This window comes from Chryseobacterium sp. SORGH_AS_0447 (assembly GCF_030818695.1).
Lineage (GTDB): Bacteria > Bacteroidota > Bacteroidia > Flavobacteriales > Weeksellaceae > Chryseobacterium.
The window spans coordinates 2,996,346-3,457,718 of the sequence record NZ_JAUTAR010000001.1; the positions used below are offsets into that span (position 1 = coordinate 2,996,346).

The following is a 461,373-nucleotide window of genomic DNA, read 5'->3' on the forward strand; positions in this document are numbered from 1 at the left end:
AGCATTTGATACTAAAGTCTGATCCGTCGCCGATAAAACAACAGCGCTTTTTGTTCCACCCATCGTTCCAGCAGCGGTAGAAGGCTTGATGGTCAAAACATTTACAGGGATTACGTTAGTTCCGTTCATGAAATTGGCACCTCCTGCTTTTACTTTTACATTAAAGTTCTTTGTTGAAGTCACTTTTAAAGAGTTGGCTTTGGTAACGGTCTGATCCGAGTTATAATCTGCTGCCGTAGCATAGTTGAAGTCAACCGTATTACCGATGGCCGTACTTCCCGCATCAATAGAGATGACATCGTTCAGGGTAATATTTACCGTTGTTGTTGCGGTTGTATTTTGAGCCTGGGCATTGTTGGTTCCTAAGATGAAGGCTCCGATAGTTAAGGCGACGATTAAAATTTGTTTTTTCATTATAGTAGTATTTATTTTTTATTCTTGATTAATTGTCCTCTTTTGAACATTACAAATCTACGGCAGCGATAAAAGTTTCTTTGTAGTGGAAAATGGAAGTTCATGTAGTAAAATAACTACATGTATCAGTTAATGGAAAAACCCCCAACATTAAGTGTTGAGGGCTTATAAATTGCTGTTATTTCTATTATAAAACAGTCGTCATATAAATTACCGTTTGCGTATAATTTTTCTTTAGGTTTTTACAAAAAAATTTATAAGTCGTAAATGGGTTATCATCGGTTTATGAAATTTAGATTGTCCTACAAAGGTTTGCTGATTGCTGTTAACAGATCTTATTACTTCTTATTTAATTTTTCCAATTCGGGTAATTCACTTTTATACTTTTCAACATCCCAAACTAAATTCCAATTTTTAATATATTCAGCAATTGGACCTAAGCCAACTTCTGCTCTTCTTTTATCTACATTGTCAGGATCAATTAAAGGTAACACATATAATATTTTATTATAAGGATTGCTTCCTATCTGACTTCCGTATATTTGTTTTCTACCTTCCCGAATTTCTATTCTGTCGATTAACAAAGCTAAAGAACCCGGACTGGCATTTCCTTTTATTACAGCTTCTTTCATCATAGGCAGATATTTTTTCTGCGTTTCCAGATCTGCATGTTGAATAACAAGAAATAACGCGCTATTGGCTTGTGCACCTACTTTGTCTTTACCTACCCAACCTTTTTCATCTAATATTTTTTTTATTTTTAATAAGTTAATTGAATCTTTCTGACTGGTAATTTTCCAAAGATCCTGCATTTCTTTAGATTCCGGACCGAATTTTTTTTGAGTTTCATTCATTTGAATTCGATATTTCTGGTCTTCGTCATAAATTGCCAATAATTCAACCTGCAATGGTTTGTCATAATTTGCTTCCACTAACTGCAACTTTTTTTCTAACTTTCCAATTGTTTTACCCCATTCTTTTTTTGAATGCAAATTTTCCAAATCGGTATCAGAACTTAAGTGCTTTAGGTTTGTCCAACCGTTATCTATAGATAAATTCAGCCATTTAAAAGCTTTTTTTGCATCTCCTGCTAAAGATGACGCGCACGCAGCATTATATAAGTCACTTGGATTGTTGTTTTGAATTTTAAAAGCTTTATTATACAAATCAGCAGACATTTTATAATCTTTTGTTTCATATAATTTATCGGCTTCACTTATTAATTTTGAATATTCCTGAGCATGAAAGCTTGTGAATAAAAATAATAATAGCAAAGTATAAAAACTGTTTTTCATTTTGTTTTGGATTTTTATTGTTTTGTGAGATTGTCTATATAGTCTAGCCACTGCTGATTTTTGTTAAAGAGGTTTTAATAATTTGTATATTGAATTTCCAAAAGCCCTGTAATCGAAACTGTGATTAAATCTGCACTTCTTTAATATCGATGGCCTTCTTACCTCTGATAAACAGTACGATCGCAGAGGCAATTACAACAGTTTCACATACTAATGTGAAGAAAAGTCCATTTATATCTGATGCAGCGAATTCGATGTTAAACAACCCGTTTCCCGCTCCATCAAAACCTACAGTATGCAACAGAATGTTTATCGTTATATGAAGTACGACAGCTGTCCATATTGATTCTGTGTAATAAATAACGGCAATAAAAAGCAATGACATTGTAAAAGTTGTAATAACCATACTAAGTCCTTGCATCGTCAGTCCGAGCCCAGGTAAATGGAAAAGTCCAAATAATAATGAAATTAGAAAAATTGCACCTGTTTTTCCAAAGAGCCTTACAGCCGAAAGAAACAAAAAGCCTCTAAATAGTAACTCTTCAAGAGTATTGCCCAAACTGTAAGAAATAATGTCAATACCAAGAATAACTTTTGGATTGTGATTTCTTACTATCTCAAAGGGGTAAATCAGATACAAAATTCCCCACATGACTGCTATCAACAAGAAACCAAGAACACATCCATTCAAATAGTGTTTTAGGTATTTTAATTTAAATTTCAGAATATCATTTTCCAGGCTAGTCTTTTTACTAAACTTATTATTTAAATAATACGATATTGTCACAAGACCGATTAAGATTACCGAACGATTAAAAAATGATAAAAAATTATATCCGGAGAAACGGAGCTGCCCCAAAAGATTAATAGTCCATATAAGCCCTCCCGATACTATGTATAAAGCAAAATGAAATATTAAAACTTTATTTGATTTTGTGATATTCAATTTACAGAAGGTATCTAATTGTTACTAAATTTAAATCTATGTACTCCGTAAATATAATATTTATTAATTGTTAAAACATTTTATCTACCAATAAAATTTACATTTTAAGTTTTAACAGGGTTATCGTTTAATATTTTAGTTTTTATTATATTTAATGCCGGGGAGTTGTACGAAAAAAATATTCAATTTATGAAACTGCCAACGGATATAGAAGATCAGTACCTAAAAGAAGTTCTTGCCAACCAATCTTTGGAAAATCTCCCGGATGAAGAATGGAAATTTATCGACGGGTTTGAAAACTATGCCATTTCCAATTATGGACGGGTGAAAAGTCTGGAGCGCATGGTTCCACTTCCCTTCGTTGGAGAACAAAAGATATTGGATCGGATTATCAAGCCGCAATTCTTCAGGTATTTCAACAAGCATTTAAAGTCCCATTTTTATAATGTAAGATGCAATATCAGCCTAGACGGAAAAGTATATGGAAAATCACCTGCCAGGCTGGTCTATTATCATTTTGTTGAAAAAATTTGATATGGACGATCTTTCATTGCGCATATCCTTTAAAGATGAAAATCGTTTCAATATACATTTCAGTAATCTAGAAAAGATAACAGCTATAGCACTTAGTAATAAAGTATTTGATGCCGGCAGAGGGAAAAGGGGAAATTACCGGCAGGCCGTGAGCCAATATACTGTTAACGGCAGTTTTATTGCCAGTTATACGGATATTTACGAGGCAAGTAAGACTTTGGGAGTTCACCATACCCATATCATTGCGGTTATCAATAAAAAGAGGACTACTGCAGGATCATTCAGATGGTTTCCAAAAGATTATATAACCACTAGAAAAGATTTTATACCGGATACTAAAATTCAAGCCAAAGAAATATTCAATATAAACCTGTGGAAAAAGATCGGCGAACCCCCTGTTGATCAAGACAACCCTCCTGCCTGCCTGAATTTATCGCTGGAGGATCTACCCGGCGAAATATGGAAACCGATTCCCAATCTTGAAGGATATTTTGCCATATCCAGTAAAGGGAGGATCAAACGGCTGGATACCTGGACTGAGAATAAAAATAAAACCTTTTTCAGAGAAAACATTATTTCTCTTTTTCTGGACAGCTCCTTTAATAGAAGGGGTGATCTTTACGTAAATTTAAGTCATAAATGCAAACGGGTTCAGATAAGACTTAACAAATACCTCTATTATTGCTTTGTGGAAAAGTTTGATCTTAAAGACCGGACAAAAGTGGTTATCAATCAAAATACTCCTTTCTGGAATATTGATCTGGCTAAACTTTCATTAGGGCATATTTCTTCGTATCTCAACAAAAAGAAAACAGAATAAACAAGTTGTTTTTACCCATGCTTTTTCTGTAGGCTATCTTTTTCGAATGAGAAAAATTAATCCCAATCAAAATCCGGAAGCTGTAAAGTTGAGCAGATTCCGGTAGATAACATTATAAACCCCACCGGGTTTCAAAGCTTGTGGGATTATCTGTGCCTTCTAAAGTCAAATATAAAATTTGGGGCGGGACGATTATGCAGGTTCTTTTTTCCGGTACAGCATTGATTTATTCAGGCCACTTAAAGAAAACACCAGGGTAATTATATTAAGCTGTAGCCATTACTATTTTACAGATGATAAAATAGATCCGTATTTTATCTTTCAGGATAGTGGACCGCTTTATCTATTTCGATAGGATTATTATTTTCTCTGATATATCGTTGCCGTGATTCAGTCAATTCTTTAAACTGATTGATGCTTTTTATATCAACACCATTAATGCTAAACGTTGTATTCGGATTTTTTTTGAACTCTTCACGAGTTTCGTGATACGGATCTTTATATTTGTCCATTAACATCTTATTGATGTTTTCACGGGTTGTTTTTATCGGTTTTTGTCCGTAAAAACTTTCGATGAACGGAGTTTTATAGGTGTTTTTTAATTTAAAACTTTTTACTAAAGTAAAATCAAAGTTATTTTTATCATCATACAATTGAAAAATCATCCCCGGTAATCCCCGAAATTTATAGGGACCTTCAGAAATATTAATATCCTTTGCAAACCAGGCAGTCCAGTTTCTTCCGCCAAAATTTGCTGTTGCTTTTTGCAAAGTATAATTTTCAAATTTTTTAGTATCGTTTTCGAGCTTCCAATTAATTTCATCTTCAGTATCGAAAACAAATACATCGTTGATGAGAAGATAATTGCTGTAGATGTTTGAATTTTTAGACCGAAGTAAAACCGGAGTAGAAGTATCCCAAAGCTGACTATTCTGCCCTTTTGTAATATTGGTTGAATCTATGGTAACGTAGTGGTAATTATAAAATTTTACATTGTCTGGATTTATATCCAGCGTCATGTTTTCTTTTTTAAATTCGGCTTGCTTTGGATTTTGCTTAAATTTAAATTCATAAATAAAGCGATGCGTCTGGGCATTGACTAATCCAAAAATCAGGGTAAAAATAAATATTTTCATGTTACATTTTTTAATATTGGTGGGTTTATAACTGTCTTCTATCGGCAAAATTAAAATATTCCGCTTATATTTTGGCAAGTTTGAAATTATAACGGCTTCAAAATAATGAGCTTGCAGATAGTTACATAAAGATAAAAAGGGTAAGAAATCACTACCAATGGATTCAGACAAGTATTTCATGATTCCTTTTCTCTTTTACCAAGCTTAATTCACCAAAAGCTGCTATATTCCAGACAATCATTATTATCGAAAATGCATATAATCCCATAGTAAAGCCAATAAATAAGTGCATGGATATCATAGCCGCCAAAGTAATTTTTCTTGTTTTTTTGAGACGGACTAAAATTGGATAAGACAATTCGAGCAGAACTGTTAAAATACCGCCGACAATATAAATGATGGGTATAGGATAATAATTGCTGTCGATTGATACGAGAGCATTCCAGACCGATTTACCGTCCCACCAGCCGGAATCCAGGGCCTTTGCCAAGCCCGAGAAGAAATAGGCAATAGACAAATGTATCTGTAGTACAGTCTGATAATTAAAATATATTTCAATATTTTTCTTCTTAAAAATCAGACGATCACAGGAATAATATTTTCCAACGGGAAATATAAAACAATAAAATAACGACATGGTCACAAACTGATCATATCCGTAATTAAATTGGGAAAAACTCTTAAAAATAAGCAGTTGTAAAATCAGCGCGAAAAGTGCCGAAAAACGGGTTAAAAATCCAATGACCAGAAATAATAAAGAACCGAGATAGGCAGATAAAACAAATTGGTAGAAAAAATCCAATAATCCGTTGTCTTTGAGAAATAAACTCATCGGATACAAATATCTGAAAACACCTGTTTCCATATACATGAGCTCTTGTGGCATCAACGTATCAGCTGAAGAAAACAATAAAAATAAATCTCCTTTTAAAGATAATATTTCAATGATCGCTACCAAGCCTATCATAATCCTGAAAAACAGTAAAAAAGAAGCTTCTGAATATTCCCGTTTGAAATAATCAGATATTCTATTTGGCATGGTATAAATTGCTCTGTAGTGCATATAATTTTATTTTTTTGTTGATATCTTTATAATAATCAGGAACTACGGTAAGAAGTTCCACCCTGTATGAACTGCAATTTGGAATTGAATATGCCTTTTTCTTTCCTAACCATTTCATTGATTTTGTAATATATTCTCTTCTGAATTTAACTAAATCGGATAAACTGTCTTCCTGTATTAATTTTTTTGTATCGGATATGTAGTTTGCCATATAAGAAGAATATCCTCCTAACCGTTGAATTCCGTTTACACTGTTTAATCCAAAATATCTATCGGTTGATATAACATTATTTTTCTCGTCATAATAACTAATTTTAAAATATTTCTTTGAGGATGTTTTTATACCGTAAAAACCGTATCCGGTGTTGATGCCTGTTAAAATATAATACCATTCATTATTTTCATTTTGTATGAAAAGTCTTGGAAAATCAGGTTTTGATTTATAATGAAAACTCCAGAAATTATCTACTGTAGTATTTATTCCCTGGAAAAAAATTAAAACCAGATGTACGATGAAAAACACCGTTATTAAAAACTGTTTTGATTTTTCCATGCTATTTAACTTTTATGGTTCTTAAAATCTATTATATCTTTGGAAGTATTGATTGGTCTGTAATTATAAATTTCTGATGTCGCAATTCATAAATATTTAAATAAAAATAGAGGTCATATTCAAGCTCATACCAAATCTATTTTCAACATAGGTTTTGAGCAATTTGAAAATACAATAGTATTTCCTGCTGAAGGCACCTAGACAAAGTTGATCATAAACAACTGAGTATTAAAAACCCTGATAAGCATGAAGTTGAAATATGACCTCTCAATCAGAAATAGTGAATAGAAATGTCCTTCTTTTCAAAAGGACATTCTTTCTTTTCTACCGGATTATAAACTTGAAAGAGCAGTACTTTGAGTTTTTACAGGTGTCGTTGGCGATTCTGTCCATCGGGTATCACATTTGCTAAACGTCTGATTTGTTTCAAACTTAGCGTCACATGCTCCTGCTGCTACCTTTAATACAGAAGCAACCTCTGCTTTGTTAATAGCACTGTTGTTCTTCTTAGCGGGAGCAAAAGAAAAAACTACAAAAGTAGCGGCTATAGCTGCTGTTGAAAAAATTATTTTTTTCATAATAATAATTGCTGTTCCCAAGTTGGTTTGAATAAGTAAAGTCGGGAACTTTTTCTTTACTTACATGGTTTAGAAGTTTTCACTTTATTTATAATCCGTTTCTTTTGCATTGCGCACTACAAAATATCCGGATGATAAATCGTTCTTATGGTTTCCAGTGTCCACCATCCTTAATCGGAGGTCTTATCCCACCTTCCAGGTGATATCCTGTGCTGTCTTTTAGCATTTCAGTACTGTCTTTCCCACCAGTTGTCTTTTCAACGGATTCGACTTTTTTGTCAAAAATATTTTCTGCCAGATCATTTGCATCGTTTCTACAAGAAATCAATACCAATAGGATTACAGAGAGGATAAACATCTTTTTCATATTTTACAATTTGATGATTAAATGGTTTATCCGGTACCGGAAATTTATATAAGCTTAATGAAACGAAATTAGAAATTAAAATTTCCAAATATTTAAGAAACTTTGATTCTATTTATAAATCATACCATTTGATTTATAAATTATCACAAAAATAATGCACTGATTAACAAATGATTAAAATTAAACAAAAGCATTTAAGGCAGACTTTGAATTTTCAGATTATTTTAATTAATTTTGATAGATAAAACTATACTTTGAAACTCCTTACACACCATATTACTTTTCTATTTTTATTTTCTGCGGTAATTTATATACACGGGCAGAATTTAAAAATTACTGATAATTCTACTTTTGGGGATATTCGTAAGTATTATGAAGATTTACCTGAGAATGACAAACAGGCATTACCTTATGTAAATGTTTATCTGAAAAAAGCCAAAAAAGAAAATGATTATATTGAAATACTCCAAGGCTATCAGGATGCGATCTATTTTTCCAGGAATAAATTTCAAAAACTAAAATATGCAGACCGCTGTGTAAGCTATATACTGAAATCAAAAGATCAAAAGCTTATCAGTAAAGCTTATCTTGAAAAAGGTGTTATTTATTACTTTTTTTATAAACAATATCAACCTGCATTAAATGAATACCTTAAAGCTTATGAACATTCTGAAAATATTGATGATGAATTTTTAAGATATCGGATTATCTATCATCTGGGTGTAGTTAAAAGCTATCTGGGATACTACAACGAAGCTTTAAAACTGTTTAAAAAATGCTCAGCGTATTTTGAACCGCTTACAAAATCCAGAATTCATCCTAATCTTATTTTTAATAACAGAAAAGGATATCTGAACAGTCTGCATCAACAGATTATCTGCTACAGGCATCTGAAAAACTATTCAAAAAGTGATTCATTAATTCGACATGGCTTATCATTGTTACAATCATCTGATGGGTTTGATCTAGAGAAAGCATATTTTATCAAATGCCTTGGTATTTCCTGTTTTGAAAGACAGAAGTATCAAAAAGCTATTCAAAACCTTGACCTTGCACTGCCGGAACTGAGAAAGATTGATGATTTCACAGGAACTTCCCTCAGCTATTATTACATTGGCAAATCTTATGAAAAAATGCATAAGGATAATCTGGCAGTTGATTTTTTCATCAAAGTAGATTCTGTTTTTCAAAAAGAAAAATTTATTATCCCTGAAGTAAGAGGTAATTACGAAAGCCTTATTAATTATTATCATAAAGTAAATATCCCGGAAAAAGAATTATACTATACCAAGCAATTACTAAAGGCAGATAGCATCATAAATAAAGATTTTCGGCACCTCTCTGATAAAATCCATAAAGAATATGATACAAAATCTTTACTGGGAAGACAAAAGGAATTGGAGAGCAAAAACTCTATCGGTTTCATTGTTTTAATGATTTCTTCCGCACTTATTATTATTTTAATTACTGTTCTATTACATAGAAAAAAGAAAGAGAAGGAAATTCAGCACAAATATACTGAACTGGAAAAAAGAATTATTCACCAAAATCGGTCACCTGAAAAAACATCCGTACTATCCTGTTCCGTTAAAGAAAATAAAACCGGAGTTCCCAACGCTGTAATTAATGATATTCTAGAAAAGCTTAACGATTTTGAAAAAAGAAAAGGTTTCATAAAAAAAGGACTTACCCAACAAGAACTGGCTAAGAGCTTTAACACAAATACAAGTTACCTTTCGCAAGTGATCAATGAATCAAAAGGCAGAAATTTTAATAGATATATCAATAAATTACGGATAAAATATATTACTCAGGAATTATATCACAATCCTAAATATCTGGATTATACTATAGAAGGATTAACTCAAAAATGCGGTATTTCTTCCCGTAAAAGTTTCTCCGATCTCTTTCATGAGATCAATGGTATCCGTCCTACAGATTTTATAAAACAAAGGAAAAAGGAACTAGAGGAAAAAACAAATATATAATAATTAAGATTTATCAGACAATTAGGGGATTTGAACAAATATCCTAATTGAATATTATTTGCAGGAACTTTCCGGATCTATCTTTGGTCATTTTTTTATTCATAATATATCGACCTTAAGTTTAATCTACTTCTGAAATTTAGATTGTTTACTTTGTTTTTGTGCAGTCATCAAAAACTTCATTGCCCTACGGAAACCCGTAAAAACGCCTCTTAAAATATTCCTACCTTTAAAAAACTAAAAACAATTAACAGAAAACGATATTACAATATGGGATTTAGTTACAGAAAAAGGGTAAAACTGATGCCGGGTGTTCATCTGAACATCAGCCAAAAAGGAGTAAATACGACCATCGGCAGACGGGGCGCCAGTGTAAATTTCAGCTCAAAGGGAACACGGGTCAATAATTCCTGGGTTTCGCTGTTCAAAAAACTGTTTTAATTTTATTTGATTTGGAAAATAAAAGGCCGCCTCAAACCTGGGAACGGCCTTTTATGATAATATTGCTTTCCACACTATTTAATTATAACAAAGCAATCTCATACCTTTAAATTTCAGGAATTTCAATTTCGGATAATGCCTGCATGTTTTCTTTTAACTGTTGATTCCCATTGGCTAAAAACTCAGAAAATTCAGTTTTCGGGAACAGCTCTTCATAATACTCAATCCCTTTAAAGAGGTTTTCTCTGAACGTCTTCCATTTTTTAACCTGCGCATTGGTCAGGGCTCCTGAAAAGCCGGTGATTTCTTTTCGAAGATGATCAATGTACATTTTTAGTTCGTTGATGAACATATTCGGACGGTCGGCGGTGCCAAGAACATTGTCATTTCCGTAAATATGCTTCACCATTCTCGAAAGGGAAATTTCTTTATCGAAATAGGCAAGATTCGGTCCAGGGCAGATGACCACGCCCTGCTTCTCCCCTTTTGTTTCCAGATTATTTTCCAGATAGGCGGCATTCACCAGCCCGACACAGAGGCAGGCTTTTTCAATAATATCGTCTTTTTTCTTCTGATAAAGCGTTGAAGAAATTTGATCTTTCTCCTGTTCCAGTTCCGCAAATTTGAGGTCCTGGTATTTCTTTGAAGCCGTACAAATCCCTTCTGATGAATATTCCTTGCTTAAAGCCAGCAATTTTTTTGGACATGAGCTTCCGAAGCGGTTGTCTTTTTGTTTTTCCTGTCGGAGGCGTTCATTCGAAGTTCCTCTTACCGTATTAAAAGGCACGCCCAACGGCGAAAGATTGCTCAGGTAAAAATCCTTTTCTCTGGATACTGCCAACAGTTTTCTCGTTTCCTCATCTACGGAAGTAGCTTCCGGAACCAGCAGGAACGGCGATCCCCAGCCGACACTTTCAACATTGTAATGTTTCAGGAGAAAGATATGTTCTTGGGCAGTCCCTACTCCGCCCTGTACGGTAATGCTCATTTTAAGAGGCTGTACAACGGGATTTTTCCCTTTTTCTTCCAAAGATCTCACCATCAAAGAATGGGCAGATTCGATAAGCTCCGATTTTCTCTGCTTAAATTCTTCCATGATGGGTCCCAGTAGCAGGCCTTCCGTGGCAAAAGCATGTCCGCCACAGTTCAGTCCGGATTCTACCCTGTATTCCGAGACCCAGAGCCCTTTTTTGGCCAGGAAATTTCCCTGGATCATTGCTGAACGGAAATCGCTCACTTTCAGGATGATTTTCTTCTTTAAATTGCCTTGTTCATCAGGATAAAAATCATCGAATTCCTCCAGGTAACTGTATAAACGCGGATTCATTCCTGCGGAAAGCACTACGGACGACGACAATTTACTGTTGGCAAAACCGCGTAAAGAGGCATGGGCATCGTTATAAATAACAGGGAGCGGCTTATGGTGACGGAAGTTTTCCTTATCCACTTTCGTCATGATGTTCACATCAATACTTCCTCTCTGAAAATGGTGATCGATGAAATGTTTAAGGGATGAAGAGATGCGTTCTTTACAGTTCAGGAATTGCTGTAGGCCCTCTTTTAGTTCAGAAGTACTGGGAAGCATCTCCATAAAGCTCTGCAAAGCTGTTCTGTTCCTGGAAACCTCTTCTTTGAAAGCTTCAAACTTTTCATTTACAATATCATCCATCATGTTCAGATACTCCGTAATTCTCCGGGCCCGGTAATCATCGGTCTTCGTTGAAATACGAGGGTAATTCAGGTTGAATTTTTTACTGTAAAAATTTTTCATTTTTTCTATAATCTCATCATCGATAATAGAAACTACGGATGAAATACCGTACTGCGCTACACGGATAGGACTGTCTATCGTATAAGCCAATCCCATTACGGGAATATGGAAATTGTGTAAAGGTTTGTTGTTCATTATTATATGAATTAAATAAGTACATACCTCTAAATTCCCATCAACTGATTCACTGACGCAAAAATACCGGTTTCAAAGCAATTATGCATCAAATAATAAATGATTTCACGAAATATGTTTAAAATCATCTATCAGAGCGGTTATTATTTGTTGAGTTTTTAGAACACCTTAAAATCCATTTGAATCGGATAGAGATAATTACAATTTATCTTTTTCATAAAAGCTTTTACTACTGTATAAATTATTTTAGATTAAATGAATTTAAGGATCAATCTATTTAATCATATGTAATTAATAATTTAAAACTTCTCAAAAAATAACACCATTTTTTAGAAAACAATTATTTTAAAATATTTTATTATGCAAATCTTTATTAATTTTACTTAAATTCTAATAAAAAATACAATTTAAAATTTATAATCAGTACATTTACGTTAAAATTCACTTAAACTGACTGAAATTAAAGTATACATGACAAGTAAAATCACCGGCACAGGTAATTACATACCCAATGAAACCATTACCAATCTTTTTTTCAACAACCATATTTTTCTGGACGAACAAGGTGCCCTTTTAAAAGACGATAACGCTTCCATCACCAGCAAACTTCAGAAAATTACAGGCATCGAAGAAAGAAGATATGCAGGCAGTGACCAGGTAACTTCGGATCTGGGACTCATTGCGGCGGCTGCCGCCATCGAAGACGCTGGGATAGATCCTGAAACTCTTGATTACATTATCTTTGCCCATAATTTCGGTGACGTACGTTTCGGTACGGTACAGTCTGATGCCGTTCCCAGTCTTGCTGCGAGAGTAAAGCATTTCCTGAAAATAAAAAATAACTTCTGTGTAGCCTACGATGTACTTTTCGGATGCCCGGGATGGATCGAAGGAATGATCCAGGCCAATGCATTTATTAAATCCGGGATTGCCAAAAAATGCCTCGTGATCGGTGCAGAAACCCTTTCAAGGGTGGTCGATATTCACGACAGGGACAGCATGATTTATGCAGACGGAGCCGGAGCGGTAATTTTGGAAAGCAGTGAGGACGGATCGGGAATTTTATCCCATCTTTCCGCTTCGCATACTTTTAAAGAAAAGGATTATTTGTATTTCGGGAAGTCGTATAACAACGAAAGCTGCCCGGATACCCGGTACATAAAAATGGACGGAAGGAAGATCTACGAATTTGCTTTGGTTAATGTCCCGGAAGCCATGAAAGAATGTCTGGATAAAAGCGGATATTCGATCGATCAGTTAAATAAAATCATCATCCACCAGGCGAATGAAAAGATGGATGAAGCCATCGTCAACCGGTTTTACCAGCTTTACGGCAAAACAGCTCCAGCTGATATTATGCCGATGGTCATCAGCAAGCTTGGCAACAGCAGTGTAGCCACCATTCCTTCCCTGCTGACAATGATCCTAAAAGAAGAGCTCGAAAATCACGAGATTAAAGAAGGGGATATTGTCCTTTTTGCATCAGTAGGTGCCGGCATGAATATCAATGCGATCGTATATAAATTTTAAAAACAAAACCCGGGATCCGTTAAATAATGGTCCCGGGTTATATTCTATCTTTCAGAATTTAGAACTCCTACAATTTTCTAGTAAAAAATTCTCTTTAGCTTATCTGACTTTTTCCTGAGGATCTGCCTTTTAAAAACATATAGGTTAATCCCAATCCAAGTCCGGTAAGTAAGGCAATTTTTGTTTTCCTGGACGGAACCGGAAGAATGGTTTCCCCGTAGATCCGGTGAGGCTGCGGCGAAGGCTGCATGACGTTTCCGGAATCCGAAGGCGCATTTTTCAGCTTCATCATCAGCCTCATTCCCGCAGAAGCGGTATTGATTACCGGTTTCGGAAAGAATTTATACATTCCGGTAAGTAGTCTTGACATCACATCCGGGAACATTTCTTTTCTCGGGTTCTTTGCCAGTTCCACCATTTTTGCAGCAGTATCTCTCGGGTCAGCCGCAAAAGGCGGAATTTTAAAATCCAGTCCGGAATATTTTGCCGAATGCATATTTCCCGTAGAACGCTGAATCTGAGGATAGATATTGCAGATATACACTTCCGGGAAATCTGAAATTTCCCCATGAAGGCATTCCATCATCCCGCGGATCCCGAATTTCGTTGCAGAGTATACCGCACTGTACGGCGCCGGCATAAATCCGCCGATGGATATATTATTGATTAAAATTCCTTCGTTCTGTTTTTTGAAAACCGGCAGCACACTGTAAGCTCCGTGCATATAGCCGAAAAGATTGGTTTTGATCACCTGTTCGTTCAGATCCATCGGGATGTCCTCAAATTTACCGCTGGCCATAACGCCCGCATTGTTGATCCAGATATCGATTCTCCCGTTAAACTGCAAAGCCTTATTGGCGAGGTTCTGTACTTCACTTGCAACAGAAACGTCCGTCGGAACAGCCATTGCGGAGACTTCAAGGTCGCGGCATAAAGCTACCGTTTCTTCCAGAGCTTCTTTTCCCCGGGCTGCGACTACAATATTACAGCCTTCGAGGGCAAACGCTTCGGCCGCCGCTCTTCCTACGCCGCTGCTTCCTCCGGTGATAACCACCGTTTTTCCCCTGAGGCTTTGCTCTAATTGATCTTTTGATTTCATTTTGTGATGGGTCTTTTTGATTAATTACCTAAAAGCCACCTATTTTTATGCCAATAAGAGACTTTCACGATTATATTTTCTCTTGTAGATTACACAGATATTCAAAGATAATAGCATATATTTTGCGCCGTACATAGATTCTATAGCATTTACATTTATTTACACGCTTAAACACCCTGTTTGTCATTCCGGAGGAATCCAATCATAGTATTAGCGATAAGCATTAAAGTTTAACTCATATTAGTACGGAAAAAAGAAAGAATCTCCCACAGATCTGCTCAGATTTTCACAGATGATAGCGCATAATTTGTGTTGTATACATATTCTATTGCGTTTACATTTATGTACAAAGTCAAACACCCTATTTGTCATTCCGGAGGAATCCAATCATAGTATTAGCGATAAGCATTAAAGTTTAACTTCGATTTGTACGAAGGAAGGAAGGAAGGAAGGAAGAATCTCCCACAGATGGCAAAGGTTTTCATAGATAATAGCGCATAATTCTTCCTGTATATGGATTCTATAGCTATTATATTTATGTATAAACTCAAACACCCTGTTTGTCATTCCGGAGGAATCCAATCATAGTATTAGCGATAAGCATTAAAGTTTAACTTCGATTTGTACGAAGGAAGGAAGAATCTCCCACAGATTGCAAAGGTTTTCATAGATAATAGCGCATAATTCTTCCTGCATATGGATTCTATAGCTATTATATTTATGTATAAACTCAAACACCCTGTTTGTCATTCCGGAGGAATCTAAACATAGTATTAGCAATAAGTATGAGCTTCGCCCAGATTTATATGGACGAAGAAAAACCTCCCACGCATGTACAGATTTTCATAGATGATAGAGTAATCTAAAACTCCACTCAGCACCAGAATTATTGCTGCTTAATAGTATAAAAATCAAAGATTTACCTCATTTTTTTTATATTAACTAAAGGAATTCGCGAACCTCTCCGAGGTTCTTAAAAACTTTTGAGTGCTTTCTTATCATACACAATTCAGCTTTATTATACATTACAACCATCTTTTGTGACTTTTGTGGTAAAAAAAAATTTCTGCGGACTAATCAAATTTTCACGGATGATGGCATAACTACGATAAATAAAAAAGCTGCTTCCAGTAGGAAACAGCTTTGATAATTATAAAAATTAAAGACTTAGTGTCCGGATTTGGCATCGGCCTCCTGCTTTACGTGGCCCAGATATTTGGTACAGTAAGCACCGAAAATCAAGATAACCACATAGCAGAACACCGGAATAATAAAGGAATGCTGCACCCCGAAATGATCGGCCAGGAAACCCTGGAAAATCGGAACGATCGCACCGCCCAGAATGGCCATAACCACCAGTGATGAACCCTGACTGGTATATTTCCCCAGTCCTGAAATGGCTAATGTATAAATATTAGAAAACATGATCGAGTTGAAAATCCCGATTCCTAAAATACTATACATCGCTAACGCCCCATGATTCAGCATGGCAGAAATCAACAGCAATACATTCACCGCGGCAAAAATAGAAAGGGTTCTTGCCGGAGCCGATTTCCCGATGAAGAAGGCGATAAAATTTAAAGCAATGAATACAAGGAAAAAGCTGATCTGCGAAAAGGTAAGATCCACAATGCTGAAGATCACCAAAAAAACCGCAGCCGCAGCGCCCAGCATATACAGTGCTTTCTTCCCCTGGCTGATGGAATGGTTAAGTGAAATGGCTCCCAGGAAACGGCCGATCATCGCGCCGCCCCAATACAGGGAAAGATAATTTTTGCTTACCACTTCAGAAAGATTCATGACCTGAGGCTGCTCCAGGAAACTGATGATAAAGCTTCCTACCGCCACTTCCCCGCCTACATAGCAGAACATGGCCAGCACCCCGAATTTCAGGTGATTATGCTGCAAAGCGCCGAAACCCTTTACCACTTCTTCTCCCGCTACTTTAAAGTCCGGAAGCTTAACCCTTGAAATAATCAGAGCAACCAGCAATAAGATGCCCGCAAAGATCAGGTAAGGAATCTTGGTGGCAGCGGCTGAAAAAGATCCGTCCGGTGCAGAAAAAAGCTCAAAAATCAGGTGACCGCCCAAAACAGGCGCAATCGTCGTTCCGAAAGCATTAAAAGCCTGCGTCATATTCAGACGGCTTGAGGCAGAATCTTCAGGTCCCAAAAGGGAAACATAAGCATTCGCCGTGATCTGCAGTACCGTAAATCCAAGCCCCAAAATAAACAGCGCTCCTAAAAACAAAGGATAGGAAACCAGGCTTGCCGCCGGATAAAAGAGCACGCAGCCCAGTGCCGCCAGAAAAATCCCGAAAAGAATTCCTTTCTTGTATCCCACTTTATCGATCGGATCGCCGCTGGTGGTCGAGATTAAAAAATAAATCAGGGAGCCGATAAAATAAGCTCCGAAAAAACAGAACTGTACCAGCATCGATTCAAAGAACGTCAGGCTGAACAGCTGTTTGAGGTAAGGAATGAGGATGTCATTCATACACGTGATGAATCCCCACATAAAAAATAAAAGCGTAATGGTAATCAGCGGAACGGTATAGCTCCGGCCTTTGGTCTTCACTTCATTGATCATAACAGTTATTTTTTTAAAGGCGTTAAAGATAGTCTGTTTTACCGATAAAAACTCAATTTGAGATATTAAATTTCGTCAGGCTTATCATATTTTTTAAGTAAATAAAACTTTCAAAACCGACCGTCTCAAAACAAGCATCTCTACAAACTAAAATGTCTTCATTAAAAACAAGCCCCGCAGGTTTTACAGATTAGCAGACTTTATCATCAATTTGCAAAACATCTATCCTGTAGGGCATGAATTTAAGGTTTCAGATCTTCAAATTTCTCATCTGCCGGAAGTATGGGCCGTACTCTTTCTGCGGTTAGCTCTTTAGGTACGGAGAATCCTGCAGTTTGCCTGATGTCCAGCGAAGAAGCACCGACCAGGATTTTATAATTTCCAGCTTCCACTACCCAGGCCGACTTTGCCGTTTCAAATGAAGCCAGATCTTTCGGGGATAAGGTCATGGTAACGGTTTCAGTCTCTCCCGGCTTCAGTTCTTTGGTTTTAGCATACGCTTTCAGTTCGGATACGGGTTTATCCAACGTTTTTCCCGGTGCGGAAAGGTAGAGCTCCACGACTTCTTTGCCCGAAACGTTTCCTGTGTTTTTAACATCTACCTTCACTTCCAATGCATTGCTAAAAGTATTTGAATTTGTTTTGATATTTGAATATGTGAAATCCGTATACGACTTGCCATAACCGAATTCAAAAGAAGGCTTCACCTTAAAAGTACTGAAATAACGGTATCCTACATAAACGCCTTCCTGATAGGTAACGTCTTTCGGATTATCTGCCGGAACTCCAGGAAAATTTTTGGACGAAGCATGATCCGAATAATTTACCGGGAATGTCATCGTCAGTTTTCCAGAAGGATTTACTTTTCCGGAGATCACATCCGCCACGGAATGTCCGCCCTCCTGCCCCGGCTGCCAGGCCAGCAGAATGGCATCTACTTTATCTTTCCAGGAAGCCGTTTCAATAACACCGCCGATGTTGAGGATAACCACCACCTTTTTTCCTTTGGCATGGAAAGCCTTGGAAATTTTATCCAGCATTTCGATTTCTTCGGTGGCTAAATTGAAGTCGTTTTCCACCACACGGTCACCGCCTTCTCCTGAATTCCTTCCTAACGTGACAAAGGCAATGGCTGAAGTTTCGGCTTTTTCAGCAATAAATGCATCATCCATTTTCATTTCGGGAAGCCTTTCAGGCAGCGCCAGGATCCCTCTTTTCTTCCGTTTCTCTTTTTCGGCAGCCGCTTCTTTTTCCGCGTAAGGCTTATAGAGACCTACCAGTTCTTGATCGAGCTGATAGCCTGCGGAGGTAAGGCCTTCCAACAGGGAAACAGTATGCTTGTTGTTGACACTGCCGCTTCCTGTTCCGCCCGTGATCCAGGCATAAGACGTTACCCCGAATAAAGAAACTTTCTTTTGTTTTTCAGCAAAAGGCAAAGCATTTTTCTCGTTTTTCAACAATACCATTCCTTCGGCGGCGGCATTTCTCGTTATCTCCGCATTACGGCTGAGAAGCGGTTTGTTGCTGTACTGATACTGGGCAAATGTGGGCGTTTTAAAAATATATTCAAGGATTCTTTTTACATTGAGATCAGCCGTTTCCCGCGATACCTTTCCTGAATTCAGCGCTTCCAGCAAAACCTTTTTCTGGGCAGGAATTCCGGGCATTAGTAGATCGTTGCCGGCATTCATCTGTTTTACAACATCAGAAATTCCTCCTGTCCTGATGGATTCAAATCCCGGGAAACCGCCGAACCAGTCGGTCATCACGATTCCTTTGAAGCCCCATTCATTTCTTAATACCTCGGTCAGCAGATCTTTGGAATCGGAAGTATAAACACCGTTCACCTTATTGTAAGAAGACATCACTGTCCATGGCTGGGATTCCTTAACAGCAATTTCGAAATTTCTGAGATACAGCTCCCGCATCGCCCTTTCGGAGACGTGGGCGTTGATGGTAAGACGATTGGTTTCCTCGTTATTGGCTGCAAAATGCTTGATGGACGTTCCGACTCCCTGAGACTGGATTCCGTTCACTATGGCAGCAGCCGTTTTTCCCGAGATCAGCGGATCTTCGGAATAATACTCAAAATTCCTCCCGTTAAGCGGGTTTCTCTGGATGTTTAAGGCAGGGGCAAGAAGGACGTCGACGCCATACTCCTTTACTTCATTCCCCATCGCCTTTCCTACTTCTTTCAGCAGTGCCGTGTTCCATGTGGAAGCCAGTGCCGTTCCTACGGGAAATGCGGTAGCATAATAGGTCTGGGAATCATTCGTACGGGTTGGGGCAATCCTCAGTCCGGCAGGTCCGTCCGCCACGACCGTAGCAGGAATTCCGAATCTTTCCAGAGAAGCGGTTCCGCCGGCTGCACCAGGAACCAGCCCTTGTTTTGAATCTCCTACCGGACCGGTGAGCACTTCAATTCCCGGCATCCCGGTTCCGATCAGAAGCTCCGCTTTTTCAGCATTAGTCATCTGCCGGATGATCGCATCGATTCGTTTATCTACCGCAAGCCTGGTATCTTCCCAAACATCCAGCTTACCGTTTTTATTCAGGTCCTTAAATATTTTTCCGTCAACAGTAACCGTCGGATTATTCTGTGCTTTTACAAAAGGCGATGCCGCCACCAAAGCAAGAAACAGCCCCGAGTACTTTGCTTTCCGGGAAAACTGCAATAAGGTTAATCTATTCTTCTTCATGTTGTTCTCCTATAAAAATTTATGAAACTTTAGCCAGTCCAGATATACATCAGACCATTGGTCTACAGGAAGATTCTGTTTACCCATTCCGAAACCGTGGCCTCCTTTTTCATAAATATGAAGCTCTGCGGGCTGTCCGGCTTCCTGCCACTTGCTGTACAGCAAAACCGATTTCGGCGCCAGCTTCAGCTGGTCATCGCTTGCCGCACAGATAAACAGGGGAAGCGGGGATGTTGGAATGGCCGTATCCAGGATTTCACGGCTTGGACCTCCGTAAATGGATGCTGCAAAATTGGGGATCGTGGAAGCGTCCTTGCTGTGAAAAACACTTTCCAGAATAACACTGGCTCCGGCCGAAAAACCGATCACACCCAGTTTTTCAGGATTGATCTTCAGCTCTCCGGCATGAGTTCTGATGTAGGAAATCGCCGTTCTGATATCATTTCCTGCCATTTCTTTGATGGGCGCTGTCCGGGTATCGAAATCAACCCTGTTCTTAATGTTGTCCATCATTTCCTTTGCCGGGTCGTTGGATTTGGTTTCCAACAGCCTGTATTTTAAAACCACAGCCGTAATTCCGTTTTCAGCCAGCTTTTTGGCCATCTCGATTCCTTCGCGGTTGATGGATAAACTCTGGAATCCGCCGCCGGGAGCAATCACGATCACGGTTCCGTTGGCTTTGGATTTATCAGCCTCAAAAAGAAGCATGGACGGTTGCGTAACATTATAAACAACTTCGGTTTTAAAAGGCTGGCTGAATTGCTGCGCTTCTTTCTGTGTCCAGTTTTCTGTTCCGGGTGCTTTTCCCTGGTACAATGGAATGGTCTTCTGGGCATGCACTGCCAGACCGGCAAAAAATAATCCTGCTATGATGAATTTTTTCATTTTTAAATATTTTGTTTTACGTTCTGATTTTTTTTAATCTTAAATTATTTAACTCTAATTATAACCAACCGATTGGTTCATTGTTAAAAGTCACAAAAGATGCCGGGATTGATGCTCACGATATAATTAACTTTTGTGACTTTCATAATTAAATTTAAATGAGTTTAGTCAAGCTCCTCCTAAATGCATAATCTGCAGAAGGCTACTTTTTGTACTTTTCTGTTCTGGCATCTTTAATGACACCGGACCAGTTCATTCCGTATCCGAAATCATACGAATGACCTTCGGAATCTTTATGCACTTCCACGTCGTAAGGTACATCTTCTTTCTGTTTTTCCACGGTGGCCATATCAGCCGGCATCTGAAGCGGAAGCAGCCCGGAAGGTTCATACTTCCCGGTAACAATGTCTACTACGGCCTGATTGGAAACATTGAAGTTCATGAGAATCGCATCGGCATGTTTTTCAAATTCATTGAAAATCATCGGTTTTGAAGCGGTAACAGAAACAACCACAGGTTTTCCGTTCATGGCTTTGTAGGTATTTTCAATCGTTAAAAGGTCTGTAAAGTTGGCAGCTGTAGACGTTTTATTTTTAAATGAGCGGTCATGCACGTTCGGCGCTACTACAGGGTCTCCTGCTGCAATACTTTTTTCCCTGGCTTCGGTGGCCGTGTAGGTTTTGTACTGAAGGGAAATCGGAAGATAACCGTTTCCGCCTTCTGCCGCATCAATATCGCTGTAACCGCCTTCTTCGCTGTGCGGACTTTTCACAAAAACCAATGCGAAATCTGCTTTGGAAGGATCTTCCGTTACGTTATAATGTTTCTTGATTTTTTCGATATCTACAGGATATTCCAGTGAAGGAGCCGTGTAAACACCCCACCAGTTGAATGTTGCCGGAGAATATCTTTTGGGGATGTACACTGTTTTCCTTTCTTTTACAGGCAGCACTCTACCTTTGTTCTTCAGCATTACAATCGATTTTACCTGGGCTTCGTAACCGGCTTTCATAAACTCCGGATTACCCACAGTCTTCACCGTTTCTTCTACATTTACATACGGATTTTCAAACAGCCCCGTTCTGAAAAAATTTCTCAGCAAACGGACTGCAGACTGTTCGAAACGGTTTCGCATATATTGTTCTCCGTGCTCTTTCACACCCATTTTGTACGCTTCCAGCACCGGACCTTTATCATTATTTCCTCCGAATTGGTCAACCCCCGCTTCCAGGACTTTGTAGTGGCGTTCTGCAATGGATAATTTTTCAGCCCCCCAAGGTTTTCCGGCAAAGCCTCCCGGTGTTTTCGGTTCGTCTGCGGTTATCAGCCAGTCGGTACAAACCACCCCGTCGTATTTATATTTTCCGCGGAGCAGATCAGTGATCAGGTATTTGCTGTATCCGTTTCCTACGTTTTCACCGTTTTTCGTATCCTGGTTAAAACTGATCGTATAATAAGGCATCACAGCCGATGCTTCTTTGGTTCCTCCGCTTAATTTGAAAGCGCCTTCCGTGAAAGGCTTTACATGATTCTGGAAATTATTGCCCGGATAGACTGCAAATTTACCCATTGCCCAGTGGCCGTCGCGGCCGCCTTCTTCAGGTCCTCCGCCCGGCCAGTGCTTGACCATCGCATTTACACTTTTGTTTCCCCAGCCGTTTTTGCTGCCGGATGTGGTTTGGAAACCATCGATATAACCTCTTGCCATATCTGCCGTAAGATCAGGACTTTCGCTGAAAACATAAGCGATCCTGTACCAACGGGGTTCAGTACCCAAGTCGATCTGCGGCGACAGTGCTGTTGAAATTCCTAAAGCTCTGTATTCCTGAGCGGCGATATGCCCGAACTTTTTCACCAGTTCCGGATCGAAGGTAGCGCCCATAGCCAGCCCGTCCGGCCAGAGGGAAATCTGCCCTCCTGCGCCTTCGTTGAACTCTGCGGTTACCGTTGCAGAATGCCTTGGATCCGTACTGTTGTTGGCAGGAATTCCCAATCCGAGACCTTCGATGTAAGCCTGGATATTGTTGCTCCATCGGGCGGCAACTTCAGGAGATTCTACCGTAGTTACCAAAACGTGGCGAAGATGGTCTTCCTTTAAAAACTTCTTCTGCTGATCCGTTAAGTCATACGCTTTGGCACCACTTTCCTTATACAGCATCCCGTTGTATTTTCCTGCTCTGATACCCTCTGCAGCTGCAGGAACCGACTGGTGCCCGCTATACAGCATGAGCCCGGCAATCTGTTCTACCGACATTTTTGATGCAAGATCTTTTGCCCGTTCATCCACCGGAAGCCTCCAGTCTTCATATCTATCGAGCTTACCGTTTCGGTTTAAATCCTTAAATTTTTTCCCGCCTACCGTCAGAATTTGTACTCCGGATTCAGGAGAATATCCTAACGTTGGTCCTTTTGCATTGGTCACCGTTGTGAAATTCTGGGAAAATGCGGTGATTCCTAAGAATAAGGTGGCAATATTATATACTGATTTTTTCATTTTTTACTTTTTAAAAATTAAAGCTTACGGAAAACTGACCTGTTAATGGCATAATGTATGTTCCGGTCAACAGTTTGCCGTAGTACGGGCTTGCATCGGTAATGAGCTCTGCACCGTTGATGGTTCCACTGGCTCCTCGCTGGTTAAGGAAGTTGATGACCGTTGCACCAATGTTGATATTTTTATTAACCGTATAACTCACGCCACCGAAAGTTTCCCATCTCGGAGCAAAATAAAGCGCGTTTGTTAGGTTCGCGTACTGCTTGGAAAAGTATCTGAAACTTGCCCAGAATCTCCATTTATCAACGGTATAGCTTGGATCGATTTCCATCAACACTTTAGCAACACCTAACACGTTGTTGTCACTGTAATCGTAATCTTTTCCGAACGCATTGAAATTAAATTTCTTATAAACCGGATTTTGGAATGTCACCAGATAATGTAAATTGAATCCTTTGAAAGGTTTTACCACGAAATCGGTTGTCCAACCTAACGTCTGAATATCGTAATAAACGGTTGCAACCTGTGCCTGGGAGCTGTTAGCAGGATTTACAAGGTTGTATCTGTTTAGGTTATTATTTTTTTTCAGATAGGTCGCCTGTGAAATAAGCTGGATCCAGTTGGTGTTCCAGAAAACTCCGAATGCGCCAAGCGGACTTTTGATTTTATTGGTGTTTGGTTCAAAAGCCTGAGAATAACTTTCAAGCCTTCTGTTTTCTTCGGTATACAGGAAGTTCGCTAAAACCCCGAAATTCTTCGTGATGTTGTACGTCGCATTCAGACTTCCGGCAATCTGGAAGAAGCTTTTATTGATCTGATCAAACTGATTGGCATTGGTAAAGCTGAAACCGACAGTTCTCGGCGTCAACGAATATTCGCCGTCAAGGACGTGGTTTCTTAAATGCAGACCGTAGCTCAAATTAAAGTTGTCCGTTACTTTCCATTCATCGGTACCGTAAACCGAAAGCTTGTTTTCTGTTCCGCTATGATATTCTCCGCCTGCATTGTAGTTATAGAAACCGTCGGCATCCGTATTCGGCCCAATTAATCGCTGCGGCTGCGGTTCCACACTCTGGAAGAAGAAAGCACGGTTGGATGTGAATTGGTCTACGTGGTAAAACTGTTCCAACACGCCGAATGTTACGTTATGATCTCCCAACTGTTTGTTTAGAGAAAAACGTCCTGCAATGTTGGTAATCGGAGTTTCCGGCGTATACATACCAAGAATTGTTCCTACAGGTCCGGAATAAGCCTGACCGTTGGAAGCCAACGTATATCCTGCTGCAGAATCAGCGTTGAAGATGCTCAAAGGAATCATATTGGACATTTTTGCCTTAGCAAAATGAGCTCTTGTCGAAAACTTAAAATTCCAGCCATTGTTTAACAGATAGTTACCAAAAACATCAATGTTGTGCGAGGTGGTCCTGTTATCATTTCCGCTCATCGATCTCCAGGAATATTCTCCTGTAAGGATATCTTTGATTTTCATCTGGCCGTCTCTCACGACGTAAGAATCCCGTCCGATTTTGAAATTGTCAAGCTCTGTCACTTTTCCTTCAGGCCCGTACTGGAAAACGGCATAATTGGTGATGCTGTACGAATCCGCGTATTTGTATAAAACCGAAATTTTACCCTTGTCATTATTAAAATACTTGGTTACGCCAGCGCGGAATATCTTGGTTTCATCGGCATTTCTTGCAAAGCCTAATTTGTAGGTACTCGGATCAAAATTGGCAAAAGCACCTACCGTGTAAGTCCATCCGTTTTTAGAAACCGGTCCCGAAGCATTGACATCGCACTGCAGCCAGCCGAAAGTACTCGTCGTCAATTTACCTTTCAGCTTAAAATCTTTGGTCCCTGTTTGTGAATAGGAATTCACGGCAAAACCGAGGTCGCCCATGGTATTGGCCAGCTGATCCATTTTCAATAATCCTGTTTTCTCCAGACCGACACTTTGTCTCCATGTTTTATTCGGAAGCTCGGGCCAGAAGAAATAAACGGCCGGAAGGTCGTTTTCCAGAATGGTGATTCCGCCTACGGTTGAAGGCAAACCGATATTCACATCCCGCGGACTTGTATTGTTGGCCGCGTTCAGCATTACGTTTCTGTTGTTATCCTCTTTTGAAGATGTTGTCACGGTTTTAACACCCTCTTCCTGTTTAACTACAGCATTCACTGCATTTTTAACAGCCAGCGTATCGGTCTTTTCCTGACCGAAAGCCACAGCAAAGGAAAACATCATTCCCAATGCTGAAATTTTTAAAGTTAATTTTCTCATCGTACAGTTAGAATAATTCTTCTTTATATTTTATATAGATTCGTTTATTTAATCACTTTTTGCTGCTTTAGCTAAAGGCACAACAATTTCTGCATCCGAAAAATAACCGGATGGTTCTTTATGTACATTACCGGAGCATCTACTACCACCGGTTTAACCGCCAACATTTAATTTATTCAAGTATCATAAAAGGTATTTTACATGATACTTTTAAGGTTAGAAAATGGTCATTTTCTAACCGGATTTATACTCCGGGAAAGGAATATTTTCAGAAGTAATTTTATTTACTGTGTGCTTTATTTCAATGCTTCTATATGAAACATTACAATACTACATTCTTTCCGCCGATTTACCAAAAGAAATGTTAATTAAATGTAATATTAAATACAATCTATTCATTTTCAATTATTTATTTTTATTTTATAAAACAAAAATTCATTGATTCATATAGAAACAATAACAAATAACCGCCTAAATTTTCCCCAAAAAGTACCTCAATTGCCATTTTTTGCCCCGGTGCCGAATTTTTATCTGTACATTTGTATATCCAAGATTTTTAGCTTTTAGATGGATTCCAAGCAACATATTATTAATAAATCGAATGAGGCAAAAGATATTTTTCTTCCTCATCTGTCGGCAGATTCCGTGATTTTCGGTTTCGATCAGAATGAACTTAAAGTTTTGCTGTTGAAAATGAACTACCGTAAGCAGTGGCTTCTTCCGGGTGGCTATGTGCGAAAAGATGAAGACCTTGATGAAGCGGTGGTTAGAATTCTGAAAGACCGTGTAGGGGTAGCAGGCGTTTACCTTCAGGAGTTTGGGGTTTTCGGGAAAAAAAACAGAAGCGAGCTGTATTTCGAGGATTTTGATGAAACACTTTTCCATAAGCAGCGATTTGTATCCGTAGGATATTATGCCCTGTTCAATCCGGATAAGGTAAGCCTGATTCCCGACGAGTTCAGTGAGACCTGCGAATGGATTTACCTCAGCAAGCTCCCTGAAATAGAACTTGCCATGGACCACCGTGAAATCATTGAAAAAGCATTGCTTACTTTAAGGGAAACCATCTCGCATAAACCCATCGGCTATAATCTTTTACCGGAAAAGTTTACGCTTTCCGAATTGCAGAAACTGTATGAAATCATTCTGGGAAAAGAGCTTAACCGGGGAAATTTTTACCGGAAGATGAAAAATCTCGGTATTCTCACCAAACTGGATGAGAGAAGAAAAGGCGGTGCCCACAAAGCACCGGATCTGTATTCTTTCGATGAGGAAAATTATCTACAGGCATTGGAAAACGGACTCAACAGCTGGTAATATGAAAACAAGTGCCGGAATTTTACTGTTTAAAAGGAAAAACGAAAAATTTTTCTACTTCCTGGTTCATCCGGGCGGCCCATTTTGGAAAAATAAGGATTTGGGTGCATGGTCGATTCCGAAAGGCGAAGCATCAGAGGGCGAAAGTCTTATGGAGCGTGCGGTTACCGAATTTTACGAAGAAACAGGTAAGAAGATCAGTGGCGATTTTATCGAATTGCAACCCGTCAGGCAAAAAGCCGGAAAGAGCGTCTATGCCTGGGCCCTGGAAAGCGATCTTGAAATGACCGGCCTTCAAAGCAATACCATTTCAATCAACTGGCCGCCAAGATCCGGCAAAACCATCGAAATCCCGGAAGTAGACCGCTGGGAATGGTTTGAATCTGAAGAGGCCATATTAAAAATCAACTCCGCTCAGTCTGAACTAATTCTACAGCTGGAAAAACTCCTGAAATCAAACAGCAGTAATCTAACCTGAATCAGATACCATACTACTTTATTTACATTGATTCAGAATGTTAGCGGTGATTTCTTAACCGAAAAAACTTCCAGCATCCAGTCTCCCTCTTCCAGCCCATCAGCATAACCTTTCAGCCGCACCCAAGTAGGATATAATTGTACAACCGGAAGAAACTCCTGAAATCCAAACAGCAGTAATCTAACCAGAATCAGATACCATACTATTTTATTTACATTGATTCAGAATGTTAGCGGTGATTTCTTAACGGAAAAAACTTCCAGCATCCAGCCTCCCTCTTCCAGCCCATCAGCATAACCTTTCAGCCGCACCCGAGTAGGATATAATTTTACAACCGGAAGAAACTCCTGAAATCCAAACAGCAGTAATCTAACCTGAATCAGATATCATACTATTTTATTTACAATGATTCAGAATGTTAGCGGTGATTTCTTAACGGAAAAAACTTCCAGCATCCAGCCTCCCTCTTCCAGCCCATCAGCATAACCTTTCGACCGCACCCGAGTAGGATATAATTGTACAACCGGAAGAAACTCCTGAAATCCAAACAGCAGTTATCTAACCTGAATCAGATACCATACTATTTTATTTACATTGATTCAGAATGTTAGCGGTGATTTCTTAACCGAAAAAACTTCCCGCATCCAGCCTCCCTCTTCCAGCCTACTATCACAATTCTGCTTAATATTTAACGCTCCTCCGTTTCCTTTTTAAAGCTTACCACTTCGTAATCATCGTCCGAACTGTATTTCTTGCAGCTTTCATCATCAAAACTTTCGGGAGATTTCAGGAAATCTTCAATAAATTTTGCGCTTTCGTCGGTGTTGGACGGCGTGATTACAATGTGGAAAAGTTTGGCTACGGATTCATCTGCATTCTGTTCGGATTCCTTTTTGTGTTTCAAAGCTTCTTTATAGTTCATCGGTTTATTTTATAGTAAACTGGCAAATGAATAAACTGTGCCACCGGTCTGTTTTTCTTCTAAAAAACCGCATCTGTGGTATCTGTACGGTTGCATTACTGCTGTGATGGCTTGATTTTAGATGGGTGTAGTGTACTTATTCCCCAAATTACATGATCATGGAACGGCTAAAAAAAATACTACTGAAAGTTCTGAAATGGGCAGGAATTTCGATCGCATCGCTTCTTTTTCTGATGTTTATTATTCCGATCCTATTTCCGGGAACCATTTCCGCACAGGTAAAAATATTTGCCAATAAACATCTTGCAGGAAAGCTCGATTACCGGAAAACGCATCTCACTTTTTTCAGGCACTTCCCTTCTCTCACGGTTACGGTGGATGATTTTTTACTGAAAGGCTCAAAACCTTTTGAAAATGATACGCTGCTTGCTGCAAGGGAAGTTTCGGTGGGTATCAACCTAAAAAACCTGATCTTTGACCGACAGGTAAAAATCGACGAAATCTATGTAACGGATGCATACGGAAACGTTTTTGTAAACAGTAAAGGTGAGGCCAACTATAATGTATATGTTTCCAAACCCTCCAATAAGCCGAAAGATACGGCCAGTAGCGGAGCTTCCATAAAGCTGGACCTGATCAAATTAAAAAACTGGAATATCGTTTACCGGACCATTCGGCCAGGGTGCTTGTTGATGCCAAAGGGCTGAACTATACCGGAAAAGGCGGCCTAAGTGAAGATATTTTTGACCTTGAGACCGATCTGGATATCAATAAGCTGGATTTCAGTCTGAACCGCATCTATTATGCTAAACAAAAGTCTTTGCATGCCGATTTAATTACGAGAATCAACACCAATGCCCTGACTTTCGTTTTAAGAAAAAATGAATTGAGAATCAATGATCTTCCTCTGAAATTCAGTGGCTTTTTAAGTATTCTGAAAGACGGATATAACCTGAACATCAATGCGGCTTCAGAAAAAACAACCATTCGGGATATGATTTCCGTATTGCCGCCGCAATATCTGGACTGGGCAAAAGATACCAGGATCGAAGGAAACAGCGATCTGTTTTTCAGCCTTAAAGGAAGATTCAGCGAACCTAAAAACCTGAAACCCCGGCTGCAGGCAAGGCTTTTCATCAAAGACGGCTTTGTTTCTAACGGTAAGGCCCCGGTTCCGATGAACAATTTTAATATGGATCTGAATGTAGATCTCCCGGATCTGAATACGGAACAATTGGGACTTGATCTTAAAAACCTAAGTTTTGACCTCGGACCGAATAATAGTTTCAGAGCAGTTGTAAAAACCAAAGGGCTGAATGAAATGCAGATCAATGCAGATGTAAAAGGTGCTGTAGACCTGCAGACGCTCGATCAGGCTTTAGGACTGAAAGATATTGATGCGAGAGGTCTTCTGAATACGAATATCAAAGCAAGCGGAATTTTTAGTCTGGATAAAAAGCTGTTTCCTAAAACCAACGGCTACCTTAACCTGAAAAACGGCTGGCTGAAAACGAAATATTATCCGAATCCGATCCAGAATATTACTATTGCTGCAAATATTGTAAATACCGACGGCACTTTTAAGAGTTTGGGCGTGAAGCTGGATCCTTTTAAGTTTGATTTCGAAGGCAATCCGGTTTTTGTAAATGCAGACCTGCAGAATTTTGAAGATGTACTGTATAAAGTCCGTGCAAAAGGTGTTCTGAATGTAGGAAGAATATACAAGGTGTTTGCTAAAAAAGGGTTTGATGTAAGCGGACTGATCATGGCCGACCTTTCCCTGAACGGACGGCAGAGCTATGCAACGACAGGCCAGTACAGCAAGCTGGACAATAAGGGAAATTTAATTTTAAAAAATATCAAAGCCACCACGGAGTTTCTTCCCAAATCATTTTATATAAAAGAAGGAAACTTCCGGTTTGAAAATGAAAAAATGTGGTTCCAGAAGTTTTTTGCGACGTATGGAAAATCAGATTTTGCCTTAAACGGTTATCTTCTGAATACCATTAATTATTTTATCGAAAGAAAAGGGACTCTTCACGGAAAATTCGGACTGAACTCGAATTACATCCTGATCGATGAATTCATGGCATTAAAAAACGGAGATAATACCGATAAATCCATTGAAGTGGAATATGCCAAGGTAGAAAATCCGAAAAGCAGCGGCGTGGTTATCATTCCAAAGAATTTGGATGTAGCTTTGGGGGTTAATGTAAGAAAAGTTGAGTTTAAAGGATTGGATCTGAACCATGTAAAAGGAACAGCCTCCGTTGAAAAAGGACAGGTATATCTTAAAAATACGTCGTTTGATGTGGTGGGAAGCCGGATGAGCATTGACGCCCGTTACCAGGATGAGTCTCCGCTGACGGCAAATTATGACGTAGCTCTGAAAGTACTGGATTTTGATGTTCAAAGAGCGTATAAAGAGATTGATATGGTCCGGGAAATGGCCACGGCCGCTAAGAATGTAAAAGGAATCGTTTCCCTGGATTACAAGCTGAAAGGCGATATGGATAAGAACATGAAGCCGATCTACCCTTCCCTGGAAGGCGGAGGAATCGTTAATCTCCGGGATGTAGAGGTTAAAAATTTAAAAATGCTTTCGGCAGTCGGCGATAATATTGGGGCTAAAGCTTTTAATGATCCGGACATGAAAGGGGTAAATATTGAAACCCATATCAAAAATAATTTGATCCACGTAGATAAATTTACGTTTAAAGTTTCTATCTTGAGGCCCACAGTAAGCGGTACCACGAGCTTCAACGGTCTGCTCGATCTGAGGATCCGGGTGGGTATCCTGCCGGGCGGTATTATCGGCTTTCCGGTGGTGGTAACGGGAACGCATGAAAAACCGAAAGTAAAAATTTTCAGCAAAACCGGCCAGGGAATTATTGATGCGCTGTACAATAAAAAAACCAATAAAGTGATCCGCCAGGAGCGGCGTGCCGAGAAAAAGACCAGACGGCAGCAGCGCAGGGAAAAAAGAGCGCAGGAAGAAAGGGCAAAAAATGCCGAAAAACAAATTAATAAAGATCTTAAAGAAAAATAATTCAGGCAAATAGTGAGTCAGTTAAGTTTATTTGATGCAGATGAATATTACCGGTTTCCGGAAGAATTGCTGGAGTATACAGGAAATTTTCTGTCGGAAGACGCGGCTTCCAGGCTTGAAGAAAAGCTGCTGCATGAAACGCCGTGGAAGCAGCATACCCAGAAAATGTACAGCAAGACCGTGGTAACGCCGCGTTTAACCGCCTGGTACGGTGATGAAAGCAAGAATTACCATTTGGGAGGCAACGAATTCGGGGTGAATCAATGGTCGCCGGAACTGCTGAACCTGAAACTTAAAATTGAAAAGTTTTCCGGGTATAAATTCAATTCTGTACTGTTAAACCTTTACCGGGATGGCAATGATTCGGTAGCGTGGCATCGGGATAAGGACAGCGAACTAGGAGAACGTCCGGTAATTGCTTCCGTAAGTCTCGGACAGGTCCGGAATTTTGATTTCCGCAATGTCGAAAACCATCAGCAGAAACACAGCCTTGCTTTAAAACACGGTTCGCTGCTCATCATGAAAGGAGATCTTCAGGTACATTGGGAACACCGTATCGCGAAATCCACCCGCCTGATGAGGCCCAGAATCAATCTCACTTTCAGACTGATTCGTGAATTATCATCGGTGTCCTGAGAATTTATATATTAATTTTCAGCATAATTAAAAAATAATATAAAATTTAACAAAATTTGGCAAAGAAATTGTGTATATGATTTTGAAACGATTAAAAAACAGCAGCTATGAACATTTCATATTACGATTTTAAAAATATGCCGAACCAGGAGCAATGCAGTTTTGTAATGAACGAAGGACGTGTCATGAATGAAAGAATGATCAATACAACAAAATACATTCTTTACGAAGTTTCGCATTTTTCTGTTGAGGTAATTTACAACACCGTGAACAACAAAATTGAAGGCATTAATGTTTACCAGAACAGAGGTGCATACGCTATATAGTTAATCACTACTTTCGTATAAATTGAGGAACAGCTTTATGAGCTGTTTCTTTTTTTATGCAGGTAGAATATTTAATATTAGAATGCTTATCAAGCTATTGATCTCCGAATCTTAAACAGGTTTAACCGAAAGGATCCCTGGAAAATCTAACCGTATTTATTATTTCCAAGTGCTTCGCTTTACACAGACTTTTTACAAATAAAAAATCCTCAGAAAGAATCTGAGGATAAAAACTAATAACCATGAAAACTCAAATTAAACATGAGTTACTTAACTACATTAAAATATTATGCCATTATTATTTCGGCAGTTTAAATTTTAAACATTTTTAAGACTTTTTAAGAAAAAATAATAAAATTTTCTTTGGCACGGTTTATTCTATATGATGATTAACATTAAAAAATAAATCATGGCCCATAAAATTTTTAGAAAAGAAGATTTCAGAAAGGATGAAACGGGAATATATATTCTTGAAGTCCCGAAAGGAAGTGTAGGAATCGGTGCGGATCTTATTATTGAAAGACAGACCGCTGACGGAGAATACGAAATCGTACAGGCTGATCTCCACCGTCACAACGACAGCATCCTCATCAAGTGGAGCGAACCATTTGACGGAAGACTGCTTTTTGATGAATAAAAAAAAGAAAGACTGTCTCAAGAGACAGTCTTTTTTAATAGGTATTATTCAATCCTCCATCCAGCGGAATGCTGGTCCCGGTAAGATATGCAGCATAATCGGAAGCCAGAAAAGCGGCGAGGTGGCCATATTCTTCAGGTTTCCCCAACCGTTTCATCGGGATCTTCTCTTCTTTCTTCTTTCTGATCTCCTCAACTGAAGCACCGGTCTCTTGGGCTTCATGCTCAATAAGATCTTTGATTCTTTTCGTATCAAATGACCCGGTAAGAATATTGTTGATGGTGATATTATGTTTTGCCACTTCGATAGACAATGTTTTCGACCAGGCAATTACCGCAGAACGGATGGAATTGGAAAGCGCCAGATTCGGGATCGGTTCTTTCACTGATAATGAAGATACATTGATGATGCGGCCTCTCCCCTTTTTGATCATGTAAGGAAGCGCAAGGTTGGTGGTTTCACAAACAGTTTTAAAAAGCAGATCAAAGGCCGACTGGTAATCCTGTGTATTTTTTTCTGATGCAAGGCCGGGCTTTGGGCCGTTCGTGTTATTCACGAGAATATCAATGTCGTGATTCTGAAAATATTCCGTTATTATATTCCGGAAGCTTTCAAAATCTGAAAAGTCAGCAACAAGATATTCGTGTTGCTGTTCGTCGCTCACGATGGGGAGCGAGCGTACGAAATCCTTTAGTTTTTCTTCATTACGCGCCATGACGGTAACATTGGCTCCGCATTTGGCAAGCTCTGTGGCGACCCCCGCTCCTATTCCCTGTGTAGCCGCTCCTACCAGGGCATTTTTTGAATTTAAGTGGATGTTCATGTGTTTGGTATTTATTATATAAAAATAGGATTAATAAGAGAATTAACAGGATAAAAATGGGTGGAGATTATTTTAATTTTCAATTTCCACAGTTATCTAAAATATTCTTATTCAGTATATTTTAATCACTCTGAATTTTTGTGGGGCTGTAGCCGAAACGTTTTTTGAAAGCGTAGGAAAAATGGGAAAGGTCTTCAAAACCGAGATCGGTGTAAATGCCGGAAGGGGCCTGTTTATTTTCCCGGATAAGAAAATGTGCCTCATCCAGCCGTTTCTGAAGGAGCCAACGATGCGGTGAAGTATGGAATATCTTCTCAAAATCACGCTTAAAAGTTGCCAGGCTTCTTCCGGTAAGGTAAGCAAAGCGTTCCAGATTAACATTATAACGGTAATTCTGATTCATAAATCGCTCAAGATCTATTTTGTGCGGTTGGGAAAAATCAAAAAGAACCTGCTGAAGTTCAGGCTGTGACGACTGCAGCAAAATCATCAGCAGTTCCTTTATTTTAAGATCGATGAGGGAGTTGTTCTGTATGCCGGTTTTGATAAGGGTCTGAAGAGAAATAATATAATTTTTAAGCAGGTCATTCTGCTCAATCCGGTGCATTGGTTTTACAACTGCAGGATGTTGTGCAGAACAGCCATATTCCTGAGCAAAGTTTCTGAGGTTGTCTTCACTCAAATAAATATTCATGCTTTCAAAAGTACCTATTTCCGGCGGGTACTTTATAAACTTTACCAACTGGTTTTTCCTGATCAGATGGAAATCCCCTTCCTGTGCTTCATACTTCTGCTTTCCTTCCAGCAGGGTGAAACTTCCTGCAATCTGATAGGAAAGCGTGTGCTGAGGAACAAAATTTTCCCCTTTCCTGCTCATCTCATGATAACATGAGTATACAATATCCTGCTTTTCGGTCATGATGATTATTAAAAAAATACCGCTTCCTATAGCCGTGGTTTCAAATGTACAAATTATTATTTCAGAATGGCTTTCGCTTCAAGATAATGCTGCAAGCCGAACTCGCCGTATTCCCTTCCTATTCCCGACTGTTTGAACCCTCCGAAAGGAACCATCGGATCATGGCTGAAACCGTTGATGCAGATTCTTCCGGCATCAATCTTTGAGGCAATATCCATTGCCCGTTCGGGATCCGACGAACTGATATACGCTGCGAGACCATACGGAGTATCATTGGCTATGGCAATGGCCTCTTCTTCATTTTTATAAGAGATGATCGACAGGACGGGACCGAAGATTTCTTCCCGGGCAATCTTCATGTCATTTTTAACACCGGTAAAGATCGTCGGCTTTACAAAATTTCCGGCTTCCAGCCCCTGCGGTTTACCCGGCCCGCCGGCAAGTAACAAAGCCCCTTCTTCAAGGCCCGCTTCAATAAAAGACTGAACCCTTTCATACTGCCGTACACTTACCATAGGCCCTATCTGGGTTTTTTCGTCCTGAGGCAATCCCACAACCATCTGTTCGGCGGTCATCTTTGCAATCCTGTTTACCTGATCGAGTTTATGTTCCGGAACCAGCAGCCTTGTTGGTGCAATACACGCCTGTCCGCTGTTCATATAAGCTCCGTACACCGCCATCGGAATTACCTGGTCCAGGTCTGCATCGTCAAGGATGATATTAGGAGATTTGCCTCCAAGTTCCAGGGTTACGCGCTTCATGGTACACGCCGCATTTCCGGCAATCATTTTTCCGACGGCAGTAGAACCTGTAAAGGAAATCTTAGCAACATCAGGATTCCGGATCAGTTCGGTTCCAACGACATTTCCAAGGCCCGTCACAAAATTTACGGCTCCTTCCGGAAGCCCTGCTTCATGAAAAGCTTCCATCAGTACCATTGTCTGCAGGCTGCTCATTTCACTGGCCTTGATTACGCTGGTACAGCCCGCAGCAATGGCAGTGGCTACCTTGCTGGCAATCGAACTGCTGCTTGCATTCCAGGGAGTGATCATCCCTACAACGCCGACCGGCTGTAATTTCACCAGGGAAGAATTTATCATTTTCCCGAATTTAAAATTTTTAAGAACTTCGGCCATACTGTCGAACCAGCTTCCGGTGTAGCGGCTGCTTATGGTGGAAAACTGGCGTGTTCCCCCGTATTCCTCAATCATTATTTCCGTAAGCTCATCCTGTTTTTTTTCTACGGCTTCTTTCAGTTTTTCAAGATACAGTACCCGCTCTTCTACGGTAGTCTGTGAAAATGTTTTAAAAGCTTCCTTTGCGGTGACAACCGCATTCCGTACATCTGTCTCGTCTGCAAGTATTGCTTCTCCGATCTTTTTGTTGTCGGAAGGATTGATGATTTCAAGAATTTCCGTTCCATGCGGATTTACAAATTTGCCATTGATGTAGATTTTATTTACTTGTTTCATTTTGATTGTTTTATAAGAGCAAAGGTAAACCGCTTCGCTGACAACAATTTTGTAAAACAGCTCAATTATACTTTGTAAAACAGCTCATTTCAAAAATCCTGTTTGTTCATGCATAAAAAAAGCTGCATGAAAAGCAGCTTAATTTGTATAAGTATGATTTGTTTTTACGGCTGGCCGCTTCCTCCTGCTGCTCCGTAAATATGTCCTGTGGTAAAGCTGGCATTGTTATCAGCAAGCTGTACGAATATGGAAGCCAGCTCGGCAGGCTGCCCCGGTCTTCCCAGTGGCGTTTCTTCACCGAATTTTTCAATATTTTCCTGGGTCTGTCCGCCGCTTACTTCAAGTGCCGTCCAAACCGGTCCCGGCGCAACGCCGTTTACCCTGATTCCTTTCGGTCCCAGCTGTTTGGCCAGTGATTTTACATAACTTGTCGTTGCCGCTTTGGTCTGCGCGTAATCGTAAAGATTTTCTGATGGATCATAAGCCTGTACGGAAGACAGACCGATAATGGATGAACCCGGCTTCAGATGAGGTAAGGCTGCTTTTGTAATCCAGAACGGTGCGTAAATATTGGTTTTCATCGTTCTCTCAAACTCTTCCGTGCTGATATCAAGAATCGATTCGTGGGTTTTCTGGTGCCCTGCATTGTTTACCAGGATATCAAGGCCTCCAAGTTCCTGAACTGCCTGGGCAACCAGTTTTTTGCAAAAGTCTTCCGTACGGATGTCTCCGGGGATGGCTACCGCTTTACGCCCAGCCTGGCGGATGAGTGCCACTACTTCTTTTGCATCCGGTTCTTCTTCCGGCAGATAGTTGATCGCTACATCAGCCCCTTCTCTCGCATAAGCGATGGCAGCCGCACGTCCGATCCCGGAATCTCCCCCTGTAATCAGCGCTTTTCTTCCCATCAGCCTTCCGGATCCTACGTATGTTTTTTCACCATGATCCGGAACGGGATCCATTTTGCTTGCCAATCCGGGGAATGGCTGAAACTGTCTTTTAAAAGGCGGTCGGGGGTATTTTGTAGTAGGATCTGTCAGATCCGGCCCCATTGCAGGATTTGTTTTTTTGTTCTGAGACTGGGCAAAGGTTCCCGGTGCTACGGCAGCCACTGCAATAGTGGTTGCAATTTTTCCAATGGCATTTCTTCTTGTGATTTGCTTTTCCATTATATAATATTTTGGTGTGATTGATCTTAGAATAAATTTCTGCCCTGCGGCAATAATAACGGTAATATTTCTACAAGTATGAGACCATAGACGAAAAAAATCTGCCGGATGTTAAAAATGTGGTATGCAAATTTCAATATGTGCAATTGAATAATCAGACTTCTCTCTGATATTCAGATATTTTTATATTGTTTTTATAATAACAAACTTATAATATTTTCATAGGTTGATTTGGTTTTGATTCAGACTAAGCTAATCTATATTAAATATGATTAAATTTATTCCTATTGAATTAATAATGTTAAGATTGAATTTGAATTGATTAAGTCTGAATTTTTAACTAACATATTTTAAGGGCCTCCCATTTTAATGAGATTTATCTGAATTAGATTTAAATCAGAAAATTTTTATTTTAAAAGCATACCACACCGATGAAAGAAGGTTTCTGTTGGCAGATTATTTGTTTTGGTAACGGAAAATTGTTGTTATGAATAATAAAATAAAAGTAGCATTAGGCTTAATCGCCGGTGGATCGCTGATCTATTTCGGATTGAAAAAGAAAAACGGGAAGGTAAAAACATTTACGGCTCCTGACGGAAATACTTATGGTGAAAATCAACTTTACCGTACATTCGATAACAAGCTGTTTAAAAACGGAAAGGAAGTTCATTTCAATACTCCGGAATCGGAAGGCAAAGGCACTTCTTCCAGCCAGTACGAAGCGAATAATGAGAAATTAACGAAAAACTATCAGGCAGGAAATCAAAATGTCAATTACCATCAGAAAGGGGTTAGACATCACTGATCGTTATTTAATTTAATAAAAATCTCCGTTTACACAACTGATGTAAACGGAGATTTTTATTGATATTCTCTTTATTTTAGGGGTTTTACGGACACTGCAAAACCGCCGCTCCTCGCCATATTAAAATCAATTTTAGATTTGCTTGTGATAATCTTTTTGTAAATGGTATAGCTTTGAGGATTATCGATATAGTCGGCCTTTTTCCCGTCTTCATAAACGGTAGCCTCATATTTTCTTCCTTTCTCAAGAAACGAAAAATCGAGCCGGTAAGACCTTTTATTTTCGTCGGTAATTCCGCCGACAAACCAGTTTTCTGTCCCCTTTGCTTTTCTGGCCGTAATGATGTAGTCTCCTGGTTCTGCTGATAAAATTTTAGTATCGTCCCAGTCGGCAGCCACATCTTTAATAAACTGGAAGGCATCCATATGCTTCTTATAATTTTCCGGCAAATCCGCAGCCATCTGGACCGGCATGTACATTACCACATACAGCGCCAACTGCTTGGCCAGGGTGGTTTGTACGAAACGTTTATCACCCGGGAAATAATAATCCAGTTTTGTCTGGAAGATACCCGGTGTATAATCCATTGATCCTCCCATCCACCGCGTAAACGGAAGAATGGTCTGGTGATCGGGGTTGTTTCCAAGAAATGCCTCATGCTCCGTGCCACGCGCCGATTCTGCAGATACCCAATTCGGATACGTTCTGCTTTCGCCTCCCGGCCGTACGGATTCGTGGGAATTAACCATGATTTTATATTCATTTGCCTTTTCGGCAATCCGGTAAAAATGATTGATCATCCACTGCGAAAAATGATGTTCGCTTCTTGGGATAATATCGCCTACATAGCCCGTTTTTACAGCATCATAACCATACTGGTTCATCAGCCGGAAGGCTTTGTCGGCCCATCGTTCATAGTTGGTGGCAGATCCGGAAGTTTCGTGATGCATGATCAGTTTAATTCCTTTGGAATGGGCGTACTGATTCAGCATTTCAATATCAAAATCCGGATACGGCGTAATAAAATCGAAAACAAATTCTTTTGAATGCCCGATCCAGTCTTCCCAGCCGATGTTCCATCCTTCTACCAATAAACCGTTAAAGCCGTTTTCCGATGCGAAATCAATGTATTCTTTTACCTTCGTATTATTAGCACCATGCTTTCCGTTTGGGGTTAGCTTTGAAAAATCGGTATCGCTGATATGAACATTGGTTTTGGGCTGCCCGTAGGCCCACTGGGATTTCCCGATGATCATTTCCCACCAGACGCCCATGTATTTGGTAGGATGGATGTAGGAAGTGTCTTTATATTTGGTGGGTTCATTCAGGTTAAAAAGCATCTTTGAATCCAATACGACTTCTGCTTTCGGCGAAACGATGATGGTTCTCCAGGGGGTGACGGATGAAGTCTGAATATAACCTTTGGCTCCGTTTTTATCCGGAGTAAGATGGGTTTTCAATTTAAAATTTTTGACATCAACTTCGAGATTTGATGCCGGATAATTTAATACGGCAGCTTCGGCAATATTCATATATAAAGGATCGCGGCCTTCTTTCTTAAGCATTAGCGGGGACTGTACGGCGTCCTTGACTAAGGTCTGGGAAGAATGCTTATCTACGCCCTGGCTCCATCTCGCCGGGATTTCTGAAATTTTCGTCGTTTGGGAAGGATATTCCTGGGAGTCGTAATCGGCAACGATCCACCAGGCTTTCATATCGGTAGGAAGATCGAATTCGGTATCTTCTTCTTTAATAATAAAATAATTCAGGTTTTTCTGTTGGGGAAATTCGTATCTGAAACCGAGCCCGTCATCAAACAGTCTGAACCGGACAACAATATTCCGGTCTGTAGAGGCCTGATTAAGGGTAACGGCTAGTTCATTATAATGGTTGATATAATTTTTCTTTTCACCCAGCACCGGCTGCCAGGTCTCATTTTTGGCATCCCGCTTTTCATCCGTTTTTGAAAATCCGTTATTCAGATCATTACTTCCCTCTTCTTTCTTATTGATTTCCGAAGCAAATTTTACAGTATTGTTTTTAAATAACCGTAATCCCAGCCTAGAATCCTCAATCACTGGGATTCCGTTGCAGGTAAGATTATAATAAGGAACTCCCTGCTTCAGTTGAAAATTCATCATCAATTTTCCGTCAGGTGATTTAAGGGATTGTGCATTGATACATGCGCAGAATATTGGGAACAAGACGGTTCCCAGGATACGGTTTTTCATATGGACGATTTGGTTTACTAAAAATAATGAAAGTTTACCGAACCGCCATGTTATGAGGGATATAAGTTCTCAGAAAATTTTATTCTGCAGCGAGGGAAGCTTTGCCAGGCTTTTTCCTGGGAAGCGTAAACCAGAAGGTGCTTCCTTCTCCTATTTTGCTATCAACTCCTATTTTTCCGGAATGCTTTTTTATGATTTCCGAGCAGATGTACAATCCTAACCCAAGTCCAGAATACGATTTTCCTGCATGTTCCGCTCTGTAATACCGGTCAAAAAGATGAGGAATGACGGCTTCTGAAATCCCTTGCCCGAAATCGCGGACGGATATTTTTACGTATTCCGGTTCGGCTTCCGTGAAAATCTGGATTTCTCTCGATCCTTTTGCATATTTTACCGCATTGTTTACGAGGTTAATGACCACCTGCTCGATCCGGTGCTCGTCGGCATGGATTTCCAGCAATTCGTCACCTCTGAGGATGAGTTTATGCTTACCTTCCAGTCTTACATGGTGGCAGCTTTTGCTGAGCATTTCATGCAGGTTGAACGTCTGATATTCCAGCATCAGCTGATCCTGCCCCAGCCGGCTCATATTCAGCAGATCGTCGATCAGCATACACATTTTCTCGATGCCTTTATCAGACTGCTCGATCAGCCGTATATGCATTGGGGAATATGGTTTTTCTTTGATCCGGTTCAGCAGTTGTATGGATGCTCTTACAGCAGTAAGCGGCGTTTTCAGCTCGTGGCTGGCTACACTTAAGAAATCGTCCTTCCGCTGTTCGGCCAGCTTTTTATCGGTAATGTCGGCGTTCATTCCCACCATTCGGTCAGCGATCCCTTCATCATTAAATCTTGGCAGTCCATGTGCCTGAATCCAGTGGATAGAACCATCTTTCCATTGTACCGGATATTCTGCCTTGTAAATCTGATTGGTTTTGATGGATTCTTTTACCAAGTCTTTGATCCGTCTTCTATGCTCCGGTAAAATCGACTGATAGAGATCCAGATAGGTAAATTTGTCTTCCGCATGATAGCCGTAATTGTATTTAAACTGATTGGTACTGTCCATCATTCCGGTAGAAAGATTGATTTCCGTAGAGCCCAGGCGGCTTGCATCCAGCGCAATTTCAAGACGGTTTTTAATTTCAACGACTGATTCCCTTGCCTGTACCTGCTCCGTAACATCAGTAGCTACCACAAGAATTGAAACGGCTGCATTATTTTCATCAAAAATAGGCTGGTAAACAAAATTGAGATAACACTCGATGAGTTCACCGTTCTTTTCAAGCATTGCCTTCAGTTCTTTACCGAAGTAAGGTTTTCCACTGGTGTACACTTCTTTGAGGATATCAATAAAAGGTTGATCTTCCAGTTCCGGAAGTGCCTCAGCCAAAGGCAGACCCACTACGGACCGGTCTTTATTCCAGATATCCAGCACCTTATCGTTTACAATTTCTACTTGAAAATTTTCTCCGCGCAGAGAAGCCATGGCAACAGGAGATTTTTCAACCAGATTCTTAAATCGTTTTTCATTTTCTTCTAGTGCGTGGTTTGCCGTCAGCAACTCTTTTTTTATTTTAAGAAGTTCACTGTTTGCATTAAAAAGTTCCTCGTGTTTGGAAACCAGATCTTCATTGGTTGCAAGATATTCTTCATTAAGTGCAGAAAGATCATCAATCAGTTTTTGTTCCGATTTTGACTTTTCATCTACCATCTGCATCGCTTTCTGTCTTTCCGTGACTTCGGATGCGGTATTCAGGATGTATGCTGTTTTGCCGTCCGGGCCTAAAATCGCTTTATATTCAAAGTCGAAATAGAATTTTTCCGGATATCCGTTGGTAAGCAATACCGCAGGATAATCTTTTGCCATAAAGGTTTCCCCGGAATTCCATACATTAATTAAAATATCGTAAAAAGGCTGGTCGTGCAACTCAGGAAGTGCAATTTTAAATTTTTCTCCTATTACGCCTTTATCTTTTCCCCAGAATTTCAGCATCGCCTGATTAGCGCTTAGGATCGTAATATCATCATCTTTATATGCATAAACTGCGGTAGCACTCGGAGAATGAAATAATACCGACAGGAGCTCTTCGGCCTGGATCTGATTGGGGGCGTTCATAATTTATTAAAAAGTTAATCAAATATAACTATAAAAATATCATACCACATTTAACCCGATCATAGATTTTAAGTCATTTTTTAATTTATTAAATCTCTTGCATCTCGTGCAGGAATTACTAGCAAAAAAATAATGACAACCCGGCTTACTCTACTGACACGCCCTTGTCACAAAGCCGGGCTATTTTTGCTGTATTATTAAAATAAGAAAAAATGAAACTAGCATCCTTGCGTATTATTACTACCGACACCGAAATTCTCACCGACTTCTACGAAAAGATAACCGGTATACAGGCAATACGCTATACTCCGGATTTTTCAGAAATAAAAACACCTGTTGCCACTCTGGCTATCGGCAGTACCCGTACCCTCCAGTTTTTCGGCGGTGAAACTACGGCAAGACCTGCAGAAAACCGTACCGCGATCGTGGAATTTTTAGTGGATGACGTCGATGCAGAATTCGAACGGCTAAAAAAAGATCTCACCCTGGATCTTGTTCAGGAGCCCACCGTAATGCCGTGGGGAAACAAATCACTCCTCTTCCGTGATCCTGAAGGCAATCTGGTCAATTTCTTTACCCCTGTTTCGAAGGAAGCATTGGAAAAATTTAAGGCTGAATAAAACTTGTTTAAATGTCTGACAAAATAGGGCTGCTTATTTTATTATAAGCAGCCCTGTTTTTATTTTATTTGTTCTTATAATGCACTAAAGAAAGACCTTTCAGGATTTCCGCGCTCTGTTCGGGTGTGATGTCCCGCTGCGGTTCGGCCAGCATTTCGTAGCCGACCATAAACTTTTTAACCTCAGCATTCCTCAACAGGGGCGGATAAAAATGCATGTGAAAATGCCATTCCGGATGCAGCTGCCCGTCCGTTGGCGACTGGTGAATCCCGGCTGAATAAGGAAAAGAAATTTCAAAAAGATTATCGTATTTGGTCGTTAGATCTTTAATCATGGAGGCTAAAGATCGTTTTTCAGCTTCAGAAAATTGAAGAAGATTTTCTATTTTCCGTTTGCTGACAATCATGGTTTCGTACGGCCAGACCGCCCAGAAAGGAACAATGGCCACGAAATCTTCGTTTTCCAGAATAATTCTCTCGTTGATCTCGAGTTCTTTCTTAATGTAATCTTCCAAGAGTGAGGTTCCGTTTGTATCAAAATATTTTTTCAGGTTTTCCTGTGTTTTTGATACGATGGAAGGAATGGAAGACTGCGCCCAGATCTGCCCGTGCGGATGCGGGTTGCTGCAGCCCATGATCTGCCCTTTGTTCTCAAAAATCTGGACATGATTGATATATTCCAAGTTTCCCAGCTCCTCATATTGTTTTTGCCATACATCCACAACATTTTTAATGTCGTCTGTTTCCATTTCCGGTAACGTCAGGCTATGATTTTCCGAAAAGCAGATCACCCGGTTGATTCCCCGCTCCGGCTTTAGCGTAAAGAAACCGGACGATTCAATAGAAGTTTCAACCTCATCTTTCATCAGAGAGCCAAAATCGTTAGCAAAAACATAAACGCCTCTGTATTCAGGGTTTCTTTCGCCGTTGACGCGAAGGTTTCCCGAACAGAGATAGCAGTACTCATCATGAGCCGGAAGTTCTTCTTCCGTTCTCTTTTCAGTCTGTCCCTGCCAGGGCCGGTTGGCTCTTTGCGGAGACACGAGAATCCACTCGTCCAAAAGCGGATTGTATCTTCTATGCGGATGCTGTTTCTGATTAAATGACGAATTCATTTCTTTTGTATTCATTTATTCCGTCCGATATTTTTACCCGGTATACTTTCATTTCAATGCCAAATGCAGCCTTGTATTCAGCCGTTATATTTTCAATGACTTCCGCTACATTTTCATTTCTAATAAGATTGATACTGCACCCGCCGAAACCGCCGCCCATCATTCTCGCTCCCAATACTCCGTTCTGCTTCAACGTTTCCTCTACCATAAAATCCAACTCCTCACAGCTCACTTCAAATTCAGTTGAAAGTCCGGCATGCGTTTCAACAAGAAGTTTACCCAGATACTCTGCATTGCCGGCCGATAAAGCCTTAGCGGCCTCTTCCACCCGCTTGATTTCCTTAAGGAGGTATTTACATCTTTTATAGGAAGTCTCTCCCATTTCCGCTTTTACCTCATCCAACATTTCTAAGGTGAAATCCCTGAATTTTTGTACCTCGGGAAATTTTTTCCACAATATATTTTTTCCATGCTCAACATCTTTCCGTCGGTCATTATAGCCGGAAGTGAGATGGGTATGTTTTACGCAGCTGTCGAAAAGAACCAGGCTGTAGCCATCCAGATTGGCTTCAAAATACTGGTGCTCCAGAGAATTGCAATCCAGCATGATCACCTGATGTTCTTTTCCGAAAACAGAAGAAAACTGGTCCATGATCCCGCACTTTACCCCGACAAAGGTATGTTCTGATTTCTGACCGATCAAAGCCAGATCTTTTTTGGTTAAATGTAAATTAAAAAGCTCATTCAGAATGTAGGCAAACCCGCATTCCAAAGCTGCTGAAGAAGAAAGCCCCGAACCCATCGGAATGGTGCTGCTGAAAGCAATCTGCAAGCCTCCTATTTCCTTGCCCGATTCCTGGATGGCATTGAAAACGCCCAATAAATAATTGACCCAGGTCTGTGAAACAGGAGACTGTTTTTCGTTTACATTAAAGCTGAAAGACTCGTTAAAATCTTTTGCGAAAAAAGTGCAGGTTTCGGAATCGTCCGTTTTTTTTACGGCAAAACAAATATGCTTGTCGATAGCGGCCGGCAATACAAAACCATCGCTGTAATCCACATGCTCACCAATAATGTTGATTCTTCCCGGAGCAAGAAAGATGCGTTCCGGTTCCGACTGAAATACCGATCGGAATGCCTCCGAAGTATCGTTAATTAATTGTTCCTGCATAGCAGCTGCAATTTATGATTTTTTACGTTTTGGCTAAAGCCAATTTTCATTAATAATTCTAAAAAACGGGCTAAAGCCCGTTCCTGTTGATATTCGAATTGTATTTAATCGTAGTTCAATATGTTCCCAAAATGATTTTGGAAAATTAATAGAAAATAAGTGACTACTTTCTGCTGATTACTTTTTTAGCAGCTTCCACAATATCATTTGCGGTCAGTCCATATTTTTCCATCAGCTGGTCGGGTGTTCCGCTTTCCCCAAAGCTGTCGTTTACCGCAACATATTCCTGCGGCGCCAGATGTTCCGTGATGAGAAGCTGGGCTACGCTGTCGCCCAATCCGCCTAACCGGTTGTGCTCTTCGGCTGTTACTACGCAGCCTGTTTTTTTAACGGAATTAAGAATCGCTTCCGTATCCAGCGGCTTGATCGTATGGATGTTGATGATTTCCGCATCAATCCCCTGCTCTTCCAGCATTTCTCCGGCTTTTATGGCTTCCCAGACCAAATGTCCTGTGGCAACAATCGTTACATCTTTTCCTTCGTTTACCATCCAGGCTTTCCCGATCTCAAATTTTTGATTTTCATCGGTGAAAACAGGAATTACGGGACGTCCGAAACGCAGGTAAACCGGGCCTTCGTAATCTGCAATGGCAATGGTGGCTGCTTTGGTCTGGTTATAATCGCAGGTGTTGATCACCGTCATTCCCGGCAGCATCTTCATCAGCCCGATGTCTTCCAGGATCTGGTGGGTCGCACCGTCTTCTCCAAGGGTAAGCCCGGCGTGGGAAGCGCAGATTTTTACATTCTTCCCGGAATAAGCCACCGACTGACGGATCTGGTCGTAAACTCTTCCTGTAGAGAAGTTGGCAAATGTTCCGGTAAAAGGAATCTTTCCTTCTATGGCCAGCCCGGCTGCAATGCCGATCATATTGGCTTCAGCAATTCCGATCTGGAAAAAACGTTCGGGTGCTTTCTCGATGAACTTTTCCATTTTCAGGGAGCCGATAAGGTCGGCGCAAAGAGCTACGACTTCAGGATTTTTGTCTGCCAGTTCCGCAAGACCGGCTCCGAAACCGCTTCGGGTATCTTTTTTTTCTGTGTAGATATATTCTTTCATGTGTAAATCTGTTGATGGTTGTCAGTTGATGGTCGTCAGAAGTTGAAGAGAGGTATACATTAATTGTTTTCTATCAACGAAAAACGATCAACCGACAACGAATTAATAATCGCCCAAAGTTTCTTCCAGCTGATCCAGTGCTTTTGCCAGCTGCTCGTCATTCGGTGCTTTTCCGTGCCATGCGTGGCTGCCCATCATATAATCTACTCCGTAGCCCATTCCTGTTTTTAATAGAATACAGATCGGCTGTCCTTTTCCGGCTAATGATTTGGCTTCATCCAGAACTTTTAGAATTTCTTCCATATCGTTTCCGTTTTCCACTTCCAGCACTTTCCAGTCAAAGGCTTCAAACTTAGCTTTAAGATTGCTTAAAGAAAGTACTTTAGAAGTCGGTCCGTCAATCTGCTGCCCGTTATAATCGATGGTTGCAATCAGATTATCCACTTTGTTGTGAGAAGCATACATGATGGCTTCCCAGTTTTGTCCTTCCTGCAATTCGCCGTCACCGTGTAGGCTGAAAACAAGATGCTGGTCTTTGTTCAGTTTTTTTCCTGCTGCGTGACCAATAGCCACCGACATCCCCTGCCCGAGAGAACCCGATGCAATGCGGACTCCGGGAAGATGTTCGTGTGTTGTAGGATGGCCCTGAAGCCTGGAATTCAGTTTTCTGAAGGTTGCCAGTTCGGATTTGTCGAAATAACCCGCGTGTGCCAGAACGCTGTAAAAAACCGGGGAAATGTGGCCGTTGGAAAGATAAAATACATCTTCGCCTTTTCCCGTCATATCGAAACCATCTTTTCTGTCCATTGCATCGAAATACAAAGCGACCAAAAAATCGGTACAGCCTAATGAACCACCGGGATGTCCCGACTGGCAGGCATGAACCATTCTTACAATATCTCTCCGAACCTGCGAAGCGATGCTTTTTAATTTTGAAATATCGTGCATACCGTTACTGCATTTTTTGTGAATCTTTGATGAACTGCTCCAGGCCATTGTCTGTTAAAGGATGTTTAAGCAGCGACAAAATCGGAGGCAGCGGGCAGGTTACCACATCAGCACCGATTTTAGCACAGTTGATGATGTGCATGCTGTGGCGTACGGAAGCAGCAAGAATTTCAGTTTCAAATCCGAAATTATCGAAAATAGTACGGATCTCCTGGATCAGATGAAGACCGTCGGTAGAAACATCATCCAGCCTCCCCAGAAACGGAGAAACATAAGTTGCTCCTGCTTTGGCTGCCAGAAGTGCCTGTCCTGAAGAGAAAATCAGAGTACAGTTGGTCCGGATCCCTTTTTCTGAAAAATACTTGATGGCTTTGATGCCGTCTTTTGTTATGGGAACCTTCACTACAATCTGCGGGTGAAGCGCGGCCAGCTCCTCTCCTTCGGCGATCATTTCTTCGTAAGTGATTCCTAATACTTCCGCACTTACATCACCGTCTACGATTTCACAAATTTCAAGATAGTGATTCAGAATGTTATGCTTTCCGGAAACGCCTTCTTTTGCCATCAGCGAAGGATTGGTCGTAACGCCGTCTAAAATTCCCAAAGCGTTCGCCTCTTCTATCATCGCCAGATTGGCTGTGTCGATAAAAAATTTCATTTAAAATAAAGTTAGTTTTATATAAGTGTTAAATTTACACTTAATTTAATAAGCAGACAAATTTCTGTCTTTAAAAAGATCATTCATATTATCCGGTTACAATTTGTGTAAAAAATTATTTCAAAAATCCAGTTTAGCTTTTGGTATTTAAACCACAAAAGCTATTCATGACTTTTGTGGTTTAAATGGTATATGAAATCAAATTAATTGTGATGTCCCATATTCAGCTTGATTTTCTTCAGATCCTCCAGTTCGTTTACCGGGCGCTCGATATCGTAAGGAATCGGCTGTTTTGAGAACGTCTGGAAATAGAGCAGGCAGGCATCCTTCCACCACACGGCATCTTTTGCATGGATTTTCAATTTTGACTGAACTTCTGAAAACCGCTGTTCATCGATGTAAGGCTGCATCCGATCCCAAGTTTTCTGGTATTCTCTCACCTGATGAACTCCTGAATCGTATTTGTAGCACAGCTCGTCCCAAAGGGTTTTGCCGTCTTTCATTTTATAATCCCAAGGCACATGATGGAACCAAAGAAGAAGATCATCCGGGCAGGTTTCGATGTTTCCGTAGATTTCGTTCAATGGCGGAAAATACTGGGAAACGGCATTGCTTCCGGTTCTGGTTCTGTCGAAGCCGATTCCTTTTGCATCTGCCTGATGGTAATACACCGGCGACCAGTCCGGTCTTCCGCCTTTATAGTCACCCCAGGGTTCCGGGCCATAATGGTGGTTTCCGGCGAAAATATGATGTAAGCCTAACGGCATCATATAATCCACCACGGTTTCGCGGGAAGTGAGCATGATCTGTTTCACCGGATTTAAAAATTCCGGCTTGTCGGTAAAGGTCATTTTAATCCATTCATCGGCGATCTGTTCGGAGGTCAGTTCATGGTTCCAGGCCAGTCTTCCGAAGGCGTACCAGTTGGATTGGGCAAACTGATGGCCGGTCCAGTCCGTATCTTCCCCGATGTTGGCTACTCCGGATATCGCTGTTATTTTGCCCGGTCTTAAAGTCCCGTCCGTAATCTTTGCAATGGTAGATCCTTTGCCGTCCGCATAGGTGTCGCTTTCAAGGGTTTCCTTGAACAATGGCGACAGAAATACCAGGTGATTGGCCTGTCCCAGATATTCCTGGGTAATCTGGAATTCCACCATTTCCGGGGTTTTTCTCAATGCTCCGAAAAGGGGATTGAAAGCTTCTCTCGGCTGAAAATCGATCGGCCCGTTTTTGATCTGGATGATTACATTATCCCTGAATTTTCCGTCCAGCGGAACAAATTCCAGATAGGCCTGCTTGGCCCGGTCTTCTTTGCTCGGACTGTACACAAACGCCCGCCACATCACGATTCCACCGTAAGGCTTCAGCACATCGGCCATCATATTGGCACCGTCAGCGTGAGTTCTTCCGTAATCCTGCGGCCCCGGCTGCCCTTCTGAATTGGCTTTCACCAGAAACCCTCCGAAGTCCGGAATCAATTTGTAAATTTCAGCCGCCTTGTCTTTCCACCATTTCTGTACGTCTTTATTCAACGGATCTGAATTTTCCGTTTTTCCCAACACTTTAGGAGAGGAAAAGTTCACGGAAAGGTAAACTTTAATCCCGTAAGGTCTGAAAATGTCTGCCAGGATTTTTACTTTTTTAAGATAGTCCTCCCGAAGCATATTCGGCGAAGCATTTACGTTGTTCAGTACGGTGGCGTTGATACCGATGGAAGCATTGGCTCTTGCATACGCTTCATATCTCGGCGAAACGGTATTGGGCAGGTCTTCCCATTTCCAAAGCGAATGGCCTGCATACCCGCGTTCAATGCTGCCGTCCAGATTGTCCCAATGGTTGAGAACCCGTACATCAAACGAAGGTTTTTCGGTGATGTTGAGGTTTGTCGTTGAAGCATGGGTCTGCTGAAGCCTCAGAATATGATACACACCATACAGCAATCCGGTTTCTTTCCCCGCAGAAATTACAATTTTGTTCTGAACGGATTTGATAGTGTATCCGTCTTTCAGGTTTTTCAATGATTTTTCTGTGCGGAGTTCCACGGTCTGTCCCTGCCAGTGGCTGCTCAGTTCTTTGCGGGCAATGTTCAGCGTCGGGCTGTTTCCTCTGGAAATGATTTTATCTGATGAAATACCGTTCTTCGCCGGAAACCGTAGCCAGAGCTGACTGCCGTCTTCTGCAAAAACCGTTAACGGAATCATGAATAATAAGACCAGGTACATTCTGAAATTATGCATCGGGATTTACTTTAATTTTGATTTGAATTGAACAGGGTTTGCCTGTTGTATTTTTTCCCATAGGTTTCACCTATGGCTGTTGGAACCATGTCAGGGTTTAGAACCCTGACATGGTTGATCCAAGATTACTGATTTTCTTCCAGCCCTTCAATGGTTTTAATCTTGCCATCGTTATCATATTCGATTTCAACGACCTTCATGCTTCTCAGCCACGTTCTTCCCCCGCTTGGAACGGAATCATGGAAGAACAGATACCACTTCCCTTCAAATTCCACAATGCTGTGGTGCGTGGTCCATCCTACCACTGGTGTCAGGATCTCTCCCTGGAAGGTAAACGGACCATAAGGATTATCACCGGTTGCATAGCAGATCAGGTGCGTATCTCCCGTGGAATAAGAGAAATAATATTTATCATTGTACTTATGCATCCACGAAGCTTCGAAAAAGTGGTGCTTGTCGCCATGAAGCAGCGGATTTTCGTTTTCATCAAGAATAAGAACGTCTTTTGGCTCTTCGCCAAATTCCAACATATTGTCACTCAACATCACTACTTTTGATGGAATGGCAGGCTCGTCGTTATTCGGGATCACCGCAGATTCCAAAGCTTTGTTGTTGCGGTACCGCTGCAATTGCCCGCCCCAGATTCCTCCGAAGTACATATAATGCTTTCCGTTGTCTTCAAAAAGGCAGGGATCGATGCTGTAACTGCCCATCATCGGATGTTTTTCCGGAACAAACGGCCCGTATGGTTTATCACTCACCGCGACTCCAATTCTGAAAATGTCGTTTTTGTCCTTTAGCGGAAAATACATATAATATTTACCGTCTTTATGGGCTACATCGCAATCCCACAACTGTCTTCCCGACCATGGAATATCCTCTACCGAAAGCACTACGCCGTGGTCTGTAATGTCACCGTTTTCCACGTTATCAAGGGAAAAAACGTGGTAATCATTCATATCGAAATGGTCGCCGTTGTCATTTTCTTCAATGCCGCTTTCACGGTCGTGGGACGGATAGATATACAGTTTGCCTTCAAAAACGTGTACAGAAGGATCAGCCATATAGTCTTTCGGGAAAAGGTATTTTGCTTTGTTCATTTTTTATAGTTTAGACTTTTAGATAATTGATTTTGTTTTCAACCACAAAAGTCACAAAAAATTTCATTCTGCTTCAAGCTATTCAAAAGTTCAGAAAAGAATTATCATATCGCTTTTTTGTTCTATTGAACCGCTCTATTTTCAAGCATTTCTTTTGTGTCTTTTGCGGTTTATTAATTTTACTTTGTTAATTCAATAATTTTCTCTACTACCGGTTTTGCCTGGTAATTACGGTCGAAAAGAAGCGGATAATCGGTTCTGCCTTTTACCGGAAAATCGTTTTTCCAAGACTGATTGTCGGTAACGCCCCATAAAGTAACCCTCCGGATTTCATTTTTATGCTTCAGGAACAATCTGAAGAAATCCAGATAACGGGTTTCCCATTCTTTCTGAACATTTTCAGGAAGCCCTTTGGTGTAAGGATTCATTTTCGCTTCGTACTCCACTTTGTCGGAAACGTTGGCCGAAGTTCCCCACGGCGAAGGAAGCGCACTGATTTCCATTTCGGTAACATTTACTTTTACGCCGGCCGCGGCATAATCCGTTAAGGCTTTCTCGTATTCTTCCAGTTTCGGATTGTCCAGTCCTACGTGGGTTTGCATTCCTACTCCATCGATCCGGATTCCTCTTGATCTTAAATCCTTAACGATTCTGGTAACGGTCTTTACTTTTTCCGGAAACCATTCGTTGTAATCGTTGTAATACAGTTCGGCATTAGGATCTGCTTCCTGTGCGTATTGGAAAGCAAGCGGAATAAATTCTTCACCAAGGATTTCGTAAAACTTAGACTTTCTGTAAGTTCCGTCTTCCATAATGGCTTCGTTTACGACATCCCAGCCTTTTACCCGGCCTTTATACCTGCCGACCAACGTGGAAATGTGAGTTTTCATCCTTTGTTTAAGAACTTCCGGTGAAACGTCTTTCCCGTCCTTGCCTACAAAAAACCATTTTGGCAGCTGCGAATGCCAAACTAGGGTATGACCGATAATGAACATCTTGTTTTTCTCTCCGAAAGCTACAAACTTATCGGCATCACCAAAGAAAAACTTCCCTTCCTGAGGCTGGATGAACATGGATTTCATACAGTTCTCCGCAACGATGGAACTGAACTGCTTTCTGATGATGTCATCCGATTTTACATCGGTCCCATCAATCTGCGGAAGGCTCATTGCGGTTCCGATATAGAATTTATTTTTGAATGCATTTTTCAGGGAGTCGCCGGAAGATGCGGTCTGTGCTGTTTTACACGAAACCGTAAGGGCTAAAATTCCTAATAATGCGGCTGCTTTCTTCATAATCAATTTTTTATAATTTATCCGTCTATTAACAGGTACTCCTATGGAGCTCTCCATTTTCTAAGAGGCTTATCTGATAATCTTTTTGTTTATCTGATTGAGCCTTATTTGTTGAAATTTAATCTTCTTTTTTCTTCTTTCTTTAAGATCCTGCTCGATCTGCACTTCCATTTTTTTGTTGATCTCATAGAACATCAGGAGTCCGCAGGCTGCAAAAAACGGAATGGCCGGGAAAATACTCACCAGCATTTTTGCACCGCTGGCCACCGTTTCCGGCTGGATGACATTTTCCGTTCCTTCGGATGAAATGTAACCGTAATGTCCGATAATGGAAGAAACCAATGAGCTTCCGATACTTAATCCCACTTTTAATCCGACCATCATGGCTGAGAAAATAATCGCTGTAGCGCGTCGGTTGTTTTTCCACTCGGAATAGTCGGCTACATCGGCAATCATCGCCCAAAGCAGCGGCGTGCTGATCCCATAGAAAAAGCCGTGGAGGATCTGGGAAAGGAACATTAATCCTACCGATTTCGGCGGATAGAATATAAAAGCAACAATGAATAAGGTAGAAATAAAAAGGGAAGCAATAAATGCATCTCTTTTACCGTATTTATCGGCAAATCTTTTAGAGAAGGTAATCCCCACAATCATCATGATGATCCCTCCGGCATTGAACAGTCCGAAACCTGCTGATCTCGGATCTTCCCCGAAGAAATTCATCCCGATGGAATTAAAAAAGTTTGTAATCGGTGAAATGAATGAAGCTAAAGCCGGCTCGTCTACATAATTGTTGAAGTAATAGACGTATGAACCTCCCTTCATCGCCAGGGTGATAAAAATAAGAGCGGTTACGGTAAGCATAATTATCCACGGCTTATTTTTGGAAAGGTCTTTCAGATCTTCTTTCAAACTTGATTTCTGTTCGGAAGTCGGAATAATCCTTTCTTTCGTCGTAAAAAAAGTAATCAGCAGCATCACCGAGCCGATAACAGCTAACCACGTCATTACCGTTTCAATACCGGCTGCTTTGTCGCCATGTCCTACGGACAAAATGATGGGAAGCATGAATACCTGAACAAAGAACTGGGCAAACATTACCGCTACAAAACGGTAGGAAGAAATGCTGTTCCGCTCTCCCATATCACCCGTAATTACTCCGCTTAGTGCGGCATACGGCAGATTATTGGCCGCATACAGTAATAAAAGTATGGAATACGTAATGGCTGCGTAGATCATTTTTCCTTTATAGGAAAAGCCGGGTGTGCTGAAGGCCAGAAACGCCGCAATTCCCAACGGAACGGCTGTAAATAAGATCCACGGACGGAATTTCCCCCATTTGGTTTTGGTACGGTCTGCCAGAGCACCGATCACCGGATTGAATCCGAAACCTGCGATAAGACCGACAATAAGAGTAATAATGGAAGCATCTTCCGGCTTGAGTCCGTAAATATCGGTATAAAAATAAGCGAGGTACGTAACCAGGGTCTGAAAAACGAGGTTGGCCGCAAGGTCACCTAAGCTGTAGCCTATTTTTTCGGATACTGATATTTTCTGTGGATGATTATTCATTTTTAGATATGAGGATTAAATTAATTTTTTTCTGTTGTAAAAGGTGAAGCAGGAAGCCCGGCTGTGTTTTTGAGATTGCCGTCCGGATTGTCGGCCCAGTCGTAGCGTACGGCTACCGGATTTTTAACCGCTTCATTCCAGACGATAACTTTCTTACCTTCCGTTTTTGCCTTCGCCCAGGCCCAGCTTCCGTCTGAATTTTTGATGGCAAAGCCTTTCAATTCGGCTACTCTTGCAAGATCATCTGTCCCGGTTTTGAAAGAAAGTATGATTTTATTTCCTTCCGTCTTCATCGACTGATAGACCGGTCCGTCTGCCACGATCTTCTTTTTATCGGCTATTTTCAAAGCCTGGAAAGCCAACCGGTCTCCGACTGCTTTTTTATTCAGCGGGTGGATGTCATTCCACTCTCCTACGTCGATGGTTACGGCCAGTCCGGTATTCGGAATGGTCTGGGAAACTAAGCGCTGCTGATCCCTCAGTTCTGCCCAGTTGCTTTCGATCGGCTGGCTTTTGGTCTCCATGAAGTTGGCCAGCTGCACAATCAGGAATGGCGCGTTTTGCTCATTCCATTTATTGCGCCAGTCATTGATCATGGTCGTCAGCAGGTCGCCGTATTCTTTCGGTTTTCCGGTATTGCTTTCGCCTTGGTACCAGAGGAATCCTTTTACTTTATAATTGGTGAGCGGATTGATCATTGAATTGTACAATCCAGTAGGTTTCCAGCGGATAAAGGTTTGTCCGGGAGCCACTCTCGACATTTTTGCGCCGACTTTATATTTCCAATTTCCGGTAAGATCTATTTTCTGACCTCCGACTTCCAGGTAGTATGGTTTGTCCGCAATGAACTGCCCTCTTCCGCTTCCGTTGGTGATGCGGACCGTAATGATGTTCTTTCCATCCTTCAGTACACCTGCCGGAATGTCGTACCAGCGTGGCGGATATTCATAGGTTACATTTCCGACCTTAACGCCATTGATGTAAGTAACATCAGCATCCCTTATTCTTCCTAAATTTAAAAATGCCGGTTTACCGGATGATCCGGCCGGTACATTGATTTCTTTTCTCAGCCAAACCGTTCCGTCAAAAGATCCTTCCTGATCTTCCCATGATCCCGGAACTTTTAGGGTTTTCCATCCGGAGTCATCGACATCCGCTTTTTCCCAATGCTGTGCCAATCCGGGATCGTTCTGGTCAAGTTCGGTATACCAGGCTCTGCTGGCTGCCTGCTCACCCGATTCCGTGGATTTAATCAGGTCATCGTTCTGCCATTTTTTAGCTTCATCAAGATATTCAGGATATTTTTTCAGGGAATTCGTATCCATCCAGGCCTGAACCGGAGATCCTCCGAGGCTGGTATGAATGATTCCCACCGGAACTTTATCTTCGGCATTGATTTCTTTGGCAAAAAAATACGCTACCCCTGAAAAATCAAGAATGGTCTGCGGATCGGTGGATTGCCATTTCCCACCGTCCAGCTCCGTTTGTGGAGTTTTGAAATTGTATTTTTGCGGTACCGTGAAGAACCGGATGTTTTTATTGTTGGCATTTTTAATTTCGTTACTGTACAATGGTGTCAGCCTCCGCATCGGAAGCTCCATGTTGGATTGTCCGGAAGCTACCCACACATCACCGATCAGGATGTCTTTCAGGGTAATTTCGTTGATGGTCATTACATAAGGTCCGCCGGCTTTCAGTTCGGGAAGCATGATGTTCCAGTTCCCGCTTTTATCGGCGCTGGTGGTGTAGGTTTTATTTAAAAATTTTACATTCACCTTTTCTCCTGCATCGGCCGACCCCCAGATTTTAAGCGGCATATTTCTCTGCAGGATCATCCCGTCCGAAACCAGGGCAGGAAGCTTTACTTTGGCTTCCATCATGGAAATACTGAAAATGCTGACAAGCAGAAAAGAGGCCGTTTTGGACTTATATATATTCATGGAATGATCTGTTATTTAAATTACTTGATGGATTTTTCATAGTTTTGGGTGAGAAGCCGGACTTCAATAATCCTCGAGGTCATGGCCTGGTCCTCCGCAAAGAATTTTACGGTGAGGCTTTCTTTGCTTTTTTCCGAATCCGGTACCGGCAGAAGCAGATACTGAGGCGAATTTCCGGCTTTGCCTTCGAGTTTTTTAGCGAAGACTTTCTTACCGTTGATTTCAGCATTCAGCATACGCCCGGCATTATTATCGAAGTACAGTACATACAGGAAAGTTGCGTTTTTACCGGGATTTTTCATACGGTAGCTGAACCAGCCTTTGGCATCACGGAAATGCCGGTCTTCCATATATCCCGTGTTGGAATCTTTACTTTCAAAGAAATGATCGGATTCCGGCTGCTGTTCTCCCAGCTGGATCTTATCGATGGTAATCTGGTCGAGCTTACGGGTTTCTGCTTCTTCCAGCGCTCTTTGTTTCTGTACGGCTTGTATCTTGTCCCGGTCTGCCTGCGGCCAGTACAGGATATACCGTTCTTCCTGAATGGTATAAAACGGAACCAGCTGAAGCCCTTTGGTGTATTTTTCAGAAGGATATAACCCGTTGATGCTGAACGAAAGGTTTTTGCCGCTTACCGGCTGTACATGGTTCAGGACTTCCGAGGCATTTCCTTCAATGACAGGAATTTCATTTAAAGGAATCTGCGGACCATGCGCGATATGCCCGCCGCGGCTGTCATCCGCCAGAAGCCCCTGCTGGTTTTCCTTTCCATAAGGAGCAGCAAGAACAACAGGACCATATTTAAAGGCATAATAATCCGACTGATCCGGCAGCTGTTCTGCCGTAAGGTGCATCGGCAGTTTCATTTCCACCGTATCTCCTTTTTTCCATTTTTTCGTCAGAGTATAATAGCCGTCTGCATCAGGCTGTACGCTTTGCAGCTTGCCGTTAATCAGGATTTTCACTTCCGAAGGCGTTGCCCATTCCGGAGACCGGAGTTTAAGATTCAGTACCGAATTCCCGGTAAGATCAAAAACCAGTTTTGTTTCCGGATTTTCAGGAAAATTATTGATCTGACGCAACATTACTTTTTTTTCTGCCCATTGTAAGGTAGACGGAATAAATAAATTCACATACAGGTCCTGATCAGAATGTGCATAAATCATTTCGCCGTATTTGGCGTGGTTTTCCATTCCCGATCCTACACAGCACCAGAAGCTGGTCTGCGGCTGCGAATATACCCGGTAATGACCGGGACGCATCGGCGTGAAATAGACAAAACCGCCTTTTTCATGATTCTCTGTGGAAAGGATATGATTGTACAATGCCCGCTCGTAATAATCCATATAATAGGATTTGGGCAAAGTGGCGAAAAGCTGTTTCGTAAGCTTCAGCATATTATAGGTATTGCAGGTCTCAGGGCCTTCAATACTTTTGATCATGCTGCTGAAATCGTTTACCGGATTGAAATGCTCGCTCACGCTGTTCCCTCCGATAGCCGAAGACCTTTTTTCGGTTACGTTATGCCAGAAAAAATCGGCAGCGGCATTCCATGAGGTATTATCTTCAAGATCGGCAATTCTTTTGTAGCCGATCACTTTCGGGATCTGTGTATTGGCATGGATTCCCGTAAGTTTATCTTCACCGTTCAGCAATGGGTTCAGGATCGCCTGATGGGAAAACCGGTGTGCCAGCTGAAGGTATTTTTTATTTTTGGTTATATCATAAACATCGGCAAAAACTTCATTGAGCCCGCCGTGCTCGCTGCGGAGCATTTCCTGGATCTGTTCATCAGAAAGTTTTGATACTTCATTGGCCATCCAATCCGTTAACCGAATAAGCATATCTTTTGCCTTTTCACTTCCCGCATACCAATAGGCATCCCGCAGTCCGGAATAGGTTTTATGGATATTATACAAAGGAACCCAACGGTCATTCAGTCCGAAACCGGAAGCACGGATGTTTCCATCTGCAATTTCGTTCCAGATTTTTTTACCGTTCGGAATTCCTGACATATAGCCGTTCCCGGAAGCTTTCTGGCAACGTTCCAGCTCGTCCAGCATATAGTCCAGCCGTTGTTTTACTTTTGCATCTTTTGTAGAAGCGTAAAGCAAGGACAGTGCTGAAAGATAATGCCCGCCGACATGTCCGTCCAGCCCGGTATTTTCCCAATTGGGATAATTAGCAGCTTTAGCAGGAAGGCCAACCTCTTTCAGATAAGGAGCCAAGAGCCGGTCCGGTTCCATGGCCATCACATAGCTTTTGTCGGCCTGCATCGCTTTGCTGAAGACACTTTCTGACAACTGCACGGTATTCAGCGGGAAATACCGGATGCTTTTCTTCACCTGAGCAAAGGTAACTGTAGCAAAACCCAGCAATAATAAAGACAGTTTTTCTGTTCATTAATAAATGTTATTTCAACATTTCTAAAATAACGGAAAGAATCAATATACAAAACAATTTGTGAAAACCGGGAAACAACCCATGAACAAATTATATCCCTACGGGCATTCAAAAACCGTGAAACGGCCCTACCTTATCATAAAAAATAAGATTATATACGATCAGGAAAATCAGATTAATAACCTGAAACCAGCACTATTTAAAACAGATATAAAGAAATTGTATGGAATTGTTAATTATCTTCCGAATTACTTATCGTATTTTTAAGATTAAGCCCGAAAAATCAATTCTCTAATTCCGAATTTAAAGATTATCAAATTTTAACACAATTTTAACATTGCATTCATATAGATTTAATGTGTTTTGCATCGTTTTTTCAGATTTCAGCCACGGTTGTAACTCCCAAAAATTGTTGCCGGAAGCAATAATTTACTCAATAAGAAATGATTTTTCGCAAAAGTGTAAAAAACACATTTGTTTCCGGCCTACCCGCTGGAAAAGCTTTATCTTTGTATAAAATAATACAATGGAACAGGATTATTCACAGTATCCCAGACATTTGGTTGCGGTAGACTGCATTATCTTCGGATTTGACGGGGAGCATCTTAAAATCCTCCTGGTGAAAAGGAATTTCGAGCCTCAGCTGGGTGAATGGTCCCTGATGGGAGGTTTTGTCGGCAATGAGGAAACGGCTGATGAAGCAGCCAAAAGGGTGCTCCAAAACCTTACCGGCCTTGAAAATATTTATCTGGAACAGCTCAACTCTTATACTGAAATCCACCGGGAACCTACGGCCAGGATTATTTCAATTTCCTACTACGCCCTGATCCATATCGAAAAAAACCTTCAGATCAATGAAAATTACAGTTTCCAATGGTTCGATCTCCAAAGTGCCCCGAAGCTTATTTTCGACCATAATGAAATGGTGAAAGATGCCGTCCTGAGACTGAGAAGGCGGGCATCGACACGGCCCATCGGATTCGAGCTGCTGCCGGAAAAATTTACCATGAAGGATCTTCAGAATCTGTACGAAGCCATTTTCAGTGAAACCTTCGACAAACGGAATTTTACCAGCAAGATCAACGGAATGGACATCTTGGTGAAAACAGATGAAAAAGATATGACGTCATCTAAAAAAGGATCTTTCCTCTACCGTTTCGATGAAAAAAAATACAATAAGAAGATTTCCCAGGGATTTATGTTTAAAATGTAGATTTTTTTAACCGCAAAAGTCACAAAAGATCTTAAGAATTCATAATAAGTTGAATGCCGGGATACTAAAAAGTCCGCAAAAGTTTTTAAAAAACTGGAAGAGGTTTGCAAATTCCTTTAATTAATATAAAAAACAGTGAGCAAATCTTTGATTTTTTAAATTGCTTAATCTGTTTCATTATTAAATAGATTTTATGCCTTTCAAACTTCATTTGGATTGGACTTTAAAGGCTTCCAATAAAAAACCTTTCAGCGCTTCAACACTGAAAGGTTTTTTATTTATAATGCAAATTCGACTGTATTTTATTTATTTTGCGTTGATTTTTGAAATGATACTTTTAAAAATAATATTGACAGGATAAACTTCCGGCATCCAGCTTCCAACCTGTTAATCCGGCTCCTCTTTGGATTCACGTTATTTATAATCTCTCCATCAGCATTTTTCTCGGTCCCATATTCACTTCCTGTTTCAGGAGTTCGCGGGTTTTGCTGTCGATGTAATAGGTGCTTGCAGCTTTTTTCTGGGAGATGTCATCCGTTACCGAAACCATCCATACCGGTTTGTTTTTGTAAGTCCCTTTTTTTGTTCCGGTTACATAAGCTTTCATGATGCCTTTTCCCAAAGACGGGTTGTAATCGAAGATGGCCATTTCCGTGGTATAGCCTTCTTTCAGCGGAAGCCAACGGATGAGCTGGGTGTATAAATTGCTGTCGAAGAATTTTCCGGCAGTGGTTTCACTGATCTCCGTCCTGCTGTTTTTGGTTTTATCCAGATAATATCCGGTCACGGTATCGGGTTTCTCAAAATCCAGCAGCATATCCCGCTGAACATTGAAAGAGGTGTGTTTTACCGGAGCAAAGTCCGGGAGTCCGGCTATGGTTTCGTCTTTCCAGTCCGGCAAATCTTTCATTTTAACCGTTGAATTTACCGTGATGCGGTTGCCCGATTTCAGGATCTGGGTATCCACCTTACCGATTTCCACTTTTGCCGTATCCTTCAGTGCATACCAAACCATTGAATACGTTTCATTTTTGATTAATGAACGGTCTACCTGATTTTTCTCGGGGGTCTGAACATTCTGTTGGGCATTCGCAAAGGCCGGCTGCAAAAACAGCAATACGGGAAGAAGTTGTAACAATTTCATTGGTTTATTTTTGATAATTAGTGAATAAAGACTGCTGAATTGTTACAGGAGATGAAATTTAATATTGCAGTATTTTAATGAAGATAGATCGTAATATTCTGCAAAATAAAACGGTGTTCAATCCATGCGGGAGCGTGATGCCGCCTTTTCAGGGCTGATTTGATTACGATTCTTGTTGTCATCGGGCTGCACCCGATGCTGATTTATGTCGCCCCCTTCAGGGCTTGTTTGATTACGACTATTGCTGTCATCGGGCTGCACCTGATGCTGATATAAGTCGTCCTTTCAGGACTTTATGCTGTATTTCTATTTCTATTTTTATAGTAACAACCAACAGAAAAAGGTTAACCGTCAAATAACGTAAATTAAGACAGGCTTCCGGTAAATTTCATCCGGATGCCCTGCTGGAAGTTGCTGATGGTTTTAAAAATTTCAGTCAGTGTCACCCGTTCAATTTTAGTGAGACGGCTGATCTCGATATAATTGTCCGGCATTTTCTTTTCGATATTGATCTGGTGAACCTGGTTTTTCAGGCGTAAGGCCATCAGGTAATAATACGAATGGTGAAGTTCCTGGTACTGTTCTTTGCTGAAGACGCCGGCTGCCTGGAGCTTTTTCATCCGTTCTCCGGTATTTTCATTATTGATACCGTTTTTCAACGCATATACCCTGAGCAGGTCGACAATCGGACTCATCGCCGTCTTGATGTCGAAGACTTCCGCTTTACCGATCGTCTGGGTTTTAATCCTTTTAAAAAAGGTTAAAGGGGCTTCATATTGAAGGGCGTTTTTTGCGATAAAGGTAAAGAAACGCTCATTCGGAACGCGAAGCTGGTCCTGAATAAAATCTTTCAGTTCGTTGATGATCGCTTCTTCTCCATAGATATAACGGCAGTCGAAAAGGGTAGAAAACTTCATGGCATTTTCAGGAACGGTTTCATTGATCCATTCTTCATAGTTCCGTTTCCAGTGGGACAACGAATGCGTCCATTTCGGATTGCTGGCCATAAATTCGCCTTTGCAGTAAACAAAACCGATGGTATTGAGATCGTCGGAAACCCTTTTGGCAAAATCAAGAAAGTATTCACGCACCATTTCGCGCTGTTCATTGGCTTTGTCTTCATAGGTGATGCCGTTATCCTGATCGGTGCTTAAGGTCTGCTCTTTCCGTCCTTCACTTCCGGTGACCATGAAAACAAATTTCGCCGGCGGTTTCCCGATCTGGCGGATCACATTTTCAATTACTTTTATGGTGATGGTATCGGCAATGGTAGTAATGATCTGGCTGGCAATTTCCCCGTGAACGCCGCGGCCCAGCAGCTGGTTGATCATATCCGGTACCTGCAGCCACTTTTTACGGAGTTCCGCTGTTGTACCGGCCTGCTTTACCGACTGTATGAAAACCAGCGGCGACTGTGCCTGCTCGCTCAACAGCCGGTTCCTGCTGAGAAATCCTGCCATTTCACCCTCTTTTTCTACCAACAAATACCGGGTTTTGGTTTTAAACATCATCAGCACCGCCTCATAAAGATAGGCATCGCTGGAAATGGAAACAATGGGGTTATCCATTACTTCTTGTACCACTTTCTGCGGATCTATGCATTGGGCAATAACGTTGTCACGCAGGGTAATATCCGTTACGTAACCTACGATATTTTGATCCTGCTCATTCCGGATGAATAAACAGCTTACCTTGTTTTTCGCCATGATCCGCGCGGCTTCAAAAATCGGGGTGCTTCCGGTACACGAAACGATATCTTTAAAAGCAATGCTTTCTATTTTCCTTGAATACAACTGGTCTGCCGCAAAATAACTTTCCTCAAAAGATGCCGGTGTTTTTACAAAATGCGCGAACTCTTCATCCAGCATTTTCTTCCCGAAATCGGCAGTGAAATAATGAAAAAAATCTTCATAAGCATTACAGAGCTCGGTAAATTCTTTTTTAGGAAGCGTGTACACGACGGTTCCTTTTTTCGCCATTACAGATTTTAAAGCCCGGACCCTGTTCAGCACCACGGAGATTCCCCCGAAACAGTACGGTGAATGGTGAATTTCGATACACCTTTTATTTTGGGAGGCATCAAAGAAAAACGTTTCGTACTCTCCTTCCATAATGACATCCACGCCCTGCATTTCGGTAACTTCCTGGCGATAAGCCAGTGTTTCTTTAGGAAATGTTTTCTTCTGCATGCTTTCGGAAACTTCCTGCAGCACGCTTTCCGGCAAAAGGCTGAAAGGCGGTGTTTTCTGTAAAAGCGGGATCAGATGTTCCATAGGTTGATTATCATTTTAAAACGGGAAAGTGTAATTTTTCTGTGATCAGATCGTGTTTTTCTTCAAGATCATTTTGGGATAACTGGTTCTGCCGGCGGATTTCAAAAAAGCAACGGGCCGTCATTTCTGCATCGATGATCGCATTATGGGAAGGTTCTGATTTATCATTTAAAAGGAGCCGATAGAGCTGCGGCAGACGCATGCCCGTTTCTGAAGCTCCGGACCTGTACTGCCTGCTTTTCAGCATCGTACAGTACAACCGGCTGTTTTGGAAAGGATTCGGCAGCCCCGCCCTGAAGTAATCTGCAGACAAAGTATGAAGGTCGAATTCGAGGAAATGACCTACGATCAAAGGATGATATTTTACGATGTCTTCAGTAAGACGGGTCAATACTTCCCTCCTGCTTTTACCACGGGATCTCAGGAATTCTTCGGTAATGCCATGAATCCTGAAGGATCCTTCGCTGATCACCAGATCCTCTTCAAAAATGTATTGGTCTTCCTTTTTGATCTCCGTTCCGTCTTCCGAACAGATGATCCAGGAAACCTGAACCGCTGAGGGCCAGTTTCCGGTGTCGGAATACGGGAGATCCCACCGTTTGGGAACTGCCGTGGTTTCCGTATCGATAAATAGGAGGTAAGGATTCACAGAAATGGTTTTGATACAAATGTAGTGATATTGATCTTTTTACCAGTATGTTGATTCGCTATAATTTCACATTTTTTAATACATTTTAAACTTTAATCTTAAATATGCATTAGTGGATTTAGCAGACTTTTGAACCATCTTGAAACAGTAAAATAATTGCTCCGGAGAAACAGTATCTGTGCAGTATTTTTATTGGTTGAAGTCATCGGAACTCCGGCGGAGTTCTATCTTTTTACAGTATGCCGTTTACTTAGCAAGCGTTTCTTAGATAGCACACCTATGGCGTGCTCAATATATGCTTCTGGTAATATGCTACACAGATAATTTTCCTACGGAATAATTTTTAAATACCGGAATGGAATTTTTTCTTTCTATGCATGTCTGATTTCCAGAACAATCTATGTTATAAATCCGTTATAATATGCATGATTCAACTTCAATTCATCAGCAATAACCCCACAACCGGTATATCAGCAGAAAAATAAAAAAACAGAATACCATCGGCATCCTGTTTTTTATTGATATTATCATTAAATATTACCAGAATCTTACATAAATAGCGGTAAGCAGCAATAGAGTAATGACAATTAAAACCATTGTTCTTGAGTCTACCTTAAACATTTTGCTGTCGATGGCAAAAGCTTTCGGGTTGACTTTCGGTCCTGCAAGGCTGATCAGAACCATCACCACGATGGTAATAAAGAATGACCATCCCATGTTGATGAGGAACGGGATTTCGGTGATGGTGTGTACCACGCCGTTTTCCAGTTTTTCATAGGTGAATGCCGTATACAGCCAGGTTTCTTTTCCGAAGATGCCGATGGCAAAGCTGTTGAAGAAGATCGCCAGTACGAACCCTAAGATTACCCCTACCAAAGCTGCAGTCCCGGTAGTTCTCTTCCAGAACATTCCCAATAAGAACATGGCAAAAACCCCGGGGCTGATAAATCCGGTGTATTTCTGGATGAACGTAAATCCTCCTTCCCCACCGATGCCCAGAACGTCGGTCCAGGTAAAGGCAAGCGCAACCATCATCGCAATGATAATGACCCATCTTCCCGTTCTTACCATCTGGATTTCGGTAGCATCCGTTTTCAGGTATTTTTTATAGATATCCAGGGTGAAGATCGTTGAAATACTGTTTACTTTTCCGGCCAGGGAAGCTACGATGGCTGCGGTTAACGCTGCTACCGCCAGACCTTTCAATCCGGAAGGCAGGAAGGTTAGAATGGCAGAATAGGCACCATCCTTCACTCCGTTGAATCCCGGAAGCTGTCCTTTGGTGTACAGCACGTAAGCTGCAATCCCCGGAAGCATTACGATGATCGGCATAAACAGTTTCAGGAATCCGGCAAACAGGATCCCGGTTCTTGCCGTTTTCAGGTCAGCTCCCAGCGCACGTTGGGTGATGTACTGGTTACAGCCCCAATAGTTCAGGTTAACGATCCACTGTCCGGCAAAATACATCGCCAATCCCGGTAACACCACGTATTTCTGAACGTCCATATTCTGAGGCATCCCTAAAGTAGTGGTTGTCGTTGTCGGTTTATCAAGCATCAGTTTGAAGTGACCCGGCGCTTCGTTCATCAAAGTATTAAATCCGGCGAACGCATTTCCTACTGCTGCACCGTTGATTCTCTGGTCAACGATCTGCAGCGCCATGTATACGGTAGCAAAACCTCCAATGATCAGTACCGCTACCTGGATTACGTCGGTGTACCCGATTACTTTCATTCCTCCCAAACCGATCAGCAAAGCCATCAGCAGAAGAACGATCATAATGATGTGAAGGTGTTCGCCGCCCAGTAAAGTATCGATGGCCAATGCACCGAGATACAGGATGGAAGTCAGGTTGACAATCACATACAAAAACAGCCAGAATACGGCCATGATCAGGGAAACCGATTTGTTGTAACGGGTTTCTAGAAACTGCGGCATGGTGTAGATCTTATTTTTGAGGTAGATCGGGATAAACCATACGGCGATGATGATCAGGGCAACAGCGGCAATCCATTCGTAGGCGGCAACGGCCACTCCCACGAAAAACCCTTCACCGCTCATCCCGATGAACTGCTCCGCCGAAATGTTGGAAGCGATCAAGCTGGCGCCGATGGCCCACCAAGTGAGCGATCCTTCGGCAAGGAAATAATCTTTACTGCCCGTAGACTCGGATTTTTTCTTTTTGTAAATCCAGAGCCCGTAGGATGCTACCACCACAAAATATATTAAGAAGATGATGATATCAATGGTTGCTAGTTTTCCCATACTTATTTTTTAACAGAAAATTTATAAATGGTTTTAGTCTGGTAATTTTGTCCCGGCTTCAGCTCCGTGGAAGGGAAAGCAGGCTGGTTCGGAGAATCCGGATAGTGCTGGGTTTCCAGGCAGAATCCGCTTCTTTTTTCATATTTGCCACCGGTTTTGGTATCGAATTTTCCGTCCAGGAAATTTCCGGAGTAAAACTGTACGCCCGGCTGGTCGGTCATTACTTCCATGACCCTTCCGCTTGCAGGGTGGTACACCGTAGCGATGGTTCTCATTCCGGTTCCTTTCAGGATCCAGTTGTGATCGTATCCGCCACCTAATTTCAGCTGCTCGTCTTCTGCATTGATGTCTTTGCCGATCGCTTTGGCAGCCGTAAAATCAAACGGGGTTCCCTTTACGCTTTTTTCTTCTCCCAAAGGAATAAGCGTTTTGTTTACCGGTAAGAATTTATCTCCGTTGATCTGAAGTTCATGATCCGTAATCAGATTGGAATAATTTCCGGAAAGATTGAAATACGAATGCTGCGTAAGGTTTACGACAGTCGGTTTATCGGTTTCTGCTTCGTAGGAAATTTCCAGGGCATTGTCTTCGGTAAGGGTATAAAGAACTGTAGTTGTTAGCTTTCCCGGATATCCTTCTTCACCGTCAGCGCTTACATAGGTTAATTTTAAAGTTGGTAATTTGGCATCTTTCACCTGTTCTACCGTCCATATTTTGGTATGGAAGCCTTCTTTTCCTCCGTGAAGGCTGTTTGGACCGTCGTTTTTGTCGATGTCATACGTTTTGCCATCCAAGGTCAATTTGGCATTGGCAATCCTGTTTCCGTATCTTCCGATCAAAGCGCCGAAATAATACGGATTCCCGTTGAAATAATCTTCAGGTTTGGTGAATCCTAAAACCACGTCCTGGTATTTCCCGTCTTTATCGGGAGCGGTAAGCGAAGTGATGATCCCACCATAATTGATGACCTCCACTTTCATCCCGTTCCTGTTGCTTAACGTATATTTTTTAATGGAATCTCCTTTTGCGGTAACTCCGTAATCTGAAACCTGTACATTTTCCATGGTATGTGAGTTCGTTTTATTGTTGTTTTCCTTTTTATTGCAGCCGAAAATACATAAAACTGCTAATAAAATGAATAAACTGCCTCCTATTTTTTTCATAATACATGATATTTGTTGAAGAATTAACGGTAATAGATTTCATTCCATCGAAGGGTGTTCTTAAAATCACGGATTTTCGTGTCTTCGTCAATCACCAGCGATTCGATTCCCGCCATTTCTGCGAAATCCTCCAGCTGATCCACCGTCAGGTTTTCACTGTAGCAGGTATGGTGCGCACCACCGGCCAGGATCCATGCTTCAGCAGCCGTATAAAGATCCGGAAGCGGTTTCCAGAGCACCCTTGCTACCGGAAGTTTCGGAAGCTCTTCGGTAATGTCCAGCGATTTTGTTTTGTTGATCAGCAATCTGAAATGGTTTCCGAAATCCATCAGTGCCGCAACCAGCGAATCGGTATTGCCTCTTGAATTGAAGACCAGTCTTACAGGGTCGGCCTTTCCTCCGATTCCCAGCGGGTGGATTTCACATGACGGCTTATCAGCAGCCAGTACCGGATCTACTTCAAGCATGTGGGAACCTAAAATAGATGGGTTGGAAGGATTTAAATGATAAGTATAATCTTCCATGAATGCGTTTCCGCCTTCCAATCCCTGTCCCATGGTTTTCATCGCTCTCACCAGGGCTGCCGTTTTCCAGTCGCCTTCGCCGGCAAAACCGTATCCTTTTTCCATCAGTCGCTGTACGGCGATTCCCGGAAGCTGTTCCATCCCGTGAAGGTCTTCGAAAGTATCGGAAAATCCTTTGAAATTTCCGTCTTTCAGGAATTTTTCAAGACCAAGCTCAATTCTGGCAGCCGTTTCTAATGATTTTCTATTGGCACCGCCGGAAAGCAGGGATTCTGCCATTCTGTAGGAAGCTTCATATTCTTCGATCAAAGTTTTCACTTCGCCCTCCCCGATTCCGTTGATCACGCTTACCAGATCACCGATTCCCCAGGTATTAACGGAGAATCCGAATTTGGTTTCCGCTTCCACTTTATCACCGTCGGTTACGGCCACATACCGCATATTATCTCCGAAACGGGCGAACTTAGCACCCTGCCAGTCGTCCCAGCCGGCAGCCACACGGCTCCAGTCGCCGATCTGCTTCTGTACCCTTTCCTCTGCCCAGTGTCCTACTACTACTTTTCTGTTTTTGCGGAGGCGGCTCACCATAAATCCGAATTCACGGTCGCCATGCGCCGCCTGGTTCAGGTTCATAAAATCCATATCCATCGTTGACCATGGAATATCCTGGTTGAACTGGGTATGAAGGTGCAGCAAAGGTTTCTGCAAAGCCGTAAGTCCACGGATCCACATTTTAGCCGGTGAAAAGGTATGCATCCAGGTTACCACCCCGATACAGTCGGCAGTATGATTGGCGGCTACCAGGGTTTCGAAAATTTCTTCCGTTGTTTTTACAGTAGGCTTTAAAACCACTTTTACAGGAATCTGTGACGAAGCATTGAACGCTTCCACGATTTTCGCTGAATGTTCGGCTACCTGTGCTAATGTTTCAGGGCCGTATAAATGCTGGCTTCCGGTAATGAACCAGATTTCTTTCGTATTGAGAGGTGTTAACATAGTTTATAAATGATGATTGATAATTGATGATTGATTTTTAATGCTGTTTCTTATAAAACCTAACGGGTTTTTGGAAACCCGTTAGGTTTAGATTATTTTATGTTGAACCTTTTGGATTCGTTTCTCATGAAACCTCATAGGTTTTTAAAACCTATGAGGTTTATATTTTAAAAGCAGCCAGAAGCTAAAAGCCAACAGCCAGCCGCCTGTTACTGTCCGTAATAAGCATCCTTCCCGTGCTTCCTTTCGTAATGTTTTTTAATTAACGAATCTTTTAAACGAAGCGCGTCCGGATTGATCTGTCTTGTAAGATAAGCCATTTCAGCAATGGTTTCCAGGACTTTGCTGTTATACACCGCTTTTTCTGCATTTTTGCCCCAGGTAAACGGACCATGATTCCCGATCAGGACCATTTCCACTTCCTGCGGTGAGAGATTTTTCTCTCTGAAACAGTCGAGGATCTGGATGCCGGTGTTGTATTCGTAGTTGCCTTCGATCAGGCTGTCGTCCATCGGAGGGGCACATGGAATATCGGAAGTCAGGTGATCCGCATGGGTGGTCCCGAAAATCGGGATGTCCATCTGCGCCTGTGCCCATGCCACGGAATAGATGGCATGCGTATGGGAAATCCCGCCGATGTTTTCCCAGTTTTTATACAGGTACGCATGGGTCTTGGTATCGGAAGACGGTCTCAGCTTTCCTTCTATGACATTCGCATCGTAATCCAGGATCACCATATCTTTCGGCTTTAAATCGGCATAGGGAACGCCGCTCGGTTTGATGGCGAAAATGCCTTCGTTGCGGTCAACAGCGCTTACGTTTCCAAAGGTATACACCACCAGCTTCAATGCATCGAGCTGCATATTGGCTTCGTAGCATTCCCGTTGAAGTTCTTTATATTTTTTCATGTTGTTTGTTTTTTGGTGTTTAAGCCCTGTTAAGGTTGAGAACCTTAACAGGGCTCTTAATTACGCTTTCCGTAAAGTCGGCAAGCTGCTGGTATTGCTCCATCAGCCGGTCGTACTCCTGCACCTGTTCCGGCTGCGGATGGTATTCCGCTTCAAAATCGGAACCCATGTGACAGCTGGCTTCCTGAACATCAGGATAAACACCTGCGGCCACGGCGGCGTATATGGCGGCACCCAATGCCGGTGCCTGGTCTGAAGCTGCAACAATGATCGGCATATCCAGTACATTGGCCAATGTCTGCATAATGAACGGAGATTTTCTGGCCACACCTCCGATTCCGATCACTTTATGAATAGGAATTCCCTCTTCCTCGAAACGGTCTACGATTTTCTTGGCTCCGAAGCAGATGGCATTTACCAGTGCTTTGAAAATATGCGGTGCTTTGGTTCCCAGGGAAAGGTGGCTGATGGCCGCTTTCAGTTCCTGATTGGCATCAGGAGTCCTTCTTCCGTTCACCCAATCCAAGGCTACCGGAATGGCTTCACCAACAGGAATTTTTTCTGCTTCCAGGGTTAAATTTTTGATCAGGTTATTTTCAAATTCTTCTTTAAGCTGTGCTTTCTGTTCCGGTGAAATGATCTCGGAATGCTGCAGCATGTTGTTTACCGGCCACATCAGAATGTCGCGGAACCAGGCCAGTACGTCTCCGAAAGCAGATTGTCCTGCTTCCAGCCCGGCCATTCCCGGGATCACGGATCCGTCTACCTGGCCGCAGATTCCTTTTACGGTTTTGTCGGCGATGATTTCGTTCGGGGCTACCATGATGTCGCAGGTAGAGGTTCCCATAATCCTGATCAGGGTGTTCTCTTCCACTTTAGCACCTATGGCACCGGAGTGGGCATCAAAAGTTCCGACAGCAATCACTGTTGCGGTGGTTAATCCTAATTTTGCCGCCCATTCTTCATTAAGATGGCCGGCAACCTCATCAGAAGTATAGGTTTTATCGTATAATCGGTCTCTGAGCTGCCCTAAAGACGGGTCGAGCCTGTTGAGAAAATCTTCGGAAGGCAGTCCGCCCCAGCTTTCGTGCCACATGGCTTTATGCCCGGCTGCGCAGCGGCTTCTTTTAAATGTTTCGAGATCCTGGTGATCTGACAACAGGAAAGTGATGTAATCGCAATGTTCCATCCAGCTGTGTGCTGCATTTTTCACTTCTTCATCCACGCGATTGATGTGCAGGATTTTCGCCCAAAACCATTCGGAGGAATAGATCCCGCCTTCAAAACGCGTATAATCCTCACCGCCCCATGTTCTGGCAAGGGTATTGATTTCTTCAGCTTCACGGATCGATGTGTGATCTTTCCACAATACCATCATGGCATTCGGGTTTTCTTCAAAACCGGGTGTCAGGGAAAGGGCTATTCCCTCCTGATTTACAGGAAGAGGCGAGGATCCGGTGGTATCGATGCAGATGCTGACGATTTCTTCCGGCTGTACACCGCTTTGTCTAACCACTTCGGTGATGGTTTTTTCCAGTCCTTCGATATGGTCTGAAGGATGCTGCCTGAACCTGTTTTTTTCAGGGCTGCAGAAACGGCCTTCTTTCCAGCGTTGGTAATAGCTTACCGAGGAAGCCAGCTCCGCTCCGTTTTCGGTATCGATGAGTACTGCCCGAACGGAATCGGTCCCGTAATCTAATCCTATAACATATTTTTTCATGAATGGGAATACTTGATTTCTTTTTTGATCTGTTTAAATTTTATACTTCACTTAATGACTCATACACTCTCGCAGATCAGCAGATTCAGCAGATTTTTCGAGATTAAACCTGCGTGACCACCGTGATCTGCCAGAAATTATAATGTTATAAAATCATTATTTATTCATTTCAGAGATTCAAACAAATATAAGATTCTTTTTAATTAAATGTAATAAATACACTTAATTTTTATAATTTACTGATTATTAAATATTTAAATTTAATTAATCTTTAAAATTACCAATGATTGGGCAGGAATATCCACCATTAATTTCCCCTTTTTCAGGTTCAGGGTTTCTTCTTTAGGCTGAATGGGTTCATTTTCAAAGCTGTTCTCGGTAGAAAGTTGCGGGGCTGTCAGGGTAATTTTTGTCAGCCTGTTCCCTAATTGTAAGCTTTCCGGATTGATGGTTACAGATTTACCTTCGGCATCCGTATTCACGATCTTGATAATGGTTTCTTTGGTCTTTGCATCTTTTACGGCCGTAGCATACAGCTGATCCTGCCCCGTTACCGGTTTTCCGTTACCGGTAATTTTCAGGACCTCCGTTCCTTTGTTGTTGGAAAAAAGTTTCTGGACATAATAATTGGGCGTTGCGTAAGATTTTAAGTTATTGAACCAGATCAGGTCCGGCGTCCACTGCCATCCTTCTGCGTGGGCGAAAAGCGGTGCATAAGATGTCATCGTCACTACATCGGCATTTCTTTCTAGCCCTGTCATGAAAGCGGCTTCAGAAAGTGCGGTAAGCCAACTGTTCTTATTGTCAGGCTTTACAACACCAACCGATTGCGCTGCATATTCCCCGGCAAAAACTTTAGGTCCGGAACGGTTGTATTTATCATATCTCCCGGCATTTTTCATAAACCATTCCGGGGAATTGTAGTAATGCTCGTCGACGATCTGGGCATTAAGTTTTTTCAGCTCTTTCCATCCGTAATCAAAGAAATCGCCGTCGGGAGAAGGCCCGCTCCCGGAAACGATCTTAATATCCGGATATTTGGAATGGATGGCCTTTTCAAAAACTTTATAGCGTTCGATATAATCTGCTCCCCATTGTTCGTTTCCAACCCCGATGAATTTCATATTAAAAGGTTGCGGATGTCCCATTTCAGCACGGATTTTTCCCCATTTCGTATGGGAATCGCCGTTGGCAAATTCAATCAGGTCCAAAGCGTCCTGAACATACGGATCCAGATCTTCCATTTTTACGAGTTCGGCGGTATTAAACTGGCAAGCCATTCCACAGCTTAAGATTGGAAGCGGTTCGGCATTCAGGTCCTCTGCTAGCTGGAAATATTCAAAAAAGCCAAGACCGAAAGACTGCCAGTAATCAGGGGTAAGGCGATGCGCAAATCCGTTGTTCCATTTATTGATCAGGTTTTCCCTGTCTTCCACTTTACCAATTGTTTTTTTCCACTGGTACCGTTCTGCCAATGTCCTTCCTTCTACGATACAGCCCCCCGGAAAACGTAAAAATCCCGGATGTAAATCATATAATTTCTGCACCAGATCTTTTCGTAAACCGCCTTTTCTTCCTTTCCAGGTATCCTGAGGAAACAGTGAGATCATATCCATATTCACAATGCCTTTTCCGGTAAATGTGATTTGGAGCTTTGCTTTTTCAATCGTTTTGGAAGGATTGAAAACTGCATTGTATTTTTGCCAGCCCCCGCTTTTTATGATGTTGGAAACTGAAGAAACCACCGTTCCTTTTTCATCGACAAGACTGATGTTGATGGCAGAAATGTTTCCTGAAACGTTTTCCAAATTAAAACTTAAGTCATATTTTTCACCCTGATGCAGCCCGATTCCTCTGAATCCTTCATTTTCCAGGAGATAGTTTTTGTCGTTCCCCACCGTGATTCTTGCGTAATTTCTATTAGGTTTAGACTTATCGGTTATGATGGTTAAAAACCCGGAATCCAGGTTTGGAGAAAGTGTTTTCGTGTTGGGTTGCTTCCATCCCGTCAACGGTTCGTCGAACTCGAAGCTGCGGTTTTTGATGAGTTCAGCGTACAATCCGCCGTCTGCTGCAAAATTGATATCCTCAAAAAAAATCCCGTACATCGTTGGCTGGATTTTAATTCCGGTAGACGCACCGTTCAGATCAAGGCTGAAGCTTGATTTTTGAGACTGAGCGGAAAAGAAAGTGGCCGTCAGGAAAAGTGCGGCGGCACAAATTGTATTTTTTGTTTTCATGAAGTCTGCTTATCAAACCTCATAGGTTTTAAAAACCTATGAGGTTTTGTGAGGTTTTGTAAGTTTAATTATTATTTTACCTTGAGCGGAAGGCTTTTTAATCCTGAATCGGCAGAAGTTCCGCCGTACAGGATGGTATAATCGCCGGGTTTGGACACCAGGTCATCTGCTTTTTCGTCATAGAACATAAAAGAATCCGGCGACAGGGTGAGCTGGACAGTTTTAGAGTTTTTGGACGGAACGGATACCCTTTGGAAGGCCCTGAGTGTTTTTACAGGAGCCAACGGATCATTGTTCCGCTTGATGTAGACCTCAACGACTTCTTCGCCGTTTTTTCCGGAAGTATTGCTTACCGGAACTGAAAGAGTTACATTTTCATTCGTACCGATGCTGTTTTTGCTGAGGGTCGCATTTCCGTAAGAAAAGGATGAATAGCTCAGCCCGTGACCAAACGGATACAACGGTTTTTCTTTCATATAACGGTAGGTTCGTCCCTGCATGTCGTAATTTTCAAACCCCTCATGCTTGCCGGTTTTGGACAGGGCATTATCCAGCTGTGCAATATTTTTATAGAAGGTAACCGGAAGCTTTCCGGATGGGTTGTAATCTCCGAACAATACATCGGCTACGGCTGTTCCGCCGGATTGTCCGCCGTACCAGGCGTTTACCAAGGCATCGTAATTTTTTTCGTCCTGCTCCAATCCGAGGGCACTTCCGGTACACAGTACAAAAACAACCGGTTTTCCTGTTTTTCTTAATTCAGCCAAAAGCTCACGCTGAACTTTCGGCAGTTCGATATTGGTTTTATCACCTCCTTTGAAACCTTCGGCATTCACCAGCATTTCCTCTCCTTCAAGGCTTGGGGAAAGTCCGCCGGCAAATACGATCACGTCGGCGTCTTTTACTTTTTCTTTTACCTCGGCAAAATTCACCGGATCTTTACGGTACACTTCAAAACCGATGCTCACGTATTTACCTTTCTGGCTGTGACGGAGTTCCACCTGATATTCTTTTCCTTTCTGCATCTGCACCGGGAATTCCGACGGATGTCTTGCGTCCGGGCCTTTGCGGGTAGCGATTTCCTTTCCATCGATCAGTAAGGTGTACACATCGGAGGTAAATGCGGAGAATACCACTTCGCCGGTGTAGCTGCTGGTAAAGGTACCGGAAATCCTGGCAGAAGTATTTTCACGGTTAACGCCCGGAGCGAGCTGGGTTCCGCCGAAGCTGCTGTAATTAATAACGGAATTGTTTACTGAGGTATTCACCGGAGTTCCTTGCCAATCGGGATTGTTGAAGAATTCTACCTTCATGCCCGGCGCTCCGTTTTTCTGACTTTTGAAATTTCTGGCCAGTGAGGTTCTTGCGGAAGGATCTGCAATTTCACATCCTTTTTCATAGATGATTTCCGTACCGGGAAGCTTGGCTTTAATACCGTCCAAGATGGTAACCGTAGAAGAAGGGGTTCCGTTGTAGTTGCCCAGCTGCATGATTCCGTCATCGGCATTAGGTCCTACAATTGCGATTTTCTTTATGTTTTTGTTTAAAGGCAAAACATTTTTCTCATTTTTCATCAGTACGATCGACTTCCGGGCCATTTTCAGTGCCTGTTGCTTATGCTCTTCGGAATCGACGACCGTATACGGGATGCTGTTCCAGCGTACGGCTGATTTCGGATCGAGCATACCGAGTTCAAACCAGCCTTTCAGGATCCTGCGCATAGATGCATCAATGTCTTTTTCAGTGATCAGGCCGCTGGCGAGGGATTTATTGAGGTTGTTGTAGGTATCTCCGCATTCAAGGTCGGTAGAATGTTTCAGCGCATCGGCTGCCGTGGATTTTTCATCCGGATGGGTTCCGTGGTATTTTTTCTGGTAGAAGTCGGCGAGTGCCCAACAATCGGACACCACCATGCCATCGTATTTCCATTTTCCTCTCAGGATATCACTTACCAGAAAATCATTGGCACAGCATGGCTGACCGTCGAATGCGTTGTAGGCACACATCACTTCCCTTACATTTCCTTCGATCACCAAAGCCTTAAAAGCCGGCAGATAGGTTTCATAAAGGTCGCGATGAGAAATTTCAGCGTTATAGGAGTGCCGGTTCCATTCCGGGCCGCTGTGTACAGCGAAGTGCTTGGCACAGGCGTGCGTTTTGAAGTAGTCGGGATCATTTCCCTGCAATCCTTTTACGGCTGCTACGCCCAGGCTTGCCGTCAGGAACGGATCTTCTCCATAGGTTTCCTGCCCTCTTCCCCATCTCGGATCACGGAAGATGTTGATGTTGGGTGTCCAGAACGTGAGTCCTTCATATCGTCCGGTTTTTCCTGCTTCGTCAAAAGACCGGTTGTATTTGGCTCTGGCTTCGTCAGAAATCATTTCAAAAGTTTTCAGGTGTTCCGGGACATCCCAGCTTGCCGCCAACCCGATGGCCTGTGGAAAAACCGTAGCGGTTCCCGCCCTTGCCACACCGTGCAGTGCCTCGTTCCACCAGCCGTATGCGGGAATACCCAGCCGGGGAACGGCTTTGGAATTATCCATCATCATTCCTATTTTTTCATCTACCGTCAGCAGCCCGAGGAGGTTTTCAATCCGCTGTTCTACGGGTAATTTAGTATTTCTGAACGGTTCTGTATCGGCGGTCTGTGCAGATAGTCCCGATGCCGTGCTGATGAGGAGGCTGATGCCTAAAGTTATCTTTTTCATATATGAATATCAATGGTCACATGTTGTTTATGCTTTTCATCATTTAAAATTCATCAATGGTTTCTGGTAATCTTTGTGAGAAGCACAAATATAGGATTCTCTTTTAAATAAATGTGTAATTAACACTTAATTTTTGAAAATAATGCGGATGTTCCCGATTTTTAAAAATACTTACTGTGGCAAATTGATGATGAAAAAGGTGTAACAGGATTTTTTTACGCGAAGATCTATTTTCTTTATGCATACGATTAAGGAAGCAAAGCTAGATCGGCAAGCTGATCTGATGAAGCGGTGGTTTTAATTTAACCGTAAAAATTACAAAAGATAGGCTTGCTGATTACCAGGTCTGCTCCATAGGAGCAGTATGTGTGTAGGATGAATAAAAAAAACAACCGAACTCCGGAGAAGTTCGATCGTTTTCAACTATTGATAAGATGGCACTCCTACAGAGTGCTGTTTCCATTAAAATTTCCCCCTGCTACACAGATGGTATTCCTACGGAATACTGCTTTTCTGAATGATCAGGTCTGATGTTTTATGATACATAACAGAAAGCAGCCCCGATTCCTGATTTTTATCTGCTGATGGAGACCTAAACTGAACTTATCATTTAATCTTTATAAATGTTGATCTGCTTAAAAGGTCATGTTTCAACCGCTCCTGTAAACAATAAAAAAATAAATGATCGCAGTTTCATAAAATACAGCTAATTTAAGCCCATGAAAATTGTCAGCAATATTCATGAATACCAAAAGCCAAATCCAACTATGAAATCCATTATCCTGATCTTATCTTTAATCACCTCTACCCTTTCTGCCCAGCTGAGTACCTTTTCTGACCGTGACCTTTATGAAATGGGAAAAGTCTGGGGATTGATCAAATATTATCATCCTGCCGTTTCCCAGGGAAAAACAGATTGGGATGCCGTTTTATTGACAAGTTTCCGCCAAGATTCAAAAGCAGGAACCGATCGGCTCATAAAAAACTGGCTGAATACCGCGGACGAACAGAAGTTTGATAAAATTCCTAAGCAGGAGAGCGAATGTGACAGCATTACTCTCCGGAATTTTAATGCTTCATGGATCGAAAAATTAAGAAAAGTGAGCCCTGAGAATAAAAACCGTCTCCTCCATCTGGTTAATACACCCGAAAATGTCGGCAGCTTTTATTCCAATACAGCTAAAAGCGGCATCTATTTCAGCAGTGCCAATGAAAAAGTGTACGGTACTTTTTCAAAAGACGTTAAAATGCTGGATTTATTCAGGATCTGGAATGTGGTTGAATACTTTTATCCTTATAAATATCTCCTTGACCATAACTGGGATGATATCCTGAAAAAATACATTCCTTTATTTAAAAAGATCAACAATGAGAAAGATTATGAATCGGCAGTGATGCAGCTGGCTGCTGAGCTGCAGGATACCCATGTCGGAATTGAAAAGACCTATCAGTATAATGTAGTGGGAAAGCTTTCTTCGCCTTTCATTTTTCAGATGGTTAACAATGCCGTGCTCATTACAGGAAGTAAGGATGACGCCAAAATGAAGAAAGCTGGTCTGGAAACCGGCGACCTGATTACTAAAATTAACGGTAAATCTATTCTAAAAAGCATAAAGGAAAAGTCGAAATATTTTGCCTTTTCCAATACATCCGTTGAACTGCGTGAGGCATACAGTTACCTTTTCAGCGGGGATGAGGAAACCTTCGTAGTGGAAGGAGTTCACAAGAACGGGGAAAACTTCCGGACCACCGTGGAACGGATGAACCGCATTTTTAACAATGAATGGGATAAAGACGGAATCCCGGATCTTCACCTGGTGTACAAAGGAAAAACCTATAACTATTTAACTTATAATGAGAAAGAAAGCCGCCTGAACCCAAGCTTCCCCATCGATGATAAAGTGTATTTCGAATTTGCATCATTGAAGGGAGCAGAAATTCCTGCCCTGATGGAACAATACAAAAATACCAAAGGGATGGTTTTTGACCTGCGCGGCTACAATGACAATGGTTCCCTGCTTAAAGTGTTTGATTATTTACTCAGCAAGCCTGTTGTTTACGGAATAAAAACCCAGCCCAATTTCACTCAACCGGGTAGATTTTGTTTTGTAGACAATATCGTGAATAAAGAGTATAAGTTTGCAGGAAAAGAGAATCCTGATCCATACAAGGGACAGGTGGTCGTCCTTATCAATGAACATACCGTAAGTGCGGAGGAAATGTGGGCCATGGTTTTCAAGAAAGTCCCCAATGTTATTTTTGTAGGCAGCCAGACCGCAGGAGCCGACGGCAATAAAACATCTATAAAACTGACTGACGGCAATAAGATCATTTTTTCTGGACTGGGTATTTATTATCCGGACGGAGGGGAAACCCAGCGTATTGGTATAAAACCGGATGTCGTAGTACGTCCCACGATCCAGAGCACCCGCAACAAGGAAGATCTTCTTCTTTTAAAAGCACTGGAACTGATTGATCAGAAAAAATAAATCAGCACCTGGTAAATCGGACTTCCATTGAACCTTATTAATGAACTATAATGTTTGATAAAGCTAAAAAAACCTCACAGGTTTTAAAAACCTGTGAGGTTTGAGTACCAATAAACAAAGCCACCGGTTATGGTGGCTTTGAAGTATAAAAAATAATCCTGATTTAAATTTACTGTTTAATAAACTTTTTCTGAACGGATTTATTTCCGGATTGGGAAATTTCCACCAGATACATTCCTGCAGGAAGATGGCCGATATCGATACGGTTTTTACCGGAACGTAACGTCGTTTCTCTGATTACCAGACTGCCTTTGGCCTCGAATACGGAAGCTGCGCCCGAAGTTTTCAGGTCGATGAAAATTTCATTCCTTGCCGGACTTGGATAGAGGCTTGGTTCGTTCTTATCGGCAAGAAGATTTTCGGTAGCCAGTGTCGTAAAGCTTAACGGAAGGACTGATGCCGTGTAGGTATTTTCCTCGGTAAGATACGCTCTGAAAGGATTGATCATCGGTTCGCTTCCTGCTGCTACTTTAGAGAATTGCGGTGTTCCGTTGACGGTCTGTAAAACATAGCTGTTGGCCGGAACTTTAATGGTGTTGTATACCCCGTTCATCTGGTTGACGGTGATGGCTTTCGGCGTGGAAACATTTCCGGTTCCCTGGAAAGTAATGGCTCCGGTAGCATTCACCAATACCGGTGTATTCGCCGGAATGATTCCGGTGGTAATCGCGGAACAGCTGATTCCGGTAGCACTTGGCATCAGCTGATAAACGCTCACGCCGGACGGAATTGTAGCCGTGAAAGGCAGAAGCAGCATTTCAAATCCGTTAAACGTACGGGAATACGACGCTGCCGCAGACGTAAAGGTAAACGGAACCTGGAAATCTTTACCCTGATCTGAAAGAACGAGATTAGAGGCAGCGGTTCCGGAGATCACATTGTTGTTTGAAGAAGTTACCGAAGCCGGTACATAATAAATGCTGTTGGAATTGGCACTTATCGGCTGCCAGTTATTGGCAGAGGTTGTTCCTGTCGTATTCCTGAAATCCACCGAAGTGTAATAGCCGTTTTCGAGGGCATCCATCAGGTTGCTGTCGCCATCGGAATAAGAGCCTGCAAATTTGGAAGCCACTTCGTTGCCTACATTGAAATAGACGTCGCCTAAGTTCAGCGTCAGCACGGAACTGTAATTGGAATTGCGGATTCCCAGAATGCCTTTACAGCCGTCGGTCAACACCTGTCTTGAAATATCCAGCGTAATATCGAAATTGCCGCCTGCCGGGAAGGTGATCTTTCCGTAATTGTAAGATTTTGTAAGCCCCTGGCTGTTGATGTAATACAGCGTGGTATTATCGGAATAACTCTGCCCTGCCGTAGTGAAACTGTTTACATGCAGCACCATTTTGTTGTAGCGGTCGTTAAGCTGCAAATAGCCGTTGGCTGCCGTCATGTTGTTGCTGATCAGCGGGCTGGCGTTGGAGAAGGTAGCCGTTGTATTGCTGATGTTGTACCCTGTTCCGAAAGACGAATTGGTCGTCGTCATGGTTTCGATCTTGTTGTACCGGATATCGCTTCCGGTCATCTGGGAAACCGGTCGGTCGGCACTTTTGTTGAAAACGAAAGTCATCACACTGGAAGCATTGATGGTAACGCCCGGACGGAACGTCTGAGCCATTGTGATAGGCGTGGTGGCCATATTATTCTGCGCATCGGTCAGCACTTTGGTTCCGGAAGTGGAATAAAACGGAAGATCCACTTTCAGGTTATAGGCATTGGCTGATGGATTAATGACCATCAGCACGACCTGGTTCCCATCCAGGGAAATATAGGAAGATCCCTGCAGGGTGCCGGTATTATCGCCCCAGGTAGCCGCGATCCTTGTTTTCCCGGTGGTATATTTGGCATAATGGGAAAGAATGTAGCCTCTTTTTGTCATTACGCCGGTGGTGGTTCCGTTGCTTCCGTCGCCCATTAGCGCATAATACCGTTTGGCAGCGTAATGGATCCAGGCATTCACGTTTCCGAGCATGGCATTGTTGATGCTGGAAGCGAAATTAAAAGCATCCAGGTTCCAGCTGAAATCGCGCGGGGTCGCGTTGGAAGGATTCCAGTTGATCAGGTATTCGGTCTGCCAGATTTCTTTGTTGTTGTTCTGAAACTGCTTGTAAGCAGACTGCATCAGGCCGTACTGGTGCCCGCCATAGACTTCAAAATTATCCATGGTCGCCTGGTTGAGCATGGCATTGGCGAAATTGTCTGTAAAACCTACGCTTTCAGGAGCAATCACTTTACAGTTGATCAGCTGGCCGTAGTCCCGTACGAAATTGGCAATCTGCGCCGGTGTCCAGATGCATCCTTGGTATTGCGCCATTTCGTCAGGCTCGTTCTGGATGGAAATATAATCCAGGTTTACGCCATTGTTCTGCAGGTAGGTAACAAAACTGTTGAGATACAGGGCATAATCCTGATAATTGGCCGTTTTAAGATAACCGATCTGCTGTACGCCGTTAGCGTCGGTATATACCGCGTTCACATGGTTATTGGTTTTCCAGGCTGCCGGCATGGTCCACGGACTGGCGAAAATCGTTAAGCCCATCGACTTGGCGAGCTGCGCTGTTGCCAGTACCGAACTCCAGTTGTTGCTGTCTTCCGGGATGTAGAGTCTCATAATGTTGTAGCCGGCCTGGCTGTTGGCGCCCCAAAGGGTCTGGATTTCCGAAGTCGTCATGTGGTTGTACCCGAACTGCGGGCTGCAGACAAATCCGCCGAAGCCCGTAACTTTCTGGTAAGTAGTGTTTTTGTTGATTCTTACCGTGGTAAGCTGTCCGAACGCGTTAATTCCTGTAAGCAGGGAAACTGCCGTGAGGACGATCCGCTGAGCAAGTTTTTTCATATTCTTATTGTTTTAGGTTAAAGCTTCAGCAAGCTGCCGAAGAATAGTTCATTTTTAATCCGAAATGACAAACCGTTAAGTGCTGTCACTAAGAAAACTTCCTGGCTGTCAAAAGCCAGGCTGAAATCGTTCAATAAAGTTGTGGGAAATGTTCCTTCCGTATCTTATTAGGATGCGTTTAAACCGTATTTAGATACGGAAGGCAGAGAAGAGTCATGTATCCATAGTATTCTGTTTGTCTGGTTCGTGTTTGTATATTATTTTCAGTGAAGTCATTGTATTTCAGAAAAGCTTTATTGGATGGACCCCTACATTATCAGAACAATCACCATGGTAATGAATCATAGGTGAAGAAAAACATGCCCTGCATCAAAAAAATTCAATAAGCCTGAAATGATATTCTGTTATGAATAAAATTTCATATTCCGTTTAAAACAAATATAACATTCTATTTGAAATAAATGTATAAATTACACTTTATTTTTTAAAACCTTTATAGCCTGATATTTAACCTGTTAAGATTAAAATGTATATATCTGAAAATCAAAATTATAAATATCATAAGTATAATGATTTAAATTTCATACATTCTGCTTTTGAAACCACATTACAGGTCATTTTCACCACCAAAAGTCTTATTTTAATGAAAAAAAATTAACCAAAAACAGGGTCTGTCTCCATAAATCAGGCAAGACCTGAAATACTTTGTCGGATTAAGAATGGATGTACAGGATGAGCATTAAGCGGGATTATCTGTCCGGGATTTTATTATTCATTTAATGAAAAGCAATCATCAAAAAAAACTTCCATCAAATGACTTTAATAGAAGCTCGTTTTAGTTAAATTTAAGATCTGCTGAAATTGGTAGTTACAGCTTAATTCTAAGCGGTCTTTTCCTGAAACGGATCGACGCTTATTTCAATCATCAATTGTTCAAAGTAAAAATAAAACCCGAATGTATTCCTGATTTTCCTGGGTTCGGCTTCCAGTTTCAGACTTTCTTCCTCTTTGAGTTTGTTGTACAGTTCCCAAACCGCTTCTTCATCCGGCTGATAAAATCCGATATGGAAATTCTCCGGATATTCCGGCACTTCTTCTTTCTTATTCAGGACCTGTCCCCAAATAACCAGGGCGAAGTTATGGTCGTTTTCCAGTACGGCCATTTTGCTGCTGCGGTTGACAATCAGGCGAAACCCTAAACAGTGGGTAAACAGATGCACGGCCTGATCTACCTCTTTCACGACCAGATTGATATGATTTAAATTCATAATTTCTTTGGTTTGATTAACAAGACAAAATTAGCCCTTAGGCATCATGCTCAATTGGATAAATCGGTCGTTTTCGTTTTTGTTTAAGATGGTGGGCCTTACGCCTGTGAATTTTTTGACTTCCCGGATAAAATGGGACTGGTCCCCGTAATTCAGTTCCGGGTAAAAATCACCTTTTTTCAGCTGTTTCAGGGAATTTGAAAAACGGATCATGTTGAGGTATGATTTTAAGGAAACCCCCAGCCAATGATTGAAATACCGGTTGATCTGCCGGCTGCTCCAGCCTGCCTGTTCGGATAATTCCTTTACGGTAGTCGCTCCTTTCGAGGAATAAATCAATTCAAACAGTTTGCGTTTGCGGGGATCCACTTCTTTTGTCAATTGCAATTCAATACGGTTGCACGCTTTTTCGTAAAAGTGTTTAAAATCCGAAAGATCTTCTGTACAGAATCCCCAGTAATCGCCGGAAAGCTTCTGCCTGTTGTTTTTTAAATCTGCAAAGGACCGTTGAAAAATATATTCAGCGGCTATCGGGTGAAAACTTATTACCCCCATGGTCGATTTCGGAAAAGGCGGCTTGATCACCGGACCGGTAAAGATGCCGGATATGAATATCTCAAAACTTCCGTCCTCCATGGCTAAGAATGCTACATCTATTTTTCCGTCCGGCAAAATCATGCTTCCATCCGTTTCCTCCTCATGATATTTCATCATCCAGATGCTTTCCACGAGGTCTTTCAGTACGCCATCAGGTTTCAGTGAGGCATATTCCAGTTGATTTTTTGTTGAGTGTATCATAATCAGGATGTTTTTAAGGACGATGAATAATTTATTTTAACCCGTTTTGTTTTTGGCCCAAATTAATTGCTCTTTTTCGCTTTGTCTTTTAAAGACTGAAGGTGTTTTTCAGCATCAAAATCTTTTGCGGTTCCACTGTCGATTCCTTTCTGAATTGCATCTTTGAGGATTTGAATTTTGTTTTCTGCGCTTTGTTTCATTTATTTATTTTTAATAGGTTTGGTGTAGGATATTATCAATAGAAATGGGCTTTAGCCCATTTACCCTACGATGTATCATAATCGGCTTTAGCCAAAACCTATCATAATTTGGCTAAAGCCGGATTTTAACAACATTCTTCACATCGGGCTAAAGCCCAATGTCATTAAGTTAAGGTCTTATAGATTTTTTTTATAGTTTTTAGTGACCTTTGGTTTCGCTCTGACTCTGTATTTTAAAATATTCCTTTTAAAGGATCTTTTGGGCCTGACGGGGATCATATGAGAAGCAAAAAGAATTTTAAGCTCTGCCACCATATCCTCTTTTTTTACATTGCTAAAGAGCAGATTCAAAATTCTGTTTTTCATCAAGCTGTAAGAAAGGGAAGTATTGACTTTGTATCGGTACTTCTTTTTCGTATCAACTTCATTAAGCTCCTGTTCGAGTTCTCTGACAATAAGGGTCTGTATATTGCTTACAAGCAAAGTAGAATAAAAATCCTGTAAGATGCTGTTGTTTGAGTAACCGGAAAATTCCTCCAGGTGAAGCTTGTTTTTGATTTCATCAAAATAGGTTTCTATGCCCCAGCGTTCAAAATATAGGGCTTTGAAAATCTCCGAAGGATAACAAACCTCATCTAAAAGAGAGGTTGCAAGAACTTCGATGGTGCCATTATCCAGTACGACACGCAACAATCTTACCTTAAAAGTATAGTCTCTACCATAATCTTTTCCTGACAGATCTACGTTGGGAGAAGGCTTAAAGTCTGTTATCATACAGGATATTCCGCTTTTGACGAAATCTTTTATGGTTTGATTCAAACCTACTTTTACGCGCATAAGGTAGTTAAGATTTCTTTTGTGATGCTGATAAAAGAAATCAAATGAAGCAAAACCACGGTCATATAGCAGCAGATCATTATGGCAACAATGAGCCAACAGCTCAAGAGCCTGTAAACGCTCATCAGTATCTATAGAAGAAAGTACTCCTTTTAAACAGATTTTATTGATCGTATCATACAGTACGCAGGCTTTGGCCTGTACGCAGGTATGAGAAGTCTGGTTTTTGGATACACCATAAATCTCTTCCAGCTCTGGGGTTTGGGGTAGATTAATTCTCGAACCATCAATAGCCAACAGACGAAGACCATTGAATTTGGTCTGTACTGCAGAATTATCTGTATAGAATTCTTCCACAAGCCGCTTGTTCAGATGAATAAAAACCTCGGGCTTTATCTTTTTTCTGTTCTGTACGTATGCACTTTTTGTAAAAGTATTCTGTGTCTGGCCCAAAGATCTTATATAGTGAATGAAATTTACAATCTCACAGGACAGGCTTTTGGTAATGAAGTTGAGCATAAACAAAAGCGTATTTGAAAAGCTTAACTTCCTTTTGCGGGTGAAATCTCTGCTACTCATCCTGTATTCATTACAAATAGCCACGCTGTGGATTTCCTCCTCCAATGATAATAAAATATCTGAAACATTTTTTTTGCATAATAAGAAAATGAAAGATTAAATCTCAAATTTAGCAAAAACATAACACTAAAAAATACTAACTTAATGACATTGGGCTTTAGCCCGACGCTATTGATAATACATTTAGCACATTGGTAGTTAAATATTTTAAAGTTACCGAATTTTCCGGTTGAATTAAATTGCATATTAAAATTACCAAAAGAAAAACCACCGGAAAAATTCCGATGGTTTTACATTTTATAACATTATTTTCCGGTGTAATCGCTTTCCGGGGCACCGAGATAGCTTGGTTTCAGTCCGCCGGTATCGATCAGGATTTTCTCCAGTACGATTCCCGGTTCCAGCACCCTGAACCGCAGCGTATGCTTTCCGGGCTGTGCAATCTGGTGTTTGGTGATCGATCGGATGATGTGTTCCGACTGCCATCTTCCCAATTCTCCTTTATAATGGCCGTTGAAATTCACCACCTGCGGAGCTTGCCCATCGAATGAGATTTCGTAGCGTAATCCTTTATTGTGATTGAAATTCAAGGTTGGAGCCAGCAAGAGTTGTACTTCAAATTCACCTTTGGACTCGAAATTCATATCGTATTCCAGATACACATTTTCGTCAGCTTTCGGATAAGCATTTTGCGGAAAAGTCGTTACGCCGGATTTGGTTTTTCCGAAATCGGGAATGACTTCCCAATGGATACGATCCGAATTATGCATCCGGGCAAAATCTTCCGCTTCTATCGAAACATAGCCGTTCTTCTCCTGAAAAATCTTCTCTTTTGGAATATCCGCCTCGGAAATGTAAGTTACTTCAGGCATGATATTTTCCTTTCCGTCGGCCCAGGTTTTGTAACCGATCCGCATCTGATCCATCATGTGCTGCCATTTTCCGCCGGCCATCACATTGTTGTAATAGTTGTCCAGCTCAGCATTTCTTTCAAAACACTGTTTTACCTGATTGGCATATTGATTGGCTTCGGGATTTTTTTTAGCAGCCAGTTCCCTGTTTTTGGCAACGGCGTAATACATTTCGTACAGGTTGCTGCAAGCGTCAATCGGATACAATACCAGCTGGTAATAGGCATCCTGATATTCCGCCGGAATGTCCTGTTTCAAACGCAATGCTTTTAATGCCAAAGCGCGGTAATCATTGAGAACCGTTTCAAACTCGTTGTAATTCTCGAGGCTGTAGGTTTTCCAGTTCAGGGTTTCAGGTGTTACCCGGCGGTTGTATTTTGCGTAAGTATTGATCATTTCCGCAATTTCTTTCGCGTGTTTTTCACCGAACTGCTGAGCCGACCATTTTTCGGTATACTGGAACAGGTTATTGGCATTGAACTGTTTCGGGTTCCAGGCCATGTCCAGGAAAAAGCTGATCGGGAATTCCATCGGTTTCAGGTCACCGACATTCACGACCCAGACCTTATCCACTTTATGCTCGTAAGAAAGGTTCATCTGCTCCCAGACGCGCTGGATCGGACTGATGTTGATCCATTTGGAGTTTCTCGGTCCGCCCACATAATCGAAGTGGTAGTACATTCCGTAACCGCCTTTGTGCAGTGGTTTGGAAAGGTCCGGAAGTTTTCTCACGTTGCCCCAGTTATCGTCGCAGAACAGCAGAATCACATCGTCAGGAACGCGCATTCCTTTGTCGTAATAATCCTGAACTTCTTTGTACAACGCCCAGACCTGCGGTGTTCTTTCCGGTTTTTTCCCGGTGACATCGGAAATGATCTTCCGTTGGTCTTTCACGATTTTCTCAAGTAATGAAATATTGGTACCCTCTCCCATCGCTTCATCACCGTCGCCCCGCATGCCTACCGTTACCAGCTTTTCCCAATTCCTGCTTCTTTCCAATCCGGATTTCCAGAATTTTTGCAGGACCTCAGCATTTTTGGAATAATCCCAGACATTCGGCAGGTTGTTTCTCTTGATGTACCGGTGCCAGTCGGTCTGCGCCAGGGCCATCGGTTCATGGTGGGAAGTTCCCATCACGATGCCCATTTCATTGGCCAATGGTCCGCTCAAAGCATCATCGTCATAAAACGCTTTCCCCCACATTGCCGGCCAGATGTAGTTGCCTTTCATCCGCAGGATCAGTTCAAAAACTTTCTCGTAAAATTTGGAGTTGATGCCGCCGAAAGTGGCTCTGGCCCAGCTTCCTAATGAAGGTTCTTCATCGTTTAAGAAAATCCCGCGGTATTCAACGGCAGGCTCTCCGTCGGTATAGATCCCTTTTTTAAAGTATAGATTTTCCTTTTTCGCAACCGGAACATCCGCCCAGTAATACCAGGGCGAAACGCCGATCTGCTGCGACATTTCATAGATGCCATAAATCGTTCCCCGTTTGTCGCTTCCCGCAATCACAATCGCTTCGGAAACACCGGGAAACGGATTGCTTATGTTTTGAATGATAAATTTCTCATTTTTTCCCATCAGGGATTTTCCGTCAATCTTCTTTTGCTTAATTAAAGCATCGATGGTCTTGCTCTTACCAGCCTCGCCGATGATGATCAGCATCCCGTTGACCCCGGAATTCTGGGAAATGAGATGAGGCTGAATGCCGGTGACTTTCTGGAAATCGGACTGAAGGTTCGCCACTGCACGGAGAATCCCTTTATCCGTATCGCTATCCGAAAACAGCGTCAGTCCTGAACTGCCTTCTTTTAACACCATCGAATTTTCCGTCTTCACAAAAGAAATAAACGGGTCGGCGGCTTTTACCATGGTCGTCAAAACCAAAGTGACCAAAAGAGAAAAATAGTTGAATATCGTCTTCATAATCGTTATTTATTGCGTATTTATTTAATAGATCGTTTAAACTTTTTATGTAATCACAAAGTCACAAAAGCTTTTTTGCACATAAGTCACATGAGATGAAGGTTAAAATATTACGGATATTTTAGACCACCTGAGAATAAAAATCTTTGATTTTTATTCTTTTGAGAACTTTCCATATTCTCATCATTGCGGTATTGTCCTTTGTAACTTTTGTGGTTAATTTTTGAAATTAGTTTAAATAGATTAAGTAATCAAACTTACCAGTCATCGGTTCTAAAGGGTGATGCCAGCAGACCTTCTGCATTTTCCAGATTCGCCTCTTCGGGATTGTTGCTCCATGCATACCGCACCGCTACCGGGTTTTTGATTTCCTTGCTGCTGACCACAACGGTATTGCCTTTGATTTTGGCTTCGGCCCAGACAAACTTTTTATCGCTTCCGGCAATGGCAAAATGTTTCAGCGCTCCATTTCTGCTTTTCAATCCTTTTCCTACGTTGTCGAATGAGAGGATTACCGTTGAATTGTCTACCTTCATCGACTTAAAAACAGGACCGCTGCTGACCAGCTTCTCATCGTACACCAGTTTCCGGGCAGCCAGGAATAGGCGCTTTGCCATATCCTTTTTATTGAGCGGATGAATGTCATTCCATTCCCCGAGATCATAATTCACGCTCATTGCCGTGTACGGAACGGCTTGTGAAGTTTTAAACTGAGCTTCACGGATTCCCGCCCATCCGCTAGGTGCGTTGGGATCGTTTGTTTTTTCCATAAAGTTGGGAAGCTGAACGAGTAAAAACGGCATCTGCTCCCATTGAAATACTTCCCGCCAGTTTTCAATCAGATTTTTCAGTAAACCTGCATAGTTTTCAGACTGACCGGCGTTGCTTTCCCCCTGGTACCAGATGGCTCCCCTGACTTTGTAGTCGCGGACCGGGTAAATCATCCCGTTGTACAATCCGGAAGGCGTATTCCGCAGGTTTTTCAGCTTTGATTTATAGTCTTCATCCTTACTCATATCCCGGCCGATGTTGTATTTCCACTCGCCTGTTAGATCAACCACAACACCGTCTCCTACGATCTTATAAGGCTTATCGGCAACGAATTCACCGTTCCCGAAGTTGGACGTCAGCTGGATGGCAATGGTATTTTTCCCCTGTTTCAATATTCCGCCGGGAATATCATATTTCCTTGGCGGATATGTGTATGAGGTGGCGCCTACGAATTTTCCGTTGACGAAAACCGAGTCACTGTCGACCATGACACCCAGGTACAGCCGGGCAAACTTACCGTTCATAGAAGCCGGAAGTTCAAAATTTTTCCTGAACCAGACGGTACCTTTCGCCTGGATGCCGTTGTCTTTCCATTTTCCGGGAACTTTTGCTTTCTGCCAGTCTGCATCGTTAAATTCCTTCTGATTCCAAAGATTCCTTCCTTTGTCGAGTTTTGAGGAATTGAGTGCGGACAATGCCTGCTTGTCAATCAGGTCATTGGGAAAATCCTTCAGATGCTCCTGGCTGACCCAACTCTGAATGGCCGAACCGCCCAAACTGGAAACCAGCATTCCCTGCGGAATTTTGGTATGTTCATACGCTTCAAGCGCGTAAAAATAAGCAAAAGCGGTCCAGTTCATCACTTCCGAAGCCGTTCCGGTGAACCATTTTCCACCGGGTGCAATGTTCTCCTGAACGGATTCCACATTGTTCTGAGTAGGGACTTTGAAGTACCTGATTTTATTGAAATCCGAAACATTGATTTCCGGGAAACGGTCGGTTAGCCGGGCAATAGGCGTTTCCATATTGGATTGTCCCGAAGCGAGCCAGACATCGCCCACCAGGATATCCCGAATCGTAATTTCATTGATTTCCATCACGAACGGACCACCTGCTTTCTGCGGTTTCAACTGTACAGACCATTTCCCGGTCTTGTCCGGCGAAGTATTGTAGGTTTCATTGCGGAACCTGATGGTAATGTTTTCGCCCTGATCCGCCCAGCCCCAGATTTTTAGCTCTACATCACGCTGCAGCACCATTTTATCACTGACCATATCCGGGAGTTTTATTTTCCCGAACACCAGCTGATGACTGAAAAAAATCAGAAAGAACATGTTAAAAGTCAGGAACGGTCTGAAATATCCGGTTTTCATTTTTAAGATTTATTTTAAATTGTAAATCAGGATTAATGAATAACAAATCCGCCTTTGGACTGGATTTCTATTTTTAATTCCCCGTTTTTATTGATGGTCACGGATTTCTCTGAAGTCATTCCTTTTGAGTCATCATTGATGAGTTTTACCGTCTTTCCGGCCAGCATCGGAAGTTTCAGCGTTAATTTCCGAGCGTTGTTTTCAGCATTTACGCCGGCAACATACCATTGGTCCTGATGTCTTCTGGCAATAACGGAATATTTCCCGGGATAGCCGTCGATGAAAACCGTTTCGTCCCACAAGGTCGGGATTTCCTTCATAAAATCAAGCTCGAATTTCGGAGCGTCCTCCAGGTTGTTCGGCATTACCGCAAATATCTGAACCGGGTTCTGGAATAATACCGCCGTAGCCAATTGGAAGCCGTCTGTCGTGTAACGTTTGTTTTTTTCTTTATTGGATTTGGTTAAATACTTGTTCAGGAAAGTTCCGCCGAATTCCATACTTCCGACCGTGTTCCGGATGAATGGGTGGAGTGACGCAAAAAAGGCTTCCTGCTTACGAACATCTTCTGAAAAATACAGCATTTCGGAAGCCAGAACGGCTTCACTTCCGGCATAATTCGGGTACATGACTTCCCAGCCTCTCGGTAAAGTGGCCCCGTGGAAAATGATGGTAATACCAAAATCGTTGGCATCGGAAAGAATGTCTTCATACAGGCGCATCGTTTCCTGTTTATCACCACCGAAGAAATCCACTTTCAGTCCTTTGATGCCGATTTCTTTCAGCCATTTCATTTCTTTTTTACGTTCGATAGCAGAGCTCATTTTATTCCTCGGACCCATCGGTGCATCATTCGCCGCTCCGTTGGAATTATACCAAAGCATAACGCCTACATTTCTAGATCGTGCATACTGAACGAGTTCCCTCATCCGTTCTTTACCGATATTTTTATCCCAAAGCGCATCCATCAGGATGAACTGGTAGTTCATGGCCGCGGCCAGGTCGATGAATTTCTTCTGGTCGTCGTAATTCATGCTGTTGTCCTGCCACAGGATCCAGCTCCAGGTCGATTTTCCGAAACCGTATTTTTGCGAAGGCGCATACATCGGCTCCACAACATCGAAAGGAACGGTGGTTTCTACAACCGGTTTCAAGGACTCACCGATAGTAATGGTTCTCCACGGTGTTGTTCCCGGCAGTGAAATGGCAGCACCGGTACTTCCGAAACCGTTGTTTTCCGCCATATTCGGGTACGCCACCTGGTAGAGATTCTTTTCGGATGTCGTATCGAGATGGGACGCACAGTACAGGCTGTTCACACCGGTTTCAGACAGTAAAATCCAGCCGTCGTTCCCGATATGGAACAGTCCCGGGAAAACGTAACCGTAATCCGCTTTTGTTCCCAGTTCCGCATCTGCTTTATAGCCGCTTTCATAGCTTGGAGCGGTTCTTGCGAAACCGGTCATCGGCTTCATCATCGGAGAAAGGAACGTCGTGGTTTGCGAAGGAAAACGGTATCCCGTTATTTCCGACTGTACCACGGCGCTTAAACGGTCTTTCATCGGCTGGAGATCATACCGGAAAGCGATGTTGTTGTTGCTCACCTGAAAATCTATACCAAGCTGGTATTGGTCGGCATTGGTAAAATGAATGGCCAGGGTATTGGCGTTGTAAGCCACCTGAGATTTTTTGATTTTTTCGTTGGTGTAGGTTTTTGAGACCCGGTCTGTTTTGCTGTCGGCAAATTTCAGGTTTTGGGAAAAATCCGATTCGTTGGTTACAAGGCCCAACGGGGATTTTTCCAGCATGGCTTTTCCCTGGAAGGTTACGTTGTACAGCGCCTTCCCGTTCTCCGAATAGACGCTCAGTTTCAGTTTTCCGTCAGGGCTCGAGACTTCGGCAACCTGCGCCTTCACGGTGTTCATCAGGAGAATACCCAGCGTAAATGATAGTTTTAAAAAAAGTTTATTCATAATCAGTTATTTTCAAGAAAAGTCCAGTAATCGAAAAATATCACATCCTTTGCTGCTTTCCCATTGAATATAAAATACAGGTCGTGAACCCCGGTTATTTTTTCTTTCAATTGGGTTTTCACGGTTTCCCAACGGTCGTCACCTCCGGTGAGCGGTACTTTTACCGTAGCAATCACCGGCCCGGTAAGGCTGTCCAGGCGGACATCCATCGTTACATCGCTGTTATGCGTAGTTCCTACCCTTGCGGTAAAACCCGCTGCTCCTTTTTTGCCGAAATCTACATTTTTTACCCGGGTGTAAGCGCCGCTTTTTTTAGCCTTGACAAACACACCGGCTTCTTTGTTCTGATAGGATTTTACGTTTTCCGACCAGGCGATGGTCTCAGCCTGGTTGAAGCGGTACGGATTCACGGAGGCAATGGCTTTGGTAATTCCATTCGTCATTTTGATAGGCGAAATAGAACCGTCTTTATTAAAATTAAGTTCTTCTATGCTTACCGACCTTGTAAACCCGCTTCCGCCGGGCAAGGCGCCGTTGTGATAGAAAAAGTAGGTTTTACCTTTGAAATCAATCACTCCGGGATGGTTGGTAAAGGATTTCCCTTCGGTGGGCATCACGATTCCGCCGTATTTCCACGGTCCCTGCGCGCTTTTGCTGGTGGAATAACCAATGAATTCAGGGAGCGGACCGCCCGGCCAGAAGAGATAGTACAGGTCTTTCCTTTTGTAAAGCCACGGTCCTTCCTCGTATTTGGTCGGTCTTTCCTGATTTTCTTTTCCGTCCCTCTTCCCAAAGGATTCAGCGGTCATCGGAACCTCCACAATATCGCCGGAATAGGAAATCATATCCTGATTGAGTTTTACATATTTCAGCTTCGGGTTCCCCCAGTACATGTGGGCCTGACCGTCATCGTCCACAAAAATGGTCGGATCGATGTCGCCCCATTCGCTCTGTACCAACGGTTTTCCCAGCGGGTCATGAAACGGCCCGAACGGACTGTCGCCCACTGCTACGCCGATCGCGCCTTTGTTATTGGTTTTGGACCACATCGGCACGTACATAAAGAATTTGCCGTTTCTTTCCACACATTGTGCCGCCCAGGCATCCCGCTTGGCCCAATCGAAATCGTTATAGGAAAGAATGGTTCCATGATCGGTCCAGTTCACCATATCGTCGGTGGAATATACTTTCCAGTCATTCATCGTAAACCACGTGGAATCGTCTTCATCGTGGGTCGTATAAACATACAGCCTGCCGTTATAGACCATCGGTGCCGGATCGGCAGTATAGTTGGTCTGGATGATGGGATTCTGGGCAAATGCATCCGCTGAATATCCGATCAGGAAGAGGCAGAGTATGGATTGTAGAGTCTTTTTCATATTTTCTATTTCATTGTTTATTGATTGAATACTGAATGTCTATTTATAACCACAAAAGTCACAAAAGCTTTTAATATATGAGACGCATTATATTTTTTAGTTTTAATTATTACGTATATTTTAGACCACATAAGATTAAAAAAATCTTTGATTTTTAAAAAACTTTGTGAGCTTATTTGAAGTATCATATTTAACTTTAACATACAGTCTGAATATCTTTTGTCACTTTGTGGTTAATATTCTGGTTTGTAAACCACCCCGTCAAAAATTCTTTGAATTTTCGCCGCCCCTTCAAGGGAGGGGAATTTTTACTCCGTTGATATTTAACATTTTACATTTCATTTTTTAATGTTCAACACATAAGTCACATAAGATTTAGTCTTAAGTATTGCATATATTTTTAGAACACATCAGATTAAAAATCTTTGATTTTTAAAAACTTTGTGAGCTTGTTTAACATATGAAATACATCTTTAATAATTGGCGTCACTATCTTTTGTAGCTTTTGTGGTTAAGATTTTTCTTTAATGGTTCAAGTCATCTTTTGGCTGCATTACTGAAAATCTTTGATTTTCTTCTTCTATGATCTAAAATACTCGCAACGCATAAAAATCTAATCTCATGTGTCTTATGTGTTAAAACTTTTGGTGATCAAATTCAGACGTTTCATTTATTTTTTCTGAAAGCTCCAGGAATCGAAGTTGAACAGCTTTCTTCCGGCGGTGATGTTTTTTCCCTGGAAGACAAAATAGACATCATGGATACCGGAAACCTGTTCTGATAAGTTTGCGGTTAAGGTTTTGAAGTCTTCCCAGCCGCCTGTTCTCGGGATTTCGATCTGGGCGATCTTGATTCCCTTTACATCATCCAGATGAACTTCCAGGATTCCGCCGTCGATTCCTGCGGCCACCGAAGCTGAAAATTCGGCAGGCCCATTGGTTCCGAAATCCACCGCCCTGACTTTGATGTAGCCTCCGGTCCGGATATCGGAAACATAGACCCCGGTTTTCTTATTTTCGGAAGTGCTGCATTTTTCCGACCAGGCCATGGTTTCGGCTTCGTTTTTCTGATATGGATTTAAGGTTCCTACAGGATTTACTCCTTCTTTGGTGATGGTGATTCTTGGGATGCTGCCATCGGCATTGTATTTAAATTCTTCGATGGCTGTTGCCCGCCCATAACTTCCACCGTTCGGCAATAAAGCATTGTGGTAAAACAGGTAGGATTTTCCTTTGTAATCGATGATTCCACCGTGGTTGGTAAAGCTGTTAGTCGGCTGATCGGTCATGATTTTTCCACGGTATTTCCATGGTCCGGTGGGCGAAGCACTGGTTGCGTACGACAGACATTCGGTTCTGTTGGTCATTCCTGCGTACATCATATAATACTGTTTGTTCCGTTTGTAAAACCACGGACCTTCCACATAAACATCTTCGAATTTTTCCTGTTTCTGCAAAACTTCATCGCTTTTTCCGGGCCGCCTGAGTCCGCCGAAAGCTTCCACCGACTGTGGAACTTCCGTGATGGGTCCGTTATAGGTGGTCATGTCTTTGTTCAGTTTAACGTAAAACAATTTGCTGTTTCCCCAATAGAGATAGGCCTGCCCGTCGTCATCCACAAAAGCCGTCGGATCGATATTGTCCCAGGTTCCGGTGGTTACCAATGGCTTCCCCAGCGCATCTTTGAATGGGCCGGTCGGGCTGTCTGAAACGGCTACCCCAATCGCCATATTGTTATCTACCGTCTGTGCGCAGATGTACCAGTAGAATTTGCCATTGCGCTCTACACATTGTGCCGCCCACGCCCGGTCTCTTGCCCAAGTGAACGATTCGAGCGAAATAGGAGACCCATGGTCGGTCCAGTTCACCATATCATCCGATGAATAGACATGCCACTTGGTCATCGTATAAAAATCGAATCCCGGCTGGTCGTCTCCCGTGTACAGATACATTTTACCTTTGTAAATCATCGGTGCAGGATCGGGTGTGAAATGCGTCTGGATCACCGGGTTCTGTGCAGAAACCACAGATCCCAGACTGCAGGCTATCAGGGCTAGTATTGTTTTTATATTATTCATTACCTATTATTTTAATTTTCTGACTTTTAAGCCAATTATATTTTACATTTTCAGGGTATTTAAAAATTCGTTCGCCGATTTAGCAGATTCAGCAGATTTTTATTATCATCAGATCTGCGTAATCACCGCAATCTGCGTGAGACCAGATTTTTTATTGATTCAGACCTATTCTTAATTATTTACATTAATTTGCTGCATTTACAAGGGTGAAATTACGGCAGCAAAACCGCCTCTCCTCAGTTCTTTCACGGTAACGGAATCTGCACTTCCGATGACCAGATCATCGGTCACCAGCTGCTTGTCGTGCTTTCCGTCTTTTATTATCCTTAGCTTGTACTTTTTATTCTTTTCTAAAAAATCAAATGTAATCAGGACATTTTTCTCGACATTTTCGCCGTTGATTCCGCCGATGTACCAATCCGTATTTTTTCTCCGGGCCATCACGACTTCTTTTCCGGGAAATCCCTGCAATAGTTTCGTTTCATCCCAGGCGGTCGGAACTTCTTTTAAAAATTGCTTCGGCGCATCCGGCAAGTCGGAGTAGCCTTCCGGCCGGTCCGCAAAGTGCTGCAGTGCAGATTCAAACAGAACGCTTAACGCCAGCTCATGGCCGTAGGAAGTAAGGTGCGGAAACTGTGAATTGGTAAAGGTGACCGGCGTGTAATCCATGGAGCCGACTACATTTCTGGTAAAAGGCAAAATGGTATTGTGAACCGGCGCGGTGGCGGTAAATTCAGGTCCGTTGTTGTACCATTCGGCACCACGGACGGCTTCGTAGGTCATGAGATTCGGGTAGGTTCTGGCCCAGCCTCTCGGAACCAGGCATCCGTGGAAATAGACCATCATTTCAAACTTCGCCGCATCTTCCAGAATATCCAGATAATACTGAATCATTTCCTGTTTTTCACTTTCGAAAAAATCAACTTTTACCCCGGCAACGCCCAGCTTTTTAAGTTTGGAAAATTCTTCTATCCTATTTTCATGATTGAGCATCCGGTCTTTCGGAGTGGACGCAACCCAAGTATGGTCGCCGCCGGAATTGTACCACATCAACGGTTTGACGCCTCTAGAATGAATATATTGTAACGCATCTTCCAGATTTCCGCCGTTGCCCATCGAATCCCATTCCCAGTCCAACAAAGTGTACGGCCAGTCCATGGCAACAGCCAGATCGGCAAATTCGCAGACCGTTTTGAAGTCTCTGGTCCCGTGGTTATCCGACCAGTAGTTCCAGGAAACCGCTCCCGGTTTTATCCAGTCTGTATTTTTGATGACAGAAGGCGGTGCCACGTCATCAACCAATGTGGAAGCGACCATATCATTGAGACTCCCGATAATGATCACTCGCCAGGGCGATTTCCAGGGAAAGGTAATTTTGGGTAATGATTCTCCTTTTCCGCGGCCGTCTTTCGGATCCAGAAAGGTTATTTTATATGTATTTTTATCAGCTCTGTTGCTCAGTTTAGAACCACAGTAATTTCCATCAACAGCCGATTCGTGCAATAAAAACCAGCAGTTCTTCTCTTTGGCCTGGAACAGAGCCGGATACCCCCATTCTTCCTGCTGCGTTTTATCGCCGGCCATCGCAGAATACAGGCCCTCATTGGCGGGATTCCATTTTTCGGTCCAGCGTGCGGTATCGTTGCCAACGGTGTAGGAAGTCAATTCCTCCAGCACGGTATAATTTCCTTTTTCGGAAAGCGAATACCTAAAAGCAATGCCGTCATTGTAAGCACGAAGAATAAGATTTAGCTTTTTCTTTTCTTTATTTTCAAAAGTAAACACCACTTCATTTCCTTCATTGTGCCTCTGAGAAGATTTCCCGTGAGGCATCGAATAATTTTCCTTTATTAAAAGCGGTTTCGACGTTTTTAATAATTTCATTTCACCAAAAGAATTGCCTTCCCAAAGAATCAATCCCAAATCAATTTTTGAAATAGCTTCTGTAATTTTTCCATTATTATTAAACTTCACATTCAAAAACCAATTTCCATTTCCGGTATTATTTGAATTGAAAACATTGACGATAATTTTATCATTCGGAGATTTTACCACCCAATTATTCGCTGAAAACCAACTGGAAAAACCCAGCAAAAGCATCATCAGAATTGCTTTTGAGAAAATGTTTTTTTCGATATGAGCTTTAATGCAATCCATTTTTTGATTTGGAATTTTAACTGAATTATTTTGAAATGAATTTGTAATAAGAAACGCCGTGCGCCGGAATATCTAAAGCCAGATTTTCCTTATCCACATTGATTTTCGAAATATCTTTCTGTCTCCAAATATCTCTCACCACCTGATTTCCTGAAATTCCCAATTTTTTAAAATCTTTGTAAGACATTTTCACTTTTTCCCTTCCGAAATTGGCAAAAGCCACCGCTTTTCCGCCGTCTTCAAGGTCTTTAACATAGATTTTCAGTTCGCCAACGGTGTCCAGGCACACACCCTGTTTTCCCAAAGCGTCCTGATTGACGGCAATTACCTCATCGTTGGTTAAAAGATTTAAAGTAAAATCATCCAGCTTTTCAAGGTCACAGCCGATCAGCAACGGTGCGGAGAAAATGCTCCAAAGGCTGATGTGGAGATACTGCTCATCGGGTTTCAGCTTGCTCTGGTGCGGATTTCCCCAGCCGACCACTCCTACGACCAGCATATCCGGATCATTCCGGTTGCCGGGTTTTGCGTACGGAGCGGCTTTGTCCTGCGCAAGCGCAATACTTTTCACGCTGGCCCAGGTATCGGTAATATCGTTGGTGGTACGCCAGGACTGGGCATGGGTTTCATCGCCCCATTTCCAGACATCGCCCATCCCGTACTGGCAGAGGTTGTAGACAATATCCCTCGGCTGTCCGTAGAGCAGGTCGCCCATCAGTTTAAATGGTTTTACCCCTTTATCCAGATCGCCGCCGCCGTTGAATGCCAGTGAAGGAACTTTGCTTGGGTCGTTATCCGGCAGACCGTCGATCACGCCGCCGTAGCTGCACCAGTCGTATTTCAGGTAATCGACGCCCCATCTGGCGTAGCTTTCGGCATCCTGTTTTTCGTATCCGTAGCTTCCGGCACATCCGCCGCAGGTCCAGGGTCCCGGAGAGGAATAGATCCCCATTTTCAATCCGTTGGCATGAATGTAATCGCCCAGGTTTTTCATATCCGGAAATTTGGAGTTGGTTAAAATATAACCGTCCTTATCCCGGAACTGCCCTTTGAAAGACGGGTCTTTCCCGTCGCGGTTGTATTGCCAGGAATCATCGACATTGATGTAATTCCAGCCGTGGTTAACCAGCCCGGTTCTCACTAACGCATCCGCTGCCCTTTTTACTTTGTCGGCAGATACTTCGTGCCCGAAACAGTTCCAGCTGTTCCAGCCCATGGTCGGTGTTAAAGCTATTTTGTCACCGCTTACTATTCTTAATTTTTTTGAAACTGAGCCTTTAGCATTTTTAGCTGATAAAAGGACTTCGTAGGTTCCTTTCGTATCTATTTTTCCGGTAATGATTCCGGTTTGAGAATCTATTGTTAAACCTTTAGGAAGGTTTTTCGCTGCAAAAGCCATCGGACGTTCTCCTGTTGCCGGAATCCTGAACAAAAAGGGTGAACCAGGGCGGACGCCGTAGATCGCTGCGGAATTGATCTTCGGTACAGCCGAAGGTTTAGGGGTTAAAATATAGGGTTTCGAGGCAATCGGGTTGAAGGTTTCCAACGTAGAAACGCCGGTGGTTTCAAACCGGGCATCCACCCAGTCGGCGTGGTCGTAATACGGGCCATTTCCGCCGTCTGCAACGACCAGTTCCAGCTGTTTGATTCCTTTTAACGATACCGAAACGGGTTTGGCTTTGTCGCCCAGATGCATAATGCCGCTTGACCAGAGTTTTTTGTTGTCGCCGTAAATTTCAAATTCCACTGCGGGCTCGTGGCCTTTCATTTCATCATCGATCCCGACCCATGCTGAAAATTTTGTGACTTTTCCGTTTAATCTAATCAGCAAAGAACTTTCGGCGTGGGTTCCGAAACCCCGGTCAAACATTTTGCCGGCAATCGTCAGTTTTTTACCGTCCACAGACGTATTGATTCCGGGTTTCCCGTTTCCCTGCGTGGCAACGCTCAGGTCCAATTGGTCTAACCAGATGGTTGTTTGTGCATTTAAACAGCATCCGGCAATGAGAAAGCTGAGAACAAAAAGTTTAAATCTGAACATTTTTAAAATTTTTACCAATGATTAATACAACTCATAACAATATGTTTTGGCTAAAGCCCTACGCGTTATTCTCTGTGTTAAATGGGCTAAAGCCCATTTCTATTGATATTCCTGAATTCAACATTAATTTTTATTAAATTTCCACCAATCGAAATAGAAAAGGTCTTTTTCTCCTTTAAAAACAAAATAGAGATCGTGGACGCCCTTGATGTTTTTAACCGGTGTTTTGATTGTTTTAAAAAAATCGCCTTCTGCTTTTCCGGTTACCCGGACGGTTCCTAAGAGCGGTCCGTCAACAGCATCGGTATGGATTTCTATACTGCCGCCGTACAAAGCAGCTGCGGAGACTTCCACAGATTGGGTTCCTTTGGAAAAATCCACGCCCTGCACTTTGAGGTAATCGCCATTATTGACGGATGAAATTACGATCCGGTCGGTAATTTTCTTGCCGGTATCATAGGGATTGTTCCTTTCCCATTCGGTCATCTGCTCTGTTTTCAGGCCTTCGCTGAAGGCAATGGTTTCGGCCTCTACCCTGTTGTACGGATTGAGGGTTGCTATTCTTTTTACGCCTTCAGGATTCCAGAACGGCAGCTTTTGGATGGTGCCGTCGGCATTGTATTTCATTTCACTTACGCAGACCGAACGGCGTTCGTAATGTTTGCTCATGGTCTGTTTTCCGATGTTGTAATTGAATCCGAAAACATAGGTTTTGCCTTTGTAATCGATGATTCCCGGATGGTTTCCGTTGGAACGTTTATCGCTGTCCATGATCATTCCTTTGAATTCCCAAGGTCCGGTCGCCGATTTTCCCATCGCATAACCGATTCCTTCGGGACAACAGGTTGAGGCATACGCCATATAATATTTCCCGTTTCTTTTCCATGCCCACGGCCCTTCCTGGTAATGAAATGGATCAGCTGCCCCTTTTACTTTCGCAATGGACGGATCTTTCACGACATCGCCTTTTACCGAAATCATATCTTCATTCAGCTTAACGTACCAAAGGTTGGGATTTCCCCAATAGAGATAGGCCTGTCCGTCATCATCGATCAGCACCGTCGGATCAATATCATCGGAGGAATTTTTAACCAGCGGCTTTCCGATCGGATCTTTGAAAGGACCGTACGGACTGTCCGCCACCAACACGCCGATTCCGCGTTGTCCCGGCATCGGGCAATACATATAGAATTTTCCGTTTCTTTCAATGACTTGGGGAGCCCAGGCTCCGTTTTCGGGATCGGTCCATTTAAAATCTTTCAGGGAAGCCACAACGCCGTGATCGGTCCAGTTGACCATATCCGTAGATGTGTACAGCAGCCAGTTTTTCATTTTGAATCCGAAAGCATCGTCTTCATCGTGGCTGGTATAAAGGAAAACCGTGTCTTTGTAAACCATCGGCGCAGGGTCGGCAGTGAATTTGGTCTGGATGATGGGATTCTGGGCAAATGCGGCCTGGAAGCATCCGAACATTATGGTTAAACTTAAAAATTTCATTGTCATACTTTAAGATTATTTAAAACTTATGTTGATCTTTTTCCCGGAATAACTCACGGTTTTCTGCTGACCGTCCGGAAGAAGTAAACTGAAATTTCTTTTTTCAATCATCCCGTTAAATTTGCCTTTCCTGGCTTCAACGGTAAGTGTTTTTGATTTTTCGTTCCAGTGAAAAGGGATTTCAGTAAAGGCTCCTTTTTCGTAATTGTAATTATCAAATTCGTCTTCGTACAAAACAAAATCGGCATCGGCTCCGGAATAGATATTTACGGTAAGCTGATCCCATTTTTTCTCCGTTGCATATTGTACATCAGGACCGAACGGAATAATGCTTCCTGCTTTCACGTATAATGGAATGCTCTGGAGGGTAACGGATTTTTCAATCTTCTGACCGCCGCTGTGCTTCTGATTCGTCCAGAAGTCGAACCAATCGGCTCCAGCCGGAAGATAGACCTGCACGGTTTTGTTTTGGGTGAAATCCATCCCGGAATCCTGATTTTCTTTCTTTGTAGTGTTATCTTTATTCCAACCCTGGTTTTCATCGGTGGTTATGATTTTTTCCGGGGTGTACTGCGCATAGAGAACAGGTGCTACCAGCAATGACTTCCCGAAAAGATATTCATTATTGATATCCCAGGTGTTTTTGTCTGATGAAAAATCCATTGACAATGCACGGAGAAAACTCGAATTGTTTTTGGAAACGTCATGGGAAACGGAATAAATATACGGCAGCATGCTGTAGCGCAGCCTGATGAATTTTTCTATTGCATCGTACACGACATCACCTTTTTTTCCAAACTGATAAATTTCTCTGGGAACATCGGTTCCGTGGGAACGCATCATCGGAGTGAAAGTTCCGTACTGGAGCCAGCGAACATACAATTCCTGGAACACCGGGCTCTTCGCACCGCCATTCCTTCGGTAAACACCGGCAAAGAAACCGCCGATATCGGAATTGAAATTCGGGTTTCCCGTCAGGCTGAAATTTAACCCTGCCGGCACCTGATTGCGCAACATTTCCCAGGAAGAATTAACATCACCCGACCAGGTGTTGGCTGCGTATCTTTGCTGTCCTGCAAACGCTGATCTGGTGAGAATAAAAACCCTTTTATCGCCTGTGGTTTCGCGCTGATGATCATAAACACCGCCTACCGTCATTAACGGATAGGCATTTCTCACTTTTCTGAATGATCCTAAATACGTTTTGGTATCGAGGTCTTCCGGTTTCTGGCTGAGGTGGTCGGGTTCCGTAGAATCCATCCACCAGGAATCTACTCCTAAGCTGAAAAGGCCCTTATTTAAATATTTCCAATACATATTCCTGGCTTCGGGGTTGTATGCATCGTAGACACGCACCCCGGAAGGATAGTTCATATCCGGCGGCCATACATCACGTCCCGATTCCGGCCACGTTTTAAAGTTGAACAGCATTCCTTTCTGATCCATTTCCCGGTACGGATTCGTCATCGGCCCAAAGGATGACCAGATGGAAACAGAAAGATGTGCGTTCCTATCATGAATATCCTGAATCATTTTTTTGGCATCGGGAAAATCAGGGCTGATGAAATCCATCGCATTCCACTGGTAATTATTTTCCCAATACTGCCAATCCTGGATGATTCCGTCAAGAGGAACTTTTAATTCCCTGTATTTTTTCACTACATCTAACAGTTCATCCTGACTTTTGTAGCGTTCTTTGCTCTGCCAGTAGCCGTACGTCCAGAGCGGGAGCATCGGCACATTCCCGGTCAGGTTCCGCATTCCTGCTACTACGCCGTCGGCATTTTTCCCATAAATAAAATAATAATCAATGCCCTCGCCCACCTCGGAAGAGAAAGACGTCTGCTGCGGCGTATCGGTAAATTGGGTCGGCGATTCGTTATCCCAGAAAACGCCATATCCTTTCACCGACTGAAAGAACGGAATAAAATCCCAGGTGTTGTTCTGAATCATTTTAACATCGGTATTCCGCTGAGACATTTTCCCGTTCTGCAGAATTCCCAGGCCATAGATCGGCTCTTCTATCTCCAGCTGAAAAGACTGTGAAACAGAAAAGGTTTGATTCCCGGCATCGTTGAATGGCTTGAAATTACTTCCGGTTTCTTTCAAAAGTTCCTGTCCTGACGATGACCGGTAACTTATTTTTCCGGTCTTAACATCAATGGAAAGCTGGAGCTGATCCGATTTTAATAAAATAGCATCATTGTTTTCGGAAACCGAAAAACGGGTCTGCTGTTCCTTTCGGATGACTGCCAGGCTGTTTTTCACCCATGATTTTCCAACCGGATATTTCATTACCCTAACCGTATTACCGCCATACCATTTTACCTCAATAGCCAGAGTTCCCGCAGAAAGACTCAATCCGGAATTCGTCTTTTTATAGGATTGCGCATCAATATTTCCGGAGAGCATGACCACCGTAAGGACAAATATTCTGGTTTTTACTGTGTTAAAATTCATTTTTTGTGATTTGGATAAGACTGAATGCTACAGACTTAAAGTTTATTTACCTTACCGGATTTTTCTTAACGCAAGGTTAAGTTTTCCTGGTGTATCATGTAAGCAGGCAAAGAAATGTTCGGCAGGCTGATCTAATGAAGTGTGCACATCATCGATCTGCTTCATCACCGACACTCTCGCTCCCAATTGCTCCCTTAAAAATGGACGCTGGTCTCCGGATTTATTTGAAAAGCAGCTGCGCAAAGTTGTACAGATTGTTCCTCCATACCGGCCAGGTGTGACCGCCCGGATATTCGGAATAGGTATATTTAATGCCCAGATTATCCAGTTTTTTCATCATCACCTGGCAGTTTTTGTAAGCGATGTCTTCTTTTCCACCCATCGAAATCCAGAAGTTTTTGATGTTGGAATTGATCTGCGATTGGTTATCGGTCATAAACTTATATTCTTTGTCCGCTACTTCCTGAAGTGAAGGCAGGATCCATCCTGAACTGAAAACACCCAGCGAGGAAAACATATTGTAATTCTGAACACCGGTGTGCAGCGTGTAGATTCCGCCCATTGAAAGTCCGGCCAATGCCCTGTTGGCCGCATCTTTTTTAATCCTGAAGTTCGCTTCGGCAAACGGGATTACCGATTCTTTCAGTTCCTTGTCAAACATCTGAAGATTACGGTCTCCGAAGCTTCCGAATCCCGCAGGTCCGATGTTGGCATCCGGCATCACGACGATCATCGGTTTGGCTTTGCCTTCGGCAATCAGGTTGTCCATAATCAGGTTGGTTTTTCCCTGCATCGCCCATCCGCTTTCGTCCTCGCCGCCGCCGTGCAGGATATACAGCACCGGATACGATTCAGCAGTATTTTTATCATAGCCCGGCGGAGTATAAATAAACACCCTCCTCCAGGAATTGGTTACTTTCGAGAAAAGATTCTGAATCCTGATGTCTCCGTGCGGGACGTCTTTCATCGCGTAATAGCCATCGCCTGCAAAAGGCACTTCGATTCCGCTGGCGTATCTTCCCATTCCGTAAAAGGTTTTGCTGGAAGGGTCTGCCACCGATACATTGTCGATCACCATTGAATAGTAATGGAATCCTTCGCTTAAAGAATCGGTCGTTGTTTTCCAGACGCCGTCTGAATCTTTGGTCAAGTCGTATTTTTTTCCAAGATCGATCTGGACTTTCTGTGCTTCCGGCGCTTTTACCCTGAAAATGGCCTTTCCGTTGGGCATGATCTGCGGGTACTGTGCATTCCTGATGTTGGATTCTGCAGGAAGACCCAATACGGTAAAATCGGAAAAGGTGCTTTTGTCAACAGGCTTGAAAATCAGCTGTGAGAAAATATACAGATCGTTTTTCCATACTTTGAAATCGTGGCCACCCGGTTCGATGTAGAAAATATGCGGAATTTTATTCTGCGCCAGGTAATCGTGGGTCCTTTTGCTGAACGGCATCAGTCCGTCTGCATCACCGCATGAAATCCAGAGCAGTTTTAAATTCTTTGCTTTAGCGGGATCCGGAAGCAGCTTCTGCGGTTCTTTTGTATTCGGAGCAGATGAGAACCCTCCTACCCAGGCAAATTTGTCGATGTTTCCAAGCCCGAAGTTCAGGGTTTGTCCGCCACCCATCGAAAGTCCGGCAATCGCTCTGTTGTCACGGTCTTTTTTAACCGGAAATTTATTTTCTATATACGGAATGAGATCGTTCAGTAAATCTTTTTCAAAAGTAGCAAATGCTTCCACTTTGTCTTTGGCCATGATGTTGCCGGTTGCGCGGTCGTCTTTCATCGCTCTCCCGTTTGGCAGCACGATAATCATCGGCGTCAGTTTACCCTGCGCATACAGGTTATCGAGAATAATCTGCGGTGTCCCGTTTTTATACCATTCTTTTTCGTCCCCGCCTATCCCGTGAAGCAGGTACAGGACCGGATATTTATTCCCCTTTTTGAAGCCCGGCGGCGTATAGATTAGCGCTTTTCGGGTTACGCCTACGGTCTTTGAGGGATATTGAATCGAGTCGATTTTACCATGAGGAATTCCGATATTGGCCACATCAAATCCTGCAGGAGCCTGTCTATGTGTATTCTGGGCTGTTAACGGCACCACGATTAAGGATGCGCTTATGATAAGTAGAGATGTAATCTTCATTGTTTTTTATTTGTAATTTTTACACTTATTAATTTAGATAAAAAAATAATACCGGCAAGGGTTTATTTTTTTACTGTTAATTTATTGAATTTTCCTTTGGCTTTTTAATGATGCCGCCCCTTCAGGGCTTGGTTTTTCCGTTGTGCTTTTTTGTCATAGGGCTAACACCCTATGCTGTTGATTTCGCCCTTTCAGGGCTTTGAAATTCTGTCTGGTTATTAATCTTATCTATTTTTTCGTAGATTTCATAGGGCTGCACCCTATGCTGATGATTTCGCCCTTTCAGGGCTTTGAAATTCTGCCTGGTTACTCATCCTATCTGTTTTTTCGTAGATTTCATAGGGCTGCTGCACCCTATGCTGATGATTTCGCCCTTTCAGGGCTTTGAAATTCTGTCTGGTTACTCATCCTATCTGTTTTTCGTAGATTTCATAGGGCTGCTGCACCCTATGCTGATGATTTCGCCCTTTCAGGGCTTTGAAATTCTGTCTGGTTACTCATCCTATCTTTTTTTCGTAGATTTCATAGGGCTGCACCCTATGCTGTTGATTTCGCCATTTCATGGCTTATGTGTTTTTTGCCAATGTAACTTTAATATCTAAAATTTTCCAGATTATTCAGTTTTTATTTTACATCTGTTTTAACCCTAAAAAAATCAACATCCACAAAACCGCCCGGATCTTTAGTGGCATAATTGAAGATCGCAAATTTGGAACCCATGAAAAATCTCCGGTAATCGAAAATCATTTTGTAATCTTTTGCCATTTCAGTCCAGTTTTTCTGGTCGGTGCTGTAATAAAAATCTGCCAGATCTTTTCCAAGGTTGAAATCGGCATCGATTTTAAAGTAAACTTTGTTAGCGTTCAAAGGAATCCGTTTTTTCTCTTCTTTTTTAACATCCGTTACCGCTTTGGTTTTATTGTCCAGACTCACTTCGTTGGTTGAAAATACCACATATTTTTTCCCGCCTTCCATGACAACAGACAAAATTCCCGAATCCCCGTTAAATGCACTGAAACCGGCAACATCACCATCTTTCATTCCTTTTACATCCAGGGCTACGGTGCCACTGGATTTTGGGCCTTCCATTCTTTGGGTAAGCGTATTCGGAGCAAGGTAAATATTGTCTACTACTCTACTCGTTTTCAGTCTTAAAAATCCTTTTCTTTCAGATAATGACCAGGCTGAATTCAGGGGATTGTGGTTCCACTGCCACTGGATTTTCATTTTTTGATCTGAGAATTCGTCGCTTTCCACCAGATGGTTGTTCGGTTTGAAAGGCGGAAGCGGAATCTGCCCCGTTAATGGCACTTTTCCATTATCGCCCAACACCGGCCAGCCGTTCTCCCATTTCACCGGAAGTAAAACAGGGACCCTTCCTACCCCGTTTCTGTCCTGAAAAATCAGGGAATACCAATTTCCGTTCTTATCGTCAATCAACGCACCCTGTCCGGCATAGGAAAACCCCAGGAAGTTATCTTCAAGAATAACTTTCTTTTCGTAAGGTCCGTTGACTTTATCGGCCCTGTACACTTCCTGCCGGCGTTTTCCACCTCTCGGCCAGGAAATCATCATCATGTAGTACTTTCCGTCTTTCTTGATGATCTGGTTACCTTCCAGCAATCCGGTTTCGGAGGCATCTTTCTGAAAAACTTCTGTTCCGTCCTGATTTCCGATGATGGTTTTAAAATCCGGGCTCAGCTCGAAAACTTTATTGGAAGTAAACACATACACACGGTCGTCATCGTCAAACAACAAAGACGCATCGTGAAAATGTCTTGTTCTCGTCAACAGCTTCCAGTTTCCTCTTTCAGGATTGTCGGTGACATAAAAATAGGATTTAAACGGTTCGTCGTTCGGGGAAAACAAAACATAATATTTTCCTTTGTGATACCGGATGGAAGAGGCCCACTGCCCGCGCCCGTAGACGGTTCCGTTCAGCAGGTCGTATTTTGAATTATCATTCAACGTGTTGAAAACATAGCTTGCCATTTCCCAATGCACCAGGTCTCTGGAATGCATCACAGGGGCACCCGGCATCAGGTGCATCGTAGTACTGATGAGGTAAAAATCGTCACCGTTCCGGGTAATGGATAAATCCGGGGCATCGGCCCAGATGATGGGATTGGTAAATGCCGTGGTTGCCTTCTGAGAAGGATTTACCTGGGCTGAAAGTGAATTCAGCCCGATAAATCCCAAAAAAGAAACTATATAAAATGATTTTTTAATATTCACGGTTGGTGGTTTAGGAGTTCGGTAAGTTTTGGCTAAAGCCGAATGCATTGTTCTTTTTGAAAACGGGCTAAAGCCCGTTCCTATTGATGTCCAATAACAAATTCACTATTAATTCGGTACAATATCGTTAGACGATGTGCTGTACAAACCGATTAAGCTTCCGGTGAAACCACCTGCCACATCGGTTGATAAAATGTCTCCGGAAACCGGTCCGCCCAGGTTTTTAAAGCTTTTCCCGTCCACGGTATAGTTGAAACTGAGGTTGTCATTCTCACCCACCACTTGTAATTTGATGTTTTTGGACCATGAAATTTTCTCGCTGGCAATCAATTTGGATGCTCCTTTTTCGGTTCTTTCCAGAACGATATAATAGTCTTTGTCTTTTTTCGTAATCCCAAACACATAGTTGAACCTTTCGCTTTGGTAGCAGGTGATTCCAGCCAGTTCCTTTTCGGACTTCGGCTTGAAATCCAGGGTTACGGAAGTTTCAAAATCTTCATGCTGCAGCCTGTGGAACAAAGCGGATACCGGAGCCAGTGCTTTAATATTCGTTTCCATCGGATTTACTTTTATTCCGTTTTTCGTGGATGTGATGAAGTTTTCACGCGGACCGCGCATGGCGATCCAACGGTAATCCAGGTTTTTATCAGTAAGTTTATCGTTGTACGTAAAGTTTCCGTTCGGGAAAAATCCGTTTTGTCCGGTCTGGTTTTGAGCACCTTCCGGTAATTTCAATTTCGGCTTCATCGGGACCAGCCCGTTCTGGAAAACCGGATACGTTCCGCTCCAGTCTACCGGTAATACGAAGGTTTCACGGCCTTTGTTCACCCGGTTGTTGACGTTCGGCCTGATAGCCAGGAATACGCCATACCATTGTCCGTTCGGTCCTTCCACCAAATCGGCGTGGCCTGCCCAGTCCACTTTTTCCTTCCGGTCTTTCGGGAAATACCGCTGCGTCAGAATCGGGTTGTTCTTCGCCGGAACGAAAGGTCCTTTCGGAGAGTCAGCCATGAAGATCACTTCGCTGTGCCATCCGCCTGTTCCGCCTTCCGCGCACATCAGGTAATATTTTCCTTTGTATTTGTATAAATGCGGCCCTTCAATCCAAATCGGTTTCTGGGTAATATCCACCCCGGCGTTCACGATAATTCTGTCTGATCCTGTTACCACCTGGTCTTTCTCAAGATCGTAATCCCACATTTTGATCACACGATGACCCTGATACTGCTCGGTTCCCTTTGGCGGCGCATCGTTGTGAACGATATAGGCTTTTCCGTCATCGTCAAAGAAGATCGCAGGATCGATGCCGTCGAAATTCAGCTTCTGCACTTCGCTCCAGCCTTTGGCCGGGTCTTTGGTTTTCACGACCATGTTTCCTACTCCGCCAGCAATCTGCGTGGTGATCATATAGAACGTGTCGTTGTATTTATTATACTTGATGTCCGGTGCATAAATTCCTTGGGAAACCCCTCCTTTTTCTACTTTTAACTGAGACGGGCGATCCAGTACGTGGCCGATTTGTTTCCAGTTGACCATATCTTTCGATGTGAAGATCGGAACTCCCGGAAACATGGAAAATGAAGAATTCACCAGGTAATAATCATCCCCTTTTTTGGTGATGCTCGGATCCGGGTAACAGCCCTGAAGGATCGGCGAATAGAACTCGTCCGGTTTCAGTGGATTGTCATTGTATATTTTATCGTTTCCACGGTAGCTGAAATCGGAAAAGGTCTGAGCAGAAATATTGCTCACGCTTAAGAACGCTGCTGCCGTCAGCAGAGTGAATTTGTTCTTTAAAAAATTCGGATTCATGGGTCTCTTTTTCATATGTAAATTTCTTAATTTTTATTTTATTAATTCCCACGGGTTGCGCGTGTGGTTTTACTTATTTGTTATTTATTCTACAGGTTTCACCTGTGGCTATTGTTGTTGAACCTTTCGGTTCTTGTTATTAACAGGTCGCCCCTACTAGGCTTGTATTGCAATTAACTTTTTTTCTATTATCAGGTCACTCCTGCGGAGTTTTTGTAAATTTTTCTTGTGACTAACATGTTTCAAACCTTTCTACCATAATTATCCGTTGAATCACTCGCAGCCCGGCTTGAGCGGAAATCCTTTTTTGCTTGTAATAAAATTCTTTTTAGTCTGAATCGTCTGCAAAAAAGATTGGGAGCGGAAGACGGATAAAGCTGCCCAAACCTAACAAAGGAGTTCTACATAGTCAAATTATTATCTATTTCATTTTTAAAATATATGTTTTTCCCGCTTCAGTCGAGAAATCGTACACCAAACCGTTTTTAATTTCAATCGAATTCAATTTAGCTTTGCTAGAAATCATTGGTTCCTTAATGTCAGGTGTCTCAAAAAAGAGATTCGTATTTTTGCCTTCCGCTTTTTTGAGTTTTGCATTTCCGGTGAGCTGCATTTCATTAGGTATTCTCAGCCGGCAGTTACCGCCCAGTTTTGATTTGATGGTAATTTCTTTGGCTTTATTATTTTCCCAAATAATGCTTACTTCAAATCCGCCATAGGTTTTCAGTCCGGAGATATCGCCGTTTTTCCATTCGTCGGGAAGTGCCGGAAGAATGTCAATGAAACCGTTCTGCGTCTGCAGCAGCATTTCGGTGATTCCCGAGGTACAGCCGAAGTTTCCGTCGATCTGGAACGGCGGATGGGCATCGAATAGATTTGGGTACGTTCCGCCTTTGCTTCCCCAGCCGTCCTTTTCTACCAGGGTCAGTTGGTCTTTGATCAATTTATTGGCATGGTTTCCATCCAGCAATTTGGCCCAGAGATTGACTTTCCAGCCCATCGACCAGCCTGTGGAAACATCGCCTCGATGAAGGAGAACGTTTTTGGCTGCGTCTGTCAGTTCCGGTGCGGTGAAGGGATTAATCTGGTTGGAAGGAAACAAACCATACAGATGCGACACATGCCTATGGTTGTCTGCCGGGTTATCCCAATCGCCCATCCATTCCTGCAGTTGTCCGTATCTTCCGATCTGCATCGGCGGTAATTTTGAAATGATGGTGTTCCAAACCGGAATTTTATCTGAGTCAAGATTAAGAATTTCTGCTGCTTTTTTGGTCTTGGTGAACAGATCAAACATTAACTGGTTATCCATGGTATTGCCTGCAGCTAAAGCACTGCCCTGATGTCCCTGCGGAATATTTTCAGGAGACATCGATGGGCTCACGACCAACCAATGGTGCGTAGGTTCTTCTATCAGAAAATCTTCATAGAATTGAGCGGCAGATTTCAGAACCGGATAGACCGATCTGAGGTAATTCAGATCCCCGCTGTACAGGTATTTGTCCCACAGGTGCTGGGAAAGCCAGGCTCCGCCCATCGGCCACATGCCGGCATTGGCAAAGTCTACTACCCCGGTGATCCTCCAGATATCGGTGTTGTGGTGAGCGACCCAGCCACGGCTGTTGTACATTAGTTTTGCGGTTTCTTTTCCGGATTCACTCAGATCTTTTACCATCCGGATCAGCGGTTCATGCATTTCCGATAAACCGGTTTTTTCGGCCGGCCAGTAATTCATTTCCGTGTTGATGTTGATGGTGTATTTGCTGTCCCAGGCCGGTTTGTTGGAATTGTTCCAGATGCCTTGGAGATTGGCAGGCTGACCGCCTGGCTGTGACGAGGAAATCAGGAGATAGCGTCCGAATTGGTAATATAATGAAATGAGCTCCGGATCGTTGGTGGTTGCAAAGTTTTTAACCCTGATATCGGTCGGATTTTTTGCTGCCTCCGAAGTGCCTACATTGAAATCTACTCTTTTGAAATATTTCTGATAGGCCGCCAGGTGATTTTTAAATAAGCTTGTAAAAGATTTATTTTGTGCGGCTTCGATGTATTTTTTACTTTTTGAAACTTCGTCTGCCTGTAAGGTTTTGTAATCTGTAAAATTGGTGGCGATCGAAATGAGGACCAATACTTCATCTGCATCAGTTACTGAAATTCCGTTTCCTAAAACCTGCGTTTTTCCGCCTTTGTTGATGAATTTTGCCAGTGCATTGAATTTCACCTGACCCTGAACACCATCCAATGTAGATGATAAACCATCCATCTGTAAAGTATTGGCATCAATGGCCTTTACGTTTTTTTTAAGTTCACCATTGAAGTGAGCGGTAAAATTGAGTGCTTTTTTTCGGTCTGAACTCAGTTTGATAACAATAACATGATCCGGAATGGAAGCGAAAACTTCTCTTTTAAATGTAATTCCGTTTGAAGTAAATATTGTAGTGGCAACGGCTTTTTCGATATCTAATTCCCGATAATAATTTTTAACCTCTTTAAAGTCATTAAAATCAAGGGTAAGATCGCCGATATTCTGATAGGCTGAACCATGAAGGCTTTTCGCCGTTAGTCCCTGGTCTGCAAGAATTTGTGCCCGTTTGTAATTTCCGTTGAATAAATAATACCGGATAGAATCCAGGACTTTCGGCCCGTCCGGGTTATCGTTCCGGGAAGGACCGCCGGACCAGAAAGTGCTCTCATTGAGCTGAAACTTTTCTTTGGAAAGATCGCCGTAAACCATTGCCGCAAGCCTTCCGTTTCCGACAGGCAATGCTTCCACCCACTGCTTGGCAGGCTTGTCATACCAAAGTTTGTTTTTCCCTCCTTTCTGGGCAGGGGAAAATACGCTTATGAATAGACAGAAGGTAAGTATGCAATAGGTTGGTTTCACTAATTTTTTATTTTGTCTGTTATGCTTAAACAGGATATTTTTTCATCATCATCTGTGGATATCAAACAAAATTTTAAAATGAGACCTCAACGTATGATAGTCAAGGTCTCTCTAACTATATATGAAGAAAATTAACAAACTTGTTAAACGCCGCTGAAGGCACTGAAACCTCCGTCTACCGGTAATAAAGCCCCGGTAATAAAACTTGCGGCTTCCGAGCAGAGGAACTGTACAGCTCCGTTTAGCTCTTCCACTTCTCCAAAACGCTGCATCGGGGTTTTGGCGATTACTTTTTTACTTCTGTCGGTTAATGAACCATCCGGGTTCAGAAGAATGGCACGGTTCTGATCACCGATGAAAAATCCCGGTGCTACTGCATTCACACGGATTTTATCACCGAATTTTAAGGCTACATCGGATGCCAGCCACTGCGTAAAGTTGGTGATCGCCGATTTTGCCGCCGAATATCCGGCTACTCTTGTGATCGCTGAATATGCTGCCATTGATGAAATATTAACGATGCTTCCGCTTCCCTGCTCAGCCATTGCTTTTCCGAAAACAAAGCTTGGGTAAACGGTTCCGTTGATGTTAAGATCGGTTACCTCATTCCAGCCTTTCATGTTCATATCAAAAAAAGACTGATCGGGAGATAAGGTTGCTGCAGGGATATTTCCGCCTGCAATATTTAACAGAATATCGATTCTGCCGTATTTTTCGGTAATTTTTTTTGAAGCCGCTTCAAGACTTTCGAGGTCCATCACATTGGCTTCAACGGCATAGGCATCACCGCCCAGATCCGTCCATTCTTTAACGCAGGCATCCAGTTTTTCCTGGTTTCTGCCTAACGCTACGACTTTCGCTCCTGCTTTAAGGAAACTCTTGGCCAGGCTTCCGCCCAAAACGCCGGAAGCTCCTGTAATAACGGCTACTTTATCTTTTATGCTAAATATTTCGTTCATTTTTATGATTGATAATTGAAGATTGATAATTGATGAAAAGCAAGTACTGATTTTATCTCGCCATTTCGTTTTGTACAGCGGCCATTACGCCTTCGATCTGTCCCAAAGCCAACATTCTGCCCAGGAATGAGTAGCCGGGATTATACCCTTTATCTACATCTTCCGTCAGAAGCCTTCCGTGATCGATCCGCATTGGTAGATCCGGGTTTTCTTTTTCGAATACGCGGATGACATCAATTAATTTTCCTCTTCCGCCTAAATGATGGGCTTCAATAAAATCTCCATTCTCGAAAACATTGGTGCTTCTGAGGTGGACAAATTTTGTGCGGTGTGCAAATTTCTGAGCCAGCTTCGGTACATCATTCTGAAAATTGGCACTTAGTGATCCTGCACAGAACGTCAGTCCATTATGAGGATTATCTACTGTATTTAAGAACCAGTCGATGTCTTCTTCATTGGTTACGATTCTTGGTAAACCTAACAAAGCGAAAGGCGGATCGTCGGGATGTACACACATCTGGATGCCCCATTTTTCGCAAACCGGCATTATTTTTTCAAGAAAATATTTAAGGTTTTGGCGAAGCTGGTCTTTATCAATTCCGTCATACAGCGCCAGTAAATTGTTGAATTTTTCAACCGGATTCAGGTCGCCTTCTTTAATATTTCCGTTGACGAATCCCTGGGTTTTTACAATTACGGAATCAATAAGATCATTGTTGTCCTCTTCGGTCAACGTATTTTTCAGTTCTTCTACTTTCTGAAGAATTTCCTGCGTATAGTCGTTTTCTGCTCCTTTTCTTTTTAAAATATAAATTTCAAAATAAGCAAATTTGGCTTTATCAAAATACAAAGATGACGAACCGTCTTCCCATGCGTGAAAAAGATCTGTTCTTGCCCAATCCAATACCGGCATAAAGTTGTAACAAACGGTTGTTACACCTGCTTTGCCCAGATTTTCAAGACTGGTGATGTAGTTTTCTATCAAAAAGTCGCGGTCTTCACCTCCGTATTTGATGGCTTCGCTTACCGGAAGGCTTTCTACCACAGACCAGCGAAGACCGTAACTTTCAATATAATTTTTATAATCATTCACCGCCTCCAAACTCCAGACCTGCCCGTTCGGGATATCGTGAAGTGCAGAAACAATTCCTTCGACACCGATCTGACGCAGCGTCTCCAATGTTATTTTATCTTTTTTGCCAAACCAACGCCAGGTTTTTTCCATAAGTTTTGAATTTTTCTTCATAGTAAACAAAATAGGTGCTTTTCAACACCTATTTTGCTGCTAATATGAATGTAGAATAAAATTTAATTAGTATCCAGGATTCTGGTATTTCGCTTTAATGTCAGAAGAAACCTCCATCGCATTTAACTGTCCCTGAGGAATTGGTCTCAGATAATGGAATGCCTGTATATTTCTTGTAACGGTTTGTGGAGTATGGTTTCCATAAGAAGCTCCTCCAATCTGATATGTTGCTGCATAATCTCCCCACTTCTGTGTACGTACCAGATCATACCATCTGTAGAATTCTCCGTAGTATTCACGGGATCTTTCTGCAAGGATATAATCAATCGTGATAGCTGCCGGTGTAGCTGCAATCATAGCTGCACTATTATCTGCAATATATGTAGTGTTTTGAGCATTATTAAATTTCCATTTACCTGCTCTTGCACGGATTACATTAATTAAATCTCTCGCTGTCATGGAGCCAGATGCTCCTTTTACTGCTGCTTCTGCTGCGATAAAATAGAACTCAGAGAATTTAGCTACGTTGAAAGGACGAGTAAGACCTGCATTAGGATATCCTAGTCCATTTGGATCATCGGTACGATATGTTCCGATTTTCCATAATCCAGGGTAAACAATTCTGCTGATTCCGTTCGGTGCAACAATCCAATCTGCTCTTCCAGGTAAAGTTCCTGCTCCAACACCGTTATTACCAGATCCAGACGGATAAGTAGGTGTTTGTGAATCGTCCTGTAAGAAGCTTAAAATAGCACCTCCCGGCTGTACTGGAAGATTGTTTGCATTATATAATACAGGTACCGTCGTTAAACCTGTTCCGTTCTTATTCCAGTTTCCTCTGTAAGTAGTAACGAAAGTTCCATCGTATCTGGAGTCATTGGTTTTATCTGCAAAAGTGTTTTTAATAACACCAATTGTAGGACACATACGAACCCAAGGACGCCCTAAAGGTTGAGCAGCCTCCCGCTGTACAGAACTAACCCCTGTAAATGTAGTTGCAGAAGTACTACTTTTAATAGCTGTGTAATTCCACGTCTGCATCCAAGCTGCGAAGTTATCCGGAGCCCATCCTGAACCGAATCCTACAGGATCACTTTCATTATAATAAGAGCTGGATTGAGTATGGTCTGCATAAAGCATACATTCTGTATTTCTATCTTTAGAGCCTTCGTTTACATCGTAGAATGTAGGTTGAAGTGCATATTGACCCGGATTTGTAATTCCTGCCATTGCTATATCATATGCCTGCTGAAAATACCATTGAGCATTATGTCCGTCCGGATCCGTTCTGGCAGCATCAGGGTATGTAGGAATATTATTCGGGTTTTGAAGCCACCAGCCGTAAGTAAGATATGCTTTCGCCAAAAATAATCTTGCTACATTTTTAGTAACTCCTCCTGTAATCCTCGGGTTTGCAGGTAAGTTATCAACCGCTTTCTTCAGATCAGGAAAAACAGCCTTCGTATATACTTCAGGTACTGTATTTCTTGCAGAAGTTGTTACTGGAGTAATGTTGAATTTTAATTCTCCTGAGCCTAAATCCAATGGTACCCCTCCATAAGTCTGTACCAGCATGAAATAATCAAATGCTCTAAAGAATCGGGCTTCAGAAATCAAGGATTCCGGAACTGAAAAGCCAGGGCCTTTTTCAATAATTCCATTTGCCGTATTGATATTCGGGAAAGCGGCACTCCATACCATACTGGTAGGAAAAGTATTGGAATTTACATTTCCATTACCGGACATATCAAGTTCTCTGAAATTTCCGTCAGCACTCTGTGCAAAGGTAGATTCATCCGTCCCGTTCTGACAGTTACTCATAAAGTATCCGTTTCCGTATAATAATCTTAGATGTCTGTATAATGAAGGTATACTCTGGTTAATTCCGTCAGCAGAACTGAAGTAATCAACAGTGTAGATTGATCTAGGCTGTTCATCCAGGATTTCATTACATCCTGTAAATGTTAATGATAAAAAGATTGCTCCTAATACCAACTTTTTGTTCAAATGTATCATGATGCAAAATATTAAAAAGTTAAGTTAAGTCCCATTAAGTAATTTCTTGTAGATGGGTTATTGGTACCAATAACCAACTGACGCGGCTGATAGCCGTTAACAGCCTGATTCTGATCTCCCGTAGAGTTTGGTTCTGGATCCATTCCTGAGAATTTGTGATACGGAGAGAACAACACTACCGGGTTTGTTACGGTAAAATAAATTCTCAGGGCACTTATTTTCAGATCGTCCAACAGGTTTTTGTTGAAATTATATCCAAGAGTGATGGTTCTTAATTTCACGTACGAAGCATCAAACATGGCTAATGTAGAAGAATATTTAGGATTATCTCCGCTTAAATGTCTACCAGGACGTGGGAAATAAGCATCAGTATTATCTTCTGTCCAGTAATCTACATCTACGTTATTCCCTCTACCGGTTAATCTGTTAAGATAACTTGCAGATCCATATAATGTACTTACAAGAATTCCTCCGTGCTGAAAAGCTCCTACTGTACTCAGGTCGAAATTTTTATAAGAAAATCTCATATTAAAACCACCTTGATATTTAGGCGCTGTATTGAATACCTGCATATCATCAGGACCGATAGCTCTCATAGGAGTTCCATCTGGATTATATCCTCCGGTATATAAAACTTTAATCGAACCTACTACATCTGCTGCAGATCCTGGCTCTAAGATACTTTGGTAAGCATCACCTGCCTGCCATAAACCAATATATTTATAATCATATAAAGCATTGATGTTGTATCCAACGAACCAAAGGTTATTCAAATCACGAGTTGCCCCTGAAGCAAGTGATAAAATTCTGTTTTTGTTGGTATAAAAGTTAACCCCAGCTTCCCAAGAGAATCCTTCAGGATTATTTACAATGATACCGTTTAATGAAAATTCAACCCCTTTATTTTCTGTTTCAGCAACATTTTCAAGAACATTTGATAAACCGGAAGATATTGGTAAATTCTTTCTTGTTAAAAGGTCAAAAGTATGGGTTTTATAATATTCTACGCTACCTGTAAGCCTATTATTAAACAATCCAAAGTCTACCCCATAGTTTTGTGTTTTAGAATATTCCCAGCCCAATGATGCATTTGGCGCCTGCGATACATATACACCTGTTGTATTGGTATTTCCGAAATTGTAAGGCGTTACGGTTAATCTTCCTAAGGTAGAATATTCAGGTACTGCCTGATTTGAAGTTTGTCCCCAACCTGCTCTCAACTTAAGTAAATTAATCGCTTTTACATTTTGCATAAAAGATTCATTGGTAATGTTCCAACCCAATGATAATGCAGGATAAGTATGCCACTTATTCCCCGGAGCCAATCTGGAAGATCCGTCCGCTCTTAATGTAGCAGTCAACATGTACTTATTGTCAAAAGTATACATTACCCTACCCATTGCCGATAACAATCCCCATTGTGCGTAACTCTGATTGTTAGGATCTACTGTTATGTCAGCCTGAGGAGATTGTCCTAAATTATAATACTGAAAGAAATCGGCAGGTACATTTCTTGCACTCATGTAGGTACCTATAGATCTGTTTCCTTCAGCTGAATAAAGACCAACTGCATTAATCTTATGTTTACCAAAAGTTCGGTCATAAGTTAATAAATTTTCCAATGCCCAGTGGTAAGTCTGGCTGTTTCCTCTTCCTGCAGACGATGATGTTGCCGGATTAAAACTGAAAACGCCTACGCCAGCATAATTTCCACTATTTGATGTCCGATAATCCAAACCTACATTTAGTCTGTATTTCAATCCGTTAATTGGCAGCGTTACTTCACCATACATGTTGTTGTATGAAGCAAAAGATTTGGTTTCATCAACATATTTCTGGCCTAATGCTTCAATATTTTGCCTTGAAAAAATCCAAATCTGATCTGCTCCTCCACCTGTAGTCATTGTTTTTTTAGGACTTCCGTCTGCATTATAAGGATTAGCAAGAGGAGAATAGCCTAAAATAGCACCTGGATTCAGACCATTAGCTTCAGATTTAGAATAGTTGGTATTGGTTGTGAAACCTACCCGAAAACGCTTTCCTAATTGTTGATCGACAGCCATTCTTAAAGCAAATCTCTCATAATTTTGTAAAGGTATGAGCGCATCCTGCTTGAAATAAGATAAACCTACACTGTAGTTACCGCCCTCAGTACCACCAGATACCCCGATATCGTGGCTGGTAATCATTGCCGGCTTATAATATAGGCTTTGCCAATCAGTATTTGTAGTTAAGCTCTCGTCACCATTAGTCTGGTACAGAGGTGTTGTAGAAGTCTGGCCAGCTGATGGCGCTGGTGTAGCATAATTACGAAGTTTTGCAAAAGCAGGGCCGTCCATCATTGGATATCTTGAGAATAAAGTCTGAACTCCATTGAAGGTATTATATGTAAATCTGGCTTTTTGCCCTTTTGACCCTCTGTTTGTTGTAACTAATATTACCCCGTTTGCACCTCTTGAACCATAGATTGCGGTTGCAGAAGCATCTTTAAGAATATCTATACTTTTAATATCGCTTGAACTGATATCTCCTAATGATCCGACGAATGGAATACCATCAAGAACAATAAGCGGATTATTATCCCCTGTTAATGATCGCGTTCCACGGATACGAATCTGTAAAGCAGCTCCAGGCTTAGTAGAATTCTGAGAGATATCCACCCCTGCCGCTCTTCCCTGCAATGCCTGCGTTATGTTGGCAGAAGGTACCTCACGAAGTGCATCCCCTTTTACAGAAGCTACGGATCCCGTTACAGCTTCTTTTTCTTTGGGTACCATATCCGATGACAACTACTTCCTCTATCTTTTTCTCCTTGGGCACCGTATCTTTTTTTACCTGAGCATACGCCATGCCGGCAGGTAATAAGGCCATGGCAAAAAAGAGGGCCGCCTTATTGGTTTTTGAAAAATAAAATCGGTTCATAATTATTATTTTTAAATATTAGGGTTGAAATAAAAAGGCTGGTAATAATTATAGTTTTTAATAATCCTTAGTGTTTAGCAGCCTTTTCATTTATTTTTAGATATACATGTTCACAATAGCTTCAAACAATTCCTGTTTTCCGCTTTTTGGCTGAGGTTCCCCAATTTCATGTGCGATTCTCTGAAGATCCTCTAAGGTAAGAGATCCTTCTTCAAATGCCTTTCCGTGCCCGTTGTCAAAAGAAGCATAGCGGTCTGTTCTTAATTTGTTATAATCCGAATTTTCAAGAATGTCGGCAGCAGCCAAAAGTCCTTTGGCAAATACATCCATTCCTGAAATATGAGAGATGAATAAATCTTCAGGATCGATAGAGTTTCTTCTGATTTTAGCGTCGAAGTTTACTCCTCCTTTTCCTAGACCTCCTGCCGGTAGCAACACCAACCATGCCTGAACCATTTCCAGATAATCTACCGGGAACTGATCGGTATCCCATCCGTTCTGGTAATCTCCTCTGTTCGCGTCGATGCTTCCTAGCATTCCTGCATCTACTGCTGCCTGAAGTTCGTGCTCGAAAGTATGCCCTGCCAGTGTAGCGTGGTTTACTTCGATATTTAATTTAAAATCTTTATCTAATCCGTAATGTCTTAAGAATCCGATCACCGTTTCAGAATCGTAATCATATTGGTGCTTGGTAGGCTCCATCGGCTTAGGCTCGATCAAGAAATTTCCCTGGAAACCTTGCTGACGGGCATAATCTCTGGACATTGTTAAGAAACGTGCCAAATGATCTTTCTCACGCTTCATATCCGTGTTCAAAAGACTCATGTATCCTTCTCTTCCACCCCAGAATACATAGTTTTCTCCTCCAAGTGCGATAGTTGCATCAATAGAGTTTTTCACCTGAGTTCCGGCACATGCCAATACATCAAAATTCGGGTTGGTAGAAGCTCCGTTCATGTATCTTTCGTGGGTGAAAACGTTTGCCGTTCCCCAAAGAAGCTTAATTCCCGTTTCTGCCTGCTTTTGCTTGGCATATTCTACAACCGCCTGAAGGTTCTTTTCATAATCTTTCCAGTTGTCTGCAGGATCTACCAAGTCGATGTCGTGGAAACAGTAGAAATTGAAGCCCATTTTAGACATAAATTCAAAACCTGCATCCAGTTTATGCATCGCTCTTGTAACAGCGTCGTTTCCGATATCCCAAGGATGGTGAATGGTTGCTCCACCGAATGGATCGCTACCGTTGGCACATAAGGTATGCCACCAAGCCATTGCAAAACGCGTCCAGTCTTTCATGGGTTTTCCCATCACGATTTTCTCTGCATCATAGTAACGGAACGCCATCGGATTTCTGCTTTCCTTCCCTTCAAACTTAATCTTTTCAATCCCGGTGAAATACTCTTTTGTACCTGTTAAAGTGTTCATATTGATCTTATTTATTTTTTAATTAATTTTAAAATTTTGCGTGAAAATCCCCTGCTCACTGATGGTAAAGGCTCAGCAAGTACAATGGAAATTTCCGTTGTAGCTCTTTAGATGATTTCGTTAAGATGATTTGTCCATCTCGTGTAGGCTTCTAAATATTGTTCGCGTTTTTCGTGTTCCGGTTCTATGACAGCGATTTTTTCAAGTGATGAAAATGCTTCTTTAGAATCTGCATAAAACCCGATTCCCATTCCTGCAGCCCGGGCAGCTCCTACTGCACCGTCGGTATCGTACAATTCGATCACCGCATTGCTGACACTGGCCAGCGACTGGCGGAAAATCGAACTTAAAAACATATTGGCATTTCCTGCACGGATCACCTGAATATCCATCCCGATGTTTCGCATGATGTTCATCCCATATTCGTAGGAAAACACAATTCCTTCCTGCGCGGCTCGCAGAATATCTCCCTTTGAATGAATATTAAAGTTGATCCCGTGGATCGAACAGCTGGTATCCTTGTTCTCCAACACCCTTTCCGCTCCGTTTCCGAAAGGGATGATGCTCAGTCCTTTGGAACCGATCGGCGAAAGCGAAGCCATATCGTTCATATCTCCGTAAGAAGAAAGTGAAGTGGCAAAATTATGCTTCAGCCATGAATTCAGAATCCCGGTTCCGTTGATGCAAAGCAAAACGCCTAATCTTGTCTGCTCCGGTGTATAATTTACGTGGGCAAAAGTATTTACTCTGGAAAGCTTATCGTAGTCCAATTCATCAAGTACCCCGTACACTACTCCTGAAGTCCCTGCCGTTGAAGCAATTTCTCCCGGATTGAAAACATTCAGTGATAACGCGTTATTCGGCTGGTCTCCTGCTCTGTAGGAAATTGGGGTTCCTTCTTTCAGACCTAATTCCTGAGCTGCAGCAGCAGAAACGGTGGCCTGAATACCGAATGTCGGTACGATTTCAGGAAAAAAGCTTTTCGGGATTCCGTAATAATTGATAACGTCTTCCGAAATGCAGTTGTTTTTGAAATCCCAGAAAATCCCTTCGGATAATCCTTCTATCGTGATACCGATCTGCCCGGAGAGTCTCATCGCAATATAGTCTCCCGGAAGCATGATCTTATCTATTTTTTCAAAAATCTCAGGTTCGTGTTCTTTTACCCATGCTAATTTGGATGCGGTAAAATTTCCCGGTGAATTCAGTAAGTGCGATAAGCATTTTTCTTCACCGATGGTTTTGAAAGCCTTTTCACCATATGGAACAGCGCGGCTGTCGCACCAGATGATCGAAGGTCTCAGCAGGTTCTGGTCTTTATCTACGAGAATCAGCCCGTGCATCTGCCAGGTGATCCCGATTCCTTTAATATCCTCCGCCTGTACGCCGGATTCGTGCATTACGGCTTCATGGGCAAGCTTAAGATTGGTCCACCAGTCCCCAGGATTCTGCTCTGCCCAGCCCGGGTGGATTGCAGTGATTTTCATTTCCTTTTTCGGGGAAAATTCTGAAGCAATCACTTTTCCGCTGGATGCCTCGATGAGACATACTTTCACAGAAGAACTGCCAATGTCATAGCCTAGTAAGTACATAGTATAAAGAAGGGTATTATTTTATTAGTTTAGTATTGTTTTTCTTAAAGACCTTGGCATCAAACTTATAATATCTGGCGGCACGGTGCGATACGTTCTTTTCGATCTCATCCAGGGGAACAATATAGTTGAAGGATGATATTTTTTTATGAAAATTTTTAATATCTATATATTTTTCGCTCAATGCGCTATATAGCTGGTACAGTTGCCTGATCGTAAATCTTTTCGGCAGAAGCTCGAAAATAATCGAGAAATCCGACTCGATCCACTTTCTGATCTCGATCAGCGATTCGCTGATGATCTTGTTGTGATCGAAAGGCAGTGAAGGAACCTGATCGATCGGAAACCAGTCTACCGTGCTGTATTTGGTACTGTTGATCTTATGATCGATTTTGCAGAGCGAAAGGTAAGCCACGGTGATAATCCTGTCGATGTGATGCTTATACTCCTCTCCCATCCAGTTGATATCCTTTTCATTGTTTGCCCTCATCGGGTCTGCAAAGCACTTAAATTGCTTCAATACCATTTTCCTGATCCCTGTAAGCTCGTGAAGAACTCTCTCTGCCGCGTCGTCTACATCTTCATCACTAAAAATAAGACTTCCCGGAAGCTTAATCTGCTTTTCCGCATCAAGATGTCTTTCTACGAGTAAAATATTCAGTCTGTTTTCATGGTCAAATCCAAAAACAACACAATCAACAGAAACATAAGTATGTATAAATTCAGGGCTCATTAAAGTGTTAACATTTATGTAACATGACAAATATAAAAATTCAGACGAATAAAAAAAATATTTTTATTGCTAACACTTAAATATCAGCAATTTACATATCGATTTTTTATGATAACAATTGTATATAAATAATGATAAGGTTATCATATAATTAACACTTACATTTATTGTAAGAGATCATTTTACAAGCATTTATGTTAAAAAAATACATTAAAAATTTCTTAAAATTTATGTTAAAATAATATGATAAGAATTGTTAAAAAATATTTTTAAAAAAATTATAAACAAGTGTAAAAAAAACACTTTTACAGCCTAAAAAGCATTAAAAAAACATTAATTTTTTTACCATTTTTGTAGGTGAGGTCGCCTAAAATTATAAAAAACGGAATTTGGGTAAATGATTGCAATCGCAGGATCCACTTTTACATTTATTCTATTTAATATCTACACCAGATAATAATGGAGGTGAAAAGTGGAGATAAATTATTGCAGATGATTTCTATCGCTCACATACAGCTATTTTCACAGTGATAAAAGGATCTTTAACAATACCTTGAAAAAATTAAACGTACAACTAGATATAGGAAAGATTATCAACAGCTGGATCACCAATTACACTATTAACATATAAAATAACAAACCCGAATCTAAAGACAGAATTTATGATTCACGTAACTTGCGGCATCTCTAAAATAATTTTAAAAGTTAAAATCTTATTAAAAAAATAAACCCACTGCAAAAGTGGGTTTAATGCGGTTAAAAAAATACAATTCGAGACAGTCGATTCTCTTCGTAAATCCGTATTTTGCCATTCTTTTTCCATGAAACCAGTCAAAGACAGCAACCATTCATCAGGTAAATAAAATAAGCTTATGACGTTAACCGAAATTTCTTACGAGGATGAGTTTGAAAGAGCCATCTCTCCGGCTCAGGCGGCTACCCTGGATAGGTACATCAAAGTATTTTCCGTAAACGGCATGGCCAAAAAAAAAGAAGAATACCGGAAAGGGGAACGAATCCATTTAATATATTACAGGGATCCTGATGACCCGGTTGAAGCGATCCTGGCAGACTACAAGTTGTTTCCGACCATCGAAATCCGCGAAAGGCACAGGGCGGGAAACTACATACGGGTCGATGACTTTGAGTATGCGGACGGAATTCTGTGGGCCAAGGGGATTTCGGTATTTGACCATAAGGGCAATGAAATTTACAGCAGTCCGATCGATGCCGTAACCAACCGGCATGATTATGACGAAACTAATAAATATTTCTATAACGACCACAATAAAAAATTATATGTTTTCTGGTACGGAACGAATGGCCAGTTCAGTTGTATGATGAGCTATAATCCCAATCATAACCCCTATTTAAACGAATTCAAGCAGGACTTCCGGCTGGAGGATCTTCCGGGCCTGCCCGATTTCAACTGGCCGGAAATGGAATATTATCACCATGCGGAACCGGTGGTTCCGGCTGACTCCGGATTTCATGAATAAACAGAGGTTAAAGTAAAAATAAAGAATATGTCATATCATTATTATATATCAGTAACGGCTCATATAAATAATAGAGGTGTTGATGCCACGATAAGCACCCCGACAATGGAAGAGGCATCAGAGCTTTCATTGATGGGTATCGACGAGATCACACAGGTTATCAACAACTTACATACTGTCGTATCCGGACAGCTGGACTATCTGAATTGGGGCACGGACCTGCTCAATGTAACTTCTGAAGGTGATGTAACCCAATACGGACGTTATGATAAAGCAATGGAAATCCAAGTGACCACCCAGAGCCTGATCAGTTTTTTAACAGAGCTAAAAAGGTTTAAAGAACACTGTATGGAAAGAGATTATTATAAAAGCATTATCAGCCGTGCGTTCACCAATGTGAGGGCTAATCCTTCCCGTTACAGGCGCTGGCCTTCTTCAGATCTGTATTATCTTATTACCATAGACCGGATCACCGTTACACTGTCCATAGAAACTGAAGATTTTCATTTGTCAGCTGAAGAATATACCGCTCAGCTGAAAAGATATTTTTAATGACTTTTTAAAATTATCTTTTTATTTTTACAGCAGATATTATGAGTATTTACACGAGTCTGATTAAATATCACTCCTTTACCGCTCTCTTTACAATCAGATAAGCAGCATCCAGTATTTTAACAAGATGAATATACGACCCGATCATCCTTCTCTCCTCTTCGCATCGGGAATCTGAAAGAGAAAAATAAACAGCCGATGAAAGAAACTCTTCGTATTCTTTCCTGCGGTAAGCTTTAAAAGCCTTTCGGAGCACCCGCACCGAATCCCGGTATTTTTCGGCTGATAGGCTTCCCATTATCAAGGATGCGCTTTTCTCAGGAGATTCCTCATCGTCCATTTGTTTCTTTTATTTCTGATGAGAAAACATGCGCGAACAAAAGATCTCAGCGCCAGGTAGAAATGAAAGGCCTCCGCCGCATCCTGAGCCGGTACGGATTTCTTTTTTACAGCGGAGATCATAATCTTATTAAGCATTCCCCGGGCGGTCGCCGGATCGTTGAACTGGAAAAAGGTTTCCAAAAGTCTTATCCCCGAATGCACTTTACTGCCGGACCAAAACCGGGCTTCCAGATTTAAATTTTTCTTTTTCATCATTTTGTTTTGTTAGGTTTCTTTATAATCAGGTACACAAAATTTTCATATTATCAAATTGCTGTACTGCGACTTCAATTACAAATGTAATGATAATTTTTATTTATTACCGAATTCGGTAACGATATTTTTTTAATTAAATATCAAATTGCATGAAACGTGCAATTATGAATGAATTTAAGACGAAAGAAATCAAAAGGTTAATCGCTGAAAAAATTAAAACAGCAAAAGGTGACATTCCTTACTCAAAAATTGCCGAAAAATGCAATGTCACCTCAGCCAGAATCAGCGATGTAGCCAACAATAAAATTGATTGTCAGCTGAGTACTTTACTTGAAATTGCTACCGGTCTGAGAATTCATCCTAAAGAACTTTTTGATATTGCTTTTGATTTTGAAGAATATTATTCTGAACTTGATAAATAAAATAATCCTGACGAGCGTCGGGATTTTTTTGTTTTACGGAAACCCGTAAGGCGATGATCTGGAAGCTGCTTATCTTTACTTTATTAACCAACAAAATTATTTATTATGAGTGACGATTTAAATAAAAGAAGACCGCAGGATGCAAGTAAAATTAATGTGCATGAAGACTGGGAATTAGAATATTGGTCAAAAGAGCTTGGTGTTTCTAAGGAAAAAATAAGAGAGGCCGTCAAAGCTGTTGGGACTTCTGTGGCTGCAGTGAGAAGGTACCTTGGAAAATAATTTAAGTTCAATGATAAATCCTAACGAGAGTTGGGATTTATTTTTTGAGGACACAATTATAATTCATGAGAAATTCCGTGAAAATACGGATAGGGAATTTTGTGGTAGTTTTTATTTTTGTTGTTTCTGAAGCTACATGAAGATTAAATAAATTTACGGCAGTTATATCAAATAACTATTAACCCTAAACTAAACAATGACTTATACTTTTAAAAATACTGAAATTAATAATGAAAAAGCATCAGTCTTTGAGACAAAATCCTTATTATATTTAATTGGAAAAAGTGATAGTAAAAATGATATTGAATATATCACTTTTGACTGTTTCAATGATGTAAGTGGAATAGATAAGCATGGAAAAAATATTTGGGATATCCAATCTAAAAATGAAGGAAATCTTAATCCTAAAAAAATTGGACAATATTTCTTCACTCTTTTTGACAATTCAATATCAAAACTAAATTTTAAAGAATTTATATTTTTCACCAGACAACTTAAAGACGAGTATAAAATAGACAAATTGATAAGAGCTTACAGTTTTAATAATTTTGAAATAAAGACAAAACAAAGAATTAAAAATGGGCTAAGCAAAGAGATAGAGAGGGTGAAAGGCAAAGTTATTAACTATGATAATGAAATTGATTCATTTTTAGAGAATGTTCTAATAGTAGAAGACGATAGAACTGAACAAGAATACCTAAAACTTATAACTAAATTTAAAAATAAATCTCTCAAGACAGATAATTTTTACTCAACTGTTTTTAAGGAATTAAGAGATCTTCAATCTTCCAAAAAAAATTCATTAATTGAAAATCAAATGATTTCTAATATTTTAGATGTGATAAATTTCAATCGCCATTTAAAAATTCTCGAAATCGATACGTTTCTTATTTGTCGAATAATTGGCGTAGAAATTTTTAAATATAAAAGTATACCTTTAGATTTTTTTGATTATGTTAAAGATTTATCACGTGATGATAGAGAAGATTTAATTCAGGAATGTAATTCTAACTTATCCAGATGTTTATTCAATAAAACAAGTAATAAAGAATTTTGGAAAATTTGTGAAAAAATTATAAATTATTTAGATAAAAATTTCACAAATAGTACTGAGGATATTTATAAAGCACATTTTAATTCTTATATTCCAAAATATAATTATCTCAAAGAAATGACTATAAAATATATAATCGCTTTAATTATAGAAGGCTTCAAATGATTATAAAAAAAATTGCAATCGGAAATAATTCTGAAGCTTTTATTGAAGAAAGATTCCAGAATAAGACAAACATAATCTTTAGTGATGATAACAATAAAGGTAAAACAATACTAATGCAAAGTATCGTTTATTCTATTGGCTATGAATCAATTTGGCCTGTAGGATTTAACCCTAGAAATTATTATTTTTATTCAAAAATATCATTTGAAAATATTGATTATGAATTCCTTAGACATAATAATTCTATTCTAGTTATTGGAAACAATCAAAATTACATATTTAATAGTATAACTGAATTTAAGTATTTCTTAGCTAAAGAGATTATTCCAATACCTAATATTCCAAAAGATGGACAATTAAAAATCTCAGATTTAAGCTTATTTTATGAATTATTCTTTTTGGGTCAAGATAGAAGAAATACATCAAATCTAATTGTAAAGTCTTTTAATAATAAGACTGATTTTTTAAATATGGTATTTTCTTATCAAGGGCTATTGAATGTTTTTTTTAATGATAATTCAGATGTTGAAGAATTAAAAATAAGAAAAGGAGAGTTAGAAGAAAAAATAAAAATTGAAAAAAAGAAAATTCAAATTTTAAAAAAAAATCCTAAAATAGCTAACTATGTAAGTAGTTTAGCTAATAATGAAGATTTTGAACGCATCAAAAAGAGGTTACGAGATTTGCATAATTCTATAACCGAATTACGAAAAAACAGAAATAGAGAAGAAAATAGAAAAATTAAGTTAGACTATCTTATTATTGAATTAAACTCACTAAATAGAAACTTAACAGCGGGAAAGGTTAAATGTTCTGACTGTGGTAGTTCTAAGGTCATTTTTTCAAATGATGATTTCGAATTTGATGTAAGTAATCAATATATCCGTAATAGTATAATTGAATCAATTAGGGAGAATATAAAACTGAAAGAAGAAGTTATTATGGAATTAGATGGAATTATTGAAAAAGAACAGATTGAAATAAATAAACTTTTAAAAACACCTAATCCTGAATTTAGCAATTACATTCTATTTGAAGCAGAAATTAGAGATTCTATAGAGATAGATAGTTCTGTTACGGTTTTAAGAAATGAATTGAATGAAATAGAAAATAATATAAAAAATATTAGCAATAGTATCGAATATAACAAACTTCAACAAGAAGAATTATTAGAAAAAATAATTAGCGAGATCATTAGATTATATAGACTAATTGATCCGAAAGGAACAATGTTAATTAATGGACTTTTTACAAAGACAAATGAAACATTTTCGGGAAGCGAAGAGCAAGAATTTTATTTCTGCAAAATTGTTGCATTAAATAATATTCTCGAACATAAATATCCAATTATAATTGATTCATTTAGGGAGGGAGAACTTTCCACAGCAAAAGAAGAAAAAATGATTGAAGAATTTGTTAAACTAAATAAGCAAGTAATTTTAACTTCAACGCTAAAAAGAGAAGAGTATTCTGCTGATAAATACTTGTCATTTCAAGATGTTAATACACTTGATTATTCTAAATTAGAAGATAGTAAACTTTTACAAAAAGAACATTTAGAAAAATTTTTAAAAATAATAGAAAAGTTTCCGATAAAACTTAAATAACATTTTTGCTACTTCTTTTAAAATCAAATATTAATTTATCCGTAATCTATATAATTTACCCGTACCAATAAAATTTCGCATATAAACCCTCAATGGCAACAAAATTGCTGCTGCTTAGTATTGTTGAATTTTATGATAACTGCAGACCGTTCATTCGAAAACAATTTTACTTCCGACTTACTGATTCAGGCCCTCGCCTGCTCTCCCGCACCCACCGCCCTTTATTCCGGCGAAGACATTATCATCCGTTTTGCGAACCAGGGAATGCTGGAACTTTGGGGGAAGGACGCTTCCGTGATTGGGAAACCACTGATGGAGGCACTTCCGGAACTGGAAGGACAGCCTTTTTTGGGACTTTTGCAGCAGGTCTGGCGTTCGGGGAAAACCTATGCGGTATCGGAAGCGCCGGCTAAGCTGATTAAGAACGGAGTTGAAACGCTGGATTATTTTGATTACGAATATCGTGCCCTTTTGGATGAAAACCAAAAAACCTGGTGCATCCTGAACACGGCACTGAACGTTACCTCTCGCCGCGAATTCCTGGAACAGCTTCGGGTGAAAGAAGAAAGGGAACAAGCCCTGAATGAAGAAATGGCCACTACCCTCGAGGAACTGACCTACAGCAATGAAGAACTCGGCAATTCCATTCAGCAGCTTGCCCATAGCAAAGAATATATCCGTGCCATCATCGAACAGGCCCCCGTGGGAATCGCGATGCTGAAAGGACCGGAGCATCTTATTGAGATTGCCAATCCGGCGATCCTACAGATCTGGGGACGTACGGAAGATGAAGTCGTGGGTTATCCGCATGAACAGGTACGACCTGAACTGCGCGGCCAGCCTGTGAACGGATGGCTCCGTGAAGTATACGAAAGCGGTGTCCCGAAAATAAACAACGAATTTCTGGTAAAACTTCATCATAAAGACGGATTGCGGGAAGCGATCGTCAACTCCATTTACCAGCCTATCTTTTCAGAACACGGAGAAATTTCAGGGGTCCTGATCATCCTTGAAGAAATTACCCAGCAGGTATTGGAACGGCGCAAAAATGAAAACGACCAGCATATGCTGGCGATGGCCATCGATGCGGGGGAACTCGCTACTTTCTATTATCAGCCTGAAACCAATCTGTTTTCCGGCAATACGCTTCTCAAGAACTGGTTTGGTCTTTCTTCGAGTGAAAATTTAGATCTGTCCATCGCATTGGAGGTGATTATTCCGGAAGACCGGGAACGTGTTGCTTCTGCCATCGTTCAGACTTTAAGCAAGAATTCCAACGGCCATTATTTCGTGGAATACCGGATCCAAAATAAATCAGACTATAGAGTCCGGTTGCTTCAGGCCCGCGGACGGGTTTTCTACGATACACAGGGGAATGCTCTGAGCCTTAACGGCACTTTAAGAGACATCACCGAACAAAAGAAAGAGGAAGAACGGAAAGACGATTTTATGGGAATCGTAAGCCACGAGCTGAAAACCCCGATCACTTCGCTAAAAGCTTATCTTCAGGTGTTGCAGCGGATGGCGGTAAAAGCAGAACATCAGCTGCAGCAGAGTACCCTGGAAAAATCCCTCAAGCAGGTGGATAATATGGCTGCGATGATCAATGGTTTCCTGAATGTCTCCAGGTTAGATTCCGGGCAGATGCACATCGAAAAGACAACCTTCGATTTCCAGCTGCTATTCTCAGAAATTGAGGATGAGGTTTTATCCGTTATTCATACCCATCAGTTTATTTTCCAAGCAGCCGGGCCTTTGCAAGTATCGGCGGACCGCGAGAAAATTTCGCAGGTCATCCACAACCTCATCGGAAACGCGGTAAAATATTCACCGATGGGAACGGTGGTTACGGTGGAATATGCAAAAACGGAAGATAACCGCTTACAAATTAAGGTTCAGGATCAGGGCAAAGGAATATCAGCAGATGATCAGCAGCGGATATTTGAACGGTACTACCGGGTACAGGATAATCAAAACACCTCTATAACAGGCTTTGGGATCGGACTTTACCTCTGCAAAGAAATTATCGAGCTTCACGAAGGCAGCATTGAGGTTGAGAGCTCACAGGATGAAGGTTCGGTTTTCTCATTTGTTTTGCCGCTTAAAGGATAAACTATTTATTCACTTAAGAAAACAATTTAAATATCGCTTGTTTTCAAATCTGCAATATTTAAACTTAAGTCAATAAAAAAATAAAACACCGAAGAAATAGTCTCCGGTGTTTTTTATAGCTTGTCTATGTAGATTTTACATAAATGGTATCTTAAGCTGCGGTATATTCTCCCTCCTGGTCCTTATGCCAAAACGTTACCCGCTCTGCGCTGACTTTTATTAAACAGATTCCCGGGGTATCGATGCCTTCCGGAAACCACTGTTCCAGGCCATCCACCCATTTTTCTTCAAGGGTTTCCTTATCCTTGACTATCGATGCCTTACCGTAGCAATCGATAAACAACATATCATCGGTTTGGTAAATGAGATTCACCTTGTTGTCATTTTCAATCTGTTGAACTTTATTGCTGTCCTCGTATGTGAAAAACCACGAGTCTCCGTCATATTCTACTTTGCCGTTGTTGCTCATCGGCCTGGAATGCGGAACCTGTTTTTCGTCGCGTGTGGTCATCATGCAGAAGTCTAAATCTTTCATTTTTTCTGCAATGGTCTGTAATGATGCTTTTTCCATTTTAATTTTTTTTGTGAAGTTTTGGTGTGTACGAATTATTTTCTTTTCCTTTACTCATTGTCATATCAAATAACTGAAATAAAGGAGATAACTGCTTTATATTCCAAGTATAACCAAAAGATATACCGATTATCTAAAAGACGGGACAACTCTGTTTTCCTGAAAGAGAAAACCTGAATTTAACTTTGTCTTTTATACAATAGGATAACTACTTTGGGATTGGCATGCATTTGGTTCAGGATGGGAAAAATAATTCGTATGATCAAAAAAATCTTTACCCTGATGTTTTCGTTATCTTTAGTAAGCTGTATTACTCTGGTAAGCTGTATCGATGACCTTGAAATTCCTATACCCTTTGATGTTCCCGTAACGGTGGAACAGAATCTTCCTTTTGCTACGGTATCTACCAATTCATACCTTCGCTATCCGGAGATTACCCTGAACCTGGATGTAGATGCTGCGATTAAGGAAAAAAATTCAAAACTGTCTATCAACAATCTGAAAAGCGCAAAGCTTACCGGTTTTTCCATCGAGTATATCAGTTCTCAGCTGGGAAACAAGCTTGATGTTATCAGCGGTGCCAAAATTTATATCAAGGCTCCTAATTTACCGGAAGTGCTGATCGGTACGGTTGAAAATAACACCAATCCGAATCAGGTGGTGTTTAATACTGTAGATACGGAACTTATCGAGTATTTTAAATCCAAACAGAATTCATTGATTTTAGAAGTAAAAGGCTCAAAATCCAGCCTGGATGAACTGAAAGTGAATCTGAAACCTGTTTTCAAGATTACATTGGGATTGTAAAAACCATTTACCAGAACATAAAAAAATGCAGGATTTCTATCCTGCATTTTTCATGTAAAAATATTGTAAAACAAGCAGGCATTGCCTGAACTTTTTAAGGAATTATCTTTTCCGCTCTCAGCTTCTCAAACAAACGGATAAAAGAATCCTCTGTGCTTTCAAAAGCGGTAAAGCCGAGTTTCCTGCTTTTAGACATATCGGTCATCACCTCCAGCGGCCTTCCCAGGTCCAGATCGGTGTGCCAGGCTGAACTCAGGCGGTTAAGGTCTTTTTCTTTCAGATCATATTTCTCTGCGATTTCGCTCCAGGCTTCCTGTTTGGTTTCCATTTCTTTTTCGAGAGGCCTGATGGCACCATTGTAACCGTCTGCCTCGATGCCGAAATAGTCTGTTATTCTTTTCCACAACCACTTCCACCGGAAAACATCCCCGTTGGTAACATTAAAGGCCTGATTTTTTGCTTCTTCTATGGTTGATGCCCAGATTAGCTGCTTTGCCAGGATTTTTGCGTCGGTAACATCTGATAATCCGTTCCATTGCGCTTCAGAACCGGGCCACACAAATTTCGCCCCCGTTTCTTTGCATATACTCGCATAAACAGCCAGTGTGATTCCCATATTCATCAGGTTGCCGATAGCATAACCTATCACGGTATGAGGCCGGTGAATGCTCCAGGAAAAGTGATCCCTTTCTGCCGCTTCGTACACTGCATCTTCCTGGGCATAATAGAAATTGGGATATTCTAGTCTGGGATGCTCTTCCCGCACCGGCGTTTCAGGTAAAGTTCCCGCATTTACGTACGCTTCAAACGGGCCCAGATAATGTTTCAACCCTGTAACCAATGCCACATGACGGACCGATTTTTTCGGCGATAAAACATTAAGCAGATTTTGAACCATTACCCTGTTAACGGTAATATTTTCCTGCTCATTCTCTTTTCGCATCCAGGTGGTAAAAAAAACGTGGGTGGGAGTAATATCTTTAAGAGCTTCCGACAAGCTTTCTTCGTCCAGCAGATCTGCCTTAACCGGCTGTAAACCCGCTACAGTCGATAGGTGATTTCGTGCGAGACCATAAGTGGTCCAGTTCTGGGAAATTAATTCTTCAGCAAGATTGCTTCCTGTAATTCCGGTTGCGCCAACAACCAATGCTCTATTTTTCATAAGAATATTTTTGTTACACTTGTTTAAGCCTAACAAAAATAGGAACAGAATGGTCTTAAAAAACTTGACAGAGATCAAGAGTTTAAGAAGAAAGAACTAAAATTATTGAAACAGCAGTTTCTTTCTGATCCTGCTTACCGTTTCCGGACTTAGCCCCAAATACGAAGCAATTAATGTATGCGGTATTCTTTTGGCGATTTCAGGATTGGTCTGTACCAGTGATATATATTTCTCTTCGGCGGTCGATTTATTGGAAATCATCAGTCGGTGGTCTTTGGTCACCAGGCTGTTTTGGTATAAAATCCTAAAATACCGGTCCATTACCGGAATCTGGAGCATTAACCGTTCGTAATTATCAAAACTGATGAGAAGCACTTCAGAATCTTCAATGGCATCGATGTTCAGCAGTGCTTTTTCACGATTGATAAAACTATTGAAATCCGAAATCCACCAGCCTTCAAAGGCAAAAAGACTGATCCGATCCTGCCCTTTTTCATCGCTCATAAAGGACTTTAAAATTCCGCAGCTTACGAATGTCAGGTAATTGCAGATTTCCCCTTCCCGCAACAAATACTGTTTCTTTCCGAGACGTTTCTGTACGAAAAAGGATTTCAGCAGAACGATATCCTGCTCACTCAAATCAACCTTCTCTCGGATGTGTTTGGTTAAGACCCTGAACATAATGTGTTATATATAATCAAATAATCGAATGTAAATACGGACTATGCGAATACGGGCATGACCAACATGTGCATAATTCCAGGTAAAGGTAAGGTAAATCCAAATCCGATCAATACTCCTGGCTGATTATTCATTGATAAAGAGTACATTTCAGATGCATCAGAAATCCGAATGAATACCTCACGTCCGATTGAATTACCTAATTATTGGGAATAATCAAATTCAAAGCCAACACTTATTGCCGACTTCCTTAATTTTCGAATATCTAAAATTGGCAGTCTTTTCTATTGACAAAATATTTTACTTTCAGTCCGAGGTGTTTGAAGTATTCATTCTATGAATCAGCGATGGGACTTTCAGTATTGAGGCTTAAGCCACCTTCATTTTAAAAAGGTAATGAGATACTTTGTAATTGATGACGTCTCCGGATAAACGGTTGACGTACAGTCTTTTCTCATACAATCCTAAGAAATAACGGGAAAGGGTATAGATAAGCTGGTTCTGTTTCGGACAATCCGGCAGTTTAATATTGTAAAACGCTTCGATTTCAGCTTTAATGAGATCCGAAAGATTGTCTTCTGAGGTAAACATAGCAATTATTTATCAATAGTGAGTAAGTAATCCATAAAATGAAATTCAGGTTCTGAAATGAAAGCATCGTTTCTTTGATCCTTCTGTTGCATTTTATCGTCTACAGCAAAAGTACATTAAAAAAATGTAAAACATAATTAAAATAAAATTAAAATATCTGCCATAAATATTTTCAAGATCTTAAATTTCAATTCCTTATACCTGTCTATTTTCCAGCACCAAAGAATCATTTTTTTGATTCTGCAACATCAATCGGCTTTGAATATTCTCCGGAAACAGGCATACATAATAAAAAATATTAGCTTATTTCATCATCATTATTCATAGAAAAAAGACCGTAAATACGGCCTTTTTTATTTATTGAAAATTATTAAATACAATATGCTTTGCTTAAGCCGGATTGTTTCTTTCCGCTTCCAATTCCCAGACTCTGTGATTGGCAACTGCTTTTATGAAGGCATCATCGGCATTCTGATCATCTGAGCTGATAATACCCGGATCTTCATGTTTTTTGCTGCTCACATTACTCATTTTCAGGATCTCTTCGGTTTCCTTTCCGAAATAGATCGCTTTGCAATGCTTATATGCTTCATTTACAAAAAGGATTGTTCCTGGCTTATTATCTTCATTCAGGAGATTCTCAACCGATTTTTTGCCGCTGGCGATATACAATGCATCAAAGCATACACTGGCGGTGCTGGTTAATGAATGCTTCGGCGTAAAGCTTGTACCGTCATCTGCAGTCACCGGCGAAAGACTTCCCGCAATGATCTGAACCATGGCTCCTTTTCCTTCTAGTTTTGACTGTAACGCATTTACATCAGCTGCATGTACGCCGTCTTCCATAATGAAACCGATGATCCGGCTCTCAATGGAATCTTTAACGGTGTTTTTCATGCTCAATGCTTCAGAAGTTTTTGTCGACGGTTCTCGTTCCTCGCTTTGAAGCGTTTTCGGATCTGCATCCGCAGGAATGCTTCCGTTCGGCTGTTCCAGTTTGGTAACCTGTACACCTACTTTCTTTGCAACCGTAGCGGCCAGGTCTTTATCGATAAATGCCAGCTGCCCCACTACCCTTTCACGAATGGCAGGAATGGTTACTTTCGACAATTCGAAGATCAAAGCATTCTGAAGATGTTTCTTTTCCGGTGCCGATTGGCTGTTGTAGAATAATTTAGCCTGAGAATAATGATCCACAAAACTTTTACTTCTTGCCCGGATCTTTTTCCCGTCGACTCTTTCTTCCTGTGTCGCAAAACCGCCATCTTTCATCATCGCCTGGAAAGGACATCCGCCACCCATAGAATTCGGTTCATAACTTACTTTTCCTTTTACGATCTGCTGTCTCATGTGACCGTCACGCTGGTTGTTGTGCACGGTATTGATGGATCGGTTAATTGGAATTTCATGGAAATTTGGCGAACCTAATCTGGATAACTGGGTATCGGTATAAGAGAACAATCTCCCCTGCAATAACGGATCATTAGAGAAATCGATGCCCGGCACCAAATGTCCCGGGTGGAAAGCAATCTGCTCGGTTTCCGCAAAGAAATTATCCGGGTTTCTGTTAAGGGTCAGCGTTCCTACCAATTCTACCGGAACTTCTTCTTCAGGAATCAGTTTGGTAGGATCCAGCAGATCGAAATCAAATTTATGCTCGTCTTCTTCTGGAATGATCTGCACGCCGAAATCCCATTCCGGGAACGCGCCGTTTTCAATCGCTTCCCAAAGGTCCCTCCTGTGGAAATCCGGATCTTTACCCGAAATCTTTGTCGCCTCATCCCAGGCTACGGAATGGACTCCCAATTTCGGCTTGAAATGGAACTTCACGAAGTGCATCTTTCCTTCCTCATTAACGAATTTAAAAGTGTGAACCCCGAAGCCTTCCATCATTCTCAAGCTTCTCGGGATGGCCCGGTCGCTCATCGCCCACATGATCATATGCATGCTTTCCGGCATCAGGGAGATAAAATCCCAGAACGTATCGTGTGCAGAAGCTGCCTGCGGAATCTGGTTATCCGGCTCCGGTTTTACAGCATGAATGAGATCCGGAAATTTGATGGCATCCTGTATAAAAAATACCGGAATATTGTTTCCTACCAGGTCGTAATTGCCTTCTTCCGTATAAAATTTAACGGCAAACCCTCTTACATCCCTTGCGAGATCGGTACTGCCCGCACTTCCTGCTACAGTAGAGAACCGCACGAAAACAGGAGTTTCCTTCCCTTCTTCCGATAGGAATTTAGCTTTTGTATATTTGGCTAAGCTTTTATTGAGCTTAAAAGTTCCGTGTGCACCCGAACCGCGTGCGTGAACAATCCTTTCCGGGATTCTTTCGTGATCGAAATGGGTAATTTTTTCTCTTAAAATAAAATCCTCCAGCAAACTCGGTCCTCTTTCGCCCGATTTCAGGGAATCCTGATTGTTGTTAATCTTTAAACCCTGATTGGTTGTCAGCGCCGCACCGGAATTATCGGTGGTATGGTCCTGAAGCTGATTTAATTTTCCGTCGGAAAAATCTTTGTTTTTCATATGATAATAATTTTTGTGATTAGAGCTACGCGATGATGGAACAACAATTGTACCCCTTAGGGCACAGGCTGCTAATTAATAACAGTTATAAATAATTATCCCGTAAAATCCCCGTCACAAATGGTTGTTATTGCTGTTTATTTTTATTTTCAATAAGTAAAAAGGCTTCTCTCCAATTTGCTGTTCCAAAATACAACCAATAAAAACCATAGAATTATTCATTATTTGAAGATAAACTCATCTATATGGCATTTGTCTTGTAGGCCATTAGTAGATTAATTTAATTTCTATGAAAAAACTAATTTTAACAGCAGTATGCCTTATTGGACTGTCAGCCTGCAATAAACCTTCAAAAACCACTGAGAATACCGTTACCGCCGAAAAGAAAGCAGTAGGTGCGGATAAAGATGATCATGGATGCATCGGTTCTGCAGGACAGACCTGGAGCGAACTGAAGCAGAATTGCATCCAGGTTTTCAACGAAGGGTTCCGGCTGAATCCTATTGCTCGTGAAAAAGATGCCGCCGTGATCAGTGCCTTTGTTTTATGGAGCCAGGATAAGAGTAAAATCGAACTTTTTTTGCCGGATGATGTAAAACAAGAGAGTATTATTCTGAATAAGACAGAGAACGATCTGTATCAGAATGACCAATATAAATACGATGCAAACAAATCCATTCTTTATGTGGATGGCGTAGAGAAATATAAAGGCAATGTAGAATAGGAATTGTTTTCTATGGTTGTTTTTGAAAAATCCTCAGGTTGAGCCTGGGGATTTTTCTTTGTAATTACTTTTATTCTGGGCTGAGTAGATGTATTCAAGATCATTGATTTTCGTCGGAGTAGTATTGCCGCTTTCAAGACCGAATTTCTGAAAAGACTGGTCATATTTCCGTTCAAATCATATTCTAAAGATTCTGTGTTTTCTCCAAGGTCTAAGTTGCTGCTAATTTTTCTTCTGCAAGAAAGCAGCTATGCAAAATATTTTGAAGGATTAATTTTAAAAGTCAACTAAATACTAATACCGTTGAAACTCTTTACCTTATTTTGCATATTTCAGAGGTGACGCTACCTTCTCCCTTAACGCTGGTTTCTACTATCGAGCAGTTATCTTCAATGTCATTTATTGTGCACTTATATCCTCCTACAGAATTCACATAAAGGTCAATTTCATTATATTGACTTTTTGTTGTATCAAGAATCAAAGTATATTGATTATCATCTTTCCAAAATATTTTATAGTACCTATCTTTTTTTAGTTTTTTGCCGGTGTCAAGATCAAATGTTTGTTCAATTTGAAAGTCCGCAGTTCGTTGCAAGAGATATTTTCTGTTAGAATTCTTATTAATTAGTTGAAATTTTCCAATTTTGAAATCTGTAGATTGCATATCCTTCTTAGTTTCTGTTTTTTTGCAGTTAAGAAGAATAAAAGTAGTTGAAAGAATAGTGATTATTTTCATAGATATTTAATGTTTTAAATCTAAATTTTTAATATTTCTTGAAAAACAACACTCCACTTGAAGCAGAGTGTTATAATTTAGTTATAAAAAATTTATGAATTACTGTTAAAAGCTGTAAGGGCGAGTAATTCTATATCAAATAATGTATTTTAAATAGCAGATATTCTATTAATATCAAATATATCTATATCTTTTTCCTGAAAAATATCCTCTAAGGCAGATTTACCATTTTCCATTTTATATTCTAGTTCTTTGTCTGAAATTGGAACTCCCAAAAGCCAATGTACAGTTTTATTAGGAAGTTTCAACGGTTCTAGTTTATCCTCCCATAAGAAAGGTGATATAAACATAATATGCTCCATTTCAGAGGTTTCATAATACATTTCAATAATTCTCATAAATACTGCCCCTGATTGACACTGCCATTTCATATTAATAATATATGAACTTTATTAAAATTAATTTTTCAAATGATTTTGCAAATAATCAACAAGCAATTGTTCCAAATCTTCATCAAGATCATAATACTCATCATCTAATTTCTCTAATGAATCAAAAATTTCATCATCAAATTCAGTAATTTTTTCTAATTTTCTACTGAAAATTCTTGTTCTAAATTCTTCAATGTCGTAATGTTCACTGTTGACAATTTCTACTGCTTTCTCTAAAATTTTTGATGCTTCAAATGCTTTTATAAGCTTTAAATTTTCAATGGTTAAATAAGCAAATTGTCCATATGAATTAAAAAAGTATTGATGTAAACCACCATTAAATACCTGTTCATGATAAATAATTATCGTATAGGTGACCTGTAAATTTTGAGGCAAATCATTAATATAATCATACCACAAATCCTTATCATTTAATATTTTATCATTTAAACCTTTAACCGAATTTGCATAATATTTGCTGGATATTTCTTCATTTTTCATAATAATATTTGATTTATATCGCTTTGACTGCTCTTGCCAAAAGAATCCTGTGACAGAAAAAGGGGCAGATTTAATTATGTAATTCTACCCCTTGAGTTTAAAGTGACATCTGCTCAAAATTTAATTTGGCAATTGTTTTATTAAATGGGTTTATAACATACTTTCATATATCTTTATTCTTCCTCTATTAATTCTAAAAATAAACTTTGCAAGTCTTCATTTAGTTTCTCCTTGGTATCTTCTGTTGTCAAAATAAACTCATTATCGATACCTTCTGCATAAGTTGAGCCGTCTAATATTCCTAATACGTGAGATAATGTATTGATCTCAACAATTTTTAAAAAATTTAAAAATGTCTCTTTCTCAATTTTTGAAAAATTGATATACATCGGCAGTATACCTTTCCAAATAGGATCTGTGGCCTGCGTAGTGTTTTCCAATAAGTCTTTATATAAACTTAAATTTTCTTCAATAACTTCCTTATTAAGGATTTTTACTAATTCTTCCGGTTTCATTTAAAAGGTAGTTTTTTTAAATAGTCTGCTAATAAATCTTCTACATTTTCGTCTTCAATATTATAATATATATCATCTAATTTTCTTAAGGGCTCATCTAAGATATCCTCTCTGAAAAGTCTTTTAAGATTTTTATTTAATAGTTGTTTCCGAAATTCTTCATCGCTCAAATTATCATCTTTTACTAGATTGAAAGCATTTTCTAATAAATTTGATTTTTTAAATGCTCCTATTTCAATTAAAGCGTCTATCGTTTCCTTTGCAAATTGCCCATAACCGTTTACAAAATATTGGTCAAATCCCCCATTAAATACCTGGCTTTCCACTAGCACTGTAAGATATGTTGCTTGAAGATGTTTAGGAAGATTTACAATGTGACTATACCAATATGGCATATCACTATCAAACCAGTCATCTTTAAGATCCTTGGTCGATTGTAGATAGTATTTTTCAATTAGTGTTCTGTTGCTCAACATATAATTACATTATTCATAATTTTAATGAACTTTATTAAAATTAATTTTTCAAATGATTTTTCAAATAATCAACAAGCAATTGTTCCAAATCTTCATCAAGATCATAATACTCATCATCTAATTTCTCTAATGAATCAAAAAGTTCATCATCGAAATCAGTAATTTTATCTAATCTTCTATTGAAAATTCTTGTTCTGAATTCATCAATGTCATATTGTTCGATATTGACAAGTTCTAAAGCTTTCTTTAAAATTTTCGCTGCTTTAGAAGCTTTTATTAGCTTTAAATTTTCAATGGTTAAATAAGCAAATTGTCCATATGAATTAAAAAAATATTGATGCAAACCTCCATTGAAGACCTGTTCATGAAAAATAATTATTGTATATGTTACTTGTAGATTTTGAGGTAAGTCAATAACATATTTATACCATAAATCCTTATCATTTATTATTTTCGTGTTTAAGCCTTTAACCGAATCTGCATAATATTTGCAGGTTATTTCTTCATTTTTCATACTTAAATTTTATTTTTTAGCTTTTATAAATGCACCCTCGTACATTGTTTTATTGAGTTGTATTAATTCTTGTAAAGCTTCATTTGGAATACCTTGACTACCATAAACACGCCTTAATTCAAAAATATCTCTTGCAACAACATCTCGAGCGCTTGTAAGACCTTTTGTGTTTCGAGATACAACTCCTTTTCCTATTGTGTGACCTTCTTTTGGAACCAGAATTGAAGGAGCTGTTTTTGGGTCATAATCTGCAATAAGTCTCTTCATTATAGCTTTTTGACCCACATGATGCGCATCTAGTCCCTCTTCTATACCCTGCATTACTTTGTATTTTCCAACTTTCCACAAATTTGGACTTGGCGGTGTTGCAGGCGGAGTTTCTCTTAACGTTCCAGTTACAAATAATCCAACTGAGGCTAACGTCATTAAAAATTGTGCATCACGTTCTCCAACATGGTCTTCTAATTTATCTTGTACTAACATTCCGGCAACATCAGTCGGTCCCATAAAAGCTATCCCACCATCATAGTAATGTGCTGGTAATATGACCTCTCTCCTTGGTTGCGGCAAATTACCAATAGTGAATCCTACACTTCCATAGCAAACACTACAATTATTTGGCAGAGTGGTTGCTGGATTTGATGCTATTGCTCTTAGCGGCGCGTTAATGACAACCTCTTCAATTGGAGCTGGATTATTATCTCCCCCAATCGCATTAGGTGATAGCTTAGGTACCGGATCACCAAACAATCCCGATGGATCGGAAAACATTACGGGATTGTTATAGGCATAACCGTAAGCGTCGAGAGTTGCATTACTTAATGGATCATGAGTGCCAAAGCGACCTACATCCGCCATATAGAAACGAGCATTCATATCATATAATCCCGTTTCCTGTAATTCCTGGCCTAAAAACTTGTATTTTTTATAACTTCCGCCTCCAAAATATGCACTACCTGTTTTCAGGTGATTCATCCCGAACGGGTAGAAATCATTGTTATCGACAATCTCAAGAGCTCCTGTGCTGCTTTTTCCATAGGAAACCCTTACATTTCCCTGTAAATCTTTATATTGGTAAATATATTGATTTTTTACATAATCGTAGAAGCCTTCTCCTGTAGCGAAAAACTGTAAATCCGGAGTTTTTATAATCAATGGCGTACCAGGATCTCTAAAATCAATTGGGGTAAAAGCCTGCGGTTCATAAGCTCTCGAAGCCATCATCATTTCTGAACTTCCGCCACCGCCTGTGTTTTCACCTGTTGTACTGAAATACTGGAACCCGTCCAGATAATCCGTTGTTTCTTTGGTTGTGGTTGTCCCTGAAATTCCTACCGAGGTTTTTGCTGTTTCTTTTCTTATTTTGCTGCCATCTGCCCGGTATTTTGTGACAATATCTGTGGTAAGCTGTCCCAGGTTAATGGTTAATGAGTTGGGTAGATTCATATAATTATAACCGATGCTGGTGATGCTTTTATCGATCATATTTTTCATGTTCCCATTCACATCATACGCGATAGTATTTCCTGCCGTCCCTTCATATCCGGTAGCATTTCCACTTAGATCCTGAATTTTAGTGGCCCTGTTTCCGGTGTAGTCATAGGTAAGATTATCAATTACCGTAGCCGTACTGCTTCCGTTTTCCATTACGGAAGTCCTATAAATATTAGAAATATTACCGTTCAGATCATAAGCCAAAGACTCCGTATTTTCCTTGCTATAAGGATTCTGGGGATTCTGGTAAAATCCCGCCGTTAATCTGTCTAACCTGTCATAAGCATATCCGTATCTTTTCGGGGTAATTGACGGATTTGTTCCAATAGCCTCTACTGCTCTCCAATCGATCTCCGCAATATTCCCATTGTACTTCGGTATCACGTTCTTTCCCGGGAACTGTGAAGAATCCGGATTCTGGATACCGTCTCGATTAGCGTACTTTATCTTATAAGAAAATAGTTTTCCGCCAAGATCAGCAGCAGCCATCTGGTTTTTATTAATATCCGTTAGCCAGCCCCTAACATTGTAATCATAATCGATAGTCTGTAAAGGTGCAGAACCAGAGGTAGAGCCTACTTTTTTATTGACGAGCTGGGACAGATCGTTATAGGTATTCTCTGCGAGTAATTCCTCCGGATTGCTGTCTACCTGATGAAAATGCTTTATAAGCCTGTTTTGATCATCGTAAACAAATCTTTCCATCACTGTCACACCGGTTTCGCCCTGCTTTCTGAGGTGAAAGATATTTATTCTTAAAGGAACTCCTAAAAAATCCACCTCTGTCTCGGTATTAGTATACCCTCCGAGATAGTTTGTTCTTTTGGAGGCAATCGCCCTTCCAAAAGAATCGTAATAATTATAAGTTTTCGTCCAGTTATTATCTTCAATATTTTTTACGTAAGAAGCGGTCAGAAATCCGTTGGTAGAAGCGTCATTATTGGCATCCACAGTCTGCGGCAGGACATACTGTCCTAAAACAGTCTGCGGAACCGCAGGTGCTTCAGGAGGGTAGGTATCATAATAATTTACCGAAAGCAGCGTCATGCTTCCCGTAGGAAACGCCTGTTTGCTATAATACACATCAAGTCCCTGCAAATTAAAGGAAGTCGATGTTCTTTTTTCGTTGTTGTAAGCATTTGCCGACATGCTGTTCAATGCATTTTGCATGGCCTGTCTTGTGGCGGTATTGGCAAAAAAGCCGGTATAAACTACTCTTCCGGATTCATCATACTTGGTGAAAAGCCAGCCTTTAGCATTAAAATTATTATTTATAGTTCTTAAAACTCCATCCTGAGCCAAGACGACCCTATCTTGTTTATCATATGCTAAAAATTCCCATTCTTTTCCAGGTAATCTTTTCTCTACAAGTCTATCCCTTCCGTCATATCTGTACTGGTAACAGAGTTCGTTTAATACAGCATCAGTAATGACATTGTTGTTCTGCTCGATCTGCTGTACCGCTTTAGGGGTAATGATGAAAGCCTGTTGGTTATATTCATTATAAACATAGTAGGTATCTATGTTTTGCGAACCGTCGTTCTTCCGGATTAAAACCGTCTGTCCTCTTCCGTTCTGAAACTGGATGACCGCGTTTCCATCTTCGTCGGTTATTGTATTTTTATACAGGGTTCCCGCAGGATAAAACCCTGAATTAGCCGAAGAAAGTGATACTGTAGAAACCGTATTGGAAACACCGCTTACCGTATTGGTTGAAGTACTGGTAACAAAAGCCTTTACTTCGTTTCCGGTATTGGCTTCGTATTTATATTTTTTCGTTTTCCCGGAACTCATTTTCCATTCCTCTCCCGGATTTGCTTCCTGCAAAACCCTGTCTAAAGGGGAATTTTCAATTTCCTTTTCCGTAAAAGCATTGGAAACACCATAATAGGCGTTGGCTGCTGTTTCGTTGGTAATTCCGGTGTGGATTGATGAGTTCTGAGAAGTTACAGGTACGGGCAATATATTTTTTGTCTGCCTTCCGAATCCGTCATACGTTACTGGCATAACCAGATCTTTCCCGGTCGGACTGGCTTTGACATTGATGATCTGTTTGGGCCTTCCCAACCCGTCAAAATAGGTAATGGATTCTGATTTTTTGCTACAATCCTGATTCAGACAGTCTATAGACTGCACATAATTTTCATTGGATTGTGCAAAAGACATCCCTGCGAGCAATAAGCTTAACAAGGACAATCCTTTTAATATTAAATATTTTTTCATACTGTGATTATTGTTTGTAATGATAATTGTTTTGTTTAACCGTCTTAATAAGTTCAGCTCCTGCAGCATTTTTCCCTCTCACATTTCCGTTCTTCAGTCTTCCTGCAGCATCATACCCAAATATCTCCCTGATTCCTGAAGCTGGCGTAATGCTGGTCACTCCAATTAACGGATCATAGGTATAGGTTGTCATTTTCTTTCCTGAAAGAGCGGATAATTTTCTGAAATCATTCAGGGCATTTAGAAGCAAGCCCTCTTTGCTTGGATCAGCAGCAGCATCATTGGACGCGGAGACAATTGCGTTGGTTGAAACAGTAGCCGTAAGCTGGTCGTAGGTAATTCCTTCAATAATAGCTATTGCTTGCGTTTGATTATAACCCCAGACAACAGTCACCGGAGTGCCGTCTTTTTCCGTATACTGAACGATATTTCCCTTATCATCATATTTATCATAGGTTACATCTGTAGATGCTGCGTTATTTAGTTTATCATATGATTTCTCAGACAATGGCAGTACCAGGTTTCCGGTCTGTGTGGTCGGAAGTGAAGTTGGATAAACGGTTTCTGACCTGTCAAGGGTTTTGGTAACGCCGCCAACGGTTTGGGTCGTCGTGGTTTCCAATGGAATGGCGATCATGTTTTTACTGATCATTAATTGATTGCCTTTTTCGTGAGCGTAGAAATAGTTGGTTTCTGTGATAATACTATTTGAAGAAACAACTTTTTCAGAAATAATATTAATAGGTTTTAAGATGTTTTCTAATGAAAAGGTCTTATTTATTATTGTTTCAATTGTACCTGTATTCAGATAATCTTTTGTTACAACTTCTTCAAGTAAAAACTTCCCTGATTGTATAGGAAAAGAATTTAAAACCCTTGTAGAATAAAAAGAACCAAACGCGGTACTGTGCTCATATATACCAATTTTAGCAGAAGGTATTAACATGCTTACATTGCTATATGAATTTGATGAAAGTATATTTTTTGAGAATGTAGGAGTATACTTATAGTTGATCTCTCTAACAGGATTGGTCGAATTATCATTATACATTTTTTCATTTAGAATATTTTTATTTCTAAATTGGTAAGGATTAAACCCATTTCCGGATATAATACTGATATCCAATTGGTTTTCTTCTTTTTCAAATTGATATACTCTCTTTCCTTTACCAGCTGTATATTCTGTTATAAATTCATAATTTACAACATCTTTTCCTAAAAGACTTGAATTAATAGATTGATCAGCATTTAATGCATACATATTGCACAAAACAGGAACGGAACCAGAATTAGGTATTATCTTGGGCACTATTTCAAGAAAACTTAGAGGAGAAGCAAAATAGGCTGATGAATGTTCACCTGCTATAGTTGGATTATGATAGCTAAATGTTCGCTTTAGGTAATTCGAAGTGCCGTCAAAATCTTCAATACTCTTTATTCTTAGTCCCCCTACAATGTTATTTTCATCATTGTTTTTTATATATTTTATCTTGGATATTTTTAAACTAATAAAGCAATTACCTTTTCTCTCTGTCCTTATTCTTTTCTTTACATTAGGATTCGTAAAAAAGATATCTTCAGTAAGTTTGCCTGTTCTATCAGCACCATTAAATACAGCAATAATTTCCCAATGATTATTTATAAATTCTTCTAAATATGCAGCTCCTGTACTCTCACTATTTTCTGGTATTTGATTAGGAACTTGGTTTGAACAGCTATTATGGAACTCTGCCCAAAGCTCTTCCCCTTCCAATCGATTTACATCAATATAAAAATATTCTGTAGGTGACGTTGAAACTGTAATAGTATTGAGATCACTTTGGGTATTATTATATGCGTTATTTATTAATCCGTAAACACTTTCAACTTTTTGGGGAATAAGTAATTTTCCCCAAACGGTATTATTTTCATAAGAAAATAGAGAAAAACCACCTGTAGGATAAAATACTTTTTTTAAAATGTATGCCTGTGAAGTATTAGGATCTACACTCCGGTTACTTCCCTCAACATAATTATTATTAAAATAGTGCAAATTAGGAATCATGGTAGAATTATACACCTGACCATTATAATATCCCCACAAATCTTGGGCAAAGCTTCCTAATTCTGGATTTAAAAGGTCATTATATTCAAAAGAATATTTGCTATTTTCCAATCTATCATTGATACTGATCAATTTCAATCGATGTTTTTTGTATTCATCAACAATATTTATATTTGAATGAAAGTAGTCATGAATAAGTGCGAAGTCTTTTATAATAGTATTACTCTTATTATTTATTACTTGTATATTATCCAACGCAAAAGTATTTTCAGGATTATCAGAATAAATATCTTTTCGTCCTAAAATTCCATTTATAATATTTTTATAATTAAATTTTACTGTTTGATTATTGTAGATTATCTCTGTTAAAAGATTGTCTGAATATTTATTCAATGTTGTTGTATGTTGATCTTCCTGCCCCATAATACAGGGATCTCCAGCTCCTGAAGGAATTGGGTAGTAAAAATCAGTAAAAGAATTACTGATATTCTGATAAGACATTTTTTTTTGGTATTTAAAAGTAATTTCTTCATCATTTGGAAGTGTTATTTTGTATAGGAGTAATGATGATGTAAATGATGAAGATCCTGATTGAGAACTTGTGAAAAGATTGCTTCCAACTCCCAAACTATAAACAATGCCTTTATCGTCAGTTATTGTAAACACTTTATCTGTGTCAGAATAAGAAATTTTGATATTCTCATATGGAATGGTGTGAAAATTCCCATTACTGTCTCGAACAAATGACCCTGAAACAGTTGGCAAATTATAATGATATATATCTGGTTCTGTGTCTAATGTATTATCTTTTAATCCATATAATTTGAGTCTTGTCTCTAAAGGGAAGGATTCTATATCAATTCCGTTATATTGATAATCATAGGCATTTGAGGGATACCATGATGCTGAAATATTCTGCAAATCATCTTTTCCATGAGTTTCTACAGAGATATTATTAGGTATTGATAAGTTCCATCCCAAGCCTGCTATACTAGACGTTTCATCAACTTTAATTCCCCCTGTATTATAAGTTAAAGCAATAGGAATTGAAACTCCGAATTTTGCTAAAATAGTATATAAAGGTATTGAAACGTTAAGCTTGCCTGTTCTATAATCAACAGGAAATTCTCCAGCTTTAAACATACTGTAGGTGGATGGAGAAACCGGTATTATTTTATTGTATTCTCTTTGGTTGGGACTAATTTGTCCTTTATACTGTATACCTATAAGTAGAAAATAAATTAGCAATCTTATATTTTCTTTATTCATCATAATAATTACTTTTTAATCAGTTTCGTACTCGCCGTTTTCCCTGAATCCGTTCTTACCGATACCAGGTAAGCCCCCTGAATCAGCGGCTGCGTGTTGAGTTTGGTTACTTTGTTTTTTGTTCTGATGCTCTGAAGCTGTCTTCCGCCCATATCATACACCGTAATCTCCGCTCCGAACGCTCCTTCTCTCAGACCCTCAAACCCAAGCTCCACATACGCATAATCACTTACCGGGTTCGGGTAAATCTTAATATCCTGCTTCTCGATCAATTGGTCAATCTGTTTATCTCCAAGCTTTATGATCTTCCAGTTCTCTTTACCCAACTCTTCGGCGCTGGTTCCGGCCAAAATGATCGAACCGTCACGGTTCAGCTTAATATCCGAAAGCCGCTCCTCCCTTTTGCTGGATTCTCCTTTTATATGCTTTCTCCACTGCTCATGGCCGTTCTGATCCAGGTACAGCATCCAGAACTTTTCATCATCCGTTTCAATCCTTCCTTCTGCCTGGGTATAGCCGCCCAATAAAATTCCTTTCGTATTTTTATCATCGGAAGCATGCAGAACACTCATGCCCATCAGAACATCACGGTTTTTAAAATTGTAGGATTTCTGCCGGATTTCTTCACCTTTTGCGTTTACGGAAATGAGCCAAAGGTCTGTTCCTTCTTCGATGCCTACGGTTTTATTCCCGGATCTTTCCGATCTGGATTCCCCTCCGATCAGATATCCGGTGGAAGTCATGGCCAAAGTCCTTAAATGATCGTCACCTGTTCCACCGAAGTTATTTTCCCATTCTACTTTGCCGTCTTTACTAAGCTTAACGATCCAGTAGTCGCCTTCACCGTAATTGGAGGTGGTTTTTGGTTGATGGTTCATAGCATTGCTACTTCCAGCCACCGCTCCGCTTCTGGAGTAGATCCCTAATAAAGCTCCGCCATCCAACGTTGGGATCATTTTTTCCACTTCGTCCAATCCTTTTCCGCCTAAAACAAGCTGGGAAATTTCCTTTCCGTTTTTATCCAGCTTCACAACTAACACATCTTTAGAGCCGTACCCCTTTTCAGCATTCTGAATATTCCCGGCTACAAAAAATCCGAAATCCGTCGTCTGGATCACCGCTCTCGCTTCTTCATCCGAAGCAGTGCCAATGGTTTTCTGCCACAATTCATCACCGAATTCGTTCAGTCGAATTAACCATACGTCCGATCCACCTTTCGATTCGTCTTTCTTATCCAGGCCTTTCCCGCTGTAGGAAGTTCCTGCAAGCAAAAATCCGCCTTCTTGGGTATTAACAGTAGCGGATAAAAAATCATGGTTTTTCCCGGAAAAATATTTTTCCCAGACTTCTTCTCCCCGAGAATTTAATTTTACCAGATGAAAATCGTAGCCGTTGTTTTGCTTACTGTCTGAAGAAATTTTATTGGATTGGATACTGCTTCCCGAAATCAGATATTGTCCGTCGATGGTTATTGTAACCTGGCTTAAGAAATCCTGGGTCGAGGATCGGATGTCCTTCTGCCAGACCACTTCCTGGGCCGAAACACCCAGAACCGTACACACAGCAAGTGCGCTCATGTAGAGTTTTTTCATGTCCTTCGAGTTAATTATTAATTTTTTATAATTCCTGCAAAAATATAATTTTTACCTGATCAGCAAAGGATTTATTAAAGAAATTTAATATCCTGCTGATCATTCTTCTGCAAAGCTATAACCGCGATGCGACAAAACGTGACGCATTATTTTAAAATAGAAAAATTAAGCTCACAGGAAATTTTTAAATCTCTTACTATACAAATATATAAAAAAATAGCAATTTATTATTGTCAATATATTTATAAAAGCAATAATTACTTGTTTTATATGATTAATCACTTTTAATTTCTTCCACAATTCTTCGGGTGTTCTTCGGTAATCCTTCGGAAAAAAGATGTTTTTTCCGAAGCAGACCCGAAGGTGATCCGAAGAAGTCCCGAAGAAAAGGATAAGAATACCGGTCAAAGCCGGTCAAAAGTAGTCAAAACAGGTCATTACTTTCATAAATAAATTTAATACCTTTAAAACCTCTGAAATATCACTAATGAATAAAAAGATAAATCCTCTTCCCAAAGACAAATATTTACCTTTCATAAAACCGATTTTAAACTAAGATTTCTCTGATAATTTCTTACTTTGCAGGAAGACCCAATATTATCTTTATGAAAAAGTCACAGGAAACCAGGCTCCACATTCTTCAAACCGCCTTTCAGCTGATTTATGGCAAAGGATACCAGACGACAAGTGTGGATGAGATCATTGCCCAAACGAAAGTGACCAAAGGGGCTTTTTACTATCATTTCAAGACAAAAGATGAAATGGGCCTTGCCATTCTTAATGAGCTGCTGAGACCTACTTTTACTGATCATTTTATCAGTCCTCTCGAAAATTCAGAAAATGCATTGGAAAGCATCTATGACCTGCTTTACAAAATTCTGATGGAAGATTCTTTTATGACGGTGGAAAACGGCTGTCCGGCTTCCAACTTTACGCAGGAAATGGCTCCCTGGAATGCGGAATTTACCCAAACACTGAATGAACTCTCCAAAGATTGGGAACTAGCCATGATTCAGGCCATTGAAAAAAGTAAGGAAAAAGGGTTGGTGAGAACCGAAGTCAATGCCGAAGAGGTTGCCGTATTTGTATTGTCAGGCTATTGGGGCGTCAGGAATCTGGGAAAACTGGAAAATTCCAAAGGGGTATATAAGGTTTTTCTAAAAGGACTCACGTCTTATTTTAACAGCTTGGGCTAACTTTTTTTCAAAAACATACCAATTAGTATGTTTTTTATTTTACCTTTGTCACATTGTTAAAAGTTTAATGATGTATCAGACACTGACCTTTCTTCATTCTATTTTCCGATGGCTGGTTCTCCTAAGCCTTGTCTTCTCGATATTCAGGGCTTATAACGGCTATTTTGCTCGTCAGAAATTTTCCGGAACCGACGATTCCCTACGGCATTGGACCGCAACGATTGCCCACATCCAGCTGGTGTTGGGGATTGCTCTGTATTCACAAAGTCCGATGGTAACCTATTTCTGGAAAAATTTTGATCAGGCTAAAGAATCTTTTGACCTTATCTTTTTCGGGGTGATTCATATTGGGCTTATGCTTACTGCTATAATCCTTATCACGATCGGATCCTCCATGACCAAACGGAAAAAAGATGATACAGAAAAATTCAGAACCATGCTGATCTATTATAGCATTGCCCTTGTTATTATATTCCTGGCTATTCCCTGGCCGTTTTCTCCACTCGCCAACAGACCTTATTTAAGATAATATGATCCATTTATTCAAAACAAAAATCGGAAGATTAAGGATGATCGCCATCCTTGAAGGAATCTCCCTGTTAGTGCTTGTCTTTATTGCTGTTCCGCTGAAATACGGATTCGATAATCCTTCACTGGTAAAAATGATGGGCCCGGTACACGGTTCGTTGTTCCTGCTGTTTTTATTCACTACCTTAAGTGTCGGCGTTGAACAGGGGTGGAAGTTTAAAGAAATAACCTGGAAAGTCCTGTTGGCCTGTGTAATTCCGTTCGGAACCTTTTATATTGACCACAAAATCTTACGCCGGTTATGAAAAGTCTCATTGTATGCTGCGGAATCGTTCTTGCCCTTTATATCACCTACAGGATTTACAAATACCAGACACTGGACGACGGACTGGAACAGCTGATCAAAAAAGGAGCAGTGATTCTTGATGTGAGGACGGAAAGTGAATATAAGACCGGCCACATTCCCGGATCTGAAAATATCTCGCTGGGTACCATCAGGGAGCGGTATACCGAACTTGATCCGTCCAAAACCTATATCACCGTCTGCTCGCATGGACTGAGAAGCGTAAAGGCAGAACATATTTTAAAAGAAAAAGGGTTCAAACATGTTTATAACGGAGGTGCCTGGATCGACCTGCAGAATCATCTCGGTTTAGACAGAACCCGTTAAAAAATCAGTGTCTCTCCCCTAAATATTGCTTTTCTTTGACATAAGATTTGTTTCTTTATTGTTGTTTAAACAGATCATTTTGCTCAAATCAATTGCAGTCATGTCTCAGATTGCTCAGGGAAAAAGTTTAGTTCAAATATAATTCACTTCAAAATCAATCCTTTTCTCTGAACTGTACCGGTGTAAGCTGCACCTTTTTCCTAAAGAAATTGTTAAAGTGTGTAGCTTCTTTAAAACCCAGTGAATAAGCAATTTCCGAAACGTTCCATTCGGTATGCTTCAGTAAAATTTTTGCTTCCTGCAACAGGCGTTCGGCAATAATTTCAGAAGTTGTTTTTTCGGTAACCTCTTTTACAGCCCGGTTAAGATGGTTAACGTGGACGGAAAGCTGTCCGGCAAATTCCGAAGGCGAGCGAAACCTGATCCGCTGCCTCACTTCTTCGATCGGAAACTGGCGTTCCAAAAGTTCCAGAAACAGATGGGTAATCCGGTGAGAGGCATTGGCTTTTTGTTTTTCATATTTTGAAGCCGGCTGCATTTTCAGGGTGTAATGCAATAGATCAAACACCAGATTTCGGAGCAGATCATATTTGTGCACATAATCGGAAACCATTTCAGCCTGCATTTTTCTGAAAACAGTGGTTATATCTTCCAGCTGTTGATCGTTCAGCTCAAAAACCGGTATCACGTTGGGCTGAAAAACTTCATAGTCGTTCAAATTTCCGAAATGATGAAAAAAGGCAGGCGTAAAAACACAAAAAATCCCGGATTTATAATCGTCAATCCATTCGAATTTGTAAGGGATCTGAGGATTGGTGAAAAACAAGGCCTGCTTCTGAATATCAATAACTTTATCGGCGTAATGAATCCGGTTTCTGCCGATAATCAGCGTAATTTTAAAATAATCTTTCCGGCTGTACACAACCGGCTGATGATCTTTTCCTATATATTCGTCTACGGTAAAAACGTTGAAATGCCCCACTCCGTTCCGGATATTTTCCGGAATACTGTTAAATTTTGACTGATAAAACTCTTCAAGTGACTGCATTTTTTCCATCTGATAAATTTACAAAAATCAAACAAAAAAGAGTGTTGCCTATTGTTGTGGCAACACCCTTTATTCTTCTTACCTCTTTACTTAAAATCAGTAGAAAAAGAAATGTTTTTATTGCTTTCCAATTCTTCTGACAACACCTTTATTTTTTCCGTAGCCCGATGGTAGGCATCACTTCCGAGATACAGCCGGACCGGTGGATTCGGTTGTTCTGCCAAACCGATTAAAATTTCAGCCAGCTTTTCAGGGTCACCGGGCTGTGTTCCGTTCATTTCAGAATATTTTCCGTGGGAAGCTCTTATGGATTGATATTCATCAATTTTCTTTTCGGCAAAGACAAGTGAGCTTTCTTCCAGGAACTCCGTTCGGAATGCACCTGGCGCCACTACTGTCACTTTTATCCCCAGTTCTTTTACGTCCTCCGCCATGACTTCGGAAAGTCCCATTACCGCATATTTTGTGGCTGCATACATGGCCCAGCCAATTCCCGGCGCAAATCCCGCAATGGAAGAAATGTTGATGATGTTTCCGGATCTCTGCGCTCTGAAATAAGGCATTACGGATTGCATGGTTGTGATGACGGCAAATACATTAATATCAAAACTGTTTTTGATTTCCTGCTGATTCAATTCTTCCACTGCACCACCGATTCCATATCCTGCATTGTTTACCAGGACATCAATTTTGCCGAAATGCGCAACCGCTTTTCTCACAGCTTCGCTGATGGAAATTTCACTGGTTAAGTCAACATCCAACGGTAAAAACTGCTTCTCATCAAAAGTTCCGACCTCATCCGTCAGATCTTTAGGCTTCCTGCTTGTCGCTGCCACCTGATGGCCGTCTGCAATTAATTTTTTCACCAAAGAAAGTCCTAATCCTTTAGAAGCGCCTGTTACCAGCCATACTTTTTTTGTCTCCATATTCTTTAAATTGTTATGATACAAAAGTAGCCTGATATCCGGCTGTGCTTCTAACGAAATAGAAACAATAGATTACAAAAAACAAACATTTTCAACCGGTTGATTTAGCCTTTTACAAATCTTTTTTGCTGCAAAAAATTCAATAGTAAAATGGATTGTTGAAATTTGCTATTAATAATTGGGATTTTCAGCATCTATCGGAAAATCTTCTGGGAAAACTGGTATAAACATCGTCGCCAGGTAAGCCATTCGTGATAAGTATCGGGTGACTGGTACTCGACGTAAGGATATTTATTCTGATCAAGATAAGTCGTCAGGATCTTATTGAAATCCTGGAACCGCTCGCTTTCTTTGGTCCCGATTCCGATAAATAAAAAAGGTTTCTTATCCGTTTTCAACAGATTACCGATCGGAAGCTCTTTAAAAGGCTGAAGCGATGTTCCTTCGTAGATAACAGGACTGAAAGCGCCGATGGCCGAAAACAGATCAGGGTGTCGCGTACCGATAAGCAACGCCTGGTAACTTCCTCTCGAAAGCCCGGCCACCGCTCTGTTGCCATTGGTTTTATACTTTTTTTCAATATAAGGAATCAGTTCCTGAACCATGATTCGGTCTATATTTTTCGAAGACACTACTGTTCTCGGATAATCGTCCGGTCTCTTTTCCTCTTCCGGATTCAGGGCTACGCCGTAATCCATCACCACGATCATTTCTTTGGCCTTTTTCTCTGCAAAGAGATTGTCGAGAATATCGTTCAGATGACCTTGTTTTTCCCAGCCGGTAATGTCCTCACCGGTTCCATGATACAGGTATAAAACCGGAAATTTTTGGGTTCCGTAATTTGGAGGCAGATAGACCTTGAAATTTCGCCGGCCTCCGGTAATTGCAGAAAACAGGCTGTCATCGATAATCTTCCCATGTTTTACCTTCTTTTCGATAAAGAAATCTTCACCTGAACTGATTTCGATCCCGCTGGTGGGCTGACCGTAGCCGAAATAAAGCTCCGTATTGGGATCATTGGTCCGTTTGCCGTCTACATTAAACCAATAATAGTGGAACCCGATCTCCAGCGGTGAGGTGGATACTGTCCAGAAACCTTCTTTATCTTTCGTGGTGGTTGATTTTATATTCTGCATGCCGTCTCCGCCTTCAAGGATTACGGATTTTGCATCAGGGAAATAGACTTTGAATTCTGCCTTCCCATCGGCATCTACTTTCGGAAATTCTTTTCCTTCTTTGGCAGTAACCGATGTTCTGAAATTTTGTGAAAAGATCAGGGAAGAGCACAGCGCAAAAGCAGCTGACAGTATGGTGATTTTTTGCATGGGTTTCAATTTTAAAGCTTAATTAGGCGGTAATTTAGGCATTATTTTACACCTATAGACCAAATCAGAAAATGTCCGGTCGGTAAGACCTTCATTCTAAGCTTTTTTCCTTTTTGTTCTTTCTGTATCAAAGATATTTACTGTAAAATTTATTTTTAAGCGGAGTTTTTGTTTCGTATCTTGTTTAATATTAAATTTAAAAATACCTTCGGATTTTATAAAGCTTATCTGATGTTCTACAGATCATATGAGGATGACTACAATGATATTCGGTATTTGATTCTCAGTTTCAATCATGGGTAAACCTTTATATTTCTTTTTGTGCTGTTCCGCTGCTTCGGCAACGATGCTGGTGAATGCACAAAGCAGGTCCGAAAACGGAAAAACGAAAAGCAACGACAGCCTAAGGATTCATTCGGTAGAGGAAGTGGTGGTTTCTGCTTCCAGAACTTCAGAAAATATTCTTACCAGTCCGGTAACGGTAGAATCGCTTAGCCATGCCTTTCTTCAGAATACCGCTGCCCTCTCTTTTTTCGACGGTCTGGAAAATGTAAAGGGCGTACAGATGCTCACGCCAAGCTTAGGGTTTAAGATCATCAATACCCGCGGCTTCGCCAATACGACCAATGTAAGATTCAGCCAACTGGTGGATGGCTTTGACAATCAGGCACCTCATATCGGGGCTCCGATCGGCAATGCTTTAGGTCCGAACGATATGGATATCGAACGCGTCGAAATTATTCCCGGTACTTCTTCGGCGCTGTACGGTCTGAATGCCGTTAATGGTCTGGCCAATTTTATAACAAAGAATCCGTTTACGACAACCGGAATCTCTTTCCAGCAAAAAACCGGGGTCAATCATGTTGGGGAATCTTCTGATAAGGCCACCTTATTTACCGAGTACAGCTTCCGCATTGCCAAAAAACTCTCTAACCGATTTGCTTTTAAGCTGAACGGGACTTTTACCAAAGGAACCGACTGGAAAGCGGATAATATGGACGACCTTAACCCCAACGCAAATCTGGCATTGGGTATTTCCGGCGGAATAAATAATCCGGCCTATGATCCCGTGAACGGATACGGTAACGAATCGTCCAACCGCCGGACGCTAACCCTTAACGGCAAACGTTATGTGGTTGCCAGAACCGGATACCGCGAGCAGGAAGTCACCGATTATAACATTCAGAATCTGAAAGCGGATATCGGGTTATCGTATCAGTTCGATCCTAAGACAACAATCACCTATACCTACCGGTTTGCCGATCTGGATAATGTGTATCAACGGGCCAACCGGTTTGCACTGAAAGATTACCTGTTGCAGCAGCATGCACTGGAGGTTAAAAATGATTTTTTCCTTTTCAGGACTTTTATAACGGCTGAAAATACGGGCAAGTCCTATAATCTCAGATCAGCGGCTGAAAATCTGGACCGCCGGTTTAAATCGGATGATCAGTGGTACGCTGATTACACCACGGCGTTCAACAATGCATTATCTTCGGGACCGGACGTATTGCAGGCGCTCCATCAGGCACGCGCCATGGCCGATCAGGGAAGACTGCAGCCGGGCACTCCAGAATTTAAAAATGTTTTAAAGGAGCTTGCCAATATCAACAATTGGGATCAGGGCGCAGCCCTGCGGGTCAGGGATAAACTGGTTCACGCCGAAGCACAGTCCGACCTTTCAAAACTTTTAGGAAGTAAGTTTAAAGAAAATACCGGCCTGAATCTGCTTGCCGGAATAGATTACCTGTCTTATATTATTGAGCCGGACGGTAATTATTTTGTGAATCCGGCAGCCGGTAAAACATCCGATACTTTCAGCTATGGAAAAACAGGCGGATTTCTGCAAGCCGGTAAAGATTTGTTTCATGGAATTTTAAAAGTTTCAGCGACCCTCAGGATCGATAAGAACGATTATTTTGAGGTAAAATACAATCCCCGTCTGACGGCCGTCATTGTGCCTTTCAGTAATCAAAGCCTACGGATGTCTTTCCAGAGCGGTTCCCGGTTTCCAAGTATTTTTGAAGCCTTTTCCAATGTCAACAGTGGCGGCGTGAAAAGAATCGGCGGATTAAAAGTAATGTCCGACGGGATTTTCGAGAATGCGTATCTGCGCAGTTCCATCGACCGTTTTCAGGCGGCTGTTACCGCAGACTTCAATAATGGAATGACCGTAGCGGATGCCATAGAAAAAGAAAAAGGACTATTGGTAAAAAACTATTACACTTACCTGAAACCGGAGCACCTCACTTCTTTTGAAGCAGGTTACAAAGCTTTTTTCCTGAAAAAAAGCCTGCAGTTGGATGCCGATTTCTACTTTAACAGGTATAACGATTTTATCGCACAGGTTGAAATGAATGTGCCCAATACAACTGTGCAGGAACAAATCCCCACTTTTTTAAACAACAGGAACCAGCAGAGCCGCTACCGGATGTATACCAATTCCCGAAGTGTCGTTTATAATTTTGGAGGAAGCCTCGGGGCCAGTTATTTCCTGGGACGGCATTACCAGATAGCCGGAAACGTATCGTACGCCAAGTTAAGCAGGACCGATTATAATGACGGTTTTGAAGACGGCTTTAATACTCCCGAGTGGATCACTAACCTTTCTTTCAGCGGAACAAATATTGTTAACCGTCTCGGATTCAACGTTACCTACCGAAGGCAGAGCGGTTTTTACTGGCGTTCATTTTTAGTCAATGGCGAGGTTGAAGCCTACGGAACCGTCGATGCCCAGGTAAACTATGATTTTTTTAAGGAAAAGCTGGGGATAAAGATTGGAGCGACAAACTTATTTAACCGGCATTATTATTCATTTTTGGGAGGGCCCAGCATCGGGGGTTTGTATTACACGACATTGACGTATAGCCTATAAATCATCTCTAGTCTATATGAATGCCTTTAAAATCTACCAAGTTCGAATTAAAATGTATTGATAAAATAGAATGGCCGGAAATCGTCATTATTCCGTAACTTTATGGTAAATCCAAATTACATCATGATTCCAGCCAATATTTATATAGACGAATTCGGAAATGCTCATCCTGATCTTTCTAAGAAAGGAGACTTTTCTCATTTTATATACACTTCTGCAATTATCAAAGATCCCGATACGGAAAAGGCCCGCAAGATCCTTCAGGAAATCTGCATGAAATATAAATTGGGCGAAAACCTGGAATCACGGAATATCAAAAATAAAAATTTCAGGAAGAGAAAGGACATCTTACTTGAGCTGATGGAAAAACTGGATTTTGTAGTGGATGTTATGGTAATCGACAAGTCGAAACTCTCCGGTGATGGGCTGAAGACTAAAAAGGTTTTCCATAAATATTTCCAGTCCCTGTTTGTGGAAAAGTACAACCACCGCTATGAAAGCTACTCTATCCATGCCTACCGCGTCGGGGAAACCTTTACCGATGAGCTCCGGGATTACGTCGTCCGCAAAAGCGTCAACCGTGATCTGTTCCACCAGGATAGGAATTTTGAAATCGCTGACGATAAAGATGAAAAGCTTATCCAATTGGCAGACTTTATCTCCGGATGCCTGGGCAAAGTTTTTTGTACCAGCCATTTCGACAGGCAATACATCGAACTGTTCAACCTTCTGCATGCCAGGACTTCTATTACCTACTTCCCTTTCGAGAGTTATCTTACCCGTGAAATCGAGGAAAAACCCGAACTGGACCGCCAGATCATGAAGATGAATTATCAGCTAATCGAAAAGTTCTTCGATTCGGCCAAAGCAGAAAAAGCCCGGGAAAAAGCCCGGCTGCTGGAATATCTGCGGTTCCAGTCCGAACTGAATCCCAACCGACTAGTATCGACTACGGAACTGCTGGTTTATCTCAATAATTTTTTTCCCGCCATCAAAAGCGAACGGATCAGGATCCTGATCCGCGATCTGCGGTACGAAGGCCTCTTTATCGTAAGCCATTCCGGAAAGCCCGGCTATAAGCTGGCCACCCGGTATTCTGATATTTCAGAGCACTTCAACCATTTCCTGAAATACGTTGTGCCAATGCTCCAGAAAGTCAAAATTCTGAATGAAACTCTTTCCCAGCATTCATTCAACGACATTAATCCTATAGAGAAAGATCCCAATATGCAGAAGCTGAAGGAACTGGTTGCAGGAATTTAAGTATCATCGCGTTTATTTTTCAGTATGGAAATATGTATTTAATTTATTTGAAATACGAGTTTCGTGTTGTTTATTTTATTAAATTTGGTTAATAACCATTTGAAATTGAACTCAAAATAAACAATCTAAATTCATAATTCTAAGTCATACAATTTAAATAACTTCGAAAGACTTATCAGCGACGATTATAACTGCTAACTGAATTCAGAGGATTAAAAGAAATTGCGTTTACGAATGTATTTCGGATCATGATGAATACCTTATTGATCGATTAAACCATTCTTAAGCGTGTGGATTGTTTTGAGCAAAAATAATGGAAGAAAACGGACAGTGAAAGAAATCGGAAGTGAGATATCCATGGAAATTTTTATCTATCCTATTTCATCAACCCATTATGACATCCATTTAATAAATAATCTCTTGAAATATGCCACAAAACTTCTCTACTCCCGGAGTATATATTAATGAAGTAAATGCTTTTCCGGATTCAGTGATCCCCGTGAATACTGCGGTCCCTGCTTTTATAGGATATACTCCAAAAGCAACCTATAAAGGAAGATCATATACCAATATTCCGGTAAAAATCACTTCCTTTTCAGATTTTTTATCGATCTACGGTTATCCTGATCCAACTGAATCTGGCAACCCTCGTAAACCATACTGTCCTGAATTTTTTCTTATTCCTCAAAAAGCTACAGTTAATGATGCTGACAGCCTAAGGATTGGCGATCAATCCTATCTTGTATTACCTGATCCCAATACCATCTATTATCTTTATAATAGCATCAGGCTGTTTTATGATAACGGTGGCGAGGAAGCTTACATCGTTTCGGTAGGTACTTACGGTACACCTTCCGGAAAACCTGCTGATCAGGAGACAGGACTGATAAATCCTAATATAAAGCTTGAAGATCTGCTGGCGGGCCTCGCACTTTTGCAGAATGAACAGGAGCCTACCCTCTACGTCTGCCCCGATGCTGTCTTGCTTTCTGATTCAGCTAACGCTTCTTTTTGGAAAACTGCGTTACTGCAATGCAGCCAGATGCAAACCGCTATTGCCCTGATCGATGTGAAAGGCGGCAGGAAGCCTGATGCTGTTTCATATAGTACATCTATACAAAACTTCAGAAATAATATTGGTATTACAGGACTTAATTACGGTGCAGCCTACTACCCTTTCATCGGTACGGCAATCATGCCAGACAACAGTATCGATTATACAAACCTGTTCGGAGGCGATATCAAGCCATTGGAAAAAATCCTGAATCTTTCAGAAAACAATGCAGGTGCTGCAAAAATATTGGCTGATATGCTCCAGCCTTCAGGTAATCTTCTTACGACATCATCATATGATCAGGCCCTTCGAGCTGCCAGCACAGAATACACTGCTATGATGAAGAAAGTCTTAGCATACGCCAATACCTTGCCGCCGAGCGGTGCCGTAGCAGGAATCATTACAGCAACTGATCAGAATACCGGCCCTTGGAAAGCTCCTGCCAATATTGTTATACAGGAAGCTGTATCACTTCCTATTTTATTATCGGATAGCCAGCAAGGCCCTCTGAATATCGATCCTGTTTCAGGTAAATCAATCAATGTTATCCGGTATTTTAATAATTTCGGTATTGTGGTTTGGGGCGCACGTACATTGGACGGAAACAGTCAGGACTGGAGATATATCTCGGTACGAAGAACCATTATTTTTATTGAACAATCCTGTAAACTTGCGGCGCAGGCTTATATATTCAAACCAAATAATTCCAATACCTGGGAATCGGTCAAATCTATGATCAACAGTTTCTTAACCTCTGTCTGGAAACAGGGCGGATTGATGGGTTCCTCTCCCAATGACGCCTTCTCGGTTGATTGTGGCCTGGGAAATACAATGACAAGCGATGATGTATTACATGGAATTATGATCGTAACCATTAAAGTTGCTGTTGCACGGCCTGCAGAATTTATCGTGATTACTTTTCAGCAGCAGATGCAAGCCGCGGATTAACCACTAACAAATATTTGGAACCGGAGCTATGAACAGATAATCTTGTAATTTCTAATTTTATTGGCTTTTTGTAAAGAAAAAAATGAGGCTGCCTCACTTTGGAGGCAACCTCGTTTAATCTTCTGTTCTATCAATTTTGCTACGATACATCAAAACTTACAGCAGCCATCCCGTTCGTTATAACGGTAATTTATTTATCAAAAATACGGTGTCGTATTCTTGATGAAATATTTCCGCACCCAATTCCAGACGCCTTTTATATTCGCCATTTGCAGCAGCACCGACCATATAGCGCAACTGATTTTTACCGTCAGTTGCTGCTTCATAAATCACTTCTGAAACAGTTTCCGGAGGTTCAAGGCCGTTGATCACATCATCGCTGAAAAACATTTTTTTGAATTTATCAAAAAACTCATCATACGCAGGATGTTCCGGTACCACCAAAGAGCGTCCTACAAAATCTGTTTTGGTAGGGCCAGGCTGCACCGTTTTAACCTGGATGCCAAGCTGGTTTAATTCAAAGGCCAAGCTTTCCGTCCACCCTTCGATCGCCCATTTGGTTGCGTGATACAATGAAAAGAATGGATACGCAACCAATCCGCCAATAGAGGAAACGGTGATAAAAACCCCTTTATTTTCCCGAAAATGCGGAATAAATTCTTTTGTCAGTCGGATAACGCCTAAAAGATTCGTATTAATCACCTGCTGGATTTCCTGATCTGTCGTGCCCTCCAAAGCGCCTACCGTACCATAACCCGCATTATTCAATACTACGTCAATCGTATTTTTTGACGTAGCTTCTTTAACTGCAGATTGAATCTGTTCAAAATTGGTAACATCCAAGGGTAAAAGGGTCACATTTTCCAGCTGATTTAGTTCGGTCTCTTTTTCAGGATTTCTCATTGTTGCTATCACATTCCAGTCTTTTTCCTGGAAGAATTTTGCAGTGGCTTTCCCAATTCCTGACGAAGCGCCTGTAATAAAAATTGTTTTTGTCATTGTTCTAAAGAATTTTACTGAAGCAAAAATAGGACAGCCACAAAGCCAGGCGGTAATATAAATCAATCACATCTATACGAAAATCAATCCACCCGGAATTGGCTTGGTGTTATTCTAGTATGCTTTTTGAAAAAATTATGAAAATGAGTCGCTTCTTTAAAACCTAATGCAAATGCGATTTCGGATATATCTTTATTGGTGTATTTTAGCAATATTTTAGATTCAACCAAAATGCGCTCTTGTATGGTAGCAGAGGTAGATTTATTCAGTACTTCCTGTAACGCCTTGTTCAAATGATTGACATGAACAGATAATTTCTCAGCAAAATCGGATGCAGAACGCAAGTTCAGTGTTCCGACATCTTCAACAGGAAACTGACGTTCAAGCAATTCCAGAAATTGAGTCGTAATCTTTTGAGAAGCATTGGTAGCACTCTTCTGAACATTCGCAGCAGGTATTAACTTTTCCGTATTATACAAAAGTTAAAAAACAGACACGCGCATTTTGTCGTATTTGTGCTTGTAATCGGATGTCCATTCGGTAAGCATTTCACGGAACAATTGTGTTGCCCATTCGGCCTGTGTGTCGGTCAGTTCAATAATTGGCAGACCATTCGCCTGAAACACCGAATAGTTTTTCGGATTGCCGAAATGATGAAAAAAGCTCTCCGTAAAAACACAGGAAAATCCGCTTTGGTTGTTGTCAATTTGCTCCCAATTGTAAGGAATCTGCGGATTTGCAAACAGCAAAGCCTGCTTTTTAATTTCTATGGTTTTATCTGAAAAATGCACTTTATTCCTTCCCTGGATAAAGCTTATTTTGTAATAGCCCCTGCGGCTGTATGGGATCGGTTTTATGCTGCAGCCCACCAGGTCATTAAATTTGAACACATTGAAATGTCCAATTTCGCTTTTTAAACTTGTTGGAACTACCTTAAAACGTTCAGCATAAAAATCTTCTAATGTCTCAGCAATCTTCATGGCCCAAAGGTACGAAATTCAAATAATTTAATATTTTAACACACTATATTTCACTTTCACTCAGGATCAGTTGAAATGAAAGGAAAATAACAAGGAAAGATGTTATTGAAATTTACTTTTTTTTGGTTGAAAATAACCATTGACTTTATCTTGTCGATTGCTGTACATTTGCTTCCGTCATCAAGCGATTGGTCTTCAGAGTTTTTATATGATGTAAAAATGGGGTCACCAGACAGACCCGAATCAGAAGACTTTTTCTTTTCAGACCAATGTTCAATACCTAAAGACCCTTAACTGTATGTTCTATAAACTCCAACAATATAAATCAGTTCAATGGATGATTATCCATATCAGATATCTCATTGCGTTGGCCTTTGTGCCTTCCGGATTTACAAAACTGATTGGCGAAAGATTTACCCAGCTGCCAAAATCTGCAGCTGTCGGCCAGTTCTTTGAAGCCATTTACCAAGCAAGTTTATATTACCATTTTTTGGGGTTGGCGCAGATCATTACAGCAATACTTCTGATGACCCAGCGGTTTGCTCTGTTAGGTACATTTTTATTTTTAGCGATCACCAGCAATATCTGGGTGATCACCATTTCTCTGCCTTTCAAAGGAACCTGGATCATTACGAGCCTGATGATGTTTGCCGGCTGTATTTTATTGTATTGGGACAAGAACAGAATAGCCGCACTCTATTCTGACCGTGATATGCCAAATAAAAAATATGCACCTAAGGCATCAAAACTGTGGATCAACGCCGGCATTATTTATATCATCGCCCTTCTCACGCTTTGCTATGCAGGTCCAAAAACAGATGTAGTCTCAAAAGGCATTGCCATCGTCACAGACTTCGTTTTGGGAACTACATTCCTCTATACCAATTTTGTTTTCTGGAAAAAAATCAAATAGGGTCATCATAACAGAATGTCCTGTAGATGAATCCCTCTCTGCATTTGATAATAATCAATCTATAAATTGTTCTTATGAAATTTTTCTTTTTTCGCCTTGCTGTAGTTTTTTCAATCGCTTATTCCGTCCAGAGCAAAGCCTGCTCCGCTTTTTTACTGACCGGAAAAGAGCATAATGTCGTAGGTTTCAATGAAAACTGGAAAACAATGCCGGGAATGATTGTCATCAACAAACGCGATATTTTAAAAAGGAATATCAGCTGGCAGAATCTGACTACTGATCAGCTACGGCCTGACACACAATGGACCTCAAAATTCGGTTCCGTTACCTTTAATCTTTTAGGATATGATTTTCCCTGCTACGGGGTCAATGAAAAAGGTCTTTTTTTAGTTGAATTATATCTGGAAGAAACCACTAAAGTATATAATGCAAAACAGCCCAATCTGTTCTGGGCACAATGGATCCAGTATCAGCTGGATAATTACCAATCGGTTAAAGAAGTGGTGGATCATCTGAATGACGGGCCAAATATAGACTGGTGGCCCAATGCAGCGGGAAGTCATTTTTTCCTGACTGATGCAAAAGGAAACTTTGCTACGATTGCCTTACTGAACGGTAAATATACCGTACTGACAAATAAGGAAATGCCCATGCCTTTGCTATGCAATAACCAATACTCGAAGGATCTGGCAGCTGCTAAAAAGTTTGATTTTCTTGGCGGAAATGAAAAGTTTGATCCGGATCAAAATAAAAATTAGGAAGACCGTTATAACCGTGCCTATTACATGCTGAAGAACTATAAGTACGATAAAAAACCGGTTGATTACGCCTGGAATATTTTAAATTCGATACACCCCGGTGAATGGCAGACCGTTATTGATACGAAGAAAATGAATCTGTACTTCAGATCCGACCTTAGAAAAGAGGTGAAAACCATTGCGATCAGCAAGCTGGATTTTTCTAAAAATGCGGCTGTAAAATACCTGGATATTCACACTGATGAAAAAGGAACCGTTAACCGCTGTTTTCAAAATCTGACCTTGGTAAAAAATAACCAGTATGTTGAGAAAGGATTTCCGATTGGGTATGACAATAAAGAGTTTGGAACCTCCCTTATCTTTGAGAAACTGAAAAAAAATATAGTAAAATTCTTCGAGAACATCCTGCCTGAATCTTAAACATTAATAATTTTCAATATGGGTTATCTTATGCTCCAAAAATAAGAAAGTCCTGATACGAATTATAGGCATATTGTGAATCAGCAACTATTAATAAAAAGAATAATGCGAAGTTTATTAATTAAATCATGTGCGTCATATTAATTGCATGTTGTATACCACAATCACCACTTAATATAAAAATAAAATCCTCAACTAAAAAGCCAGGGATTTTATTTTAAGCGTCTGATGAAATTTGTTTCCGATACGGTCGCAATACATGTCCAAAGATCCACGCAGGCAAACAGCCTAATCTAAGCCGTATGATTATTGCAGAAATAAACCCGAAAACGTATTCCGGGTTTATGAGATCATATTTGTTAAATATTCTTTTTTTTCGGCCTTGCCCCGTATTTGTTGATGAGGAAGTAAGTGATCACCACCAGCATTATGCTTAAGGTAAGCTGCGATTGTTCAGGGCTTACGATTTCCTGATAGAAGTGATATCCAAAAAATACAGATACGGTGGCAATGATCAGTTGTTGAGCAAACGAATAGTTGTTTTCAAGAATGGTTTTCATAATGATATTTTTATTGTTATTTATAGAGTAAGTATAATCGGTTGAAATATGTTACAGAAAAAATTAAATTTTAAACACCCTTATCAATAACTAACTGATTATCAAATACAAAAATCACATCAATGGTGATTAACTAAAACATTAAAATACAGAAACTTTTAATATCATGATTCTATTTGCAAATCAGACAGTGGATTCACAGACACGATTTAAAAGTTGAGGGAAAAATTATTAGATATTACCCAAAACAAAGCCCGCAATTTTAAAATTGCAGGCTTAATAAGTTTTCGCGGAAAGTAAGGAATTTTTATCTGGTCTTTTTCAATATCCGATAAGCATCGTTTTTTAATTTTCGGAATCAAGTGCTACGATTTGCCATGATCACATCAGAGAAATTTTTTGTTCCTTCATGTTTCGTGAATTGATGATTATCTACCTTGCGCATAGCCTCCAAATCCGGATCAAAAATCCGGAAAATAGGGTATACTAAATAGATAGATCAGGCTATGAGATATTTACGTATATTTAGATAACCGGAAATAGCTGGATATATTAAACAAACTAATACAAACCTCTCATGAAAAACCTGACAAAACTATCAAAAAAGCTCACCAAAAAAAATCTGAAAACAATTGTTGCAGGGAATGATCCTGATTTATCACATCCTTTGTGTACACCTACGCAGTGTGAGACTTTGGATGCCAACTGTGATTATCATAGCTGTCCTACTGTATTTCCTGATCCGGAATAGAAAGTGATAATAGAATCCCGTAGGTAAATCGATTCTTAAAATTGTGATGTTAAACGTTTTAGGCTCAAAAATATCGGAGAAAGATTCACTTAAAAAATCTGATAAATTCATCAGGAATTGAAAGTTTATTTTGAATTCTTAACTAGCGTCAGCTTTTCTCTCAATCAGATCCCATAAATTACCGTATAAATCACTAAATACGGCTACGGTTCCATAGGATTCAACCACTGGCTCACGAACAAATGAAATCCCGTTCTCGAGCATGGATTGATATGATCGATCAAAGTGATCCGTTTCGAGGAACAGAAAAACTCTGCCCCCGCTTTGATTGCCCACGGCTGACAGTTGTTGCTCATTTGCAGCCTTAGCCAACAGAAGACAGCATCCGGAGGAACCGGGAGGCTTAATCAGTACCCAGCGTTTGGTTTCTGAAAGACGGGTATCTTCCACAAGATCAAATCCTAATTTTTGGATGTAAAAATCAAGGGCTTCATCGTAGTCTTTAACCAGAAGTGAAATATGAATGATGGATTGTTTCATTCTTTGTAATATGTATTACTTTTTTAAATACTTTATTGAGATGCCCAGCTGGCCCATATGGTATAAATCGTGATGGATAAGCCCCTGCAGGAAATACCGGAAGTCTTTCCCATAATCGGCTGAGATGGTATTGAGATAGGTATCATTTTTATCGTTTAAGATGTCGATAAGCTCCTGCTTGCTTTGGTACAGTTCTTTTTTTAGCGCTTCCCATCCGGCGGGACGCAATTCATCATTGGTTTTCCAATTGGAAGGATCATCAAGTTCCAGCCGAACCGCTGCACCCTTCAGCCGGCCCATAACTGCCCTGCGCCAGACAATAAGATGTGAAATCAATTCCGCAGGACTATGCAGATCAGGCAGCGGCCGGGTGAACGCCTCCGTTTCATTAATCTGTTCAAATTTCTTTGTAAAAGTTTCATCCAGCCATACGTCGCCATCATGCAGATCATTGAATTGCTTTATTATATCTTCGATCAGGATTGTTGCCATAATTTTCTTGTTATCAATTTTAAATTACGAATAATTTATGGATATCCCGTCAAATGATTAACGATAAAGCAGGTAAGAATATAGGAAATTACAATAATTTTAGGGTCTAAAGAATGTTCTCCCCTGCTTTTTACTAATCCCCAATTTCTGTTTTAGAGCCTACATGATAAACGTTTTTGTAAATTTCAGCAGATATTTTAGTAAAAAAAGCCTGCGATTTAAAAATCGCAGGCTTTTTTGTTTTTGGCGGAGAGTGAGGGATTCGAACCCCCGGACCTGTTACAGTCAACAGTTTTCAAGACTGCCGCAATCGACCACTCTGCCAACTCTCCCTGAACTCCGGTTGTACCGTCGTTTTCAGTGGTGCAAATATAAAACGTTTTTCTATTTTGGCAAAACAATTTTAAAACAAATTTTAACAAATCGTAATAATCGGCTAAAAATCAGCCTTTTTATTTTTCGGTTTTAAATAAAAAAGCGTGTCCTAGTAAAGGAACACGCTTTTTCAATATTGATTCTATTCTGAATTAACGTAATTCAGCAAGATATTTTTCTGCATCCATAGCCGCCATACAGCCGCTACCAGCAGCCGTAATCGCCTGTCTGTAGATATGATCCTGCACGTCTCCGGCTGCGAAAACGCCCGGAAGGTTTGTTTTTGCAGTCCCCTTTTCGGTAGCAATGTATCCGTTTTCATCCAGATCGATCTGCCCAACGAAAATTTCCGTATTCGGCTTATGCCCGATGGCGATAAAAATACCGTGTACGTCGATCGTTGATGTTTCCTGAGTCTGATTGTTAATGACCACTGCTCTTTCAACCAGGTTATTTTCTCCTTCGATCCCGATCAGCTCATGGTGGAACTTCACTTCGATGTTCGGGGTATTGTTTACCCGGTGGATCATTGCTTTGGATGCCCTGAATTCATCTTTTCTTACCAGCATCGTTACTTTGTTTACCAATTTTGCAAGATACGTTGCTTCTTCGGCAGCAGTATCTCCGGCGCCTACCACCACAACATCTTTTCCTCTGTAGAAAAATCCGTCGCAGGTTGCACAGGCCGAAACACCTCCCCCATTATATTTTTTCTCGTCATCCAGACCCAGATATTTGGCCGTGGCTCCGGTAGAAATAATCACGGTTCTCGCAAAGATCTCTTTATTTCCAGCATACAATTTGTGAATACCGCCGACCTCTTTGGAAAATTCAACTTTGGTGATCATTTCATAATGCACCTTGGTATCGAAGCGTTCCGCTTGTTTCTGCAAATCCATCATCATTTCAGGACCTGTAATTCCTGTCGGATATCCCGGGAAGTTGTCTACTTCCGTGGTGGTGGTTAATTGTCCGCCCGGCTCCAAACCTGTATACAATTCAGGCTTCAAATCTGCTCTTGCCGCATAAATAGCTGCTGTAAAGCCGGAAGGTCCGGATCCAACGATCACACAATCTAAAATGTTTTGCTCCATAATTTGCTTTTCAAAAGGATTTTAAAATTTACGTCCGCTAAGTTCGTAATTTTTAATATGTATTTAAAGTTATTTTAATGATACTTGTCAATATCTGATATGTTAAATGTCAATGAAAAATTGGATAGTCAATTGTGGATGGTTAATTGTGAATTTTCTATACTGCTGAAATTCACCAGCGAAGCGGATTGACCATTCACCATTCACTTTCTAAAAAACCACTCCGTCAAAAATTCTTTCTGAATTTTTGCCACCCTTGCGGAGGAGGGGAATTTTCGGTTAAGGTTTTGGCAGTTTGTCAATAACGGAGAATTTTCACCTTTTTAAATTGACCAGCGAAGCGGATTGACCATTCACCATTCACTCTTCACACTTTCATCTTAATTTTATCGACATTGATGATTTTATACACCAGTTCTTTGATCAGTTCCGCTTCACTCATGTTGACGGCGCCCAAGCCTTTCCCTTTCATATCGAATTCCCTGAGAATGGAGATGACCCTCGTTGCATGTTTCAAAGGATACAATCTTGCCGATTCCGCATAGTCTTTGATGAAATAAGGATTGACGCCCATCTGGGAAGCGATAGCCTGTGGAGACTGACCCGCCATGGTGTTGTAAATTATCACGTTGGAAAAATAATTATACAAGCTCGCCAGCATCATTACGAAAGGATTGTTCTTCGGGTTTTTCCCCATGAAATGAGCGATTTTAAAAGCTGCGTTGGCATTTTTTGTTCCTAATGCTTTCTGCAATTCAAAAACGTTGTATTCTTTGCTGATCCCGATGTGGTCTTCGACGATCTTACCGTCTAATATTTCGCCGGGCTTCAGGATGATTTTAAGCTTATTCAGTTCATTAGCGATCCTTGAAAGGTCGTTTCCTAAATATTCTGCCAAGAGGTGGGAAATGTTCGGGGCTGTTTTTATGCTTAGCCTGATGCATTCATCGGCAATCCACTTCGGAAGGTGCGCTTCTTTGATGGATTCACTCAAAAATAAAGTTCCTGTTTTTTCCAAAGATTTGGTGACCTTTTTCCGGCTGTCGAGTTTTTTATGCTTGTGCGCAAAGACCAAAACAGTAGACGGTACCGGATTCTGAACATACGCTTCCAAAGCATTGCTTTCGCTTTCAGCCATCCTCAAATCCTGGGCTTCCTTTACAATAATCACCTGCTTGTCCCCCATCATCGGGAACTGCCTGGCCAATGAAAGGATTTCGTGATACGAGGTATCTTTGCCGTAGACGACGGTTTGGTTGAATGCTTTTTCATCTTCCGTTAAAAAGTCGTGTTCAAGGGCTTTTAATGCAAGATCGATAAAGTAGGGTTCTTCTCCGTGGAAAAAATAAATGGGTAAAACTTCTTTATTTTTAATATTTTTGAGGATTAAATCTAATTCTTTCATCTTATAAATGGAACTTCCAAAACTGAATTTTCAGGAAACTTTTGATTTTAAATTCAAGAAAGACAAAGATAAGTTTTTTATTTATGATCTTGTTCGTAAAACCTATCTTTTGCTTACGCCTGAGGAATGGGTTCGGCAGCATTGGGTCCATTATTATCTGACGGTAAAATCCTACTCTGTTTCTGCCCTGATTACGGAAAAAAAGATCGTTTTAAACGGATTGACGAAAAGAATCGACCTTTTGATCACCGAAAAAACCCAGCCCAAAATTTTAATCGAATGCAAGGCGCCGCAGATTAAACTGACGGAGAAAACCTTTGAACAGACCGCCCGGTACAATTCGATTATCGGCGCAAAGGAGATTGTGTTGACGAACGGGCTGCAGCATATTCACGCGTTTTTTGAAAATGGGGAATACCTGTTTTACAGGCCGTGATCATTTTACCTTTCTTGTCATTGGGTTGTACCCGATTCTGATTTAAGCCACGCCGTTGGAGCTTGGTTTTGCGCTGCTTTTATTTCGGGTAAATCTTGCTGCGTTGTCATAAGGCTTTGCCCTGTGCTGGTTTTAGTCGCCAAGTTGGGGCTTGATGCGTATGTTTAATTTTGAAATTTTTGTTTGGATAAAAGAGGTTCAAAATGACGGATTAACCTCATGAAATTTATATTCCTGTGATTTGTATTGAAGCACGATTTTTGTACTGATGACCACTGTCCTAGCCCCGATTGCAGTGAAAATCCTTTTTTGAAAAAAAAGATTGCAGCGGAAAGCGGGAAAAAGCTCCTAAAAAACAAAATTTATGACAACATCTATCTTATTGAGTGCGGCTTTGTTTGCCTCCGCGTCCTTATTCAGCCAAAATCTTAAACCTGTTGCTTATCAGGACGGTTCCCAGAAACTGAACGGTCTCGTAACGTCCAACGCCGGAAAGAAGCTTCCGGGAGTGCTTGTTTTACCTGCATGGAAAGGCATTGACGATGAAGCGAAAAATGCCGCCGCCGATCTTGAAAAGCAGGGTTACATCGCTTTTGTAGCCGACATTTACGGAGAAGGAAATATTCCTGCCGATAATACAGCAGCAGCAAAGACTTCCGGTTATTACAAAAAAAATTATGAAGCTTACCAAAAGAGAATAACACTTGCCCTGGAACAGCTGAAGAAAAACGGAGCGATTCCGGAACGTATTGCCGTGATCGGTTACTGCTTCGGGGGAACAGGTGCCCTTGAATCGGCGAGAGGAAAGCTGCCGGTCGTAGGCGTTGTTTCGATCCACGGAAGCATTGGAAAAGACCAGTCGAGACCCAACAGACCTATTTCAACAAAAATTCTGGTGGAAAACCCGGCAGACGACCAGAGCGTAACACCGGAAGATTACAATAACCTGATCAAGGAATTGAATGATGGAAATGCCGACTGGCAGATCATTACCTATGCGCATTCCAAACATACATTCACCGATCCGAAGTCACCGGATTACAATCCCGTAATGGCAAAGAGAGCGTGGAATCATACGCTGATGTTTCTGAAGGAAATTCTGAAATAATACAACTATATAACAGTGTAGCAATGTAACAAGTAAAATGTTATTGCATTGCTACACTGTTCAATTATCAGATTGGTAGATTTTACTATTTTGCTTCCAGTTCTACCTTATAATCTTTAGGTGAATATTTGGTAAGAGAACCGGTAGCAGCATCGATTCCTACACCGATAGCTCCGCCCAAAAGAATATTAACCAAAGTAACAGGATTGAACGTTTTGGTAAGCTTCACTTCTTTAGTGTTAAACCCCTCTTTTTCAAAAGTCACCATTTGCTTGCTTAAAGATCTTGGGATCTCAGCGGTACAAGGTGTCGTGCATTTTTCGATCCCTTTATGGATTACTTTAGCACCTTCGGGAGTGGAATTAAATGTGATTTTGTCCTTGGTTCCGGTAAGGATGGTTGCGCATGAAGTCATGGACAAAGTAACGCCCAGTAAAAAGGCTGCTGAAAATTTGTTTTTCATAGTTTAAGTTTTTCTAATCTTAAAAATTTTCGCGAACATACGAAATTTGAAACAATGAAACAATGTGCTTTTAATAATGTAACAATATAACGGTACAGCAATGTATCAATGTTGAGATATTACACTGTTAACCGTTAAATTATCAGATGATTATATTACCTTAAATATTGAAATAAAAAAACAGTGCGACAATTACCGGAATAAGTAATTGTTGCACTTTTACCTTATTAAATGGTTACATTGCATTAATCAACCCCTTCTACTTCCCGGTGTACCGATTCCATGGAAAAGGCGGGAAGACAGACGGAAAGGTACTCACATTCTTCCGGAAACGGATTGCTGTACCGGATTCTTGCCCCTTTTTCGATCATAATGCTCTGCCCTTTTTCCAGGACGACAGTTTCACCATCGATTTCAAACTGTTTTTTCCCTGAAATGATGTAAGTAAATTCATCAAACTCAGGGGTCTGGTGCGGTTCGCTCCATCCTGCCGGGGCGATCATATGGGCAATGGAAACGTCTGAGGTTCCGCTGGAGTTTCCCCAATGTTCTTCGATCAGTTTTCCGTCGGTGGTTGGAACAATAAACGGATTCTGTTGGATTTTAAATTTTTTCATAAACTATTTATTTTTGGATCTGGTATAAGATATTGATTCGGGAAGGTTCTCCGAAATAAGCCACTTCATGTTCACCGAGGTTTTTGGCACCCAATCTTTCCATTGCGGTCCGCGAACGGATGTTGTCTTTTCCGACATGGAAATATACGGTTTCCACAAACTGAAAGATATAATCCAGCATCAGTTTCTTGATCTGCGGATTGATCTTTTTTCCCCACGATTTTGTCCCATAAAAGGTGTAGCCGATAAAGATGCTGTTGTTTTCTTCATCATAATCGTAAAAACGGGTGCTGCCCAGCATTTCTCCGGTCAATCTGTCAACTATTTTAAAAGCGCCCCGGCTTTCGATAGCGCCTTTAAAAAAGTTTTCGAAGACTTTTCTCTGATAGCGGTCTCTGTTGGGATGCTGTTCCCAGACCCGAGGATCGGAAGCCACTTCGTATAAAGACTCAAAATCCCCTTGCTGTAAGGGGATTAACTGATATTTTTCGTTTTCTAAAAGGGTCTGAACAGAAAACTTCATTTTTTAGCTTTTTGTTTTTGCCGCGTCGGATTCAATTTTTTTGATCTCTTTCAGCTTTTCTGCGATTTTCGTCACGGCATCCGGTTTTGAAGGCTTTAAAGGAACCTCAGCCTGCGCATAGTCCCATTTCAACACCAGGTTGGCCGAATTTTCGTCGGTCGGGTTCAACGTGATCTCAAACCACTCCTGCTTGTCGGCAAGCTTGTTTACCGGAACGGTAATGTCTACCACATCCTGCTTAGGATCATACGTAAAAGCCCCCCACTGCTGGAAATCTTTATTTAAAATGACCTTCCACTCTTTTTCAGTTGGAACGATGAACAATCCATAGGTTCCGGCCTGAACGATTTTACCGCCGAAATTTACCGACTGCCCGAACGTAATTTTCGTCGAGGAGTTGGCGCCTGCTCTCCAAATCTGCCCGTAAGGTACCAGTTCGCCGAAAATTTTTCTTCCTTTCACTCCCGGTCTTCCATAGTCTATGGTAATTTTAGACATGGAAAACTGCTGCTCCACTTTCTGACGCGGACTCGCCGCCGGTACCGAATACTCCTGTGCAAAACTGAAAACCGAAGCCGAAAGGCACACGGCAAATAATAACTTTTTCACTTTTTTAAATTTTGTTTAAAAATACGAAATTGAATACAGAAATGATTTTCCGGGCCTGATAAATTTTGTTAAATTAAACCGGAACGTTGTCTTGACTTAAAATTATTTTTGTCTGCTTAATATGGCTCAGGTCATAATGGTTTGTTTTTGCTGAGCGACGAATTACTTTAGAGTATTTTAAATTTCTTTCCCGTTATTCTTTGGTTCGGATAAAAACTAATTTTATTTTTACATCCGATAAAATCATCAAATGAACAAAATAACCGCGCTTCTACTCCTTCTATTTTCTTTCTCCACCATAAACGCACAGGAAATTATTCCGTTCAGAATGACGAAATACAATAACCTGATTGTTAAAACCCAGGTAAACAATAAAGATTCCTTAGACCTGATGTTCCAGATTGCCATGGAAGAAGCTTCTGTTTCTCCGGAACGTAAAAGAAGTGCCAACCATATCATTTTTAAAGACGGAATAAGTGACGGCAATACCATAACCACAGGAAAAAACACTTATCGGGATGTCCGGTTATTTGATAATGAGCTTACCGGTCACGAGGCCGACGGAAAGATTGGGACAGGAATTTTTAAAGGAAGAATTTTTAAGATCGACTATGATAACCACCGGTTTTTAGTTTATGAAACCATGCCTGACCTGAAAGGTTATCAAACGGTTACATTGGTGTACAGAAACGGTCAGCTTTTTATTCAGGCAGAGAATGTCATTGACGGGAAAACCATAACCGGTGATTTTCTTCTGCAATCCGGATATTCCGGCGGGATTATTTACAGCAACGCCTTTGCTGATGGAAAAGACCTCGACCAAAAGCTGAAATCACTGGTGAAAAAACACTAAGAAACTCAGCCGGAAAAAGCATTGTTACCAAAAACGGAATTCTGCCCCTGCTCAACATCGGAGGCTTTACACTGAAAAATGTTTCGGCAGGATTTTTTACAGGCGACCTTAAAACCCAGAAAGCAAGCTATCTCGGAGCCGATGTCCTGAAAAGGTTCAACTGGATTTTCGATGCGGAACGGAAAACCGTTTATATCAGGCCCAGCAAATATTTTACGGAAGCTTATTTTAAAATGAATTAAGCCTATTTCCGGAGCACTTCGATCCTGGTGTACCGGAATACTTTTCCGGCTTCGTTTTCTGCTCAGAATGATTCTCTGTTTAAACAGGCAACATCGATATCCGCTAAAATTTCAAAGCCACACTTCCGACGACCTGCCTCGGCATCTGCGGGTATACCGTGGTATAACCGGTCCAGATATTCTCATTGGTTAAATTATTGATCCTTAACGCAAAAGAATAAGAAGGTCTGTCATAAGAAATTTTCGCATTCACTAATGTATAAGCCGGTGAAATAAGGGCCCCGTCCGGATACTGATTCATCACATAGGTTTCCCCTACATAATTGGCGCCTGCTCCGACACTGAAATTTTTAATGAAATTATTTGTATCAAAGTGATAATGAACCCAGATATTAGCCTGGTTTTTTGCTCCTGCGGAAACAGGACGCAGACCATTCACCGAAGAATCGGCTTTCTCGTAAACACTGTCATTGTAAGCATAGCCCAGCATTACATTCAGGTTTTTTGTAACGTTTCCTAAAACCTCCGCTTCAAATCCTGAGCTTTTCTGAGATCCGTCCTGAATATTGAATAAGACATTATTGGGATTCTGCCGTACTTTATCCTCAACGGTTATATTGTAATAGCTGAGAGTGCCGGTGAAGTTCCCATTGAAAAATGCATATTTCACTCCGGTTTCAAACTGATAGGAATGTTCCGGCCTGAAAACATTTCCGATTTCATCAGTACCGCCTACATTGGAAAATCCGGTCTGGTAATTTCCGAATATGGCAATTTTATTCAATACCGGCTGGTAAACGATCCCAAATCTCGGTGAAAATGCACTTTGGTTGTAACCGTCTTTGTATTTATTTGTAGTACCGTCAAAAATTCCTTTTGCATTAAAACGGTCAAATCTTAATCCGGCATTTACCAAAAGATGATCGGTAATATTGAGAACGTCATTAATATACGTACTGTAGATATTGGTAATTCCGCCGAAATCCGTTGTGCCCACCTGTGATGTCTGATATAGCCCGTCGAGCCTGTTTTTTTCAAAGTTGTAATAATTGGCGTTCGGCTCTTTAATATTTACGGTGTCAAAAATATTCTGGAAAGCATAACCGAACAGCGAACCGTATTTGTTGCTCTGGAAGTTTCGCCATGACGACTTAATATTCTGATGGTAATAATCGAGCCCGATCACAATTCTGTTTCTCATGTCCCCAATTTTGAAATCCCCGTTGATATTCTGCTGGATCTGGTGGGAATCGAAGGTATCTTCAAATTTTCTGGACATTCTTGCCATGTAATCAGCACCCGGAGTTCCATAATCAATCCCGGCCAGGTTCCCCGACAGTAATCCTGCAACAACCCCTTTTACCACATTGGGAAGAAGAATCATCCTCGTTTCATACCCGTCATCACTGCCCTGTGTAAATTTAATAGAGGTGATCGATTTCCATTGATTGGAAATTTTGTATTCTACATTTCCATTCAGGTTTAAGATCGAAGCCCGGGAAACCAGGTTTTTATCGTAGTATGAAATTTTTCTGTTTAAATTGAAATCCGCAACATTATTGGTCCCAAAGCCTTCCTGAATAGTAGTGGGCATTTTTGAAACTACCGCACTGATGTAAGCAGGAGAAACACCACCGTTCTTCAGGAGTTCTCCCACATATTGCTTCAGGACTGCCGGCGTAAGTGTAAACATCACATTGGATCCCATTCCCGAAACTTTCTGGGCATTGAATTCAGTATTCAGGTCAATTTTAATTCTGTCGTTCAGCTGATACGAAAAAGAAGGAGCCACAAAAATATTTTGAGTGTAGCCGCCATTATCGGTAAACGTACCCTGGTTGTTGTAGGCGATATTGGTTCTGGAAAGTAAGGTTTTATCTTTGTTCACCGGCAGATTGGCATCAATACCTACCCTTCCAAAATTGAAACCTCCGGCACTCATATCCACAGAAAGGCTTTGTTCTTCATAAGGCTTTTTGGTGACGCGGTTGATGAGTCCGCCATAAGACGTAATGATACTTCCGAACAAGGTGGCTGACGGGCCCTTAATGACTTCGATCTTGGAAACATTCTGAATATCACTTACTGCGGCAATATTATTCGCCAGTCCGTTCAGCACTTTAACCTGAGTCGGGAAACCGCGGCTTGTATATTCTGTTCCGCCATAAATGGTATTCCCGGCCCAGCCTTCGGTTCCTTTGCTGATCCCCGGAGCATTTCTCACCACATCATCCAGATTGTAAATTTTTTGCTGAGTAATCAACCGGCTGGTAATACCTGTGTATACCTGAGAATTTTCCAGGTTTTTAAGAGGAAGCCTACCGACCGTTTCACTTTTATCGGCAATTACAGATTTTGTCCCGATGATTTCCACCTCGTCAATATTTGCGGATTTTATAGAATCAGAGGTTTTCTCTTGTCCGTAACACAACCCGGAAAGCCATACGCAGGGAATCAAAATTTTCTTCATACTTTAGAATTTCCGCAAATATCATTATTTTTATTTTTTCTAAATAAGAATAGTTAATGATATTTGTCATGTCATTTTAAATACGGCTCTGAGTAGATAATATTTGATTTAAATAAAAAAAAACCGTTCAATAACAGTGTTTTAAGTATAAAAAAACCTGACAGATATTACATCTGTCAGGTTTTAATTTATGGTAAAATGAGATTACATCGTCTCCATTTTAAAGCTCATGCTTTCAATTACTTTCAGGATGGCTTCTACCGTATCCATGGAAGTAAGACAAGGAACACCGTTCTCTACAGACATTCTTCTGATCTGGAATCCGTCTCTTTCAGACTGTTTTCCTTTCGTCATGGTGTTGACCACATACTGTACTTTTCCTTTCTGGATCAGATCGATAAGATTTACACTTTCCTCTCCTATTTTGTAGCCTATTTTGCAAGGAATCCCTTTCTCTTCAAAGAATTTCGCCGTTCCTTCCGTTGCCCAGATCCTGAAGCCCACTTCATGGAATCTTGCTGCCAGATCCGCTGCTTCCTGCTTGTGCTTATCGGCTACGGTAAAGAGGATAGAACCGTGCATCGGCACTTTTCTTCCTGCGGCAACCAGTCCTTTGTAAAGGGCTTTTTCCAGCGTAGTATCTTTACCCATTACCTCTCCGGTGGATTTCATTTCAGGGCCTAAGGAGATGTCCACTTTCGTCAGTTTGGAGAAAGAGAATACCGGTACTTTTACAAAGACGCCTTCTTTGTTTGGAACCAATCCGCTTTCATAGCCCAAATCTTTCAGTTTCTGACCTAAGATCGCTTTGGTAGCCAGGTTAGCCATCGGAACATCGGTAATTTTAGACAGGAAAGGAACCGTTCTTGATGAACGCGGGTTCACCTCGATCACATATACATTGCCTTCGAAAAGAACGTACTGGATATTCATTAATCCCACTACATTCAGTCCTTTGGCCAATCTTTTCGTATAATCTACCAATGTATCGATTTCGCTTTGTGAAATGTTCTGTGGCGGATACACCGCGATCGAGTCTCCAGAGTGAACCCCTGCTCTTTCGATATGCTCCATAATTCCCGGAATTACTACGGTCTCACCGTCGCAGATGGCATCTACCTCAACTTCTTTTCCGACCATGTATTTGTCGACCAATACCGGGTGTTCAGGGCTGGCTTCCACTGCATTTTCCATATAGTGTGCCAGTTCTTTTTCCGTATATACGATTTCCATGGCACGTCCTCCCAACACGTAGCTTGGACGAACCAATACCGGGTAACCAATTTCGTTGGCAATTTCGATGGCTTCTTCTTTTGAAACAGAGGTTTTTCCCAACGGCTGAGGAATCTTCATTTCCTGCAGCGCTTTTTCAAATTTATCTCTGTTTTCTGCACGGTCTAAGTCTTCCAGCGTAGTTCCTAAAATCTGAACGCCATGGGAAGCTAATTTATCGGCTAAGTTGATCGCAGTTTGTCCTCCGAACTGTACCACTACCCCTTTCGGCTGTTCAAGCTCGATAATGTTCATCACATCTTCTTCCGTCAGCGGTTCGAAATACAGTTTATCTGAGATCGAGAAGTCGGTAGAAACTGTTTCCGGGTTGTTGTTGATGATAATCGCTTCATACCCCATTTCTTTGATCGCCCACACCGAGTGAACCGTTGCGTAATCAAACTCAACGCCCTGTCCGATTCTGATTGGTCCTGAACCTAAAACGATGATCTTTTCTTTATCGGAAACTATACTTTCGTTTTCCTCTTCGTAGGTTCCGTAGAAATAAGGGGTTTCAGATTCGAATTCCGCAGCGCAGGTATCCACCATTTTGTATACCGGCATTACCCCGTTTTCTTTTCTGAAATTGAATACTTCACGCTCTGTTACGTTCCAGAGAACCGCAATATTGACATCAGCAAAACCTAATTTTTTGGCTTCAATTAATGTTTCTTTATCAAATTTATTTTCAGCGATGGTTTTTTCGAAATCAACCAGCTTTTTCAGTTTCCAGATGAAGAATTTATCGATTTTGCTCCATTCGACAATCTGCTCCCAGTCGTACCCTCTTCTCAAAGCATCCCCGATAATAAACAGTCTTTCATCGTCACACACCCTAATTCTTCTTTCGATTTCTTCTTCTGTAAGCGCCTGGGCCTGTTTTGTTTTTAGTCCCAGGTGCTTAATTCCTGTTTCCAGGGATCGGATGGCTTTCTGTAAAGACTCCTCGAAGTTTCTTCCGATGGCCATTACCTCACCTGTAGCTTTCATCTGGGTGGATAATCTTCTGTCTGCCGTTTCGAATTTATCGAACGGGAATCTCGGGAATTTGGTTACCACATAATCCAGAGCCGGCTCGAAGCACGCGTATGTTTTTCCCGTTACCGGGTTCATGATTTCATCCAGTGTTAAACCTACCGCGATTTTCGCAGCGATCTTCGCAATCGGATATCCAGTTGCTTTGGAAGCTAAAGCTGATGATCGGGAAACCCTCGGGTTTACCTCGATGATATAGTAATTGAAAGAGAGCGGGTCTAAAGCCAGCTGTACGTTACAACCTCCTTCGATTCCCAACGCCCTGATGATTTTCAGGGAAGCATTTCTCAACAATTGGTATTCTCTGTCGGAAAGGGTTTGTGAAGGAGCTACGACGATGGAATCTCCGGTGTGTACCCCAACCGGGTCGATATTCTCCATGTTACACACCACGATCGCATTGTCGTTGGCATCACGCATTACCTCGTATTCGATTTCTTTGAAACCGGCGATGGACTTTTCGATCAGACACTGCGTTACCGGGCTGTGTTTTAATCCCAATTCTGCAATTTCTTTCAGTTCCGTTTCGTTGGAAGCAATTCCGCCTCCTGTTCCTCCCATCGTAAAGGCAGGACGAACGATTACCGGATAGCCGATGTTATCTGCAAAGGCCAAAGCACCCTGTACGGTATTTACGATATCAGACTCAGGTACCGGCTCATTCAGTTCTCTCATCAGCTCACGGAACAGGTCTCTGTCTTCCGCTCTGTTGATCGCTGAAAGCTTGGTTCCCAATACTTCCACTTTACATTCTTCAAGGATCCCTGATTTCTCAAGCTCAACCGCCATGTTCAGTCCGGTCTGCCCTCCCAGTGTCGGTAGCAACGCATCCGGGCGTTCTTTTCTGATGATGTGACTTACAAACTGAAGAGAGATCGGCTCGATGTAAACCTTATCTGCAATTTCAACATCCGTCATGATCGTTGCCGGGTTGGAATTGATAAGGATTACCTTATAACCTTCTTCTTTCAGAGAAAGACATGCCTGTGTTCCTGCATAATCGAATTCTGCTGCCTGACCGATGATGATGGGTCCTGAACCGATTACCAAAATTGTTTTTATATCTGTACGTTTTGCCATTTTAATTTTTTGTTTTTTCCGTCACGGAAGTTATCCGTATTCATTGTTGTTTTGCACGGTTTTGGCCGTGGTTATTGTTGTTGAACCATTTCATGGTTCGGTTTATACATTATTCCATCAATATTTACCGATGAAATCTGTGTATGTTACGGATTGTTAAACCGGTACACTTTTAAATTCGTTCATCATATCGATGAAATCATCAAACAGATAATTTGCATCTTCCGGACCAGGGCTTGCTTCCGGGTGGTACTGTACGGAGAAACAAGGGTGAATCTTATGTCTCAGCCCTTCATTGGTTCTGTCGTTCAGTGCGATATGCGTCTCGATAAGGTCCGTGTCTTTTAAACTTTCCTGATCTACGGCATATCCGTGATTCTGGGAAGTGATGGCCACTTTGTTTTTCTCTACATCCAGCACCGGGTGATTTCCTCCACGGTGTCCGAATTTCAGCTTAAATGTTTTTGCGCCGCAAGCCAGACCGATCAGCTGGTGTCCTAAGCAGATCCCGAAGATCGGCACTTTCCCTAAGATTCCGCGGATCATTTCCAGGGCCTGCTGGTTGTCTTCCGGGTCGCCGGGACCGTTGGATAACATAACGCCGTCCGGATTCATCAGCAGGATCTCTTCTGCCGTTACATCCTGGGAAACGACAGTAATATCGCAGTTTCTCTGAGAGAGTTCACGGATGATTCCCAGTTTGGAACCGAAATCCACCAATACTACTTTTAAGCCTCTTCCCGGATTAGCGTACGGTGTCTTGGTAGATACCGTTTCCACCTGGTTGGTCGGGAACGTGGTTGATTTTAGTTCTGCAACCACCGTGCTTTCGTCGGCATCGGCATTTACAATTTTTCCTTTTACAACGCCGTGGTTACGAAGCACTCTGGTAAGCCTTCTGGTATCGATGCCGGAAATTCCCGAAAGATTTTTCTTTTTAAACAGCTCATCCAAGGTGATCTGTGTACGGAAATTAGACGGAAAATTGCAGAGTTCTTTCACGATCAGCCCTTTAATGGCCGGCTCGATGCTTTCATAATCATCACGGTTAATACCATAATTACCGATAAGCGGATACGTCATGCAGACGATCTGTCCGCAGTAGGAAGGGTCGGAAATAAGTTCCTGATACCCTGTCATTCCGGTATTGAAAACCACTTCTCCTGCCGTTTCCAATGCTGCTCCGAAACCTTTTCCATGAAACACTTCACCGGACTCCAGTATTAATTTTTTCTTCATTTTAAACTTTTATCTCTTATTATTTTATTTTGTACAATGTCGGTTGTAAGATTGTAAAATGTACGGTACTTAAATTAGTTTTGTTTACGATGTACATTTTTACTTTATACGTTTTACAATTATTTGAAGGTATACCCTTCTTTTTCCAAAGCTTCTTTTAAAATCGCCATTCTCGCAAAAACACCATTCTGCATCTGCCTGAAAACCCTTGAACGTTCGCATTCCACAAGATCCGTGTCGATTTCCACGCCGCGGTTGATCGGTGCCGGGTGCATGATGATTGCATCTTTTTTCATGGCTTTCTCCCTTTCCTTCGTCAATCCGTATTTTCTGTGGTATTCCGAAGCCGAGAAGCTCATTTTGGCGTCGTGTCTTTCGTGCTGGATTCTCAACAACATCAAAACGTCCACTTCGTGAATCAGTTCGTCAACGCTCAGGTAAGTTCCGTTGATCAGCGCTCCTTCATCGAACCACTGTTCCGGGCCGGAGAAATACACCTTTGCGCCTAATCTTCTCAACGCTTCGGCGTTGGAATTGGCCACCCTGCTGTGTTTTACATCGCCCACGATTCCTACTTTCAGGCCTTCAAATTTTCCGAATTCCTGGTAGATCGTCATCAGGTCCAGCATACACTGGGACGGGTGGTTTCCGGTACCGTCTCCACCGTTGATCACTGGAATTTTAATGTTTTTCAGTTCATCAAAATAACGGTCTTTCTTATCTCGAATCACGACCAGGTTTACGCCCAGGCTTTCGATTGTTTTTACCGTATCGTATAAACTTTCCCCCTTGTTTACGGAACTGTTCGAGGCGTCGAACGGCACCACCTGCAGACCTAATTTTCTTTCGGCAATATCAAAACTTGTTTTGGTTCTGGTGCTGTCTTCAAAAAAAAGGTTGGAACAGAAAACCTCGCCTTCTATCTTGGCAGTCTTCCCTTCTGCAAAAGCCAAAGCTTCCTGTACTATTCGGTTGATTCTCTCGGTACTCAGTTCTGTAATCGTAAACATAATATTCTAAAATTTTTACAAAAAAAAAGCGAAGAAAATATCTTCGCTTAAAATAAATAAATATCGTAAAGGGCGTCTACGCCCGGTAATTCTAATGATATAAATACTGTGTTATTCATTAGGTGCAAAGATACAACAATTCTTCAAAATGACAAAACAGAATGTAATTGTTTTTTTTATTTTAGAATAGAAAGTATTTTACCATCTACTAACGAACGAGCCTGATCCCCGTAAACTGCCATTGCAGCTGCGCATGAAAAAAATTACGGTAGGTATTCCTGCTGTGTCCTTCCGGAGTTGCGATAGAAGCACCGCGCAAAACCATTTGATTGACCATAAATTTTCCGTTATATTCTCCTACGGCTCCGGCTACTTTTTTGAATCCCGGATATGGCAGATAAGCACTTCCGGTCCATTCCCAGCACTTTCCCCAGTCGAAATGTTCCGACGCCACTTCCCATTCGGCTTCTGTGGGCAAACGCATTCCTTTCCAGGAAGCAAAGGCTGAAGCTTCGTAGAAATTAATGTGGGTAACCGCTTCTTCAGCATCTACTTCAATCAATCCTTTTAAGGTGTATTGCATCCATTTTCCATCAACGAAATGCCAATATAACGGAGCTTTTGCCTGGTTTTCTTTTACCCAGTCCCAGCCTTCCGCATGCCAGTAACGAAAATCGGAATAGCCGCCATCCTCAATGAATTTAAGATATTCGGCATTGGTTACGAGGCTGGAAGAGATTTCAAAATCATTCAGATATACTTTATGACGGTTCAGTTCGTTGTCAAAACAAAAGCTATCGCCTTCAAATCCTATTTCATAAACCCCTTCCGGAAAAGAAATCATCCCTGATTTCCGGATTCCCATCTTTTCCAAATCGTTATGTTCATCATAAGCCGGAAATAAAGGATTATGGCCTAATATAAATTTTATGTCGGTCAGGAGCAGTTCCTGATGCTGCTGTTCATGATTTAAGCCCAACTCAAACAGTTTGCTGAGATCTTCGGACAGGTGATGTTTAGCCAGGAAATTATTCATTTGTTCATCCACATATTCCCGGTACTGATAAATATCCGATACGGATGGACGGCTTAAATTTCCCCGGTCTGTACGGATCACCCTTGCTCCTATGGTTTCATAATAGCTATTGAATACAAAATTATACTGCGGATCGAAAACTTCGTATCCTTCAAAATTCGGAATCAAAATAAAGGTTTCAAAAAACCAGGTGGTATGCCCCAAATGCCATTTTGGCGGACTGACGTCAACCACCGGCTGAACGACATAATCTTCAATAGCAAGCGGCTTACAGATCTCAACGGACCGGTTTCTGATTTTTGTATAATTTTCCAGCAGTACTTTTTCCCTAGATAGAATATTTTGTTCGACCATAATTTTCACCTTATTATATTATACAACTTTCCAGATCGCATCAATAAACCAGCCTTTAGGATCTGCAATATACTTAACCGGCTGAAATCCGTTTTTTAAAGCCATACCATCAGTTTCTTCAGGAGCATATTTCTGCGAGATTTCCATATAAATGGCTTCATTCTCTTTAAAATCAATAAATTGGTTCCCAATTCTCACATGTTGCTCTTCCAGGCTGATAAGATAGCTTCTGCATGCTCCCGAAAGCGGGTCATACGTCTGATAATGTTTGAACTTACTGATATCGAAACGGGCATCAAGCTCGCTGTTGATTCTTTCCAAGAGATTAAGATTAAAAGCTGCGGTGATTCCTGCCTTGTCATTATAAGCGGAAAGAATAATGTCCGGATCTTTTTTCAGATCAAAACCGATCAGAAGAATATCTCCCGGATTTAGTTTTTTGCGTAATTCGCTGCAGAACTGATAAGCTTCCTCCACTTCCATATTCCCAATGTTTCCGCCTAAGAACAAGATAACTTTTCTTCGAGACGAAATGCTGTTGGCTTTATCGAGCATTTCAAAATATTCACCATTCAGACCGATCAGATCAAGAGTAGGAATTTCCTTTGAAAGACGCTCCTGAAGAACGGAAATGATGTTTCCGGAAATGTCGATCGGCATATACGTAAAATCAGCTTTCCAGTCGACAAGATATTCAAGAAGATGCGATGATTTTGTAGCATCTCCCGCACCCAGTTCAACCAAATCAAACGGTGTATCAAATGCTTTGATTGCCTGAGCGATTTCTTCTTTTTTATCGGTAAAAATTTCCAGTTCGCAACCGGTAAGATAATATTCCGGCATGTTCATGATCTGCTGGAAAAGAACATCGCCTTTCTGATCGTAAAAATACTTGGAAAACAGATGTTTGGGATTATCTTTCAGTCCGTGAATAACTTCTTTTTCGAACTTCTGATGGGCTTCGTAATCTGCACAGGAAATGGTTTCCATATTTATATTCTGGTCCATAGGAATGGGATTTTGGTAGACATTTTACTGCAATTATTCTGCCATTGGAAAATGCCGCGACAATTATAATCTGAACATTTATTAATACGGTTTTTGAGCTTCTCACTTTAAAATCTTAAAAACATTTTTTATAAAATCGTATATTTACGGCTCAAATGCGACGATATGGATTTAAAAGACAGGATGATTCTCAGTATAATTCAGGAAGACTCAACTTTATCAGTGAAAGAAATTTCAGAAAGAATAGGCCTTACCTTCACTCCAACTTATGAACGGATCAAGCAACTGGAAAAGAACGGAATCATTGAGAAATACGTCGGCCTTTTAAACCGTGAGAAACTGGGACTTAATATTGTAGTATACTGCAACGTAAGGCTTAAGGAACAGTCGAAAAAGGTTCTGGAAACCTTCGAGAAAAATATCATGCAGCACGATGAAGTCCAGGAAATAATCAGCCTTTCCGGCGAATACGATTATATGCTGAAAATTATTGCCAAAGACATCAATTCTTACAACGCCTTTACAGTGAACGTGATTTCAAATATCCCGAATATTGGGCAATACCACAGCTCGATTGTGCTTCATGAAGTGAAGAAGTCTACGAAGTTTAAGATTGATCTGGATTAATTAAACGCAAAGTTTTAAATAAACTTTGCGTTAAAAGAAATCAGAATCGATTTTAGATCTTTGTTATAAATTATCCCAGCAGTTTATTTTTCACTTTATTAAATTGATATTCAATCTTATCCAGACATAAATTCCCAATGCTTCCTTGGTGGGTATGCTCCAGGTTTTCAATTTTAAAATCGAATGCATTGTTTTCGATCTCGTGCCCCACTTTTACATAAGCATCCCGGAATGTACTGCCGTTTTTCACTTCCTCATTGATTTTCTCTACACTAAAGAGGTATTTATACTTTTCATCCTCTAAAATGCCATCTTTTACCTGAATATTGGGCAAGGTATAATTTAAAATTTCCAGGCACTCTTTCAACGAATCAATCGCAGGGAAAAGGATTTCCTTCGTCAACTGCATATCGCGGTGGTAGCCGGACGGAAGATTGTTCGTCAGCAAAATAAACTCATTCGGCAACGACTGGATTCTGTTGCACCGCGCGCGGACCAGCTCGAAGATGTCCGGGTTTTTCTTGTGTGGCATGATGCTGCTTCCTGTTGTAAATTCTTTCGGAAAGCTGATGAAATCGAAGTTCTGGCTCAGGTACAAACAGACATCGTATGAAAATTTCCCTAAGGTTCCTGCCAGGGTCGCCATCGCCATCGCGAGCAGCTTCTCCGATTTTCCACGGGTCATCTGGGCATAGACCGAATTGTAGTTCATCGATTGGAAGCCCAGATTATAGGTAGTGCTTTCCCGGTCGATCGGAAATGAGGAACCGTAACCGGCTGCCGAACCCAACGGATTTTTATTAATGATATTTTTAACGGAAAACAGCATTTCCATATCATCCAGCAGCGCTTCCGCATACGCGCCGAACCATAATCCGAAGGAGGAAGGCATCGCGATCTGCAAATGAGTATAGCCCGGAAGCAGCACCTTTTTATGTTGTTCCGCCAGTTGGATCAACAGCTGGAAAAACTCATCCGTAAGTGCCGTGATTTCCCGGATTTCATCCAGAAGATACAGTTTGATATCCAGTAAAACCTGATCATTCCGCGATCGCGCCGTGTGAATTTTCTTTCCGACATCACCTAATTTTTCTATTAAAATCGATTCGACCTGGGAATGAATGTCCTCCGCATTTTTATCGATTTCAAAATTTCCGTTTTCTATGCTTTCTAAAATTTCCGCTAAGACAGACAGCATTTGTTCCGATTCTTCATCAGAGATAATGCCGACTTCCGCCAGCATTTTGCAGTGTGCCATAGAACCTTTAACATCGTATTTTGCCAGACGCTCGTCGAAATAGAGGTCTTTGCCGACCGTAAAAGTATTGACTAATATATTAGTGGCATTGTTGTCTTTCTGCCATATTTTTTTCATAAGTTTCTATTTTGTTGGAAGATGGAAATAAGGTTTAAAGGTTTTCAAACTTCGATTATACCATTTTTCTATATTCCGGATATTACTATTGATGCTAATTTTCTTTTGTCTTAAAACAAAAGAAACAAAAATTCAAGACTGGAAGCTCCGTCTAAAAATTTAAATTAAATCCTAAAATTCCCAAACTCGCACGAATCTGCATTGGTTCTTCAGGGTTAAATTTATCTCGTGCTCAAACAGTGGGAATTTTTTAACGCATTAAATTTAAATTTTCTTAACGCCTTCGTTTCCTAGGTCAGTAATTTTATGGTTACAAAACTTCCGGCATCCATCATCCCTCTCCCAGCCTACAAAACTTCCTCCAGAATCTTGATATAAATTTCAATTCCCTCTGCGATTTCTTCGATGAAAATAAATTCATCTGCCGTGTGGGAGCGCCTGCTGTCGCCGGGACCTAGCTTTACCGAAGTACACGGAATAATTGCCTGGTCGGAGGAGGTCGGTGAACCATAAGTGGTCCTGCCTATTTCCAATCCTGCTTTTACAAACGGATGATCCAAGGCAATTTTTGAGGAATTTAACCGGAATGACCTCGCCGTTAAAACCGATTTCATCTGGGACTGAATGATTTCGAAGACTTCCGTGTTGGAATATTCGTCCGTCACCCTTACGTCCAGCGTGAAATTACACGATTCCGGAACAACGTTGTGCTGGACGCCTGCATGAATGCCTGAAAGCGTTACCTTAACTTCACCCAGATAGTCGGAAACTTTGGGGAATTTAAAGTTTAAAATATGCTGCAGGTCCTCCATGCATTTTACAATGGAATTATCATTATTCGGATGAGCGGCATGAGAAGGCGTACCTTTCATTTCCCCGTCGATTACCAGTAGACCTTTTTCTGCAATGGCCAGATTCATCTGCGTCGGTTCTCCTACGATAGCGAGTTCTATATTCGGAAGTTGCGGGAATAAGGCTTCGATCCCGTCAAAACCGGATATTTCTTCTTCAGCAGTGAGAGCGATGATCAGATTATACTGTAAATCTTCTCTGTCATAAAAGTATAAAAAAACCTGCGCCATCGAAACCAGGGAAGCCCCGGCGTCATTGCTCCCCAACCCGAATAATTTCCCGTCTTTTTCAATGGGTAAAAACGGATCCAGGGTATAGGCTTTATTCGGTTTTACCGTATCGTGATGGGTATTCAGCAGAATTGAAGGCTTGAATACATCGAAATTTCTGTTCACCGCCCAGATATTGTTTTTAAAACGTTTGCTGGGAATCCCGTGCTTTTTGAAAAAGTTTTCAATTTCTACGGAGGTATTGAACTCATCCTTACTGAAGGACGGGATTTCAATCAGATTTTTCAGTAATTCTATGGCGTTGTTCAGCAATTCTTCTTTGCTATAAACAGATTTCAGTTCCTGCATGATGGTTTTCGATATGGTTTTTCAGTTGGGTTTCTTTTATTAAGAATACCTTGTTTACATTATTTCTTATGGCTCCCAGCGCATTTTCAAGCTTGGGCAGAATTCCTTTATGTAATTTCCCTGCGTTTTTCAAAAGGGAAAATTCCTGTTCCGAAATATTTTTAATTAACGATTCAGGATTATTTACATCTTCCAAAACCCCTTCTTTATCAAAACAATAGACCAATTCCACATCATATTTTACTGATAAAGCCTGGGCGATCACCGAAGCAATCGTATCTGCATTGGTATTGAAAAGGTGTCCTTTTTTATCGTGGGTGATCGCGGAAAACACAGGAACCAGATCAAGCTTCATCATTTTTGAGATCAGTTTTCTGTTTACCCCTTTCTCGGTAATATCGCCTACGAATCCAAAATCAATTTCCGCATCTTCCCTTTTCTTAGCCTTAATTAAATTTGCATCCGCCCCTGAAAAGCCGATGGCCTTGCATTTTTTCTGCTGAAGCCTGGCCACGATATTTTTATTGATGCCGCCGGCATAGACCATGGCCACCAGATCCAGGGTTTCTTTATCCGTAATCCGGCGCCCGTTCACCATCTTCTGCTCGATTCCAAGTTTATCCGCTAAAGTTGTAGCGAGCTTCCCTCCGCCATGAACCAGGATCTTTTTCTCACCGATCCCCGCGAACTGTTCCAGGAACTCGTCGAGCAATTCCTCGTCGTCGATCAGTGCGCCGCCAATTTTTACGATGTATAACTTTTCTTTCATTTTTATCCTTTTTTACAACCCTTATTTAAACCTCATAGGTTTTTGAAACCTATGAGGTTTAGCTATTTTGTATTGATTTCATCCAGAATCTCAGAAAACACGGCCTGTGCCGAGAAAATCCGGTTTTTGGCCTGCTGGTAAATAATGGAATGTTCCCCATCCATCACCTCATCACTCAGTTCCACATTTCTGCGGACCGGAAGGCAGTGCATGACCTTTGCCTCATGGGTGGCTTCCAGTTTTTCACTGGTCAGCATCCAGTTTTCTTTTACTTCGGGCATCGCCGCATAATCATCAAATGAAGACCAGTTTTTTACGTAAACAAAGTCTGCATCTTTCAGGGCTTCTTCCTGATCATGGATCACCGGTACGTTTTTCGTAAATTTTTTGTCCAGATCATAGCCTACCGGATTGGTGATCACGAAATCAACATCCATTTCCTGCATCCATTCGGCAAAAGAATTTCCTACCGCCTGTGCGATCGGCTTGATGTGCGGCGCCCAGGTCAGAACAACTTTCGGCTTACCTTCTTTCTTCCAGTTTTCAGTAATCGTGATACAGTCTGCAAGGCTCTGCAAAGGATGGCGCGTCGCCGATTCCAATGAAATGACCGGAACTTTGGCGTGCTGCTCAAACTGACTTAAAATACTTTCATTCACGTCATCTTCCTTGTTTTTCATGCCGGCAAAACAACGCACGGCGATGATATCGCAATACTGGTTCAGCACCTCGATTGCATCTTTGATGTGTTCTACAGTATCACCGTTCATCACGGCACCGTCAGCAAATTCAAGGTTCCAGGCTTCCTGGGCCGCATTTAGAGTAAGCACATTTAACCCTAAATTCTGAGCGGCAATCTGGCTGCTGAGACGTGTTCGTAAACTTGAATTCAAAAAGACCAGCCCGATGGTTTTCCCTTTTCCTTTCTCAGGTTCCGAGAGCGGATCTTCTTTGATTAATAAAGCTTTTTTTATAATTTCCTGTAAGTTTTCAACGTCACTTACAGCGGTGAATTTTTTCATTGTAATTGATTTTTAGGAGCTTTCGGTTATTGCTTTTTTTACGCAGATGATTGCGCTTTATTTCAACACATCAGTCACATGAGAGAGTTTAAATTACTTTTATAATATTTTAGAACATATCAGATAAAAATCAAGATTTTCTAAAACTGATGTGGTCTGTATTTTCAAATCTATATCTCTAATTTATGATCCGTTAAGCTTTTCTGGCTTTTATTGTTTCATTCTTCCACAGATTGCGCGGATTTTCACAGATGACAGCGTGGCTTCGAGAGCCTTAGTCAACAATAGAATAGACCTATTGAAAATCTCTGATTTTCTTCTTCTGTGATCTAAAAATATACGTAAAGCTTTAAACTTAAAATCTGATGTGCCTAATGTGTTAAAAAGCTTTTGTGACTTTTGTGGTTTAATTCTGTCACGTAATTTCCTAATGTATAAAAACTTCCTGCTCTTTTACCGTTATATTTTCTAAAACCGTTTTTAAAGCTGTAACAAACAGATCGGTTTCCTCTTTTTTGATATTCAGCGCTGGGAGAATCCTCAGCACCGTCTTATCGTTGGAATTTCCTGTAAAAATATGATGGTCATACAACAGACTGTTCCTCACTTCCGCACAGTCCCTGTCGAGTTCAATACCGATCATCAGTCCTTTCCTCCGGATCGTTTTGATATGCGGAAAATCCTTAATCGCATCTTCAATATACGCTCCCATTTTCTGAGCATTTTCGATAAGATTTTCCTCTTGCATCACATCCAGTACAGCGATCGCCGCTGCACAGGCTAAATGATTCCCGCCGAAAGTGGTTCCCAGCAGGCCGTTGCTGGCTTTAAATTTCGGGTGGATCAGAACACCGCCGATCGGGAAACCGTTCCCCATTCCTTTCGCCGTGGTAATCACATCGGCTTCTATCTCAAACTCCTGATGGGCGAAGAAATATCCGCTTCTTCCATAGCCCGACTGCACTTCATCCAGAATCAGGACGGTATTATGTTTTTCGCATAATTCCTTGATTTTGGTTAAAAATTCAACCGTTGGAATCATAATTCCGCCTACCCCCTGAATCCCTTCGATGATGACCGATGAAATTGCATTTCCTTCTTTTTCGAAAATATCTTCCAGCTGCGCGATGTTGTTCCATTCCGATTTAATAAACCGCTCATCATAGTTTACCGGAGCAACGATCTTCGGATTATCCGTAACGGATACTGCTGCCGAGGTTCTTCCATGGAATGAACCTGAAAAATAAAGCACTTTGCTTTTCCCGTTATGAAAAGAAGCCAGCTTTAATGCATTTTCATTGGCCTCCGCTCCCGAATTGCACAGAAAAAGGTTATACTCTTCCAGCCCGGAAAGCTTTCCTAATTTTTCGGCCAGCTCAGTCTGCAATTCATTCTGAACGGAGTTGGAATAGAAAGATATTTTGTCTAACTGTTCTTTTAATCTGCCCTGATAATACGGATGATTATGCCCGATGGAAATCACCGCATGGCCGCCGTAAAAATCAAGATACTGTTCTCCTTTGTCGTCCCAGAGAAATGATCCCTGCGCTTTGACAGGATTGATGTTAAATAATGGATATACGTTGAATAAATTCATGTCTTAAATTATAAATGATGATTGATAAATGATTGCTTCTAAAAATTCACCATTGACTTATTGACTATTCACCTCTTGGGTTATAATTGATAAGTGATGATTGATAAGTGATAAACAATACATTTTTTTTAATTCACTATTGACCTATTGACCATTCACCCCTTGAATCATAATTGATGATTTATGATTGATAAATGATAGATTCTAAAAATTCACTATTGACCTATTGACCATTCACTTTTTAACCATTCACCTTAAAAAGCTACCGGCTTCAGGTTCAGTCCCAGGTTTTCTTCCCAGCCCATCGCGATATTCATGTTTTGTACCGCCTGTCCGGAAGCACCTTTCAATAGATTGTCAATCGTTGAGTGAATGACTGTCACATTCCCACATCTTTCAATCTGAATCACACAGCGATTGGTATTGACAACCTGTTTTAAATCAATGCCTTTTTCACTTACCGTTACGAAAGGCTCCTCTGCATAAAACTCCCTGAACCACTGCTCGATATCTGATAGTGCCGCCTCTGTTTTTATCGTAGAGCTCGTAAAAATTCCTCTTGCAAAATCCCCTCTCCACGGAACAAAATTCAAGCTGACTTCATCTGAGTTCAACGTAACCAGCTGTTGCAAAATTTCATCCACATGCTGATGCGTCAGTGTTTTATAAGCTGAAATATTATTGTTCCTCCAGGTAAAATGCGTCGTCGCCTGCAAAGACTGCCCCGCTCCGGTAGATCCTGTAATTCCGGTGGTGTAAACATCATTAAGCAACCCTTTATCTGCTAAAGGAAGCAAAGCCAGCTGAATGGCGGTGGCAAAACATCCCGGATTGGCAATACTCTTAGCTCCTGAAAGCTGTTTTTTATTAATTTCGGGCAATCCGTAGATAAAATTTCGGTCTCCGAAATTCCCGTCCAACCGGAAATCATTTCCCAGATCGATCACCAATGTTTCTTCCTTTACCGGATTCTGAGCCAGCCAGTTCCGGCTTTCTTTATGAGGAAGGCACAGGAATACAATATCGGTATCCTGCGGCTGATCGGTCAGCACCATATCGCAAACGGTTTCCAGGTCCGGGTACAGATCTGAAATCTTGATTCCCGGATTGGAACGGCTGTATAAAAAGCTCAGCGAAATGTTCGGATGAAAAGCCAGAATGCGGATCAGCTCACTTCCGGTATAACCGTTCGCTCCTATAATTCCTACCGTCTTCATAGAGTTGAATTGATATTTTTAAAAAATTAAACATACTTAAAAGGTAAAAGCTTAAAGCCAATAGCCAGCAGCAATCAGCCATTCGCCTTATTGATCTGATGGTATATATTCAATGAATTGCTCAGAATTTTTGTGTAGCCTTTTACATCATCGCCCGTCCAGGCCCTGTTCGCTTCCCCATAACTTCCGAATTTGTCGGACATCAGATCATGAACGGATTCAATCCCGTTTAAAATAAAACGGTACGGATGAAGGGTTACGAAAACTTTACCGCTGACTGTTTTCTGGGAATCCGTAAGGAAAGATTCGATATTTCTCATTACCGGATCCAGGAAAAGCGCTTCGTGAAGCCAGTTCCCATACCAATCGGACAGCTGTGACTTGATCGTCTGCTGGTATTTCGAAAGCGTATGTTTTTCCAGTAAATGATGCGCTTTGATGATCACGGAGGCTGCTGCCGCTTCAAATCCTACCCTGCCTTTAATGCCTACAATAGTATCCCCGACGTGGATATCACGGCCGATTCCGTAAGCAGATGCAAGCTGCTCAATCTTCTGAATCGCATAGACCGGATGCTCAAAATGTTCTCCGTTTACTGCGGTAACTTCCCCATGGGTAAACTCGATTTCCAATCCGGAAGGCCGGGTTTCTTTAATTTGTGATGGAAACGCTTCTTCAGGAAGGTAATTTCTTGAAGTCAGGGTTTCTTTTCCGCCCACCGAAGTTCCCCACAATCCTTTATTTACGGAATACTGCGCTTTCTGGAATTCCTTATCATAGCCGTGGCTTTTGAGGAATTCAATTTCTTCTTCACGGGACAAAGCCATATCACGGATCGGCGTAATGATTTCCACTTCCGGGCACATCACCTGGAAAATCAGGTCAAAGCGGACCTGGTCATTTCCTGCTCCAGTACTTCCGTGCGCAATGGCATCCGCACCGGTTTCAATCGCATATTTAGCAATTTCCTGTGCCTGGATGGTGCGTTCTGCGCTTACAGACAGAGGATAGGTATTGTTTTTCAGCACATTCCCGAAAATCAGATATTTTACACAAGACTGATAATAATCTTTCTGAGCGTCTATGCACCTGTACTCTTTTACGCCAAGGTTCAACGCCCTTTTCTCCAGTTCTTTTTCCTCTTCTTCCGTAAAACCTCCGGTGTTCACCGTTACGGCATACACCTCATACCCCAATATTTCACTGAGGTATTTAGCACAGTACGAGGTATCGAGACCTCCGCTAAACGCTAAAACTACTTTCTTGCTCATTATTGTATCGATTATCCGGCTGACTATTTTCAGCACTGTTTTTTTTTACATTTTCAGGAACGAAAAGCATCGCCGTACACAGACAGTTTTTCCGTTCTTTTTTCATCAGAATATCATAATTCACGCAGCTTTTGCAGCCGTTCCAGAATTCTTCATCCTGGGTGAGTTCGGAATAGATGACAGGCTTATAACCGAGGTCGCTGTTAATCTTCATCACCGCCAATCCGGTGGTTAATCCGAAAATTTTGGCTTCCGGATACTTACTCCGGGATAAAGCGAATACTTTATCCTTGATCAGGGTAGCGACTCCCAGATGCCTGAAATTCGGAGAAACAATAAGTCCCGAATTGGCTACAAACTGACCGTGAGACCAGGTTTCAATATAGCAGAACCCTACCCACTTGCCGTTATCCGTGGCCACTACCGCATTGCCTTCAGTAATTTTCTTACTGAGGTATTCTATGGAACGCTTGGCTATTCCCGTTCCTCTGCGCTGTGCAGAATCATACATTTCCTGTTGTATTTCATTCACATACATCAGGTGAATGGATGAGGAAACTTCTATATTCATGTATTTATCTGAATTTTTTGGCAAATTTAAAACATAATCACTTTAAAAACCAAATATTAAAGATAATTTTTAGCTTAAAATATTATTAAAAAGTTAATTTATCTTTACATAGAATTAATATATTGCTAAATTATTATATATTTGCTAAAAATATATAGTTATGGAAAATAAATGTCCTAAATGCAACAGCATCAAGGTCGTAAAAAGCGGAATCGTTAATGAAAAACAGCGTTTCCTGTGCAAGGATTGCAAATACTATTTTACGGTAAAAAAATTGGGAAAACAGATTGACTATTACTATGTAACCAAAGCCTTACAGCTTTATCTTGAGGGTTTAAGCTTCCGGGAGATCGAAAGGATCATCGGGGTTTCCCATGTCACCATCAGTTCATGGATCAAGAAATACAACATCACAAGACCGCCCCATTCGGAGTTTCATCCTGTCTACAAAATACTGAAGCAAAACGAGCTGATCGAATACATGTCAAAAGAAGAGAACATTAAAAATTCAGGACTTATCATCACCCAGTTTGCGGATAAATACATGCTGATTAAATGGGAAAGATTTAAAAAATGAGCAATGAGTAATAGGTAATAAGCAATATAAACAACAGTTGATAAATAGTCATTCATTACTCATTACCCATTACCCATTACCTATATATACCCTTACCATTAATATATATTAAATTTTCTTAACTGAATTATTAATTACAATTTGGCTTTCATAAAAAACAACGCCAAAAATTGATAATTTATGAAGAAATTACTCACTTTTCTCGGATTAGCTTTAATCAGCAATTCTTTATATTCCCAGGGTTCGCCGGATTATGGAAGCGGATTAAAACTCAACCTGAATCAACAGGGCGACAAATACGTTCGGTTTATTTTATGGGATCAGTTCTGGCTGAGAAATACAGAAATGAACCCGGGCAGCATGGTAGGCGGTGAGCCGACTGACAATTCCTGGAGCCTGGGAAACCGCAGACTTCGTGCGCTGGCTTACGCACAGATTTCCAAAAGATACATGATTATGCTTCATTTTGGAATTAACAATCAGACCTTCATCAACGGCGGAGCACCCGGAACCACAGGTACCGGAGGAAACGGCAACGGGAAAAAGACCCAGCTGTTTTTCCATGATGCATGGAATGAGTACGCTGTAGTCCTGCCCGGAGAAGCCGGAAAGTTCAGCCTTTCGTTGGGAGCCGGACTGCATTATTACATGGGACTTTCGCGAATGACCATGGCTTCCACGCTGAATTTTCTTACGGTGGACTCTCCGATTTTCACCTGGCCTTTAATTGATAATTCCGATCAGTTTGCCCGGCAGCTGGGGATGTTTGCCAAAGGAAAATATGGAAAGCTGGAATACCGCTTCAGCCTGAACAAACCTTTTGCAACCGATCTTACTCCTGCCAATGTTCTCGATCCTTCAAAAGCGGTAGCGGTTGACAACAACGGAAACCCGAATTTCTCAAAAGCAGGGTATGTGGAATATCAGTTTTTGGATGAAGAATCGAATCTGCTTCCTTTCAAAGTGGGTTCTTATCTTGGAACAAAAAAAGTCTTCAACATCGGTGCGGGATTCTATCATCAGAAAGACGGAACACGGACTTCCGTCAATTCAAATATCGAAAAGCACGACATTACCCTGGTGGCTGTTGATGCCTTTGCCGATATTCCTTTGGGAAATGCCAAAAACAAAATGGCCGTTTCTGCGTATGCCGGCTATTACAATTATCAGTTCGGCCCGAACTACCTCAGAAATCTGGGAATCATGAACATTGCGGCTTCCGATCCTAATTTTATCGGCCAGAAAGCGATTGCCGGTCCGGGAAATATGCAGCCGACCATTGGAACAGGGAACATGATCTATGCCCAGGCCGGATTATTATTACCAAGCCAGGCAGAAAAACCTAAAATCAGGATTCAGCCTTTCGCAGCATATACGCATAAAAGTTTTGAAGCATTGGAGAAATCTTCTTCCCAATTCGATATCGGAGCCAACTGGTTCCTGGACGGCCATCACGCTAAAATTACGACCCAGTACTCCACAAGGCCAGTGTATACAAGCCCGACAGAAAGCCCTTCTTCCAAAGGAGAATTCATCATCCAGTTCCAGATTTATCTGTAGAACCTATTGGCTACGGCCGTCTCAAATAAATTTCAGAAAACTCAATATCAAATTTTAATTAACACTAAACCAAGCAATATGAGCGAAAATCATCACGATGCTTACCAAAACATGACCGAGAAGCAGAAAAACCGCACGATCTGGAGCGTTATTACCGCATCCTCACTCGGCACCCTGATCGAATGGTACGATTTCTATATCTTCGGAAGTTTGGCCGTCGTTTTAGCAACAAAATTTTTCCCGGCAGACAATCCTACGGCCGCTTTTCTATCCACCTTGGCGACTTTTGCCGCAGGATTTGTGGTGAGGCCTTTCGGAGCGCTGTTCTTCGGAAGACTGGGAGACCTTATCGGAAGAAAATATACGTTCCTGGTCACTTTGCTGATTATGGGATTCTCAACATTCCTGATCGGGTGTATTCCAAGTTATGAAACCATCGGGTTTATGGCGCCTGTCCTGGTTTTAATTTTAAGATTATTACAGGGACTGGCATTAGGAGGGGAATACGGAGGTGCCGCAACCTATGTGGCAGAATACGCCCAACCTCACCGGCGGGGTTACTGGACTTCCTGGATCCAAACCACAGCAACGGCAGGTCTTTTCATTTCATTAATCATCATCCTGATTACCAAAAGTACATTATCGGCCGAAGATTTCGATAACTGGGGATGGAGGGTTCCTTTCTGGATCTCGATCCTGATGGTAGGCGTTTCGTACATCATCAGAAAGAATATGAAAGAATCGCCGCTTTTTGCGAAGGCCAAAAGTGAAGGAAAAACATCCAAAAACCCGTTGAAAGAAAGCTTCGGAAATAAGTTCAATTTTAAATTCGTGCTACTGGCCTTATTCGGGGCCGCCATGGGACAAGGGGTTATCTGGTATACCGGGCAGTTTTACGCCATGAGTTTCCTCCAGAAAGTAATGAATATCGAATCAGCACAAGTCGACAAGCTGATGGCTATTGCGCTCCTAATGGGAACTCCTTTCTTCGTATTTTTCGGATGGCTTTCCGATAAGCTGGGAAGAAAAGCCATCATGATGACGGGAATGCTGGTGGCTATTCTGGCTTACCGACCTATTTATGACAAAATGTTCAACAGCATCGACCTGAAATCAAAAACCGTTGCGGAAAGCGGCCTGGTTGAAAAAAGAACGGCGAAAGTTCATGACAAAATCACGACCGACAGTTTGATTACGTTCCATAAAGAACTGACCTATACCGACGGTACTTTCATGAAAAAAGACAGCATCGTTCACTGGTCGCCGACAGGACCGGTAATGAAAGACGGAAAAGCTGATAAACCTACCGTTACCCAAACAGTAAAGATCAATACCGACACGAATATACTGCTGATCTTTTTAGTATTTATCCAGGTGATTTTCGTAACAATGGTGTACGGACCGATTGCCGCCTTTTTAGTGGAAATGTTCCCGGTGAGGATCCGTTATACCTCCATGTCGCTGCCTTATCACATCGGAAACGGGGTCTTCGGAGGATTGCTTCCTGCCGTAGCCACTTACCTGGTAACAACAGGAAAAGAAGCCGGACATGCCACCTGGTATCTAGAAGGTCTCTGGTACCCGATCGGCGTAGCTTCTGTCTGTCTTTTGATCGGTATATTCTATCTTAAAAACAAGAACAACAATATTCACGATTAAGTGCTGAAGCATTCAAATTTTTATTAATTTTAAAACTACTAAAATGAACGGATTAAAAAAAATATTAGGCTTACTCTGGATCGCCATTGCGCTTGTGGTAGGATATTTCGGAATTACCGTTTTGGGAATTCCTAAAATAAGCTCAGGAAAACAGGAAGACCTTGTTTTCGGGATTATTATCCTTTTCGTGCTGATGCCGATTATCTCAGGCGGGCTGGCCATTTTCGGCTATTATGCCCTGACAGGAGAATATGCCGACGAGAAAAATTAATGTATAAACAATGAATGATAATTGATCAGTGATGGATTAATTTCCGTCAGATGATCAATTATCGTTTGTTATTATCTGTAATAAAAAGAGTTTGTTAAAAAAATGATGACTTGAATTAAATCAGATGTCAATCATCATTTATCAATGATCAATCATGAAAAAAAGACACGAACAAAAACTGATCATTCTAAGCATCGGGCTGGTAATTGCCTTCAGCATACCTGTTTCAATGCTGTTCAACAGTTCCCAGGAAGTTTTCGGCTATCCGATGATCCTGGTGTATATTTTCGTGGTCTGGATGGTTTCCATCATTATTTCTTTTGTAATCATAAAAAAATATGATGAGTAGTTTCGCATTATTCACTGTAGTTTTGTTTTACCTGGCCCTTCTGTTCTTAGTCGCTTATCTGGCGGAGAAGAAGACGAGCAAGCTCTGGATCAACAATCCATACATCTATGCACTTTCTCTCGCAGTCTACTGTACGGCCTGGACGTATTACGGAAGCATAGGTGTTGCAGCGACCAGCGGACTCAATTATCTTCCGATTTATGTCGGTCCCATTATGATTATCCCGGCTTGGATTTACATCAATACCCGGATTGTAAGGATTTCCAGGGTCAACAAGATCAGCAGCGTGGCCGATTTTATTTCTTTGCGGTATGGGAACAGCAGAAGTCTCAGCGCCATTATTACCATTGTATGCCTTTTGGCTATTGTGCCTTACATCGGCCTTCAGATCAAAGCCATTTCCGAAACCTTTCACCTGGTTACCGAAACGGAAATTTCGAAAAATATTTTAACGGACAATGCCACTTTCGTAGTGATATTAATTGCTTTATTTTCCTCCTATTACGGAACACGGTACGTCGATGCTTCGGAAAAGCGGTTGGGAATCATCTCAGCGATCGCGCTGGAAAGTTTCCTGAAGCTGTTCTTCATTATTATTTTAGGATTGTTTGTGATCTATTTCGCTTTTGACGGGTTTTCCGATATTTATCAAAAGGCAAGCAAGTTTGCAGATTTTAAAGAGAAAAACACATTCAACGGGATTGAAGGCGCCATGAACTGGATGGTGCTGTGCATGATTTCAGGAACTGCGATCTGCATTCTCCCACGGCAGTTTCACACAGCCATCATCGAAAACCGACAGGAAAAGCACATCAAAACGGCCATCTGGTTTTTCCCGCTCTATCTGTTGATTTTCACCATCTTTATTTTTCCGATTGCCTGGGGCGGAAGGCTGATCTTTGAAGGACAAAACGTGAATCCTGAGTTCTACTCTATTTTAATTCCGCAATATTTCGACAAAACCTGGATTACGGTCTGCGTTTTCCTGGGCGGACTGAGTTCTTCCGTTTCGATGATCATCATTTCCGCGATCACTTTATCCATCATGCTGTCCAACAACTTGATCATCCCATATGGACTGCTGGGAAAATTTAAAGCAGAAAATGAAATAAAAAACACCCGCAATATTACCAACATCCGGAAGTTCAGCATTTTTGCACTGATCATTATGGCTTTCGCTTTCTATAAATATTTTATTCTGAAAACTTCACTGGATTCGGTGGGTTTGATCTCTTTTGTAGTGATCGCCCAGCTGGCTCCCGCATTCTTCGGCGCTATTTTCTGGCGGAGGGGAAGCTACAAAGGCGCCGTTACCGGATTGCTGGCAGGACTGATCATCTGCTATTTCGGCCTAATTATTCCTCAGTATTATTTTTCGTACAACCAGGAATTTAAAGAAGTGCTCAGAGGACTGTATGATGCATTCGACTTTTTTACCATCCCTTTTCTGGGCAGGATCCCGGAGATTTTCTTTTGGTCGCTTCTGGTGAATGCAGGGCTGTTCGGCATTATTTCCGTAAGCAGCAAAGGGAACTACCGGGAAAGAAATTTTGCAGAGCTTTATGTAGATATCGACAAATACATCCAAAATCACGAGAATGCATTCATCTGGAGGGGAACGGCTTATGTTTCGGATATTAAAAACATCCTGGAACGGTTTTTAGGAAAAAAGAAAACTGAACAGGCCCTTCGGATCTTCAATTTAAAATACAACATCGACTCGGAAACGGAGACCGCTGATTCCCGCTTTATTAAATTTTCGGAAAACCTGCTGGCAGGAAGAATAGGAACCGCTTCGGCAAAAATTTTAATCGAAGGTGTTACCAAAGAAGATAAAATCTCACTGAAGGAAGTACTGAATATTTTAGAGGAATCCAAAGAAAACATCATCCTCAATAAAAAGCTTACCGAGCAGTCGGAAGAGCTTAAAAAATTATCGGATGACCTGAGAAATGCCAATAAAAATTTAATTATTAAAGACCAGCAGAAAGACGACTTCCTGGATTCTGTGGCACATGAGCTGAGGACGCCCATCACCGCCATCCGCGCGGCCGGAGAAATTCTGGCAGACGACGATGACATTCCTTCAGAAATCAAAAAGGAGTTTCTGAATAACATCATTACCGAATCTGACCGTTTAAGTGAAATCATCAACGACATCCTGTATCTGGACAAATTGGAACATGGGGAAATTGCCCTGCACATCAGAGAAAACAACATACTTGAAACCTTTAAAAAAGCATTGAATCCTCTCCTGCATCTGATTCAGCAGAAAAATATCCATTTAAGCGAAGTCAATCTTCTCAACAAGGTTTTGTTTGCCTATGATGAGGCACGGATGATCCAGCTGTTTCAGAATATTTTGGGGAATGCATTGAAATTTACAGATGAGAATGGCACGATCCAGACCAAATTATCCGAAAAAGAAAACGAGGTGGTCATTAAGATCTTCAATACAGGAAAACATATCCCGGAAGAAGATCTGGAACTGATTTTCGATAAATTTTACCAGTCCAAAAACCAGAATATTCTAAAACCGACAGGAAGCGGCCTTGGGCTGGCCATTTCGAAAAAAATCGTACAGGCACAAGGCGGAAGCATAAAAGCAGAAAACAGCGGGTTAGGTGTTACCTTTACGGTTACCCTGCCCGACAGAAAATAATATAGAAAAGGCCCTCCGGGTTCTTATTTAATAAAGAAAAGAAAACATGAAAAGGATCATTATTGCAGATGACGAACACAAAATATTAATGTCACTGGAATACAGCTTCAGGAAAAACGGCTACGATGTCTATATTGCCAGAGACGGAACAGAGGTTCTTGAATTTTTAAAGACCATGGTTCCCGATGTCATCTTACTGGACATCATGATGCCGAATATGGACGGCTACAGCACCCTGGATCGCATTAAACAGGATGAAAAACTGAAAAATACCAAAGTGATTTTCCTGAGTGCAAAAAACAACCCGAAAGACATTGAAAAGGGACTGGAAATGGGAGCCGATGCCTATGTAACAAAACCTTATTCGATCAAAAAGCTGATGCAGCAGATTGAGGAGATGCTAGGGAATGAATGATGGCAGATCGTTGATGGTGGTATAGCCGGGATTAAATTTAACTGAAAATCGTATGACGAACATGGAAGATTTATTTAAAAGGAGCATAGAAGACAAAGAAGGTTTCTGGAACGAACAGGCCGGGGAAATAAGCTGGTTTCAATTTCCAACACAAATTCTTTCTAAGGACGAAAACAGGTATGCTCAATGGTTTTCCGACGGAAAGCTGAATATGTGCTATTTGTGTATCGACAAACACATCGAAGACGGTTTCGGAGAGCAGACTGCCATTGTGTACGACTCGCCGGTTACCGGCCAGAAAATAAAATATACATTCAGTCAGGCGAAAGAGGAAATCTCGAAACTGGCTGGGGGCCTGATTTCGTTGGGTTTGCAGAAAGGAGATACGGCCGTGATTTACATGCCGATGATTCCGCAGACCTTATTTGCGATGCTGGCGTGTGCCAGAATCGGCGTCATTCACAATGTGGTTTTCGGCGGTTTTGCACCGAATGAACTCGTGGTACGGATCGATGACTGCAAGCCGAAAGCCCTGATTACCGCAACGGCAGGCATCGAAATCACCAAAAGAATTCCCTACCTCCCTCTGGTAGAAAAAGCCATTGAGCTGGCCCAGGACAAAGTGGAAAATATTATTGTTTACAACAGGAAATTAGCCGACAATCAGCATGAAATGTTTGAAGGGCTGATCGATTATGAAACATTGGTTCAGCAATCGGAGCCGGCAGACTGTGTACCCGTAGAATCCACTCATCCACTCTACTTACTGTATACTTCCGGAACCACAGGTAAACCCAAAGGAATCACCCGTGATACGGGAGGCTATGCCACCGCATTGAAATTTTCCATGAATTTTATTTACGGCGTGAAACCTGGAGAGACCTATTGGGCGGCCTCCGATTTCGGGTGGGCCGTCGGCCACAGCTTTTCCGTCTACGGACCTCTGATCAACAGCAATACAACAGTTATTTTCGAAGGAAAACCGGTGATGACACCAGATGCAGGCACATTCTGGAGAATCATTTCGGAATATAAAGTTTCGGTAATGTTTACCGCTCCTACCGCCATCCGTGCCATCAAAAAAGAAGATCCAAACGGTGAATTGGTGAAGAAATATGATTTAACCCATTTTAAAAAACAGTTTCTCGCCGGTGAAAGATGCGATGTGGCGACCCTAGACTGGTTTGCAGAACACATCGGTGTTCCTGCCATCGACCATTGGTGGCAGACGGAATCAGGATGGCCGATGCTCGGCTTGCTGACCGCTGACGATACTTACAAAATTAAAAGAGCTTCTGCCGGAAAACCGATTCCGGGATACGATATCAAAATTTTCGATGAAAACGGACTTGAACTGGATGCCCACCAGGAAGGTTACTTAATCATCAAGCTTCCGCTTCCGCCGGGCGCACTGCTGGGTATCTGGAATGATAACGAACGTTTTCAGAGCAGCTATTTATCGCAGTATGACGGTTATTATTTCTCAGGAGACGGCGCTATCAGAGATGAAGACGGATATATCTTCATTACCGGAAGAGTGGATGACGTCATCAATGTAGCCGGACACCGTCTCTCGACTTCCGAAATGGAAGAAATCGTCTCATCCCATCCAGATGTGGCCGAATGTGCTGTGATTGGAATTGATGACGAATTGAAAGGACAGGTTCCGTTTGCGACGGTAGTCCTGAAAAACGGCACGGATACTTCCGATGAAAATGTAGAAAAAGAGATCGTACAGATGGTCCGCGAAAAAATCGGTGCGGTAGCGTGCCTTAAAAATGTAATGACGGTGAAACGGTTGCCGAAAACGCGATCCGGAAAGATTTTAAGAAAACTGATAAGAACTTTACTGGACGGTAAGGAATTCCAGATTCCATCGACGATTGATGATGAAAAAATCATTGAGGAAATCCAGCAAAAAATCAACGAATATAGAGCGCAAACAAGAAATTAAACTTAAATTTAAATAACGAAAATTCAAATAAAAACGAAAGGGATATGAGAAACTACCTGATAGAAGATTTACCGCATTATTTTGAAGAATATAAAAAATCCATTAAAAACCCTAAAAAGTTCTGGGACAAAGTCGCCGATCAGAATTTTGTATGGTATCAGCGATGGAGCAAAGTCGTGAAATACGACATGAACGAGGCTAAAATTACCTGGTTCAAAGGGGCGAAACTCAACATCACCAAGAACTGCCTGGACCGGCACCTTTCCGTACGGGGCGACAAAACCGCCATCATCTGGGAGCCGAACGATCCGAAAGAAGAGGCACAGTATATTTCCTACAATGAACTGTATACAAGGGTAAACAAAACAGCCAATGTCCTGAAAGAACTGGGCATCGAAAAAGGCGACCGGGTATGCATCTACCTTCCGATGATTCCTGAACTGGCCGTTACCATGCTGGCCTGCGCCAAATTGGGAGCGGTGCATTCCGTAATTTTTGCAGGATTTTCCGCATCAGCCGTTGCATCAAGGGTAAACGACTGTGAGGCTAAAATGGTCATCACATCCGATGGAAGTTACCGGGGCAACAAAGTGCTGGATTTAAAAAGCATCGTGGATGAAGCATTGGAGAAAACGCCAAGCGTAGAAAAAGTACTGGTCGTAAAAAGAACGAAAAATGAAATTAAAATGAAAGAAGGGCGCGACTTCTGGATGGCAGACCTGTACGAAAATGCGTCTCCCGATTTCGTTACCATGATCATGGATGCCGAAGACCCGCTTTTCATTCTGTATACTTCAGGCTCGACCGGAAAACCGAAAGGAATGCTCCACACCTGTGCCGGATACATGGTCTATACGGCCTATACTTTTAAAAATGTATTCAACTATAAAGAAAATGACATCTACTGGTGTACGGCCGACATTGGCTGGATCACAGGCCATTCCTATATTTTGTACGGCCCGTTGCTGAACGGCGCGACGACGGTGATCTTCGAAGGTGTTCCTACCTATCCGGAGCCTGACCGATTCTGGGAAGTGATTGAAAAACATAAAATTACCCAGTTTTATACCGCCCCTACCGCCATCCGTTCATTAGCAAAAGAAAGTGCGGAATGGGTAGATAAGCATGACCTGAGTTCGCTGAAAGTTATCGGCTCCGTAGGAGAACCTATCAATGATGAAGCATGGCATTGGTTCAACGACCATGTCGGAAGAAAAAAATGCCCGATCGTTGATACCTGGTGGCAGACGGAAACCGGAGGAATTATGATTTCACCGCTGCCTTTCGTTACGCCTACAAAACCGACCTATGCTACCCTGCCGCTGCCGGGAATACAGCCCGTCCTGATGGATGACAAACGAAATGAGATCATGGGCAACCAGGTTACCGGAAATCTGTGCATCCGTTTTCCGTGGCCGGGAATTGCCAGAACCATCTGGGGCGATCATCAACGGTATAAAGAAACGTATTTTACGGCTTTCCCAGGGAAATATTTCACCGGTGACGGCGCTTTACGGGATGAGGTCGGCTATTACAGAATCACCGGACGGGTGGACGATGTAATTATCGTTTCAGGACATAACCTGGGAACTGCCCCGATAGAAGATAGCATCAACCAACATCCGGCTGTAGCTGAATCTGCAATTGTAGGTTATCCTCACGACATCAAAGGAAACGCTTTATACGGTTATGTGGTCCTGAAAGAAACCGGGGAAAGCAGACAGCGTGAAAACCTGAAAAAGGAAATCAATCAGCTGATTTCAGACCAGATCGGCCCGATTGCCAAACTTGATAAGATCCAGTTTGTTTCCGGGCTTCCGAAAACCCGTTCAGGAAAAATCATGCGCCGTATTCTGCGAAAAATTGCGGAAGGCGACTTCAGTAATTTCGGGGATATTACCACCCTCCTCAATCCTGAAATTGTAGAAGAAATTAAAAATGAAAGTATCTGATCATATTGAACAGCATCAATAAATAAGAAAGCGGGCTTTTCAAGTCCGCTTTTTATTTTATCACAGCTGATCTATTCCCAATTGCTTTCTAAATGCTAAATTTAAGTTGTACTGTTCTTCAGCCGGAACCTCTTTTTTAGCTGTTTTCTCAATATCCTTCCCTTCTTTCGTCCATAAATACGGAACAAAATTAAAAACCTGATCACCATTTAATTTGGCAACATCTTCTTTCCAGGTTTTCCATCGGTAACCTTTGTAAAATTCTTCGAGATGATGATTAAAGCAGAAATCTAAGAATTCCGTGTACGTAAGATCAAGGGGCTCAAATTCCAAAGTATCGGGTGCAAAATAATAGATCTTGCCCACATCTTTTCCAAGTCCGCCACCATTTAATACAAAGAAACCGCCAATTGCATCATCGGCAACCAACAGATACGATGAGGGTTGCCCAAAATCTGTAAAAGTTTTCCCAAGATTCCAGTCAGGTAAACTTCTGGTTAATCTCGCATTTCCGGAACCCAATATTCTAATCCACCCATTGTCAATTAAAATACCGCCGGTTTCGTACACAATTGAACCCATCGGGGAACGGGTTGTAACCTGGATTTTATATAAAGCTTCTACTGCTTTTTGCTTATCTGCCGGCAAGATTTCAACTTTATTTTTTGCGGCCTTAACCCATTCCATAACGAATGGCCAGCCTGAGTCGTTTTCGTTTATTAATTCTTCAATTGGATGCATTGTTTTCTGAGAAAATGTGGTTAGGAAAAAAATGTCAGAAATAAAGTATAGCGTTTTTTCATGGAAATTGATTAACATGGTCATTCATAGTGTAGACAGATAAAATCCGTCCTTCGTATTAATTTTGTTATAAATTTAATAAAATACTTGAAACATCTTAAAAGTTTAAAAATCTATTTACACTTATTGATAAGGGCAAAATCATGATCTCTTCTATAGTAAATTATTGATGTTAGAAATAAAATAAATCCGTTATGTTCCGGATAAAAATTAAAGTTGAAAACCGACTAAACATTTGAATTTTACGATAAAGGAAGCTAAAATTCAATAACAGAAAACCTACAGGACAATCCACAGATCTTTAGCTTTGAAAAGTGCGGAAATTTTCGTATTTTCGTTTAAATATAGGCTTTTGCACAAATGAGTTACGACTTCGAACAGGAAAATAAAGAGATCTTAGCCCGATATAAGGATCTGATCTCTAATACATACAGAACATTGGATGAGGAAAACAACAAACTCATCCGTAAGGCATTCGATATTGCCCTGGATGCCCACAAGGACCAGCGCAGGAAAACGGGTGAACCCTACATCTACCATCCCATCGCCGTTGCCAAAATCGTAGCGACGGAAATCGGTTTGGGGGCTACTTCTATTGCCTGTGCCCTCCTTCACGATGTTGTTGAAGACTCCGATTATACCTATGAAGATCTGAAGAAAATTTTTGGTGAGAAAATAGCCGATATTGTAAACGGGCTTACCAAGATTTCCATCATGAACCACCAGAATATTTCGGTGCAGTCTGAAAACTACAGGAAATTGCTACTGACACTTTCTGAGGATTTCCGGGTTATCCTGATCAAGATTGCGGACAGGCTTCACAATATGCGGACGTTGGAAAGCATGGCGCCGGACAAGCAGAAAAAGATCGCTTCTGAAACCGTGTACATTTATGCGCCGATGGCCCACCGTTTAGGGTTGTACAACATCAAATCCGAGCTGGAAGACCTTTCCCTGAAATACAACAATCCGGATGTCTACAACGAGATCACGCAAAAATTGGAACTTGCGAAGGAAAGCCGTGAGAAGTACATTGAGGAATTTAAAAAAGAGGTTTCCGAGAAGCTGCATGAGGAAGGTTTGCACTTTAAAATCAAAGGACGGGCGAAAGCCATTTCTTCGATCTACAGAAAAATGCTGAAACAGGGAGTTTCCTTTGAAGAAGTGTATGACAACTACGCCATCCGGATCATTTATAAATCTGATGCCAAGAATGAGAAATTCCTGGCCTGGAAAATTTATTCGATCGTAACAGATGTCTACCATAGCAATCCTTCCAGGATGCGCGACTGGATTACCCAGCCCCGTTCTACCGGTTATGAAAGTTTACATTTAACCGTACTTGGGCCGGATAAAAAATGGATCGAGGTTCAGATCCGTTCGGAAAGAATGGATGAGATTGCCGAAAAAGGGGTTGCCGCCCACTACAAATACAAAGAAGGGTACAAGCAAAGCTCGGAGGACCGGAATTTTGAAAACTGGGTAACCGAAATCCGCGAAGTCCTCGAGCAGCAGCAGAACCTTACGACTTCTGAGCTTCTAGATAACATTAAGCTCAACTTATACTCAAAAGAGGTTTTTGTCTTTACGCCAAAAGGGGAAATTAAGATTTTACCGACGAATGCCACCGCTTTGGATTTTGCCTTTTCCGTTCACTCCGATCTGGGTATGAAATGTTTAGGGGCAAAAATCAACGGAAAGCTGGTGCCGATCTCCTATGTTCTTCAGAATGGCGATCAGGTGGATATTTTGTCCTCCCAAAACCAGAAGCCGAAATCCGACTGGCTGGAATTTGTAGTCACTTCAAAAGCCAAGTCAAAGATCAAGAGTTATTTAAACTCGCAAAAGAACCAGCTGGTAGAAGACGGAAAAGAAATCCTTCAAAGAAAACTCCGTCATGCAAAAATTAATTTTAACGATGAAGAAATCAATAAACTTCAGAAATTCTTTAATCTTAAAACATCTCAGGAACTGTTCTTAAAATTCCAGTCGAATGAACTGGATGCAAGCAGTTTAAGAAAATATATCGAAAGCAAGAATGTATTCAACAACTTGCTTTCAAGATTCAGAAAATCTCCGACAAAAAATACTGTTTACGTAGAGCCGAAGGAGCAAAATCTGGACATGATCGTCTTCGGAAAAGATGAAGAAAAGCTGAATTACAGCTATGCCAAATGCTGTACGGTAATCCCGGGTGACAAAATTTTCGGATTTATCACCATTTCAGACGGAATTAAAGTTCACAGCGACAACTGTCCGAATGCCATCAATCTCCGCGCCCAATACGATTACCGGGTGATTCCTGCGAAATGGGTGAATGCGGAAAGCTTCAAAAACAGGGTAAAAATAGAGATCGAAGGACTCGACCGGATGGGAATGATCAACGATATCACTACCGTTATCAGCGGCTCGATGGGAATGGACATGAAAAGCATGTCTATCGAATCCAACGATGGAATTTTTACAGGAACAATTATTCTTGAGGTAAAAAATAAAAGCCAGCTGGAGCAGACCTTTAAGAAGTTAAAAGACATTAATGGAGTTTCCAGGGTGAGGAGAATATAAGTATCAATGAATCTGACACAGTATTTTAAAGAGTTTTTCAGGAGCAGCCAGTCCTCCGGAATCATCCTGATGGTCTGTGTCGCCGTCTCATTACTCATTGCCAATTCTTCTTTTGCAGGAAACTTTCAGAATTTTTTAAACAAAGAAATTGGAACCGACATCTTTCACCTGAAATATCCGGTAAGCATCTGGATCAATGATGGTCTAATGGCCATATTTTTCCTTCTGGTAGGACTGGAAATCAAACGGGAAATGATCGAAGGCGAACTTTCTTCATTTAAGAATGCTTCCCTTCCCATTTTTGCCGCCATTGGCGGAATGCTGGTTCCGGCAGTGATCTATACGGTATTCAATTCAGGAACAGCATATGCAAACGGTTGGGGAATTCCAATGGCTACGGATATCGCCTTTTCATTGGCTATCGTTTCCATGCTGGGAAAGAAAATTCCGAATTCCATTAAGATTTTCCTGGCGGCATTGGCGATTGTGGATGATCTGGGAGCCATTCTCGTGATTGCCATCTTTTATACCGAGCAAATCCATTGGAGTTATTTACTGCTTTCTTTGGGAGTAACCGCATTGCTTTTCTTACTGAATTACTTAAAAGTTACCAGGATTATCTTTTATCTTATTCCGGGAATCTTTTTATGGTACTTCCTGCATCATTCAGGAATCCATGCCACCATTGCAGGCGTTCTGCTGGCGTTTTCCATTCCGACAAATGTTTCAACAACAGAAATTTCCCCTTTGGAAAAACTTGAGCATCAGCTGCATTTCCCGGTAAGCTTTCTCATCATGCCCGTTTTCGCCCTAACCAATACCAATATTACTTTTACCAAAGAAATGGTTTCCGGGCTTACGAGCACCCTCGGATCAGGGATTATCTGCGGGTTGGTACTGGGAAAATTGGTTGGAATTAATTTGTTTTCGCTAATTGCGGTTAAATTCAGATTAAGTTCCCTGCCTCAGAACAGCTCATGGAAACAGATGATCGGTGTCGGCTTGCTCGCCGGAATCGGATTTACCATGTCAATTTTCATTGCACTGCTTTCGTTTAAAGGACAAACCGAAATTCAGGACGAAGCTAAGTTTGCCATTTTAATCGCCTCATTCATAGCAGCGGTTTCAGGATTTATTATTTTAAAAACAGCTTCGAAAAACGAAATTCCGGAAGAAGATTAGTTTATTCCTGATTTTTATCTTTTAGATTTTTACGGCGGTTTTTAAGGGTCTTATTGTCAAGTTCCTTGCTTTTCCCTTCTCTTTTTAACTGATCGGACAGCAGCTTTTCGATCCTCACTTTTCTGATGGCCATATTCAACTCGTTGCCGAAAAGCAGCAGGTAAACGTTTACATTAATCCAGATCATCAGCAGGATCATACTTCCGATGGATCCGTACAACACGTTGTAACGGGCGATATTCTTCACATAAAGCGCAAAGATATAGGTTGTCACTACAAATAAAACAGTCGTTAAAATAGCCCCCGGAACTGCCTGCCTGAATCGGGCGATCCGTACCGTGCCCAGCCAGTAAAACAGAGCGAGCAATATAAAATAAAAAATAGGGAAAGATACAAACCCGATGATTTTCGAAAGGTTTTTGACCAGCCAAGAAATATCCTTCACCGGCGTAAAGAGCTTCAGTACAAACTCCGAATAGTAGACTCCGAACAGAGAAAGAAAAACAATAGAAATGAAGCCGATGGTAATAAAAAAGGAAAGGATAAATTCTTTCACATCGGTCATTTTTTCATCCGTATTTTCATTAAATCCGTTGATCAGAGAAAAAGTTCCGTTGGTGGCAAATATCAGGGCAAAAACGATCGTCAGGTTACTGATGCCTTTCATATTCGGAACGATGCTGTTTTCGATATAATCCCGCACATCACCTTCAATATTGGACGGGAAAATATTGTGCAGCAAAACATCAAAAATATAAAACTGAAGCTTGTCGTAATGCGGCATGTATGGCAGAATCGACAGGAGGAAGAGAATAAACGGAAACAAACTGATGGTAAAGCTCCATGAAATGGCTGCTGCTTTACGGCCTATCTTATCTTTAAAAATTCCGCGGATATAGATCTGAAACATTTGCCAGAGAGAAATTCCCAATACAGGAATATGGATACCGTCGAAAAACTCTTGAATTTTCAAGATAAATTTAGGTAGTTTTGCGCTCATTCTTTAATAATATGTTCCGTCCGACATTCCGGTATTAAATTATCAATACGCCCGCAACAGCAGGTTTTCTCAATAAGAAATACGGAAAAATACAGGAAGGAATTTGTATTTGTATCAGACCGGTGTTCCTACAAAAGTAATGAATTTTTTAAAATTAACGTTTCAGCGGAAATTACGGAATGATGACTTTCTTTAATTTATGAATATCTTTGTCATTTAAAATTAAGCCACAACATGCAGATCAGTTTACTTTGTATCGGAAAAACAGACGATAAGGAAATTACTTCTTTGATCAATTATTACCTGAAACGTCTTCCGAAACACTGGAATTTTGAAATTACTGAAATCCCGGATGTAAAAAATGCGAAAAACCTTTCACCGGATCTCCTGAAAAAAGAAGAGGGAAAACTGTTTTTAAACCACATCGACAGGACGGATCTTGTGCTGATCCTGGATGAGAAAGGAAAGCAGTTTACCAGCAGGGAATTCGCCCAGAAAATAGACCATTGGATGAATGCTTCGGTAAAAAAAATCCATCTGCTGATTGGCGGGGCCTACGGATTTTCAGAAGAAATGTATTCCAGGGCCAACGAGAAAATGTCGCTGTCTAAAATGACGTTTACCCATCAGATGATCCGGCTGTTTATCGTAGAACAGATCTACCGTGCCGACCAGATCCTACAGGGTAAACCTTATCACAATGACTGATGAAACGGTTAAGGCTCGGGCCGGCAAGCCGGCCCGAGCCTTAACCCGGATATTTTAAATACGTATCGTCTTTATAAAGCGACTGACTGCTTGATGATTACTTTTTTCGCAAGCGTACCGAAGATGATTCCAAGAACAGATCCCGCGAATGCGCCTACCAGAATATCTCCCGGAAAATGCACGCCCAAATAAATCCTGCTGTAAGAAACGACCACCGCCCATACAAACAGCACATAAGGAAACCATCTGAGCTTACGCCCCAATAAAATAGTAAGGTAAGTCGCCAGGAAAAAGGTATTGGAAGCATGGGAAGAATAAAAGCCGAACTGTCCGCCGCATTTCACGATTCTCATGACATGCTCCAGACTCGGATCATGACACGGACGAAGTCTTTCGACACCGTGCTTGAAAACACCCGCCAGCTGGTCGGAAACCGTAACCCCGATGGCGACGAAAATCAGGATAAAAACCAAAGACCGCAGCTTATAGTTTTTAAATAAAAAATAAAAGAAAATAATATACAGCGGAACCCAAATCCACGTACTGGAAATCAACATCCAGAACTGGTCGAAACGGGAGTCTCCCAAATTATTGAGAAACAGAAAGACTTTTTTATCTTCCAGAACAAGCTCCTCCATCCTCTCCTATCTGCTTACAGGTCCTTCATAGGTTTCGTCGTCAGAAGGCTTGGGTTTCGGAAGTTCATTGGATGCCTGCGGCTCGGTAAGGGTTTCCTTCTGAACATCATTCATCGGGTTGTAATCTTTTGCCGCATCCTTTACTTTCTCAATTTCACGCTTGATTTCGGAAACAGGATTATCTGTTTCTTTCATGATTTCTGTTTTGATATCTTCCACGGCACCACGCATTTTACGTACGCCAGCGCCCAGGTCGCGTGCAATCTGAGGAAGTTTGTCCGGTCCGAATAATACAACGATTGCCACGGCAATCAGTGCCATTTCTCCAATGCTTAATTCCATATGGTAAAATTACGAAAGTTATACGAAACTGGATGTTAAATATTAATTTTTAATGAAATATTAAGTTTTGATTATCTACATATTCCGCTAGATGACATTTCTAAATAAAAAGAGCAACTCCCAAAACGAATTGCCTTTTTTAAATATTTAGGTTTAAATCTCCTGATTTTTAATTCCTTTTCTTTTAAAATTAAAATACGTAATCACTACGCTGACCGACATTAAAATAAATGCCAGGAAAAAAGGTGCTCCCGGAAATTTCAGGGAAGAATCGTCTTTACTGAACTGATAATACAGGCTGGCCATCAGCGGCGGGCCAATCGTGGAGGTAACGCTCATCAGGCTGGTTAATGCCCCCTGCAGTTCTCCCTGCTCATTGGCAGCAACATTTTTGGTGATTACAGATTGCAGGGACGGTCCGCAGATTCCGCCCAGACAGTAAGGAATAAGAATGGCAAACATCATCCAGCCCTCTGTGGCAAAAGAAAACAGCAGCATCCCCATCGCATACATGCCAAGACCTATGTAGATACTTTTGTATTCCCCAAGTTTCGGGGTTGTCCATCTGATCAGAACACCCTGTACAAGCGCGACAAGGATACCGACAACTCCCAAAGAGACTCCAACGGTAAATTCGCTCCATTTAAACTGACCGATGGTAAAAAAGCTCCAGTTGCTCTGCACGGCGTGGCCCGCGACATATACAAGAAAAAGAGCAGCTACCAGCCCGGAAAGCTCGGGATGCCTGAACAAAAATTTAAGCGATCCGATGGGATTGGCGCGTTTCCAGTCGAATTCCCTTCTTTTATCCTTATCCAGACTTTCAGGAAGGATAAAATAACCATAAAGGAAATTAACAAGACATAATATCGCCGCTGCATAAAAAGGCATTCTCGCCCCGAAATGTCCCAAAGCGCCGCCAATCAGCGGACCAATAATAAAGCCCAAGCCGAATGCAGCCCCAATAAGCCCGAAGTTTTTTGCGCGGTCTTCATCTGTAGAAATATCGGCAATATAAGCACTGGCCGTCGTAAAACTCGCACCGGTAATCCCGGCAATAACTCTTCCGACAAAAAGCAGCCAGATCGTAGGAGCAATAGCCAGGAAAATATAGTCTACGGTAAACCCGAAAAGGGATATCAGAATAATCGGCCTTCTTCCGAATTTATCACTCAGGTTTCCGACCACGGGAGAAAATACGAACTGGGTAAAGGCATATGCAAAACTCAGCCAGCCGCCGTATTTTGCAGCTTCTCTTACATTTCCGTGGATGAGCTCCTCAATAAGCTTCGGAATCACAGGGATAATAATTCCCAGGCCAATTACATCAATCAGCAGGGTAATAAAGATAAAGCCAATGGCCGCCTTTTTCTTCGAATTTTCCATATTGCTGCAAAAATAGCGAAATCAGGGATAATTTGGAAATGTGAAGGGTGAATAGTGATGGTGAATGGTGAATTGTCAATTTGCTGGGCAAGTGAATTTTCTACAACTGGAAATTGACCATTGACTCGAAGAAATTGACCATTGACAAAATGGGAACGCTCAATGGTCAATTTTGCTGCGCAAGTGAATTTTTCATCAACTACAATTGACCATTGACTCGGAGAAATTGACCATTGACAAAATAGGAATGCTCAATGGTCAATTTTGCTGCGCAAGTGAATTTTTCATCAACTACAATTGACCATTGACTCGGAGAAATTGACCATTGACAAAATAGGAATGCTCAATGGTCAATTTTGCTTCGCAAGTGAATTGTATAACACGCCAAATTCACCATTGACCCCGAAGGAAATTCACTATTGACATCAGGAAAGGCCATCCTTATTCCCAAAGGTCAACTGCCGCAATTTAACCTTAGACTTTAAACCCTAAACTTTAAACCAAAAAAAGCCTTTCATTACTGAAAGGCTTTTTTCTTATTTATTGTAGTATACATTATTTTGAAGCAAGTACTTCTTTAGTCGTTGTCGTCTTGCCGTGAACTTCGTCTTCCTTACCTGTTTTCAGGAAGTCGTAAGCGATAGCCGATGCAACGAAGATCGATGAATAAGTACCAAATCCGATACCGATTAACATCGCAAACATAAATCCTCTCAGGTTATCTCCACCAAAGATGAAGATCGCCAGGATCACCAAAATGGTAGTGAATGAGGTGTTGAATGTTCTACCCAATGTGCTCGAAATAGAGTCATCGAATAATCCTGCCAATGTTAAAGATTTCTTCTCTCTCAGGTACTCCCTGATTCTGTCGAAGATAATTACCGTATCGTTGATAGAGTATCCCAATACCGTAAGAATCGCAGCAACAAAATCCTGGTTGATCTCCATGTTGAACGGCATATATTTATGAAGCAATGAATAAGCTCCAAGAATAATTACCGCATCGTGGAACAAGGCTGCTACTGCACCTAAAGAGAACTGCCATTTTCTGAATCGTACCAAAATGTATATGAAGATCATTGCCAACGCAGCTACAACGGCGTAGATTCCGTGCACCTGAATATCATCAGCAACAGAAGGTCCTACTTTTTCGGAAGAAACAATTCCGGCGTGATCCTTGTCTGCAGATTTGAAATCTTTCAGGGTGGTTCCGGCAGGTAAGTTTGATTTTAAACCTTCAAACAATTTCTGTTCGATAATCTGGTCAGCTTTCAGAGATTCGTCTTCGATAAGATAATCCGTAGAGATTTTTAACTGCTTTTCGTTTCCGAAAGTTTTAGCCTCAACAGAAGAGTTTTTCCCATCTTTCGTTTTGAAAAGTGCTACTAATTTTTCTTCAATATCTTCAGCTTTTACATTTTTATCGAATCGCACGACATAGTTTCTACCTCCGGTAAAGTCGATACCGTATTTGAAGCCGTGTGTAGCGATAGAAATGATACAAACTACCGTTAAAATAGCTGAGAAGATATAAGCATACTTTCTCTTTCCAATGAAATCGATCCAGGTATTTCTGAACAGGTTTTTCGTTGCCGGAGTCCATACGGAAAGTCCTTTTCCTTTATTTAATCTCGAGAAGATCATTGCTCTGGAAAGAAGTACGGAGGTGAATAACGTCATCGCAATACCGATCATTAACGTCAGTGCAAAACCTTTAATAGGTCCTGTTCCGAAGAAGAACAATACAACTGCAGTTAAGAACGTAGTCGTGTGACCGTCGATAATCGCATTCAAAGCATGTTTGAAACCGTCTTTGTACGCTTCCAGGATACTTTTCCCTGCAAATAATTCTTCTTTTGTTCTTTCGTAAATAATTACGTTCGTGTCGACCGCGACTGCCATCGTCAGAACGATACCTGCGATCCCCGGAAGGGTTAGGGTAAAGTCACCCGAATCCATAATTCCGAAAATGTAGAATAAGTTGATAACCATTGCAATTACCGCATATACACCCGCTCCACCGTAGTAGAAAATAATGTAAACGATAATGATAGCAAATGCAATGATGAATGACATTAAACCGGAATCAATAGCTTCCTGCCCTAATGACGGACCTACTACCGTAGCCTGAACTACTTTTGCACCCGCCGGCAATTTTCCTGCTCCTAAAACGTCTACCAATTCTTTCGCCTCTTCCTGAGAGAAGTTTCCGGAGATCTGTGTTCTACCGTTTGGAATGGCATTTACAACGTTCGGTGCCGTGTATACCCTGTTATCTAAGGTAACCGCTACCGGCTTCCCTACGTTTTTCTCGGTAAGGGTTTTCCATTCTTTAGCACCTTTGGAATCCATCTGCATATCTACTACAACTCTGCTTAATTCGTCATAGCCGATGTTTGCACTTTCCACAGCACCGTCTACCGGAGCTTTCTGGTTGATGTTTCCTCTGATCGCATATAATACAAGGCTTTCCGCATCATTAGCTTCAGGCTTGTATCCCCACATAAATTGGGTATATTTTATGTTGGCAGGACGTAAAGACTGAGCCACTTTGCTGTTCAAGATTTTGTTTACAGCAGCTGTGTCAGATAATTTTACATTGGCTACCCCATTGGTTCTTAACTTGTCGATGTGTAAAAGATTCATGAAGTTCGTGCTCTTAGCCACTCCCATAGAATCTCCTTTTGCAGCGATAACCGAAGTTAATGTCTGGAAATAAGGTGCTACTTCAGGAACCTGCTGTACTTCCCAGAACTGCAGTTTTGCAGAGGTCTGAAGCATCTTCTTCACTTTATCGATGTCCTTCATCCCCGGCATTTCCACAGAAATTCTCGCAGTACCCGGAACTCTCTGAACGTTCGGCTGGATCGCTCCAAGCTTATCGATTCTGGTTCTGATTACTTCGAAAGCTGTTCCTACAGAAGCATCGATTTTTCTTTTGACGATGTTTTTTACCTGATCATCAGGCGTGTTGTACTTTACTTCCGTAAGCGTAGTATTTCCGAAAAGCTCCGGATCCGCCAACTTTAGGTTTGTACCTTTAGCTCTGTTGATTGCATCGAACTGCTCAAAGAAATTGTCGATGTAAGATTTTGTGGAATTCTTCTGAACTTCATCCGTTTTGTTTAAAGCCTCGATCAGAATCGGGTTAGTAGAATAATTCGTTAAATCATTCACAAGATCCCTCTGGTTGATCTCCAAAAGAACGTTGATCCCGCCTTTAAGGTCAAGACCAAGCTTCATTTCCTTCTCTTGGGCTTTGGTGTAATAAAGTTTAGTGAATCCCAGATTCAGCGTATCCTTCGAAAGTTTTGCAATCTCTTTCTGATACTTTTCCGGATTGTCTCCTGCAACAGCAGTTGCCTGCCTTTCAATTTTGCCGGCGTACCATGTTGGTAATAGCTCGTTTAAGCAAATTAACCCTAGTACAATAGCAACAATTGTAATAAGTCCTTTTCCTTGCATTTTGTTATAACTACGTTAAATTAAGTCGGCAAATATAATCATTTTCTTGAATTTTATGAATTTTAAGTACAGAAATCGTTTATTTTCAGACATATCGGCAGTCTTATTTTTATTTAAGATTCCATATTTTTTTTGTGGTATATAAAGGAAGTTTTCAAAGCTCCATTGGTACGGAATTTTCACTCAGTTTAATGCACTAAATATCAAAATATTATGAAAAAACTACTTTTTTATGCAAGTCTTTTTTCTTCCTGTATGTTTAATGCCCAGAGCATTACACTGGAAGAATTTGCGACCGGGTTTACCGCGCCCGTAGAAATGGTACATGCGAACGACAGCCGCATGTTTGTAGTACAGCAAAACGGAATCATTAAAATCTTACAAGCCAATGGAACAGTAAATTCTACTAATTTTTTAAACATCAGCTCTAAAATCACTTATGGAGGAGAAAGAGGCCTTCTCGGACTGGCATTTCACCCGCAATACCCTACGAACGGGTATTTTTTTGTTTATTACAACGACACTAGCGGAAACATTACGGTAGCCCGGTACACCAGAAGCACGACTAATCCGGATCTGGCAGATCCTTCAACGGAAAAGATCATCCTGAACGTACCGAAGCCTTTCGATAACCACAATGGCGGAAGTATCCACTTTGCACCCGACGGCTATCTCTGGGTAGTGACCGGTGACGGAGGAAGCGGCGGAGATCCGAACAATAATGCCCAGAACAAAAATTCCCTGTTGGGTAAACTGTTAAGGCTGGACATCAATTCCACCGGCGCTTATAATATTCCGGCGGGAAATCCTTTTGTGGGAATCGACGGAGCTGATGAAGTCTGGGCCTACGGGTTACGGAATGCCTGGAAATTTAATTTTGATACCGCTTCCGGCAATGTCATGATTGCAGATGTCGGCCAGGGCCAGATTGAAGAAATCAACCGGATGCCTTTAACCCAGGCGGGAATCAATTACGGCTGGAGATGCTATGAAGGCAATAATTCCTATAATACGACAGGTTGTGCTGCCCAATCGACAATGACATTTCCTGTGGCGGCTTACGATCATTCAGGCGGAAAATGTTCTATTACCGGAGGATATGTTTACCGCGGAACCCAATATCCGGCTTTGCAGGGTAGGTATTTCTTCGCCGATTACTGTTCCACCCAGATCGGAAGCCTCAATCCGGATGATTCCATTACGTGGAGCGCTGCTTCTACCGGAAATAATTTTTCCACTTTCGGAATAAATAATCAGAATGAACTTTTTGTAGCTGCCCTGAACGGAAAAATCTTCAGGCTGACGACTTCAGTATTAGGCACTCAGGAAAGTGATCTTTCAACCTCAATAAAGGTCTATCCTAATCCGGCTTCAAAAGCCGTTTTCATTGAAGGACTAAAGGATAAAAATGCCCATATTGAGATCATCAACTTCGAAGGCAGAAGAGTATTGGAGCAGGGAAAGATCGAAAGTGACAACAGCATCAATATTTCAGGAATTCCGGCGGGCGTTTACTTCATCAATATCAATTCAGGAAATCTAAAATCGTACAGTAAAAAATTAATTATCAAATAATTTTTTTTCAGATAGTTTTTAAGGCCTCAATTCAAACTCTTTTTGGTTGGGGCTTTTTTAATGCATACAACAGTAGAAATACAGGTATGATAAGAATGAGTTTAATAGGCAAAGAAAACCGCTCTGTTTCTTCATCAAACAGTACATTCGGAATCAAGGTAACCAGCAGAAAGGAAATGATAAAAAAGACAGTTTCAACAGCTGACAAATCTTTCACCTCTGCATTTTTAATATTCCGTGAACTCAAAATCCAGAAACCTAAAAACAGAATCATAAAAGGAAAAGTCCAGATCCTGTACGTATCATAGGCAATGGAATGTAACAATAAAGGAAAGAATGAAACAGCTGCCAATACAATAAATAACACAACATGTTCCTTCAATTTAAATTCTTTAAAAATCATCCACAATAAAAAGAGAATGGGAATCCCATAATATATTGTCGCTTTTGAAATAAATACCCTTTGAATAAAATGTCCTTTCTGTTCCTGAAAAGAAAGAGAAAAGCTTTGGGTATAAGCAGAGGTAACCGATTGGGCTACATTTTCCGGAATAAACGAAATGCTTTTAAGATGACGCAGCACTGTAAAAGCATAGTCCTGTCCGCTATGCTCATGAAAAAAAGACACAAAAATAACCGCTAAAACAGGCAATCCTGAGAATAAAGCCAGTTTCTTCATGATGCCGGATGAAAAAACATTTTTAAACAGAAACGGTTCGGCCGGACGCTCAAAGGCAAGCACTGCAAAAACACTTACCGGAAGCAGCAGGAATAAGGAAATTTCATGAATGAAGACACAGAACACAGCAATAAATGATGCTAAAAACAGTTTTTTTCTTCTGATTAAATAAATAACCGGTAGGGCCAGCAGAAAAACAAGATGTTCCAGATAACCGATTAGATGGGCCGAAAATACAATGTATTGTGAAAGCAGAAATATGACAAAAAATGCCAGCGTATAAACGCTTTTTTCTCTTCTTATGGTTTCTCTTACGGCAATACCAATAATAGCTGCATACAGCAAAAACAAAATCACCACGGAAAGTGCAAAAATCGAAGATTCGTCTTTCTCAAAAAACCAGCCGAAAATTTCGCCGCCCAGCCCTCTTTTAATAAACCCGAATCGGTAATCCATCATCCAGTGCGATTCCGCCCATTTGTTAGGAAATCTTGCAGTTTTTGCAACACTGAAAATTAAGGCATACAGATAGGTGCAAACCAAAAGAAGCTTCCTGCTCATGCACTAGATCGTCATTGAGAAAATCCGGGTTTCCGGCTTGTTTCTCATCATCCTGAGATCGAAAACCATCGCTACGTTTCTTGTAAAAGCCCTTCCCTTTTCAGTAATCTGGATATGACGCCCGTTGATTTCCACCAACTCGTCCTTTTCCATTTCTTCAAGCATTTCAAAAGCGTTCTGCAGTTCAGGAAAAGAATTCTGCGCATCAAAAGTGGTTTCCAGCTGACACATCAGATTCAGAATATGCCTTCTCATGGTAAGGTCTTCCTCACTTAAAATGTGACCTTTTACCACCGGGATTTCGCCTTCTTCCACCATCTTCTGATATTCTTCTACGGTTTTTACATTCTGTGCAAAAGCATACCATGAATCCGAGATTGCCGACATTCCCAAGCCAACCATCAGCTGCGTTTTGCTTGAGGTATATCCCATGAAGTTTCTATGCAGCTTTTTTTGGATCAGAGACTGGTACAAATCATCATGCTCCAGGGAGAAGTGGTCCATCCCGACTTCGATATAGCCCAACTCTTCCAGCAACTTTTTGCCGTCTTCATACAGCCGGCGTTTTTCTTCACCGCTTGGAAGGTCGTTTTCATCAAAACCTCTCTGTCCTACCCCTTTTATCCAGGGAACGTGTGCATAAGAATAGAAAGCCAGACGGTCGGGTTTCAGTTCCATGGTTTTGCGGATGGTGTTTTCCATCGCTTCCCAGGTCTGGTGTGGCAGTCCAAATACCAAATCATGACTGATTCCGCGATACCCGATTTCTTTAGCCCATTCGGTTACTTCCTTTACCTTTTCGAAAGTCTGGATCCGGTTGATGGCTTTCTGTACTTTAGGGTCGTAATCCTGAACCCCGAAGCTTACCCTTCTGAATCCTAAGTCGTATAGAGTCTGAAGATGTTCGCGGGTGGTGTTATTCGGGTGTCCTTCAAAAGAAAATTCCTGATCTTCCGCAATCTCCACCGTTTCAAAAATCCCCTGTAAAAGAGCTTTTAAATTCTGCGGAGAAAAGAAGGTAGGCGTTCCGCCGCCAAGGTGCAATTCTTTCAGCTTCGGTTTTTCATTAAACATCCGAAGATACAGCTGCCATTCTTTCAGCACGCTTTCCAGATACGGAATTTCCACACTGTGCTGCTTCGTGATCCGCTTGTGACAGGCACAGAACGTACATAAAGCCTCACAGAAAGGCAGGTGAATATAAATAGAGATCCCTTCATCTGCATTCGACTCCTTGAAAGTCCTGATCACGCTCTGCTTCCAAAGTTCCGGAGAGAAAGAATTTTCATCCCAATAAGGAACGGTAGGATAAGAGGTGTAACGCGGACCGGGAATATTATATTTATCTATTAAAGAATTCATTTTCTGTTTTAAAAATATTAGCGTGAACTTTATCAAAGCTTCACAATGCAAAATTAAATATATCCTATGAATTTTGAATCATGAAATATATTAGGCTGTTTTTCCGAAATTTATAATGAGTCTAAATACTCTCGGCATTTTAAAATCCTGTATGCAAAGATAAAGTGAAAATATCGGTTAAGAAAACGATATCTTCTATAGGTAAGATTTAGAAATCTAATCTGTAAATTAACTGTTCTTAATGATCTGTAGTGTTATCGCGATTAAAATTCTGACAGCCTTAGATTAGCTGAATAAATGACTTGATATATTTATACGAACTTTTACCATTTAAATAAAGAATTTAAACAGGTTTTCTTTTATTTTGCAAAAACATTAAGATCATGATCAACTTCAGTCTTCGAGAATTTGTAAACGATAACCTCAACAATTTTGATCCCCGGAATTCTCAGGATTTGATAAAGGCCGAAAAACTGCTGAAGGCCGAGAGCAAACTGAACAAAACATTCAGCATCAATGAAATCGAGGAATTTTTAGACTATCTGAAAAACCAGACACAGGAATTTAAGCATGTTCTTAATCTTCCTGTCATCAAAAGCATCTACCATGATGTGTATCCTGAAAACCTAAGCAGAAAACCCGACCTGAGAGATATTCCGGAACATGAAATTGAAGAGTTCAGGGAGATTTTTTCGCCTTACCTTGAGGAATTTATTTCGGTAAGCATCCGGAACAATCAGTGGCAGAACCTGATCTTTTTTCAACACTTTTATTCGCGGTTTTTTAGCACCGAAAGCCTTGATTTTTATAAAGAACTGCTTCATGACAAGAATGATCTTATCATCGACGGTATTATGAGAAATGATGACATGGTGATCTTTCGGAAAAATTATCCTTTTGCCGTCGACAAAAAATTCTATTACCTGCAGTCGCTGGTTGATAACTTTGAATTTGATAACGACATCCTGACCATCAACAATGCCGTTGCCGAAAACCAGAAGACCTCGGTTGACAATAAAGTCGTACTGGGCGAGATCCTTATGGCCATTCTTCATTTTACGGCAGCCAGCGAGGTTACCCGAAACATCATCCGTCAGAATCAGGCGGTGGCTGAGGACTGGAAGAACCAGAAAAGCGGTTTTTTCAATAACCTCGCGTACGGAATTGCCAATTATTTTGCAAACATTCAGAATTCGGGTTTCGTGTTGTTTCTGTCCATCGTTATTTTAGGACTGTATTTATTAAGTTATTTCTTTGTGATCACGTTAGGTAGTAATGCGATTATATTTTACGCCATTGCCAATGCTATTATTCTTTATTTGGCGTACCGGAATTTTAAATATTATTTCAACTTTTTCAATCCTAAAGACCTTACGGAAACATTGGCAAAATTAGCAGGGACTTTACTCATTACACTCACAACAGGTTTTCCTATACTGCTGGTGATAGGATTTGGAATCATATATGCAATTGCCTCTTTTTCCGGCGGAAAATTCCCTGCTGGAGTTTTTCTGCCGCTTGTTTTTATAGGAGTAAAACTTTTTAAGAACAGAGATCAATGAAACACTTACAGCTCCTGGAGATCGTTACAGAAATCCTTCCTGATTTTAACGCAAAAAATTCTTCAGACCTGATCAAAGCTGAGAAGATCTTAAAAGCCCATCAAAAAATCCATTCAGAATTTTCAGTAAATGATATTGAAAGCTTTCTTACTTTTTTCAAAGAGAATGGCAACAGATTCAATGTTCTTTTTGAGGATGAAAATCTTTTAAAAATACTGAATAATGAATATTTCGAGATTGATTCCGGCCACAACAGGATTTTTCCTAATATTATGGAAATTACCCCAGCCTTCAGAACATTTTCTGAAGAGCCGGTGAAATATTTTATCCAGGTGAACATCAGGCATCATAACTGGAAAAACCTGAGGATATTTTATAAAAATTACTTTCCGGTCATCAGTCCTATAGTGAAAGATTTCCTGATGGACCAACTGACACAGAAAAACAATCTTATAAGATCCGTTATTCCGCAGCACGATTACTATTATTACCTGACGGATCAGTACAGGCATGGCATCAACCCTTACTTCTACGCTTTACAGTCGGACATCGATGCAGCTTATTTTAACGAAGAAATCATGGCCATTAACAATGTAATTTCCGATAATCAGAACACGGAGATGTACTTAAAAGTATTTTTGGGAAGGGTTTTGATGGCACTCGAACATTTTGACGCCTACACAGAGGAACTTAGGGACCTATTGAAAAACAATTCGAAGATCGGCGCCGAGTGGGCCGGTAAAGAAATGGTTTTCCACCGGGAACTTACGGAGGAAAGTTTCAGGCAAAGACGACGGGAAATGCAGCAGACCGGAAATTACAACTGGCCTCATAGAAACACGAAGCCCAGAAGTAAACGGTCGGAATGGATGATAGCCGCAATCTATTACCTTATCATTTTTGGTATTTTTGCTGCTCTATACGATATAAGCGATAGATTATTTGCAGTTGTTTTCGTATTAGAAATGATTATTTTTCTGTTTACAAACAGTACCATGAACAAGAAATATGGAAAGAGGGCTGAAGCAAAAGACCAATCCTGGTTAGGAAAAAACAAGAAATTAGGTTACAAGCTGATGCAGCTTCAGCTTTACACCATTACCATCGCGGTTTTTATCATGATCTTTGCCGGCTATCTTCGTTCATGGTACGATTACCCTCTTTTTGCTATCGTATTTACAATTATTGGTCCGTACATAATTATGAAGGAAATGGATAAGATTAAGAAGAAACGCTCAAAACAATAACATCGGGCTGAAACCCGACGTCAGCAGTTTTTTTGAATATCAACAAATTAAAACTGTTTATTCCGTTACTTACTTCAGTCCCAGATTTCCATCCTCATCATCAAACAGACTTCTGGGTTTTACTTTTAACAGATCATAAAGGCCGGAAACCACAAACTTCACTTCCTTGTAATTGTTGTTTTCTACCGCTCTGTCTCCGGTTTCAATGAGCTTCTGAAGTTTTTTCGGGTCACTGTACTCATCCGCATCGCGGAATTTATAGTGATAATACAGATTCACGTAGGATTCGTCGCGTTTATAGTAAATTTCGGTAAACAGCCTTTGTAGTTCACGGGATTTTCTCCGGATGACGGCTTTCTCGTTGGATTCCAGGAAGATCTTTTCGTCTTTTATAATTTTATGGAACTGGTCTTTCTGTCTTTGGGTACCTTCTTCCAGGATATTTTCAAGGTTTTTCTTATTTTCTTTATACTCATCCGCTTCATAGATGACATCCCGGAAACGAACCAGCCTGTCGTATTCCTGAAGTGCCCTTCTTTTTCTCTCATCCAACTGGAAAATTCTTTCGGTTGATTCGTCCTCCTCTACTTCAATCAGATCAAACTTGATCCTGAACAGTTCGTCTTTAATGGTTTTGAACTTTACCAGGATTCCCAAATCTTCTTCATTGGCATCATCAATATGTTCTACAAAACTCAGTTCCGATTCAATTTCATCAATGGTTCTATTAATGTCTTCCTCGAATTTTTCTTTGTTGATGTATTTCGTATGAGGATTGAATACTTCTTTCTTTTCGTAATCAACCGAGCTGATATATACGGACACCGACAAATCCCTTGACTCGCTCATGCTGAATTTCAGTTCGATATCCATGCCTTTCAGCAGGTTAACAGGCATATCCCTGCTGCTGATCTCGATATATCCGATATTCATATTGCTTGCCGGTAACGTCCCGGCTTTTCCCTCCAGAATGTTAATGACTAATTTATCGTCCGCTTCCCTGTTGAAATTTTTGGAAGTTGTTTTGTAAATGGTTTTGCTTAACGGCAGAATATCATTTTTTTTAAAAATTTTTTCCAGAAAAGTTCCGCCGAAGGCATCATCCACTTCCAGACAGATATCATTCGGGAGCGGCTGTCCCGAAATATTATAAATCCCATGATTAATGAAAATATTGCTTTTCTCAAAAACCGGATTCTGCTTATAATCGAAAATCGTCAGAGTAAAATTATTTGTCTGTTTCGGTAAGACTTTAATAAATTCCGAAAACTTATTTCTGAAAGCCATCACGCCGGTATCAAATCCACCGTCTTTTCGAATAATCCTGAAATAGCCTTCAAAGTTTTCCACTATTCCCACCAAAAGTTCTTCATCATCCTGGGTATTGACTTCATAAACCAGTTTTACCTCAATCTTATCCGAATTCTGATGCAGAGCTGCGTCCTGCTTTTTATCTTTTCTCTCAACGATGTTTTCTTTGGTTCCTGCAAAATACGCAGCACCTACCATAACTGCAGTTGTAGGATCAATGGAATTATCTACCGGAATCCCGAAGGTTTCTCTGAGGTATTCTCTGATGTAAGGAATGTATGTAGTTCCGCCGACAAGAATAATCCGTTCAATGTCTTCTGCCGATTTTTGATTTCCTTCCAGCAGTTTACTGATCAGCAGTCCGGTTTCTTCTATTTTTGTTGCAATCACTTCATTAAAATCATTCCTGGAAATTTCAAAATCGATGTAGTGATCGCCGTCATTCAGTTCCAGTTCTGAGAGGACTGTTTCTTTTAAAGAAAGCTCTTTCTTGATTTCCTCTGCCTTGTACAAAAGTTCGTAATACAGTTTTGTGTAGGCATGATCATGTTTAGACATTAACTTTTTAAACAGAAAATCTTCATTCAATACTTCTTCAATTTTAGGAACGAATAATTTTTCGATGATTAAATGGTCAAGATCTACTCCGCCCAAAAAGTTATTGCCTTCGTGATCGATGATCTTTAATTCCCTGTCATTAATCTTTACCAGCGCTGCATCAAATGTGCCACCTCCAAAGTCATACACCAGCCAGTTTTTTTCTGCCGTATGCTCAATATTCTGAAAATTGGCATAGGCCAGGCACGCAGCAATAGGTTCCTGAAGCAGAACCACCTGCTCAAATCCTGCATAAAGCCCAGCCTTTTTTGTGGCATTCGACTGCACCGTATCGAAAGATGCAGGGATGGTGATGACCATCGACTTCGGTTTTTCGTCGGGGATAAAACTTATCAGTTCCTTCAAAATCATGGATGAAAAATCGACCGGCGTTTTCTCTTCGTTGGTTGCTGAGACCAGATAACGGTGTTCGGTTCCCATTTTTCGTTTAAAGGAAGCAAAGACATCAGGATTACCGGATTTCAGCAGTTCCCTTGCTTTTTCTCCGATAAAAATACGGCCTTTCCGGTACGCAACGATAGAAGGCAGCGTGTCGCTGAATCCTACGGGATTTTTGTAAACGACCACTTTGCCGTCGGTAAATTTACAGATCCCTGAATTGGTAGTCCCGAGATCGATTCCAAAATTTATATTTTTCATGGCCTATTCTGCTATTACAATTCCTTTTTGCAGCAATACCAGTTCATTTCCATCCTTCTGAAAAATAGCAGGCTTCAGTACTTTCGTAACTAAGAGTCTCGAAGAATTCCCAATGATGTTTGCTTCAAGAGAAGTATCTCTGGAATCGTATGGTTTTCCGACTGGGTTGTTGATCACATAGCCCATTTCTTCCAGCTCATAATGGATTCTTTCAAAATTTCTTTCAAAAAGGGAAAGGTTCTGGTCACTCGCTTTTTTTTCTATTTCAAAAAGTTGATTGATGATGTTAAGCATAATCTTTTTTACAGATTGATCTGTTTTATAATGGTTATTTAATTTTCATTTTTACAATGCGGTCCTTTCCGGCAAAAACGACGGTATGCTGGTCTACCCATGCACAGGCATACAGATTCTTTTCATCGGAAATTTTCGTCCAGGTTTTTCCGAAGTCCGAAGAATAGCTGATGTGCTTATCTCCAACAGAAATTATCTCTTTTCCTTTGGAACCCGGTTTTATTTTTACACAAGTCGTATAGCCTGCATTTTTTCCCGATGCCTGAATATGCCAGGTCTTTCCGCCGTCGTTTGTGGTGGCGATATTATTGATATTGGCTTCCTGCCGGGTGTAATCTCCGCCTACTGCAACCCCAAAAGTATCGTTTAAGAAGTCGATAGAATAGATTCCTTGAGAAGATTCTCCCTGGATAATCGGTGTTTTAAATACCTGAAGTGTATTGTTCTTTAAATTCAATTTTAAAATTCTGGAAGCCTTACCACCGGTTGCGATCCATACATTCTTTGAAGTGGAAGCGATATTGGTGTTGCTGGCTGCGAAAGCAGCTTCCCCTTCATTTAGTATCACATCGTTTGCGACCTTTGTCCAGGTTCCGTTGTTTAAAATCATTAATTTCAGCCAATGGTCCTGGCCAGGATCGCTGAAGGTATAGGCAACGTTATTATTTACAAAATGAAGGGCATCGTAAAAAGCTGTCTTTGCCGTGTCCCTGAATACCACTTCCGATTTCAGACTTTTCTTATCAATCCTGAAAAATTCAGCAGGACTTTCAATATTCACCGCATAAAAAGCTTTTTTATCCTGTGCTAGGGTTCTGAATTGCAATTTCTTTTCAGATAATGCGATCTGCTTCTGGTTCGCCGTATTTTTTAAATCCACAAAACCGAATTTGGAATCTGTCCCGCTGTACCACACCTTCTGATCATACAGTTCGATGGCCCGGATGCTGATCTTGTCGTTAAATATCGTTTCCAAGCTTTCAATCTGCTGGGCGGATGCTGCCATTCCAACAAAGGCAAACATAAGGAGAAAGATTTTTTTCATATCCACAAAAATAAAAAATCCACAGAATTCTGTGGATTTTATTTATATCTATTTTTTAATTATAAATCTAGATCGGTCTTTTGTAAAGGCTCCTGCTCTGCTTTGAACGTTTCGCCGTAACCTACTTTGTGAAGTTTACTGTTTCTGAGACTGTACGTGAAATAAATAATTACTCCCAACACCAGCCATGCCATGGAAAGGTATTTGGCTTCGTGGCTCAGGTTCCAGATCAGGTAAACGTTGATGCAGATTCCTAATGTTGCAATTACCGGTAAGGCAGGAACTTTAAACGTTCTCGGCATATTCGGCTCTTTCTTTCTTAAGATCCAAACCGCTACACACACCATGGTGAACGCGAATAAAGTACCGAAACTCGTCATATCCGCCAGTTTACTGATCGGCGTAAAGGCTGCTACCGTTGCAATAACGATTCCTAAAAGCATTAAGCTTTTTGCCGGTGTTTTTCTGATAGGATGTACGTCACTGAACATTTTAGGAATAAGACCGTCTTTGGACATTCCTAAGAAGATTCTGGACTGTCCCATGATCATTACCATTAATACGGATACCAGACCTACGGTTGCAGCGATCGTAATAATATAACCTGCCCAACCCTGTCCTGCGATTTCAAAGGCATAGGCAACCGGTGCTTTGATCGCATCCGGATATTTCCCTTGAGGATCGAAATCCGAATAATGCATCATCCCCGTAAGCACAAGAGAAACAAGAATATATAAACCGGTACATACGAGAAGGGAAACGATGATCGCAAACGGAACGTCTTTTTTCGGGTTGATAGCTTCCCCGGCTTGGGTAGAAACCGCATCGAAACCTACATATGCGAAGAAAATAGCTGCTGCTCCGGAAATGATTCCCTGGATACCGTAAGCTTCTTTCATGTTTTCACCTTCCTGAACCATTTTAGCTGCAGGAATAAAAGGATTCCAGTTTTCTGTATTAATGAAGAATACCCCTGCAATAATCACAAAAAGAACAGCGGAAACCTTCATAATTACGATCAGATTGTTTGCTTTTGCGGCTTCTTTGGTTCCTTTAATTAGAATTGAAATCACCAGAAGTACAATAAGGAAAGCCGGTAGGTTCATGGAAAACCCTTCTCCGGTATAACTTGCCGGGTCTGAAGTAAGGTAATCGGGAAGATGAAGACCGAACATTTTCAGTAGTTTATTAAAATATCCGGACCAAGAAACGGCTACCGTCATGGATCCCATCGCATATTCGAGGATAAGGCCCCAGCCAATGATCCAGGCAAAGATTTCCCCTACGGTTCCGTAAGCATAAGCATAAGCCGAACCTTCTACTGGAAGGATGGATGCAAATTCTGAGTAACATAATGCTGCAAATACACAGGCGATTCCGGCAATTACGAAGGAAAGAGCGAGTGCAGGTCCTGCATGGTAATACGCTCCGGTACCTGTAAGTACAAAAATTCCCCCTCCGATAATAGCCCCGATTCCGATAGCTGTAAGACTCCATTTACCGAGTACTCTTTTGAGCTGACTGCTTTTCATATCATTCTCGAAAGCACTCATCGGTTTTTTGGTCCAAATTTTAGACATATTTTATTATTTATTAAAGATTTACGAAAATATAAAAAATTTATAAACATTAACGTTTATTAATAAACTTTAAGCATTAATTTTAAATTTTAGAATTTAAAATTCTGATTTTCATCTTCTTTAAATCATTTCTTATTATCTGATTTTTTATTTATTTTTGACTGCATGAATCTATACGATCTTTTCGTAAAACCTTACGAAAGCTACACTATACTTCAGATCTTCCTGGAGTCTTCTGCCACCATTTTTGGTATTCTGAGCGTTTACTTTTCCATTAAAAAAAATATCTGGGTGTATCCCACCGGAATTATTTCGACCTTAATCTATGTGTATATTCTTTTCAACTTCGGACTGTTGGGAGACTGCATGATCAATGTGTATTATACCGTCATGAGTATTTATGGCTGGATCCTCTGGGGAAAGAGCTCTAAAGACAACATTCACGTCGAAGTAAGCTGGGCTTCAAAAAAAGAATGGCTTTACGGGATTTTACTTTTTGCCTTAAGTGTAATCTTAGTAACAGGAGTGTATTATTACAAACCTTATATAGACAATCAGTTTTCGATGGAGGGAGCGAGTTTAGGGCTTTATCATCTGGATTGGGGGAATTGGCTGGACGTCTTTACGACTTCCCTATTTCTGGTCGGGATGTGGTTCATGGCGAAGAGGCGCATCGAAAACTGGATTTTCTGGATCATCGGAGATTTCATCTGTATTCCGATGATGATTTATAAGGAGTTAGGAATCACTTCGGTTCAATATTTGGTATTTACTATAATGGCGATCCAGGGATACGCCGTTTGGAAAAAAAGTTATAAGAAAAAAAGTTTTTAAAAGTCATGAAAAATTTATTAAAAATAGCATTCAGTGTCATTACACTTGCAAGTTTAGCCTCCTGCTCGATCTATTCGGATCCTTATACGAGCACCTATGGAGACCCTTATTATGATAACGGGTATTATTATGCGCCACAGGGATATTATGGAAATGGCGGATATTGGGGCGATGACGGGTATTATTACCGGAATAATTACAATTATTATTATGATAACGGTATGCCTTATTATTATCAGAATTATAACAATTCGAGAAGAAAGGTATATGTTGAAAGAAGATCTGGAGCGAACGGAACGACTTCTGCAAGACCGAACAACGGCTTCAGAGGTAATGTAAATGACGGCACCAACAACGGAAGCTTCAGACAGAATCAAAGGCAGAACAACAGCCAAAGACAGAATAACGGCTTCAGAACTCAACAGAATAATACTGCGCCAAGACCGCAGAATAACAATAATGGCGGTTTCAGAAATAATTCGAACAGCAATTATAATAACAACTCAAACAGCGGAGGTTTCAGAAACAACACGCCACAGCCTCAGCCGGCTTCTCCACAACCGCAGAGAAGCAGCAACAGCAACAGCGGCGGATTCAGATAAAAACGGCTATAAATAATGAAACGGACAGTTAACACTGTTCGTTTTTGCTTTTATTGTAGTAATTTTGCCTGCTTAATTTTGAATCACATTCAATAGTAAAAAATAATCGGGAGTTAATCGGTAAATATCAATTTTAAGCTTGAATTCCTGATTTTTAAATTTAAATATATTATCACGTTATAAACTATGGAATTTTACAAATATCAGGGTACGGGAAACGATTTTGTAATGATCGATAACCGCTCCGGAGAATGGGATAGCCTTTCGATTGAAAATATTCAGAAACTGTGCAACCGCCGTTTCGGAATCGGTGCAGACGGGCTTATTAAAATCAATACTGCCGAAGGCTATGATTTTGAAGTGGATTATTACAACTCCGACGGATCGAAAAGTTTCTGCGGAAATGGAGCCCGATGTTCGGTAGCCTTTGCTTTCTTTCTCAACGTCTTTGAAGGCAAATGCCGGTTCATCGCCATTGACGGCGAACATGAAGCCGAAATCCACAACGGTATCGTAAAACTGAAAATGGGTGATGTGGAAACAATCTCCAGCGATGGGGAGGATCAAGTAGCCGATACAGGCTCACCCCATTATGTAAAATATGTGGAAGATCTGGTTACCTATAATGTTTTTGCAGAGGGAAGCAGCATCCGCAATTCTGAAAATTATAAGGAAAAAGGAATCAACGTTAATTTTGTAGAAAAAATAACGGATGATGAAATTTTCGTAAGAACCTATGAACGAGGCGTTGAGGATGAAACCTACAGCTGCGGCACCGGTGTTACGGCTTCTGCTTTAACTTTTCTTCAAAATAATGATCTAATCTCTGTAAAAGTTAAGACTTTAGGCGGAAATCTGAAAGTGTATGCCAAAAAAAACGGCAACGCTTTTGATAATATATGGCTTGAAGGTCCTGCAAAACAGGTTTTCAAAGGGAAGATCGACCTTAATTAAACAAAACTTTTATTAATCAGCATTACATGAAAAAAGCTATTCTCATTGTCATCCTGCTCGTTCTGGCAGCAGGCGGATTTTTTGGATTTAGATTTTATAAAAAATATTACGGAAACAATATTGAAAAAGACGGATACGTTCTGATCCCGCACAACGCCAGCTTTAAGCAGATCCTGGATTCAGCATCCCGATTTGTAAGCAATAAGGAATCTTTTGAGGCAGTGGCACAGGAGAAAGGCCTGGCTCAGAATTTTAAGGCCGGACGGTATCATTTCCAGAAAGGATTGGGAAATGCCCGGTTGGTCAATATGATTAAAGCCGGTAACCAGAGCGAGAACAGTTTCAGGATCGGAGATTTCGGGGATGTCTATCAGATGATCGGCAGGGTTACTAAAAAGACGGAACGGGATTCTCTTGATTTTGTGAAAGACTTCAATAAAATTGCGACTGAAAGAGGATACGCAAATGCAGAAGACCTGAAAAAATATTTTTTTATCGACACATACAATTTTTTCTGGACGGTAACCCCACAGGAGTTCTTTAAAAAATTCGACGATCAGTATAAAGAGTTTTGGAATAGCGAAAGAAAAGCGCAGGAGCAGCAATCCGGACTTACGAGAGACCAGATTTATGCACTCGCATCTATTGTTTATAAAGAATCAGGCGGGAAAAAAGACGAAATGCGGACCATTGCCGGGCTGTACCTTAACCGTTACCGAAAAGGGATGAAACTGCAGTCCGACCCGACCGTTATTTATGCCATTAATAAGCAGACGAATTTTAAAGAGCAGATTAAAAGGGTTTTTTATAAACATTTATCCACCCCTTCGCCTTATAATACGTATGCCAATAAAGGAATTCCTCCGGGACCGATTTGTGTGGTTGATAAAAATTCGGTGGATGCCGTATTAAATGCCGAAAAGAATAATTATATTTTTATGTGTGCAGACCCGGCAAGATTCGGCTACCACAAATTCACAGCAAGTGCCGAACAACACGCCATTAACGCGAAGGCTTATCAGGACTGGCTAAATTCTAAAAATATAAAATAAAATCATATTAACTTTTTTTTAACAATTTAATAATTAACATTTCATTGTTTTCAGCGACACATACGTTATAAATAATAAATTATACTTGATATTGCGAAATTGCTACCATTGATAATTTCTCAATAGAAAGGAAAATCTTTCACGATTTTACACAAAAAATACCCTTATGAATCAGACGGAAATCATTAACATTTTTACAAAGAAAACCTTAGGGCTTACTTTTGTACTTTCGGCAGCAGCATTCGCTTTTGCACAGGAGAAGGTCGGTATTTCAGGATCGGTGGTCAGCAAAAGCAACCAGCCGGTTCCTTATGCTTCGGTTACATTCAGTAACAAAGCCAACAAATTATTCAGTGACGCGACACTTACCGACGAGAAAGGACAATATAAGCTTGATCTGGCTCCCGGAAACTATGACATCACCATCGAGGCCATCGATTATCAGAAAAATGTTGTTAATAAACAGATTACAGCAGCCGGAAATATCGGAGCCTTTTCGATAGACCCTGAAAAAAGTGCCACCAATCTTAAAACCGCTGACATTCAGGGCGTGGTGATTACGGCACCGTCTACCAAGCCCTATAAAGTGGAGCTGGACAAAAGAACGTACGACCCATCCCAGGATATTGTAAGCAAAGGAGGAAATCTTCAGGATGTGCTTTCCAATGTGCCTTCTGTTTCCGTAGAAACCGACGGAACTGTCTCCATGAGGGGAAGCTCGAATGTAAAATTCCTCATCAACGGAAAACCTTCTGCCCTTTTGGGGATCGATGATGGTGCCAATGCTTTGCAGAGTATCCCGGCAGACCAGATCGAAAAAATTGAAGTGATTACCAACCCTTCTTCAAAATTTGAAGCCAGCGGAACGGCGGGTATTTTAAATATTATTTTAAAGAAAAGTAAAAAGACCGGGTTTAACGGAAGTGTTACCGGAACATTGGGCTACCTGCCACAAACCAACCTTAATACCAACTTAAGCTGGAGAAAAGGCAATCTTACTTGGTTTTTAAATGGTGGCGGCGGATACCGGGAATCTAAGAACACAAACAGGAACAACGCAATTTACTTTACGCCAACAGCTGATAACAGAACGAATGCAGACCAGGAATCTATTACAAAGAGCAAGAACAACAATTATAATGCTTCTACAGGTTTGGTTTATGACCTTTCTGATAAAACTTCGGTAAATGCATCCGGAACAGTAAGAACTTTCGACAGTGAAAATATTGGAAACGTATGGTACGGCTATCGTTATACTGACGGAAGCACATCTTCTGCAAGACGTGACAACACAGGTTCGAACAATAACCTGGCTTTCCAAGGGGATTTCGGTTTGGATCATAAGTTTGATGATAAAGGACAGAATTTATCCTTATCCTTAAGCTTACAGAGGAACCGATCTTACAATGATACAGATGTTCTGCAGACGGCAAATGATGCGTTTACCTTAGAAAATCTTATTAACCAGACTACATTAAACAAAACATTGATCGGTAAGGCTGACTATGAACTTCCGATTGGTGAGAATTCAAGGCTTGAAGCCGGGTACCGTTTGGATATCAACAGAAACACTTACGATAATGATGTTTCTCAAAGGTATTCTCCTTTTGCAGATTATTTCTTCCTGCCTACATTTACTTATAATGCTTTTTATAAAGAGGTTTTCAATGCGGGATATGTCCAGTTTAAAAGCAAAATCGGAAATCTGGGCTATCAGTTAGGTTTGCGAAACGAATATTCCCAAATAGACATCAAGTATGAGAATCTGAATCCGCAGACTGAACTTATTGATAAAAGCAAGAATTACAACAACCTGTTTCCAAGTGTTTTCTTAAGCTACGAAATTGCAAAAGACAACCAGTTTTTGGTTAATTATTCAAGAAGAATCGACCGTCCCAGATCTTTCTTCCTGATTCCTAATCCAAGCTACACGGATAACCAGAACATTTTCGACGGAAACATCGATTTGAATCCTTCTTACGTAGATTCTTACGAATTCGGATACAGTATTTCGAAAAATAAATTTACAGTAAATCCTACTCTTTACTTCAGACACACGACGGATGATGTAAAAATGCTGGTGTACAGCGGTGATGACGGGGCGTTTCATACCAAGCCTATTAACTTAGGAAATGACGACCGCTACGGAATGGATCTTAATTTTAACTGGGATGCTACAAAATGGCTGAAATTATTAGGAAACGTAGATTTATTCGGATATAAAACCACCGGAACTTATACCGGACCTGAAGTTTCGAAACCAATGCCATTTGAAGGTTCCGGATTTTCTTCCAGAGCAAGATTAACTACTACCTTCAAAGTTGATAAGACGTTTAACTTCCAGTTCCAAGGATTTTACCGTGGTGCACAGAAATCTCTGAGCCAGGATCGAAAAGATATGTATGCGATCAGTTTTGGGGCTTCTAAGACCGTACTGGATGGTAACGGAACAATAAGTTTCAATATTCAGGACATCTTTAATACAAGAGCGATGAGAAGTCTTTCCAAAACGCCTGAGTTCGCAAGAGAATCTTATATGCAATGGCAACCAAGACAATTTGCCCTTTCATTTACTTACCGATTCAAGCAGGGTGAAAGAATTGACCAGCCTAAACGTAAAAAAGACATCAACTCCAACGCAGCCGGAGATGACCAGCAAGGTCCGATGTAAAAAGAATAGAATACAAAAAATCCCGAAATTACTTTCGGGATTTTTTATTTGTCGGCTTCTGCCGCTTCCAGTTTGGAAAGTTTTGCCAATTCCGCTTCGTAGATTCTCTTTCTCAGGTCGCTGGAAGAAAACCGGTGATCTCTTTTGTTGTAAAAGATTTCGATTCCTTTTTCCTCACAGTATTTTTTCCCTGTAAAATCCCTGTCCAGATAATCGTCTCCGATAATTCTAACGTCGATTACAAATGACTTCAGGATGTCCAAAAGATCTTCTTCCGTATAATAAGGAATAATTTCGTCCACTGCGTCCACCGCTTTCAGCTGGATATATCTTTCAACAATCGTCTGTGTCGGTTTATTCTTGGTCGGACGATCGTGTGACGGATCGATCTGTAATCCTACGATTAGATAATCGCAAACCGTTTTGGCTTCTTCCAGCATCTTAATGTGCCCTGCATGAAGCAGATCGAAAGACGAGAATGTAATACCTATTCTTTCTGTTTTCATATGAATATTTTTTATAACTAAAATTTTACGTGTTTCTTGTTTCTAAATATTTCTGCCAATTCCATACCGTTTTCAACGCTTCTTCCAAAGAGGTTTCAGATTTCCACTGCAGTTCTTTTTGTGCTTTGTCGACATTGGCATAAGCAATGGTAATATCTCCTTCTCTTCTGTCGCAGATCTGGTAAGGCACCTGGACATCATTTGCTATCTCAAAAGCTTTCACCACTTCTAAGACCGATGCTCCTCTTCCTGTCCCAAGATTAAAGATATCAATCGTGGCCACATTGGATTCATCTTCCATCAGCTTTTTTAAAGCCGCTACGTGTGCTTTTGCCAGGTCTACTACATAAATATAGTCGCGTACAGCCGTTCCGTCTAGCGTAGGGTAATCATTCCCCCAAATGCTGAGTTTTTCCCGCACCCCTGCGGCCGTTTGCATTACGTAAGGTACTAAATTATTCGGAATCCCGATCGGTAATTCACCGATTTTTGCTGAGGGATGTGCACCTATAGGATTGAAATACCTCAATAATGAAATCTTCCGGTGATAAGCTTTGGCAAAATCGATCAGGATCTCCTCTCCCATCTGTTTTGTTTTACCATATACACTCTCGGGCATTTTTAGCGGAGCGTTTTCGTCGATCGGCATCTGATCCGCCTGGCCATATACCGTGCAGGATGAACTGAAAATAAAGTTGGAAATTCCCCTTTCTTTAAATTCCTGAAGGATATTGATCAATGTGAACAGGTTATTTTCATAGTAATCCACCGGTTTCAGCTGGCTTTCTCCCACCGCTTTGGAAGCCGCAAAATTGATACAGCCGTCGATCTTATGAGCATCAAAAACCTGGGTAAGAAGCTCTCTCCTTTTCAGGTCGAAAGGATAAAAAACTGGTTTTCTGCCCGTAATTTCTTCAATATTCTTTAAAATAAATTTTTCCGAATGGGACAGGTCATCCACAATTACCACTTCGTAATTGTTATTTAAAAGTTCCACTACCGTGTGAGAACCAATGTATCCGAGCCCCCCTGTTACTAGTATTGCCATTTTTTATTTTTTAGGACTTTGTCAAAGTTGAAAATCTTTGACAAAGTTTTCGTTTAATTCTCTTTTGTGACATTCAACAAAATTTTCACGATCTCCAAACAGTTCAATCAGCTCGTTACGCCGAATATTTGTCCTCGTATCAGAAATCACTGCAAGATAAGATGAAAATTTATAATTCTGAAAGTTTTCAGGATTTTGATGGATGTAAATAATTATATTTCTCAGATACTCTTCAGAATCAATACGAATTCTTTTGAAGGGCGATTCGAAAATCGGCCCGCTCCGCTGATATACCTTATTAAAAGCCTGGGTGTAGCTGCTGATCAGCCTTGCCATCTGTTTACTGAAAAAACATTCTTCCGAATGAAGACCGCTTTTCTTAAAAGGTAGTATCCCGTCCATTTCAGATTTTACCTGTAGCAGGAAATGAAAATGGTTGGGCATCAGGCAGTAGGCATAAATGTCAAAGTAGGGAATCAGGTACAGCCCTGCTTTCCGAAGAAAAAAGCGGCAGTTCTCATCATTCAAAAAGACCAATCGGGAATTTACGCCCCTATTGAAAATATGATAAAAATGACCAGCTTCCAAATGGTTTTCTCTTATTTTCATGTTTGTGTTTTTTGTGTTTTTTCTTAAAAACTTTGTCAAAGATTTTCAACTTTGACAAAGTGCTATTCAAAATTAGAGTGTGCCGATTTCATCAAGCTCAGATGCATTCAACCGGAATCTATTTCTATGGTTTAGATAAATCAATAATAAAAATAATCCTGTAATAATGGCAATGATAATAACAAAAAATACTGACTGCTGACATCAGTATATTTTGAATAATGGATACAAAAATCCACAACGTTTAATACAATTGCAAAAAAATAAATTACATTAAGGGTGATCACCGCTTTTTTAGTTTTTAATAAAAGTATGGTAAGTGCACCCGCATATGTTATAAAATAGCACGTATATAACAATACTTCTATACCCTTATTATCAGCCTGCATAATAAAGGAATACAGGCTAAAAACCGTAATTAAAAAGAAAATACTGCTAACAAAAAGATTAGCAATATATAATTTTTTACTATTAAATATAATTCTTTTCATTACTTCATAAACTCCAGCACTGCATCCGCAATATACTTCAGCTGCTCTTCGTCTAATTCCGTATGCATCGGAAGGGAAATTACCTGATCCAGCAATTTGTCTGTGTTTACGAAATCCGCATCATTGCTTTCCTGATAATAAGCCTTTTGCTTTCTTAAGGCCACAGGATAATAGATCATGGCAGGAATATCTTTTTCAGTCAGAAACTTTTGTAACTCATTACGTTTCCCATTCAGGATTCTAAGGGTATACTGATGGAAGACGTGGGTAGAATATTCTGCTCTTTTCGGTGTTAAGATATGTTCGTGACCGGCAAATGCTTCATCATAGTAATCAGCAGCTCTTCCTCTGGCTTCGTTATAATTGTCCAAATGTGGAAGCTTTTTCCGTAAAATAGCCGCCTGAACGCTGTCTAATCTTGAATTAACTCCTACTTCATCATGATAATATCTTTCATACATCCCGTGGTTAACAATACCTCTTAGACGGTGGGCCAGCTCATCGTTATTCGTAAAAATCGCTCCTCCGTCTCCATAGCAGCCTAAATTTTTAGACGGAAAGAAAGAAGTGGTTCCTACGGTAGACATGGTTCCCGCTTTTTTAACCGTTCCGTCGGAGAAAGTAAATTCCGAACCGATGGCCTGGGCGTTGTCTTCGATAACATATAAATTGTGTTCTTCAGCAATTTTTAAGATTTCCTCCATATTGGCACTTTGCCCGAAGATATGTACCGGAATAATGGCCTTTGTTTTCGGCGTGATCGCTTTTTTAATCGCATCCGTGGAAATAGTGAAAGTATTATAATCCACATCTACCAAAACAGATTTAAGTTTCAGCAGGTGAATAACTTCCACCGTTGCGGCAAAAGTAAAATCTGCGGTGATTACCTCATCGCCTTCTTTTAAATCCAACGCCATAAGGGCAATCTGAAGGGCATCGGTACCGTTCCCGCACGGAATAACGTGTTTTACATCCAAATAAGACTCCAATTCGTTCTGGAATGACTTTACTTCAGGGCCGTTGATGAAAGCCGCCGAATCCATTACATTTAATACTGCATTATCCACATCATTCTTTATCTTGTAATACTGACTTTGCAAGTCAACCATTTGGATCTTTTTCATAAATAAATATTTCTGTAAAAATAAGGAATTTAACATCCCTTCAAAAATTTTATTGATTTTGTTTTATCTTTATACAAAATAAATACATGAAAAAAACTTTACTCTTTTGTCTTCTAGCAGGTTATTCGGTAAGTTTTGCGCAGACATCGCTCGTTTTTGTATTTTTTACAGATAAGCCGAATAAGGCCGCATTCTATGCAAATCCCCTGTCGGAACTATCCCAGAAATCCCTTAACCGGCGTATTTCATTAGGAATTGCGCTCAACGATCAGGATGCCCCGATTGAGCAGTCATACATCAATAATATTCAGAATTTAGGCTTTACCGTTACCGATTATTCCAAATGGCTGAACGGGGTGGCGGTAAATGCAACACCGGCGCAGATTACTATTCTTCAGGCACAAAGCTATGTGCAGTCGGTGGAAAGCTTTGCCAAAAATTCTTCCGGAGGAACAAAGATTATCCACCAGAACAAATGGGAAAATCCGGGTGATCCTGCCGGTAAAAATCTTACGGTCTTTAATTACGGTGCCGGTTCCGGACAGATCGATCAGATCAACCTCCGCCCGCTTCACCTGGCCGGTTATACAGGCACAGGCATCACCATTGCGGTCATCGATGCCGGATTCCCGAATGTGAACACCGGTGCTGCCTATTCCAGATTATGGACCAACGGCCACATCAAAGGCGGATATGATTTTGTGACCAAAACTCCTGATATTTACAATACTTCGCTGAATTCGCACGGATCAGCTGTTTTAGGAGCTATCGGGGGATATATTCAGGATACTTTTGTTGGGTCTGCTCCCGATGCCGATTTTTATTTGTACCGCAGCGAAAATGCCTCCGTAGAAGTCCCGGAAGAAGAGCTTTACTGGATCGAAGCCGCAGAAGAAGCCGACCGGAAAGGAGTGGATCTGATTACCACTTCATTAGGCTACTCTACATTTGATGATCCTAAATACAATTATACGTATGCCCAGATGAACGGAACCACGTCCTTCATTGCGCAGGCAGCAGAAATAGCGGTGAATAAAGGAATTTTCACATTAATTGCTGCCGGAAATTCCGGGACACAGCCTTGGCATTATATTGTAACGCCGGGTGACAATGCAAAAGTGTTCACCATCGGAGCCGTGGATTCGGCGGGAACTTCGTCGACTTTTTCTTCCTATGGACCCAATGCTGCGGGTGTCATCAAGCCGGATGCTGCGGCAAGAGGTACCGGTGCCACCAGTGTTTCCCATACCAGCAATACAACCATATCGGTAAACGGCACATCCATCGCCACGCCGATTGCTGCGGGAGGAGTAGCTTGTCTCATTCAGGCTTTTCCAACCATGAACCGGGATCTCATGAGAAACCGGCTGAGACAGACCGCTTCACTTTATCCGAACCATACCGATCAGATGGGATTCGGAATTTTAAATTTCGGAAATCTTTACAACAATGTTTTAAATACTTCGGAGCTGGTTAAGAAAAACAATATTGCCATTTTCCCGAACCCGGTTAAGAATATTCTGAATGTTGCCTCGGAAAGTGATGTCCTGGAATTGGAAATTTATGATAACCTCGGAAGACTGATCACCAAAGTCAGCAACCGGCAGTCTGTAAAGGTTGAGGATTTTGCGAAAGGGATATATTACCTGAAAATCCAGACGAAGGATAAAACCTTTTATGAGAAATTCATTAAGGAATAAAGAAAAAAACCTCTCGAACTGAGAGGTTTTTTTGTATTAACTTTTATGGTTAAGTCTTAATTATTGACTTAAGCCGAATTCCTGCTCGCATTAATATTTCCAAACAGCGAACGCGTCACCAGTTTTCCGTAGGCTTCCAGATTGCCTTCTCCTTTCTGGATCTTCATCAAAGCGTACTGCTGAATACTCAGCAGCGGTAATACGATTCTTTCACGGATTTTTACCGACTTACGGGAAAGCGGATCTTCCTGTTGAAGCATGGTGAATCCGGTAAGTTCCAGCATAATATTCTTCGATAAGGTATATTCATCAAAAAGAATATTCCAGAAAGCACCGAATTTTGGGTTGTTTTTAATATAATATGTTAATGGGAAATAAGTCTTATTCATACTCATCATAGAGTTGAGCACCAATGTTTTAAAGAAATCGGAACCTTTGTACAATTCCCGAACTTCTTCAAACCGGCCCTGCTCTTTCAGCTGCTGCATGGCAAATCCGAAGCCGAAAAAGCCGGGAACATTCTGCTTTAGTTGTGCCCATGATCCCACGAATGGAATCGCCCGCAAATCCTCAAATTTCAGTTCGTTTCCGCCGCCTCTTTTCGACGGACGGCTGCCGATATTGGTTTTTCCGTAATATTCCAGTGTACTCATTTCCTGAAGATACGGCACAAACATCGGATGTGCTTTCAGATCCGAATATTTCTGGTAACTGATCTCCGCCAGCTCTGCAATAAGTGCTCTTTCTTTTTCCGAAAGTTCCTTCTTCGAACTTTTGAAAACGTCGTTTTCGACTCCTGCGGTTAGAAGCTGTTCAAAGTTATATCTCGCCTGTTCTTTATTTCCGAAAATACTGGTGATCGTCTGCCCCTGAATCGTAAGCTCAATCTTGTTATTGGCGATGGTTTTTCCCTGGGAAGCGTAGAAGTCGTGGGTTTTTCCGCCCCCTCTTGCCGGCGGGCCTCCTCTCCCGTCGAAGAACACAACTTTAATCCCGTTTTGCTCAGAAAGCTGGGTTAAAACTTCTTTGGCCTTGTAAATTTCCCAATTGGCTTTCAGGTAACCGCCGTCTTTTGTTCCGTCTGAAAAGCCGAGCATAATCGTCTGCTGGTTTCCTCTTCTCTGCAGATGTTTCTGGTACACCGGATTCCGGTACAGCTCCTTCATCACGTTTTCAGCATTGGCCAATCCTTCCATTGTTTCGAAAAGCGGAACAATATCCATGTGGATTTCTTCTTCCCGGTAACCGCAGATTTTAAAAAATGCATACACATTCATTACATCTTTTACAGCGTCGGAATTGGAAATAATATAACGGTTCATTCCCCGCAATCCGTTCTTCTGCTGGATTTCCGAAACCTGTAAAACCGTAAGCAAGGTATCTTTTACGATGTCCTCGAAATCATTAGCATTTATTTTCTCGTTTATTCCAATTAAAGCATTAAATTTTTCTTCATTCGTCGCTTCCGTTTTTCCGGATATTTTTGCGAATACCTCATCAATGACTTTTTGATGGATCCGGCTGTCCTGACGCACATCCAGGGTGGCAAAATGGGTTCCGAAAATCTTTACCCGGTCCCTGAAATTCACCAATACGTCGATGAATAGGGAATCGTGCTGTTCAACGAGTATTTTCTCGGCTTCGTCCAGTCTTTTGATGATATCTTCGGCATCAATTTTTTCATTTCTGAAAATGGCAGTATACAATTCGGTGCTCAGTTGCCCTAAAACTTCAGAAACACCTCTGAAACTCAGTCTTCTTCTTACCGATTTCAAATGGTTGTAATATGCTTTTAAGATGGCCGTGCGCAGTTCTTCCGCTACCCTTTTGGTAACATCTGCCGTCACGAAAGGATTTCCGTCTCGGTCGCCGCCCGGCCAGAATCCCAGCTGGATCAGGTCTTCATGCAGATGAAAATGATCATTTCCGAAAGTTGTTTTGATTTTATTAAACAGTTCACCGATGGAATCATAGTAAACATAACGCAAATAGTAAATGATACTTAATGCCTCGTCGATCGGCGTTGGTTTTTCTTTATTTACAAATGGTGTTTTTCCCAATTGCTGCAGCAACATATCGATATTGGTTACAGAATCCGTAGTAATGGCATTCCTCAAGTCATGAAGGATCCGCTGTACCGAATTCGGATAAAACTGTGTCGGGTGCGCGGTAAAGACAATTTTTACGGCAAAATCCCTGAGCTTTTCGCGGATTTGTTCCAGTTTATGATCCTGATAAGAACGTTCGTACATATTGGTTACCGTTCCGTTATCACTTTCAGAGTGAAGGCTTGGAAAGGCGGCATCTTCAATGCTGTCGAACAACACCACCTGTCTTTCAATATACTGGATGATTTTAAAAAGCAGCTCGAGCTTCTGTTCTTCAGTCTGCAGATCGGTATGATTTTTAAAGAATTCTTCAACGATTTCTTCGGGAGTCTTACCAGCTTCATAGCCGGTTTTGCTTTCCTCACAAAGAAACGGAAGGAGCATCCCAATGTTCGTCATTTTATCATAAGGCAGGCTCATAAACAATGAATTGTAGATCTGGAACTTATTTTCCACGATCTGCCTGAATTTTTCTGCGCGTTGGTCGTGTATCATAATAACAAATGTAGGGGATTTTGGTTTTAATTCAAACCGGGTTCAGTTAATTAATTTTAAAAAATAAGAGCATTCGTCTCTAATTATTGATTAGTTTTGAAAACTTTTTATCTTCAATCTGTCCCCATGATTAAATTTAAATTTTATATTAAAACAAATAACAACAGCGTTGCCAATCAGTTACCGGATAAAAGTTCAACAAAAATCATTTTAATTATTTTCGGAATATTTTGTTTTGTAGGAATAGCTGCCTTTTTAGGTTTTTTCTCTATCGCATTTAATGGAATTAATTCTATTATGGAAACAAATGATAAACGGAATGAACAATGGAAAACAGTTAACTCCTTCCCTATTTTAAAATGCCGGATTCACAGTGATACAATGATAAAGGCTCCATTGTCAGGAAATAATGCTGCTTTTTATCTTATAAGGGTAGGAAACGAAATTTATCACCGCTATAACAGTTCGCATTCTTATATGGAAACTTATAAGCACAAGCAGGTACAGGAAAATTTTGATTTCAGTATGATTGCCGGCTATCCGAAAGAAACCAAACTTTCTATAAACGGAAAATTATATAGTATTGATTTTAAGCAAGCTATTATGGATACCCTCGGAAATGGGGAACTTTATTTTACAGAGAAAATCGTAAGCAGAAATCCTTCGAAAAATCATATTCATACCGATTTTTCTTATGATGCATATCAGACAGCAGAAAATCTCAAAAACAAACATCCATGGATAAATTCCTATCTTCAGTACCAGCAAGGTTATAGTAATATTATTTTGAAGGAATATGTTTTTAAAGACGGAGATTCTGTTTATATTAAAGGGAAGATTGTGAATGGTAAAATTGTAGTATTTAATGAACATCAATATGCCAGCTCCCTTGTAAATTAATAAAAACAATTTTAAAACCTAAATAAAAATAAAATTCCGCTAATCGGATTCATTTTTTACATTTAATGATTAATTTTACAGATCACAGAAAATTAATCCCATGAAAAAACTATTATTTTTTCTCATCATAACCTTACTTTTCACCGCTTGCGGGGAAGATTGCTACAATGCGCCGCAGCCGATCGCTTTTAAATTTGTAAATGCCAATAATGAAAACCTGATCACGAACGGGACGCTGACCAACTATTCCGTGAAGGAGGAAAACCAAAAGAACATACAACTTACCAAAACCGATGAAGATCTGCTCATTCTCGAAAATGTAGGAGCTTACAACGGTACAAAGAACTACACCTTTACTTCCAATGTCAAAAACTTTACGTTCACCATACAGTCATCCGAATTTAAAGGTGGGTGCGATGGGTATCAGATAAATAAATTAACCTTTACTGGCGTAGGAATTGATGTGAAAGATGAAAATGGATATTATAAAATTATATTCCAGTAAATTTTATCTGCAGCATTTACAAAACATATAGAATGAAAAAAGTATTTCCGGCTTTAGTGTTGATATCAGGTTTGGTCTTTGGTCAGAAAAAGATACCTGCTGATTTCAAAAAGATTCCGGAAATCCTGGATAATACTGAACTCCTCTACCCTTTTATTGTTCCGGGTAAAAAGTATGGCTACTGGTCCGTACTCCGGAATAATCCTGATCCCGACAAAGCGATCATCTACGAAAGCCAAACGCCTGATCACATGACCTTAAATGATCCCGCACCCGAAAAAGGCTTTTTTCAGAAATGCCTGGGCGAAGATTGCTTTTCATATGTCTTAGCGTGTGAAAACGGCAGATCCCGATATTTTTCAAACGAACAGCAGCTTCGGGATTTTATCGGTGCAGTAGACAATCTCCCGGAAGCTGTACTAATTGCCAACACCTACGGATATCTTGTAGATACCGGAAATCCTAATGGAAGTTCTTATAAGATTGACGACAAACATATTTCGCTGTATCTTATCCGGCTCAAAAACGATTTGCAGACAAAAGAATTTTTTCTGATAAAAATTGACAGAAAAACCGGGAAGCTGGAAGCGAAGAGCATTGAGATTCAAAGATGAAGATTATAGCTTGAAAGAAGGAAGCTGGAGGCCGGATGTTTTTCCTGTCAATGTTAAGCCTGCTGCTAAATAGAGTCTTTGATTTTCTTAATCAACCTCAAACCCTTCATATTTCTTAATGATTGAAACTGTATTTCTATTCATTTTTAATCAACCTCTTCTGTATTGAATTCTATGCATCAACTTCCAGCATCCTGTACCCATTTTCCAGCACCACTTCAATAGTTTTCATAAAAGACCGCAATCAGAATTTTAAACCTTTATTAACTCAATTTTCATCGGGTATTGCGTACATTTGAATCAAAATAAATTTAAGAACAATGCTTAATTTCGAGTTTAAAAATCCAACCAAAATACTTTTCGGAAAAGGGGAAATCGCTAAAATTTCCAAGGAGATTCCCGCAGAGGCCAACATTTTAATGATCTACGGCGGCGGAAGCATCAAAAACAACGGTGTTTATGACCAGGTAAAAGAAGCTTTAAAGAACCACCAGGTTTATGAATTCGGCGGTGTGCCGGCAAATCCTGAGTATGAAGTGCTGATCGACGCTTTAAACTTCATCAAAGAAAAAAACATCACTTTCCTACTGGCCGTGGGTGGAGGTTCTGTAATCGACGGAACAAAATTTCTTTCTGCAGCGGCAAACTACGACGGTGAGCCGTGGGAAATCCTGACTAAGCCCGTACGGACTTTTGAAGGTGAAGGCATGCCTTTCGGAACGGTTCTGACATTACCTGCAACAGGTTCTGAAATGAATTCGGGTTATGTAATCTCCAGAAGAGAAACCAATGAAAAACTGTCTACCGGCGGTCCGGGACTTTTCCCTCAGTTTTCGGTATTGGATCCTGAAGTGGTACGGTCGATCCCGCCGAGACAGATTGTCAACGGATTGACGGACGCTTATACCCACGTTTTGGAGCAGTATATGACGGCTCCTTCATCTGCCGATTTGCAGGAGAGAATTGCGGAAAGCATCCTGATCAGCTTACAGGAAACAGCGCCGAAAGTCCTGGCTGGCGATTTTAATTATGATGCCGCCGCCAACTTTATGTGGTGCTGTACGATGGCGCTGAACGGACTTATCCAGAAAGGCGTAATTACCGACTGGGCCGTGCATGCCATGGGCCATGAATTAACCGCTTATTTCGGAATCGACCATGCAAGAACCTTGGCGGTTATTGCCCCGTCCCATTACCGGTATAATTTTGAGACCAAAAAAGGAAAGCTGGCACAGTATGCGGAAAGAGTCTGGGGAATTACCGATGGCACAACAGAAGAAAAAGCGGAAGCCGGCATTAAAAAGCTGGAGGAATTCTTCCACAGCCTGAACATCCAGACCAGACTTTCAGAATACACCGAAGATTATAATGGCACGGCAGAACGTGTGGAAAAAGCTTTTACTGAAAGAAGCTGGCTAGGCTTGGGTGAATATAAAAAACTCACGCCTCAGGATGCATATAAAATCGTGGAGATGAGCTATTAAAAAGGATGGAAGTGGGATGATGGTAGCAGGAAGTTTGATATTGAACACCAAATATTTCCAGCAACCGGCTTCCCGCTTCCAATCCATTCATATTCTTTCCGATTAGAAAGTAGATTTATACGTAAAATTCACAGTATTCTTCACCCTGCTAGTATCTAATTTACCTTTTCTGCAAACATTCGTTTAAAAAACCGTAATTTCATTATATATATTTCAAATTTATTTATATTTTAGCATATTCTAAATTTGTAAAAATGAAAAAAACGTTACTTTTATTTGCCTTTTCAGCGCTAGCGCTTACTTCCTGTGAAGATGATGATATCCAAGCTTATGAAATGGATATGATGAAAGGCGATTGGAAGATTAGTAAAAAAGAAGTAATATCCGGGAAAGACGATAAGACCGCAATTAATACAGAAGTTCCTACAGGATGCAGTATTAAAGATAATTTAGAATTCAGGACAGATTATTACACTTCGTTTACGACCTACGGAGGTACAGGAACCAACTGCCAGGTAGCTACAAAACTTGAAGGAAATTACACTTACAATACTGAAACCAAAGATTTGGTGGTTACCTACAAGAACAACAGTCCGGTAAGTTACCGAATTGTCGTGCTAACCAGCTCAGAAATGAGAATCAAGCAGATGTCCGGTAACATCGATCAGAATGGAGACACGATCTTAGACGCAGAATACATTACCTACAAAAGATAAAAAGAAACTCCCGGAATTTCGGGAGTTTTTTAATTAAATGAAAAAGAGAATTTAATAGACCCTAAAAATTATTAAACAATGAAGAAGATGTTTTCAGCATTTTTACTACTGACCTTTGCCCTTTTATTTTCACAGGAAAAACCGATGTTCTGGCAGGACATCCAGCATTTCAAAGAGCTTGACCAGAAAAATCCTCCGGCAAAAAATGCCATTTTGTTAGTCGGCAGTTCTTCTTTTACAAAGTGGACGGATGTAGCCAACTATTTTCCGGATAAAACCATCATCAACAGGGGTTTCGGAGGCTCAAGGTTAACCGATCTTAATTATTATGCCAACGATCTCCTGAACCCTTACCAGCCGAAACAAATCATCATCTATTGCGGTGAGAACGATTTTGCAGACAATGACCAATTGAAAGCAGATGTTGTAGTGGACCGTTTCAAGACGTTCTATAAAAAAATCAGAGCCAAATTCCCGAATGTCGAAGTAGATTATATTTCTATTAAGTATTCTCCGAGCCGCGAAAAGCTCTGGCCGCAGATGAAGGAGGCAAATAAAAAAATTGCTGCTTTTATGAAAAAGGAACCCCGCGCCGAATTCATCGATATTACAAAGGTGATGGAAGACCGCGACGGAAACGTAAGAAAAGATCTTTTTGTAGAAGATATGCTCCATATGACCCCTGAAGGCTATAAACTCTGGACTTCAGTGATGAATCCTTATATGAAATAAAATGGACAGACCTGCCAAAGAATTGCCAATTTATAAAAAGGCCGAAGAAATTTACAAGACGGTAAGCATCATTACCGACCTGTTTCCGGAAGACAATAATTACCTTCAGAGTATTAAATCGTATATCCTCGAAGACAGTATGGTAATCCTGGCAAAAATCTGTGGTGCGGAAGCGGTAAAGCTTTATGATATCAAAATGGAAAACGCAGCCATCATCCGTAAAGCATCAAGGGACATCATGGTGAGCGGCAACAATCTGGAAATGTTAGGATTTACCGATGCAAAATATTACAAATTGATCAGAAACCTTATAGAAGAATTCCGGGTTTTGTTTGTAGATTGGGTAGCAGGATTCAACCCGAAACATTTTATTGTAGATGATTGGGGCCTGTTCAATCCGCCAGGGATTAGCCCTGATTATATCCAACGTGACGATGAACTCGATTTCCTCAATGACGATGATGAGCTATAGATCAATAAAAGGCTGTTTCATAAGCAATGAGACAGCCTTTTATTTTTAATCTTTTGCTGAAAAAGAATTTGCAGGAGTAATTTTTTTTCTTTTCTTTGCATCTTTAAAATTATAAACCATGAAAAAGCTATTATTTCTTGCCGTTTCGGCCGGTTTCATTTTTACTTCCTGTAATAATAATGATGATGAAGATCCAAATTCTATCGTAGGTACCTGGAGACCGGTAAGCGAAAAAGCCATCTCCGGAAAAAATGGAAATACCCTTTACAACGATCCCCATTCTACCTGCTACAAAAAAAGCACCTTCAACTTTAAATCGAACAATACCTTATCAAGTACGATTTATGATGAAAATTCAAATGGAAACTGCGAAAACTTTGGAACCGAAACATCTCCGTATTCTTTTAATGCGGGAAATATGCAATTGACTGTTGACGGCGATACCAGTGAAGTATTGGTTCTCAACAGCAAAGAACTTCATGTCGTTAGTGATTACGATGACGTGAACGGCGATGGCGTGGATGACAAAATTATCCTTGTATTGGCCAGATAACAAAAAACACCCGGAAATTTCCGGGTGTTTTTTTATTTCTTTTTCTTGGATTTTGATATCGCTTTTTGCTGCGCCCTGTTGGCCCCGAATTTTTTTGGTGCTTTTCTTTTTGAAGGTCCGCCCCAGTTTTCTTTGGTATTTTTCGCCTTTTTCTCGTGGAATGCTCCTCCTCCTTCACCGATTTTTACCATCGCAGGATTTTTCATAACCACCTGCTCTTCTTCGGATGCGATCTTCTTAGGATTGATCTTCACTTCTGCAGGGAAATCGATGTATCGAAGTTCTTTGTCCATCAGCAACTCGATATCCAGCGCTAAAGTTTCTTCTTTTTTTGTAACGAAAGTCACTGCCTTTCCGTCTTTATCCGCCCTACCCGTTCTACCAATCCTGTGGATGTATTGCTCCGGAATATCGGGAGTTTCAAAGTTGACAACATGGGTAATATCGGAAATATCCAGACCTCTCGCCATAACGTCTGTTGTAATTAATCCTTTGATTTCCTCCTGTTCAAAGCGCTTCATGGCTTTCAGCCTGTAGTTCTGGGATTTATTGGAGTGGATAACATCAAACTGTTCCGGGAAAAGCTCATCGATTTTCGTGAAAAGAAGATCCGCATTTTTCTTATTGTTGGTAAAAATCAAGACCTTAGACATATCGACATTCGTCTTCAGCAAATGCTCCAGCAAATTAATCTTGGTATTGAAATTCTCTACCTTGTAAGCGGTCTGCTCGATTTTTTCAAGCGGCGTTCCGGATCTGGCCAGGGAAATTTCCACCGGGCTGGCGAAATACTGGTCGAGCATTTCATCTACCGCTTCCGTCATGGTTGCCGAGAATAGGATATTCTGCCTTTTCTCCTTCATCATTTCGAAAATATGAGTCAGCTGCGGCCTGAAACCGAGGTTCAGCATTTCGTCGAATTCATCAATAATGAGTTTTTGGACTTCTTTCAGGGAAATGGCATTGTCGATGGCAAGGTCCATTACCCTTCCCGGTGTTCCGATCAGGATATCGCAACCGTCATTAAACAGCAGTTTTTGGGTATTGATGTTTTTACCACCGTAGATTCCGATCACTCTTGCAGTAATATTTTCGGTCAGTTTCTCTACGATTTCCGTTACCTGCACCACCAATTCCCGTGTCGGCACGAGCACCAAAACGGTTGGATTTCCGGTTTTGTTGTATTTCCAGGTCTTTAAAACAGGTAAAAGATAAGCTAACGTCTTCCCCGTTCCTGTTTGTGCAATGCCCATGACATCACGTCCGGAAAGGATCGGCTTTAGACTTTTTTCCTGAATCGGCGTCGGTTCAAATAAATTCAGGTCTGCTAAAACATCAAGAATTTTAACCGGCAGGTCAAAATCTGCAAAAGTGAGTTGTTCCATTTTGCAAAGATAGGCAATTAATTTTTTAAAGTTTAAAAATCTAAACTGCACTGACTGTGTAGATTTATTTAGACCAGAGTTGTGATTTTCGATAATGCATACATTAAATTTAAAAGATGTAGCAGGAGCTTGTTTGTGCTTTACCAAATAGCACAGCTCCGGCGTGCCTCTCATTTAACCTTTATTTTGGCTACACAGATAATATTCCTACGGAATATGGATTTTGGGATTGGTGATCGTGATACTCTTGAATGAGGCTGTCAAATTGTATATCTAAATTGAATCACGCAGATTTTGGTGATTGCGCAGATTTTATTTTGTGAGGCTAAGAATATCAACATTAATGAATCTGTTTCAAAAAATCAGCAAATAGCACATTTCCGGTATTTAGAGTTGCAGTTAAATTGGACTTGCTCCGTAGGAGCAATATCTGTGTAGGAAAGTATTCGGAAAAATATCTGAACTCCAGCGGAGTTCTATCTTTTTTTATTGCCAATATTGAGACAGCACACCGATGGCGTGCATCTTATTCGCCCTTATTATTGGAATATAGATTTTGAGATTGGGTGATCGTGATACTCTTGAATGAGGCTGTCAAATTGTATATCTAAATTGAATCACGCTGATTTCGCAGATTTCGCAGATTTTATTTTTTGAGGCTAAGGATATCATCATTAATAATCTGTTCTAAAAAAATCAGCAAATAGCACATTTCAGGCATTTAGAGTTTCAGTTAAATTGGATTTGCTCCATAGGAGCAATATCTGTGTAGGAAAGTATTCGGAAAATATCTGAACTCCAGCGGAGTTCTATCTTTTTTATCGCCAATATACGAGACAGCACATCTACGGCGTGCATCTTATTTAACCTTTATTGTAGCTATACAGATAATATTCCTACGGAATATGGATTATGGGATTTGATGATAATAATTCATTTAACAAAGCGTAATCGAATTAAACCAATTCGCAAGCTATTTCCTCGTAATCCTTAACAGAATCACAACAATTAAAAAAACGGAAAAAATAAATCCCAATACCGCAACTAAAGACAGTTCTCCGATTCTCGGACCGGCTTCGGACACAAAGACGATGGCTGTAGCGATGATATTTGCTGCCAAAACCATGGCTAGCATCAGATTGACGATGCTTGATTTGATCAGCTGGTTGGTTTTTTCAATATTTTTGATTTCGCTGGAAACCGTGAACTTATTTTCGTCCAACTTTTGTAAGACGGAACGAAGCTCCCTCGGGATCTCATCGACATTATCCGTGAACATCATCATCCGGTCCATTCCCGTCTTCATCAGATGTTTCGGACTGATTTTCCTGGCAAAGATTTTCTTCGTGTAAGGATGCAGGCTTTTTACTACGTCCAGCTCCGGATTGATCGTTCTTCCTACCCCTTCAATCAGGCCGATCCCTTTAAATAAGAGATAAAAATAATCCGGCATGTACAGGCGGTTGTCTTTCAGCACATCTTTCATCTTGTTGATGATGGCCTGCGGATTAATTTCTTTCAGTGAAGTGCTGTGTACAAAATTCAGAATATCCTCCACATCGGCCTCAAATCTCTTTTCATCGGGAATCTGATAGCTGACGGCCATTTTCTTGAGGTAACGGACAATTTTATGCGGATTTTTAGCAACAAAACTGACAATCAGGTTTTCCAGGATTTCTTTATCGTTCGGCGGTATCTTTCCTACAGCTCCAAAATCGATGAAGACAACCTTGCCGTCTTTTTTCACGAGAATATTTCCTGCGTGAGGATCGGCGTGGAAAAAACCGTAATCCAAAATCTGTGAAACGAAAAGCCTTAAACCCGCTTCTGAAACATAGACCGGATCAATATCATATTGTAAAAGTGTTGCAGTATCCGTCACCTTGATACCGTCGATAAATTCCATGCAGAGGACATTGTTGTTGGAATATTCCTCATAAACAATCGGAACGTAGGTTTCTTTGCTGTTTTTGAAATTCCTTCTGAACTGAAGAATGTTTTCTTTTTCATTAATTAACGACACCTCTTCCAATAGAGACTTTTCAAAGGTAGAAATCGCCTGCTTCAGGTTCAGCTTTTCGCCGATTTCAGAATAGGAAGACACCAGTTTTTCCAGATCTTTAATTAAGAGCAGATCATCTTCGATTACCGTCTGCACCTCAGGCTTTTTAATTTTTAAAATCACCTCCGTCCCGTCTGTCAGGATGGCTTTGTATACCTGGGCAATGGAAGCCGTTGCCAACGGAACTTTTCGGATCTCAGCAAAATGGTCTTTAACGGTGATATTGAATTCGTTTTCCAGGATTTCCTCTACGTTCATGTCTACCGTTTCCACCTTATCCTGAAGCTTTTGAAGCTCCTGGATGAGTTCAGGCGGAAGCAGGTCTTCCCTGTTGCTGAAAGTCTGCCCGAGCTTCACGAAGGTAGGTCCCAGCTCTTCCAGTACCAACCTGATTCTTTCGTAGACGGTGCCTTTGGAAACAACTTCTTCTGCATTTGCCTGAACTTCCTCTCTGTTTCCGCCGTTCATTCGGGCCAGCATGTCTTTAAACCCGTATTTGCTTAATACGGAAATGAGCTTGGCCGATCTTTTCAATTTTCTTTGCTGCTTATCAAACATATCCTGAAATATAACTGCAATTTAACTCAAAAATTATTCCTACTGAAAATTAAATTTTTCTATTAAATGTTAAATAAAATGTAATTATTTTCCCAAACTGAGTTTATATGGCGATTTTTTTTAACTTTACATTCACCAAACAGTGAAACTAACCTATAAAATTATTAAAATGAAAAATTTAAAAAAAGTATCAAGATCGCAGATGAAGGGTATTTCAGGAGGCGGACCGTTTGACAACTGTTCAAACAAGTGCTGTCCTGATGACGGAAGACCAAGATGTCCCCGATTAATCTGCCCTGCAGTCGTTTGCCCTCAGGTATTGTAATCGCTGCAAAATAAGTAAAATAAAGGCTGCCTGAATTTTTTGGACAGCCTTTTATTTTTATTTCAAATACGTTTCATATAAATCCTTCCGGCGGTCTTTCATGACCTGAACCGAACCGTGATGATGAAGGTCTTTCAGAAGATTTAAATCCACATCGACAATCAGTGTCATTTCAGTGTTGGGAGTGGCTTCTCCTTTTACCGCATTCGACGGAAAAGCAAAATCAGACGGTGTAAAAACAGCAGCCTGCCCGAACTGGATGTCCATATTGTTTACGCCCGGAAGATTTCCCACACAGCCTGCAATGGCTACATAACATTCATTCTCGATCGCCCTCGCAGCCGCACAGTGGCGAACCCGTGTGTACGCATTCTGGGTATCGGTAAGGTAAGGCACAAACAGGATTTTCATTCCCTGGTCGGCGAGAATCCTCGGCAGTTCCGGAAACTCTACATCATAGCAGATCACCAGCCCGATCTTTCCGCAGTCGGTATCAAAGACCCTGATCTCATTTCCACCCTTCATCCCGTAATACTTCCGTTCGTTCGGGGTGATATGAACCTTCCGGTACTCGTCTACCCGACCGTCGCGGTGAAGGAGGTAACTGACGTTGTACAAATCATTGTTTTCGAAAACCGGCATGCTTCCGGAGATGATGTTGACGTTATAACTGATGGCCAGATCCGAGATTTTCATCCTGATCTCTGCCGTCAGCTTGGCCAGCTCAATCATACTGTCCCTTTCCGAAAGCTTGTTGAACGGCGCCAGCAAAGGTGTATTGAACAGTTCCGGGAAGAGCACGAAATCCGCTTTGTAATCCCCCATCACATTGACGAAGAATTCTACCTGCTCGTAAAAAGCATCGATGTCTTTGAAATGGCGCATCTGCCACTGCACCAGCCCCAAACGGATGATGCTGTCCTGCATGGTGTTTGGTTTTTTGCTGTAATAGATGTTGTTCCATTGCAGCAATACCGCATTCTCACCCGAAGATTCGTCTTCGGGAAGATAACCCTTCAATACCCTGATCGGCAGGAAATTATTGGAAAGCTGGAACGATAAGACCGGATCATAAATTTCCTTGTCGCGGACTTTCCGGATGTATTCTCTCGGTGAAAGATCGTTGTGCTTATGGTAATTCGGAATCCTGCCACCTAAAACAATCGACCGAAGGTTCAGCAGTTCGCAAAGTTCCTTGCGGGCATCATACAGCCTCCTTCCCAAACGAAGTTCCCGGAATTCCGGATCCACAAAAACCTCAATCCCATACAGTGTATTTCCCGTAGAAATATGGGTGTTGAATGTATAATTTCCCGTAATATCGCTGTAGGTATGATCATCTCCGAATTCATCGTAGTCGACGATAATGGATAGTGCCACGGCGGCCAGTTTCCCGTCTACCGTAATGCAGATCTGCCCCTGCGGAAACATTTTCGTCAGCTTTTCGATGCTTCTCCTGGACCATACGTATTCAGACATTTGCGGGTATGCCCTCTTCATCGTCTCCACCAGCTCCGGGTAATCCTCAACGGTGAGCGCTCTTGTTTCTATTTGCATTTGATGTAATTTTGTTTAAATTTAGGGAAAATTAGGGAAATTAAAACGTTTTGAAGCGAATGAAAATATATGCATTGATTTTGAGTACATGTGCAATTATTGTTTTTTTCTTAAGATTTTTTTATTCTGAAACAGCAGGTAATGTATCACATAATTTAAACGAATTGTTTAATTCGCATATTAATAATTCTGATGCAAAAAATATTGTGTATTTTAATTCAATGTTATCAATGCTCATAAACTATCTTATTTTCTATAAACATGTTGTATTTAAAGTAATTTATATTTTACTAATTGCCATAAATGTTTTGCTTCTCCTGTTTTCATTAAAACAATTTTAGTCTTTTCAACTTGATTTTGACGAAAAATTAGTTCTTTCTGCAATTAATACATTGATCTGACAGAGAAATTCATTTTTTATAAGCTTAAAAAATCATAATTATTATTTAAGATGCTCTGTTTTAACATAATAAACTCAAACCAGACGGCATGGGACTTCCAGGTCTTCCATAAGGTAATAGCTGCAGCACAACCGATGATAACCATCTGCGATGATAAGTCTTTCATGATTCCCACGGACCAGAAGAATTGGAGAAAGCTTCTTGTTGTTCTTTACTTTTTTAAGATTTTCTTTTACATGGATGTTGTCTTTCGGAAGCAGCGGCAGACTGCTGGCCCTGAAAATGTCCTTTGATTTTTTTTGAATAGTCTTTGTCTGCTTCAGTTTTTCTACAAATGCTGTTGCTGCTTCAGGCTCAAAGATAAGTTCCAGATAATCCAAAGCGGCGGGAAAGTCGTGGTCTTCAGGCTCAGCTAGCCATATATTGCTGTATTGAGCGGCTTTTTGTTTAGTATTCATCGTATGCGGTATTAAAATTGGTAAGCATGGATTCTGGTGTCGTTCATCATCTGGCGGAGCAGTGCCTGGTGGCTGTTGATGTTTCCCGTAATTTTCCAGGTGGTGGAAAAACCGTTGGCATCAAACCGCTGTCTCACCAGGGAGAATTGCAGGCCGAAGCGGCTGAAAAGCGTTTCACAATATTCCAGATCTTTCTGATCGGTCGTGATGATCGAATATTCCCGGATCTTATGGCGGTTATCAATGAAATCCTGTAGATAAGAAAGCAGGGTAAGGACCAGCAGTACAAGGGCTACCCCCAAAAGAGCCAGATAAATATGTCCGGAACCGATGCACATGCCTAAAGAAGCAGTCGCCCAGATGGTGGTTGCTGTGGTAATACCACCGATTTTATTGTCGTCCTTAAAGATAACACCCGCTCCCAGAAACCCGATGCCTGTAACAATGTTAGCCGCCAGCCGGTCGGGGTTTGAAATACCTATTTTCAGGGAAAGGATGGTAAACAGACAGGAGCCGAAACTGATCAGGATGAAAGTTCTCAACCCGGCTGATTTGTTGCGGTATTCCCTTTCGGCACCGATCAGAAGCCCGATAATAACGGAAATAACGATCAGCAGCAGGTCATTCCCGGTAGTCCACGTTCCTATTATTTTCATGAGGTAATTAATATCAAAAATATAAAATTATAGGTTATCGAGTTAGATTGCATGATTAAAATTTAATTAAAGTAAGTATATCGAAATCAGATTAATGGGCTGGAAGAGGGGAAGCTGGATGCCGGGTGTTTTTATTTTTAACATCACCATTATGCTTTAAATATCAAATGGTATTGTATAATCTCATAAGAGTAACTTGATTTTTTAAACGTGCTAACATTTTTAACGCAAAGTTGGCTTTTTCTGATGCATAAGGTAGGTTGGCAAAGAAAGGATCAGTAAACTGATCTGACTAAGCAGGCGTATAATCAAAGTGCTTATTAGTAATAATGCCGCTTTTTCTCTGTTCTTTAACATATTAATGACGATCAGATTTTGCATTTAAGAAGTAAGATCTTGATCTTTAGTGAAAATGTATGGTGTTGAATTAAACCTTACGGGTTTTTGGAAACCCGCAAGGTTAGGTTAGATTGCCTGAAATAAAAAAACCTCCCTTCCGGGAGGCCAAAAAAACACAAATGATGAAAAAAAATTATTTCGAATAACAAAGTTATTCCGAAGAAATTTATTTTTTTATGAGTATAATCAATCTCTTTACCATTATTCCCACTCGATGGTTGCAGGTGGTTTGCTGGAAATGTCATAAGCCACTCTGTTGATTCCTCTTACTTCGTTGATGATTCTGCTGGACACAGTATCCAGGAATTCATACGGAAGCCTGCTCCAGGTCGCCGTCATGAAATCAATGGTGTTGGCAGAACGGACTACTGCTGTATATTCGTAGGTTCTTTCGTCTCCCATTACCCCAACGGATTTTACCGGAAGCAATACTACGAAAGCCTGGGAAACTTTTTCATAGAGATCATTCTTGTAAAGCTCTTCAATGAAAATATCATCGGCTTCCTGTAAGATCCGTACTTTTTCAGCGTCCACAGCTCCCAGGATCCTGATTCCCAATCCCGGGCCCGGGAAAGGGTGACGGTGCACCAAATGATGAGGAATTCCTAATTCTTCCCCTACTTTTCTTACTTCGTCCTTAAATAACTCTCTCAAAGGTTCCAGCAATTCAAACTCCATCTCTTCCGGAAGCCCGCCTACGTTATGGTGAGACTTGATCACGGCAGACGGTCCGTTTACCGACTGGCTTTCGATGACGTCCGGATAAATAGTCCCTTGTGCCAGGAATTTTGCGCCTTCGATTTTATGGGATTCTTCATCGAATACGTGAATGAATTCGTTTCCGATGATTTTTCTTTTGGCTTCAGGATCATCAACGCCGGCCAGCTTGGATAAAAATCTTTCGGAAGCATCTACCAGCTTGATGTTCATGTGGAAATGTTCTCCGTAATTATCCATTACTTTTTTACCTTCGTCTTTTCTCAATAACCCGGTATCTACGAAAATACACGTCAGCTGATCTCCGATTGCCCTGTGAATCAATACCGCAGCTACGGAAGAGTCTACTCCACCGGAAAGGCCGAGGATTACTTTCTGATCGCCTACTCTTTCACGGATTTCCTCTACGGTTTTTTCGATATAATTGGTCAGTTTCCAATTTTTCTCTGCATCACAGATTCCGAAAACGAAATTCTCCAGCATTTTACCACCTTCTTCCGTATGGGAAACTTCCGGGTGGAACTGTACGCAGTAGATTTTCTTTTCTTCATTGGAAATGGAAGCAATTACGCCTGATTTCGCATTTAAATCGAATCCTGCCGGCAGCTGTCCCACTTCATCAAAATGGCTCATCCAAACCACGGAGTTGTTGGTTACGCCTTTTAATAAAGAAGATTCTTTTACGATTTCCAGGTGGGCTTTTCCGTATTCGCCTTTTACGCCTTTGTGAACTTTCCCGCCCAAAAGGTGTGCGGTAAGCTGCATTCCGTAGCAGATTCCCAACACCGGAATTCCCTGTTCGTACAGTTCTTTCTGCACCAGGTGGGCATTTTCCGCGTTAACTGAGCTTGGTCCTCCGGAAAGAATGATTCCTTTCGGCTGTTTTTCCAATAGGGTTTCTAATGGTGTATTGAATGGCAAGATCTCGGAGTAAACGCCCATCTCACGGATTCTGCGTCCGATAAGCTGGTTGTACTGTGATCCGAAATCCAATATGATAATACCGTTGTTCATTTTTATTATTGATGAATGATGATTGATAATTGATGTTTAACCGGGCTAAAGCCCGATCGTATTGATAAATCTTTTCTAAAACACAGCTGTTTCTACAAAAGACTGCTGCCCTAGCCCTGATAGGAGCGGTTACCCCACAGCGGGCCGGCAAGGCCGGAACGTGAGGAGTATGAGCGGATAGCAGGTTCCCGGCTCCTTAAAAAAAAGCCCCGAAAAATCAGGGCATTTATTTTAAAATTTTCCGATGTCTTCTCTGTAGAAGCCGTAATCGAAATGTACGTGACCTGCGTCCTCGTATACTTTCTTGCGGGCATCTTCATAGGTGGCTCCGGTGGCTACAATGTTCAGTACCCTTCCGCCGTTGGAAACCACTTTGTCTCCTTTTCGGATGGCTCCTGCATATAACAGGGTGCTGTACTTCAACCGGTCTTCGCCTACGATTTCGAAACCTGTTTCGATATTTCTAGGATAGCCTCCTGAACACATCACCAGACAAACGGCTTTTTCGTCCTTGAATTTGAGCTCGATGTCTTTTCCTTCCATACAATCCTGGATTACATCCAGCAGATTGTTTTCCATAAGGGCCATCAATACCTGCGTTTCAGGATCTCCGAATCTCATGTTGTATTCAAGAAGGTAAGTTCCTTTTTTGGTGACCATCAATCCGAAGAAGATGATTCCCTTAAAGCTGAATCCTTCCGCTTTCAGTCCGTTAACAGTTGTTTCCAGAATATTTTTTTCAAAATCCGCGTAGTGTTCCTGGGTAAATTCAGGGCTTGGCGCTACACATCCCATTCCTCCGGTATTGTGACCGGTATCGCCGTTTCCTGCTTTTTTATAGTCTTTGGCAGCGATACAAGGGAATATTTTGCTTCCATTGGAGAAAGCAATGATGGAAGCTTCAAAACCGTCAAGGAATTCCTCGATAACCAGTCTGATGCCTGCATCTCCGTAGATTCTTTTGATCATGAAATCGTGAATAGTAGCTTCCGCTTCTTCACAGGTATCACAGATAACAACTCCTTTACCTCCGGCAAGGCCGCTGGCTTTTACCACCAAAGGATATTCGTGATCCTGAACATAGGAAATGGCGTCGCTGTATGAATCAAATACTTTTGCTGTTGCGGTTTTGATACCATAGGTCTGCATGAATTTCTTAGAAAATGCCTTACTTCCTTCAAGACTGGCCACCTTTTGGTTCGGGCCGAAAACTTTAAGGTCGTGCTTTTTGAACTCATCTCTGATCCCTGCTACCAAAGGAGCTTCCGGACCAACGATGGTAAGATCTACTTTTTCCCTGATGGCAAAATCCCTGAGATCTTTAATATCCGGTATGTTTACATTTTGTCCTATCACATCAGTCGTCGCATTCCCGTTGGCAAAAAACATTTTTGTAATTCTCGGGTCATTTTGAAGCTTTACTGCCAAAGCAGACTCTCTTCCCCCTTCACCTATGATTAATATTCTCATACTTTATTTAATTAGCTAGTCTATAATTTACAAATATATCATTTTGGATGGTATAATTACAATCCAGAATGCGTTTTAATTCTATTTTAATTAGTGTAAAAAATGTCTAATTCCGGTGAACATCATCGGAATGTTGTGCTCATTGGCTGCATCGATGCTGTCCTGATCTTTTACGCTTCCTCCCGGCTGAATGATGGCCGTGATTCCTTCTTGAGCGCAGAAATCCACGACATCACGGAATGGGAAGAATGCATCGGAAGCCAATACAAGCGTTCCGGAAAATTTCTCCTTCGCTCTTTCGATGGCCTGTTGGGTCGCCCAGATCCTGTTTACCTGTCCGCCTCCGATCCCGAAAGCCTGGATCCCGTTGGAAACCACGATCGCGTTGGATTTTACATACTTAACGACTCTCTGGGAGAACAATAAAGCTTTCTTCTGCTCTTCGGTAGGCTGGGTTTCAGTCACTACTTTGATATCGTCTGAGAAAATGCTGTCGTTGTCCTGAACCAGGATTCCGCCATCGATCTTTACCCAGGTCTGCTTATCGGAAACCGGATTTACGATCTTTATAATTCTCAGGTTTTTCTTTTTTCTTAAAACTTCTAAGGCAGCTTCGTCAAACTCAGGAGCCATTACGATTTCAAGGAACGTTTTGTTTAATTCTTCCGCTGTTGCCGCATCGATTTTGTAGTTCATTGCAACAATTCCGCCAAAAATGGAAACCGGGTCGCACTCGAAAGTTTTCTGATAGGTTTCTAAGGCTGAAGTTCCGATCGCCACTCCACAAGGGGTAGAATGCTTAACGGCACAACAAGCCATTTCTTCCTTGAATTCCGTTACCACTTTCCAGCAAAGGTCCATATCTCTTAAATTATTAAAAGACAATTCTTTACCGCCCAGTTGTTCGAAATCCTTCATCGCTCCGTTCTCGAAAGTAGAAACGTAGTAAGCAGCCGTCTGGTGCGGGTTTTCACCGTATCTCAGATCGGAAACTTTTTTGTAGGAAGCATTCAGATAAGTAGGATATTCTTCATCAAGAAGCATTCTTGAGATCGCTGCGTCATAAGCCGAGGTAAGGTTGAACACTTTTCCTGCCAGTTTTTTACGGGTTTCGATGTAGGTATCGCCGTTCTGTTCCATTTCCGCCTGTACAGCTGCATAATCTTCCACATCGGTGATTACCGTTACAGAATCAAAGTTTTTAGCCGCAGAACGAAGCATGGAAGGACCACCAATGTCGATAAATTCTACCTTTTCGTGAAGAGAAATGTCCTTGTTTACATTCTCAAAGAAAGGGTACAGATTTACGATCACCATGTCGATCAGGCCAATGCCATGTTCCTGAACGGTATTCATGTGTTCTTCGTTGGAACGCACCGCCAGTAATCCGCCGTGTACTTTCGGGTGAAGGGTCTTCACTCTTCCGTCCAGCATTTCAGGGAAATCGGTTACTTCATCAATCTGAATGGGATTTAAACCAGCGTCTTTCAAATGTTTGAACGTTCCTCCCGTAGAAATCAGTTCATAATTCCTGGCTTCGAGAAACTGTGCAAATTCGGTTAATCCGCTTTTGTCAGAAACACTGATTAAAACTCTCTTTTTACTCATTTTACTTTCGATTTTTTACTTTTTACAGCTATTTCAAACTGTAGACCGGTTCTTTCACCTCCGGTCTTTATTTTTACTTAGATTTTTTTTACTTAATGTAACAGTGTATCAATGTATCAATGCAACGGTTTATCACATGATATTGGTAAATTGTTATATTGCTATATTGGTACATTATTGAGCACTTTTTTAATCGCCTGCGGGAAGATTTCATATTCTACCTGATGGACTTTTCCGGCGATGGTTTCTGCCGTATCGTCTTCCGTTATTTCAAACGATTTCTGAAGAATGGCTTCGCCTTCATCAATGCCCGGTGTCACAAAATGTACGGTGGCCCCGCTTTCTTTTTCCTTCGCCTCAATTACTGCCTGATGAACATGGTGCCCCCACATTCCTTTTCCTCCGAATTTCGGAAGCAGTGCCGGATGAATGTTGATGATTTTTCCGGTCCAGTTTTCACAGAATTCAGGCTTCAGGATGGATAAAAACCCGGCCAATACGATAAGATCCGTATTTTCAGGAATAACTTTTCCCAGCTCGGCACTGAAATTTTTTCCCCGCGGAATCAGTACGTGATCGATGTTATGCTTTTTTGCCCTTTCCAGTCCGAAACATTCTCTGTCAGCCACTACCAAAGACACTTTTGCATTGGGAATTTCCCCGCTGTCAATGGTATCGATGATCCGCTGAAGGTTAGTTCCTGAACCTGAAACGAGTACAACAATGTTTTTCATAGATTCTAATGTAGCCATGCATCAATGGAACAATATAACAATGTTTAAGATTGGTAAATTGCTACATTGTTATATTGGTAGATTTATATTGAAAGATTGATCTTTTCGTTTCCTTCGGTAATTTCACCGATTTCGTAGGCATTATCCAGAAGGTGCAAGATTTTTTCTGCGTGTTCCGCATCTACGACAACGATCATCCCAACCCCCATATTAAAGGTTCCGAACATTTCTTCACGGGCTACACCACCTCTTTTTTCCAGCTCCAGCATAATGCTCGGAATCCGGATTTTTGAAGCGTCGATAGAAGCACATAAGCCGTCACCGATAATTCTCGGAATATTTTCGTACAATCCTCCGCCGGTGATGTGAGCAATCCCTGCCACTTTCACTTCTTCAAGGATCTTGTGAATATCTTTATAATAAAGTTTTGTAGGAACCAACAGAGTTTCGTACAAAGGCTTCCCTTCGAATTCTTCGTTGAAATCCGGGAACACTTTTCTTACCAGGGAGAATCCGTTGGAATGGAATCCTGAACTTGGCAACGCGATGATTTTATCACCTGCTTTAATTGCAGACCCGTCGATAATTTCATCTTTTTCAACAATTCCTACGCAGAATCCGGCAACATCGTAGTCTCCGGGCTGGTACATTCCCGGCATTTCAGCCGTTTCACCACCGATCAGGGCACAGTTGTTGTCTTTACAGGCGTTTACCATTCCCAAAACGATTTCAGCAGCAATTTCGGAATCCAATTTTCCGCAAGCCAAATAATCCAGGAAGAATAAAGGCTTCGCACCGTGGCACAGGATATCGTTGGCACACATCGCAAAACAGTCTACTCCGATAGAGTCGTATTTTTTTGAGTCTAAAGCTACTTTCAGCTTGGTTCCTACTCCATCGGTTCCTGAAACAAGAACAGGATTCCGGTACCCTCCGATTTCATAGAAAGCTCCGAAACTTCCCAAATGGTTCAGTACATTAGAATTGTGTGTTTCGCCCACCGCCTTTTTGATCTTGTCAACGGTTTTGTATCCTTCTTCTTTGTCTACGCCTGCTGATTTGTACGTGTTGCTCATAATATTTTAAATAATCTAGCAATGCCTCAGTTTAACAGTGTAACAATGCTTTCAACAGGTAACATTGATAAACCGGCACATTATATTGTCTTTTATTTCAAATTTTGAAAACAAAAAAGCCGACAATCTTAGTAGATTATCGGCCGTTGTTTTATCTCAGAATTTCAGAGCCCACAATATTCCCTTTCTTGTACGAATGTTCTTTAAAAGTGGTCTGAATTTTCATCTTTTTTCTTTTTGCAAAGATATTAATTTTATATTAATTTTCAAACCTATTTTTCAAGGATCGACTCCAAAGCAGAAATCTTAGCGATTTTCTCTTTTAATTCGTTGTCTTTCTCCTCGTTAGAAATCTTTTGAGCCGATTTGTCAAAATTATCATTGAAGAAAGGAAGTGTAAAGGTATCGATGATATTACCACCGTGCAGCGGGAAACGTTTTTCTGCCGCTTCCAAAACGCCTAATCCGCCTCTTCCTCCGGGAGCTGTAGCCATCAGCAACATCGGCTTCTCATTCCATACGGCTCTGTTCTTGATCCTGGAAGTCCAGTCGAACACATTTTTAAAAGCCGTGGAATACGTTCCGTTATGCTCGGACAGTGAAACCAACAGGATGTTAGCCGCATCAATTTTGGCTGCAAGATCTACTGCCTGCTGCGGCACTCCGCTTTCCACTTCACGCTGGTGTTTGTAGATCGGCATTTCAAAATCATTCATGTCTACGACTTCTACCTCTGCGTTCGGAATAAGTGAAGCAGCATAAGAGACTAAAAGTTTATTGATCGACGTATCGGAATTGCTTCCTGCAATAGCTAGTATTTTCATTGTTATGTCTGTTGAGTAAGTTTATTTAATTGTTAAAGCAAAGATCGTAAGATTTTTGGGAAACGCGATGTTTTTATATATAGATTATTGTTAAACTTCTTATTGATTGTTTGATAGTGATGTAACGCAAATTTTATGACTCATTATTTTTAAGTCCGCTAGGTACCTTAACGATTTCAGCATTAATTTATATTCAAAAAAGATCGTAATGTTTTTAAATCAATATTCTGAAAATAAATAATATTGTCATTGAAAGAAATTCTATGAATTTCCGACACCCCTCCAGAGAGGGAATGTCAGTTAAGGATTTACTTTATGATGCATTATTTTAAATAGGCCGGCAATTCCATCGGAACTTCCATCAGTAGGATCTCGGTATCTTCCACTGCTTCGATGTTAAAGCTTTGGGTATCCCAGATTCCCAGGCCATCTCTCTCGTTCAGAATTCGGTCACCGACTTTCGCGCTTCCTTTCAATACAAAAGCATACACCCCATTTCCATTTTTGTTCAGCATATAATTTTTGCCGTTTCCTTTGGTAAAATTCGCCAGGTTGAACCATGCATCCTGATGAATCCACACCCCGTCATCGTTTTTATCCGGAGACAGGATCTGCTGGAACCCGTTGATCTTTTCGCCTTCTTTAATGCTCTTCTGATCATATCTCGGCTCAACCCCTACTTCTCTCGGAAATACCCAGATCTGCAGAAATTTTACCGCCTGGTCTTTGTTCTTATTGTATTCGCTGTGCATCACCCCGGTTCCGGCACTCATCACCTGGATTTCCCCTTTCTTAATTACCGCGGTGGTTCCCATGGAATCTTTATGTTCCAGATCGCCTTCCAATGGAATGGAAATGATCTCCATATCCCGGTGCGGATGGGTTCCAAAACCCATTCCCTGAGTTACGGTATCGTCATTCAATACCCTTAATACGCCGAAGTTCATCCTATCCTGATTCTGATAGCCCGCAAAGCTAAAAGTATGGTAACTGTTCAGCCATCCGTGGTTGGCATGTCCTCTTGTATCTGCTTTGTGATATACTGTTTTCATATCGTGATTATTTATAGTACAAAGGTACGCTGTCTCGATCGGGAAAATGTTGATGTAAGGTAAGAAAGAAAGGGTTCCAAGGTTCTAAGTTTAAAGTTTAAATTGCAGCACTTTCCTGTGGTTTATGGCGGCGACAGTAAACTGGTGTCAATGGTCAATTCCTTCGGGTCAATGGTCAATTTCTATCAATCATGATTGGATGTTCACCTTTGATGCATGCAAAACCACCCCGTCAAAAATTCTTTGAATTTTCTCCACCTCTCCGGATCGGGAGGGGAATTGCGGTTAAGGGTTTCAGTTGTTGGAATGCGCAAGGACGCAAAGCTTTGGGTAAAGGCAAGACATAAAAGGCGCAAGGAATTTGACAAAGTCAAATTTTCATGCTGCTGATCATATTATTGCTTATATTTCAAATAATTAATAAGCGGTATTCAATTTTATCAGAGATAAAATCTTTGCGCCTTTTCCACGTAAGATATTATTAAATCCTGTTGCGACCTTTGCGTTTGCCAACACTTCTGCAATATAAAATTCACTCTTCAATTCTTGTTAGTATTAAATTCTTTCGGGTTAATAGTTGATTTGTAAGAAAATTCACTTGCGAAGCAAAATTGACCATTCACCATTCACCATTCACCCTCAATCTTCCGCTAAAACGCTTCTTCGATCTTTGAGTTTTTCCGGAGGATCATCAGAAGAATGAAGATAAGGATCATGCAGCCTGTAAGAAACTGAAGGATCAGAGCAGTCTGATTTGAAAAGTGTCCCAGTGTATTGGTGATAATGCCCGTTCCGGTTTGGTTGGCCGCCATTAAAAAGCCGGAAACCAGCACCGACAGGGACGGAAATTCTACCGTTCCCCAGCCGATGGAGCCCGGGAATATACTGCCCATGAAAAATCCGGTAAGGAACATCATAAGCACCAGCAGTCCGGCATCAGGATAGGCCCAAAGCACCGTCAGCAATACAGCAACCGCTACAGGCGAACCCAGAAATACATACGACAGGTTGAATTTTTTGGAAAAGATTCCAAAAAGCAGCCGGTTAGCCGCAATCCCACCCCAAAAAAGGGACAGCCCGAGACTTGCCTGCTGATTGCCGAGCCCTTGGTTTTTAAGGATTACGGCTCCGAAACTCCCAAAGGTCCCTTCAATAAAACCGTAAAAAACAATTGCCGTAAAAAACAGCCAGAGCCGGGAAGGGATTTTAAAATGTCCGGGAAGCTGGAAGAGTGATCCTTTTTCAAGCCGGAGACTAAGGAAAAAAATAAACAGGACTGCTACCAGTATAAATACCGTTCCCGGAACATACATCCAGTGCTGTAAGCTTCCGACGGCATTCATCATTAACGGAGAAGCAGACGTTCCGAGGCCTACCAGGAACTGCAGGATAAGGATCGCGGAAGATTGATTGCCCTCGAATAAACTGGCTGCCAAAGGATTCAAGGTGGTGATGGAAAGCCCGAAGCCGGTTCCGGTACAGGCTACCAGTACCATCAACGCCGGAAACAAAACCGATTGGTCTTCCATAAAAAACTGTAATACCCATAAACCTACCGTCGCGGCCATCATCAGCACCAACCCTATCCCTAAAATGAGCTTGGGTCCAGCTTTGTTCACCAGGAAAGGAGCTGCAAGACACGAAGCAATGATGCAGATGACCTGCGGGATAAACAGGTTACCAAATTGTGCCGACGAAAGACCGAAAAGCGAAGCATCCGTGAAAGCGCTGCTCAGCGCCGGAAAGATCACGAAATTAAGTCCCGTGAAAAATGCCAGCAGATAAACGACGGTAATTTTGGCTATGCTTGACTTCATGATTTCAGCACGTTATTTTTGATATGTTCTCCAACTCTCAAAGCCATTGCAATAATGGTTAGTGCCGGATTTACTGCCCCGCTGGAAACGAAAAAGCCGCCGTCGACAATATAAAGATTATTAAGATCATGGGCCTTACAATAGGTATCAACTACTGAAGTTGCCGGGTCTGTACCCATGCGGGTAGTTCCGTTTTGGTGTGCAGGCGAAGCAATGTCCATTCCTTTACTGAAATAGATTCCTTTGAACAGGAATGAGTCAAATTTTCCGGAAGCTTTTAGCGCTCTGATCAGTTCTTCTTTTAAATAGCTGTGTCCCTTTTGGTTGTTCGGCGTGTAGCTGATCTTGATCTGCCCGTTTTCTACGGTTACCCTGTTTTCGGGATCCGGAAGGTCTTCGGAAGTAAGCCAGAAATCAACGGCGTGTTTCGCCATCAGCTCAAAAGTAAATCCGGGAGCCGGTACGGGGCTGTCTGCTTTAATTTGATGTTCATCGGATTTCCCCAGCATCTGGATGTGCCCGAGCGGATATTCATAGCCTTTGTTGGCATGGTAAAAATCATTAACTCCGAAAGTTTTCCCGAATTTGGTCGGATTCGGCTCGGTGTAGAGCGCCACTAATGCGGAATTTTGGTGGAACATATAATTTCGCCCAACCTGATCCGAAGAGTTCGCCAGTCCGTTGGGGAATTTTTCACTTTTGCTTTCCAGAAGAAGGGCAGCCGAATTGATGGCTCCCGCTGAAAGAATCACCAGTTCCGCTGTTAGCGTTTTGGTTTCGCCGTTCTGTTCCACTACGATTCCGGTAACCGTATCGCCCTGGTCATTCGTGCTCAGCTTCAGGACTTTAGTATTGGTCATCAGTTCCACATTCGGATGTTCCAATGCTTTTGAAAGTGAACACAGATGGGCATCGCCTTTTCTTTCCGCAGCATCAGGAAAACCGTCGAAACGGTCTAGCGTATAAGGTGCATTGGCTGACGCATGAGGTTCGAAATTAACCCCCACCGGAAGCTCAAAAGGATGCCAGCCGTAGTCTGATAATTGATCTACCACTTCCTGGATCCTGGGTTCGTGAGGCAGTGCCGGATACGGATAAGGGGCTTCATCAAAAGGTTCGGTAGGATCCGACCCTCTTTTTCCGTGAACATAGAACAGCTTTTCTGCCTGAAGATAATATTCTTTCATATCTTCGTATTGGATGGGCCATGCCGGCGAAGTTCCGCCATAATGTTCTATTTCCTTAAAGTCTTCTTCGCGCAATCTAAACAATGCGGCACCATAAAATTTAGTATTTCCTCCTACATTGTAATGCATTCCGGGACGGAAAGGTTTGTTGTTTTTATCCAGCCATTGGTCGGTTGTCGTATACCTGTTCTTCTGGAAAACTTCTACCGAATCCCAGTTTTCTTTTTCTACCGGAACGTAATCCCCGCGTTCCAGAACCAGTATTTTTTTTCCGCTGTCTGCCAGCTGATAAGCCATGGTGGCACCACCGGCTCCGCTTCCAATGATAATAATGTCGTACATCTCAGTTTGTTTTTATTTAAAGTTAATGATTACAAGCTGTGTTCAGCTTAAGAAAAAATTAAATTTCGATAGATTATGCAAATCGGAAACCAAACAGGAAGGGATGATTTTCGATCAACAGCAATTCTATTTTAACCGTAAAAGAGACAAAAGATCATACGAATCATTAACTGCGATTGTAACACATGAGTTACATGAGATAATGATGAACGCTTTGAAAATATTTTTCAGAGCGCATAAGAGAGAAAATCAAAGATTTTTAGTAAAAAAGTCTGTATCAAAATGAAACAGACTTTTGGATGGTGCATTTATGTGAGGGACATTAGCAACCTATGTTTTCAGAACCGTAAGAATCAATAATTATCTTAAAAGAATTAAAGTAAAACCGTTTTCTCCGGCATTACCTCTGGTGGTATTTGCCGTACATCCTCCACTATACCGGGCAAGCATGTAGTAAGTTCCGGCCTGCAGGTATCCGACATTGGTAGAGTAAATAAAATCGAAGAGGTTTCCGCTTGCGAAATGCGCATCCTGTATGGCAAATGCAGGGTTCGTCCAACTGGTGCTGCTGGTACTTAAGTTATAAGCAATAAAACTTCCGCAACCTGAAGGGGATTTATCAGTAATCAGACGTGGGCTGATGAGGTAATATCCCGGAATTGTAACTGTTGCGGAAGCACCGGTCCAAGTATGTGCGGTTGAAAGTGCTACAGAAGTTCCTGCCGTGGAATTGATAACTACCGGAGGGGCGGAGTTTTGCCATGTCGCGACACCGTTTGCATCAGAAACAAGCAATTTGCCATTTCCTTCAGTCCCGTCAGCAATCCTTACAGCGCCAGTGGTTTCACTCCTGATGTGAAGTTTATTAGTAGGATTTGATGTTCCGATTCCTACATTACCGTTAACAAGTATGGTAAAATCATTAGCTTGCTGCGCTGCTGAGGGAATGCCTGTAATAGAATTATCTTTTGATGCGTCCACGGTAAAAATACCCTGAGGATTTGCCGTGTTTATTCCCACCTGAGAATATGTAAATCCCGACATGAATAAAAGTAGAGTAACGTAATAATTTTTCATTTTTCTTAATCGTTTAACTATCTCAATAAAGTAAGGGTAAAAGCATTTTCTCCTGACGTTGCGCGGCTTGTGTTTGAGGTGCAGCTGCCGGCTGACCGGACCAGCATATAATATGTTCCGGGACTCAGGAAGGCTACATTCGTGGAGAAAATAAAATCAAAAAGACTGCTGGGAGCAAAGTGCGCATCCTGTATTGTGAAAGCTTGATTCACCAGCGTTGTTGTACTTTTACTCAGGTTGTAAGCAATAAAATTGGAACAGTTGGCGGGCGTATGATCCGTAATCAGTCTTGGACTGATCAGATAATATCCAGGAATTGTTACTGTTGCTGATGCTCCGAGATAAGTTAATGAACTTTGTACCTGAGTCGAAATTCCCGTGGTTGAATTTAAAATTACCGGTGGCGCAGAATTCTGCCACGTTCCCACTCCATTGGCATCTGATACGAAAATTTTCCCGTTTCCTTCTGTGCCGTCTGCTATTCTGAAAGCTCCGCTTGCCGTACTGCTTATGTGCAGTTTGTTCGTGGGTACATCTGTACCGATACCGGTATTTCCGTTGGAGAGAATGTTCAGATCGTTGGCCTGTTGTGCCGAAGCAGGTACCCCTGAGACCGGATTATCCTTTGCGGCATCCACGGTAAAAACGCCTTGAGGATTTGCAGTGTTGATTCCTACTTGGGGGTAGATCGCCGTAAACCATACGAGAGCTATACCTGAAACAATTTTTCTTTTCATATATAAAGAGTTTGGTAATTATATCGCTTTCAAAATTATGGATTTGACGATCTTTAATAAAAAAACGCCTGTATCAATATGCAGACGGTAGTGTATCAAAATAAAGACAACATTTGTATCAAAAAACAGACAGATAATTTGAGATATTCGTACGAGAATTTACCTCGAAAATTGATTTTTCGGGTTAGATGATTGCCTTAAATAATTATTAATTGATTTTTTTGTAGACCTTAAAAAGATCAATAAGATTGTTAACGCCTAATTTGTTATAGATTCTCTTTTTGTAAGTAGCTACCGTTCCGGCTTTTACATCAAGAGCATTGGCAATTTCGAGATTTCCGGTACTTTCAACAAGCATATTAAAAACCTGAAGTTCCCGCTCCGACAGAATTTTTTCAGGATCTTTTTTAATGGGTTCGAAAGAAGCTTTTAGCAAGGCATCCGGATAATAATGCCCTTTTTCACAGATGGATTGTACCGCATTGATGAGCATTTCATCATTGCTGAGCTTATTGAGATAGCCGTTTGCGCCCTCCTGAATATATTCCAGGCCTATATGTTCATTATAAGAAGTAAAAACCATGATCTTAATATCATGCCGGATCTGTTTTATTTCTTTGATCATATTTTTGTATGTACTTCCCTCCATTTCAATATCGAGAATCAGCAGATCGAATGTATCCTGGTGAAGCTTTTCCTTCAGCTCATGATAATTCTCTGCAAAATCAATATAAAGTTCAGGAATATGCCGTTTTAAAATAGCTTGTGTGCCTACTCTAACGACTGAATGATCATCTGCTATAAGTAATTTTCTTTTCATCTGCCCTCATTAAAAAGTCTTATTTTAACTACCGTTCCCGCAGGTTTATTTTCCGTAAAGCTGATTTCCGCATGCATCTTCTTGATCAGCTGAATTACCATATGCAATCCCAGACCATAATCTTTAAAGACAAATTTTTCGGTATCGGTACTTTTGAAAACTTCAGAATAATAGGTTATCTGTTCGCGGGACATCCCTTTTCCGGTATCGAATATAGTAATTTCCACTGCATTTTTTACTACCACAGCACGGATCGTGATATGGCCCTGCTCTGTATTTTTTACCGCATTGTCCAGTATATTATGAATTACGGGAGCCAATATTCTTCTGCTGGTCTTTATTTTTACAGATGCATCATACATTTTGATGATGTCAATCTTTTTACTGGCAGCCATCTGCTCAAAAAGTAATCTTTTGTCATCCAGCAGTTCACTCAACGGATATTCTTCGTCTTCCCATACATCAGTTTCCTTAAACAGTTTTGTATACTCTTTTAAATCGGAGGTGAACTTAAACAGCTGTTCTGAAGTTTTATAGATTTCGTTGAAATATTGCTTCTGTAATTCGGCGTCCTTTTCATGATTGAGCTGCTGCGATATGGAAACGATAAACCTAATCGGGGTCGTAATGTCATGGCTTATGCTTTCTATGATTTTCTGCTGGTATTCGTACTCCTTCTGCAATTTTGTCTCTGTGATCTTAAGCTTGTGTTCTTCGCTGTTAAGGTTTTCTTTCAACTTCCGGTTGATACTGATGAGGTAGTGCGTGTTGACGTAGACTATTCCTGCAATGAAGGCTATCACCAGAAGGATCATAAGGACTTTAAAGAACCAGGTCTGGTAGAATAGCGGCTGTATTTCGATAAATAGGCTTTTATAAGCGAAGACGCCTCGTTCGGAAGTCAAAAACCGGATCGACAAAGTATAGTTTCCGGGAGGCAGTGCATTCAGAGAAAATCTGCGATCGTTTCTTATCGTTTCCCATACTCCGGATTTGCTGTTGCTAAGCCGGGCTTCCAGGTAAATATTGTCAGTATTGTAATAATAAGGAAAATCCAGATAAATTTCAGCCGTACGGTAATCACTTCTGATGCGCAGCGTATCTTTAAAGGTTATTTTTTTCTGATCCACCTGAGCTCTTTCAAGAAAGAGCTGACCTTTTTCAGGATAATGCGTTTTTACTTCCTCAGGTTTAAAAAATACAAACCCTTCCATGGACGGGAATACGAAATTTCCATCTGGCAGAATGGTTCCGGATGGGCTGGAACTCCCGTTAAATTCGTTCCCACGCAGCCCTTCATCTTTGGTAAAGCGGTAATAGGTAACTTTTGACTTTTTATCGACGGCAAAGTTGAGCAGGGATTGCCGTGAAACTTTGAAGAGGCCATTATTGGAAGAAATCCAGTAAAAACCGAAACGATCCTGCAACAGATGATGGGCACTCGCCAGATAGCCGTTCCGATCATAGGGCATTCTAAAGAGTCTATCGTTTTTTATAAGGAAGAAACCTCTGTTGTAGGTTGTCAGCCAAAAATTCCCATCCGCGGTCTGCTGAATTTCCTTTACCGGAATGCCTTTGCCAAAATGTTTTATAAGAGTATGATCCGAAAGCGACAAAAGATAAATTCCGTTTCCGGTGCCTACATAGATGCTGCTTTTATCCCTTTCTCTGACGAAAACAATCGGCAAACTGGATCTGAATATTTTTTTGGAGTGATTGAATCGATCATTATCAAACAAAAAGAGATCATAATAACGGTATTTGAGATCTGCCATGCTGACGGCAAAGCTTTGATTGATTTTAAACAATGCATCAACATTCCGGCCCGGAAAACTTATCGAATCATGTTTTTTATATTGTGAAGCCGAATATCTTCGGTGTATTTTATTGAAATCAACATATAAAATATTACGGGAATGATCGTAAGCCATGAAGCGTCTGTCATAATTCGGATTGGAAGTAAAAATTCTTTTGACTGTACTCTGACGGTACTCAAAACCGCTTTTGGTTATTACTGAACGTTTACCGAAGGGTAAAGCTTCATAAACTGCTTCATTGGTAAAAGGAATGTTTTTCTGGGGAATATAAAATGCAGACAGCCGGATCACCTGGAGTCCTTTTATAAGGCTTCCGAGATAAAGCTGTCGGGATTCTTCATCAAAAAACAGAGAAGATAAAAACTGCTTATCTATATCATCATATTTCAGAAGAAACTGAAGAACCGGCTGGTCACGAAGCCTCTTACCATAATAAATATTTCCGCTGTTAATAACCAAAACCTGCCCTGTTCCCTGATGCCAGTAGATTTTAGATTGGGGATGATTAAAGAGGGAAGGCTTGCTATCATAAGATATGCTGCCATCTTTCAGAATAAGTGTTCTGCGGTTCTTTATGTCCGGAAAATAAAGCGTATTGCCGAAAGCAAAGGCATTTTTCAATCTGTTGAAGCGAAAATCCGAAAAGATATTTTTATCAGGTTTACCAGTTCTCCTACAGATGATGTTTTGATTATTAAAAATATAAGTTGCAGAATCTGTTTTTACGTAATAAGAGTTGGTTTCAGGAAAAAATTCACCGGTAGGCCGGTTCTTGTAGTATCTTTTGTATTGCTTTCCACCGTGCATGTAGTAAGTCTTTTCCACTTTTCCTTCCGGCAGCACTTTAACGGTTCTCTCCGCAATCAGGATACAATTTTCAGCATTATTATTAAAGCAGATAATATCGTTTTTTGGAGATTTTAAAAAGTTTTCGAAAACTAAATTCTTTGTATTGATATGATTAAAAGCGATAAAATTCTTTCCGTCGTATCTTACTATACCACCATCAGTTGACAGCCATAAAAAACCGTATCGGTCCTTTATAATATCTTTGATTCCATTTTGCGGAAGGCCATTATCCATGCTGTAAAAGTCGGAGGTGAAATTTTGAGCTGGAGAAAACAGGGAAAAGAGCAAAAGAATGCAGTAGCAAAATTTCATTATAGATAAATAACCGTGATTGTATTATTCTGCAAATATAGGATAAAAACGCTTCTTACCACCGGTGTGACCGTTCATCAGCTGCCATCTTCGATTCCTGGGATAATACAGAATAAAGTTTCGTTGAATTCAGATTAAAAGGTGCGCAGCAATTTTTAAATCTTTGGTTCTATTCTTTTTGCATTTTTATTATCTACATAAAAATTTTAAAAAAAGCCATCTCAGTTTTGAGACGGCCTTCTAGATTTTTTAAGGTTAATCATTAGGAATAACTGTTGAATTAAAAATGCACCTGCTGGATTTCCTCTTCGATTTCTTTTGGGGTTTCATCTTCGGATCTGATGAAAATCAGGGTCAGGATGGCTCCTAACAACATGCAGATTCCGCCGACGACTACATAATCGATGGCCATTTTACCGAAAACACTGCTTACGATAGGGCCGCCGAAAAGCCCGTTGATGATCTGCGGGATCACAATAAAGAAGTTGAAGATTCCCATGTACACCCCCATTTTCTTCTGCGGGATCATTTCGATCAGCATGGCGTAAGGCATAGCCAGGATACTTGCCCAGGCAAAGCCTAATCCGATCATGGAAATCCAGAGGAGATCCGTATTTTTAATGAAATACATCAGGATCAGCCCGGTTCCCCCGAAAGCCAGGGCCAGGGCGTGGGTCTGCTTCTTCCCGATCCATTTCGCCAATGGCGTCAGGATAAAGGCGAACGGAATTGCCCACAGATTGTACATTCCGAACAGCTTGCCCGTGAGGTCACCCGCATCGTTGAATGCCTTGGAATGGGTATCGTCCGGAGACAATCCGAAATGATGGGTTGCCAGCGCGCTAGTGGTGAATACCCACATGGTAAAAAGAGCAAACCAGGAGAAAAACTGTACGATGCCGAGCCTTTTCATCTGGGGCGGAATATTGGAAAAGTCCTTGAAAATGTCCATAAACTTTGATGGGGGTGCAATTTCTTTTCCTCCTTCAAAAGCGGCAAATTCTTCCGGTGAATATTCTTTTGTCGTTATGATAGTATAGATAATGGTCAGGAGTAGAAATCCGGCTCCTACATAAAATGAATAGATCACATTATCTGCTACAAAACCTTCCGCCGCCACATTTGAAACTCCCAGCTGCGTAAGCCAATCCGGCAGATAAGAACCGATAACGGCACCAATCCCGATCAAGATGGTCTGTACCGAAAAGCCGATGGTTCCCTGATGTTTCGGCAGCATATCGCCCACCAAAGCGCGGAACGGTTCCATCGCCACATTGATGGAGGCATCCATCATCGCCAGGAAAATGACTGCCAAAAGCAATACATTCGCCGCCATCATCTGGGTTGCCGACGCCGCGTTCGGGAGCATGACCAGTCCGATGGCACAAAGAACGGCACCGATGAGGAAATACGGCTTTCTTCTTCCGAGCGGACTCCAGGTGTTGTCGCCCATATGCCCGATGATCGGCTGGACGATCAGTCCCGTAACCGGAGCTACCAGCCAGAACCATGACAGCTCGTGGACATCGGCTCCGAAGTTGGCCAGGATCCGGCTGGCATTCCCATTCTGCAGCCCGAAAGCCATCTGGATTCCCAAAAAGCCCATGCTCATATTAATGATCTGAAGCATGGATAAATTTGGTTTTTTCACTCTTCCGAATTTTCCGGAATCGTGTTTTCCTGTTATTTCCGCCATTATTTTTTCAGTTTTTGAATTAATACCTCTTCAATCGGCGCTTTTTCGGCAACCACTTTATCCACCACTTCATTCGGAACGGTCATGGAAAGGACGTATTGCCTGATCTTCCACTGCCCGTTGATTTTTTCCACCACTCCAGAGCCGCGGCAGATCTTCATCTGGGTATCGAGCAGCTCATCGAACCAGGCGAGTTTTCCGTCTTTACTGAAATAGATATTCCTTTTTAATGCAGTGAAGTTCCAGGTGGATTTTTTATCGAAATACGGCTTTGCCCAAACCATAAAGGCTTTTTTGTCCCAGACTTCCGTAGCATCGGTCCCGATGAAGGTGGATTCGTCGGCGAAATAATTGAAGTAGGTCTTGAAATCGGCTTTTGCTGCGGCGGCATTGAAACCGTCAAGCATGGTACCTATGGCCGTTTTTTCACCGGCGTATTTTGCCTGCGCTGAAACAGCTGAAAAGCCCAGCATCAGCAGCAGAAAGGTAAATAATAAGGTTGTTTTTTTCATGTTGGATTGTAGTTGTTGTTTACACCTCATAGGTTTTGAAAACCTATGAGGTTTGTCTGTTATTTAAGTTCAATGACCATTGAGGTTTTTCCCGGAATGACGAAATTGTTTCTAATGGAAAATTCTTTTCCCGAGATGATATCTTTTCCTGCGGTGAATGGATTCAGGGATTCTGCAAAATGTTTTACGTCGACCGACTGATCCTTATCACTGTTATTCAGAACCACCATGACGCTTTCTTTGTCGTTGTACCTGAAGTAGACAAAAACATTATCCCGGGGAACGAAATTTTTGGTTTTCCCGGTATGGATGACGTCCTTCCCTTTTCGCCAGTTCAGCAGTTTCCGGGTAAACTGGTAAAACTCCTTCTGCTCAGCGGTTTGGGATGAAGGATCAAAAGCATTCTGCGGATCGGTTTTCCAGCCTCCGGGGAAATCCCTGCGGATATCGGCATCTCCGCCTTTGTTTTTATCGCCCCGCATACCGGTCTCGGTTCCGTAATAGATCTGGGGAATACCGCGCACTGTAGAAATCACGGTAAGTGCCATTTTATAGGCTTTCGGATCGGCGTTGAAGATCTCATTCCACCTTTCGGTATCGTGGTTTTCGAAGAAGACCATCACGTTGTTGATGTCCGGATATAGAAAATCGCTGGCCAGACTGCTGTAAATCCTACTCATCCCGCTGTCCCAGCCGTCATTTTCCCTGAGAGCTTTGGGCAGATCGCCGTACAGCATAAAATCCATTACGGACGGAAGATGGGAATTGTAATGGGCAGCTTCGCCGGTTTTGGAATCCTTCTGCCAGGCGGAGATGTAGGCCGGGCTGCTGAGCCAGGTCTCCCCTACAATGTTGAACTTCGGGTATTCATCGGTGATGGCTTTGGCCCATTGGGCCATGGCTTCCTTGTCGTTGTAAGGATAGGTATCTACCCGGAATCCGCCAAGCTCGGCATATTCGATCCACCAGATGGCGTTTTGGGTAAGGTATTTCAGTACTAATGGATTGCTTTGGTTGATGTCGGGCATGCTGGTATCAAACCATCCGTCCAGGGCTATTTTTTTATCGATATCGGAAGCATTGGTATCGAACTGTGTTGTCGTTTTATAATTGGAGCGCTGAAATCCGTCTTTTCCATCCTCGAACCAATGGATCCAGTCTTTGGTCGGCAGGTCTTTGATCATCCAGTGGGAGATTCCCCAATGGTTGGTTACATAATCCATTACGAGCTTCATGTTCCGCTGGTTGAGCTTGCGGGACAGTTCCCGGTACTCTTCATTGGTACCGTACCGGCCGTCGATTTTGTAGAGGTCGGTCTGTGCATAGCCGTGGTAGGAATAGACTTTCTCGTTGTCTTCATTCACCGGGGTAAGCCAGACTGAGGTGGCACCTAAGTTCTGAATATAATCGAGATTGTTGATGATTCCCCTGAGGTCTCCGCCGTGGCGTCCGTTGGGAAGGCTGCGGTTGACTTTTTCGGTAAGGTCAGGTCTGGAATCGTTTTTTTCGTCGCCGTTGGCAAAACGGTCGGGCATGATGAGGTACATGACATCTTTTGAGGTGAACGATTCCCGGTCGGCAGAGTTTGGATTTCTCTGTTTGATTTCGTACGTGTAAGAACCTATTTTTTTCCTGCCGTTTTTAACGGTAATATTAAATTTTGGTACATTGATTTCATTGGTGTTTACCGTTACGAAAACGTAGTTCGGGTTTTCCACTTTTTTTATGTCTTTTACCTGAACGCCATCCGAAAGTTCGAGTTGATTATTGGCAATATCTTTTCCGTAAACCAGGATCTGAAGTTCCGGGTTTTTCATTCCTTTCCACCAAAATGCCGGTTCTACGCGGTCCAGTGCTTTCTGGGAAAATGCCAGGGAAGCCGCCGAAAGGGCAAAGGTGATGTATATTTTTTTCATATTTTACTATTCTTGAATCAGTGTCGCTTTGAAAATATCCACCGAAATGCTGTTTTGTTTTCAGGACTCCGGATGTATTTTCATGAGGTTTTATTAAAAAGCCCTCCGCCCATAGCCCCGATCGCAGCGGTTACCCCACAGTGGGATGGCAAAGCGGCGGCGCGAGGAGTATGAGCAGAGAGCGGGAAAAAGCTCCTGAAAACAAGGGTCTTCAGGAGGCTTCCGTTTTATTGTACAGGCTTCGCAGAGATGGCAAACCCACCGCTTCTCGCCATGCTGATCTTGATCTTAGACTTGCTGGTAACCGTCTTTTTATAGATGTTGTAGCTCTGAGGATTGTTGACATAATCCGCATCTTTTCCGTCTTCGTATACCGTTACCTCATATTTTCTGCCTTTGTCGAGGAATGAGAAATCTACGGTGTATTCGCGCTTGTTTTCATCGGTAATCCCTCCTACGAACCAGTCTTCGGTACCTTTGGCTTTTCTTGCCGTGATGATGTAGTCTCCCGGCTCGGCAGATAAGATTCTGGTATCGTCCCAGTCGGCAGCAACGTCTTTGATGAACTGGAAAGCATCCATATGCCTTTTGTAGTTTTCCGGTAAATCGGCAGCCATCTGCAGCGGCATGTACATTACGACATACAGGGCCAGCTGTTTGGCAAGGGTAGTTTTCACGAAACGCTTATCGCCCGGGAAATAATAATCCAGTTTGGTCTGGAAGATTCCCGGCGTATAATCCATCGGTCCGCCCATCCAACGGGTAAACGGAAGAATGGTTTGGTGATCGGGATTGTTTCCGGCAAAGGCCTCGAATTCGGTACCTCTTGCTGCTTCGGCAGAAATATAATTCGGGTAGGTGCGGCTTTCCCCGGTAGGCCGTACGGATTCGTGGGAATTCACCATGATCTTATACTCGTTTGCTTTCTGTGCAATCCTGTAATAGTGGTTGATGGTCCATTGCGAATAGTGGTGCTCGCCTCTTGGAATGATATCGCCTACGTAGCCGGTTTTTACCGCATCGTAACCGTATTCATTCATCAGTTTGAAGGCCTTGTCTGCCCATCTTTCGTAATTGGTTGCGGAACCGGATGTTTCATGGTGCATGATAAGTTTCATGCCTTTGGAATGCGCATAATCGTTCAGCGCTTTGATATCGAAATCCGGGTATGGTGTAATAAAGTCGAATACAAATTCTTTTGAATGCCCGAACCAGTCTTCCCAGCCTACGTTCCAGCCTTCGATCAATAATCCTTTGAATCCATTTTCAGCAGCGAAATCGATGTACTCTTTTACTTTCGTTGTATTGGCTGCATGTTTTCCGTTCGGGGTCAGCTTGGAGAAGTCCGTTACGCCGATGTGAACGTTTTCTGCGGTTGAATAGGCCCACTGGGATTTCCCGATGATCATTTCCCACCATACGCCCATGTACTTGGTCGGGTGAATATAGGAAGTGTCGGTATATTTTGTCGGTTCGTTCAGGTTGAACATCATTTTGGAACCCAGCACTTCTTCTGCTTTCGGGGAAACGATGATGGTTCTCCACGGGGAAACCGAGGACGTCTGGATATAGCCTTTGGCACCCTGCCGGTCCGGGGTAAGATGTGTTTTAAATTTGAAATTCACGGCATCCACTTCGAGGTTGGAAGCCGGATAGTCGAGCACTGCGGCCTCTCCCAAATTTACATATAACGGCTCCTTGCCTTCCTTTTTCAGCATCAGCGGCGACTGTACCGCATTCGGCACCATCTGCTGGGAAGCGTTGCTGTCGAAAGAGCTCGGCCATCTTGCCGGAATTTCGGAAATCTTCGTGGTCTGCGGCTGGTATTCCTGGGAATCGTAGTCGGCAGCAATCCACCAGGCTTTCATATCGGTCGGAAAATCGATTTCGGAATCTTCTTCCCGGATCACGAAATAGTTCAGGTTTTTCTGCTGCGGGAATTCATAACGGAATCCAAGCCCGTCGTTGAACAATCTGAATTTAACGACAATATCACGGTCGGTTGCATCCTGGTGCAGCGTTACCGCCAGTTCGTTATAGTGGTTGATATAGTTTTTCTTTTCCCCCAATACCGGCTGCCAGGTTTCGTTTTTGGAATCCCTGGTTTCCGCTTTTTTGGAAAACCCGTTGTTGAGATCGAATTTGGCATCTTCCGGCTTGGCGATTTCGGAGGCAAACTTAATGGCCGTATCCTTGAATAACCTCAGCCCCAGCTTTGAATCTTCTACTACAACCGCACCATTGTATTTTAAGTTGTAATACGGTACGCCCTGCTTCAGCTGGAAGTCCATCCGGAATTTCCCGTCCGGCGACTGTAAGGTCTGTGCCTGTACTCCTGCAAACATCATTGAGAACAAGACTGCCCCCATCGTAATTTTCTTCATAATGACTATTTATACGCTTTAAAAATAAAGAAAGTGCTGCCGAAAAGCAACACTTTGCTGTTTTAAATTTGTTATGTTTTTACAATTTTGTAACGGTCAGCTTATAGTACGCTGAGTTATGCAGATCCAATTCGATCTTATAATTTCCTGCCTGCGAAACTTTATAAGCCGGATCTCCGGTTACAGTACCTTCTGCACTTAAGAAAGATTTTACCGCAGTCCCTGAAGTTAATGTCTGATCACCATTGTCCGGCTGGAACTTCATGGCCCAGTCATCGTTGGCTCTGAATTTAAATACTCCTGAAGCTGTTAGAGCAATTGAGTTGATAACATAGGTTTTTGTTGTCGGATTATAAACAAAATCTGTATCCGAACCCCAACCGGTAGGAGTTGCGTCACCGATTACTCCAAAGTTGGCAATTACTGATGAATAAGTGTTTAAAGCCCAATTTACATTAATATAATAAGTGCCTTTTGCAGCTGCTTTAATGTTTTGTTCTCCCGTTTCTACCAATTTACCTGTCAAAGTTCCATCATCACCCTTATCTCCAGCCCAATCCTGATTGATTGTAAATTTATATTCACTATTAGGATTTGTTACATAAATAAATCCTTTATATTTATCGTCCTTGGTTGGCGAGAACAAGTTCGGAGAATTTGCTGGATTCCAGTCTGCGTATCCTGCTGCTCCAGCATATCCTCCGGGAACATTAATTTTAGGATAAATTAGATCAGGGTTTGGCGTGTATCCTGTGATATTAACTGTAACCACATTAGAATAATAAGCCGTTGTTGTATTCAAACTTGATTTTAATCTCACTTCAATTGGTTTTGCAACATTAGGAGCAACATTTAAAGTGGTTAAAATTGCATTTAGTTGCAAATGTGTCAAAGAAAATGTTTTCTGATCCATTGAAACGGGCTGGCTTGCCACTGGACTGAAATTAGTTCCGGCAACTGCAAATTCAACAGTATTGGTAACACTTACATTTGGACTGAAGGATGGATTTGTATAGGTAAATGTAAGCGCAGCCTGATCAGCAATGGTTTCATTAAGAGTTACTGATGTTTTATCTACAGCAAGACTTCCTGTTGAAGTATTATTAAGGATTGTTTTGTCATCATCTTCTCTACAAGAAACTATAAAATAACTTATAATTCCTATCAGAAATATTTTAAAAATATTTTTCATTTTGAATTTAATTTAAGGTTAGAAACCAGCGTTTTGAGTAAGATTAGGGTTTGACTGAAGTGCCGAACTTGGTATAGGAAAAACTTTATAATTATCTGAAATAGCCGTTCCATTTTTTACACCTCCTTTCCAAGGCCACAGATAAGATCCTCCAGTAAACTTACCGAATCTAATTAAATCCTGCCTTCTCATTCCTTCAAAATTAAGTTCTCTAGCTCTTTCATCCAGAACATTGTCTAAAGTAATTGTTCCTAATGGTAATGCCGAAGCTCTTGCCCTTACCTGATTTACATAAGTCAAGCCCTGAGCAACAGTAGTTCCAGAAGCTCCTCTTAATGCGCATTCAGCATACATTAAATAAACGTCAGCCAATCTGAATAGAGGAAAATCCGTTGAAGAATAATCTGTTGCTCCACCTGTACCATTAGAATCTTTGTTCCAGAATTTATCTGAAGGTAAGCCATCTGTCCAAGCTTTATAATCATTCATCTCCCAATTGTGTCCTTGTGTCCAGAATAGCTTTGCTCTTTTATCAGTACTGGCCTGAAGATCTGCGATACTGTTTCCAAACAAACCATACCACGCTTTTGTTGCTCTGTGACCAGCCCACCCTTGCTTGGCCCCGAAATCTGCAGGAACCATTGTATCTGTACTGATACTTCCATTTACCAGATAAGTTGTATTTCCGAAACTTTGGCTGGATACAGCGTCGGCTATCAGTGGAAATATAATTTCTTTGGAAGTATTATTATCTGATGAAAAATTCTTTCTTATATTGGATTCCAGCTGATAACCTCCTTCATTTATAATTTTGTTAATATAGACAGCAGCATCATTATATCTGGCTGTTCCGGTATACACTTCCGCATTTAAATATAATTTGGCTAACAACATTCTCGCACAGGATTTATTTGCCCGACCATAAGAGTTAGTTACCGGCAATGTTGCTTCTACAGCTAATAATTCACTTTCTACAAAGTTGAATATATCTTTTCTTGAAGATTCGGGTAATGGTGTTGATGTATTAAAGTTCTGGTCATTCACCAATACGCCTTTACCAAATAAATCGATAAGATAATAGTAAGATAAAGATCTAAGAAATCTCAATTCGTCGATCACCTGATTTTTATTTGCATAATTTACCTGATCACTTTTCATAATAAGGATCAAATTGGTTGCCTGCGGAACTGTATAGTAAATTCTGTCATATACATATTTGAAAAATTTATTGCTTGAAGTCCAGTTGGAAGTGGTCGTTAACTGATCCAAGCCGTTGTCTCCCCATCTGTTCTTCATATCATCGGCTGTGAAATCCTGTAAATTTACCAATCCTCTTACGAATGGTGATTCACCAGGATCGGCTCCTGAAATATCAGATTTATCCGGTCCCTCTACACTGGAAAGTGCAAAACTGGCATATAATCTAGAAAGTAAGCCTTCTACTGCATTTGGATCTGCTGCAAGAAGATTTTCTAAAGTCTGTTCTACTTTCGGCTGCGTATCCAGATCGTTTATACAAGCAGTGTTTACAGCAAGAAATGTTAAAAGGGCCAGTACTTTATATTTAGTATTTTTCATTTTAATATTTTTTAGAAATTAAAGTTAAATCCGACAGTATATATTCTTGGTCTCGGATAAAAATTATTATCAATACCCGAAAAATTTTCAGGATCCTGCCCTGTATAATTGGTCCAGGTATACACATTATTTACGGAAGCGTATACTCTTACATTGGTACTTTTAAACACATTTTTAAATAGATATCCTAGTGTAATGTTATCCAGCTTTAAGAACGAAGCATCTTCAAGGAAATAGTCTGATAGGTAAAGATTATCTGAAATGGTAAATGGTGAATCTGCCGTAGAAGCCAATGTATTATTTAAATTTAGAGAATTTGAAGGAATGGTATAGCTTTTCAGCCCCTGTGCAATTTTCCTTGTATTATAAATAAGACCACCGATCTGCCCGCGGAAAGCAGCATTAAAATCCCAGTTTTTATAATTAAAAGAAGTGCTGAAACCATAGGTCCATCTTGGTCTTATTGCCTTAAAATACCTATCGTTTTCATTGATGATGCCATCGTTATTCCTGTCAACGTATACATTATCAAGCGGCTTTCCGTTAGCATCGTAAACTTGTTCCAGTACCCATGCCGAATAAGGCTGGCCACCTACAATATTGGTTGCTAATTTAACTCCGGTCCCTACAGGCAAAGTACTGCTTAAATCCTGCAGATTAGTTACATCTCCCAAACTCAAAACTTTTGAATCGTTATATCCAAAATTTCCTGATACAGACCAGTTTATATTTTCTGTTTTTACGGGAACAACGGTTAAATTAAGTTCTACACCTTTATTTTCTATAGAACCTACATTTTTTGTAAATTCATTGGTAAGACCTTGTCCAGGTGGCAAACTAACTTTTGCCAGAAGATTGGTTGTTTTTCTTTGATAAACGTCTACACTACCTGATATTCTTTCCTGTCTGAAAAATGAGAAATCAATTCCTCCATTCCATGTTTCAGCAGTTTCCCACGTAAGATTAGGATTGAAAGGTAATGCACTATATGTACCTACACCGGGGAAGTACTGAGAATTCGGTCCGCCGATTGAAAAGTAAGCGCTTGAAGGATAAAATCCTGCAACACCTACAATATCCGCATTACCTGTTCTTCCCCATCCTAATCTCAATTTAAGATCATTTACATTTGCAGATTCGTTAAACAGGTCCTTATTCACTTTCCACGCAAAACCTACTCCAGGAAAATATCCCCATCTTTCACCTTTCTGAAATAGAGATGAAGCATCTGCTCTAAAGTTTAACGTAAATAGGTATTTATCATAAAAATCAATATTTGCTCTACCAATAAATGACTGTAAATTCAGAACATTATAATATCTGTTATTAGGATTTAACGCTGTTCCAGGATTTGGAACTCTCAGACCGGTTGCATCATCATATCTATATTGATCTTTATATCCATCGTTTTTAAAATTCTGATAGGAATATCCTCCCTGAACAAGGAAGTGAGAAAGAAAGCCAGAATATCTTTTTTCATATACCAAATAGGCATCCATTGTCTGATTCACAATACTCTGATGTTCAGCATAATCAACTCCTGGACTGAAAACATAATCATTTGGCACCACCGAATTTTGCGGATTTCTGTATGTTGCAATAGCGTTATTATCAAAAACCGTTTTCAAATTAGACCTTGAAGCTTCCAACCCTAAATTTACAACTGCCCTCAGATCAGGTAAAAAATGAAACTTGTAGTTAATTTCGGCGTTACCTAAAAATTTAGCGATTCTCTGCGGAGATTGACGTTGCAAAAGAATGGCTAATGGGTTGCTTTGTCCTTGGATAAGATATTGATTTCCTTTCAGTACAACATTCTGGTAATACCCTCCGAATCTATCATAAGGTTGACCTCCCAAACCTGTTTCAGATACATAAACTGGCAAAGTGGGATTCATATTAAGTGCTCCGCCAATCGCTCCGCCATCATCAATCGCATTGAGTTTAGAAAATAGACCTTTTAAACTAAAATCAATCTTCAAGTGATTATCAAAAAACGAGGGCGTAATGTTTAAACCTGCAGAAAATCTTTCGTAATCACTTGTTTTAACAACACCTTCTGTTCTGTTGTATCCCAAAGATAATCTGGTAGGAACTTTATTGAATAGACTACCGGATACACTTAAGTTATTATCTGAAGAAACGGAATTTCTATAAATTACTTTCTGCCAGTCTGTATTATATATTTTTCCAGGTACCGTTTTGTTATTAGGATCTCCTCCTACTCCTAAAAGATAATTGAAATTCGGATAATTCTGATTGATGAAGTTGGTAAATTCACTAGCATCCATTACGTCAATATATCTGCTAACAGTACCTACAGAAACATTGGTATTTAAACTTACCCTTAATCTTCCTCCTCCTCTCTTGGTTTTAATGATAATAACCCCATTGGAACCTCTGTTACCATAAATTGCTGTAGCAGATGCATCTTTTAATATCGAAAAAGATTCAATATCGTTCGGATTAATTAAGTTCAGGGGATTCGCTACCCCTGCAGGATTATTAGTATCAAGAGGAACACCGTCAATAACAATTAACGGATTGTTGTTGGCACTAAATGATGATCCGCCTCTGATCCTGATATTAGGAGCAGCATCTGGCGAACCTCCGGAATTCGTAATTCTAACACCCGGAGCCTTTCCTGTTATCAGCTGATCCGCAGATACAATCGCTCCTTTATTAAATTCTTTTTCTGAAACAGCAGTAATGGAACCTGTCAGGTCAGATTTTTTCTGTCTTCCATAACCTACCAGAACAACCTCATCAATTTTTTTCTCTTTGGTTGTAGAGTCCGTTTGTGCATGGACCATTGCGCTGGCCAATAAAAATGCAGGCGCAATTTTTAATACCGTTGTAAAGTTTCTCACAATATTATTTTTATATAGTTTCGTTGTAGTTATTTTAGCCGTGTAGGGCTGACTGCAATTTAAAAAAAAATTAGAATTAACTTAATTTTAATTAAAATTTAAATAAAATTATGTAAATTTAAAGCCTTAAATAAGTTAATGTATTTCTTTACAGCTATTTACACTAAAATATGCAAAACATAACATTAATTAAATTTTAACAAAAAGTTAAACAATTGTTTAACTAAATACAACCTTATCATCAATTCGGTTGTCACCAAAAGCCTTAATCGTGTTATCTTCTCAACTTTCAATGATTATCCTTATCTTTGCAGCTTACAAAACTTTACTATAAATGTCAAACAGAAAGATGATTACGGCAGCTTTGCCTTACGCAAACGGACCGGTTCATATAGGGCATTTGGCAGGGGTTTATATTCCTGCGGATGTATATGCGAGATTTCAGAGAAGATTGGGAAAAGAGGTAGCGTTTATCTGCGGTTCGGATGAGCACGGAATTCCCATTACCATAAGAGCTAAAAAAGAAGGAGTTACCCCTCAGGATATCGTGGATAAATACCACGAGATCATCAAAAAATCTTTTGCTGATCTGGGGATTTCCTTTGACGAATATTCCAGGACGACTTCTGAAAAGCATTATGAAACCAGCCAGGATTTCTTCAAGGTTCTTTATGAAAAAGGGAAATTTACCGAAGAAATGTCTGAGCAGTATTTTGATGAGCAGGCAGGAGAATTTCTTGCCGACCGGTATATCGTCGGAACGTGCCCGAATTGCGGGAACGAAAATGCCTACGGAGACCAGTGCGAGAAATGCGGTTCTACCCTTTCGCCGTCTGAGCTAATCAATCCGAAATCGATGCTGAGCGGGAATGTTCCTATTTTAAAAGAAACAAAGAACTGGTACCTCCCTTTAAATGAATATGAAAACTTTCTGAACGAATGGATCATTGAAGGCCATAAAGACGACTGGAAGCCAAACGTATACGGACAGGTAAAATCATGGCTGAATGACGGATTGAAGCCGCGTGCTATGACGAGAGACCTCAACTGGGGAGTTCCTGTTCCTTTGCCGGGTGCGGAGGGAAAAGTATTGTATGTATGGTTTGACGCACCGATCGGCTATATTTCTTTCACCAAAGAATGGGCGGAGAAGAACGGGAAAGACTGGAAAGACTATTGGCAGAGCGAAGAATCTGATCTTGTTCACTTCATCGGAAAAGACAATATCGTGTTCCATTGTATCATCTTCCCTTCGATGATGAAGGCGCACGGCGATTATATTATGCCGAAAAATGTCCCTGCTTTTGAATTCCTGAATCTGGAAAACGATAAAATCTCAACTTCCAGAAACTGGGCGGTTTGGGCGCATGAATATGTGGAAGATTTCCCGGGACAGCAGGACGTACTTCGATATGCACTCCTTTCTTCTGCTCCGGAAACTAAGGATAATAATTTTACCTGGAAGGATTTCCAGACAAAGAATAACTCTGAATTGGTAGGTATATTCGGAAACTTTATCAATAGGGTTGCCGTGCTGATTCATAAATATTATAACGGAATTGTTCCTGAGGGTGATTCAAATGCTCCCGAATTAAAGGAAATCAATAAATCAGCCGGAGAAATTGCCGGTTTTCTAGAGAATTATGAATTCAGAAACTCTTTAACAGCTTTAATGAACCTGGCTCGTTTCGGAAACCAGTATCTTCAGACTGAAGAGCCTTGGAAGACCATCAAAGACAATCCTGAAAAAGCGGCAAACTCTCTATTTGTAGGTGCTCAGATTGCCGTTGCTTTGGCGCAGCTGTGTGAACCATTTATGCCGTTCAGTTCAGAGAAATTACTGAATATGTTTAACGTTCAAAAAGCAAAATGGAGCGATGTTGAGACAAAATCTGTTTTGATCGAAGCCGGACATCAGATGAATGAATCCTCTCTTCTTTTCTCAAAAATTGAAGACGACATAATCGAAGCTCAAATCCAAAAGCTGGAAAACACAAAACAAAACAATAAAAAAACAAACCCTAACGCCAATCCTATGAAAGAAGAGATCACCTTTGATGATTTTACGAAGATCGACCTGAGAACGGCCACTATTTTAGAGGCTGAAAAGGTAGAAAAAGCCGACAAATTACTGAAACTGACCGTTGATACAGGTGTTGACGTAAAAACGGTTGTTTCCGGAATTGCGGAAAGCTTTACCCCGGAAGAAGTAATCGGAAAGCAGGTGATGATTTTACTGAATCTTGCTCCAAGAAAAATCAGAGGAATAGAATCTCAGGGAATGTTGTTGTTGACTACTAAACCGGATGGAAAACTGTCTTTCGTAACGCCGGATGACAACAATGTAGAAAACGGAATCGAAATCGGATAATTTTACAATTATTATATTATAAAAATGGGCAATCTATGCCCATTTTTTTATCTGCCATGGTACAGAAAAAAGTTTTACAGAAGCTTACCAACCCCGAACTCGAGCAGTACTTACGGCAAGACAGCCGGTTTACGCCGGAGGCGATTAAACTGGCAGCTGAAATTCTCGAGGAAAGAGACCGGATTTTTACGGATGATGAAAAATTTCGTATCCGGGAGATTATCAGAACAAAAAATGAAGACGAAGAGCGTAAAAGACTGGAGCACGAAGAATTGCAGAAAGATCACATTACTGACGATCCTGCAGCCATCCGGCTGCACTCCAGAGAATTGATTATGTTTTTCGGCCTGTGTTTGGGATTTTTGTCCGGCGCGGTTCTTCTCAGCCTGAATCTCTTCAAACTAAAAAAATACAGAGAAGGTACTTGCATTATTTTCCTTGGCATTACGTATTCTATCCTTCAATATTTTGTTGTTCCGTTACTGCATGAAACAAAAAACACAGGAAGAGCAGCCGCTTTAAACCGGAATCCCGAATTATTATTTGCCGTTATGGGGTTTTTACTGCTTTATTTCCTATGGCTGGAAACCATAAAGAAGCTTCCTTACCGTAAGAATTCATTATTAGTCCCGATTATGATCGGATTGTTATCCATTTTTTTCAGTTACATAAATTATTATGGGTACTCCCCATCTTATATCTTCGTTATTTTGGCCAGGTAAGAATCTTCTTCCTGCAAAATTTTCTCAATTTTAAATCCATTATTCTCAGCTGCATTTTTTAAGGTATTGAAATCGAGATACAGCCATTTGATCGGATCTTCGGATTCTCCTTTATAATGCACGATGTAATCCAGTTCACCGTAGTATCCTTCTGCAGGAATATAAACGCCGCCGTCTTCATCCTCGTCAAACATATAAAGAATATCGGTACTGTCGATTAAGACCTGGCCTTTTGCATTTAGTAAAGAATATAATTTTTTCAGGTAAATATCGATCACCTGAAGGCTCTGGAAAATCCCCGTTCCGTTCATCAACAGGAGAATGGTATCAAATGTCCCCTCCGAAAAATAAAGCATGTTTTCAGCAACTGCTTTTTTAATGCCTCTCAGCTTACATACTTCGATAGATTTGGGGGAAATATCCAGTGCGGTAACGTCCAGGTTTCTTTCGTTCTGGAGATACAAAGCGTGAGAACCTGCTCCTGCCCCAATATCAAGAACCTTTCCCTGAGCAAGTTTCAGAGCTTTCTGCTCGATCTTATTCATCTGATTAAAATCACGGAAGAGATAGTTTACCGGAAGTTCATCCAGTTCGGAAATGGAAGTTTCGGTCTGCAGGTCTTCGGGATTTTCGTTGTGGTAATAATCCCAGATGGCCTTGCCCATTAGATCTTTCATAGTTTTATTTAAACTGCAAAGATAAGGTTTGAATTTTTATCATGGACTATTTGACCAGACCAGTGTATCCTTTACCAATTTTTCCATTTAATCCGCTTTGATCATCCTGATGTTTCTGTGGTGATTGAGGCTCTCGAAATCACCTGTCCTGCTCCCTAGCCCCGATTGGCGCGGCATCCTTTTTTCGGTGTGGGTTAAGCATGGAGAAAAAAGATACAGCAGAAAGCGGGAAAAAGCTCCTCATAATGATGAGTAATAAGTAATGGGTATGGGTTAATAGGAAAATTATATTACTATAAACGCAAAGCCCCACTTTACGATGTAAGATGGAGCTTTGCTGAATGAAAAACAAGGTTTCTTTATAATGCAGGTCCTGCCGCATCTTTTATTTCTTCCGATAATCTTTTTCTTTCCATCAGGCGTTTTCGGGCGATAACCGATTTTCCGCTCAGCAGTCTTACAAATCTTGCGGAGATAAAGCGCTCTCTGCCGAAATGATGGGTTAAAACATATCCCAGAATTCCGAAACCGGCCACAACGATGTAGCCGAAGATCTTTTTGTTGGCCGCAAGAATGGCATTCAGCTGGATGGTTTTCAGGTTGGCTGCAACATTCTGGGAAGTGACCGTCATTCCGTCCATATACACGGCGAGGTCTCCCAAACTTACCACTTGAAAACGGTATTGAAACCACGAAAATAAGGCTGAAAACAAACCGATCGTTAGAAAGGTCCGCCAAACCAAAGCCAGGCCGATGGCCGCCAGCATATCGTCCAGCTCCAGTTTATCCAGCGTATAATACCAGACCGAGATAAACAATGCCGTCATTCCAAAGCCTTTTAAAAACAACGGCAGATACCAGTTTTCATAATTAAATTCCAGTACCATCGAGAAATACATAATGATTGAATATCCCACCATGGCTGCAAACCCGGAAAAGATATACATCTTTAAAGGCTTGTCTTTTTTAAACCAGAAAACAGCGATGGCTCCGGCAAGCAGAATCCCAGGGATCATCAACAGGTTCAGTCGGGCATTGGTTAGCTGATCATACCCCAGGACACCGACGGCAAAGATATTCTGAACGGAGGCCGTTGCCATAAACATGCCCAGACAAAGCAGCATAAACAAACCGTGAAGTACATTGTTTCTGGAGAAAATTTTAAATGACAGATAAGGTCTTTTCAGATGCGTCTGGCGGATAACCAACAGAGCAAAGCTTACAAAAGCGGCAATTCCTGCATTGATAATTTTTGTTGAATTCAGCCAATCCTGCTGTTTCCCGAATGCGAATACATAGGCAGAGAACATAAACGTTGAAACGAAGAGCAAAATGCTCAGCCAGTCGATGTAGTGCAGCGGTACCTTCAGCGCAAAGTATTTATCGTGCATAAAAATCCACTGCATCAATGCCATAACCAGACATAAAACCGATACGATCATGAAAAACTGCTGCCAGTTGTAGAGCATGGAAACTTCTACGGCCAGGTAGCCTACAACCTGGTTGATAACCAGCACAAAGGCATAAAATACCCCGTAAAACATTCCCCGGTTTCCGATCATTGCCATAACGGGCAAAAACAGCTCGATGGCAACGATCATTTTGCAAAAGCCAATCAGCACCGAACTCCCGATAATGACTGATGGTTCTGAAGTCGTGGCATTGATATAATTCAGTATGCTGAGCAAAACCAGCACCAGGGTGAGTTTATCCCGGACTTTGAATCGCATTTTCAGTCTTAAAACAATCGGCATTGCAGCACCCATCCCGATCGTTGTCGCATAGTTGGCCCATATGTAATATTCCGAAAGCATTCCGGTTCCACCCACCATATAGCTGATGTTCCCCGTATACACTCCGCCCAACGGCATTACGATAGCCATCAGGAGAACAATGAGCAAAAGCTGGACGAGTTTCGGCACCCAATCGCTGTATAATCCTTTATTGTACATAGTTTATTTAAATTGTATATAGGCTCGAAGCTGGATGTGGGGAGCTGGATGTAATACACTTTGGAACTTCAAGCTTCCCGCATCCATCACCCAGCCTTACTTTTTAATCGCAATATTCATGTTCATCCCGGCGCTCAGCTTTTCAATATCTTCTTTTTTATTGGAACCGGTAAATTCTATCCTTACCGGAATCCTTTGCTGAACCTTGATGAAATTTCCCGTAGAGTTATCGGTAGGCACACTTGAATACCTTGACCCTGTAGCCGCAGAGATGGCGGTCACTACTCCTTCAAACTGCTTTCCACCGAGTGCATCGGCCGTCATCATCATTTTTTCACCGATTTTCACGTTCGGCATCTGGCTTTCCAGGAAATTGGCGGTTACCCACTTCTGCTGGTTTAAAACAATGGTTGCCACCTGCTGTCCCGGCTGGATCAGCTGTCCTTCGGAAATTGTTCTTCTCCCCATGACCCCGTCGTAAGGGGCAGTGATTACCGTATACGAAAGATTGATTTTTGCCATATCCAGAGCCGATTTTGTTCTTTTGATCTCAGCATCGATAATTCCGAATTTGCTTTTCACCTCGGTAGTAGAAAGGTTAGCTGATCTTTTCTGATTAACCAGAGTTTCGTAAGCCGCTTTCTGCGCATCATACTCCGTTTTCACCTGGTCGTACTGCTGGCGGGTTACCGCTTCGGAGGCCAATAAATTTTTATAACGGTTTAAATTCTGTTCCGCATTCCACAGCCTGGCTTTTGCTCCGGCTATATTGGATTCCATCACATTCACGTTGTTGGAAACGGTATTTACCGATGAGTTGGTGGCCGCACGCTGGGCCAGCGCATTCTGATAGGCTGCTTCCGCCTGCCCGATCTGCGTTAGAATTTCACGGTCGTCGAGAACTACAAGCGTATCCCCTTTTTTTACCTTTTGGTGCTCAATGAATTTAATTTCTTTAATGTAGGCCGAAACCCTTGTGTTGATCGGGTTGATGAATTCCTCTACTTGCGCCGCTTCCGTGTAGGTTTTGTCGCCGATGTGGAAATATTGGGCAATCAGCCAGTACAGTCCGAAGCCGATCACGGCAAATACGACGATATTGGAAATAATTGCTTTTGCTTTATTTTTCTTCCTTGCCTTTTTATTGGCTGCACCTCCCGGATTAGCGGGAGCCTGTTGTGCCTGTGTTGTATTTTGTTTCTTGTTTTCCATTATTTTGAGTTTTAAAAATTATAGCGTTCCGGTAGATTTTAAAAGATTATAGTATTGATACAGCATATTGATTTCTGCATTGGCATAATCCAGCTCCGATTGAAGTTTCTGGTTCTGCGCATCGATCATTTCGGCTTGTACGGCCAATTGATTGAGGTATTTGGCTTCCGTAATCTTATAGTTCTCCTCGGCCAGCTTTTTGGCATCATTCAGGATGTCTGCCTGCTGGATCGATTCCTGGTATTTTACATAAGCTGCATTTACCGCCATATCAATATTCTGCTGCGTAAGCGTCATGGCATCACCCGCCTGGTTTTTCTGAATTTCACCCAGCTTTACCCTTTCCTTCGTTTTATACAGGTTATCGATATTATAGCTGAGAGAGATCCCGGTCTGCCATCCGCCTGCATACATATCCAGGACGGGATTCCGTGTGGTAATGGGCCGTTGAACAGAATACCCTCCGAAACCGGCGATGGTAGGCATCTTATCGGTCTTGATAATTTCGATGTTCTTATCGGCAACTTCGATGTTGGTCTTGGCAGACTTCAGTAAAGGATTACTTTCGTGGGCGAGGTTCAGGTAATACGGCATTCCGATTCCGGCCTCTTTTATTTCTAGGCTCTCAACCGGAATAATTTCGGTATCTTCCGGTAATCCTAAAGCAATATTCAGATTGTAATTCAGGATCTTTCTGTTGTTGATTAAAGTTAAAATCCCCTGGTCCAGGTTTTTGATGGCCAATTCACCACGGATGACCTCATTCCGGGTAACCATCCCCTGCTGATAGAATTTCTGGATATTTTTCAGCCTTTCCTGGGCGAGTTTTTTGTTGTTCTCAAAAACTTTCTGCTGGTTGATAATTTTATAGACATCCAGGTAATTGGAAATTACGAGAAACTTCACATCCTGTTTATTCTTTTCCAGATCAAGCTCGGAAAGCTGTTCGCGGAGCCCGGCCATTTCTATTGATCTGTTGACCAATCCTCCTTTAAAGATCAGTTGGGTAGCCTGTACCGCGTATGAACTTCCGTAGTGTGGCATCGCAATAGTGGTTGTGTTGGAAAAATCTTTATCAATAGCCAATGCGTCACCCAGATAAAACTGGCTCATCGAAGCCGTTATCGCGGGTAATTTCTGAAGTTTTACGATTTCTTTATTCTGCCTTGCAATATCGATGTTTTGTGCGGAAACTTTTAACTGCTGATGATTCTGTACGGCAAGTCCGGCCGCTTCGTCTGCGGTCATCTGCCTTATTTCCTGTGAAAAAAACAGCGCAGGAAATAACCCTATCACGAGTGACAGTGCTGTTTTTATGTTCTTTACCATGTTACCTTGTTTTACAGATACAAAGGTAGGACAGCTACAAACTCAAACAAATGTTTAAGAACTGGAAAAAGATGTTCAAATGTAAGATTTCAGCTTTCGAACTGCTTTCTGTAATCGGAAGGACTTTCTCCCAGGTGTTTTTTGAAAAAGTGTGAAAAAGAATACGGATCGCTGAAACCAAGTATGGAAGAAATCTCGGAAACAGGCTTACTGGACGAATTCAGCAACACTTTAGCCTCGTTCGCTACAATCAGTGCAATGACCTGGCTCGCAGACTTTCCCGTAATATCTTTTACCACCGCCGAAAGATGTCTGGTTGTCATAGACTGACGTTGAGCATAAAATTCAAGACTTCGTTGGGTCTGGTGATATTTTGACAGGTCATTCAGGAAAATGAAAACAATTTCTTCCTGTCTCGACATCTGGCTCATGGAATTGCTGTCCTCTTTCGAAATAATTCCGGCCATCTGATAGCAGAATACGGAGAACAGATGTTCCACGATCTCTTTTTTATACGTCATCTCCGTCTCCGAATCCAGGATGTATTTCAGAAAATTAACGCTCTTCCACACCACATCCATTTCGGCAGGCTCAAAAGGCACCCCGATATTCATCTGCTGCCTGAAATAGCGGTAGGTAATCAACCGGTTAAACTTTAAGGATAACGTTGAAATGAATTCCCTTTTGTAAGAAACCATCCTCGACTGGAAATCGTCGCTCACAGAAATCATTTCGTAAACCGTCTGCGGATCGGTCACCATAAACATATTGGCAGAAAGCTCCAGATCCCGGAAATGCTGCTTGAGCCTGATGGTGCCGCTTCTCACAAAGATAAATGCCGGATTATCAGGACGGAAAGGCTTATCGACAGCAATTCTCTCGAAAATATTATGTTGCGTAAAAATTTCAACGCCGAATTTTTCCAGGATAGACATAAGACAAATGTAAGCAATCTGTTCAGCGATTGCAAAAATTTATTATTTTAGTGTTTTCCAAATTACTGATATGAGAAAGATCGATTTACTGTTTGCTGAATATGCCGAAAGCCACAGGAATTCTACCAACAAGCTGATTCACTGGATCTGTGTTCCGCTGATTTTCTGGACCATCCTTGGTTTTATTTCTATCGTACCCTCCAAATCAATCGGGTTCCGGTATATCGGGGAAATCAGTTATGTCAGTTTTATTGCCATCGGCCTGGTTACAGTTTTTTACATGAGGCTTTCTGTATTGATCAGTCTGATCATGTTTTTCGTTATGATTTTAATGGAAAGCTTCGCTTACGGAATCAATATCCGCTTCAAAGGAGATTCCTGGATGGTTTACCTCTCTGTTTTTATTGCCACCTGGATTTTACAGTTTGTCGGCCACAAGATCGAAGGCAAAAAGCCCTCCTTCCTGAAAGACTTACAGTTCCTGTTGGTCGGTCCGATCTGGCTCCTGAGCTTTGTTTTGAAGAAATTAGGAATCAGGTATTAGGGATGAGTAATGAGTAATGAGTAATGAGTAATGAGTAATGAAAGTTAATGCTCTGATTAGCTTTTAGTTTATCCCTGGATTTTTTTTATTTTTACATTTCTTTTATACACGAAATGCTTTTGTTTTCTTACAATTAAACATTGTATTAGGAATAAACTTTGTCTGCCTTCACGGTTTATAACAAAATAATTTAAGCGGATATTACTACTTGGTCTCTTCCGATTCTTTATTAATCTTCCAAAGCATAAACGGCAAAACTGGCGAGCCAATGGTCTCCGCCATAGTTTCCCTGAAAAAGCAAAGGCAATCCATTGTTTAAAAACCGGACCGCTGTTTTCTCAAATTCGTTTTTCAAAGGGTGATGGGCGGGAAGTGATTGGGCAATGCCTTTCATGCACCACGCTCTGGTAAAGGACAGCCCCACCAAATGAACCGTCTGGTAATCCGACAGATCGCTTACCACCGGAATTTTTTCGATATTTTCAAGGCTTTTTTTATCGTAAAATTTATTCAGCCAGGAAACAAATTCTTTCTGTGGCAATACCCTCCGCATCAGATCAGCAATTTCCAGGCTGGGCGAAAAGAAATCCGATCCGTCCGGCTCCAGATAAGCGGGCGTTTTGGTATTGTTCAGGTAAAAATATTTAGCTTTTTCAACAAGTTGTTTCTCAAACTCTTTATCACCGGTTGCGCGGGCCCAATCCAGTGCAAAAACCATGGCAAATGCCGTATTTGGGTGGACGCCCGTTCTATTAGGATACGTCTGTTTAGGTAAAAAAGTTTTCCAGGAACTCAGGATTTTATCGGTTAACGGTTTTAAATTCTGATGCCAGATTTTAGCCTTAGGATCATTCCAGGTAGCCAGCTCTTCATCCAGCTTTAAAAGCCACGCCCAGCCGTAGGTTCTCTCAAAGGTTCCGGTTAACTGGTACTTGGTAAAATAATCAGCTTCGGTCTGAAGGTTTTCTTTTTTAAATGAATTTTCAAGAATCGCTTCAATGTCTTTCGCTACGGATAAATTAGGCTTTGTCTTCAGCAGACGCACCAGCATCCAATGCCCGTGAACCGAGCTGTGCCAATCGAAACAGCCATAAAAACTGGGATGCAGATCTTTTGGGCTTAGCGAAACCTCATTTGCCGTATTGATGATATGTACCGTCTTATTCGGATATTCCTGATTGATGCAATGAAGTGGTTTCTCAGATAATTTAACGGCCATTTCGTCGGTAAGTTTGGGTACTTCCTGGGCAAAGATCAGAAACGGAGCTAATGTAAAGGCTAAAAGACTTTTTTTCATTTGATAAAAATAAAATATTTTCTTTATTTTACATAAAAAACAAATGAATGAAAATGAAATTTCTTATCTTATAAGAAAATGTATCTTCAACGTATACAATAGCCTTGGTCCTGGTCTTTTAGAAGTGTATACCAAAAAATTTTAATTTATGAACTTGAAGAAAATGACTTAGAGATAAAGTCAGAACTGCCAGTTCCTGTAGTTTATGATAACAAAAAATTTGATTTAAACTTTAGGGTAGATATTCTCGTCGAAAACAAGGTCATTTTAGAATTAAAATCAGTAAAAAATCTTGAAGAAATTCATTATAAGCAATTACTAACTTATCTGAAACTTTCTGATAAAAGGCTTGGGTTGCTTGTAAATTTTAATACAACGAATATTCTTGATGGAATTAAAAGAGTTGTTTATAACTTGTAATTTCGCACGCAGATCTTGCAGATTGCGCAGATTAATTTTAATAGTGGACACGTTCAATGTATTTAAACTAAATACTTTACAAGCATTACTAGAATAAAATTACTTAAAATAATTAAAAATCTGCGATATCTGCAAAATCTGCGTGAGATTATTTAACATATTATCTTTAATGGGTAAAGATCAGTCAAAGATTCAATAGTAGGCATCCATCAGAATTAAATTATTTTCAACAATAAAAAATCTGCGGCATCTGCAAAATCTGCGTGAGACTCTAAAATCCTATTTTCCCAGCACAAACACCGCCGGGATCTTATGAAGTTCCGGTTTTTGCTTTTGCCAGTCTTTGATGGTTTTTGTTTTGATGAATTCGTGTTCAGGATCGTTGATGTTCGCGGCAATGCAGAGCTTGGTATTGGGTGACAGAAACTTCGTCAGGTCCTCAAAAAGCGGGTTGTTCCGGTACGGTGTTTCCATAAAGATCTGCGAATAGCCGGTTTTCTGAACCTGAGCTTCCAGTTGTAGGATCTGTTTTTTCTTTTCCCCTCTGTCAATCGGAAGGTAGCCGTTGAAGATAAATTCCTGACCGTTGAATCCGCTTGAAATTAACGCCAGAATAATCGATGACGGACCGGAAATGGGAATGACCCTGATATTTTTCTCATGGCACCATTTCACTATCAGATTTCCCGGATCAGCAATACAGGGAAGCCCGGCTTCGGAAAGCAACCCGAAGTCCTGCCCTTTCAGCATCAGTTCCTGCGCTTCTTTAATATCTGCATTTTCCGTGTATTTATCCAAAAGAAAAAGCTTCAGATCGGATTGTTTTTTCTCAGGAGCAAAAAACTTAACCATTTTTCTTGCCGTTTTCTCATTCTCCACGAAGAAATAGTCCGTCTGCATGATGTAATCTTTGATTACAGGAGCGAAGTGGGTTACCGATGTATTTTCCGAAAGATAAGCAGGAAGTAAAAAAAGCATGATATCGTATTTGTTATTTAAAGTATAAGTAAATGATTATTAAAGTAAAACCTGTCCGGCGATTTTATCGCAGCCCATTTTCAAAAGCTGAAAAACATGTTCGAATTCATCCGGTCCGCCCCAGTACGGATCTGGAACTTCTGCATTTTCATGGTCGCCCAGCACTTCCAGGAAAAGAGAAACCTTCTGCCGCTGTTTTTCAGTTCTGGCTTTTGAAACCACATCGGCCATCACATCGATATCCATACAGTAGATCTTATCGAACTTTTCAAAATCCGCTGCCGTAAGTGGCCGGGATCTCTGCTTTGAAATATCAATTCCGTGGCGTGCAGCGGTCTCAATAGCTCTTGCATCCGGGTGCTTTCCCTCGTGCATGGAAATTGTACCGGCCGAATCTACTAGATAATCCACAGGAACTTTCGTCTTCATAATCCCTTCGGCCAGCGGGCTCCGGCAGATGTTTCCGAGGCAAACCATTAATATATTCATTGTATAAGATACTTACGGTTGTTCAACTTAATTAAGCTACAAAGCTAAATAAAAAATGAAGAATAAAATTATTCTTCATTTTCAATATTTAAATCAATATATTGTTTATTGTCTGATCCTTTCTCCCAACTCTTTCACGTATTTCTTAATCTCTTTATCGATTTTAGAAACATCCTTAATGGTATCACAAGCGTACATTACTGTTGAGTGATCTTTCCCGCCCATTTCAGCACCGATTTTGGTAAAAGTGGAATTGGTAAGCTCCTTGGCAAAGTACATCGCCAACTGTCTCGGAAGCGCAATCTCTCTCTTTCTTGTTTTAGATAAAAGCTGCTCTTTTTTAATTCCGAAGTAGTCGCACACCACATCCTGAATATAAGGGATATTGATAACTTTCTTCTGGGTCGCAGCGATCTTATTGATAGTCTCTTTCAATAAATCAAGACTCAGATCCGTTTTATATACCGTAGAATAAGCAATTACCGAATTAATGATTCCGATAAGCTCTCTTACATTTGTCTTTGCTTCTGCAGCCAGGAAATCAAGCATATCATCCGGAAGAACGATTCCATCTCTGCTCAGTTTATCTATGATAATTTTCTTACGGGTAGAAATATCTGGAGATTTGATCTCTGCGGAAAGTCCCCATTTGAAACGGGAAACAATCCTGTCCTGGATATCCATAATATCGGCCGGTGCTTTATCGGAAGTCAGGATAATCTGCTTTCCGTTCTGATGCAAATGGTCGAAGATATGGAAGAAGCTGTCCTGGGTAGCCGATTTTCCGGAAAGGAACTGGATATCATCAATGATCAGCACATCCACCATCTGGTAGAAATTTGCAAATTCTGTCTGCTTATGGGCTTTGGCTGCCGAAATAAACTGCTGGATGAATTTTTCGGAAGAAAGATAAAGAACGATTTTATCCGGGAACTGGCTTTTTACTTCCAGACCTACGGCCTGTCCCAGGTGGGTTTTCCCTACTCCGTAACCTCCATATAAAAATAACGGGTTGAAAGCGGTAGCACCGGGTCTTTTGGCAATCGATCTCGCTACGGTAGCTGCAAATTTATTACTTTCTCCTTCTATATAATTATCAAAAGAAAAATCTGATTTCAGGTTGGAATTGATATTTACTTTCTTAATTCCGGGAACAACAAAAGGGTTGACGATATTGGATGAAAAACCTTGCGGCATCGTCTCCTGTACTTTCGGGGTAGGCGTACTTTTACCTTTCATATTCATGGTAATCGGCTTGTCCACACCCGTAGGTTTGTTTTCGATTACAGAATACCATAACTTTACTCCTTTTCCGATATTTTTTTTCAGGGCAGCCGAAAGAAGGGACAAGTAATTATCCTCTATATATTCCTTGTAAAAATCACTCGGGACGATCAGCGTAAGGTTATTGTCCACCAACGAAAGCGGTTGCACCTTATCGAACAAAAGGTCGAAAGATTTTTCAAGTTTTTTAAGGTCAGAACTATCTTCAGCTGCGTTAAGATTATCGCGCATGAACTGAAGGCACCTCTGCCATATCATCATTAAATTTTCATCCATATATTATGCCCCGATTAATTCTTTTGTTAGTATTGTTTTTAGAAGGATGACAAAGGTCCATAATTTTTATTTTAAAAAAAAATATTGCACTTATTGATTATTTAAAAATATATTTGTATGTATAAATAAGCTACTAGCATGATACACACAACACACTCATTACGAGTACGTTACGGAGAGACAGACCCCATGAAATACGTCTACTACGGCAACTACGCAGAGTACCTCGAAATTGGAAGGGTAGAACTCTTCCGTAGCATTGGGATGTCATATAATGAGATTGAAAATCAAGGAATTTGGCTGCCTGTTTCAGAGTATAAAATTAAGTATTTAAAGCCTGCGTTTTATGATGAAAAATTGGAAATCCATACCTACATAAAAAAAATTCCAGGCGTAAAAATTGAGTTTGAATATGAAATTTTTAACGAAAAAAATATAAAAATTACCGAAGCTGCCACTACCCTCTTTTTCCTGGATGCCCAAACCAATAAAGTCATCAAATGCCCGGACTATCTCATGGAGCTGATTGAGGCTCACTGGAATAAATAATTTAAACTTAAGGCCGGAAGAGGGAAGCTGGATGCCGGAAGTTTCTTTTGTTACTATATTACTATCAACCTTTACTATTAGATTAAATGGTTATATTCTATCAATGGAAAGCTTTATTTAAAATTTCTGAACGCTTCCGTATTTTTACTTTTTTCATCATTAAATTACTTTGAATAAAAGATTTATGATTGAATTAACATTAAATAAGTCTGTAATTTAGCCATCAGAAAACGCTGAACAGAAAGAATATACTTACCTTGCATTCTTTTCAGCATATTATCATTTAAAAGAAAGATTTCATGAAGATCGCATTTTTAGGCCCGCATGCCAGTTTTACCCAGCTTGCCGCCAGCCAGCTTTTCCCGGAGGAAGAACTTTTGCCGCAGGGCAATATTTTAGACTGCTTCCATGCTGTTGAACGCGGAGAAGTAGATAAAGCTGTTGTTCCCCTGGAAAATTCAATTGAGGGAACGGTTTCCATGACATTGGATTACCTGTATAAAACTCCGGGCATCAGGATTGAAGCGGAAGCTGTTATGCCGATTGCCCATCACCTGATGGTTTATCCCGGCTGCGATACCGAACATCTGGAGAAAATTTATTCCCATCCGCAGGCATTGGCGCAGAGCTTTCATTTTCTGGATTCCCATTTTAAGGAAATTCCGAAACAGGAATATTCTTCAACGGCAGCAGCAGCGAAACATATTTCCGAAAACCCGGACCGAAACCTGGCGGCCGTCGCCAACCAGTTTGCGGCAGATCTCTACGGCCTGCAGATCATTCACCGCAATATCCAGGATATTGAGCAAAACCATACCAGATTTATTATTATATCAAAACAACAAGAAGAATATACCAATGATGCCCTGGAGATCCTGGGTGAAAAATCAGGATTGCTGATCACCCTCCCGGAAGACCATGCCGGAGGGCTTCACCAGGTGCTTTCTGTCTTCGCCTGGCGGAAGATGAACCTCAGCAAAATAGAATCCAGAACCCTGAAAACGGGACTTGGAAATTATTTCTTTTTCATCACCATTGTCGGCAAATGGGAATCGGCCTTGCACCAAAACGCCCTGGAAGAATTGGCAGCTTTGGGCACTGACACCGGCTTTTTAGGAAATTACAAGGAATTCCTTTTAAAAAGCTGACAAAATTTCTCATCAGACAATATGAATCCCAACCTCTTCAATATACGGTTAAAATAATTCAATTTTTTGATTATGATTCTAATCAATTTTAAAGCCCTGTTCATATCCCATGAACAGGGCTTTAAAATCATATCCTATTTTCATATTTCTCTAATTATGGATAAATATTATTTTATAGAAATAAATCAACATAAAAACATTATATAATCAATATTATTACTAATAAAGCTAAAAAAAACTAAAAAAATTTAATTAAAAATGATATTTTGCATAATATTTGATGCAATATTTTGTGAAAAACTATCTGAGAATAAACCTCTAACTAAATTAAATTTTTATGAACATGAAAACTAAAATTTGCAGTGCCATTTTAGCTTTAATGGCACTTCCTTTTGCGGCTCAGAACGGAGTGGGTATCAACACCACTACCCCGCAGGCTACCCTGGATGTGAACGGAAATTTAAAAATCCGGCAGGCTCCGACAGCAGCGTCCACCACAGGATACCAGATCCTGGCCATTAATCAGAACACAGGTGGAGACTTTGAGGTATCACAGGTAAACCCTCAGCTTATCGCAGACCTGGCGACTCAGGGAGGAACAACCGGCGTGGCGGCATCCGTCTACTCTGCCCGCAAAACATCCGGAGTTACCTTGGTTTCTTTAGGGATTTTCCCTACAGGATTCAGATCGGTAAACTTCGTCAACGCGGAAAGAACCGTAGGTTCTACTGCTGTATTTTCGGACGTGGACAATACGTACACCGTACCTAGTACTGGTGTATACGCTATCGGATTCAATTTCCGGTACGGTACGGGGATTCAGGCCGCTTTATTAACCAATTCCCCGGGCGTAGGGTTGGTAAGAACCAGAAACGGAGTATCTACGCTGATCGACAGCAGATCTTTCAGTGGAGCAAATTTAGGACTTCTCAGTCTGACAATTTCAGAATCGAATGTGAATTCCCTGTATCCTTTACAGGCAGGCGATAAGATTTCTTTCGGTCTTACCGGATCTTCATTGCTGGATGGTAATATACTAGGTACCAGTACAAGTTCTTTCTATATTTATAAAGTATCAAACTAAATTTATTTTATCAAAACAAATTTTTTACAATTTAATTACTAACCGTGTTAATCACTATATCTTAATTTTAATCCATTATACCATGTATAGTGGATTAATTTTTTATTGCTGTAAACATTTGATTATATTTGATAACCTAATGATTTGAAATGGCGTACGCAATCATCACTATAACCATACTGGTAATCTGTATTTTCAACAATTACAATGAAAGAATCAGGAAACTGGAACGGGAAATTGCCGAACTGAACCGTAAAATAAACGAAGAAGGTTTGTCCAGATATTCCGGCGTAGCTGAAGAAACTGCTGATCCTGCTATAATTACAGAAACACAGAAAATTCCTGTACTTTCAGTTTCAAGCACAACGGAAAATAAGGTTCCACAGGAAAAAGATTGGCTTGCACCGGTATTCGAATTTTTAAAGCAGAATGCCTTAACTATTATCGGGATTTTCACATTGGTCCTCGGCATCGGCTATTTCGTGAAATATGCGATCGACAAAAACTGGATTGGTGAGACATCTCGGGTCGGCATCGGATTTCTGGCAGGTGCCTTGATCATGGGAACCGGCCATTTTCTCCGGAAAAACTACGCAGCATTTGCTTCCATCATTACCGGAGGCGGGATTGCCGTTTTGTATTTTACGATCACCATCGCTTTCCGGGAATACCATTTGTTTTCACAAACAACTGCTTTTTCAGTTACTTGTTTCATAACCTTACTGTGTATTGTGCTTTCGTACTCCTACAATAGCGAAATCCTGAATATTTTTTCTTTATTCGGAGGGTTTCTCGCTCCTCTCATGATCAGCTCAGGGGAAAGCAATTACTTTTTTCTTTTCACCTATCTTACCGTCTTAAACATCGGGATGCTGGCTGTAGTCTATCTTAAAAACTGGAAAAGCGTAGGCTGGATCTCCTTTATTTTTACGGCGGTGTACCTTGCTTCCTGGACGGCGGACCAAACGCAAATACAGAGCGTCTACTTTTACATTGTTACTTATATTATCTTCTATCTGTTTGCCTTACAGAATTATTTTAAGAAAAACACACTGCTTCCTTATGATATTCTCATGCTTGTGCTGATCAACTTCACGGGCATTACCGGACTGGTCTATATTTTTGAAACTTTGAGATATGAACCGGTGATTATTTTTCCTGTAATTTTTGCACTGGTAAACCTGGGCTTGCTGTACAGGGAATATTCAAAACAGAACTTCGGAATTAACTATTCCGTTTTCGCAGGGATTACAGTAAGCCTTTTTACCGCTGCCGTTGCTTTACAGTTCAAGACCCATTTAATAACGAGCGTTTGGGCGATTGAAGCTACCCTTCTGCTGTTTATCTGGAAAAAAACAAATCTCAGTATTTTTAAAATATGCTTTTATATTCTGTTTCCCCTGGTGATTATTGCCCAGCTGGTTACGTGGGCCGAATATTTGGATGCTAAGAATCTTCCTATAATTTTCAACCCTATATTCCTGACAAGTGCAGTAACGGTGATCACCACTTTTGTAAACTTAGTACTGCTGAGAAAACTGTCAGATTTTAAGGATGAAAACAGCAGTTTATTTGAAAACGCTTTCACTATAATCAGCTATAGTGTGATTTATGTTGCCCTTTTGCTGGAAATCGTTTACCAGATCTCAGAAAAGCCCTGGATTGTTATTTTCAGTACCGCGATGCTATACAGCCTGTATTTTGTTTTTATCATTTTATTATTCAGAAAAAAACTCGAGATCAATACCATTCTCGAAGCAGTGCTTCTTTATGTATTTTTTGCACTGATTATTTTTAATACATTGATTTCCGGCACGGGAATCGTGTCGGATCATCTTTTACAACTAGTCCCTTTTGCCTTTTATGTGATGTACCTTTTGTATTGGATTCCGTTTATTGTTGTACTGCTGACCATTTTGCCACGATCGGGTTTCCTGAAAATAAAACTTTCGTATTGGTGGGTTTCCCTGGCCATCGTTACAGCCATTAGCGGTGAACTGTATAATATGTATATTCTTTTCAATGCCGGAAACATTTCAGATCTGTCTCCGCTGACCAAACATTTTAGCCTTCTGTACCTCCCGATTATCTGGGCAGTGCTGGCAAGCGCTTTCCTTTACAAAGGCTTAAAAAGTGACGTTGCGGAATACAGCAAGATCGGCTTTGCGCTTATTGCGGTGATGATTTTTAAACTCTATTCCTACGACGTATGGAAAATGGATAATGTGTCGAGGATTACTGCCTTTATTATTCTCGGAATCATCTTATTGCTAAGCTCATTCCTGTTCCAAAGAATCAAAAGAATGATAAGGAACATGGTGGAAAAAAAAGATGAAAACACTGATTCTGAAGAGATAACAAACTAAAGTATTTCCGGATGATATTCATATTATTATAAAATTTTGTTTACATTTTGCAAAAAATACCTATATTTATCACGTTTTTAATAGTTACTTATTCCAAACCATTATGAAAAAATTATTCTACTCTTTTTTATTATTGTCTTCAGCAACGCTTTTTGCTCAGAAGAATACCTCGACACGTTTTGCAGTTGCCAATGATATTGTTGGAACAGTAGATATGTTCAGTACAAACCTTAAAGGTTATGTACAGAGCTCGCGTACTTTTAAATCGGCAGCTGAACTTCCTCAAAATCTGAAAAAGTTCAATGCGATCGCAGCAAACGGATTGGTAGAATATAAACTAAAAGCTGGATTAGGCACTTTGGACCGATTGGCTTTGTCTGATCTTAACGCACAATACAATCTGGCTAAAAACACTCCTGTATTAATCGACGGGTATGAATTTGCCAATACGGACACCCTGGTATACGGAGACCTGCTGAGCAATGTTCAGGTGGTTGACAACAAAGGAAGCAAAGCAGTTTCTGTAATGACAAAAAAGTAATCGCTTAAAACCTATAAATGAAAGGATACTCAGTTGAGTATCCTTTTTCCTTTTAATATTTACCGTTCCATTTCTTTTTCAGTTCCTCGTAGATTTTCTTTTCGGTAGCATTGTTACCGGGCTCATACAGTTTAGCATTTTTAATTTCTTCCGGTAAAAAATCCTGGTCTACAAAATTCCCATCATACGAATGGGCATATTTGTATTCTTTTCCGTAATCCAGGTCCTTCATCAGTTTGGTCGGTGCATTTCTCAGGTGAAGCGGCACCGGAAGATTCCCGGTTTTCTTTACCAGAGCCAGTGCTTCATTAATGGCCATATACGTTGAATTGCTTTTCGGGGAAACAGCCAGATAAACGGCGGTCTCACTCAGGATAATTCTCGCTTCCGGATTTCCGATTACATTTACTGCCTGGAAACAGTTGTTTGCAATCACCAATGCATTCGGGTTGGCCAGGCCGATGTCTTCCGAAGCCAGGATCAGCATTCTCCTCGCGATAAACTTAATATCTTCACCCCCGGCCAGCATGCGGGCCAGCCAATACACTGCTCCGTTGGGATCACTTCCCCGCATGGATTTGATGAAGGCTGAAATAATATCATAATGCTGTTCCCCGTTTTTGTCGTACAGCGCCATGGTTTCCTGTAAAACCTCCAGGACATCTTCATTGCTGATTTCCTTTTTTCCGGAATTTTTAAACTGATTCAGCACCAGCTCCACCGAATTGATGAGCTTGCGGGCATCCCCTCCTGAATATTGGATGAAGGCTTCTTTTTCAGCAATTTTAAAAGAAGTGTTTTCATCCTGATTGTATCTTTCAGAAGCAATGTCTATCAGCTCTTCCAGTTTTTCATAAGTGAGAGCCTTTAAAATATACACCTGGCTTCTAGACAGTAAAGCAGAAACCACTTCGAAGCTCGGATTTTCCGTGGTAGCACCGATCAGGACAATCCAGCCTTTTTCTACGGCGTGAAGCAGGGAATCCTGCTGGGATTTGTTGAAACGGTGGATTTCATCGATAAATAAGATCGGTGATTTTCCGGAAAATAGGTTTTGCTTTTTTGCATCCTCAATTACATCGCGGACGTCTTTCACTCCGGAAGAAACGGCAGAAAGCTTATAAAATTTCCGGCCCGAGTTTTCGGAAATGATTTCAGCCAGCGTTGTCTTTCCTGTACCAGGTGGGCCCCAGAAAATCAGGGAATTCAGGGAATTGTTTTGCATCATTTTCCTGATCGTTCCCCGCTCTCCCGTAAGGTGCTCCTGCCCAAGAACATCATCCAGGGTTTTGGGTCTCAGTTTTTCAGCTAATGGAATATTTTGATTCAAAATTTTTCAGATTTAAAGTAGTTAAAATTAATGGCCGTATTCAAAAACAGCAACGGTTTTCAGGATTTATTTCGGCAGGATCCGTAAATCGACAAACACCGTAATTTCTCCGGTGAACAGACCTTTACCGCCCTGAAACTTCTAACAAATTTAAACTAATTTTCAATTTTTTACCCTATTTTTGCATTGTTTTGAAACTTACATTCAATAAAATAATCACTTTTCCTCTGGTAATCCTGATCCGGTTTTACCAATGGTTTATCTCGCCGCTGCTTCCCAAAAACTGCCGTTATGAGCCGACGTGTTCCCACTATATGGTAAAAGCACTGCAAGTTCACGGTATCTTTAAGGGGTTTTGGCTGGGTGTAAAAAGAATTTCAAAATGCCACCCCTGGGGCGGAAGCGGATATGATCCCGTGCCACCAAAAAACTAACATTTAAATAAACAAACTATTAAAAAAATAGAAATGAATAATATTTTTTTCAGAATGTATCTCGTCATTTTTGCGCTGATTACCCAATGTCTTTTTGCGCAGAATTACCCGGACGGCCTGTCCGACGGAACCTTACATGTAAATTCAGCCAATGTTCCAGTAAAGATCTATTCTACCACGGAAATTCAGGACCTCAATGAATTTGCCGATAAGCCGATTAAAGAAAATGTACTGGTTATTCTTAATGAATCCAATTTCGAACCGGCTTACGTGAATTACAGTACGGCGACACTGGCTAAATTTAAAATGGTGCATTATCAGTTTCTGGATAAAAACTTTAAGCTGATCGATACGCCTGCAACAAGCGAAAACATCGATACTTTTAAATATGCGGTTAAAACACAGAAACCGATTACGGAGGCTGATCAGGTAAGTCTTGAAACCCCTTTCAAAATCTGGGATCCTTCCAAAGGCATCCAGCTAGGGCCTGTTACCCTTCACTTCTACAGTCTGATGTTCATCTTTGCTTTCGGTTTCGGATATGTTCTGATGAGCAGGATTTTCAAGATCGATAACGTTAACCAGAAATACCTGGAGCCGCTTTTCACATGGACATTGATCGGAACGATCCTGGGGGCAAGAATGGGACACGTGATTTTTTACCAGCCGGAACTTTTCAAAGAAGACTTCTGGAGTGTATTTTTACCGATCAGCACCAAAAACGGACTGAAATTTACAGGATTTTCCGGACTGGCAAGCCACGGGGCTACGATCGCCCTGATCCTGACAACATTGTATTATTCATTTAAAATCATCAAAAAAAATCCGTTCTGGGTATATGACCGTTTGGGAATCGTGGTTTCCTTGGGTGGTGCTTTTGTAAGATTAGGAAACTTCTTCAACTCGGAAATCATCGGGAAGCCGGCCGATCCCAATTCGCCTTTCGCATTGTTGTTCCCACAGCAGAGCAGCGAATATGGGGTAACGGTTCCGCGTTATCCGTCACAGTTGTTTGAAGCTTTCGGCTACGTTTGTCTTTTCGTGCTGTTGTGGATCCTGTACCGAAAAACCAATAAAAAATACCAGCAGGGGTGGCTGTTCGGGTTGTTCTTCATTATTCTCTGGGCCATCCGCTTCTTCGTGGAATTCCTGAAAGAGCCTCAGGGAGACGAGTTCATCCAGTTCGGAGGACTGAATACCGGACAGATTTTATCCATTCCTTTCATGATCGCCGGAGTCATCATCATGATTGTTTCTAAAAAATTCAGAATTACGCAGGCGGAAAACGAGAAACCTGAGTAAGACTCAATTCAAAATAAAAAAAAGGCAAGTTTGTATCAATGCAAACTTGCCTTTTTTTATTCATATTAATCTGCTTTTAAGCCGATTTTTTAAACTTTGATGAATGTCCGAAGAATCATTTTTATTGGTAAATTCAGTGCTTTATTGAAAAATATGCTGACCAATTTGGTTCAGAAAGAGGATGAATTAAATATCTTAACAACCATCATTACAGCGCTTTTACCACCAGGCTGTTCAGTTCCGTGAAAACATTTCCGAATTCATGGATGACATCGGTAGGAAGCATCGATTCCCTGGAGTATTTTTCCGAAGCGAATTCGGCGGCCCGGCCGTGAAACCAGACTCCTAGAATAGCCGCTTCTTCCTGCGAATAGTTCTGTGCGGAAAATGAAGTTATAATTCCCGTTAAGATATCGCCGCTTCCGCCTTTTGCCAGTCCCGAATTTCCTGTAATATTATAGAACACCTTCCCTTCCGGCGTCACGACCTGAGTATGATGATCTTTCAATACAATATATAAATGGTGCTCTTGTGCCTTGGCTTTGGCTAGCTCAACCCGTTTAAAAGAATTTTCCGTAGCTCCGAACAGCCGTTCAAATTCTTTGGGATGCGGGGTGATAATGGAGTTCTCTGGGATCAGCTTTATATTCTTAGGATCCTGGGAGATCATATTCAGTGCATCGGCATCCAGAACCAAAGGTTTTGCATGATTTTTAAGAAAATCAAGAAAGGCTTTTACCGTTTCTTCACCGGTTCCCAGTCCAGGGCCGATTCCGTAAACAGCATGCTCATCGATTTCAATATGGCTGACGAGATCCGTACCTCCTTCGATAAACATTGCTTCCGGGTTGGAAGCCTGCAAAATTTCATAGCCGCATTTCGGAGCAAGAGTAAAAGTAAGGCCCGCACCGGTTTTCAATGCCGCCTTTGTTGATAAAACCGCCGCTCCTATTTTGCCATAGCTTCCTCCGACAATGATGGCTTTTCCGTACGTGCCTTTGTGGGAAAATTCCTGTCTCGGCCTGAAAATCTGTTTGACGGCTTTATTATTGATCACAAAGTTTTCCGTTTCCGTTTCGGCCATATAATCTTCGCTGATGTTGATGTCCAGAATCCGTACTTTTCCGGCAAACTTTCCGGTTTCGGGATGAAGGAATGTCTTTTTCCAAAGCTGAAAGCTCAAGGTATAATCAGCCTGGAAAATAATGGCGTTTTCCGGAGAAACAGAATCGGCAAAAAGTCCTGAAGGAAGATCGATTGAGATTTTAATATTGCTCTTTGTATTTAACAATCCGATAAGGTCTTTCAATTCTCCTTCCAACGGCCTAGAAAGCCCGGTTCCGAATAACGCATCAATGATGACGGTCCTGCTGTCGAAACGGTAGTCCTTCGCTTCTTTGAATTCCCTTACCGTAATTCCCGAAATTTCTTTTAAATCTCTGAAATTGATTTGCGCATCTGAAGAAAACTTTGCCCTGGAATTGGTAAATACATCGATATCAAAACCTTTCTGGTACAACATCCGTGCTATAGCGAAACCGTCGCCGCCATTGTTTCCGCTGCCGCAGAATAAGGCGAAATTCCGGTGGTTTTTGCAGTTTTCGGAAATCCAGTTTACACAGGCTTCTGCGGCCCGCTCCATGAGCTGTATGGAAAGCACGGGTTCATGTTCTATCGTATACTGATCACCCTTTTGAATTTGCTCTGCTGTGAAGATTTTCATATTTTGAATGCTATTAGTGTTTCATTAGCAATTTACGAAAACTAATGCTAAAAAGAATAGCCTTGTGGTATGAATAAAGTTGATTTTTTACAATATGCCACTAAAATTTTATATCATAAACAAAAGAATTAATTTTTTTTTGTACCTTAAACCTTTATTTTTTCGGAATAATAAATTAAAAAAATACGTTATGGGATTTGTAAAAGAATTTAAAGAATTTGCCTTTAAGGGAAATGTCCTTGACCTTGCGGTGGGGGTAATCATTGGAGCGGCATTTAGTGCCATTGTAAAATCATTTGTAGATGACATCATCACGCCTCTGCTGCTGAATCCGGCGCTGGAGAAAGCCAATGTAAAAAACATTGCCGAACTTTCCTGGAACGGTGTAAAATACGGAAGTTTCTTATCCGCGGTTATCAGCTTCTTTATTGTGGCGATGGTGCTGTTTCTTCTGATTACGGCAATTAATAAACTTCAAAGAAAGCCGGAACCGGTACCGGTAGTTCCTGCAGGACCAACGGAAGACCAGAAGCTGCTTGCGGAAATCCGTGATTTACTGAAAAGCAAAAACAGCTTATAAATAACAAAAGCACTTCAAAAACGAAGTGCTTTATTATTTTAAATATTAAATAATTCTTAGTGAATCTGTAAAATGCTGGAAATCTGTTCTGCCAGCGAAAGTCCGATCCGGTCCTGGGCTTCCAGCGTAGAAGCACCTGTATGCGGAGTCATGGAAATTTTCGGATGGGTAAGGATTTCTTTGGAAGGCATAGGCTCGTTGATGAAAACATCAAGGCCGGCAAACTTTACTTTTCCTGAGTTTAAAGCGTCGATCAGCGCAGCTTCATCAATCACTCCTCCTCTGGAACAGTTTACGATGGCTACCCCGTCTTTCATGATTTCAAATTCGCTTTTGCCGATCATATATCCGTCCTTTTGGGCCGGAACGTGAAGCGTAATAAAATCCGAATGTTTCAGCACGTCCTGAAGCGGTTCCGTTTCAATATCCACGTTAATGAACTGGTTGTTGTAGAATTTTACTTTAATGCTTGCCTTTCCGACGTTGCTGTCGGCAGCGATTACACGCATCCCCAATCCTAAAGCAATTTTAGCAACCTCCTGCCCGATTCTTCCCATTCCAACAATTCCGATGGTTTTGCCTTTCAGTTCGATCCCCGCAGCATATGCTTTTTTAAGGGACGCAAACTCAGTATCTCCTGTCACAGGCATTTTCCTGTTGGAGTCCTGCAAAAATCTTGCTCCTGAAAACAAATGCGCAAAAACCAGCTCGGCAACGGATTCTGAAGAAGCCGAAGGCGTATTGATTACATGAATTCCTTTTTCTCTTGCATAGTCTACATCAATATTATCCATTCCTACACCTCCTCTGCCGATAATCTCGATCGATGGGCAGCTGTCAATAAGGTCTTTGCGTACCTGCGTTGCACTACGCACCAAAATCGTACGGATTTTATGTTCGTTGATGTAATCCACCAGCTGCTCCTGAGGAACTTTGGTTGTAATTACTTCAAAACCTTTCTCCGTTAACGCATCAATACCGGATTGATCCAAGCCGTCGTTTGCTAAAACTTTCATAAAACTTTTTATTGATTTAATAAATTGGGAAAATTAAAGATCAATAATTGCTGCTGCAATATTTAATCGTTTAATCCTCACGATAATTTTTTTACTCTTCTTCTTCCTTGAAAACTTCAATCGTTACCTGCTTTTCCACAAGATCGGTGAATCTTCCTTTGTATCTTGTAGCTCTTACCAAATGGTTGTCTATCCAGTGGTAGTTTCCTCCTCTCGGCTTTCCGCACAATACGCTGTGGTATTTGAAACCATGCTTATCCAGCCAGTCGATGGTAATCTGCTTAAGGTTTTCGGTTCTTGAAGTGAAGAAGCAGATCTGGTGGCCTTCGTCGTACCATTTGTTGATGGTTTCAAGGGCATCCGGAAAAGGCTCACAGGTCACCATTCTTTCAGGTTCTTCATTCGGAACATCCTCCGTAATGGTTCCGTCGATATCAATTAAATAATTTTTTACGCCGTCCTTCAGAATCGGACTCAAGTGATCTATGTATTCTAATTCCATCATAAAAATTTGAATCGCAAAGTTAGGGTTTTTACGGCAAAAAGGCTCGTTAAACTTCCTTTATATTAAACTTTACTTAAAAAAGATGTATTTTATGAATATTATTCAATGGCCAATCCTCTTTTGAAGGATTTCAATTAATTTTTTTTATCAGGTGAAATTATCCCTTATCATCTATTTGGTACTATTGTTGGTGCTGAAATGTAAAAAATTGACAATGAAAATTCAACTGTTGACTCTGGGATTTTGTACAGCCGTTCTTTTATCCTGCAGCAAAAACCACAAATCACAGGAAACGGTTTCCCAAAACTCTGACAGCGTAACCATCACCCCACAGGAAAAAGATACCGTTCCCGCGGAAGAAATGAAAGCGCAGACCAAAACAGAAACCTATCAGTTAATCACCGGATCCAAATCGACTCCGGGAAGTATTAACACCAAGGATATTGAAAAGCTTTCAGAACCTTTACAGGCTATTGCCGCATTATACAGCGGACTTGGAGGTTCCAACTGCAAAGGTGAAAATTGCGGGCTTACGACTGCGTTGGGTCTTGGAAAACAGGGCTCTCAGCAGCAGAAAGATCTGGTAAAAAAATGGTTTGGAAAAGATGCTGCTGCGGAACAGCTGATCGCACAGAATTTCTACCAGGCTCCGAATTCCTCTTCTAATTTTTCAGATTTCAAATACCTGAATTTCGAGCAGAAAGGAGATACGGTAACTGTGAATTACAGTTTAATGACGTACAGCCATGGAGAAACTACGGATATTAAAGGTCCGGATCAGTTTTTAATTAAAGAAAAAACCATCGAAACCCTTCACAGGAACATCTGGAAAGACGTGAAATAATTCTTTTTTTAAATATTTACAACAGGCTGTTTTACTTAGGTAAAACGGCTTTTTTTATTTATAAATCCTCGATGTAAAACAATGCCGGATAAGCTGTAACTAATTATTAGCACTCCATCTTACCCAAGACCCTGATTGTTCAAAAAATATGATGTTTTACCAAAAATTTCCAAAATACATTTATTACACTTACATTTGTAGAAATGGAAGAATTTGTAGTTTTAGTAAATCCCGAAGATGAAGTTCTGGGCCTTATGGAAAAGCAGCAGGCTCATGTAAACGGCCTTTTGCACCGTGCTTTTTCCGTTTTTTTATTCAACCGGAAAGGCGAAATGCTGCTTCAGAAAAGGGCTTCCGGCAAATACCACTCCCCGCTGAAATGGACCAATGCCGTCTGTTCGCACCCCAGAACCGGGGAAACCTATCTTGAAGGGGCCTGGAGAAGGCTAAAGGAAGAACTGGGAATTGAGGCTGACCTTTCAGAGAAATTCCATTTTATTTACAAGGCAGATGTAGGCAACGGGCTTTGGGAACATGAGCTCGACCATGTTTTTACCGGCATTTTTGAAGATGAATTCTTATTGAATACCGATGAAGTGGAAGAAGTACGCTATATTTCCATGGAAGAACTGGATCAGGAAATGACGGAGCAGCCGGAACTTTTTACGGAGTGGTTCAAGATTATCCTGGAAGAATACAAACACCATTTTTCAAACCGATGAAAAAACAGATTGCAGCCTTATTGCTGTTTATGGGATCGCTGTTATTTTCCCAGTCGGTTCCGACGAAAGTCTATGAAAACGACAGTTACGCCATTACGCTTCCGGAAGGCTGGAAAGTAACGGATGATAACAAAATCATCAATATTTTCCCCGGCAACGAAGTCGGAGCCATTACCATCTCGGAATATCACGACCTGAACCTTCCGAAGACGGAAACCAAAAAATTTATCCTTGCCTTATACAAATCCTCCGATGACGAAAGTAAAATCAGAGCCAGGAGCGGAAAAAAAGGCTATACCGAATATCTTTACGAATATTTTGACGAGAAGCAAAAGCTGGTCTGGATTACGAAAGTCTTTCAGAAAGACAAAGACCTGTACCTGATCACCATCAACTGCGGGCAGAAATACTGGAACGGCAATTACATGAAGCTTTTCAACGAAGCTTTCGACAGTTTTAAAATAAAGAAATAAATATAAAAATTAAACATGAAGAAAACAGCATTGTACGACAAGCACGTATCTTTAGGCGCTAAAATCGTACCTTTCGCAGGATTTGAAATGCCTGTACAATATTCCGGAGTTACAGAAGAACATTTTGCCGTAAGAGAAAAGGCAGGTCTGTTCGATGTTTCCCATATGGGGCAGTTTTTTATTGAAGGCGCAGGTTCCAAAGAACTTCTACAGTACGTGACTACCAACAACGTAGACGCTCTTGAAAACGGAAAAGCTCAGTACTCTTGTCTTCCGAATGAAAACGGAGGAATTGTGGACGACCTGATCGTTTACAAAATGGAAGACGACAAATATTTCGTGGTGGTTAATGCTTCAAATATCGATAAAGACTGGAATCATATTTCCAAATACAATACCTTCGGAGCCAAAATGACGAACGCTTCAGACGATATGTCATTACTGGCCGTTCAGGGGCCTAAAGCAACCGGAATTCTTCAGAAGCTCACGGAAACCAATCTTTCCGAAATTCCTTATTATCATTTTACCGTAGGTGCTGTGGCGGGCGTAAATGACATCATCATTTCCAACACAGGATATACCGGAAGCGGCGGTTTTGAAATCTATTTCAGAAATGAGGATGCCGTAAAGCTTTGGGATGCGATCATTGAGGCCGGTGCCGAAGAAGGAATCATTCCTTGCGGATTGGCTGCCAGAGATACCTTACGTCTGGAAAAAGGGTTCTGTCTGTACGGAAACGATATCGACGATACTACCTCCCCGATCGAAGCCGGTTTGGGATGGATCACCAAATTCGACAAGGATTTTGTTTCCAAAGAAACTTTTGCCAAGCAGAAAGAAGAAGGGGTAACCAGAAAACTGGTTGGTTTTGAACTGACCGACAAAGGGGTTCCAAGACACGACTACCCGGTGGTTGATGCAGAAGGCAACGTTATCGGGAAAGTAACTTCCGGTACCCAGTCTCCGATGAAGAAAGTAGGTTTAGGTCTTGCCTATGTTGATAAGCCTCACTTCAAGCTGGGTTCTGAAATCTTTATCCAGGTAAGAAATAAAAATATTCCTGCCAAAGTGGTGAAAGCACCGTTTGTATAAACACTTACCTTCACTTTGTCAAAGTTCAAAATCTTTGACAAAGTTTTAGCGTTCAAAATACTGTAAAACCTGCTCCGTTGTAGGTTTTATTTTTTTAGGAGCTATTTCCGGCTTGGAATTTTATGCTGAGCCTGTCGAAGCACTGTATCTTTTTTATTTTACAGCATTCGGACAGATCTTCATTATCAGTAGAAAAGAAAAAAGGATGCAGTTTTTTTAAACTTCCGGTCTTTCAGAAGTGCTTATTACTTGCAGTAAAACTTCATAGGTTTTGAAAACCTATGAGGTCTGTACCGATTTCTGAATTCAGATAATTATTCTACGCCAAAAAAAGCCTTCAATTCCTCCACATTTTTCTTATCATTTCCAACAAAAATCTGGTCATCGGTGATGAAAACCGGACGTTTCAGAAACGAATAATGATCAAGCAGTAAATCTCTAAAATCATTCTCCGTCAGAGATTTTACATCCAGTCCTCTCTGCTTGATCTGGGTGGATTTTTTACTAAACAGTGCTTCGTACGAATCTGTTTTCTCATACATTTCGGCAAGTTCATCTTCGGTAACCGGTTCTTTCTTGATTTCCCGAACTTCCCAACCAGTAAGATCAAACTGGGCTAAAATCTTTCTACAGGTATCGCAGGTCTTCAGGTAAAATACTTTTTTCATTATTATTTTCAGCAGTTTATTTATTTTTCAGTTTCCAAAATTAAGATTTAATTCAAAGTTTTAAAAATTATAAATACCTTTAGTCAAATTTTTTGAGAATGGACAACAAACCGGTTACCTTTCAGTTTATTTCAGAACCTTCGGATGTAAATTACGGAGGAAACGTACATGGCGGAAGTGTAATGAAATGGATCGACCAGGCGGGTTATGCCTGCGCTACCACCTGGAGCGGAAACTATTCCGTAACCGTTTATGTGGGCGGCATCCGGTTTTATGAGCCGATCAAGATCGGGGAAGTGGTAAAAGTGGAAGCACAGGTAATTTATACCGGCTCTTCCAGCATGCACATTTCCATCAACGTATCTTCAAGAAACCTGAAACAGCCGATATTCGATAAGAAAACCCACTGCATCATCGTTTTTGTAGCGGTGGATGAAAACGGCAAAAAACTTCCTGTTCCCAAATGGATCCCCGAAACCGAAGAGGAAAAGCAGAAGGAACAGTATGCGATCCGGCTAATGGAGCTAAGGACGCAGATTGAAGATGAAATGAAACCGTTTTTATAAGCATGCAAAGAAAAGATTTTATCAAACTATCTTCACTGGGCTTCCTGGGATTATATGCCTGTGGAACGTCCAATTTTAAAAGCAATACAAAAACATTGGCTATTCAATTATACACTGTTCGCGATGCCATTTCCCAAGATCTGGAGAAAACGCTGGAACGACTTGCCGCATTAGGCTTTACCAGACTGGAAATCTACGGTTATAACGGAACATTCTTCGGAAAGACCCGGAATGAATTTCAGTCGATCCTGAAAAATACGGGAATGAAGGTGATCAGTTCGCATCACACCACCGGACTGCTTCACAAAGAGCAGGGAACCTTATTGGAAAACTGGAAAAAATCGGTAGAAGATCTCGATTTCATCGGTGCAGAATACATGGTTTGCTCCTATCTGTTTCCTGAAGAAAGAACCCTTGAAAATTATAAGAAGCTCTCGGAATTATTTAATACGTCGGGGGAAATTACGAAAACTGCGGGAATACAGTTTGCTTATCACAACCACGATTTTGAGTTTGAAAAATTTAATGAGAAACAGAATGTCTATGATTTTATTTTAAATAATTCTTCATCGGATCTCGTAAAAATGGAGCTCGACCTGTACTGGATGGCAAAAGCAGGAATCGATCCGCTATCTTATTTCGAAAAATATCCGAAAAGATTTCCGTTGTGGCATGTAAAAGACATGAAAGCCGGCTCAAAAGATTTTGCAGAAATCGGAAACGGGACCATTGATTTTGAGAGAATTTTTAAAGACCGTGAAAAAGCAGGTCTTCAGTATTGGTTTTTAGAGCAGGATTCGAGTGATAAGAATATGTTCGAAAGCATTAAAATAAGTAAAGAACATATTTCTGAACATTCTTATTTTAATTGAAATCCGATCAAAAAGATGAACCATGAAAAAAACGCTTCACTTTTTTTGTCTATTGATTATTATTAGCCTGAATTCACAGACACACCGGTTTATCTACGAACTTCAGTGGAAAATGGATTCTACCGATACAGATTACCAGAAATACAACATGATTCTGGACATCAATTCCAAAGAAGTCAAATTTTATGGCAGAAACCTGTTGGTTGCCGATTCCCTGAATAAAAAGTTTGGAAATATGGATAACAAGCATATTGATATGACCGGACAAGTAGTAAAGAGAAAAACAAATACTGCTGAAAATGAAAATTTTATCAATATTAAATTTGGATATTATTCATTTAAAACCACCGACAGAATAAACTGGAAGATCTCCGGCGAAACCAAACAGGTCCAGCAATATACGCTGCAAAAGGCGACTGCAACGTTTGGAGGAAGAAATTGGGTAGCCTGGTTCAGCAGGGAAATTCCTTTTAATGAAGGACCTTTCAAATTTTCCGGACTTCCGGGTTTGGTTTTCGAAATTTATGATACAAAGAAAAATTTCATTTATAATCTCATTAAAAGTCAGGAACTGCCGGATACGTATCACACAGAGAACTTTCTTGAATCCAATTTTGGAAATAAAGCAATTCCTATTACTGAAAAACTAAGGCAAAAGCTTTTAACAGAATTTTTTAATGACCCTTTTTCCTTTGAAAGAACAAATTTCACTAAAAATGACACCTTGAACATCAACATCAACGGAACACAGATCTCTACCGTCGATGAACTGAATGCTCAGGTTAAAAACATGCAGGAGGTCATCAAAAAGTACAATAATCCTGTTGAAATTGACAAGGCGATGCATTATAAAAATTAAAAATAATTTTTATCTTTGCCTTACAAAAGGAAATGGTGTTCTTCCTTCCCCAACCGCCTGTTTTCAAACGGGCTGATGACGCCTGATTAATAGATTATCAACCATAATTTGATCAGGAAAATCATGTCTAAACGTCAGCGAACTTTAAGTACAACCCTTCAATTTCATCTGAGATTTTTCTTCAGGAAATATCCGTCACTTCCGTATATCGTCAAATGGCTTTTGATCAGCATGATGATCGGCGCATTGGTAGGAACCGCTTCCGCAGGCTTTCTTGCTTCTCTGCAATGGGCAACGGATTTTCGGGAAAGCCATCAATGGATCATTGCTTTTTTACCGGCAGCGGGATTTCTGGTCGGTGCTCTTTATCATTATTTTGGCGAAGATGTGGAAGCCGGAAATAACCTGCTCCTCGAAAACATCCACGAGCCGAAAGAAACCCTTCCTCTGAAAATGGCACCGTTCGTCTACGTGGGAACGATTGCTACGCACTTGTTCGGCGGATCGGCAGGCCGCGAAGGAACTGCGCTGCAGATGGCCGGAGCGATTGCGGATCAGCTTACCAAACCTTTTAAGCTTGATAAAAACGACCGGAAAGTCCTGCTTATCTCCGCAATTGTTGCGGGATTTGGTTCGGTTTTCGGCACACCATTGGCAGGAGCGGTCTTCGGACTGGAAGTTTTCCTGATCGGAAGGATCCGCTATAATGCTATTTTTCCGGCGTTTGCCTCCGCTGTTTTAGCAGATGTGGTCACTAATCTCTGGAAAGCCAGACATACCCATTATCACATTGATATCATTCCAAAGCTTGAGTTTCTGCCGTTTATATACAGTATTCTGGCAGGCATTGTCTTTGGAATCTGCGCGGCTATTTTCAGCAAGTTGCTTCACAGGACCGGCCGGTATTTTAAATCGACTGTAAAATATCCTCCGCTCCGCACGGTCATCGGCGGAATAATTGTGGCAGCCGCTGTTTTTGTGATGGGAACGACCCGGTATATCGGGTTGGGAATACCGACGATTCTCCAATCTTTTGAACAACCACTCCCCTTCTATGATTTCGCGTTAAAAATGATCTTTACCATCATTACCCTTTCCGCTGGTTTTAAAGGCGGAGAAGTTACCCCGCTGTTCTTTATTGGCGCCACGTTGGGAAGCGCATTGTCTCTGTTTATTCCGCTTCCGTACGGTTTACTGGCAGGGATGGGATTTGTCGCCGTTTTTGCAGGAGCTACCAATACCCCACTTGCCTGTACACTCATGGGCATCGAATTGTTTGGTGCCGAATGCGGCGTATATGTAGCGATTGCCTGTGTAGTCTCCTACCTCTTTTCCGGGAACAACAGCATTTATACCAGACAGAAAATCGGGGAAGCCAAAAACAGAAGGTTTGAACACCTTACGGATAAGAGCTTTAAGGATATATGAATGATGATTGATGATTGATGATTGATTATCTTTTATGTAAAATAATCTGATGTTATACAGCCGGCTCTTGTAAGTGCAAACAGCTTGGTAAATCTAAAAAATATAATCGTAATTAAATTCTTCGCGGATTTCGTGTACCATCGCTACCAACTCATAAATAAGGCTTGCTTATCATTACAAAAACCTTCCGGAGAACCGAAAGGCTTTTGCGTATTAAATGTGGAAATGTTTATTTCTAGTTGAAATAATTCTGTTTTAGCAGGTAATTACCTGTGGACAGGAAATATAAGATGAGCAGTATTTAGGTCCGGTAACGGCTCCTGTACAGCTGCACTTGCATTGAGACAGATCCGGTGTTCCACCTACTCCTCCTGTAATGCTTCTAAGATCTGCTTTCTTAAGCTTTTTTGCGTTCTTTAAAAAATTTTGCATTGTGATTTGGTTTTGAGATTAAACAATTTAGTGATTTTTCAAAGTTAAACAAATATAAATTATTCAAAGCATAATTTAATATGAAATTTGATAATTTGTTTATCTTCTTGTACTTATTAGCAGTATAACGTAAAAGGTGTTTTAAATATTTCTTAAACACCAGAAATTATTCTACAAATTCAAGATCTTTATCATGCGTTTCCGATACGGTAAGGGCCGAATAGAATGCCAGTCCGAAGACGATTAGTCCTACCAATGCCGCACTGATGATCACTGAAAAATCCTTTTTAAAAAGATCGAATGTAAAGATCATTACCGGCACCAGCCCGCGAACCATATTCGGAACTGTGGTGGTGGCTGTATTCCTGATATTCGTCCCGAACTGCTCGGCGGCCAGGGTAACAAACATGGCCCAATATCCTGTTCCCAGACCCAGCCAAACACAGAACATATAATATTTTGTCTCCGAATCGGTATTCCCGAAAAGCATAATGGCCACCCCGACGATGGTAAACACGAGCATATAAAAAATAGCCATTTTCCGAGACTTCAGAAGATGGGAAATAAACCCGCTGGCTAAGTCACCGACGGAAATTCCAACATAAGCCCACATGATCGCCTTTCCGGGATTCAGATTTTCAATCCCCATTTCCGGCGCAAACTGGTTGGCCAAAACGGCTAAAATCCCGATACAATACCAGGTCGGCAGCCCGACGGCAATACATTTTAAATATCGTATCAAACGGTTTTTGTTGGTAAAGAATGAAAGAAAATTCCCTTTGGAAACCGATTGATGTTCTATGTTTTTGTAGATCCCGGATTCAGAAACGCTGATTCTCAGGAACAGCAGCATAATTCCCAATACACCTCCAATGATGTAGGAAATGTTCCATCCGCCCGCCAGTTCCACGGTGAGCTGGGCAACCACAGCACCCATCAGACCAAAACCGGCAACAACGGAGGTGCCGATGGCTCTTAAACTCTTCGGCAGACTTTCAGAAACCAGCGTAATTCCGGCTCCGAGCTCTCCGGCGAGACCAATCCCTGCGATAAACCTTAATCCGGCATATTGGTACACCAGATGCTCTTTTGGAAAATAAGGCAGAAAACCGCAGGCAATATTCGATAAAGAATACACCAGAATAGAACCGAACAGTACCGAAAGCCTTCCTTTCTTATCGCCGAAAATTCCCCAAAAGATTCCTCCGATCAGCAGACCGACCATCTGAGCATTCAGAATAAAAGTTCCGTCGACATCCGGATTCAAGCCCAACGCCTTCAGACTGGGAATCCTTACAATACCGAACAGCAGTAAGTCGTAGATGTCTACAAAGTATCCTAAAGCGGAAATGATGACAGGAATGGAAAAAATGTACTTCAGTTTGGAAGACAGGGAAAGTTCTTGCATTTTGGAGTTTTAAGTTTTGCTAAAAATAAAAAACCTTTCAATTTCTTGAAAGGTTTTTATAAAATATCTTTTTTGCGTGTTTATCTTGCAATATTCACCGCTCTGGTTTCTCTAATTACGGTTACTTTCACCTGTCCCGGATAAGTAAGCTCATTCTGGATCTTTTCTGAAATGTCATAAGATAACTGGGAAGCGACTTCGTCATTTACCTTTCCGCTTTCTACCATTACCCTAAGTTCTCTACCGGCCTGGATTGCGTAAGCGGAAGATACCCCGTCAAAGCTTAATGCTGCAGATTCAAGATCTTTCAGTCTCTGGATATATGATTCAAGCACCTGTCTTCTGGCGCCCGGTCTTGCTCCGGAAATCGCATCGGCAACCTGAATAATCGGTGATAATAATGAAGTCATTTCCACTTCGTCGTGGTGTGCCCCAATCGCATTTACCACCTCTGCATTTTCACCGTACTTCTCTGCCCACTGCATTCCCAGTAAAGCGTGAGGAAGTTCGGATTCCTGCTCAGGAACTTTCCCGATATCGTGTAAAAGACCTGCTCTTTTCGCTAATTTTACGTTTAATCCCAATTCAGCAGCCATGGTTGCAGCAATGTTTGCTACTTCTCTGGAGTGCTGTAATAGGTTCTGTCCGTAAGAAGAACGGTATTTCATTCTACCTACGATCTTGATCAGTTCCGGGTGTAATCCGTGGATTCCAAGATCAATGATGGTTCTCTTACCTACTTCGATGATCTCCTCTTCGATCTGCTTTCTTGTTTTCTCTACTACTTCTTCGATTCTTGCCGGGTGAATTCTTCCGTCGGTTACCAATCGGTGAAGGGATAATCTGGCGATCTCTCTTCTTACCGGGTCGAAACAAGAAAGAAGAATCGCTTCCGGAGTATCATCAACGATGATCTCTACTCCGGTTACGGCTTCCAAAGCACGGATATTTCTACCCTCTCTACCGATGATTCGTCCTTTCACTTCGTCAGATTCAATGTTGAATACCGATACCGAGTTTTCAATCGCCTGTTCGGTTCCGATTCTCTGGATCGTCTGGATAACGATTTTTCTCGCCTCACTTTTGGCATTCAGCTGAGCTTCTTCCATAATGCTCTGAACATGCGCCTGAGCTCTTGTTTTGGCTTCTGCTTTCAACGATTCTACCAATTCGGCTTTGGCCTCTTCCGCAGAGTAGTTGGATATTTTTTCTAAAATTTCAACTTTCTTAGCTGTTGCAACGTCAAGCTCCTGCTGTTTTCTTTCAAGGATTTCCGTTTTCTTTGCATAATCGGCAATCTGCTTGTCAAGGTCTTTTTCCAGCTTCCCTACTTTGCTAAGCTCATCGTTCAGCTTGTGCTCCTTATCCTTGGTTCTTTTTTCCACCTCCTGCATTTTCTTTTCGCGGGACTGGATGTCTGCGTCATGCTGGGATTTCAGCTCCAGGAATTTTTCCTTGGCCTGGATGTTCTTTTCTTTCTTTATGGATTCGGCTTGTACGTTAGCTTTTTCTATTAGGTTTTCAGCATTTTTCTTTGCATCATCTATAATAAATTTTGCTTTGGTATTGAGTGAGCTTTTGGAAAAAAGTATTCCTACCACTGCACCAATGACCAGGCAAATTATGCCGACTATAATGGCTGTTGTCATATCTATATATAAGTTTTAATTGTCCTTAATTTTGCATAAAAAAAGCCCACAACAATTCAGAGATTGAGAGTAAACTCCTAATCAACACGATTTGAACTGATTTCCATTGTCTGTAATCCGGAGAACCGGCACGCCATTCAATGGACATTTGTTCGGTAATTGTTTAGCGTTGAGTTTACCTTTAATGTGTTAGAATCATTGTAGGCAGTTGGTCGGGAAAAAAAATCTATTTCCCTGTTTCATTCAACGATTGATTGATCTTTGATAATCTTTCGTTGGTAGCTTGTATTGTTTTATCGTAGTTCATAGACACCACCTCGGCATTGGTTCCCAGTTTCAGGGCACACATGGCCAAAGCATCCTGCTTGTCTCTCACATCGAAATTCTGTTCAAAATCCTTAATCATATTTTCAATCTGCTTCCCTACCTTGCGCAGCGTTTCTTCTTCTGCTGCCGGCACATTCAGCGGATATACTCTTCCGGCAATATTAATGGTTATTCTTCTTACCTCCATTATAATCCACTGTTTTGAAGCTGGGCAATACAGAAATCTATTTCTTTCACCAATCGGTTGATGTGGTTTTTCATCAGCCGGTTGTGTTCAGGATTTCCTGATATTGCCGAATACAATTTTATATTTTTTTGCTCTTCTGCTAATACCTGATTTTTTCTTCTTTCCTCATCATATTTCTTCTTCAGCTCTTCATGCTCAACATTCAGTTCAGAAAATTCTTCAGTAAGATTTTTATAACTTTTCTGCAATTGTAAAATCTTTTTCTCTAGTTCTGAAAAATGGTTTTCTAAATCTTGAAGCATTTCAGGTTTTCGTATATTCTAACTATTAGCAAAAATAACAAAATATTAATACTAACAAAAATAAAACGGTCTATATTTTGTGGTAAAGCAAAAAAGGAGACGCAAAACCGCATCTCCTTTGTCTATTTATAAGATATTCCTTATTCGAATTTCAGAACGAAGAATATGGCTCTTGTCTGCAAGGTAGACATGGCAGCCGTCCAGTACGGAGGCGTTGTTGCATTATCCGCTACAATTTCATTGTTCATGATGAATGTTCCTCTTACGGCCGGCGTCAATTTAAACTTGTTGAAGTAAAACTGGATTCCCATTTCCGCAGACCATGCAAAGTTATGCGTAGTCGATCTGAAGACCCCCTGAAGGTTATCATCCGTAGAACTTGAGTTAGACTGAAGGTTTACGATATAGTTTACCCCTGCCGCAACATAAGGTCTGGAATTGTACCATCTCTGCCCGTGAAGTTCCAATAATACAGGAACATCCACCAAAGTACTTTTAATTTCTCTTACCCTGTCTTTTTCCTGTAAAGGAAATGGGATAAAAGGATCGTTCGTTAAGGTACCTGCCGCATACTGGTCGTTGGACTGTGTATTAAAAGTCAACTGTCTCTGGCCGAATTGTAACCCCGGTTCTAATCTTACATCCAGATAATCGTTCAGTCTCCATTTTGCGATAAGACCCGCACCGAAGCTGTAACTTTCCTTAGACGTAACAAGATTCTGATTATTATTCATCCCGTATCTCGGATGCAGAACGATACGGTAGTCCAGTCTGTTACCATTCAGATAAAAACCCCAGCTGAATTTCTGTTCGTCGAAATCTTCCAACTTATCCATTCTGTTACGGGTTCTGAATTGCGCGTTCGCTAAAACGGCAATATTTACTGAGGCTAAAACCAGTGCTCTTAATAAAAATTTATTCATAGGGTTACTTTGTTGCTTTATAAATTGTGGCTATACCTAAACTTAGTTTTTTATATTCAACTTTTTTAAATCCTGTATCTAAAAGAATTTGTCTCATTTTTTCCCCGTAAGGAAAAGCATTTACAGAATCCGGAAGGTATGTATATGCCCTATTATCTTTGGAAACCAGCCTGCCTATAGCAGGTAAAATGTTTTTGAAATAAAACATATACAATGGCCCCATAACCCCTTCAACTTTTGAAAACTCCAGTATATAAACACTCTTGTTATCTTTCACTACTCTTCTCAATTCTGCCAAACCTTTGGTAAGGTTTTCAAAATTCCTTACTCCAAATGCAACGGAAACGGCATCGAACCTATTGTCCTCATAAGGAAGATTCTCTGCATCGCCTTTTTGCATGGAAATTTTGCCGTCTAATTTAAGTTTTTTTATTTTAATAACGCCAACATTTAACATTTGTTGCGATAAATCCAAACCAATTACTCTGGAACCTGTTCCCTTTTCAATGGCGATTGCCAGATCTCCGGTTCCTGTAGCCACATCCAGCACTTCCTGAGGCTGGTCATTTTTCATCCATTTCACCAGCGTATTTCTCCATAAAACATCAATTTTCAGAGAAAGCACACGATTCAGAACATCGTATTTCGGTGCAATATTGTCGAACATATCCTCTACCTGGCTCTTTTTCGTAGCTTCAGAGTTGTAGGGTGTAATTTTGGTAATATCTTTTGTCAAAACTTAAAACTTGTAATATTCTTTATAATAATTAAGGTAATCCTGCTTTCGGAAAATCTTCGATCGCGATTCTACCTGCTGGATGTTTTTAATGAGTTTATCATAATCTTCATCCACATTGTAGTAAAAATCATCCGTATACAATTTGCTGAAGCGTCTTGCACCTCCATAATACGGTTTCCCGTCGATGATAGTTTTATCCAATGCCAAAAGTAAGGAATCTTTCTTCAGGTTGTATCCGTAATACTGATCATTGATGTAATAATCCTGATGGGCGATATTGATCAGCCCTCTTATTTTATTTACTTCAAATGCGGAATCGAAAAGCAGTTTCTTATTCTGGTCGAAAACTTTTATGGAGTTCTTTCCTTTTTCAAGATCTACGGGAACGGTCTGCCCACCGGCAATAATCCCCTCCAAACCGTTGTTTATTTTATAGTAAAACGTATTGGGCGTAGGATTGTCTACTACGTAATAGTTCTTTTTGGCTAAAAACAGGAAGTAGATCCCAAAGGCAACGATAAACGCCACAACTGCAATAAGTAAGCCTTTTAAGGACGGATTGTTTTTCATAAGATTGTAAAGTACAATTTTTGCAAATTTAATAATATTTTTAATTCTCCGTTATTAATATTAATTATTAACTTTGCAACTTTAAAAAATCATTTAAACGAATGCCGAATACGATCATCATTGGTTCTGGATCTTACCTTCCCAGCAGAGTTATCGGAAGAGATTATTTCTTAGATTCAGAGTTTTATACTGAAGACGGGGTGAAGATTGACAAACCTGCCGAAGAAACCATCGCAAAATTTGTAGAAATCACGGAAATTGAAAACAGAAGGTTCATCGAGGACGACCTTTCCAACTCACAAATCGGCTATGAAGCTTCAAAACTTGCGATTGCAGATGCCGGCATCGATCAGGAAGAACTGGATTATATCATTTATGCCAGCAATTTCGGTGAAGTTACCGTAAACGGATACGCAGATTTTATGCCGACGATGGCAGCCCGGGTAAAGAATAAGCTGGGTATTAAAAACAGAAAATGTATCACTTATGATATGCTTTTTGGATGTCCGGGATGGGTAGAAGCCATGATCCTTGCCGACAACCTGATTAAAGCTAAGGTAGCAAAAACGATCTTGGTAATCGGTGCTGAAACGTTAAGCAGGGTAACCGATCCGCACGACCGCAACAGGATGATCTTTGCAGACGGAGCCGGAGCGGTAGTGGTAAAAGCAACCGACGAGGAAAACGTAGGGATTATTGCCCATAATACGATCTGCGACAACGGCCTTGAGCTTGATTATCTGGCTAACGGACCATCTATCAACAAAGAATCCGACCAGACCAGACTGTTTGTAAGAATGCAGGGAAGAAAAATCTACGAGTACGCTCTGAAGAATGTTCCTGCCGCCATTAAAGAAACCATCGAGGATGCCGGTCTTTCTATTGAAGACATCAATAAAATCCTTATTCACCAGGCCAATGCCAAAATGGATTACGCGATGATCGAAAGGCTTCACAAGCTTTATAATGTGAAGGATTACGACCATTCCATCTCTCCGATGACGATCCAGGACTTCGGAAATTCATCTGTAGCGACAATTCCTACCATGTTTGATTTAATTATTAAAGGAAAAATGGAGGGTCAATCGTTTAAAGAAAAAGGTAACATTGTGATGACTTCGGTAGGTGCCGGAATGAACATCAATGCTATCGTTTACAGATTTCCTTAAAAATATTATAACGTAAAAATATTAAAAGCACAGGGAATTAGTCTTTGTGCTTTTTTTAACCCTGATTATGCAGAGAAATTTTTTAATCATCGCAGCTGTCTTCCTCGTATTAGAAGTCTATATCTACCAGGCTATAAGAACTTTAACCGATAATTCTTGGATTAAAATCGGATACGGAATCGTTTCTTTAGCCGTCTATGGATTCTTCGCTTATGAAATGGCCCATTTTAATAAAGGGGAAAGAAGCATGATGCGCGCACAGATCATGATTTCCATTTTCCTGGTCTTTATCCTTCCTAAAATCTTTATCGTGCTGTTTTTGTTGATCGATGATATTTTCAGGACCGGAAGCTATCTGATCGGATTTACGCGATCTTCCGAAAATTTTTTCCCGGAAAGAAGAAAGTTTCTAAGTATTATGGGATTAGGTTTAGGCGGCGTCCTTTCTGCCCTTTTTATCGACGGGATTACTTTCGGAAAGTACCGGCATAAGGTAAGAAGAGTAAGAATCAACTTTACCAATCTTCCGAAAAGTTTCAAAGGCTACAAAATCGTTCAGATCTCCGACGTGCACAGCGGGAGCTTTTCCGATCCGAGCAAACTGGAGCATGCGATCAACCTGATTAACGAGCAGAATCCCGATCTTGTCCTGTTTACAGGAGATATGGTAAACAATGTAGCGGATGAATTCAAGCCTTTTATTCCTTTATTTTCTAAAATTAAAGCGAAAGACGGGAAATTTGCCGTTCTGGGCAACCATGATTATGCAGATTATGTCACCTGGGCTTCACTGGACGCCAAAAAGAAAAACCTGGATACGCTGATCGATTATGAAAGACAGGCCGGATTTGATATGCTTCGCAACGAACATCGCGTGATTGAGAAAAACGGCGAGAAGATATACATTCTGGGCGTAGAGAACTGGGGACTGAAACCTTTCCCACAATTCGGAAGGCTGGACGACGCTTTAAAAGGCGTACCTGAATCTGCAGTAAAGATCCTGATGAGCCATGACCCTACCCACTTCGATTACGTTGTCAAAAACCATCCCGGAAATGTTCATCTGACACTTTCCGGACATACCCATGGCATGCAGTTCGGTCTCGACCTGAAAAATGTAAAATGGTCACCGGTACAGTACCGATATCCGAAATGGGCCGATCTGTATGAAAGTGAAGGCAAAATGCTGTATGTCAACAGAGGTTTTGGTGTATTGGGCTATCCCGGAAGAGTGGGCGTCCTGCCGGAAATTACGCTGTTTGAATTAGCATAATAAATTCAAGGTTTAAGGTTTAAGGTTCAAAGTTTAAGGACGGACTTTGAATTTTGAATCTTAAACCTTAAATTAAAAAATATAGTCTTTCATTCTCGAAGTTGCCATTTCATTGTCGTTAATCCAGCACAAAAGCTTATCGAGCTTGTCTTCGATCTTCTTTCCTGAATTCCATTTTCTGTAAAAAGGAATACCAAAATGGTATTTGCTGAAATCGGTAAACTGCCAGGAATTTAGATAAATTAATACGAAATCGTCTTTTTTGAGGGTTTCAAAAACCATATTTTTATAATACTTCATCGGCAGCATCTGAAAGACGAAATCATTATACGGCAGCTGGCTGTAGGGAGAAATACTTTCAGGAACCATACTCACCCCGTCTTCCTCGGTAATTTCCGTATCGCGTTTCAGGCGTTTGAAAGGAAAAAGAATATCGGCATGATCGATATTGGAAACATAACCGAAACCGAGCATTTTAAGATCTTCCTGGGGCAGCTGATGATCTTTCTGTCGAATCCCCTTGATCTGTTTTTCCAAAAATTCCTCCATCCATTTTTTGATTTCTTCGATTTCCTGAAGCGTGGAATTTTTATTGTAAAAAGCAATTTCATGCCCTTTGGATGAAATTGCTTTTATGAGGTTTTGCAATTTTTCTGCAATTGAAACTTCAATAAAAAAACTTGCTTTTACATCATGAATATCTAAAATTCTGAGAATGGCCTTAGAATTGTTTTCTGTTATTCTGATTCTTTCTTCATCCAATAGAGAAGATCCTCTTTTAGTTTCCGCCTCTATATTCTCAATGTTGAAAGTAAACAATACCATTTAAATTAAATTTTAGATAAATTTTTTAAAAAATTAATAATCAGATGTTAAAGCATGTTTTATTTAAAGTAAAGCTTAATCTGTTTAATTTTTACCCAGTTTCACCTTAAGATTCTTGATCATATCTTTCGTCATTTCAGAAATGCCGAAATTATAGGAAAGCCCCCAATCATTTTTCGCTACGGAATCATCAATGGATGCCGGCCATGAATCGGCAATTGCCTGTCTGAAATCCGGTTTATAATTAATCTCAAATCCTGGGATTTCTTTCTTGATTTCTTCTGCCAATTCTTTTGGAGTAAAAGACATTCCGCCTAAATTGTAAGATGAACGTACAGTTACATTTTCTTTCGGAGCTTCCATTAGTTTTAAAGTAGCATCAATCGCGTCATCCATATAAAGCATCGGCATTCCTGTATTCTCGGAAATAAAGCTGGTATATTTTCCCTCTTCGATAGCTTCGTAAAATATCTCTACGGCATAATCGGTTGTTCCGCCCCCTGCAGGTGTTTTCCAGGAAATCAGTCCGGGATAACGGATGCTTCTAACATCTACACCATGCTTGTCAAAATAATACTCGCACCACTTCTCTCCTGCCATTTTGGAGATCCCGTAAACCGTTGTCGGATTCAGAACGACATCCTGGCCTACATTTTCCTTTGGGATTCCTTTTCCGAATACCGCAATAGAACTTGGCCAGAAAATCTTTTGGATAAGCCCTTCTTTGGCCATTTCACAAAAATGAAGCAGTGGTTCCAGATTCAGTTTCCAGGCAAAAATAGGCTGCTTTTCTGAAGTACCTGACAATAGTGAAGCCAGGTGATACACTGTGGTAATCTCATAATCTTTGATAACCTGTCTCACCAGCTGGGTATTGGTAACGTCCATTCTTTCGTAATGGCCTGCGGCAGTGATTCCTTTCTGCCATCTGTCCAGCCCTGAAGCCACTACATTTTCTGCTCCGTGAATTTCAACAAGCCGGTTGGTAAGCTCGGTGCCGATCTGTCCTAAAGCACCTGTAATCAGTATTCTTTCCGTGTGGGATTCCATCTTAATTTTATTAGTTGATCAAAAACAAAAATAGATATTTTAAGCCCTATCTTAAAACAAAATTGTAAATTAGGTTACAAAATCTGCAAATGAAAAAGATTATTATTTCCCTCATCTTATTTTCTTCCACAGTTTCAGCACAATACACAGACATCAATATTGTAAAGGAAGTTAAGGTAAAGAATAAAGGTGTTGTTGTTTCCGCGCACCCGTTGGCGAGCGAAGCCGGAGCGAAAATCCTAAAAGCGGGCGGAAATGCTTATGATGCCATTGTTGCCACGCAGTATGCCTTAGCTGTCGTCTATCCGCAGGCCGGAAATATCGGCGGTGGCGGATTTTTGGTAGGAGTTAAAAACAACGGTGAAAAGTTTACGCTTGACTATCGGGAAACAGCACCCCGTAAAGCTTCGCACGATATGTATGTCGATAAGAACGGGAAGGCTGATACGAATCTTTCACAAAACGGTAGGCTGGCCGTCGGTATTCCGGGAAGTGTTGCCGGATTTTTCGCTACGTTAAAATACTGCAGGCTTCCCATGAATCAGCTGATTCAGCCGGCCATCGACTTGGCCGAAAAAGGATTTGCCATTACCGAACAGGAAGGCGGGCTTATTAAATTCCCATAAAGAACAGTTTCAAAAACACAATTCATCTTCTTTTGCTTTTATTAAAGATGCTCCGTGGAAAGCGGGTGATATCCTGGTACAGAAAGAGCTGGCTGAAACACTACGATTGATTCAGAAAGAAGGTTTAAAAGGGTTTTACCAGGGAAGAACCGCCAAATTGCTGGTCGCTGAAATGAAACGGGGAAACGGGATCATTACCTCAGAAGACCTGAAAAATTATAAAGTGGCGGAACGAAAAGCGCTGGAGTTTGACTATAAAGGAAGTCACGTTGTTTCGATGCCGCTGCCTTCAAGCGGCGGAATTCTTCTTGCCCAGATGCTGAAAATGGCGGGATACGAAAATCTGGAAAAATACCAGCAGAACAGCACAAAAGCTGTTCAGATCATGGTGGAAGCCGAAAGAAGGGCTTTTGCCGACAGAGCCGAATATATGGGCGATCCGGATTTTATTCAGGATAAAACCGCATACCTGATTTCTGATGATTATCTCAGAAACCGATGGAAAAGCTTCAGCTTTAGCAAAGCCACCCGAAGTGCAGAAGTGGGCAAAATTATCAGGCAGCCGAAAGAATCTACAGAAACAACCCATATTTCCGTCATCGATAAAGAAGGCAATGCCGCTGCCGTTACGACAACCCTGAACGGATTGTACGGCAGTAAAGTCATCGTTTCCGGAGCCGGGTTTTTCCTTAATAATGAAATGGACGATTTCTCCATTAAACCCGGCGTTCCGAATATGTTCGGTGCGGTGGGCGGCGAAGCCAATTCCATTCAGCCGAATAAAAGGATGCTTTCTTCGATGACGCCCACCATCGTCCTAAAAAACGGAAAACCGTATATGGTTGTCGGAACCCCGGGCGGGACAACTATTCCTACCTCGGTTTATCAATCGATTGTGGATGTTATTGATTTTAAATTAAATGCCAACATTTCCGTTAATTCCCCGAAATTCCATCACCAATGGCTTCCCGAAGCTGTTGCCTTTGAAAAGAACTTCCCTGAGACCACCATTAGTGAGATAGAAAAACTGGGCTACAAAGCCGAAAGATGGAACCAGATCGGCAGAACCGAAATGATCCTGATTGATGAAACCGGAAATATTCATGCGGTCGCCGATGGCCGCGGCGATGATTCTGTGGCGGTGGAATAATGACAGATTACCTTTAATTTGGGATAAGCCTTTGAAAATATCCCCTATCCTGCGTAAAGCTGCTCAAAATAATTCCCCAGGGTTGCCAGGCGTTCATGGCTGTTATGGTTGATGTAGTTCAGGAACATCTTTTCCGTACTGTGGCCGGTGGCCTGCATCAGCAAAGGAGTCGGGATCTTTCCATAGAAGTTGGATGCGAAGCTCCGCCTGCCGATGTGGCTGCTGATGACTTCCCATTTTTTTACAAAAGTGTCCTCCGAACGGTGGCCGGTTCGCTTTCTGGCATTGATCTGTTCATTGATCCCTGCCAGTCTGGCAATCTTCCTGATCCGGCGGTTATAAATGTCATGGTCGATGGGATCGGGAAAGCAATAGTCATTTTCCTTCAGAATATTCAAAACAACAGGATGAAGCGGAAGAATAATTTCTTTACGTGTTTTCTGCTGTATAAAAGTAATATACATCCGGCTCCCTGTTTCCGAAAGCTGACTTTTATTGAAAACCATGAAATCTGAAATCCGCTGTCCCGTATAGCAGCTGATCAGCAGCCAGTCTTTGGCTGTTACATATTCTTCAGGAACTTCGGTCTGCTTTATTTTTGCGATCTCAGATTCGGTAAGGATAATGATGCGGGCAGGCTTTTTCTCCCTGCGGACTTCCAGTTCCCGTACGTGGGTTACCATTCCTTTTTTTTCAGCAAAATTCAGGATGGTCTTTACAAAATGAATAGTCCTGTGAAGCGTATTTTCGCTGTACTCCTCTTTTTTTCCGAAGATAAAAAAATCACGGACAAACTCTGCATTGATATTTGTGAGGATCAGACGTCTATGAAGAAACCCTTCAAAACGTTGGAGAAGCCTGAAGAATACGAGATAGCGTTTGTACGTAGAATGGCAGATCATCTCTTTACGGACAGTGATATAAGAAAGAGTAAGGCTTAGAAATGAATTTTCCGGCTGCTGCAAAGCCTTGGCTGTGATGATTTCACTAAGCTTTTTTGAAATTCCTGTCTTGGTAACTGCTTTCTTACCCGTTTTGCGCTGCCTGATGTATTCAGCCAATTCCACTTTAATACGATCCAAAACCGCGCTGATGTTTTTATTTTTTTTCAGGTAAATATTTTTCGGACGTTCCTTTTCAGCATCCCATTCCTGAGGAGCCATCATGATACCGGTAAGAAAAACAAAATCCAGACGAAATGACTCATCCAGAACACGTAGATAAATAGGGCCGGAAACTTTTTGTGTTTCCGGAAGATAAAAAGTAAAATTCATTGGTATATTTAATCATTTTCTGGCTGCTAAAATAACAATAAAAAGTAGTCCTATCTAGACTACTTATATGCACAAATATAGACAAAATATTGATACCACAAAAAAAAATAAAACATTGTTTTATAAGTATTTATAACTCATCCATAAGTGTTTATTGTTTAAAAAAATTACTGTTTTCGTTTGCTTTAATATAAATCTTCATCAAAAACACAATATAAATTATTGAACTGCAAATCAGTTGAATGCAAAAGTAGTCTAGATAGGACTATGTTTAAAATTAGAGATGTAAAACAAGCATTAATCTGACAACTTAATGTTCATTTATTCAGAACCGAATGCGTTTAAGAATAACTTTAATTTAGAGAAAACGATAACCACTAGTATAAACTATAAGTAGAAGCATGACAATTTTTTAATTACAAGATAAACACAATACAGAACATGATGAAGAACACAATTTTTATACTTACTTCGGAACAAACCGCTCCAATCCTTTTAATATAGGACACAGATATTTTCTGCCACAAATCCAAGACCGCTTTGTTTTCCGATTCTTATTTCTAAAAAAAATTCTCAGGAGTTTCTTTTAAAGGTATAAAGATCAATCCGAAATTCTTATCAAAGGATCAGGTTTGCGATACAAAAGAATCAGAAATTTTAATGAATAATAAAAACCTGAAAAAGTATGATAATTAAAACGGCACCAACATAAAATATGAAATTCTAATAAAAAAGTAATGATGATTGATCTATTAAAGTATCTGTGGTTTAATTATAATAGATGACCAACTCGTATATAACTGCTTTTTATATACTGATCTTTAATTATTAATATAACAACCTTTTATAAAATTTCAAATGAAAAAAACATTATTAACGGCCGGTATTATTTTATCGGGCCTTGTTTACAGCCAGGTAGGCATCAACAACAATACACCCAAAGCGACATTGGATGTGACTGCAAACACCACTGACGGCAGCAAGCCGGAAGGAATGATTGCCCCTCGCCTGACCGGCGACCAGATCAAATCTGCTGATGCCAGCTACGGAACCGATCAGAAAGGAAAATTGATCGGGATTAAACTTAAACAGGCTCATAGATAAAAAAAATATCATTTAACACAAAAAATCTGAAAAAATGAAATACATACATAATTTGTTCACGTTAATATTTTTTATTAATATCAATATATCTGCACAGGTGGGCATCAATACAGACAAGCCCAATGCATATGCTGGGCTTCATATCTCTGAAAGGAAAGATCCGGCAAGCACAAATCCCGACAAATATAATGGGATCATCATTCAGCGTTATACCGAAGCACAGCGGGATACGCAGCTTACTCCGAATATGACTGCCGGGCAAAACAGTCTGATGATATTTAATACCACCGAAAACTGTTACAACTATTGGAACAGTGAAGATAATGAATGGAAAAGCCTTTGCGGACGATTTGGAAAAGGCACGTTTTCTTATAATTGTAATGCAGATGTGACTGTTCATGGTATTTACAGCAAAGGAAAAGAACTCACTACATCCCATTATCTTAGTGTCAAAGTAACGGTTACAAAACCTGGATCTTATGAGATTGCAGGAACAACCAACAATGGATACAACTTTTACAAGACGGGGACTTTTCTGACGACCGGCAGCTTTACAGTGAATATTCCCGGAACTGGGATCCCGGCAAATACTAACACTGCAGGTGGTGGCGATACTGTAGCTATTACAAACAATGGAGTTTCTCAGCCATGTTCTCCACCTGTACAGGTCCCGGTACTTCCGGACTCGGGAACATACACTATGAGCTGCGGTTCGGCTATTGTGAATGGAGTTTATAAAGTAGGTACCGCACTTACTTCAAGCAATACCATTACTTTACCGGTAAATGTGACAGCGTTGGGAAGCTATACCGTTACCACCAACACGGTGGACGGAATTTCTTTTAGTGCTTCAGGTACTTTTACAGCAACAGGTAACCAAAACATCACGCTAAACGGGACAGGAACACCCACCTCTACAGCTATAAAAAAGTTAACGATAACATCAGATAGCGAGGGTGGCGTTTCCAAATCGTGTAATGTAAATGTGATTGTAGTTATTCCTAAAAAAATATTATTGACTATAGGAACTTCTCCTAATGGATATGGTTATAATTTTTCCGGTACAGCAGCCTCAAATGGACTTATCACAACGGCAGCTAATTATGGAACGCTTGCTAATAGCGTCGTTAAATATGAAGGCTGGGACCAGATCATAAACGGAACAAATGCACCATCAGCAGCTCAGCTTACTGGTTGGACAACAGGCAGCAATCCCGTAGACATTATTGTAATAGGGTACTCTTGGGCAGCAAGTACCACCGAAGCCCAAATACTTGCAAACTATATTGCGAAAGGAGGCGTTGTATTGGCATTCTCTGAAAGCACCGGGGGGATGCAAAACTTATTAAGAATAGTATTTGATGCTTCAGTTTCTACGGGAAGTATAAATAGTGCGGGCGCGTTGTACAAATTACCTCTCACAAATGATTCTATTTTGAATGGCCCTTTTGGTGACATCAGGGGATTACAATGGGGAGAAGATGCTTCCTCAACAACTTACGCCACGGGATTACCTTCCAGCGAAATAACTGTATATTCTGGTGATACCAATATATCAACAGCTAATCCGGCAGGAACCATAGGCCGTGTTACAGCATTCAGGCACAATACCCTCAATTTTATTTGGGTAGGTGATGGCGGTTTTAACTCTAATAATGGCGGTACTTCGGATACTATTTGTCCATTCGTTTTAAATGCCAACAATTTTCCTGTATTTAAGCCTAATTATGGAAATGGAGCTGCTGCTTATAAGATGAATGTATATAATTCAATATTTACAGCCAATGCTTTTGCTTGGGCTCTCGACAAAGCGGAGCACAATGGTATTAATAAATATTAATCGATTTTAATATTTTGGTTTTCAAACCATCCGTATGAAACAAATGATGAGAGAGAAGGTTGCAGAAAGCGGGATAGAAATATCCCGCATCTGTAATCTTATGAAATGTACCAAGGATGATATAGGGAAATGTACCTGTCCAATGATCTGGATCCAAAAATACTTTTAATATAAAGCAAATTGCTAATATCAAAAGGAGAAATATCCTTTTACTAATTACTGCTAGCTTATCACTGACTTCTATATTAACGTGAATTCGACAGTATTTAAATAGAAATAAACTAAAAAAGAAGGAGGGTGATCAGAAATCTTCAAATAGTCTCCTTTTAAAAGATGCGCCATAAGATCCTGTGCTATATAAAACTGTTAATCAAATGTTTACCAAGTATACAGCCAGCCTGTCTACTTCGAGATTACGTTATCTAAAACTTTAGATCGAAGGTACTGTAGCATAATCATCAAAATATCCCAATGCCTTCAATTAAATACAGAACCTATTTCAATACAAATTGTTAAATCATAACAATGCGAAAAGCGGGCTGAAACCGATATTTTAAAATAAAAACATAAAAGATAATGAATTTCAAAAAAATACACATCGGAGAACTGATCAAACAGCGGGTATACGAAACCGAAATCGAACATATGCGGATCTGTAAATTCTTCGACTGCACTGAAAAGGAAATCGCTGAAATGTATGAAGCTGAAAACCTATACCCGGATGTGATTATGAAATGGTGCAAGCTTCTAGAATACGATTTTTTCAGAATCTACACTCAGCATTTGATCCTTTACGCTCCTATTAATCAAGAGAAATACAGCAAGAAAAAAACCGGTAAATCAGCATTGCCTTCCTTCCGTAAGAGCATTTATACCCAGGAAGTCATCGAATTTATTTTAGAGCTTATCCTTACCGGCCAGAAAACCAAAACAGAAATCATAAGTGATTATAACATTCCTAAAACAACTTTATATAAATGGCTGCAAAAATACAGTGCAACAGAGGGGAAAAAAGAAAAAAACAATGATGTATAAAATAAGCGTCTATAACTTTATTCAAACTTCAGCTTGTGTCTGCACATTTAACAGATCATACGATCAAGAAAATAGACAAAAAATGTTTACATCTTACAAGAATTATATTCATCATAAAGAATATTTCAACAGGATTAATCTAACGTATTAAATGAGTGTAACATAATATAATGACGATGAAGAATAAAAGAAAAAATAAAACTCCACAAAATATAGTGCTCATCGGTAAAAAAAAAGCAGAAATCACTAAAATTCTAGGTGAGAATTATACGATTGACCTGGATGGGAATATGGTTTATACGATAAGAAGAATGGTTTTTTTCACTCAGAGGATTTGTATTGGATTTAACGAAGCCGGGATTAGCGACAGCATTCACAGCGTGGGTTGATTTTCATCTCTGTTATACAGGAATATTTACACAACTTAATATCATACTTGGAAGGTCTAATACATTCAATGAATGCTTCCGGCATCACCAGATACTATTGCAGGATAAGAATACTTACACTTGAATCCAGATATTCTCATCATAATCAGCTCCCTTGCTATCAAGCATTACATTTAATACTATTAAAAACAATTATTATCTATGAAGCATCCAAACTATAAAAAAATTTATGGCGATATGATTACCATGAAGTTTCCCGATAAGCAGGAAATCTGCAGGAGCATACTCGACAAATCGAAACTAAGCACCATTGATATCATCGATCTACAAAAAAAAATATTCGGAATAGATAATATTTCAATGGGACAGTCTAATCAGCGCTATAAATCCTACGACAAATCTACGATACTGAAAATCTTAGACTATCAAGAGAAGAACGGACTTAACAATAATGAACTGGCAAGACATTTTAATTTAAGCAGAAATACCGTAGCCAAATGGAAAAAACTGTTTCAGTAATCTGCATTTTTAAAAAATCTTTCACACATTTATTATAAGCAGAGAATCTAATAAAGTTTAATATAAACGGATTGTATTTTAATCTTATTGAAATCAAGAGGCTATATCTTACGATCTTAATTCATTCGGTGCAATTATTAATTTCCGTACGATCGAAACAAAACAAATATTTCATGACTTTTATCATTAATCCCATAAATTTCCTTATTTTTCGGGACTAAATTCGGTTTCATTGAGAGCAAAAAAAATTTATGGACAACTCTATTTTCAGGTGGTTGTTGCTATTGTGGCAGGGATAGTTCTAGGCAGGTTTTATCCCGAACTGGGTGAAAAGATGAAACCTTTGGGCGACGGATTTATAAAACTCGTGAAAATGATCATTGCACCGGTTATCTTCATTACCCTGACCCTGGGAATCGCCCATATGACCGACCTGAAGAAAGTGGGAAGAATTGCCGTAAAAGCGATGATTTATTTCCTGACCTTCTCCACTTTAGCTTTAATTATCGGGCTTATCGTAGGAAATATTTTACAGCCTGGACATGGCTTAAATGTTGATCCTGCCACCCTTTCCGGAGACGTTTCACAATACCAGCAGAAAGCCCATGACTCTACATTGACAGGCTTTATTATGAATATTATTCCGGAAACCCTGTTTAGTCCGTTGGTCGGGGAAAATATTCTGCAGGTATTGCTGGTAGCTATCCTTATGGGAGTTGCTTTGGTTCTGACCAAAGAAAAAAGCAGCAGGGTTACGGAATTTTTACAGGATCTCTCCACACCTATTTTCAAAATCGTGCATATGCTGATGAAGCTTGCGCCCATTGGTGCCTTCGGTGCGATGGCATTTACCATTGGTAAATACGGGCTTCATTCGGTTCTGAATCTGATCTATTTGGTCGGCACATTCTATGTTACCTCTGCCCTGTTCGTGGTTTTGGTATTGGGAGCGGTAGCCTGGTACAACGGTTTCAGCATTTTCAAACTGATGTATTATTTAAAGGAAGAACTGCTGCTGGTGTTGGGGACAAGCTCTTCAGAATCTGCTCTTCCGGGTATTATGGAAAAACTGGAAAAGGCAGGTTGCTCGCGGGCCATCGTCGGATTGGTGGTTCCTACCGGATATTCTTTTAACCTCGACGGTACGAATATTTATATGACCCTCGCCTCCTTATTTATCGCGCAGGCTCTGAATATTCATCTGCCTATTGAAAAACAAATCATGCTGCTTTTGGTAGCTATGCTGAGTTCCAAAGGAGCCGCAGGCGTTACAGGCGCCGGTTTCGTAACGTTAGCCGCCACCCTGGCTGTCGTTCCCGAAATTCCGATTGCAGGAATGACGCTGATCTTGGGAATCGATAAATTCATGAGCGAATGCAGGGCTTTGACGAATGTGATCGGAAATTCCGTAGCTACTGTAGTTGTTGCCAATTGGGAAAAACAGCTGGATAAAGAGCAGCTGCAATACTGCCTGGATCATCCGGGTGAAGTGGAGAAAAAGTTGGAAGTATAGATATCCTTGAAATTATTTACTGTAATTAATTGCGAATCCCTTTTCATAATCCGAGTGATTTATATTTTTTGTATACAACTCGCGTCTAGATTCCTACGGAATGACAATATTGCTGGTTAGATTTTGTATAAAGATGGAATGAGGGGCATAAAAGATGATTGCTGGCAATTGGTTATAAATATTTAAACAAATTATTACTGAAGATAAATTAGCAAACTTCTCTAAAATTTAATTTCTCTTTTGTCATTCCGTAGGAATCCAAGCTCTTTATTAAGAACCTAAAGGCCAAAATGTGCTGGGGATATTCATGCTGAATGACAAATGCGAGAATATAAATCAAATCAAAATATTCAGGCTTGCAGGCTGCACTTTCACATGAACAGGGGATTTTATTTTATTGAACTCTCCGTCTAAGTGCCAGTTTTTTGTATTTACTTTGAATTCAATTTCAGAAACAGGCAGATACGTAATGTAATCATCTTCCTTTAGCTTTTTGGTAAACATCCTGAAGGCAAAAAGCGGGGAATAGGTCAACGGAAATTTTTTCACCAGCACCATATCCACCAGGCCGTCACTTTTACTCGCGTGCGGTGCGATGTAAGCATTGTTGCCGAACTGTCGGGTATTAGCAATATTCACCATCAGATACTTTCCGTTATACGGCTTGTATTCTTCAGCAAAAAATTTCAATTTGATCGGCTTATAGCTGAAAAAAGTCCTGAGTGAAACTTTAATATAATTTTTAAATCCTCTGGTCGTTTTCTCGAATTCCTTAACCACCTTGCCATCAAAACCGGTTCCGGACACATTGATGGAAAGCCTGCCGTTCACCGTAAAAGTATCGATCTTCCTTGATTTTCTTGCATTGATTTTATTCAGCAGTTCGCCGAGGTTTTTACTGAACTGTGTTTCGTTGGAAAATCCGTTTCCTGAGCCTGCCGGAAAAATAGCCAGGATCTTTTCGGTACCGATAAGGTTTGCTGCTACGGTTGATATGGTCCCGTCGCCGCCGATGGCTACAAAAATATCCACCTCATCAAAATGGTTCCTGATAAATTCATTGGTTCCTGCAATGGAATCTGAAATAAAGTACAGAGGATCTTTCACCTTCGATTTCAGTTCATTAAGAAACGGCTGGTAATTTTTTTTCGCCGAAAAAGGATTGATGATGAAAGCTGCTTTTTCCATTGGTGCAAAAATAAAAAATGCTTCCACATCCGGAAGCATTAATATTAGTTAATTTTCATTCTTTTAGCAAATTCAGGATTTAAAGTTCCTTTCAGATCGGCCCATGAAACGGGAATTGTAATATCCCCCGCTGCAAAAGCCGTAATTTCGTATGGGCTGTAATGGAAATACAGGTTTTTATCGTCAAAATAAAAGTTTTCCGTCGCCGGAATCTTATCGACCAACAGCATTTCGGAATTGTTTACCTGCCCTCTATTATCGGTCGTTCCACTGTTGATCTTATTGATATTTTTCATCAGAAGCGCTTCCAAATTACTGGCAGGCATGGACGTAATATCTTTAAGCTCTACTTTTTTGTTGTTATTTAGATCAAAAACTCTTTCTGAATATCCGTAATTATCATGGGCGCCTCCCTGGTATGATCCCCAGGTATATTCAATATGCAGGTAACCGTTCATGTTTGATTTCATATCCATTCCGGTATCAGAGTACCATTCCTGAGCAAAGGTAAGATCGGAACCCCATTCTTTAGAGTCTTTCCTGATCTGGTTGAAATATTCGTTTTTGCTTTTCTGGAGGTAATTCCGCAGTCCGTTTTCAGAAAAATCAGTGATGCCTTTTCCGGTAAAATAGATGCTGTCCAGTAAAGTCTTATCCTTCAGCGTCGGGAACACCAGCATTTTTGATGAATATTTAACCGTGAGAGAATCGTTCAGTTTAAGGGAGTCGTTGATCTTCACAGAGTCGACGGAAAACCTTTCTGTTTCCGAAATTTCCGTACCGGCAGCTGAACCAGCGCTGTTTTCTGTTTTTTTACAGGCGGATACAGCGAATAAGGAAGAAATAGCCAGAACGGCAATGGTATTTTTCATAATTTTTATTTTTCCTTCTTATATGCAAAAACCATTCAAAACTGAATGGTCTTTATGCTTATTTTAAAATTTTATATTCCTAGGATTTTTTCACCAAACTGATAACCTGGTTTTCCTGCTTCGATGCAACACCCCAGATCTGCTTAAATGCAGGATAGTATTCTTTAGGATAATTCGGACTCAATATTTTTGTGGTGGAAATCACTTCAATTTTGTTTCCTTTCTGTTCTGCTACGTAGCTGTATTCAATCTCCTTATCATCCGTAACGATCTTTTTGCTTTTTGGCATTTCCTCAACCGCATAACCTTCAGGGATTTCAAACACGATCTTTTTTATTTTGGTAAAAGGAGAAATGAAATCGATCAGGTATTTTCGCTCGTCGGCCTGATCGAATTCGTTGGAGTTTTTATTTAAAAACAACATCGGGTTAATGATCATTTTCTTGCCGATCCTGTCAATTAAATTCTCTGAAGAAAACTTCATTGTGCTTTCAAAATCTCCGTTTTCTAACACTTTGGAATCGATATCGGTAAAATCAATGGCAAAATTTTCTTTGTACTGCTTTTTATATTTATCGGCATTATCGTCATAGTTTTCTTTGGCAAACATGGCATATGTACCGGTATCTTTATCCGAATAAGTTCCTGAAATGCTTCCGTCGACATTGATTTTGGCTTCTGCCGTAAGATACGTAAAGCTGGTCTTCGCATTCACCATAGAAAGCTGTTGTACCTTTTCTTTTGAAATCAGAATCCCATATTGATTCCAGTCTCTCGGCGGCAACTGATCCATTGAAGACTGTTTTGAAGTTGCATCATACAAATGAAACCCGTCTTTTGTCTGGATTGCTGCAATTACAAAATTCATGTTGTTTACATTGGGTGATGTAATATTGATGAGTCCGTGGCTTACCGTAGAAATCGTTAACGGATCTGCTTTAATTCCCGCCTCCCGAAGCAGCATCACCAGAAAAAGATTGATTTCCGCCGCGTTTCCGGTTTTGGTTTCAAGCATTTTTTTGATCCCGTCTTCCACATAGAGCCCTTGATCTTTATTCCAGGTAAAGGTATTTTTAACGTAATTAAAAATAGCATTTGCCTTTTCGGTTTCATTGGAAATGTTGGAGATCCCTGCCGGCATATTTTCCTTGGCCAATTTTGTTTTCTTCAATTCACCTCCGAAATCTTCATTCTCATACAGCCTTTCCTTGATCTGTTCCCATGACGAAGAATATAACTTAAGCTCTCTGAAGTTGGTGGAATGCAGCTCAGCACTGATTTTCGTCCTGTAATTCCTGTCGTTACTTACAAATTTTTCAGTTTTAAATCCTTTTACATTTTCATATCCGAAGCGGTAGGTTCTATAGTTTGTTCCGTACATAGTCCTTTCTTCCACTTCGCGATACTTTGGATTCATAGAACCTGTGTAATTTACGCTGTAGGAAATATTGGAAGGGCTGTCCAGTACATATTCGGTGTATAAAGAGGGCGTATCCGTCTCGATCATAATCTCAGGAATGACGAATAAAAACGGAGAACTTACTTCATATTGATACTCGATAACCGAACCATTCTTAACATTCGGAAATGCAAATTTGGTGATCGCAACATATTTGCTCTCCTTACTTTTATATTTTGAGCTCTTATCTACTTTGGTGGCAACGGAAGCTCCGTTTTCAAGATTGTAGGTAAATGCTTTGATTTTAGAAAGGGTTTCCTGATCGCTTCCATTCTGGTACAAAGGGATTTCAAGATTCAGCCAGTCTTCCGCTTTGTCTTTATCATAGATTTTAATCCTGTAAAAAGCCTGCTTGATGAGATTTCCCGTATTGTTATCAATACTGAAGTGCAGGGATTTGTATAAAATTTCCGCAGGGGCATTTTCGTCCAGTGTGGACTTTTGCCGGGATAAATCGGCGTCATTAAACTTAGGATACTCAAGAAATGCATGTTTCTGTGCATCAATGAACATAAAATTCAAGGAGCAGGCAGCAATTAGAAATATTTTTCTCATGTTAAATTTTAGAAATTAAAATTTTTGAATTGTCAATGTTAATAGTTTTCTTTCTGAAACTTACGTAATCGTTGTATTTTTCCTTTGGATACAATCCCTTATTAATTCGGATTGTACGGTTTACTTTCAGCTCTTCCCCATTCTTCACAAAGCTCAGTTTATAAGTTCCGAATTCTGAATTTAACGTAACATTTTCAGGAAGCTCCTCGACTTTATAATTTTTGGGAAGAACAAAACTGATTTCGTATTCGTCTTCAAAAGACTGTCTTAGTTCAAAAGGCAATACCCTGTTTTCATCTGCTTTATAAACATTATCAGAGTAAATCGGCACGGCTCTGAAAATCATGCTGCTGCCGGCATTTTTAGAGTAATTGTTTGCTTTAAAATCAAGATCGAATTTGGCAACGGCGTTATCTTTATCGTTCAGGAAGTTCTTCAGTTCTATTTTTTCAAAATGCAAGACATCGAGAAGATTTTTTACCGCTTCGTTTCTTTCTTTGGGAGACATGGTTGCCAACACCAGGTTGTTGTCATACTGAATTCCCGTGTAGGCAAAACTTCCTTCCCCGGAAATGCTGTTGTCTTCATTCAGTTTTACTTTCAGAAGCTGCTTTTCTCTACTCTGCTCTGCGGTATAGACCGGAGTATCAATTAATTCAATTCCGTTTTTACGGATGGAAAGCACATTCCGGCCTGTGGTAGAGTAGCTTAAATGATTGAATGCTATCTGCTGTGAAGTGTTTTCCAGCCAGATGTTCCCTTTTTCCGCAGGAACCATTAGAATAACGTGGTTTCCGCCCATTTTTGGGAAATCCTTATCGAAAGAAACCGGTGAAGAACTGGAATTGATTACCGAATAATACGAGGGAATGCCTGCCTCATCCAGCAATGTTTTCATATAATTGGTGAGTCCTTTACAGTCACCATATCCTTTTTTCTGTACTTCATCCGGAAGCATAGGCTGCCAGCCGCCGATTCCCAGGGCCACAAAAATATATCTTGTTTTAGCCTGCATGTACTGGTACAGCTTTTTTACTTTTTCTTCGGTTGTTCCCTGAAGATTCAATGCTGCAACTTCCGCTTTGATGGCGGGTGTCGATAAAGAAACGGGCTGCAGGATGCTGTTGTAATACCATGAACCGAAATCGCTCCAGCTGTTGATGCTCCCCTGTTTGCCTTCCAGATTAAATTTCGTCAGTGCAAAGCTCACTTTCGGCAGAATCTTTACCGGCTGCGGCGATAGAAAAGCATCCTCAATGGCCGGGACATTTTTGTAAGTATATATTTTTTCTCCTGCATTTTCACTTTCACTCACCGAAGTAAAATTGTATGCGGAAGGATATGTTTTGGTTTTAAGCTCAATTCCGGATTTATTGATAATCTTCATCTGGGCTTCTTCCAGAGAAACATTAACGGCCCGGAACGGAATAAAATCAGGCATGAAGACCGTATTTCTGTCACCCATCTGGTAGGTAAACTCTACGGTATACGGATACTGCGTCGGTGTATAGGATAAAGCCATTACCCGGTTATCCGAATAGAAAGTACCCTGATTGTTGTTGGCAAAATCCCCGAAATCCGATTTGGAAAACGATTTAATTTTCTTACCCGATTCGTCATAAATATTGACTTTCACATCCGAAATGCTGTTCCCTTTGTCATACGGAATAAAAATCTGTGCATCGGCATCCCCGTCTTTGGTAAGAACTGTTGTTACCGTGTAAAACTGATATTTTATATCGTCGATTTTATTGATCTGAACAGTGGTGAAATCTTTCCGGATTACCGCATCGGCATTTTTTTTAAGATTCTCGGGAATTGCAGAAATGGGAAAGCTCTGCGTATGGTAAAGAGAGACGATCGAAAGGGCTCCAATACAAAGTATTTTCATCATGGTTATTAAAATTTAGCAAAAATAATCAAATCTGATTATTAATAAAATAATTTTTTACGGTATTACAGATAATTCACATTTTGCGATAAAAAAAAAGACTTCATGGCTGAAGTCTTTTTTAGTATTTGTATCAATTATGATTATGCATCAATTTTGGCATACTTAGCATTCTTCTCGATAAATTCCCTTCTCGGCGGAACCTCATCACCCATCAGCATGGAGAAAACGTTATCCGCTTCCACGGCGTTATCAATCGTTACCTGCTTTAAGATTCTGTGTTCAGGATTAAGTGTCGTCTCCCAAAGCTGCTCCGGGTTCATTTCCCCAAGACCTTTGTAACGCTGTACCTCTACTCCTTTACCATCCGGAGACATTTCCAAAGTAAACTCTTCACGTTCTTTTTCGTTATAAGCATACTGCTTTTTGTTTCCTTTTTTCAACAGATATAAAGGCGGCTGGGCAATATAAATATAACCGTTTTCGATAAGTTCCTTCATGTATCTGAAGAAGAATGTTAAAATCAACGTTGAAATGTGGGAACCGTCAATATCGGCATCGGTCATGATAACGATTTTATGATATCTCAGTTTGGCCATATTCAAAGCTTTGCTGTCTTCTTCCGTTCCTACGGAAACTCCCAGCGCTGTATAGATATTCTTGATTTCTTCGTTGTCGTATACTTTGTGAAGCATTGATTTTTCAACGTTTAGGATTTTACCTCTCAACGGAAGGATCGCCTGGAAGAACCTGTCGCGGCCCTGCTTGGCTGTTCCTCCCGCGGAATCTCCCTCTACCAGGAAGATTTCAGATTCGGCAGGATCTTTTGAAGAGCAGTCGGACAGTTTTCCCGGAAGTCCGGAACCTCCCATCGGAGATTTTCTCTGTACCATTTCACGGGCTTTTTTCGCTGCCTGTCTGGCTTTCGCTGCCAATACTACTTTCTGTACGATAATCTTAGCTTCGTTAGGATTTTCTTCCAAAAAGTTAGTCAGCATTTCCCCTACGATCTTATCAACCGCACCGGAAACTTCGGAGTTTCCTAATTTGGTTTTGGTCTGTCCTTCAAACTGAGGCTCCATCACTTTTACGGAAACCACAGCCGTTAATCCTTCACGGAAGTCATCACCTGTAATTTCAACTTTTTCCTTAGCAGGAAGTCCCAAATCATCAGCGTATTTTTTCAGGGTTCTCGTTAAAGCACGTCTGAAACCGGCAAGGTGGGTACCTCCTTCATGGGTATTGATGTTATTAACATACGAGTGAAGGTTTTCCGTAAATGAAGTATTGTAACGCATCGCCACTTCTACCGGAATATCATCTCTTTCACCTTCCATGAAAATTACGTTTTCCATGATAGACTCACGGTTTCCGTCGATGTAGGCAACAAACTCTTTCAATCCTCCTTCGGAATGGAAGACTTCTGATCTGAAAGATCCGTCTTCCAGCTTTTCCCTTTCATCGGTAAGGGTAATGGTAATTCCTTTATTTAAATAAGAAAGCTCTCTTAAGCGGCTTGCTAAAGTATCATAATTATAAACCAGTTCCGTAAAGATGGAATCATCCGGCTGGAAAAACTGCTTGGTTCCCCGTTGGTCGCTGTGGCCGATTTCTTCAACACCGGTCTGCGCTTTTCCTCTGGAATAGATCTGCTGATAAATGTTGCCGTCTCTGTAAACGGTAGTCACCATTTCATTGGAAAGTGCGTTTACACACGATACCCCAACTCCGTGAAGACCTCCGGAAACTTTATAGGAATCTTTATCGAATTTACCTCCGGCTCCGATTTTGGTCATTACAACTTCAAGCGCAGATTTTTGTTCTTTTTCGTGGAAATCCACCGGGATCCCTCTACCGTTATCGCTAACCTCGACTCCGTTTCCTTCCTTAATGCTGACGAAGATGGTGTCGCAGTATCCTGCCAACGCCTCGTCTATAGAGTTATCTACTACTTCATAAACCAAATGATGGAGACCTCTTACTCCCACATCACCAATGTACATCGAAGGACGCATACGTACGTGCTCCATCCCTTCCAATGCCTGAATACTACTAGCTGTATATTGTTTCTGACTCATATAAATATTAAAAAATTCTGCTGTGCGCAGAGACCTACAAATATCGTGATTTTTTTCGAGTTATGAAAGTTAAAATGTGTCAAAAAACAGAGGATTTTTCAGCGAATACCAGAACTTATTCCGCTTAAAAAATATCAAAGTTAAAACCTATTCTTCAAACGGTTGCTGTTGTAAATCATATGGAACTCTTCTAATTTATACGTACCTTTAATTACTCAAAAATTGAATTCATGGACGACTTTCTAGCAGCACGTGCTCAAATGGCAATGTCACTGGGTTTTCACATCATTTTTTCCTGTGTCGGCATGGTGATGCCTTTTCTGATGGCCTTTGCCCATTGGAAGTATCTGAAAACAAAAAATGAGGTATATAAAGGGCTTACCAAAGCCTGGAGCAAAGGGGTTGCCATTCTTTTTGCAACGGGAGCGGTTTCCGGGACGATGCTTTCTTTTGAACTGGGCCTCCTCTGGCCGCAATTCATGAAACACGCCGGACCGATTTTCGGAATGCCTTTTTCGCTCGAAGGGACCGCATTTTTTATTGAAGCCATTGCTATCGGATTTTTCCTTTACGGATGGGAACGCTTCAACAAATGGTTCCACTGGTTCTGCGGGTTTCTCGTCGGGGTAAGCGGGCTGGCTTCGGGAATTCTTGTGGTTGCCGCCAATGCCTGGATGAATTCCCCTGCCGGATTCGACTATATCAACGGACAATACCTCAACATCGATCCCATTAAAGCCATGTTTAATGATGCCTGGTTTTCACAGGCTTTACATATGACCGTAGCTGCCTTCTGTGCAACCGGATTTGCCGTTGCAGGAGTACATGCTTTTCTGATCTTAAGAAAAAAGAATGTTGAATTTCATACCAAAGCATTTAAGATTGCTGCAGGTTTTGCGCTGATCGGAGCCTTCGGAGCACCTCTCACCGGTGATACGGCAGCTAAATCGGTGGCGGAAAGACAACCGATCAAACTCGCAGCGATGGAGGCGCATTTTGAAACGGAAAAAGGGGCAGCCTTCGTGATCGGCGGTATTCCTGATGAAAAAAAAGAAGAAATAAAATACGCCATCAAAATTCCGAAATTACTGAGCTTCCTGGTAAGCAGCGATTTTAATTCGGAAGTAAAAGGGCTTAAAGATTTTCCCAGAGATGAGTGGCCTCCAATAGCCGTCGTTCATTATGCCTTCCAGACCATGATTTTCTTTGGAGTGATCATGATTATTATTGGAGCCATCTACCTGTATGCTTCGTTTTTCAAAAAGGAATGGCTTACCAAAAGATGGCTGCTGAAAACATTTTTAATTGCTACCCCTTTCGGATATATCGCACTGGAAGCCGGCTGGACGGTAACGGAAGTCGGACGGCAACCGTGGATTATTTACGGAATCATGCGTACCGCGGAGGCCGTAACGCCAATGCCGGGCATACAGTATTCGTTTTATTTCTTTACCGCAGTTTTTGCATCGCTTTCGATCCTGATGGCCTTTTTACTGAGCCGCCAGATCAAAATGGTACCGAAATTATATGATCCTACGGATCCTCAGTTTAATCCTAAAAGCAAAGAATCATGATTTACGTCGTAATAGGTTTTCTCTGGCTGTCCATCTGCCTGTATGTTATTCTGGGAGGTGCCGATTTCGGTGCAGGGATTGTGGAGCTGGTTACCAAAAAGAAGAACAGGCCGAAAACTCAGGTCATTATGTATGAATCGATTGCGCCGGTCTGGGAAGCCAATCATATGTGGCTGATTATCGCCATCGTTATTCTGTTTGTAGGATTCCCTGAAGTGTACACTACCCTTTCCACGTACCTTCATATTCCGCTGGTGCTTATGCTGATCGGGATTATTGCAAGGGGAACTTCCTTTACCTTCCGGCATTATGATGCCGTAAAAGACGAGTGGCAAAAAGTATACACGCAAATTTTCTATTTCTCGAGCCTGCTGACGCCATTCTTTTTGGGACTGATTGCTGCCGCTACGATCTCACGTTCCATTCAGCCTAATGCCGATAATTTTCTGGATCTTTATATTTTCAGCTGGCTCAACTGGTTTGGAGTGGCTGTGGGATTGTTTACCATATCGATCTGTGCCTATCTGGCCTCTATTTTTGCGTTAAGGGAAACCTGCGACCGCATGGAACTGAAACTGATGATTAAAAAGTCCAAGCAGACAATGGTTTTTGTAGTTATTGCAGGAATTCTGGTCTTTCTGACAGCCTATATTTCCGGAATCCCGCTGGTAATGTGGGTATTTTCAAAACCTTTGGGTATTATGGCCACCACCTTTGCCACGATCTGCCTGGTTCTGATCCTCAGAGCTATGCATACCGGAAAACTGCTTTCCGTACGTGCACTGGCCGGCTTTCAGGTGATTATGATTCTTGTGGCGGCTACTTATCAGCACAACCCCAACATTATCCTGTTTGGCAACGGGCAGCATCTGTCGCTTCTGGAGCATGTCGCCGCCCCGAAAACGATTAATGCCTTAGCATGGGCCTTAATGCTGGGATCTGTCTTTATCCTTCCTTTTCTGTTTTACCTGATGGTTTCTTTCACTAAACAGCGTAGAAAACTGAAGGAAACGGCAAAACCTGAAACACCGATTAAGCCGTAATAATCTTTTTAAACGAAAAACCTCTGTACCATTTTGTTACAGAGGTTTTTTGTTTAGGTCTGATTTAAATTAGTTCGGTATCAATTTGAAAATTAATTTTAGCAAATCAGGTGTGTTGGAACTCAAATAAGTTTTGGCTAAAGCCAATTGAATGCACTAAAAGTGAAGACGGGCTAAAGCCCGTCCCTATTGAAATTTGATTTTATTTTTTAAGCAGAACAATCTCAACTCTCCTGTTTTTGCTGAAATCTTCTTCCTTACGTTCGGGATAAACAACAGGATTGAGATGTCCCTGCCCGGTTGCTTTTATCCGCGAAGGGCTGATTCCCTGCTGTTCCAGAAACTCCTTGATGGCATTTGCCCTTGTAAAAGACAGGTTGAAGGTTTTCAGATCAAGATCCTCACCGTCGAAATTATCATAGTCACAGCAAATATGCCCCTGAAGCTCCACTTCTACGGACGGGTGGTCTTTCAGAATACCGGCGAGCTGAGCCAGTACTTTATTCCCTTTGGGAAGCCAGATGTGGCGGCCTCCGATAAAGTTGACATCCGGAAGGGAAAAGGTATCTTTCACTTTCATTTCTGAAATTTTTTTGCTGAAGAAACTGGCAAATGCTTTTCCTGCTCTGATTTCTCCTGGAGCCATTACCCTGTCAATAAACACATCTACCCTTCTGTTTTTTCTTCGCAGCTCTTCCGTACTGTTGTCATTGATCTGCTTTTCTTTTCCCAGGCCGGTCACACTTTGCAATTCAATATTTCGGCCGATCTTTTTCTGCAGGTAAGCACTAACTGCGTGGGCCCGGTTTTCCGATAGTTTTTTATTGTAATCCGAAGTTCCGGAAACATCACAGTTTCCGAATATCCTAAATTTCAACATTGTATTCAAACGGCTTAGACTATCGAGTTTCTTTTCTGAGTCCCGGCTGAGTCTGGCGCTGTTATAATCAAAATAAACGGAGGTCAGCATCTGCGCTTTACTGTTCAGACCTAAGAAAATCAATATGATAAGAATTCTCATCTTATTTGTTTTTTACTAAACGGAAAATAATCGGAAATAGTTTATTATTAAACTTTACAGCGTATATTTATTTTAATCCATTGTTGATTTAAGCTCCGGGCAAAATTGAATTTTTCAATATTCACCTGAAATCAGCAAAGCATCCTTGGAGATTCTGATCCGGCTCCGAATTATATACTATTAATATGAACTGAAAAAGGTTGTCTACCAATTCGGCAAGAATGCCACTGTAACAAAGTAAATATTTCAGAAATAAAAAACCCCGGATCTGATCCGGGGCTTAACCTCTATTAAAATTAAATTTTACAGCTTCATTCCTTTTTTGGAAATGACTTTATCTTTCTGGGTTATAATTTTAATAATATAAATATCTTTTTGAAGACCGGAAGTATTGATGTTTTTTGAGGATTTGCTTTCAAGGATCAACCGTCCGTTTCTGTCGAAAATTTCTACAGACTTTATTTCTTCATGCGTGATCAAATTCAGTTCATCTTTAAATGGATTAGCGAACTGAACGTCTATCCCTGGATCATTTTCTTTTACTCCCAGCACAGCATTTGAAATTACATACCTCTTAATAATTCTTGGGCTGATCATCAAATACAAATAATTATCCTTCACTGAAATGGAAATTTTGTCGTCAGGATTTATTATCTGTGTTGTAATGCCTGTATCTAAAAGGGGTTGGCCGTTGATTGTGCTTAGATTATTGCTGTCAGCGCTCAGAAGAAAGAGCTTTTTGGGATAACTGTTGTCAAGGACCGGTATAACCACCTGATTGTTTACCACTGCAAAATCCTGGACATATAAAAGATTGGTTCCGTTGAGATTATCCGGAAGATCTATCCTCCCGTTAGAACCAAATGAAGTATCAAGCATACCGGAAGGTAAGGTTTTGGTAAGAAATTTTACAGATGGATCATTTTCCTCAAACAGATAATTAACCAAGGAGTTATCCGTCATCATACAAAACTTCATTATGGTGGATGAAGGTCCTGTATTATACTGCGCATTTCCGTTTACCCCAAAGCTGGTGTCGTAATTTCCCGTCGTGTAATTCATTTTGCGGAGCGATGAATTGTTTGATTCATATTCCATAATTGAATTGCCGGAATGCAAGGCTACAAATTTTTCATGATTGCTAAAGATTGTATTGGTATAATTGGATAAAGTACTGTTGCAGGCCATCGTTCCGTTAGTCCCAAAAGTGGAATCAAGCTGTCCGGACGGGTTGAGCTGATAAATACTGTTGGTGGTTCTGATGAGCAGATTTCCGTTTGGCAGTACCTTCCGATACACTTCATTGGCGAGGATTTCCGTTTGCCCGGCTGTTCCGTAATTCTGATCCAAAGTTCCGTTGTAGTGGAATTTTTTCCCCGAAAACATCATCATATCGGCAGTACCGGAATTGTGAACAAAATCGTCGGTGCCTGCCGTTCCATAGGCCAGCGGACAGCCAAATGAACCTGCTGTCCCAAAAGATGAATCAATGCTGCCGTCCGTACCGAGCATGGTAATTCTGGAATCTGTAAGGTTGGAGGTCGACATGTCAAAATTCTGAACGATAATTTTGTTATTGACAAAGTGGTAAGAGAGAAATCCGCTCAGGCCGGGATTAAGATTGACAATGCTGTTGTTCCCGAAATTAGAATCTGATACAAGGTTAAGTTGAGCGTAGGACATTGAAGCCACTAACGCTAACGCGGTAATAAATGATTTTTTCATAATATTTTGTTTGTGAGTGTTTATCAAAATTACTAATTTTTTTCACACAAAAATGAAAAAGCAGGCAATAAATGCCTGCTTCTATATCTCTGTGGTACTTACAGTTACTAAACCAATCTCATCAAAATACTATCGTCGGTCTTTTCTACTTTTACCAGGTTATTCTTCGTTAAAATTTTGGAAGCTTTATCCCATTTTTTACCGGACAGTTGGCTTCTTTCTTTTACCTCGGCCAGTGAAAATACCTCTTCGCGGGAGTTGAGGATTTCGATAATTACTTTTTCATCTTCTCCAAGCTCGATCTGAGGAACAGCTTTCTCAGGTCTCATCTGCGGGAAGAACAGTACCTCCTGGATGGAAGCATTATTGGTAAGGAACATAATCAATCGGTCCATACCGATTCCTAATCCTGAAGTTGGCGGCATTCCGTATTCCAGTGCTCTAAGGAAATCTTCATCGATAAACTGTCCTGCCTCATCATCTCCTTTCTCAGATAGTTTCAGCTGGTCTTCAAAACGCTCTCTCTGGTCGATTGGATCATTAAGTTCGGAATATGCGTTGGCAATTTCCTTTCCGCAAACCATTAATTCAAAACGCTCTGTAAGGCCTTCTTTACTTCTATGCTTTTTGGTCAGGGGTGACATTTCAATCGGGTAATCGGTGATAAAGGTCGGCTGAATGAAGTTTCCTTCACATTTCTCACCGAAAATTTCATCGATTAATTTTCCTTTACCCATAGTTTCGTTTACCTCAATACCAATTGATTTGGCAAAATCGAAAAGTTCCTGCTCCGTTTTACCTGTAATGTCGAAACCTGTAAATTTCAGGATCGCATCCGTCATTGAAATTCTTTGGTAAGGCGCTTTGAAATCAACCTCATGCTCTCCGAATGTCGCTTTGGTAGTCCCGTTTACCTGAATGGCGCAGAATTCCAATAATTTCTCCGTGAAATCCATCATCCAGTTGTAATCCTTATAGGCCACATAGATTTCCATAGCGGTAAATTCCGGGTTGTGCGTTCTATCCATCCCTTCATTTCTGAAGTTTTTGGAGAATTCGTATACCCCATCGAATCCGCCTACGATCAGTCTTTTCAGATACAATTCGTTGGCAATTCTTAAATATAAAGGAATATCCAAAGCATTATGATGGGTAATGAACGGCCTTGCTGCCGCTCCACCCGGGATGGCCTGTAGAATCGGAGTTTCTACTTCAAAATATCCGGCATCGTTGAAGAAAGTTCTCATGGCATTGAAGAGTTTTGTTCTCTTCACGAAAACCTCCTTTACCTGTGGGTTAACGGTTAAATCTACATAACGCTGTCTGTATCTCATTTCCGGATCGTTGAAAGCATCGTACACTACTCCGTTTTCGTCGGTTCTCGGTTGCGGAAGAGGTCGGAGAGACTTGGTAAGAAGGATAAAATTCTTTACCAAAACGGTTTTTTCACCTACCTGCGTAGTGAACAGTTCCCCTTCTACCCCGATGATGTCACCTATGTCCAAAAGGTGCTTGTAGACTTCGTTATATAATGTTTTGTCTTCCCCGGTACAGATTTCATCCCTGTTAAAATAAACCTGGATTCTGCCTGTAGAATCCTGCAATTCAGCAAAAGAAGCTTTCCCCTGAATTCTTCTGGACATCAGTCTTCCAGCAATCTTCACCTGTTTACTTTCTGCGAATTCCTGTTTTATAGATTCTGTAGTATCCGTAATGACATATTCATCCGCCGGGAATGCATTAATTCCCATTTCAACAAGCTTATTCAGCTTTTCTCTTCTAATGATTTCTTGTTCTGATAATTGCATTTCTTATTTTTCTAAAAGCGTACAAATTTAGTGATTATTTATAAAATTAACTTTAAAACTTAGCGTAAATATTATATACATCACAATTCCAAATTTCAATGAAAATAATTCATCACATACCACTTTTTAGTAAAAATTTTTAATTATATACAAATAATCACTTAATAATGAATTAAAATTGAATTTTATTTATTATCTTTGGGTACATCACGGATTACAAAAATGTTTACCTCCGAAAATTTACGGTTCAGTTCTGTTGTATTTTCGGAGTATTCATGAGAGGGGATTTTCTCCAGAAAGGACATCAAATGTGCCGTTGATACGGAATACCGCGATTCATAAATAATAGTCTTTATATATTTTAGTATGATTCTAGAAACACAATCCTCTGAGCGCCTTACTTTTTGTAAGGCGTTTACCTTATGTTATCGTGAAGCCATTGGCTTCGGTTGTGTTTCGGAACGAATGTCCATGCCAGCATCCTGCTGATCTTCTGCCCCTGGGCCATTTCAACCATCTTGAATTCTGTAGTTTTTACTTTCTTCAAAAGAGAAGTCAGCTTAAAAAGATGATCTTTTTTGGAGACCAGACTGGTAAACCAAAGAACCTGTGAAGAATATAATGTGCTCTCCTGAATCATTTTCGTAATAAATGCCAGTTCACCGCCCTCACACCACAGCTCCGACTGTTGTCCGCCAAAATTCAGTAATGGATTACGGACTTTCGACTTGCTGAGATTCTTTGTTTTTCTCAGATTTCCTTTTAAAGCAGTAGCTTCGGAATCATGAAACGGCGGGTTGCACATGGAAAAGGCAAACCGGTCTTCGGGTTCTATGATATTTTTAAAAATGTGATCCGCTTCCGGCTGTTTTTTCAGACAAATAGCCGGCAACAAATCTAGATTGTGGTCCAAGATCTGACCTGCATTGCGTAAAGAGTCTTCATTAATATCGGTTCCGAGCATAGACCAGCCATATGAACGGTGCGCGATTAAAGGATATACCAGATTGGCTCCGGTTCCGATGTCCAGCCCCTGAATCTTTGAGCCTTCTGGTACCTCCCCGAAAGACTCTGCCAGCAAATCGGCAATATAATGGATGTAATCTGCCCTTCCGGGAATCGGCGGACAGAGATTGGAATCGGGAATATCCCAATACTGAACCTTATAAAAGTGTAACAGTAAAGCCTTGTTCAGCAGCTTAACAGCTTTCGGAAGGCTGAAATTGATCGTTACACTTTGATAAGCGTTCACAAAAACATAATGTTTTAATTCCGGTACACAGGAAATCAGCTGATCGAAATCATACGGATCCTTATGTAAGTTTCTGGGATGCAGATTGGACTTTTCAGCCATGCCTTACTTTTTCAGGCTTAAAATATACTGCACCATTTTTTTAGCATCTTCTTTAGAGACCTGCGGATGAGGGGACATGGGAACCCCGCCCCAGACTCCGCTTCCCCCTTCGATGATCTTGGAAGCAAGCAGTTCGGTATCCTTTTCAGAATATTTGCCTGCAATTTCCTGATACGAAGGTCCGATCATCCGTTCGTTCACGGCATGACAACCGGAACAGTCCAGTGTCTGAATAAGCTGGTCTCCGGAAAGGCTGATTTTCCCGGGCTCTGAAGCCGATGTGGTTCCGGAACCGGGATCAGCGGAAGGGGTTTCTTTTTTAGAACAGGAAAACATCAGCATGGCCATACCTCCTGCTAAAAACAGATTTTTCATTATTGCTGTAATTATTTCTTTGTCGCAGTATCTGCTTTTACCTGATTGGCCGGTAAAGATTCTGCTGCATTTACCTGGGAGTTTTCTGTTTTTCTGGCAGTAGAATCCACTACGGTAGGGGCATCCGGTTCAGGCAACATCGTGTTGCTGTCCTGTAAGTCATGATTTGGCTTTTTTGAGCAGCTTGCCGCTACTAAACCTCCGATAAACGCGATTGCTAATACTTTTTTCATTATTTTTTCCTATAAAAATTTAGACAAAAATATAAAAAATAAACGTTCAAACTCATGATCAATGTCCATTTTAGAGATATTTTACAGGATACTGAACTTCTAAATGATTATATTTAGGATGGTTTTTAAATATCAAAGCATGGTTTTCCTTTCAAAAATTCTCTTTTTCACAAGCCACCACGGTTTTCTTACGGTGATTGCTTTGTTCTTATTTTTCGGACTATTATCGGCTCTTACCAAAAAATGGGTACTGCTGATCATTGCTTTCGTTTTATCCATTGGAAATGTAATCGGAGGACAGTTCCTGAACGCCTGGTTTCTGAATACGTACGGTACTGAAAGCACAGCCGTTATCACTTCCGATGTCGAGACCAGCTCTACCCTCAATGAACAGCGCATTCATGATTATGAAGCTATTGTGAAGAAAACCGACGGAAGTTATATTACAACGTTCTTTTCGACCACAACGGCAGCGATTTATCCTATCGAAAATGCCATCCGGATCCCACAGAAAGAAAAAAGTTTTCCGGTAAAATTTATTCCCGGTTACGAAAAAAACATCGTTATTCTCTACAATCAGTCTGATGAAGGAAGAATGCTGTTAAAATACCAGAAACGTGCACCCGTTGATAAAGCAAGAATACAGTATGAAGCAGATCCGGAAAACCAGGAATTTATCCGTGAATACCGTTCAGCCCTACAAAACTACCTGAATGAATATGATGACCCTGAATATTCGGCAAAGCTCAGACAATTGGAAAGCAAATAATTTTCAGATTAAAAATCGAAAAGGAACAGGATTTGTTATATGCTACACGATTTATTTTTACCATTTTGTTTTTCATATCAAAAAAATATATACATTTGTACCATGTTTAGTAACAGCAATAATATTTGGTGGTGGCTTTCAAACTCTTCGTCGGGTCTGAGGCTGTTGTCGTGCTGTTAATTCATCTTAACGCATAAATAATAAAACAATATACAAAAGAGACTTTGACGGATACCGTTGAAGTCTTTTTTATTTAACCCTATTTAAAAATAAACTGCAGATGTTCAGTAAAAAAATAAAAGTAAAAACCGTTTCAAGAAAAACGCTGGGTGATCTCCGGACACCGATGAATATTTATCTTCAGGTCCGTGACAAATTCAGGGATACCATCCTGCTGGAAAGCTCGGATTCCAAAAATATCGACAATAATTTTTCCTTTATCGCCATCAATGCCATTGCCGGAATCGAGATCAAAACCATGACGGAATTTGAGGTAAAACTTCCCGGCCAGGAACCGGTAAAACAATCCATCGGAGGGCAAAAAATCACGGAAATCCTACAGGACTTCGCCCATGTATTCGAATGTGAAAACACCAACGATCCCATTGAAAAGACTGCACAGAGCCTCTTCGGATATACCAGTTTTGAAGCAGTACAGTTTTTTGAAAACCTGACCTTTAAGCCACAAAGCCCGGAAGTGGAAATCCCGATCCTCCGGTACCGCCTGTATCAGTATGTGATTGCCATCAACCACTACAATGATGAAATGCACATCATTGAAAACCAGATCGCAGGGATCAAGCCGGAACTCTATGTGCTGGAAAGTCTTATTAAAAATCAGAATTCCGTGGTCTATCCTTTCGAGAAAGACGGCGAAGAAACTTCAAACATCACCGATGAAGAATATATTGACCTGGCGAAAACCGCGCAGAAGCACTGCATGAGAGGTGATGTCTTCCAACTGGTATTAAGCAGAAGGTTTGAGCAGAAATTTAAAGGAGACGAATTCAACGTTTACCGCACATTGAGAAATATCAATCCCTCTCCTTACCTGTTTTTCTTTGATTACGGAAATTACAGGCTCTTCGGATCCAGCCCTGAAAGCCAGCTGATCATCAGAAACAACAAAGCGGTCATCCATCCTATCGCCGGTACCTTTAAAAGGACCGGACATCTCGAAACCGACCTGCAATCTATTGAAGCTTTAAAAAATGACGAAAAGGAAAATGCCGAACACACGATGCTGGTCGATCTTGCCAGAAACGATCTGGGTAAACTCGGGAAAAACGTTACGGTAACCAAACTGAAGGAAATCCAGCTTTTTTCCCATGTTATCCATATGGTAAGCGAGGTAACGGCAGATGTACAGGAAAAAACAAATCCTTTTGAAATGGTGGCAGCCACCTTTCCTCAGGGTACCTTAAGCGGAGCGCCGAAGCATAAAGCCCTCCAGTTAATCGACAGATATGAAAAAGATTCCCGGGGCTATTACGGCGGCTGTATCGGAATGATCGGGTTAGATGGCGAATGCAACCAGGCCATTATGATCCGTACTTTCTTAAGCAAAAACAATACGCTGTACTACCAGGCCGGAGCCGGACTCGTCGCCAAATCCAACCCGGAAAGCGAGCTCCAGGAAGTAAACAATAAGCTGAATGCTTTGAAAAAGGCAGTGGAAAAAGCAGAGAAGCTTGTTGATAGTTGATAGAGGTTAGTTATTCGTTAAAAATATTTATTAAAAATTATAAAACACAAATTATGGAGTACACAAATTTAGATGTATGGGTTGAATCAAGAAAACTTACTAACAGTATATATGATTCAACTAAAAATTATCCGAAAGAAGAAATATTCGGTTTAACCAATCAGATCAGAAGAGCAGCTGTATCTGTTCCTTCAAATATAGCAGAAGGATGCGGAAGAAATACAGCGAAAGCAACAATCAAATTTCTGTTTATTGTCAGAGGTTCGTTGTATGAGTTGGAGACCCAACTGTATTTATCTTATGATCAAAAATATATAAATGAAAAGCAATTTACAGAACTCTTACATCAGACAATTCTCTGCAAAAATTATTGAACGGATTTATTAATTATTACAGAAAAAAATAAAATGAAACATACAGAACCATCAACAATCAACAATCAACAATCAACCATAACCCATCAACCATCAACCGCCACCCATCAACCATCGTCCAAAGTCCTGGTATTCGATAATTACGACAGTTTTACTTACAACCTCGTCCAGATTATTGAAAGGATTCTTGATGCCAGGGTGGATGTCGTGAAAAATGATCAAATTGCTTTAGCTGAGATTGATCAATATGACAAGATCGTGCTTTCTCCCGGCCCGGGAATTCCTGAAGAAGCGGGCATTCTGCTGGAAGTGATTAAAGAATATGCGCCTACCAAAAGCATTCTGGGCGTTTGTCTTGGTCAGCAGGCCATTGCAGAGGCTTTCGGCGGAAGCCTGATCAATCTTACGGAAATTTATCATGGCGTTTCCACACCTGCCGATTTTGTAAAGAATGATACGAAAATTTTTAAAGATCTTGCCAGCGGAATTGAAGTCGGACGATACCATAGCTGGGTGGTGAACCGTGAAGATTTACCTGAGGAACTGGAAATTACGGCCATCGATAAAGACGGCATGATCATGGCTTTGCAGCATAAAACCTATGATGTACATGGGGTTCAGTTCCATCCGGAAAGTATCCTGACCCCGGAAGGAGAAACAATTATTAAAAATTTTCTGTTATCTTAAAAAACACGTATGAAAGAAATCCTTCAATACCTTTTCAATCATCATACCTTATCCAAATCGCAGGCAAAGGCCATCATGATTGAAATTGCACAGAATAAATTCAATGCCACGGAAGTCACGGCTTTCGTAACCGTTTTCCTGATGCGGAATATTACCCTGCAAGAACTGGAAGGTTTCCGCGAAGCCCTCTTGCAGATGGCCGTTCCGGTGGACATTAATGCAGAAGATGCCATCGATATCGTAGGAACCGGCGGCGACGGAAAAAACACCATTAATATTTCCACCCTGGCGAGTTTTGTGGTGGCCGGAGCCGGACAGAAAATAACGAAACACGGAAACTACGGGGCTTCCACCATTACCGGATCATCCAATGTGCTGGAAGCATTGGGGTATGAATTTAAAAACAATTCGGAACAACTTCAGGAAGAGCTCGACAAGGCCAACATCTGCTTTTTGCACGCTCCTTATTTTCATCCGGCACTACAATCCGTCGGAGCGCTTAGAAAATCATTGGGACTGCGAACTTTTTTCAATCTCCTGGGCCCGCTGGTAAATCCTGCGAAGCCACAATTTTCAGTGATCGGTGTTTACAATCTCGAGATTGCACGGATTTACCAGTATCTTCTGCAAAAAGACCGTCGTAATTTTACACTGGTTCACGGAATGGATGGATATGATGAAATCAGCCTTACAGGTGACAGCAAGATCATCAGTAAAAAAGGCGAAGCCGTGTATACAACAGAAGATTTAGGTTTTCCGGCGGTGACACCCGAAAGCATCCAAGCTGCCGATACGCCGAAGGAAACGGCAAAGATTTTTAGGAATATTCTTGAAGGAAAAGGAACAGAAGAACAAAATTCGGTGGTGCTGGCCAATGCAGCCGTTGCCTTATATCATACCGGTAAATTCGGGAATTACGCAAACTGCCTTACAATGGCAAAAGAAAGTCTTCACGGCGGAAAAGCTTTGCAAAGCCTGAAATTGTTATTAAATGAATAAATGACCGCTCATGAATATTTTAGATAAAATTATCAGCAGGAAAAAAGAAGAACTGGCCTTCTCGAAATCAGAAGTTCCCATTCAGCAGCTGAAAGATTCGGAATTTTTTGGGAGAAAAGGTCTTTCATTAAAAGAAACATTGAAAAGCAAAAGCGGGATTATTGCTGAATTTAAAAGACAGTCGCCGTCCAAAGGCATAATCAATGACAAGGTTTCACCGCTGGAAGTGATTGCTGCATACGAAAACTTTGGAGCCAGCGCAGTTTCCGTTCTGACGGACCTGGATTTTTTTGGCGGCCGTTTTGATGACATCCTGAGCATCAGAAATCATATTCATATTCCGGTTTTAAGAAAAGATTTCATGGTGGATGAATACCAGTTTTATGAAGCCAAATCCATCGGAGCGGATGTCATCTTACTGATTGCAGCCTGCCTGTCTCCTCAGCAGGTTCAGGAATTCACGGCACTTGCTCATGAACTGGACCTGGAAGTATTGCTCGAAATCCATTCGGAGGAAGAATTACAACACCTTAATCCCCATATCGATTTTGCGGGCATCAACAACAGGAATTTAAAGGATTTCAAAGTAGACCTGCAACATTCCGTTGATCTGAAAAACATGCTTCCCGAAGAAATTCTATCCGTTGCCGAAAGCGGTATTTATAGCGAAGAAGATTTTAAATATTTAAAAGAAAAAGGATTTGACGGGTTTTTGATGGGTGAATATTTTATGAAAGACGAAAACCCGGGAAATAAATTCTCTGAATTTGTTTCCCATGTAACAATATAACAATTGATTGATATAACAATGATAAAAAGCCAGCAGCCATTTGCCGGAAGCCATCAGCCGAAGCTTAAAGTCTGCGGATTGACTAAGATCGAACAGATTCAGGAACTGATTTTGCTGGACAACGATTTTCTTGGTTTTATCTTTTACGAAAAGTCGCCGAGGTATGTGCTGAATCATCTGACATTGCAAGAAATTTCGATGATCGGTCATCAAGGGAAAGTCGGGGTTTTTGTAAACGAAACCCTGGAAAAAATAGCAGAAACAGCAGAGCAGGGAAACCTGAATTTTATTCAGCTGCATGGTGATGAGGATGAATATTTTATTGCTGAACTGAGAAAAGCAATCCATCCTAAAACCGGAATTATCAAAGCCATCCGGGTAGGAGATCAGAGCCGGGACGAATTACAGGAAACCATCGACAGTATCCTGCCTAAGGTCAACTATCTGCTATTTGATACCGATTCCAAAGCATTCGGCGGAACCGGGAAAACATTTGACTGGAATCTATTGAACAAAATAGAAATCCCCCTTCCCTATTTTTTAAGCGGTGGAATTTCAGATGAAAATTTTGATAACATAAAGACATTGCATCAGCAACCTTTTGCTTTGGATATCAATTCAAAATTTGAAATTGAACCGGGCATTAAGGATCTGGAAAAAATAAAAAAATTAAAAAAAGAAATAGAAAAAAGTCCCAAAGGGACGGCTTACAACAGAATCGGATAGAATCCGATTATCCAATCATAGAAGAGACACAAAATATGTCCCTCTGGGACTCATGAGACCCTAGATTGCTTAAAATTAAATAAAAATAGACAAAAATGAATTATAAAAACCCGGATGAAAACGGATATTACGGTGAATTTGGCGGGGCGTTCATCCCTGAAATGCTGTATCCGAATGTAGAAGAATTGCAGAAAAGCTATATTGATATTATTGAGTCGGAAGATTTTCAGCAGGAATACCAGGAGCTTTTAAAAAATTATGTCGGCCGTGCGACACCTTTGTATTTCGCAAGAAACTTAAGCCAAAAGTACAACACCAATATTTACCTGAAGCGGGAAGACCTCAACCATACGGGAGCCCATAAGATCAACAATGCGTTGGGACAGGTTTTATTGGCCAAACGGCTTGGGAAAAACAGGATTATTGCAGAAACAGGAGCCGGCCAGCACGGCGTAGCCACCGCCACGGCCTGCGCATTGTTGGGACTGGAATGCATCGTTTATATGGGAGAAGTTGATATTCAGCGGCAGGCGCCGAATGTAGCGCGGATGAAGATGCTGGGTGCAAAAGTAGTTCCCGCCACTTCCGGTTCGAAGACTTTGAAAGATGCGGTGAATGAAGCATTACGCGACTGGATCAACCATCCGGTAACGACACATTACGTTATTGGAAGTGTGGTCGGGCCACACCCCTTTCCGGATCTGGTAGCGCGGTTCCAAAGTATTATTTCAAAAGAAATTAAGGAGCAGCTGCTGGAGCAGGCCGGCCGGGAAAATCCGGATTACGTCATTGCCTGTGTCGGTGGCGGAAGCAATGCGGCAGGAACTTTTTACCATTTTGTCAATGAAAAAGACGTAAAAATCATCGCTGCTGAAGCCGGAGGTTTTGGCGTAAATTCCGGAAAGTCTGCCGCAACGACTTTTCTTGGAACATTGGGCGTCTTGCACGGAAGCAAAAGCCTGGTCATGCAGACGGAGGACGGACAGGTGATCGAACCGCATTCGATTTCCGCAGGCCTGGATTATCCCGGAATCGGGCCATTCCATGCCAATCTGTTCAGAGAGCAACGTGCCGAATTTTTCAGCGTGAATGATGATGAAGCCTTACAGTCGGCTTTTGAACTGACAAAATTGGAAGGTATTATTCCTGCACTGGAAAGTGCCCATGCCCTATCCGTTTTAGATAAAAAAGAATTTGACGAAAACGATATCGTGGTGATCTGCCTAAGCGGCCGCGGGGATAAAGACATGGAAACGTATTTGAAAAAGCTGGATGAAGAAAGCGAGAAGATGGAAGCCTAATGCACAGTAAAAATAAATCAATTTAAAATTTAACCTAACTTTATGAACCATAATAACATCCAGCATCCAGCTTCCGGCTCCCAGCCTCAAAAAAAATTAAACCTCTACTTCACCGCAGGAATTCCCGAATTGGAAAACACGGCTGAAATCATACAATTAATCCAGGATTCGGGAGCCGATATGATGGAAATCGGGATGCCGTATTCCGATCCGGTGGCAGACGGGCCGGTTATCCAGCAGGCACATGAACGGGCACTACAAAACGGAATGACCATTGAAAAACTGTTTACCCAATTGAAATCCGTTAAAGATGAAATCAAAATCCCTGTGATTCTGATGGGGTACGTCAATCCCGTTTTAAGTTTCGGCTTTGAAAATTTCTGCCGGGAATGTTTGGAAAGCGGGGTTTCCGGATTGATTATCCCTGATTTGCCGCCGATCGAATTTGAAAAAAACTACCGCAAAATTTTAGAACAGTACCAACTGAATTTCACTTTTCTGGTAACTCCGGAAACTTCGGATGAAAGGATCTTATACCTCGATTCTTTAAGCTCGGGATTCTTGTATGCCGTAAGTTCTTCCTCAACGACAGGAAACGAAAATACCGTACTGAAAAACGAAGACTATCTTTCAAGACTGGCATCGCTTCCACTAAAAAATCCGGTGATGATCGGCTTCGGCATCAAATCCAGGGAAGATTTTGAAAATGTCACCGAAAAAGCGGACGGCGGGATTATCGGAACCGCGTTTGTGAACATCCTTTTACAGCAAACAGACTGGAAGAAGCAAGCCCCTGATTTCATCCGTTCCATTAACGGGTAAAATTCACTAAATTTGTGGATTCAAACAAGGATATGAATACCATTCAGAATAAAACCGTCGTCTTTGAAGATTTAGGAACCCGCGAATACCAGCCGGCCTGGGATTATCAGGAGTCCCTGATGAAAAACATCATCGATCTTAAAATAAAGAACCGTGATCTTCCCGCCGAACAACATATCGCAACACCCAACCATTTCCTATTGGTGGAACATCCGCATGTTTATACGCTGGGAAAAAGCGGACATGAAGAAAATATGCTTGCCGGAATCGACAAATTAAAGGAAATCGATGCCACCTTTGTGAAAGTCAATCGTGGCGGTGACATTACCTACCATGGTTACGGGCAGATCGTAGGTTATCCGATCCTGGACCTGGAAAATTTCTTTACCGACATCCACAAATATATGCGGAACCTGGAAGAAGTCATCATCCGCACCATTGCCGAATACGGACTGAAAGGAGAACGTTCTCCCGGGGAAACCGGCGTATGGTTGGATGTTGGAAAACCCTATGCCCGCAAGATCTGTGCAATGGGGGTAAAAGCTTCTCGCTGGGTAACCCTGCATGGTTTTGCCTTAAATGTGAATACCGATATGCGGTATTTCGAATACATCATTCCGTGCGGGATCAAAGACAAACAGGTTACTTCGCTGAAAAGAGAACTGGAAAGAGAACTGACCCCTGAAGAAATGGAAGACATCAAAGCAAAGATCAGAAAACATTTTGAGGAGGTTTTTGAGGCGGAACTCATTTACAAATAGATGTGAATACTGTTGAAATTAAAAATAAAACCAATTGGTTTTTAATGATCATTTTAGGATTTGGAATGTTAATCACTGGTTCTATTATATTTTTAATTCTTCCCCTTTCTATTTCCCATGAAAATTCATTTTGGATATCACTATTCAATTACTTTTGTAGTGTAGGTCCGTTTTTGACTTTTTTTCTGCTTTTTCTACATCTATGGCTTTGGAATACCATTGGAAGAACAGTTTTGAAATATGATGACGAGAAAATTATTGTCATTAAAAAATTTAATTTATTGGTAGCAACGAAAACATATTACAGAACAGAGATAATAATTGATATCAAAGATTTTAAATTAGAAAAGACGAGGTATTTTACCCGCTATCATCTCTTTTCAAAATCAACATTTTCGTTAGTGTTTATTCAAAACAACTTAATTTTAAGAATTATTAATTGGCAATCTTATGAAAAGTCCAAAGAAATAGTAGACTTAATAAAGTAGTTTAATCTAAGAATTTCACTGTATGATTATAGTTAAATTTTATAGTTACACTTATTAAATTTTTAATAAAAAAAGAGACACCTTCAAAAATAATAAGTATCTAAATTGATATAAGTTATCTTTTAAAGAGGTATAAATTCTGGTGGAAATATAAACGTTTTGCAACTTTTAAATAAAAATCTTTTTCATATTCATTTTTTTATTACATTTAATATCACATAATAGTGAACTATTAAATCATGTTCACGGCAATAGTAACCAAACAAAATAAAACTATGAAAAAACTTCTGTTATCCATGATGGCATTTGTAACCATTGCGTCTTTCAATGCCTGTGCAGATTCAAATGCCAATCAGGATCCTACGCTCACAGCAAAGGAATTCAGTGAAAATGTTCAAAACTTCGGAAGAACCGTTCCGGTAACGATGGAAAAAGAGAACGGCAAATACCGGGTGAACTTTATCATTACCGCCCAGAATTTTGAAATTCAGGACAGCAAAGAAAACGCAGCATACATCTCTATGATCAGAGAGGCTGTAGAAAATGAAACGCCGATCCATGTTTTCCTGAAAACCAATACCAACGAAATTGTAAAAGTAGACGAACCAACGGAAGAAGATATCCGTTATTTTAAATCTCTGCTTACCAAAGAAACACGTTCGGAAACCCAGAAGGCCGTAAGCGTAATTCCGAACCAATCTACGCTCAACAGCCTTTTCGCCCAGATCAAAAGCCAGTCCTGCGGGACGTCCACTGCGTCTTCGCCTTGTATAACCTTCAGATACGCCGTGGACGGATGTTATGCCAGGGCTCACAAAATGAGACAGATTCTGCTCAATGCAGGATATGACTGCGAAAAACAATTCGTTTATGGAAACCTGAAAGCTTCTACCGGCAGCTGCTGCGTAGCCTGGGGGTATCATGTGGCGATATTGGTCAGTTTTAAAAATGCTTCAGGAACGGTAGAGAAAAGAATTATCGACCCTTCCCTATTCACCAGCGGACCGGTAACGGATACAGCCTGGAGAAATGCATGTGTGAATACCAGCTGCGGATCTGCATCGGCTTCGTCTTACGCCAACACTGCAGGAAATGTATATTACAGAAGCCCGTCCGGATCTTTATTGTATGACAACAATTATGTAAATACCAATTGTGTTTTGACCACTTTCGCATCTCTTTCAGGGTGCTCGCCCAGCCCTGCACCGAGTGTGTCAAACTGTGGATTCTAACCAAATATACTGGAACTCCTGTATTTACGGGAGTTTTAATTTTCCATTACAATGAAAATCCTGATGACTATACTTTGCCTGATGATACTGACCATTCGCTGTTCCGATAATTCCGGTTTTCACGATTTAACATGGTATGATCATTCTTCTGTTACAAACATCACTGAAGATCCGGATCGTCCTGAAGAATTCGTCAGGGTATCCATCGGAATAAGTGCACAGGTTTTTATATTTCAAAAAAATCCATGGATTATAAAAATCTGATCGAAAAGGCTACGGACAGCTTTAAGAAAAACAAACCTTATCATATTGGTATTGAAAATAAGACCAATATCATCAGGAAAATCAGAGAAGTTAAATAGGTAATTAAAAATTCAGTCTTTTATATTACATCCAGCCTTACATGATTGTGATGGCTGGATTTTAATGTTAAATCATAGACAGAATTAATAATTCATTTAGACAAATTTAACAAAATTAAATTGCACACAATTTAATTTGGCAATATCTTTGCAGTACAGAATTCGAACAAATAATTAACAAAATGTCATTAATAGAAGATTTAAACTGGAGACATGCCGTAAAAGCTTATGATCCGGCAAAAAAAGTATCACAGGAAGATGTATATAAAATTTTAGAATCAGCGAGGCTGGCTCCTACTTCATCGGGACTGCAGCCGTTCCGTGTTATCGTAGTGGAAAATCAGGAACTGAAAGAAGAAATGGTAAAAGGTGCTTTGAATCCGGAAGTGATGAGGGACTGTTCCCACGTACTGGTATTTGCCGCCTGGGACAGTTATTCGGATGAGAAAATCGATAAAGTATATGATCATCATACCGATGTAAGGGATTTACCGAGAGGCCGTTTTTCCAGTTATACTGATAAAATCAAAGAAATCTACGGGGCCCAGACGCCAGAAGAACATTTTGCCCACACTGCCAGACAAACCTATATTGCATTAGGATTGGCCATGGCACAGGCAGCAGAACTGAAAATCGACAGTACTCCGGCCGAAGGCTTCAGCAACGAGGTGGTGGATGACATCTTAAAATTAAGAGATCTGGGATTAAAAAGTGTGAGCCTTCTTTATCTGGGTTACCGTGATGAAAAAAATGACTGGCTGTCGCACATGAAAAAAGTAAGAATTCCGATGGAGGAATTTGTTATCACAAAATAATCAGATCATTTCATTTTCAAAAATATGGAACAACAAGAACCTTTAAAACTGGAAAATCAGCTCTGCTTTCCGCTTTATGTGATTGCCAAGGAAATTACGGGAATTTACCGCCCTTTTCTCGACGAGCTTGATATAACATACCCGCAGTATCTCGTCATGATGGTGCTCTGGGAAAATGACGGGCTTCCTGTAAACCATATCGGAGAAAAGCTGTATCTGGACAGCGGCACCTTAACGCCGCTTCTGAAAAGGCTGGAAACGAAAGGATTCATCCGCAGGGAACGGAAAAAAAAGGACGAGCGGGTTGTTGAAGTCTACATCACGGAATCCGGCAAGGCCTTACAGCAAAAAGCCTGTGAAATTCCCGAAAAAATTTTTAAAAAAGTAAACGCTTCATCCGAAGACTGGATGGCGCTAAAAGAAAATGTACTAAAAATATTAAGCAAATTAGAAAATAAATGAAAACGTTGTATACCACAAAAGCAACTGCCACAGGAGGCAGAAATGGAAAAGTAAAAAGTGAAAACGGGGTCCTGGACCTTGAAGTAAAAATGCCGAAAGCTTTAGGAGGCGCGAACGATGAATTCACCAATCCTGAAATGTTGTTTGCCGCTGGATATGCTGCCTGTTTTGACAGTGCATTGAACAGGGTGATCTCTTTATCAAAAACAAAAACGGGAGAGACCACCGTAACTGCAGAAGTAAGCATCGGCCAGCTGGATAACGGCGCTTTTGGACTGGCAGTTCAGCTGGATGTTAATATTCCGGAAGTTTCTCAGGAAGAAGCCCAATCCCTGACGGAAAAGGCCCACGAAATCTGCCCCTACTCCAATGCGACCCGAAACAATATCGAAGTGAAACTTTCGGTAACGAATAACTAAAGTAAACTGTATATAGTATTGAATCTGCTTCTTCCGAAGCAGATTTTTTTATTTTTAATTTTGAGATTGTTATTGCAGCTAATTTAGCTTTAGATAGATTTCGTAATTTTGATACATCATAAATTATATTCTTGAAAAACATTCTCTTCTTACTTTTTGCATTATCATTTCCTGAAATTCATGCCCAGCACACCTATGCCTTCTTTGGCTCCTTTAACCGGGATAAAGATACGGAAGGGCTTTACGTGTATGAACTGGATACCCTCAGCGGGAAACTTTCAAAAATTACTTCATTCACAGGGATTTTAAATCCATCATTCCTGACCGTTTCGCCCAACGGAAAATACGTTTTTGCCTGTACGGAGAGCAAGACTAAAAATAGCGGAAGTGTCAGCAATTTTGAATTTAATCCTGAAAAAAAATCGCTTACTTTTATCAGCAAACAGAAAAGCGGCGGCGAAAATCCCGTTTATCTCACCATTCATCAAAACGGAAAATGGCTGGTGAACGGAAATTATACGGAAGGCAGCGTTTCGGTATATCCTGTTTCTGAGAACGGACAGATCCAGCCGTATGTCCAGAATTTCCAGTTTTCGGAAGGAAGTGTAAACCCAGACAGGCAACAGCAGGCGCACATTCACGCTACCGTTTTTTCAAATGATTTTAAATATATGTTTCTTCCGGACCTGGGAGCAGACAAAATCCGGGCTTACCGGTTTGAAAGTGAAAATAGCCAGCCGTTACAGCCGGCAGACATTCCTTTTACCCCCACTGTTCCGGGGAGCGGACCGAGGCATCTCACCTTTCATCCCAACGGAAAATTTGCCTATTGCATTGAAGAGATGGGCGGAGCGGTAAGTGTCTACTCCTATGAAAACGGAAAATTAAACAACCTTCAGAGAATTCATACCCATTCCGAAAAATACAAAGATGATTCTGAAAGTTCGGATATCCACATTTCACCCGATGGCAGATTCCTGTATGCTTCCAACCGCGGAAACGAAAACAACATTGCTATTTTTTCCATTCTGGATGACGGCACTTTAAAAACCCTCGGTTACCAATCCACCAAAGGAAAACACCCAAGGGTTTTCAATCTGGACCCAGACGGTAAATTTTTAATGGCTACTAACGCCGGAACCGGTACTGTTATTGTGTTCAGAAGAAACCCGGAAACGGGACTGCTTAAGAAAGTAGGCAGAAAGATTAAAATTAAAAGCGTTTCGTGTGTGGAGATTAGGAGATATTGATTAAATATTATAATTTAGATTAAATCTTTTAACCATGGAAACTACCGAAAACCTTTACGTCCAATATCATAATGCAGATAAACTTGGATACTTTCCAACAGAAAATACTAATTTTGATTCATTAGTTTCAGATCTTACACTTGATGACACTGAAAAAAAAGAAGAACCTTGGATCTACTATTAAAAGAGTATGTTGATTATAAATGTCAGTTCCCTGGTTGTAATTCTCAAATTCCGGATAAGAAGCGTGGCGTGAATTATGTTGAAGTCGCCCACATAAAAGCTGTTTCAGAAGGCGGAAAAAGCACCATTGGAAATTTAATCGTATTATGTCCTAATCACCATAAAGAATTTGATTTGGGAGAACGAAATATTTTTGAAATAAATAGCGACCAAATTTCAGGAAAACTGAACAACAAAAACTTTCAAATCAATTTATTCAATAATTACAGTTATAAGATAATTGATTCATCAACAGAAATATAATTAACGTGAATTCGATAGTATTCAATTCGTTTTAAGAATACTAAATAAAATAGGAATGATGAGAATTTTATAAAGTTTTCAGCCTAATGAAAAAAGTCATTTTAATATACAAGACTCTTGGAAAGTATCATGACTTAAGATACTTCCATCATCCAGCATCCTTCTTCCAGCCTTTAATCCGGTTTCTACCTCAGTTCATATTAATTTATCACAGCATCACCTTCTTAAAAGCATCCACCTTCTGATAGTGATCATTGGATTCCTTTTTCTTTTTATCAATAATCAGAATTCCGGATAAATGATCGATTTCATGCTGGAAAATCACGGCCGTGAATCCCTCAACAATTTCAGAATATTGCTCTCCTTTCAGATCGACGTATTCCAATTGAATCACCTGGCTGCGGTAAAACTGATCCCTGAATTCGGGAATGGAAAGGTCTCCTTCCGGACCGAGGTTCTGAATTTCCGATTTCCAGGTAATCACCGGATTGATAAAATATTCCAATGGTTCTCCCGGCTTATCAAAACGCTGTACCCAGATCACTTTTCGGTTAATCCCGACTTGCGGCGCTGCAATGCCTACTCCACCGTCCGTGGACAGTAAGGATTTCTTCATTCTCTTTACCAGAACTGCCGTATTCTTATCCAGCGGATCAATTTCCGAAGAAAGGCTCAGCAATGTTTTATGCTGATGCTCATCGGTAGTCTGATAGATGGGCAAAGCCGTTTCGGGATCCCCCTGATTGATCAGGGAAACCTCATCAGCGGTAAGTTTCTGGGCATGGATGAAACCAACAAAGAAGATCAATAAAAAAGAAAGTTTTTTCATAGCGGCAGAATATTGAACAAAGATAAATGATGTTTTTAATATTTTAACCATAGATTTTCGCAGGCCTACACTGATTATAATGTAGCTTCGGCTCCGCTCAGCCACCGGAATCTTAGAATTTAGAACTTCATCTGTCATTCCGCAGGAATCTCAACATCGTATTAGAGAATAGCTAATAAATTCGTTTCTGAATTAAAAGACAAGTTTCCGGCTTAAAACCGACTCTATGTATTCTAACTTTCACTCAGCTCTTTTCACTTTTTCTGGCTTTTTCCCTTGGCTCTTTAATACGTTTTCGTCATATCCGCCGGGATCAGCAGGTTAAAATCCGTTGGGATATAATCTTTTTCAGGAACTTTAAGCTCAAGATCTTCGGATTCGAATACGGAGATCACTGTCATCTTCAGGTTCGGATTTTTCTGTTTGAGGTACCAGTAGATACCGCCGAATTCCTTGCTGTGGTAATTGCCGTTGTAATGGATGAACGTCTTTCCGGGCTGAAGGTTTTTCAGGATCGATTCTGCCATGGTGGCATCTTTAATGGCCTGGGCGGAAATAAAATTCATCACTTTCATTTCTTCCGCGTGGTCGCCCATCATTTTTTTCATTTCGGGATAGCCGGGTGTTTCCAGAGTTACCCTGATCGGCAGCTGGGCGATATAAGCTTTATCTTTTGATGGCAGACTCTTCAAAGATTCCAGCCCTTCTTTTGAAACCTGGGAAGCGTATCTTCTGGGAACATTAGTAGCGATGAACGGTAATTTTTTATCTTTCGCAAAATCAACTAGCGGTTGGTAGTCGGTGGAAAAATTATTCCACAATCTTGCGGAATCCTTTAAGGTTTTGGCATCAAACATTCCGCTCAGATATTTGTTTAATTGGGGCTGATTGTCTCTTTCAAACATTTCCGCCCCTAAGATCAGCTGGCCGTTTTTCTTTTGGTACAAAGCTTCCGTTACTTTCAGCTGCAGCCAGTGGTTGATGGAATTGTTATGGTTTTCACCAAAGAATACGACATCATAGCCGGCCAGTTCATCCACCAGTTTTTCCGTTTTCACTTCCTTTCCTTTTCTGTCATAAAACTGATAGGATTTGAAATCCTGTGCATGAATTGAATAGAAAGCAACCAACAATATAGAGATAAAGATATTTTTCATAATGAATAATTTGTTAACGCAAATGACACGAATAAGAATCACAAAGATCACCATATAATTGTAAAGATAACTTCTGAACTTTAAACCTGTTTACATTTAACTTAATCTATATTTACAATTATCAGGCAAATACATCTGTGCAATGTGCCAGATCTGTGTGAGTATAAAAGACAATTAAGCAGGCAACAAGGCTCAGACATAATTTTAGACATGCATTAGCTATGTAATTTGTGAAACTATCTGTGACATTTGTGTTTAAACTGAAGAAAAAGCCGCCCTGCAAAAAAAACAGAACGGCTTTAAAAAATGAATCTGACTATTTATTTTTCCAGCTCTGCCACAAGGTCTTTCCATTCCTGCAGCTCAGGGATTCCCGGCTTTCTTTTCCCAAAGAACTGAACGATGAAATCTCCTTCTTTATTGAAGACTTCAATCGCCGTTACTTCACCGTCTTCCGTTGGTTTTTTTACGATCCAGGCTTCTGCGATTTTGGTTACATCCAGATGCAGGTTGAAATCCGGATCCATCACGTTGAACCACTGCTGGTGCCATAGGGTTTTCTTTACATTTCCGGTATGGATCTGGATAATTCCCCTGTTTCCTACGAAAATCATGATCGGAAGTTCTTTTTCCGATGCATCTTCCAGTACATTTACTACTTTGGAACTTTCAATTTTTTTGGTAAATCCTTCCGGAGCCAGTCTCAGAGCCTGTGTTCTGCTTACCCCGAATTTCCGGGTCATCATGAAGAAATCGTGGGTATCTTTCAATGATTTCCATGCATGCTGAAAACCTTCCACATCAATTTCGGCATCCGGCTTCTCTTCCGCTTTCGGGGCTACCGCTTCAAATTCAAAAGCTGAATGCTGCTCATCAGCTTTAAATTTTTCCACTACTACATCAAAAGCCGCTTCATTACTGTCTTTGGTCAGATAAATCTTATGTAAAGCCAAACCGTCTTTTCCAAAAAACTGTAAGCTCTTTCTATCCCCTTCTGCTACAGCAAAAGCAAATTTCCAATGGTTCAGGAAAATTCTTAAATCAATATCTTCACCCACAAAAAGCTGGGCATGCGGGCTGCTGAAATCGCCGTTCAAATAAGTTCCTTTTCTTTCGTGAACGCATTCTTCGTTACGGGTAAGTGCCATTACTTTTCCCAACTGCTTAACTTCCGTTAAAATATTCTGAAACTCCGGTTTCAGCACCGTTACGCCTTCTCCGACGCTGGTTGCCAGCAATTCTGCTTCGCTTACGCCCAGTTCTGCCGCTGCATTTCTTATTCTTACGTGCGGATTTTCCGCTTTAAGAGCTTCCCATTTTTCTTTCAGATCGTTTACTAATGTGCTCATTATTTTATTTTTTTATGGTTAAAATCGTGTAATTTCTTGTTATGGTTTCGTCTCCTGTTTTGCTTTTTACTTCTTCTCCCCTTTCGGAAACCGTCATTCTGCTGAAATAGCTTCCGGAAACGGTTTCCTCCATTTCATCGGTGTTATACAGGGTAAAATCGAATTGGGTAAACGGCAGTTTTTCCATGAAATCCTTTTGTGCAAATGTTAAGATGAAAATACCTGTCTTTTTTAGAACTCTATAAACTTCATTTAAATAGTCTACCGGCTGCTTCCAGAAATAAACCGTGTTCACGGTAAATATTTTATCAAATGTATTATCTTCAAAAGGCAGCTTTTCTCCGTCATACAATACAAAATCCGCCTGGTCCCTGAAGGCTTCGTTTAATCTTTTGGCTTCGTTGTGCATGGTCGCGGAAATATCAATTCCCGTATATTTTATATTTTGAGCCCTGTTTAAAATACTCTTCACATGGCCTGCATTTCCGTGGCCGATCTCAAGAATATGTTCGCTGTCTTCGATCAGAAGTGCTTTAATGCTTTCCAGCGTCATCCCGATGTTGGTAGCATTCATCATCTCGCCGATCTCAATCCCTTTTTCGCCTTCGGGATTGGCAAGATTCTGGGCTAATATTTTTAGTTTTTCCTGGTCCATTATCCGAAAATGATCATAGGGTTATGGGTTACCGGGTGTTCGCAGATGGTACACGGAAAATTGTAGGCACTGCTGATGTTTTCAGCAGTAAAAACTTCTTCCGGTGTTCCGTAGGCAGCTACTCTTCCCGATTTCATTAATAATATTTTATCAGCGTACTGCGCTGCAAGATTCAGATCGTGAAGGACGACGACCGCAGAATTGGCTTTCCTCGTAAACTTTTTAATGGTTTCCAAGGCTTTGTACTGATGTTTAACATCCAGGTTGTTCAGCGGCTCGTCTAGAAACAGCAGCTTATGGGCAATTTCATTCTGCAGCTGGGCCATCACTCTGGAAAGGTGCACCCGCTGCTTTTCTCCACCGGACAGCGTATTGTATTCCCTGTCCTTTAAATGGAATACATCGGTTTCATACATCATGTTGTTCATGGCTTCGTGATCTTCCCGTTTCGGCTGGGCATCAAAATACGGATACCGTCCCATCATCACCACGTCTTTCACTTCCAGCGGAATATCGTTGCTGTTGTGCTGGGAAAATTTAGCCTTGTGTTTCGACAGTTCCGGTACCGCCCAGTCAGTGATCGGTTTGTCTTTAAAGAAAACCTGCTGCCTGGATTTTACTTCATTGGCCAGCACACTGAGCAGGCTGGACTTTCCGGCTCCGTTCGGACCGACGATCGCCAGGAATTCACCATATTCCAGATGAACATCTACCGCATCCAGAATATGGAATTCTTTATGTTTGTAACTGATCTGATGCGCCCTGATCATGACAGTGATTTTTTAAATTTAACTAAAATCGCGATAAAAATCGGACCTCCCATGAGAGCGGTCAGAATCCCTATCGGCAGTTCCGAAGGTTCGACAATACTTCTGCTGAACGTATCGGCAGTGAGCAAGAGAATGCTTCCGAAAATAGCCGATAACGGCAAAATGAAAGCATAATCGGATTTAAAGAGAAGCCTCAAAATATAAGGTACGATAAGGCCCACAAAACCGATCGTTCCTGAAAAGGCAACACAGCTTCCGATCATCAGCGCGGTAATGAGGATGATCTGTTTCTTCAGCCGCTCTACATTAATTCCCAGATGCTCCGCATCTTTTTCACCCAGCATCATGGCATTTAACGCTTTGCCTTTTGGCAGCAGAATAAAGTAAGAGATCATTAAAACAACCACCAGGATACTGTTCTTGGTCCAGGTGGCGGCGGCAAGGCTTCCTAAATTCCAGAACGTGAGATCCCTCAGCTGGTCATCTTTTGAAATGTAGATCAGGAAACCGGTGATGGAAAAGCCGATGGCGGTAATGGCTACCCCGCTCAGCAGCATCATGACGACATTGGTTTTTCCCCCGCTTGTCGAAATCCTGTAGACCAGCAGCATGGATAAGAAAGAACCAATGAAAGCAGCGATCCCCACCAGTGAAAACTGTACCGCTTCAGGAAGATACTGCTTGAAGTGCCCTCCTAAAACGATGGTAACAGCGGCAAGTAATGTTGCTCCCGAGGTAAGCCCTATCAGATCCCCTGTGGCCAGCGGATTTTTAAACAATCCCTGTAAACTTGTCCCCGAAACGGCCAGCATGCTTCCGATGAGAATGGCCATCACAATTCTGGCCGCCCTTACTTCCCAGACCACATACTGATCGCTTAAAGACAGCCCCGGATCTCCTTTCATCATTTTACCCAGCACTTCAAAGGCCGACTTTCCTCCGAAATCGTAAACTCCAGTATTTAAAGACCATACTGCTATTATGGCTAGCAGTATGGCACTTATACTAACGTAAACGTATAATTTACTTCGTGTTCTCAATTAACAGCTTGTTTAATCCTACAGCAGCTTCCCCCAACCTCGGTCCGAAGCCTGAAACCAGACCTCCGTCCATCGCAATGATCTTTTTGTTTTTCCCGGCATTGGTCTGGGCAACGCCCGGCATTTTTAAAGCCCCTTCGTTTCCTCCGGCACCCTGCAATCCGCTGGTAAAGAAGAAGAGCACATCAGGATTGGCTTTTACCACCGCTTCAGGAGTTAACGGTTTGAAGTCTTCGAAATCATTAACTGCATTTTCGCCGCCTGCAATTTCAATGAGAGAAGCCATCGGTGTATTTTTTCCGGAAACCATCAGCATATTCCCTCTGGCATAGATGAACAGGACTTTTGGCTTTTTAGCAATCGGCTGGATTTGTTTCAGGTCGGCATCAATTTTATCATTCAGTTTCTGGTAATCGTCGCTTCCGATGGTTTTTGCCACGTCCGCGATGAGTTTTTTGGTTCCGTCTACGGTAAATTCCTGCTTGAAAATCTCTGTTTTAATTCCGGAAGACTTTATTTTCCCCATCAGTGCCGGGTTGATGTCTTTATCCGAAGCTAAAATCAGGGTCGGGGAAACAGCCATAATCGGCTCAATGGTCATTGACCGTACATGTCCCAAATCAACAGCCGTAGCTTTAAGCGATTCCGGATACGTGCTGGTAACATCGGTTCCTACGATTTCTTTTTCATGGCCTAAAGCAGCTACGATTTCCGTGATTCCACCATTCAAAAGTAACAATTTTGTTGTTGGATTTCGGGGCCTCCGAGCTTACTTCCGTGGCATTTCCTGTTTTGGTGCTTTCCTCTTTTTTACAAGAGTACACGGCAACCAGTACAGAAGCGGCAAGAATGAATTTTTTCATAATCTACTTATTATTTGATTTATATTATAAGGGTTTGTATTCGAACTGGGGGAAGCCTCTTTCTCCTGAAGTATTGGTAAGCCTGGTGAATCTCAGTTTAAAATAATATCCGTTTGCATCTTTAATAATATAAAAACGGTTTCCGTATACTTCTAATCCGTTAACTCCTACAGGATTTCTCCAGTTTGATCCAATAATCCTCTGATCATTGTAAACAAATTTAGATTGATCAATATCGGAAACTTTGAAATTGTTATATGCTTCAACCCCAGATCCGGAATTTATAAGTACCTCATAAGCTCCTACACCACCTACGTTATTATGGGTAACAAAATCCGCGTAAATATAACTTCCCGCACCGCTAATAATATTTGTAAAGACCGTAAAGCTTAGATCCCACTTTTTCTTTTCAGGCTGAATAAGTACTTCTTTATCGTTTTTTAGGCTAACAAAATTATAATTGTATGCCGTATTTTTGACTATTGTAATTTCTTTATGTGTAGTTGTACCAAGCTCTGCATATTTTATTTTATAGTTTTCTCCGGATCTTACGATTTGAATTTTCATCCATCCTCTGGCATCGCCGCCAGTAGCTACTGAACCCTGTGCTACCGCTCCAGTATACAATTCTTTGCCCATATTGAGCAGATAGACTGCGTTTTCAGAATCATCCGCTTTAATTTCTTCAATTGCTGTATATCCTGTTGGAAAATTCCCTTTCACATCATCAATATAAACTTCATTAGAGGGGTTGAAGTTGGCTACCTGTATCTGGTTCTTTAGTGTGGAAACACTGGATTCCGTAACAAGGTCTATATTAGATGCATTGGGGATTTTTCCTGCCGCCATCATGATGGATGAATTTAGAATAACTTTAAAGGAATTACCTGAGTACAATGCAAGATCCCAGTCAGTTCTTTTAGTTACAATTTGCTTATTTTCGCTCAGATCAAACCATACCTGATTGGGCTGCGTTGGTCCTCCTACCAGCGGATCTGCGACACTCCCTTCTATCTTAGAAACGGCAACCGGATCTTCATTATCATTGATGCATGACTGGTTGATTAATGAAGTTGCCACCAAAAGGCCAAGTATTATTTTCTTCATGGTAAATATTTTAAAGATTATAATTTAAACGGATAAAATAACTTCTGCCGTAAAAAAGATTCTGCTTATCTGCCGCCACATTATGTGTTCCACCAGCCTGTATAGAATTCCTCACACTGCTTACATCAAATATATTTTTCACACCTGCACCGAGTTCAAAATGGTTTTTGAAAAAAGGCTGGCTTATGGTGAAATTGAGCATATTAAAACTACCTACTTCTCCAAGAATAAAATTGGAAGGTGCAGAAAGATTTGTGGTGGTTTCCTGTACAAATTGTTTTCTTTTCCCGCTATATTTGTAATAAAGTGCAAATAAAGTTTTTGTCTGAGGAAGTGTATAATTTACTGCCAGGTTAGCTTCTGCGTAAAAGTTGTAGTCATCAGGTGAAGTAGTATTTCCTGCAACGAGTTCCTGGGAAATCCCCATTACTGAAATTCCGGCATTTACGGAAAAATGATTACGTTTTGCAGAAAAACCGCCGCCAAAAAGAATTGAGTTATATTTGTTGATATTGAGATAAGTATATCTCAGCGGACTATTGCTGATAATAACACTCTCAATTCTGTCTTTTACATCAAGGTATAAACCGGAAAGGCTAATATCGAATCTCCAAGTATTGGCAATATTCGTTTTATAATCCCAAAATAATCCTGCAGAATAGCCTGTTTCCGGACTCAGATTCTCATTTCCGCGGATATCATGATTGGCATCCACTGTATAAGTATAAAGTTCTTCGTAAGTTGGAAAACGGTTTGAAGAACCAAATACTGCACGGAGATCTGACTTTTGCGAAGTACTGTATCTCGCCGTTAGTGAGTAATTGCTTTGGGAATCGAACCTGTCGCTAAGTGATAATCTGTATCCTGGTCTCAATGAAAATTGATCCGAAACCTTCCATTCTGCTGAAATAAAATTAGCGTAGCTAAAAATAGCTCTGTTGACATTGTCTCTTTTTTCTATACTCTGAAACGTAGCAGAATTAGCAAAGCCGTTGGTCCTATCCAGCTCATATCCCAACTGAAAATTAATCTTTTCACTGTCCAGGAAATTACTGAACATTCCTCTGGAGTAAAAAACTTTGGAATCATAATAAGTACTCTTAGGATCACGGGATCTTTCCTGTCTGGCCGGGACATCATATTGATAATCCTGGGTCTGCCGTTCCTGCGTCTGGTAGGAAAAATCTCCTAAATAATTAATTCTTCCCAGTTTTGTCTGAATATTGAACTGATGAATCCATCGGTTAGTAAAATAATCCTTGTCATTACCGATGTAGGTCCTGTTTCCCCCGCCTAACGAAAGTTCGTCCACATTTTGGCTGTAGAAGTTAATTTCTTCACGGAGATAATTCACTTTATAAAACAGGGAAGTATTGTTTTTGGCATATCTTATGGCGGCATTAGTAATAAGGAGATCTTTTGGAAGCCATTCATATCCCCGGCCTCCGTTATCCATTTCGCTGAAGTAGGTATAGCCATTATATTTCCCTTTGTACCCCTGAAAATCATTATGATTAATGTCTGCAGTTACCGTCCAGTGGTCACTTATTCTATATCCCAGATTCAAAGACTGTACATGTCTTCCGTTTCCTTTTTTGAACCAGTCATAATCCTTTCCTACGGTTTCTTCCTGTAATGATAGATTGGCGTTAAACTTTTGGGAATATGTTTTTTTGGTGATGATATTAATAACTCCGGTTACCGCATTATTCCCATATTCCACGCCCATTGCACCTTTTACCACCTCAATACGCTCTATATTATTCACATTTATTTTACTGAGATCGGTCTGGTTCCCGCTTCCACGGTCATTCACTACCGGGATATTATCAATAAGAATTTTGGTGTAAGCACCGTTGAGACCTAAAATATTAGCACTGGAATCTCCATTTCCTGAATCGGGTACAATCTGGATATTAAGATTTTGATTGAGAACCTCTGCTGCCGTAGTCACTGCCATATTCTTGATCTGCTGCGCATCAATCACCTCAACCTTGTAAATCGACTTGTTGATCGACTGCTGCATATACTGTCCGGTAATTACCACCTCCTCTATTTTCGTCTGGTTAACAGAGTCTTTTTCTTGTGCATGTCCATAGAGAACAGCAGATAATGATAGAATGGAAAGCAGTTTCTTCTTCATGAGGTACAAAAATTTTCGACAAATATAATGCTTTATTTAGAATAGTTAAAAATAAATATGTACTTTTGTTGAATAATTCTAAATAAAAATAATAATATGAAATTAGGACTACTTTTTGGAAGTTTGATGCTCGCAGCTGTCTCAGCGAATGCACAAGTAGCGACAATTAATGAGAATTTTAACAGTTTTACGGCAGGAAATACGACCTTTCCACAGGGTGGCTGGTCTGCTGTAGTAGCTTCGGCAACTTCTACTCCGCCGCCTGTCTCTCCCAGAATGATCGTAGCAGTTGATGCTAACGATTCGAACAATAAAATGGTGCAATCATATGCAGGAAATAACGGTACGGCTCCATCTTATCTGATCACTCCACAGATCGTAGCTCCTGCGGGAGACAAGACCTTATCCTTTCAGACCATGCTGGTATCTCCCTCTCCCGGTCCCGGAACCATCCAGATCGGTATGGCTTCAAGTACAACGGATATGAGTACTTTTGTTGCTGTAGGAAACCCGATCACATTATCGGCAGTAGGCACTGTACAAAACATCAGCGTAAATATTCCGGCTTCAACTTTACAATATATTGTATTCAGATTTACCCCTTCCACAAGCCATGTAGCCGTACAGATCGACAATGTGGTGTACAATACCTCAACCAGCCTGGCGGTTTCCGATCAGGTAAAATCAAAGGAAGAAGTAAAGTTTGCCGTGAATTCAGAAAATACAGCGTTGGAATTTATCACCAAAAAAGATCTTAAGAACATCCAGGTATATTCCGCAGGAGGCCGGAAGGTTGCTGCCGGTAAATTATCCGGAAGGTCTTTCGATATCACCAGCCTACAGACCGGTGTATATTATATCCTAATCGAAACCGCAGAAAGTACAACAGTAAAATCAAAATTCATTAAGAAATAGATTTATTAAACCGTTTTTACATGTAAACTGATTTATGATTTCATAGATCAGTTTTTTTTATTCTATTAAATGTGTAAACCCAACGATATTTAAATCCAGATAATAATTTAATACCAAAAAGGTCTAATGAACAAAATTTAATCCGCTTTAAAACAGCCTAATGAAAAGGATTCAGATCAAATTAATTTAAAAACACGACAAAAATCATGTTTCTATTTAGAATAATTAAAAATAATTATATAGTTTTGTGGAATCATTCTAAATAATAAATAGAGACCATTATATTATGAAAACAAAATTACTTTTTACAGCCATGCTGGCGTTGGGGGTACAGCAGACCGTATTTTCCCAGACCGATGCCAACGGATATACCACCGTTAATATGTCGATGGGCGCAAGTTACCAGAACCGTGTATTTTTTGATCTGAGTACCAACAATATGGTTTCCCAGCCTGCCAATACCTGGGATATTGCTTTTTACAGGAATTCAAGCATGAGTTTCGGAACCCGAATGAATGATGCGCAGAATATCGAAGTATACCAGGCTTCAAACAATCCGAATGACTGGAACAGTATTACCACAAACAGTGTCGCTTCATACGGATCACCTTTGTACAACCTTGACAATACAACATCTATCCAGAAAGGTGCTTTCGAACAGGGAACAGCGACTTACGGCTGGGGAGAATACAACCCCGGAAATCACCATATTGAAGGAAAAGTAATTTTCATCCTAAAATATGTTTCCAACAATACATATTACAAGTTTATGATCGACGATTATTTCGGCGGCTATACTTTTAAATATGCCAAATGGAATGCGGCCAATTCTTCCTGGGATGCCGCCACCTCCAAAACTATTGCCAACGGCAGCGATGATGCATATTTCAATTATTTTTCTTTCGCAACAGGAGATAAGGTGGCCAGCCTTGAGCCTTCAAGAACAGACTGGGATTTTATGTTTACCCGATACTGGACGGATTATCCGTATACAAATCCCAGCACAGGACAGCCTGCAACCATGAAATATAGAATGTCCGGAGTGATCCAGAATACCAACATTACGGTAGCCAAAGTACAGCCTGAAACTCAGGCAACAGCTTCCTCTACCCTTCCGGCGTCTTCAGCATTCTCGAATAATATTACGGCAATTGGTCACAGCTGGAAACCTACGCAGGGAATTTACACCAATGTGGTATATTACATCAAACAGGGTTCGGAATATTACAGGATGTATTTCACTTCCAATGAGGGATCCTCTACCGGAAATATGTATTTTAAATACAAAAACATTACTTCCTCTTTAGGAACAACCGATATTGCCTCCAAAAAAGCATCGTTCGGTATTTACCCGAACCCGACGACCGCAGACAAGCAGGTTACGGTTTTATTTGATGTTAAAGAAAAGGTAAACAGCAAAGGACAGGTAGAAGTTTATGACCTTTCCGGGAAAAAAGTTTATTCGGCGGAACTGACGAACCAAACCGGTTTCTACAAGCAGGATCTGAACCTTTCCCACCTTTCTTCAGGAAATTACCTGGTGAAAATCACCTTTGGCGGAAGCACGGAAACGAAAAAGCTGATCGTGAAATAAGTGAACGGGAATGGTGAATAGTGAATAGTGAATAGTGAATAGTGAATAGTGAATAGTGAATATTGAATTTACTAATTACAATTTAAAATAACTATTCACCTTTAAAATAATACTTTCTATTTTTTCTAAAAAGAGGCTGTCCAAATTTTGGGCAGCTTCTTTTATTTGTATAAAGAAGATATCACCTAAAATGACGGAGCAGCAGAAACTGTGGAATTTATAGATTTTATTTTATCATCCCATTGGTTATCAATTAGAATAATTACCTTTGATCCGTTTCCGTAAAGTGAAAAAATTTAATTAAAGAATGATAAAACGGATACGCTTTGTGTCCATTTAAAAGTTACCTGCCTTTCCAAAAGGCATCAGAATTTAAAATGTACAGCCAATTAGAAAAATATATCAAAACCAGAACAGAAATTGATGATAAAACGCTTTCTTCTATCTGCTCGTTTTTTCAATTAAGAAAAACCAAACGTAACGAATTTCTGCTGAAAGAAGGCGAAATCTGCAAGTATTATTATTTTGTAAATAAAGGCTGCCTAAGGCTTTTCAGCAATACTGATGAAGGCGAAGAAAGTACAAGATATTTCCATTTTGAAGATGCTTTTGGAACTGCGCTATCCAGCTTCATCAATCAAAGACCTGCTTTCGAGTTTATGCAGACCATTGAACCTTCGGAATTGTTGGTGATCAGCCGCGACGACTACTTTCATTTGGTGGAAACGGTTCCACAGTTCGGTTTTATCTACCGGCAGATTTTAGAGCTGGCCTATATCAAATCACAGGAACGTATTTATTGTTTTCAAAAGTTAGAGGCCATCGAAAAAGTCCGTTGGGTGTTAACCAATCAAACGAAATTGCTGACAAGACTTTCTAACAAAATGGTTGCCTCTTATCTGGGTTTTACCCCGCAAACGTTAAGCAGATTAAAATCAAAGCTCTGAAACGTTAATCTAAGACAACGTTTATAAAAAATAGGCTCATCATCTTTGTACTTCATTAAACAATAAAAAAGTTCAATTATGATTTTAGTAACAACACCGACAGGCAACACGGGTTCGCTGATTCTTCAGCAGTTGGCAGAGCAAGGACATGAGGTTAAAATTTTTGTCAGAAATCCTGAAAAAATACCGGCCGCTGTTTTAGAAAAAGTGGAAGTTGCTACGGGCTCTTTGCTGGACGAATATGAGTTTACAAAAGCCCTGCAAGGTTGTGACACGGTTTATTTCTGTGTACCGCAGAGCAACAGCCAGGAAGATGTAAATGCCTATTACGAAGAATTTGCAGAAGTAGCTTCTAGGGCCATTAAAAATGTCGGGACAAAAAGAGTAGTTTATCTGTCCGGCGGCGGCAAAGGAAGTCATCTGCAGGCAGGTCTGATAACCGCACTCCACCGAAGCGAAGATATCATCAGTCAGTCAGGAGCATCCGTAAGAGCATTGCGTTGTCCGGTATTTTTTGAAACCCTTTTATATCAAAAGAATTCTTTAAAAGAGCTGAGAACTTTCTCTCTGCCCATCGACGGAAATTACCCATTTCCACAAATCGCCATCAAAGACATTGCTGCTAAAGCCGTAGAATTTCTAACGGATCCAACCTGGACGGGCGTTGAAGGATTTGGCATTCATGGTCCGGAAGAACTCAGCTATAATGAGATTGCATTACAAATGAGCGAATTAACGGGAAAACCGATCCTTTTTCAGCAGGTTTCAGAACAGGATTATATAAAGACTCTTTTGGAAAAGCATCATACCAGCCAAGCATTTGCAATCTCCCTTACTGAAATGTTAACGGCAATCGGCAACGGCTTACATGATACGGAAATAAGAACAGAAACATCCAAAACAGCGACCACCATTAAAGAATGGATGGCTGAAAATCTGGTTTCTAAAATAAAGTAAAGCCGGACCATGATATAGAATACTATAAATATACGGTCAATAGAAATGGGCTTCAGCCCATTTGCTTTATGAGATATGATGATCCGGCTTTAGCCAAATTATAATATGTTTTGGCTAAAGCCGGATTTTATCATGCTATAATTACGTCGGGCTAAAGCCCGACGCTATTGATAAGGTTAGTGATTAATTTAAAAAGAAGTACATTATATCTTACTGACGTTATTTTAATTAAGAAAATGAAATCCAGAAGTTTCTTATTTTTAAAAACTCCAAAATTTCAACATACTCTTATCCAGGATATAATATCTGAACCAAAAAAAGTCATTTTTCCAATATATTGATTTCCCTTACCCGAATTACAGCGTTTTAAATCCTTTGTGCACCATCGTTGAGCTTTCCAGCATTTTGGAGACGTCTCTTCTGAAATCCAGCAGGTGATCCTGGCCATTGTGTCGGTTCAGGTGCTCCTCGCTTTCCCACAATTCTACCATAAAAAAAGTTCCTTTATTGTCTTTGTCTTCAATAAGATCATACTGAAGGCAGCCTTCTTCTTTCCGGGTTTCCCGCACCAATGTCTGAAAAAGCTCCACCGCTTCCATCAGGTAATTTTCATTAAATTTAAAAAGCGCAACTACATGTATATTCATTGTTAATTTTTTAGCGGTGTAAATGTAGAATATTTTTAAGCCTGAAAAGATATTTCGCTGATTTTATTTTTCAACATTCCCGGTATTTATCGCTAAAAAACTGATTTGTAAATGGTAATGGAGCTCATGATGATGACCAGGGTACCGATGACCACAAACATGCTTTTTACCGGAAGTTTTGCCGTGAGCATGGCAGAAAAAGGAGCTGTGACGATGCCGCCGATCAGCAGACCCAAAATAATATTCCAGTGTTGAATTCCCAGAGTAAATATAAAGGTAATCGCTGCCGTAAGGGTGAGAACGAATTTTGCGACGGTAGAACTTCCAACGGCAAATCTCGGCGTAAAAGAATTTCTGATCAGCGTTCCCGTTACCAAAGGCCCCCAGCCTCCGCCGGCAAAAGAATCGATAAATCCGCCAATCACCCCAAGCCTGGTTAAATTGGTTTTCCTTTTCAGCTTTTTATCCTGTTTTTCCTTAAAGGCATTCGATAAGATCTGAATTCCTAAATACAAAGTATAAAATGAGATAACCGTTTTTGTGATTTTAGAGTAATATTCTCCGAGATAAGTCAATGAAACCGCTCCGATTACGGCTCCGATAACCGCCGGAATAGCTAATTTCTTAACTAAATTTTTACTTACATTTTTCAGTCTGATATGGCTGATGCTGCCCGCTGCCGTGGTAAAACTTTCTGCCGAATGAATACTGGCACTTACCGCGTGCGGAGGAATGCCGATAAATAAGAGCGTGGTCGTACAGATGACACCATACCCCATTCCCATAGAACCGGCTACGATCTCTGCCAAAAAGCCGACAAGAAGCATCCAGTAGAAAATATAATTGTCTTTTTCCAGAACCGTCAGCAATTCATCGAGATATCCTATCTCATACATTGAAAAAACGGAGATCAGTACGACGGCCACCGTAGCAAAAAACACATTAAGCCTAATCTGAATTTTTCTTGAAATTACCATCCGATTCAAATTATAAGATCATTAAAGCACCCACTGTTGAGTGGCTTGTTTCATCAATCAGAACAGCATTTCCGGTGGCATTGCTTTCTTCAAAACGGTCATATACCAGCGGTGAAGCTGTTTTTAAACGGACTTTTGCCACTTCATTTAAGGTGATGCTATCAGAAACCGGTATTTTTTCCAGGGTATTCACATCAATTTTATAATCGATTTCTTTCACAATTGCTTTTAAAACCTTGCTTTTGTGCTGAATGAAATACTTGTTTCCTTCATTCAACACCTTTTTATCGAGCCAGCAGACTACTGCTTCAATTTCATTTTCCACTTTCGGCAGCTCATCAGTTTTTACGATAAAATCGCCGCGGCTGATGTCGATATCATCTTCCGTATGCAGGACGGCAGGCTGACGGGCGAAAACGGATTCCACCTCTTTTCCGCCGTTTTCAATCTTCGAAATCCTTGTCTGGATGTTTTGCGGCAGCACGGTAATCTCATCCCCTTTTTTATATGTTCCGGAAATTACTTCTCCGGCATAGCCTCTGTAATCATGAAGTTCATCCGTCTGCGGGCGGATCACATACTGCACCTGAAATCTGGGACTGCTGAAGCCCTGATCCGAATTAACCTCAACTGTTTCGAGAAAATCCAGCAATGCCGGGCCTTCATACCAGGGCATATTTTCAGATCTGCCGACAATATTATCTCCGTAAAACGCGGAAATCGGGAAATAACTTACGTTTTCCAGCCCTAGTTTTTTTGCTACCAGTTCGTACTGAGCTTTAATGTCGTAAAATACTTCTCCGGAATATTCCACAAGGTCCATTTTATTAATGGCCACTACGACATTTTTCATTTTCAGCAATGAAGCAATGATCGAATGTCTTCGCGTCTGCTCAATCACTCCCTGTCGGGCATCAATGAGAATAACAATCAGCTGGGAGTTTGATGCGCCCGTGATCATATTTCTTGTATACTGAATGTGCCCCGGCGCATCGGCAATGATAAACTTCCTTTTCGGGGTCGAAAAGTAGCGGTAAGCAACATCAATCGTAATCCCCTGCTCTCTTTCAGCTCTTAAGCCGTCCGTCAAAATCGCAAGGTCGATCCCGTTTTCATTTTTATTCTTGGATTGCTTTTCCAGCGCCTCAAGCTGATCGATCAGTATATTTTTGCTGTCATACAGAAGCCTTCCGATCAGGGTACTTTTCCCGTCGTCCACGCTTCCGGCCGTGATGAATCTTAGTATGTCCATGTTTTTATATGGGTAATAAGTAATGGGTAATGAGTAATTGATTCATTAGCCATGTTACCTATTTATTTTTAGTTTACATTTAATTGTTGTAAGTGAATTTTATCTGATGTAAAAATGCATCTGATATTACCTATTACTAATTGCTCATTACTCATCAAAAGTAGCCTCCTTTTTTCCGGTCTTCCATTGCGGCTTCGGTGACTTTATCGTCAATCCGGGTTTCCCCGCGTTCGGAGATCCGTGATGCCGTAATTTCATTCACTACTTCATCCAGCGTTTCGGCTGAGCTTTCTACGGCAGCGGTACAGGTCATATCTCCGACGGTCCGGTAACGGACTTTCTTCGTAACCACCGTATCATTTTCATCAATCTGGATAAAATCCGAAACAGCGATAAGCTGCCCTTCATGCTCAATCACATCGCGCTCGTGGGCAAAATAGATCGATGGCAGCTGAATATTTTCTTTTCTGATGTAGTTCCAGACATCCAGTTCCGTCCAGTTCGATATGGGAAATACCCGCACATTTTCACCTTTGCTGATTCTGCCGTTGTAGATATTCCACAGTTCAGGCCGCTGCAGCTTAGGATCCCATTGGCCGAATTCGTCACGGACAGAGAAAAAACGCTCTTTGGCCCTGGCTTTTTCTTCATCCCTCCTGGCACCGCCGATACACGCATCAAAGTGAAATTCTTCGATCGTATCCAGCAGCGTATGGGTTTGCAGCCAGTTTCGGGAGGCAAATTTACCTTTTGGCTCGGTTAAATTTTTAGCTTTTATGGTATCTTCCACCTTTCTCACGATCAGTTCGGCACCGATATTTTCCGCAAGATCATCCCTGAATTGAAGGGCTTCGGGAAAATTATGACCGGTATCGATATGCACCAGCGGAAACGGAATTTTCATCGGGGCAAATGCTTTTTTTGCCAAATGTACAAGGGTAATGGAATCTTTTCCGCCGCTGAAGAGCAAAGCAGGTTTTTCAAACTGTGCCGCCACTTCACGCATGATGTAAATGCTTTCGGCTTCCAGCTGTTCCAGATAGTCTAGTCTATAGGTATTCATTTCTAGTTTAAATTTTTTGAATTAATGCGTGTGGAGTCCGCATTCTTTATGGGAGTTTTCCCACCACCATCTTCCGGCACGCGGGTCTTCACCTTCTGCGATTGCTCTGGTGCAGGGTTGGCAGCCAACGCTGATGAAACCTTTTTTGTGAAGGGATAATTCCTGAACTTTATTTTCTTGAAGGTAGTCTACGACCTGCGCGTAATTCCAGTGAATCAAAGGATTGTATTTATAAAGCTGCCTGTCTTCGTCCCATTCAACTACCGGCATATGTTCACGGTTTTCCGATTGTCCGGCCCGTAAGCCCGTAATCCAGACTTTTGCCTGTTCCAAAGCACGGTTTAAAGGTTTAACTTTTCTTATGAAACAGCATTCCTTCCGGTTTTCAACGGAGTGGTAAAAGGCATTGATCCCCTTTTCGTTAACGTATTGTTCTACATCGGTGGCTTCGGGAAAATAAACTTCCGTTTTTTTCCTGTATCTTGAATTGTTCTGGGCCAGCAGTTCGTAGTGCTCCGGAAAAAGCCTTCCGGTGTCCAACGTAAAAACTTTTATCGGTAATCCGTTCCTGAAAATAAGGTCGGTAATCACCTGGTCTTCCTGGCCAAGCGATGTGGAGAAAACGGCTCCCTCAGGGAATTTTGATGAAACGAATTTCAACCCTTCCTCTGCCGTAAGCTGTTTCAGAATATCTGCATCTTCTTTTGAAATCATAGTTTCTTCATTTGAAGTATTACAAATATCTGATAAAATAATTATCCTACCAAAAAAGTAGACTAATTATTCAAAAAAAGGGATCGGGCTAATCCACCAAATCCATTAATGTTCTTTTCTCCAGAATATTCAATGAGGCATCGCGAACTTCGATGAGTACGTCGTGGAGGCCGCAGTGGTCTTCACTGCAGTCATCGCATTTTTCGTAAAAGTTCAGGCTTACACAGGGAAGAAGTGCAATAGGGCCGTTCACCAGACGGATGATCCTGGCAAGCTTTACGTTTTCAGGGTTTTCCTTAAAAAAATATCCGCCTCCTTTCCCTTTTTTACTATCGAGGATATCCGCTTTTTTAAGCTCAAGCAGAATATTTTCCAAAAATTTCAAAGGAATTCTCTTTCGGTCCGCAATTTCGGAAATAAGAACAGGGCCGTCATTCCTTTTCTCGACCAGGTATGACAGTGCCTTAAAAGCATATTGAGATTTTTTAGACAGCATTGTAGCAAAAATAAGAAAAAAAGTGAAATGTGATTAAAAGAGCCCGGTAAAAAGTAAAAAGAGACAAATTTGAGGGTAAAACTACTCATAGACGCACTTCCAAACCCAATCCTTTTACCATTTATCCGGGTCTTTAATTTTCCTTACCTTTGTCTTTATGTTCAGCAAACAGGAAGCACAGCAGTTAAAGAAAGAGTTTTGGACGGCTTTTGGGAAATCTTTTCCGAGAAAGTGGATTTTTTACGATACCAAGATCAAGGATATGTCGTTCAAATTTTACGCGGACAATAAAAAGGCAGAAGTTTCTCTGGATATCGAGATGAAAGATGAAATTTTCCGGAATGCCTATTATGAAAAAATCTGGTCTCTGGAGGATATCCTGAAAGACTTTATCGGCGATTTTTACAAAGACGAATACCATACGCTGGAAAACGGAAAAGTGATAGCAAGAATCTGGGTCGAAAAACACCAGGTCTCCATCTTCAATAAAAATACCTGGCAGGAAATTTTTGAATTTTTTGTAGAAAAAATGGATGGCTTTGAAAGATTCTACTACGAATATGAGGACTTTATAAAAGACGTCTGATCAAAATTTTTGACTGAACATTATCTGATGAAAAAAGTCTTTCTTATTGGATGTATTCATCATTATCTACCCATTATAATCCTTTTCATTTTCTTTGTGACCACAATCATAAATCAGTATAAAGGGAATTATTAGTTTTGACAGAAATCAAGTATTGCTCTGATTATTAGAATTAAAGCTTTGTTTTTAATTCCATGAGCAGACCTGAATATCTAAACGATCTAATTACTTTTTATGATGAATTTTTACACCGCCACTAGTTTCAGGACCTTTCTATCACTGGCTTTTTTACTCGTTTTTCTGACGGGTAAAGCCCAAGTGGGAATAGGTACAACAACACCTGACGCCAGCTCAGCCCTGGATATCAATTCCACTACACGGGGGATGCTTGCTCCGAGAATGACCACTACTCAGCGGAATGCCATTGTTGCTCCTGCCGACGGGCTTCTGGTCTACGATACAACAGCAAAACTCTTTTACTATTACACGAGCACGACAGCATCATGGTCACCGGTCGCCAGCAGTGTCTCCGGAAGATCGAATTTTAAGCGGATCAAATCAACCGATGTGCTGTCAACAGTATTGGCTGCTGAACGTACAGCCGGAAACGGCACCAAATACGTTCTGGATCCGAATACCCTGTATGAAATTAACGGTCAGATCAATTTTGACCTGCCGATCGATATTAACAATGCGTATATTTCCGGAATGGACTCTGAAAATGATATCATCGTCAGGACTTCAGGAACTATTTTCGACGGTGCTACAGGAGGCAGCATCAGAAGCTTAACAATGACGGCTCCCGGAGGTACTGTCTTTAATCTTAATGCCACCGCTACCCAGAATCTGGTTGTCCGGGACTGTATTATTGCGAATTCCAACAGCGTAGGTACCATTTCAGGATTCGGACTTGTATTCGCCAGCATTATCCAGTTTACAGGAAATACCAACGGGATCACCTATAGCAATATTTCTCAGCTGCTGCTCAGCAACATGGGCTGGTTTGGAAACAACAGCGGAACCTATGAAAGACTGACCGGCACTTTTATGCTGGTGGAAAAACAGGGAGGCTTCAGCCAGGTAAACGGTACTGCCGTGGGCTTTGATGTTTCTGCCGCAGGACTTACCATCACCGGTGATGCCGTGCTGGAATCTGTTGTTTTTACAGGAACGACCACAGCAGGTTATGTAAGACCGTATACAACCGGAACGTATGCAGGATACAATTTTAATAACAGCTGGAATGTAAGAGCCGCCGGAATTCCTACAGAAACCGATGCCAATGCGGTGGGTGATTTTGCAGTAGATTATGCGGTGGGTACCGGGATTGGAGTTAGCTTCAATACGGCAAACCCAAGTAATATTGTAAAAATAGGAACCTCTACTTCGGTTTCCACCTCATCCAACTTATTCAGATTTTCTACGGATGGCGTACCGAACCGGCTGAAGTATATCGGGAAGAAAAAGAGGATTTTCCAGGTATCCGGCTCCGTTTCCTTCCAGGTACCGGCAGCGGGGACATATATCATTTATATTGCCAAAAACGGTACGGCCCTTACCCAGTATAAAGTGTACGGCCGGGGATCTGCCGCCAATGATATTGTCGTATTGCCAATCAACGGAACCACCGAACTTAATACCAATGACTATATAGAAATATTTGCCCAGCGGTATACAGGATCTACAGGTGATATTGTTGTTCCCAATATGAGCATTACAATTAAATAAAACATTACCTGCGCGGAATTTTCTTTCTCTCCGTCGGAAAAATATTAATTTTCAGGAATTAATTGATACCCGGTAAAGTCATCAGCTGATGGCCTTACCGGTTTTTATTTTTAGGATCGATCGATATGGAAAATAAAAATTTGTCAAATGACAAATGCTGAACCTCAAACTTTCCCTAAATTGCCTGCATGAAAGCATTATTTGATTTTATCCTGAGATTTGGAAACCTCAATCCGCAGCAGATGGATTTTATTCGTTCGAAAGCTAAAGAAATAGCGATTCCAAAAGAAGAATACTTCTCAGAAGCCGGAAAAATAGCGAAGCAGGTGGGGTTTTTAACGGATGGAATTCTCAGGGTCTGCTACTACAACAACAAAAGCGAGGAAATCACCAAATATTTTATCGATGAAAACAATCTGGTGGTGGATCTGGAAAGCTTTGATAACCAGATCTGCTCCAGCGCATATGTGCAGGCCGTTACCGACTGTAAAATGATTGTCTTTGAAAGGAAAGATTGGCTGGAACTTATACAGACGATCGTTGGCTTCGATGCTATTGTTCACAAAATTATTTCCAGGGCACTGATGCAGAAAGTCGAAAGAAGAAGTCCGCTTGTTTCTGAAGATGCCACTACCCGCTACCTGAAATTCCTGGAGATTTACCCTTCCGCCGTAAACCGGATTCCGCTTTCCTATGTCGCCTCTTATCTGGGAGTAACCCAATCTTCGTTGAGTAGGATCAGGAAGAATGTAAAGTTGTGAAAGTCTGGAAGTCTGAAGTCCGGTGAGGGCCGAAGTCTGATATCTGATTCTGGCATAAAAATATTTAGCAAAAAATAAATCAGGAGAAAGCAGATGATAAAGCCAGAAGATCAAACCCGCACTCCCCTAACTTTCATCTTCTATCACCCATCTTCCAGCACCCATCCTCCATTGAGATTCTCTTTTTGTCAAATGGCAAATGCCGGTCCGGGAAATTAGCGGAATTTTGCTTCAGTAATTAATTAAAAATAAAACAAAATGCAAACCGTACTTATTACAGGAGCCAACAGAAGCATCGGGCTGGAAACCGCCAGACAACTTTCCGAAAAAGGGTTATTCATTTATTTGGGCAGCCGGAACCTTACCAAAGGTGAAGAAGTAGTAAAAGAGCTGAATGAAAAGGGATTTCAGAATATCAAAGCTATTGAAATTGATGTTACCAACCCGGAATCTGTTTTAAAAGCGAAAGAACAGATTGAAAAGGAGCAGGGAAAACTCGATATCCTGATCAACAATGCCGGGATTCTGGGCGTTCAGCCGCAGACCGCAGAAGCAACAGCCGTTTCAGACATCAGGGAAGTTTTTGAAACCAATTTCTTTGGCGTTATAACAGTCACCCAAGCTTTTCTGGAATTGCTTAAAAAATCGGACAGCCCGAGAATCAGCAATATCACATCCGGCTTAGGATCCCTCACCCTGCACAGCGACCCGGAATGGAAATATTATCATGTAAAAAATGCAGCATACGGACCTTCCAAATCTGCACTAAATGCCTATACCATCGTTCTTGCTTATGAATTGAGAGCACTTCCTTTTAAAGTAAATGTAATCGATCCCGGATATACCGCAACCGATTTCAATCATCACAGCGGACCGGGTTCCATAGAAAGTGCGGCATCCTTTATCATCAAACATACATTGACCGATGAAGACGGCCCGACCGGCCAGTATTTCAGCAATGACATTGAAGATGAAACAGGGATCAGCCCGTGGTAACTTTTTCGCTCAACCCTAATTCAGGAGAAACTTTCGGGTTTCTCTTTTTTATTTGGAGACAATTCTGCATATTTGGTCTGGAATAAATCTGATGATATGAAAAAAATAGTCCCTTTGTTGATGAGCTCCGGTTTAGTTCTCATCATGTCTTCCTGCAAACAGGATAAAAAAGCCGGGCAGCAAACTGCTATGACAAAAGATACGTTAAACATCCGGACTGAAAGGGTTTCTGTCTCCGCACTGAAAGGCGATTACTGTTTTATGAAAGCAGAAAACAAGGATACGACTTCCGTACACCTTGCGGTTTCCGGTGACCAGGTTAAAGGCGAGATGACCTGGCAGCCGTGGGAAAAGGACGGTGCTGCCGGCACTCTTTTAGGAAAACTTATTTCAGACAATGAAATGGAAGTGTTGTATGATTATACCATTGAAGGCAGTAAACAGACGGAGACCAAGATCATGAAAATCGATCAGGATAAATTGTACCTCAAAGTCGGTGAGCTTACCGATCCTAAAAATAACGGCAACCTCGTTTACAAAGATCCTTCAAAAGCCGTATACAGCGAAGTCCTGAATTCGGTATCCTGCAAATAATCCCCGACAGGCACAAATGTTGTGCAAAGTTTATTTATAATCCATTCTATGAAAACAACACCTCACTTTACTGCCCTGCTTACCTATACTTCTACGGAAAATGGAGGGCTTACTGCTCCTGTATCGTCAGACCACAGGCCCACTATCAAGTTTCCTTTCGATGAAAACCTGTTTATTGCCATTCAGAAATTCAGCGGTGAAGAAGACCTGGTGTTTCCTGGGGATACCGTTAATTCGGAAGTCACCCTGCTTCAGCCGGAAAAGCTGACGGGAAGCCTGTACGAAGGAATGGACTTTGACTTTTTTGAAGGTGATAAACCAATAGGTCATGGAACGATTACCGGACTATTTTAAAAGAATCTTTAGGTGAATATGGCTCCGTTGAATACCTTATTCTATTTTTAAAAATTATTTTATCTGATAATTAAGACGCACTCACGATAAGGATACATTCTTCGCGGATCAGGCTACTTTTTCCGTTCCCCATCTTCCCATCTTTGTACCATCATTAAACAAATAGTAAAAAAATGGAAACAAAAAAAGTATGGTTCGTTACAGGAGCCTCAAAAGGATTGGGATTCGAATTGGTTAAAAAATTATTGTCAGAAGGATTCCGGGTGGCAGCCACCAGCCGTACCGTCGCTTCTTTAACCAATTCTTTTGGAGAAACTTCAGAAAACTTTTTACCGCTGGCCATGAACATTACCGACAACGAAGACGTAAAATTGTCCCTTGCCAAAACCGTTGAACATTTTGGAAACGTTGATGTTATTGTCAACAATGCAGGTTATGGCCAGTTGGGAACGCTGGAGGAACTAACCGATAAGGAAGCAAAAGCCAATTTTGAGGTGAATGTTTTCGGAAGCCTGAATGTAATCCGGAATGCGATGCCGTATCTGCGCGAACAGCAATCAGGAAATATCTTCAATATTTCTTCGATTGGCGGATATGCCGGGAACTTTCCGGGCTGGGGAATTTACTGTTCTACCAAATTTGCCGTGGCCGGATTTACCGAAGCTTTGGCAGAAGAAGCCAGGCCATTCGGAATTCATGCTACGGTAGTTTATCCGGGATATTTCCGTACGGATTTCCTGACCCAGGATTCTGCAAAGATCCCTGCCCGATCTATTGAAGCATATGAATCGGCGAGAAATTCGGAACAGGCTCACCTTAATGAAATCAACGGAAATCAGCCGAACGATCCGGTAAAAGCCGCAGATGCATTAATCGCATTAAGCAAAGAACAAAATCCGCCGGTTCATTTCCTGCTGGGGATTGAAACCCACGAGTTTCTGAATCATAAGATTAATGCCATCACCAACGATGCCAAGGCCTGGGAACATCTGACCAATTCTACAGCTATTTAATATTCTTTTAGCTTAAATCAATATTTAGGACCTGTTAAAGCTGTTTGAATTATTTTTGAATATAGAAAGTAATACTCTGTTTAAATTAATTCAAACAGCTTCTAACATAACTTGATTTCAGCTGTATTTAATTTAATTCTAGTCGTTTATTAAAGTAAAATATTTGGATTCGTTGTGGTGAGTCAGGATTTTTTACATAGAATTTCTACTGATCGGTAAAAAACGATTTGACTGATACTTTTGCTCGTAAGAACTTCCGGCATCCAGCTTCCTTCTTTCAGACTGCTAATGCGATTGCTACTCTGACTTCAGGTTAATTATTTATATTTTCTACGGTTATCGGCACAAATTATGAAGTTTAACCGAAATAATTTCCGGCAGAAAAATTTGACCAATCGGTCATTTACCAACTGACCTGGGAAAAGTTTAAAATGAAACTTCGTACAAAAATGGAAGCAATAGTAATTACAAAATCCGGGGGACCGGAGGTGTTAGCATTAAAAGAATATCCAACGCCCGAAATATCAGGAGATCAGGTATTGATAGAAGTAAAAGCAGCAGGACTTAACCGTCTGGATGTTTTTCAGCGTGAAGGAAATTATCCGGCCCCTGCTGGTGTTCCTGACGATATTTTAGGGTTGGAAATCGCCGGAACAGTAGTTCAATGCGGACCGGATGTAACCGATTTTAAAACCGGTGATCAAGTCTGCGCTCTTTTGGAAGGCGGCGGTTATGCGGAATTTGTCAGCGTTCGTGAAGGTCAGTGCCTTCCGGTTCCTGAAGGGCTGGGTTTTGCAGAAGCGGCAAGTTTACCTGAAACCGTATTTACCGTCTGGTCGAATATTTTTCAGAGGGGAAATCTTCAGCCCGGAGAAACACTTCTGCTTCACGGAGGAAACAGCGGCATCGGCATTACCGGAATTCAGATTGCTCATGCTTTAGGCTCGAAAGTAATTGTCACCGTCGGCTCCGAAGAAAAAGGTAAAACCTGTCTCGATCTGGGAGCGGATTTATACATCAATTATAAAACTCAGAATTTTGAAGAGGAACTGCAAAATGAAGGAGTGGATGTAATTCTGGATATGATTGGCGGCGAATATTTAGCCAAAAATATCAATATCTTAAAACCTGACGGAAGACTTGTTCACATCAATGCAATAGATAGAAGCGAGACCAGCCTCGACATCAAGAAAGTAATGACAAAACGTTTAACGATTACCGGAAGCACACTCCGCAGCAGAGGATACGAATTCAAAAAACAACTCGCAAAAGAAGTTAAGAAGTATGTCTGGCCGTTGATCGAATCGAAACAATTCAAGCCTGTGATATTTCGGACTTTTTCTTTTTCAGAAGCTTCCGAAGCACACCGATTACTGGAAAACGGGACGCATACCGGTAAAATCATTCTGGTAAGATAACCTAAACCAGAATTAGATGCTAAATAAGAAGCTGGAAGAGGGATACTGGAAGTACGTATAGTTAATACACTTCTAATATTATTTATTATTTTAATCTAAGAAACAAAATCAACTCATTGATGTTGAAATCATTTGTTAATTGTAAAATAATACCTTTAATTGAAAGCACATGAGTTGATGTGAACTGAGAAAACCAATATCAAGCTCTACATATATTATTAGAAATCAGCTCCTTTTAAAAAATATATACTAAAATTAGACCCCTGGCGGTCTCGCTTTTGATGCATATATTTCATCACCAACAAAATAGAAATATATGTTAGCAATGAATTTTCGCGGATCTTTTCGCGTGCGTGCAGACCGCAATATGCCGGAACCGCAGATAGAACATCCGGAAGACGCCATCGTGCGGGTTTTAAGATCCTGCATCTGCGGCTCGGATCTGCATCTTTATCATGGCCTTGTTCCCGATACCCGTGTCGGTACTACTTTCGGCCATGAATTTATTGGGGAAGTTGTTGAAATCGGTTCCTCTGTACAAAAACTGAAAGTAGGCGATAAGGTCATGGTGCCTTTTAATATTGCCTGTGGAAAATGTGCATTTTGTAAACAGGAACTTTACGGCAATTGCCATGAGTCTAATCCAATGGCAACTGCTGTCGGAGGTATTTTTGGATACTCCCACACGGCCGGGGGTTATCAGGGCGGACAGGCAGAATATGCCCGGGTGCCTTATGCAGATGTTGGTCCAACCGTAATTCCCGAGTGGATGGATCCCGACGATGCGGTATTGCTTACCGATGTAGTACCAACGGGCTATCAGGCCGCAGAAATGGCGGGCATTCAGACAGGCGATACGGTAGTGATTTTCGGCGCCGGACCCATTGGTATTATGGCAGCCAAGTCGGCATGGCTTTTTGGCGCAGGACGAGTGATCGTGATCGATGAGCTGGAATACAGACTCGACTTTGTCGCCAAGTATGCACAATGTGAGGCTTATAATTTTAACAGCATCGGTGATCCGGTGGTCTTTATTAAAACACAAACCGATTCTCTGGGAGCAGATGTCTGCATTGATGCCGTAGGCTGCGAGGCAAAAGGAAATCTCACAAATACGATTCTGGGGACAAAGCTCCTTTTGCAGGGTGGATCTACCACCGCGCTTCACTGGGCCATCAATTCCGTGAAGAAGGGCGGGATTGTTTCTGTTGTAGGCGTCTACGGACCTACAGACGCTTTGGTACCGATCGGAAATGTAGTGAATAAAGGAATTACGATCCGTGCCAACCAGGCATCCGTGAAACGCCATTTACCCAAGCTGATTGAGCACGTAAAAAACGGCATTCTGGATCCGAAACAGATCATCACTCACCGGGTTCCGCTAGAAGAGGTAGCCGATGCCTATCATATATTTTCACGCAAGCTGGACGGCTGTATCAAAACTGTGCTTATTCCGCCAACTGCATAACAAGTTTTTAACTAAAAAAAATTACAACATGCTTACAGATGAAACAAAGCCGTCCGACTTTAAAAAAAGCGAACAGGCAGATTATACGCAGATAAAAGGTTGGGGAATCGATGCAGATCCTGAAAATGATCCTGTCTACCCTATGAAGAAACGGACCAATGAGGAACATAAAGGTTATACATGGGAACGGCCGGAACAGCAGCCTGAAAAGGTTGAAATTCTAAAATCCGTAGAGCGGCCTAATCTAACCGCTGCTTTTGGGACTGCCTCACCGCCCGAAGGTGTAAACGGAGCCATCAGAAAATTTGCCTTCCGTTACAGTGAATCCAGCTATGGCCGATGGTTGCCGCTGGTACTCGCAGACCGCGTAGGCGCAGTGGAAGGAATTATTGATGACTTAAAAAACGGTCATCTGCCCAATATCTTTGCCGAACGTGGCTGGGGAGCCGAATGGAAGTACAATAAAAAGAACTTCCTGTTGAAAATAGCTGCAGCCGCTGCAGTAACGGCTATTGCGATAAGCGTAATATCTTCAAAAAAGGACAACGAGGACTAATACTTAGGGCCGGAAGAAATTCCGGTCTTTTTTATATTATGTTTAGAGTTGTTTACGTTCTTCAAACAATAAAAATTCGACAAGCTATGTTTTCATTTTCTTAATTCTTCAACTTCGTACATCGAATTTATTTAATTTAATAACTTAGCTTTTATGAAAGAAACTTTCCGTTTTAATTCCATATCCGATTTTCATGCTTTCTGTGGTCTGCCTAAGCCGGAACATCCGTTGATCAGCCTGATCGATTACAGCAAAGTGCAGTATCCTGTAAATGATGATGAAATGAAGTGGATCCAGGACTATTATTCGATTGGCTTGAAGAGAAATGTAAATGCACGGTTCAATTATGGTCAGCAGCAGTATGATTTCGATTCCGGCGTGCTGTGTTTTGTTTCTCCGCTCCAGTTTCTGCGGATTGAAATGAAACCCGATGTTGAAGTGGAACCGACCGGATATTTGCTTTTAATCCATCCCGATTTTCTCTGGGGATCTCCCCTGATCAAAAAGATGAAATCCTATGAATTTTTCAGCTACCGGATCAACGAAGCGCTTTTCCTGTCGGAGAAAGAAGAGAAAATCATTGTCGACCTGTTTAAAAACATCGAAAAAGAATACCAGAACAACATTGATAAATTTACACAAGAGTTGATCATTGCTCAGCTGGACCTGTTCCTGATTTATTCCGAACGTTTTTATGAACGCCAGTTCCTGACCCGGAAAAAATCAAGCCACGAGCTGCTTGATAAGTTTGAGGAAGTCCTTTCCAGTTATTTTGAAAGCGGAAACCTTTTGGAAAAAGGGATTCCTTCCGTAACCACCATCGCCGACCAGCTGAATATTTCGCCCAATTACCTCGGAAGTCTGCTGCGTATCCATACCCAACAAAATACCCAGCAGCATATCCAGAACAAGCTCATCGATTATGCCAAGGAACGCCTGAGCACCACTACTCTATCCGTTAGCGAAATTGCTTATGAACTGGGTTTTGAGCATCCACAGTCTTTCAGTAAGTTGTTCAAGCAGAAGGTGAAGCAGTCGCCGGGGGAATTTAGGCGGTTGTTTAATTGAAAACAACTGCTTACATTATTTAAAATTTAATTTTAATTTTGATTTAAATACATCAGTTATGGATCTTCAAACTCGAAAATTAAACTTAATCACTTATCTTGCTCAGTTACAGGATGAGCATTTCTTCGATAAAATTAAAGACTATATTTTATCAAAATTGGAAAAAGATCGTTTCGACTTGACTCCTTTTTGTGTAGAGACTTTAATAACCCGCATTGAACAATCTGCGGAAGATTTAAAACCCAGGAAGATTTGGAAAGTCAATCTTTTAATTGGTAGAATATGAAATTAGTCTGGACTGAATTCGCTATTGAAAATTTAAAAATCATTTTCGTAGACAAAATCCGATGAAAATAATCGATGAGAAACGGAATATAAAATAAAAAGAGAAGCTTTTTGGCTTCTCTTTTTATTTTATATCATTTATTCAAACTTTCTCTTCCTCAACCAGAAGAACAACCCTCCCAGGATTCCGATGATGACTAACGGCAGCAGCAGGTTAAACCATTGCCAGTTGGTTTTCTCTTCGGTGATTCTCTGGCGGTCCAGGAGCCTTTCTTCGATGTTTCGGTTTCTCAGTTCCATCAGGTTGCTGTCGTCCAGAAGATAGTCTAAGGCATTTCGCAGGAACTGCTCGTTTCCGAACTGTTCGTTGGTCAGCAGATCGACGCCCAACGGAAGCGGTTCGCCTTTCAGGACTTTATTTCGGCCTACGTCTCCGTCGGCGATGATGATCATTTTGTTTTCAGGGCTTGTGCTTTTGAAACCCGGATATGATTTTCTTTCGATTCTCGAAGCATAGGCCGAGTTGAACTTTCCTTCCAGAGACACCGCATAGATTTTTGGAGTGCTTGGTTTCTCCATCTGCCCAAGACTGTCGACGCTTGAAATTTCTTTCAGGTCTACATAATTCGGAACCTGTTTCAGCAAGGTACGTTCGCTGGATTCAAAAAGGACGCGGGTTTTAATATTCTTTCTTCCGCCCAAGGTATCGATGGAAGTTGGAAATTCAAACTTTACCGGGTTAATGTTTTTGGTGATTGGATTATCTTTTTCTGCGATTCCCAATGGGAAATACGGCCACGGAAGGCTTGTGTACTGCGGATTTCCGCTTACTTCTCCGGTAACCAGCCTCAACAAAGCAAATTTCTTTACATCCTTTACCAGAGCCGGATTGATTCTTACTCCGTAATTGAAGAAAAAATCGGTCATGTTGATGTCTACCGGGAAAGGCATTACTTTCTGGGATCTCATCAGCGTATCCATCTCGGCATTCACAGCATCGATCATCCAAAGGGTTTTTCCGCCATTCATAATGTATTGATCAAGGATTACCTTTTCACCATCGGTAAAAGCTTTTCTCGGTTTTGCAATGACCAGGGCATTCATTTGCTTTAAGGTAGGAATGTCTGCCAGTGTAAGCTCGGTCTGGTTTTTAGGAATAATCGGGCCGGCATCGTAACTTTCGGTAGCCAGCTGCATAAAGCCCTGGAATTCCATCGGATTCAGTTCGTCCTGGTTCACGAGAATCCCGATTTTCTTTCTTTTGTTGGCGGCAATGTTTTTAATATTGGAAACGAGGTTGTATTCCAAATTTTCAATGGATTTCGTCAGCTGCTGATCGGCATCAATTCCTGTCTGCTGAACCACCAATGGAATGGAAACCCCTTTTTTATCATATTTTACCACCGCATATGGGAAAAGCATGATCTGGGAAACCTTTCCATCCTTGATATCCGGAAGCATGGAAGGCTGCATGCCCATTGCCATCAGGGTATCTTTCGACATCTTGGTTTTGATAGGATCAATGAATTTAAAATCGATCTTCGGATTTATTTTCCTGAATTCTTCCAGCATAAACTTCGTTTCGCCCTGCAGCTGCTTGAAGCTTGCCGGGAAATCCCCTTCCAGGTAAACATCTACCACCAATGGCTTGTTTACCGATTCCAGCATCTTAATAGTATTATCGGAAAGCGTATATCTTTTTTCTTTGGTTAAATCCAGCCTGATGCCTGAAACTGCAAGAATAATGGCCAGAGGCAGGACAACAAAAAGTAAAATTCCTAACGGAGACTTAAATGATATCTTCTTCATAATTCTACTTTTTTTTATTGATAAAATGATTGGACAATACTAAAGCAACCCCAATGATGAAAACGAAATAGGCAACATCTTTAAAATCGATAAGCCCTCTGGTAAATCCTAAGAAATGCTGATAAAAACCTATGTTCTGCAAAATGAAATCTGCCCCTCCTAATAATTTGTAACTGGCCAGCTGTTCAATTCCGAAATACAGGATAAAGCACATGAAAACCCCAAGCAGATAAGCCATGATCTGGTTTTGGGAAAGCGAAGACGCCAGAATTCCCACTCCGGAAAAAGCAGCAATGAGAATAATTAATCCTACGTAGCTTCCGAACGTCATTCCAAGATCGATGTTTCCTTCCGGAACCCCCAGAACATACACGGTATACAGGTAGATCAGTGATGGAATCAGACAAAGAATCCCAACGATCCATACCGAAAGGAACTTTCCGAACACGAGATCCGAAACTTTTAGCGGTTGGGAAAAAAGCCAGTTCAGGGTTCCGGTCTGCTGTTCTTCCGCAAAGGTTTTCATGGAAAGCGCTGGAATGATGAACATCAGCAGCCAGGGAACCAAAACGAAATAACTCTGTAAGGATGCCATCCCGATCTCAAAAATATTGGAGTCGTTTTCGAAAAAAAACAGAAACAGTGTCGCGATCAGGCTGAAAGCGGCGATAATCACCCACGCGCTCCAGTTCCCGAAGTAGCTCCAAAGTTCTTTTTTTAAAATTGCAATCATAGTTTTATTGTCAGATGTTGATTGTTAATGGTTGTCATTTAATGGTTGTTAGTTGATGGTTGATTGTTTTAGTTTTTTTAATTTAATCATAAATGGCAACGGTCAACCGGTTATTTATTTTTTCTTGTTCTTATTTACCAGCTTTACGGTCATCATAATCAAAAATACCAGAACGAAAAATCCGGCAATTAATTGCCACCAGTATTCGATAACCTGCGATTTTAAGATTACGGTAAAAACGACCAAAAATAAAATAAATGTTGCGATTTCGTTGGCCTGCCGAAGTTTGATATTGGCCGTTTCAAGAGTTTGGCCATTTAATTCTTTTAATTTCAGCACTTTTTTCCAGCACCAGTAATGGTAAACCGCCAATCCGACAAGAAAGGTCAGCTTCAGATGAAACCAGGGCGTTTTCATCAGTCCGGTATTCAGAAAAATCATAACGAGCCCGCATACAGCCATAATAACTCCTGCCGGAACTGTAATGATGTTCCACAGTCTTCGGGCCATGAAGGTGTACTGTTCTCTCAGGATCCGTTTTTTATCTTCCGCAAATTCATCGGTATCTTTATAGTACACGAATATTCTTACCAGGTAAAAAATCCCTGCAAAATAACTTACCATAAAGATAATGTGAAGCGCTTTGATGATGGTATAAAGCATCTTAAAAATTTGTTTGCAAAGATAAGTTATTTCACAAAAAAAGAACGTTTAATATGAAAAAATGACGGATAATAAAGAAGCCTTCTGATAAATTAAAAAAGAATGTTTTTCTGCCATTTAAAATTTAAAAATAAATTTCATATCTACATTTACCATAAAACGCATTCCACTCTGTTCACGGTCGAATTGTGTGAAAAACGGGAAAACATCCAAAGGTTCATTGCTTGGATCCCGGCCTTCGACGTTACGGTACGTAATGCTGCGGTGAGCAATGCCAATTCCTATTTTAGGCATGAAGCCAAACCATGAGGATTCCCGGTGAAGCAGAATGCTGTAGTTAATGCTCAGCCCTTTCCGTATTCTTTTAAAATCAGCAGAAGTGAAATCGTAATATTGTCCGCTGCGGTCATAATATCCCGCGTCCGTCCTCTCCGATCTATGATTCAGGTAAGAAAGTTCTGCTGAAATAAAATGCTTCAGCCGGGAGTTTGGATTCAGGCTGTAATAAAGCTCCGGTTTTACTTCAAATATCTTAAAATCCCCTTCAAATCCGAGATTGTATGGAGTCATTCCTTTCTGTCCGTAAGCAATCTCTGTTCCGATCCACCATCTTGTATTCAGTTGGTGCATGTATCCGACGTTCCACCGTTGGTCGCGCAAGGGTGCAAATCCGCTGACGGTAAGTATTGAATGATAATTTCCCTGTTTGTACTGCTGGGATTCTGTCGACTGCTGAAGCTCTTGTGGTTTTTGTTGTGGTGGCGGCAATTCCTGTGCGGAAACAGCGGTTCCCAGAATAAACGGAATGCAAAGGAGTAATTTTTTTCTCATGGTTTTATTTAGGACGGCTCAAAAATATAAATTTTCTGCCTACCACAAAAACATTTCGTAATGAGTAAGAAAAATATTCTGAGGTTCCCTATTGCTTTACCATTGAGATACTGTCGCTCTTCTGTCCGAGCCGGTAATTTTTTATATAAAGCAGCTTTCCTTTTTCATCGTAATATTTCCATGGGCCGAAATAATACCAGGCCTTTCATGATCTGAGATCTCCAACCTGGACTGCCCTTTTTCCATTATATTTCCATTGGGAAAATATTTTTTGGTTTTCGTTACCTCTTTTCTGATAACGTCTTTCTGGTATTTTCTGCCATTAAAAGAAGTTTTCCAGGTTCCTTTTTTCTCTCCTGCCTGATATTTTCCTGTAGCCACCAGCGTCCCTTCATCTGCGGAATATTCTTCTACCCTTTTTCCATTCCGTTTGTTCACCTGATGCTCATCTTTACTATACTGGTTAAGTTTTGCTTTGCAGGAAACAAAAGACAATAGCATGAAAATATAAATAGAAAATTTATTCATAAAAAAGCAGGATTTCCACGAATATAGGAAATCCTGCTTTTATTCTGCAAACGCAGCATTTTTTATTCTAAGAAATCACATTCAGCTCTTTTCCTACTTTCTCAAAAGCAGCAATGGCTTTATCCAGATGTTCTCTTGTGTGTGCTGCAGATAGCTGAACACGGATTCTTGCTTTTCCTTTTGGTACGACCGGATAGAAGAATCCGATTACGTAAATCCCTTCATCCATCAGTTTTTCTGCCATTTTCTGTGCTAAAGGTGCATCGTAAAGCATCACCGGAACAATAGCTGCATCACCATCCGGAATATCAAATCCTTTGGCTTTCATCTCTGTCCTGAAATATTCCGCGTTTTCCATTACCTTATCGCGAAGCGAAGTATCTTCGGAAATCATATCCAATACTTTCAGCGCTGCTCCTACGATCCCGGGAGCTAAGGAATTGGAAAACAGATAAGGTCTGGAACGCTGTCTCAGCATATCGATGATCTCCTTTTTACCGGAAGTAAATCCGCCCAAGGCACCTCCTAACGCTTTTCCTAATGTTGAAGTAATAATATCTACCCTGCCCATCACCTCATTGGCTTCATGGGTTCCGCGGCCTGTTTTCCCGATAAAACCGGTAGCATGGGAATCATCCACCATCACCAAAGCATCATATTTATCGGCCAGGTCACAAACCCCTTTCAGGTCGGCTACAATTCCGTCCATGGAGAAAACCCCATCCGTTACGATGATTTTAAAACGGTGATTTTTTTCGGAAGCAGCTATTAACTGTGCTTCCAAATCTTCCATATTGTTGTTTTTATAGCGGTATCTTGCCGCTTTACAAAGACGAACCCCATCGATGATCGAAGCGTGATTCAACTCATCAGAAATAATTGCATCTTCGTCCGTAAACAGAGGTTCGAAAACCCCGCCGTTTGCATCGAAGCAGGCGGCATACAAAATCGTATCTTCAAGACCTAGGAAATCGGCAATCTTCTGCTCCAGCTGCTTGTGGATATCCTGAGTTCCGCAGATGAAACGTACCGAAGACATTCCGTAACCGTGGGATTCGATCATATCCTGGGAAGCTTTCATTACGTCCGGGTTATTGGATAATCCCAGATAATTGTTGGCACAGAAGTTTAAAAGCTTCTTTCCGTTGGCTTCGATTTCCGCACTCTGCTGGGAAGTGATGATCCGTTCTTTTTTGTAAAGTCCGTCATTCTCAATATTCTGTAGTTCGTTCCGTAAATTTTCAAGATACTTTTCAGAGATCATTTCTAGTAATTTTTATGATGTGCTAATTTAATAAAAAGGCAGTAAAGTACAGGCTTTTCTGTTTTTTATTCTAAATGTTTGTTTAAAAATCATAATATTTCAAATTAGTCTATAATTTTAGTAGACTAATTATTATATTTGTCTTTAAAATCAGGAAATGAGATTATCACCAGTACAAAGAATTAGAAATATATCGTCCGAAGATTTCCTCAAAACCTATCTGAAACCTGCAAAACCGGTTATTCTGCAAGACTTCGTTGCTCCTGAAAGCCCGGCTTTTAAAAAATGGAATTACGACTATTTCAAAGAAATCGCCGGAGAACAAAAAGTAAATATTTACGGCAGCGAAATCGAATCTTTGGACAGGGTCGCCAGCAAACCGATCGGGCAAAGTACTTTTGCAGAATACCTTGATCTGATTACATCCGCTCCTACCGAGCACCGCCTTTTTCTCTTTAACTTATTAAGCATTAAGCCTGAACTTAAAAATGACATCCATTACAATGACGTTACGAAAGGAAAAATTATAAAATGGCTTCCCTTTATGTTTTTCGGCGGTGAAGGTTCAATTACCCGAAACCATGTGGATATTGATATGTCCCATGTATTCATCACGCAATTTCAGGGAATTAAAAGAATCTGGCTTTTTCCCTGGGAACAGTCGGATCTGATGTATAAGCTTCCTTACAATTTCCACTCCATCACCAATATTAAAGAGCCTGATTTTAAAGAATTTCCCGGATTAAGATATGTAAGCGGCTATGAAGCCGTCATCAGGCCCGGTGAAACCCTGTACATTCCTTCCGGATGGTGGCACTACATCCAATATGAAACGGAGGGATATTCGGTTTCCATCAGGGCATTGCCTTCCAGTCTTCTGGAAAAATGGCGGGGATTCAAAAATTTAGTATTGATCAGGCACTTTGACAATATCATGCGGAATCTTTTCAAAGAAAGATGGTTTGATTTTAAAGTAAGAAAGGCCAAGAGAAAAGCAAACCGGGCCATTAAACGACAGCGGAATTTTCTGATTTAATCTTTTTTATTCACTTTAACATATTACAGCATGGAACTATTTTATTTAATTATTTCTGCAGAACGATCTCTGCACGCCTATTATCCGATTTCATTCAACTGGTACTAAAAACAAAAACCTTCAGAAATTCTGAAGGTTTTGATTTTTATAGCAGATCCAATTATTTCTTTAAAAACTTAACATTCTTATCATTGATCTTCAGGATATAAGTTCCTGGAACAAGTTCTGAAATATTGATTGATTTTTCAGGCTGATAAGTTCCTTTTCTCATCAGCTTCCCGTCGATGAAGTAGATGGTGAAATCCGTCGGCTGATTAATACCTTTCAGATTCAGTTCATTTCTGGCAGGATTAGGATATAGGGCAAACTGATCTTTACCCGCATCCGAAATTGACAGAGTATTGTCCTGAGCTACCGTAGAGTTTTTTTCCAATATCTGGTATTCATAGTTGAACTCAACACTGGATACTGGGAAATTTACGGTCTGCGTAAAATACTGATTGTTAAAAGTATTGTTTAGGGCAAAATAGGCTACCTGCCCTCCGGTACCGTTTACTTTAATCGGTAAAGGCATTTCGAAGAAGCTTATTGAAGGGTGGCTTTGGGTTTGGGCAGCTCTGAAAGTAACCGTGCTCCCAACCTGCTTCCAGCGGATATCATACGTCGGGTATCCCTGACCGTAGATCCAGTCGTTGAAAAATTCGGTAAAATCTTTTCCGGTAGAGGTTAATAATGAAGCATTTAAATCCTGGGTCTTTACGTAGTTATATGCCAATGCCGGTCTCGCGTGATAATCCTTAAGTGCCTGATAGAATGCTGTATCTCCTAAGATCCATTTGATCATTCTCAGAACATAGCCTCCCTTAGAATAAGACAGCCTTCCGTTGAAGATTGTCCCAACGCTCGTTAAATTGGCATCTGCCACATATACACTTCCTCCTGTGGCACTAGTGATGTAATTTTTCTGACCTAAAAGGTAATTTAAAAAGTCTGTATTCGACATCAGCAGTTTTTCATTGGCCAGATGTTCACCATACGTGGCGAAACCTTCATTCAGCCAGATGTCGTTCCATGCTCCGCAGGTAACTTTATCCCCAAACCATTGGTGGGCCAGCTCATGAGCAATCAGCCCTCTGCTCCATCCTCCCATGGATGACATGGTCTGATGCTCCATTCCGCCCCCGGCTTGGAATTCCATGTGCCCATATTTTTCATTTCTGAAAGGATAAGGTCCGAAATACGTTTCAAAAGTATTCATCACGGTTTTGGTCCAGTCGATGTTACTCATATTGGTCGTATTCGTGGAAGTGGAAGGGAAGATATAATTGATAAACGGAAAAGGAGGATTCCCCATTGTGTCCGTTAATTTTACAAAGTTGGTTACCGAAAATGCGATCAGATAAGCTGCCGTAGGATACTGGGTACGCCAAAAGGTAAGTTTCTGCCCGTTTCCTAAGGTCGTTTCAGCCATCAGCTTTCCGTTTGAAGCCACGCTGTATTGGGAAGGCGTGGTAATTTTCACGTCCACCCTTTCGATTTTATCATTGAGGCTCTGCTTGGTCGGGAACCAGTCCTGTGCTCCGTAAGGTTCGCTTAAAGTGGAAAGTACGGCCGTCCCGCCCTGCGTTCCGTTGAAGAATGCATTATTTGCCGTAGTTGGAGCACCCGAATAGGTTATCGTAAGAGAATCCAGTACATTGGCAGGCAGCGCCGACTGAAAATTGATTTTTACTTCTTTCGTGGAAAGCTGCTGAAACGCCAGCGTGTTCCCATGATACTGAACCTGGGAAACCGTCATCTGGTTATCCAGATCAAAATAGATATTGCTCATGCTCTGATTCGGCTTGAAATGAGAGGTCACCGAACCTGAGACATTGTAGACTGCGGGATTTATAGCCAGATCAAGTCTTTGATACTGCAGGTCATAATTTAATGTATTCGGATTGGTATTTCCTACCGCCATTTTTTGTGCAAAAGACTTCATTTCTTTCGCCATCATTGCTTTTCGTTCAATATTTTCATTCTGAGCGCTAAACTGCTGGAAAACAAAGACGCTCAGCATCAAAAAGTAAATTTTTCTCATTCTTAAATTAATTGTATCAAAGATATAAAAAAACCTTTCAATCATTGATTAAAAGGCTCTTATATTAATTAAATTTTAATTTTTCTATAAATCCAGCGCAGGTTCCAGAATTTTTTCCATTCTTTTTTTCACCATGTCTACCGATCCCGTGTAATTGTTCACCATCAGGGAGAAAACAAGTGTTTTCCCAGTATTGGTCTTCATATATCCTGCCAAGGTTTTTACTTTATTCAGGGTTCCTGTTTTGGCGAAAACCTGTCCGTTCCCTAAGCCGTTAAACATTCTTTTCAGTGTTCCGGATTGTCCTCCAATCGGTAATGAATTCAGATACGTTTTATAAAACTTTTCATCCATTAAAGAGGTAAGGAATTTAGCCTGTGCAATCGGCGTAACGTTGTTGCTTCTGGAAAGTCCGCTTCCGTCAATGTAATTAAGGCCCATCATATCGAACCCGTGGTTTTTCAGATGCTCCGTCACTACTTTTCTGCCGGATTCAGTGGTTTGATCCCCTAAACTCTGAAAACCTACTGTTTTTAACAGGGCTTCGGCCAATCCGTTGTCACTGTGCTGATTGGTATAATAAATAATATCGGCTAACGTAGGAGATTTGTATAGCGAAACCATTTTTCTGCCTTCAGGATTGGCATCCGTCATTTTAGGAATCACTTTTCCGGTTACGGGAATACCGCTTTTTACCAGAGTAGTTCTGAAAGTATTGGCCAGGTAAGCAGGCGCATCCGGTAATTTTGTCGTTAAAATTCCGTCCCCTTCATATTTATCGGCATACACCATCTGGTTGTTGTATGGAGAAACATAAAAGAATTTTTTCTCTGCGGTAAGGCCGGCTGATTTTTTTACGATCAGTTTTTCATTCGCAGGGTTAATTTCACGCGTGGTTCCTGCCGGTAAATAGTAATTGTTATTTTCCAACCAAACAACATTTTCCGGAAGCCTTGAAATATTGCCTTTGAAAAGCGCTGTCTGGATAATAATATCACCATTTACTTTTTTGATTCCTTCGCGGGAAAGCCCTTCTTTGAAATCCGTTACGATATCCCGGTAAGCCCATGCTCCGCCTTTGTTGGTTCCCAGGGAAGGGTCGCCGCTGCCTACGATATACAGGTTTCCGTTCAGTACCCCGTTTTCGTCTACGTTTCCGGAGTATTCCAGTTGGGTGTTCCAGCGGTAGTTTTCACCCAGCATGCTCATCGCTGTTTCCGTTGTAAGCAGCTTGGTCGTGGAAGCCGGAACCAATGGGGTATTTTCATTATACGAAGAAATAACCTTCTTCGTTTTCGGGTCGTACACGACAAATCCCCATGTTGCATTTTTCAGCACCGGATCGGCCATCATCGTGTTTACATTAATGTCTACGAGTTCTTTAGGCGACAAAATAGTTTTCTCCACCATGGAAGTGATGGGAGAAGGTAAGTTTAAACTGCTCTTCTGATTGTCGTAAGCCTGAGAATACAGAACGGTAGAAACGGTAGACTGTGCCAGGAAAAAACCTGAGGCCAACACCGCGACACTTGAAATATATTTTCTGAAATTTACCATCTATTCTTTCGTTTTTGCTATATTTTGGATGAGATAACAGCCAATGGGTTAAATCGGAAGTTAAACGCCAAACATATAATCAACGGCCAAATGTAGAAAATATTGTTGTATGGCAGATCAGTAGACTATTATAAAAACTCTATAAATTTTGTTAAAAAGTGTTAAAAATCCACAAAAATGTCTTTTTTAATACTTTGATAAGCAGGGATTTCCTCAAATTCCTTAATACTGGCCAGCACCAGTTTTTTGTATTCTTCATACTTTTTCCCACGGGGAAGCTTGAGCATGATCTGAAACTGGTACAGGTTATTCAGCCTTGCGATCTGCGCTTTTTCCGGACCTAAAATACAGTCTTCCGGCAGATATTTTCTGAGAACGGAACCTAAAAACTGGGAAGCGCGATTGGCCTTATCTTCCCGCCGGTGCTTCAGCTCGATCATAATCAGTTTCGTGAAAGGCGGATAATGGAACTTTTGCCGTTCCGTAAGGATGTATTTGTAGATCCTTGCCGGATTGTGCATTTTGATTAACTGAAAGACAGAATGCTCAGGATTAAAAGTCTGGATCAGGATTTTCCCTTTCCCGGAAACCCTTCCCGCTCTTCCGGAAACCTGGGTGATGAGCTGGTAAGCCCTTTCCTCTGCCCGGAAATCCTGAACGTACAGCAAAGAATCCGCTTTTGGAATGGCTACTAATTCGATATGATCAAAATCCAGTCCTTTGGAAATCATCTGGGTTCCAACCACAATATCCGTTTCCCGGTCTTCGATTTTTTCGTACAGCTTTTCGTAGGCAAATTTCTTTCGCATCGAATCCACATCCATCCGGTCTACCTCGTTATCCGGAAACAGGCTGGAGACCTCTTCATGGATCTGCTCCACGCCTACTCCCCTTTCATTGAGGTTTTCGGAATGGCATTTCGGGCAGGTTTTCGGCTTGGAAGCCCGCTGGCCGCAGTAGTGGCATTTCATTTCATTAGCCGCCTTGTGATAGGTCATTACTACATCGCAGTTGGAACAATAGTTTACATATCCGCAGGTCTCGCATTCCACCACATTGGCATAACCCCGGCGGTTGTGAAGGACAATAACCTGATTTTGCTCTTCCAGCACTTTTTTCATCTCATCGATCAGGTACAAAGAGAAATTCCCGGATACCTTTTTGGAATCCTGGGCTTCTTTGAAGTTGATGATCTCATATTCCGGAAGGCTTACGTTACCGAAGCGTTCTTCCAAGAAAATGTATTTCATCTTGTCCTTGCGGGCATTATAATAACTTTCTACAGAAGGCGTCGCCGAGCCCAAAATAACATGGGCTTTGTAACAATTCCCGAGCACCAGGGCAGCATCCTTCGCATTGAAATACGGTGATGCTTCTCTCGGCCTGTAAGCGGAATCATGTTCTTCATCCACCACGATCAGCCCCAAATTCTTAAAAGGCAGAAACAGGGAATTTCGGGTTCCGATGAGGATCTTAATGTCATTCTGCCGGATTCTCCGCCACACTTCCACCCGTTCGAAATCGGTAAGCTTCTGGTGGTAAAATCCAAGTTGCCGGCCGTACTTTTTTTCCAGCCTTTGGGTAATCTGCTTGGTCAGTGATATTTCAGGAAGCAGGAACAGGACATTTTTGCCGCTGTTGATGCATTCTTCGATTTTTTCTAAATAAAGATGGGTTTTTCCGGATGAGGTAACGCCATGAAGCAAAACATTTTTCCCTTCCTCAAAAGCTTCATCGATTTCCGCTCTTGCCGTTTTCTGGGCTTCGGAAAGCTCTTCGAGTTCCTCGATCTCACCTTCATAACTTTCCAGACGGTCTTTCTGCATATAATATTCCTCCACCAGATTTTTATCGGCCAGGGATTTAAAATGCGAACTGCCGAAATAGCCGTCCTCAAAGAGATCCGATTTTTTCAGGTGAAGGTCCGGATTTTCGGTCTGCTTCTCCAGAATGTGAAGGAAAAGGTCTTTCTGCTTTCTGGCTTTATTAAGTTTTAAAAGAATTTCGGTTAAATTTTGGTTCTGTAAAACCTCATCTTTGATCTTTACGTAAGCAACTTCTTTCGCTTTGTATTTTTCCGCAATTTTCTCATCAATTTCGATATACTGAAGGTCGATTAACGAATTGACAGTTTTAATAATATCCTTCTTCGGAATAAACGCTTCAATATCGGTAAGGTTGATAAGCTGGCGGACTTCCAGTGCCTGGATCAGATACATTTCGTTGACGTCGAGGTTTTCAAAATCAACGGTCGTATTCGGTTTCAGCTTCAGGTAAGTTTCGCTTTCGAGCTTCAAAGAAGATGGGAAGGCAAAACGGTAGATTTCGCCCAACCCGCAAAGGTAATAGTCGGAAAGCCAGTTCCAGAATTGGATCTGCTCCCTGGGAACAATCGGCTGATCATCCAGCAGGCTGATGACCTCCTTCGGCAGAAAAGTTTCCGGCACCTCGTCGTGAAGCTCAAATACGATTCCGGTATAGATCTTCTTGCCCCGGAAGGATACCAATGCCCGCATTCCGACCTGGATTTCAGACTGCATTTCTTGGGGAACTTTGTAGGTAAAAGATCCTTTTACATTCAACGGCAAAACTATCTGGGCGTAATTCAAGGGAAATATTTAAAGTGTAAAATTAAAATTTTCCGGAGAGAAGTGCAATTTTTAAGGAAGGTAAATGGAGGCGATTTGATTATTTTAACCGTAAAAGCGGCAAAGGGTTTATTGGATATCAATGTTCCTATTTAGGGTGCAAAGGTATTTCGGCAAGCTTAGCATAAACTTTTAACTAAGAAATGAGTATAAGTTAGACTTTTATGATTAATTATATGATAATCAACACTTTTTAATATCTCACTGATTACAAACTTCCAGCATCCAGCTTCCTTCTTCCAGCCTATCAAACCTTACTTCACTTTCAGACCCTTATTCATCTTTTTACGAAATTTAATACAGAAGCAGACTGCCCTAGCCCGGATAGGAACGGTTACCCCACAGCGGGGTTGGAGTGTGTAAGGGTTTGGTGAGGGAGGCTTGGGATAAGGTCGGCGCGAGGAGTAAGAGTGGATAGCCGGATTAGCTCCTAAAAAATAAGACCTGAAATAAAGCCGGTTTTATAATATAAGCTTTAAAACTTTTTCAAAGATTTTGAACTTTGACAAAAACTTTGACAAAGTAAGGTTAAAAGAAAAATTCCGTTAATTGATACCAGATCGCCGAGGTAAAGAGTCCGACGATGATGCTGAAACCGATCGTTAAATTGGTGAGTTTGGTGTTGAGGCGGAACTGCTCGGCGATAATGCTTGAAGTTACAACGGTGGGCATCGCCGCTTCAAAGACGGTAATTTTTGCCACGTCGCCTTTGATGCCGGCCAATAACGCAAGCCCTAACACCAGTGCCGGGGCCAGAATCAGTTTATAAAGCATGGAAACGGACATCTGGGGAATGAGTTTTTTCCAGCCGTTGAATTTCAGCTGAAGGCCTACCGAAAATAAAGCTAATGGACTGACTGTAGCAGCCAGCTTATCGAAAAAAGGTTCCGCAGATGAAAAATCGATGAATCTTGAAAGAACGAGGGCCGTAATACAACCGATGAGCGGCGGGAAGGTAACCAGCCTTTTCAGAATAAACGCAGCGCTCACTTTTCCGGACCTGCTGCCTCCTTTTACCGCGGCAATGATGCCGAGGGTGGAAAGTGCCAGAAACATCGTTTGATCACAAATAATGGCTATGCTTAAAAGGCTTTCGCCATAAAATGCGGCAACGAGCGGAAAACCGATGAAAGAAGTATTGCTGTAGCCGCTTACGAGTTCCATCGTGCTTCTCGACCGCCTGGAGTAACCTTTGCGCCTGCTGTACAACATCATAAAGAAAAAGCAGAATACTGAGATCAGAAAGGTGGCTGCTATCGGAAAAAGCATTTCAGTTGTCCATTGCACCTTTGGCAGATATTTGAATGAAACGGCCGGAAGCGCAAGATACAGGATCCAGGTATTGATACCCTTATGTGCATCGGGGTGGATGGATTTTGTTGCCTTGAACACCATTCCCGCGATAATGCATACTGCAATGAGAACAAAATTGACCATACTTCAGAAATCTACAGCAAAGGTACGGCTGAAATTTTATTTTTTTAAGTTTTGGATCAAAGTTTCCTCCGTTCTTCAGCGATAAATACCATGAGTTTCAGAATAACCGCTATTAAAATAACCACTAACATAGACGGAAAAAACTAAGCAGCCGAAGAAAAAAACTTTGCTGCACAATTTTCTCTTTTGTGCCTGACAATTTCCAGATCGACGGAAAGCGGGCTCCCAGATTTCCATATTTTTCGTGGTTGCGGGTAATAAAAAATGTATTGACGTTCTTTATTTTCCCTGTCCCGTCAGCGTAGAAACTAAAACTTTCTTTTCGTTCGGAAAAAGGATATACCGTAACCTTCCTATCTGTATGCCTTGTTACGATGATGTTATCGCGGGTATCGATGCCCAGGTGAAAAGGTTTTCCCGATGTATCATTTACCCTGAAAGATTCTATAAAGTTTCCTGTTTTGTCATATTTCTGAATGATTGCAAAGAAACTGTCTGCGATGTAAACATTCTCCTTCGTATCAACAACAAATCCAGTCAAGGCATTGATCGGTAATTCAACGTTTATTTTGGAGTTGCTCCTAGCGACAATCATTCCTAATATGAAAACAAGGAAGAATAAGGCAAACAGGAAATCGGAAATCTTCTTTATTATTTTCATATACGAATCCATATTATTCATTCATCGTATCCCAAAGACTCATTACCTCTAGTTTTTCCAAATGCTTTGAAAGGGTAATCTTTTTAGAGGCACCGGGAAGAAGATCAAAGAAGCTATCGCTAAAATGAGTATCTCCGAGCAGGTAAACGTCTTTTGCCAGGACATCTGTGGAGATTTCGATTTCAGTAGGTGAAATTTTTTTGATTCTGATATTGGGTTTTGTTAATTTTAAATCTTTTGGTTTTGCAAAGAAATGGTTGCTTTCGGCAATTACCTTTTCATCTTTGCCTCTTAAAATTACGTGTAAAAACAGTTCATTTTTATCAGCATTACCCACCAGTTCGGCGATAGACATCGGATCGAACTTCACAACTTCTTCCAAATTCTTTTTCTGATTTGGAACTATCGTGCGAATATTTTCACCTTTAAAATTATTCACTTCAAGCTCTAAGCTTACCTCTTTACTTTTACCCAACCCGTCATTAATTCCGTAAAAATTCAGCATTCCATCTTTTTCTTCTACTAAAATCGCCTGATTTTCAAAACTTCTTTTCACTTGATAATGTAAGGCTTTCCAGTTTCCAAGATAATCGATGGATGACCATGAAACGACCGGCCAGCAATCGTTCAGCTGCCAATACAGCGTTCCCATATTGTACGGTCTGGCACGGCGGTGTGCTTCAATGGCAATCTGCATTCCTCTTGCCTGAAGCAGCTGGGAAATATAGTTGTATTTCACAAAGTCTTTGAGCACAACATAATCGCGTTTCATGTAATTGTCTATAATTTCCCAACCTCTCGAATGCTTTTCATGGGCTTTGATAATTCCGTTCTGTAAACTGAGCTCCGGTTTTACTGAGAACATTGATTTTGTTGTTTCCAGCGTCGGCATTCCCTGGAAGCCGTATTCCGAAGCAAAACGCGGTACTTTTTCGTTATAGATTTCGAACGGCTGTTCTCCCCACCAAACGCCCCAGTAATGGGAATCGCCTTCGGTCAGGCTTTCTTTATGTCCCCAGCCGATCGACGGGGAACTCGGCCAATAGATCTGTTTATCGGCCGTTGCATATTTCCTGATGGCGTCCGGAATCACCTGATGAAAAATAGTTTTATAATCTTTCCAGACCTGCAAAGAATCGTTTTTAGAATATTTGAACTGCTTCTGGTAACCCCAATTGACGATGGCTTCATCGATTTCATTGTTTCCGCACCATAAAGCCAGAGATGCATGGTTCTGCAATCTTTCAATCTGATCTTTGACTTCCGATTCTATATTTTTCTGAAAAGCATCATCCGCCGGATAGAAACTTCCTGCAAACATGAAATCCTGCCATACCAGAATCCCGTTTTCGTCGCAGGCTCTGTAGAATTCATCGTCTTCGTAAATCCCGCCGCCCCAGACGCGGATCATATTCATATTCGCCTCTTTACAGTCTTTTATCAGTTTTTGATATTTCTCTTTAGTCATCCGAGGTGAAAAGCTGTCGCCGGGAATCCAGTTGGTTCCTTTAGCATACATCGGCTGCCCGTTGACTTTAAAATAGAATGATTTTCCTTTCGCATCTTTTTCCTGAATCAACTCAACCGTTCTCAATCCGATCCGTTCCGTTTTTTCAGCGATGAGCTGTGATTCTTTCTGTAAGGTAATTTTAAGATCGTATAGATTTGGATTCCCCCACCCGTTCGGCTGCCAGAGTTTAGGATTCGGGATCTGATACGGAACGGAAACAGCATTGCTTCCCGGTTTCAGGGTAACTTCCTGGTTTTTCCCGTTAATCAGAAGGCTGTATTTCCCTGGTTTTTCAGCAAAAATTTCAGCGTTCACCTGCAGATCCGCCTGTTTTCCGGTTATGGATTTCTGTTCTACTTTTATATTTTCAACTTTTGCCTGGTCCCAGAAGTTAAGTTTCACGTCTTTCCAGATTCCTGCGGTCACCAATCTTGGTCCCCAGTCCCATCCGAACTGGTATTGTGCTTTTCTTACAAAGCTTCTCGGTGATTCCGGCATTGCGAAAGGAATTTTCTGGGCTAATTCTTTTCCAGCCGTTACGGCCGATTTAAATCTGACCTGTAAGATGTTCTCACCGCTTTTCATGTAATCTTTTGCCGGGATTGTCCATGTCCTGAACATATTATCCGTATTTTTCAGCAATTTACCATTCAGATATACCTCCGAAAAAGTATCCAGCCCCAGGAATATTAAATCTATATTCTGATGCTGAAGTTCTGCATTAGACAGATTGAACTTCGTCTGATATTCCCAGTCCTCGTTTTCCACCCACTGCACTTTCTTTTCGTTTTCGTCTTTGTAAGGATCAGGAATGACGTTATTGTTCATCAGATCCAGATGAACCGTCCCTGGGACTTTGGCTGCCAACCAGGTGTTTTCTTTGGTATTCTTAAACTGCCATTTTTCAGCGGATAAAGAACGTTCTGAAACCTGCCCATGGATCAGCAGCTGGATAAAGAGAAAGGAAAAAAGTAAAGTTTTCTTCATTATAAATTGTTTGAATGGCACTATTATCAGTTACAGAAACGTGTGTGGCTTCTTAAACCACAAAAGTCACAAAAGCTTTTTTAGACACATGAGAAACATGAGATGTAAAGATAAATTTTTACGCACATTTTAGAGCACATAAGAAGAAAATCAAAGATTTTCATTAATATTATGTTCAACTTCTGTCGATGGTTAAGGCATTTATTCTTTTGAAAAAATAAAATCAGAGAATCATTAATCCATAAAAGTTTATTTACTTTTTAAAGCCATTACCTCTTCTGCACTGGCATAAGCACCGCCGTCTGTAATAGCAGATGAATGGAAATATTGGGCTTTTGTATATTGCCTGATTTCTTCTATATTGCTTGAGCGAAGGCCGCCGCCCACGAGGATTTCGATTCTGCTGGCTGATAATTCCACCAGCTTTTTCAGGTTTTCTTTTCCTTCCGAGACGTTGGCTTCCTGGCCGGACGTGAGAATGGTTTTGAATCCACAGTCGATTACTTTTTCCAATGAAGTTTCGAGGTCCTTCGCTCTGTCAAATGCGCGGTGAAAGGTACACGGATAAGGTTCTGCCAGTTTTACCAACTCTCTATTCTGCTCAACATTTACCTCATCGTTCTCATCTAAAATTCCGAAAACAAAGCCGTCGACATTTAAAGATTTTAATTGAATTAAATCCGATTTCATCTTTTCAAATTCTTCGTTCGAATACGTAAAATCTCCACCGCGCGGACGGATCATTACAAACATTGGAATCGTGATTCTTTCATGCAGCTGTTTTACCGTTTCAAAATCCGGCGTCGTTCCGCCTTCGCTCAGTCCGTCGCACAACTCGATGCGGTCGGCTCCGTTTTCAAAGGCGGTAATTGCGGATTCAGGGTTGAAGCAGGCTATTTCTATTTTTGACATGGAATGGTTTACAATTTAAGGTTCAAAATTCAAAGTTTATTTCAAAGCGAAGCCGGGTTTTTCCAGACGGTTTCCTTTCTGGTCGTGCACGGCGAAGCTGAATCCGTCCTGGATGCAGTAGGAGCCGTATTCCCCTTTTTTGTTAAGGGCAATAAAGCCTACCTGGATGTCCTTCAGGTTTTTATTTCTTCTTTTGGTAATCTGTACAATCCGTTCCACCGCTTCTCTGCAGGCCTGTTCCGGCGTTTTACCCTGCCGCATCAGCTCTACTACCAAATGGGTTCCCACCATCCTGATGACTTCTTCGCCGTGGCCGGTTGCCGTAGCGGCACCCACTTCATTATCGACAAACAGACCAGCTCCGATAATCGGGGAATCACCTACCCTGCCGTGCATCTTAAAAGCCATTCCGCTCGTGGTACAGGCTCCGGAAAGATTTCCCTGCGCATCCAGGGCGATCATCCCGATGGTATCATGGTTTTCGATGTTAACGATAGGCCTATATTTACTGTCCTTCAGCCATTCTTTCCATTCTTTTTCAGATTCGGGAGTTAAAAGATTTTCTTTCTTAAATCCCTGAGAAACGGCAAACTGTAAAGCCCCGTTGCCGACGAGCATGACGTGTGGGGTCTTTTCCATCACCGCCCGGGCCACGGAAATCGGATTTTTGATATTTTCCAGGCAGGCAACCGAGCCGATGTTGTAGTTTTCGTCCATAATACAGGCATCCAATGTTACCCTTCCGTCTCTGTCTGGCCGCCCACCGTAGCCTACGCTTCTTTCCGTAGGGTCATCTTCCACAAGGCGGACTCCTTTTTCGACGGAATCCAATGCTCTTCCTCCTTTGCCTAAGATTTTCCAGGCTTCCTCATTGGCCCGAAGACCGAAATCCCAGGTAGAAAGCACAATCGGTTTGTTTATGGTTCTGCTGTTACTTACAGGCACATCTTTAGCGATCAGATCCAAAGGATTCAATAACAAAGCGGATGATGCGATAGCGGTATTTTTTATAAATTTTCTGCGTGAAGACATGAGGGTTTAAAGTTTTGGGTTTAAGGTTTAAAGTTTTAAGTTCGAGGTTTAAGGTTTTTGGTGAGATAATCATTTTGAACATTGAACTTTGAATTTATCAGTTCGCTCCGATTTCGTCTACGAATAGCCAGGCTTTGGAATCGGCACCGGGATTTCCGGCAGGAATGATTCCTGCATTCTCTATTTTAATTTTTAAGTATTTTGCATTTTGATTTCCGACCGGCATGCTGATTTTCCCTTTGGCGGAAAGGATTTCTTCTTTCCCAATTTCTTTGATCATCTTGAAATCGGTTCCGTTATCAGAGACGAATACCCGGGCTGATTTTGCCAGGTGGATCCAGCTGCCTTTGTTGTCTAATGTGTTGAAATAAACTTCTGAAAACGGCGTTTTCTGCCCGAAATCAATCGTAGCCACTACATCTTTTCCCTGGAAGCCCAGCCAGGTTTTGCCCAATTGCCTCTGGTTCCCGATAATTCCGTCCACCAGCGTAAAAGCACCTCCGAAAGAATAATTTTCGCTCGGCTGCTGCTCCAGCGTAATTTTTTTGCCCGTGGTTTTTGAAACGGTAAAATCCTGTGAGGAAACCGCGCTTTTCAGCTGTCCGCTTTCAAAGTAGGCCGATTTTATAGTCTGAGATTTCTGAACGGGAACCGGGTTGGTGTAAGTCTGTGAATTTGCCTGAGGCGCTGTCCCGTCTGTTGTATAGCGGATTCCTGACGGGTTTTGTGAAGTTGAAAGTTCATAAGCAACCCCAGTGTTGGCTGGTATCACCTTTCCATTGATATTGTAAATGCTTTTTGCGTAGTTTACGCCCATTTTATCCAATGTTTTGAACTCATTGATTACGCGGCCTTCAAATTCTTTGTAATTTTTAGGATCTGAAGTTCCCCAGGCCACTTCGGAAAGAGCCAGCAATCTTGGAAAAATCATGTACTGTACCTGTCTGAAATCCAAGATATATTCGGTCCAGAGGTTGGCCTGAACACCTAAAATGTATTTTGACTGCGCTGCATTCAGCTCTTCAGGAACCGGTTGATAAGAATAGACTTTATCCAGCGGGGTAAATCCTCCGAAAGCATTGGGTTCGGTAGCCGGATCGCCCTGATAATGGTCGAAATAGCAATAAGCCCCGGGAGTCATAACGGCAAAATGCCCGGTCCTGGCCGCTTCCACACCGCCTTTAATGCCGGTCCAGCTCATTACGGCTGCATTCGGAGCCAGTCCGCCTTCCAGGATTTCATCCCAGCCGATAATTTTCCGGCCTTTTGAGTTGACGTATTTTTCGATCCTCTGGATAAAATAGCTTTGCAAGCCATGTTCATCCTTCAGATTATTTTTTTTGATCAGTTCCTGGCAATGGGCACATTCTTTCCATCTCGTTTTCGGGCATTCGTCGCCTCCGATGTGGATGTACTGCGAAGGGAAAAGCTGCATCACCTCATTCAGAACATTTTCCAGAAAGGTAAAAGTCTCTTCCTTCGGACAGAATACATCATCGAAAACGCCCCATTTGGTCGCCGGCTCAAAAGGCCCTTTTGTGCAGGCGAGTTCCGGATAAGCGGATAAGGCTGCCAAAGCATGACCCGGCATTTCAATTTCGGGAACTACGGTAATGTGTCTTTCCTGCGCATATTTTACAACGTCCCTGATCTGCTCCTGAGTATAAAAATAAGGTCCGTACGGTTTTCCGTCAAATGTATTGTCGACATAAGCTCCGATCATGGATTCTTTGCGTTTTGAGCCGACCTGGGTAAGTTTCGGATATTTTTTGATTTCAATTCTCCATCCCTGGTCATCGGTTAAATGCCAGTGAAAGGTATTCAGCTTATACATGGCCAGATAATCGATGTACTGTTTCACTTCGTCAACGGTGAAAAAATGCCGGCAGACATCCAGGTGCATTCCCCGCCAGGCAAACTTCGGTTCATCTTCAATTTTCATTGCCGGAATTTTCCCTGAATCCTTATACTGTCTGAACAACTGGATTAAGGTCTGCAACGCCAGAAAATACCCTTGTTTCGTATTCGATGCAATGACAATCTGCCGGGGAGAAATTTCGATGGCGTATTTTTCTTTCTTCTTACGATCTTCTCCGGACTGACCGGAAAAAAGAACATGGACCAGATGAGCAGTATCTTTGCTGCCCTTCCCGAATTTCAGCAGGTCTTCAGTCTGCTTTTTAAAATATCCGGTTTCCTGCTGCGGAAGACCGGGATCAAGCTTAAAATTTTCAGGGATGGTAAATTCGCCTTTCAGCAGTTCCACTTTCTGAGGATAAGGAATCAAATTCAATCGGTTCTGGGTGAAAAACAGGCTCGAAAGCAAGACCGAAAATACGAGTAATAAACGCTGCATCTGATGGGTTTAAAATTAGGCGAATATACTTATTTTCTGAAAATTTACGGATCCATTTAACCTATTATAAATCAAAATATCTAATTTTATAGAAAATTAAGATGATGAGAAAAACATTTTTACTTGCCGGCACCCTTTTACTTTCAGTTTCTTCACAGGCACAGATCTTCGACGCCATTAAAACGGCGGTGAAAGACAAAACAGGCATTGACCTGAACCAGCCTAAAACGACCACGACTAACCCCTATCCTGCTGCTTCGGGATCTGCCAATGCTTCGGTGAATCTGGGAAGCCTCAGCTCCTTACAGATTTCATCCGGGCTGAAAGAAGCGTTAAGCCTGGGTGTGAATGAAGGCGTAAAAAAACTGGGCGTGACCGATGGATTCTTTCGAAACGAAGCTGTAAAAATCCTGATGCCTGAAAAGCTGAGAAAAATTGATGCGACCCTGCGTTCCGTCGGGCTGGGAAGTTTAGCCGACCAGGGCGTTAAGCTGCTTAACCGTGCTGCGGAAGATGCCGTAACGGAAGCCGCCCCGATTTTTACCAATGCCATTACTTCAATGACGATTACCGATGCCAAAAACATTCTTTTGGGAAGCGATAATGCGGCAACCAATTACCTTCAAGGGAAAACCCAGAGCCAGCTTTTCGCAGCCTTTCAGCCGAAAGTAAAAGCTTCTTTAGGGAAAGTAGGCGCCGATAAAGTGTGGTCTAACCTGATTTCGAAGTACAATACTTTCACCGGACAATCGGTAACCACCGACCTGAATGCCTATGTAACGACCGAAACCATCAATGGGGTCTTCAAAATGGTTGCGGAAAAAGAAAGCGGTATCCGGAATACGCCTGCGATGAGAACGACCAGCATCCTGAAAAAGGTTTTCGGAGCACAGGACGGACGTTGATTTTATGTCCTGAATGGTGAAATTTTAGATTAGTTAAAAAGTTGTGTATACAGATTTATATCCGTTTAAATTTTTACGTTTTATCAAATTCCAAACTCACTGAGAATCTTCTTTCAAAAGAATCAAGCGAAAGTCGGGCGTTGTTTTTTTCACTTAAAATAGCCGAGATCCAAAGTCCTAGGCCGAAGCCGTCTTTATGGAAGGTATCACGCAGGAACTGGCCTTTCAGCTTTTCGGGATTTTCGATGGTCTGGCTGATGGCATTGGAAATCACAAGGCCTTTTTTCTCATGCTGGAAAATTTTGATGTCAATTACCGTATCGGGTTTGGTATATTTCACGGCATTCGACAGCAGATTTTTAATGATAACTTCCACCTGGTTTCTGTCGGCAGTTACTGTAAAATCGCCGTCTACCGGTGAAAATTCAATTCTGAACCGCTGTTGGTTAAGAGTCACCTGTTTCATAAAGCCTTCCGAAAGTTCCAGAACCATTTCGGCCAGCTCTATTTCAGATTTGTTGGTCCGCAGGTTTCCGGATTCGATCTGGCTCATCCACAGGAAATTATCTACCAATGCCTGCATGCGTTTTACTTCCTGCTCCTGGTTATCCAACAGTTTTCGGGTATCTGTATCAGGCGATCCTCCGTTGAAAACCTGTAACTCGGTAAGCATATTGCTGAGGGGCGTCCGCAATTCGTGGGAAGCCATCGTAAAGAAAGTTGTCTGCTGTTTTACCTGCTCATCAATCCGCATCAGCATCCGGTTCAGTGCATCAGTAAGATGGTAAAATTCGTCTCTGGTCTGCGGTTGAGAAAGCAGGGTGATGTGTTCCAAATCTACCTTGTTGGCATTATGGATGATCCGGCGGAGCGGTCTGAGAAAAAAACCGGAAAGCAGATAACCACCCAGAAAAGAGACTAAAAATGCAACCGGAAGATAGATGTACAGCAATCTCCGCAATTTCTGAATCCCGGAATGGTAGCTCTCTGCCGACAGTGCAAAATCCACCGAAATACGGCCGCCGTTTTCGGGATATTTTTTTACGGAAATCATCCGCCATTTTTCTTTATTATTGACATCTTTCGGAAGATTACTGATCAGCTGGGTTTGCTTCACGTTATTGTCGTACATAATCCTGTAAAATTCTCCACTTTTGGGTAACGGAACAGAGATCGGATCGATGTCGGTTTTCTGAAGAACAGTATTGGCCGCAGACGATAGCTGTAGTGAGAAACTCCGGTCGAGTTCTGTCTTGGCATTTTTATACAGTGAATAGACGATGAAGCTGACGCAGAGAAAAAGCAGCGAATTGAACAGCAGCCCGAAACGAAACCGCAAGCCCTGATAAAAAAAAGAGGTCGGCTGGCTTTTCATACGTTATTGTTTTTCACCTTTCAGCATATAATATAGCCCGCTCCTATCACTGTTTTGATAAGCTGTTTTTCAAATCCTTTGTCAATTTTTTTCCTGAGCTGGTGCATGTAGACTTCAACGATATTGCTTTCAGGATCGAAGCTGATATTCCAGGCATTTTCCAGAATCTGGTTTTTTGTGAGGACAAGATTGGCATTTCTTACAAGATATTCCAGCAGTACAAACTCTTTGGACGTCAGTTCTATTTCGGTATTTCCCCTCTTCACTTTCCGGGAAGGAATATCGATCTCAAGATCCTCAATATTGATTTTCTGCTGGCCATTGGAGCCTGAAAAACGGCTTACAGTACGGATTCTGGCGAGCAGTTCTTCCCATTCAAAAGGTTTTCTGATGTAATCCACGGCCCCGAGATCCAGCCCCTGCACCACCTGTTTGGAATCTGCAATCGCACTGATAATGATTACCGGTGTTTCCGCACCGAAAGTCTTCAGATTCTTAAGAAAGTCAAAACCATTAATTCCCGGCAGCATCAGATCCAGAAGAATCAGGTCAAAATCATTTTTGATCGCCATTTCCAGTGCTTCCGCCCCATCATTACAGACTTCTGTCTGATGGCCTGCCTGCGAAAGTCCCTGCTGTATAAAGCCAGCCAGTTTCTTTTCGTCTTCAGCAATTAGTACCTTCATAATCAGTGTATTTTATAGACAATACTGTCAATTTTAATGTCCTTCATCTTCACCGGCGGAAACCGGAAGGTATTGATCGTACCGTCCTTTTTATCACGTTCCAAAGCGGTGACTTCTACCTGCTTAGTCTTCATCAATAATGGTGCTAATGTCCGGCTTTCTTCAGGATTCAGCATGACTGTCTTGTTGCCGATTACAAATCCGGCTGTGTCATTTTTACTGTTTCTGACCCATCCGGAAATTTCTCCTGTAATCCGTATTTCTCTTCCGGGATTGGGTTTTGGAGGCAGAATACCCTGTGTATCGAAAATCTTTTTCCCATCTTCTGAAGAAATGGAGATCAGCTCATTGCCACGTTTTCTCCAGGAGGTTTTGAGGTGAACATAAGCATTAATTTTTGCAATTTCCAGAATAGGTTTGGCCAGATGAGGCGGAAAATGAATTTCAGATTTCTGTTTTCCCTGATTCAGGATGATCTTATCGATATTGCTTTCAGGATTGGTTTCATAGCCTGCCACTCTGCCATTCAACAGCATGGGTTTTTCAATTTCCGAAGGCGGAACGGGCGGTGGTAATGGCGGTTTCTTCCCACAACCGGAAAGGCAGAAAACGGCTGAAAAAATAAAAGTTATTTTCGATAGATAATATGTTGTATGTTTAAAAACCATTGTGTTATAATCAAAAACCTGAGCAAATTACAAAAATCTGCCCAAGTTTTACTGGTGTTTCAATTACCTGTTAAAGTGAATATTCTTTACCGTTTACGCTGATGGTTTTAGCGCGTACGATGTCGAATTTTCTCTCTGCCACTTCACCGGAATTGTCCGGCTTTTTGAAGCCTGTGAAAGAGATTTTCGTCCCTTTTACCAATGACTGTCCCAACTGCTGATAGATGTGAGGCGGCATTTTGAGTAGGGTATTATCAACAAAGATACCAACTACGGCGTCGCCCTCCTTATTTTTCTGCAGGTCTGTAATGGTTCCGCTTTCGCTTACAGAAACTTCCTGAGGCGGCGCCTGAGGAGCAGCCGGTGGTGTATCTTCAACTGTTTTTCCATTGGCTGTAATGCTGTTTATATGAAACGACTTTTCGCCATTGGGCGCCACGTCCTCAAAACCTTTGATGCTGATCTGGCTTCCCTGCTTGGCAAGTGCCGTAATCTGACTTCCCAGATGCGGCGGAAATTTTACGAGAACTGATCCTCCGTTGCTGTTGAGATAAAATCCGTCATACACAAAATCATCATTGGTTTTCAGTTTGGAAACGGTGCCGGAGATCGTGGTGATTTCTTTGAGTGCTTGGGGTCCCGGTTTTTCCATTCCCGGACGAGGATCTTTCGGGGGAACCGGAGTCTGAGCGTTTACCACTACAGCAGTCATTAAAAATACAGCGGCCGCTATTTTTTTTCCTTGGTCTAAAACATTGTTGTTCATCTTATTAAATTTTAAATTATACATTTTGATTGATTTTCTGAAACAAATGTATCATGACTTTATTAAGATGATATGAGGATGAAATTAATTTTTTTTAATGTTCAAGAAAATATTTTAAAAATTTTCTGAGAAATCAATTTATTCAAGGTTTTTTTAATTTCTTCAGTATTTGCCCAAGCTGTTCTTGACCTACGCTTATTCCAGAATTTCGTTATGAACTGGGTGGACAGAACAAAGGCTGTCTCAAGAGAAACAGCCTTTAATTATATAGTTATTGTTCGTAGTTACAAAAGCTGAAAGCCAATAGCCAGAAGCCCTCTAAAACTGCATTTCAGGAACTTCACCGTCGATAATTAGGTCGGCTTCCGTAGATTTTACGATGTGTTCTACAGAAACGCCCGGTGCTCTTTCAACAAGTTTGAAACCTGCCGGCGTAACATCCAATACGGCTAATTCGGTGACTACCCTTTTTACACAGTTTACACCGGTTAGAGGGAGTGTACATTTTTTAAGGATTTTGCTTTCTCCTGCTTTGTTAACGTGCATCATGGCGACGATAATATTTTCGGCAGAAGCAACAAGATCCATCGCACCACCCATTCCTTTTACCATTTTGCCCGGGATCTTCCAGTTGGCAATATCTCCGTTTTCCGCCACTTCCATCGCTCCGAGAATCGTCAGATCCACCTTCTGGGCACGGATCATCCCAAAACTAAAGGCGGAATCGAAGAAGGAACCTCCGTCGAGAATTGTGATCGTCTGCTTTCCGGCGTTGATGATGTCCGCATCTTCTTCCCCTTCAAAAGGAAACGGCCCCATTCCCAAAACCCCGTTTTCACTCTGGAATTCCACGGAGAGGTTGTCCGGTACGTAGTTCGCCACCAATGTAGGGATTCCGATTCCCAGGTTTACATAATATCCGTCTTTTACTTCTCTGGAAATTCTCTGTGCAATTTGTTCTTTAGTCAGCATAGCTTAATCTTATCCCGCCAAATTAGCCATTTTTTCAGAATTACGAAATATTTTCTTTCTTATCCTATGGTAAATTTTAGTGCTCAATTTGTTGTAAATTTGTAAACCTTTTAATAAGCTCATGAAAGTTCTCTTACATTACCTGAAACCTTATCGTTTCCTGATCATCATATCCCTTTTCTTAGCCGCTGTAAACCAGGTTTTTTCGCTGTTTGCTCCTGCTATTACGGGAAACATCCTGGATAAACTGGTTACCCATCCCAATTTTTTTGATAAGGAAAAAACCATTCCCAGAAACCTGAATGAATACCTGTATGGAAATGATATTTACCACGGAGTATTTTATTTTTTGGGCCTCTTGGTGGGCACTGCGATGATAAGCCGTATTGCTAAAGCCTTCCAGGATTATGTAGTGAATGTAATTATCCAGAAGTTCGGCGCTAAAATTTTCACCGACGGATTAAGACACTCCATGCGGCTGCCCTATCAGGAGTTTGAGGACCAGCGGAGCGGAGAAACACTTTCGATTTTAACGAAGGTCCGTGAAGATACCGTGAAATTCATCAATAATTTCATCAATATCTTTTTCGGGATTTTGGTGAGCATTATTTTCGTTTCGGTGTATGCGATCCGCCTGCACTGGTCGATTATGCCGGTGTATGTCGTGGGCATTATTTTTATTGCCGTTGTTACCAATCTGTTAAGCAGGAGGATTAAAACCATCCAGAAAAGCATTGTAAAGGAAACAACCGATCTGGCAGGAAGCACCACGGAAAGCCTCAGGAATATTGAGATTGTCAAAAGTTTAGGGCTTACGAACCAGGAAGTGGAGCGGCTGAACAACAATACCTATAAAATCCTGAGTCTGGAGCTGAGAAAAGTAAAAAGCATCCGGTCTTTGAGTTTTGTTCAGGGTACTTTGGTGAACTTTTTACAGCAGATGATCACCTTTACCCTTTTGCTGCTGATTTTTAAAAACGTGGTTACTCCCGGCCAATATCTGTCGCTAATGTTTTACGGGTTCTTTATTTTCGGGCCGATGCAGGAGATCGGGAATATCATTATTTCCTACCGTGAAGCGCAGGCTTCGCTGAATAATTTCGACCGCGTGATGAAAAAAGAAGTGGAGCCCAAACCTTTGACTCCAAAAAAAATCGGTGCCATCGAAGAACTGGAATTCCGGAAGGTTTCATTTCAGCATCAGACGGCTCAGTATAAAGCACTCAATTCGATCTCATTTGATGTGAAGAACGGAGAAACCATTGCTTTTGTGGGACCGAGCGGTTCCGGAAAAAGTACACTGGTAAAGCTGCTTGTAGGTTTGTACCGGCCACAGGAAGGCGCTATTTTTTACAACCAGGTGGATGGTAAAGAGTTCGATTTTGATGAACTGAGAAACCAGATCGGATTTGTAACACAGGATACCCAGCTTTTTGCCGGAACCATCAAAGAAAACCTTTTGTTTGTGAATCCGTCGGCTACCGAAGAAGATTTAAAGATGGCTTTAAAGAAATCCAGTTGTACGACTCTTCTGGAGCGTGCCGAAAACGGTATTGAAACGGTAATTGGAGAAGGCGGACTGAAGCTGAGCGGCGGGGAAAAACAACGGATTGCCATTGCCCGTGCTTTATTAAGGAAACCGCACCTGCTGATCTTTGATGAAGCCACTTCTGCGCTGGACAGCATTACCGAAGAAGAAATTACGACAACCATTAAAGAGATTTCGAAAGAAAAAGAACAAATTACGGTGCTTATTGCCCACCGTTTAAGCACCATCATGCATGCCGACCGGATTTATGTGCTGGAACGCGGGCAGATTGTGGAAACCGGTTCGCACCTCGGCCTCATCGAAGAGAAAGGGCTGTATTATGCGATGTGGAGGCAGCAGATTGGGGAAAGGAAGACGATGGGAGTTTAGGTGATGGAAGATGGGTGATGGGTGATGGATGCGGGATGTTTACATGATTGAAAACAATAAAGTGGAGGGTGAATGTAATTTTTTGCATTCTGAAGCATTTTTATTTCTAAAAATTCATATCTATTTTCAAACCACCTGCTGCTCTACAAGGTTGGAAATACGCAAAGACGCAATAAGATTTTTACGATCTGGCAGTAAAAGGCGCAACGATTTTATCTTTGATAAAAATTGTCCACCTGTTAATCTTTGTAGATCTTTATTTGAGCAGAAGTTTTAAACGGTACGAAAATTCGGCTGAGTTGAATTCCTCGTATCTTTACTAATTCCCTTTTCCCGAGACTTTTCGGCTTTGCGTTTTTCACAACACATTACCATATTGCTTACATTTATGTTCTAAAAAACAAAAACCGTGAAGGCTCACGGTTTTATATTTTAATCTCTTTTTCTTACTGTTCTCTGTTCGATTCTTTTTTCAAATTTTTCACCCTGGAAAATCCGCTGGATCATAATGCCCGGAATATGAATCTGATTCGGGTCCAGTTCGCCCGGCTCTACCAACTCCTCTACTTCGACAATGGTGATCTTTCCGGCTCCGGCCATCGGATGGTTGAAGTTTCTTGCGGATCCTTTGAAAACAAGGTTTCCGGCATGGTCGCCTTTCCAGGCTTTTACAATAGCGAAATCGGCTTCATAAGCAAATTCCAGGATGTGCGGTTTTCCTTTGAAATCTTTTACTTCCTTTCCTTCCGCCACTTCAGTCCCGAAACCTGCCGGTGTGTAAAAAGCAGGAATTCCCGCCTGTGCCGCCCTGCATTTTTCCGCCAGTGTTCCCTGAGGCGTCAGTTCCACTTCCAGTTCACCGGAAAGCATCTGTCTTTCAAACTCGGCATTTTCTCCTACATAAGATGAAATCATTTTCTTGATTTGTCTTTTATGAAGCAGCAGCCCCAGTCCGAAATCATCCACTCCGGCGTTGTTTGAAATGCAGGTAAGATCTTTTACATCACTTTCTACCAAAGCATTAATTGAATTTTCAGGAATTCCGCAAAGGCCGAAACCGCCCAGCATTAATGTCATCCCGTCTTTAATCCCTTCAATGGCTTCCTTTGCATTTTTTACTCTTTTGTCTATCATGAACTATCCGATTTTTCTATTGGCTAAATTTAATACTTTTTCTCATATACGGACGAATGGGAAATCATTTCATTGGAGAAGGGCAATTTTGTGGAATCTATAGCTGAAAAATAATTTGATTAAAGGTTGGAAGAGGGATGCTGGAGGCTGGAAGTTTTTTGGTCTACATGAAAACAAAATCAGATGCATGAAACCTTTTTTAGGCTTTCGGAATATTGAAGTGATCGTTTTGTTGGAAGGTCTTATGTAAAAATGAAGCCGTATGCCCTAGCCCGGATCGCAGCGGTTACCCCACAGCGGGGTTGGAGGGTTGGCGCGTTTTAGGGGTTTGGCGTCGACGTACGTTGGAGAAGGTTGGCGCGAGGAGTATGAGCGGAGAGCCGGATTAAGCTCCTGATAAAAAGAATTTTCAGCCGACCCAACGGTATTGTCGTTCCATGCTGTGATGATTCCATAAAAAACGTGGTCTGAATTTTGGTTGTGGTATGCTACACCAATTAAATTACATTATATGGAAACGAAAGACATTTCAAGAATTGCGTTAGGCGCATTTCTGATCACCGCGGGTATCGGGCACCTTACTTTTGCAAGAAAGGCCTTCCAGGCACAGGTTCCGGAATGGGTGCCGATGGATAAAGATGATACGGTTGTTTATTCCGGCTATGCAGAGATTGCTTTAGGAACAGCGATGATTGCCACTCCGAAAAAATATCGTAAAACAATGGGACGCGTGGTGGCCGGATTTTTTGCCGCCGTCTTCCCGGGAAATATTGCCCAATATAAAAACCGCAGGGATTCCTTCGGACTGAATACCGATAATGCAAGGCTCGGCAGGCTGTTTATGCAGGCTCCCCTGATTGCATGGGCGCTGAAATCGACAGACGAAGAATAATTTATAAAGATATAAAGCGGGAGATATTAAAGTTTCCCGCTTTTTGTTTGGGTTCTGTTATTTCATTTTATGATTACCTCTCTTTATTGGAAGATATTTCACTCACTGTACTCCACTAGATTTCAAGTCTTTACAATTAATTATTTAGAAATTGCGTTTTATTTTATTTCTATTAAAATTCAGCCATTAATTTGATTTACAATTGTTTGGTTTTTGAAGATTTCGTGATAATTTGTTTGGGAAATTAAAAAAATGTTTTGTACATTTGCAACCTGTTATTCAACCTCTGACGAAGTCCGTGTAAGTTGCTTAGCATTAACATTTTATTTATTTAATAATGGATTTATTAAAGTACGTACAAGACAAGTACATTACAAAAAAAGAATTCCCTGAATTCAAAGCGGGTGATACCATCACTGTGTATTACGAAATTAAAGAAGGACAAAAAACAAGAACGCAGTTCTTCAAAGGAACCGTTATCCAATTAAGAGGTACAGGTTCTACAAAAACTTTCACCATCAGAAAAATGTCTGGTGATGTAGGTGTAGAAAGAGTATTCCCGATCAACATGCCAGCTCTTCAAAAAATTGAAGTTGACAGAAGAGGTAGAGTTAGAAGATCAAGAATCTACTACTTCAGAGACCTTAGAGGTAAAAAAGCGAGAATTAAGGACGCTGCTTACAAGAAGAAATAATTCAGACAACAATTATACGAAAAGAGACCGTTTATTTTTAAGCGGTCTCTTTTCATTTGGTAAATGTATATGGTGAATGGTGAATTTTACTTCATAAGTGAATGGTGAATTTTACTTCATAAGTGAATGGTGAATTTTTTCTTTTTAGCTAAATGTGAGCGTGAATCTATTTTATAAAATCATACAAAGCTTTCCAGAATTGATCATATACTTCAATATGCGGAAGGTGGCCGACATTTTCAATTTCTACCAACTTGGAACCTGGAATCTGCTGTTGGGTTTTCTTTCCCAATTCCTGGTATTGTCCCATTCTTGGCTGTAGTTCTTTAGGCGCACGGTCCTTTCCAATGGCTGTTCTGTCTCTTGTCCCGATAATTAATAAGGTCGGCACTTTAATATTTTTAAATTCATAACATACCGGCTGATTGTAGATCATATCTGACGTTAATGCTGCATCCCAGGAGACTTTAGGATAATCCGGATGAAGGGTCCAACCTGCGATGAGATCCAGCCACGGCTGATATTCCGCTTTCCATTTGTTATCATAATAAAATTTCATCTGATAGTTTTTATATGATTCTGCCGTATTTTTCAGTTCCGACTGATAAGCCTGGTCAATCGTCTGGTATGATGCAAAGGCTTTATAATCTTCCAATCCAATCGGATTTTCCAAAATCAATTTTTCTACTTTTTCAGGATACAGTAAGACAAATCTCGTTGCTACCATTCCTCCCATGGAATGTCCCAAAACAATGGTTTTATCAATTTTCAGATCGTCCAGGATCGCTTTCGTATTAGCCGCCAGCTGGGAGAATGAGAACTGATAGCTTTGAGGCTTTGAAGATTTTCCGAATCCGATCTGGTCGGGAATTATAACCCTAAAACCTTTTTCAGAAAGGTCTCTGGCCGTTCTTTCCCAATAGGCCCCGTTAAAATTCTTGCCGTGAAGCAACATAATCGTTTTACCGTTAGCGACCTTCGGCTTTACATCCATGTAGGCCATTTTCAGGTCATTTTTTTGAGAGGTAAATTTCAGAAAGTGTACTTCAAACGGATATGGATAGTTCGTTAGCTCTGCATCTAAAGGCTTTATCTGTGCAAACACAGGATTAAAACTTATCGATAACATGATAGCGACAAAGGTATTCTTACAATATTTCATAATTTATTTTATCAGTTAAAATTAAAAAACCGTTCCAAAGAAACGGTTTACTTGTATTAATTGCCTGTTATGACCTTTCACTCAGCCGGCTCCCCTTTCTTGGAAGGTTCATAAGAACAATCGCAAAAAGAATCAGGGCTATGCCTACCCATTGAATAAAAATTACTTTTTCTCCCAAAAGAACAAAAGCCATGGTTACTGAAACCGGAAGTTCGAGAGAGGAAACAATGCTTCCTAATCCAAGACCCGCATTCGGAAATCCGATGTTAAATAGAATAGGCGGAATAATCGTGCCGAACAATGATAAAACAAGTCCATATGTCCAGAGAATAGAATATTTAAAAGGATGGATATGTGCTGTATTTTCAGTAAAATTAAGATAGAAAGATTTTAAACTTTCAAAATGCAAAGGACCGATCTGGGCAAAAAACAGAAATCCGAACACAATAACGGAACCACCGCAAAGCATAATGATGCTTTTTCTGAAAACCGGCAGATGGGTTGCTAAGGTATTGGATGTAAACATTGTGAGGGTGTAAGAAGCGGCCGCCATCAATCCCCAGAAAATCCCTTTCCAGTCAAGATCCAGATTTTCATGAAGTAAGTTTGTTGCTAAAACCGTTCCCAATAAAACAATTAGCACCGATACGATTTTCCGGGTATTTGGTAGTTTTTTAGTAAGAATACTCTCCACGACTACACTGAACCAAACCGATTGCATCAACAATACAATCGCAATCGAAACATTGATGTACTGCACGGCGATGTAATAAAACAAACTGGTACATCCCAACGAAGTTCCTGCCAACATTAAGTTTATGATCTCTTTAGGGGTTGGCGACGGTAACACTTTTTTAGAGGTAATGGTCTGGATAAAATTTAAAATTAAAAGTCCTATCAGACCCAATATAAACTGAGATGTCGTTACTTCCGAGGTGGTATACCCTTCCTGATAAGCGAGCTTTACAAAAGTTGCCAGCATTCCGTAGATACTTGCCCCTATTCCTACAAACAAAACCCCTTTCAGTATATTTTTCTTCTGCATAATTCATTTTTTAACAGCCTGCAAAGGTACAATTTATTCTGAAATCCGGAATATTAATAAAAAAGGAACGGCGCGAGCTCTGCTCGCGCCGTTCCTGAGATTTATAATAATAGAATTATTTTCTAACGATAACTTTTGAAGCGGCATCGATACCGATTCCTTTTACTTTTACCATATATGTTCCGTTGATCAATCGGTCAGTTGAGATGGACTTCTTCGCATCAGGAGAAATTTTATCTTCCGAAGACACTAATTTTCCTGACATGTCATAAATCTCCACGCTTACTTTTCCTAAAGTATTGCTAGGGAAATTAATGAAGAATTCATTCTTAGCAGGATTCGGATAAATTGAAATGTTATTTTTAACCGTTTTCACTTCGTCCGTAGCCAATATACAATCCGACGGAACTGAGAAGTCTTCAGTCTGGTCATTGATATTTGTTTTAGAACCTGCACTTGCATTTACTCCCAACCCTCTTTTAGCAAAAGCTCTCCAGATCATACATCGGTCTGCTCCTTGTGTTGTAGCCTGATCCGCTGCCAAAATAGCATCTCTACCTTCAACAAAAGTTGGATAACATGGCTGAAGTTTCAAAGCATCTGTTACCAATTGAAGTACTCTTGAGCTTCCGTTCGTAGTATTTACAGTTACATCAGAAGCATATCCATATTTAGCAACATACTGCCAGTGAATATCCCATAGCATCGTTGCCCATACAAATCCAATGGAGTGAACATCCGGAACAATCTGCCCGTTGGAATTTGTGTATTCCATGCCGTTGGTATCTGTGTAGGTATAATCATTGATTGTAAAGTCAGGAGAATATTTTGCTGGTCTAATCCCGCCTCCACTAGTTGATTGTCCTACCGCATATGTACCGATACCTCTTGGAACGGAAGCATTGTCTCCTGGTTTATTTGTCAGCATTAGGGCAAAAAAGTCTGACCATCCTTCTCCCATTTGCTCCTTATCTGCTGAAGAACTAAGACATCCAACATTAGTTCCAGTAAGACGGGTAGAAATTCCATGGCCATATTCATGAGTTACAATACCATTATCAAAGCTACCGTCTGGAGTAATGCTAGCAGCAGGATCATTCTTTAAAGTTACATTTACTGTAGTGCTGGCCAATTGATTTTTAATATATTCTCCTTCGGTATTTGTAATTAGAACGGAAGGAATTGTAATTGTAGAATCAGTCCCAGACATTCCGCCAATAGTATCACCATTAGCCGCATTGTTATAAATAATTACAGCATTGGCACCTGCATTTTGTGCATTTTTAACTTTCACAGTAAAATTGCACGTACCCCTTTCAACTAATCCGATTTTCCCGGTCAGTGAACCTGCAGGAATAGCAGTACAACCATCTAATACAGATGACAATTGAACATTTCCGGTTACTCCCGTAGCATTTAAAGGATTCCCAAATTGAGCCGTTCCTGCCGCCGGCTGACGTGGTACAGCTGAGCTTGGTGCATTATAGAAGAATACTCTATTTACTGTACTCCACATAAACATTTGCATTCTTGGTTTAGATCCATCTGATGGTGTAGAGAAGTTTGCATTATTTGTTCCGCCACCATCCTGTGCTTCAGCCTGTACATAATCATTTCCTACACCGCCTAATCCAAAATTAGTGTTCTGAAAATTTTTGGCAGCTGGAGTAAAGCCGAACTTATAGAAAATATCGTGTACCTTATTATTTATGTAAAATAAGTTCGTAATCGATGCATCCTGATTACTGAACTGATCTGCATTAATACTGAAAGGGTAATTAAAATTTCTGGAAGCTCCAGCGTCAGGAGAATATCCAGGAGTATTTCCCGCTACTGTATCTTCATACGCATAAACATTATTCCCTCTGGTTGTAGTATATCTTGTAGTACCGTCATAATGCCATCCTTCAGGAGATGATTGAAGAATCCACGGATTACTTACTACAGATCTCGATCCGAAAGTAGGCGCTTCAATAGGTAAAGGAAAAACATTATACGAAGCATTATCAGGAGCTAAGAAATAAAACGCCGTCTGCGAAGTTTTATTAAGAGGTCCTACGAATTCATTATGTGCATGAGCATGGTCATGTGAATATGCATCATCATGGAAATTACAAGATAAATTTAAATCCTGCTTGCGTAAGATTTCTCCATTAGAAGCATCAACAAGAATATTCCAATAACTTGCTGAGCCTGGTTCAGGAACGGAAAACTCATAAGCCAGTTTCAAATTTTCAGCATCTTCAACATATACCAGTCTTTGCTTCGCAAATTTCCCGTCTGCAGGATCAGCGTCGCTAAAACCAAGAACAGGATAATTTTCAATCTGCGATTTCTGAAGATTTTGTGCAATTTTCTTTAAAGCAACAGTTTTAGTTATAGAAACAACAGAAGGTGCAGCCGATTTATAATCTTTTAAAAAAGTATCTGTATAATAGATAATTTTATTATCTCTTACAAGTATTGTCCCTCCTGCATTGTATACAGGAAGCCCATTAAATGTCTGTTGAAATTTTACAACATTTCCATTTAATGATTGTGATTCATCTACATTATCAATGATAAAGTTAGCAAGATCAGACTTCTTATATTCTTTAATCTTGTTTTGAGAAATATAATCTTTAATTAATCTCTCGTTATCTTGTCCAAAAAGAACGGAAGGAAAGATTGCAGATACTGCAAATAAAAGGGGTAAAGCTACTTTTTTCATATACACTAATAAAGCCGCTAATCTACAAATAATTAACAACAAAATAACAATTTATTTAAAATTATTTAAAGATAATTCTACTTTAACATACTACTGTCTATTTTGATGAACTTACTGTTTTATTTTTCCCTATTTTATTGGTTATGGTACCTAACAACAATGAAAAAAGCCACTCTTTTCAGAGTGGCTCATATGGTAAAATGAAGTCAGGGATTATTTACCTTCTTCCATTTTTCTTTTTAATTCTGCTAATGCGTCGATATCTCCAAGAGTTGATCTCTCTTCGTTTGAAGATGAAGAAACATTGTTAGATCTGTTGTGAGAAGATTCTCTAGAGTTTTTCTTCTCTTCATCTCTGAAGATTCCTGTGTGAGAAACTACTACTCTCTTGAATTCTTTGTTGAATTCAATTACTTTGAAATCAGCTTCTTCTCCTTTTTTGATTTTAGATCCGTCTTCCTTCTCTAATAATCTTGAAGGGCAGAAAGCTTCAACCTCAGCATCTTCGAACTGTACGGAAGCACCTTTATCGTGTACTTCTACCGCTTTACCAGCGTGGATTGTTCCTTCAGCATATTTCGCTTCGAATGCATCCCAAGGGTTGTCAGTCAATTGCTTGTGACCTAGAGATAATCTTCTAGCCTGGATATCAAGCTCAAGAACGATAACATCTAGTTTATCACCAACTGCACAGAACTCAGACGGGTGCTTGATTTTCTTAGTCCAAGAAAGATCAGAAATGTAGATTAATCCGTCGATACCTTCTTCAAGTTCTACGAATACACCAAAGTTGGTGAAGTTTCTTACAGTTCCAACATGCTTAGATCCTACCGGATACTTCGCTTCGATATTTTCCCATGGATCTTTAGATAATTGCTTGATTCCTAAAGAAATTTTTCTTTCTTCTCTGTCTAAAGTTAATACTTCAGCTTCCACTTCATCACCAACTTTTACGAAATCACCTGCAGATCTTAAGTGTGTAGACCAAGACATTTCAGAAACGTGGATCAATCCTTCTACTCCTGGAGCAATTTCTACGAATGCACCATAGTCAGCAAGAACTACTACTTTTCCTTTTACTTTATCTCCAACTTTCATGTCAGCAGAAAGCGCATCCCAAGGGTGAGCTTCCAATTGCTTCATACCTAATTGGATTCTTGTTTTCTCATCATCAAAATCAAGGATAACAACTTTTACAGTCTGTCCGTCCTCAAGGATTTCAGATGGGTGGTTCACTCTAGACCAAGAAAGGTCGGTGATGTGGATCAATCCGTCTACACCTCCTAAGTCGATGAATACCCCGTAAGAAGTAATATTCTTAACAGTACCTTCAAGAACTTGTCCTTTCTCCAACTGAGCGATGATTTCTTTTTTCTGACCTTCGATATCTGCTTCGATCAATGCTTTGTGAGATACTACTACGTTTTTGAACTCAGGGTTGATTTTCACAACTTTGAACTCCATAGTTTTTCCTACGAACTGATCGTAATCTTTAATAGGCTTAACGTCGATCTGAGAACCAGGTAAGAATGCTTCGATTCCGTGTACGTCTACGATCATACCTCCTTTCGTTCTAGACTTCACAAAACCGTTAACGATTTCACCTGTTTCGTGAAGTTCGTTTACTTTATCCCAAGCTTTAAGCGTTCTTGCCTTTCTGTGAGATAACTGTAACTGACCGGTTTTGTCTTCTCTTCTGTCTACCATTACTTCTACCTCGTCTCCTACTTTAAGACCTTGGTTGTAACGGAATTCGTTAAGAGAAATAACACCTTCAGATTTGAAGTTGATGTCTACGATAGCTTCTTTATCAGTTAATCTTACTACTTTACCAATTAGAACGTCGTTATCGTCTAAGTTGTTTAAAGATCCGTTGTAGATTTCCTCAAGATCGCTTTTCTCTTTTCTAGCATCAGCATCAAGACCGGACTCGAAAGAATCCCAGTCAAATTGTTCAGGTGCTACGTTTTGATTTAATAATAATTCTGCTGAATTTGTCTCTTTTGACATAATTCTAATAAAATTTGTATTCCTTCTCTTTCAACGGTTTGAATAAATGTGAATTGAAAAATACGGAAGTAATTAATTGTGAGTTATTTACTTTTCAAACCTTTTCGCCACAAAAGTGGGTGCAAAGATATGAAATTTTAATGAGAATACCTAAAAATTATTAACCATCAGATCATTACAAAAATTACTCTGCCAATGTTTCATCGAGAATTCTTTTAAAAAACAATTTTTACATCTTCTTTATAATTCTGCAATGTGGTATTGATATTTGCTGACCAGCCATCAATAAAAATTTTACCTTTTCTCAAAATAGCAGAGAACTCATCTTTATTTACTTTTTCCGAATTAATTATATAGTGATTATCTCCGGTTTTATAAATACAATCTTTCTTTATACACTCTACCTGATAAGTCGGGTCATCTATTCCTACCGAAAAAATCATGTTGTAGATACGGGAGAGTGAATCATCATCCTGTTCAAATTTAATGGAAACCTGCTCATTTTCCAGAATCAGTTTTGGAGCATCAATACTATCAAAGGTTTTAAAACCGACATCAGGAATTTGTTTTTCAACGCCTTGAAACAATCCGTCCTTAGAGTTCTCTTCTGCAATCTGTGTTGCAATTTTGTCACCGCCCCTTTTTAGACGCTCTACAGTAATTGAGGAAATAACAGGGGGTAGATTATTTTCCACACAAAACTGATAAGCCGGTTTTTCTTTGCTTATCGGTTCATCGATCTGACAAAGGATAAACTTTCTGTTTCCACCATCTTCAGCATTGAGTTGCATGACGGCATGGCCTGTAGTTCCGGAACCGGCGAAGAAGTCGAGGATTGTAAAATATTTATCATTAACTGATTTTATTATGTTTGAAATTAACTTTACAGGTTTGCTATATTCAAAATAATTCTCGTTAAACAATCTTTTCATTTCATTATCACTATCTTGGTTATCTCCCCAATCAAGTAATAAATCTGTTATTGATTTCTTTTTTTTCTTTTCATTATTATTTATATCTCGTCTTAATCCTTTATTTACAGTTATAAAGAGTAATCCCTCTTTTATATATTCATCAATTTTTTCTTGTGAAACAGAAAATTGGGCCTTAACTTTGATATCTTTTATAGTTTTACCATCTTTAAATTCAATATCATCCATATATTCAATTTTCATTGTCTTGATTATATAAACTCCTTTTGAAATAACTCCATTATCACCCAATTTAACAATAACGCCTTTTGAAAATATTCTTTCAGAATACGGATTTGTAAGATTTATAATTTTTTTAGTTGAGTCGGAAATTCTTTCGATAGACAACTTTTCTAAATTATTAAAGTTTTTAGAATAAACTAAAATATATTCCATAACTTTTGCTGTATGTTTAGCTAAAAATGAAGGCTGCTTTTTTCTTTTCCATTTTAAACATTCTATAAAATTCTCCTCCCCAAAAACCTCATCACAAAGCAGTTTCAGATTTGCCTGTTCATTATCATCAATACTTATAAAAATAACGCCGTCTTTGCTTAGTAAGTCTCTTGCCAGTAAAAGCCTTGGATACATAAAACTCAGCCAGCCGTTGTGTGACTTTTTGTTTTTAAAAGAAAATTCCATCCGCTCAAGCTCAATTTCACTGATATTTGCCAGACCTAGCACTTCGGCTTCTTCTCTGTCGAATTTATCAGGATATATAAAATTATCGTTGGCGGTATTATATGGCGGATCAATATAAATACATTTTATTTTATCCGTATAATAATGCTTTAAAATTTTGAGGCTGTCCAGATTATCGCCTTTTAAAACCATATTTTTTGTGGCCTCAAAGTTTTTGGAAAGTTCTTTATTAATCTTGACTTCTTTTTCTGTAGGTTGAGCATACTTAGCTCTTGCCACATTTCTCCCGACAAAATTCAATCCGTAGCCATTTACTTTTTCATCAACCAGTAAATTCAGAATTGCTTTTAATTCGTTTAGATTTAACTCATTGTCAGAAATTACACCTGGATAATTTTCTTTTAAGAAAGCAAGCAGTTTACTATCACTATTTTCAGTTTCCAGTAGCTGAAATCCTGATTTTATAAAATCGTCTTTTTGGTTCATTAGTTTAATTTTTATTATTTTAAGTAACAAAATTGTCATCCTGAACCAACGTAACTGCTGATATTCTTTTCAGAATGACAAGCATACGTTATATTTGATTTTTAATTAATGATGAAAGCTGCGTGGTATTGAGACGTTCCTTAAAAAGGATCTTAATGTTTTTATCTTTATAATGATCATTAAGAGCCAGGAAGTACTGTTTAGCAAAGCTTATTTTTGCTTTTTCACTTTCAGAAACCGTTGTCATGGTATCGTAGCCTTTGCTTTCTACCACCAGAAAAATCTTATTTCCTTCCGTACTTTTTATCGCATAACAAAAATCCGGATTATATTTTCCGAGCGGCGTATTAATTTCAAGCTTAGGTAATTTTCCGAAAATCTCAATACTTTCGATATTGGGATCCTGTTCTATGATATTAATTTCGAATTCGCTGTCAAATTCAATAACCTCCTCAAAAACCCACTTCTCCCTCAGGAAAAAGTCTTTTTCAATCTGTTTTTGAAACTTCCCAATACTTCCTTTATCAAAATACGTCCTTCCATTTTCGGTTTTAAAAACATTTGGCAAGATCTTCCCACTGATTCCTTCATATTTAATATTGGCTTTCAGCATGGATATCAAATTTTTACGGATGATTTCATTCATTTCTTTCTGAGCCTGCGCAGGATTATTATGAAGCATTTTCCGTTTAAAATCCGGGCTTAAAGCATTGAATATTTTTACTACAAAAGAAATTGGTGTTTTGGTATTGTTGGATAAAGTGCGGACCAATTCGAGATAGTTGATTTTGCTTTGGTAAGAAACAGTATCGGTAACGGTTTCGCTTATAGCATCTGTCTGATTAAGCTTTTCAATACTTAATTCAGTACGTCTTGTTTCAAGGACTATCCCGTAAATGGTTAATCTTTCAATTTCGTTTTTAATATTCTCAACCAATTGGTTTTCGGCTTCTTCACTCAAAGCATCAAGAACATAATCTGCATTTTTACTGATGCTATTCCAAAGATTCTTAAAATCCTGCAAATATCTGGCTTTAATGAAAACTTTCTTCTTTTCTTTTTTATATTCTCCTTTACTGACGAACTCTTTTGCATCAAAGGCAAAAAGATTTTCCAGAATACGTATCTGTTCTTTGGGTAACTCTTGAGACTTCAGAATGGACGAATATTCGGGTGACTTTTCGTATATTTTTTGTCCGTCTACAATTGCTTTCCGAACAATCATTTTCTGTTCCTTCAAAACATCATCTACCAAAGCAACAACCCTATCATCATCCAATCCTGATTTTTCTTTGATGATCTTAATCAATTCCACTTCTGTAAACTGCTGCTCGGAAATGAAAAACGAATTGCTCAGAATCTCATTCTGAATTGCTTCTACAAATCCCTGCTCTTTATTGGAGACTACAACATCAAGGTTATTGACCTGCCAAAATTCTTCCTGGTTGTCTTCCAGTTTCTTAATGGTATTTCTTTTCAAATCCTGATCTACACATATCCTTAAACCACGTCCGATCTGCTGCAGCCTGGAAATCTCACTTCCCTGATTGGAAAGCTTGCAAATCGTAAAAACATTCGGATTATCCCAGCCTTCCTGCAGTGCCCAGATGGAAAAAATAAAACGGGTCGGGCTATCAAACGAAAGCAGTTTCTTTTTGTCTCTTAGAATTTCGTCAACACCCGATTTTATCTTGGCATCCGAATTTCCTTTATCACCTGAAAAATAACCTTTATGAACCTGTAAATTTCCATCTTCGTCAAAATCCCTGGATAAAAAATCCTTGTATGGATCACCATCTGTCAATCTCTTATAAATTTGCTTGTATCGGCTCAAGTATTCTTCCTCAAACATGGTTTTGATTTTTGGATGATTTCCACGGAATAAAGAGACATCGCTTTTTATAAAAAACAGTGTTAAAGATTTGATACCTTTTTTAAATAATATCTCCTCCTTCTCGAAATGGATTTTGATAGTTTCCCCAATCATGGCTCTCAAAGATTCATCCGATAGCGAATAATCCACTTTTTCTACCGTATCATTCGCTAAAACAATGCTGTCTTTATTTATTCTCCTAATGATTTTTCCGTTGAAAATTCCGCCGATTCCCAAAGTTCTCTTCGCAAAAATTCCGTTTATCAGCGTATTCACGATTGCTTTCCTGTTTTCGATCCCCAATAAAGTATCCGTATTTTCTACCACGTCCTGCGTATACACTACGATTTTCTTTACCAGATTCTGACGGAAAGAGGAAATACTGTCTAAAACATAAGCCACGTTGGAAAGAGGAAGGCTTTCTTTCTTTTTAGGAAATGTGGCGCCAAAACGCAAGCAATAATTACCGAAACCTTCAAAGTATTTTTTAAAAGCATCCCCCTCAAAACGGTGCGGTTCATCCATAATTACAATAGGATGTAATCGTTTCAGGCATTCCAGATAAGATGTTGGAGGCTCCTGATTTTCTTCGAAAAGGCTGGGGGCATATATTTCACTTTCCAAAGGGCGATTGAGAATATTTTCCCTACTGTTGAATGAACTGGGAGTCATGATCAGAGCAGACAAATGAGAAGTCCCGATAAAGCGTTTTACTGCAGAAATATTTCCTCCTTCATACACGAAAGTTTCGATCTCTTTCTCACGTTCATTGGCATAATGGGCTTTGAAGTATTCTCTGGTGTCTTCCAGATTGGTTTTAGTTCCTTCCCTGATAGGAACAGTGGGAATCAGAATAATAAACTTCTTATAACCGAAGTTCCTGTTAAGTTCAAATATAGTTTTGATGAAAGTGAAGGTTTTACCGGTACCGGTTTCCATCATCACATCTATATTTCTGTTATCCCGTATAGGAAAGGGATAATTTTGTTTTTTATGATGAGATTTCATTACATTTTCTAAAGATTGGTTTTGATTCAAATCTTCAAAAATGCTGATTATATTGGCAATACAATCTTCCTGGTACGATTGTATTTCATATTGGAATTGTGTTTTCATAGCTGTTCTTTGTAAAAACAGCGAAGGCGAATCTCCCAGTACTTTCATCAGAGGTCCTTGCAAAACCTATAGAACAAAGAAAAGAGAACGCCTACGCTATACCGTAGGCATTTCTACTTTATTTCCCTGTTCTATTTAGAAAAAATTGCAAGATTTCTGATGTGGGAATTACAAAGTGAAATACTAATATTTTATTTGGTTACTGATTATTAATTTTTATTAAATAAATTTTTATAACCCAAATATAGCAACTAAAATTGAATTCTTATACCTTTGCCCCATGGAATTAGAATCAATTTATCAAAAACTGCAGATTCAGGACATGAATCAGATGCAGAAATCTACTTATAAAACGACGGAAAATAATCAGGATGTCGTGCTGCTTTCTCCCACAGGTTCAGGGAAAACGCTGGCATTTCTATTTCCTGTTCTCAGAAATCTGAAGAAGAATACGCCCGGAATTCAGACTTTGATCTTAATTCCTTCAAGAGAATTGGGATTACAGATCGAGCAGGTTTTCAAATCGATGGGAACCGATTTTAAAGTTTCGGTCTGCTACGGCGGTCACAATAAAAAGATTGAAGTGAATAATTTGATTCAGGCTCCGGCAGTTTTAATCGGAACTCCCGGAAGAATTGTCTACCATATAAGAAATAATAATTTCGATCCTTCAACGATTAAGACATTGGTATTGGATGAATTCGACAAGGCGCTCGAACTGGGTTTTCATAAAGATATGGAATTTATTTCCCATTCTTTAAAAAATGTTTCACAGAGAATCCTGACTTCCGCAACAGCAATGGATGAAATTCCTGAGTTTACAGGTCTGAAAAATGAAAAAGTGGTTGATTTTTTAAAGTTGGCCGAAGCAAGACCTGATATTCAGTTAAAAAAAGTAATGACGATTTCCGAAGAAAAATTAGATACGCTGTTTAATCTGATCTGTAAGATCGGCAACAAAAGAACATTGATTTTTTGTAATCACAGAGAAGCGGTTGACCGTATTTCTGAACTTCTGCGTGAAAAAGGAATCGACAGAGAAACTTTCCACGGCGGAATGGAGCAGGACGAAAGAGAACGTGCTTTGCTGAAATTTAAAAATGATTCGTCAAGGATTTTAATTACCACCGATCTGGCCTCAAGAGGACTGGACGTTCCTGAGGTTGAATCGATTGTACATTATCAATTGCCGTATAAGGAAGATGCTTTTATTCATCGGAACGGCCGTACTGCGAGGATGAATGCCAAAGGTTTTGCCTATCTGATCATGACTGCGGAAGAAAATTTCCCTTTCATTAAAAATGATACGCCGGAGGAAACTGTTGCAGGATTTACGAAAGTTCCGGAAAAACCGTATTTCCAGACCGTTTACATCAGTGCCGGGAAAAAAGACAAGGTGAATAAGGTGGATATTGTAGGCTATTTAATGAAAAAAGGTGAACTTCAAAAAGAAGAACTTGGTTTGATCGAAGTAAAAGATACCACTTCCTATGTTGCTGTTTCCAGGATTAAAGTCAATGCCCTGTTGAAAAAGCTTGCCAACGAAAAGCTGAAAGGCAAAAAAGTGAAAATGGAAGTAGCTTACTAATAACTTCATATACAGATACTGTGCATGTATTCCGAAAGAGATACATCTATAAAATAAACAAAGAAGCAGGCTCGTGAGCCTGCTTCTTTGTTTATTTTTACGGACAAGGTAAATTCCATTTTCTTAGTGGGTACCTTTCACTTTTGTCGGTAAGATATAGACAGATTTACTTGCCGTAATAAACAATACATCATTGTCTTTTCCTCCGAAAGTTACATTACCCGTCCAATCCTCGTCAATAGGAATATGATGGATCTTCTTCCCTTCCTTATTGAAAACGTGAACACCTTCACCCGTAAGATATACGTTTCCGTGCTTGTCTATCGTCATACCGTCCGATCCCATTTCGCAGAACAGCTTTTTTTCCGACAGTTTTCCTTCTCCTAAAATTTCATAAACATAGGTTTTCCCGGCATCGATATCGGAAACATACAGCTTGTTGAATTTATGGCTTCCGATAATTCCGTTGGGTTGGGTAAAAGTTTCGATTTTGGTTACATTTCCTTCTTTGCTTCTGTAATAAAGGCTCTTATGAGGGGTTTCGTGTTTGAAATCTACCCAGTAATCCCTTTCATACAAAGGATCGGTAAAATACATTCCCCCGAATTTATCATTCCAAACATCATTCGGGCCGTTCAGCCTTTTGCCTTCGAAATGGGTAAGCATCACTTCCACTTTTTTATCTTTGGAAATTTTCCAGATTTCTCCTTTATGATCGGAGCAGGTAATCAGGTTGCCATCCTTATCGAAGTGTGTTCCGTTGGCCCTTCCCGTCTTATCCATGAACTCAATAACCTTATTGATTTTCCAGTCCCAATAATAAATTTTATCATTCGGCTGATCGGTAAAATAGACATTCCCTTCTTTATCCGAAGCAGGCCCTTCCGTAAACTTAAACTGGTCCGAAATTTTTTCCGGCTTTTTATCCTCATAAAACATATTACTTGTATTTACTGATTTGCAGTTCAGTAATACTAAAACCAAACCAATAGAGCCGGCTTTCAAGACATTTTTCATACCACGTTATTTTTAAAGGGTACAATTTACGACATGCCGGAAGAGATTCAAAGTTTATTTTCTCTGTTTGATCAATTAAAATAGCCAAGCATCAATGTCCGAATTGTCCTATTTCAGAAGTAGATCCTATTAGTACCAGGTTTATTTAATTCAGAGCTTTGCAGAGAAAAAAATTATAGAAATATTTTCAGCTTTAAAATAGTAAAATGAGAATTTATTTATCTCCATGTAAGCTCTCATAAAAATTTCCAAATACATTCTAAGACGATGAATATACCATCCAGCAATTTTCAGGCTCCGGAAACTCCATATGAAGATTTCAGAAATTCGGTAGGAACCATGGAAAAAACGGGGGAACGAAAATGGGTCTATCCCCGAAAGCCTAAAGGAAAATACACCAATTACAGAAATTACGTCAGCTACTTCCTGCTTGCCTTATTTTTCGGACTTCCTTTTGTGAAGATCAACGGCAATCCTTTTTTACTGTTTAATGTTATTGACCGGAAATTTTTCATTTTCGGACAGCCTTTTTATCTGCAGGACTTTTTCATTTTGGCTTTGGGAGCTGTTACTTCAGTTATTTTTGTCATGCTTTTTACCGTGGTTTTTGGAAGAATTTTCTGCGGTTGGCTGTGTCCGCAAACCATCTTTATGGAAAGTGTCTTCAGAAAAATAGAATACCTGATCGAAGGTGACCGCAATAAGCAGATGAAGCTGGACCGTCAGGAATGGAACTCAGAAAAAATCCGAAAGAGAGTCATCAAATGGTCAGTATTCGCCCTTATGTCAGTGATCATTACCAATTTCATGTTCATGTACATCGTCGGCTATGAAGAGGTTTTTACAATAATTATGGAAGGACTGGCCGACCATTCTTTGAAATTTTTAGGAATGATCGGTTTTGCAGCGACGTTTTACTTTGTGTTTGCCTGGCTCCGTGAACAGGTTTGCACACTGGTATGTCCCTATGGAAGGCTTCAGGGGGTTTTGATCGACAAGCAGACCATCAATGTCTATTATGATTTCAAAAGAGGCGAAGGACGTTCGAAATGGAGAAATAATGAAGACCGTAAGGCGCTGAGTAAAGGCGATTGCATCGATTGCCAGCAATGTGTGGTGGTTTGTCCTACAGGAATCGACATCAGGAACGGCCAGCAGCTGGAATGTGTCAACTGCACGGCCTGTATCGACGCCTGCGATGAGGTGATGGAAAAAGTCGGTCTTCCGAAAGGATTGATCCGCTATGCCACAGAAGCTGAGATTGAAAACCGGGAACCCTTCAGATTTACTCCAAGAATGAAGGCGACAACCGTTATTTTAACTCTGCTGATCGGATTTTTGGGGTTTCTGATGTATGACCGGGGTTCAATGGAAGCTAAATTTATTAAACCTGCAGGATCGACATTTTTCATAAAAGACGGAAAAATAACGAATACTTTCATATACACCCTTTTAAACAAATCCAACGAACAGAAAACATTGACTATAAAAGTAATTGCGCCCCAAAATGCAGAAATTGATTTCTTCGGCCCAGACAAAATTATTCTGAAAGGCAATCAGATCCTGAGAGGCAACATCAATATTACGTTTCCTGAAAAAGAAATCAAGTTTTCAAAACAGAATATGACGATCAGGGTTTTTGATGAAAAAGGAAATATGACGGATTCATTCGATACTATTTTTGAAGGGCCTTTCCAGCTATCCTTTTAAAGTTAGGATTTATACATTTTAATAAATTGCGTCGGCGTCATTCCGGAAGTTTTCCGGAATACCCTTACAAAATAGGAATATTCTTCGTAGCCTAACCTGAAAGCAATGTCCACCAGGCTTTCATCCAGATACATCAGCATTCTTTTGGCTTCCAGAACTACCCTTTCCGTAATAATTTCGGTAGCGGTTTTCTGAACGACGGTCTGGGTAATCCGGTTGAGATGCTTGGGAGAAATATTCAGCAGCGCAGCGTAAAAAGCAATCGACTTCTCTTTTGTGAAATGCGCTTCCACCAGCCTTTCAAATTCCTGGTAATGTTTAAAATAAGAAAGACTTGCTGATGCTGCAGAATGATTGGAATCCCTGGAAAATAACCTTGCCGACTGAATAAAAATCTGCGACATCAGAGAAAGCATCATTCCATCTTTCATGATCTCCTGAGATTGATATTCCTTTTGCAGGGCGGTCATCAAGGCAACGGAATTGTTTAGTTCAGAAATATCCAACTGTAATTTTCTGGGAAAATTAACGGATCCGAAAAACGGGAAATTCCTTAATTTCTGATTGACATAATGCATTTCATAAAAGTCCTGCGAACAAAAGAAAATATAGCCTTCAATATCATCCGAAAGTTCCCAGCTGTGAACCTGCCCAGGAGACATGAAAAACAGGCTTCCTGCCGAAACTTCATAGGTATGAAAATCGATCTCATGCACTCCGCTTCCCCCGGTAAAAAGAATGGTGGCATAAAAGTCGTGGCGGTGCGCTTTTTCGATATGCCGATGGCTTGTGGCCAGATGATTCTGCATCGTATTGAAATAAAAATCCGAAGTATTTTTATCCTGCTGAAAAAGATCGATATGAAGGACAGAAATAGAATTCATCAGCCTTTATTTTAAATCAAAATTAATGAAAACAAAACTATTTCTACAGGAATTAAAAATGACTTTCATCTGGGACGAACAAAGTAAAACCGACTTTTAGCCTTTGTATTTTTGATGAAATTTAAAAAATATTTATCTTTGAAAATTACGATTCCAGAAATGAAGATAAACTTACCCGATAAACTGTATTATTCCATAGGAGAAGTCGCAAAAGCTTTTGATGTAAACACTTCACTGATACGGTATTGGGAACAGGAATTTCCGATCATCAAGCCAAAAAAGAATAAAAAAGGCAACCGGTACTTCACTCCTGAAGACATCAAAAATCTCCAAATCATCTACCATCTCGTAAAAGAAAAAGGCTACACCCTCGATGGTGCCAAGATTGCGTTAACGACCAACAGCAAAATCTCCGAGACCATTACCCTGATCGATAGGCTGGAATTTGTAAAGGCTGAATTGCTGAAACTGAAGGAATCACTGACGGAGAAAGATGAAGAATAGTTAAAATAATTCACTTCTATTCGAATTTAAATTTATTTTTTAAAGCTGAAATAAAAACTTCTATCATAAAATAATCCAATTGCAACTTCCTCATTGCGAATGCTTAATAAAATAATTAAGTTTACAATGATGAAAAAAAGCTATTACCAAAAGTTGGCTGGCATGGGAATATTGCTGGCTATTTTATTTACCTTTCAGGAGTATACCAGTAAGGAAAAAGAAGATTTTTCTGATGTTAAATTCATAACAAAATCTGCCGTTCCCCTGCACCTTACTGAATTTGATCCGAATGATCTTGATCAGAAGCAATGGCAGCATTTAGGATTTACCGAAAAGCAGGTTGCCACCATCCTCAATTACAAAAAAGTCGTCGGCGGAAAGTTCGTCTCGAAAGAACAGCTGAAAAAATGCTTCGCCATTTCCGAAGATCGGTTTTCAACGATTAAGAATTACATTCTTTTACCTGAAACCAGCAGAGAAGCAAAATCCGGGAATTTCAACCAGATTGAAAAGAAGGCGATTACCATTTCCGGAAGTTTCAATCCCGATGCTTATACTGCTGAAGACTGGCAAAAGATGGGCTTCTCTGAAAAACAGGCACAAGCCATTTTGAAATACAAAAGTTACCTGGGCGGAAGCTTTACCAGCAAAGAAAAGTTCAGGGAATGTTTCATCATCAGCGAAGAAAATTTTAAAAAGATCAGTCCTTACCTGCTTCTGCCGGAAAAAACACCGGCTAACTTTAATCAGTATGCTAAAAATACAAAACCGGAAAAAAGCAGAATTAAATATTATGCTTTCGATCCGAATACAATGGACCTGGAAGGCTGGAAATCTTTGGGCTTTTCCGACAGGCAGGCACAAACCATTATCAATTACCGCGACCGGAATTTAAAAGGTAGTTTTAAAAGTCTGGAAGAGATACAGCGGTGTTTTGTTATTTCCCCGGAAAAGTTTGTGGAAATGAAACCGTTCATTCGACTAAATACAACGTTTGCCAAAACTTCAAACCAGAACCAGGAACTGAATCAGCAGGAAAAAACGGACTTTTCAAACGTAGATCTTAATTCAATTACTTTCAGACAGCTTATCGAATTCGGGTTTGATGAAAGGGCGGCCGGATCAATGATCGGTTTCCGGAAAAAATTAGGTGGTTTTGTGAACAAAGAACAAATCCTGACCACTTATAATATTGACAAAGAACTTACACAAAAATTGCTTTCCACCGCGCCTCTGAATACGTCAAACGTACAGAAATATACACTGCTCGATGCTCCTGAAGAATGGTTGAAGAGCCATCCTTATTTTAAATATTCTGCCGACAAGATTATCTTTTACCGACTGAGTGAAAAGGATGAACGGAAAATCTGGAAATTATTGAAGGTAAAGCCGGAGTATGAAGCCCGGATGAGATGGTATCTAAAATGATACAACATAAATATATGGAGATGCCCCGATAGCGGAGCATCTCAATTTTATTTTAATCGAAGGTCTTGCTGGAGCCTTCTACAAGTTTCTGTAAGGTGGAAAGCTCTTCCTCTGTGAGGTTCCTCCATTTTCCAATAGGAAGATCGAGTTTTACATTCAGCACCCTTATTCTTTTCAGTTTTTTTACTTCATAGCCGAGGTATTCGCACATTCTGCGGATCTGGCGGTTTAAACCTTGCGTCAATACGATTCTGAAGTTCATTTCATCGATTTTCTCTACTTCACATTTTTTGGTGACGGTATCTAATATCGGCACTCCGTTCCGCATTTTGTCCAGGAATTTCGGTGTAATGGGCTTGTCTACCCTTACGATATATTCTTTTCCATGGTTATTCCGTGATCTAAGGATTTTATTCACAATATCACCGTCACTGGTTAGGAGAATCAGTCCCTCGCTTGGCTTATCCAGCCTTCCGATCGGGAAAATTCTTTTAGGGTGGTTGATGTAATCGATGATGTTATTCTGTTCACGTTTCGTATCCGTTGTACAGACGATTCCCACCGGTTTATTAAAAGCAATATACACATGATCTTCTTCCGGCTCGCGGATCGGCTTTCCGTCGACTTCAATTACATCCTCATCGGAAACCTTGGTTCCCATTTCCGGAATCGTACCGTTGATCGTTATTCTCCCCTCTTCCAACAGCTTGTCTGCCGCTCTTCTGGAACAATAGCCGACTTCCGATAAATATTTATTAATCCTTGTTTTTTCCATTAATCTTCTCCGTAACCGGTATAATTTTTATTGCTGAAAACAGTAATTCCATAGCTTAAGCCGATAAAGAAAGGATTGGAATATCCCGTCTTATGAGATTCAAGAACAATCCCTCCTTCCTGGCTCAGTCTTTTTGAATACGATACCTGCATCCCGATCCTGCCACCCCAAAGTTCGGAATCAGAAACTACGCTGTGATTAAGCTGCTTTCCGTAATTCAGTTCAATAAAAAACGGATGGTCGCCGGGACTGAAAATAAACTTCGGCTGAATCATCAGATAGACAAGGTGGTAGTTGTTTTCTATAAAACTATATCGGAACCCGCTTCCGAGGGCAAAGTTAGGTAAAAAATGGTAACCTCCGATTGCGGTAATTCCGTAGGTTAGTTTACGGGTAGCCTCCGGCTGGATATACTGTGTATTATTGGGAATTTGTCTCTCCTTAGCCACCTTAAGGCCTATGTGTAGAGACGGATTAAAATAAAATCCCATTGTGGGTTTTGAAGCAGCAATTTCTTGGGAAAAAGCAGAGGAGAATGATGCTAAAGCACATAATAAAAGCAGATTTTTTTTCATGGTATATTAAATTTGAAATCATTGTCTAAGAAATCAGATGTAGCATTTTCAATGGTGTACTCGCCAATTTTTGTTCTCCTCAATTGGGTAAGATAAGCACCAACTCCTAACTCCTGTCCGATATCATGCGCCAAACTCCGGATATACGTCCCTTTGGAACAGCCTACTGTAAAGCTTACCAATGGAAAATTAATCTTAACATCCTCAATATAGAGAATGGTTGTTTTCCGGGATTTCATTTCCACCTCCGTACCTGCTCTTGCCAAGTCATACGCTCTTTTCCCATCGATTTTGATCGCCGAAAATACAGGTGGGGTCTGATCGATTTCACCAATAAATTTTTCTAAAGCGGCTTTAATATGCTCTTCGGTAATATGGGAAATATCCTGATGAAGAATTTCCGGCTTTTCCGTATCGTAAGATTCAGTCTGTACACCGATTTTTATCTCCGTCCAATACTCTTTCGGAGCATCCTGAATCTCAGGAATTTTTTTGGTGAATTTCCCGCAGCATACGATCAGAAGACCGGTTGCCCGGGGATCCAAGGTTCCGGCATGGCCGATCTTGAATTTTTTAGGAAGGTTAAACTCTCTTTTGAGCTTGTATTTCATTTTATTGACCGCCTGAAAAGACGTCCAGTCCAAAGGTTTGTCGAGTAGGAAAATATGTCCTGATTGTAAGTCTTCAGCTATCATTTATATATGAGTAATGAGTGATAGGTAATGAGTAATCGAAATTTATTTAAAGAAATAAAAATAAATCAGCAAAGCTACCCCTACAAAAATTCGGTACCATCCCCAGGGTTTAAACCCGTATTTATTTAAAAAACCGATAAAGGCTTTGATTGCAATAAGTGCTACAATAAACGCAGC

381 protein-coding genes, 1 tRNA gene, 3 pseudogenes and 1 riboswitch (2 of these 386 running past the window's edge) are annotated in these 461,373 nt (G+C 40.8%); of the genes and pseudogenes, 144 read left to right on the forward strand and 241 right to left on the reverse strand.

Annotated features, from left to right (window positions below):
* The 3 genes from QE422_RS13840 to QE422_RS13850 form a co-directional block, all read right to left on the reverse strand.
* Window positions 1-414 carry the 5' portion of a peptidoglycan-binding protein LysM gene (locus QE422_RS13840; protein ID WP_307459457.1) on the reverse strand. The gene continues 132 nt to the left of window position 1, outside the view, so only the first 414 of its 546 coding nucleotides appear in the window; its start codon is at window positions 412-414; its stop codon lies off the left edge, out of view.
* Window positions 415-752: 338 nt separating this feature from the next.
* Complete coding sequence (locus tag QE422_RS13845; RefSeq protein WP_307459458.1) at window positions 753-1,709, reverse strand: DUF6624 domain-containing protein; 957 nt, start codon at window positions 1,707-1,709, stop codon at window positions 753-755.
* A 124-nt stretch (window positions 1,710-1,833) separates the two neighbouring features.
* Window positions 1,834-2,655, reverse strand: a complete 822-nt coding sequence (locus QE422_RS13850; RefSeq protein ID WP_307459459.1) for a CPBP family intramembrane glutamic endopeptidase — start codon at window positions 2,653-2,655, stop codon at window positions 1,834-1,836.
* A gap of 189 nt (window positions 2,656-2,844) precedes the next feature.
* Here QE422_RS13850 and QE422_RS13855 point away from each other — a divergent pair, with 189 nt between their 5' ends.
* On the forward strand, window positions 2,845-3,189 hold the full coding sequence (locus tag QE422_RS13855; RefSeq protein WP_307459460.1) for an NUMOD4 domain-containing protein: 345 nt from the start codon (window positions 2,845-2,847) through the stop codon (window positions 3,187-3,189).
* Between the two features lies 1 nt (window position 3,190).
* A complete protein-coding gene (locus tag QE422_RS13860; protein WP_307459462.1) occupies window positions 3,191-4,009 on the forward strand; it encodes an NUMOD4 domain-containing protein in 819 nt (272 codons plus the stop codon).
* Window positions 4,010-4,323: 314 nt separating this feature from the next.
* Here the strand turns inward: QE422_RS13860 and QE422_RS13865 are convergent, their stop codons facing one another.
* The 5 genes from QE422_RS13865 to QE422_RS13885 form a co-directional block, all read right to left on the reverse strand.
* Entirely contained in the window at window positions 4,324-5,325 is a 1,002-nt protein-coding gene (locus QE422_RS13865; protein ID WP_307459463.1) for a GLPGLI family protein, read from the reverse strand.
* Window positions 5,309-6,208 (reverse strand): hypothetical protein, encoded by a 900-nt coding sequence (locus QE422_RS13870; protein WP_307459464.1) that lies wholly within the window; start codon window positions 6,206-6,208, stop codon window positions 5,309-5,311. The genes QE422_RS13865 and QE422_RS13870 overlap by 17 nt, the downstream gene beginning before the upstream one ends.
* On the reverse strand, window positions 6,174-6,761 hold the full coding sequence (locus QE422_RS13875; protein ID WP_307459466.1) for a hypothetical protein: 588 nt from the start codon (window positions 6,759-6,761) through the stop codon (window positions 6,174-6,176). Before QE422_RS13875 ends, QE422_RS13870 begins: the two co-directional genes overlap by 35 nt.
* Window positions 6,762-7,093: 332 nt before the next feature.
* Window positions 7,094-7,339, reverse strand: a complete 246-nt coding sequence (locus tag QE422_RS13880) for a hypothetical protein (protein ID WP_307459467.1) — start codon at window positions 7,337-7,339, stop codon at window positions 7,094-7,096.
* A 145-nt stretch (window positions 7,340-7,484) separates the two neighbouring features.
* Window positions 7,485-7,697: a hypothetical protein gene (locus QE422_RS13885; RefSeq protein ID WP_307459470.1), complete on the reverse strand. Its 213-nt coding sequence runs from the start codon at window positions 7,695-7,697 to the stop codon at window positions 7,485-7,487.
* Between the two features lie 263 nt (window positions 7,698-7,960).
* Between QE422_RS13885 and QE422_RS13890 the strand changes: the two genes are divergently transcribed.
* Window positions 7,961-9,694, forward strand: coding sequence for a helix-turn-helix domain-containing protein (locus QE422_RS13890; protein WP_307459473.1), 1,734 nt, complete (start codon window positions 7,961-7,963; stop codon window positions 9,692-9,694).
* A gap of 270 nt (window positions 9,695-9,964) precedes the next feature.
* Entirely contained in the window at window positions 9,965-10,135 is a 171-nt protein-coding gene (locus QE422_RS13895) for a DUF4236 domain-containing protein (protein WP_307459476.1), read from the forward strand.
* A gap of 106 nt (window positions 10,136-10,241) precedes the next feature.
* Here the strand turns inward: QE422_RS13895 and QE422_RS13900 are convergent, their stop codons facing one another.
* Window positions 10,242-12,041 carry a hypothetical protein gene (locus tag QE422_RS13900; RefSeq protein ID WP_307459479.1) on the reverse strand — a complete coding sequence of 600 codons (1,800 nt, stop codon included), beginning with the start codon at window positions 12,039-12,041 and terminating at the stop codon, window positions 10,242-10,244.
* 471 nt (window positions 12,042-12,512) lie between these two features.
* On the opposite strand from QE422_RS13900, the gene QE422_RS13905 reads away from it, so the two are divergent.
* Entirely contained in the window at window positions 12,513-13,571 is a 1,059-nt protein-coding gene (locus QE422_RS13905; protein ID WP_307459483.1) for a 3-oxoacyl-ACP synthase III family protein, read from the forward strand.
* Between the two features lie 94 nt (window positions 13,572-13,665).
* Here QE422_RS13905 and QE422_RS13910 read toward each other — a convergent pair whose 3' ends face one another.
* The 6 genes from QE422_RS13910 to QE422_RS13935 form a co-directional block, all read right to left on the reverse strand.
* The gene (locus tag QE422_RS13910) at window positions 13,666-14,670 is read right to left on the reverse strand and encodes an SDR family oxidoreductase (RefSeq protein WP_307459486.1); all 1,005 of its coding nucleotides are present in this window, start codon (window positions 14,668-14,670) and stop codon (window positions 13,666-13,668) included.
* 1,167 nt (window positions 14,671-15,837) lie between these two features.
* The gene (locus QE422_RS13915; RefSeq protein WP_307459489.1) at window positions 15,838-17,259 is read right to left on the reverse strand and encodes a sugar MFS transporter; all 1,422 of its coding nucleotides are present in this window, start codon (window positions 17,257-17,259) and stop codon (window positions 15,838-15,840) included.
* 242 nt (window positions 17,260-17,501) lie between these two features.
* Window positions 17,502-19,958 (reverse strand): glycoside hydrolase family 3 N-terminal domain-containing protein, encoded by a 2,457-nt coding sequence (locus QE422_RS13920; protein WP_307459492.1) that lies wholly within the window; start codon window positions 19,956-19,958, stop codon window positions 17,502-17,504.
* Window positions 19,959-19,967: 9 nt separating this feature from the next.
* The gene (locus tag QE422_RS13925) at window positions 19,968-20,843 is read right to left on the reverse strand and encodes an alpha/beta hydrolase (RefSeq protein ID WP_307459494.1); all 876 of its coding nucleotides are present in this window, start codon (window positions 20,841-20,843) and stop codon (window positions 19,968-19,970) included.
* A 202-nt stretch (window positions 20,844-21,045) separates the two neighbouring features.
* Complete coding sequence (locus tag QE422_RS13930) at window positions 21,046-23,337, reverse strand: glycoside hydrolase family 3 N-terminal domain-containing protein (protein WP_307459496.1); 2,292 nt, start codon at window positions 23,335-23,337, stop codon at window positions 21,046-21,048.
* A gap of 10 nt (window positions 23,338-23,347) precedes the next feature.
* On the reverse strand, window positions 23,348-25,615 hold the full coding sequence (locus QE422_RS13935) for a TonB-dependent receptor (protein ID WP_307459499.1): 2,268 nt from the start codon (window positions 25,613-25,615) through the stop codon (window positions 23,348-23,350).
* Window positions 25,616-26,182: 567 nt separating this feature from the next.
* Here QE422_RS13935 and QE422_RS13940 point away from each other — a divergent pair.
* Entirely contained in the window at window positions 26,183-26,932 is a 750-nt protein-coding gene (locus QE422_RS13940) for an NUDIX domain-containing protein (RefSeq protein WP_307459502.1), read from the forward strand.
* Window position 26,933: 1 nt separating this feature from the next.
* Window positions 26,934-27,410, forward strand: a complete 477-nt coding sequence (locus tag QE422_RS13945; protein ID WP_307459506.1) for an NUDIX domain-containing protein — start codon at window positions 26,934-26,936, stop codon at window positions 27,408-27,410.
* A gap of 688 nt (window positions 27,411-28,098) precedes the next feature.
* Here QE422_RS13945 and QE422_RS13950 read toward each other — a convergent pair.
* Window positions 28,099-28,332 carry a hypothetical protein gene (locus QE422_RS13950; RefSeq protein ID WP_307459509.1) on the reverse strand — a complete coding sequence of 78 codons (234 nt, stop codon included), beginning with the start codon at window positions 28,330-28,332 and terminating at the stop codon, window positions 28,099-28,101.
* A 158-nt stretch (window positions 28,333-28,490) separates the two neighbouring features.
* Between QE422_RS13950 and QE422_RS13955 the strand changes: the two genes are divergently transcribed.
* The 5 genes from QE422_RS13955 (at window position 28,491) to QE422_RS13975 (ending at window position 32,980) form a co-directional block, all read left to right on the forward strand.
* Complete coding sequence (locus tag QE422_RS13955; protein ID WP_307459511.1) at window positions 28,491-29,039, forward strand: hypothetical protein; 549 nt, start codon at window positions 28,491-28,493, stop codon at window positions 29,037-29,039.
* On the forward strand, window positions 29,015-31,381 hold the full coding sequence (locus QE422_RS13960) for an AsmA-like C-terminal region-containing protein (protein WP_307459513.1): 2,367 nt from the start codon (window positions 29,015-29,017) through the stop codon (window positions 31,379-31,381). The genes QE422_RS13955 and QE422_RS13960 overlap by 25 nt, the downstream gene beginning before the upstream one ends.
* 12 nt (window positions 31,382-31,393) lie before the next feature.
* Window positions 31,394-32,017: an alpha-ketoglutarate-dependent dioxygenase AlkB gene (locus QE422_RS13965; RefSeq protein WP_307459515.1), complete on the forward strand. Its 624-nt coding sequence runs from the start codon at window positions 31,394-31,396 to the stop codon at window positions 32,015-32,017.
* A 107-nt stretch (window positions 32,018-32,124) separates the two neighbouring features.
* Window positions 32,125-32,343 carry a hypothetical protein gene (locus QE422_RS13970; RefSeq protein WP_307459518.1) on the forward strand — a complete coding sequence of 73 codons (219 nt, stop codon included), beginning with the start codon at window positions 32,125-32,127 and terminating at the stop codon, window positions 32,341-32,343.
* 409 nt (window positions 32,344-32,752) lie between these two features.
* Entirely contained in the window at window positions 32,753-32,980 is a 228-nt protein-coding gene (locus tag QE422_RS13975) for a glutathione synthase (protein ID WP_307459521.1), read from the forward strand.
* Window positions 32,981-33,014: 34 nt separating this feature from the next.
* On the opposite strand, the gene QE422_RS13980 is transcribed toward QE422_RS13975, so the two are convergent.
* The 4 genes from QE422_RS13980 to QE422_RS13995 all read right to left on the reverse strand — a co-directional run bounded on the left by QE422_RS13980 (window position 33,015) and on the right by QE422_RS13995 (window position 37,363).
* Entirely contained in the window at window positions 33,015-33,803 is a 789-nt protein-coding gene (locus QE422_RS13980) for an SDR family oxidoreductase (RefSeq protein ID WP_307459523.1), read from the reverse strand.
* 121 nt (window positions 33,804-33,924) lie between these two features.
* Window positions 33,925-34,722, reverse strand: a complete 798-nt coding sequence (locus QE422_RS13985; protein ID WP_307459526.1) for an AraC family transcriptional regulator — start codon at window positions 34,720-34,722, stop codon at window positions 33,925-33,927.
* A 56-nt stretch (window positions 34,723-34,778) separates the two neighbouring features.
* A complete protein-coding gene (locus QE422_RS13990; RefSeq protein WP_307459529.1) occupies window positions 34,779-36,194 on the reverse strand; it encodes an aldehyde dehydrogenase family protein in 1,416 nt (471 codons plus the stop codon).
* Window positions 36,195-36,358: 164 nt separating this feature from the next.
* Window positions 36,359-37,363 (reverse strand): SDR family oxidoreductase, encoded by a 1,005-nt coding sequence (locus QE422_RS13995; protein ID WP_307459532.1) that lies wholly within the window; start codon window positions 37,361-37,363, stop codon window positions 36,359-36,361.
* Between the two features lie 487 nt (window positions 37,364-37,850).
* On the opposite strand from QE422_RS13995, the gene QE422_RS14000 reads away from it, so the two are divergent.
* Window positions 37,851-38,168: a hypothetical protein gene (locus tag QE422_RS14000; protein WP_307459535.1), complete on the forward strand. Its 318-nt coding sequence runs from the start codon at window positions 37,851-37,853 to the stop codon at window positions 38,166-38,168.
* A 71-nt stretch (window positions 38,169-38,239) separates the two neighbouring features.
* On the opposite strand, the gene QE422_RS14005 is transcribed toward QE422_RS14000, so the two are convergent.
* On the reverse strand, window positions 38,240-40,399 hold the full coding sequence (locus tag QE422_RS14005) for a glycoside hydrolase family 97 protein (protein WP_307459538.1): 2,160 nt from the start codon (window positions 40,397-40,399) through the stop codon (window positions 38,240-38,242).
* Between the two features lie 79 nt (window positions 40,400-40,478).
* The gene (locus QE422_RS14010; protein WP_307459540.1) at window positions 40,479-42,518 is read right to left on the reverse strand and encodes an ATP-binding protein; all 2,040 of its coding nucleotides are present in this window, start codon (window positions 42,516-42,518) and stop codon (window positions 40,479-40,481) included.
* Between the two features lie 212 nt (window positions 42,519-42,730).
* Here QE422_RS14010 and QE422_RS14015 point away from each other — a divergent pair, with 212 nt between their 5' ends.
* Window positions 42,731-43,138, forward strand: a complete 408-nt coding sequence (locus QE422_RS14015; RefSeq protein ID WP_307459542.1) for a VOC family protein — start codon at window positions 42,731-42,733, stop codon at window positions 43,136-43,138.
* A gap of 64 nt (window positions 43,139-43,202) precedes the next feature.
* Here QE422_RS14015 and QE422_RS14020 read toward each other — a convergent pair whose 3' ends face one another.
* The 11 genes from QE422_RS14020 to QE422_RS14070 form a co-directional block, all read right to left on the reverse strand.
* On the reverse strand, window positions 43,203-44,267 hold the full coding sequence (locus tag QE422_RS14020; RefSeq protein ID WP_307459545.1) for a UDP-glucose--hexose-1-phosphate uridylyltransferase: 1,065 nt from the start codon (window positions 44,265-44,267) through the stop codon (window positions 43,203-43,205).
* On the reverse strand, window positions 44,236-45,423 hold the full coding sequence (galK, locus tag QE422_RS14025) for a galactokinase (RefSeq protein ID WP_307459548.1): 1,188 nt from the start codon (window positions 45,421-45,423) through the stop codon (window positions 44,236-44,238). The genes QE422_RS14020 and galK overlap by 32 nt, the downstream gene beginning before the upstream one ends.
* Before the next feature lie 163 nt (window positions 45,424-45,586).
* Window positions 45,587-46,540 (reverse strand): transketolase family protein, encoded by a 954-nt coding sequence (locus QE422_RS14030; protein ID WP_307459551.1) that lies wholly within the window; start codon window positions 46,538-46,540, stop codon window positions 45,587-45,589.
* 102 nt (window positions 46,541-46,642) lie between these two features.
* On the reverse strand, window positions 46,643-47,488 hold the full coding sequence (locus QE422_RS14035; RefSeq protein WP_307459554.1) for a transketolase: 846 nt from the start codon (window positions 47,486-47,488) through the stop codon (window positions 46,643-46,645).
* Between the two features lie 4 nt (window positions 47,489-47,492).
* The gene (gene fsa / locus QE422_RS14040; protein ID WP_307459557.1) at window positions 47,493-48,146 is read right to left on the reverse strand and encodes a fructose-6-phosphate aldolase; all 654 of its coding nucleotides are present in this window, start codon (window positions 48,144-48,146) and stop codon (window positions 47,493-47,495) included.
* Window positions 48,147-48,349: 203 nt separating this feature from the next.
* Window positions 48,350-50,383, reverse strand: a complete 2,034-nt coding sequence (locus QE422_RS14045) for an alpha-glucuronidase (RefSeq protein WP_307459560.1) — start codon at window positions 50,381-50,383, stop codon at window positions 48,350-48,352.
* Window positions 50,384-50,508: 125 nt separating this feature from the next.
* Window positions 50,509-51,483 carry a glycoside hydrolase family 43 protein gene (locus QE422_RS14050; RefSeq protein ID WP_307459563.1) on the reverse strand — a complete coding sequence of 325 codons (975 nt, stop codon included), beginning with the start codon at window positions 51,481-51,483 and terminating at the stop codon, window positions 50,509-50,511.
* Between the two features lie 179 nt (window positions 51,484-51,662).
* Window positions 51,663-52,778, reverse strand: coding sequence for an endo-1,4-beta-xylanase (locus QE422_RS14055; protein WP_307459566.1), 1,116 nt, complete (start codon window positions 52,776-52,778; stop codon window positions 51,663-51,665).
* A 69-nt stretch (window positions 52,779-52,847) separates the two neighbouring features.
* A complete protein-coding gene (locus tag QE422_RS14060) occupies window positions 52,848-54,350 on the reverse strand; it encodes an MFS transporter (protein WP_307459568.1) in 1,503 nt (500 codons plus the stop codon).
* Window positions 54,351-54,370: 20 nt separating this feature from the next.
* Window positions 54,371-56,290, reverse strand: coding sequence for a sialate O-acetylesterase (locus tag QE422_RS14065; protein WP_307459571.1), 1,920 nt, complete (start codon window positions 56,288-56,290; stop codon window positions 54,371-54,373).
* A 20-nt stretch (window positions 56,291-56,310) separates the two neighbouring features.
* A complete protein-coding gene (locus QE422_RS14070) occupies window positions 56,311-58,668 on the reverse strand; it encodes a glycoside hydrolase family 127 protein (RefSeq protein ID WP_307459574.1) in 2,358 nt (785 codons plus the stop codon).
* Between the two features lie 551 nt (window positions 58,669-59,219).
* Between QE422_RS14070 and QE422_RS14075 the strand changes: the two genes are divergently transcribed.
* Complete coding sequence (locus tag QE422_RS14075; protein WP_307459577.1) at window positions 59,220-59,906, forward strand: NUDIX domain-containing protein; 687 nt, start codon at window positions 59,220-59,222, stop codon at window positions 59,904-59,906.
* A 418-nt stretch (window positions 59,907-60,324) separates the two neighbouring features.
* On the opposite strand, the gene QE422_RS14080 is transcribed toward QE422_RS14075, so the two are convergent.
* The 10 genes from QE422_RS14080 to QE422_RS14125 all read right to left on the reverse strand — a co-directional run bounded on the left by QE422_RS14080 (window position 60,325) and on the right by QE422_RS14125 (window position 76,496).
* Complete coding sequence (locus QE422_RS14080; RefSeq protein ID WP_307459580.1) at window positions 60,325-61,050, reverse strand: hypothetical protein; 726 nt, start codon at window positions 61,048-61,050, stop codon at window positions 60,325-60,327.
* A 365-nt stretch (window positions 61,051-61,415) separates the two neighbouring features.
* Window positions 61,416-63,323 carry a DUF294 nucleotidyltransferase-like domain-containing protein gene (locus QE422_RS14085; RefSeq protein WP_307459583.1) on the reverse strand — a complete coding sequence of 636 codons (1,908 nt, stop codon included), beginning with the start codon at window positions 63,321-63,323 and terminating at the stop codon, window positions 61,416-61,418.
* Between the two features lie 10 nt (window positions 63,324-63,333).
* Complete coding sequence (locus QE422_RS14090) at window positions 63,334-63,972, reverse strand: 3'-5' exonuclease (protein ID WP_307459585.1); 639 nt, start codon at window positions 63,970-63,972, stop codon at window positions 63,334-63,336.
* 537 nt (window positions 63,973-64,509) lie between these two features.
* Window positions 64,510-66,237, reverse strand: coding sequence for a sodium/solute symporter (locus QE422_RS14095; RefSeq protein WP_307459589.1), 1,728 nt, complete (start codon window positions 66,235-66,237; stop codon window positions 64,510-64,512).
* Window positions 66,238-66,239: 2 nt separating this feature from the next.
* On the reverse strand, window positions 66,240-67,400 hold the full coding sequence (locus tag QE422_RS14100; protein ID WP_307459592.1) for an aldose epimerase family protein: 1,161 nt from the start codon (window positions 67,398-67,400) through the stop codon (window positions 66,240-66,242).
* Window positions 67,401-67,423: 23 nt separating this feature from the next.
* Window positions 67,424-68,920, reverse strand: coding sequence for an L-arabinose isomerase (araA, locus tag QE422_RS14105; RefSeq protein ID WP_307459596.1), 1,497 nt, complete (start codon window positions 68,918-68,920; stop codon window positions 67,424-67,426).
* 209 nt (window positions 68,921-69,129) lie between these two features.
* Entirely contained in the window at window positions 69,130-69,828 is a 699-nt protein-coding gene (locus QE422_RS14110) for an L-ribulose-5-phosphate 4-epimerase (RefSeq protein ID WP_307459599.1), read from the reverse strand.
* A gap of 19 nt (window positions 69,829-69,847) precedes the next feature.
* Complete coding sequence (locus tag QE422_RS14115; protein WP_307459602.1) at window positions 69,848-71,548, reverse strand: ribulokinase; 1,701 nt, start codon at window positions 71,546-71,548, stop codon at window positions 69,848-69,850.
* Window positions 71,549-71,808: 260 nt separating this feature from the next.
* Window positions 71,809-73,788, reverse strand: coding sequence for an alpha-L-arabinofuranosidase C-terminal domain-containing protein (locus QE422_RS14120; protein ID WP_307459604.1), 1,980 nt, complete (start codon window positions 73,786-73,788; stop codon window positions 71,809-71,811).
* Window positions 73,789-73,859: 71 nt separating this feature from the next.
* On the reverse strand, window positions 73,860-76,496 hold the full coding sequence (locus QE422_RS14125; RefSeq protein ID WP_307459608.1) for a glycoside hydrolase family 3 C-terminal domain-containing protein: 2,637 nt from the start codon (window positions 76,494-76,496) through the stop codon (window positions 73,860-73,862).
* Window positions 76,497-77,215: 719 nt separating this feature from the next.
* On the opposite strand from QE422_RS14125, the gene QE422_RS14130 reads away from it, so the two are divergent.
* Window positions 77,216-78,985, forward strand: a complete 1,770-nt coding sequence (locus QE422_RS14130) for a S41 family peptidase (RefSeq protein ID WP_307459610.1) — start codon at window positions 77,216-77,218, stop codon at window positions 78,983-78,985.
* 169 nt (window positions 78,986-79,154) lie between these two features.
* Here QE422_RS14130 and QE422_RS14135 read toward each other — a convergent pair whose 3' ends face one another.
* The 26 genes from QE422_RS14135 to QE422_RS14260 form a co-directional block, all read right to left on the reverse strand.
* Window positions 79,155-81,878: a T9SS type A sorting domain-containing protein gene (locus tag QE422_RS14135; RefSeq protein WP_307459613.1), complete on the reverse strand. Its 2,724-nt coding sequence runs from the start codon at window positions 81,876-81,878 to the stop codon at window positions 79,155-79,157.
* Between the two features lie 881 nt (window positions 81,879-82,759).
* Complete coding sequence (locus QE422_RS14140) at window positions 82,760-83,146, reverse strand: VOC family protein (protein ID WP_307459616.1); 387 nt, start codon at window positions 83,144-83,146, stop codon at window positions 82,760-82,762.
* Between the two features lie 30 nt (window positions 83,147-83,176).
* On the reverse strand, window positions 83,177-83,944 hold the full coding sequence (locus QE422_RS14145) for an AraC family transcriptional regulator (protein ID WP_307459618.1): 768 nt from the start codon (window positions 83,942-83,944) through the stop codon (window positions 83,177-83,179).
* A gap of 62 nt (window positions 83,945-84,006) precedes the next feature.
* Entirely contained in the window at window positions 84,007-84,144 is a 138-nt protein-coding gene (locus QE422_RS14150) for a type II toxin-antitoxin system ParD family antitoxin (protein WP_307459622.1), read from the reverse strand.
* A gap of 177 nt (window positions 84,145-84,321) precedes the next feature.
* Window positions 84,322-85,560, reverse strand: coding sequence for an IS4 family transposase (locus tag QE422_RS14155; protein ID WP_307459625.1), 1,239 nt, complete (start codon window positions 85,558-85,560; stop codon window positions 84,322-84,324).
* 305 nt (window positions 85,561-85,865) lie between these two features.
* Window positions 85,866-88,394 (reverse strand): glycosyl hydrolase 115 family protein, encoded by a 2,529-nt coding sequence (locus tag QE422_RS14160; RefSeq protein ID WP_307459627.1) that lies wholly within the window; start codon window positions 88,392-88,394, stop codon window positions 85,866-85,868.
* Window positions 88,395-88,651: 257 nt separating this feature from the next.
* Window positions 88,652-90,538 (reverse strand): sialate O-acetylesterase, encoded by a 1,887-nt coding sequence (locus QE422_RS14165; RefSeq protein ID WP_307459630.1) that lies wholly within the window; start codon window positions 90,536-90,538, stop codon window positions 88,652-88,654.
* Window positions 90,539-90,570: 32 nt separating this feature from the next.
* Window positions 90,571-92,511 (reverse strand): glycoside hydrolase family 97 protein, encoded by a 1,941-nt coding sequence (locus QE422_RS14170; RefSeq protein WP_307459632.1) that lies wholly within the window; start codon window positions 92,509-92,511, stop codon window positions 90,571-90,573.
* Between the two features lie 2 nt (window positions 92,512-92,513).
* On the reverse strand, window positions 92,514-93,890 hold the full coding sequence (locus tag QE422_RS14175; protein ID WP_307459635.1) for a glycoside hydrolase family 43 protein: 1,377 nt from the start codon (window positions 93,888-93,890) through the stop codon (window positions 92,514-92,516).
* A 670-nt stretch (window positions 93,891-94,560) separates the two neighbouring features.
* The gene (locus QE422_RS14180; RefSeq protein WP_307459638.1) at window positions 94,561-95,967 is read right to left on the reverse strand and encodes a glycoside hydrolase family 43 protein; all 1,407 of its coding nucleotides are present in this window, start codon (window positions 95,965-95,967) and stop codon (window positions 94,561-94,563) included.
* Window positions 95,968-96,165: 198 nt separating this feature from the next.
* Complete coding sequence (locus QE422_RS14185) at window positions 96,166-98,124, reverse strand: glycoside hydrolase family 97 protein (protein WP_307459640.1); 1,959 nt, start codon at window positions 98,122-98,124, stop codon at window positions 96,166-96,168.
* A gap of 25 nt (window positions 98,125-98,149) precedes the next feature.
* A complete protein-coding gene (locus QE422_RS14190; protein ID WP_307459642.1) occupies window positions 98,150-100,165 on the reverse strand; it encodes an NPCBM/NEW2 domain-containing protein in 2,016 nt (671 codons plus the stop codon).
* A 123-nt stretch (window positions 100,166-100,288) separates the two neighbouring features.
* Window positions 100,289-101,662 carry a glycoside hydrolase family 43 protein gene (locus tag QE422_RS14195; RefSeq protein ID WP_307459647.1) on the reverse strand — a complete coding sequence of 458 codons (1,374 nt, stop codon included), beginning with the start codon at window positions 101,660-101,662 and terminating at the stop codon, window positions 100,289-100,291.
* A gap of 15 nt (window positions 101,663-101,677) precedes the next feature.
* Window positions 101,678-104,122, reverse strand: coding sequence for a TIM-barrel domain-containing protein (locus tag QE422_RS14200; RefSeq protein ID WP_307459648.1), 2,445 nt, complete (start codon window positions 104,120-104,122; stop codon window positions 101,678-101,680).
* A 220-nt stretch (window positions 104,123-104,342) separates the two neighbouring features.
* Window positions 104,343-106,268, reverse strand: a complete 1,926-nt coding sequence (locus QE422_RS14205; protein WP_307459651.1) for an alpha/beta hydrolase-fold protein — start codon at window positions 106,266-106,268, stop codon at window positions 104,343-104,345.
* A 624-nt stretch (window positions 106,269-106,892) separates the two neighbouring features.
* Entirely contained in the window at window positions 106,893-108,503 is a 1,611-nt protein-coding gene (locus QE422_RS14210) for a glycoside hydrolase 43 family protein (protein ID WP_307459653.1), read from the reverse strand.
* 108 nt (window positions 108,504-108,611) lie between these two features.
* Entirely contained in the window at window positions 108,612-110,330 is a 1,719-nt protein-coding gene (locus QE422_RS14215) for a glycoside hydrolase family 43 protein (protein WP_307459654.1), read from the reverse strand.
* A 406-nt stretch (window positions 110,331-110,736) separates the two neighbouring features.
* Window positions 110,737-113,199 carry a glycoside hydrolase family 95 protein gene (locus QE422_RS14220; protein WP_307459657.1) on the reverse strand — a complete coding sequence of 821 codons (2,463 nt, stop codon included), beginning with the start codon at window positions 113,197-113,199 and terminating at the stop codon, window positions 110,737-110,739.
* A gap of 143 nt (window positions 113,200-113,342) precedes the next feature.
* On the reverse strand, window positions 113,343-114,158 hold the full coding sequence (locus tag QE422_RS14225) for an SDR family oxidoreductase (RefSeq protein WP_307459660.1): 816 nt from the start codon (window positions 114,156-114,158) through the stop codon (window positions 113,343-113,345).
* Between the two features lie 52 nt (window positions 114,159-114,210).
* Entirely contained in the window at window positions 114,211-115,383 is a 1,173-nt protein-coding gene (uxuA, locus tag QE422_RS14230) for a mannonate dehydratase (protein ID WP_307459662.1), read from the reverse strand.
* 87 nt (window positions 115,384-115,470) lie between these two features.
* On the reverse strand, window positions 115,471-117,420 hold the full coding sequence (locus QE422_RS14235; protein ID WP_307459664.1) for a RagB/SusD family nutrient uptake outer membrane protein: 1,950 nt from the start codon (window positions 117,418-117,420) through the stop codon (window positions 115,471-115,473).
* 11 nt (window positions 117,421-117,431) lie between these two features.
* Window positions 117,432-120,197, reverse strand: coding sequence for a SusC/RagA family TonB-linked outer membrane protein (locus QE422_RS14240; RefSeq protein WP_307459667.1), 2,766 nt, complete (start codon window positions 120,195-120,197; stop codon window positions 117,432-117,434).
* Complete coding sequence (locus QE422_RS14245) at window positions 120,130-120,342, reverse strand: hypothetical protein (RefSeq protein ID WP_307459669.1); 213 nt, start codon at window positions 120,340-120,342, stop codon at window positions 120,130-120,132. Before QE422_RS14245 ends, QE422_RS14240 begins: the two co-directional genes overlap by 68 nt.
* A 96-nt stretch (window positions 120,343-120,438) precedes the next feature.
* Window positions 120,439-121,767, reverse strand: a complete 1,329-nt coding sequence (xylA, locus tag QE422_RS14250; RefSeq protein WP_307459671.1) for a xylose isomerase — start codon at window positions 121,765-121,767, stop codon at window positions 120,439-120,441.
* Window positions 121,768-121,874: 107 nt separating this feature from the next.
* Complete coding sequence (locus QE422_RS14255) at window positions 121,875-123,359, reverse strand: xylulokinase (RefSeq protein ID WP_307459675.1); 1,485 nt, start codon at window positions 123,357-123,359, stop codon at window positions 121,875-121,877.
* A gap of 16 nt (window positions 123,360-123,375) precedes the next feature.
* Window positions 123,376-124,092 (reverse strand): NUDIX domain-containing protein, encoded by a 717-nt coding sequence (locus QE422_RS14260; protein WP_149246078.1) that lies wholly within the window; start codon window positions 124,090-124,092, stop codon window positions 123,376-123,378.
* 872 nt (window positions 124,093-124,964) lie between these two features.
* Here QE422_RS14260 and QE422_RS14265 point away from each other — a divergent pair.
* Complete coding sequence (locus QE422_RS14265) at window positions 124,965-125,591, forward strand: hypothetical protein (protein WP_307459680.1); 627 nt, start codon at window positions 124,965-124,967, stop codon at window positions 125,589-125,591.
* Between the two features lie 27 nt (window positions 125,592-125,618).
* A complete protein-coding gene (locus tag QE422_RS14270; protein WP_307459683.1) occupies window positions 125,619-126,143 on the forward strand; it encodes a hypothetical protein in 525 nt (174 codons plus the stop codon).
* A gap of 70 nt (window positions 126,144-126,213) precedes the next feature.
* Here QE422_RS14270 and QE422_RS14275 read toward each other — a convergent pair whose 3' ends face one another.
* Both QE422_RS14275 and QE422_RS14280 read right to left on the reverse strand, forming a co-directional pair.
* The gene (locus QE422_RS14275) at window positions 126,214-126,441 is read right to left on the reverse strand and encodes a hypothetical protein (RefSeq protein ID WP_307459686.1); all 228 of its coding nucleotides are present in this window, start codon (window positions 126,439-126,441) and stop codon (window positions 126,214-126,216) included.
* 2 nt (window positions 126,442-126,443) lie between these two features.
* On the reverse strand, window positions 126,444-126,740 hold the full coding sequence (locus QE422_RS14280; RefSeq protein WP_307459688.1) for a hypothetical protein: 297 nt from the start codon (window positions 126,738-126,740) through the stop codon (window positions 126,444-126,446).
* Window positions 126,741-126,889: 149 nt separating this feature from the next.
* Between QE422_RS14280 and QE422_RS14285 the strand changes: the two genes are divergently transcribed.
* The 5 genes from QE422_RS14285 (at window position 126,890) to QE422_RS14305 (ending at window position 132,382) form a co-directional block, all read left to right on the forward strand.
* A complete protein-coding gene (locus tag QE422_RS14285; protein WP_307459691.1) occupies window positions 126,890-127,162 on the forward strand; it encodes a hypothetical protein in 273 nt (90 codons plus the stop codon).
* A gap of 105 nt (window positions 127,163-127,267) precedes the next feature.
* A complete protein-coding gene (locus tag QE422_RS14290) occupies window positions 127,268-127,444 on the forward strand; it encodes a DUF3606 domain-containing protein (protein WP_307459693.1) in 177 nt (58 codons plus the stop codon).
* Window positions 127,445-127,640: 196 nt separating this feature from the next.
* Window positions 127,641-128,663 carry a hypothetical protein gene (locus QE422_RS14295; protein ID WP_307459695.1) on the forward strand — a complete coding sequence of 341 codons (1,023 nt, stop codon included), beginning with the start codon at window positions 127,641-127,643 and terminating at the stop codon, window positions 128,661-128,663.
* A complete protein-coding gene (locus QE422_RS14300; protein ID WP_307459698.1) occupies window positions 128,660-130,270 on the forward strand; it encodes a hypothetical protein in 1,611 nt (536 codons plus the stop codon). Before QE422_RS14295 ends, QE422_RS14300 begins: the two co-directional genes overlap by 4 nt.
* 132 nt (window positions 130,271-130,402) lie before the next feature.
* Complete coding sequence (locus QE422_RS14305) at window positions 130,403-132,382, forward strand: ATP-binding protein (protein WP_307459700.1); 1,980 nt, start codon at window positions 130,403-130,405, stop codon at window positions 132,380-132,382.
* A gap of 151 nt (window positions 132,383-132,533) precedes the next feature.
* Here the strand turns inward: QE422_RS14305 and QE422_RS14310 are convergent, their stop codons facing one another.
* Window positions 132,534-132,953 (reverse strand): pyridoxamine 5'-phosphate oxidase family protein, encoded by a 420-nt coding sequence (locus QE422_RS14310; RefSeq protein WP_307459704.1) that lies wholly within the window; start codon window positions 132,951-132,953, stop codon window positions 132,534-132,536.
* Window positions 132,954-133,211: 258 nt separating this feature from the next.
* Here QE422_RS14310 and QE422_RS14315 point away from each other — a divergent pair, with 258 nt between their 5' ends.
* Window positions 133,212-133,760, forward strand: coding sequence for a hypothetical protein (locus QE422_RS14315; RefSeq protein ID WP_307459707.1), 549 nt, complete (start codon window positions 133,212-133,214; stop codon window positions 133,758-133,760).
* Window positions 133,761-133,854: 94 nt separating this feature from the next.
* Here QE422_RS14315 and QE422_RS14320 read toward each other — a convergent pair whose 3' ends face one another.
* The 4 genes from QE422_RS14320 to QE422_RS14335 all read right to left on the reverse strand — a co-directional run bounded on the left by QE422_RS14320 (window position 133,855) and on the right by QE422_RS14335 (window position 138,726).
* Entirely contained in the window at window positions 133,855-134,922 is a 1,068-nt protein-coding gene (locus tag QE422_RS14320; protein ID WP_307459710.1) for an SDR family oxidoreductase, read from the reverse strand.
* A 102-nt stretch (window positions 134,923-135,024) separates the two neighbouring features.
* Complete coding sequence (locus QE422_RS14325) at window positions 135,025-135,603, reverse strand: Crp/Fnr family transcriptional regulator (protein WP_307459714.1); 579 nt, start codon at window positions 135,601-135,603, stop codon at window positions 135,025-135,027.
* 369 nt (window positions 135,604-135,972) lie between these two features.
* On the reverse strand, window positions 135,973-136,194 hold the full coding sequence (locus tag QE422_RS14330) for a hypothetical protein (protein WP_307459716.1): 222 nt from the start codon (window positions 136,192-136,194) through the stop codon (window positions 135,973-135,975).
* Between the two features lie 390 nt (window positions 136,195-136,584).
* Complete coding sequence (locus tag QE422_RS14335) at window positions 136,585-138,726, reverse strand: catalase (protein ID WP_307459719.1); 2,142 nt, start codon at window positions 138,724-138,726, stop codon at window positions 136,585-136,587.
* 289 nt (window positions 138,727-139,015) lie between these two features.
* Between QE422_RS14335 and QE422_RS14340 the strand changes: the two genes are divergently transcribed.
* Entirely contained in the window at window positions 139,016-139,450 is a 435-nt protein-coding gene (locus QE422_RS14340; RefSeq protein ID WP_307459720.1) for a hypothetical protein, read from the forward strand.
* A 313-nt stretch (window positions 139,451-139,763) separates the two neighbouring features.
* Here the strand turns inward: QE422_RS14340 and QE422_RS14345 are convergent, their stop codons facing one another.
* From QE422_RS14345 to QE422_RS14385, 9 genes are all read right to left on the reverse strand, one after another.
* Window positions 139,764-140,186 carry a hypothetical protein gene (locus QE422_RS14345; protein ID WP_307459722.1) on the reverse strand — a complete coding sequence of 141 codons (423 nt, stop codon included), beginning with the start codon at window positions 140,184-140,186 and terminating at the stop codon, window positions 139,764-139,766.
* A 149-nt stretch (window positions 140,187-140,335) separates the two neighbouring features.
* Complete coding sequence (locus tag QE422_RS14350; protein WP_307459725.1) at window positions 140,336-140,617, reverse strand: suppressor of fused domain protein; 282 nt, start codon at window positions 140,615-140,617, stop codon at window positions 140,336-140,338.
* A gap of 27 nt (window positions 140,618-140,644) precedes the next feature.
* A complete protein-coding gene (locus tag QE422_RS14355) occupies window positions 140,645-141,118 on the reverse strand; it encodes a DUF4375 domain-containing protein (protein ID WP_307459728.1) in 474 nt (157 codons plus the stop codon).
* Window positions 141,119-141,291: 173 nt separating this feature from the next.
* Window positions 141,292-141,633, reverse strand: a complete 342-nt coding sequence (locus QE422_RS14360; RefSeq protein WP_307459731.1) for a hypothetical protein — start codon at window positions 141,631-141,633, stop codon at window positions 141,292-141,294.
* Window positions 141,630-142,109 (reverse strand): DUF4375 domain-containing protein, encoded by a 480-nt coding sequence (locus QE422_RS14365; protein WP_307459735.1) that lies wholly within the window; start codon window positions 142,107-142,109, stop codon window positions 141,630-141,632. Before QE422_RS14365 ends, QE422_RS14360 begins: the two co-directional genes overlap by 4 nt.
* 40 nt (window positions 142,110-142,149) lie before the next feature.
* A complete protein-coding gene (locus tag QE422_RS14370) occupies window positions 142,150-142,623 on the reverse strand; it encodes a DUF4375 domain-containing protein (protein WP_307459740.1) in 474 nt (157 codons plus the stop codon).
* 9 nt (window positions 142,624-142,632) lie between these two features.
* Window positions 142,633-146,340 carry a DUF6443 domain-containing protein gene (locus tag QE422_RS14375; RefSeq protein ID WP_307459743.1) on the reverse strand — a complete coding sequence of 1,236 codons (3,708 nt, stop codon included), beginning with the start codon at window positions 146,338-146,340 and terminating at the stop codon, window positions 142,633-142,635.
* A 7-nt stretch (window positions 146,341-146,347) separates the two neighbouring features.
* Window positions 146,348-149,656: a hypothetical protein gene (locus QE422_RS14380; RefSeq protein WP_307459746.1), complete on the reverse strand. Its 3,309-nt coding sequence runs from the start codon at window positions 149,654-149,656 to the stop codon at window positions 146,348-146,350.
* A gap of 5 nt (window positions 149,657-149,661) precedes the next feature.
* A complete protein-coding gene (locus tag QE422_RS14385; protein ID WP_307459748.1) occupies window positions 149,662-151,245 on the reverse strand; it encodes a T9SS type A sorting domain-containing protein in 1,584 nt (527 codons plus the stop codon).
* Between the two features lie 605 nt (window positions 151,246-151,850).
* Here QE422_RS14385 and QE422_RS14390 point away from each other — a divergent pair.
* The 4 genes from QE422_RS14390 (at window position 151,851) to QE422_RS14405 (ending at window position 153,639) form a co-directional block, all read left to right on the forward strand.
* Window positions 151,851-152,441 (forward strand): TetR/AcrR family transcriptional regulator, encoded by a 591-nt coding sequence (locus tag QE422_RS14390; RefSeq protein ID WP_307459751.1) that lies wholly within the window; start codon window positions 151,851-151,853, stop codon window positions 152,439-152,441.
* Window positions 152,442-152,508: 67 nt separating this feature from the next.
* Entirely contained in the window at window positions 152,509-152,970 is a 462-nt protein-coding gene (locus tag QE422_RS14395) for a hypothetical protein (RefSeq protein ID WP_307459754.1), read from the forward strand.
* A gap of 1 nt (window position 152,971) precedes the next feature.
* A complete protein-coding gene (locus QE422_RS14400) occupies window positions 152,972-153,274 on the forward strand; it encodes a DUF3817 domain-containing protein (RefSeq protein WP_307459757.1) in 303 nt (100 codons plus the stop codon).
* On the forward strand, window positions 153,271-153,639 hold the full coding sequence (locus QE422_RS14405; protein WP_307459760.1) for a rhodanese-like domain-containing protein: 369 nt from the start codon (window positions 153,271-153,273) through the stop codon (window positions 153,637-153,639). Before QE422_RS14400 ends, QE422_RS14405 begins: the two co-directional genes overlap by 4 nt.
* A gap of 154 nt (window positions 153,640-153,793) precedes the next feature.
* On the opposite strand, the gene QE422_RS14410 is transcribed toward QE422_RS14405, so the two are convergent.
* The 3 genes from QE422_RS14410 to QE422_RS14420 form a co-directional block, all read right to left on the reverse strand.
* Window positions 153,794-154,696, reverse strand: coding sequence for an AraC family transcriptional regulator (locus QE422_RS14410; protein WP_307459764.1), 903 nt, complete (start codon window positions 154,694-154,696; stop codon window positions 153,794-153,796).
* A gap of 77 nt (window positions 154,697-154,773) precedes the next feature.
* A complete protein-coding gene (locus QE422_RS14415; RefSeq protein WP_307459767.1) occupies window positions 154,774-155,613 on the reverse strand; it encodes an SDR family NAD(P)-dependent oxidoreductase in 840 nt (279 codons plus the stop codon).
* A 194-nt stretch (window positions 155,614-155,807) separates the two neighbouring features.
* Complete coding sequence (locus tag QE422_RS14420) at window positions 155,808-156,938, reverse strand: alpha/beta hydrolase-fold protein (RefSeq protein ID WP_307459770.1); 1,131 nt, start codon at window positions 156,936-156,938, stop codon at window positions 155,808-155,810.
* A gap of 295 nt (window positions 156,939-157,233) precedes the next feature.
* Between QE422_RS14420 and QE422_RS14425 the strand changes: the two genes are divergently transcribed.
* The 3 genes from QE422_RS14425 to QE422_RS14435 all read left to right on the forward strand — a co-directional run bounded on the left by QE422_RS14425 (window position 157,234) and on the right by QE422_RS14435 (window position 163,078).
* On the forward strand, window positions 157,234-159,813 hold the full coding sequence (locus tag QE422_RS14425) for a TonB-dependent receptor (RefSeq protein WP_307459773.1): 2,580 nt from the start codon (window positions 157,234-157,236) through the stop codon (window positions 159,811-159,813).
* A gap of 123 nt (window positions 159,814-159,936) precedes the next feature.
* Window positions 159,937-161,076 carry a DUF3800 domain-containing protein gene (locus tag QE422_RS14430; protein ID WP_307459774.1) on the forward strand — a complete coding sequence of 380 codons (1,140 nt, stop codon included), beginning with the start codon at window positions 159,937-159,939 and terminating at the stop codon, window positions 161,074-161,076.
* Window positions 161,077-161,503: 427 nt separating this feature from the next.
* The gene (locus QE422_RS14435) at window positions 161,504-163,078 is read left to right on the forward strand and encodes a phage tail sheath C-terminal domain-containing protein (RefSeq protein ID WP_307459777.1); all 1,575 of its coding nucleotides are present in this window, start codon (window positions 161,504-161,506) and stop codon (window positions 163,076-163,078) included.
* A gap of 177 nt (window positions 163,079-163,255) precedes the next feature.
* Here QE422_RS14435 and QE422_RS14440 read toward each other — a convergent pair whose 3' ends face one another.
* The 3 genes from QE422_RS14440 to QE422_RS14450 all read right to left on the reverse strand — a co-directional run bounded on the left by QE422_RS14440 (window position 163,256) and on the right by QE422_RS14450 (window position 165,057).
* A complete protein-coding gene (locus QE422_RS14440) occupies window positions 163,256-164,077 on the reverse strand; it encodes an SDR family oxidoreductase (protein WP_307459779.1) in 822 nt (273 codons plus the stop codon).
* Window positions 164,078-164,160: 83 nt separating this feature from the next.
* The gene (locus QE422_RS14445; RefSeq protein ID WP_307459781.1) at window positions 164,161-164,556 is read right to left on the reverse strand and encodes an AraC family transcriptional regulator; all 396 of its coding nucleotides are present in this window, start codon (window positions 164,554-164,556) and stop codon (window positions 164,161-164,163) included.
* Window positions 164,557-164,559: 3 nt separating this feature from the next.
* The gene (locus QE422_RS14450; protein WP_307459783.1) at window positions 164,560-165,057 is read right to left on the reverse strand and encodes a hypothetical protein; all 498 of its coding nucleotides are present in this window, start codon (window positions 165,055-165,057) and stop codon (window positions 164,560-164,562) included.
* A 337-nt stretch (window positions 165,058-165,394) separates the two neighbouring features.
* Here QE422_RS14450 and QE422_RS14455 point away from each other — a divergent pair, with 337 nt between their 5' ends.
* The 3 genes from QE422_RS14455 (at window position 165,395) to QE422_RS14465 (ending at window position 167,148) form a co-directional block, all read left to right on the forward strand.
* Window positions 165,395-165,970 (forward strand): DoxX family protein, encoded by a 576-nt coding sequence (locus QE422_RS14455; RefSeq protein ID WP_307459787.1) that lies wholly within the window; start codon window positions 165,395-165,397, stop codon window positions 165,968-165,970.
* A gap of 74 nt (window positions 165,971-166,044) precedes the next feature.
* Window positions 166,045-166,728, forward strand: coding sequence for a linear amide C-N hydrolase (locus tag QE422_RS14460; RefSeq protein ID WP_307459790.1), 684 nt, complete (start codon window positions 166,045-166,047; stop codon window positions 166,726-166,728).
* Window positions 166,729-166,755: 27 nt separating this feature from the next.
* Window positions 166,756-167,148: a hypothetical protein gene (locus QE422_RS14465; protein ID WP_307459792.1), complete on the forward strand. Its 393-nt coding sequence runs from the start codon at window positions 166,756-166,758 to the stop codon at window positions 167,146-167,148.
* Between the two features lie 359 nt (window positions 167,149-167,507).
* Here QE422_RS14465 and QE422_RS14470 read toward each other — a convergent pair whose 3' ends face one another.
* A complete protein-coding gene (locus tag QE422_RS14470) occupies window positions 167,508-167,708 on the reverse strand; it encodes a hypothetical protein (protein ID WP_307459795.1) in 201 nt (66 codons plus the stop codon).
* Window positions 167,709-168,285: 577 nt separating this feature from the next.
* Between QE422_RS14470 and QE422_RS14475 the strand changes: the two genes are divergently transcribed.
* Complete coding sequence (locus tag QE422_RS14475; RefSeq protein WP_307459798.1) at window positions 168,286-168,459, forward strand: hypothetical protein; 174 nt, start codon at window positions 168,286-168,288, stop codon at window positions 168,457-168,459.
* A gap of 138 nt (window positions 168,460-168,597) precedes the next feature.
* Here the strand turns inward: QE422_RS14475 and QE422_RS14480 are convergent, their stop codons facing one another.
* The 5 genes from QE422_RS14480 to holA all read right to left on the reverse strand — a co-directional run bounded on the left by QE422_RS14480 (window position 168,598) and on the right by holA (window position 172,365).
* Window positions 168,598-168,999 (reverse strand): VOC family protein, encoded by a 402-nt coding sequence (locus QE422_RS14480; RefSeq protein WP_307459800.1) that lies wholly within the window; start codon window positions 168,997-168,999, stop codon window positions 168,598-168,600.
* A gap of 15 nt (window positions 169,000-169,014) precedes the next feature.
* Complete coding sequence (locus QE422_RS14485) at window positions 169,015-169,491, reverse strand: DinB family protein (protein ID WP_307459802.1); 477 nt, start codon at window positions 169,489-169,491, stop codon at window positions 169,015-169,017.
* 244 nt (window positions 169,492-169,735) lie between these two features.
* Window positions 169,736-169,823, reverse strand: a tRNA-Ser gene (locus tag QE422_RS14490).
* A gap of 195 nt (window positions 169,824-170,018) precedes the next feature.
* Window positions 170,019-170,960: a thioredoxin-disulfide reductase gene (gene trxB / locus QE422_RS14495; protein ID WP_307459805.1), complete on the reverse strand. Its 942-nt coding sequence runs from the start codon at window positions 170,958-170,960 to the stop codon at window positions 170,019-170,021.
* A 367-nt stretch (window positions 170,961-171,327) separates the two neighbouring features.
* Entirely contained in the window at window positions 171,328-172,365 is a 1,038-nt protein-coding gene (holA, locus tag QE422_RS14500; RefSeq protein ID WP_307459808.1) for a DNA polymerase III subunit delta, read from the reverse strand.
* Window positions 172,366-172,372: 7 nt separating this feature from the next.
* Here holA and QE422_RS14505 point away from each other — a divergent pair, with 7 nt between their 5' ends.
* Together QE422_RS14505 and QE422_RS14510 are read left to right on the forward strand one after the other, a co-directional pair.
* Window positions 172,373-172,801: a type I restriction enzyme HsdR N-terminal domain-containing protein gene (locus QE422_RS14505; RefSeq protein WP_307459810.1), complete on the forward strand. Its 429-nt coding sequence runs from the start codon at window positions 172,373-172,375 to the stop codon at window positions 172,799-172,801.
* A 364-nt stretch (window positions 172,802-173,165) separates the two neighbouring features.
* Entirely contained in the window at window positions 173,166-173,909 is a 744-nt protein-coding gene (locus QE422_RS14510; RefSeq protein ID WP_307459813.1) for a dienelactone hydrolase family protein, read from the forward strand.
* 85 nt (window positions 173,910-173,994) lie between these two features.
* Here the strand turns inward: QE422_RS14510 and QE422_RS14515 are convergent, their stop codons facing one another.
* The 4 genes from QE422_RS14515 to QE422_RS14530 form a co-directional block, all read right to left on the reverse strand.
* The gene (locus QE422_RS14515; protein WP_307459816.1) at window positions 173,995-174,372 is read right to left on the reverse strand and encodes a PEGA domain-containing protein; all 378 of its coding nucleotides are present in this window, start codon (window positions 174,370-174,372) and stop codon (window positions 173,995-173,997) included.
* 245 nt (window positions 174,373-174,617) lie between these two features.
* A complete protein-coding gene (locus QE422_RS14520; RefSeq protein WP_307459819.1) occupies window positions 174,618-174,989 on the reverse strand; it encodes a cupin domain-containing protein in 372 nt (123 codons plus the stop codon).
* 7 nt (window positions 174,990-174,996) lie between these two features.
* Window positions 174,997-175,512: a GNAT family N-acetyltransferase gene (locus QE422_RS14525; protein WP_307459822.1), complete on the reverse strand. Its 516-nt coding sequence runs from the start codon at window positions 175,510-175,512 to the stop codon at window positions 174,997-174,999.
* A gap of 3 nt (window positions 175,513-175,515) precedes the next feature.
* A complete protein-coding gene (locus QE422_RS14530; protein ID WP_307459823.1) occupies window positions 175,516-176,121 on the reverse strand; it encodes a DUF2911 domain-containing protein in 606 nt (201 codons plus the stop codon).
* A gap of 250 nt (window positions 176,122-176,371) precedes the next feature.
* On the opposite strand from QE422_RS14530, the gene QE422_RS14535 reads away from it, so the two are divergent.
* On the forward strand, window positions 176,372-176,974 hold the full coding sequence (locus tag QE422_RS14535) for a hypothetical protein (RefSeq protein WP_307459826.1): 603 nt from the start codon (window positions 176,372-176,374) through the stop codon (window positions 176,972-176,974).
* 345 nt (window positions 176,975-177,319) lie between these two features.
* Here the strand turns inward: QE422_RS14535 and QE422_RS14540 are convergent, their stop codons facing one another.
* From QE422_RS14540 to QE422_RS14565, 6 genes are all read right to left on the reverse strand, one after another.
* Window positions 177,320-179,686, reverse strand: a complete 2,367-nt coding sequence (locus QE422_RS14540) for a TonB-dependent siderophore receptor (RefSeq protein WP_307459827.1) — start codon at window positions 179,684-179,686, stop codon at window positions 177,320-177,322.
* A gap of 204 nt (window positions 179,687-179,890) precedes the next feature.
* Window positions 179,891-183,073, reverse strand: coding sequence for a carbamoyl-phosphate synthase large subunit (gene carB / locus QE422_RS14545; protein ID WP_307459830.1), 3,183 nt, complete (start codon window positions 183,071-183,073; stop codon window positions 179,891-179,893).
* Window positions 183,074-183,229: 156 nt separating this feature from the next.
* A complete protein-coding gene (locus QE422_RS14550; protein ID WP_307459835.1) occupies window positions 183,230-184,312 on the reverse strand; it encodes a carbamoyl phosphate synthase small subunit in 1,083 nt (360 codons plus the stop codon).
* Between the two features lie 119 nt (window positions 184,313-184,431).
* The gene (locus QE422_RS14555; protein ID WP_307459839.1) at window positions 184,432-185,322 is read right to left on the reverse strand and encodes an aspartate carbamoyltransferase catalytic subunit; all 891 of its coding nucleotides are present in this window, start codon (window positions 185,320-185,322) and stop codon (window positions 184,432-184,434) included.
* Window positions 185,323-185,530: 208 nt separating this feature from the next.
* Window positions 185,531-186,712 carry an ergothioneine biosynthesis protein EgtB gene (egtB, locus tag QE422_RS14560; protein ID WP_307459841.1) on the reverse strand — a complete coding sequence of 394 codons (1,182 nt, stop codon included), beginning with the start codon at window positions 186,710-186,712 and terminating at the stop codon, window positions 185,531-185,533.
* Window positions 186,713-186,730: 18 nt separating this feature from the next.
* Complete coding sequence (locus tag QE422_RS14565) at window positions 186,731-187,720, reverse strand: L-histidine N(alpha)-methyltransferase (protein ID WP_307459845.1); 990 nt, start codon at window positions 187,718-187,720, stop codon at window positions 186,731-186,733.
* Window positions 187,721-187,885: 165 nt separating this feature from the next.
* Between QE422_RS14565 and QE422_RS14570 the strand changes: the two genes are divergently transcribed.
* Window positions 187,886-188,347: an Lrp/AsnC family transcriptional regulator gene (locus QE422_RS14570; protein WP_307459846.1), complete on the forward strand. Its 462-nt coding sequence runs from the start codon at window positions 187,886-187,888 to the stop codon at window positions 188,345-188,347.
* 70 nt (window positions 188,348-188,417) lie between these two features.
* Here the strand turns inward: QE422_RS14570 and argH are convergent, their stop codons facing one another.
* The 8 genes from argH to QE422_RS14610 form a co-directional block, all read right to left on the reverse strand.
* A complete protein-coding gene (gene argH, locus QE422_RS14575) occupies window positions 188,418-189,722 on the reverse strand; it encodes an argininosuccinate lyase (RefSeq protein ID WP_307459847.1) in 1,305 nt (434 codons plus the stop codon).
* Window positions 189,723-190,069: 347 nt separating this feature from the next.
* Window positions 190,070-191,152, reverse strand: coding sequence for a M20 family metallo-hydrolase (locus QE422_RS14580; RefSeq protein ID WP_307459850.1), 1,083 nt, complete (start codon window positions 191,150-191,152; stop codon window positions 190,070-190,072).
* On the reverse strand, window positions 191,127-191,921 hold the full coding sequence (gene argB / locus QE422_RS14585; protein ID WP_307459852.1) for an acetylglutamate kinase: 795 nt from the start codon (window positions 191,919-191,921) through the stop codon (window positions 191,127-191,129). The genes QE422_RS14580 and argB overlap by 26 nt, the downstream gene beginning before the upstream one ends.
* A gap of 62 nt (window positions 191,922-191,983) precedes the next feature.
* Window positions 191,984-192,943 carry an acetylornithine carbamoyltransferase gene (locus QE422_RS14590; protein WP_307459855.1) on the reverse strand — a complete coding sequence of 320 codons (960 nt, stop codon included), beginning with the start codon at window positions 192,941-192,943 and terminating at the stop codon, window positions 191,984-191,986.
* 427 nt (window positions 192,944-193,370) lie between these two features.
* Window positions 193,371-194,540: an aspartate aminotransferase family protein gene (locus tag QE422_RS14595; protein ID WP_307459857.1), complete on the reverse strand. Its 1,170-nt coding sequence runs from the start codon at window positions 194,538-194,540 to the stop codon at window positions 193,371-193,373.
* A 254-nt stretch (window positions 194,541-194,794) separates the two neighbouring features.
* Entirely contained in the window at window positions 194,795-195,757 is a 963-nt protein-coding gene (gene argC, locus QE422_RS14600) for an N-acetyl-gamma-glutamyl-phosphate reductase (RefSeq protein ID WP_307459860.1), read from the reverse strand.
* Window positions 195,758-195,831: 74 nt separating this feature from the next.
* The gene (locus QE422_RS14605) at window positions 195,832-197,028 is read right to left on the reverse strand and encodes an argininosuccinate synthase (RefSeq protein ID WP_307459862.1); all 1,197 of its coding nucleotides are present in this window, start codon (window positions 197,026-197,028) and stop codon (window positions 195,832-195,834) included.
* Window positions 197,000-197,599, reverse strand: a complete 600-nt coding sequence (locus QE422_RS14610; protein WP_307459865.1) for a GNAT family N-acetyltransferase — start codon at window positions 197,597-197,599, stop codon at window positions 197,000-197,002. The genes QE422_RS14605 and QE422_RS14610 overlap by 29 nt, the downstream gene beginning before the upstream one ends.
* A gap of 160 nt (window positions 197,600-197,759) precedes the next feature.
* Between QE422_RS14610 and QE422_RS14615 the strand changes: the two genes are divergently transcribed.
* The 9 genes and pseudogenes from QE422_RS14615 to acs form a co-directional block, all read left to right on the forward strand.
* Window positions 197,760-198,176, forward strand: a complete 417-nt coding sequence (locus tag QE422_RS14615) for a helix-turn-helix domain-containing protein (protein WP_307459867.1) — start codon at window positions 197,760-197,762, stop codon at window positions 198,174-198,176.
* Window positions 198,177-198,356: 180 nt separating this feature from the next.
* On the forward strand, window positions 198,357-199,736 hold the full coding sequence (locus QE422_RS14620) for a porin (RefSeq protein ID WP_307459869.1): 1,380 nt from the start codon (window positions 198,357-198,359) through the stop codon (window positions 199,734-199,736).
* Window positions 199,737-199,814: 78 nt separating this feature from the next.
* The gene (locus QE422_RS14625) at window positions 199,815-201,395 is read left to right on the forward strand and encodes an MFS transporter (RefSeq protein WP_307459871.1); all 1,581 of its coding nucleotides are present in this window, start codon (window positions 199,815-199,817) and stop codon (window positions 201,393-201,395) included.
* Window positions 201,396-201,438: 43 nt separating this feature from the next.
* Window positions 201,439-201,666, forward strand: coding sequence for a DUF6814 family protein (locus tag QE422_RS14630; RefSeq protein WP_307459873.1), 228 nt, complete (start codon window positions 201,439-201,441; stop codon window positions 201,664-201,666).
* Between the two features lie 154 nt (window positions 201,667-201,820).
* Window positions 201,821-202,015 (forward strand): hypothetical protein, encoded by a 195-nt coding sequence (locus QE422_RS14635; protein ID WP_307459878.1) that lies wholly within the window; start codon window positions 201,821-201,823, stop codon window positions 202,013-202,015.
* Window positions 202,008-204,677, forward strand: coding sequence for an ATP-binding protein (locus tag QE422_RS14640; protein ID WP_307462375.1), 2,670 nt, complete (start codon window positions 202,008-202,010; stop codon window positions 204,675-204,677). The genes QE422_RS14635 and QE422_RS14640 overlap by 8 nt, the downstream gene beginning before the upstream one ends.
* A 46-nt stretch (window positions 204,678-204,723) precedes the next feature.
* On the forward strand, window positions 204,724-205,092 hold the full coding sequence (locus tag QE422_RS14645) for a response regulator transcription factor (RefSeq protein WP_307459881.1): 369 nt from the start codon (window positions 204,724-204,726) through the stop codon (window positions 205,090-205,092).
* A gap of 61 nt (window positions 205,093-205,153) precedes the next feature.
* The gene (locus QE422_RS14650) at window positions 205,154-207,046 is read left to right on the forward strand and encodes an AMP-binding protein (protein WP_307459883.1); all 1,893 of its coding nucleotides are present in this window, start codon (window positions 205,154-205,156) and stop codon (window positions 207,044-207,046) included.
* 29 nt (window positions 207,047-207,075) lie between these two features.
* Window positions 207,076-208,998, forward strand: a pseudogene (acs, locus tag QE422_RS14655) (acetate--CoA ligase); the annotation flags it as partial.
* 60 nt (window positions 208,999-209,058) lie between these two features.
* Here acs and QE422_RS14660 read toward each other — a convergent pair.
* Entirely contained in the window at window positions 209,059-209,739 is a 681-nt protein-coding gene (locus QE422_RS14660; RefSeq protein WP_307459886.1) for a DUF2625 domain-containing protein, read from the reverse strand.
* 420 nt (window positions 209,740-210,159) lie between these two features.
* Here QE422_RS14660 and QE422_RS14665 point away from each other — a divergent pair, with 420 nt between their 5' ends.
* Window positions 210,160-212,364, forward strand: a complete 2,205-nt coding sequence (locus tag QE422_RS14665; RefSeq protein WP_307459888.1) for a bifunctional (p)ppGpp synthetase/guanosine-3',5'-bis(diphosphate) 3'-pyrophosphohydrolase — start codon at window positions 210,160-210,162, stop codon at window positions 212,362-212,364.
* 6 nt (window positions 212,365-212,370) lie between these two features.
* Entirely contained in the window at window positions 212,371-213,546 is a 1,176-nt protein-coding gene (nhaA, locus tag QE422_RS14670) for a Na+/H+ antiporter NhaA (protein ID WP_307459889.1), read from the forward strand.
* Between the two features lies 1 nt (window position 213,547).
* Here the strand turns inward: nhaA and QE422_RS14675 are convergent, their stop codons facing one another.
* A complete protein-coding gene (locus QE422_RS14675; RefSeq protein WP_307459891.1) occupies window positions 213,548-214,546 on the reverse strand; it encodes a YihY/virulence factor BrkB family protein in 999 nt (332 codons plus the stop codon).
* Window positions 214,547-214,780: 234 nt separating this feature from the next.
* On the opposite strand from QE422_RS14675, the gene rlmH reads away from it, so the two are divergent.
* Window positions 214,781-215,254: a 23S rRNA (pseudouridine(1915)-N(3))-methyltransferase RlmH gene (rlmH, locus tag QE422_RS14680; RefSeq protein WP_307459893.1), complete on the forward strand. Its 474-nt coding sequence runs from the start codon at window positions 214,781-214,783 to the stop codon at window positions 215,252-215,254.
* Window positions 215,255-215,325: 71 nt separating this feature from the next.
* Here rlmH and QE422_RS14685 read toward each other — a convergent pair whose 3' ends face one another.
* From QE422_RS14685 to secD, 4 genes are all read right to left on the reverse strand, one after another.
* A complete protein-coding gene (locus QE422_RS14685) occupies window positions 215,326-215,892 on the reverse strand; it encodes a phosphatase PAP2 family protein (protein WP_307459896.1) in 567 nt (188 codons plus the stop codon).
* A gap of 6 nt (window positions 215,893-215,898) precedes the next feature.
* On the reverse strand, window positions 215,899-216,234 hold the full coding sequence (locus tag QE422_RS14690) for a twin-arginine translocase TatA/TatE family subunit (protein ID WP_307459897.1): 336 nt from the start codon (window positions 216,232-216,234) through the stop codon (window positions 215,899-215,901).
* 153 nt (window positions 216,235-216,387) lie between these two features.
* Window positions 216,388-217,620, reverse strand: coding sequence for a TCR/Tet family MFS transporter (locus QE422_RS14695; RefSeq protein ID WP_307459900.1), 1,233 nt, complete (start codon window positions 217,618-217,620; stop codon window positions 216,388-216,390).
* A gap of 555 nt (window positions 217,621-218,175) precedes the next feature.
* Window positions 218,176-221,085 (reverse strand): protein translocase subunit SecD, encoded by a 2,910-nt coding sequence (gene secD, locus QE422_RS14700; RefSeq protein WP_307459902.1) that lies wholly within the window; start codon window positions 221,083-221,085, stop codon window positions 218,176-218,178.
* Between the two features lie 213 nt (window positions 221,086-221,298).
* Here secD and QE422_RS14705 point away from each other — a divergent pair, with 213 nt between their 5' ends.
* On the forward strand, window positions 221,299-222,660 hold the full coding sequence (locus QE422_RS14705; RefSeq protein ID WP_307459905.1) for a PQQ-dependent sugar dehydrogenase: 1,362 nt from the start codon (window positions 221,299-221,301) through the stop codon (window positions 222,658-222,660).
* A 31-nt stretch (window positions 222,661-222,691) separates the two neighbouring features.
* On the opposite strand, the gene QE422_RS14710 is transcribed toward QE422_RS14705, so the two are convergent.
* Together QE422_RS14710 and hemN are read right to left on the reverse strand one after the other, a co-directional pair.
* Complete coding sequence (locus tag QE422_RS14710) at window positions 222,692-223,900, reverse strand: hypothetical protein (RefSeq protein ID WP_307459908.1); 1,209 nt, start codon at window positions 223,898-223,900, stop codon at window positions 222,692-222,694.
* A gap of 3 nt (window positions 223,901-223,903) precedes the next feature.
* The gene (gene hemN / locus QE422_RS14715; protein WP_307459911.1) at window positions 223,904-225,262 is read right to left on the reverse strand and encodes an oxygen-independent coproporphyrinogen III oxidase; all 1,359 of its coding nucleotides are present in this window, start codon (window positions 225,260-225,262) and stop codon (window positions 223,904-223,906) included.
* Window positions 225,263-225,645: 383 nt separating this feature from the next.
* Here hemN and QE422_RS14720 point away from each other — a divergent pair, with 383 nt between their 5' ends.
* On the forward strand, window positions 225,646-226,824 hold the full coding sequence (locus QE422_RS14720) for a hypothetical protein (RefSeq protein ID WP_307459913.1): 1,179 nt from the start codon (window positions 225,646-225,648) through the stop codon (window positions 226,822-226,824).
* Entirely contained in the window at window positions 226,821-228,071 is a 1,251-nt protein-coding gene (locus tag QE422_RS14725) for a hypothetical protein (protein WP_307459915.1), read from the forward strand. The genes QE422_RS14720 and QE422_RS14725 overlap by 4 nt, the downstream gene beginning before the upstream one ends.
* A gap of 69 nt (window positions 228,072-228,140) precedes the next feature.
* Here QE422_RS14725 and QE422_RS14730 read toward each other — a convergent pair whose 3' ends face one another.
* From QE422_RS14730 to QE422_RS14745, 4 genes are all read right to left on the reverse strand, one after another.
* Window positions 228,141-230,639, reverse strand: a complete 2,499-nt coding sequence (locus QE422_RS14730; protein WP_307459917.1) for an Hsp70 family protein — start codon at window positions 230,637-230,639, stop codon at window positions 228,141-228,143.
* Window positions 230,640-230,642: 3 nt separating this feature from the next.
* Window positions 230,643-230,933 carry a hypothetical protein gene (locus tag QE422_RS14735; RefSeq protein WP_307459919.1) on the reverse strand — a complete coding sequence of 97 codons (291 nt, stop codon included), beginning with the start codon at window positions 230,931-230,933 and terminating at the stop codon, window positions 230,643-230,645.
* A 34-nt stretch (window positions 230,934-230,967) separates the two neighbouring features.
* Window positions 230,968-231,957 carry a glycosyl hydrolase gene (locus QE422_RS14740; RefSeq protein ID WP_307459922.1) on the reverse strand — a complete coding sequence of 330 codons (990 nt, stop codon included), beginning with the start codon at window positions 231,955-231,957 and terminating at the stop codon, window positions 230,968-230,970.
* 80 nt (window positions 231,958-232,037) lie between these two features.
* Window positions 232,038-233,558: an APC family permease gene (locus tag QE422_RS14745; RefSeq protein ID WP_307459925.1), complete on the reverse strand. Its 1,521-nt coding sequence runs from the start codon at window positions 233,556-233,558 to the stop codon at window positions 232,038-232,040.
* Window positions 233,559-233,723: 165 nt separating this feature from the next.
* On the opposite strand from QE422_RS14745, the gene pnuC reads away from it, so the two are divergent.
* The 5 genes from pnuC to QE422_RS14770 all read left to right on the forward strand — a co-directional run bounded on the left by pnuC (window position 233,724) and on the right by QE422_RS14770 (window position 239,671).
* Window positions 233,724-234,392, forward strand: coding sequence for a nicotinamide riboside transporter PnuC (gene pnuC, locus QE422_RS14750; RefSeq protein ID WP_307459927.1), 669 nt, complete (start codon window positions 233,724-233,726; stop codon window positions 234,390-234,392).
* 5 nt (window positions 234,393-234,397) lie between these two features.
* On the forward strand, window positions 234,398-234,994 hold the full coding sequence (locus tag QE422_RS14755; protein WP_307459930.1) for a hypothetical protein: 597 nt from the start codon (window positions 234,398-234,400) through the stop codon (window positions 234,992-234,994).
* A 186-nt stretch (window positions 234,995-235,180) separates the two neighbouring features.
* On the forward strand, window positions 235,181-235,948 hold the full coding sequence (gene dapF / locus QE422_RS14760; RefSeq protein WP_307459932.1) for a diaminopimelate epimerase: 768 nt from the start codon (window positions 235,181-235,183) through the stop codon (window positions 235,946-235,948).
* Between the two features lie 26 nt (window positions 235,949-235,974).
* A complete protein-coding gene (gene mltG, locus QE422_RS14765; protein WP_307459934.1) occupies window positions 235,975-237,000 on the forward strand; it encodes an endolytic transglycosylase MltG in 1,026 nt (341 codons plus the stop codon).
* A 166-nt stretch (window positions 237,001-237,166) separates the two neighbouring features.
* A complete protein-coding gene (locus tag QE422_RS14770; protein WP_307459936.1) occupies window positions 237,167-239,671 on the forward strand; it encodes a TonB-dependent receptor domain-containing protein in 2,505 nt (834 codons plus the stop codon).
* A 44-nt stretch (window positions 239,672-239,715) separates the two neighbouring features.
* Here the strand turns inward: QE422_RS14770 and QE422_RS14775 are convergent, their stop codons facing one another.
* The 4 genes from QE422_RS14775 to QE422_RS14790 all read right to left on the reverse strand — a co-directional run bounded on the left by QE422_RS14775 (window position 239,716) and on the right by QE422_RS14790 (window position 243,449).
* Window positions 239,716-240,177 carry an adenylyltransferase/cytidyltransferase family protein gene (locus tag QE422_RS14775; RefSeq protein ID WP_307459940.1) on the reverse strand — a complete coding sequence of 154 codons (462 nt, stop codon included), beginning with the start codon at window positions 240,175-240,177 and terminating at the stop codon, window positions 239,716-239,718.
* Window positions 240,178-240,202: 25 nt separating this feature from the next.
* The gene (gene galE / locus QE422_RS14780; protein WP_307459943.1) at window positions 240,203-241,225 is read right to left on the reverse strand and encodes a UDP-glucose 4-epimerase GalE; all 1,023 of its coding nucleotides are present in this window, start codon (window positions 241,223-241,225) and stop codon (window positions 240,203-240,205) included.
* Between the two features lie 21 nt (window positions 241,226-241,246).
* On the reverse strand, window positions 241,247-241,834 hold the full coding sequence (locus QE422_RS14785; RefSeq protein ID WP_307459944.1) for a hypothetical protein: 588 nt from the start codon (window positions 241,832-241,834) through the stop codon (window positions 241,247-241,249).
* 490 nt (window positions 241,835-242,324) lie between these two features.
* Complete coding sequence (locus tag QE422_RS14790; RefSeq protein ID WP_307459947.1) at window positions 242,325-243,449, reverse strand: DegT/DnrJ/EryC1/StrS aminotransferase family protein; 1,125 nt, start codon at window positions 243,447-243,449, stop codon at window positions 242,325-242,327.
* An 86-nt stretch (window positions 243,450-243,535) separates the two neighbouring features.
* Between QE422_RS14790 and QE422_RS14795 the strand changes: the two genes are divergently transcribed.
* Window positions 243,536-245,149 carry a S8/S53 family peptidase gene (locus QE422_RS14795; RefSeq protein WP_307459950.1) on the forward strand — a complete coding sequence of 538 codons (1,614 nt, stop codon included), beginning with the start codon at window positions 243,536-243,538 and terminating at the stop codon, window positions 245,147-245,149.
* Between the two features lie 68 nt (window positions 245,150-245,217).
* Here the strand turns inward: QE422_RS14795 and QE422_RS14800 are convergent, their stop codons facing one another.
* Window positions 245,218-247,752, reverse strand: a complete 2,535-nt coding sequence (locus tag QE422_RS14800; protein WP_307459954.1) for a phosphoenolpyruvate carboxylase — start codon at window positions 247,750-247,752, stop codon at window positions 245,218-245,220.
* A gap of 126 nt (window positions 247,753-247,878) precedes the next feature.
* On the opposite strand from QE422_RS14800, the gene QE422_RS14805 reads away from it, so the two are divergent.
* The 8 genes from QE422_RS14805 (at window position 247,879) to QE422_RS14840 (ending at window position 253,728) form a co-directional block, all read left to right on the forward strand.
* Complete coding sequence (locus tag QE422_RS14805) at window positions 247,879-248,652, forward strand: hypothetical protein (protein WP_307459957.1); 774 nt, start codon at window positions 247,879-247,881, stop codon at window positions 248,650-248,652.
* A gap of 100 nt (window positions 248,653-248,752) precedes the next feature.
* Window positions 248,753-249,157 (forward strand): hypothetical protein, encoded by a 405-nt coding sequence (locus tag QE422_RS14810; RefSeq protein WP_307459958.1) that lies wholly within the window; start codon window positions 248,753-248,755, stop codon window positions 249,155-249,157.
* A 32-nt stretch (window positions 249,158-249,189) separates the two neighbouring features.
* Complete coding sequence (locus QE422_RS14815; RefSeq protein ID WP_307459961.1) at window positions 249,190-249,771, forward strand: hypothetical protein; 582 nt, start codon at window positions 249,190-249,192, stop codon at window positions 249,769-249,771.
* 320 nt (window positions 249,772-250,091) lie between these two features.
* The gene (locus QE422_RS14820; RefSeq protein ID WP_307459963.1) at window positions 250,092-251,255 is read left to right on the forward strand and encodes an iron-containing alcohol dehydrogenase; all 1,164 of its coding nucleotides are present in this window, start codon (window positions 250,092-250,094) and stop codon (window positions 251,253-251,255) included.
* A 254-nt stretch (window positions 251,256-251,509) separates the two neighbouring features.
* Window positions 251,510-251,971 carry a lipocalin family protein gene (locus QE422_RS14825; RefSeq protein ID WP_307459965.1) on the forward strand — a complete coding sequence of 154 codons (462 nt, stop codon included), beginning with the start codon at window positions 251,510-251,512 and terminating at the stop codon, window positions 251,969-251,971.
* A 78-nt stretch (window positions 251,972-252,049) separates the two neighbouring features.
* The gene (locus tag QE422_RS14830; RefSeq protein WP_307459968.1) at window positions 252,050-252,703 is read left to right on the forward strand and encodes a GDSL-type esterase/lipase family protein; all 654 of its coding nucleotides are present in this window, start codon (window positions 252,050-252,052) and stop codon (window positions 252,701-252,703) included.
* A 1-nt stretch (window position 252,704) separates the two neighbouring features.
* A complete protein-coding gene (locus QE422_RS14835; RefSeq protein WP_307459971.1) occupies window positions 252,705-253,175 on the forward strand; it encodes a hypothetical protein in 471 nt (156 codons plus the stop codon).
* Window positions 253,176-253,293: 118 nt separating this feature from the next.
* Window positions 253,294-253,728, forward strand: coding sequence for a lipocalin family protein (locus QE422_RS14840; RefSeq protein ID WP_307459974.1), 435 nt, complete (start codon window positions 253,294-253,296; stop codon window positions 253,726-253,728).
* Between the two features lie 32 nt (window positions 253,729-253,760).
* On the opposite strand, the gene QE422_RS14845 is transcribed toward QE422_RS14840, so the two are convergent.
* Both QE422_RS14845 and QE422_RS14850 read right to left on the reverse strand, forming a co-directional pair.
* The gene (locus QE422_RS14845; protein ID WP_307459977.1) at window positions 253,761-255,113 is read right to left on the reverse strand and encodes a DEAD/DEAH box helicase; all 1,353 of its coding nucleotides are present in this window, start codon (window positions 255,111-255,113) and stop codon (window positions 253,761-253,763) included.
* Window positions 255,114-256,086: 973 nt separating this feature from the next.
* Entirely contained in the window at window positions 256,087-257,733 is a 1,647-nt protein-coding gene (locus QE422_RS14850) for an AarF/ABC1/UbiB kinase family protein (protein ID WP_307459979.1), read from the reverse strand.
* A 169-nt stretch (window positions 257,734-257,902) separates the two neighbouring features.
* Between QE422_RS14850 and QE422_RS14855 the strand changes: the two genes are divergently transcribed.
* The gene (locus QE422_RS14855) at window positions 257,903-258,058 is read left to right on the forward strand and encodes a hypothetical protein (RefSeq protein WP_307459982.1); all 156 of its coding nucleotides are present in this window, start codon (window positions 257,903-257,905) and stop codon (window positions 258,056-258,058) included.
* A gap of 57 nt (window positions 258,059-258,115) precedes the next feature.
* On the opposite strand, the gene QE422_RS14860 is transcribed toward QE422_RS14855, so the two are convergent.
* The 23 genes from QE422_RS14860 to QE422_RS14970 form a co-directional block, all read right to left on the reverse strand.
* Window positions 258,116-259,615 (reverse strand): carbon-nitrogen hydrolase family protein, encoded by a 1,500-nt coding sequence (locus QE422_RS14860; RefSeq protein ID WP_307459985.1) that lies wholly within the window; start codon window positions 259,613-259,615, stop codon window positions 258,116-258,118.
* Between the two features lie 475 nt (window positions 259,616-260,090).
* A complete protein-coding gene (locus tag QE422_RS14865) occupies window positions 260,091-260,474 on the reverse strand; it encodes a hypothetical protein (protein ID WP_307459988.1) in 384 nt (127 codons plus the stop codon).
* An 11-nt stretch (window positions 260,475-260,485) separates the two neighbouring features.
* A complete protein-coding gene (locus QE422_RS14870; RefSeq protein ID WP_307459990.1) occupies window positions 260,486-261,130 on the reverse strand; it encodes an MgtC/SapB family protein in 645 nt (214 codons plus the stop codon).
* 600 nt (window positions 261,131-261,730) lie between these two features.
* Complete coding sequence (gene guaA / locus QE422_RS14875; RefSeq protein WP_307459993.1) at window positions 261,731-263,260, reverse strand: glutamine-hydrolyzing GMP synthase; 1,530 nt, start codon at window positions 263,258-263,260, stop codon at window positions 261,731-261,733.
* A 231-nt stretch (window positions 263,261-263,491) separates the two neighbouring features.
* Window positions 263,492-264,730: a phosphoribosylamine--glycine ligase gene (purD, locus tag QE422_RS14880; protein WP_307459995.1), complete on the reverse strand. Its 1,239-nt coding sequence runs from the start codon at window positions 264,728-264,730 to the stop codon at window positions 263,492-263,494.
* A 90-nt stretch (window positions 264,731-264,820) separates the two neighbouring features.
* Window positions 264,821-266,338: a bifunctional phosphoribosylaminoimidazolecarboxamide formyltransferase/IMP cyclohydrolase gene (gene purH, locus QE422_RS14885; protein WP_307459998.1), complete on the reverse strand. Its 1,518-nt coding sequence runs from the start codon at window positions 266,336-266,338 to the stop codon at window positions 264,821-264,823.
* 161 nt (window positions 266,339-266,499) lie between these two features.
* Window positions 266,500-267,072 (reverse strand): phosphoribosylglycinamide formyltransferase, encoded by a 573-nt coding sequence (purN, locus tag QE422_RS14890; protein WP_307460000.1) that lies wholly within the window; start codon window positions 267,070-267,072, stop codon window positions 266,500-266,502.
* Window positions 267,073-267,155: 83 nt separating this feature from the next.
* Window positions 267,156-268,148 (reverse strand): phosphoribosylformylglycinamidine cyclo-ligase, encoded by a 993-nt coding sequence (gene purM, locus QE422_RS14895; RefSeq protein WP_307460003.1) that lies wholly within the window; start codon window positions 268,146-268,148, stop codon window positions 267,156-267,158.
* 272 nt (window positions 268,149-268,420) lie between these two features.
* On the reverse strand, window positions 268,421-268,972 hold the full coding sequence (locus QE422_RS14900) for an NADPH-dependent FMN reductase (RefSeq protein ID WP_307460006.1): 552 nt from the start codon (window positions 268,970-268,972) through the stop codon (window positions 268,421-268,423).
* A 323-nt stretch (window positions 268,973-269,295) separates the two neighbouring features.
* Window positions 269,296-270,024 carry a pirin family protein gene (locus tag QE422_RS14905; RefSeq protein ID WP_307460008.1) on the reverse strand — a complete coding sequence of 243 codons (729 nt, stop codon included), beginning with the start codon at window positions 270,022-270,024 and terminating at the stop codon, window positions 269,296-269,298.
* A 650-nt stretch (window positions 270,025-270,674) separates the two neighbouring features.
* On the reverse strand, window positions 270,675-271,841 hold the full coding sequence (locus QE422_RS14910) for a sugar MFS transporter (RefSeq protein WP_307460010.1): 1,167 nt from the start codon (window positions 271,839-271,841) through the stop codon (window positions 270,675-270,677).
* Complete coding sequence (locus QE422_RS14915) at window positions 271,838-273,370, reverse strand: FAD-dependent oxidoreductase (protein WP_307460012.1); 1,533 nt, start codon at window positions 273,368-273,370, stop codon at window positions 271,838-271,840. The genes QE422_RS14910 and QE422_RS14915 overlap by 4 nt, the downstream gene beginning before the upstream one ends.
* 360 nt (window positions 273,371-273,730) lie before the next feature.
* Window positions 273,731-274,447 carry a hypothetical protein gene (locus QE422_RS14920; RefSeq protein WP_307460015.1) on the reverse strand — a complete coding sequence of 239 codons (717 nt, stop codon included), beginning with the start codon at window positions 274,445-274,447 and terminating at the stop codon, window positions 273,731-273,733.
* A 17-nt stretch (window positions 274,448-274,464) separates the two neighbouring features.
* Window positions 274,465-275,184 (reverse strand): hypothetical protein, encoded by a 720-nt coding sequence (locus QE422_RS14925; protein WP_307460019.1) that lies wholly within the window; start codon window positions 275,182-275,184, stop codon window positions 274,465-274,467.
* A 208-nt stretch (window positions 275,185-275,392) separates the two neighbouring features.
* Window positions 275,393-276,004 (reverse strand): response regulator transcription factor, encoded by a 612-nt coding sequence (locus QE422_RS14930; protein WP_307460022.1) that lies wholly within the window; start codon window positions 276,002-276,004, stop codon window positions 275,393-275,395.
* Window positions 276,001-278,982: a HAMP domain-containing sensor histidine kinase gene (locus tag QE422_RS14935; protein ID WP_307460024.1), complete on the reverse strand. Its 2,982-nt coding sequence runs from the start codon at window positions 278,980-278,982 to the stop codon at window positions 276,001-276,003. Before QE422_RS14935 ends, QE422_RS14930 begins: the two co-directional genes overlap by 4 nt.
* 280 nt (window positions 278,983-279,262) lie before the next feature.
* Window positions 279,263-280,678: an MFS transporter gene (locus QE422_RS14940; RefSeq protein ID WP_307460027.1), complete on the reverse strand. Its 1,416-nt coding sequence runs from the start codon at window positions 280,676-280,678 to the stop codon at window positions 279,263-279,265.
* Window positions 280,678-281,190 carry a nuclear transport factor 2 family protein gene (locus QE422_RS14945; protein ID WP_307460030.1) on the reverse strand — a complete coding sequence of 171 codons (513 nt, stop codon included), beginning with the start codon at window positions 281,188-281,190 and terminating at the stop codon, window positions 280,678-280,680. The genes QE422_RS14940 and QE422_RS14945 overlap by 1 nt, the downstream gene beginning before the upstream one ends.
* 59 nt (window positions 281,191-281,249) lie before the next feature.
* Window positions 281,250-283,106 (reverse strand): glycoside hydrolase family 13 protein, encoded by a 1,857-nt coding sequence (locus tag QE422_RS14950; protein WP_307460032.1) that lies wholly within the window; start codon window positions 283,104-283,106, stop codon window positions 281,250-281,252.
* A gap of 227 nt (window positions 283,107-283,333) precedes the next feature.
* Entirely contained in the window at window positions 283,334-285,490 is a 2,157-nt protein-coding gene (locus QE422_RS14955; RefSeq protein ID WP_307460034.1) for a glycoside hydrolase family 97 protein, read from the reverse strand.
* Between the two features lie 79 nt (window positions 285,491-285,569).
* Window positions 285,570-286,682 (reverse strand): SusE domain-containing protein, encoded by a 1,113-nt coding sequence (locus QE422_RS14960; protein WP_307460036.1) that lies wholly within the window; start codon window positions 286,680-286,682, stop codon window positions 285,570-285,572.
* Window positions 286,683-286,700: 18 nt separating this feature from the next.
* On the reverse strand, window positions 286,701-288,260 hold the full coding sequence (locus QE422_RS14965; RefSeq protein ID WP_307460037.1) for a RagB/SusD family nutrient uptake outer membrane protein: 1,560 nt from the start codon (window positions 288,258-288,260) through the stop codon (window positions 286,701-286,703).
* 11 nt (window positions 288,261-288,271) lie between these two features.
* A complete protein-coding gene (locus tag QE422_RS14970) occupies window positions 288,272-291,130 on the reverse strand; it encodes a SusC/RagA family TonB-linked outer membrane protein (RefSeq protein WP_307460040.1) in 2,859 nt (952 codons plus the stop codon).
* A gap of 334 nt (window positions 291,131-291,464) precedes the next feature.
* Between QE422_RS14970 and metG the strand changes: the two genes are divergently transcribed.
* On the forward strand, window positions 291,465-293,501 hold the full coding sequence (gene metG / locus QE422_RS14975) for a methionine--tRNA ligase (protein ID WP_307460042.1): 2,037 nt from the start codon (window positions 291,465-291,467) through the stop codon (window positions 293,499-293,501).
* Window positions 293,502-293,536: 35 nt separating this feature from the next.
* Window positions 293,537-294,223: a hypothetical protein gene (locus QE422_RS14980; protein ID WP_307460045.1), complete on the forward strand. Its 687-nt coding sequence runs from the start codon at window positions 293,537-293,539 to the stop codon at window positions 294,221-294,223.
* Here the strand turns inward: QE422_RS14980 and QE422_RS14985 are convergent.
* The 5 genes from QE422_RS14985 to QE422_RS15005 all read right to left on the reverse strand — a co-directional run bounded on the left by QE422_RS14985 (window position 294,196) and on the right by QE422_RS15005 (window position 300,328).
* Window positions 294,196-294,900, reverse strand: a complete 705-nt coding sequence (locus QE422_RS14985) for a bifunctional 2-polyprenyl-6-hydroxyphenol methylase/3-demethylubiquinol 3-O-methyltransferase UbiG (protein ID WP_307460047.1) — start codon at window positions 294,898-294,900, stop codon at window positions 294,196-294,198. The two genes, QE422_RS14980 and QE422_RS14985, sit on opposite strands and share 28 nt — an antisense overlap.
* A gap of 359 nt (window positions 294,901-295,259) precedes the next feature.
* Entirely contained in the window at window positions 295,260-296,852 is a 1,593-nt protein-coding gene (locus QE422_RS14990; RefSeq protein WP_307460050.1) for an MFS transporter, read from the reverse strand.
* Window positions 296,853-296,948: 96 nt separating this feature from the next.
* Window positions 296,949-298,064 carry an HlyD family secretion protein gene (locus QE422_RS14995; protein WP_307460053.1) on the reverse strand — a complete coding sequence of 372 codons (1,116 nt, stop codon included), beginning with the start codon at window positions 298,062-298,064 and terminating at the stop codon, window positions 296,949-296,951.
* A gap of 18 nt (window positions 298,065-298,082) precedes the next feature.
* Complete coding sequence (locus QE422_RS15000) at window positions 298,083-299,393, reverse strand: TolC family protein (protein WP_307460056.1); 1,311 nt, start codon at window positions 299,391-299,393, stop codon at window positions 298,083-298,085.
* A gap of 89 nt (window positions 299,394-299,482) precedes the next feature.
* Window positions 299,483-300,328 (reverse strand): AraC family transcriptional regulator, encoded by an 846-nt coding sequence (locus QE422_RS15005; RefSeq protein WP_307460058.1) that lies wholly within the window; start codon window positions 300,326-300,328, stop codon window positions 299,483-299,485.
* A gap of 70 nt (window positions 300,329-300,398) precedes the next feature.
* Here QE422_RS15005 and QE422_RS15010 point away from each other — a divergent pair, with 70 nt between their 5' ends.
* The gene (locus QE422_RS15010; RefSeq protein ID WP_307460061.1) at window positions 300,399-300,872 is read left to right on the forward strand and encodes a DUF962 domain-containing protein; all 474 of its coding nucleotides are present in this window, start codon (window positions 300,399-300,401) and stop codon (window positions 300,870-300,872) included.
* A gap of 229 nt (window positions 300,873-301,101) precedes the next feature.
* On the opposite strand, the gene QE422_RS15015 is transcribed toward QE422_RS15010, so the two are convergent.
* Window positions 301,102-302,169, reverse strand: a complete 1,068-nt coding sequence (locus QE422_RS15015) for a DUF2891 domain-containing protein (protein WP_307460063.1) — start codon at window positions 302,167-302,169, stop codon at window positions 301,102-301,104.
* A 174-nt stretch (window positions 302,170-302,343) separates the two neighbouring features.
* Between QE422_RS15015 and QE422_RS15020 the strand changes: the two genes are divergently transcribed.
* Window positions 302,344-302,589 carry a GxxExxY protein gene (locus QE422_RS15020; protein WP_307462379.1) on the forward strand — a complete coding sequence of 82 codons (246 nt, stop codon included), beginning with the start codon at window positions 302,344-302,346 and terminating at the stop codon, window positions 302,587-302,589.
* A 279-nt stretch (window positions 302,590-302,868) separates the two neighbouring features.
* Here the strand turns inward: QE422_RS15020 and QE422_RS15025 are convergent, their stop codons facing one another.
* From QE422_RS15025 to dnaA, 3 genes are all read right to left on the reverse strand, one after another.
* Window positions 302,869-303,567 (reverse strand): SAM-dependent methyltransferase, encoded by a 699-nt coding sequence (locus tag QE422_RS15025; protein ID WP_307460066.1) that lies wholly within the window; start codon window positions 303,565-303,567, stop codon window positions 302,869-302,871.
* 39 nt (window positions 303,568-303,606) lie between these two features.
* A complete protein-coding gene (locus QE422_RS15030; RefSeq protein ID WP_307460069.1) occupies window positions 303,607-304,056 on the reverse strand; it encodes a low molecular weight protein-tyrosine-phosphatase in 450 nt (149 codons plus the stop codon).
* Window positions 304,057-304,161: 105 nt separating this feature from the next.
* Window positions 304,162-305,616: a chromosomal replication initiator protein DnaA gene (gene dnaA, locus QE422_RS15035; RefSeq protein ID WP_307460071.1), complete on the reverse strand. Its 1,455-nt coding sequence runs from the start codon at window positions 305,614-305,616 to the stop codon at window positions 304,162-304,164.
* A gap of 138 nt (window positions 305,617-305,754) precedes the next feature.
* Between dnaA and QE422_RS15040 the strand changes: the two genes are divergently transcribed.
* The 5 genes from QE422_RS15040 (at window position 305,755) to QE422_RS15060 (ending at window position 311,304) form a co-directional block, all read left to right on the forward strand.
* On the forward strand, window positions 305,755-306,165 hold the full coding sequence (locus QE422_RS15040) for a thioesterase family protein (RefSeq protein ID WP_307460074.1): 411 nt from the start codon (window positions 305,755-305,757) through the stop codon (window positions 306,163-306,165).
* 299 nt (window positions 306,166-306,464) lie between these two features.
* The gene (pheA, locus tag QE422_RS15045) at window positions 306,465-307,313 is read left to right on the forward strand and encodes a prephenate dehydratase (RefSeq protein ID WP_307460077.1); all 849 of its coding nucleotides are present in this window, start codon (window positions 306,465-306,467) and stop codon (window positions 307,311-307,313) included.
* Between the two features lie 343 nt (window positions 307,314-307,656).
* On the forward strand, window positions 307,657-308,397 hold the full coding sequence (locus tag QE422_RS15050) for a hypothetical protein (protein ID WP_307460080.1): 741 nt from the start codon (window positions 307,657-307,659) through the stop codon (window positions 308,395-308,397).
* A 149-nt stretch (window positions 308,398-308,546) separates the two neighbouring features.
* Window positions 308,547-310,763 carry a DUF2339 domain-containing protein gene (locus QE422_RS15055; RefSeq protein ID WP_307460082.1) on the forward strand — a complete coding sequence of 739 codons (2,217 nt, stop codon included), beginning with the start codon at window positions 308,547-308,549 and terminating at the stop codon, window positions 310,761-310,763.
* 103 nt (window positions 310,764-310,866) lie between these two features.
* Window positions 310,867-311,304: a hypothetical protein gene (locus tag QE422_RS15060; RefSeq protein ID WP_307460084.1), complete on the forward strand. Its 438-nt coding sequence runs from the start codon at window positions 310,867-310,869 to the stop codon at window positions 311,302-311,304.
* Between the two features lie 52 nt (window positions 311,305-311,356).
* On the opposite strand, the gene QE422_RS15065 is transcribed toward QE422_RS15060, so the two are convergent.
* The gene (locus QE422_RS15065; protein ID WP_307460087.1) at window positions 311,357-312,634 is read right to left on the reverse strand and encodes a replication-associated recombination protein A; all 1,278 of its coding nucleotides are present in this window, start codon (window positions 312,632-312,634) and stop codon (window positions 311,357-311,359) included.
* A gap of 191 nt (window positions 312,635-312,825) precedes the next feature.
* Between QE422_RS15065 and yidD the strand changes: the two genes are divergently transcribed.
* Both yidD and lgt read left to right on the forward strand, forming a co-directional pair.
* The gene (yidD, locus tag QE422_RS15070) at window positions 312,826-313,068 is read left to right on the forward strand and encodes a membrane protein insertion efficiency factor YidD (protein WP_307460090.1); all 243 of its coding nucleotides are present in this window, start codon (window positions 312,826-312,828) and stop codon (window positions 313,066-313,068) included.
* A gap of 453 nt (window positions 313,069-313,521) precedes the next feature.
* Window positions 313,522-314,370, forward strand: coding sequence for a prolipoprotein diacylglyceryl transferase (gene lgt / locus QE422_RS15075; protein ID WP_307462381.1), 849 nt, complete (start codon window positions 313,522-313,524; stop codon window positions 314,368-314,370).
* Window positions 314,371-314,578: 208 nt separating this feature from the next.
* On the opposite strand, the gene QE422_RS15080 is transcribed toward lgt, so the two are convergent.
* Window positions 314,579-316,093, reverse strand: a complete 1,515-nt coding sequence (locus QE422_RS15080; protein ID WP_307460092.1) for an NAD(P)H-hydrate dehydratase — start codon at window positions 316,091-316,093, stop codon at window positions 314,579-314,581.
* A 190-nt stretch (window positions 316,094-316,283) separates the two neighbouring features.
* On the opposite strand from QE422_RS15080, the gene mscL reads away from it, so the two are divergent.
* Complete coding sequence (gene mscL, locus QE422_RS15085; protein WP_307460095.1) at window positions 316,284-316,673, forward strand: large conductance mechanosensitive channel protein MscL; 390 nt, start codon at window positions 316,284-316,286, stop codon at window positions 316,671-316,673.
* A gap of 56 nt (window positions 316,674-316,729) precedes the next feature.
* Here mscL and QE422_RS15090 read toward each other — a convergent pair whose 3' ends face one another.
* Window positions 316,730-317,689, reverse strand: coding sequence for a D-2-hydroxyacid dehydrogenase (locus tag QE422_RS15090; RefSeq protein WP_307460098.1), 960 nt, complete (start codon window positions 317,687-317,689; stop codon window positions 316,730-316,732).
* Window positions 317,690-317,780: 91 nt separating this feature from the next.
* On the reverse strand, window positions 317,781-318,191 hold the full coding sequence (locus QE422_RS15095) for a phosphoheptose isomerase (RefSeq protein ID WP_146941924.1): 411 nt from the start codon (window positions 318,189-318,191) through the stop codon (window positions 317,781-317,783).
* 217 nt (window positions 318,192-318,408) lie between these two features.
* Here QE422_RS15095 and QE422_RS15100 point away from each other — a divergent pair, with 217 nt between their 5' ends.
* The 4 genes from QE422_RS15100 (at window position 318,409) to gcvT (ending at window position 321,325) form a co-directional block, all read left to right on the forward strand.
* Window positions 318,409-319,038 (forward strand): hypothetical protein, encoded by a 630-nt coding sequence (locus QE422_RS15100; protein ID WP_307460100.1) that lies wholly within the window; start codon window positions 318,409-318,411, stop codon window positions 319,036-319,038.
* Window positions 319,039-319,241: 203 nt separating this feature from the next.
* Complete coding sequence (gene idi, locus QE422_RS15105; RefSeq protein WP_307460102.1) at window positions 319,242-319,760, forward strand: isopentenyl-diphosphate Delta-isomerase; 519 nt, start codon at window positions 319,242-319,244, stop codon at window positions 319,758-319,760.
* The gene (locus QE422_RS15110; RefSeq protein WP_307460104.1) at window positions 319,757-320,233 is read left to right on the forward strand and encodes a hypothetical protein; all 477 of its coding nucleotides are present in this window, start codon (window positions 319,757-319,759) and stop codon (window positions 320,231-320,233) included. Before idi ends, QE422_RS15110 begins: the two co-directional genes overlap by 4 nt.
* A 15-nt stretch (window positions 320,234-320,248) precedes the next feature.
* Window positions 320,249-321,325, forward strand: coding sequence for a glycine cleavage system aminomethyltransferase GcvT (gene gcvT / locus QE422_RS15115; protein WP_307460107.1), 1,077 nt, complete (start codon window positions 320,249-320,251; stop codon window positions 321,323-321,325).
* Between the two features lie 314 nt (window positions 321,326-321,639).
* On the opposite strand, the gene QE422_RS15120 is transcribed toward gcvT, so the two are convergent.
* On the reverse strand, window positions 321,640-321,993 hold the full coding sequence (locus QE422_RS15120; protein ID WP_307460111.1) for an arsenate reductase family protein: 354 nt from the start codon (window positions 321,991-321,993) through the stop codon (window positions 321,640-321,642).
* Window positions 321,994-322,091: 98 nt separating this feature from the next.
* On the opposite strand from QE422_RS15120, the gene QE422_RS15125 reads away from it, so the two are divergent.
* From QE422_RS15125 to QE422_RS15140, 4 genes are all read left to right on the forward strand, one after another.
* Window positions 322,092-322,559 (forward strand): acyl-CoA thioesterase, encoded by a 468-nt coding sequence (locus tag QE422_RS15125; RefSeq protein ID WP_307460115.1) that lies wholly within the window; start codon window positions 322,092-322,094, stop codon window positions 322,557-322,559.
* 2 nt (window positions 322,560-322,561) lie between these two features.
* Window positions 322,562-323,431: a sugar phosphate isomerase/epimerase gene (locus QE422_RS15130; protein WP_307460117.1), complete on the forward strand. Its 870-nt coding sequence runs from the start codon at window positions 322,562-322,564 to the stop codon at window positions 323,429-323,431.
* A gap of 22 nt (window positions 323,432-323,453) precedes the next feature.
* Window positions 323,454-324,290, forward strand: coding sequence for a GLPGLI family protein (locus QE422_RS15135; protein WP_307460120.1), 837 nt, complete (start codon window positions 323,454-323,456; stop codon window positions 324,288-324,290).
* 19 nt (window positions 324,291-324,309) lie between these two features.
* Window positions 324,310-324,382: riboswitch (Fluoride riboswitch) on the forward strand.
* A 31-nt stretch (window positions 324,383-324,413) separates the two neighbouring features.
* A complete protein-coding gene (locus QE422_RS15140; RefSeq protein ID WP_307460122.1) occupies window positions 324,414-325,718 on the forward strand; it encodes a voltage-gated chloride channel family protein in 1,305 nt (434 codons plus the stop codon).
* A gap of 255 nt (window positions 325,719-325,973) precedes the next feature.
* On the opposite strand, the gene QE422_RS15145 is transcribed toward QE422_RS15140, so the two are convergent.
* The 8 genes from QE422_RS15145 to QE422_RS15180 form a co-directional block, all read right to left on the reverse strand.
* On the reverse strand, window positions 325,974-326,150 hold the full coding sequence (locus tag QE422_RS15145; RefSeq protein WP_307460124.1) for a hypothetical protein: 177 nt from the start codon (window positions 326,148-326,150) through the stop codon (window positions 325,974-325,976).
* A 166-nt stretch (window positions 326,151-326,316) separates the two neighbouring features.
* Complete coding sequence (locus QE422_RS15150) at window positions 326,317-327,558, reverse strand: MFS transporter (protein WP_307460127.1); 1,242 nt, start codon at window positions 327,556-327,558, stop codon at window positions 326,317-326,319.
* Between the two features lie 80 nt (window positions 327,559-327,638).
* Window positions 327,639-329,207, reverse strand: coding sequence for a ribonuclease Y (rny, locus tag QE422_RS15155; RefSeq protein WP_307460130.1), 1,569 nt, complete (start codon window positions 329,205-329,207; stop codon window positions 327,639-327,641).
* Between the two features lie 226 nt (window positions 329,208-329,433).
* Window positions 329,434-329,721 carry a cell division protein ZapA gene (locus QE422_RS15160; protein ID WP_307460133.1) on the reverse strand — a complete coding sequence of 96 codons (288 nt, stop codon included), beginning with the start codon at window positions 329,719-329,721 and terminating at the stop codon, window positions 329,434-329,436.
* Entirely contained in the window at window positions 329,721-330,023 is a 303-nt protein-coding gene (locus tag QE422_RS15165) for a hypothetical protein (protein ID WP_294303394.1), read from the reverse strand. Before QE422_RS15165 ends, QE422_RS15160 begins: the two co-directional genes overlap by 1 nt.
* 140 nt (window positions 330,024-330,163) lie before the next feature.
* Window positions 330,164-330,946 (reverse strand): porin family protein, encoded by a 783-nt coding sequence (locus QE422_RS15170; RefSeq protein WP_307460138.1) that lies wholly within the window; start codon window positions 330,944-330,946, stop codon window positions 330,164-330,166.
* A gap of 4 nt (window positions 330,947-330,950) precedes the next feature.
* The gene (ubiE, locus tag QE422_RS15175) at window positions 330,951-331,682 is read right to left on the reverse strand and encodes a bifunctional demethylmenaquinone methyltransferase/2-methoxy-6-polyprenyl-1,4-benzoquinol methylase UbiE (protein WP_307460141.1); all 732 of its coding nucleotides are present in this window, start codon (window positions 331,680-331,682) and stop codon (window positions 330,951-330,953) included.
* A gap of 3 nt (window positions 331,683-331,685) precedes the next feature.
* Window positions 331,686-332,255: a hypothetical protein gene (locus tag QE422_RS15180; RefSeq protein WP_307460143.1), complete on the reverse strand. Its 570-nt coding sequence runs from the start codon at window positions 332,253-332,255 to the stop codon at window positions 331,686-331,688.
* A gap of 101 nt (window positions 332,256-332,356) precedes the next feature.
* Between QE422_RS15180 and QE422_RS15185 the strand changes: the two genes are divergently transcribed.
* Window positions 332,357-333,424 carry a 3-oxoacyl-ACP synthase III family protein gene (locus QE422_RS15185; RefSeq protein WP_294306780.1) on the forward strand — a complete coding sequence of 356 codons (1,068 nt, stop codon included), beginning with the start codon at window positions 332,357-332,359 and terminating at the stop codon, window positions 333,422-333,424.
* 67 nt (window positions 333,425-333,491) lie between these two features.
* Window positions 333,492-334,697, forward strand: a complete 1,206-nt coding sequence (locus QE422_RS15190; RefSeq protein ID WP_307460147.1) for a metallophosphoesterase — start codon at window positions 333,492-333,494, stop codon at window positions 334,695-334,697.
* A 72-nt stretch (window positions 334,698-334,769) separates the two neighbouring features.
* Here the strand turns inward: QE422_RS15190 and QE422_RS15195 are convergent, their stop codons facing one another.
* Both QE422_RS15195 and QE422_RS15200 read right to left on the reverse strand, forming a co-directional pair.
* Window positions 334,770-335,522, reverse strand: a complete 753-nt coding sequence (locus QE422_RS15195; RefSeq protein WP_307460150.1) for a polysaccharide deacetylase — start codon at window positions 335,520-335,522, stop codon at window positions 334,770-334,772.
* Window positions 335,523-335,606: 84 nt separating this feature from the next.
* Window positions 335,607-336,572, reverse strand: a complete 966-nt coding sequence (locus QE422_RS15200; RefSeq protein WP_307460152.1) for an NAD-dependent epimerase/dehydratase family protein — start codon at window positions 336,570-336,572, stop codon at window positions 335,607-335,609.
* An 89-nt stretch (window positions 336,573-336,661) separates the two neighbouring features.
* On the opposite strand from QE422_RS15200, the pseudogene ggt reads away from it, so the two are divergent.
* A pseudogene (gene ggt, locus QE422_RS15205) lies at window positions 336,662-338,348 on the forward strand (gamma-glutamyltransferase).
* Window positions 338,349-338,392: 44 nt separating this feature from the next.
* Here the strand turns inward: ggt and QE422_RS15210 are convergent.
* Window positions 338,393-339,622: a tyrosine-type recombinase/integrase gene (locus QE422_RS15210; protein WP_307460154.1), complete on the reverse strand. Its 1,230-nt coding sequence runs from the start codon at window positions 339,620-339,622 to the stop codon at window positions 338,393-338,395.
* An 858-nt stretch (window positions 339,623-340,480) separates the two neighbouring features.
* Between QE422_RS15210 and QE422_RS15215 the strand changes: the two genes are divergently transcribed.
* The 6 genes from QE422_RS15215 (at window position 340,481) to QE422_RS15240 (ending at window position 346,022) form a co-directional block, all read left to right on the forward strand.
* The gene (locus tag QE422_RS15215; RefSeq protein ID WP_307460158.1) at window positions 340,481-340,726 is read left to right on the forward strand and encodes a hypothetical protein; all 246 of its coding nucleotides are present in this window, start codon (window positions 340,481-340,483) and stop codon (window positions 340,724-340,726) included.
* Window positions 340,727-340,760: 34 nt separating this feature from the next.
* Window positions 340,761-342,566: a hypothetical protein gene (locus QE422_RS15220; RefSeq protein ID WP_307460161.1), complete on the forward strand. Its 1,806-nt coding sequence runs from the start codon at window positions 340,761-340,763 to the stop codon at window positions 342,564-342,566.
* 576 nt (window positions 342,567-343,142) lie between these two features.
* Window positions 343,143-343,601: a transposase gene (locus QE422_RS15225; protein WP_307460163.1), complete on the forward strand. Its 459-nt coding sequence runs from the start codon at window positions 343,143-343,145 to the stop codon at window positions 343,599-343,601.
* Window positions 343,602-343,777: 176 nt separating this feature from the next.
* Window positions 343,778-343,990, forward strand: a complete 213-nt coding sequence (locus QE422_RS15230) for a hypothetical protein (protein WP_307460166.1) — start codon at window positions 343,778-343,780, stop codon at window positions 343,988-343,990.
* A gap of 201 nt (window positions 343,991-344,191) precedes the next feature.
* Window positions 344,192-344,509, forward strand: a complete 318-nt coding sequence (locus tag QE422_RS15235; protein ID WP_307460169.1) for a helix-turn-helix domain-containing protein — start codon at window positions 344,192-344,194, stop codon at window positions 344,507-344,509.
* Window positions 344,510-344,741: 232 nt separating this feature from the next.
* Window positions 344,742-346,022, forward strand: a complete 1,281-nt coding sequence (locus QE422_RS15240) for a dicarboxylate/amino acid:cation symporter (RefSeq protein WP_307460171.1) — start codon at window positions 344,742-344,744, stop codon at window positions 346,020-346,022.
* A 336-nt stretch (window positions 346,023-346,358) separates the two neighbouring features.
* Here the strand turns inward: QE422_RS15240 and QE422_RS15245 are convergent, their stop codons facing one another.
* From QE422_RS15245 to gyrB, 5 genes are all read right to left on the reverse strand, one after another.
* On the reverse strand, window positions 346,359-347,210 hold the full coding sequence (locus QE422_RS15245; RefSeq protein WP_307460173.1) for a diacylglycerol kinase family protein: 852 nt from the start codon (window positions 347,208-347,210) through the stop codon (window positions 346,359-346,361).
* 44 nt (window positions 347,211-347,254) lie between these two features.
* Entirely contained in the window at window positions 347,255-348,082 is an 828-nt protein-coding gene (locus tag QE422_RS15250) for an RsiV family protein (RefSeq protein WP_307460176.1), read from the reverse strand.
* A gap of 79 nt (window positions 348,083-348,161) precedes the next feature.
* On the reverse strand, window positions 348,162-350,096 hold the full coding sequence (locus tag QE422_RS15255; protein ID WP_307460179.1) for a transglutaminase-like domain-containing protein: 1,935 nt from the start codon (window positions 350,094-350,096) through the stop codon (window positions 348,162-348,164).
* A 1-nt stretch (window position 350,097) separates the two neighbouring features.
* Window positions 350,098-351,990, reverse strand: a complete 1,893-nt coding sequence (locus QE422_RS15260; RefSeq protein WP_307460182.1) for a DUF3857 domain-containing protein — start codon at window positions 351,988-351,990, stop codon at window positions 350,098-350,100.
* 140 nt (window positions 351,991-352,130) lie between these two features.
* Window positions 352,131-354,065: a DNA topoisomerase (ATP-hydrolyzing) subunit B gene (gene gyrB / locus QE422_RS15265; protein WP_307460185.1), complete on the reverse strand. Its 1,935-nt coding sequence runs from the start codon at window positions 354,063-354,065 to the stop codon at window positions 352,131-352,133.
* Window positions 354,066-354,295: 230 nt separating this feature from the next.
* Here gyrB and QE422_RS15270 point away from each other — a divergent pair, with 230 nt between their 5' ends.
* Together QE422_RS15270 and QE422_RS15275 are read left to right on the forward strand one after the other, a co-directional pair.
* Complete coding sequence (locus tag QE422_RS15270; RefSeq protein WP_307460188.1) at window positions 354,296-355,639, forward strand: cytochrome ubiquinol oxidase subunit I; 1,344 nt, start codon at window positions 354,296-354,298, stop codon at window positions 355,637-355,639.
* Window positions 355,636-356,682 carry a cytochrome d ubiquinol oxidase subunit II gene (locus QE422_RS15275; RefSeq protein WP_307460190.1) on the forward strand — a complete coding sequence of 349 codons (1,047 nt, stop codon included), beginning with the start codon at window positions 355,636-355,638 and terminating at the stop codon, window positions 356,680-356,682. The genes QE422_RS15270 and QE422_RS15275 overlap by 4 nt, the downstream gene beginning before the upstream one ends.
* Before the next feature lie 202 nt (window positions 356,683-356,884).
* Here QE422_RS15275 and QE422_RS15280 read toward each other — a convergent pair whose 3' ends face one another.
* From QE422_RS15280 to QE422_RS15305, 6 genes are all read right to left on the reverse strand, one after another.
* Complete coding sequence (locus QE422_RS15280) at window positions 356,885-357,703, reverse strand: OmpA family protein (protein WP_307460193.1); 819 nt, start codon at window positions 357,701-357,703, stop codon at window positions 356,885-356,887.
* A gap of 303 nt (window positions 357,704-358,006) precedes the next feature.
* Window positions 358,007-359,428 (reverse strand): T9SS type A sorting domain-containing protein, encoded by a 1,422-nt coding sequence (locus QE422_RS15285; RefSeq protein ID WP_307460196.1) that lies wholly within the window; start codon window positions 359,426-359,428, stop codon window positions 358,007-358,009.
* A gap of 107 nt (window positions 359,429-359,535) precedes the next feature.
* Window positions 359,536-361,236 (reverse strand): lysine--tRNA ligase, encoded by a 1,701-nt coding sequence (gene lysS, locus QE422_RS15290; RefSeq protein ID WP_307460198.1) that lies wholly within the window; start codon window positions 361,234-361,236, stop codon window positions 359,536-359,538.
* 415 nt (window positions 361,237-361,651) lie between these two features.
* Window positions 361,652-362,590, reverse strand: coding sequence for a 23S rRNA (adenine(1618)-N(6))-methyltransferase RlmF (gene rlmF / locus QE422_RS15295; RefSeq protein ID WP_307460201.1), 939 nt, complete (start codon window positions 362,588-362,590; stop codon window positions 361,652-361,654).
* Window positions 362,591-362,593: 3 nt separating this feature from the next.
* Complete coding sequence (locus QE422_RS15300; protein WP_307460203.1) at window positions 362,594-362,965, reverse strand: c-type cytochrome; 372 nt, start codon at window positions 362,963-362,965, stop codon at window positions 362,594-362,596.
* Between the two features lie 11 nt (window positions 362,966-362,976).
* Window positions 362,977-363,198 carry a hypothetical protein gene (locus QE422_RS15305; RefSeq protein ID WP_307460204.1) on the reverse strand — a complete coding sequence of 74 codons (222 nt, stop codon included), beginning with the start codon at window positions 363,196-363,198 and terminating at the stop codon, window positions 362,977-362,979.
* A gap of 139 nt (window positions 363,199-363,337) precedes the next feature.
* On the opposite strand from QE422_RS15305, the gene QE422_RS15310 reads away from it, so the two are divergent.
* The 18 genes from QE422_RS15310 to QE422_RS15395 all read left to right on the forward strand — a co-directional run bounded on the left by QE422_RS15310 (window position 363,338) and on the right by QE422_RS15395 (window position 377,646).
* Window positions 363,338-363,967, forward strand: a complete 630-nt coding sequence (locus tag QE422_RS15310) for a hypothetical protein (RefSeq protein WP_307460207.1) — start codon at window positions 363,338-363,340, stop codon at window positions 363,965-363,967.
* Between the two features lie 280 nt (window positions 363,968-364,247).
* Complete coding sequence (locus QE422_RS15315) at window positions 364,248-365,672, forward strand: anthranilate synthase component I family protein (RefSeq protein ID WP_307460210.1); 1,425 nt, start codon at window positions 364,248-364,250, stop codon at window positions 365,670-365,672.
* 53 nt (window positions 365,673-365,725) lie between these two features.
* Complete coding sequence (locus QE422_RS15320; protein WP_307460213.1) at window positions 365,726-366,046, forward strand: four helix bundle protein; 321 nt, start codon at window positions 365,726-365,728, stop codon at window positions 366,044-366,046.
* Window positions 366,047-366,079: 33 nt separating this feature from the next.
* Entirely contained in the window at window positions 366,080-366,733 is a 654-nt protein-coding gene (locus QE422_RS15325) for an aminodeoxychorismate/anthranilate synthase component II (protein ID WP_307460216.1), read from the forward strand.
* A gap of 9 nt (window positions 366,734-366,742) precedes the next feature.
* Window positions 366,743-367,732 (forward strand): anthranilate phosphoribosyltransferase, encoded by a 990-nt coding sequence (gene trpD / locus QE422_RS15330; protein ID WP_307460219.1) that lies wholly within the window; start codon window positions 366,743-366,745, stop codon window positions 367,730-367,732.
* A gap of 10 nt (window positions 367,733-367,742) precedes the next feature.
* Window positions 367,743-368,522 (forward strand): indole-3-glycerol phosphate synthase TrpC, encoded by a 780-nt coding sequence (gene trpC, locus QE422_RS15335; protein ID WP_307460220.1) that lies wholly within the window; start codon window positions 367,743-367,745, stop codon window positions 368,520-368,522.
* Window positions 368,523-368,540: 18 nt separating this feature from the next.
* Window positions 368,541-369,248 carry a phosphoribosylanthranilate isomerase gene (locus tag QE422_RS15340; RefSeq protein WP_307460221.1) on the forward strand — a complete coding sequence of 236 codons (708 nt, stop codon included), beginning with the start codon at window positions 368,541-368,543 and terminating at the stop codon, window positions 369,246-369,248.
* Window positions 369,249-369,343: 95 nt separating this feature from the next.
* Window positions 369,344-370,549, forward strand: a complete 1,206-nt coding sequence (gene trpB, locus QE422_RS15345; RefSeq protein WP_307460223.1) for a tryptophan synthase subunit beta — start codon at window positions 369,344-369,346, stop codon at window positions 370,547-370,549.
* A gap of 42 nt (window positions 370,550-370,591) precedes the next feature.
* Window positions 370,592-371,371, forward strand: coding sequence for a tryptophan synthase subunit alpha (gene trpA / locus QE422_RS15350; RefSeq protein WP_307460225.1), 780 nt, complete (start codon window positions 370,592-370,594; stop codon window positions 371,369-371,371).
* Between the two features lie 32 nt (window positions 371,372-371,403).
* Entirely contained in the window at window positions 371,404-372,132 is a 729-nt protein-coding gene (gene lipB, locus QE422_RS15355) for a lipoyl(octanoyl) transferase LipB (RefSeq protein ID WP_307462385.1), read from the forward strand.
* 44 nt (window positions 372,133-372,176) lie between these two features.
* The gene (locus QE422_RS15360; RefSeq protein WP_307460227.1) at window positions 372,177-372,620 is read left to right on the forward strand and encodes a hypothetical protein; all 444 of its coding nucleotides are present in this window, start codon (window positions 372,177-372,179) and stop codon (window positions 372,618-372,620) included.
* A 275-nt stretch (window positions 372,621-372,895) separates the two neighbouring features.
* On the forward strand, window positions 372,896-373,852 hold the full coding sequence (locus QE422_RS15365; RefSeq protein ID WP_307460230.1) for a protein-glutamine glutaminase: 957 nt from the start codon (window positions 372,896-372,898) through the stop codon (window positions 373,850-373,852).
* Window positions 373,853-374,396: 544 nt separating this feature from the next.
* Window positions 374,397-375,029 carry an NAD(P)H-dependent oxidoreductase gene (locus QE422_RS15370; RefSeq protein ID WP_307460233.1) on the forward strand — a complete coding sequence of 211 codons (633 nt, stop codon included), beginning with the start codon at window positions 374,397-374,399 and terminating at the stop codon, window positions 375,027-375,029.
* Window positions 375,030-375,053: 24 nt separating this feature from the next.
* Entirely contained in the window at window positions 375,054-375,491 is a 438-nt protein-coding gene (locus tag QE422_RS15375; RefSeq protein ID WP_307460235.1) for a MarR family winged helix-turn-helix transcriptional regulator, read from the forward strand.
* Window positions 375,488-375,910: an organic hydroperoxide resistance protein gene (locus QE422_RS15380; protein ID WP_307460237.1), complete on the forward strand. Its 423-nt coding sequence runs from the start codon at window positions 375,488-375,490 to the stop codon at window positions 375,908-375,910. The genes QE422_RS15375 and QE422_RS15380 overlap by 4 nt, the downstream gene beginning before the upstream one ends.
* 131 nt (window positions 375,911-376,041) lie before the next feature.
* On the forward strand, window positions 376,042-377,160 hold the full coding sequence (locus QE422_RS15385) for a lactonase family protein (protein ID WP_307460241.1): 1,119 nt from the start codon (window positions 376,042-376,044) through the stop codon (window positions 377,158-377,160).
* 34 nt (window positions 377,161-377,194) lie between these two features.
* Window positions 377,195-377,344: a hypothetical protein gene (locus QE422_RS15390; protein ID WP_307460242.1), complete on the forward strand. Its 150-nt coding sequence runs from the start codon at window positions 377,195-377,197 to the stop codon at window positions 377,342-377,344.
* The gene (locus QE422_RS15395; RefSeq protein ID WP_307460244.1) at window positions 377,329-377,646 is read left to right on the forward strand and encodes an HNH endonuclease; all 318 of its coding nucleotides are present in this window, start codon (window positions 377,329-377,331) and stop codon (window positions 377,644-377,646) included. Before QE422_RS15390 ends, QE422_RS15395 begins: the two co-directional genes overlap by 16 nt.
* Before the next feature lie 208 nt (window positions 377,647-377,854).
* On the opposite strand, the gene QE422_RS15400 is transcribed toward QE422_RS15395, so the two are convergent.
* From QE422_RS15400 to QE422_RS15445, 9 genes and pseudogenes are all read right to left on the reverse strand, one after another.
* A complete protein-coding gene (locus QE422_RS15400) occupies window positions 377,855-378,475 on the reverse strand; it encodes a peptide deformylase (protein ID WP_307460245.1) in 621 nt (206 codons plus the stop codon).
* A gap of 284 nt (window positions 378,476-378,759) precedes the next feature.
* Window positions 378,760-379,632, reverse strand: coding sequence for a ChaN family lipoprotein (locus QE422_RS15405; protein ID WP_307460248.1), 873 nt, complete (start codon window positions 379,630-379,632; stop codon window positions 378,760-378,762).
* Between the two features lie 320 nt (window positions 379,633-379,952).
* Window positions 379,953-380,981, reverse strand: a complete 1,029-nt coding sequence (locus QE422_RS15410) for a hemin-degrading factor (protein ID WP_307460251.1) — start codon at window positions 380,979-380,981, stop codon at window positions 379,953-379,955.
* Window positions 380,982-380,985: 4 nt separating this feature from the next.
* On the reverse strand, window positions 380,986-381,636 hold the full coding sequence (locus QE422_RS15415; RefSeq protein ID WP_307460253.1) for a class I SAM-dependent methyltransferase: 651 nt from the start codon (window positions 381,634-381,636) through the stop codon (window positions 380,986-380,988).
* Window positions 381,636-382,406 carry a heme ABC transporter ATP-binding protein gene (locus tag QE422_RS15420; protein ID WP_307460255.1) on the reverse strand — a complete coding sequence of 257 codons (771 nt, stop codon included), beginning with the start codon at window positions 382,404-382,406 and terminating at the stop codon, window positions 381,636-381,638. The genes QE422_RS15415 and QE422_RS15420 overlap by 1 nt, the downstream gene beginning before the upstream one ends.
* Entirely contained in the window at window positions 382,403-383,446 is a 1,044-nt protein-coding gene (locus tag QE422_RS15425) for an iron ABC transporter permease (protein ID WP_307460257.1), read from the reverse strand. The genes QE422_RS15420 and QE422_RS15425 overlap by 4 nt, the downstream gene beginning before the upstream one ends.
* A pseudogene (locus QE422_RS15430) lies at window positions 383,430-384,309 on the reverse strand (hemin ABC transporter substrate-binding protein). Before QE422_RS15430 ends, QE422_RS15425 begins: the two are co-directional and overlap by 17 nt.
* A gap of 24 nt (window positions 384,310-384,333) precedes the next feature.
* Window positions 384,334-385,416 carry an HmuY family protein gene (locus QE422_RS15440; protein ID WP_307460266.1) on the reverse strand — a complete coding sequence of 361 codons (1,083 nt, stop codon included), beginning with the start codon at window positions 385,414-385,416 and terminating at the stop codon, window positions 384,334-384,336.
* A 10-nt stretch (window positions 385,417-385,426) separates the two neighbouring features.
* Entirely contained in the window at window positions 385,427-387,559 is a 2,133-nt protein-coding gene (locus tag QE422_RS15445; protein WP_307460269.1) for a TonB-dependent siderophore receptor, read from the reverse strand.
* Window positions 387,560-387,655: 96 nt separating this feature from the next.
* Here QE422_RS15445 and QE422_RS15450 point away from each other — a divergent pair, with 96 nt between their 5' ends.
* From QE422_RS15450 to QE422_RS15465, 4 genes are all read left to right on the forward strand, one after another.
* Window positions 387,656-388,474, forward strand: a complete 819-nt coding sequence (locus QE422_RS15450) for a T9SS-dependent choice-of-anchor J family protein (RefSeq protein WP_307460273.1) — start codon at window positions 387,656-387,658, stop codon at window positions 388,472-388,474.
* 286 nt (window positions 388,475-388,760) lie between these two features.
* Complete coding sequence (locus QE422_RS15455; protein ID WP_307460275.1) at window positions 388,761-390,068, forward strand: T9SS type A sorting domain-containing protein; 1,308 nt, start codon at window positions 388,761-388,763, stop codon at window positions 390,066-390,068.
* Between the two features lie 377 nt (window positions 390,069-390,445).
* Window positions 390,446-391,015, forward strand: a complete 570-nt coding sequence (locus tag QE422_RS15460) for a Crp/Fnr family transcriptional regulator (protein ID WP_307460277.1) — start codon at window positions 390,446-390,448, stop codon at window positions 391,013-391,015.
* A 78-nt stretch (window positions 391,016-391,093) separates the two neighbouring features.
* Window positions 391,094-391,972 (forward strand): NAD(P)H-binding protein, encoded by an 879-nt coding sequence (locus QE422_RS15465; protein WP_307460279.1) that lies wholly within the window; start codon window positions 391,094-391,096, stop codon window positions 391,970-391,972.
* 356 nt (window positions 391,973-392,328) lie between these two features.
* Here the strand turns inward: QE422_RS15465 and QE422_RS15470 are convergent, their stop codons facing one another.
* From QE422_RS15470 to QE422_RS15495, 6 genes are all read right to left on the reverse strand, one after another.
* Window positions 392,329-392,619 carry a putative quinol monooxygenase gene (locus QE422_RS15470; RefSeq protein WP_294297162.1) on the reverse strand — a complete coding sequence of 97 codons (291 nt, stop codon included), beginning with the start codon at window positions 392,617-392,619 and terminating at the stop codon, window positions 392,329-392,331.
* 92 nt (window positions 392,620-392,711) lie between these two features.
* A complete protein-coding gene (locus QE422_RS15475) occupies window positions 392,712-393,596 on the reverse strand; it encodes a sulfite exporter TauE/SafE family protein (protein ID WP_307460282.1) in 885 nt (294 codons plus the stop codon).
* Between the two features lie 10 nt (window positions 393,597-393,606).
* On the reverse strand, window positions 393,607-394,848 hold the full coding sequence (locus QE422_RS15480; RefSeq protein ID WP_307460284.1) for a sulfate adenylyltransferase subunit 1: 1,242 nt from the start codon (window positions 394,846-394,848) through the stop codon (window positions 393,607-393,609).
* A gap of 154 nt (window positions 394,849-395,002) precedes the next feature.
* A complete protein-coding gene (cysD, locus tag QE422_RS15485; protein ID WP_307460286.1) occupies window positions 395,003-395,911 on the reverse strand; it encodes a sulfate adenylyltransferase subunit CysD in 909 nt (302 codons plus the stop codon).
* Window positions 395,912-395,932: 21 nt separating this feature from the next.
* Entirely contained in the window at window positions 395,933-396,625 is a 693-nt protein-coding gene (locus tag QE422_RS15490) for a phosphoadenylyl-sulfate reductase (RefSeq protein WP_307460289.1), read from the reverse strand.
* A gap of 88 nt (window positions 396,626-396,713) precedes the next feature.
* The gene (locus tag QE422_RS15495) at window positions 396,714-397,121 is read right to left on the reverse strand and encodes an Rrf2 family transcriptional regulator (protein ID WP_307460291.1); all 408 of its coding nucleotides are present in this window, start codon (window positions 397,119-397,121) and stop codon (window positions 396,714-396,716) included.
* Between the two features lie 157 nt (window positions 397,122-397,278).
* On the opposite strand from QE422_RS15495, the gene QE422_RS15500 reads away from it, so the two are divergent.
* The 12 genes from QE422_RS15500 to QE422_RS15555 all read left to right on the forward strand — a co-directional run bounded on the left by QE422_RS15500 (window position 397,279) and on the right by QE422_RS15555 (window position 407,949).
* The gene (locus tag QE422_RS15500; protein WP_307460293.1) at window positions 397,279-397,707 is read left to right on the forward strand and encodes a DUF4268 domain-containing protein; all 429 of its coding nucleotides are present in this window, start codon (window positions 397,279-397,281) and stop codon (window positions 397,705-397,707) included.
* A 234-nt stretch (window positions 397,708-397,941) separates the two neighbouring features.
* Window positions 397,942-399,435 carry a hypothetical protein gene (locus QE422_RS15505; RefSeq protein WP_307460296.1) on the forward strand — a complete coding sequence of 498 codons (1,494 nt, stop codon included), beginning with the start codon at window positions 397,942-397,944 and terminating at the stop codon, window positions 399,433-399,435.
* Window positions 399,436-399,623: 188 nt separating this feature from the next.
* The gene (locus QE422_RS15510; RefSeq protein WP_307460299.1) at window positions 399,624-400,196 is read left to right on the forward strand and encodes a Crp/Fnr family transcriptional regulator; all 573 of its coding nucleotides are present in this window, start codon (window positions 399,624-399,626) and stop codon (window positions 400,194-400,196) included.
* A 258-nt stretch (window positions 400,197-400,454) separates the two neighbouring features.
* Window positions 400,455-401,192, forward strand: coding sequence for an SDR family NAD(P)-dependent oxidoreductase (locus QE422_RS15515; protein ID WP_307460301.1), 738 nt, complete (start codon window positions 400,455-400,457; stop codon window positions 401,190-401,192).
* A gap of 96 nt (window positions 401,193-401,288) precedes the next feature.
* The gene (locus tag QE422_RS15520) at window positions 401,289-401,786 is read left to right on the forward strand and encodes a hypothetical protein (protein ID WP_307460303.1); all 498 of its coding nucleotides are present in this window, start codon (window positions 401,289-401,291) and stop codon (window positions 401,784-401,786) included.
* A gap of 48 nt (window positions 401,787-401,834) precedes the next feature.
* The gene (locus QE422_RS15525; RefSeq protein WP_307460304.1) at window positions 401,835-402,140 is read left to right on the forward strand and encodes a hypothetical protein; all 306 of its coding nucleotides are present in this window, start codon (window positions 401,835-401,837) and stop codon (window positions 402,138-402,140) included.
* Between the two features lie 173 nt (window positions 402,141-402,313).
* Complete coding sequence (locus tag QE422_RS15530; protein ID WP_307460307.1) at window positions 402,314-403,153, forward strand: SDR family NAD(P)-dependent oxidoreductase; 840 nt, start codon at window positions 402,314-402,316, stop codon at window positions 403,151-403,153.
* A 449-nt stretch (window positions 403,154-403,602) separates the two neighbouring features.
* On the forward strand, window positions 403,603-404,571 hold the full coding sequence (locus QE422_RS15535; protein WP_307460309.1) for an NAD(P)H-quinone oxidoreductase: 969 nt from the start codon (window positions 403,603-403,605) through the stop codon (window positions 404,569-404,571).
* A gap of 316 nt (window positions 404,572-404,887) precedes the next feature.
* Complete coding sequence (locus tag QE422_RS15540) at window positions 404,888-406,039, forward strand: zinc-dependent alcohol dehydrogenase (protein ID WP_307460311.1); 1,152 nt, start codon at window positions 404,888-404,890, stop codon at window positions 406,037-406,039.
* Window positions 406,040-406,067: 28 nt separating this feature from the next.
* Window positions 406,068-406,595 (forward strand): hypothetical protein, encoded by a 528-nt coding sequence (locus QE422_RS15545; protein ID WP_307460313.1) that lies wholly within the window; start codon window positions 406,068-406,070, stop codon window positions 406,593-406,595.
* 153 nt (window positions 406,596-406,748) lie between these two features.
* Window positions 406,749-407,663, forward strand: a complete 915-nt coding sequence (locus tag QE422_RS15550; protein WP_307460315.1) for an AraC family transcriptional regulator — start codon at window positions 406,749-406,751, stop codon at window positions 407,661-407,663.
* A 58-nt stretch (window positions 407,664-407,721) separates the two neighbouring features.
* On the forward strand, window positions 407,722-407,949 hold the full coding sequence (locus QE422_RS15555; protein ID WP_307460317.1) for a hypothetical protein: 228 nt from the start codon (window positions 407,722-407,724) through the stop codon (window positions 407,947-407,949).
* A gap of 137 nt (window positions 407,950-408,086) precedes the next feature.
* Here QE422_RS15555 and gldG read toward each other — a convergent pair whose 3' ends face one another.
* The 6 genes from gldG to kbl form a co-directional block, all read right to left on the reverse strand.
* Window positions 408,087-409,757 (reverse strand): gliding motility-associated ABC transporter substrate-binding protein GldG, encoded by a 1,671-nt coding sequence (gldG, locus tag QE422_RS15560; RefSeq protein ID WP_307460319.1) that lies wholly within the window; start codon window positions 409,755-409,757, stop codon window positions 408,087-408,089.
* Between the two features lie 4 nt (window positions 409,758-409,761).
* Window positions 409,762-410,490, reverse strand: coding sequence for an ABC transporter permease (locus tag QE422_RS15565; protein WP_307460322.1), 729 nt, complete (start codon window positions 410,488-410,490; stop codon window positions 409,762-409,764).
* A 114-nt stretch (window positions 410,491-410,604) separates the two neighbouring features.
* Window positions 410,605-411,153 (reverse strand): CopD family protein, encoded by a 549-nt coding sequence (locus QE422_RS15570; protein WP_307460325.1) that lies wholly within the window; start codon window positions 411,151-411,153, stop codon window positions 410,605-410,607.
* Between the two features lie 117 nt (window positions 411,154-411,270).
* On the reverse strand, window positions 411,271-411,984 hold the full coding sequence (locus QE422_RS15575; RefSeq protein WP_307460328.1) for a hypothetical protein: 714 nt from the start codon (window positions 411,982-411,984) through the stop codon (window positions 411,271-411,273).
* A 141-nt stretch (window positions 411,985-412,125) separates the two neighbouring features.
* Window positions 412,126-412,512, reverse strand: a complete 387-nt coding sequence (locus tag QE422_RS15580; protein WP_307460334.1) for a hypothetical protein — start codon at window positions 412,510-412,512, stop codon at window positions 412,126-412,128.
* A gap of 67 nt (window positions 412,513-412,579) precedes the next feature.
* Window positions 412,580-413,776, reverse strand: a complete 1,197-nt coding sequence (kbl, locus tag QE422_RS15585; RefSeq protein WP_307460337.1) for a glycine C-acetyltransferase — start codon at window positions 413,774-413,776, stop codon at window positions 412,580-412,582.
* Window positions 413,777-413,933: 157 nt separating this feature from the next.
* Between kbl and QE422_RS15590 the strand changes: the two genes are divergently transcribed.
* Window positions 413,934-414,812 (forward strand): cupin-like domain-containing protein, encoded by an 879-nt coding sequence (locus QE422_RS15590; RefSeq protein WP_307460340.1) that lies wholly within the window; start codon window positions 413,934-413,936, stop codon window positions 414,810-414,812.
* A gap of 160 nt (window positions 414,813-414,972) precedes the next feature.
* On the opposite strand, the gene QE422_RS15595 is transcribed toward QE422_RS15590, so the two are convergent.
* From QE422_RS15595 to QE422_RS15635, 9 genes are all read right to left on the reverse strand, one after another.
* Window positions 414,973-416,895: a M1 family aminopeptidase gene (locus QE422_RS15595; protein WP_307460343.1), complete on the reverse strand. Its 1,923-nt coding sequence runs from the start codon at window positions 416,893-416,895 to the stop codon at window positions 414,973-414,975.
* Window positions 416,896-416,979: 84 nt separating this feature from the next.
* On the reverse strand, window positions 416,980-418,452 hold the full coding sequence (gene dacB / locus QE422_RS15600; protein WP_307460344.1) for a D-alanyl-D-alanine carboxypeptidase/D-alanyl-D-alanine-endopeptidase: 1,473 nt from the start codon (window positions 418,450-418,452) through the stop codon (window positions 416,980-416,982).
* Window positions 418,453-418,613: 161 nt separating this feature from the next.
* Window positions 418,614-421,061 carry a primosomal protein N' gene (gene priA / locus QE422_RS15605; RefSeq protein WP_307460346.1) on the reverse strand — a complete coding sequence of 816 codons (2,448 nt, stop codon included), beginning with the start codon at window positions 421,059-421,061 and terminating at the stop codon, window positions 418,614-418,616.
* A gap of 567 nt (window positions 421,062-421,628) precedes the next feature.
* Window positions 421,629-422,537 (reverse strand): AEC family transporter, encoded by a 909-nt coding sequence (locus tag QE422_RS15610; protein WP_307460349.1) that lies wholly within the window; start codon window positions 422,535-422,537, stop codon window positions 421,629-421,631.
* Window positions 422,538-422,661: 124 nt separating this feature from the next.
* Complete coding sequence (locus QE422_RS15615) at window positions 422,662-423,198, reverse strand: hypothetical protein (RefSeq protein WP_307460352.1); 537 nt, start codon at window positions 423,196-423,198, stop codon at window positions 422,662-422,664.
* Between the two features lie 13 nt (window positions 423,199-423,211).
* Window positions 423,212-425,695 (reverse strand): glycoside hydrolase family 2 protein, encoded by a 2,484-nt coding sequence (locus tag QE422_RS15620; protein WP_307460354.1) that lies wholly within the window; start codon window positions 425,693-425,695, stop codon window positions 423,212-423,214.
* Between the two features lie 249 nt (window positions 425,696-425,944).
* On the reverse strand, window positions 425,945-426,607 hold the full coding sequence (locus tag QE422_RS15625) for a copper homeostasis protein CutC (RefSeq protein ID WP_307460357.1): 663 nt from the start codon (window positions 426,605-426,607) through the stop codon (window positions 425,945-425,947).
* A 36-nt stretch (window positions 426,608-426,643) separates the two neighbouring features.
* Window positions 426,644-427,639 (reverse strand): isoaspartyl peptidase/L-asparaginase family protein, encoded by a 996-nt coding sequence (locus tag QE422_RS15630; protein ID WP_307460359.1) that lies wholly within the window; start codon window positions 427,637-427,639, stop codon window positions 426,644-426,646.
* Window positions 427,640-427,736: 97 nt separating this feature from the next.
* On the reverse strand, window positions 427,737-429,995 hold the full coding sequence (locus QE422_RS15635; RefSeq protein WP_307460362.1) for a beta-N-acetylhexosaminidase: 2,259 nt from the start codon (window positions 429,993-429,995) through the stop codon (window positions 427,737-427,739).
* Between the two features lie 104 nt (window positions 429,996-430,099).
* Between QE422_RS15635 and QE422_RS15640 the strand changes: the two genes are divergently transcribed.
* Window positions 430,100-430,900, forward strand: a complete 801-nt coding sequence (locus tag QE422_RS15640) for a DUF4197 domain-containing protein (protein ID WP_373463439.1) — start codon at window positions 430,100-430,102, stop codon at window positions 430,898-430,900.
* A gap of 73 nt (window positions 430,901-430,973) precedes the next feature.
* Here QE422_RS15640 and QE422_RS15645 read toward each other — a convergent pair whose 3' ends face one another.
* From QE422_RS15645 to QE422_RS15665, 5 genes are all read right to left on the reverse strand, one after another.
* Window positions 430,974-432,275 (reverse strand): HAMP domain-containing sensor histidine kinase, encoded by a 1,302-nt coding sequence (locus QE422_RS15645; RefSeq protein ID WP_307460366.1) that lies wholly within the window; start codon window positions 432,273-432,275, stop codon window positions 430,974-430,976.
* Window positions 432,276-432,295: 20 nt separating this feature from the next.
* A complete protein-coding gene (locus tag QE422_RS15650; RefSeq protein WP_307460369.1) occupies window positions 432,296-432,961 on the reverse strand; it encodes a response regulator transcription factor in 666 nt (221 codons plus the stop codon).
* A 2-nt stretch (window positions 432,962-432,963) separates the two neighbouring features.
* Window positions 432,964-433,497: a hypothetical protein gene (locus QE422_RS15655; RefSeq protein ID WP_307460370.1), complete on the reverse strand. Its 534-nt coding sequence runs from the start codon at window positions 433,495-433,497 to the stop codon at window positions 432,964-432,966.
* A 202-nt stretch (window positions 433,498-433,699) separates the two neighbouring features.
* A complete protein-coding gene (locus QE422_RS15660) occupies window positions 433,700-434,419 on the reverse strand; it encodes a hypothetical protein (RefSeq protein WP_307460372.1) in 720 nt (239 codons plus the stop codon).
* Window positions 434,420-434,713: 294 nt separating this feature from the next.
* Entirely contained in the window at window positions 434,714-435,367 is a 654-nt protein-coding gene (locus QE422_RS15665) for a CoA transferase subunit B (RefSeq protein ID WP_307460375.1), read from the reverse strand.
* 121 nt (window positions 435,368-435,488) lie between these two features.
* Between QE422_RS15665 and QE422_RS15670 the strand changes: the two genes are divergently transcribed.
* Complete coding sequence (locus QE422_RS15670) at window positions 435,489-437,285, forward strand: ABC transporter ATP-binding protein (RefSeq protein WP_307460378.1); 1,797 nt, start codon at window positions 435,489-435,491, stop codon at window positions 437,283-437,285.
* Window positions 437,286-437,717: 432 nt separating this feature from the next.
* Here the strand turns inward: QE422_RS15670 and QE422_RS15675 are convergent, their stop codons facing one another.
* A complete protein-coding gene (locus QE422_RS15675; RefSeq protein WP_307460382.1) occupies window positions 437,718-438,419 on the reverse strand; it encodes a CoA transferase subunit A in 702 nt (233 codons plus the stop codon).
* A 511-nt stretch (window positions 438,420-438,930) separates the two neighbouring features.
* Between QE422_RS15675 and QE422_RS15680 the strand changes: the two genes are divergently transcribed.
* Both QE422_RS15680 and rplS read left to right on the forward strand, forming a co-directional pair.
* On the forward strand, window positions 438,931-439,311 hold the full coding sequence (locus tag QE422_RS15680; protein ID WP_307460385.1) for a hypothetical protein: 381 nt from the start codon (window positions 438,931-438,933) through the stop codon (window positions 439,309-439,311).
* 337 nt (window positions 439,312-439,648) lie between these two features.
* Window positions 439,649-440,005 carry a 50S ribosomal protein L19 gene (rplS, locus tag QE422_RS15685; RefSeq protein WP_034709455.1) on the forward strand — a complete coding sequence of 119 codons (357 nt, stop codon included), beginning with the start codon at window positions 439,649-439,651 and terminating at the stop codon, window positions 440,003-440,005.
* A gap of 166 nt (window positions 440,006-440,171) precedes the next feature.
* Here the strand turns inward: rplS and QE422_RS15690 are convergent, their stop codons facing one another.
* The 6 genes from QE422_RS15690 to QE422_RS15715 all read right to left on the reverse strand — a co-directional run bounded on the left by QE422_RS15690 (window position 440,172) and on the right by QE422_RS15715 (window position 452,020).
* Entirely contained in the window at window positions 440,172-441,167 is a 996-nt protein-coding gene (locus QE422_RS15690; RefSeq protein ID WP_307460401.1) for an alpha/beta fold hydrolase, read from the reverse strand.
* Between the two features lie 67 nt (window positions 441,168-441,234).
* On the reverse strand, window positions 441,235-442,212 hold the full coding sequence (locus tag QE422_RS15695) for a DMT family transporter (RefSeq protein ID WP_307460403.1): 978 nt from the start codon (window positions 442,210-442,212) through the stop codon (window positions 441,235-441,237).
* A 115-nt stretch (window positions 442,213-442,327) separates the two neighbouring features.
* Window positions 442,328-444,922 carry a T9SS-dependent M36 family metallopeptidase gene (locus QE422_RS15700; RefSeq protein WP_307460405.1) on the reverse strand — a complete coding sequence of 865 codons (2,595 nt, stop codon included), beginning with the start codon at window positions 444,920-444,922 and terminating at the stop codon, window positions 442,328-442,330.
* 213 nt (window positions 444,923-445,135) lie between these two features.
* Window positions 445,136-446,932, reverse strand: coding sequence for a 30S ribosomal protein S1 (rpsA, locus tag QE422_RS15705; protein ID WP_307460408.1), 1,797 nt, complete (start codon window positions 446,930-446,932; stop codon window positions 445,136-445,138).
* 215 nt (window positions 446,933-447,147) lie between these two features.
* Window positions 447,148-449,031 carry a site-specific DNA-methyltransferase gene (locus QE422_RS15710; RefSeq protein ID WP_307460411.1) on the reverse strand — a complete coding sequence of 628 codons (1,884 nt, stop codon included), beginning with the start codon at window positions 449,029-449,031 and terminating at the stop codon, window positions 447,148-447,150.
* A gap of 88 nt (window positions 449,032-449,119) precedes the next feature.
* Entirely contained in the window at window positions 449,120-452,020 is a 2,901-nt protein-coding gene (locus QE422_RS15715; RefSeq protein ID WP_307460415.1) for a DEAD/DEAH box helicase family protein, read from the reverse strand.
* 280 nt (window positions 452,021-452,300) lie between these two features.
* Between QE422_RS15715 and QE422_RS15720 the strand changes: the two genes are divergently transcribed.
* The gene (locus QE422_RS15720; RefSeq protein ID WP_307460418.1) at window positions 452,301-453,608 is read left to right on the forward strand and encodes a DEAD/DEAH box helicase; all 1,308 of its coding nucleotides are present in this window, start codon (window positions 452,301-452,303) and stop codon (window positions 453,606-453,608) included.
* A 123-nt stretch (window positions 453,609-453,731) separates the two neighbouring features.
* On the opposite strand, the gene QE422_RS15725 is transcribed toward QE422_RS15720, so the two are convergent.
* On the reverse strand, window positions 453,732-454,625 hold the full coding sequence (locus QE422_RS15725; RefSeq protein WP_307460420.1) for an SMP-30/gluconolactonase/LRE family protein: 894 nt from the start codon (window positions 454,623-454,625) through the stop codon (window positions 453,732-453,734).
* 267 nt (window positions 454,626-454,892) lie between these two features.
* On the opposite strand from QE422_RS15725, the gene ccoG reads away from it, so the two are divergent.
* Entirely contained in the window at window positions 454,893-456,335 is a 1,443-nt protein-coding gene (ccoG, locus tag QE422_RS15730) for a cytochrome c oxidase accessory protein CcoG (RefSeq protein WP_307460423.1), read from the forward strand.
* A gap of 2 nt (window positions 456,336-456,337) precedes the next feature.
* On the opposite strand, the gene QE422_RS15735 is transcribed toward ccoG, so the two are convergent.
* Complete coding sequence (locus QE422_RS15735) at window positions 456,338-457,219, reverse strand: helix-turn-helix transcriptional regulator (RefSeq protein ID WP_307460426.1); 882 nt, start codon at window positions 457,217-457,219, stop codon at window positions 456,338-456,340.
* A gap of 159 nt (window positions 457,220-457,378) precedes the next feature.
* Here QE422_RS15735 and QE422_RS15740 point away from each other — a divergent pair, with 159 nt between their 5' ends.
* Together QE422_RS15740 and QE422_RS15745 are read left to right on the forward strand one after the other, a co-directional pair.
* Window positions 457,379-457,723, forward strand: a complete 345-nt coding sequence (locus QE422_RS15740) for a MerR family transcriptional regulator (RefSeq protein WP_307460428.1) — start codon at window positions 457,379-457,381, stop codon at window positions 457,721-457,723.
* A gap of 126 nt (window positions 457,724-457,849) precedes the next feature.
* Window positions 457,850-459,151, forward strand: a complete 1,302-nt coding sequence (locus QE422_RS15745) for a helix-hairpin-helix domain-containing protein (RefSeq protein WP_307460430.1) — start codon at window positions 457,850-457,852, stop codon at window positions 459,149-459,151.
* A 52-nt stretch (window positions 459,152-459,203) separates the two neighbouring features.
* Here the strand turns inward: QE422_RS15745 and rluF are convergent, their stop codons facing one another.
* The 4 genes in view from rluF to QE422_RS15765 are tightly spaced (at most 42 nt apart) and all read right to left on the reverse strand, a layout consistent with a single transcriptional unit that may run on beyond the window.
* Entirely contained in the window at window positions 459,204-459,926 is a 723-nt protein-coding gene (gene rluF, locus QE422_RS15750; protein WP_307460433.1) for a 23S rRNA pseudouridine(2604) synthase RluF, read from the reverse strand.
* The gene (locus QE422_RS15755) at window positions 459,926-460,501 is read right to left on the reverse strand and encodes a hypothetical protein (RefSeq protein WP_307460436.1); all 576 of its coding nucleotides are present in this window, start codon (window positions 460,499-460,501) and stop codon (window positions 459,926-459,928) included. The genes rluF and QE422_RS15755 overlap by 1 nt, the downstream gene beginning before the upstream one ends.
* Window positions 460,498-461,196, reverse strand: a complete 699-nt coding sequence (truB, locus tag QE422_RS15760) for a tRNA pseudouridine(55) synthase TruB (RefSeq protein WP_307460439.1) — start codon at window positions 461,194-461,196, stop codon at window positions 460,498-460,500. Before truB ends, QE422_RS15755 begins: the two co-directional genes overlap by 4 nt.
* A gap of 42 nt (window positions 461,197-461,238) precedes the next feature.
* Window positions 461,239-461,373 carry the end of an undecaprenyl-diphosphate phosphatase gene (locus tag QE422_RS15765; RefSeq protein ID WP_307460441.1) on the reverse strand. The gene runs 684 nt beyond the window's last position, so 135 of the gene's 819 nt are visible here — the last part of the coding sequence; the start codon falls outside the window, past its right edge — the gene reads right to left on this strand; its stop codon occupies window positions 461,239-461,241.

Excerpts from the sequence above, each read along its gene's own strand:
- QE422_RS15420 (WP_307460255.1), bottom strand. The coding sequence starts at position 382,406 with ATGATCAGGGCGCATCAGATCAGTTACAAACATAAAGAATTCCATATT.
- QE422_RS14435 (WP_307459777.1), top strand. The coding sequence starts at position 161,504 with ATGCCACAAAACTTCTCTACTCCCGGAGTATATATTAATGAAGTAAAT.
- QE422_RS13910 (WP_307459486.1), bottom strand. The coding sequence starts at position 14,670 with ATGAAATCAAAAGATCAATTAGAGCAAAGCCTCAGGGGAAAAACGGTG.
- QE422_RS14615 (WP_307459867.1), top strand. The coding sequence starts at position 197,760 with ATGGAAAATAAATGTCCTAAATGCAACAGCATCAAGGTCGTAAAAAGC.
- QE422_RS14690 (WP_307459897.1), bottom strand. The coding sequence starts at position 216,234 with ATGGAATTAAGCATTGGAGAAATGGCACTGATTGCCGTGGCAATCGTT.
- QE422_RS14515 (WP_307459816.1), bottom strand. The coding sequence starts at position 174,372 with ATGAAAAACAAATTTTCAGCAGCCTTTTTACTGGGCGTTACTTTGTCC.
- QE422_RS14685 (WP_307459896.1), bottom strand. The coding sequence starts at position 215,892 with ATGGAGGAGCTTGTTCTGGAAGATAAAAAAGTCTTTCTGTTTCTCAAT.
- QE422_RS15660 (WP_307460372.1), bottom strand. The coding sequence starts at position 434,419 with ATGTATAATTTAAAATTTAATAAGATGAACAACAATGTTTTAGACCAA.
- QE422_RS15245 (WP_307460173.1), bottom strand. The coding sequence starts at position 347,210 with ATGGAAAAAGCAGCTTTCATCATCAATCCTTTTTCGGCGAAAAAAAAT.
- QE422_RS15610 (WP_307460349.1), bottom strand. The coding sequence starts at position 422,537 with ATGGTCAATTTTGTTCTCATTGCAGTATGCATTATCGCGGGAATGGTG.
- QE422_RS14145 (WP_307459618.1), bottom strand. The coding sequence starts at position 83,944 with ATGATACACTCAACAAAAAATCAACTGGAATATGCCTCACTGAAACCT.
- QE422_RS15615 (WP_307460352.1), bottom strand. The coding sequence starts at position 423,198 with ATGAAAATAATAAAGAAGATTTCCGATTTCCTGTTTGCCTTATTCTTC.
- trpA (WP_307460225.1), top strand. The coding sequence starts at position 370,592 with ATGAACCATAATAACATCCAGCATCCAGCTTCCGGCTCCCAGCCTCAA.
- QE422_RS14580 (WP_307459850.1), bottom strand. The coding sequence starts at position 191,152 with ATGCAGGAACTGAAATCTGTTTATAGCAAAGAAGAATTGCTGAACAAC.
- QE422_RS14130 (WP_307459610.1), top strand. The coding sequence starts at position 77,216 with ATGAAAATTGTCAGCAATATTCATGAATACCAAAAGCCAAATCCAACT.
- QE422_RS15510 (WP_307460299.1), top strand. The coding sequence starts at position 399,624 with ATGAAAGCATTATTTGATTTTATCCTGAGATTTGGAAACCTCAATCCG.
- QE422_RS14345 (WP_307459722.1), bottom strand. The coding sequence starts at position 140,186 with ATGAAAATAATCACTATTCTTTCAACTACTTTTATTCTTCTTAACTGC.
- QE422_RS13940 (WP_307459502.1), top strand. The coding sequence starts at position 26,183 with ATGGATTCCAAGCAACATATTATTAATAAATCGAATGAGGCAAAAGAT.
- QE422_RS14605 (WP_307459862.1), bottom strand. The coding sequence starts at position 197,028 with ATGAGCAAGAAAGTAGTTTTAGCGTTTAGCGGAGGTCTCGATACCTCG.
- QE422_RS13970 (WP_307459518.1), top strand. The coding sequence starts at position 32,125 with ATGAACATTTCATATTACGATTTTAAAAATATGCCGAACCAGGAGCAA.
- QE422_RS14350 (WP_307459725.1), bottom strand. The coding sequence starts at position 140,617 with ATGAAATGGCAGTGTCAATCAGGGGCAGTATTTATGAGAATTATTGAA.
- QE422_RS15465 (WP_307460279.1), top strand. The coding sequence starts at position 391,094 with ATGATTTTAGTAACAACACCGACAGGCAACACGGGTTCGCTGATTCTT.
- QE422_RS14360 (WP_307459731.1), bottom strand. The coding sequence starts at position 141,633 with ATGAAACCGGAAGAATTAGTAAAAATCCTTAATAAGGAAGTTATTGAA.
- QE422_RS14550 (WP_307459835.1), bottom strand. The coding sequence starts at position 184,312 with ATGAAGAAAAAATTAATACTGGAGTCCGGTGAAGTGTTTCATGGAAAA.
- QE422_RS14095 (WP_307459589.1), bottom strand. The coding sequence starts at position 66,237 with ATGGGAAAACTAGCAACCATTGATATCATCATCTTCTTAATATATTTT.
- argC (WP_307459860.1), bottom strand. The coding sequence starts at position 195,757 with ATGAAGACGGTAGGAATTATAGGAGCGAACGGTTATACCGGAAGTGAG.
- QE422_RS15505 (WP_307460296.1), top strand. The coding sequence starts at position 397,942 with ATGATGAATTTTTACACCGCCACTAGTTTCAGGACCTTTCTATCACTG.
- QE422_RS14430 (WP_307459774.1), top strand. The coding sequence starts at position 159,937 with ATGATTCCAGCCAATATTTATATAGACGAATTCGGAAATGCTCATCCT.
- QE422_RS15390 (WP_307460242.1), top strand. The coding sequence starts at position 377,195 with ATGGAAACTACCGAAAACCTTTACGTCCAATATCATAATGCAGATAAA.
- secD (WP_307459902.1), bottom strand. The coding sequence starts at position 221,085 with ATGCAAGGAAAAGGACTTATTACAATTGTTGCTATTGTACTAGGGTTA.
- QE422_RS15445 (WP_307460269.1), bottom strand. The coding sequence starts at position 387,559 with ATGAAGAAGAAACTGCTTTCCATTCTATCATTATCTGCTGTTCTCTAT.
- QE422_RS14950 (WP_307460032.1), bottom strand. The coding sequence starts at position 283,106 with ATGAAAAAAATATACATCACCTTTGCCCTTTCGGCGGCTTCCCTGGCA.
- QE422_RS15670 (WP_307460378.1), top strand. The coding sequence starts at position 435,489 with ATGAAAGTTCTCTTACATTACCTGAAACCTTATCGTTTCCTGATCATC.
- QE422_RS14285 (WP_307459691.1), top strand. The coding sequence starts at position 126,890 with ATGAAACGTGCAATTATGAATGAATTTAAGACGAAAGAAATCAAAAGG.
- QE422_RS14735 (WP_307459919.1), bottom strand. The coding sequence starts at position 230,933 with ATGCTTAACATCATCAATCAACTTTTTGAAATAGAAAAAAAAGCGAGT.
- QE422_RS15005 (WP_307460058.1), bottom strand. The coding sequence starts at position 300,328 with ATGTCTATCCTGGAAAAATTCGGCGTTGAAATTTTTACGCAACATAAT.
- QE422_RS14745 (WP_307459925.1), bottom strand. The coding sequence starts at position 233,558 with ATGTCTAAAATTTGGACCAAAAAACCGATGAGTGCTTTCGAGAATGAT.
- QE422_RS13985 (WP_307459526.1), bottom strand. The coding sequence starts at position 34,722 with ATGACCGAAAAGCAGGATATTGTATACTCATGTTATCATGAGATGAGC.
- QE422_RS15695 (WP_307460403.1), bottom strand. The coding sequence starts at position 442,212 with ATGCAGAAGAAAAATATACTGAAAGGGGTTTTGTTTGTAGGAATAGGG.
- QE422_RS15000 (WP_307460056.1), bottom strand. The coding sequence starts at position 299,393 with ATGGTAAAGAACATAAAAACAGCACTGTCACTCGTGATAGGGTTATTT.
- QE422_RS14590 (WP_307459855.1), bottom strand. The coding sequence starts at position 192,943 with ATGAAAAAATTCACCGCTGTAAGTGACGTTGAAAACTTACAGGAAATT.
- QE422_RS14120 (WP_307459604.1), bottom strand. The coding sequence starts at position 73,788 with ATGAAAACAAAAAATACAATTTGTGCCGCCGCACTTTTCCTGACGGCC.
- QE422_RS15740 (WP_307460428.1), top strand. The coding sequence starts at position 457,379 with ATGAAGATAAACTTACCCGATAAACTGTATTATTCCATAGGAGAAGTC.
- ccoG (WP_307460423.1), top strand. The coding sequence starts at position 454,893 with ATGAATATACCATCCAGCAATTTTCAGGCTCCGGAAACTCCATATGAA.
- QE422_RS14930 (WP_307460022.1), bottom strand. The coding sequence starts at position 276,004 with ATGAAAAGAAAATTACTTATAGCAGATGATCATTCAGTCGTTAGAGTA.
- gldG (WP_307460319.1), bottom strand. The coding sequence starts at position 409,757 with ATGAAGAAGATATCATTTAAGTCTCCGTTAGGAATTTTACTTTTTGTT.
- QE422_RS15250 (WP_307460176.1), bottom strand. The coding sequence starts at position 348,082 with ATGAAAAATACCATTGCCGTTCTGGCTATTTCTTCCTTATTCGCTGTA.
- QE422_RS13855 (WP_307459460.1), top strand. The coding sequence starts at position 2,845 with ATGAAACTGCCAACGGATATAGAAGATCAGTACCTAAAAGAAGTTCTT.
- purN (WP_307460000.1), bottom strand. The coding sequence starts at position 267,072 with ATGAAAAACATTGTTGTACTCGTTTCAGGTTCAGGAACTAACCTTCAG.
- carB (WP_307459830.1), bottom strand. The coding sequence starts at position 183,073 with ATGGCAAAACGTACAGATATAAAAACAATTTTGGTAATCGGTTCAGGA.
- QE422_RS15225 (WP_307460163.1), top strand. The coding sequence starts at position 343,143 with ATGAATTTCAAAAAAATACACATCGGAGAACTGATCAAACAGCGGGTA.
- uxuA (WP_307459662.1), bottom strand. The coding sequence starts at position 115,383 with ATGGAAAAAACCTGGCGTTGGTTTGGCAAAAAAGATAAAATAACATTG.
- QE422_RS14840 (WP_307459974.1), top strand. The coding sequence starts at position 253,294 with ATGAAAAAGCTATTATTTCTTGCCGTTTCGGCCGGTTTCATTTTTACT.
- fsa (WP_307459557.1), bottom strand. The coding sequence starts at position 48,146 with ATGAAATTTTTTATCGACACAGCCAATCTGGCGATGATAGAAGAGGCG.
- QE422_RS15400 (WP_307460245.1), bottom strand. The coding sequence starts at position 378,475 with ATGAAAAAACTTTCTTTTTTATTGATCTTCTTTGTTGGTTTCATCCAT.
- QE422_RS14015 (WP_307459542.1), top strand. The coding sequence starts at position 42,731 with ATGAAACTAGCATCCTTGCGTATTATTACTACCGACACCGAAATTCTC.
- rpsA (WP_307460408.1), bottom strand. The coding sequence starts at position 446,932 with ATGTCAAAAGAGACAAATTCAGCAGAATTATTATTAAATCAAAACGTA.
- QE422_RS14365 (WP_307459735.1), bottom strand. The coding sequence starts at position 142,109 with ATGTTGAGCAACAGAACACTAATTGAAAAATACTATCTACAATCGACC.
- QE422_RS13995 (WP_307459532.1), bottom strand. The coding sequence starts at position 37,363 with ATGGAAAAGCAAATCACAAGAAGAAATGCCATTGGAAAAATTGCAACC.
- QE422_RS14050 (WP_307459563.1), bottom strand. The coding sequence starts at position 51,483 with ATGAACAAAGCAAAATACCTTTTCCCGAAAGACTATATGGCTGATCCT.
- QE422_RS14835 (WP_307459971.1), top strand. The coding sequence starts at position 252,705 with ATGGACAGACCTGCCAAAGAATTGCCAATTTATAAAAAGGCCGAAGAA.
- QE422_RS15535 (WP_307460309.1), top strand. The coding sequence starts at position 403,603 with ATGGAAGCAATAGTAATTACAAAATCCGGGGGACCGGAGGTGTTAGCA.
- QE422_RS14370 (WP_307459740.1), bottom strand. The coding sequence starts at position 142,623 with ATGAAAAATGAAGAAATAACCTGCAAATATTATGCAGATTCGGTTAAA.
- QE422_RS15100 (WP_307460100.1), top strand. The coding sequence starts at position 318,409 with ATGAAAATTCAACTGTTGACTCTGGGATTTTGTACAGCCGTTCTTTTA.
- QE422_RS15235 (WP_307460169.1), top strand. The coding sequence starts at position 344,192 with ATGAAGCATCCAAACTATAAAAAAATTTATGGCGATATGATTACCATG.
- QE422_RS14385 (WP_307459748.1), bottom strand. The coding sequence starts at position 151,245 with ATGAAAAAACTCTACATGAGCGCACTTGCTGTGTGTACGGTTCTGGGT.
- hemN (WP_307459911.1), bottom strand. The coding sequence starts at position 225,262 with ATGAATTCTTTAATAGATAAATATAATATTCCCGGTCCGCGTTACACC.
- QE422_RS15440 (WP_307460266.1), bottom strand. The coding sequence starts at position 385,416 with ATGAAGAAAATAATACTTGGCCTTTTGGTGGCAACTTCATTAATCAAC.
- QE422_RS14860 (WP_307459985.1), bottom strand. The coding sequence starts at position 259,615 with ATGCAAATAGAAACAAGAGCGCTCACCGTTGAGGATTACCCGGAGCTG.
- QE422_RS14920 (WP_307460015.1), bottom strand. The coding sequence starts at position 274,447 with ATGAAAAATTATTACGTTACTCTACTTTTATTCATGTCGGGATTTACA.
- QE422_RS14045 (WP_307459560.1), bottom strand. The coding sequence starts at position 50,383 with ATGCATAATTTCAGAATGTACCTGGTCTTATTATTCATGATTCCGTTA.
- QE422_RS15165 (WP_294303394.1), bottom strand. The coding sequence starts at position 330,023 with ATGCTTCAAGATTTAGAAAACCATTTTTCAGAACTAGAGAAAAAGATT.
- purH (WP_307459998.1), bottom strand. The coding sequence starts at position 266,338 with ATGAGTAAAAAGAGAGTTTTAATCAGTGTTTCTGACAAAAGCGGATTA.
- QE422_RS15525 (WP_307460304.1), top strand. The coding sequence starts at position 401,835 with ATGAAAACAACACCTCACTTTACTGCCCTGCTTACCTATACTTCTACG.
- QE422_RS14960 (WP_307460036.1), bottom strand. The coding sequence starts at position 286,682 with ATGAAAAATATTTTTAAAATATTTCTGATAGGAATTATAAGTTATTTT.
- QE422_RS14170 (WP_307459632.1), bottom strand. The coding sequence starts at position 92,511 with ATGAATAAACTTTTTTTAAAACTATCATTTACGCTGGGTATTCTCCTG.
- pheA (WP_307460077.1), top strand. The coding sequence starts at position 306,465 with ATGAAGATCGCATTTTTAGGCCCGCATGCCAGTTTTACCCAGCTTGCC.
- QE422_RS15120 (WP_307460111.1), bottom strand. The coding sequence starts at position 321,993 with ATGAAAAAAGTATTTTACCTGAAGACCTGCGATACCTGTAGAAAGATT.
- argH (WP_307459847.1), bottom strand. The coding sequence starts at position 189,722 with ATGAAAAAAATATGGCAGAAAGACAACAATGCCACTAATATATTAGTC.
- QE422_RS15160 (WP_307460133.1), bottom strand. The coding sequence starts at position 329,721 with ATGGAGGTAAGAAGAATAACCATTAATATTGCCGGAAGAGTATATCCG.
- QE422_RS15550 (WP_307460315.1), top strand. The coding sequence starts at position 406,749 with ATGAAAGAAACTTTCCGTTTTAATTCCATATCCGATTTTCATGCTTTC.
- QE422_RS14440 (WP_307459779.1), bottom strand. The coding sequence starts at position 164,077 with ATGACAAAAACAATTTTTATTACAGGCGCTTCGTCAGGAATTGGGAAA.
- QE422_RS15580 (WP_307460334.1), bottom strand. The coding sequence starts at position 412,512 with ATGAATAAATTTTCTATTTATATTTTCATGCTATTGTCTTTTGTTTCC.
- QE422_RS15305 (WP_307460204.1), bottom strand. The coding sequence starts at position 363,198 with ATGAAAAAAGTATTAGCAATCGCGTTTATCGGAGGTTTAGTAGCGGCA.
- QE422_RS15220 (WP_307460161.1), top strand. The coding sequence starts at position 340,761 with ATGAAATACATACATAATTTGTTCACGTTAATATTTTTTATTAATATC.
- QE422_RS15720 (WP_307460418.1), top strand. The coding sequence starts at position 452,301 with ATGGAATTAGAATCAATTTATCAAAAACTGCAGATTCAGGACATGAAT.
- QE422_RS14535 (WP_307459826.1), top strand. The coding sequence starts at position 176,372 with ATGAACAAAATAACCGCGCTTCTACTCCTTCTATTTTCTTTCTCCACC.
- QE422_RS14330 (WP_307459716.1), bottom strand. The coding sequence starts at position 136,194 with ATGTTTACCTCAGAAGACAATCTTTCGGATCTCATTAAAGCTGAAATC.
- QE422_RS15200 (WP_307460152.1), bottom strand. The coding sequence starts at position 336,572 with ATGGAATCCCACACGGAAAGAATACTGATTACAGGTGCTTTAGGACAG.
- QE422_RS14325 (WP_307459714.1), bottom strand. The coding sequence starts at position 135,603 with ATGTTCAGGGTCTTAACCAAACACATCCGAGAGAAGGTTGATTTGAGT.
- QE422_RS15470 (WP_294297162.1), bottom strand. The coding sequence starts at position 392,619 with ATGAATATACATGTAGTTGCGCTTTTTAAATTTAATGAAAATTACCTG.
- QE422_RS15555 (WP_307460317.1), top strand. The coding sequence starts at position 407,722 with ATGGATCTTCAAACTCGAAAATTAAACTTAATCACTTATCTTGCTCAG.
- QE422_RS13905 (WP_307459483.1), top strand. The coding sequence starts at position 12,513 with ATGACAAGTAAAATCACCGGCACAGGTAATTACATACCCAATGAAACC.
- QE422_RS13845 (WP_307459458.1), bottom strand. The coding sequence starts at position 1,709 with ATGAAAAACAGTTTTTATACTTTGCTATTATTATTTTTATTCACAAGC.
- QE422_RS14410 (WP_307459764.1), bottom strand. The coding sequence starts at position 154,696 with ATGGAAAAAATGCAGTCACTTGAAGAGTTTTATCAGTCAAAATTTAAC.
- QE422_RS14785 (WP_307459944.1), bottom strand. The coding sequence starts at position 241,834 with ATGAAAATAAGAGAAAACCATTTGGAAGCTGGTCATTTTTATCATATT.
- QE422_RS14805 (WP_307459957.1), top strand. The coding sequence starts at position 247,879 with ATGATTAAATTTAAATTTTATATTAAAACAAATAACAACAGCGTTGCC.
- QE422_RS14150 (WP_307459622.1), bottom strand. The coding sequence starts at position 84,144 with ATGAAACAAAGCGCAGAAAACAAAATTCAAATCCTCAAAGATGCAATT.
- QE422_RS15735 (WP_307460426.1), bottom strand. The coding sequence starts at position 457,219 with ATGAATTCTATTTCTGTCCTTCATATCGATCTTTTTCAGCAGGATAAA.
- QE422_RS15310 (WP_307460207.1), top strand. The coding sequence starts at position 363,338 with ATGGTTTTCCTTTCAAAAATTCTCTTTTTCACAAGCCACCACGGTTTT.
- QE422_RS15650 (WP_307460369.1), bottom strand. The coding sequence starts at position 432,961 with ATGAAGGTACTAATTGCTGAAGACGAAAAGAAACTGGCTGGCTTTATA.
- QE422_RS15280 (WP_307460193.1), bottom strand. The coding sequence starts at position 357,703 with ATGAGAATTCTTATCATATTGATTTTCTTAGGTCTGAACAGTAAAGCG.
- QE422_RS14710 (WP_307459908.1), bottom strand. The coding sequence starts at position 223,900 with ATGAGCAGGAAGCTTCTTTTGGTTTGCACCTATCTGTATGCCTTAATT.
- QE422_RS13895 (WP_307459476.1), top strand. The coding sequence starts at position 9,965 with ATGGGATTTAGTTACAGAAAAAGGGTAAAACTGATGCCGGGTGTTCAT.
- QE422_RS14005 (WP_307459538.1), bottom strand. The coding sequence starts at position 40,399 with ATGAAAAACCGTATCCTGGGAACCGTCTTGTTCCCAATATTCTGCGCA.
- guaA (WP_307459993.1), bottom strand. The coding sequence starts at position 263,260 with ATGAACAACGGTATTATCATATTGGATTTCGGATCACAGTACAACCAG.
- QE422_RS14290 (WP_307459693.1), top strand. The coding sequence starts at position 127,268 with ATGAGTGACGATTTAAATAAAAGAAGACCGCAGGATGCAAGTAAAATT.
- QE422_RS15365 (WP_307460230.1), top strand. The coding sequence starts at position 372,896 with ATGAAAAAACTTCTGTTATCCATGATGGCATTTGTAACCATTGCGTCT.
- QE422_RS15495 (WP_307460291.1), bottom strand. The coding sequence starts at position 397,121 with ATGCTGTCTAAAAAATCTCAATATGCTTTTAAGGCACTGTCATACCTG.
- QE422_RS15090 (WP_307460098.1), bottom strand. The coding sequence starts at position 317,689 with ATGAAAGTTTTAGCAAACGACGGCTTGGATCAATCCGGTATTGATGCG.
- QE422_RS14740 (WP_307459922.1), bottom strand. The coding sequence starts at position 231,957 with ATGTTTGCCTTTGTTGGAATGGCAGCATCCGCCCAGCAGATTGAAAGC.
- QE422_RS14705 (WP_307459905.1), top strand. The coding sequence starts at position 221,299 with ATGAAAAAACTACTTTTTTATGCAAGTCTTTTTTCTTCCTGTATGTTT.
- QE422_RS13915 (WP_307459489.1), bottom strand. The coding sequence starts at position 17,259 with ATGATCAATGAAGTGAAGACCAAAGGCCGGAGCTATACCGTTCCGCTG.
- QE422_RS14485 (WP_307459802.1), bottom strand. The coding sequence starts at position 169,491 with ATGGCAACAATCCTGATCGAAGATATAATAAAGCAATTCAATGATCTG.
- QE422_RS14305 (WP_307459700.1), top strand. The coding sequence starts at position 130,403 with ATGATAACTGCAGACCGTTCATTCGAAAACAATTTTACTTCCGACTTA.
- metG (WP_307460042.1), top strand. The coding sequence starts at position 291,465 with ATGTCAAACAGAAAGATGATTACGGCAGCTTTGCCTTACGCAAACGGA.
- QE422_RS15275 (WP_307460190.1), top strand. The coding sequence starts at position 355,636 with ATGATTTACGTCGTAATAGGTTTTCTCTGGCTGTCCATCTGCCTGTAT.
- QE422_RS15590 (WP_307460340.1), top strand. The coding sequence starts at position 413,934 with ATGAGATTATCACCAGTACAAAGAATTAGAAATATATCGTCCGAAGAT.
- QE422_RS14480 (WP_307459800.1), bottom strand. The coding sequence starts at position 168,999 with ATGAAACAATCCATCATTCATATTTCACTTCTGGTTAAAGACTACGAT.
- QE422_RS15725 (WP_307460420.1), bottom strand. The coding sequence starts at position 454,625 with ATGAAAAATGTCTTGAAAGCCGGCTCTATTGGTTTGGTTTTAGTATTA.
- QE422_RS15170 (WP_307460138.1), bottom strand. The coding sequence starts at position 330,946 with ATGAATAAATTTTTATTAAGAGCACTGGTTTTAGCCTCAGTAAATATT.
- QE422_RS15530 (WP_307460307.1), top strand. The coding sequence starts at position 402,314 with ATGGAAACAAAAAAAGTATGGTTCGTTACAGGAGCCTCAAAAGGATTG.
- QE422_RS14645 (WP_307459881.1), top strand. The coding sequence starts at position 204,724 with ATGAAAAGGATCATTATTGCAGATGACGAACACAAAATATTAATGTCA.
- QE422_RS14380 (WP_307459746.1), bottom strand. The coding sequence starts at position 149,656 with ATGATGAATAAAGAAAATATAAGATTGCTAATTTATTTTCTACTTATA.
- dacB (WP_307460344.1), bottom strand. The coding sequence starts at position 418,452 with ATGGTAAATTTCAGAAAATATATTTCAAGTGTCGCGGTGTTGGCCTCA.
- QE422_RS13900 (WP_307459479.1), bottom strand. The coding sequence starts at position 12,041 with ATGAACAACAAACCTTTACACAATTTCCATATTCCCGTAATGGGATTG.
- QE422_RS15675 (WP_307460382.1), bottom strand. The coding sequence starts at position 438,419 with ATGATAGACAAAAGAGTAAAAAATGCAAAGGAAGCCATTGAAGGGATT.
- QE422_RS15055 (WP_307460082.1), top strand. The coding sequence starts at position 308,547 with ATGGCGTACGCAATCATCACTATAACCATACTGGTAATCTGTATTTTC.
- QE422_RS14400 (WP_307459757.1), top strand. The coding sequence starts at position 152,972 with ATGATCCATTTATTCAAAACAAAAATCGGAAGATTAAGGATGATCGCC.
- QE422_RS14460 (WP_307459790.1), top strand. The coding sequence starts at position 166,045 with ATGAAATTTTTCTTTTTTCGCCTTGCTGTAGTTTTTTCAATCGCTTAT.
- nhaA (WP_307459889.1), top strand. The coding sequence starts at position 212,371 with ATGAATCTGACACAGTATTTTAAAGAGTTTTTCAGGAGCAGCCAGTCC.
- QE422_RS14160 (WP_307459627.1), bottom strand. The coding sequence starts at position 88,394 with ATGAAGACGATATTCAACTATTTTTCTCTTTTGGTCACTTTGGTTTTG.
- QE422_RS15370 (WP_307460233.1), top strand. The coding sequence starts at position 374,397 with ATGTCATTAATAGAAGATTTAAACTGGAGACATGCCGTAAAAGCTTAT.
- QE422_RS15195 (WP_307460150.1), bottom strand. The coding sequence starts at position 335,522 with ATGGTATTGTTTACTTTCAACATTGAGAATATAGAGGCGGAAACTAAA.
- QE422_RS14850 (WP_307459979.1), bottom strand. The coding sequence starts at position 257,733 with ATGTTTGATAAGCAGCAAAGAAAATTGAAAAGATCGGCCAAGCTCATT.
- QE422_RS14335 (WP_307459719.1), bottom strand. The coding sequence starts at position 138,726 with ATGAAAAACAAAGATTTTTCCGACGGAAAATTAAATCAGCTTCAGGAC.
- QE422_RS14475 (WP_307459798.1), top strand. The coding sequence starts at position 168,286 with ATGAAAAACCTGACAAAACTATCAAAAAAGCTCACCAAAAAAAATCTG.
- QE422_RS15320 (WP_307460213.1), top strand. The coding sequence starts at position 365,726 with ATGGAGTACACAAATTTAGATGTATGGGTTGAATCAAGAAAACTTACT.
- QE422_RS15700 (WP_307460405.1), bottom strand. The coding sequence starts at position 444,922 with ATGAAAAAAGTAGCTTTACCCCTTTTATTTGCAGTATCTGCAATCTTT.
- QE422_RS13880 (WP_307459467.1), bottom strand. The coding sequence starts at position 7,339 with ATGAAAAAAATAATTTTTTCAACAGCAGCTATAGCCGCTACTTTTGTA.
- QE422_RS14415 (WP_307459767.1), bottom strand. The coding sequence starts at position 155,613 with ATGGAGACAAAAAAAGTATGGCTGGTAACAGGCGCTTCTAAAGGATTA.
- QE422_RS14620 (WP_307459869.1), top strand. The coding sequence starts at position 198,357 with ATGAAGAAATTACTCACTTTTCTCGGATTAGCTTTAATCAGCAATTCT.
- QE422_RS13870 (WP_307459464.1), bottom strand. The coding sequence starts at position 6,208 with ATGCACTACAGAGCAATTTATACCATGCCAAATAGAATATCTGATTAT.
- QE422_RS14935 (WP_307460024.1), bottom strand. The coding sequence starts at position 278,982 with ATGAAATTTTGCTACTGCATTCTTTTGCTCTTTTCCCTGTTTTCTCCA.
- QE422_RS14390 (WP_307459751.1), top strand. The coding sequence starts at position 151,851 with ATGAAAAAGTCACAGGAAACCAGGCTCCACATTCTTCAAACCGCCTTT.
- QE422_RS14915 (WP_307460012.1), bottom strand. The coding sequence starts at position 273,370 with ATGTACGACATTATTATCATTGGAAGCGGAGCCGGTGGTGCCACCATG.
- QE422_RS15480 (WP_307460284.1), bottom strand. The coding sequence starts at position 394,848 with ATGGACATACTAAGATTCATCACGGCCGGAAGCGTGGACGACGGGAAA.
- QE422_RS14100 (WP_307459592.1), bottom strand. The coding sequence starts at position 67,400 with ATGAAAAAAATAGGAGGCAGTTTATTCATTTTATTAGCAGTTTTATGT.
- QE422_RS14625 (WP_307459871.1), top strand. The coding sequence starts at position 199,815 with ATGAGCGAAAATCATCACGATGCTTACCAAAACATGACCGAGAAGCAG.
- QE422_RS15185 (WP_294306780.1), top strand. The coding sequence starts at position 332,357 with ATGCCGAATACGATCATCATTGGTTCTGGATCTTACCTTCCCAGCAGA.
- pnuC (WP_307459927.1), top strand. The coding sequence starts at position 233,724 with ATGAATCTATACGATCTTTTCGTAAAACCTTACGAAAGCTACACTATA.
- QE422_RS14795 (WP_307459950.1), top strand. The coding sequence starts at position 243,536 with ATGAAAAAAACTTTACTCTTTTGTCTTCTAGCAGGTTATTCGGTAAGT.
- QE422_RS15620 (WP_307460354.1), bottom strand. The coding sequence starts at position 425,695 with ATGAAGAAAACTTTACTTTTTTCCTTTCTCTTTATCCAGCTGCTGATC.
- QE422_RS15405 (WP_307460248.1), bottom strand. The coding sequence starts at position 379,632 with ATGAAAAATATCTTTATCTCTATATTGTTGGTTGCTTTCTATTCAATT.
- QE422_RS14270 (WP_307459683.1), top strand. The coding sequence starts at position 125,619 with ATGTCATATCATTATTATATATCAGTAACGGCTCATATAAATAATAGA.
- QE422_RS13925 (WP_307459494.1), bottom strand. The coding sequence starts at position 20,843 with ATGAAAAAATTCATCATAGCAGGATTATTTTTTGCCGGTCTGGCAGTG.
- QE422_RS15455 (WP_307460275.1), top strand. The coding sequence starts at position 388,761 with ATGAAAACAAAATTACTTTTTACAGCCATGCTGGCGTTGGGGGTACAG.
- QE422_RS14215 (WP_307459654.1), bottom strand. The coding sequence starts at position 110,330 with ATGAAAAAGAGACCCATGAATCCGAATTTTTTAAAGAACAAATTCACT.
- QE422_RS14675 (WP_307459891.1), bottom strand. The coding sequence starts at position 214,546 with ATGAGCGCAAAACTACCTAAATTTATCTTGAAAATTCAAGAGTTTTTC.
- QE422_RS14245 (WP_307459669.1), bottom strand. The coding sequence starts at position 120,342 with ATGAACCGATTTTATTTTTCAAAAACCAATAAGGCGGCCCTCTTTTTT.
- QE422_RS15490 (WP_307460289.1), bottom strand. The coding sequence starts at position 396,625 with ATGATTTCAAAAGAAGATGCAGATATTCTGAAACAGCTTACGGCAGAG.
- QE422_RS15110 (WP_307460104.1), top strand. The coding sequence starts at position 319,757 with ATGAAAAAACAGATTGCAGCCTTATTGCTGTTTATGGGATCGCTGTTA.
- QE422_RS14770 (WP_307459936.1), top strand. The coding sequence starts at position 237,167 with ATGAATCAGACGGAAATCATTAACATTTTTACAAAGAAAACCTTAGGG.
- QE422_RS14450 (WP_307459783.1), bottom strand. The coding sequence starts at position 165,057 with ATGAAGATTGCTGAGACATTAGAAGATTTTTATGCTGAACGTTTTAAG.
- QE422_RS13930 (WP_307459496.1), bottom strand. The coding sequence starts at position 23,337 with ATGAAAAAATCAGTATATAATATTGCCACCTTATTCTTAGGAATCACC.
- QE422_RS14965 (WP_307460037.1), bottom strand. The coding sequence starts at position 288,260 with ATGAAAAATACTAAATATAAAGTACTGGCCCTTTTAACATTTCTTGCT.
- QE422_RS14925 (WP_307460019.1), bottom strand. The coding sequence starts at position 275,184 with ATGAAAAGAAAAATTGTTTCAGGTATAGCTCTCGTATGGTTTACGGCG.
- QE422_RS15340 (WP_307460221.1), top strand. The coding sequence starts at position 368,541 with ATGATAAAAAGCCAGCAGCCATTTGCCGGAAGCCATCAGCCGAAGCTT.
- QE422_RS14000 (WP_307459535.1), top strand. The coding sequence starts at position 37,851 with ATGAATAATAAAATAAAAGTAGCATTAGGCTTAATCGCCGGTGGATCG.
- QE422_RS14280 (WP_307459688.1), bottom strand. The coding sequence starts at position 126,740 with ATGATGAAAAAGAAAAATTTAAATCTGGAAGCCCGGTTTTGGTCCGGC.
- QE422_RS13920 (WP_307459492.1), bottom strand. The coding sequence starts at position 19,958 with ATGAAGAAGAATAGATTAACCTTATTGCAGTTTTCCCGGAAAGCAAAG.
- QE422_RS14800 (WP_307459954.1), bottom strand. The coding sequence starts at position 247,752 with ATGATACACGACCAACGCGCAGAAAAATTCAGGCAGATCGTGGAAAAT.
- QE422_RS14190 (WP_307459642.1), bottom strand. The coding sequence starts at position 100,165 with ATGTTCAGATTTAAACTTTTTGTTCTCAGCTTTCTCATTGCCGGATGC.
- QE422_RS14660 (WP_307459886.1), bottom strand. The coding sequence starts at position 209,739 with ATGCATCCAATTGAAGAATTAATAAACGAAAACGACTCAGGCTGGCCA.
- QE422_RS14140 (WP_307459616.1), bottom strand. The coding sequence starts at position 83,146 with ATGAATTTAAATCATATCAATCTGGTCGTGAAAGAGGTAGATCAGGCC.
- purD (WP_307459995.1), bottom strand. The coding sequence starts at position 264,730 with ATGAGAATATTAATCATAGGTGAAGGGGGAAGAGAGTCTGCTTTGGCA.
- QE422_RS15710 (WP_307460411.1), bottom strand. The coding sequence starts at position 449,031 with ATGAACCAAAAAGACGATTTTATAAAATCAGGATTTCAGCTACTGGAA.
- QE422_RS14980 (WP_307460045.1), top strand. The coding sequence starts at position 293,537 with ATGCCCATTTTTTTATCTGCCATGGTACAGAAAAAAGTTTTACAGAAG.
- QE422_RS13945 (WP_307459506.1), top strand. The coding sequence starts at position 26,934 with ATGAAAACAAGTGCCGGAATTTTACTGTTTAAAAGGAAAAACGAAAAA.
- QE422_RS15515 (WP_307460301.1), top strand. The coding sequence starts at position 400,455 with ATGCAAACCGTACTTATTACAGGAGCCAACAGAAGCATCGGGCTGGAA.
- QE422_RS14820 (WP_307459963.1), top strand. The coding sequence starts at position 250,092 with ATGCTTAATTTCGAGTTTAAAAATCCAACCAAAATACTTTTCGGAAAA.
- QE422_RS15570 (WP_307460325.1), bottom strand. The coding sequence starts at position 411,153 with ATGCTTTATACCATCATCAAAGCGCTTCACATTATCTTTATGGTAAGT.
- QE422_RS15060 (WP_307460084.1), top strand. The coding sequence starts at position 310,867 with ATGAAAAAATTATTCTACTCTTTTTTATTATTGTCTTCAGCAACGCTT.
- QE422_RS14825 (WP_307459965.1), top strand. The coding sequence starts at position 251,510 with ATGAAAAAAACGTTACTTTTATTTGCCTTTTCAGCGCTAGCGCTTACT.
- QE422_RS14180 (WP_307459638.1), bottom strand. The coding sequence starts at position 95,967 with ATGAATAATATAAAAACAATACTAGCCCTGATAGCCTGCAGTCTGGGA.
- QE422_RS15130 (WP_307460117.1), top strand. The coding sequence starts at position 322,562 with ATGCAAAGAAAAGATTTTATCAAACTATCTTCACTGGGCTTCCTGGGA.
- QE422_RS14945 (WP_307460030.1), bottom strand. The coding sequence starts at position 281,190 with ATGAAAAAAACAACCTTATTATTTACCTTTCTGCTGCTGATGCTGGGC.
- QE422_RS14465 (WP_307459792.1), top strand. The coding sequence starts at position 166,756 with ATGCTGAAGAACTATAAGTACGATAAAAAACCGGTTGATTACGCCTGG.
- QE422_RS15680 (WP_307460385.1), top strand. The coding sequence starts at position 438,931 with ATGGAAACGAAAGACATTTCAAGAATTGCGTTAGGCGCATTTCTGATC.
- QE422_RS13935 (WP_307459499.1), bottom strand. The coding sequence starts at position 25,615 with ATGAGAAAATTAACTTTAAAAATTTCAGCATTGGGAATGATGTTTTCC.
- QE422_RS15640 (WP_373463439.1), top strand. The coding sequence starts at position 430,100 with ATGAGAAAAACATTTTTACTTGCCGGCACCCTTTTACTTTCAGTTTCT.
- QE422_RS14265 (WP_307459680.1), top strand. The coding sequence starts at position 124,965 with ATGACGTTAACCGAAATTTCTTACGAGGATGAGTTTGAAAGAGCCATC.
- QE422_RS15655 (WP_307460370.1), bottom strand. The coding sequence starts at position 433,497 with ATGCTGTTGAATGGCAGAGTGGCAGGCTATGAAACCAATCCTGAAAGC.
- rlmF (WP_307460201.1), bottom strand. The coding sequence starts at position 362,590 with ATGGCTGAAAAGTCCAATCTGCATCCCAGAAACTTACATAAGGATCCG.
- QE422_RS14165 (WP_307459630.1), bottom strand. The coding sequence starts at position 90,538 with ATGAAAACCGGATATTTCAGACCGTTCCTGACTTTTAACATGTTCTTT.
- QE422_RS14200 (WP_307459648.1), bottom strand. The coding sequence starts at position 104,122 with ATGAATTTTAACACAGTAAAAACCAGAATATTTGTCCTTACGGTGGTC.
- QE422_RS13950 (WP_307459509.1), bottom strand. The coding sequence starts at position 28,332 with ATGAACTATAAAGAAGCTTTGAAACACAAAAAGGAATCCGAACAGAAT.
- QE422_RS14240 (WP_307459667.1), bottom strand. The coding sequence starts at position 120,197 with ATGGTACCCAAAGAAAAAGAAGCTGTAACGGGATCCGTAGCTTCTGTA.
- QE422_RS15690 (WP_307460401.1), bottom strand. The coding sequence starts at position 441,167 with ATGAAATATTGTAAGAATACCTTTGTCGCTATCATGTTATCGATAAGT.
- QE422_RS15050 (WP_307460080.1), top strand. The coding sequence starts at position 307,657 with ATGAAAACTAAAATTTGCAGTGCCATTTTAGCTTTAATGGCACTTCCT.
- QE422_RS13955 (WP_307459511.1), top strand. The coding sequence starts at position 28,491 with ATGGAACGGCTAAAAAAAATACTACTGAAAGTTCTGAAATGGGCAGGA.
- QE422_RS14910 (WP_307460010.1), bottom strand. The coding sequence starts at position 271,841 with ATGAAGTCAAGCATAGCCAAAATTACCGTCGTTTATCTGCTGGCATTT.
- QE422_RS15500 (WP_307460293.1), top strand. The coding sequence starts at position 397,279 with ATGTTCAGCAAACAGGAAGCACAGCAGTTAAAGAAAGAGTTTTGGACG.
- galE (WP_307459943.1), bottom strand. The coding sequence starts at position 241,225 with ATGGCAATACTAGTAACAGGGGGGCTCGGATACATTGGTTCTCACACG.
- holA (WP_307459808.1), bottom strand. The coding sequence starts at position 172,365 with ATGAAAGAATTAGATTTAATCCTCAAAAATATTAAAAATAAAGAAGTT.
- QE422_RS15015 (WP_307460063.1), bottom strand. The coding sequence starts at position 302,169 with ATGAAAAAAAGTCTTTTAGCCTTTACATTAGCTCCGTTTCTGATCTTT.
- QE422_RS15150 (WP_307460127.1), bottom strand. The coding sequence starts at position 327,558 with ATGCAAGAACTTTCCCTGTCTTCCAAACTGAAGTACATTTTTTCCATT.
- QE422_RS15215 (WP_307460158.1), top strand. The coding sequence starts at position 340,481 with ATGAAAAAAACATTATTAACGGCCGGTATTATTTTATCGGGCCTTGTT.
- QE422_RS14255 (WP_307459675.1), bottom strand. The coding sequence starts at position 123,359 with ATGTACTTACTAGGCTATGACATTGGCAGTTCTTCTGTGAAAGTATGT.
- QE422_RS14865 (WP_307459988.1), bottom strand. The coding sequence starts at position 260,474 with ATGAATACTAAACAAAAAGCCGCTCAATACAGCAATATATGGCTAGCT.
- QE422_RS14235 (WP_307459664.1), bottom strand. The coding sequence starts at position 117,420 with ATGATACATTTGAACAAAAAGTTGGTATTAGGAGCAATCTTTTTATCA.
- galK (WP_307459548.1), bottom strand. The coding sequence starts at position 45,423 with ATGCAGGAACAATTAATTAACGATACTTCGGAGGCATTCCGATCGGTA.
- QE422_RS14855 (WP_307459982.1), top strand. The coding sequence starts at position 257,903 with ATGAAAAATTTAAAAAAAGTATCAAGATCGCAGATGAAGGGTATTTCA.
- QE422_RS14405 (WP_307459760.1), top strand. The coding sequence starts at position 153,271 with ATGAAAAGTCTCATTGTATGCTGCGGAATCGTTCTTGCCCTTTATATC.
- QE422_RS15450 (WP_307460273.1), top strand. The coding sequence starts at position 387,656 with ATGAAATTAGGACTACTTTTTGGAAGTTTGATGCTCGCAGCTGTCTCA.
- QE422_RS14640 (WP_307462375.1), top strand. The coding sequence starts at position 202,008 with ATGAGTAGTTTCGCATTATTCACTGTAGTTTTGTTTTACCTGGCCCTT.
- QE422_RS14340 (WP_307459720.1), top strand. The coding sequence starts at position 139,016 with ATGAAAAAACTAATTTTAACAGCAGTATGCCTTATTGGACTGTCAGCC.
- QE422_RS15325 (WP_307460216.1), top strand. The coding sequence starts at position 366,080 with ATGAAACATACAGAACCATCAACAATCAACAATCAACAATCAACCATA.
- QE422_RS14155 (WP_307459625.1), bottom strand. The coding sequence starts at position 85,560 with ATGAGTAGCAGAGATTTCACCCGCAAAAGGAAGTTAAGCTTTTCAAAT.
- QE422_RS15380 (WP_307460237.1), top strand. The coding sequence starts at position 375,488 with ATGAAAACGTTGTATACCACAAAAGCAACTGCCACAGGAGGCAGAAAT.
- QE422_RS15285 (WP_307460196.1), bottom strand. The coding sequence starts at position 359,428 with ATGAAAAAATCATTTATTACCGCGTTAGCGTTAGTGGCTTCAATGTCC.
- QE422_RS14375 (WP_307459743.1), bottom strand. The coding sequence starts at position 146,340 with ATGAAAAAATATTTAATATTAAAAGGATTGTCCTTGTTAAGCTTATTG.
- QE422_RS14505 (WP_307459810.1), top strand. The coding sequence starts at position 172,373 with ATGGAACTTCCAAAACTGAATTTTCAGGAAACTTTTGATTTTAAATTC.
- rlmH (WP_307459893.1), top strand. The coding sequence starts at position 214,781 with ATGCAGATCAGTTTACTTTGTATCGGAAAAACAGACGATAAGGAAATT.
- QE422_RS14055 (WP_307459566.1), bottom strand. The coding sequence starts at position 52,778 with ATGAAGAAAGCAGCCGCATTATTAGGAATTTTAGCCCTTACGGTTTCG.
- QE422_RS14985 (WP_307460047.1), bottom strand. The coding sequence starts at position 294,900 with ATGAAAGATCTAATGGGCAAGGCCATCTGGGATTATTACCACAACGAA.
- rplS (WP_034709455.1), top strand. The coding sequence starts at position 439,649 with ATGGATTTATTAAAGTACGTACAAGACAAGTACATTACAAAAAAAGAA.
- QE422_RS14520 (WP_307459819.1), bottom strand. The coding sequence starts at position 174,989 with ATGAAAAAATTTAAAATCCAACAGAATCCGTTTATTGTTCCAACCACC.
- QE422_RS15625 (WP_307460357.1), bottom strand. The coding sequence starts at position 426,607 with ATGTCAAAAATAGAAATAGCCTGCTTCAACCCTGAATCCGCAATTACC.
- rny (WP_307460130.1), bottom strand. The coding sequence starts at position 329,207 with ATGACAACAGCCATTATAGTCGGCATAATTTGCCTGGTCATTGGTGCA.
- QE422_RS14030 (WP_307459551.1), bottom strand. The coding sequence starts at position 46,540 with ATGAAAGAATATATCTACACAGAAAAAAAAGATACCCGAAGCGGTTTC.
- QE422_RS14275 (WP_307459686.1), bottom strand. The coding sequence starts at position 126,441 with ATGGGAAGCCTATCAGCCGAAAAATACCGGGATTCGGTGCGGGTGCTC.
- QE422_RS15665 (WP_307460375.1), bottom strand. The coding sequence starts at position 435,367 with ATGCTGACTAAAGAACAAATTGCACAGAGAATTTCCAGAGAAGTAAAA.
- QE422_RS14995 (WP_307460053.1), bottom strand. The coding sequence starts at position 298,064 with ATGGAAAACAAGAAACAAAATACAACACAGGCACAACAGGCTCCCGCT.
- QE422_RS14815 (WP_307459961.1), top strand. The coding sequence starts at position 249,190 with ATGAAAAAAGTATTTCCGGCTTTAGTGTTGATATCAGGTTTGGTCTTT.
- mscL (WP_307460095.1), top strand. The coding sequence starts at position 316,284 with ATGGGATTTGTAAAAGAATTTAAAGAATTTGCCTTTAAGGGAAATGTC.
- QE422_RS14020 (WP_307459545.1), bottom strand. The coding sequence starts at position 44,267 with ATGAATACAAAAGAAATGAATTCGTCATTTAATCAGAAACAGCATCCG.
- QE422_RS14320 (WP_307459710.1), bottom strand. The coding sequence starts at position 134,922 with ATGAAAAATAGAGCATTGGTTGTTGGCGCAACCGGAATTACAGGAAGC.
- QE422_RS14900 (WP_307460006.1), bottom strand. The coding sequence starts at position 268,972 with ATGAAAATACTAGCTATTGCAGGAAGCAATTCCGATACGTCGATCAAT.
- trxB (WP_307459805.1), bottom strand. The coding sequence starts at position 170,960 with ATGGAGCAAAACATTTTAGATTGTGTGATCGTTGGATCCGGACCTTCC.
- QE422_RS14425 (WP_307459773.1), top strand. The coding sequence starts at position 157,234 with ATGGGTAAACCTTTATATTTCTTTTTGTGCTGTTCCGCTGCTTCGGCA.
- argB (WP_307459852.1), bottom strand. The coding sequence starts at position 191,921 with ATGAAAGAAAAGTTATACATCGTAAAAATTGGCGGCGCACTGATCGAC.
- QE422_RS14295 (WP_307459695.1), top strand. The coding sequence starts at position 127,641 with ATGACTTATACTTTTAAAAATACTGAAATTAATAATGAAAAAGCATCA.
- QE422_RS13860 (WP_307459462.1), top strand. The coding sequence starts at position 3,191 with ATGGACGATCTTTCATTGCGCATATCCTTTAAAGATGAAAATCGTTTC.
- QE422_RS14085 (WP_307459583.1), bottom strand. The coding sequence starts at position 63,323 with ATGGAACATCTGATCCCGCTTTTACAGAAAACACCGCCTTTCAGCCTT.
- QE422_RS15565 (WP_307460322.1), bottom strand. The coding sequence starts at position 410,490 with ATGATTGCAATTTTAAAAAAAGAACTTTGGAGCTACTTCGGGAACTGG.
- QE422_RS14110 (WP_307459599.1), bottom strand. The coding sequence starts at position 69,828 with ATGAAAAAATATAAAGAACTTCAACGGGAATGCTACGAAGCCAATATG.
- QE422_RS14830 (WP_307459968.1), top strand. The coding sequence starts at position 252,050 with ATGAAGAAGATGTTTTCAGCATTTTTACTACTGACCTTTGCCCTTTTA.
- QE422_RS15010 (WP_307460061.1), top strand. The coding sequence starts at position 300,399 with ATGAGAAAGATCGATTTACTGTTTGCTGAATATGCCGAAAGCCACAGG.
- QE422_RS14650 (WP_307459883.1), top strand. The coding sequence starts at position 205,154 with ATGGAAGATTTATTTAAAAGGAGCATAGAAGACAAAGAAGGTTTCTGG.
- trpC (WP_307460220.1), top strand. The coding sequence starts at position 367,743 with ATGAATATTTTAGATAAAATTATCAGCAGGAAAAAAGAAGAACTGGCC.
- QE422_RS15270 (WP_307460188.1), top strand. The coding sequence starts at position 354,296 with ATGGACGACTTTCTAGCAGCACGTGCTCAAATGGCAATGTCACTGGGT.
- QE422_RS14730 (WP_307459917.1), bottom strand. The coding sequence starts at position 230,639 with ATGAAAAATATAAATTTTGGAATCGATCTCGGGACTACCAATTCAGGG.
- QE422_RS14540 (WP_307459827.1), bottom strand. The coding sequence starts at position 179,686 with ATGAAGAAAATTTTGATTCCCTGCGTATGGCTTTCCGGGTTGTGTTAC.
- rluF (WP_307460433.1), bottom strand. The coding sequence starts at position 459,926 with ATGGAAAAAACAAGGATTAATAAATATTTATCGGAAGTCGGCTATTGT.
- QE422_RS13975 (WP_307459521.1), top strand. The coding sequence starts at position 32,753 with ATGGCCCATAAAATTTTTAGAAAAGAAGATTTCAGAAAGGATGAAACG.
- QE422_RS14565 (WP_307459845.1), bottom strand. The coding sequence starts at position 187,720 with ATGGACCAGAATATAAATATGGAAACCATTTCCTGTGCAGATTACGAA.
- QE422_RS14720 (WP_307459913.1), top strand. The coding sequence starts at position 225,646 with ATGATCAACTTCAGTCTTCGAGAATTTGTAAACGATAACCTCAACAAT.
- QE422_RS15635 (WP_307460362.1), bottom strand. The coding sequence starts at position 429,995 with ATGCAGCGTTTATTACTCGTATTTTCGGTCTTGCTTTCGAGCCTGTTT.
- QE422_RS14185 (WP_307459640.1), bottom strand. The coding sequence starts at position 98,124 with ATGGATTGCATTAAAGCTCATATCGAAAAAAACATTTTCTCAAAAGCA.
- QE422_RS14175 (WP_307459635.1), bottom strand. The coding sequence starts at position 93,890 with ATGAAAAAGACTCTACAATCCATACTCTGCCTCTTCCTGATCGGATAT.
- QE422_RS14555 (WP_307459839.1), bottom strand. The coding sequence starts at position 185,322 with ATGTTTACGATTACAGAACTGAGTACCGAGAGAATCAACCGAATAGTA.
- QE422_RS13990 (WP_307459529.1), bottom strand. The coding sequence starts at position 36,194 with ATGAAACAAGTAAATAAAATCTACATCAATGGCAAATTTGTAAATCCG.
- QE422_RS14695 (WP_307459900.1), bottom strand. The coding sequence starts at position 217,620 with ATGGAAAATTCGAAGAAAAAGGCGGCCATTGGCTTTATCTTTATTACC.
- QE422_RS15030 (WP_307460069.1), bottom strand. The coding sequence starts at position 304,056 with ATGAATATATTAATGGTTTGCCTCGGAAACATCTGCCGGAGCCCGCTG.
- egtB (WP_307459841.1), bottom strand. The coding sequence starts at position 186,712 with ATGGTCGAACAAAATATTCTATCTAGGGAAAAAGTACTGCTGGAAAAT.
- QE422_RS15745 (WP_307460430.1), top strand. The coding sequence starts at position 457,850 with ATGATGAAAAAAAGCTATTACCAAAAGTTGGCTGGCATGGGAATATTG.
- QE422_RS15595 (WP_307460343.1), bottom strand. The coding sequence starts at position 416,895 with ATGAGAAAAATTTACTTTTTGATGCTGAGCGTCTTTGTTTTCCAGCAG.
- QE422_RS15230 (WP_307460166.1), top strand. The coding sequence starts at position 343,778 with ATGAAGAATAAAAGAAAAAATAAAACTCCACAAAATATAGTGCTCATC.
- QE422_RS15410 (WP_307460251.1), bottom strand. The coding sequence starts at position 380,981 with ATGAGCACATTAGTAAACGATCTGAAAGAAAAATGGGAAGCTCTTAAA.
- QE422_RS14630 (WP_307459873.1), top strand. The coding sequence starts at position 201,439 with ATGAACGGATTAAAAAAAATATTAGGCTTACTCTGGATCGCCATTGCG.
- QE422_RS14775 (WP_307459940.1), bottom strand. The coding sequence starts at position 240,177 with ATGAAAACAGAAAGAATAGGTATTACATTCTCGTCTTTCGATCTGCTT.
- QE422_RS14195 (WP_307459647.1), bottom strand. The coding sequence starts at position 101,662 with ATGAAATTTTTAAGTTTAACCATAATGTTCGGATGCTTCCAGGCCGCA.
- dapF (WP_307459932.1), top strand. The coding sequence starts at position 235,181 with ATGGAATTTTACAAATATCAGGGTACGGGAAACGATTTTGTAATGATC.
- araA (WP_307459596.1), bottom strand. The coding sequence starts at position 68,920 with ATGTTAACACCTCTCAATACGAAAGAAATCTGGTTCATTACCGGAAGC.
- QE422_RS14725 (WP_307459915.1), top strand. The coding sequence starts at position 226,821 with ATGAAACACTTACAGCTCCTGGAGATCGTTACAGAAATCCTTCCTGAT.
- QE422_RS13885 (WP_307459470.1), bottom strand. The coding sequence starts at position 7,697 with ATGTTTATCCTCTCTGTAATCCTATTGGTATTGATTTCTTGTAGAAAC.
- QE422_RS15520 (WP_307460303.1), top strand. The coding sequence starts at position 401,289 with ATGAAAAAAATAGTCCCTTTGTTGATGAGCTCCGGTTTAGTTCTCATC.
- QE422_RS14125 (WP_307459608.1), bottom strand. The coding sequence starts at position 76,496 with ATGAAAAAGATAACTTTAGGCATCAGCCTCCTCATCAGCACGGCATCG.
- QE422_RS14420 (WP_307459770.1), bottom strand. The coding sequence starts at position 156,938 with ATGCAAAAAATCACCATACTGTCAGCTGCTTTTGCGCTGTGCTCTTCC.
- QE422_RS15210 (WP_307460154.1), bottom strand. The coding sequence starts at position 339,622 with ATGAATTTTACTTTTTATCTTCCGGAAACACAAAAAGTTTCCGGCCCT.
- QE422_RS14790 (WP_307459947.1), bottom strand. The coding sequence starts at position 243,449 with ATGAAAAAGATCCAAATGGTTGACTTGCAAAGTCAGTATTACAAGATA.
- lipB (WP_307462385.1), top strand. The coding sequence starts at position 371,404 with ATGAATACCATTCAGAATAAAACCGTCGTCTTTGAAGATTTAGGAACC.
- xylA (WP_307459671.1), bottom strand. The coding sequence starts at position 121,767 with ATGAACACTTTAACAGGTACAAAAGAGTATTTCACCGGGATTGAAAAG.
- QE422_RS15545 (WP_307460313.1), top strand. The coding sequence starts at position 406,068 with ATGCTTACAGATGAAACAAAGCCGTCCGACTTTAAAAAAAGCGAACAG.
- QE422_RS14355 (WP_307459728.1), bottom strand. The coding sequence starts at position 141,118 with ATGAAAAATGAAGAAATATCCAGCAAATATTATGCAAATTCGGTTAAA.
- truB (WP_307460439.1), bottom strand. The coding sequence starts at position 461,196 with ATGATAGCTGAAGACTTACAATCAGGACATATTTTCCTACTCGACAAA.
- trpB (WP_307460223.1), top strand. The coding sequence starts at position 369,344 with ATGAATTATAAAAACCCGGATGAAAACGGATATTACGGTGAATTTGGC.
- QE422_RS14060 (WP_307459568.1), bottom strand. The coding sequence starts at position 54,350 with ATGAATAATCATCCACAGAAAATATCAGTATCCGAAAAAATAGGCTAC.
- QE422_RS14955 (WP_307460034.1), bottom strand. The coding sequence starts at position 285,490 with ATGAAGAAAATTACGATGGGGGCAGTCTTGTTCTCAATGATGTTTGCA.
- QE422_RS14845 (WP_307459977.1), bottom strand. The coding sequence starts at position 255,113 with ATGGAACAACTCACTTTTGCAGATTTTGACCTGCCGGTTAAAATTCTT.
- QE422_RS15095 (WP_146941924.1), bottom strand. The coding sequence starts at position 318,191 with ATGGAATTAGAATACATAGATCACTTGAGTCCGATTCTGAAGGACGGC.
- QE422_RS14310 (WP_307459704.1), bottom strand. The coding sequence starts at position 132,953 with ATGGAAAAAGCATCATTACAGACCATTGCAGAAAAAATGAAAGATTTA.
- QE422_RS15715 (WP_307460415.1), bottom strand. The coding sequence starts at position 452,020 with ATGAAAACACAATTCCAATATGAAATACAATCGTACCAGGAAGATTGT.
- QE422_RS15025 (WP_307460066.1), bottom strand. The coding sequence starts at position 303,567 with ATGCTTTTTTTACTTCCTGCTTATCTTTCGGAAAATACATCGGTAACC.
- QE422_RS13875 (WP_307459466.1), bottom strand. The coding sequence starts at position 6,761 with ATGGAAAAATCAAAACAGTTTTTAATAACGGTGTTTTTCATCGTACAT.
- cysD (WP_307460286.1), bottom strand. The coding sequence starts at position 395,911 with ATGAATACCTATAGACTAGACTATCTGGAACAGCTGGAAGCCGAAAGC.
- mltG (WP_307459934.1), top strand. The coding sequence starts at position 235,975 with ATGAAAAAAGCTATTCTCATTGTCATCCTGCTCGTTCTGGCAGCAGGC.
- QE422_RS14905 (WP_307460008.1), bottom strand. The coding sequence starts at position 270,024 with ATGAAAACAGTATATCACAAAGCAGATACAAGAGGACATGCCAACCAC.
- QE422_RS14315 (WP_307459707.1), top strand. The coding sequence starts at position 133,212 with ATGATCAAAAAAATCTTTACCCTGATGTTTTCGTTATCTTTAGTAAGC.
- QE422_RS15460 (WP_307460277.1), top strand. The coding sequence starts at position 390,446 with ATGTACAGCCAATTAGAAAAATATATCAAAACCAGAACAGAAATTGAT.
- QE422_RS14755 (WP_307459930.1), top strand. The coding sequence starts at position 234,398 with ATGAAAAATTTATTAAAAATAGCATTCAGTGTCATTACACTTGCAAGT.
- QE422_RS14115 (WP_307459602.1), bottom strand. The coding sequence starts at position 71,548 with ATGAAAAAATATGTTATAGGATTAGATTACGGGACCGATTCCGTTCGG.
- QE422_RS15190 (WP_307460147.1), top strand. The coding sequence starts at position 333,492 with ATGCAGAGAAATTTTTTAATCATCGCAGCTGTCTTCCTCGTATTAGAA.
- gyrB (WP_307460185.1), bottom strand. The coding sequence starts at position 354,065 with ATGAGTCAGAAACAATATACAGCTAGTAGTATTCAGGCATTGGAAGGG.
- purM (WP_307460003.1), bottom strand. The coding sequence starts at position 268,148 with ATGAGCAACACGTACAAATCAGCAGGCGTAGACAAAGAAGAAGGATAC.
- QE422_RS14990 (WP_307460050.1), bottom strand. The coding sequence starts at position 296,852 with ATGTACAATAAAGGATTATACAGCGATTGGGTGCCGAAACTCGTCCAG.
- QE422_RS14510 (WP_307459813.1), top strand. The coding sequence starts at position 173,166 with ATGACAACATCTATCTTATTGAGTGCGGCTTTGTTTGCCTCCGCGTCC.
- QE422_RS15145 (WP_307460124.1), bottom strand. The coding sequence starts at position 326,150 with ATGCAAAATTTTTTAAAGAACGCAAAAAAGCTTAAGAAAGCAGATCTT.
- QE422_RS15140 (WP_307460122.1), top strand. The coding sequence starts at position 324,414 with ATGTCTAAACGTCAGCGAACTTTAAGTACAACCCTTCAATTTCATCTG.
- QE422_RS15080 (WP_307460092.1), bottom strand. The coding sequence starts at position 316,093 with ATGAAAATCTTCACAGCAGAGCAAATTCAAAAGGGTGATCAGTATACG.
- QE422_RS14075 (WP_307459577.1), top strand. The coding sequence starts at position 59,220 with ATGGAACAGGATTATTCACAGTATCCCAGACATTTGGTTGCGGTAGAC.
- QE422_RS15040 (WP_307460074.1), top strand. The coding sequence starts at position 305,755 with ATGATACACACAACACACTCATTACGAGTACGTTACGGAGAGACAGAC.
- QE422_RS13865 (WP_307459463.1), bottom strand. The coding sequence starts at position 5,325 with ATGAAATACTTGTCTGAATCCATTGGTAGTGATTTCTTACCCTTTTTA.
- QE422_RS15125 (WP_307460115.1), top strand. The coding sequence starts at position 322,092 with ATGGACAACAAACCGGTTACCTTTCAGTTTATTTCAGAACCTTCGGAT.
- QE422_RS14870 (WP_307459990.1), bottom strand. The coding sequence starts at position 261,130 with ATGAAAATAATAGGAACGTGGACTACCGGGAATGACCTGCTGCTGATC.
- QE422_RS14470 (WP_307459795.1), bottom strand. The coding sequence starts at position 167,708 with ATGAAAACCATTCTTGAAAACAACTATTCGTTTGCTCAACAACTGATC.
- QE422_RS15415 (WP_307460253.1), bottom strand. The coding sequence starts at position 381,636 with ATGGACCAGGAAAAACTAAAAATATTAGCCCAGAATCTTGCCAATCCC.
- QE422_RS15300 (WP_307460203.1), bottom strand. The coding sequence starts at position 362,965 with ATGAAAAATCTGTTTTTAGCAGGAGGTATGGCCATGCTGATGTTTTCC.
- QE422_RS15360 (WP_307460227.1), top strand. The coding sequence starts at position 372,177 with ATGATCATTTTAGGATTTGGAATGTTAATCACTGGTTCTATTATATTT.
- QE422_RS14035 (WP_307459554.1), bottom strand. The coding sequence starts at position 47,488 with ATGCACGATATTTCAAAATTAAAAAGCATCGCTTCGCAGGTTCGGAGA.
- QE422_RS14610 (WP_307459865.1), bottom strand. The coding sequence starts at position 197,599 with ATGAATATAGAAGTTTCCTCATCCATTCACCTGATGTATGTGAATGAA.
- QE422_RS15375 (WP_307460235.1), top strand. The coding sequence starts at position 375,054 with ATGGAACAACAAGAACCTTTAAAACTGGAAAATCAGCTCTGCTTTCCG.
- QE422_RS15260 (WP_307460182.1), bottom strand. The coding sequence starts at position 351,990 with ATGATGAAAATACTTTGTATTGGAGCCCTTTCGATCGTCTCTCTTTAC.
- QE422_RS15475 (WP_307460282.1), bottom strand. The coding sequence starts at position 393,596 with ATGGTAATTTCAAGAAAAATTCAGATTAGGCTTAATGTGTTTTTTGCT.
- QE422_RS15645 (WP_307460366.1), bottom strand. The coding sequence starts at position 432,275 with ATGAAAAGCCAGCCGACCTCTTTTTTTTATCAGGGCTTGCGGTTTCGT.
- QE422_RS14595 (WP_307459857.1), bottom strand. The coding sequence starts at position 194,540 with ATGAATTTATTCAACGTATATCCATTATTTAACATCAATCCTGTCAAA.
- QE422_RS14225 (WP_307459660.1), bottom strand. The coding sequence starts at position 114,158 with ATGAACGAAATATTTAGCATAAAAGATAAAGTAGCCGTTATTACAGGA.
- QE422_RS14205 (WP_307459651.1), bottom strand. The coding sequence starts at position 106,268 with ATGAAGATTACATCTCTACTTATCATAAGCGCATCCTTAATCGTGGTG.
- idi (WP_307460102.1), top strand. The coding sequence starts at position 319,242 with ATGGAAGAATTTGTAGTTTTAGTAAATCCCGAAGATGAAGTTCTGGGC.
- QE422_RS15180 (WP_307460143.1), bottom strand. The coding sequence starts at position 332,255 with ATGAAAAACAATCCGTCCTTAAAAGGCTTACTTATTGCAGTTGTGGCG.
- QE422_RS13980 (WP_307459523.1), bottom strand. The coding sequence starts at position 33,803 with ATGAACATCCACTTAAATTCAAAAAATGCCCTGGTAGGAGCGGCTACA.
- QE422_RS15255 (WP_307460179.1), bottom strand. The coding sequence starts at position 350,096 with ATGAGAAAAATATTTCTAATTGCTGCCTGCTCCTTGAATTTTATGTTC.
- QE422_RS15575 (WP_307460328.1), bottom strand. The coding sequence starts at position 411,984 with ATGAGAAAAAAATTACTCCTTTGCATTCCGTTTATTCTGGGAACCGCT.
- QE422_RS15755 (WP_307460436.1), bottom strand. The coding sequence starts at position 460,501 with ATGAAAAAAAATCTGCTTTTATTATGTGCTTTAGCATCATTCTCCTCT.
- gcvT (WP_307460107.1), top strand. The coding sequence starts at position 320,249 with ATGAAGAAAACAGCATTGTACGACAAGCACGTATCTTTAGGCGCTAAA.
- QE422_RS14010 (WP_307459540.1), bottom strand. The coding sequence starts at position 42,518 with ATGAACGCCCCCAATCAGATCCAGGCCGAAGAGCTCCTGTCGGTATTA.
- QE422_RS14455 (WP_307459787.1), top strand. The coding sequence starts at position 165,395 with ATGATTATCCATATCAGATATCTCATTGCGTTGGCCTTTGTGCCTTCC.
- QE422_RS15135 (WP_307460120.1), top strand. The coding sequence starts at position 323,454 with ATGAAAAAAACGCTTCACTTTTTTTGTCTATTGATTATTATTAGCCTG.
- QE422_RS14570 (WP_307459846.1), top strand. The coding sequence starts at position 187,886 with ATGGATTTAAAAGACAGGATGATTCTCAGTATAATTCAGGAAGACTCA.
- QE422_RS14260 (WP_149246078.1), bottom strand. The coding sequence starts at position 124,092 with ATGAGCCCTGAATTTATACATACTTATGTTTCTGTTGATTGTGTTGTT.
- QE422_RS14940 (WP_307460027.1), bottom strand. The coding sequence starts at position 280,678 with ATGGCGGAAATAACAGGAAAACACGATTCCGGAAAATTCGGAAGAGTG.
- QE422_RS14080 (WP_307459580.1), bottom strand. The coding sequence starts at position 61,050 with ATGAAATTGTTACAACTTCTTCCCGTATTGCTGTTTTTGCAGCCGGCC.
- QE422_RS14635 (WP_307459878.1), top strand. The coding sequence starts at position 201,821 with ATGAAAAAAAGACACGAACAAAAACTGATCATTCTAAGCATCGGGCTG.
- QE422_RS14300 (WP_307459698.1), top strand. The coding sequence starts at position 128,660 with ATGATTATAAAAAAAATTGCAATCGGAAATAATTCTGAAGCTTTTATT.
- dnaA (WP_307460071.1), bottom strand. The coding sequence starts at position 305,616 with ATGGATGAAAATTTAATGATGATATGGCAGAGGTGCCTTCAGTTCATG.
- QE422_RS14065 (WP_307459571.1), bottom strand. The coding sequence starts at position 56,290 with ATGAATATATATAAGTCCAAAACGGCCTCTTTTCTGCTTGTCAGCATT.
- QE422_RS15540 (WP_307460311.1), top strand. The coding sequence starts at position 404,888 with ATGTTAGCAATGAATTTTCGCGGATCTTTTCGCGTGCGTGCAGACCGC.
- lysS (WP_307460198.1), bottom strand. The coding sequence starts at position 361,236 with ATGCAATTATCAGAACAAGAAATCATTAGAAGAGAAAAGCTGAATAAG.
- QE422_RS14665 (WP_307459888.1), top strand. The coding sequence starts at position 210,160 with ATGAGTTACGACTTCGAACAGGAAAATAAAGAGATCTTAGCCCGATAT.
- QE422_RS14395 (WP_307459754.1), top strand. The coding sequence starts at position 152,509 with ATGATGTATCAGACACTGACCTTTCTTCATTCTATTTTCCGATGGCTG.
- kbl (WP_307460337.1), bottom strand. The coding sequence starts at position 413,776 with ATGATCTCTGAAAAGTATCTTGAAAATTTACGGAACGAACTACAGAAT.
- QE422_RS14525 (WP_307459822.1), bottom strand. The coding sequence starts at position 175,512 with ATGAAGTTTTCTGTTCAGACCCTTTTAGAAAACGAAAAATATCAGTTA.
- QE422_RS15630 (WP_307460359.1), bottom strand. The coding sequence starts at position 427,639 with ATGTCTTCACGCAGAAAATTTATAAAAAATACCGCTATCGCATCATCC.
- trpD (WP_307460219.1), top strand. The coding sequence starts at position 366,743 with ATGAAAGAAATCCTTCAATACCTTTTCAATCATCATACCTTATCCAAA.
- QE422_RS15315 (WP_307460210.1), top strand. The coding sequence starts at position 364,248 with ATGTTCAGTAAAAAAATAAAAGTAAAAACCGTTTCAAGAAAAACGCTG.
- QE422_RS14135 (WP_307459613.1), bottom strand. The coding sequence starts at position 81,878 with ATGAAAAAACTTGCTCAGCGGATCGTCCTCACGGCAGTTTCCCTGCTT.
- QE422_RS14810 (WP_307459958.1), top strand. The coding sequence starts at position 248,753 with ATGAAAAAACTATTATTTTTTCTCATCATAACCTTACTTTTCACCGCT.